This is a genomic window from Methanosarcina flavescens (assembly GCF_001304615.2).
Taxonomy (GTDB): Archaea; Halobacteriota; Methanosarcinia; order Methanosarcinales; family Methanosarcinaceae; genus Methanosarcina; species Methanosarcina flavescens.
The window spans coordinates 57,672-519,044 of sequence record NZ_CP032683.1; the positions used below are offsets into that span (position 1 = coordinate 57,672).

Annotated in this window: 386 protein-coding genes, 10 tRNA genes, 3 rRNA genes and 13 pseudogenes (1 of these 412 cut by a window edge); 210 read left to right on the forward strand and 202 right to left on the reverse strand. The window is 41.3% G+C overall.

What is annotated here, in order from left to right; genetic code table 11:
- Positions 1-139: 139 nt before the first annotated feature.
- Together AOB57_RS14920 and AOB57_RS00260 are read right to left on the reverse strand one after the other, a co-directional pair.
- A pseudogene (locus AOB57_RS14920) lies at positions 140-433 on the reverse strand (HepT-like ribonuclease domain-containing protein).
- A 54-nt stretch (positions 434-487) separates the two neighbouring features.
- Entirely contained in the window at positions 488-790 is a 303-nt protein-coding gene (locus AOB57_RS00260) for a nucleotidyltransferase family protein (protein WP_054298726.1), read from the reverse strand.
- A gap of 856 nt (positions 791-1,646) precedes the next feature.
- Between AOB57_RS00260 and AOB57_RS00265 the strand changes: the two genes are divergently transcribed.
- Together AOB57_RS00265 and AOB57_RS00270 are read left to right on the forward strand one after the other, a co-directional pair.
- Positions 1,647-6,401 (forward strand): DUF3320 domain-containing protein, encoded by a 4,755-nt coding sequence (locus tag AOB57_RS00265; RefSeq protein WP_054298728.1) that lies wholly within the window; start codon positions 1,647-1,649, stop codon positions 6,399-6,401.
- A 217-nt stretch (positions 6,402-6,618) separates the two neighbouring features.
- Complete coding sequence (locus AOB57_RS00270; protein ID WP_054298729.1) at positions 6,619-7,611, forward strand: DUF4238 domain-containing protein; 993 nt, start codon at positions 6,619-6,621, stop codon at positions 7,609-7,611.
- Positions 7,612-7,708: 97 nt separating this feature from the next.
- Here AOB57_RS00270 and AOB57_RS00275 read toward each other — a convergent pair whose 3' ends face one another.
- The 5 genes from AOB57_RS00275 to carA form a co-directional block, all read right to left on the reverse strand.
- Positions 7,709-8,248 (reverse strand): hypothetical protein, encoded by a 540-nt coding sequence (locus tag AOB57_RS00275; protein ID WP_054298730.1) that lies wholly within the window; start codon positions 8,246-8,248, stop codon positions 7,709-7,711.
- Positions 8,249-8,305: 57 nt separating this feature from the next.
- Positions 8,306-8,563, reverse strand: a complete 258-nt coding sequence (locus AOB57_RS00280) for a hypothetical protein (protein WP_054298731.1) — start codon at positions 8,561-8,563, stop codon at positions 8,306-8,308.
- Positions 8,564-8,992: 429 nt separating this feature from the next.
- The gene (locus tag AOB57_RS00285; RefSeq protein WP_054298732.1) at positions 8,993-10,177 is read right to left on the reverse strand and encodes an argininosuccinate synthase; all 1,185 of its coding nucleotides are present in this window, start codon (positions 10,175-10,177) and stop codon (positions 8,993-8,995) included.
- A gap of 283 nt (positions 10,178-10,460) precedes the next feature.
- Positions 10,461-13,733, reverse strand: a complete 3,273-nt coding sequence (gene carB / locus AOB57_RS00290) for a carbamoyl-phosphate synthase large subunit (RefSeq protein WP_054298733.1) — start codon at positions 13,731-13,733, stop codon at positions 10,461-10,463.
- On the reverse strand, positions 13,733-14,839 hold the full coding sequence (gene carA, locus AOB57_RS00295; protein WP_054298734.1) for a glutamine-hydrolyzing carbamoyl-phosphate synthase small subunit: 1,107 nt from the start codon (positions 14,837-14,839) through the stop codon (positions 13,733-13,735). Before carA ends, carB begins: the two co-directional genes overlap by 1 nt.
- A gap of 775 nt (positions 14,840-15,614) precedes the next feature.
- Between carA and AOB57_RS00300 the strand changes: the two genes are divergently transcribed.
- The 5 genes and pseudogenes from AOB57_RS00300 (at position 15,615) to AOB57_RS00320 (ending at position 20,677) form a co-directional block, all read left to right on the forward strand.
- The gene (locus AOB57_RS00300) at positions 15,615-16,991 is read left to right on the forward strand and encodes a quaternary amine ABC transporter ATP-binding protein (RefSeq protein WP_054298735.1); all 1,377 of its coding nucleotides are present in this window, start codon (positions 15,615-15,617) and stop codon (positions 16,989-16,991) included.
- The gene (locus tag AOB57_RS00305; RefSeq protein WP_054298736.1) at positions 16,985-17,818 is read left to right on the forward strand and encodes an ABC transporter permease; all 834 of its coding nucleotides are present in this window, start codon (positions 16,985-16,987) and stop codon (positions 17,816-17,818) included. The genes AOB57_RS00300 and AOB57_RS00305 overlap by 7 nt, the downstream gene beginning before the upstream one ends.
- A gap of 141 nt (positions 17,819-17,959) precedes the next feature.
- Entirely contained in the window at positions 17,960-18,880 is a 921-nt protein-coding gene (locus AOB57_RS00310) for a glycine betaine ABC transporter substrate-binding protein (RefSeq protein ID WP_054298737.1), read from the forward strand.
- Between the two features lie 210 nt (positions 18,881-19,090).
- Positions 19,091-20,020: pseudogene (locus tag AOB57_RS00315) on the forward strand (ankyrin repeat domain-containing protein); the annotation flags it as partial.
- Positions 20,021-20,179: 159 nt separating this feature from the next.
- Positions 20,180-20,677, forward strand: a complete 498-nt coding sequence (locus AOB57_RS00320) for a hypothetical protein (protein WP_054298739.1) — start codon at positions 20,180-20,182, stop codon at positions 20,675-20,677.
- Positions 20,678-21,151: 474 nt separating this feature from the next.
- Here AOB57_RS00320 and AOB57_RS00325 read toward each other — a convergent pair whose 3' ends face one another.
- The 5 genes from AOB57_RS00325 to AOB57_RS00345 all read right to left on the reverse strand — a co-directional run bounded on the left by AOB57_RS00325 (position 21,152) and on the right by AOB57_RS00345 (position 28,037).
- Complete coding sequence (locus AOB57_RS00325; protein ID WP_394339715.1) at positions 21,152-22,561, reverse strand: aspartate aminotransferase family protein; 1,410 nt, start codon at positions 22,559-22,561, stop codon at positions 21,152-21,154.
- Between the two features lie 30 nt (positions 22,562-22,591).
- Entirely contained in the window at positions 22,592-24,073 is a 1,482-nt protein-coding gene (locus tag AOB57_RS00330) for an aldehyde dehydrogenase family protein (protein WP_054298740.1), read from the reverse strand.
- Positions 24,074-24,320: 247 nt separating this feature from the next.
- Entirely contained in the window at positions 24,321-24,704 is a 384-nt protein-coding gene (locus AOB57_RS00335) for a response regulator (RefSeq protein ID WP_054298741.1), read from the reverse strand.
- Between the two features lie 311 nt (positions 24,705-25,015).
- Complete coding sequence (gatE, locus tag AOB57_RS00340; protein ID WP_054298742.1) at positions 25,016-26,917, reverse strand: Glu-tRNA(Gln) amidotransferase subunit GatE; 1,902 nt, start codon at positions 26,915-26,917, stop codon at positions 25,016-25,018.
- A 437-nt stretch (positions 26,918-27,354) separates the two neighbouring features.
- A protein-coding gene (locus tag AOB57_RS00345; protein WP_167829486.1) for an IS1 family transposase occupies positions 27,355-28,037 on the reverse strand; the annotation gives its coding sequence in 2 pieces (ribosomal slippage) (positions 27,355-27,714 and positions 27,717-28,037; 681 coding nt in all).
- Between the two features lie 535 nt (positions 28,038-28,572).
- On the opposite strand from AOB57_RS00345, the gene AOB57_RS00350 reads away from it, so the two are divergent.
- Both AOB57_RS00350 and AOB57_RS00355 read left to right on the forward strand, forming a co-directional pair.
- Positions 28,573-29,973 (forward strand): TolB family protein, encoded by a 1,401-nt coding sequence (locus AOB57_RS00350; RefSeq protein ID WP_054298745.1) that lies wholly within the window; start codon positions 28,573-28,575, stop codon positions 29,971-29,973.
- Positions 29,974-30,705: 732 nt separating this feature from the next.
- Positions 30,706-31,131, forward strand: a complete 426-nt coding sequence (locus tag AOB57_RS00355; protein WP_054298746.1) for a universal stress protein — start codon at positions 30,706-30,708, stop codon at positions 31,129-31,131.
- A gap of 197 nt (positions 31,132-31,328) precedes the next feature.
- Here the strand turns inward: AOB57_RS00355 and AOB57_RS00360 are convergent, their stop codons facing one another.
- Together AOB57_RS00360 and hdrA2 are read right to left on the reverse strand one after the other, a co-directional pair.
- Positions 31,329-32,774 carry a 4Fe-4S binding protein gene (locus AOB57_RS00360; RefSeq protein ID WP_054298747.1) on the reverse strand — a complete coding sequence of 482 codons (1,446 nt, stop codon included), beginning with the start codon at positions 32,772-32,774 and terminating at the stop codon, positions 31,329-31,331.
- Positions 32,771-35,167, reverse strand: a complete 2,397-nt coding sequence (gene hdrA2 / locus AOB57_RS00365) for a CoB-CoM heterodisulfide reductase HdrA2 (RefSeq protein ID WP_054298748.1) — start codon at positions 35,165-35,167, stop codon at positions 32,771-32,773. The genes AOB57_RS00360 and hdrA2 overlap by 4 nt, the downstream gene beginning before the upstream one ends.
- 1,255 nt (positions 35,168-36,422) lie before the next feature.
- Between hdrA2 and AOB57_RS00370 the strand changes: the two genes are divergently transcribed.
- From AOB57_RS00370 to AOB57_RS00390, 5 genes are all read left to right on the forward strand, one after another.
- Positions 36,423-36,704, forward strand: coding sequence for a ferredoxin-thioredoxin reductase catalytic domain-containing protein (locus tag AOB57_RS00370; RefSeq protein WP_054298749.1), 282 nt, complete (start codon positions 36,423-36,425; stop codon positions 36,702-36,704).
- 384 nt (positions 36,705-37,088) lie between these two features.
- Positions 37,089-37,553 carry a (Fe-S)-binding protein gene (locus AOB57_RS00375; protein WP_054298750.1) on the forward strand — a complete coding sequence of 155 codons (465 nt, stop codon included), beginning with the start codon at positions 37,089-37,091 and terminating at the stop codon, positions 37,551-37,553.
- A gap of 11 nt (positions 37,554-37,564) precedes the next feature.
- Positions 37,565-38,809: a formylmethanofuran dehydrogenase subunit B gene (locus AOB57_RS00380; protein ID WP_054298751.1), complete on the forward strand. Its 1,245-nt coding sequence runs from the start codon at positions 37,565-37,567 to the stop codon at positions 38,807-38,809.
- Complete coding sequence (locus AOB57_RS00385) at positions 38,809-39,207, forward strand: molybdopterin dinucleotide binding domain-containing protein (protein ID WP_054298752.1); 399 nt, start codon at positions 38,809-38,811, stop codon at positions 39,205-39,207. The genes AOB57_RS00380 and AOB57_RS00385 overlap by 1 nt, the downstream gene beginning before the upstream one ends.
- A 129-nt stretch (positions 39,208-39,336) precedes the next feature.
- Positions 39,337-39,651, forward strand: coding sequence for a hypothetical protein (locus AOB57_RS00390; protein ID WP_226999561.1), 315 nt, complete (start codon positions 39,337-39,339; stop codon positions 39,649-39,651).
- Positions 39,652-39,681: 30 nt separating this feature from the next.
- On the opposite strand, the gene AOB57_RS00395 is transcribed toward AOB57_RS00390, so the two are convergent.
- From AOB57_RS00395 to AOB57_RS00420, 6 genes are all read right to left on the reverse strand, one after another.
- Positions 39,682-40,326 (reverse strand): class I SAM-dependent methyltransferase, encoded by a 645-nt coding sequence (locus AOB57_RS00395; RefSeq protein ID WP_054298753.1) that lies wholly within the window; start codon positions 40,324-40,326, stop codon positions 39,682-39,684.
- Between the two features lie 272 nt (positions 40,327-40,598).
- A complete protein-coding gene (locus AOB57_RS00400; RefSeq protein ID WP_054298754.1) occupies positions 40,599-42,788 on the reverse strand; it encodes a NosD domain-containing protein in 2,190 nt (729 codons plus the stop codon).
- Positions 42,789-43,588: 800 nt separating this feature from the next.
- Positions 43,589-46,717: a NosD domain-containing protein gene (locus tag AOB57_RS00405; protein WP_054298755.1), complete on the reverse strand. Its 3,129-nt coding sequence runs from the start codon at positions 46,715-46,717 to the stop codon at positions 43,589-43,591.
- Between the two features lie 746 nt (positions 46,718-47,463).
- Entirely contained in the window at positions 47,464-49,041 is a 1,578-nt protein-coding gene (locus AOB57_RS00410) for a histone deacetylase family protein (RefSeq protein WP_054298774.1), read from the reverse strand.
- Positions 49,038-50,750, reverse strand: a complete 1,713-nt coding sequence (locus AOB57_RS00415) for a hydantoinase/oxoprolinase family protein (protein WP_054298756.1) — start codon at positions 50,748-50,750, stop codon at positions 49,038-49,040. Before AOB57_RS00415 ends, AOB57_RS00410 begins: the two co-directional genes overlap by 4 nt.
- Before the next feature lie 472 nt (positions 50,751-51,222).
- Positions 51,223-53,769 (reverse strand): PAS domain S-box protein, encoded by a 2,547-nt coding sequence (locus AOB57_RS00420; protein WP_226999562.1) that lies wholly within the window; start codon positions 53,767-53,769, stop codon positions 51,223-51,225.
- A 488-nt stretch (positions 53,770-54,257) separates the two neighbouring features.
- Here AOB57_RS00420 and AOB57_RS00425 point away from each other — a divergent pair, with 488 nt between their 5' ends.
- Positions 54,258-54,434: a hypothetical protein gene (locus tag AOB57_RS00425; protein ID WP_167829487.1), complete on the forward strand. Its 177-nt coding sequence runs from the start codon at positions 54,258-54,260 to the stop codon at positions 54,432-54,434.
- Positions 54,435-54,457: 23 nt separating this feature from the next.
- Here AOB57_RS00425 and AOB57_RS00430 read toward each other — a convergent pair whose 3' ends face one another.
- The 4 genes from AOB57_RS00430 to AOB57_RS00445 form a co-directional block, all read right to left on the reverse strand.
- Positions 54,458-54,733, reverse strand: a complete 276-nt coding sequence (locus tag AOB57_RS00430; RefSeq protein WP_054298758.1) for a hypothetical protein — start codon at positions 54,731-54,733, stop codon at positions 54,458-54,460.
- Positions 54,734-54,760: 27 nt separating this feature from the next.
- The gene (locus AOB57_RS00435; RefSeq protein WP_226999563.1) at positions 54,761-54,940 is read right to left on the reverse strand and encodes a rubredoxin; all 180 of its coding nucleotides are present in this window, start codon (positions 54,938-54,940) and stop codon (positions 54,761-54,763) included.
- A gap of 95 nt (positions 54,941-55,035) precedes the next feature.
- Complete coding sequence (locus AOB57_RS00440; RefSeq protein ID WP_054298759.1) at positions 55,036-56,286, reverse strand: Glu/Leu/Phe/Val family dehydrogenase; 1,251 nt, start codon at positions 56,284-56,286, stop codon at positions 55,036-55,038.
- A gap of 91 nt (positions 56,287-56,377) precedes the next feature.
- Entirely contained in the window at positions 56,378-57,628 is a 1,251-nt protein-coding gene (locus AOB57_RS00445; RefSeq protein WP_054298760.1) for an NAD(P)/FAD-dependent oxidoreductase, read from the reverse strand.
- Between the two features lie 412 nt (positions 57,629-58,040).
- On the opposite strand from AOB57_RS00445, the gene AOB57_RS00450 reads away from it, so the two are divergent.
- Positions 58,041-60,482 carry a phosphoadenosine phosphosulfate reductase domain-containing protein gene (locus AOB57_RS00450; RefSeq protein WP_082384213.1) on the forward strand — a complete coding sequence of 814 codons (2,442 nt, stop codon included), beginning with the start codon at positions 58,041-58,043 and terminating at the stop codon, positions 60,480-60,482.
- 203 nt (positions 60,483-60,685) lie between these two features.
- On the opposite strand, the gene AOB57_RS00455 is transcribed toward AOB57_RS00450, so the two are convergent.
- A complete protein-coding gene (locus tag AOB57_RS00455) occupies positions 60,686-61,387 on the reverse strand; it encodes a hypothetical protein (RefSeq protein ID WP_167829488.1) in 702 nt (233 codons plus the stop codon).
- A 118-nt stretch (positions 61,388-61,505) separates the two neighbouring features.
- Between AOB57_RS00455 and AOB57_RS00460 the strand changes: the two genes are divergently transcribed.
- The 6 genes from AOB57_RS00460 to AOB57_RS00485 all read left to right on the forward strand — a co-directional run bounded on the left by AOB57_RS00460 (position 61,506) and on the right by AOB57_RS00485 (position 70,644).
- A complete protein-coding gene (locus AOB57_RS00460; RefSeq protein ID WP_167829489.1) occupies positions 61,506-62,414 on the forward strand; it encodes an IS5 family transposase in 909 nt (302 codons plus the stop codon).
- A gap of 491 nt (positions 62,415-62,905) precedes the next feature.
- On the forward strand, positions 62,906-64,012 hold the full coding sequence (locus tag AOB57_RS00465; protein ID WP_054300114.1) for an AI-2E family transporter: 1,107 nt from the start codon (positions 62,906-62,908) through the stop codon (positions 64,010-64,012).
- A 285-nt stretch (positions 64,013-64,297) separates the two neighbouring features.
- Positions 64,298-66,205, forward strand: a complete 1,908-nt coding sequence (locus AOB57_RS00470; protein ID WP_054300115.1) for a threonine--tRNA ligase — start codon at positions 64,298-64,300, stop codon at positions 66,203-66,205.
- A gap of 399 nt (positions 66,206-66,604) precedes the next feature.
- Positions 66,605-68,785 (forward strand): DEAD/DEAH box helicase, encoded by a 2,181-nt coding sequence (locus AOB57_RS00475; RefSeq protein WP_054300116.1) that lies wholly within the window; start codon positions 66,605-66,607, stop codon positions 68,783-68,785.
- A 550-nt stretch (positions 68,786-69,335) separates the two neighbouring features.
- The gene (locus AOB57_RS00480) at positions 69,336-70,154 is read left to right on the forward strand and encodes a nitroreductase family protein (protein ID WP_054300117.1); all 819 of its coding nucleotides are present in this window, start codon (positions 69,336-69,338) and stop codon (positions 70,152-70,154) included.
- 235 nt (positions 70,155-70,389) lie between these two features.
- Entirely contained in the window at positions 70,390-70,644 is a 255-nt protein-coding gene (locus AOB57_RS00485) for a hypothetical protein (RefSeq protein ID WP_054300118.1), read from the forward strand.
- Between the two features lie 216 nt (positions 70,645-70,860).
- On the opposite strand, the gene AOB57_RS00490 is transcribed toward AOB57_RS00485, so the two are convergent.
- Together AOB57_RS00490 and AOB57_RS14325 are read right to left on the reverse strand one after the other, a co-directional pair.
- The gene (locus AOB57_RS00490) at positions 70,861-71,379 is read right to left on the reverse strand and encodes an NUDIX domain-containing protein (RefSeq protein ID WP_054300119.1); all 519 of its coding nucleotides are present in this window, start codon (positions 71,377-71,379) and stop codon (positions 70,861-70,863) included.
- A gap of 112 nt (positions 71,380-71,491) precedes the next feature.
- Positions 71,492-72,040, reverse strand: coding sequence for a hypothetical protein (locus tag AOB57_RS14325; protein ID WP_193726271.1), 549 nt, complete (start codon positions 72,038-72,040; stop codon positions 71,492-71,494).
- Between the two features lie 588 nt (positions 72,041-72,628).
- On the opposite strand from AOB57_RS14325, the gene AOB57_RS00500 reads away from it, so the two are divergent.
- Entirely contained in the window at positions 72,629-73,456 is an 828-nt protein-coding gene (locus AOB57_RS00500) for a DUF2971 domain-containing protein (protein WP_082384338.1), read from the forward strand.
- Between the two features lie 524 nt (positions 73,457-73,980).
- Positions 73,981-75,534, forward strand: a complete 1,554-nt coding sequence (locus AOB57_RS00505; RefSeq protein ID WP_082384339.1) for a dicarboxylate/amino acid:cation symporter — start codon at positions 73,981-73,983, stop codon at positions 75,532-75,534.
- A 102-nt stretch (positions 75,535-75,636) separates the two neighbouring features.
- On the opposite strand, the gene AOB57_RS00510 is transcribed toward AOB57_RS00505, so the two are convergent.
- Together AOB57_RS00510 and AOB57_RS00515 are read right to left on the reverse strand one after the other, a co-directional pair.
- On the reverse strand, positions 75,637-77,400 hold the full coding sequence (locus AOB57_RS00510) for an aldehyde ferredoxin oxidoreductase family protein (RefSeq protein ID WP_054300121.1): 1,764 nt from the start codon (positions 77,398-77,400) through the stop codon (positions 75,637-75,639).
- Complete coding sequence (locus AOB57_RS00515; RefSeq protein WP_054300137.1) at positions 77,397-77,915, reverse strand: 4Fe-4S dicluster domain-containing protein; 519 nt, start codon at positions 77,913-77,915, stop codon at positions 77,397-77,399. Before AOB57_RS00515 ends, AOB57_RS00510 begins: the two co-directional genes overlap by 4 nt.
- An 824-nt stretch (positions 77,916-78,739) precedes the next feature.
- On the opposite strand from AOB57_RS00515, the gene AOB57_RS00520 reads away from it, so the two are divergent.
- The 4 genes from AOB57_RS00520 (at position 78,740) to AOB57_RS00535 (ending at position 81,422) form a co-directional block, all read left to right on the forward strand.
- On the forward strand, positions 78,740-78,877 hold the full coding sequence (locus AOB57_RS00520; protein ID WP_167829490.1) for a hypothetical protein: 138 nt from the start codon (positions 78,740-78,742) through the stop codon (positions 78,875-78,877).
- A 212-nt stretch (positions 78,878-79,089) separates the two neighbouring features.
- Entirely contained in the window at positions 79,090-79,428 is a 339-nt protein-coding gene (locus tag AOB57_RS00525; RefSeq protein WP_054300122.1) for an ArsR/SmtB family transcription factor, read from the forward strand.
- Positions 79,425-80,537, forward strand: a complete 1,113-nt coding sequence (gene arsB / locus AOB57_RS00530) for an ACR3 family arsenite efflux transporter (RefSeq protein WP_273076640.1) — start codon at positions 79,425-79,427, stop codon at positions 80,535-80,537. Before AOB57_RS00525 ends, arsB begins: the two co-directional genes overlap by 4 nt.
- Before the next feature lie 138 nt (positions 80,538-80,675).
- Positions 80,676-81,422 carry an arsenite methyltransferase gene (locus tag AOB57_RS00535; protein WP_054300123.1) on the forward strand — a complete coding sequence of 249 codons (747 nt, stop codon included), beginning with the start codon at positions 80,676-80,678 and terminating at the stop codon, positions 81,420-81,422.
- 224 nt (positions 81,423-81,646) lie between these two features.
- Here AOB57_RS00535 and AOB57_RS00540 read toward each other — a convergent pair.
- Positions 81,647-81,824, reverse strand: a pseudogene (locus tag AOB57_RS00540) (IS1 family transposase); the annotation flags it as partial.
- Positions 81,825-81,936: 112 nt separating this feature from the next.
- Between AOB57_RS00540 and AOB57_RS00545 the strand changes: the two are divergent.
- The 3 genes from AOB57_RS00545 to AOB57_RS14975 all read left to right on the forward strand — a co-directional run bounded on the left by AOB57_RS00545 (position 81,937) and on the right by AOB57_RS14975 (position 84,826).
- A complete protein-coding gene (locus AOB57_RS00545) occupies positions 81,937-82,368 on the forward strand; it encodes a helix-turn-helix domain-containing protein (protein ID WP_054300124.1) in 432 nt (143 codons plus the stop codon).
- Between the two features lie 838 nt (positions 82,369-83,206).
- Complete coding sequence (locus AOB57_RS00550; protein ID WP_054300125.1) at positions 83,207-84,523, forward strand: hypothetical protein; 1,317 nt, start codon at positions 83,207-83,209, stop codon at positions 84,521-84,523.
- A gap of 87 nt (positions 84,524-84,610) precedes the next feature.
- Positions 84,611-84,826, forward strand: coding sequence for a DUF6293 family protein (locus AOB57_RS14975; protein ID WP_394339717.1), 216 nt, complete (start codon positions 84,611-84,613; stop codon positions 84,824-84,826).
- Positions 84,827-84,908: 82 nt separating this feature from the next.
- Here the strand turns inward: AOB57_RS14975 and metX are convergent, their stop codons facing one another.
- From metX to AOB57_RS00570, 4 genes are all read right to left on the reverse strand, one after another.
- Positions 84,909-86,468, reverse strand: coding sequence for a homoserine O-acetyltransferase MetX (gene metX, locus AOB57_RS00555; RefSeq protein WP_054300126.1), 1,560 nt, complete (start codon positions 86,466-86,468; stop codon positions 84,909-84,911).
- 2 nt (positions 86,469-86,470) lie between these two features.
- Positions 86,471-87,814, reverse strand: a complete 1,344-nt coding sequence (locus tag AOB57_RS00560; RefSeq protein WP_082384342.1) for an O-acetylhomoserine aminocarboxypropyltransferase/cysteine synthase family protein — start codon at positions 87,812-87,814, stop codon at positions 86,471-86,473.
- Positions 87,815-88,160: 346 nt separating this feature from the next.
- Positions 88,161-89,075, reverse strand: coding sequence for a quinolinate synthase NadA (gene nadA / locus AOB57_RS00565; RefSeq protein WP_054300127.1), 915 nt, complete (start codon positions 89,073-89,075; stop codon positions 88,161-88,163).
- Between the two features lie 133 nt (positions 89,076-89,208).
- Positions 89,209-89,508, reverse strand: a complete 300-nt coding sequence (locus tag AOB57_RS00570) for an aminotransferase class V-fold PLP-dependent enzyme (RefSeq protein WP_449405489.1) — start codon at positions 89,506-89,508, stop codon at positions 89,209-89,211.
- 352 nt (positions 89,509-89,860) lie between these two features.
- On the opposite strand from AOB57_RS00570, the gene AOB57_RS00575 reads away from it, so the two are divergent.
- Both AOB57_RS00575 and nikR (AOB57_RS00580) read left to right on the forward strand, forming a co-directional pair.
- Positions 89,861-90,274 carry a transcriptional regulator gene (locus AOB57_RS00575; protein WP_054300129.1) on the forward strand — a complete coding sequence of 138 codons (414 nt, stop codon included), beginning with the start codon at positions 89,861-89,863 and terminating at the stop codon, positions 90,272-90,274.
- Positions 90,275-91,209: 935 nt separating this feature from the next.
- Positions 91,210-91,629, forward strand: a complete 420-nt coding sequence (gene nikR, locus AOB57_RS00580; protein WP_054300130.1) for a nickel-responsive transcriptional regulator NikR — start codon at positions 91,210-91,212, stop codon at positions 91,627-91,629.
- Positions 91,630-91,691: 62 nt separating this feature from the next.
- Here the strand turns inward: nikR (AOB57_RS00580) and AOB57_RS14350 are convergent.
- Positions 91,692-91,946 (reverse strand): annotated as a pseudogene (locus AOB57_RS14350) (class I SAM-dependent methyltransferase); the annotation flags it as partial.
- 1,195 nt (positions 91,947-93,141) lie between these two features.
- On the opposite strand from AOB57_RS14350, the gene AOB57_RS00590 reads away from it, so the two are divergent.
- From AOB57_RS00590 to cysE, 6 genes are all read left to right on the forward strand, one after another.
- Entirely contained in the window at positions 93,142-94,140 is a 999-nt protein-coding gene (locus tag AOB57_RS00590) for a hypothetical protein (RefSeq protein WP_054300131.1), read from the forward strand.
- Between the two features lie 134 nt (positions 94,141-94,274).
- Positions 94,275-94,640 (forward strand): response regulator, encoded by a 366-nt coding sequence (locus tag AOB57_RS00595; protein ID WP_054300132.1) that lies wholly within the window; start codon positions 94,275-94,277, stop codon positions 94,638-94,640.
- 877 nt (positions 94,641-95,517) lie between these two features.
- On the forward strand, positions 95,518-96,183 hold the full coding sequence (gene cbiM / locus AOB57_RS00600; protein WP_054300133.1) for a cobalt transporter CbiM: 666 nt from the start codon (positions 95,518-95,520) through the stop codon (positions 96,181-96,183).
- Positions 96,180-96,332, forward strand: coding sequence for a PDGLE domain-containing protein (locus tag AOB57_RS00605; protein ID WP_226999564.1), 153 nt, complete (start codon positions 96,180-96,182; stop codon positions 96,330-96,332). The genes cbiM and AOB57_RS00605 overlap by 4 nt, the downstream gene beginning before the upstream one ends.
- Before the next feature lie 420 nt (positions 96,333-96,752).
- A complete protein-coding gene (gene cysK, locus AOB57_RS00610) occupies positions 96,753-97,679 on the forward strand; it encodes a cysteine synthase A (protein ID WP_054300134.1) in 927 nt (308 codons plus the stop codon).
- Between the two features lie 32 nt (positions 97,680-97,711).
- Complete coding sequence (gene cysE / locus AOB57_RS00615; RefSeq protein ID WP_054300135.1) at positions 97,712-98,656, forward strand: serine O-acetyltransferase; 945 nt, start codon at positions 97,712-97,714, stop codon at positions 98,654-98,656.
- Positions 98,657-99,000: 344 nt separating this feature from the next.
- Here the strand turns inward: cysE and AOB57_RS00620 are convergent, their stop codons facing one another.
- On the reverse strand, positions 99,001-100,038 hold the full coding sequence (locus AOB57_RS00620) for an IS5 family transposase (RefSeq protein ID WP_167829491.1): 1,038 nt from the start codon (positions 100,036-100,038) through the stop codon (positions 99,001-99,003).
- A gap of 456 nt (positions 100,039-100,494) precedes the next feature.
- Between AOB57_RS00620 and AOB57_RS00625 the strand changes: the two genes are divergently transcribed.
- Entirely contained in the window at positions 100,495-100,668 is a 174-nt protein-coding gene (locus AOB57_RS00625) for a hypothetical protein (protein WP_156149690.1), read from the forward strand.
- 159 nt (positions 100,669-100,827) lie between these two features.
- Positions 100,828-101,127 carry a hypothetical protein gene (locus AOB57_RS00630; protein ID WP_054299069.1) on the forward strand — a complete coding sequence of 100 codons (300 nt, stop codon included), beginning with the start codon at positions 100,828-100,830 and terminating at the stop codon, positions 101,125-101,127.
- Positions 101,128-101,264: 137 nt separating this feature from the next.
- Here AOB57_RS00630 and AOB57_RS00635 read toward each other — a convergent pair whose 3' ends face one another.
- The 8 genes from AOB57_RS00635 to AOB57_RS00670 form a co-directional block, all read right to left on the reverse strand.
- Complete coding sequence (locus AOB57_RS00635) at positions 101,265-102,563, reverse strand: MFS transporter (protein ID WP_054299070.1); 1,299 nt, start codon at positions 102,561-102,563, stop codon at positions 101,265-101,267.
- A gap of 35 nt (positions 102,564-102,598) precedes the next feature.
- A complete protein-coding gene (nikC, locus tag AOB57_RS00640) occupies positions 102,599-103,432 on the reverse strand; it encodes a nickel transporter permease (RefSeq protein WP_054299071.1) in 834 nt (277 codons plus the stop codon).
- Complete coding sequence (gene nikB, locus AOB57_RS00645) at positions 103,416-104,360, reverse strand: nickel ABC transporter permease (RefSeq protein ID WP_054299072.1); 945 nt, start codon at positions 104,358-104,360, stop codon at positions 103,416-103,418. The genes nikC and nikB overlap by 17 nt, the downstream gene beginning before the upstream one ends.
- 45 nt (positions 104,361-104,405) lie before the next feature.
- A complete protein-coding gene (locus AOB57_RS00650; protein WP_319592646.1) occupies positions 104,406-105,122 on the reverse strand; it encodes a class I SAM-dependent methyltransferase in 717 nt (238 codons plus the stop codon).
- Positions 105,119-106,714 (reverse strand): ABC transporter substrate-binding protein, encoded by a 1,596-nt coding sequence (locus tag AOB57_RS00655; RefSeq protein ID WP_082384245.1) that lies wholly within the window; start codon positions 106,712-106,714, stop codon positions 105,119-105,121. The genes AOB57_RS00650 and AOB57_RS00655 overlap by 4 nt, the downstream gene beginning before the upstream one ends.
- 67 nt (positions 106,715-106,781) lie before the next feature.
- Positions 106,782-107,765, reverse strand: a complete 984-nt coding sequence (locus AOB57_RS00660) for an oligopeptide/dipeptide ABC transporter ATP-binding protein (RefSeq protein ID WP_054299075.1) — start codon at positions 107,763-107,765, stop codon at positions 106,782-106,784.
- A complete protein-coding gene (locus tag AOB57_RS00665; protein WP_054299076.1) occupies positions 107,758-108,690 on the reverse strand; it encodes an ABC transporter ATP-binding protein in 933 nt (310 codons plus the stop codon). Before AOB57_RS00665 ends, AOB57_RS00660 begins: the two co-directional genes overlap by 8 nt.
- Positions 108,691-108,898: 208 nt before the next feature.
- Positions 108,899-109,111, reverse strand: coding sequence for a hypothetical protein (locus tag AOB57_RS00670; protein ID WP_167829492.1), 213 nt, complete (start codon positions 109,109-109,111; stop codon positions 108,899-108,901).
- A 143-nt stretch (positions 109,112-109,254) separates the two neighbouring features.
- On the opposite strand from AOB57_RS00670, the gene AOB57_RS00675 reads away from it, so the two are divergent.
- Positions 109,255-110,001 carry a class I SAM-dependent methyltransferase gene (locus AOB57_RS00675; RefSeq protein ID WP_054299077.1) on the forward strand — a complete coding sequence of 249 codons (747 nt, stop codon included), beginning with the start codon at positions 109,255-109,257 and terminating at the stop codon, positions 109,999-110,001.
- 64 nt (positions 110,002-110,065) lie between these two features.
- Here AOB57_RS00675 and AOB57_RS00680 read toward each other — a convergent pair whose 3' ends face one another.
- Together AOB57_RS00680 and AOB57_RS00685 are read right to left on the reverse strand one after the other, a co-directional pair.
- On the reverse strand, positions 110,066-110,938 hold the full coding sequence (locus AOB57_RS00680; RefSeq protein WP_226999566.1) for a class I SAM-dependent methyltransferase: 873 nt from the start codon (positions 110,936-110,938) through the stop codon (positions 110,066-110,068).
- Complete coding sequence (locus tag AOB57_RS00685) at positions 110,935-111,741, reverse strand: class I SAM-dependent methyltransferase (protein ID WP_054299079.1); 807 nt, start codon at positions 111,739-111,741, stop codon at positions 110,935-110,937. The genes AOB57_RS00680 and AOB57_RS00685 overlap by 4 nt, the downstream gene beginning before the upstream one ends.
- A gap of 555 nt (positions 111,742-112,296) precedes the next feature.
- Between AOB57_RS00685 and AOB57_RS00690 the strand changes: the two genes are divergently transcribed.
- The 5 genes from AOB57_RS00690 to AOB57_RS00710 all read left to right on the forward strand — a co-directional run bounded on the left by AOB57_RS00690 (position 112,297) and on the right by AOB57_RS00710 (position 117,751).
- Complete coding sequence (locus tag AOB57_RS00690; protein WP_082384246.1) at positions 112,297-113,232, forward strand: ABC transporter ATP-binding protein; 936 nt, start codon at positions 112,297-112,299, stop codon at positions 113,230-113,232.
- Positions 113,225-114,136, forward strand: coding sequence for an ABC transporter ATP-binding protein (locus tag AOB57_RS00695; protein WP_054299080.1), 912 nt, complete (start codon positions 113,225-113,227; stop codon positions 114,134-114,136). Before AOB57_RS00690 ends, AOB57_RS00695 begins: the two co-directional genes overlap by 8 nt.
- A gap of 188 nt (positions 114,137-114,324) precedes the next feature.
- Entirely contained in the window at positions 114,325-115,875 is a 1,551-nt protein-coding gene (locus AOB57_RS00700; protein WP_054299081.1) for an ABC transporter substrate-binding protein, read from the forward strand.
- Between the two features lie 52 nt (positions 115,876-115,927).
- Positions 115,928-116,869 carry an ABC transporter permease gene (locus AOB57_RS00705; protein ID WP_054299082.1) on the forward strand — a complete coding sequence of 314 codons (942 nt, stop codon included), beginning with the start codon at positions 115,928-115,930 and terminating at the stop codon, positions 116,867-116,869.
- A gap of 3 nt (positions 116,870-116,872) precedes the next feature.
- A complete protein-coding gene (locus tag AOB57_RS00710; protein ID WP_054299083.1) occupies positions 116,873-117,751 on the forward strand; it encodes an ABC transporter permease in 879 nt (292 codons plus the stop codon).
- A gap of 327 nt (positions 117,752-118,078) precedes the next feature.
- Here the strand turns inward: AOB57_RS00710 and AOB57_RS00715 are convergent, their stop codons facing one another.
- The 13 genes and pseudogenes from AOB57_RS00715 to AOB57_RS00775 form a co-directional block, all read right to left on the reverse strand.
- Positions 118,079-118,216 (reverse strand): DNA-directed RNA polymerase subunit P, encoded by a 138-nt coding sequence (locus tag AOB57_RS00715; RefSeq protein WP_011021777.1) that lies wholly within the window; start codon positions 118,214-118,216, stop codon positions 118,079-118,081.
- A 20-nt stretch (positions 118,217-118,236) separates the two neighbouring features.
- On the reverse strand, positions 118,237-118,521 hold the full coding sequence (locus AOB57_RS00720) for a 50S ribosomal protein L37ae (protein WP_054299084.1): 285 nt from the start codon (positions 118,519-118,521) through the stop codon (positions 118,237-118,239).
- 189 nt (positions 118,522-118,710) lie between these two features.
- The gene (rrp42, locus tag AOB57_RS00725) at positions 118,711-119,511 is read right to left on the reverse strand and encodes an exosome complex protein Rrp42 (RefSeq protein WP_054299085.1); all 801 of its coding nucleotides are present in this window, start codon (positions 119,509-119,511) and stop codon (positions 118,711-118,713) included.
- Positions 119,495-120,964, reverse strand: a complete 1,470-nt coding sequence (gene rrp41 / locus AOB57_RS00730; RefSeq protein WP_054299086.1) for an exosome complex exonuclease Rrp41 — start codon at positions 120,962-120,964, stop codon at positions 119,495-119,497. Before rrp41 ends, rrp42 begins: the two co-directional genes overlap by 17 nt.
- Positions 120,965-121,039: 75 nt before the next feature.
- Positions 121,040-121,822 (reverse strand): exosome complex RNA-binding protein Rrp4, encoded by a 783-nt coding sequence (gene rrp4 / locus AOB57_RS00735; protein ID WP_054299087.1) that lies wholly within the window; start codon positions 121,820-121,822, stop codon positions 121,040-121,042.
- 11 nt (positions 121,823-121,833) lie between these two features.
- Positions 121,834-122,526, reverse strand: coding sequence for a ribosome assembly factor SBDS (locus AOB57_RS00740; protein WP_054299088.1), 693 nt, complete (start codon positions 122,524-122,526; stop codon positions 121,834-121,836).
- A 78-nt stretch (positions 122,527-122,604) separates the two neighbouring features.
- Positions 122,605-123,354 carry an archaeal proteasome endopeptidase complex subunit alpha gene (gene psmA, locus AOB57_RS00745; protein ID WP_054299089.1) on the reverse strand — a complete coding sequence of 250 codons (750 nt, stop codon included), beginning with the start codon at positions 123,352-123,354 and terminating at the stop codon, positions 122,605-122,607.
- 844 nt (positions 123,355-124,198) lie between these two features.
- Positions 124,199-124,582 (reverse strand): Rpp14/Pop5 family protein, encoded by a 384-nt coding sequence (locus AOB57_RS00750; protein WP_054299090.1) that lies wholly within the window; start codon positions 124,580-124,582, stop codon positions 124,199-124,201.
- The gene (rnp3, locus tag AOB57_RS00755) at positions 124,579-125,298 is read right to left on the reverse strand and encodes a ribonuclease P protein component 3 (protein WP_054299091.1); all 720 of its coding nucleotides are present in this window, start codon (positions 125,296-125,298) and stop codon (positions 124,579-124,581) included. Before rnp3 ends, AOB57_RS00750 begins: the two co-directional genes overlap by 4 nt.
- Entirely contained in the window at positions 125,291-125,734 is a 444-nt protein-coding gene (locus tag AOB57_RS00760; protein WP_054299092.1) for an RNA-binding protein, read from the reverse strand. Before AOB57_RS00760 ends, rnp3 begins: the two co-directional genes overlap by 8 nt.
- Complete coding sequence (locus AOB57_RS00765; protein WP_054299093.1) at positions 125,731-126,321, reverse strand: 50S ribosomal protein L15e; 591 nt, start codon at positions 126,319-126,321, stop codon at positions 125,731-125,733. The genes AOB57_RS00760 and AOB57_RS00765 overlap by 4 nt, the downstream gene beginning before the upstream one ends.
- Before the next feature lie 584 nt (positions 126,322-126,905).
- Positions 126,906-129,182 (reverse strand): PAS domain S-box protein, encoded by a 2,277-nt coding sequence (locus AOB57_RS00770; protein WP_054299094.1) that lies wholly within the window; start codon positions 129,180-129,182, stop codon positions 126,906-126,908.
- 17 nt (positions 129,183-129,199) lie between these two features.
- Positions 129,200-129,604: pseudogene (locus AOB57_RS00775) on the reverse strand (MEDS domain-containing protein); the annotation flags it as partial.
- Positions 129,605-131,085: 1,481 nt separating this feature from the next.
- Here AOB57_RS00775 and AOB57_RS00780 point away from each other — a divergent pair.
- The 7 genes and pseudogenes from AOB57_RS00780 (at position 131,086) to AOB57_RS00800 (ending at position 140,148) form a co-directional block, all read left to right on the forward strand.
- The gene (locus tag AOB57_RS00780) at positions 131,086-132,924 is read left to right on the forward strand and encodes a DUF2207 domain-containing protein (RefSeq protein ID WP_054299096.1); all 1,839 of its coding nucleotides are present in this window, start codon (positions 131,086-131,088) and stop codon (positions 132,922-132,924) included.
- A 292-nt stretch (positions 132,925-133,216) separates the two neighbouring features.
- Positions 133,217-133,701, forward strand: a pseudogene (locus AOB57_RS14980) (DUF2207 domain-containing protein); the annotation flags it as partial.
- Positions 133,702-134,028: 327 nt separating this feature from the next.
- Entirely contained in the window at positions 134,029-134,982 is a 954-nt protein-coding gene (locus tag AOB57_RS14985; RefSeq protein ID WP_394339718.1) for a DUF2207 family protein, read from the forward strand.
- Positions 134,957-135,562 (forward strand): LemA family protein, encoded by a 606-nt coding sequence (locus tag AOB57_RS00790; protein ID WP_226999567.1) that lies wholly within the window; start codon positions 134,957-134,959, stop codon positions 135,560-135,562. The genes AOB57_RS14985 and AOB57_RS00790 overlap by 26 nt, the downstream gene beginning before the upstream one ends.
- A gap of 466 nt (positions 135,563-136,028) precedes the next feature.
- Complete coding sequence (locus tag AOB57_RS14355; RefSeq protein ID WP_226999568.1) at positions 136,029-136,682, forward strand: acyltransferase family protein; 654 nt, start codon at positions 136,029-136,031, stop codon at positions 136,680-136,682.
- 123 nt (positions 136,683-136,805) lie between these two features.
- Positions 136,806-137,186: a hypothetical protein gene (locus AOB57_RS14360; protein ID WP_226999569.1), complete on the forward strand. Its 381-nt coding sequence runs from the start codon at positions 136,806-136,808 to the stop codon at positions 137,184-137,186.
- Positions 137,187-137,394: 208 nt separating this feature from the next.
- Positions 137,395-140,148, forward strand: coding sequence for a DEAD/DEAH box helicase (locus AOB57_RS00800; protein WP_226999570.1), 2,754 nt, complete (start codon positions 137,395-137,397; stop codon positions 140,146-140,148).
- Between the two features lie 90 nt (positions 140,149-140,238).
- On the opposite strand, the gene AOB57_RS00805 is transcribed toward AOB57_RS00800, so the two are convergent.
- Positions 140,239-142,977, reverse strand: a complete 2,739-nt coding sequence (locus AOB57_RS00805) for a NosD domain-containing protein (protein ID WP_054299098.1) — start codon at positions 142,975-142,977, stop codon at positions 140,239-140,241.
- 720 nt (positions 142,978-143,697) lie between these two features.
- Here AOB57_RS00805 and AOB57_RS00810 point away from each other — a divergent pair.
- Positions 143,698-145,155, forward strand: coding sequence for an NAD(P)/FAD-dependent oxidoreductase (locus AOB57_RS00810; protein ID WP_054299108.1), 1,458 nt, complete (start codon positions 143,698-143,700; stop codon positions 145,153-145,155).
- A gap of 977 nt (positions 145,156-146,132) precedes the next feature.
- Here the strand turns inward: AOB57_RS00810 and AOB57_RS00815 are convergent.
- Positions 146,133-146,513 (reverse strand): response regulator, encoded by a 381-nt coding sequence (locus AOB57_RS00815; protein WP_054299099.1) that lies wholly within the window; start codon positions 146,511-146,513, stop codon positions 146,133-146,135.
- 336 nt (positions 146,514-146,849) lie between these two features.
- Between AOB57_RS00815 and AOB57_RS00820 the strand changes: the two genes are divergently transcribed.
- The 4 genes from AOB57_RS00820 (at position 146,850) to thiE (ending at position 150,558) form a co-directional block, all read left to right on the forward strand.
- Positions 146,850-148,031, forward strand: a complete 1,182-nt coding sequence (locus AOB57_RS00820; RefSeq protein WP_054299100.1) for an aminotransferase class V-fold PLP-dependent enzyme — start codon at positions 146,850-146,852, stop codon at positions 148,029-148,031.
- 86 nt (positions 148,032-148,117) lie between these two features.
- Positions 148,118-148,909, forward strand: a complete 792-nt coding sequence (gene fdhD, locus AOB57_RS00825; protein WP_054299101.1) for a formate dehydrogenase accessory sulfurtransferase FdhD — start codon at positions 148,118-148,120, stop codon at positions 148,907-148,909.
- A gap of 93 nt (positions 148,910-149,002) precedes the next feature.
- A complete protein-coding gene (gene thiM / locus AOB57_RS00830) occupies positions 149,003-149,800 on the forward strand; it encodes a hydroxyethylthiazole kinase (RefSeq protein ID WP_054299102.1) in 798 nt (265 codons plus the stop codon).
- Positions 149,801-149,880: 80 nt separating this feature from the next.
- A complete protein-coding gene (thiE, locus tag AOB57_RS00835) occupies positions 149,881-150,558 on the forward strand; it encodes a thiamine phosphate synthase (RefSeq protein WP_054299103.1) in 678 nt (225 codons plus the stop codon).
- 202 nt (positions 150,559-150,760) lie between these two features.
- On the opposite strand, the gene AOB57_RS00840 is transcribed toward thiE, so the two are convergent.
- Complete coding sequence (locus AOB57_RS00840) at positions 150,761-151,630, reverse strand: cation diffusion facilitator family transporter (RefSeq protein WP_054299104.1); 870 nt, start codon at positions 151,628-151,630, stop codon at positions 150,761-150,763.
- A 97-nt stretch (positions 151,631-151,727) separates the two neighbouring features.
- On the opposite strand from AOB57_RS00840, the pseudogene AOB57_RS00845 reads away from it, so the two are divergent.
- The 3 genes and pseudogenes from AOB57_RS00845 to AOB57_RS00855 all read left to right on the forward strand — a co-directional run bounded on the left by AOB57_RS00845 (position 151,728) and on the right by AOB57_RS00855 (position 156,029).
- A pseudogene (locus AOB57_RS00845) lies at positions 151,728-152,766 on the forward strand (IS630 family transposase).
- Positions 152,767-153,240: 474 nt separating this feature from the next.
- Entirely contained in the window at positions 153,241-154,686 is a 1,446-nt protein-coding gene (locus AOB57_RS00850) for a right-handed parallel beta-helix repeat-containing protein (protein ID WP_054298776.1), read from the forward strand.
- A gap of 419 nt (positions 154,687-155,105) precedes the next feature.
- The gene (locus AOB57_RS00855; RefSeq protein WP_167829493.1) at positions 155,106-156,029 is read left to right on the forward strand and encodes an IS5 family transposase; all 924 of its coding nucleotides are present in this window, start codon (positions 155,106-155,108) and stop codon (positions 156,027-156,029) included.
- A 313-nt stretch (positions 156,030-156,342) separates the two neighbouring features.
- Here AOB57_RS00855 and AOB57_RS00860 read toward each other — a convergent pair whose 3' ends face one another.
- On the reverse strand, positions 156,343-159,069 hold the full coding sequence (locus AOB57_RS00860) for a pentapeptide repeat-containing protein (protein ID WP_054298800.1): 2,727 nt from the start codon (positions 159,067-159,069) through the stop codon (positions 156,343-156,345).
- A 244-nt stretch (positions 159,070-159,313) separates the two neighbouring features.
- On the opposite strand from AOB57_RS00860, the gene AOB57_RS00865 reads away from it, so the two are divergent.
- Positions 159,314-159,787: an rRNA maturation protein gene (locus AOB57_RS00865; RefSeq protein ID WP_054298801.1), complete on the forward strand. Its 474-nt coding sequence runs from the start codon at positions 159,314-159,316 to the stop codon at positions 159,785-159,787.
- 110 nt (positions 159,788-159,897) lie between these two features.
- Complete coding sequence (locus AOB57_RS00870) at positions 159,898-160,164, forward strand: KEOPS complex subunit Pcc1 (protein ID WP_054298802.1); 267 nt, start codon at positions 159,898-159,900, stop codon at positions 160,162-160,164.
- Positions 160,165-160,451: 287 nt separating this feature from the next.
- Here the strand turns inward: AOB57_RS00870 and AOB57_RS00875 are convergent, their stop codons facing one another.
- Positions 160,452-160,625, reverse strand: coding sequence for a hypothetical protein (locus tag AOB57_RS00875; protein WP_167829494.1), 174 nt, complete (start codon positions 160,623-160,625; stop codon positions 160,452-160,454).
- A gap of 353 nt (positions 160,626-160,978) precedes the next feature.
- Positions 160,979-161,374 (reverse strand): Mov34/MPN/PAD-1 family protein, encoded by a 396-nt coding sequence (locus tag AOB57_RS00880; protein ID WP_054298803.1) that lies wholly within the window; start codon positions 161,372-161,374, stop codon positions 160,979-160,981.
- 348 nt (positions 161,375-161,722) lie between these two features.
- Here AOB57_RS00880 and AOB57_RS00885 point away from each other — a divergent pair, with 348 nt between their 5' ends.
- The 3 genes from AOB57_RS00885 to nudC all read left to right on the forward strand — a co-directional run bounded on the left by AOB57_RS00885 (position 161,723) and on the right by nudC (position 164,233).
- On the forward strand, positions 161,723-162,964 hold the full coding sequence (locus AOB57_RS00885; protein ID WP_054298894.1) for an NAD(P)-dependent malic enzyme: 1,242 nt from the start codon (positions 161,723-161,725) through the stop codon (positions 162,962-162,964).
- A gap of 172 nt (positions 162,965-163,136) precedes the next feature.
- Positions 163,137-163,301: a hypothetical protein gene (locus AOB57_RS00890; protein WP_167829481.1), complete on the forward strand. Its 165-nt coding sequence runs from the start codon at positions 163,137-163,139 to the stop codon at positions 163,299-163,301.
- 74 nt (positions 163,302-163,375) lie between these two features.
- A complete protein-coding gene (gene nudC / locus AOB57_RS00895) occupies positions 163,376-164,233 on the forward strand; it encodes an NAD(+) diphosphatase (RefSeq protein WP_054298804.1) in 858 nt (285 codons plus the stop codon).
- Positions 164,234-164,508: 275 nt separating this feature from the next.
- On the opposite strand, the gene AOB57_RS00900 is transcribed toward nudC, so the two are convergent.
- The 4 genes from AOB57_RS00900 to AOB57_RS00915 all read right to left on the reverse strand — a co-directional run bounded on the left by AOB57_RS00900 (position 164,509) and on the right by AOB57_RS00915 (position 167,565).
- Positions 164,509-165,393 carry a hypothetical protein gene (locus tag AOB57_RS00900; RefSeq protein ID WP_054298805.1) on the reverse strand — a complete coding sequence of 295 codons (885 nt, stop codon included), beginning with the start codon at positions 165,391-165,393 and terminating at the stop codon, positions 164,509-164,511.
- Positions 165,394-166,411: 1,018 nt separating this feature from the next.
- Positions 166,412-166,762: a VOC family protein gene (locus AOB57_RS00905; protein WP_054298808.1), complete on the reverse strand. Its 351-nt coding sequence runs from the start codon at positions 166,760-166,762 to the stop codon at positions 166,412-166,414.
- A gap of 297 nt (positions 166,763-167,059) precedes the next feature.
- Positions 167,060-167,320 (reverse strand): type II toxin-antitoxin system RelE family toxin, encoded by a 261-nt coding sequence (locus tag AOB57_RS00910; RefSeq protein WP_054298895.1) that lies wholly within the window; start codon positions 167,318-167,320, stop codon positions 167,060-167,062.
- Positions 167,321-167,325: 5 nt separating this feature from the next.
- A complete protein-coding gene (locus AOB57_RS00915; protein WP_054298810.1) occupies positions 167,326-167,565 on the reverse strand; it encodes a DUF2683 family protein in 240 nt (79 codons plus the stop codon).
- A 296-nt stretch (positions 167,566-167,861) separates the two neighbouring features.
- On the opposite strand from AOB57_RS00915, the gene AOB57_RS00920 reads away from it, so the two are divergent.
- The gene (locus tag AOB57_RS00920) at positions 167,862-167,948 is read left to right on the forward strand and encodes a hypothetical protein (protein WP_226999721.1); all 87 of its coding nucleotides are present in this window, start codon (positions 167,862-167,864) and stop codon (positions 167,946-167,948) included.
- 73 nt (positions 167,949-168,021) lie between these two features.
- Here the strand turns inward: AOB57_RS00920 and AOB57_RS00925 are convergent, their stop codons facing one another.
- Together AOB57_RS00925 and AOB57_RS00930 are read right to left on the reverse strand one after the other, a co-directional pair.
- Positions 168,022-168,627, reverse strand: a complete 606-nt coding sequence (locus AOB57_RS00925; protein WP_054298811.1) for a pentapeptide repeat-containing protein — start codon at positions 168,625-168,627, stop codon at positions 168,022-168,024.
- Positions 168,628-168,835: 208 nt separating this feature from the next.
- Complete coding sequence (locus AOB57_RS00930; RefSeq protein WP_167829496.1) at positions 168,836-170,524, reverse strand: HEAT repeat domain-containing protein; 1,689 nt, start codon at positions 170,522-170,524, stop codon at positions 168,836-168,838.
- 174 nt (positions 170,525-170,698) lie between these two features.
- Between AOB57_RS00930 and AOB57_RS00935 the strand changes: the two genes are divergently transcribed.
- Both AOB57_RS00935 and AOB57_RS00940 read left to right on the forward strand, forming a co-directional pair.
- On the forward strand, positions 170,699-170,845 hold the full coding sequence (locus AOB57_RS00935) for a hypothetical protein (RefSeq protein WP_181952209.1): 147 nt from the start codon (positions 170,699-170,701) through the stop codon (positions 170,843-170,845).
- A gap of 240 nt (positions 170,846-171,085) precedes the next feature.
- Positions 171,086-172,783 (forward strand): catalase, encoded by a 1,698-nt coding sequence (locus AOB57_RS00940; RefSeq protein ID WP_054298813.1) that lies wholly within the window; start codon positions 171,086-171,088, stop codon positions 172,781-172,783.
- 674 nt (positions 172,784-173,457) lie between these two features.
- On the opposite strand, the gene AOB57_RS00945 is transcribed toward AOB57_RS00940, so the two are convergent.
- From AOB57_RS00945 to AOB57_RS00955, 3 genes are all read right to left on the reverse strand, one after another.
- Positions 173,458-174,180, reverse strand: a complete 723-nt coding sequence (locus tag AOB57_RS00945; protein WP_054298814.1) for a hypothetical protein — start codon at positions 174,178-174,180, stop codon at positions 173,458-173,460.
- 596 nt (positions 174,181-174,776) lie between these two features.
- Positions 174,777-176,120 carry a hypothetical protein gene (locus AOB57_RS00950; RefSeq protein WP_054298815.1) on the reverse strand — a complete coding sequence of 448 codons (1,344 nt, stop codon included), beginning with the start codon at positions 176,118-176,120 and terminating at the stop codon, positions 174,777-174,779.
- Positions 176,121-176,331: 211 nt separating this feature from the next.
- Complete coding sequence (locus AOB57_RS00955) at positions 176,332-176,928, reverse strand: hypothetical protein (protein ID WP_054298816.1); 597 nt, start codon at positions 176,926-176,928, stop codon at positions 176,332-176,334.
- Positions 176,929-177,541: 613 nt separating this feature from the next.
- Between AOB57_RS00955 and rsgA the strand changes: the two genes are divergently transcribed.
- The 4 genes from rsgA to AOB57_RS00975 all read left to right on the forward strand — a co-directional run bounded on the left by rsgA (position 177,542) and on the right by AOB57_RS00975 (position 181,987).
- Positions 177,542-178,651 carry a ribosome small subunit-dependent GTPase A gene (gene rsgA / locus AOB57_RS00960; protein WP_054298818.1) on the forward strand — a complete coding sequence of 370 codons (1,110 nt, stop codon included), beginning with the start codon at positions 177,542-177,544 and terminating at the stop codon, positions 178,649-178,651.
- Between the two features lie 302 nt (positions 178,652-178,953).
- Positions 178,954-180,006, forward strand: coding sequence for a DUF362 domain-containing protein (locus AOB57_RS00965; RefSeq protein ID WP_054298819.1), 1,053 nt, complete (start codon positions 178,954-178,956; stop codon positions 180,004-180,006).
- Positions 180,007-180,227: 221 nt separating this feature from the next.
- Positions 180,228-180,413, forward strand: coding sequence for a hypothetical protein (locus tag AOB57_RS00970; protein ID WP_048166277.1), 186 nt, complete (start codon positions 180,228-180,230; stop codon positions 180,411-180,413).
- Between the two features lie 281 nt (positions 180,414-180,694).
- The gene (locus tag AOB57_RS00975; protein ID WP_054298820.1) at positions 180,695-181,987 is read left to right on the forward strand and encodes a methyltransferase; all 1,293 of its coding nucleotides are present in this window, start codon (positions 180,695-180,697) and stop codon (positions 181,985-181,987) included.
- Between the two features lie 170 nt (positions 181,988-182,157).
- Here the strand turns inward: AOB57_RS00975 and AOB57_RS00980 are convergent, their stop codons facing one another.
- Positions 182,158-182,373 (reverse strand): iron dependent repressor, metal binding and dimerization domain protein, encoded by a 216-nt coding sequence (locus tag AOB57_RS00980; protein ID WP_226999571.1) that lies wholly within the window; start codon positions 182,371-182,373, stop codon positions 182,158-182,160.
- 128 nt (positions 182,374-182,501) lie between these two features.
- On the opposite strand from AOB57_RS00980, the gene amrS reads away from it, so the two are divergent.
- Positions 182,502-183,566, forward strand: coding sequence for an AmmeMemoRadiSam system radical SAM enzyme (gene amrS / locus AOB57_RS00985; RefSeq protein ID WP_054298821.1), 1,065 nt, complete (start codon positions 182,502-182,504; stop codon positions 183,564-183,566).
- A gap of 513 nt (positions 183,567-184,079) precedes the next feature.
- Here amrS and AOB57_RS00990 read toward each other — a convergent pair.
- The 4 genes from AOB57_RS00990 to tatC (AOB57_RS01005) form a co-directional block, all read right to left on the reverse strand.
- Positions 184,080-184,601 carry a Nudix hydrolase gene (locus AOB57_RS00990; protein WP_167829497.1) on the reverse strand — a complete coding sequence of 174 codons (522 nt, stop codon included), beginning with the start codon at positions 184,599-184,601 and terminating at the stop codon, positions 184,080-184,082.
- Between the two features lie 156 nt (positions 184,602-184,757).
- Complete coding sequence (locus AOB57_RS00995; RefSeq protein WP_054298823.1) at positions 184,758-185,063, reverse strand: twin-arginine translocase TatA/TatE family subunit; 306 nt, start codon at positions 185,061-185,063, stop codon at positions 184,758-184,760.
- Between the two features lie 266 nt (positions 185,064-185,329).
- On the reverse strand, positions 185,330-185,671 hold the full coding sequence (locus AOB57_RS01000) for a Sec-independent protein translocase subunit TatA/TatB (RefSeq protein WP_054298824.1): 342 nt from the start codon (positions 185,669-185,671) through the stop codon (positions 185,330-185,332).
- Positions 185,672-185,800: 129 nt separating this feature from the next.
- Complete coding sequence (gene tatC, locus AOB57_RS01005) at positions 185,801-186,583, reverse strand: twin-arginine translocase subunit TatC (protein ID WP_054298825.1); 783 nt, start codon at positions 186,581-186,583, stop codon at positions 185,801-185,803.
- Positions 186,584-187,393: 810 nt separating this feature from the next.
- On the opposite strand from tatC (AOB57_RS01005), the gene tatC (AOB57_RS01010) reads away from it, so the two are divergent.
- From tatC (AOB57_RS01010) to AOB57_RS01020, 3 genes are all read left to right on the forward strand, one after another.
- Positions 187,394-188,179, forward strand: coding sequence for a Sec-independent protein translocase TatC (tatC, locus tag AOB57_RS01010; RefSeq protein WP_054298826.1), 786 nt, complete (start codon positions 187,394-187,396; stop codon positions 188,177-188,179).
- Between the two features lie 277 nt (positions 188,180-188,456).
- Entirely contained in the window at positions 188,457-188,636 is a 180-nt protein-coding gene (locus AOB57_RS01015; protein ID WP_167829498.1) for a hypothetical protein, read from the forward strand.
- Between the two features lie 426 nt (positions 188,637-189,062).
- Positions 189,063-194,474 (forward strand): DUF3320 domain-containing protein, encoded by a 5,412-nt coding sequence (locus AOB57_RS01020; protein ID WP_054298828.1) that lies wholly within the window; start codon positions 189,063-189,065, stop codon positions 194,472-194,474.
- 277 nt (positions 194,475-194,751) lie between these two features.
- On the opposite strand, the gene AOB57_RS01025 is transcribed toward AOB57_RS01020, so the two are convergent.
- From AOB57_RS01025 to AOB57_RS01035, 5 genes are all read right to left on the reverse strand, one after another.
- Positions 194,752-195,297 (reverse strand): pyruvoyl-dependent arginine decarboxylase, encoded by a 546-nt coding sequence (locus AOB57_RS01025; RefSeq protein WP_054298829.1) that lies wholly within the window; start codon positions 195,295-195,297, stop codon positions 194,752-194,754.
- Positions 195,298-195,486: 189 nt separating this feature from the next.
- Positions 195,487-196,527, reverse strand: a complete 1,041-nt coding sequence (locus AOB57_RS14365; RefSeq protein WP_226999572.1) for a hydantoinase/oxoprolinase family protein — start codon at positions 196,525-196,527, stop codon at positions 195,487-195,489.
- A complete protein-coding gene (locus AOB57_RS14370) occupies positions 196,509-197,069 on the reverse strand; it encodes a hydantoinase/oxoprolinase family protein (protein WP_319592654.1) in 561 nt (186 codons plus the stop codon). Before AOB57_RS14370 ends, AOB57_RS14365 begins: the two co-directional genes overlap by 19 nt.
- 15 nt (positions 197,070-197,084) lie before the next feature.
- Positions 197,085-197,216 (reverse strand): hypothetical protein, encoded by a 132-nt coding sequence (locus AOB57_RS14755; RefSeq protein WP_264371706.1) that lies wholly within the window; start codon positions 197,214-197,216, stop codon positions 197,085-197,087.
- Positions 197,217-197,392: 176 nt separating this feature from the next.
- Complete coding sequence (locus tag AOB57_RS01035; protein WP_054298830.1) at positions 197,393-199,315, reverse strand: hydantoinase/oxoprolinase family protein; 1,923 nt, start codon at positions 199,313-199,315, stop codon at positions 197,393-197,395.
- Between the two features lie 466 nt (positions 199,316-199,781).
- Between AOB57_RS01035 and AOB57_RS14990 the strand changes: the two genes are divergently transcribed.
- From AOB57_RS14990 to AOB57_RS01075, 8 genes are all read left to right on the forward strand, one after another.
- Entirely contained in the window at positions 199,782-199,952 is a 171-nt protein-coding gene (locus tag AOB57_RS14990) for an AN1-type zinc finger domain-containing protein (RefSeq protein WP_082384220.1), read from the forward strand.
- A gap of 635 nt (positions 199,953-200,587) precedes the next feature.
- A complete protein-coding gene (locus AOB57_RS01045; protein ID WP_226999724.1) occupies positions 200,588-200,782 on the forward strand; it encodes a hypothetical protein in 195 nt (64 codons plus the stop codon).
- Positions 200,779-201,060, forward strand: coding sequence for a type II toxin-antitoxin system RelE family toxin (locus AOB57_RS01050; RefSeq protein ID WP_054298831.1), 282 nt, complete (start codon positions 200,779-200,781; stop codon positions 201,058-201,060). The genes AOB57_RS01045 and AOB57_RS01050 overlap by 4 nt, the downstream gene beginning before the upstream one ends.
- Complete coding sequence (locus AOB57_RS01055) at positions 201,053-201,277, forward strand: hypothetical protein (protein WP_054298832.1); 225 nt, start codon at positions 201,053-201,055, stop codon at positions 201,275-201,277. Before AOB57_RS01050 ends, AOB57_RS01055 begins: the two co-directional genes overlap by 8 nt.
- Positions 201,278-201,291: 14 nt before the next feature.
- Entirely contained in the window at positions 201,292-202,029 is a 738-nt protein-coding gene (locus tag AOB57_RS01060) for a M48 family metallopeptidase (protein ID WP_054298833.1), read from the forward strand.
- A gap of 798 nt (positions 202,030-202,827) precedes the next feature.
- Positions 202,828-203,142: a hypothetical protein gene (locus tag AOB57_RS01065; RefSeq protein ID WP_054298834.1), complete on the forward strand. Its 315-nt coding sequence runs from the start codon at positions 202,828-202,830 to the stop codon at positions 203,140-203,142.
- Between the two features lie 258 nt (positions 203,143-203,400).
- A complete protein-coding gene (locus AOB57_RS01070; protein WP_054298835.1) occupies positions 203,401-203,748 on the forward strand; it encodes a HepT-like ribonuclease domain-containing protein in 348 nt (115 codons plus the stop codon).
- Between the two features lie 1,619 nt (positions 203,749-205,367).
- Positions 205,368-205,736 (forward strand): hypothetical protein, encoded by a 369-nt coding sequence (locus AOB57_RS01075; protein WP_054298836.1) that lies wholly within the window; start codon positions 205,368-205,370, stop codon positions 205,734-205,736.
- Between the two features lie 344 nt (positions 205,737-206,080).
- On the opposite strand, the gene AOB57_RS01080 is transcribed toward AOB57_RS01075, so the two are convergent.
- From AOB57_RS01080 to AOB57_RS01090, 3 genes are all read right to left on the reverse strand, one after another.
- Positions 206,081-207,007, reverse strand: a complete 927-nt coding sequence (locus AOB57_RS01080; protein WP_226999573.1) for a helix-turn-helix transcriptional regulator — start codon at positions 207,005-207,007, stop codon at positions 206,081-206,083.
- An 866-nt stretch (positions 207,008-207,873) separates the two neighbouring features.
- Entirely contained in the window at positions 207,874-208,203 is a 330-nt protein-coding gene (locus tag AOB57_RS01085) for a hypothetical protein (protein ID WP_054298838.1), read from the reverse strand.
- A gap of 595 nt (positions 208,204-208,798) precedes the next feature.
- The gene (locus tag AOB57_RS01090) at positions 208,799-209,812 is read right to left on the reverse strand and encodes a DUF5996 family protein (RefSeq protein ID WP_054298839.1); all 1,014 of its coding nucleotides are present in this window, start codon (positions 209,810-209,812) and stop codon (positions 208,799-208,801) included.
- 462 nt (positions 209,813-210,274) lie between these two features.
- Between AOB57_RS01090 and AOB57_RS01095 the strand changes: the two genes are divergently transcribed.
- Positions 210,275-210,628, forward strand: a complete 354-nt coding sequence (locus tag AOB57_RS01095) for a hypothetical protein (protein ID WP_054298840.1) — start codon at positions 210,275-210,277, stop codon at positions 210,626-210,628.
- 148 nt (positions 210,629-210,776) lie between these two features.
- Here the strand turns inward: AOB57_RS01095 and AOB57_RS01100 are convergent, their stop codons facing one another.
- Positions 210,777-211,139 carry a SpoIIAA family protein gene (locus AOB57_RS01100; RefSeq protein WP_054298841.1) on the reverse strand — a complete coding sequence of 121 codons (363 nt, stop codon included), beginning with the start codon at positions 211,137-211,139 and terminating at the stop codon, positions 210,777-210,779.
- 168 nt (positions 211,140-211,307) lie between these two features.
- Here AOB57_RS01100 and AOB57_RS01105 point away from each other — a divergent pair, with 168 nt between their 5' ends.
- The 3 genes and pseudogenes from AOB57_RS01105 (at position 211,308) to AOB57_RS01115 (ending at position 214,059) form a co-directional block, all read left to right on the forward strand.
- Complete coding sequence (locus tag AOB57_RS01105; protein WP_226999726.1) at positions 211,308-212,294, forward strand: ATP-binding cassette domain-containing protein; 987 nt, start codon at positions 211,308-211,310, stop codon at positions 212,292-212,294.
- A 2-nt stretch (positions 212,295-212,296) separates the two neighbouring features.
- Positions 212,297-213,133 (forward strand): ABC transporter permease, encoded by an 837-nt coding sequence (locus tag AOB57_RS01110; RefSeq protein ID WP_054298842.1) that lies wholly within the window; start codon positions 212,297-212,299, stop codon positions 213,131-213,133.
- A 216-nt stretch (positions 213,134-213,349) separates the two neighbouring features.
- Positions 213,350-214,059, forward strand: a pseudogene (locus AOB57_RS01115) (SDR family NAD(P)-dependent oxidoreductase).
- Positions 214,060-214,231: 172 nt separating this feature from the next.
- Here AOB57_RS01115 and AOB57_RS14375 read toward each other — a convergent pair.
- Positions 214,232-214,411: pseudogene (locus tag AOB57_RS14375) on the reverse strand (IS110 family transposase); the annotation flags it as partial.
- Between the two features lie 250 nt (positions 214,412-214,661).
- Here AOB57_RS14375 and AOB57_RS01125 point away from each other — a divergent pair.
- From AOB57_RS01125 to AOB57_RS01155, 7 genes are all read left to right on the forward strand, one after another.
- The gene (locus AOB57_RS01125) at positions 214,662-215,576 is read left to right on the forward strand and encodes a YcdB/YcdC domain-containing protein (RefSeq protein WP_054298843.1); all 915 of its coding nucleotides are present in this window, start codon (positions 214,662-214,664) and stop codon (positions 215,574-215,576) included.
- Between the two features lie 190 nt (positions 215,577-215,766).
- On the forward strand, positions 215,767-216,477 hold the full coding sequence (locus AOB57_RS01130) for an SDR family NAD(P)-dependent oxidoreductase (protein WP_054298898.1): 711 nt from the start codon (positions 215,767-215,769) through the stop codon (positions 216,475-216,477).
- 50 nt (positions 216,478-216,527) lie between these two features.
- Positions 216,528-217,196 (forward strand): phosphoribosyltransferase, encoded by a 669-nt coding sequence (locus AOB57_RS01135; protein ID WP_054298844.1) that lies wholly within the window; start codon positions 216,528-216,530, stop codon positions 217,194-217,196.
- Positions 217,197-217,930: 734 nt separating this feature from the next.
- Positions 217,931-218,965 (forward strand): inorganic phosphate transporter, encoded by a 1,035-nt coding sequence (locus AOB57_RS01140; protein WP_054298845.1) that lies wholly within the window; start codon positions 217,931-217,933, stop codon positions 218,963-218,965.
- Positions 218,962-219,651: a TIGR00153 family protein gene (locus AOB57_RS01145; RefSeq protein ID WP_054298846.1), complete on the forward strand. Its 690-nt coding sequence runs from the start codon at positions 218,962-218,964 to the stop codon at positions 219,649-219,651. The genes AOB57_RS01140 and AOB57_RS01145 overlap by 4 nt, the downstream gene beginning before the upstream one ends.
- A 362-nt stretch (positions 219,652-220,013) precedes the next feature.
- The gene (locus AOB57_RS01150; RefSeq protein WP_193726272.1) at positions 220,014-221,501 is read left to right on the forward strand and encodes an alpha/beta hydrolase family protein; all 1,488 of its coding nucleotides are present in this window, start codon (positions 220,014-220,016) and stop codon (positions 221,499-221,501) included.
- Between the two features lie 649 nt (positions 221,502-222,150).
- Entirely contained in the window at positions 222,151-222,696 is a 546-nt protein-coding gene (locus tag AOB57_RS01155; RefSeq protein ID WP_054298848.1) for a hypothetical protein, read from the forward strand.
- Positions 222,697-222,941: 245 nt separating this feature from the next.
- Here AOB57_RS01155 and AOB57_RS01160 read toward each other — a convergent pair whose 3' ends face one another.
- The 7 genes from AOB57_RS01160 to AOB57_RS01195 form a co-directional block, all read right to left on the reverse strand.
- The gene (locus AOB57_RS01160) at positions 222,942-224,252 is read right to left on the reverse strand and encodes a hemolysin family protein (RefSeq protein WP_054298849.1); all 1,311 of its coding nucleotides are present in this window, start codon (positions 224,250-224,252) and stop codon (positions 222,942-222,944) included.
- A 255-nt stretch (positions 224,253-224,507) separates the two neighbouring features.
- Entirely contained in the window at positions 224,508-225,311 is an 804-nt protein-coding gene (locus AOB57_RS01165) for a M48 family metallopeptidase (RefSeq protein ID WP_054298850.1), read from the reverse strand.
- Positions 225,312-225,747: 436 nt separating this feature from the next.
- Positions 225,748-226,041 (reverse strand): hypothetical protein, encoded by a 294-nt coding sequence (locus AOB57_RS01175; protein ID WP_054298851.1) that lies wholly within the window; start codon positions 226,039-226,041, stop codon positions 225,748-225,750.
- A 77-nt stretch (positions 226,042-226,118) separates the two neighbouring features.
- Positions 226,119-226,988 (reverse strand): nicotianamine synthase family protein, encoded by an 870-nt coding sequence (locus AOB57_RS01180; protein WP_054298899.1) that lies wholly within the window; start codon positions 226,986-226,988, stop codon positions 226,119-226,121.
- 161 nt (positions 226,989-227,149) lie between these two features.
- On the reverse strand, positions 227,150-227,443 hold the full coding sequence (locus AOB57_RS01185; protein WP_054298852.1) for an ArsR/SmtB family transcription factor: 294 nt from the start codon (positions 227,441-227,443) through the stop codon (positions 227,150-227,152).
- Positions 227,444-227,536: 93 nt separating this feature from the next.
- A complete protein-coding gene (locus AOB57_RS01190; protein ID WP_394339719.1) occupies positions 227,537-227,743 on the reverse strand; it encodes a hypothetical protein in 207 nt (68 codons plus the stop codon).
- A 274-nt stretch (positions 227,744-228,017) separates the two neighbouring features.
- Positions 228,018-228,479: a PepSY domain-containing protein gene (locus AOB57_RS01195; protein ID WP_054298853.1), complete on the reverse strand. Its 462-nt coding sequence runs from the start codon at positions 228,477-228,479 to the stop codon at positions 228,018-228,020.
- 292 nt (positions 228,480-228,771) lie between these two features.
- On the opposite strand from AOB57_RS01195, the gene AOB57_RS01200 reads away from it, so the two are divergent.
- Positions 228,772-229,596 (forward strand): alkaline phosphatase family protein, encoded by an 825-nt coding sequence (locus AOB57_RS01200; protein WP_054298854.1) that lies wholly within the window; start codon positions 228,772-228,774, stop codon positions 229,594-229,596.
- 65 nt (positions 229,597-229,661) lie between these two features.
- On the opposite strand, the gene AOB57_RS01205 is transcribed toward AOB57_RS01200, so the two are convergent.
- On the reverse strand, positions 229,662-230,282 hold the full coding sequence (locus tag AOB57_RS01205; protein WP_054298855.1) for an HAD family hydrolase: 621 nt from the start codon (positions 230,280-230,282) through the stop codon (positions 229,662-229,664).
- A 173-nt stretch (positions 230,283-230,455) separates the two neighbouring features.
- Positions 230,456-230,800, reverse strand: coding sequence for a hypothetical protein (locus tag AOB57_RS01210; RefSeq protein ID WP_054298856.1), 345 nt, complete (start codon positions 230,798-230,800; stop codon positions 230,456-230,458).
- Positions 230,801-231,188: 388 nt separating this feature from the next.
- Here AOB57_RS01210 and AOB57_RS01215 point away from each other — a divergent pair, with 388 nt between their 5' ends.
- The 8 genes from AOB57_RS01215 to AOB57_RS01250 all read left to right on the forward strand — a co-directional run bounded on the left by AOB57_RS01215 (position 231,189) and on the right by AOB57_RS01250 (position 238,575).
- Positions 231,189-232,325, forward strand: a complete 1,137-nt coding sequence (locus AOB57_RS01215) for a DUF373 family protein (RefSeq protein ID WP_054298857.1) — start codon at positions 231,189-231,191, stop codon at positions 232,323-232,325.
- Between the two features lie 89 nt (positions 232,326-232,414).
- Positions 232,415-233,191, forward strand: coding sequence for an S-methyl-5'-thioadenosine phosphorylase (gene mtnP, locus AOB57_RS01220; protein ID WP_054298858.1), 777 nt, complete (start codon positions 232,415-232,417; stop codon positions 233,189-233,191).
- Positions 233,192-233,801: 610 nt separating this feature from the next.
- Positions 233,802-236,279, forward strand: coding sequence for a DUF5814 domain-containing protein (locus AOB57_RS01225; RefSeq protein WP_054298860.1), 2,478 nt, complete (start codon positions 233,802-233,804; stop codon positions 236,277-236,279).
- A gap of 187 nt (positions 236,280-236,466) precedes the next feature.
- Positions 236,467-236,865 (forward strand): DUF3467 domain-containing protein, encoded by a 399-nt coding sequence (locus tag AOB57_RS01230; protein ID WP_054298861.1) that lies wholly within the window; start codon positions 236,467-236,469, stop codon positions 236,863-236,865.
- A 348-nt stretch (positions 236,866-237,213) separates the two neighbouring features.
- Positions 237,214-237,438, forward strand: a complete 225-nt coding sequence (locus AOB57_RS01235; protein ID WP_048118002.1) for an LSM domain-containing protein — start codon at positions 237,214-237,216, stop codon at positions 237,436-237,438.
- 51 nt (positions 237,439-237,489) lie between these two features.
- The gene (locus AOB57_RS01240) at positions 237,490-237,864 is read left to right on the forward strand and encodes a helix-turn-helix transcriptional regulator (protein ID WP_054298862.1); all 375 of its coding nucleotides are present in this window, start codon (positions 237,490-237,492) and stop codon (positions 237,862-237,864) included.
- A gap of 129 nt (positions 237,865-237,993) precedes the next feature.
- Positions 237,994-238,071, forward strand: a tRNA-Glu gene (locus AOB57_RS01245).
- 426 nt (positions 238,072-238,497) lie between these two features.
- A tRNA-Glu gene (locus AOB57_RS01250) sits at positions 238,498-238,575 on the forward strand.
- A 187-nt stretch (positions 238,576-238,762) separates the two neighbouring features.
- Here AOB57_RS01250 and AOB57_RS01255 read toward each other — a convergent pair.
- The 9 genes from AOB57_RS01255 to AOB57_RS01295 all read right to left on the reverse strand — a co-directional run bounded on the left by AOB57_RS01255 (position 238,763) and on the right by AOB57_RS01295 (position 248,201).
- A complete protein-coding gene (locus AOB57_RS01255) occupies positions 238,763-239,689 on the reverse strand; it encodes a hypothetical protein (protein ID WP_226999574.1) in 927 nt (308 codons plus the stop codon).
- Positions 239,690-240,361: 672 nt separating this feature from the next.
- Positions 240,362-240,778, reverse strand: a complete 417-nt coding sequence (locus AOB57_RS01260; protein ID WP_054298863.1) for a response regulator — start codon at positions 240,776-240,778, stop codon at positions 240,362-240,364.
- Positions 240,779-240,815: 37 nt separating this feature from the next.
- Positions 240,816-244,022, reverse strand: coding sequence for a PAS domain S-box protein (locus AOB57_RS01265; protein WP_082384223.1), 3,207 nt, complete (start codon positions 244,020-244,022; stop codon positions 240,816-240,818).
- A 550-nt stretch (positions 244,023-244,572) separates the two neighbouring features.
- Positions 244,573-244,644, reverse strand: a tRNA-Ala gene (locus AOB57_RS01270).
- A gap of 61 nt (positions 244,645-244,705) precedes the next feature.
- Entirely contained in the window at positions 244,706-244,975 is a 270-nt protein-coding gene (locus AOB57_RS01275; RefSeq protein WP_054298864.1) for an elongation factor 1-beta, read from the reverse strand.
- 90 nt (positions 244,976-245,065) lie between these two features.
- Positions 245,066-245,236 (reverse strand): zinc finger domain-containing protein, encoded by a 171-nt coding sequence (locus tag AOB57_RS01280; protein WP_082384224.1) that lies wholly within the window; start codon positions 245,234-245,236, stop codon positions 245,066-245,068.
- A 201-nt stretch (positions 245,237-245,437) separates the two neighbouring features.
- Entirely contained in the window at positions 245,438-246,106 is a 669-nt protein-coding gene (locus AOB57_RS01285; RefSeq protein WP_054298865.1) for an amino acid kinase family protein, read from the reverse strand.
- Positions 246,107-246,187: 81 nt separating this feature from the next.
- Entirely contained in the window at positions 246,188-247,162 is a 975-nt protein-coding gene (locus AOB57_RS01290) for a hydantoinase/oxoprolinase family protein (protein ID WP_054298866.1), read from the reverse strand.
- Positions 247,163-247,232: 70 nt separating this feature from the next.
- On the reverse strand, positions 247,233-248,201 hold the full coding sequence (locus AOB57_RS01295) for an ATP-grasp domain-containing protein (RefSeq protein ID WP_054298867.1): 969 nt from the start codon (positions 248,199-248,201) through the stop codon (positions 247,233-247,235).
- 297 nt (positions 248,202-248,498) lie between these two features.
- Here AOB57_RS01295 and AOB57_RS01300 point away from each other — a divergent pair, with 297 nt between their 5' ends.
- From AOB57_RS01300 to AOB57_RS01330, 7 genes are all read left to right on the forward strand, one after another.
- Positions 248,499-248,942, forward strand: coding sequence for a heat-shock protein (locus tag AOB57_RS01300; protein WP_226999575.1), 444 nt, complete (start codon positions 248,499-248,501; stop codon positions 248,940-248,942).
- A 126-nt stretch (positions 248,943-249,068) separates the two neighbouring features.
- A complete protein-coding gene (gene grpE, locus AOB57_RS01305; protein ID WP_054298869.1) occupies positions 249,069-249,698 on the forward strand; it encodes a nucleotide exchange factor GrpE in 630 nt (209 codons plus the stop codon).
- Positions 249,699-249,870: 172 nt separating this feature from the next.
- Complete coding sequence (gene dnaK, locus AOB57_RS01310) at positions 249,871-251,721, forward strand: molecular chaperone DnaK (RefSeq protein WP_054298870.1); 1,851 nt, start codon at positions 249,871-249,873, stop codon at positions 251,719-251,721.
- Between the two features lie 106 nt (positions 251,722-251,827).
- On the forward strand, positions 251,828-252,994 hold the full coding sequence (dnaJ, locus tag AOB57_RS01315) for a molecular chaperone DnaJ (RefSeq protein ID WP_054298871.1): 1,167 nt from the start codon (positions 251,828-251,830) through the stop codon (positions 252,992-252,994).
- 965 nt (positions 252,995-253,959) lie between these two features.
- Positions 253,960-255,306, forward strand: coding sequence for a Trk system potassium transporter TrkA (gene trkA / locus AOB57_RS01320; RefSeq protein ID WP_054298873.1), 1,347 nt, complete (start codon positions 253,960-253,962; stop codon positions 255,304-255,306).
- A gap of 191 nt (positions 255,307-255,497) precedes the next feature.
- Positions 255,498-256,844, forward strand: coding sequence for a Trk system potassium transporter TrkA (gene trkA, locus AOB57_RS01325; RefSeq protein ID WP_054298874.1), 1,347 nt, complete (start codon positions 255,498-255,500; stop codon positions 256,842-256,844).
- 55 nt (positions 256,845-256,899) lie between these two features.
- Positions 256,900-258,330 (forward strand): TrkH family potassium uptake protein, encoded by a 1,431-nt coding sequence (locus AOB57_RS01330; RefSeq protein ID WP_054298875.1) that lies wholly within the window; start codon positions 256,900-256,902, stop codon positions 258,328-258,330.
- A 200-nt stretch (positions 258,331-258,530) separates the two neighbouring features.
- Here the strand turns inward: AOB57_RS01330 and AOB57_RS01335 are convergent, their stop codons facing one another.
- The 8 genes from AOB57_RS01335 to AOB57_RS01370 form a co-directional block, all read right to left on the reverse strand.
- Positions 258,531-259,754: a digeranylgeranylglycerophospholipid reductase gene (locus AOB57_RS01335; protein WP_054298876.1), complete on the reverse strand. Its 1,224-nt coding sequence runs from the start codon at positions 259,752-259,754 to the stop codon at positions 258,531-258,533.
- Positions 259,751-259,927 carry a 4Fe-4S binding protein gene (locus tag AOB57_RS01340; RefSeq protein ID WP_054298877.1) on the reverse strand — a complete coding sequence of 59 codons (177 nt, stop codon included), beginning with the start codon at positions 259,925-259,927 and terminating at the stop codon, positions 259,751-259,753. Before AOB57_RS01340 ends, AOB57_RS01335 begins: the two co-directional genes overlap by 4 nt.
- A 709-nt stretch (positions 259,928-260,636) precedes the next feature.
- Complete coding sequence (cofC, locus tag AOB57_RS01345) at positions 260,637-261,263, reverse strand: 2-phospho-L-lactate guanylyltransferase (protein ID WP_054298878.1); 627 nt, start codon at positions 261,261-261,263, stop codon at positions 260,637-260,639.
- 406 nt (positions 261,264-261,669) lie between these two features.
- Positions 261,670-262,827 carry a 5-amino-6-(D-ribitylamino)uracil--L-tyrosine 4-hydroxyphenyl transferase CofH gene (gene cofH, locus AOB57_RS01350; protein WP_054298879.1) on the reverse strand — a complete coding sequence of 386 codons (1,158 nt, stop codon included), beginning with the start codon at positions 262,825-262,827 and terminating at the stop codon, positions 261,670-261,672.
- Between the two features lie 46 nt (positions 262,828-262,873).
- Positions 262,874-264,001, reverse strand: coding sequence for a 5-amino-6-(D-ribitylamino)uracil--L-tyrosine 4-hydroxyphenyl transferase CofH (gene cofH / locus AOB57_RS01355; RefSeq protein ID WP_054298903.1), 1,128 nt, complete (start codon positions 263,999-264,001; stop codon positions 262,874-262,876).
- Between the two features lie 25 nt (positions 264,002-264,026).
- On the reverse strand, positions 264,027-265,028 hold the full coding sequence (gene cofG / locus AOB57_RS01360; protein ID WP_054298880.1) for a 7,8-didemethyl-8-hydroxy-5-deazariboflavin synthase CofG: 1,002 nt from the start codon (positions 265,026-265,028) through the stop codon (positions 264,027-264,029).
- 23 nt (positions 265,029-265,051) lie between these two features.
- A complete protein-coding gene (locus tag AOB57_RS01365) occupies positions 265,052-266,329 on the reverse strand; it encodes a phytoene desaturase family protein (RefSeq protein ID WP_054298881.1) in 1,278 nt (425 codons plus the stop codon).
- Complete coding sequence (locus AOB57_RS01370) at positions 266,326-266,487, reverse strand: 4Fe-4S binding protein (protein ID WP_054298882.1); 162 nt, start codon at positions 266,485-266,487, stop codon at positions 266,326-266,328. Before AOB57_RS01370 ends, AOB57_RS01365 begins: the two co-directional genes overlap by 4 nt.
- A gap of 969 nt (positions 266,488-267,456) precedes the next feature.
- Here AOB57_RS01370 and fpoA point away from each other — a divergent pair.
- The 13 genes from fpoA to AOB57_RS01435 are packed head-to-tail and all read left to right on the forward strand — an operon-like array spanning position 267,457 to position 277,705.
- The gene (gene fpoA / locus AOB57_RS01375; RefSeq protein ID WP_054298883.1) at positions 267,457-267,831 is read left to right on the forward strand and encodes a F420H2 dehydrogenase subunit FpoA; all 375 of its coding nucleotides are present in this window, start codon (positions 267,457-267,459) and stop codon (positions 267,829-267,831) included.
- Positions 267,819-268,370: a F(420)H(2) dehydrogenase subunit B gene (fpoB, locus tag AOB57_RS01380; RefSeq protein WP_054298884.1), complete on the forward strand. Its 552-nt coding sequence runs from the start codon at positions 267,819-267,821 to the stop codon at positions 268,368-268,370. Before fpoA ends, fpoB begins: the two co-directional genes overlap by 13 nt.
- A 47-nt stretch (positions 268,371-268,417) precedes the next feature.
- Complete coding sequence (gene fpoC / locus AOB57_RS01385) at positions 268,418-268,894, forward strand: F420H2 dehydrogenase subunit FpoC (RefSeq protein WP_054298885.1); 477 nt, start codon at positions 268,418-268,420, stop codon at positions 268,892-268,894.
- An 11-nt stretch (positions 268,895-268,905) separates the two neighbouring features.
- A complete protein-coding gene (gene fpoD / locus AOB57_RS01390) occupies positions 268,906-270,030 on the forward strand; it encodes a F420H2 dehydrogenase subunit FpoD (protein WP_054298886.1) in 1,125 nt (374 codons plus the stop codon).
- A 5-nt stretch (positions 270,031-270,035) separates the two neighbouring features.
- The gene (gene fpoH / locus AOB57_RS01395; protein WP_054298887.1) at positions 270,036-271,076 is read left to right on the forward strand and encodes a F420H2 dehydrogenase subunit FpoH; all 1,041 of its coding nucleotides are present in this window, start codon (positions 270,036-270,038) and stop codon (positions 271,074-271,076) included.
- A gap of 7 nt (positions 271,077-271,083) precedes the next feature.
- Complete coding sequence (gene fpoI, locus AOB57_RS01400) at positions 271,084-271,494, forward strand: F420H2 dehydrogenase subunit FpoI (RefSeq protein ID WP_054298888.1); 411 nt, start codon at positions 271,084-271,086, stop codon at positions 271,492-271,494.
- Positions 271,491-271,808 carry an NADH-quinone oxidoreductase subunit J gene (locus AOB57_RS14760; RefSeq protein WP_264371707.1) on the forward strand — a complete coding sequence of 106 codons (318 nt, stop codon included), beginning with the start codon at positions 271,491-271,493 and terminating at the stop codon, positions 271,806-271,808. Before fpoI ends, AOB57_RS14760 begins: the two co-directional genes overlap by 4 nt.
- Entirely contained in the window at positions 271,798-272,049 is a 252-nt protein-coding gene (fpoJ, locus tag AOB57_RS14765; protein ID WP_054298889.1) for a F420H2 dehydrogenase subunit FpoJ, read from the forward strand. The genes AOB57_RS14760 and fpoJ overlap by 11 nt, the downstream gene beginning before the upstream one ends.
- Complete coding sequence (fpoK, locus tag AOB57_RS01415; RefSeq protein ID WP_054298890.1) at positions 272,046-272,348, forward strand: F420H2 dehydrogenase subunit FpoK; 303 nt, start codon at positions 272,046-272,048, stop codon at positions 272,346-272,348. Before fpoJ ends, fpoK begins: the two co-directional genes overlap by 4 nt.
- Complete coding sequence (fpoL, locus tag AOB57_RS01420; protein ID WP_054298891.1) at positions 272,342-274,360, forward strand: F420H2 dehydrogenase subunit FpoL; 2,019 nt, start codon at positions 272,342-272,344, stop codon at positions 274,358-274,360. The genes fpoK and fpoL overlap by 7 nt, the downstream gene beginning before the upstream one ends.
- A complete protein-coding gene (gene fpoM, locus AOB57_RS01425; RefSeq protein ID WP_054298892.1) occupies positions 274,360-275,847 on the forward strand; it encodes a F(420)H(2) dehydrogenase subunit M in 1,488 nt (495 codons plus the stop codon). The genes fpoL and fpoM overlap by 1 nt, the downstream gene beginning before the upstream one ends.
- Positions 275,848-275,850: 3 nt before the next feature.
- The gene (fpoN, locus tag AOB57_RS01430; RefSeq protein WP_167829654.1) at positions 275,851-277,296 is read left to right on the forward strand and encodes a F(420)H(2) dehydrogenase subunit N; all 1,446 of its coding nucleotides are present in this window, start codon (positions 275,851-275,853) and stop codon (positions 277,294-277,296) included.
- A 13-nt stretch (positions 277,297-277,309) separates the two neighbouring features.
- On the forward strand, positions 277,310-277,705 hold the full coding sequence (locus tag AOB57_RS01435) for a F420H2 dehydrogenase subunit FpoO (protein ID WP_048166209.1): 396 nt from the start codon (positions 277,310-277,312) through the stop codon (positions 277,703-277,705).
- A 63-nt stretch (positions 277,706-277,768) separates the two neighbouring features.
- Here AOB57_RS01435 and AOB57_RS14995 read toward each other — a convergent pair.
- Positions 277,769-277,864, reverse strand: a pseudogene (locus AOB57_RS14995) (DUF2196 domain-containing protein); the annotation flags it as partial.
- Between the two features lie 379 nt (positions 277,865-278,243).
- Between AOB57_RS14995 and AOB57_RS01445 the strand changes: the two are divergent.
- The gene (locus tag AOB57_RS01445; RefSeq protein ID WP_167829501.1) at positions 278,244-279,980 is read left to right on the forward strand and encodes an ATP-dependent nuclease; all 1,737 of its coding nucleotides are present in this window, start codon (positions 278,244-278,246) and stop codon (positions 279,978-279,980) included.
- A 286-nt stretch (positions 279,981-280,266) separates the two neighbouring features.
- Here the strand turns inward: AOB57_RS01445 and AOB57_RS01455 are convergent, their stop codons facing one another.
- From AOB57_RS01455 to tnpB, 3 genes are all read right to left on the reverse strand, one after another.
- Positions 280,267-281,025 carry a hypothetical protein gene (locus tag AOB57_RS01455; protein WP_048166206.1) on the reverse strand — a complete coding sequence of 253 codons (759 nt, stop codon included), beginning with the start codon at positions 281,023-281,025 and terminating at the stop codon, positions 280,267-280,269.
- A gap of 54 nt (positions 281,026-281,079) precedes the next feature.
- Positions 281,080-281,862, reverse strand: coding sequence for a DUF488 domain-containing protein (locus AOB57_RS01460; protein ID WP_226999576.1), 783 nt, complete (start codon positions 281,860-281,862; stop codon positions 281,080-281,082).
- A gap of 831 nt (positions 281,863-282,693) precedes the next feature.
- Positions 282,694-283,806 (reverse strand): IS200/IS605 family element RNA-guided endonuclease TnpB, encoded by a 1,113-nt coding sequence (gene tnpB, locus AOB57_RS01465; protein WP_054297574.1) that lies wholly within the window; start codon positions 283,804-283,806, stop codon positions 282,694-282,696.
- Between the two features lie 45 nt (positions 283,807-283,851).
- On the opposite strand from tnpB, the gene tnpA reads away from it, so the two are divergent.
- The 3 genes from tnpA (at position 283,852) to AOB57_RS01480 (ending at position 285,237) form a co-directional block, all read left to right on the forward strand.
- Complete coding sequence (tnpA, locus tag AOB57_RS01470; RefSeq protein ID WP_054297573.1) at positions 283,852-284,247, forward strand: IS200/IS605 family transposase; 396 nt, start codon at positions 283,852-283,854, stop codon at positions 284,245-284,247.
- A 160-nt stretch (positions 284,248-284,407) separates the two neighbouring features.
- Positions 284,408-284,815, forward strand: coding sequence for a nucleotidyltransferase domain-containing protein (locus AOB57_RS01475; protein ID WP_226999577.1), 408 nt, complete (start codon positions 284,408-284,410; stop codon positions 284,813-284,815).
- Positions 284,812-285,237 (forward strand): HEPN domain-containing protein, encoded by a 426-nt coding sequence (locus tag AOB57_RS01480; protein ID WP_054298109.1) that lies wholly within the window; start codon positions 284,812-284,814, stop codon positions 285,235-285,237. Before AOB57_RS01475 ends, AOB57_RS01480 begins: the two co-directional genes overlap by 4 nt.
- A 349-nt stretch (positions 285,238-285,586) precedes the next feature.
- Here the strand turns inward: AOB57_RS01480 and AOB57_RS14385 are convergent, their stop codons facing one another.
- Both AOB57_RS14385 and AOB57_RS01490 read right to left on the reverse strand, forming a co-directional pair.
- The gene (locus AOB57_RS14385) at positions 285,587-285,823 is read right to left on the reverse strand and encodes a hypothetical protein (RefSeq protein WP_226999578.1); all 237 of its coding nucleotides are present in this window, start codon (positions 285,821-285,823) and stop codon (positions 285,587-285,589) included.
- Positions 285,824-286,210: 387 nt separating this feature from the next.
- The gene (locus AOB57_RS01490) at positions 286,211-287,650 is read right to left on the reverse strand and encodes a hypothetical protein (protein ID WP_054298108.1); all 1,440 of its coding nucleotides are present in this window, start codon (positions 287,648-287,650) and stop codon (positions 286,211-286,213) included.
- A gap of 553 nt (positions 287,651-288,203) precedes the next feature.
- Between AOB57_RS01490 and AOB57_RS01495 the strand changes: the two genes are divergently transcribed.
- From AOB57_RS01495 to AOB57_RS14770, 3 genes are all read left to right on the forward strand, one after another.
- Complete coding sequence (locus tag AOB57_RS01495) at positions 288,204-290,996, forward strand: HEAT repeat domain-containing protein (protein ID WP_054298107.1); 2,793 nt, start codon at positions 288,204-288,206, stop codon at positions 290,994-290,996.
- Between the two features lie 75 nt (positions 290,997-291,071).
- Complete coding sequence (locus tag AOB57_RS01500) at positions 291,072-291,293, forward strand: hypothetical protein (RefSeq protein WP_226999579.1); 222 nt, start codon at positions 291,072-291,074, stop codon at positions 291,291-291,293.
- 333 nt (positions 291,294-291,626) lie between these two features.
- Entirely contained in the window at positions 291,627-291,755 is a 129-nt protein-coding gene (locus tag AOB57_RS14770; RefSeq protein WP_264371708.1) for a hypothetical protein, read from the forward strand.
- 170 nt (positions 291,756-291,925) lie between these two features.
- Here AOB57_RS14770 and AOB57_RS01505 read toward each other — a convergent pair whose 3' ends face one another.
- The 5 genes and pseudogenes from AOB57_RS01505 to AOB57_RS01525 form a co-directional block, all read right to left on the reverse strand.
- The gene (locus AOB57_RS01505) at positions 291,926-292,069 is read right to left on the reverse strand and encodes a hypothetical protein (RefSeq protein WP_167829502.1); all 144 of its coding nucleotides are present in this window, start codon (positions 292,067-292,069) and stop codon (positions 291,926-291,928) included.
- A 1,285-nt stretch (positions 292,070-293,354) separates the two neighbouring features.
- The gene (locus tag AOB57_RS01510) at positions 293,355-294,113 is read right to left on the reverse strand and encodes an ABC transporter ATP-binding protein (RefSeq protein WP_082384088.1); all 759 of its coding nucleotides are present in this window, start codon (positions 294,111-294,113) and stop codon (positions 293,355-293,357) included.
- A 15-nt stretch (positions 294,114-294,128) separates the two neighbouring features.
- Entirely contained in the window at positions 294,129-295,343 is a 1,215-nt protein-coding gene (locus tag AOB57_RS01515; RefSeq protein WP_226999580.1) for an ABC transporter permease, read from the reverse strand.
- A 45-nt stretch (positions 295,344-295,388) separates the two neighbouring features.
- Positions 295,389-296,699, reverse strand: coding sequence for a COG1361 S-layer family protein (locus AOB57_RS01520; RefSeq protein WP_226999581.1), 1,311 nt, complete (start codon positions 296,697-296,699; stop codon positions 295,389-295,391).
- A 465-nt stretch (positions 296,700-297,164) separates the two neighbouring features.
- Positions 297,165-298,565 (reverse strand): annotated as a pseudogene (locus AOB57_RS01525) (alanine/glycine:cation symporter family protein).
- 527 nt (positions 298,566-299,092) lie between these two features.
- Between AOB57_RS01525 and ppsA the strand changes: the two are divergent.
- Positions 299,093-301,504, forward strand: a complete 2,412-nt coding sequence (gene ppsA / locus AOB57_RS01530; protein ID WP_054298104.1) for a phosphoenolpyruvate synthase — start codon at positions 299,093-299,095, stop codon at positions 301,502-301,504.
- A 97-nt stretch (positions 301,505-301,601) separates the two neighbouring features.
- The gene (locus AOB57_RS01535) at positions 301,602-301,742 is read left to right on the forward strand and encodes a hypothetical protein (RefSeq protein WP_167829503.1); all 141 of its coding nucleotides are present in this window, start codon (positions 301,602-301,604) and stop codon (positions 301,740-301,742) included.
- Between the two features lie 207 nt (positions 301,743-301,949).
- On the opposite strand, the gene AOB57_RS01540 is transcribed toward AOB57_RS01535, so the two are convergent.
- The 5 genes and pseudogenes from AOB57_RS01540 to nikR (AOB57_RS01560) all read right to left on the reverse strand — a co-directional run bounded on the left by AOB57_RS01540 (position 301,950) and on the right by nikR (AOB57_RS01560) (position 306,174).
- Complete coding sequence (locus AOB57_RS01540) at positions 301,950-302,105, reverse strand: hypothetical protein (RefSeq protein ID WP_167829504.1); 156 nt, start codon at positions 302,103-302,105, stop codon at positions 301,950-301,952.
- Positions 302,106-302,445: 340 nt separating this feature from the next.
- Positions 302,446-303,594: a calcium/sodium antiporter gene (locus AOB57_RS01545; RefSeq protein ID WP_054298103.1), complete on the reverse strand. Its 1,149-nt coding sequence runs from the start codon at positions 303,592-303,594 to the stop codon at positions 302,446-302,448.
- Positions 303,595-304,010: 416 nt separating this feature from the next.
- Positions 304,011-304,580, reverse strand: a complete 570-nt coding sequence (locus tag AOB57_RS01550; RefSeq protein ID WP_054298102.1) for a GNAT family N-acetyltransferase — start codon at positions 304,578-304,580, stop codon at positions 304,011-304,013.
- Positions 304,581-304,954: 374 nt separating this feature from the next.
- Positions 304,955-305,524 (reverse strand): GNAT family N-acetyltransferase, encoded by a 570-nt coding sequence (locus tag AOB57_RS01555; RefSeq protein WP_193726285.1) that lies wholly within the window; start codon positions 305,522-305,524, stop codon positions 304,955-304,957.
- A 218-nt stretch (positions 305,525-305,742) separates the two neighbouring features.
- A pseudogene (gene nikR / locus AOB57_RS01560) lies at positions 305,743-306,174 on the reverse strand (nickel-responsive transcriptional regulator NikR).
- 607 nt (positions 306,175-306,781) lie between these two features.
- On the opposite strand from nikR (AOB57_RS01560), the gene AOB57_RS01565 reads away from it, so the two are divergent.
- Both AOB57_RS01565 and AOB57_RS01570 read left to right on the forward strand, forming a co-directional pair.
- A complete protein-coding gene (locus AOB57_RS01565; protein ID WP_054298100.1) occupies positions 306,782-307,540 on the forward strand; it encodes a peptidylprolyl isomerase in 759 nt (252 codons plus the stop codon).
- Between the two features lie 149 nt (positions 307,541-307,689).
- Positions 307,690-307,774 (forward strand) — tRNA-Ser (locus tag AOB57_RS01570).
- Positions 307,775-308,122: 348 nt separating this feature from the next.
- On the opposite strand, the gene AOB57_RS01575 is transcribed toward AOB57_RS01570, so the two are convergent.
- The 3 genes from AOB57_RS01575 to mmp11 form a co-directional block, all read right to left on the reverse strand.
- Positions 308,123-309,424: an acyltransferase family protein gene (locus AOB57_RS01575; protein ID WP_082384087.1), complete on the reverse strand. Its 1,302-nt coding sequence runs from the start codon at positions 309,422-309,424 to the stop codon at positions 308,123-308,125.
- Positions 309,425-310,065: 641 nt separating this feature from the next.
- A complete protein-coding gene (locus tag AOB57_RS01580) occupies positions 310,066-311,871 on the reverse strand; it encodes a thiamine pyrophosphate-dependent enzyme (protein WP_054298098.1) in 1,806 nt (601 codons plus the stop codon).
- Positions 311,872-312,170: 299 nt separating this feature from the next.
- Positions 312,171-313,076: a methanogenesis marker protein 11 gene (gene mmp11 / locus AOB57_RS01585; protein WP_226999728.1), complete on the reverse strand. Its 906-nt coding sequence runs from the start codon at positions 313,074-313,076 to the stop codon at positions 312,171-312,173.
- Between mmp11 and AOB57_RS14390 the strand changes: the two genes are divergently transcribed.
- The gene (locus AOB57_RS14390) at positions 312,987-313,241 is read left to right on the forward strand and encodes a hypothetical protein (RefSeq protein WP_226999582.1); all 255 of its coding nucleotides are present in this window, start codon (positions 312,987-312,989) and stop codon (positions 313,239-313,241) included. The genes mmp11 and AOB57_RS14390 overlap by 90 nt on opposite strands.
- 400 nt (positions 313,242-313,641) lie before the next feature.
- On the opposite strand, the gene radC is transcribed toward AOB57_RS14390, so the two are convergent.
- Positions 313,642-314,331, reverse strand: a complete 690-nt coding sequence (gene radC, locus AOB57_RS01590; protein WP_054298096.1) for a RadC family protein — start codon at positions 314,329-314,331, stop codon at positions 313,642-313,644.
- 206 nt (positions 314,332-314,537) lie between these two features.
- On the opposite strand from radC, the gene AOB57_RS01595 reads away from it, so the two are divergent.
- The 4 genes from AOB57_RS01595 to AOB57_RS01610 all read left to right on the forward strand — a co-directional run bounded on the left by AOB57_RS01595 (position 314,538) and on the right by AOB57_RS01610 (position 318,253).
- Positions 314,538-315,383, forward strand: a complete 846-nt coding sequence (locus AOB57_RS01595) for a molybdopterin synthase (protein WP_054298095.1) — start codon at positions 314,538-314,540, stop codon at positions 315,381-315,383.
- A 115-nt stretch (positions 315,384-315,498) separates the two neighbouring features.
- The gene (locus AOB57_RS01600) at positions 315,499-316,164 is read left to right on the forward strand and encodes a molybdenum cofactor guanylyltransferase (RefSeq protein WP_054298094.1); all 666 of its coding nucleotides are present in this window, start codon (positions 315,499-315,501) and stop codon (positions 316,162-316,164) included.
- A gap of 247 nt (positions 316,165-316,411) precedes the next feature.
- Positions 316,412-318,076 (forward strand): leucine-rich repeat domain-containing protein, encoded by a 1,665-nt coding sequence (locus AOB57_RS01605; RefSeq protein ID WP_054298093.1) that lies wholly within the window; start codon positions 316,412-316,414, stop codon positions 318,074-318,076.
- A 33-nt stretch (positions 318,077-318,109) separates the two neighbouring features.
- Complete coding sequence (locus AOB57_RS01610; protein WP_167829505.1) at positions 318,110-318,253, forward strand: hypothetical protein; 144 nt, start codon at positions 318,110-318,112, stop codon at positions 318,251-318,253.
- Positions 318,254-318,285: 32 nt separating this feature from the next.
- Here the strand turns inward: AOB57_RS01610 and AOB57_RS01615 are convergent, their stop codons facing one another.
- Entirely contained in the window at positions 318,286-318,795 is a 510-nt protein-coding gene (locus tag AOB57_RS01615; protein ID WP_054298092.1) for a DUF523 domain-containing protein, read from the reverse strand.
- 465 nt (positions 318,796-319,260) lie between these two features.
- Between AOB57_RS01615 and AOB57_RS01620 the strand changes: the two genes are divergently transcribed.
- Positions 319,261-320,166: a DUF7847 domain-containing protein gene (locus tag AOB57_RS01620; RefSeq protein WP_054298091.1), complete on the forward strand. Its 906-nt coding sequence runs from the start codon at positions 319,261-319,263 to the stop codon at positions 320,164-320,166.
- Between the two features lie 44 nt (positions 320,167-320,210).
- Here AOB57_RS01620 and AOB57_RS01625 read toward each other — a convergent pair whose 3' ends face one another.
- Complete coding sequence (locus AOB57_RS01625) at positions 320,211-321,119, reverse strand: TIGR00269 family protein (RefSeq protein WP_054298090.1); 909 nt, start codon at positions 321,117-321,119, stop codon at positions 320,211-320,213.
- Between the two features lie 191 nt (positions 321,120-321,310).
- Between AOB57_RS01625 and AOB57_RS01630 the strand changes: the two genes are divergently transcribed.
- The 3 genes from AOB57_RS01630 to AOB57_RS01640 all read left to right on the forward strand — a co-directional run bounded on the left by AOB57_RS01630 (position 321,311) and on the right by AOB57_RS01640 (position 325,054).
- The gene (locus tag AOB57_RS01630) at positions 321,311-322,174 is read left to right on the forward strand and encodes a pirin family protein (protein WP_226999583.1); all 864 of its coding nucleotides are present in this window, start codon (positions 321,311-321,313) and stop codon (positions 322,172-322,174) included.
- A gap of 161 nt (positions 322,175-322,335) precedes the next feature.
- Positions 322,336-322,584, forward strand: coding sequence for a hypothetical protein (locus tag AOB57_RS01635; RefSeq protein ID WP_054298089.1), 249 nt, complete (start codon positions 322,336-322,338; stop codon positions 322,582-322,584).
- A gap of 1,075 nt (positions 322,585-323,659) precedes the next feature.
- Positions 323,660-325,054 carry a tripartite tricarboxylate transporter permease gene (locus tag AOB57_RS01640; protein WP_054298088.1) on the forward strand — a complete coding sequence of 465 codons (1,395 nt, stop codon included), beginning with the start codon at positions 323,660-323,662 and terminating at the stop codon, positions 325,052-325,054.
- A 79-nt stretch (positions 325,055-325,133) separates the two neighbouring features.
- Here AOB57_RS01640 and AOB57_RS01645 read toward each other — a convergent pair whose 3' ends face one another.
- Entirely contained in the window at positions 325,134-325,799 is a 666-nt protein-coding gene (locus AOB57_RS01645; protein ID WP_054298087.1) for a DUF169 domain-containing protein, read from the reverse strand.
- A gap of 484 nt (positions 325,800-326,283) precedes the next feature.
- Here AOB57_RS01645 and AOB57_RS01650 point away from each other — a divergent pair, with 484 nt between their 5' ends.
- The 3 genes from AOB57_RS01650 to AOB57_RS01660 all read left to right on the forward strand — a co-directional run bounded on the left by AOB57_RS01650 (position 326,284) and on the right by AOB57_RS01660 (position 328,898).
- On the forward strand, positions 326,284-326,784 hold the full coding sequence (locus AOB57_RS01650) for a PASTA domain-containing protein (protein ID WP_054298086.1): 501 nt from the start codon (positions 326,284-326,286) through the stop codon (positions 326,782-326,784).
- Positions 326,714-328,000 (forward strand): tetratricopeptide repeat protein, encoded by a 1,287-nt coding sequence (locus tag AOB57_RS01655; protein WP_226999584.1) that lies wholly within the window; start codon positions 326,714-326,716, stop codon positions 327,998-328,000. The genes AOB57_RS01650 and AOB57_RS01655 overlap by 71 nt, the downstream gene beginning before the upstream one ends.
- 322 nt (positions 328,001-328,322) lie before the next feature.
- Positions 328,323-328,898, forward strand: a complete 576-nt coding sequence (locus AOB57_RS01660) for a tetratricopeptide repeat protein (protein WP_054298117.1) — start codon at positions 328,323-328,325, stop codon at positions 328,896-328,898.
- 306 nt (positions 328,899-329,204) lie between these two features.
- Here the strand turns inward: AOB57_RS01660 and AOB57_RS01665 are convergent, their stop codons facing one another.
- From AOB57_RS01665 to AOB57_RS01705, 9 genes are all read right to left on the reverse strand, one after another.
- On the reverse strand, positions 329,205-329,990 hold the full coding sequence (locus AOB57_RS01665) for an ATP-binding protein (RefSeq protein ID WP_082384086.1): 786 nt from the start codon (positions 329,988-329,990) through the stop codon (positions 329,205-329,207).
- 241 nt (positions 329,991-330,231) lie between these two features.
- On the reverse strand, positions 330,232-331,701 hold the full coding sequence (locus tag AOB57_RS01670) for an asparagine synthase-related protein (protein WP_054298084.1): 1,470 nt from the start codon (positions 331,699-331,701) through the stop codon (positions 330,232-330,234).
- A gap of 318 nt (positions 331,702-332,019) precedes the next feature.
- On the reverse strand, positions 332,020-332,274 hold the full coding sequence (locus tag AOB57_RS01675; RefSeq protein ID WP_054298083.1) for a hypothetical protein: 255 nt from the start codon (positions 332,272-332,274) through the stop codon (positions 332,020-332,022).
- 680 nt (positions 332,275-332,954) lie between these two features.
- Complete coding sequence (locus tag AOB57_RS01680; RefSeq protein WP_054298082.1) at positions 332,955-333,488, reverse strand: tRNA (cytidine(56)-2'-O)-methyltransferase; 534 nt, start codon at positions 333,486-333,488, stop codon at positions 332,955-332,957.
- Between the two features lie 55 nt (positions 333,489-333,543).
- Positions 333,544-335,064, reverse strand: a complete 1,521-nt coding sequence (locus AOB57_RS01685) for an AMP phosphorylase (RefSeq protein ID WP_054298081.1) — start codon at positions 335,062-335,064, stop codon at positions 333,544-333,546.
- A 731-nt stretch (positions 335,065-335,795) separates the two neighbouring features.
- Positions 335,796-336,011 carry a hypothetical protein gene (locus AOB57_RS01690; RefSeq protein ID WP_054298080.1) on the reverse strand — a complete coding sequence of 72 codons (216 nt, stop codon included), beginning with the start codon at positions 336,009-336,011 and terminating at the stop codon, positions 335,796-335,798.
- 704 nt (positions 336,012-336,715) lie between these two features.
- On the reverse strand, positions 336,716-336,958 hold the full coding sequence (locus AOB57_RS01695) for a hypothetical protein (RefSeq protein ID WP_054298079.1): 243 nt from the start codon (positions 336,956-336,958) through the stop codon (positions 336,716-336,718).
- A 741-nt stretch (positions 336,959-337,699) separates the two neighbouring features.
- Positions 337,700-338,869 carry an ABC transporter permease gene (locus AOB57_RS01700; protein WP_054298116.1) on the reverse strand — a complete coding sequence of 390 codons (1,170 nt, stop codon included), beginning with the start codon at positions 338,867-338,869 and terminating at the stop codon, positions 337,700-337,702.
- Between the two features lie 224 nt (positions 338,870-339,093).
- On the reverse strand, positions 339,094-340,254 hold the full coding sequence (locus AOB57_RS01705; RefSeq protein ID WP_054298078.1) for a hypothetical protein: 1,161 nt from the start codon (positions 340,252-340,254) through the stop codon (positions 339,094-339,096).
- 404 nt (positions 340,255-340,658) lie between these two features.
- Between AOB57_RS01705 and AOB57_RS01710 the strand changes: the two genes are divergently transcribed.
- Positions 340,659-342,116: a cobyric acid synthase gene (locus AOB57_RS01710; protein ID WP_054298077.1), complete on the forward strand. Its 1,458-nt coding sequence runs from the start codon at positions 340,659-340,661 to the stop codon at positions 342,114-342,116.
- Positions 342,117-342,787: 671 nt separating this feature from the next.
- Here the strand turns inward: AOB57_RS01710 and ala are convergent.
- On the reverse strand, positions 342,788-343,768 hold the full coding sequence (ala, locus tag AOB57_RS01715; protein ID WP_054298076.1) for an alanine dehydrogenase: 981 nt from the start codon (positions 343,766-343,768) through the stop codon (positions 342,788-342,790).
- Positions 343,769-343,969: 201 nt separating this feature from the next.
- Here ala and AOB57_RS01720 point away from each other — a divergent pair, with 201 nt between their 5' ends.
- Positions 343,970-344,695, forward strand: a complete 726-nt coding sequence (locus AOB57_RS01720) for a DUF434 domain-containing protein (protein ID WP_054298075.1) — start codon at positions 343,970-343,972, stop codon at positions 344,693-344,695.
- Between the two features lie 4 nt (positions 344,696-344,699).
- Here AOB57_RS01720 and AOB57_RS01725 read toward each other — a convergent pair whose 3' ends face one another.
- Both AOB57_RS01725 and AOB57_RS01730 read right to left on the reverse strand, forming a co-directional pair.
- Positions 344,700-345,752 carry a tetratricopeptide repeat protein gene (locus tag AOB57_RS01725; RefSeq protein ID WP_054298074.1) on the reverse strand — a complete coding sequence of 351 codons (1,053 nt, stop codon included), beginning with the start codon at positions 345,750-345,752 and terminating at the stop codon, positions 344,700-344,702.
- A gap of 296 nt (positions 345,753-346,048) precedes the next feature.
- Positions 346,049-346,438 carry a hypothetical protein gene (locus tag AOB57_RS01730; RefSeq protein ID WP_226999585.1) on the reverse strand — a complete coding sequence of 130 codons (390 nt, stop codon included), beginning with the start codon at positions 346,436-346,438 and terminating at the stop codon, positions 346,049-346,051.
- A 376-nt stretch (positions 346,439-346,814) separates the two neighbouring features.
- Here AOB57_RS01730 and AOB57_RS01735 point away from each other — a divergent pair, with 376 nt between their 5' ends.
- Positions 346,815-347,621, forward strand: a complete 807-nt coding sequence (locus tag AOB57_RS01735; RefSeq protein WP_054298073.1) for a serine/threonine protein phosphatase — start codon at positions 346,815-346,817, stop codon at positions 347,619-347,621.
- Between the two features lie 208 nt (positions 347,622-347,829).
- On the opposite strand, the gene AOB57_RS01740 is transcribed toward AOB57_RS01735, so the two are convergent.
- Positions 347,830-349,017, reverse strand: coding sequence for a tetratricopeptide repeat protein (locus AOB57_RS01740; RefSeq protein WP_054298072.1), 1,188 nt, complete (start codon positions 349,015-349,017; stop codon positions 347,830-347,832).
- Between the two features lie 640 nt (positions 349,018-349,657).
- Here AOB57_RS01740 and AOB57_RS01745 point away from each other — a divergent pair.
- A complete protein-coding gene (locus AOB57_RS01745; RefSeq protein ID WP_226999586.1) occupies positions 349,658-350,071 on the forward strand; it encodes an FxsA family protein in 414 nt (137 codons plus the stop codon).
- A 173-nt stretch (positions 350,072-350,244) separates the two neighbouring features.
- On the opposite strand, the gene AOB57_RS01750 is transcribed toward AOB57_RS01745, so the two are convergent.
- Both AOB57_RS01750 and AOB57_RS01755 read right to left on the reverse strand, forming a co-directional pair.
- A complete protein-coding gene (locus AOB57_RS01750) occupies positions 350,245-350,475 on the reverse strand; it encodes a hypothetical protein (RefSeq protein WP_226999587.1) in 231 nt (76 codons plus the stop codon).
- Between the two features lie 102 nt (positions 350,476-350,577).
- The gene (locus AOB57_RS01755; protein ID WP_226999588.1) at positions 350,578-351,891 is read right to left on the reverse strand and encodes a M14 family metallopeptidase; all 1,314 of its coding nucleotides are present in this window, start codon (positions 351,889-351,891) and stop codon (positions 350,578-350,580) included.
- Between the two features lie 442 nt (positions 351,892-352,333).
- On the opposite strand from AOB57_RS01755, the gene nifS reads away from it, so the two are divergent.
- The 6 genes from nifS to truD all read left to right on the forward strand — a co-directional run bounded on the left by nifS (position 352,334) and on the right by truD (position 358,397).
- A complete protein-coding gene (gene nifS / locus AOB57_RS01760; RefSeq protein WP_054298068.1) occupies positions 352,334-353,524 on the forward strand; it encodes a cysteine desulfurase NifS in 1,191 nt (396 codons plus the stop codon).
- A 35-nt stretch (positions 353,525-353,559) separates the two neighbouring features.
- Positions 353,560-353,949, forward strand: a complete 390-nt coding sequence (nifU, locus tag AOB57_RS01765) for a Fe-S cluster assembly scaffold protein NifU (protein WP_054298067.1) — start codon at positions 353,560-353,562, stop codon at positions 353,947-353,949.
- 192 nt (positions 353,950-354,141) lie between these two features.
- Positions 354,142-355,128: a tetrahydromethanopterin:alpha-L-glutamate ligase gene (gene mptN / locus AOB57_RS01770; RefSeq protein ID WP_054298066.1), complete on the forward strand. Its 987-nt coding sequence runs from the start codon at positions 354,142-354,144 to the stop codon at positions 355,126-355,128.
- A gap of 206 nt (positions 355,129-355,334) precedes the next feature.
- Positions 355,335-355,682: a peptidyl-tRNA hydrolase Pth2 gene (gene pth2, locus AOB57_RS01775; RefSeq protein WP_054298065.1), complete on the forward strand. Its 348-nt coding sequence runs from the start codon at positions 355,335-355,337 to the stop codon at positions 355,680-355,682.
- A gap of 119 nt (positions 355,683-355,801) precedes the next feature.
- Positions 355,802-357,043: a transglutaminase-like domain-containing protein gene (locus tag AOB57_RS01780; protein WP_054298064.1), complete on the forward strand. Its 1,242-nt coding sequence runs from the start codon at positions 355,802-355,804 to the stop codon at positions 357,041-357,043.
- 37 nt (positions 357,044-357,080) lie between these two features.
- Complete coding sequence (gene truD, locus AOB57_RS01785) at positions 357,081-358,397, forward strand: tRNA pseudouridine(13) synthase TruD (protein ID WP_054298063.1); 1,317 nt, start codon at positions 357,081-357,083, stop codon at positions 358,395-358,397.
- A gap of 189 nt (positions 358,398-358,586) precedes the next feature.
- Here truD and AOB57_RS01790 read toward each other — a convergent pair whose 3' ends face one another.
- The 9 genes from AOB57_RS01790 to AOB57_RS01815 form a co-directional block, all read right to left on the reverse strand.
- Positions 358,587-360,083 (reverse strand): PQQ-binding-like beta-propeller repeat protein, encoded by a 1,497-nt coding sequence (locus AOB57_RS01790; protein WP_226999589.1) that lies wholly within the window; start codon positions 360,081-360,083, stop codon positions 358,587-358,589.
- A gap of 381 nt (positions 360,084-360,464) precedes the next feature.
- The gene (locus AOB57_RS14395; RefSeq protein ID WP_226999590.1) at positions 360,465-360,857 is read right to left on the reverse strand and encodes a hypothetical protein; all 393 of its coding nucleotides are present in this window, start codon (positions 360,855-360,857) and stop codon (positions 360,465-360,467) included.
- Between the two features lie 146 nt (positions 360,858-361,003).
- Positions 361,004-361,606, reverse strand: coding sequence for a HEAT repeat domain-containing protein (locus AOB57_RS14400; protein WP_226999591.1), 603 nt, complete (start codon positions 361,604-361,606; stop codon positions 361,004-361,006).
- Positions 361,536-361,784: a hypothetical protein gene (locus AOB57_RS14405; protein ID WP_226999592.1), complete on the reverse strand. Its 249-nt coding sequence runs from the start codon at positions 361,782-361,784 to the stop codon at positions 361,536-361,538. The genes AOB57_RS14400 and AOB57_RS14405 overlap by 71 nt, the downstream gene beginning before the upstream one ends.
- 127 nt (positions 361,785-361,911) lie before the next feature.
- Positions 361,912-362,451: a hypothetical protein gene (locus tag AOB57_RS01800; RefSeq protein WP_054298061.1), complete on the reverse strand. Its 540-nt coding sequence runs from the start codon at positions 362,449-362,451 to the stop codon at positions 361,912-361,914.
- Between the two features lie 275 nt (positions 362,452-362,726).
- The gene (locus tag AOB57_RS14775) at positions 362,727-362,855 is read right to left on the reverse strand and encodes a hypothetical protein (protein WP_264371713.1); all 129 of its coding nucleotides are present in this window, start codon (positions 362,853-362,855) and stop codon (positions 362,727-362,729) included.
- A gap of 54 nt (positions 362,856-362,909) precedes the next feature.
- Positions 362,910-364,514 (reverse strand): glutamine hydrolyzing CTP synthase, encoded by a 1,605-nt coding sequence (gene pyrG, locus AOB57_RS01805; protein ID WP_054298060.1) that lies wholly within the window; start codon positions 364,512-364,514, stop codon positions 362,910-362,912.
- 439 nt (positions 364,515-364,953) lie between these two features.
- Positions 364,954-365,688 (reverse strand): DUF7524 family protein, encoded by a 735-nt coding sequence (locus AOB57_RS01810; RefSeq protein WP_054298114.1) that lies wholly within the window; start codon positions 365,686-365,688, stop codon positions 364,954-364,956.
- Positions 365,689-365,702: 14 nt separating this feature from the next.
- Positions 365,703-365,885: a methytransferase partner Trm112 gene (locus AOB57_RS01815; protein ID WP_054298058.1), complete on the reverse strand. Its 183-nt coding sequence runs from the start codon at positions 365,883-365,885 to the stop codon at positions 365,703-365,705.
- A 505-nt stretch (positions 365,886-366,390) separates the two neighbouring features.
- On the opposite strand from AOB57_RS01815, the gene cooS reads away from it, so the two are divergent.
- From cooS to AOB57_RS01845, 7 genes are all read left to right on the forward strand, one after another.
- Positions 366,391-367,941, forward strand: a complete 1,551-nt coding sequence (gene cooS / locus AOB57_RS01820) for an anaerobic carbon-monoxide dehydrogenase catalytic subunit (RefSeq protein WP_264371714.1) — start codon at positions 366,391-366,393, stop codon at positions 367,939-367,941.
- The gene (locus tag AOB57_RS14780; RefSeq protein ID WP_264371715.1) at positions 367,901-368,305 is read left to right on the forward strand and encodes a hypothetical protein; all 405 of its coding nucleotides are present in this window, start codon (positions 367,901-367,903) and stop codon (positions 368,303-368,305) included. The genes cooS and AOB57_RS14780 overlap by 41 nt, the downstream gene beginning before the upstream one ends.
- Positions 368,306-368,323: 18 nt before the next feature.
- A complete protein-coding gene (locus AOB57_RS01825) occupies positions 368,324-368,821 on the forward strand; it encodes a 4Fe-4S dicluster domain-containing protein (RefSeq protein ID WP_226999593.1) in 498 nt (165 codons plus the stop codon).
- A 168-nt stretch (positions 368,822-368,989) separates the two neighbouring features.
- Positions 368,990-369,448, forward strand: a complete 459-nt coding sequence (locus AOB57_RS01830; RefSeq protein WP_054298056.1) for a universal stress protein — start codon at positions 368,990-368,992, stop codon at positions 369,446-369,448.
- A 95-nt stretch (positions 369,449-369,543) separates the two neighbouring features.
- Positions 369,544-370,479, forward strand: a complete 936-nt coding sequence (locus tag AOB57_RS01835) for a nucleoside recognition domain-containing protein (RefSeq protein WP_054298055.1) — start codon at positions 369,544-369,546, stop codon at positions 370,477-370,479.
- A 762-nt stretch (positions 370,480-371,241) separates the two neighbouring features.
- Complete coding sequence (locus tag AOB57_RS01840) at positions 371,242-371,691, forward strand: universal stress protein (RefSeq protein WP_226999594.1); 450 nt, start codon at positions 371,242-371,244, stop codon at positions 371,689-371,691.
- A 124-nt stretch (positions 371,692-371,815) separates the two neighbouring features.
- On the forward strand, positions 371,816-372,265 hold the full coding sequence (locus tag AOB57_RS01845; protein ID WP_054298054.1) for a universal stress protein: 450 nt from the start codon (positions 371,816-371,818) through the stop codon (positions 372,263-372,265).
- Between the two features lie 137 nt (positions 372,266-372,402).
- Here AOB57_RS01845 and AOB57_RS01850 read toward each other — a convergent pair whose 3' ends face one another.
- The 3 genes from AOB57_RS01850 to lonB are packed head-to-tail and all read right to left on the reverse strand — an operon-like array spanning position 372,403 to position 377,161.
- Complete coding sequence (locus AOB57_RS01850) at positions 372,403-373,713, reverse strand: TldD/PmbA family protein (protein WP_054298053.1); 1,311 nt, start codon at positions 373,711-373,713, stop codon at positions 372,403-372,405.
- 2 nt (positions 373,714-373,715) lie between these two features.
- The gene (locus AOB57_RS01855) at positions 373,716-375,056 is read right to left on the reverse strand and encodes a TldD/PmbA family protein (RefSeq protein ID WP_193726273.1); all 1,341 of its coding nucleotides are present in this window, start codon (positions 375,054-375,056) and stop codon (positions 373,716-373,718) included.
- Between the two features lie 2 nt (positions 375,057-375,058).
- Positions 375,059-377,161 carry an ATP-dependent protease LonB gene (gene lonB / locus AOB57_RS01860; RefSeq protein ID WP_054298051.1) on the reverse strand — a complete coding sequence of 701 codons (2,103 nt, stop codon included), beginning with the start codon at positions 377,159-377,161 and terminating at the stop codon, positions 375,059-375,061.
- Between the two features lie 531 nt (positions 377,162-377,692).
- On the opposite strand from lonB, the gene AOB57_RS01865 reads away from it, so the two are divergent.
- On the forward strand, positions 377,693-378,529 hold the full coding sequence (locus AOB57_RS01865; RefSeq protein ID WP_082384085.1) for a tetratricopeptide repeat protein: 837 nt from the start codon (positions 377,693-377,695) through the stop codon (positions 378,527-378,529).
- A gap of 117 nt (positions 378,530-378,646) precedes the next feature.
- On the opposite strand, the gene AOB57_RS01870 is transcribed toward AOB57_RS01865, so the two are convergent.
- The gene (locus AOB57_RS01870; RefSeq protein ID WP_226999595.1) at positions 378,647-379,153 is read right to left on the reverse strand and encodes a hypothetical protein; all 507 of its coding nucleotides are present in this window, start codon (positions 379,151-379,153) and stop codon (positions 378,647-378,649) included.
- 316 nt (positions 379,154-379,469) lie between these two features.
- Entirely contained in the window at positions 379,470-379,679 is a 210-nt protein-coding gene (locus AOB57_RS01875; RefSeq protein ID WP_082086700.1) for a zinc ribbon domain-containing protein, read from the reverse strand.
- A 137-nt stretch (positions 379,680-379,816) separates the two neighbouring features.
- Here AOB57_RS01875 and AOB57_RS01880 point away from each other — a divergent pair, with 137 nt between their 5' ends.
- The 3 genes from AOB57_RS01880 (at position 379,817) to comE (ending at position 383,212) form a co-directional block, all read left to right on the forward strand.
- Positions 379,817-380,281: a hypothetical protein gene (locus tag AOB57_RS01880; RefSeq protein WP_054298050.1), complete on the forward strand. Its 465-nt coding sequence runs from the start codon at positions 379,817-379,819 to the stop codon at positions 380,279-380,281.
- Positions 380,282-380,650: 369 nt separating this feature from the next.
- On the forward strand, positions 380,651-381,901 hold the full coding sequence (locus AOB57_RS01885; RefSeq protein ID WP_054298111.1) for a cysteate synthase: 1,251 nt from the start codon (positions 380,651-380,653) through the stop codon (positions 381,899-381,901).
- Positions 381,902-382,045: 144 nt separating this feature from the next.
- Positions 382,046-383,212 carry a sulfopyruvate decarboxylase subunit beta gene (comE, locus tag AOB57_RS01890; protein ID WP_054298049.1) on the forward strand — a complete coding sequence of 389 codons (1,167 nt, stop codon included), beginning with the start codon at positions 382,046-382,048 and terminating at the stop codon, positions 383,210-383,212.
- Between the two features lie 320 nt (positions 383,213-383,532).
- On the opposite strand, the gene AOB57_RS01895 is transcribed toward comE, so the two are convergent.
- On the reverse strand, positions 383,533-384,849 hold the full coding sequence (locus tag AOB57_RS01895; RefSeq protein WP_054298048.1) for a methanogenesis marker 16 metalloprotein: 1,317 nt from the start codon (positions 384,847-384,849) through the stop codon (positions 383,533-383,535).
- Positions 384,850-385,155: 306 nt separating this feature from the next.
- Here AOB57_RS01895 and AOB57_RS01900 point away from each other — a divergent pair.
- From AOB57_RS01900 to AOB57_RS01920, 6 genes are all read left to right on the forward strand, one after another.
- Positions 385,156-385,229: transfer RNA gene (locus AOB57_RS01900), tRNA-Val, on the forward strand.
- Between the two features lie 72 nt (positions 385,230-385,301).
- Positions 385,302-385,376, forward strand: a tRNA-Phe gene (locus tag AOB57_RS01905).
- Positions 385,377-385,380: 4 nt separating this feature from the next.
- Positions 385,381-385,452: transfer RNA gene (locus AOB57_RS01910), tRNA-Gly, on the forward strand.
- A gap of 740 nt (positions 385,453-386,192) precedes the next feature.
- The gene (locus AOB57_RS14785) at positions 386,193-386,321 is read left to right on the forward strand and encodes a hypothetical protein (RefSeq protein ID WP_264371717.1); all 129 of its coding nucleotides are present in this window, start codon (positions 386,193-386,195) and stop codon (positions 386,319-386,321) included.
- A complete protein-coding gene (locus AOB57_RS01915; RefSeq protein ID WP_054298047.1) occupies positions 386,318-386,530 on the forward strand; it encodes a MoaD/ThiS family protein in 213 nt (70 codons plus the stop codon). Before AOB57_RS14785 ends, AOB57_RS01915 begins: the two co-directional genes overlap by 4 nt.
- Positions 386,531-386,763: 233 nt before the next feature.
- On the forward strand, positions 386,764-386,922 hold the full coding sequence (locus AOB57_RS01920; RefSeq protein ID WP_167829506.1) for a hypothetical protein: 159 nt from the start codon (positions 386,764-386,766) through the stop codon (positions 386,920-386,922).
- A 59-nt stretch (positions 386,923-386,981) separates the two neighbouring features.
- Here AOB57_RS01920 and AOB57_RS01925 read toward each other — a convergent pair whose 3' ends face one another.
- Complete coding sequence (locus AOB57_RS01925; RefSeq protein WP_054298046.1) at positions 386,982-387,380, reverse strand: hypothetical protein; 399 nt, start codon at positions 387,378-387,380, stop codon at positions 386,982-386,984.
- A gap of 1,367 nt (positions 387,381-388,747) precedes the next feature.
- On the opposite strand from AOB57_RS01925, the gene AOB57_RS01930 reads away from it, so the two are divergent.
- From AOB57_RS01930 to AOB57_RS01950, 5 genes are all read left to right on the forward strand, one after another.
- Positions 388,748-389,296 carry a CDP-2,3-bis-(O-geranylgeranyl)-sn-glycerol synthase gene (locus AOB57_RS01930; protein ID WP_264371756.1) on the forward strand — a complete coding sequence of 183 codons (549 nt, stop codon included), beginning with the start codon at positions 388,748-388,750 and terminating at the stop codon, positions 389,294-389,296.
- A 61-nt stretch (positions 389,297-389,357) separates the two neighbouring features.
- Positions 389,358-389,915, forward strand: coding sequence for an orotate phosphoribosyltransferase (gene pyrE, locus AOB57_RS01935; RefSeq protein ID WP_054298043.1), 558 nt, complete (start codon positions 389,358-389,360; stop codon positions 389,913-389,915).
- Between the two features lie 609 nt (positions 389,916-390,524).
- The gene (gene purD / locus AOB57_RS01940) at positions 390,525-391,826 is read left to right on the forward strand and encodes a phosphoribosylamine--glycine ligase (protein ID WP_054298042.1); all 1,302 of its coding nucleotides are present in this window, start codon (positions 390,525-390,527) and stop codon (positions 391,824-391,826) included.
- 171 nt (positions 391,827-391,997) lie between these two features.
- The gene (gene argF, locus AOB57_RS01945; RefSeq protein WP_054298041.1) at positions 391,998-392,906 is read left to right on the forward strand and encodes an ornithine carbamoyltransferase; all 909 of its coding nucleotides are present in this window, start codon (positions 391,998-392,000) and stop codon (positions 392,904-392,906) included.
- A gap of 234 nt (positions 392,907-393,140) precedes the next feature.
- Positions 393,141-393,225 (forward strand) — tRNA-Leu (locus AOB57_RS01950).
- An 8-nt stretch (positions 393,226-393,233) separates the two neighbouring features.
- On the opposite strand, the gene AOB57_RS01955 is transcribed toward AOB57_RS01950, so the two are convergent.
- Both AOB57_RS01955 and AOB57_RS01960 read right to left on the reverse strand, forming a co-directional pair.
- Positions 393,234-393,755: a PKD domain-containing protein gene (locus AOB57_RS01955; RefSeq protein ID WP_319592655.1), complete on the reverse strand. Its 522-nt coding sequence runs from the start codon at positions 393,753-393,755 to the stop codon at positions 393,234-393,236.
- A gap of 3 nt (positions 393,756-393,758) precedes the next feature.
- Entirely contained in the window at positions 393,759-396,209 is a 2,451-nt protein-coding gene (locus tag AOB57_RS01960; RefSeq protein WP_226999596.1) for a PKD domain-containing protein, read from the reverse strand.
- Positions 396,210-396,727: 518 nt separating this feature from the next.
- Here AOB57_RS01960 and AOB57_RS01965 point away from each other — a divergent pair.
- From AOB57_RS01965 to AOB57_RS01985, 5 genes are all read left to right on the forward strand, one after another.
- A complete protein-coding gene (locus AOB57_RS01965; RefSeq protein ID WP_054298038.1) occupies positions 396,728-397,714 on the forward strand; it encodes an AAA family ATPase in 987 nt (328 codons plus the stop codon).
- Positions 397,715-397,777: 63 nt separating this feature from the next.
- Positions 397,778-398,653 (forward strand): DUF58 domain-containing protein, encoded by an 876-nt coding sequence (locus AOB57_RS01970; RefSeq protein WP_054298037.1) that lies wholly within the window; start codon positions 397,778-397,780, stop codon positions 398,651-398,653.
- Positions 398,654-398,657: 4 nt separating this feature from the next.
- Positions 398,658-399,608, forward strand: a complete 951-nt coding sequence (locus AOB57_RS01975) for a vWA domain-containing protein (RefSeq protein ID WP_054298036.1) — start codon at positions 398,658-398,660, stop codon at positions 399,606-399,608.
- Positions 399,605-401,179: a hypothetical protein gene (locus tag AOB57_RS01980; RefSeq protein WP_054298035.1), complete on the forward strand. Its 1,575-nt coding sequence runs from the start codon at positions 399,605-399,607 to the stop codon at positions 401,177-401,179. Before AOB57_RS01975 ends, AOB57_RS01980 begins: the two co-directional genes overlap by 4 nt.
- 905 nt (positions 401,180-402,084) lie before the next feature.
- Positions 402,085-402,885: a CPBP family intramembrane glutamic endopeptidase gene (locus AOB57_RS01985; protein ID WP_054298033.1), complete on the forward strand. Its 801-nt coding sequence runs from the start codon at positions 402,085-402,087 to the stop codon at positions 402,883-402,885.
- 312 nt (positions 402,886-403,197) lie between these two features.
- On the opposite strand, the gene rrf is transcribed toward AOB57_RS01985, so the two are convergent.
- From rrf to AOB57_RS02000, 3 genes are all read right to left on the reverse strand, one after another.
- Positions 403,198-403,319: ribosomal RNA gene (rrf, locus tag AOB57_RS01990) — 5S ribosomal RNA — on the reverse strand.
- A gap of 100 nt (positions 403,320-403,419) precedes the next feature.
- A 23S ribosomal RNA gene (locus AOB57_RS01995) occupies positions 403,420-406,328 on the reverse strand.
- A gap of 212 nt (positions 406,329-406,540) precedes the next feature.
- A 16S ribosomal RNA gene (locus tag AOB57_RS02000) occupies positions 406,541-408,018 on the reverse strand.
- The 16S, 23S and 5S rRNA genes sit together here, the layout of an rRNA operon.
- A 1,345-nt stretch (positions 408,019-409,363) precedes the next feature.
- Here AOB57_RS02000 and mtaC point away from each other — a divergent pair.
- Together mtaC and mtaB are read left to right on the forward strand one after the other, a co-directional pair.
- Positions 409,364-410,146 carry a methanol--corrinoid protein MtaC gene (gene mtaC / locus AOB57_RS02005; protein ID WP_054299961.1) on the forward strand — a complete coding sequence of 261 codons (783 nt, stop codon included), beginning with the start codon at positions 409,364-409,366 and terminating at the stop codon, positions 410,144-410,146.
- A 13-nt stretch (positions 410,147-410,159) separates the two neighbouring features.
- A complete protein-coding gene (mtaB, locus tag AOB57_RS02010) occupies positions 410,160-411,545 on the forward strand; it encodes a methanol--corrinoid protein co-methyltransferase MtaB (protein ID WP_054299962.1) in 1,386 nt (461 codons plus the stop codon).
- Positions 411,546-411,840: 295 nt separating this feature from the next.
- Here the strand turns inward: mtaB and mtaA are convergent, their stop codons facing one another.
- On the reverse strand, positions 411,841-412,860 hold the full coding sequence (gene mtaA, locus AOB57_RS02015) for a methylcobamide:CoM methyltransferase MtaA (RefSeq protein ID WP_054299963.1): 1,020 nt from the start codon (positions 412,858-412,860) through the stop codon (positions 411,841-411,843).
- A 539-nt stretch (positions 412,861-413,399) separates the two neighbouring features.
- Here mtaA and AOB57_RS02020 point away from each other — a divergent pair.
- Positions 413,400-413,930: an O-acetyl-ADP-ribose deacetylase gene (locus tag AOB57_RS02020; protein WP_082384327.1), complete on the forward strand. Its 531-nt coding sequence runs from the start codon at positions 413,400-413,402 to the stop codon at positions 413,928-413,930.
- A gap of 748 nt (positions 413,931-414,678) precedes the next feature.
- A complete protein-coding gene (locus tag AOB57_RS02025) occupies positions 414,679-419,481 on the forward strand; it encodes a tetratricopeptide repeat protein (protein WP_226999598.1) in 4,803 nt (1,600 codons plus the stop codon).
- A gap of 315 nt (positions 419,482-419,796) precedes the next feature.
- On the opposite strand, the gene AOB57_RS02030 is transcribed toward AOB57_RS02025, so the two are convergent.
- A complete protein-coding gene (locus tag AOB57_RS02030; RefSeq protein WP_226999599.1) occupies positions 419,797-419,994 on the reverse strand; it encodes a GIY-YIG nuclease family protein in 198 nt (65 codons plus the stop codon).
- 241 nt (positions 419,995-420,235) lie between these two features.
- Positions 420,236-420,373: a hypothetical protein gene (locus AOB57_RS02035; RefSeq protein ID WP_167829507.1), complete on the reverse strand. Its 138-nt coding sequence runs from the start codon at positions 420,371-420,373 to the stop codon at positions 420,236-420,238.
- 623 nt (positions 420,374-420,996) lie between these two features.
- On the opposite strand from AOB57_RS02035, the gene AOB57_RS15000 reads away from it, so the two are divergent.
- Together AOB57_RS15000 and AOB57_RS02045 are read left to right on the forward strand one after the other, a co-directional pair.
- On the forward strand, positions 420,997-421,272 hold the full coding sequence (locus AOB57_RS15000) for a YkvA family protein (RefSeq protein WP_054299977.1): 276 nt from the start codon (positions 420,997-420,999) through the stop codon (positions 421,270-421,272).
- Positions 421,273-421,579: 307 nt separating this feature from the next.
- Positions 421,580-422,002 (forward strand): DUF3303 domain-containing protein, encoded by a 423-nt coding sequence (locus AOB57_RS02045; RefSeq protein ID WP_226999600.1) that lies wholly within the window; start codon positions 421,580-421,582, stop codon positions 422,000-422,002.
- Positions 422,003-422,098: 96 nt separating this feature from the next.
- Here the strand turns inward: AOB57_RS02045 and AOB57_RS14790 are convergent, their stop codons facing one another.
- Together AOB57_RS14790 and AOB57_RS02050 are read right to left on the reverse strand one after the other, a co-directional pair.
- Positions 422,099-422,227: a hypothetical protein gene (locus AOB57_RS14790; protein WP_264371720.1), complete on the reverse strand. Its 129-nt coding sequence runs from the start codon at positions 422,225-422,227 to the stop codon at positions 422,099-422,101.
- A gap of 196 nt (positions 422,228-422,423) precedes the next feature.
- Complete coding sequence (locus tag AOB57_RS02050) at positions 422,424-422,627, reverse strand: hypothetical protein (RefSeq protein ID WP_054299967.1); 204 nt, start codon at positions 422,625-422,627, stop codon at positions 422,424-422,426.
- A 130-nt stretch (positions 422,628-422,757) separates the two neighbouring features.
- Between AOB57_RS02050 and AOB57_RS02055 the strand changes: the two genes are divergently transcribed.
- Positions 422,758-423,672, forward strand: a complete 915-nt coding sequence (locus tag AOB57_RS02055; protein ID WP_054299978.1) for a DUF2156 domain-containing protein — start codon at positions 422,758-422,760, stop codon at positions 423,670-423,672.
- Between the two features lie 196 nt (positions 423,673-423,868).
- On the opposite strand, the gene thiC is transcribed toward AOB57_RS02055, so the two are convergent.
- Positions 423,869-425,155, reverse strand: a complete 1,287-nt coding sequence (gene thiC / locus AOB57_RS02060) for a phosphomethylpyrimidine synthase (RefSeq protein ID WP_054299968.1) — start codon at positions 425,153-425,155, stop codon at positions 423,869-423,871.
- A gap of 857 nt (positions 425,156-426,012) precedes the next feature.
- On the opposite strand from thiC, the gene AOB57_RS02065 reads away from it, so the two are divergent.
- Positions 426,013-428,409 carry a DNA topoisomerase I gene (locus AOB57_RS02065; RefSeq protein WP_054299969.1) on the forward strand — a complete coding sequence of 799 codons (2,397 nt, stop codon included), beginning with the start codon at positions 426,013-426,015 and terminating at the stop codon, positions 428,407-428,409.
- A gap of 171 nt (positions 428,410-428,580) precedes the next feature.
- Here the strand turns inward: AOB57_RS02065 and AOB57_RS02070 are convergent, their stop codons facing one another.
- A complete protein-coding gene (locus tag AOB57_RS02070; RefSeq protein WP_054299970.1) occupies positions 428,581-429,192 on the reverse strand; it encodes a 30S ribosomal protein S3ae in 612 nt (203 codons plus the stop codon).
- A 481-nt stretch (positions 429,193-429,673) separates the two neighbouring features.
- Positions 429,674-431,182, reverse strand: coding sequence for a serine--tRNA ligase (locus AOB57_RS02075; RefSeq protein WP_054299972.1), 1,509 nt, complete (start codon positions 431,180-431,182; stop codon positions 429,674-429,676).
- Positions 431,183-431,935: 753 nt separating this feature from the next.
- Here AOB57_RS02075 and AOB57_RS02080 point away from each other — a divergent pair.
- Complete coding sequence (locus AOB57_RS02080) at positions 431,936-432,184, forward strand: nucleotidyltransferase family protein (protein WP_054299973.1); 249 nt, start codon at positions 431,936-431,938, stop codon at positions 432,182-432,184.
- A 174-nt stretch (positions 432,185-432,358) separates the two neighbouring features.
- Here AOB57_RS02080 and AOB57_RS02085 read toward each other — a convergent pair whose 3' ends face one another.
- A complete protein-coding gene (locus tag AOB57_RS02085; RefSeq protein WP_054299974.1) occupies positions 432,359-432,658 on the reverse strand; it encodes a hypothetical protein in 300 nt (99 codons plus the stop codon).
- Positions 432,659-433,548: 890 nt separating this feature from the next.
- On the opposite strand from AOB57_RS02085, the gene AOB57_RS02090 reads away from it, so the two are divergent.
- Positions 433,549-434,127, forward strand: a complete 579-nt coding sequence (locus tag AOB57_RS02090) for a hypothetical protein (RefSeq protein ID WP_054299975.1) — start codon at positions 433,549-433,551, stop codon at positions 434,125-434,127.
- Here AOB57_RS02090 and AOB57_RS02095 read toward each other — a convergent pair.
- Positions 434,059-435,003 carry an IS5 family transposase gene (locus AOB57_RS02095; RefSeq protein ID WP_167829508.1) on the reverse strand — a complete coding sequence of 315 codons (945 nt, stop codon included), beginning with the start codon at positions 435,001-435,003 and terminating at the stop codon, positions 434,059-434,061. The genes AOB57_RS02090 and AOB57_RS02095 overlap by 69 nt on opposite strands.
- Before the next feature lie 173 nt (positions 435,004-435,176).
- Here AOB57_RS02095 and AOB57_RS02100 point away from each other — a divergent pair, with 173 nt between their 5' ends.
- Positions 435,177-435,341 carry a hypothetical protein gene (locus AOB57_RS02100; RefSeq protein WP_167829509.1) on the forward strand — a complete coding sequence of 55 codons (165 nt, stop codon included), beginning with the start codon at positions 435,177-435,179 and terminating at the stop codon, positions 435,339-435,341.
- 68 nt (positions 435,342-435,409) lie between these two features.
- On the opposite strand, the gene AOB57_RS02105 is transcribed toward AOB57_RS02100, so the two are convergent.
- The gene (locus AOB57_RS02105; protein ID WP_167829658.1) at positions 435,410-435,628 is read right to left on the reverse strand and encodes a nucleotidyltransferase family protein; all 219 of its coding nucleotides are present in this window, start codon (positions 435,626-435,628) and stop codon (positions 435,410-435,412) included.
- Here AOB57_RS02105 and AOB57_RS02110 point away from each other — a divergent pair.
- On the forward strand, positions 435,623-435,961 hold the full coding sequence (locus AOB57_RS02110; protein ID WP_054297762.1) for a hypothetical protein: 339 nt from the start codon (positions 435,623-435,625) through the stop codon (positions 435,959-435,961). The genes AOB57_RS02105 and AOB57_RS02110 overlap by 6 nt on opposite strands.
- The gene (locus AOB57_RS02115; protein WP_054297763.1) at positions 435,936-436,307 is read left to right on the forward strand and encodes a DUF2283 domain-containing protein; all 372 of its coding nucleotides are present in this window, start codon (positions 435,936-435,938) and stop codon (positions 436,305-436,307) included. Before AOB57_RS02110 ends, AOB57_RS02115 begins: the two co-directional genes overlap by 26 nt.
- A gap of 17 nt (positions 436,308-436,324) precedes the next feature.
- On the opposite strand, the gene AOB57_RS02120 is transcribed toward AOB57_RS02115, so the two are convergent.
- A complete protein-coding gene (locus tag AOB57_RS02120; protein ID WP_082384045.1) occupies positions 436,325-436,480 on the reverse strand; it encodes a type II toxin-antitoxin system HicB family antitoxin in 156 nt (51 codons plus the stop codon).
- A 165-nt stretch (positions 436,481-436,645) separates the two neighbouring features.
- On the opposite strand from AOB57_RS02120, the gene AOB57_RS02125 reads away from it, so the two are divergent.
- Positions 436,646-436,768, forward strand: coding sequence for a type II toxin-antitoxin system HicB family antitoxin (locus AOB57_RS02125; RefSeq protein WP_167829659.1), 123 nt, complete (start codon positions 436,646-436,648; stop codon positions 436,766-436,768).
- Between the two features lie 9 nt (positions 436,769-436,777).
- On the opposite strand, the gene AOB57_RS02130 is transcribed toward AOB57_RS02125, so the two are convergent.
- The 4 genes from AOB57_RS02130 to AOB57_RS02145 form a co-directional block, all read right to left on the reverse strand.
- Positions 436,778-437,410, reverse strand: coding sequence for a type II toxin-antitoxin system VapC family toxin (locus tag AOB57_RS02130; protein ID WP_054297764.1), 633 nt, complete (start codon positions 437,408-437,410; stop codon positions 436,778-436,780).
- Positions 437,403-437,777 carry an STAS-like domain-containing protein gene (locus AOB57_RS02135; RefSeq protein ID WP_054297765.1) on the reverse strand — a complete coding sequence of 125 codons (375 nt, stop codon included), beginning with the start codon at positions 437,775-437,777 and terminating at the stop codon, positions 437,403-437,405. Before AOB57_RS02135 ends, AOB57_RS02130 begins: the two co-directional genes overlap by 8 nt.
- A 183-nt stretch (positions 437,778-437,960) precedes the next feature.
- Positions 437,961-438,416, reverse strand: a complete 456-nt coding sequence (locus tag AOB57_RS02140) for a DNA polymerase ligase N-terminal domain-containing protein (RefSeq protein WP_054297766.1) — start codon at positions 438,414-438,416, stop codon at positions 437,961-437,963.
- Positions 438,417-438,597: 181 nt separating this feature from the next.
- A complete protein-coding gene (locus AOB57_RS02145; RefSeq protein WP_054297815.1) occupies positions 438,598-438,873 on the reverse strand; it encodes a ferritin family protein in 276 nt (91 codons plus the stop codon).
- Positions 438,874-439,494: 621 nt separating this feature from the next.
- Here AOB57_RS02145 and AOB57_RS02150 point away from each other — a divergent pair.
- Entirely contained in the window at positions 439,495-441,735 is a 2,241-nt protein-coding gene (locus tag AOB57_RS02150; protein WP_226999602.1) for a lectin like domain-containing protein, read from the forward strand.
- 69 nt (positions 441,736-441,804) lie between these two features.
- Here AOB57_RS02150 and AOB57_RS02155 read toward each other — a convergent pair whose 3' ends face one another.
- On the reverse strand, positions 441,805-442,059 hold the full coding sequence (locus AOB57_RS02155) for a KEOPS complex subunit Pcc1 (protein WP_054297817.1): 255 nt from the start codon (positions 442,057-442,059) through the stop codon (positions 441,805-441,807).
- Between the two features lie 66 nt (positions 442,060-442,125).
- Complete coding sequence (locus tag AOB57_RS02160) at positions 442,126-443,463, reverse strand: DHH family phosphoesterase (RefSeq protein ID WP_054297767.1); 1,338 nt, start codon at positions 443,461-443,463, stop codon at positions 442,126-442,128.
- A gap of 515 nt (positions 443,464-443,978) precedes the next feature.
- Here AOB57_RS02160 and AOB57_RS02165 point away from each other — a divergent pair.
- The 3 genes and pseudogenes from AOB57_RS02165 to AOB57_RS02180 all read left to right on the forward strand — a co-directional run bounded on the left by AOB57_RS02165 (position 443,979) and on the right by AOB57_RS02180 (position 446,047).
- Positions 443,979-445,394: pseudogene (locus AOB57_RS02165) on the forward strand (P-loop ATPase, Sll1717 family).
- 291 nt (positions 445,395-445,685) lie between these two features.
- Positions 445,686-445,757: transfer RNA gene (locus AOB57_RS02175), tRNA-Gly, on the forward strand.
- 125 nt (positions 445,758-445,882) lie between these two features.
- Positions 445,883-446,047, forward strand: a complete 165-nt coding sequence (locus AOB57_RS02180) for a hypothetical protein (RefSeq protein ID WP_167829510.1) — start codon at positions 445,883-445,885, stop codon at positions 446,045-446,047.
- Between the two features lie 24 nt (positions 446,048-446,071).
- On the opposite strand, the gene AOB57_RS02185 is transcribed toward AOB57_RS02180, so the two are convergent.
- The 4 genes from AOB57_RS02185 to AOB57_RS02200 form a co-directional block, all read right to left on the reverse strand.
- A complete protein-coding gene (locus AOB57_RS02185; protein WP_054297770.1) occupies positions 446,072-447,175 on the reverse strand; it encodes a PGF-pre-PGF domain-containing protein in 1,104 nt (367 codons plus the stop codon).
- Positions 447,172-448,002 carry a hypothetical protein gene (locus tag AOB57_RS02190; RefSeq protein ID WP_054297771.1) on the reverse strand — a complete coding sequence of 277 codons (831 nt, stop codon included), beginning with the start codon at positions 448,000-448,002 and terminating at the stop codon, positions 447,172-447,174. The genes AOB57_RS02185 and AOB57_RS02190 overlap by 4 nt, the downstream gene beginning before the upstream one ends.
- 53 nt (positions 448,003-448,055) lie before the next feature.
- A complete protein-coding gene (locus tag AOB57_RS02195) occupies positions 448,056-448,832 on the reverse strand; it encodes a hypothetical protein (RefSeq protein WP_167829482.1) in 777 nt (258 codons plus the stop codon).
- An 82-nt stretch (positions 448,833-448,914) separates the two neighbouring features.
- Positions 448,915-451,941 carry an Ig-like domain-containing protein gene (locus AOB57_RS02200; RefSeq protein WP_054297773.1) on the reverse strand — a complete coding sequence of 1,009 codons (3,027 nt, stop codon included), beginning with the start codon at positions 451,939-451,941 and terminating at the stop codon, positions 448,915-448,917.
- A 1,306-nt stretch (positions 451,942-453,247) separates the two neighbouring features.
- Between AOB57_RS02200 and AOB57_RS02205 the strand changes: the two genes are divergently transcribed.
- Positions 453,248-454,096 (forward strand): hypothetical protein, encoded by an 849-nt coding sequence (locus AOB57_RS02205; RefSeq protein ID WP_226999603.1) that lies wholly within the window; start codon positions 453,248-453,250, stop codon positions 454,094-454,096.
- A 230-nt stretch (positions 454,097-454,326) separates the two neighbouring features.
- Here the strand turns inward: AOB57_RS02205 and AOB57_RS02210 are convergent, their stop codons facing one another.
- A complete protein-coding gene (locus tag AOB57_RS02210; protein ID WP_226999604.1) occupies positions 454,327-454,536 on the reverse strand; it encodes a hypothetical protein in 210 nt (69 codons plus the stop codon).
- Positions 454,537-455,009: 473 nt separating this feature from the next.
- On the opposite strand from AOB57_RS02210, the gene AOB57_RS02215 reads away from it, so the two are divergent.
- Positions 455,010-455,546 (forward strand): superoxide dismutase family protein, encoded by a 537-nt coding sequence (locus AOB57_RS02215; RefSeq protein WP_054297776.1) that lies wholly within the window; start codon positions 455,010-455,012, stop codon positions 455,544-455,546.
- Between the two features lie 205 nt (positions 455,547-455,751).
- On the opposite strand, the gene AOB57_RS02220 is transcribed toward AOB57_RS02215, so the two are convergent.
- From AOB57_RS02220 to AOB57_RS02240, 5 genes are all read right to left on the reverse strand, one after another.
- Positions 455,752-457,461, reverse strand: a complete 1,710-nt coding sequence (locus AOB57_RS02220) for a radical SAM protein (RefSeq protein ID WP_054297818.1) — start codon at positions 457,459-457,461, stop codon at positions 455,752-455,754.
- Between the two features lie 201 nt (positions 457,462-457,662).
- Positions 457,663-457,735 (reverse strand) — tRNA-His (locus AOB57_RS02225).
- Positions 457,736-457,898: 163 nt separating this feature from the next.
- A complete protein-coding gene (locus tag AOB57_RS02230; RefSeq protein WP_054297777.1) occupies positions 457,899-458,681 on the reverse strand; it encodes a sulfide-dependent adenosine diphosphate thiazole synthase in 783 nt (260 codons plus the stop codon).
- A gap of 226 nt (positions 458,682-458,907) precedes the next feature.
- A complete protein-coding gene (locus AOB57_RS02235; RefSeq protein WP_054297778.1) occupies positions 458,908-459,168 on the reverse strand; it encodes a hypothetical protein in 261 nt (86 codons plus the stop codon).
- Positions 459,169-459,339: 171 nt separating this feature from the next.
- A complete protein-coding gene (locus AOB57_RS02240; RefSeq protein ID WP_226999605.1) occupies positions 459,340-459,873 on the reverse strand; it encodes an META domain-containing protein in 534 nt (177 codons plus the stop codon).
- A 294-nt stretch (positions 459,874-460,167) separates the two neighbouring features.
- On the opposite strand from AOB57_RS02240, the gene AOB57_RS02245 reads away from it, so the two are divergent.
- The 4 genes from AOB57_RS02245 to AOB57_RS02260 form a co-directional block, all read left to right on the forward strand.
- Positions 460,168-460,377, forward strand: coding sequence for a TOBE domain-containing protein (locus AOB57_RS02245; protein WP_054297780.1), 210 nt, complete (start codon positions 460,168-460,170; stop codon positions 460,375-460,377).
- Between the two features lie 181 nt (positions 460,378-460,558).
- On the forward strand, positions 460,559-460,708 hold the full coding sequence (locus AOB57_RS02250; RefSeq protein WP_167829511.1) for a hypothetical protein: 150 nt from the start codon (positions 460,559-460,561) through the stop codon (positions 460,706-460,708).
- Between the two features lie 12 nt (positions 460,709-460,720).
- On the forward strand, positions 460,721-461,281 hold the full coding sequence (locus tag AOB57_RS02255) for a TIR domain-containing protein (protein ID WP_054297781.1): 561 nt from the start codon (positions 460,721-460,723) through the stop codon (positions 461,279-461,281).
- 44 nt (positions 461,282-461,325) lie between these two features.
- Positions 461,326-461,373, forward strand: partial view of a hypothetical protein gene (locus AOB57_RS02260; protein WP_054297782.1) — the start only. Its footprint extends 306 nt past the window's final position; only the first 48 of its 354 coding nucleotides appear in the window; the start codon lies at positions 461,326-461,328; its stop codon lies off the right edge, out of view.

Consider the following 461,373-nt stretch of genomic DNA (forward strand, 5'->3'; position numbering starts at 1 on the left):
CTTCCTCGAATACGCTTGTTAAGATAAAGTTACGAAAAGAGAAATTGAAAAACCCTGATTTGTATCTTTATAAGGGGCACTTTGCAGGGCTTCTTTAGATTAAGCGATTCTTTTTCCTCTTGAGAGGAATTTTTCTAAATCATATTTCATCCAATATGCGTTTGATATCAGGTTTTGCTTCTGGAATACCCTCTTTAACGGATAACCAGACTACCTTCAGATTTACTCCAAAATAAGCGTGAATCAGTTTGTCTCATATCCCTGCCAGGTCTTTCCACGGAACAAAAGGATATTTTTCACGCACATCATATGGAATATTCTTTGCCGCTTCGCCAATGATTTCCAGAGCTCTGATTACTGCAAACTGTGTTTTGCGGTCTTCGGTAAACTCTTCAAATGTCCAGCCACTAACAAATTCTTCTGCTGCTTCCATTGCGTCATAAATATCCTGAATATAGTCCTTTGCTTCGCGAATATCGATCCCTCTTCAAACAGCTTCAACTTCACTCAGGATGTGTTTGCCTATGTTCGGCTTTAAAGCGTCTTTCATAACCAGATCTACTTTGATTCCCAGAGCTTCCGAAAGATAGTTTTCAAGGTTGACAAATTTAAAAATTGTAGGAGTTTTGGTGAACTCAACAAGTATATCCAGATCACTTCCAGGTTTCTGTTCTCCTCTTATGTAAGACCCAAAAATCCCAAGGTAACTGACATGATATTTTTCTTTAAGCTCAGGGAGCATTTCATGGAGTTTCCGGATATAGATTTCAGCTTCTCGGTTTTCCGGCATTTTTTCAGGCTCTGTTTAATCTCTTTTTGATATGTTATAGTATTCTGTGGTTGTAGTATTTATAATTACTAAGGAAAGGTGAAATCTTTTTCACGTCCAATTCAGTTTAATATATTTCTCCTGCCAGCAGTCTGCTTGAATTTCCCCGGAATATGTTCTTAAATCAAAGTGAGATTAAAAAGCTGTGATTTGCAGTTTTAGAAGGAGCTTTTTGCAGGGCTTTTTTTGCTCGAAGTGATCTTTCCCTTTTGGGGAGGGATTATCGGATTCAAGTTATATTTTTTAAGTGAATTATGGATCAAGAAAAGCTGTCGAAACTGGACCGCCAAGATCGGAAAAAATTTTCCTGTTTCCAGTTCAGTTGAAATATGTTTTTCCTGCCGGCGGTCTGCTTAAATCTAACTCGAATACGCTCGTTAAGATGATGTTGAAAAAAGTGACATTGAAAAACCCCTGATTTTGTATCTTTATAAGGGGCATTTTGAAGGGCTTTTTTAGATCGAGGGGATTTTTTTACTTTGGAAGGGATCTTCTGATTGAAAGTGAGCTTCTCTTCGTTCATTTAAGTTGAAATATATTTCTCATGAGGCGGTCTGCTGGAATCTTCCCCTAATACATTTGTGAAGGTAAAATTAAGAAAAGCGAAACGAAAACCCGTGTTTTTTTATGTTTATAAAGGGGCACTTTGCAGGGCTTCCTTTAGATAAAACGTTTCTTCTTCATCTTGGGAGATTTTCTGATTTTATTGAAATTAAGAAGATTTTTATTATAAGAAATTGTATGAAAAAGGCAGATTTGTTAATAGTTCCTTCTTTCTCATTATAGATTTTCAAATTTAGATACTGGCAGTGTTAATATGGCGAATATAGAAAAAGAATTAGATCTCTTGCGTCAAAATCTTTTAGATCTTTCTCTAAGAAATAACTTAGTCAACTATAGGGTATCAAAAAGTCAAACTTTACCGATAATAGATGAACATCCTCGTGAAATTTACAATATATTTGTCCTTCAAGAAAAGTCGATGAAGTTTTTACCAGCTAAAAATCAGGATTCTAACACATTAAAAACTGATTCTGAGGCAGTTGATAATGCAGATATTAAATGGGCTCCAATAATTAATGAGGATGAAGAGCCAGAGAATTATTTTGACAATTACCTTAATACTCCTTATGAACCTGAAGAGCTTGAAAAACGTCTATTCTACATAGCTAATAAAGCTAATTCAGTATTTGAAGAACAAGGATATCCAGTACTATATCTTGCCCTTGGTTTTCTAAATTGGACAGAGAGCAAAGATTCAAATATCATTCATAAAGCTCCCCTAATTCTTGTTCCAGTCGAACTTAAACGTCCGGGAGTCGGACGTAAATTTACGCTAAAATGGACTGGAGATGATATTTTTACGTCAATTACCTTGCAGGCAAAACTTGCCGAACAAGGTGTTGAGCTCCCAGAGTTTGAAATGCCTGATGAAAAAACTGGTATTGATGTATATTTTCAGTCCGTTGTAAATGCTATATCAGAAAAGGAAAACTGGAAAGTACTCAGTGAGATTTCACTTGATTTTTTCAATTTTAAAAAATTCGTTATGTACAAAGACTTGGATCCTGCGGCGTGGCATGGAGATTTATCTCCTGCAAATCATCCTCTTATGGAACAAATTTTTAACCCAAAATCAGATCCAAGGAATCTACAGAGTTTCTCTGAAAACGATGTCGATATAAAACTTTCTGCAAAAGATACTTATCATATTATGGATGCGGATTCTTCTCAAATCGCAGTTATCGAAGATGTGAAAGCTGGAAAGAATCTCGTTGTTGAAGGACCTCCAGGAACTGGAAAATCTCAGACAATCGCTAATATCATTGCAGAATTACTGGTACAGGGAAAAAGTGTACTGTTTATTAGTGAAAAAATGGCAGCCTTACAGGTTGTGAAAACTCGAATTGATAATACAGGCTTAGGTGATTTATGTCTGGAGATTCATAGTAATAAAGCAAAGAAAAAAGAGGTATTGGTTGAGCTTGAACGCACTTTAAACAAGCCTCCAATAAAACCAGTAAATATTGATCAAGAGATTAACAAACTAGAACAATTAAAATCAGAATTAAATGAGTATGCAAAGGCCCTTCATGAACCTATTGGAAGACGTGGTATTTCTTTATATAATTTATATGGTTTAAGAGAAGAAGTTCGACTTTATTTTATTAAAATGAGTAGATCAATGCCAAGAATTGAGTTTCCCAATCCAAATGAATGGAATAATGATCAATGGGATAAGGCAATTTTAACACTTGAAAAGTTGACCTCATTATTACCTTCTATAAAAACAGTATTATTCAATCCTTGGAGAGGTTGCGAACCCGACGACCTTTTGCATTCTGACATTGAAGAATTTAATAAATTAATTAATGAGACTTTGCGATCGATCACTGATATAGAATCTTCAATTAAAAAAATAGTGAATCTTACTGGAGCCGATACTCCTTTGTCAGAATCTCAACTTATCCATTTAATTGATGCTGCTAAAATTGTTGTCTCGATGCCTCAGATAGATGAAGAGGTTCTAAAAAATCCAGAATGGAACTCTACAAATAAAGATGCAGAGGAACTCATAGCAAAATTAGGGAAATATCAAGAGCTAAACTCAATTGTCCAAGAGAAATTTAAAAGTTCTATATTAGAGTTTGATATTTCTTCTTTTAAATCATTGTCCTCAAAGTTTCTAAAATTTTTAAGTCCAAAATATAAAAGGACTAAACGGGAAATCCAAAGTTATTATAATTCAAAGCCTCCTTCTGATGATATTAAAATCTTAGAAGACTTACATTATGTATCTGAATTGAGGTTGACAACTGAGGAGTTTAAAAGCCTACAATCAAAAGGGAAAAAATTCTTTGGAATTTATTGGAATAATGAAAAAACTGACCCTAGATCATTGGAAGATCTCAGTAAAGATATTATTTCATTTAGAAAATGTGTATTAAAAGGCACACTTTCAGAAAATGCCTGTGAGGTTATAAGCAAAGGATCTAATAGAGAAGATTTAAATTTGGCTATTAATAGAATACAACAGATAAATGCTAAATTGGTAGATCAGCAAAATTCATTGTTTAAATTAATCAACCCAAACTTTGAAACCGTATTTGGAAAAAGTTTTGATGACGTTACATTTGAAGACTTAACAAATAAATTAAACTCGTGGAAGTACGAGAAGTCGTCGCTTATCTTATGGAGTCATTTCATCAATCACAAAAAACAATGTTTACATACCGTTGCAGCACCGTTAATCCACTTAATTGAGAACGATGAAATTGTTGCAGAAGATCTTGTGTATGCATTCAAAGGTAACTATGTAGATAGTTTGATGAGAATTATTTTTCGAGAAAAAAAGTTTCTTCCTGAATTTGTTAAAGAACTTCAGGATAATAAAATTAACAAGTTCAAAGAGATTGATAAAAGAGTTATTTACTTAAATCGTCAACGTATTGCATACGAAGCATACTGTCATAGACCTAATTTATCTTCTGGGGCTTCAAAAGATTCTGAAGCTGGCATCCTCTTAAAAGAGTTTACTCGAAAGCGTGGGCACCTACCAATTAGAAAACTCATGACTAAAGCTGGAGGCTTAATCCAGAAAATAAAGCCCTGTTTTATGATGAGTCCTCTCTCAGTTGCTCAGTACCTTGACCCAAGCACAACAAAATTTGATGTAATTATTTTTGATGAAGCCAGTCAAGTTAAACCTGAAGATGCAATTGGAGCTTTATTACGTGGAAATCAGGCTGTTGTAATGGGAGATTCTCGTCAGCTTCCCCCAACAAGCTTCTTTGATCATGTTGCTGATACGTTAGATCTTGATCCGGATGAGGACTCAAATTATAAAGATACGGAAAGTATTCTTAATATGTGTAAGAGGAGTTTTCCCTCAAAATCACTTCTCTGGCACTATCGAAGTAGGCATGAATCTTTAATTGCAGTTTCTAATCATGAATTTTATGATAATCGCCTATACATTTATCCCTCTCCTATGCATGATAGTGAAAATCTTGGATTAAAATTAATACATCTTCCTGAAACCGTATACGACAGAGGTAAAACCGGTACAAATCTTGGAGAGGCGCGTGCAGTTGCAGAATCGGTTCTTGATCATTACAGGCGTTTTCCATCTAAAAGTATTGGCGTGGGGACTTTCAATACCAAACAACAGCAAGCGATAATAGAGCAAATAGATTTGCTCTTACGTCGGAACCCTGAAATAGAACAATTCTTCACAAATGAAAAAGGGGAGAATTTCTTTGTTAAAAACATTGAGACTATTCAGGGAGACGAAAGGGATATCATTTTCATAAGTATAGGTTTTGGGTTTGATTCATACCACAAGTTGTCCCGCAGTTTCGGCGCTCTTAATCAGGAAGGCGGAGAAAGAAGACTTAATGTTTTAATTAGCAGAGCACGTGAAAAGTGTATTGTTTTCTCGAATTTTACAGCAAAAGATCTAAATATTGATGGAAGTGCTTCAGTTGGTTTGAAAGCCCTAAAAACTTTTCTTGAATATGCAGAAACTAAAAATCTCAATCCAATATCTGGACCTGGCGAAGATAGCGATTCACCATTTGAGGATTCCGTGTACGAATTCCTGAGAGACAATGGATATGAAGTTCATAAACAGGTTGGATGTGCTGCCTATAGAATTGATCTTGCAATTGTAGATCAGCGTAATCATGGACGTTATCTCATTGGAATTGAATGTGATGGTGCACAGTATCATTCTTCACCTGTTGCACGCGATCGTGATAGATTGCGCCAACAAAGATTGGAAGAACTTGGATGGAAAATTTACAGGATATGGTCAACAGACTGGTATCGTCATCCAGTAGAAAGTGGGAAAAAGCTATTGGAAGCTATAGAAAACACAAAACTAAGCAAAATGGCTGAAAAAAGTAGTCAAAAAAATAATTCGGTGACTTATCAGGATAAGATCAGGAATAATGAGAAAACCAATGTGATCAATTGTTTTACATCGCAGAATGAAACATTAGGAAAACCTCAAAATGAAATTCAAGAATATAAAATTTGTCCATTGACCGACATTTCAAAAGATTTTTCTGAATTATATGAGTTTCAATTAGAAGAAATAATTACAAAGATTGTCAAGTTTGAGGGACCAATCCATTCAGATGAGCTAATTCAACGCATAAAAGTGCACTTTAGAATTGCACGTGTTGGAAACGTAATAAAAAACAAGATTCAAAGTGCAATTAAATCTGCGGAGAAATCAAAAAAGATATTAGTTAGAGATGATTTTCTTTGGCCAGATTTTGAACCTGATAGTTTATTGAGAAAACGTTGCGGAGACACATCAGTAAAAATTGAGTGGATTTGTGATGAGGAAATAACTCAAGCTGTATTTTTTGTCCTTCATAACCAATATTCTACTGCTCAGGAGGATCTCATAGTACAGACTGCACGATTCCTTGGGATTAAAGTTATACGAAAAAATGCTAAAGATAAAATCAACAATATAATTGAATCCTTAATACAAGATAACCGCCTTACAAAATTACCAAATAATATGATATACTTTAAGGAACTCGTTATTGCTAAGTAAATTATTCAGCATTAAACGTATCTCTAGAAAAAACGAACAAACCAGGTCTTCGGAATAAAGGGCATTTAGAGAGCTGCGGGCAAGGATTGTGAGGATGCCTTTGTAGAGCTTCAGTTTCACTATATGTTTGTAAGATAAAGTAAAGGAATAACTATTTTATAACTCTAAAGAAAGAAAAAAACGTAAGTTTTAAGCAAATTACATATTATGAAGAAGTATGAGCAAATCAAATGGTCAACAACCTATAAGTCACCATTATGTACCAAAGTTTTATCTTAAACAATTCTCAACAATAAAAAAGAAAGAATATCATATCTATACGCTTGACAAATATACAATGAGACATTTTAAGACCAACATTAATAATGTTGCCTGTGAAGATTATTTTTATGATATCATCAAAGGTAAACCGGATTACTTTTATAAAGAGTTCCTAAATATTCTTAAAGTTGATGAATCTAAGTTGAATAAAGTGTATAAAGAAATTAAAAATTTAAAAGATTTAGCTCAATTGAATGCCGGTGAAGAACCCCTGTTTGTTATTTCTCCTGAGCAGTTTTTTAGTGTTCTTGAGACTGAGTTTAGTAAAGTACATAAAAAAGTAATAAACTCAGAGGATTTAGCTCAATTGAGTGAGTATGAAAAATTATTGTTTGCTTTATCAGTCTTTTTTCAGTATAGAAGAACTAAAGCACAAAGAGATAATATTAAAAACACTGCTCGTCGATTTATAATAGAACGGATAGGAAAAGCAAAATCCGCTAACGAGATCGAAACTTTAGTGCGTTTGCTTTACATGGAAGAGTTGCCACCTTATCTTCATATAACAGCTATGATTAGTACTATGGAAATGAATATAAACGTTTTTTTAAGCATGGGTTGGACGTTACATATAAACAAGACTGGTTTGCCTTATTGGACTTCAGACAACCCAATTGCAGTAGATAATATAACTGATTTTGATCCATACAAAGAGTGTCAAATCCGAAAAGGATGTAAGATCTACTTTCCCCTAAGCCCAAAAGTTTGTTTGCTTATTTACGATTTATCTTCATATGAATATCCATCCAAAATATTAGATGATAATCTTCAAAGTGTTATTGACAAAAATAAGTTTCAAGTGAATAACTCATTGAGGCACATTTTTTCTCGTGACGACATTTCTCTTACTGAGGAACAAATACAGATCCTCACAACAAAGTGCTTATAACATATCAGGAAGTTCGAATTTAGATTAGATTGATTATCATTTTGCCCATGTCTAAATCAGTCGGAAACTTCTTTTATAGTTTCTTTATTATGCAATATCAAGTGAAAAACCTTTCAGGGAAAATTTCGACTATTTGTTTATTCTCATCAGTTCTTTTAATTTCAACTTTTCTTGTTACCATCTTAGTAAAGTCACTTCCTTTTGGAAGTATAAAGAGTATTCCATCCTTTAAATCAGCAGCATCCATATGCAGTAGTAATTGATTTTGACCGACACTTAGTAAATCAGCAACATTTCTTGTTGCTACCTTTATCTCAATTAGCAGCGAACTTTCACCTTTTCGGACTAACATATCTGCATATAATTTTCTCTTCCCAGTTGTAATGGAATACTCTGTGATTACTTCGATTTCCGTATCTGAAGAATCGATATATGCAGCAAGCATGCCTATCATTTCATTATGAAAGTACTGAGGCGTAGAATCGCTTACAGTTTTAGTAAGATTGTTATTGGGAAAATCAATTAAAAGTGAACTTATCTGTTCGATAAAAGTTTTATACCGGACTTGTTTTTGTGTAATAATTCCTGATTCTGACAGCCTAATCTTTTCTTGATTATATGCTTTCCTTTCTATCATTTGATTAAGAAGTATATTGAAAAAAGCAGATACGTTTACTATTGCAAGAAATGCTTCTTACTCAGAGAAACATAGTTTATAATCGTGTGTTGATGTGTTTCGCCAATCTCGCCTATAATTCTCAAAAAAAGTTAATACTCTTTCCTTTAATATCAAGTCTTTTTGAAAACTCTGCTCTATCTCATGCGGAGACATTTTATCAGGTTTATTCCCCGTCAGCATTTGATAAGCTTCTTTTAATGAACCTTCGTATGCTTGATTTAATCTATGAATAGCATCTGTAAAGAGACGATAGTCGTCTTCTTTTTTTTCCATTCTCAAAGTGGCGTTCAGCCATCTCGATGTGTAAACTGACACTTTTCAAACCTTGAATAGCCGATATGTCTGAGAAATAATTGCACTTGTCATTTATTAATCTCAATAAATCCATAAAATCATCTTTTAGGCAAAGTGATCTTAATAATAATTATCTTAAAGATTAGTTTTAAAATGTTTTTTGTGAATATAGTTTTATTCATTTGACCAATCAATTTTTATTATTTATTAAGAAAAAGCCGGTCTCCTTCGTCGACCGTTGAGAACTCGGGGTCTAAAATCCGATTCAAAAAAAGGTTATCTATCTATTAAGCAAATCAAACTGTGCGCTCTCCGAACAGTCAAGATAAGAAACAACGATTGGAGATAATAAAAACTCAATAAAAAAGAGTAGTCCATTCCTCTAAAAGGAACAGACAAAACCTAAATTTACCTATCCATCACTTTCCTGTACATCCTCGCCTGGAACCCGTGATACTTCGCAAACCCTTCTGCATCCTTCTGGTCAATGGTCTTGCTGTCAAACGAAACCAGATCCTCGGAATACAGGGCATTTGGCGAACTGCGGGCAAGGATTGTGAGGGCGCCTTTGTAGAGCTTCACTTTTACTGTGCCTGTGACCCTTTCCTGGGATTTGTCGATAAAGGCGTTGAGGTCGGCAAAAAGGGGGTCGTCCACCAGGCCGGCGTATGCCATTTCGGACCACTGGTCGTCGACGATCTTCTTGAATTTTAGTTCGCTGCGGGTCAGGACGAGTTTTTCGAGGTCGGCGTGGGCTGCGAGGAGGACGGTTGCAGCGGGGTGCTCGTAGTTTTCGCGGGCTTTTAAGCCCAGCACGCGGTCTTCTATCATATCGGTTCTTCCGACGCCGTTTTCGCCTGCGATGGCATTCAGCTTCTTTATAAGGTCGTAGCCGCTGAGTTTTTCGCCGTCAAGGGAGACTGGAACGCCGGCTTCAAAGCCGATCTCAATAATCCTGGGCTGGTCAGGGGCTTTTTCAGGAGAGTTTGTCCACTCGTAGATTTCCTCTGGCGGGACAAAAGAGGGGTCTTCAAGCCTGCCGCCTTCGATGCTGCGGCTCCAGATGTTTTCGTCAACGCTCCAGGGCTTGGATTTTGTGGCTTCCACTGGGATTCCGTGCTCTTTTGCGTACTCAATTTCCCACTCGCGAGTCAGGTTCATATCCCGCATTGGGGCGATTACTTCCATATCGGTCTGGCGGAAAACGGCTTCGAAGCGGAGTTGGTCATTGCCTTTTCCCGTGCAGCCATGCGCAAGGGCAACTGCACCTTCTTTTCTGGCAGTTTCAACTACTTTTTTCGCAATCAGGGGTCGGGCAACCGATGTGCCCATAACATAGCCTTCGTAGCTTCCGTTGGCTTTGATCAGGGGGAAGATGTAGTCTCTTATGAACTCTTCCTTTGCATCTATTGTGTAATGCTTGTCGCTGATCTTCTCGGCTTTTATGTTTGCCTTTTTAATTTCCTCTTCAGGCTGGCCTACATCTACCGAGATTGTAATTACTTCGTCGTACCCGTACTTTTCCTTGAGGATGGGGATGCACACCGAGGTGTCAAGCCCTCCTGAATATGCAAGTGCAACTTTTTTTGCCATGCTTTTATTACCCCTTTACTTATGGATTAGACAAATAAGAGTGGTGAATGACTTTGAGTGATGAGCGACCTGAAACAGATCTAATGGGATGAGTAAGATCTAATAAGATTGAATAAGATTGGACAAAATTCAATAAGCCTGATAGTCAAAACAAAATATATAAAGATGGCTGACATGCCATCTTTTCTGGTTCAGATATTTACGTAGAACTTTGGTTCGGAAATTTCCTAATTATTTTTGTTCTTTGCGGCTTTTACTCTATTCTTTCTGGCTTTCACCGGTTTTACTCGATCTTTGCCGATTCAGCTTCGCTTTTCTGGTCCAGCCCCAGTTCGGCTTTGCTGAACTGTTCCATCTCGCTGTGGTATTCGTTGATGGATTTAATCGTAAGATCCCGTCCTTTCTTCATGGTCTCGATGGCATCGGCTGCAGCAATGGCTGCCTGCATTGTGGTGATGTACGGAACCTTGAAATCCACGGCTGCCCGCCTGATTCTTGAGCCGTCCTTACGGGATTGTCTGCTTGTTGGGGTATTGATGATAAGGTCAACATCGTCCCTGCGCATCATATCTATAACATTCGGGCTTCCGTCGTGAACTTTCTTTACCACGTCCATGAAGATTCCGTGCTTTGCAAGATGCTTAACAGTTCCCTCCGTGCCCATAAGTTCAAGCCCTGCTGCCTGCAGTTTCCTTGCAACGCCTACGAGTTCGGTTTTATCGGCATTCCTTATTGATAGGAAAACTTTTCCAGTAAGGGGCAGCAGGTTGTCAGCTGCAAGTTCAGCCTTATAGTATGCCCTTCCGAAGTCATAGTCAATACCCATGACCTCGCCAGTACTTTTCATTTCTGGCCCGAGAATAGGGTCTGCGCCTGGCAATTTATCGAAAGGTAGAAGGACTTCTTTAATCGAGACATGTTTGGGTTTTGGCTCGTCGGTGTAGCCCAGGCTCTTTAAGCTGTGCCCTACAATAACTTTGGCTGCAATCTTTGCAAGCGGAATTCCCACGGCTTTTGAAACAAAGGGAATTGTCCTGCTTGAGCGGGGATTTGCTTCAAGCACAAAAACCTTCCCGTCTTTTTCTGCCATCTGGATATTGATCAGGCCTTTGACCTTGAGACCAAGAGCTACTTTACGTGTATAATCCCTGACCTGGGCAAGCACCTCAGGTGAGAGGGTCTGCGGAGGAATTACACAGGCAGAATCTCCGGAGTGTACGCCTGCTTCTTCAATGTGCTCCATGATTGCACCAATAAGCACATCTTCCTGGTCGCAGACTGCATCGACGTCGATTTCGCTGGCTGCCTCAAGGAAATCGTCAATAAGGATCGGGTGTTCGGGCGAGACCCTTACTGCCTCTCTCATATAGCGTTCAAGGTCTATCTCGTCATACACGATTTCCATTGCCCGCCCGCCCAGTACGTAAGATGGGCGCACAAGCACAGGGAAACCGATCCGCTTTGCAACCTCGATTGCCTCTTTCTGGGAAGTTGCATAGCCGCCTTCAGGCTGCGGAATGCCGAGCTTCTGCATAAGGAGATAAAACTTTTCCCTGTCTTCGGCAAGGTCCATATCCTCAGGATCAGTGCCCAGGATTATGGTATCAAGGTCTGTCCTGCGCTTTAATTCCTGCTTGAGGGGCAGTGCAAGGTTCACCGAGGTCTGCCCTCCGAACTGCACAAGCACTCCATCAGGCCTTTCACGCTCGATTACGTTCATTACGTGTTCCAGGGTCAGCGGCTCAAAAAAGAGCTTGTCCGATGTATCGAAGTCTGTAGATACAGTCTCGGGATTGTTGTTGATGATAAGAGTCTCTATGCCTTCTTCCCTAAGCGCAGTGACGGCATGGACGGTACAATAGTCGAATTCGATTCCCTGTCCTATCCTGATGGGGCCTGCTCCGAGGATAAGAATTTTCTTCCTGTCTGTCGGGTTTGTCTCGCAGGTGTCCTCGTAAGTAGAGTAGTAATAGGGAGTAGCTGCCTCGAATTCGGCTGCACAGGTATCCACCATCTTGAAAGTAGCCAGAATTCCTGCTTCATGCCTGAAGTCGCTGATTTCCTCTCTTGTTCTGCCGGTCAGTTCGGCAAGCCGGGTATCCGGGAAACCCATTCTTTTTGCTTCGCGCAGGAGTTCAGGTGTAAGTTCTTCCTTCCTGATGCGCTTTTCCATTTCCACGATCCCTTTCATTTTCGAGATGAAGAAAGGATTAATGCTCGAAAGTTCGGCAATTTCCTTTATCGACATGCCTCGCTCAAGCGCATGGTAGATAACAAAAAGACGTTCGCTTGTAGGGGTCTTGAGGAGGGTTTTGATCTCAGGCTCTTCCCATTGTTTTATCCCCAACTGAGAGTCAATATCGAGAGACTTGAAAGCCTTCAGCAGGGACTCCTCAATTGTCCTGCCGATTGCCATGACTTCACCTGTACTTTTCATGGCTGTTGTCAGGGTCTTGTCTGCAGTTTTGAACTTATCAAAAGGCCACCTGGGAATCTTTGTGATTACGTAGTCCAGAGCCGGTTCAAAAGAAGCAGGTGTGCTCTTGGTAACGTTATTTATGATTTCATCAAGTGTCATTCCGATTGCGATTTTTGCGGTTACGCGAGCAATCGGGTAGCCTGTTGCCTTTGATGCGAGGGCTGATGACCTTGATACCCTGGGATTTACCTCAACAACACGGTAATCGCCTTCTTTTAAGGCATACTGGATATTGCACCCACCTTCGATCTTTAGGGCCCGGATAATCTTGATTGAGGCGCTCCTGAGCATCTGGTGCTCGGCATCGCTCAGGGTCTGGGAAGGGGCAACAACTGCCGATTCGCCGGTGTGAACACCCATAGGGTCAATGTTTTCCATGTTACAGATTACGATACAGGTATCGTTCGAATCTCGCATGACCTCGTACTCGACCTCTGCCCAGCCGAGCACGCTTTCTTCAATAAGCACCTGGGAAATCCGGCTGCGTCTGAGCCCGCGTTCCGTAATTTCAAGCAGTTCCTCTTTTGTGCGGGCAATTCCGCCTCCTGCACCGCCAAGGGTATAAGCCGGGCGGACAATGAGCGGAAGACCGAGTTCTTCAACAACTTCTTCGGCTTCTTTTAAGGAGTGGACTGCCCTGCTCAAGGGCACTTTTTCCCCTATCCTGAGCATGGTCTCTTTGAAGAGTTCCCTATCTTCCGTGTTTTTAATAGCTTCGACAGGAGTCCCGAGAATCTGAACTCCATATTTTTCAAAAACGCCCATTTCTGCAAGTTCACTGGTAATATTGAGGCCAGTTTGTCCTCCAATACCTGCAATAATCCCATCAGGGCGTTCTTTTTCTATAATCTTTTCTATTATCCTTGCATCAAGGGGTTCAATATAGACCGAATCCGCCATTTCGGGGTCGGTCATTATGGTTGCAGGGTTTGAGTTTACAAGTACAACCTTTACCCCTTCTTCTTTCAAGGACCTGCATGCCTGGCTGCCTGAGAAGTCGAATTCTGCAGCCTGTCCTATAGTAATTGGCCCTGAACCTATAAGCAGAACCTTCTTAATGTCCTCGCGCTTAGGCATTAAGCTTCACCTCCAAGAACCTTTACAACCTTACCAAAGAACGTTCCCTCAGTATCCAATGGCCCTGCCTGAGCTTCAGGGTGGAACTGCACGCTGAAAATGTCCAGGTTTTTATGGGAAACCCCTTCTACGGTTCTGTCGTTTGCGTTCAGGTACCTTACATTGAGCCCTGTCCCATCAAGGGAATCTGCATCAACTGCATACCCGTGGTTCTGGGAGGTTATGAAAATCCTGTTTTCAACCAGATCCTTTACAGGCTGGTTTCCTCCTCTGTGCCCGAATTTCAATTTATAAGTCCTAGCTCCCATAGCAAGCGAGATAATCTGGTGCCCAAAACAGATTCCGCAGACCGGAATCGTGCCTACAAAAGCCTTTACGGCATTAATCGCGTCCTTTGCTTTTTCAGGATTGCCTGGTCCGTTTGAGATGATAAGGATATCCGGTTCATGGCTTGCAATTTCTGCGGGTTTTGCAGTTGCAGGAACCAATGTAAGGTCAATTCCCCGGTTGTGCAGATTATTTATAATACTGCGTTTTATCCCGAGGTCAACCACAACCGCATGTTTACGTTTGCTTATGCCTTTCCAGGCGCCTTCAGCTCCGGGTATGAAGTGCGGTTCTTTGCAGGTCACAAGGGAAATAAGTTCCTCGTCCGTGATCTGTGGAAGGTCTCTTGCTATATTGACAGCTTCTTCCCCATCATCACTGCCAGTGATAAGGGCTGCTCGCATAGTTCCGCGTTCTCTCGCTCCAATGGTGAGCATCCGGGTGTCCACACCTTCAATTCCTGGCTTTCCTTCATCCTCTAAAAATTTGTGGATAGAACGGGTGGATTTGTAATGATAGGGCTTTTTGCAGGCCTCCCTTACAACAAGCCCTTCTGCATGGATATTATCGGACTGGACGCGCTCCCCGCTGACACCATAGTTTCCGATAAGGGGGTAAGTAAACATTAAAATCTGACCCTTGTAGGAAGGATCTGTTAGAGCCTCCTCATATCCTGTGAATTGAGTGGTAAAAACAAGTTCGCCGCAAGCTGTGCCTTCGGCACCAAAACCGGTGCCCTTAATAATTGTTCCGTCTTCTAAGCCTAGTACTGCTTTCATCATCTGAACCTGCGAGTAAATGTAATAAGACATGTATAAGTGTTGCGATGAATTTTAGAGATCACTAACACCTAATTTTTATAATCTCTTTCTTATAATACAAGCGTTTATTATTGTATTCCATTTATAATTGTACGTTATCCATTTGGTGGAATAGGCTATTTCCGGAGTTAGATTTTTTAAGAATTTTTATTCAACTGGATTATGCATCTGGATATATAATTGATTAAATTGTACTAAAGTATAATATTTATGGGGTTAACCCTAAGAATCATTTATTTCACTATAGTTATTATAACAAGTGACAAAAATTATATTTGTTTAATAAGGAAAAATTGATACTGGCAGTCATATCTAAAACAGTCTATATGACTGAGGTATATAATTTTATTTCAAATGTGAAGTAACAAATTATTGATATATAAATGTTTATATATAAATATTTTGTAGTAAATTATATATGTGACTTTGGCAAAAGTAGTTGCCACAAGATAAAAACATTCTTCTAAGAATTGAAAAAAAATCAAAGAAGATCCGCTCGCTTGTAACAATTTGTGTTATTTACTAGTTTAGTAATGTTTACAGGATCATTTTGGATCTATTTTTTGATAAAACTGACAGATTTACACTGGCTAACAGGCTTAAAACTGTTTGTAATGACATGGAATACACAACATAATTTTGAGTGCCAGAAATAGTCGAATGATAATTCATATAATCTTCACTATTTACGTAAATCTTTACAAAAACCTACGGGCAAACCGAGGTATTATTTGTGAGTGAAAAAATTAAAATAGAGATCAAGAATCTGATCAAGATTTTTGGTAAAAACCCTCAGGAAGTATTATCTCTTCTCCAGGAAGGTCGTACAAAAAACGAAATTTTCGAAAAAACAAAGCAGACCGTCGGCCTTAACAATATTAATATTAACGTATATGAAGGAGAGATTTTCGTACTAATGGGGCTTTCGGGATCCGGAAAGTCCACTCTTTTGCGATGTATAAACCGTCTGATCAAACCAACAAGTGGAAAAATTTTGATTGATGGGCAGGACATCTCAAAGATGAACAACGAACAGCTCCGAAAAATCCGCAGGGCCAAACTCGGGATGGTTTTTCAAAATTTTGCCCTTCTCCCTCACAGGACCGTACTGGACAACGTTGCATACGGACTGGAGATTCAGGGTGTCTCTAAAGAAGAACGATATTCTAAAGCAATTGAGGTAATAAATACTGTTGGGCTGAGTGGTTATGAAAACAGTAAAATAAATCAGCTTAGCGGAGGAATGAAGCAGAGAGTAGGGCTTGCACGAGCGCTTGCAAACGATCCTGATATTCTTCTTATGGACGAGGCTTTCAGCGCCCTTGACCCTCTGATAAGGGGTGAAATGCAGGACGAGCTGCTATCTCTTGAAGCCAAGTTGCAAAAAACAATCGTTTTCGTTTCACATGACCTGGATGAGGCGCTTAAGCTTGGAGACCGTATTGCTTTGATGAAAGACGGGGAAATTGTACAGATCGGGACTCCAGAAGAAATACTGACCAACCCGGCAAACAATTATGTATCTCAGTTTGTAAAGGGCGTGGATCGTTCAAAAGTCCTGACAGCAGAAAGCGTAATGTGGAGGCCGGAACCGCTAGTATCCATAAATTCCGGACCCAGGGTCGCTGTGCAGTTGATGAAAGAACATGGAATTTCCTCAATTTTCGTTGTTGAAGGAAAAAACAGGCTTTTGAAAGGCATAATCATGATAAACGATGCCGTGGAAGCTATGAAATCAAAAAGGGGTTTGGAATCATTTATCACACAAGTTCCTTCCATACCTCTAGATATGCCCCTTTACGAGATCATTCCTTTAATTGCGGAAAGCAATTATCCTCTTCCCGTAGTTGACGAAAACGGAAAACTTAATGGAATAATCATCCGTGGAACCGTGCTAGGGGCTCTGGCAATGTCTGAAGATGTACCTGAAGAGGAAGGTCAGGCAGGAGAAAATGGGAATGAAGGGCTCTTAAAGGAAGTAAAGGAGGGAGGAGTTGAGGAAACTTCCGGAGAAGGCCAGCGGAGAGATCCGGCTGCAGAGAAGGATACTCTTTCTGAGGCCGAAAAATCAGGTCAGTCCACTGAAAAAGTGGAGGTGAAAACATGGTAATTCTTCCGAAAATCCCAATAGGAGAATACGTTGAGTTAGCTGTTTTCTGGATCGAGCTCCATCTGGGATGGCTCTTGGACTTTATAAGCGATTTTCTCGACTTCATGATTACAGGGCTCAAGGACTTGTTACTGTTTTTCCCGCCGATAGTGTTCATGATTATCCTAGCTGCCTTTGCTTATTTCACGGGAAAGAGAAACCTGAAACTTGCCGTGGGTACTTTTTTAGGGCTTCTGATTATCGACAATCTGGAACTCTGGGAGCTTTCAATAGAGACCCTATCCCTTGTGATCTCCTCAACATTCCTGGCACTTATTATAGGAATTCCTCTGGGAATTATCGCTGCTAAAAGTGATCTTTTTTACCATGCTCTGAAGCCAATCCTGGACCTTATGCAGACGATGCCCTCATTTGTTTATCTAATCCCAGCCTTGATTTTCTTCGGGCTTGGGAATGTCCCTGGAATGATTGCGACCCTTGTGTTTGCAATGCCTCCTGCAATAAGGCTTACAAACCTTGGAATCCGCCAGGTTCCTCCGGAACTGAAGGAAGTTGCGGATGCTTTTGGGTCAACGCCCTGGCAAAAGCTTACCAAAGTTGAACTGCCTGCAGGCCTGCCGACAATTATGGCAGGGATCAACCAGTGTATCATGCTTTCCCTTTCAATGGTGGTTATTGCCGCCATGATCGGAGCTCACGGGCTCGGTTACCAGGTGCTCCTCGGGATCCAAAGGGTTGATATCGGTCTTGGTTTTGAAGCAGGGCTTGGGATCGTTATTATTGCAATAATTCTTGACAGAATTACCCAGAACCTCAGTCCTAAATAAGCTGGGGGTCTTTACTTTTATCGATTTATATAACTTATCGATAACGTCTTAACGACAATCAAGAAAATATCTGTGCATATACCAGAAAACTGGTTGTACATGCCAAGAATAGTGGTTGTGTTATATTTGAGTAATACAAAGATGAAACCAAATAAGAAAAAACTGAAATCACTCTTTATAGCGGGACTTGTTCTCAGCCTCTTCATTTTTGGAGCAGGCTGTGCTGACAATGGGGAAGAAGCTCACGAAGAAGGGGAGATTTCAGCTGAATCAGAATTCAATAAGCCTGTGAGTATAGGGTACGTCCTCTGGGAAGGGGAAATTGCCAGCACTAACGTAATCCAGCAAGTCCTCCGGCAGGCAGGTTATACAAATGTGGAGATTCTTGCAGTTGACGCTGGACCCCTTTACCAAGGTCTCGCTTCTGGAGAATTCGATTTCACGACATCCTCATGGCTCCCCCTTACCCATGCTAGTTACTGGAACACCTACGGAGACAAAATTGACTCTGTGGGGGTGAACCTGGAAGATGTCAGGATCGGACTTGTTGTCCCGTCCTACGTAGAAGACGTCAATACCATCGGAGACCTAAATGGTAACAGTGTAATGTTTGATGGCGAAATTGTCGGAATCGATCCTGGAGCCGGAATCATGCAGGCTACAGAAAATGCTATCGATGTATACAACCTTAACGACTATACTCTGGTCTCAAGCAGCAGTGCGGGCATGACCGCAGCTTTGCAAAGAGCCATCGTTAACGAAGAGCCAATTGTTGTGACTCTCTGGTCTCCACACTGGGCTTTCAATAGATGGGATCTCAAATACCTCGAAGACCCTGAAGGCGTTTATGGAGAAGCTGAGCACGTTGAAACCCTGGCAAGGGAAGGTCTTAAAGAAGATATGCCTAACCTTTACGGCATCCTTGAAAGGTTTGCCTGGACCCACGAAGACATTCAGTCCGTAATGCTCGATATTGAAGCAGGGATGACCGCTGAGGAAGCTGCAGCGAAGTGGGTTGAGAATAATCCCGAGAAAGTCAAAGAATGGATCGGAGAAGAGTAAAACTCTTTTCCCCTCTTCTCTTTTATACAGATTTATTTTCTCGGCTCTTCCTTTATTTTTTCTACTTTTTCTTTATCACTTTTTTCTTTATCATATCATTACTCTGGAGGCATGCTCCCAGGAGTTTAACATTATATATTATAGAATGCTAATCTTTTATAGAATAATTTTTCAGATTATGAGCGGACTACAATAGTGTCTTTAATTTAGGAGAATATATTGATGGGCTTTATATCTAATTTATTCGGCAAAGATAAAACTAAAAACTTTTTAGAGGCTTGCAAACATGGGCAGACAGAAAATGTAGAGAAACTTTTGAAAAGCGGAAAAATTGGGGTTAATCTTCAGGATGCATATGGTAAAACTGGTCTTATTTGTGCGGCAAATAGCGGATACAGGGACCTTGTACAATTGTTTATTGAAAACGGTGCCGATCTCAATATTCAGGATGAAAACGGCGAAACTGCTCTAATTTCTGCGGCAAAGATAGAACGAGGTGATATTCTTGACCTGCTCATTAAAGCTGGTGCCAATCTCGATATTCAGGACGAAAACGGTGAAACTGCTCTGAAATTTGCAGTAAAAGTAGGGTTCAGGCAGATTACCGGGCAGCTTATCGAGAGTGGTGCCAATCTCAATATCCAGGACAGGAACGGCGAAACTGCTTTGATTTCTGCTGCAAACGGGGGACATAAAGACCTTGTCGAACAGCTCGTTAAAGCCGGTGCAGACCTCAATATTCAGGACAAAAACCATAATACAGCTTTGAATGCAGCAGCAAAACTCGGGCATAAGGGTATTGTCGAGTTACTTGTCAGTGCCGGCGCAGATCCTGATATTCAGGACAAAAGCGGTAAAGCGCCTCTGATTTATGCAGCAGAGCGGGGATACAGAGATATTGTAGAGATGCTTGTTAAAACTGGTGCCGATCTCAATATCCGGGATGAAAACGGGCTTACTGCTTTGATGTTTTCAGCACAGTCAGGGTATAAGGATGTAGTTGAATTACTTATTAAATCTGGTGCCGACCTTACTATTCAGGATCATAATAACAATACTGCTCTTGATATCGCGGCAGAAATGGGGTTCAACGAGATTGTTGATTTGCTCGCTAAAGCCGGTGAAGGCTCCAGATCCTGATTTCTTCGGAAGGTAATCTCTTGGAATTGTTTAACAGATCGTGATCAAGAGCCCTGTCCTACTACGTTTTTGATTGCAATGAGTAAAACAGGAAAAACCTTCGTATAATTGATATGCCCTCGTATAATTGATATGCCCTCGTATAATTGATATACCATCGTGACAATCCTTACTGCTATGAATAGCAGCAAATCCGAAAACTCAGCTTTACCTTCTCATCTAACTGACCTTGCAGCCCGTGAAAAAAGTCTTGCCCGACAGGTTACTCCTATTTACGAGTCCGCTACTTTTTCAAGCCCGGTGCTTGACCAGTTCAGGGGCATTATGCCTGATTTCAATAAACGGCTCTCCCCTGATAGGAATCTGGGACTCTCTTCTTCCTGCCATCTCCGTCTGAGTCCTGAAACTCTTCCGAGGCTTGCTTCCAGTTCCTGTACAGGAATCAGTTCTGCTGCTCTTCCGGAGTCCATATTCGAAACCTCGAAGATGCCCGCAGGAAAAGGACTTGAGATCCTGCCAGACCTGTCCGGAAAGATGCTGGCAGAAGCAGGAATCCGTACGCTCAGCGCAGACCTTCCTATGGCTCCTCTTGCAAGCAGGTTTGTAACGCTCAGGCAGGCCGAAGGCCTGAAGGAAACCGAGAAGGATAGGGAATAAGAAGAGAATTAAGAGAATAGGGAAACTATTCTCTATTTAACTATTTTACCTCATCTTACTTTCCAGAATAATGCTATTCTTGTTTAATGGAAATGCTATCTTGTTTAATGAAAAAGGCTATTCTTGCTTAATGAAAAAAGCTGTTCTTGCTTAATGAAAAAAGTAATCGTTTTTCATGCTTTTTTGGAAGATAGGTCTCAGAGAATAGATATCATTATCCTCAGAAGACTTACTGCCATAGCAATAATAGTTATAAAAACAATCAAAACCGATCCATCGTCCTCAAACGAAGCATTGTTTTCTTATAATCCGTATTACTATATGTGCAATATTTATTTAAAGACATTTTCAAGTTTTACGCAATCTTATTAGAGAAACCTCCTTCATAAGGCTTAATTTATTCATAGAGACCGCAAAATTTATCTGATGACTGTTTAGATTTTATATTAAATTTCCGGAATTTTCTTCGATAACTTAAGCTGTTGCTTTCTTCATAACTCTTTCAAACCTTTCGAGCCCGAGGTCAAGCTCTTCGGCTGTAATTACCAGAGGCGGAGAGAAGCGGATTACTGAATCACCACAGGGAAGGAGCAGAATCTTTTCTTTAAAAGCTTCGTTGAGAATTTTATCTCGTGTCGAAGGGTCTATGGATTTATCGGGTTTTACAATCTCTAAGCCGATCATAAGACCGAGACCGCGTACATCCCCTATGCAAGGGAAGTTATCCTGAAGCTCCTCCAGGCGTTGCTTTATATAGGAACCAAGTTCCTTTACCCGATTTTCCGTGTTTTCCCTTTCCAGAAATTCGAGAGAAGCGAGGGATGCGGCTGAAGCAATAAGATTTCCTCCGAAGGTATTTGAATGGACGCCTGGGGGCCAGTCCATAAGCTCGCGGTCTGCAAGCATCGCACCCATAGGGAGGCCTGCTCCGAGAGCTTTTGCAAGGCAGGAAATCTCAGCTCTAACCCCAAAGTTTTCCAGGGCAAGAAAAGAGCCTGTCCTGAAACAGCCTGTCTGAACCTCGTCAGATACAAGAAGAACATCATTGTCAGTACAGATCTGCCTTACTTCCTTATGAAATTCAGGAGGAGGAACGATATATCCGCCCTCTCCCTGGACCGGCTCCACAAAAACGGCAGCAGTATCCTCCGGGCTCAAGTCCCGCCTGAAAATAAGATTTTCCAGTTCTTTTCCACATTCGATCCCACACGAGGGATACTCGAGTTTAAGCGGACAGCGATAACAATAGGCATAGTGGGAATGGGCTGTGCGAAACGCAGGAAAATGTTCCTTTTGCCTGACTTTTGAGCATGTCAGGGAGAGAGAACCCAGAGTGCGGCCATGAAAAGCATTATAAAAAGAGATAAGACCCTGACGGTTTGTTTTCCAGAAGGCAAGCTTGATTGCTGCTTCCACGGCTTCAGTTCCGCTATTGCAGAAGAAGACCTTTGAATAGCCTGAAAGTTTTTCTAACTTTTTTGCAAGCCTCAGCGGAGGCTCGGCAAAAAAGTCCCCGTATCCGCAGTGAGTCATTTTCTCAAGCTGGGCTGAGATTGCAGCCTCAACCTCAGGATTGGAATAACCTGCATTCATAACAGCAATCCCGGCAACCAGGTCAATATACTCTTTCCCGTCTATATCCCTTATTATTGAGCCCTTTGCACTGTCCACAACAAGGGGATAGGGGCGAGCTGCACAGGCTGACATTATATTGCAGTCCTGCCCGATAATCTCCCTGGCTTTTGGACCGACAAAATCAAGTAGTTCGATTTTTTCCTCATCAAGATCAGTACCCTGCTTCAAACCCTGCGCCCTACTCATCTCAGGTTTTTCCATGCCCTGTACCTCTCCAAACTCCCCAGTTTTCTCCTGATCCAAAACCACTCCTCCCCATTTTCCCAATACTCTCAAATCTCACTCCGGCGAATCGATCTGGGCTTTTTGCAGCCTGCCGCTATAGTCTATATATACGGCTTTTACCTCGGAAAACTCCCTTATAGCATCTGTTCCAGCTTCCCGGAAGCCGTTCCCCGTCCCTTTCACACCCCCGAAAGGAAGATGGACTTCGGCTCCTATCGTAGGGGCATTAATATATGTGATTCCGGCTTCGATTCTCTCGATCGCTTTAAAAGCGTTTCCTATATTTCCGGTGTAGATTGCCGAAGAAAGCCCGTACTTAGAATTGTTGGCAACCTCAATTGCTTCTTCCAGGTCAGAAACCGTGAGAATCCCGAGTACAGGCCCGAAGATCTCTTCCTGTGCTATCCTCATCTCCGGCCTGACATCCGTAAATACTGTGGGCTCAAAGAAATATCCTGGAAGCCCAGGATCTATTCTGTTTCCCCCTGTAAGCAGGGTTGCGCCTTCTTCTTTCCCTATGCTTACGTACTTTTCCGTTTTCTCAAGCTGGGCTTTACTTATCAAAGGCCCAATATCCGTTTCAGGCAGGAGTCCGTTGCCGAGCCTGAGAGCTTTGACTTTCGCAAGCAGCCTTTTGATGAATTCATCCTTCACTTTCTCATGCAGAATCAGTCTGCTCGTAGCCGTGCAGCGCTGTCCCGTCGTCCCGAAAGCTCCCCACAGCACACCTTCAAGTGCAAGTTCAAGGTCAGCATCATCCATAACAATTACCGGGTTTTTGCCTCCGAGCTCCAGAGAAACCCGTTTCATGGTTTTTGAACATTCTTCCATTATCCATTTTCCTGTATCAAGGCTGCCTGTAAAGGAAATGGCATTTATGCGAGGGTGCTGGACTATGGCTTTCCCGACAGTTCCTCCTGGCCCTGTAACAAGGTTTATTACTCCCGGAGGCAGGCCAGCTTCTATGAGCACTTCTATCACCTTGAGGGCAAGGAGGGGCGTATCACTTGCAGGTTTGAATACGATTGCGTTTCCAGCTATAAGGGCTGGCATAATCTTCCAGGCGGGAATCGCAATAGGGAAGTTCCAGGGCGTAATCACGCCAACAATTCCTATCGGTCTCAGTACGGTCATGCAAAACTTATCCTTTAGTTCGGAGGGCGTTGTCTCCCCGAACATCCGCCTCCCTTCTCCTGCAGCATAATTTGTTATATCAATGGCTTCCTGTACGTCTCCCCTTGTTTCAGGTAGGATCTTTCCCATCTCTTCTGTCATAAGGACAGCAAGTTCTTCCTTTCTTTCCTGCAAAATCCGGGCTGCCCTGAAAAGTACTTCAGCTCTTCTTGGAGCCGGAACTCTGCTCCATATCCTGAAACCTGACTCAGCGGCCTCAACTGCCCTATCCACGTCTTCAGCTCCAGCTACCTGTATCATGGCAACGCTTTCCAGAGTAGCCGGATTTATATCTTCAAAAACCTCTCCTGTTGACGAGTCTTTAAACTCTCCCCCTATAAACAGCTTGTATTCCTGAACCATATAATCCCTTCAAAAATATAAGTATAAAAGAAGATAAATATATTCCAGAAATTTTTTTTGCTCGCGGGCATCTCAACTTTCTATTGCACAGGTCAAGTAAAAATTCGATCAGGCTCCGTAAGAACCTGTTAAGGAAAAAAGGTACGGAAGCAGGATTAGCAAAAGCTATTGATGTATGAAGACTCTAAACCACACACTCCGGATCTGGTTGAAAGCTTCTGCAGGGGTCTCAGGTCTTAAGCTCTTATTAGCAACCTGCGCTGCTGCTGACAGCCTGCCAGATCTTTTCTGACAATTCAGAATACTGAGCCTTTGGATCCCCTATCTTCTGGATAAATGAATCCACGCCATTCTCAATTGCCTTATGTATGACATCTTCCTTGCTCACTCCAGTGAACATGATGAAGGGGATGTTAATACTTCTGTCACGGATAGTTTTCAAAAATGTAATGCCATCCATAATAGGCATGTCATAGTCTGAGACTACCACATCATAAGAGTCATTTTCCAGCCTCTCAAGGGCTTCCTGTGCAGAGTTTACAGTATCCGATGTTATATCATGGAAAAGTTCAAGGAATGTCTTTGATAGCTCTAGAGACAGGGGGTCATCGTCTACAAGCAGTACTTTCATGGGGGCCTTCTCCTGAGGTTATTTTTCTGTAACCTTCCTGTGGATCAGTTACCACTTACCATCTTCTGGTAAGAAGTAGCAAAATCTCAACCTCGTTTATTATTAGTATAAATGTCTTAATTAATATAAAAAGTTAACTTCTGTACTATGTAACGGGAGTTTTTGTATCATAGGAATGAAATTCTTTGTATTCCAAAAATAAGAATGGATGAAAAATATGAATGAATGAAAAAAAATGAGTAAAGATTAGAGTATAATAAAAAGGAAAATGAATAAAATTAGAAAATATAATAAAAAGGAAAAAAGGTAATTTAAACCTGGTTAATAAAATTATCCAGTTCTTTTTTCAGCATCTGGCTGAGGATTTTTCCATCGACCGCACCCCTGTATTCCTTCATGACAATGCCCATAAGGGGACCAAGAGCTGCTGGACCTTTTTCCCTGATAAAGTCTCCTCTCTCCCTGACTGTTTTCTTGATGAAATTCTCGACCTCCTGAGGGTCAAAGGCACTGAGCCCAAGCTTTGAAATCGCTTCAGGAACACTCAGCTCCGGCTCTTTTGCAAGAGCGGTCAGAAGATCCTGGATAGCTTCTTTTGCAATTTCCTGATTTGAGATGGCTGCAAAAAGCCCTTTGAAATGTTCGTCCGTAAGATTTTCGGTATCAACCCCGTTTCTCCTGATTTCCGGAACGATTCCCACAAGCGTTCTGGCGATCAGGGTTGAGTTTACGTTTACATCTTTTCTGTAAGTTCCGATCAGGTTCTCAAAGAGAGGAAGATACTTTGAATACGCTATTTTTTCGGCAAGCTCTTTATTCAGGCCATTTTCGGAGATAAAACGCTTCGCCCGCTCGGTCAGAAGTTCAGGAGTCTCGATTGAGTCAAAGTATTCCTGTGAAATTTCTATCTGAGGTACATCGGTTTCAGGGTACATCCTTGCTGCTCCCGGAAGGGGGCGCATATAAGCAGTATTTCCATCGGGAAGGGCTCTTCGGGTTTCTTCAGGAACTCCTTTAATTGCCTCTTTTGCCCTCGCAATAACCGCTTCGATTGCAAGCCTGGCTTTTTCGGGTTCGTCTGCAACCATTATTACGGCATCCTCAGGATGTGCACCTATTGCGTCCCTGACTGCCTGGACTTCCTTCTCGGTTATCCCGTAGTTGGGAAGTTCATCGGTATGGAAAATTCCTCCTACACCAGCAGTCTTTGCCCTGTCCGAAAATTCAGTCCCGAGCCTTCTTCCTGGCTGCACTTCTTTGCCTACGAGTCCCTCGAATTTCCTTAGAAGGGCAGCAAGAATTGTGCCTTTTTTCACGCCTTTTTGCAGGACCCTGGACTTTGTGTCCATGAAAAGCCCTGTTACGTCATAAATCTCTTCGCAGACGAAGGCTTTTCTTTCCATGAGTTCCTGCCGGATAAAAAGAAGATTCAACTGCCTTTCTACTTCCCTGCGGACGATATCTTCTATGAGGTCAAGCGCCTGTACGCCTTTTATTTCAACTCTTGCGCCATCGGCAATTGAGATATTTACATCCTGCCTGATTGTTCCAAGCCCCCGCTTTACTTTCCCTGTGGATCTGAGGAACATTCCTATCTGCTCAGCAACCTCTCGGGCATGGCGAGGGGACTTTATATCCGGCGCAGTGGCGATTTCTACAAGCGGGATTCCCAGCCTGTCAAGGGAATAAATGATTGAGTCTCCGATTTCCTCTATTTTCTGGGCAGCTTCTTCTTCCACGCAGAGGCTATCAATCCCGCAACGCCCTTCCGAGGTTTCAATATACCCGTTGCTTGCAAGAAAAGCCGTTCTCTGAAACCCGCTTGTATTCGACCCATCTACCACGATTTTTCTCATAACGTGCATCTGGTCCACAGGTTTCATGTTGAAGAGTTTTGCAATCCCGAGGGAAATCTCCAGGGCTTCCTTATTCAGTTCTCTTGGAGGTTCCTCATCATTTTCTACAAGGCAGGTCGTATCATACGCCTTATAGATATACTTCCTCCTGATCTTGGTCTGCTCCACCGCAGCCCTGTCCTTTTCTCCCATCTCACTTTCCGTAGCTCTGAGATACCTGAAAAACTCAAAGTCTGAATCCCTTACATCCCTTATAAGGGTAGGACACCTGCAGAACAGCTTCTCTTTCGAGTCCAGCTGCTGGTGGATCTCAAGCCCGGCTTTCAGCCCAAGTTCACTGTAATCGTATTTTTCCATATTTTCACCCGAATCTAAGCAGGAAGCGCCTTAATTCTCCTTAACTCCCATAAGATCTTATCAATTTCTTTGAATATTAACTGAGTCTCCCTGAATACTAACCAAATTTCCTCGAATATTAGCTGAATTTCATTAGTTTTTCTTTAAATTATCTTTAATATTCCCTTCAGCTCTTTCTAATTTTCTTTTAAATCCTTTCCTTTAAATTGCGTCCTTTTGCTCTCCTTCAGTATTAAATCCTTGGCTCGTTACTTCCTCTCTTATCTTTAAACTTTTTTGCGCTCGATTCCTCTCTTAGTTTTTTAGGTGCTGTACTGTTAATTGTCAATTATTATTGATAGTAGCTGGGAAAGAATTGAATGTAAAAAGTATGATAGAAGGTATAAAAGTATCTCTGTATATAAGAGTGAAACTATCTTATTGACAGGTTGGTATTGTTAATTAAATATTGTTAACTCTTTATTTCTATATTTCATTAAGAGAAGAACAGAGTACTTTAGCATTTCAAGACTCTTAGTATAACACTTTATCTTTCGTCTCAACCTTGCCAGAAAGTGCCTCAATATGCTATTATATCCTTCAATTGTATGCGTTTTTGCTTTGGATTGAGTATGAATCATTTCTAGGAGAAACTCTGCATATGCCTTCCAGTGATCGGTCATTACTTCTCCAATCTCTTTGTTCTCTAATTTTTCCCGGAGTTGTTGTCCAGTTTCCGTTCCTCTGCTACCAAAAGAGCAGTCGATGAACTTTTTCCCAACTCTATCAACAACAATCCAGATCCAGCAATACTTTTTTTGTTACCGACGTAAGTATGCATTTCATCCAGTTCAATAATAGATATCTCATTTTCACTTTTTAGGTTCTCTAAGTCCTGACCAAATTTCTTTATCCATTTTTGGACAGAAACATGACTTACTCCTAAAAATCGCCCTATTGAGCGAAAACCTAATCCTTCAAGATAAAGTTGTAAAGCCTGTCTTTTAACAGAAGGGGAACTAGCAGTTGACTTTAACTCTACTGAATAGTTATATCCGCAATCATGGCATTTGTAGCGTTGACGTCCAGCAACTATACCGTTCTTTTTGCGATTAGAACTCTTACATCTTGGGCAATTCATGCAAAAATATAGGTTATCATACGATATAACTATATTTACTTACCAAAACCGAAGGGTTAAATAATATCTTATTAAAGAGTGAATGAGTAAAGATCTTTGTTTTCCATCTTAACTTTTGTTTGAATTTAATTTAGGAGTATACATTTCGCTATGTTTAACTCTTTTACCTATCGGTCTGTAGACTTTAACAACAGGTCAGCCATAAAGGTAACCTTCAAGAGCTTATGTTCCAGAGCTGTAAAATTCTTATGTTTGCGTCTTAAATAAAACTGTCTGCTAGAAATATATATGTTTCAACAGCTCAAATTTTAGCGCATATGAATGTAATTCGACACTGCCGCGTTTACACGTACTAATCTAACAAAAATAAACAGATAACTTCCGCCATAAATATACGATTTAGAACAAAAATTTACGTTTACTAATACAATTTCTTAAATTCTTATATGAATTTCATATTCCTTGATATATACTAAAGTAAATATTAAAGTCTGGAAGAGTAATTTCCAGACATCTTTATTTTTGGGGGAATGATATGAAAATCAAACATATGTTAATAATTTGCTTTTTTATTTCTTTATTATTAATATCTACAGGAACAGCAACTGCAGCGGTAGCCGAAGGAAATGAGACTAAGATTACTGCCGATGAAGCCGATCAGAGCAACTCTGCGATATTCGGTGACATTATAGTCTGGGAAGATTATCGCAATGCTGACGGCTACGAGTCTACAGATATCTATGCTTACGACCTTTCCACTGGTAAGGAAATGAGAATAACCAACAATACATCCCTGAAGTACTCGCCTGTCATTTACGGAGACAAAATAGCATGGGAAGATAACCGCAATGGGAACTGGGATATTTACGTTTACAACCTTTCAACATCCACGGAGACGCGGATCACTCGAAATGAGTTCGACCAATATGCGCCTTCCCTCTATGAAGACAAACTGGTCTGGCTGGATGGGCGCCACGGAGGAGGAAGTCTGGATGCTGACCACTGGCCTGAAGGAAACTGGGATGTTTTCATGTACAACCTATCCACCTCCACAGGAATCCGGATTACCAAGAACGAATCATGGAAGACTTTCCCAGCAATCTATGAAGATAAAATCATCTGGGTAGACGGGCGGAACGGCGAGCCTCTATACTCGCACCAGATCGTTGATGGGGATCTCTACATGTATGACCTCTCAACAGCGCAGGAAACCAGTCTCGTCTCAGGTGTTTCTTCCGATGCCAGGCCTGACATTTATAAGGACAGAATAGTCTGGGAAGATGACCGCAATCGAAACTCCGATATCTATATGTACGACCTTGTAACCTCCACCGAGGTTCAGATAACCGACAATGAAGCAGAACAGTGGCGCCCTGCTCTCTATGAAGACAGGATAATCTGGACGGATTATCGCAATGGTAACGGATGGGATAATCCTGACATTTATATGTACAACCTCTCCACTTCCGAAGAAATGCAGATAACGACAAGCGAATCTGAGCAGTGGGCGGATGACATCTTCGGCGACAGGGTTGTATGGACCGATAACCGCAACGGAAATAACGATATTTACATGTTCACTCTCCGGGCTTCTGGAGAAACTATAGAAGAAAAAGCTGCTAAGAAAGAAACTGTAGAGGAAAAAACTGATAAAAAAGAACTGTCTAAGATGAATTCCGTAGAAGAGCTGAAAAAACTCAAAGCACATGTGAATTCTCTTGACATGGAGCCCTCTGCAAAGAATTTGCTCAATGCAAAGCTCAGGTATACGATCAAGTCTCTTGAAGCCGGGGACACTGATACAGCCATGGTTAAGCTTGGCTTTTACATTGAATGCGTTTTAATCATGGAAGCAGAAGGCAGGATAGAAAGCGAAGATGCAGATTATATAATCAGCGAAGCCAAAAGAATTTTCGATATGATAGAAAGTTCGTGAAGTTTTAGAGGGTGATGTACGCCTTTGCAGCATTGAATGTATTTACAATAGCATATATTTTATCACATATGTCTCACGCCTATAGCACGCATTATGTGCTTATGACGTGGGTCATGTGCTTATAACATACATCTAAGATAAGCAGGATTTGTATTGTTTAAATAACGATGATATATCCTGATATTCACCTCTTTCATTCTTTTTTTATTTCAGAGTTTTCAGTCATGAAAATTATCTTACAAATCTATGAATTGTGTCAGCCTTCCTGATCGGCTGCCAGTTGACCAGGATGCTGTAAGTCTAAAGCCGGGCTGTATCAGTCGCGGTCTATTAAGTATCAGTCGCGATCTATTAGAGTTAAATGAACTTGATTACTAACAAGGAAAACAGAGTGATAAAACAGATAAAAATAAATAAGTGCATCACTATTCCGAGAGCTACCTCATGAGTCACCTCATGATCCTTTAGATATGGAATGTTCTGCTTTATAGTTGAGAGAAAATTTCCAATAGAATCTGCCATGCTTATACAATAATTTTTTCCCATATATAGAATTATAGTTTTGAACCGGTGCAGCCGCTATAGAAATAATACAGTATAAATCGACTTCTCAGACTAACATGAAAAAGTTAACCTGGCTTTTCACTTTCAGGTCTCCGATGCTGTTATATTTCGTGCAGGTTAATAGGTAAATGGTGATTTTTCATAAGGGACGTTACTTTTAAGAAAATAATGATTGCAACTGACGGTTCGGTCTGCTCAAGGATTGCTGCCAATAGAGGGATAGAACTTGCCAGGTTGAGCGGAGGAACAGTTTATGCGGTTTATGTAGTATCCACAGAGTACTTTTCTTCCATGGCTGTGGATTTTGACCGGGAGAGGATGCATGAAGCTTTGAGGAAGGAGGGATGCAAAGCTGTAAGCTACATAAACGAGATAGGAGAACTGGAAAACGTTAATGTGGAAACCATCCTGCTTGAGGGCCATCCTGCCGATGAACTAATCAGGTATGCAGAGGAAGAAAAAATGGATATCATTGTTATGGGCATGATTGGGAGAACAGGCCTTGACAGGCTGATCCTGGGCAGCGTCGCAGAAAAAGTGATCCGGCACTCAAAAGTTCCTGTAATGGTCATAAAAGAGAAATGTGACTCCTGAGATGGGGACCTGCAGGCTATGGATTGCAGCCTTAAAGCTCTCCCCGTGCCTGCAACTTTCCCTATGTATGGAGCTTCATATCTAATTCTTATACCTTAATTTCATCTCTGAATTTTCACAGTTTACCCTCAGCTTATCCCAGTTTTCTTCTGAGCTGATTTTGAGGATTTAAGGTCCGGTTCCCTCTCTTTAAGCCCTCAGCCTTCGATCTTCTTTTTCACGACTGCAGCTACATTTTTCGGGGAGTCGGTTTCCCAGAGTTTCCTGATTTTAGCGTTCCTGAGGGCTGGCATAAGGGCTTCAAGCTTTGCCTGCACGGCTGCAAGAAGTTCTTCATCAACTCCAGGAGGCTCAATGCCCATGAACTTCTGTGCTTTAAGGGTCTCGGTTTCCCTGGGAACGGCACGGTCGACACCTTTCCTTACTCCTGTCTTCAGGGCTTCGATTGCGTCCCTCCACTGCGCAGCCCAGGGAGTATCAGGAATCTCGGTATGGTGAATCTCTGTCCTTTCCACTTTAATGGCGTCAAGGTGGCAGGCTTTCACACAGGCTCCGCAGTAAGTACAGAAATCCTCTTCAAAAGCAATTTTCCGCGGGTCTTCAGGATCGGTAGGCACATACCACAGTTCCGAAGGACAAACGTTGAAACAGCCGCGGCAGCCCTGCGGATCGCACTCCTTCAGATTCTTTTCTATAAGGCTAAGTTGTCCTTCCATAGGCTTTTGCAGGTCTACGGCTTCATACGGGCAGACCGTTTTACAGCGGGCACACTGCGTACACTTCAGTTCGTCTACCGTGACTTTCCCCTCGACCTTTGGAGCCTCGCATGGGCGCTCTCCTGTAACTTTTATTGCTTCTTCGGGGCAGATATCCTGGCAGAGCACACAGTAATCGCAATTATCCTCATCTACAAGCAACTGCTCGAAAGGCACGGGATTTTCAGGAGTGGGTTCGCGTTCGAGCAGGATGAAAGCGTCACAGAACCGGGCACAGATTCCACAAAAATTGCATTTCTCAGTGTCAATTGCAATTTCACCCTCTGCCCCTTCCTTTAAAGGCGCAATTTCTTCTTTTTTCGGAAAGGTGAACTCCACCTCGATTGCATCCTGAGGGCAGGCTCCCTCACAGAGTGCACAGGGGAGACACTTCTCATTTATCTTAACATAGGTATCATACTTGGGGTACTGATTCTCATCAGGAACCTCTCCCACAGCCTCAAAGGTGATGGCATGCATAGGGCAAAGGTTTGAGCACATTCTGCAGAAAGTACACTTCTCAAGGTCCATAATTACCGCAGGTGCGTCAAGTCCGGTTGCAATTTCATGAATGGGACCCATCTCAAGGGCTTTTGTAGGGCAGATATCAGCACAAATTCCACAGCCATTACAGCGCTTGTAGTCATAATCCAGGGTTTTGATAGACTTCTCGGTTGCCTGGGTATAGATAAAATGGGAACCCTGGAGATCCATGCTGGTTGTAACCGTAATCCTTTCCTGGGATTCCTCCTCAGCAGTCTCGGGTGCTTCAGCTTCGAGATCTTCGGTTTCGAACTCCTCGGTTTCAGCCTCTATAACTTCGTTTTCTCCGGTTTCGCAGCATCCCCTGCATAAAGGAACTTCCCGTTCTGTGTACTCCTCGCTCACTGTGCCACCTCCCCAAGTTCGTTTCCAGTATCTTCAATTCCAGCCTCTTTAATCTTGAGCTCGGTGCCTATTGGGCCAATCTCTTCAAGTTCCTTTACAAACTCGGTAATAGTATTTGAGAAACGCTCTCCTTCAGCAGCAGAGATCCACAGGGTTCTCAGCCGTCGGGGATCGAGTCCAGTATCGCTTATGACTTCCTTTAAAACGTCCATTCTTCGTTTTGCATCAAAATTCCCATGTATATAATGGCACTCATCCATCCTGCAGCCTGCAACAAGCACCCCATCGGCTCCGCTTTTTAAGGCTTCAAGTACGAATTCGGGGCTTACCCTTGCAGAGCACATCGTACGCACAACCCTAATATTTGTCGGGTAATGAAGCCGCGACATTCCGGTAAGGTCTGCACAGGCATAACTGCACCAGTTGCAGAGGAAAGCCACTATAAAAGGACTCTGGGATTTGTACGCAGTTGCAGCCCGAATCTGGGCTAGAATCTGTTCGTTTTCGAAGTTCTTCATCTGGATTGCTCCAGCAGGGCAGGCTGCACTGCAGTCTCCACAGCCGTAACATGAAACCTCGTCTACTATAGCTCTCTTATTTTCTATAGTGATTTTCCCAAATTTGCAGACCTCAAGACAGGTTCTGCATCCTATGCATTTTTCAGGATCAACGTGAGCTCCCATAGGATCGGCTTCAAGCTCGCCTGTTCCGAGAAGCTGCATGACCTTGGATGCACATGCACTGCCCTGGGCAATTGAGACCTGAATTTCTTTGGGCCCTGAGGCGCAGCCTGCAAGGAAAACCCCGCTTACAGGAGCATCTACAGGGCGCATCTTTGGGTGGGCGCTTGCAAAGAACCTGTCCGGCCGCCGGGCAAGATTCAGCATTCTGCCTATACCTTCTGCCGCTTTGCTGGGCTCGTAACCCGTAGAGAGCACTACAAGGTCGCAGGCTTCTTCCTCGATCCGGCACTCCAGGGTGTTTTCATACCTGAGTACGGGCCTGCCGTCCTCGCCTGCATAAATTTCCGCAACCTTTCCCCGGATAAAATCAACACCCATAGCCTGCGTCCTCGTATAGTATTCCTCATACATCTCCCCTGCAGCCCGAATGTCAATGTAATGAATCGTGATCTCGGTATCAGGGTAGCGTTCCTTAATCATCTGGGAATTCTTGAGTGCAGCCATGCAGCAAACCCTTGAGCAGTACTCATTGCCAACGGTTTTGTCCCTTGACCCGACGCACTGGATGAAAGCTACGTTTTTCGGGGGTTCGCCTGTGGAGGGTACAATGACTCTTCCGCCTGTAGGCCCTGCCGAGTTAAGCATACGCTCCAGTTGCATGTTTGTTATAACATCAGGGTATTTCCCGAACCCGTACTCCTTTTTCCGTGACGCATCAAAGAGCTGGTACCCCGTTGAAACGATTACTGCTCCGGCTTCAAACTCAATCTCTTCAGGTTTCTGTTCGTAGTCTACGGCATCGGCAGGGCAGGCCTGTAAACACAGCCCGCAGCCTACACAGTGGTCGGGATCTATAAGCACTACCTGCGGAACGGATTGGGGAATTGGCATATATATGGCTCTGGTCTTTCCGATTCCGTAATTCATGGGGTTCTCGATTTCTACAGGACAGACCTCTGCGCAGAGATCGACACAGCCTTTGCATTTATCTTCAAGTATGAATCTCGGTTTGCGTTTGACTTTTACATGGAATTTGCCGACAGACCCTGAAATATCAGTGACTTCGGAATATGTGTAAAGGGTAATATTAGGATGGTTCTGGACTTCTGTCATTTTAGGGGCAAGTACACAGATGGAGCAGTCATTAGTGGGGAAGACCTCATTCATCAGAGCCATTTTGCCTCCTATAGTGGATTCCCTTTCCACCATCGTGACCGGAAAACCGGCGTCGGCAAGATTCAGGGCTGCCTCGATCCCGGCAACTCCTCCTCCTATGATAAGGACATTTCGGCTGGCTCTGGAATTTGTCGCACTCAGCTCCTTAAGGAACTTTGCCTTTGCAACTCCCATTCTTATAAGGTCAAAGGCTTTCTGGGTCGCCATCTGGGGGTCATCGGCATGCACCCAGGAGCACTGCTCCCTTATATTTACCATCTCCATGAGGTAGGGGTTTAGCCCGGCTTTTTCCATCACATGCCTGAAGGTCTTTTCGTGCAGCCTCGGGGAGCATGCAGCTACTACGACCCTATCGATTTTATTTTCTTTTATATCCTTTATGATGCCTTCCTGTCCGGAATCGGAACACAGAAACTGTACTTCCCGGGCGAGCACCACATCTTCCAGTTCAGCTGCCATTTCCTGCAGAGCCAGTACATCTATTACTCCCGCAATATTCAACCCGCAGTGGCAAATATAGACTCCGATTCGCATAATTGGTGACTCCATATACCTGTGTTTAATGCTGAATCTTAACGATTCGTCAGGCTATAGCTTCTAATATTTATATATTAACCTGAAAGATTTACAATAACCTGAAAGATTTACATATAATCTGAAAGTTATGATTCCTGACCATAATTCAGAACCATGTGTATGAGCATTTTGCCATACAGAAAAGCCAGATCCGGTACAGCTGCTCACTAAAGAATTTTTAGACTTTAAATTTGTTGGGAACAATTAAAATTGCAAATTCATGGATTTGCTGCTTTTATATTGTTCATCTTCATGTGAAATTGTTATTTTTTCACATTTACCACTTTATATTGTGTTATTATTTGATTAACAATTTGCTATTTGTATTGAACTGATAACATGATCATAGATAGTAGCTTTTACATATCCCTATACTTTTTAATTTAAACTGAATAAAAGTATAAGGATTTTGTACAAAATCAAAACCTTTATTTTATATGATGTTTCCAAATTTATTAAATGTTAATTTAGTATTTTAAATCTCAGATTATTTCAGGTATGTTCAAATACTCCAAGTTTTATTATTTTTTGCTATGCTCTTCTATAGTTTATCTGTTGTAACAATCTGATCGTTTATTATATAACAGTATTTAACAGTTTATTTATATAACAGAATTTATTTATATAATAGAATTTATATTTTAGGTATATTAACTTTCTTATTTGCCTTGAGCTAACCAATTAACTGGGTTTAACTTTAAACCTGAATTCCAGACTGTCAATTCACATTGACTGATACGCAGTTTGGCTGGTATCTGAGAGAAGTAACGGACAGAACCTTAGCATCATTAATTTTACCTTATCACCGAAGTTTTACCAATTGATTTATAGTTTGAGAACTTAATTCGTAATCGAGGAACCAGTTTCAAACGGACAACTCAATGCAAATTTAATAGAAAATGGTTATATGGGCATAAGTGAGACAGGATAGGATACATGATGTAAGTGAGATGAAACTGGTAGTATGAGAGGAATTAAATAATTTCTGAAGGATAAGGTATTTCTATAAATAACTTGAATAAAAATAGAGAAATAACGTTACAAGCTGAAGTTGATGTTAAATCCTAAATTGTTGCCGTACGTCTTCGTACAATTAAGAATCATTAGTATACTTTATAATACTACCACTCTATAAATGGCTCAACCTGTACTCACATATTCTTCTCATCAAGGTTCAGGACTGTTTCGGTTTAAAGTGTAAGGAGTTTTTTGTATGACTGAACACAATGAATTAAAGGAAAAAATGTATGAATGGACTCAGAAGTATGCGGATAAAGCGGGTTACAGGCTTAACCCGGATAAAGAAGCTCTTGATTACGTGCTTGACGGGCTTACAGTAAAGCTTGAGAAATTCGGAAGGCGTTACTGCCCCTGCAGAATAGTTACCGGAGATGAAAACGAAGATAGAAAGATCGTATGTCCCTGCATATATCATAAAGAAGAAGTCGAAAGGGATGGAAATTGCCACTGCGAACTTTTCTTTAAAGCGAATTAAATTGAGTTCACTGGATTCATCTGCCTGTAAAGAGGCTTATCAATTGTTTCTGTGACCAGGAAAACTAATTTGAGAAATCTTTGACCTCAAAGATCCCAGAAATAAAAGCCTGCGTACCTAAGGGCATCAAAATTTGAAGACCTCAATTTATTCACAGAAGTTTGCCGGATATTCCCTGCTCAAGCTGAAAGTAACACTGAAAACAAAAAAGCGAGAGTTTAAGGAAGAGAACTTAGATATATTTAATTAAAGGTTCTTTAACATACGTTTTCAGTGGTAAGCTTAATTTTACTTTTTAATCGTAATTTTGACATTCATTCCCTCTAATGAAAACTTATGGAAAAAATTTTATTTCTAAAAAACTTGACTCAAGGGTGACCTGGAATGACAAATGCAATGGAACTCTATCAGATGCTTCCAAAAACCAACTGCAAAAAGTGCGGAAAAACCTCATGTATGGCCTTTGCAGTAGCCCTAATGGCACGCGAGCTCACACCCGAGGACTGCCCGCCCCTTAAAGAAGAACCAAAGTACAAAGAAAGCTATGAAAAGATATGTGAAATTTTCAAACCATCCGAAAGCGCAACTGAAACCGGGCTTATAGTGCACGAAGACTTGTGTTTCGGTTGTGGAAATTGCGTGGTTGCCTGCCCTCCTAATGTAGCAAATGATCCTTATGGAGTAGGTTCAGGAAACGCCCCCAGGAATGCTAATAAGCTGGTTCTGACCGTAGAAGACGGAATTGTAAAAGCCCAGAACTTAGGGGAATGCCGCCGCTTCGGAAAAAATAAAATTCTCTGTAATGGCTGTATAGTAACCTGCCCTGTAGAAGCAATTGAGTTTGTGTGAGGAACGTGGATATGGAGAAAAACTATTATGTATGCACAGGCTGTGGACTCCTTTGCGATGATATCGAGGTTGAGTCCGAGAAAAACATAGTAAATAAAGTTTATACAGCCTGCAGAGTAGGGGTAGCCCACATGAAGGAAACCAGGGATGAAGCAGGTTTCCGTGTTGATAATATACCTGTTGATGAGGCAACTGCAATCAATGAGGCTGTATCAATCCTCAGGGATGCAAAAAACCCCCTGATCTTCGGGCTCGGGAATTCCACAGATGAAACTCAGAAACTGGCAATTGAGCTTGCAAAAAAAATCAACGCAACGCTTGATGATACATCCTCTTTCTGTCTGGGCCCTCTGTCTGATGCTCTCATTCAGGATAAGCTTAAGACCTGCACTCTTGACGACGTGAGGAATAAAGCTGATGTAATTATATACTGGGGAACAGATCCATCGGACTCTCATCCTCGCCTTCTTTCAAAGCATTCCTATTTCCCCAGAGGAAGCGAAAAGCAGCGGGGCTGGGAAGAAGAAAGAACAGCAATTGCAATAGATGTTCGGAAGTCTCATACTGCAAAGATCTGCGGGAACTATTTCTTCCAGATTCCTCCAAAAGGAGATGCAGAGTTTATCGATGCCCTGATTGCAGGGCTTTCTGGAAAGCTTCCCAAAACCTCTTATAATTACCCCCCAAAGAGACTCCTTGAGCTTGCAAATATCCTTAAAGGGGCGAAGTTCGGGGTAATTTTTGTAGGACGCGGGCTAATCTACTCGATTGAAGACCTTGAACCGCTTTTCAAGCTCATGAAAGTCCTTAACGAAAAAGCCAACTTCCACCTGATCCCAATGGTAAGTAGCTGTAATATAGTGGGCTTTAACGAAAAACTCTTTGCAGAAACAGGATATGTAAATAGCGTGAAGTTTGAGGACGGTACTGTAAAACATGGGCCTGAGTATTCAATTGTTGAGTCTCTTAAAGCGAGAACAGTGGATGCAGCCCTTATTATTGGCACTGATCCATTTTCAATCCTTCCCCACTCCATTGTGAAAAACCTGCTTGAGATTCCATTTATCTCAATAGACCATTGTGAGACCCTGACTTCAAAGCATGCAAAAGTTTACATCAATACCACAATAAGCGGCGTAGAGTCTGGAGGAAGTGCTACACGCATGGATGGGGTTAAAGTCAGTTTTGAACCTGTAATTGAGACAGATCACCCATCTGAGGAAGTAATCCTAAAGAAAATAATGGAGGCACTGTAATGGATTTCGGATCTTTTCTTTCGGCTCCTGAAATAAAAATAAAAATCATAACCTATCGAGATATCTTTCAGGATAAGGCTATGCGTGAAGACCGTCTTGGGGAAGAGTACAAAAACCTCTCTGCCGTCATAAAGCTGGATCCTGCAGACTTGAAACAGCTGAACGTAAAAAAAGGCGATACTGTCATCCTGAAAAACTCATTTGGACGGGTTGTTGTCAGAGCTGAAGAATCCGGATATGAAACTCCTCACAGGGGTATTGCATATATGCCTAAAAGCCCCTGGTCAAATATGCTTGTTTCAGATGAAACCGGCGGCACAGGAGTTCCGAAGTTTAAAGACATATCCGTAACCGTTACCAGTGCAAAAGGGGAAAAAGTAACTGAGCTCAGGATTTAATTTCTTTTTCCTACTCACTTAATTTTTTTCCTATTAGGGCTAGCTGATTTCCTTAGAAGATCATTAAGCCTTTAAAATTCCCTTAATAATTTCCTTTAAAAATGGCAGAAACCATTCTGTTTCCTTTTTATGGTAACCGCAACCTGGATGAAAAATATGGCCAGTAAACTCCTGAGATTTACAAAAGTCTTGAAAAATGGGACTGTTTTCTACCGTTTTGAAGGTTTCGAAAATGTAGATTCCAGATGGGAACTGCCCTGTGAGTATCTTTCAGGCCTTCACTTCGCAGCATGGAATGGAATTCTTCTTTATTCGGATGGAAAAACTCTCTTTTCACTCACTCAGGGAAACGAACTCTCAGAATGTGCCTATTCCGAACTCATGTCCATTATTGATGCAGGAAAAAAAAGGCTCAGGGAGATTCGGAATTGTAACTCTTTTTAAGCCTTTAACAGGGTTTTTAAAAAAACTTCCTTAAAGAGGCTTTCTGGCTGAAAGTACTGCAAACCATCCTCTTCCATGCCCTTTTTCCGAAATCTCAATTTCTTTAATTTGCTCAGGCTGTTTAAAGAGTGTCTGGCAGGTCTCAAGACTTTCGAATCCGAGTGCTGTAAGATATCCCGAGATCTCTTCTGCCGAAAAGAAGTGTGCCTCAGAAAGAAACCTGCCTTTTTTGCTACCTGATTCAATATAGCGTCCCTGTGGGCTGTCCCTGTCAAGAATTCCGGCTATAATTTGTCCTCCTGGCTTCAAAATTCTCAGAATTTCCCTGAGCGCTTGATCAGGATTCTCAAGAAAAGCAAGAGAGGTAATAATCAAAACCAGATCAAATTTTTCTTTTTTAAAGGGCAGGAACTCTGCAACTCCAAGCACGACCTCCAGGCTTCGCTGCTTTGCAAGTCTTGCCATAGCCCGTGCCGGTTCAAGCCCGAGTCCGATCCCCAGGACCGGAGAGAACCTGCCTGTACCGGCTCCGATTTCAAGTGCTTTCAGTTTCTTCGGATTTTCTGGGAGGAAAGTTCTCAGGGCAAGCAGTTCCGACATGTATGTGAATTCATTACTCTCATACCAGGCGTCATATTCTTCTGCATACCTGTCAAAAATCTCCCATGACCCCATTGAATCATCACTCCTGTAGACCCTGTCAGCAATGCCGTCCCCGTCTGCATCATTTTCTTTAAGGTTAAATATATAAAAATATAGGTATTGCCTCGATTAGTACCTATTTTCCTGAGATAAATTTCAAAAAATAACGGCTATACTTTCAAAAAATAATGGCTCTAAAATCACCTGAAACATGCTGGATAAGCAAAAATAGAAAAGACAGGGTAAAGGGTCAAGTCCCTTTCCCTGAGTTTTAGCCTGGTGCTTTATCTCCGGACCGTTAGGCTTCAATCAAGTTCCATATCGTCTTCCATCTCATCGATGTCCATTTCTACCTTGCTGCCATCATCCATTTCGGTTTTATTGGTGTACATTTCATTTCCGCTGACAGGTACTTCGGTTTTGTTTGTATTTGTCGTATTTGCTATCGTTTTATTACCTGTATTATTTAATTCGTTTGCACTTTCGATCTTATTTGTTTCCGTTCTGTTGACAGCTGTTTCATTTGTCGTTATTTCCGCTTCACTGGTTATTGCTCCGGGGTCGGAAGGCACCATAGAACGTTCAGGCGCAGAGCCGCCTACCAGAGGCAGGAAGTCCGAATAATTGTTGCCCGGAAGTTTATATGCCGTATCAGCAATCCCGTCTCCATCCCCATCGGTTGCAGTCTGAGAAAATCCGGTACCATCAGGTTTTGCCCAGAAGTTACCTGCTATGAATGATCCGCCAATGATATTGGTGCCGGCAGTTTTTGTGACATTCCAGACATTTCCTTCGCTTCCGTCCTTAACGTCTGAGTTAAAGACATTGTTCAGATAATTATCAAAGAAGATATTGCCATTGCTTGTAGAGCTCATGAAAATGCCTGAGATACTGTTCAGAGCGATAATATTTCTTGAAATGATATTGTTCTGGGAGGTGCTCAGGTGGATTCCACGTCCGCCGTCAGAAACTTCATTTCTTGAGATGGTATTGTCTGTGCAGTATGATAGCAGGATTCCATATTCCCTGTTACCCAGCACCGTATTGTTCATGATATTGTTCCCGCTGGATGATATCAGGTAAATGCCTCTACTGTTATCTGAAGCCGTATTACTATCCAGGATATTGGTGCTCGAATTTGTCAGATAAACTCCATGCCCTCCATTTGAATTCAGGGTATTGCCTGTAAAGTTATTATTGGTGGAATTTACCAGCACAATTCCGTGGTTAACGCTCGTACTTGCCGTGTTGTTAATTAATGTAGTCCACTGCGAGCGAGATATATAATATCCATACCTGTTGCTTAATGCCAGATTATTTGACACCAGGTTGTAACTCGAATCACGCAGGCTAATTCCCCTTCCGCCCTCCAGGAGGCGGTTATTAAGAATTGCGGTATTATTTGATAATCCCAGGTCTATTCCGAGACTGTTATTTGACAGTGGATTCTCACTGATTGTACAGTTAGCAGAGTTCAGTAAAGAAATCCCTGAGGCATTACAATTCGATACTTCGTTTCCTGAGATATTGCAGTTCATTCCTGAGAAAAGACGGATACCGTAATTGTTGTTCAAAGCCAGATTGTTAAGGATTTCGCTCTCACTGGACCTTTGCAGGAAAATACCCCTGGTATTATTGACCGCTGTGTTGTTTACAATCCTGTTGTTAAGGGAACTGTCAAAAAATATGCCATAATCCATGTTTGAGTCCGCAGTGTTTCCGAACAGGTCATTACCGGTTGAATACACTATATGGATACCATATCTACCATTTGCATTTGCGGTGTTGTTTTCGAGACTGTTATTTATACAATTTTCCAGGATAATACCATGGTTGGAGTTCATATTTGCTGCGTTTTCCGAAAGTTTATTCCCCTCGGAAGCAGTGACATAAATCCCAAACCGCTGACCTGAAACCTTGTTGTTCATTATTGTGTTATAATTTGACCTCTCAATGTTAACTGCTCTCTTGCCCTGTTCCACTGTATTGTTAAGGATACTGTTGTTCATTGAATACTGTAAGTATATTCCGAGAGCATTGTTAACGAGTATGTTATTTTCTATAACACAATAATTGGATGCAGATAGTTGGATTCCCGACCTGTCAAATCCGGCTCCTGTGATGGTTAGCCCCATAATAGTTATGTTATCCGCATCTATAGACAATACATTTGAAGCATTATTATTTGCTGTAATTATGGTGTCTTCGGGATTTCCAGAGCTGGATCTTAATACAATATTGTCCTTTGTTATTATGATATTCTCATTATAGTTCCCGGGACTTATGACTATTTCATCTCCGGAACTTGCATTATCAACTACAGACTGAATTGACTCCCCAGGCTGGACCGTGAGTTCGACCGCAGTGCCAACACTCGAACAAGACGTAAAAATGAAAAAAGCTATTGCTAGAGTAACAAATCGGTTTATTAAAATCCCCCGCTCTTTATCTAAATTATTATTTAATTTTCTATTGATAAATCTGATTTTAAACATTAAATAATATAAATTTATTGGATTAGAATAATATCAAAATAAAGAAATAAAAGTCCAGGTAAAAAGCAGCCAATAGCAAGCCCAGCAAAATAACCAGATAGTCTTTTTTTCTTATGTCCCGGATCAACTTTCATTATAACATGACAGGCTGCTTGCGTCCTCATAAAACTTAACCCTCAAGCGTGAAAAAGACTGTTCTGGCTCAATAAACCAGAACCGATTGCATAAGAGCCGCTGCACATATGAGAAGTTCATTCCGATATCGTTCCTGGTAAAATATTCTGGGAAGGATAACACATTGGAAAGAGTGAGAGCCGTTCATAAAAGCGAGAAATCCGATAAAAAAGGCTGGTGAAACAACTAAAGGTTACTATAAAGAAGGAGACTATAAAGAAGGAGAACCATAAAAAGTTACGAAAATAAGGCTCTGTAGAAAACCTATCTAAATAAGCATTATGGGGCTGAAACCAACTATGGAAAATATAGATCATAAAGTTCAGTTCAAATTAATGTAGATTTGTTATTCCACAGGTTTTCTACAGAGCCGAAAATAAGAAAAATCAAAAATAGAAGAAAAGGCAAGATAAAGGAAAGGCTTAATACCTTTATCCTGCCCTTTTTATTGAATTCCTATCTTTTATTCTTTCTATTTATCAAATTCTTATCTTTTATTTTATTTTCTTTTCTTTTTATCGAATTCTTATCTTCTATTTTCTTTTTTAATCGTCCTTTTCTTATTTTCGCTTTTTCTTTCTGGTTTTACTTTTCATCTTTGTTCTATTTTTCTTTTTGGCTGTACTTTATTTTTTCTTATGCAAGAATAATGTAATAAGGCAGGCTACAACACAAAGTCCTTCAAATCCGGGTATGCTTGTGACTTTATCCTTCCCGGTTCCCTGCTGAGAATTCTGTTCCTTTTCTGTTTCATTTACTGTTGTGTTTTTCTCCTCAAGTTCTGATGTTTCAGCCGCAGGCTTTGTATCAGCCGTGGGTTTCTCTATGGTTTTTCCTGTTATTGCAAAATGGGTGAAGCCTGGGGTGTCTGCCGTGAAGTACAGATATTTACTATCTTCTTTCAACAGCTTTATGGGCAGCTCGGACCATTTTTTATCGCTATACCTGTTGAACGTGATTGAATTCTGGTCAATGTTCTTTTCCTCAAGCCAGGATTTTTCGACCTTGAAGCACACTACAGGGTTTTCAATATTCTTTTCCGTTGCAAAACCTGCATTTCCAACCCAGAGGTTAAAGTACTTGTAGACCTCATCTGAGGACAGATTTGAAGTCAGGGTTGATTTTGCTTTGAGCTGCTCGGCAATAGTTGTGGTCTTGCCTGCGGTCTTCTTTGCATCAAAGCTAACATACACAACGCAGGTGGCATTTTTCGGGAAATCAAATTTCACGGGATTTCCGCTTACAACGCGTACCTGTGAAAGTTCCTTGACTTCAACATTTCTTGCAGGTTCAGGGGAACCCCCACCGCCACCACCACCGCTGCGTTTGCTACCACCGCCCTTTTTGCTTCCTCCGCCTGAACTGCTCTGCTGTATGACAGTTATTGTCAAATCCTTTGAGGAAGTGCCATTTTCATTGATCGCAGTTAGGCTAACAGGATAAGTTCCAGGAACTGAGAACACATAAACAAAGCTGGCATTTGTAGACTCAATAGTCCCGTCCTTGCCAATATCCCAGTTCCTTGAGGTTGCGTTCTGCGAAAGGTCAGTGAACTGGACCGAAAGAGGAGCATAACCGCTCATGGGATTGGCACTGAAGTCGGCTTTAGGAGGGATTCCGCTTACAGTTATATTCATATCTCTTGTATCCGTGCCGTTTTCATTAATTGCGGTTAATCTGACAGGATAAGTCCCAGGCACTGAGAACACATAGGTAAAGCTGGCATTTGTAGACTCAATAGTTCCATCAATGCCAATATCCCAGTTCCTTGAAATTGCATTTAATGACAGGTCAGTGAACTGAACGGAGAGAGGAGCATAACCACTCGTGGGATTGGCACTGAAGTCTGCCTCCGGAGCAATCGGGTCAGGAACATCTATAAGGGGTAAATTGTCTGTAACGTTGTTCGTAATAAATGGCTCATCTGCAAATCCGTCATTGTTTGCGTCAGGTGTGATCTGTGAATGTCCTGTACCGTCTGGTTTTGCCCAGAAGTTGCCGCCAAGGTATGAACCACCCATAATGTTTCTGCCACTGGTATTTGCTACATTCCAGACGCATCTAGCATTTTTAACGTTGGCATTTATAGCGTTGCAGAAATTATTGTTATAGATAAAGTTATCAAGGCTTCTGGCACACAGGAAAATACCATGATCATTATTCCAACTGATGGTATTACCTGAGATGTTGTTATTTACTGACGAGCTCAAGGAAATGCCTACGCTGCTGTTAAAAGCAGTATTCCCAGAAAGTTCAATATTGCTGGAATTTACCAGAAGAATTCCAAAATTACGATTATCCGAGAGATTATTGTTAATAAGCTTGTCATTACTTGAGTTCGACAGTTGGATAGCTCTCTCACTGTCAGGTACGGTATTGCTGATAAGGTAACTGTTATTCGAATTCTCCAGGTAAATTCCGTTCTTATTTGATTGGACAATGTTGCTGGTAATATTATTGTAGTCGGAGTTTTCCAGAAGAATCCCATAAGCTCTATTTGAGTTCACAATATTGTCAGAGAGTATATTTCTTACGGATGTACCGAGGGAAATTCCTCCCCTGTCATTTTGCGATATTTTGTTATTTAACACTTTATTATCGAATGAAGTTCCTAGCACGATACCGTAATTGCTATTCGAATTTGCTTCATTGCTGTCGATAATATTATTACTGGCATTGTATGCAAGAACAATACCATTATTATTTGAATTTGCCTTATTGCCTGAGAGCATGTTGTTATTTGACCACAGGGTAATGAAAATGCCTCTGGTATTGTTGTAAGCATAATTGTTGACCACGTTACTATTGTTAGAATATCTCATAGCTATTCCGTAGGGACTACTTGAGACATTATTGTTTTCTACGTTACTATTACTGGAAGTATTCAGAAAGATAGCATGGGCACTGGTAAATGATACGTCATTGCCTGAGATTGTGCTTCCAGGGGACGATACAAGAGAAATCCCATCAGTACCATTGGACACTATATTGCTAATCAGTTTATTATCGGTTGAGTTTACACAATAGATTCCATATCTCCCGCTTGTACTTACGAAGTTGTATTCAAGAGTATTATTTTTTGAATTTCCTTGCAAAAGTATACCGTCGTCAGTACTCTGGCTTACAGTATTACTTGAAAGCTCGTTCCAATCAGAATTACTGATATGAATTCCATACCTCTGGTTTGAGACTGTATTCCCCGAGATTTTGTTATACCCGGATCCTTCAATATTAATTGCTCTGCCAGCAGCATTATCTTTGACAAATATATTGTTGTGAATTTTGTTGTGATTAGAGCTTGACGTCAGCTGTACTCCAAGGGCATCATCCAAAAATATATTATTTTCAATTGTACAGTGGTGACTTCCAACCATGTTGATGCCTGCGGTATCGTTTCCAGCTCCTCTGATCGTAAATCCTTTAATTGCTAAATTATCTCCATAACTAACAGAGATTACATGACCGCCTATATAATTGGCTATTATTGTATCCGCAGCATTACCGGATGCAGACCTCAGCTCCAAATTCTTTAGTCCGGGTTTATTTATATTGATGTTCTCATAATAGGTTCCCGGCTGTACGATAATTATATCACCCGAATTCGCATTGTCCACCGCAGCCTGTATTGTCGCATAGTTTCCCGTACCGTCAGTGGCTACAGTACATGTCGCAGCTGCTCCGATAAAGGAACTTAGTGTGAAAATAAAAGATGCTAGTAGTAAAAGCTTTAATCTATTTATGTTCAATTCCTCCATATAGATAAAAGTAATTGGTTGATCGACTCCCTAAAATTAATTAGAAACTAATAGCGACTAGAATATAAATATAACGGTTCCTATCAACATACATTTGGAAGTATTAAAAAGTACAAAACCGCAAAATAATGTCTCAGCTTGCTGAAATTCTCTTACTACTTCTTTCTCTTTTAGTATCCACTATCTTTTTCGATTATAACAAACTGAAAATTAGTTAACGCTGACTACATCTTAACTTTTTACCACCTAAACACGCTTGTAAGTAGTGTTAATCAGAATATTTCAACTTCCCCGCATTCATCCAATCCCGGTTTTAATTTATCTTCAAACCTGCGAGCAGCACGATTATTTGATTTCGAAGGATAAAATTAATATATTTAGTAAGTTTCCCAAAAAAAGTGGGGCTTTCTTCATAAATTTTCTCTTAAAGAGGATGTATCGCTTTTCATACACTCATTAAAAAGGATACTGATACAAAATGAATTAAAATTTTGAACACAAAAACTTGAAAAAGGTTCACTCGCCGTCCCGCACTCTTTTAAAATAGCAGGAAACTGGAAAAACTCGCTTCAGGTCAGGATAATATGCTGGATGAAAAACAAAGAAAGATTCCGGAGATTACAGAAAAATAAGAGATTACAGAATTAAAGAGCTAGAAAAAACAAAGGGAAATAAGCAGGATGAAAAGAAAAAAAATCTTATAATATTTAATAAATTGATTCCTGCTTAAAAGATTCTTTCCCATCTCAATAAACTGTTTCCTGCTTTGTCCTCGTATTATATGCCCTGTACTCGTCCTCTTTTTTATCCTGCAGGTAGATATGGTCATATTCCGTGTCACCCAGCATCTTCCTGTACTCTTCCCTGGCTTCAGCCTGGCAGTTCTCGCAGGCATAAATCGGGACCGAGACCCCGAAAATCCTGGTATCGTATACGCTCCTGTGGGCGTGGGAATCTATGGTCTTGTAGCCCTGGCAGTCAGGGCACATCCGGATTCTTTCTTCTTGAAGCTCCTGAATCATATCCGTGTCGTAAAAGATCTGCTTTCTCCGGCTGTAGAAATCTCCATACTTTGCTACTTCGGCTTCTACAAGCCTGTCCCGGTTATTCCAGTTTTCGAGCTGAGCTGCAACGGTCTCTTCCAGTGTCTTTCTATCCCGTGCAGCCTGGACAAACATCCCTGGCTTGAAGTCAGGTTCCCTTACGCAGGAATAATCAAGTCCTGCCATTGCAAGGATTATGCCTGTGTTTACATAAGGCAGTGCAGTCTGGATTGCGTAGCCGCCCTCAAGCACAGCCATATCAGGGGCAAGTTTCTCATTCAATTTTGCATAGCCCTGTGAGGAAAAGCGCATATTCGCAAGTGGGTCAGTATAGTGGTTGTCCTGCCCCGCAGAATTCAGAACTAGCTCAGGCTTGAAATCTTTTAGAATCGGAAGTACGAGAGAATCGAGCACATAAAGTATGCCTTCATCAGGGGTTCCAGGCGGCAGGGGAATATTAATTGTCCTGCCAAGCGCTTTTGGGCCCCCAAGCTCGCTTATGAAACCCGATCCGGGGTAAAGAGTCCTTCCGTCCTGATGGAAAGAAATAAAAAGCACATCCGGGTCATTATAGAAGATTTCCTGGGTTCCATCCCCGTGATGCACATCGGTATCCACGATTGCAATCCTGCTGATTCCATATTTCCTTCTCAGGTATTCTACAAGAATAGCCTCGTTATTTATATTGCAGAACCCCCTGTTTCCGTGTGCTACTGTCATTGCATGATGACCGGGCGGGCGGACAAGCGCAAAAGCATTCTTAACTTCCGCTCTCATCAAGGCATCCCCGAGCACAAGGCAGCTCCCTGCTGCGATAAGATGGGGAATTGTAGCTTGGGTTTTTATATCAGGCACACAGAAGTGGACTCTGGCAATGTCCCTGTACTCAGCAAGGCGGGGTTTATATTCGGCTATTTCCGGCAGATCCATCAGGCCTTCTTCAAAGATCTGGTCCCTGGTATAGAGGAGGCGTTCTTCTCTTTCCGGATGGGTAGGCGAAATAGCCCAGTCAAATGCCGGGAAGAAAACCAGACCTGTCTTTTCGGCTCTGGAACGGTCTGCCGGGGATAGAGGTTCTTGTTTTGTCTCCTGTCCGGTCTTTTTCGATTCCATTAAATTTTCCTCATTTGTCTCAAGCTTATTTTCTTCACTCTCTGTTATCCGGGTTTCTTCTTTCTCTGCCTTACTTCTCCCTTTTGCATGCTCTTTTTTCTCTTGCTGCATACCTGCGCCGGAGCCAGTTTTCAGTACATCCCTAATTTTTCCAAGCCCCAATTTCATGCTTTTTCCCTCCCTTTCCATCCCGGGATTAAGCCCGCAGGAATCTGCATGCTTACGTCAAAAAGCCGCCCTGTGGTATACCAGCCGTTGACGACATTGAAAACTTCACTATTAACAATCTCGGCTTCATCCGCATACTCGGAAATTCCGAAATTTTCTGCACGTTTCCTCAGGAGCTTTGCAGCAAAGGCTTCAGCTTCTTCGAGGTGTATTTTATTGAAATTCCCAAGGTTTGCTGCACTCAAACTGACTATCTCCCCTTCCTCGGCTACTGAATATATCTGCTGTTCAGTATCAATGTGCAGGTTCATGGTAAGCGTGGGCCTTGCAATGGCTGCCCCTATAGCATTTCCTACTTCAGCATACTCAGGGGTGACAGGTTTGGCATAGAGTTTTTTCGCAATTTCGGCAATGAGACCTTTTGCTCCTCCCCCTATTCCAACCACATTCTCAGGTCTCGCCTTTTTCTCCTGCAGGACTTCCCATATCCTGTAGGCAGGCTCCTGTTCCCACTCAAGAAACATCTCATTGACTGCATCAGCAATCATCTGTGCAGCTTTATCCACTATCAGTACCGCAGTTTCAGCTTCGGATTTTCCCAGGTCAGAAGCTGTGGCTTTAATAGCTTTGCTTGAAAGTTCAGGGTTTCCTACATTGATAAGCCCAAGAACGTTCAGAGCATCTGTTGGGGTGGTTTCTTCTCCTCCCATGCAGCAAGCAGGACCTGCCCTATCAGGACCGACCGTTAATATTTTTTTACCTGTATCCGACTCCTTTACCCTTACGACGCTGTCTCCTCCTACAGCTATCGACCGGACAGCAAAAGCCCGAACATGTGTGAGGAAACCTCCGAGTTTTGCACCTTTAGAAGCCAGAAGCGGATTGCCTGAAAGAATTAGTGCAAGATCTGTCGTAGTCCCTCCTATGTCCACCACAACCGAAGTCTGATTCTGCGGGGTAAGGGCAAGAGCTCCAATCGTACTCGCAGCAGGGCCCGAAAATATAGTTTCTACAGGGAATTCTATTGATTTTTCAACCGGGAGAGTTCCTCCATCAGCTTTCAGGATAAATACGGGAGCCCGAATCCTTCTCTCCTCAAGAGCTTTCATGATCTTCTCGACAAACTCCTGATAGCGCTCCCTGGTGGCAGAAGTGAGCATGGTAGTTGCTACCCTTCTCGGGAAATTCAGTTTTCCTGAAACCTTATGCCCGAGTTCCAGTTTGCAGCCGGGATAGATCTCCCTGAAGATTTCCTCTATCATCAGTTCATGGGAAGGGTTTCTTTGCCCGAATTTGCTTATAATGGCTGCTCTTGCAAATCCTGATTCCCGGATCAATTCCACGGTTTTCCTGATTTCAGCCTCATCGAGGGGTTGGATTTCCCTTCCCCTGTAATCCATAGCCCCTTTAAGATAAAAGCTGTCAGGGAAGCTGTAACTCTCCGGATTAATACCCGGCCCCGGAATCAGCACCAGAGCCACACGGTCAGTTTTGCCTTCGGCAATGAGGTTTGTTATCACGGTCGTACTAAATACAACCCTTTCCAGTTGCTCTGGAGGAATGCCTCTGCTGACTGCATCAAGGGCTTCAAGCAGGGAATTCAAAAGTCTCTCTGGCTCAGTAGAAACCTTGGCAGTACTGCATACTTCTCCATTCCGGATAAGCACTGCATCCGTGGTAGTGCCTCCAACATCAATTCCTATTAGCATTCACAATTCGCCTATCCTAGCTCTATGTATTATTCTTTTATTTTTTTCTTATTTCATAAATACCAGTCATATACCATTCATGTACCAGTCATATATACCATTCATATCAAATTTAAAAATGTCAAGTTTCAGATGAGTTCTTAATATAGAAGCCTGTGTTATTTGCTTCTACCCGTACCTTGCCGTATCTTTGGGGCACAAGAACAGTATTTTAAGCTTATATGACAAAAAGATTCTGAATTGAAAAGAGCCATTCATGCAAAAAATTTGCTCTCAGGATTAAAGTGGAAAGACAGTCCGGTTACGAAAAACTGCCTAATTTCATATTTTGAAAGCAGGACTAATCGGATGGTAAGATACAGCCGCTTTTACATTTTTGAGGCTGATCCCCGATCTTCGAATCTGATCGTGAATTTTGTCTCGTTTCCTCTTTCGAGCTCTATTGTTCCGTTAATCTGCTCAACCAGGGCGTTTACAAGCTGCAGGCCCAGAGTCTTGGGCTTCTTGAAATCGACGTTTTCCGGAAAACGAGCGCCATTATCAGAATAGGTGAGGGTAAACCTCGAGACTCCTCTGGAGGTTTCTTTCCCTCAGCGTCTCCTGTCTTTTCCCTTTCAGGTTCATCTCGGGAAAGGGAAATCCTGATCTTTCCTTCTGTACCTTTTGGAAATGCATACTTAAGAGAGTTTGAGAAAAGTTCATTAATCACAATTCCCAGGGGAATTGCAGTATCGATTCCAAGAGATGTATTCTCAACCTCGAGAATAAGCCTTATTTTTTCATTTCTTATCCTGTAAGAGTGAAGGATGTCTGCAGTCAATTTTCTGAGGTATGCTACAAAATCAACGCTTGCCGCGTCCTCTGATTTGTAGAGCTCTTCATGGATTATGGACATAGAAACTACACGGTTCTCACTTTCCCTGAAGGCTTCAATAACCTTTTTGTCCTCGAACTTTTCAGCCTGAAGGCTGAGAAGGGATGAAACTATCTGAAGGTTATTCTTGATCCGATGATGAATTTCTCTCATACCTATTTTTTCTGCCTTTTCAAGGGTTTCCTCGGCTTTTTTTCTCTGAGTAATGTCATAGGCATACCCCTGGATAAAGATGGTCTCTCCAGAGGCGTCGCAGACATTGTGAATTAGCTCATGAACCCATCTTACGTTTCCATCTTTCCGCCTGAGCCTGTACTCGTACTCCATAATGGAGTCCGGGGAAGAAATCATTTTTTCCCGACTTCGTTTGAGCAATGGCGCGTCTTCCTTGACAACAAGGTCAAAGAATCCTATTTTGCCTGAAAAAAGATCTTTCTCCGTATACCCCGTTATTTCTTCAACAGCTCCCTCAAGAAAAAGGGGATTGAAGTTCCTGTCAAGCTTAAAAGAGATTCCTTTGAAATTTTGCAGGAACGACCTGTAAAGTTCTTCGCTTTCCTTCAATTTTTCTGAAGACTTCTTAATCTCGGTAACGTCTTCCATTACCCCGAGAGCCCGGCATATACAGCCATCTTCATCTCTCAAATATACCCCTTTATTTTTCACATAAAAATAGCTTCCGTCCTTCCGCTTGAACCTGAATTCCTCATTGATTTTTCCTCCTGTATTCCAGCAGTTCTTCAATGACTGCTGAACCCTTCTGTAATCTTCAGGGTGAATGTGATCAAGCCAGCCGTAAAAATCCAGGTTCTCAATTTCTTTATTACTGTAGCCTGTAAGTTCAGTGACTGCCCCTGCCCATTCAACATGACCGTTTCTCAGGTCAATATCATATATCAGCTGCCCTGTTTGTTCCGCAATAATGCGGTATCGCTCTTCACTTTTTTGCAGCCTTTCTTCCATTTTCTTTCGCCCTGTGATATCAAGCATGACTCCTATAAGCCCTTCTATATTCCCGCAGGAACTTTTGTACGCGGCTTTATTGAAAATAAAGTCCCTTTTGAGCCCATCAGAGCACATTACTTTAGACTCGTAAACCTGGCTTCCTCCTTTCTGGAACAGCGGTCTGTCCATTCGTTTATAAACCTCTCCGAGTTCTGGAGGAATTGATTCGAAAAGCTCATCTATAGTGTGCCCGGTCACTTTTTCTTTTGAACTCCCGAGTATTATATTTGCAAAGAGCTCATTGCAACCCTCATAAACACCCTCACGGTTCTTGTAAAATACAGGAGCCGGAATAGTATCCAGCAGAGTTTCCAGGAAATATACTTTGTCTCTGAGTGCGGCTTCCGTCTCTCTCTGTTGAATTGCAAATGAGAGAATTACTGCAACCGCTTTCATGAAACGAGCATCTTCTTCGATAAATTTCTCTTTCCTCATGCTGTGTGCTGTCAATACCCCATAGGGCTTCTCAATGCTTCCTATGAGCACACTTATCCCGCTAATTATGTCCTGGTTTTCTTCAAGGCCCATTGTCCTGATGGAATTCTTTCTTTCCAGCTCTTTTAGCAGGATAGGCTGGCTCGAAAGTACGGTATAGCCTGCACGTGAGGCTGAGTCTCTATTAATTATCTTGCCTATATTCTTCGAGTTCCAGCCGACTCCTGCCTCAAACAAAAAATTCCCATCAGGCAGGAGTTTCAGGACGCCGCAGTATTCTACGCCAAGTGTATCTGCAACCAGAGGCAGGACTTTATCTAGCAAAGCCTGAAAGTCAGGGATTGAGAGAGAAAGCTCGGAGATTCTGGAAAGCACTGCATGCTCTCTTTTTCTTAAAAGTATTCCCTCTTCAGCTTTTTTAAGGGAAGTAATCTCGGTTGCTGAGATAATCGTGCCTTCATAGGGAAGTGTGGGAGTAAGGGTGATTGAATAAGTTCTTCCGCCTGCTCTTAATTCAATTTGCGCAGGTATCTGTCGAAGTGCTACCTGGCGGGCAGCCTTCAGAATTTCAGCAGGAGCTATTTCTCCAACCTGGCTTTTAAGAGTTTCAAGTAAAATTTTTCCTGCCTTATTTGAATAAAGAATCGTTCCGTCCTTTCCTACTCTCAGAACAGGATCAGGGCTATTTATAAGAAAATATTTCATCCAATTTTCTTCAATTTCCGCACCCATACTGTCTTTCCAATTTATTCCAGAGCCCCCATCCTAACTTAACCTCTTCGTTTTTAATAAGCTGTTTGTCAAGCTTACAGATTATTTATGCCCGAGTTCTGAACTCAGATCAATTTTTTAAGCATTAACTAGCTATTATCTTTAAATTCTTATAACATATTAACATTCTGTTAATTTATCTAAAATAAATTATATAAGTTTTTCAATGTATTTTCTATCCTTCCGAATAATTAGTCATGTACATTTATAAAAACCCTGAAATTCAGGAATCCGCCAACTCCGGCAAATCCTATGATTACTTCTTAAGGATTTTCGACTACCGAATATACAAATAAAATATTCAATATAAACAATTGAATAAAGATGTTCAAATTGAAATATTTGCATACATGTATCCGAATACTATAAAAACTAGTATTGAGATCAGGATTAAAACCTGAAATGCAAGGAAGGTGTTTTTTGTGGAGGATCTTAATCTACTTAAAAGAAAACTTGATGATATGAGCGTAAATGAGCTTTTTGAGTACGTAAAGGAGAATTACCCTGAAAACAAAGATATTTGGATCGGATCTAAAAAATTAGTCATCAGAAGAGTCCTGAACCTCGAAAGAAACAGGATGAACACAGAGGAAGCCTGAAAAAACGTTAACCTATAAACTTTTTAAGAAAAAAGTTTGATCACAAGCCTTTTCAAAAAAGGCTTGAGCGAAAACCTTTTGAGAAAAGGTTTTATCGCAAACTTTTTCAGAAAAAGTTTGATCAAAAACCATGCTTTAACTAAAACAGCGTGGTCGGCGTGGTCAAGCGGCGCAACACTTGGTGATAAACACAAACTCTTCTTAAAAAGCTTGATCAAAACCGGCATAACGGCGTGATAAACCGGCTCAATGGTTTCGGTCGAGCCTTTTCGTAAAGAGTTGTGACGCAATGGTTTCATCTAACAGATCATGTCAGGTTTCCTTTATCAGATTTCTTTAAATTTTTCTTTGGGAGCTCCGCATCTAGGGCATTTCCATGATTTTGGGAGGTTTTGAAAAGGTGTATCGGGAGCTATGGACTGTGAGGAATCCCCACGATGAGGATTGTAGAGATATCCGCAGTTGCTGCATCTGTACATTCGAACCACCCTTTTTTGATGAATCACTGATAAACCTCTGTTAGCTTCAAAATTTTATGCTTCCGCTGTCCGTGTTAAAATCTCACTTAATTTATGACTATCTTTGTTAATATTTTTAGTTTTTATATCCAGCCCCTGAGCTGCATTGCTTCAACCACTCTGCCGACAGCAAGAGAATATGCAGCCTGCCGCATCGTGACATTGTTTTTTGATGCGAAGTTGTACACAGAATCATACGCTTCTTTCATCTTTCTCTCAAGGCGGCTCCTGACATCATCTTCTTCCCATTGCATGCCTGAATAGTTCTGCACCATCTCAAAGTATGAAACAATGACTCCACCTCCGTTACAGAGGATATCTGGGATGATGTGGACCCCTTTAGAATTGAGGATCGCTTCTCCTTCTACTGTAGTTGGGCCGTTAGCCATCTCGGCAAGAATCCTGGCTTTGACCTTTCCTGCGTTCTCTTTGGTTATAACATTCTCAAGCGAAGCCGGAATCAGGATCTCGACATCCAGCTCAAGCAATTCCTTATTGGTAAGGGTTTTTGCTCCCGGGTAGTTCAGTACCGAACCAGTTGAATGCTTATGCCCTGAAACATCTTCAGGATCAAGCCCGTCAGCTGAGAAGATCGCACCTTTGCTGTCGCTTACAGCCACAACTTTACAGCCGAACATCTTCTTTGCCAGGTAAGCGGCATGATACCCCACATTTCCGAACCCATGGACTGCAACCCTTGATGTCTTCAGGTTTATTCCAAATTTTTTTGCGGCTTCCCGGACTGTACATAAGCCGCCTCGTGCCGTGGCATCGTATCTGCCTGCCGAACCTCCCAGGCTTGTTGGCTTGCCTGTAATGGCACCAAATACGTTCTTACCTGTGAGTTTTGAGTACTCGTCCATCATCCAGGCCATGACTTGCGGATTTGTATAAACATCAGGGGCAGGGATATCCCTATCCGGACCTATTATCTGGTAAATTCCGCGGATATATGCCCTGCTCAGACGCTCGATTTCCCTGTGTGAGAGTTCTTTTGGGTTGCAAATAACCCCACCTTTTGCTCCTCCCAGAGGCAACTTATGAAGGGCGCATTTCCATGTCATAAGGGCTGCAAGGGCTCTTGTTGTTTCCATGGTATCCTCCGGATGAAAACGTACGCCTCCTTTCGTGGGACCCAGAGCCTCATTGTACTGTACCCGGAAACCTCTAAAAACCTTTATAGAACCGTCATCCATGTGGACTGGCAGGGAAACATAGAGTTCTCTCATAGGCATTTCCAGGAATGCTTCCATATCAGGCGTGAGCTTAAGGCCCTCTGCACATGTGCACAGATGCTGCTTAACATCTTCAAGGAGCTTGGAACGAGAACCCACAGTTTTCCCCTTTAAATAATGGGTCTCCAGAGGTTAAATATCTGCTGGAAGCCTGCTCATTACACTCACCGAATCCGTTAGAAAGCAGCATTTAAAAAAGAGTTTTTAAAAACGTCCCAAAAGCTTTCATAAGTCTTAAGGAATTTCCTGAAAACATTAGCTTTCTCATAAGGACAGAAGGATGATCCATATCGCCGTATTCGGTAATGGTGTTGAGTATAGAAGGGGTATTTAGCGAACTTATAAGATCGTTTAATTGTCTGTCTTCCAGCTTTCCCATGTAGTCATGAATTTTCATGCCTATCTCAAGCTCTTTTCCAAGGGCTTTTCGCCAGAGTTCATCATATTCTGAGAGCCGCCCTGCCGAAGTATCCCCCTCAAGCGCAGCCTTAGCTGCAACCTTTCCGGCGATTTTTGCTGCAAAAGCTCCGGTATAAATCCCGCCTCCTGAAGTCGGTTTAGTCTGCCCTGCTGCATCACCTGCAAGCAGAACCCCGTCCGTAACCATTTTTTCCGGGGGACCTATAGGGATTCCTCCGACTACAAAATCAAGCATGTCTCCTGAGTATCTTGATTTCACGTGAGGATTGGAACTGAGGAATTTCTCAAGGTAAACGAGAGGAGAATTTTCTTCCTGACCATTTTTCCAGGCAAGTCCGGACTCAAGGGCAAGCCCGATTCTTGAAATTTTTTCGTCAACAGGTACGGTCCAGGCAAAAAAACCGGGAGCAGAAGAGCCAGGGAAAAGTTCCACAAAATCGATGTCGTCCGAAACGTATGAAGCTTCAATCTGGATTCCCGGAAGCACACGGGCAGATTTTTTAAGCCCTGCATAGCTGGCTATCCGGCTTTTTACGCCGTCCGCCCCTATGACGACAGATGTGCATATCGTCTCTGGCTTTCCGTTCCTGAGTACTCTTAGTTTTACCTGAGAGCCTTCATTTCCTTCCTTACCGGTCTCCGGACTGGTTTTCTCAAGTCCCACAGCCCTTGTCCTGAGAGAAAGCTCTACGCCTTCTTCCACAGCCATCACTGTAAGGGCGCGGTCAAAGTTTTTCCGCGACACCACATATGCCCTTGTTTGCTTTCCATCGATCGGCAGGCACTGCCCGTCAGGAGCATGCACCATCGCCCCGCGTACGGAATTGAATACAAACTCGTCTGAAGGCTTGAGATCGCATTCTGCAACCGCTCTGGTGCTCAAAAGCCCGGTACAGCTAACGGGCGACCCTATGGAAGCATGTTCCTCGAGCAGTAGAACCTTTGCCCCGTTCAGGGCTGCATAGCGAGCTGCAGTGGATCCCACAGGCCCGGCTCCGACCACAACGACATCATAATTCATAACGTATTACCTTTGAGAGTAAGCCTTTGCCATAGCAGGAAGCTTAATATACTCATAATTCATAAGTATAATTAAAATTACTAATTTAATATATAGATAAAGTCATACATATACTGAAGAAGTAAATTTTACTGATAAGGATGATCTTTTAATAATCAGACTAGCCCTTTATCGTTTAGATAATGATTTTCGATGAGATTCTCCTTTATTAATCAGGTGATTCTTTATTGAGTTTTTAAGTTCGTCTGTCTTTTGCCCTCTATACCGCAACATGCTCCAGGCGAAATTTTAGATTATAGAGTTTTTCAACTTCACAATTTTAATATATTGATAAACGCATTCCTTGTGAAACTGAACCATAAACTGAAATCAAATATTTAACGATTTCCTCAAACCAATAACCAGGGTATCCATGCAGCAGAAAAAAGAAAAATTCCAGGCTTCGGGTTCACTGAAACAAGAGAGAAATAATCAGGACAGAAAAGGTTTCCAGGTTTCAGATAATAAAACATCTCGAAATCCAGATAATAAAGCCTCTCGAAATCCAGATAATAAAGCCTCTCGAAATCCAGATAATAAAGCCTCTCGAAATCCAGATAATAAAGCCTCTCGAAATCCAGAGAATAAAGCCTCTCGAAATCCAGATAATAAAGCCTCTCGAAATCCAGAGAATAAAGCCTCTCGAAATTCAGAGAATAAAGCCTCTCGAAGTCCTGATAAAAAGAGTTCTCATACCCCGAGGGACAAAACAGAAAACAGATCAACAGGTTTTAGAAGAGGACCTTCGGAGGGAAAGCAGGCTTTCAGCAAGAGCCGTGGCTCTGAGAAAAGTCCGGATATAGTTAACCAGAAAAAAAGCTCCCATCGTTTCGAGTATGAAGACGATCAGATCTTCTGGTGTAAAAAATGTAACCTACCCCTGATAGGTGAGGAATGTGGAAGATGTGGAGGTAGGGGAGAAAACCTTCAGCTCTCGCAGCCTGCAGATGTCCGTTTTTGTTCTCCTTATGAGAGGGAAGTTCTGGATAGGGAGCTTTATTCAGCCTTTGGCTGCAATCCCCTGGGGAAGAGGCTAATTCTCCTTAACAAGATCCCTGGTAAAGATAAAACCGATGAAGTGCTCGTAGATGGCTTTGTGTTCGGAATTCTCAGGTTTGACCTCTCGAAAATGGATTACAGCTTTGAACCTACCCTGCAGGGAGCAAAAATTCTCCTTAAACATGCTGAAGGCAGGAAAGTAGAACTTAAGAAAACAAACAGGCATCTTAATGGAAAAAGCATATCCTCGGAATCTATTGAAGCCTTTGACATCAATATAAAAGCAGGGGACTTCGTCCTTATTACCGCAGGCAGCCTGACAGGATACGGGGTTTCTTTAATCGATGGAGATGACTTTCCGAACTTCATAGTCCTGCCTGAAACCGAGAACAGGAATAAACTGGAATCTTCAACTGAAGCCAGAGCAAAAATTCTCAGGATAAGGAAGATTGACGGCAGTGAAACTATGCTTCATCCTGAAACCCCGGATCTGGGTGCATGCATAGAAGCCAATAAGAAGCACCTCCAGGTGCTTGGAAAAAATGCGATCAACACTATCCGCGGGATTATTTCCAGGAAAGAATACCGAAACCTGCCGATCTATGTATCTTTCAGCGGCGGAAAAGACAGCCTTGTAGCACTTGATCTAGCTCGTGCATCCCTCAAGCAGAGGAAACTTAAAGCTTTCTTCCTGAACACAGGTATTGAATTTCCGGAAACAGTCGAATTTGTGCGAAGTTTTTGCCGGGAAAAAGGGATTCCTCTAAATGAAGCAAACGCGGATTCCGCTTTCTGGGATCAGGTAGGAAAATTCGGGCCACCTGCAAAAGACTTCCGCTGGTGTTGCAAGGTCTGCAAACTGGCATCAGCAGGCGACATTGATACAGGGAAAGAGAAATCCTCTCTAAAAAGCTCTGGTGATGTGACTTATCTGACAATTGACGGTAAGCGGAAACACGAATCTTTCTCAAGGGCAAGGATTACAGCAAGCGAGACCAATCCCTTTGTCCCTGCCCAGCTCAATATTTTCCCTATCAGGGACTGGAAGACAATTGAGGTCTGGCTCTATATCCACTGGAGAGGGCTTTCCTACAATCCTCTCTATGACCTCGGCTTCGAAAGAGTAGGCTGCTGGCTCTGTCCGTCTGCTCTTGCTGCGGAATATGCCAGGGTAAAAGATCTGCACCCTGAAATGTACGCAAGGTGGAACGCTTTCCTGTTGAAATGGGCTAAAGAACGGGGACTTTCGGAAAAGTTCGTAGAACATGGATTCTGGCGCTGGAAAGAACTGCCTCCTAAAATGCTCAGGCTGGCTGAAGAGCTCGGAATCTCAGTCCTTCCCGGAGAAAACACCGAAAACTTTGAAATTGAAGTCGTGGGAGGAATTTCTCCCTGTCGTGCAGGCGGCTTTTCAATAGAAGCAGGAGTAAAAGGCATAAGGGAAAAAGAAGCTGCAGGTTTCGTCAACGTGCTTGGGAATACGGTTTATGCCGAAGACCTGGGGATGCTGCTTATTAAAACCAGAACCGGAACTGTAAAGTTTTTTTCGAATGGAAACCTGCTTGCAAGTTCGGAAACAAAGGAAAAGGCGGTTTCGCTTTTTAAGGAAACTGCAAGACAGTTTGTAAGGCTTTCCCGCTGTACTGGCTGCGGAATCTGTGTAAAAGCATGTTCAGTCGGAGCAGTGTCTCTCGAAGGAAAAATCCCACACATAAGCGAAGCCTGTATCAGGTGCGGAAAATGTACGGAATCCTGTGTGGTTACCCGATACTTTGATAAACTCGTACCTGACCTGGATCAAAGGTTAAAGGTATGATTGATCAAAATTCTGGACATTGGCCATTAAATATTTTAGAAATTTCTGATTAAAAATTTCCTGATTTTCCTTATTATATTTATAGAATTTTGCACTTGATTATAAAATCAAGCAAGTTCAACTCTGATTGGTTTAGTGTTTTTAATTCGCCAACTCATCTTAGAATTTTTCCGTGGAAATTCTAACTGCTCTATCTAGCCACCCTATGATAGTGTATTATATAAGATACTCAGCGCAGGCATCAACAGAAAGACTCCCATTAGTTGTATGTTTGAGACTATCTCAAGCCAGAAAAATTGAATCATAAGCTCATCGATTAATCCTAGCCTCATCTTAACTGTCTGCACAATTACTGGAATATCAACACAAAGAAGTTGTAACAAAGCAATTAGTTTCATCTCTTTTGTGATCTTTGCCCTGTCATAATCTATTGAAGGCAATAAGTAAATAAGCAAACTGATCGGAAAAATGACATTATAGATTACGAGGCCGGGCAACTGGCTATACGGAAAACCCATATAGAATATTTTGTCAGTTATAGGGTAGATTGCAGTTTCCGCTAGCCTCTGAATCGGAAGCAGCAAAGTATAAATCAAAGAGTCCGGATGAAATTCATAGAGCATAACTTCAGTATATCCGACCGCAGCTGACATGGTCTGATACGCGCCAGCAATTAATAAAGGTACACAGCACAAAACTTTTCTGACATCCTTCCTGTTCTGGACAATATTCTGTCCAATAGAGACTATCGGTACGAAAAACAGAACAAACAATACTAGTGTCATCACCAGGGCGACTATGTCTAGACCAAAGATAATTCCTGACCCTATCGATATGCCCAATGTTAAAACAAAAACAGCAAGCCATATATGTTGTAAAACAAAAAGAAGAGCTTCTAAAGGCATTATATTGGCTCTGTAGAAATCCTCTAAATTCTGTTTTTACCCAAAAATTATAAAAATAAAATTGTAAAAATGCTCCTTAATTTTTTTGTCCCCACAAAAAACAAAGGAGCAATTGCTATTGTCATCAAATAAGTATATTAAATTTATTGATCTCAGTCTTAAAACGGTTCAGTCTTCCAGACTGAACCTTTACTCCTGCAAATATTCCAAACGTGTTTATACTCAACATCAGCTTCTTGTTCTTGTTTTATTGAAGGAGTATATAAGTACAGACTACCGTGACTTTGTAGAACTTGTTGACCTCATGAACAATATAAAGGAAAAACTTGACCTTGATAAGGTTCCTCATTACACTACTCTTCAAAAGTTTGTGTCCAGAATTCCCTCTTCATTGTTTAACCTAATTTTGTCAAAAACTCTAAAACTATTTTACTCACATGGAGAAAAAGTTCTCATTACGGCAATTGATGCAACAGGATTTACGAGTTCTTATGCAAGTCATTATTATTCTAAGAGAACAGGGAAGCTCCGAAGGAGCTTCCTTAAAACTTCAATATCAGTAGACACTATTAAAAAAGTAATATTAGGATGGAAAATTAGCCAAAAAACAGATCATGATGTCAAGCATGCAAAGACTCTGATAAGACAATCAAACAAGTCAAGAAAGTCTCAATGTTATGTGATGGATAAAGGATATGATTCCGAAGAAATTCATACTCTAATAAGAGAAGAGATAAAAGCAGATTCAATAGTACCTTTGAGAGAAAGAAAAAGAAAGAGAATAAACGGAAAATATAGAAAACAATTAAACAAAGACTTTGATAAGATCAAATACAATAGAAGGAATATAGTAGAGACAATAATATCTGTTGTAAAAAGAAAATTTGGAGAAACATTAAGAGCAAGAAAGGTTAGAAATCAAGTAAAAGAAGTAAAAGTTAAACTAATAGTCTATAATATAAACAAAAAAGTAATACAATTATTATGGATTAAATTAAGGATTTCTACAGAGCCATTATATTCTTAATTTTTAAGATGACTCGGCTAATAAAATTCATATGCATTACCGTTTTCTTTTGCTTTAAAGTAGTATAGAATAGAGTATACTTATTATAGATATTTTGTGAGTTAATACTGAGGAATGAAGGTTTAAAGTATTAACTATTGAAAAAAATATTATATAGTAAACCATCTATCAATTACCCATGTGGGTAGAAGTGGGCTCTTGCAGGCATCTTTATCTGCAGGATAGTTACCCTGAATCTGTGTGGTGACCCGATGCTTTGACAAACTCGTACCTGACCTGAACCAGAAGTTAAAGGTATGGAAAATCAAAAGTTCGGATTTTCCATTGCTATGATATTTTTAAATAGTTTCTAATTATATTTAGATATTGCATTTTCGAATTAGCCTAAATATTTATATTTTTATTACTTATGATATATATTAGACATAATTCTGCTAGTTAAATTTAAATTTGCTAACCTGTTATTATTTATCTATATAAGGAATTGAAGAATGAAATTCAATCAAACCCCTGACGGAGTAAGCCAGTTAATCGCTAGTAAGTGGAAAATCGGAGCAGCCCTGGCGGTAGCCCTGCTTCTATACTTCGCTTTTCTAATCCTGCTGCCCCTTGCAGACGGAATTGTACTGGGCATAGTCTTTGCTTACATTGCCAGGCCTATCCAGATAAAATTCAGAAAGTATAGAAAAATCGGGGCTCTCATAGCCAGCCTGTGCATATTCATTCCTATAGTATTCATTGTTGGGGCAGGCATTGTTGAGATTCTTAACCAGATCTCCTGGGTTATTGAGCATCAGACAGCAGTTGCGGCAGCAATTCTAAATTTTGTAAATTCCCTGAATATTCCCAGAGATATATTGGTAAGAATTAATACTGCTATCTGGGATCTCTTTACCTCGCTGCTCCCTGCGGTGGGCAGCATAGGGCTTCTTTCATATGCACAGAGTATCGGACTTTTTGTCATCAATTTTATAATTTCGATCATCTTCTGCTATTTTATACTTGCAGACGGAGACCGGCTTTACTGCGCTTTTCTTGGCGTGATACCGCAAGAATACAAGGAAATAGTAAACCGTTACGCAGGTCATCTCGATATGATCCTTAAAGGAATTTTCGTTGGCAATGCTTACTCTGCTCTGATAGTAAGTGTGACCTCGGTTCTTGTTTTCTACGCATTTGGGTTTTCCCATGTACTGGCCCTTGCAACCCTGGTCTTCATAGCTTCGATAATTCCTCTTTTTGCCGGATACATGGTACTTATACCTCTTGCTTTAATGCGGTACCTGGAGCTCGGGTTTGAGAGTGCAGCGTTTTTCTTTTTAGTCTCTTCCATCATAATCTACGGCCCTCCGGAACTGATTCTAAGACCTTACCTGACCAGCCTGAAATCGCGGATTCATCCTATGCTGCTCATGCTTGCTTTCCTTGGCGGAGCTTTTGTCGGAGGAATTGCTGGCTTTTTTGCAGCTCCTATTCTTCTGGGAGCTCTGGTTGCAGCTTACAGGGTTTATCAGGAGCAAATCCATCCCGAACTTGTAGAGGCTAACCTCGACGTTAAAAACGTTGGATACCATTGCAGTGCTGGCTCAGAGAAGTAACTTCCAGAAAATCAGGCTATATAAGTAATCCGAAGAAGGTCTGAGACATAAAAGTCTGTACGATATGAAAATATCAATCGAAAGGGATTGTTTTATATCGTTGAAGGATATTAGGACTGTCATATATTCTTCTTTACTCCATTTAATCGAGCTCTACTGACGGGTACATACTGCAAACCGTCTTGAATAAATTAATTGTTTGATTCAAAACCGAAGCAGTCCGGTACAGAATTCCAGACCGAAGTTAATTCGGGATAAAATCCCATTGTGAAAACAGGTGATAGAATGCAGTTATTGCTCATTCACTCTGATTATATTGAATACGAAACCAAAAAACAAACTCCAGTTGCTGAAAAAATCGAAGAAGCCTTAAAGTCCGGCAGGCTTGAGGAAGCACTTACCGCTTTTATGGCTGTGGAAAGTGTAGACGAGGCAAATCTTGAGGAAACCATAGAAAAAACGGTTTCCGAAATCGAGAAGGTAGCAGCCCAGGTCAAAACCAACCGTATAATGCTTTATCCTTATGCTCACTTAAGTTCGGATCTTTCCTCTCCCAAGGTTGCAGTACAGGTCCTTAAAAGAATCGAGACTGCGCTCTCAGGTAAGTATGAGGTTAAACGTGCTCCCTTCGGATGGTATAAGGCTTTCAGTATAAGCTGTAAAGGGCATCCGCTTTCCGAGCTTTCCAGAAGCATCCGCCCTGAGGCGACGGCAAAGCCGGCAGACAAGGTAGAAGAAACCGGAGAAAAGGAAGAGGTTGTTTCCGAAGCTCTCAAAGCCGAAAGTACGGCAAAATCTTACTGGCGTATCCTCACTCCTGATGGAGAACTTCATGAAGTTGAGAATTTTGACCTTTCTCCTTACCCCAAACTTCAGCAGTTCGTAAACTACGAAATTTCCAAGAGCAGGGCTGTTGAACGTGCTCCTCCCCATGTGGAGCTTATGCGGAGACTTGAGCTTGCAGATTACGAGCCTGGGTCTGACTCCGGAAATATGCGCTATTATCCCAAAGGCAGGCTTGTAAAATCCCTCCTTGAGAACTATGTGCTTGATGTCGCAACCGATTTCGGGGCAATGGAAGTCGAAACTCCTCTCATGTACGATATGAACCACCCAACCCTGAAAAAATATCTTGACAGATTCCCTGCAAGACAGTACTCCATCGAGTCCGACAAACGGCAAATGTTTCTGCGTTTTGCAGCCTGTTTCGGGCAGTTCCTTATGAATCACGACATGACAATTTCCTACAAGAACCTGCCTCTTCGGATGATTGAAATGACCCGCTACAGTTTCAGGAAGGAACAGCGGGGAGAACTTGTGGGCTTGAGAAGGCTTCGAGCTTTCACCATGCCTGATATGCATACTCTCTGCGCAGATATGGACCAGGCTGTGGACCAGTTTAAGCAGCAATATGACCTCTGTATCGATGTGCTTGAAAATATTGGAATCCATATTAATGATTACGAGGTTGCTATCCGCTTTACCAGAGACTTTTATGAGTCGAATAAAGAGCTTGTAGTCAATATGGCAAAAACGGTCAATAAACCCGTGCTTGTTGAGATGTGGGATACCCGCTTCTTCTACTTCGTGCTCAAGTTTGAATTTAACTTCGTAGATGCCCTTGCAAAGGCAAGTGCACTTTCCACGGTTCAGATTGATGTTGAAAACGCAGAGAGGTACGATATTTCCTATGTAAACCCGGATGGCAAACTGGAACGACCCATCGTGCTTCACTGCTCTCCCAGCGGGGCAATCGAGCGCTGTATTTACGCTCTTCTTGAAAAGGCTGCAATGGAAACTGAAAAAGGAAAGGTTCCCATGTTGCCTGTCTGGCTTTCTCCTACCCAGGTAAGGATTGTGCCGATTTCAGAAAAACACACTGCCTTTGCTGAAGAGGTTTCACAAAAACTGGACTGCAGGGTTGATATTGACGACCGCGACCTGTCAGTAGGCAAGAAAGTCAGGGATGCAGGCAGGGAATGGATTCCTTACGTGGTGGTCATTGGAGATAAAGAAATCGAGGAAGGCAGCATTAACGTAACCATCCGAGCCGAGTCTGCACAGGATAAGCCGAAAAAAGTGCAGATTACTCCGGAAGAACTCAACATGAGGGTCAGAGGCGAGATTGTAGGAAAACCGTACCGAAAACTGCCGCTTGCAAAGTGTCTCTCTTTAAGACCGAAGTTCTTCTAAATGCTTTAAAACTCAATAAATTATCTAAAAAGGGTTACCTGGAGACCATCGAGGAAGCAAAATTCCTTATTTGCTTCTTCCTTCTGGCCTTTTCGGCATAACATATATATTGACGTAATTCTTATTAGTGAAAAGGGATTCCTTTTGAATAAAAGCAGTTCTAGGGTTATTCTTCTTCGCTTCTGGACGAAATGATCCTGACTCAAGTTTTCTGGACTGAAATTTTTACCAATTATTTGTAAGTTACGGGGAGTTACTTCTTATAAGGTTTACACTACATGCAACATTTCCTGTTGCATGGCTATACCAGTTTCCCAGAAACCTTTTTGTAAGGCACTTTCTGGTTTTGAATAAACATTAAAAAGTTTATACAGTGAAAAGTATAAGGACAGCGTACTGATGACGAGTTTAAATGAAATTCCAGCACGTACGGAAACCGTCGAGCTTGAACCCCTGAGGGAAGATAAAAAGAAAATCTTCGAGGATATTCTGAAATATTTTGAAACCAATCAGAGCGGCTATATCAAGGTTCCTACAGGCTGGGGTAAGACCTTTCTTTCGAAGCATATAATGAAAAAGTACTATGATGAGGGAAAATTTGTGCTTTTCCTTGTCTCGAAAAATAACCTTCTTCTTAGCCAGACTTATTACAACAGGAAGAAAAATCAGCCTCTTTTTCCCAACAGCGCCCTTCTGTCCTCCGAACGAAGGGTGGACAGAAAAGAACTTGCTGCTACTTTGAGAGCCCTGGGTCAGAAAAAGGGCGAAGGTTTCGTACTTTTTGCCTCTCTGCAAACTGTACTCGGGAAGCAGAGCGCTGAGATTAAAGACCTGATTCTTAAATTTACTGATCTTGTTATTGTAGATGAGATCCATAATTTCATAAATAACCGGGGAAATGATTTTCTCAATGAGTTCGGGGAAAGGACAAAAATTCTGGGAATGACCGCAACCCCGTTCCAGGGTGTTGTCGGGAACGTCAAATTCGTGGATGAAATTGCAGGGGACATGAGGGAGATATACGCAAAAACCCTTCCTGAGTGCATCCTAGACAATGAACTTGCACCCCTTAAATATACGATTGCTGAGAGCTCGGAAGATATATTTGAGATTTTTGACTTTGAAAAAGGACTTGGCGAGCTTGATAAACAGGACCTATTCCTTGATTGCAGCACTCCCGACCGATTGAAAAAGGTAATCAGAAGAACTCAGCTTGCAAAAGATGTGTATGATTCCATGGTAATACAAAGGCATGCAAAAACGCTTGTCTTTTGTGCCCCTGTCAGGAAACGCGTCTATGGCGCAGGGGGAGACGATAAAGAAATTAATGCTTTCCATGCAAAGCTTGCCTCTTCGATTTTCAATGGGGATATTTCGGCCAAGAAATTCGAGAAAGATATAGAACCTGTTCTACCTGTAGATTTTAAGAACTATACTTCTGAAGGGAAGTTCCGGGACGCTGTTTTTATAAGCTCCGAGCTGCCCAAGGATGAACAGAATACTATTCTTGCAGCTTTCAGGGAGATGGGAAAGCCTCCCTATGTACTGTGTACAGTCGGCATGCTGATTGAAGGTTTTGATTTTCCGGGACTGGAAACTCTTATTTTGCTGCGCCCCACCCTGAGCATGCGTCTCTTTGAACAGCAGGTAGGAAGGGTGACAAGACTTTCCCCCATATCAGGAAAGCAGCAGGGCAACATCTTTGAGATTTCGGACAGTATTGATTCTCTCTACCAGCGTTTTGGGGAAGGTGTTTTCTCCGGGGAGAAGGTTGACCAGGTTCAGATGCTCCAGCCTGAGATCCGCCTTGAAGAGCTTTTCTCCGAAGGGGATGCAGCCAGGGCAATCGAGGAAGGGAAGATCGAGATTAAGAAGGTGGAACTCGGGCTCCGTGGAAAGGGAAAAGGTGCTAAGGTTACGGAAGTCCCTGTAAGGCTTCCTCCAACTGCCATTCGGGCAAAATATTTCTCACGCTTGCTTGCACTGACAGAGGAGAAGGATGTCGGGGCTTTTGAACGGGAAAAAAGAGAACTCATGCGGGCTGCTCTGAAATTCCGGGTCAGGGAACTCAGGGATGCAGAAGAGTTAGCAGAGCTTTCAGCCAATATTAATAAGCTCAAGCGGGAGGCCTATGAAGACCGCAGGCTTGGGGATGTCTCAAGGCAGCACAAACCTAAGGTTTTCGGTGAAGTCGAATGGCTGCTTAAACTCCAGGCTCTGAACTCCCTTAAGTACGAAGGAGGACACCTCTCATTGCCAGAGAAGAACCGGATCTTAAAAACCATGGGTTTTGAGCCCGACTTCCGGAAAATAGACAGCCACAGGCTCAAATGCCTGAAACTCGGTTCGGCGCAGAAAACCATCCCTGAGCTTGTAAAAGTGCTAGGCTTTGTAAGCCGCCTCTCATCTTCGGAAACCTACCAGTTCCTTGACAAGAAGAAAAAAGAACAGTGGAAACGGGAGCTTCTGCCTGCGGTTTACTGGGGTTTCTGCTTTATCGAAGATTCTCCGGAACTGAAGGAGCTTTTTGAATCTACGGAATGGGACAGGCGGGTCAAGAATATCATAAGGCAGAAGTAATCGGCGGTCCTTGATTAATACTTGAGAGTATCCAGCAACACATATTGCTGGAATTTTATTTTCTCTTTTGCTTCCTTGCAGAACTGAAATCGGCTCGCCGGTCTGATAAGTAATTTATTTGACCTGTAAATCGCTTTTTAATCTAATGGTAATATATGCTTCCGCCAGCTTGTCTGGCAACCATTCAAAAAAAAGAAGGTGCAGATCGGCGTGATACAGTGAATAATGTTATATTGTTAAAAACACTTGCATCTAGTTCTCTTGAGCGCAATATTCCATTAAATGTAACACCTTCATAGCCAATATCATTTAAATTTGGCATCAAAGAACAGATGGTAAATTTTTTATGTGAGGAGGTCTTTCCAGACTTAAGAACTTGACTGGTGGAATATATGTAAAATGTACTTTCACGGAATAAAAATAAGAAATTAAGTAATCATTGTATCCTTCGTCCATGCAATTATCAAATCAATATATTCCACAGGCAAAGAAAAAGGAAATAATAAGTCCTGGCTGTCTAAATAGTCGTTCTTAACAGGTTCTGATACTAATGGCTCAAATTATCGTCGATGAGAATAGCTGCACGCGTTGCGGTATTTGTGTAAAGATTTGTCCATCGGGCATTATAGGTCCGGTTGATGAGGATCATCTCCCGCAGGTACAGGATGAATATGCTTCTCACTGTATGTACTGCGGGCACTGTGAAGCTTTTTGCCCTTCCCGGGCTCTCACTTTGAATTTCCGTCCTGAGGAGAAGGTTTCCCTGCCAGTCGATGCCGGTATAATTTCCGCGGAAGACATAGGGTTTTATCTTAAAAGACGCAGGTCTGTGCGGCATTATACTTCAGAGCCCGTGCCAAGGGAAAAAATCCTCGAGGTGCTCGATATTGCCCGCTACGCCGCATCGGGAACCAACAGTCAGCCTGTCGAGTGGCTGGTTATCCATGATCCGGAAAAAGTCAGGAAAGTTGCCGAACTAACCATTGAATGGATGAAGAGCCTGGAAAATACCCCGAATCCCATGAGTGGCTACGTGCCAGTACTTATTTCGGCATGGGAGCATGGTAACGATGTCATCTGCCGGGGTGCCCCACACCTGCTTTTTGCCCATATCCCAGAGGAAAGCCCGATTTCACCTGTTGATGCCATTATCGCCCTTACCCATTTTGATATAGCTGCGCCAGCATTCGGAATCGGAACGTGCTGGGCTGGCTTTGTCGCAGCGGCAGCCACCTTTTATGAGCCTCTCCAGAAAGAACTCGGCCTGCCCGCAGGAAGAAAATTTGCCTATGCAATGATGTTCGGCTACCCACAGTACAAAGCACATGGAATCCCTCGCAGGAAACCTCTTAAGGTCACATGGCAGTAAGATCCTTAGATTTGAGAGGATTTAACGGTTTTAAGAAACTATAAAAGCTTTTGAAAAGCTTTTAAGAGTTTTTAGGGGTTTTTAAACGTTTTAGGAACTATTTAGTCTTTCTTATTATCTTTCTTATTATTATCTTTCTTATTATTATCTTTCTTATTATTATCTTTCTTATGTTTTAGGGAATGAGTTAATTAACATGAAATAATATTATAAAGAAATAAAAGAGGTTCATATAATGGACATATTGAAAAAGATCTTTGGTAAAAAAGAAGCCGAAACCAGAATGGAATCTAAAAAAGCTAGAGATGATGCAAGAAGAGAAAGAATAAAAACACCTTCACCGTCAAAAACCTCAATTATTGACAAAATTAAATCACAAAAAGCACAGAATGCAAAGAAGGCACCAAAAGGCAAAGCCGAACGTGCAGCACAGAAAGCCGCTCAGAAATCAGCACAAAAAACGGCACGGAAAGCAGTAAAGCGTAGATAAACTGTTCTTATTCTCTTCAATCTATATTTTAATTCACAACCGACAGTCCATTTTAATTTACATGCGGCAAACTAACATTAGATTTGAAGCTATCATGAAGTTGAAACTATTATGAAACTGAAACTATTATGAAACTGAAACTATTATGAAACTGAAACTAGTAGGAAACTGAAACTAGTAGGAAACATTACTGATGGCGTTTCATTCGCTCAATGTTTAAAATAATGTAGTTCGCCTGTATCTCTTTCCCCTGTCCGGGTGGTCTTCCTTCGGAGAGTAATCTATAGCACTCATAAGTCTGTCAATAAAACCTATCTGTCCTTTTCGGATTTTCTTCCTGGCCAGCTCGATATCAAACCAGCCTGCTTTGTCGACTTCGGGAAACTCCTGTATTTTCCCGGAGTTTTTTGGCCACTCAAGCTTAAATGTATTACTTACAACACTTGTTACATCCAGATCTCTTTCAAGAGCCCATACGTGCACTATCTTCTTGCTTGGCTGGTTTAACTCTCCCAGATCAATGAACTCTCCGTCAACCTCAAAACCTGTTTCTTCTTTAAACTCTCTCTTTGCTGTGTCAAGGGGAGTCTCATGCCCCTCGGGCAGCCCTTTAGGTATTGACCATGCTCCTTCGTCTTTTTTTGTCCAGAATGGCCCACCTGGATGAACCAGCATTACTTCGAGTCTCTCATTCCTGAACCTGAACAAAAGAATGCCATAACTATAAACACTCACTTTTCTACTTCCTCTGCAGACTGCTTTGATCTTCAGATTTTATAGTAAACTAATAGTGCTTCCTTCTAAATGAAGCGGAACAACCACTAGCCGTTTAATAAGATCAAATGATTTATTGATGTCTGTGTCTTACAATCAGAAATGCCCCAAACAAGCCTGTAAGTGCCCAGAAAGAGCTTATAAACGGGACATTTTCTGATTCCAGTGTGGAACTTGAATTTACTTCCTGTTTGGCTGTATTTTCTGTACTATTTGATATTTCTTCACTATTTGATACTTCGGAGTTATTTGATATTTCTTCACTATTTGATACTTCGGAGTTATTTGATATTTCTTCACTATTTGATACTTCGGAGTTATTTGATATTTCTGTACTATTTGATATTTCAGTATCATTTGCCTTATTGTTGGTCTGACTAATCGTACTCAGCAACTCGCTCAGAGTGATGTTCTCATCAGGTGTTATGGCTCTCTCATCATCGGTTAATGTATATTTTCCCTGGTAAAAATTCGTGACAACGAAATGTTCAGGGCCAATATCCTTTGTAGCAGGGCTAGTATCATTACACAGATAAAGCAAAACCTTTTCTGAATTATTGAATTTTGGGTCAGCATCTGTAGTTATACTAACTCTTCCAACAGTCCCGCCCACAACTCTCACAATAACCTCTCTGGATGGTAACGGGTTTTTAAGGTATTCATCAACACTTATAACGATGTCAGTGTAGATGGTGTCGTCAAAATAGTCAAGTTCAGCAGCTGGTTTACCAGGATGTTTCCCATCTTTGGTATTCCATCTGGATGGAAGTATCTCTTTAACGGTACCTATTAAAATTGTGTCGGAGTATTCTATTAATTCTTCGTGATCGTATAGTATAAAGTCTATACATATGTTAATATCAATGGGTTCACGGCTTCTGTTCTCGGTTTTGATTCCAGCCTGAGAGGAATCATTATTTTCGAGTTTGATACTTTCATCTGAAGGACCGGACAGTACTACCGCATTTGATGTCAGTAAAGAAAGAGCAACAATCAGAAAAAGTCCGTATTTTAGAATATTGCTTATGGTCTCACCTGCTAATGCATTGAGTTAAAATAAAATTTATTAGTACTCTAAAAACTATTAATTACTTTTGAATAAATAACTATATGTTTTTCTGCCAATTCTCGCAATTATCTTCTATCCTCCGTTGTTATGAGAGAAATAAATTGATAATTTATAGATACTTTTGATTCTTATAGCAATAGTATGAAAAATAACATAATTTACCACTATTGTAGCATGGATTCATTCTTTGGAATCATTACAAACAAAAACATCAGATTATCCGATGCCTACAAAACAAATGATTACATTGAGTTAGAGTGTATTTTTTCCGTTATGGAAAAATCTATGACCAATCTTCTTAAATCTGAATTTGTACACGCAATTCAGGGAAGTTATCAACGATGGTTGGAAACTTATTTTAGGCCACATATAGCTTGCTTTTCTAAAAAAGGAGATTTACTGAGTCAATGGAGAGCTTATGCAAATGATGGGAAGGGCATCTCAATAGGGTTTGACAGGAGATATTTTGAATCAATAAAAGAACTCGATAACAAGGAATTTGAGATATTTGATGTAATCTATCGATATGAAGAACAAGAAAAATTGTTAAGGAATCTGTTTTCTACAATAAGAGCAGACAATTTAAAAGCTTTGGAAGATTTTTATATCAATAAAGGAAATAAAAATTATTTTCAAGAAATTGTGCTTGCTAGTGTACTTTTAAAATATAGGGTAATATTTAAAAATGAAACTTTTTCTGAAGAGAAAGAAGTTAGATTAGTTCATGGTTTTGATAGAATTGCCGCAGAACCAGATATATTTGAATACCGAGTTACTCAAGACGATTTAATTTCTTTTGTGGAATTACCAATAGATATTAAAACTGATTACCCTCCAATCAAAGAGATTATCCTGGGACCAAATTGTAAAGTAAACCCAGGCAGTTTGAGACTTTTTTTAGAACAAAATTTACCTCATACTTCATCTGAAATAAAAATAGAAAAATCAAAGTCAAGTTACAGGTCATAGTTATTACATGCAGCCCTATTAGTCAGAAAAATTTCATTTTCATTTCTATCATATAACCCTAAAGAGTGGATAAATATCTTCACCGTGTTGTCAATCTGCTTATAGAACTCTCATACTGGCTTTTCTGGCTCAACTTTTCTCATTTAACGGTCAAAATATGAGAAACTTTTAACTTAATTCCAAGAATTAATAGTCGAGGCATCCATTGTCATCGTGGGCTTTCCAGTTTTTAAAAGTAAGCATAGCGGTTTATAAAAACTTGCCTCTATAAAGTCAATGAAATCCAACTATGTGCTTTAATAAGAGCGTTGCACAAGATAAATATTTTAACATATTTTTCCTAAATTTTTATATAATCAGTGAACAAGTAATATACGTTAACTAAATTTCTCGAAAAAGAACTGCATACCTGAATCTTATTACAACCTAAAATTTCCTACGATTCAATGCAGGCTACAATTACAAATTCTCTATAACTTTATACTCCATATAAACTGCTTTATTACAATTTTCCCTGTGATTCCATGAAAGATAAAAATAACCGTTATATTCCTAACCCCAGGGAGTTTGCCAGCGAAATAACAGAAGAAACCAGGCAGCTCCGCCAGGAAATTGTTGAGGGGATCACGCGTATATATTATCCTCTGGACTTGAGGAGAAATGATTCCCTTAAAAGCCTGAGCCGCAACCTGATTGATTTACTTGAAAAGAGACTCTGGCTGAAAATCCTGATAGGTATGGGACTTGGGGTACTTTTCGGACTTTTTCTGGGACCCTTTGGAGGATATATCGATCCTGTGTCTGCGGAAATTATAGGAGAATGGATTGCTCTTCCCGGCTATATCTTCCTCGGGCTCCTGAAGATGATTGTTGTTCCTCTTGTTTTTGCATCGATTATCCTAGGGGTAGCCTCAAGCCAGAGCCTTAGCGAGTTAAAAAAGACAGGGTTCTTTACAGCCGTCTACTTTGCAGTGACCACGGCAATTGCAACGGCAATAGGACTTGGGATGGCACTTTACATCCAGCCCGGAAAATACATAAGCGGAGATCTTATTGAAAGTGCGCTTGGAGGAAAGGTTCAGGCGATGTCTGCCAATATGACTTTTGACGCTTCTATTCTTACTCTCCCTTCTTCGCTTGTTGGAGGGCTCCTTCCTACAAACCCTCTCGGTGCCATGGTTAATGGAGAGATGCTTCAGGTTGTCATTATTGCAACCATTATAGGTATAGCCCTTGTTTCTCTGGAAAAAAGCCAATCCACCCCTATGGTCAGCTTTCTGAATTCAGTGCAGGCTATTTGCATGACTGTGGTCAAATGGAGTATGTCGCTTGCTCCTATTGCCGTTTTCGGGCTCCTTACCAAGTTCACAATCAAGCTCGGGATAGACGCCCTAATGGGGATGGCTATATACATCGGCACAGTGCTTGCAAGCCTGCTGCTCCTTATGTGCTTTAATCTGCTAATCATCACTCTTGTTGCCAGGTACAATCCTTTCAAATTTCTCAAGGCTATCCGTGATGTCCTGCTTCTTGCCTTTTCGACTTCAAGTTCTGCTGCGGTTATGCCCGTGACTCTAAAAACCGCAGAGGAAAAGCTGGGAGTAAGGCCTTCAATTTCCCAGTTCGTAATCCCTCTTGGTGCAACCGTGAATATGAACGGGACTGCGCTTTATCAGGGCGTAGCAACAGTCTTTCTGGCCGATGTCTTCGGCATAAACCTCGGGCCTCTCCAGCTCCTTATCGTGCTTATTATGGCTGTTGCGGCTTCCATAGGGACTCCTTCTATCCCTGGCGTAGGAATTGTCGTCCTTGCTATGATCCTTGAGAGTGTCGGAATCCCTGCAAGCGGGATAGCGCTCATAATTGGAGTGGACAGAATTCTTGACATGAGCAGGACTGCAGTAAATGTAGCTGGAGACCTTGTAACCTGTAAGGTTATGGACCGGTTGCTCGGAGAAAAAACAGAAAAATCACAAGAAGAAATATCTGCCAGGGCACAAAAGGCTTCAGAAGGCAAAAAAGAAGAAAAGGCTTCAGTAAACAGTGAGCATGCAGCACTCGAAAGTTCTAACGTTTGAATTCAGTCCATATGCTCACTTTCCATTCACAATACCATTGTGTTTTCTTTACCGAAGGCATCCCAATAAATAGTTAAATAGTCATTTATAAGATTTCTTAACTCACACCCCTCTCTTTTCCCTGTACATCTTTAATGCCTGCCTGACCCTTTCTTCCTCAATTATCCCTGTAGTCGAGGGTGTTTCAAAAAACCTTTTCGGGAGAGTAAGATTTTTGAATTTGAAACCGAATTTCTTCTTCAGTTCATATTTTTTCCTGAAAATGTCCTTGCTCAGAGCTTTCAATTCTTCTTCGGTTCGATCTATTCCTATGGACTTAAGAGCCAGGATCACGTTTTCGTATGTGTAAACATTCCTCCCAAAAAGGCAGGGAACAAGACAGTTAAGGATACTTCTGCGGTCTTCTTCTTCAATTATGGTATCTATAATTTCCTCATCCGACATTGGATGGTTAAAGGCTTTCTGATCTGCACCATATCCCGCATTGTCAAGATGGGAGTGCCGAAAGCCTACAGCAAGCCCCACAATATTTCCAAGCCCTGTATGGTAGCCAGGAATTTCCAGACCCCCGAGCTGGACTGCAAAATCTTCTCCCCCATACTTTTTTGAAGCATAGACTACTCCCTTCCCGAGAGCTCTGTAAAAGTCATTTGGAGCCTTGACTAAAAGGTCTATTGCCCTGAGATATGCACCTTTATTCCCCCAGGAGAGTTCAAGCCCCATAGTCTCATCGGTTGAAATCTTCCCACGCTGCTGCATCTCCGTAGCCCAGGCGAGTACGACTCCCATGCTAATAATATCAACACCTGCCTTTTCACAGGCTTCAATAAGCTCAAGCACGGCTTCAGGATCGGCTACTCCCAGATTTGAGCCCAGGGCATAAATCAATTCGAAATCATAGGAAATGTTTAAAGCTTCATACTCATGGGCTTTTGAGAAAGCCCGTTTCAGCATGGCTATATGGACGCAACCGATTGGACAACCTGCGCAGGAAACCCGTCTCAAAAGATACTTTTCGGCAAAAAGTTCTCCTGATATAGTTTCAGCTCCTTCGAAGAAAGCTGCCTGCAGGTTTCGTGTAGGCAGGCCTTTAAGCTCGTTCAGTACCAGGATGTTCTCGCTTGTGCCCAGATTGTGGTACTTCTCGGTAAGTTCGGTTTTCACAATTAAGTCATAGAACAGGCTGCAGGTCTTCCGGTAGGCTTTGTGATCAGGGCTTTTCAGTTCCCGGTTTCCTGAGATGAGCAAAGCCTTAAGTTTTTTTGCCCCAAAGACCGCCCCAAGCCCGAGGCGCCCGAAGTGGCGGTAAGTATCAACATTAACATCAGCGTATGTAACCCCTATTTCTCCTGCAGGTCCTATCCGGATGATGCTGCGCCTGCCTGCACCGGGTTCTACCTCGCGCAGGATTTTCCCCACATCAATTGCTGAGGAAAGGTGCCATATGGAAGATGCGTCCCTGAAGGAAACTTTGTCGTCGTGGACTGCCACATACACAGGATATTTTGAAGCTCCCTTGATAACAATTGTTTCGTACCCTGAATAACGCATGGACATGGCAAGATGACCGCCTGCGTAGGATTCTCCCAGTTCTCCATTATGAGGGGAGCGGAACAGTGCAACAGCCTTGGTACATGTCGGGTAAACGCCCGAGAGCGGACCTGTACTGAGGATAATCGGCATTTCTGGGTCAAGCGGCTCCGTACCTTCTTTATACTCTTCAAGCATGAGGTTTGTGGCAACTCCTATGCCTCCCAGATATTTCTCATAAAGGTCCGGTCTTTCCTCAACGTGATAGCTCTGGCTGCTCAGGTCAATGTAGAGTATATTCTTAAGCCCCTCGATAGCGTACTTTTCGGTTGTCATTTTTCCTCCCCAAGCTCTTTTCCCCCATAAAGGTCTTTATGGGATGCAGTCGGGCTGATCGGGCTTGTATCCGGAGCCGGGCTTGTATCAGTAATTATTATTTCCCCACTGTCCTCAACCTCAATCATCTCCAGCACATCATGGGGACAGAATTTCGGGCAGACCCCACAGTGTTTGCAGATTACGGCTTTTTTTTCCGCATCTAGATGGATGGCTCCCATTAAGCAGGCTTCTATACAGTTTCCGCAGCCATCGCAAATATCTTTGTTGAGGTTTACCCCTCCCCCTTTCCGTTTGGACAGCGCACCAATTGGGCAGGCCCTCATGCACGGAGGGTCTATACAGGCATGACAGACGATTTGAACATAAGAAGTTTCGATACCACCGCGCGTCTGTATATCAATCCGGCTGTTTTTCAAAGATATGGTATCATACCATGTCCTTGCGCAGGCCATCATACAGGAGTAGCAGCCTATGCAGCGGGCTGGATTAGCGACCTTTAATCTTTTTGCCATTATTCCCCCCTCAGATTTTCCTTTAGGAAGTACGCATCTCCGGTTTATATAATCTGGTATTGTAATTCCGCAGCGGATCAAGTCCCAGGCTTACGGAACATTATGTTTCCTAAAAACGGCAAGGCTTTCCTGTATGATATCTAGGGCTACATTTAAGGAGACACTTACTTTAATGTGAATCGAAATGTTTTTATTTTCGATTCGCGTAATAGGAAAGTGGGTTCCGGTTTGTAAGACGATTTAATAAAAAGCTATCTAAGATACTCTCGCTTGGAAGGTTAATATGCAACAGATTGAAACTATACAGCAAAACAAGATGATGCAGCAAAATAAAGTGATAATCGGTGCTTTCAGCTTACTGTTTACTTTGTTGACGCTTATAAGCTTGTTCTGGATCTGATTCGGCTTCATTGTGATTCCTCGGGAAGCGGCAATTTGACTTTCCGAATTATGGAAAGTTTTCTCCAGAATATACAGGGCTTCTTGTGAAGCACAGATGCAAAGAAAGTTGTGTCAACCGGAACCGAGGTTTTCTTTGCGGTTCCTTCAATTATTTTAAAATCTTCCTTAATTTAAAAAACTCAGATTTTCCCTGGCTTACAGCTAATTTCAGCCTTATAGTGCAGGTTTAACTATTCTAGCTAATAGTTTGTTTCTGGGTTTTTATCTTTCACCAGCAATTTACGTTTTCCTGCGAGCTTCCTTGCTGGAATGCTACTTTTACTATTTCTTCCAACAGCAAAAATTATTTTTTATAAGAATTAAGTTATACCTTCAAAACATCTATTTGTGTGAACTTATATTGCTACTTGAGGGTGAGATACATGGGAAAATGTGAAAGCTGCAGAAAAGAAGTTGATAATTTATTAACAGTCAAAGGGCAAAGACTCTGCACCGAATGTGCCGTTAAAGCCCAAAAGGATCTTGATCCCGACAGCCTGAATTTCAGCGCATGCATTTGACTATCTGATTGGAAAGAGCTTTTCAGGCTTATTTTTCTTTTTTAAAGCAGAATGTTTTCTTCTTTAATTTTCCATTATGACACAATCGCGTATAATATCTAAAATAAACACTAAAGCGTGCTTTTATGAAATTTTCGCCTTCAATCTTTTGATAGTAATATTTAAATGATATATGAGTATATTCAAATATACTCATATATGATGTGGTATTAGTGGACATCGTTCATATACTTAAGGCACTTGCTGATGAAAATAGAATAAGAATGATAAATCTCCTTAGAAATGGGGAATTATGTGTCTGTGAAATTGAAGCAGTTTTAGGTGCTAAACAATCTAACGTATCCAGGCATTTAAATAAACTGAAAGTTGCAGGGCTCATTACTTCTGAGAAAAAGTCTCAGTGGGTTTATTATCGGCTTAACGAGCCTACCTTCCAAAAATTTCCCTTTCTTTTAAACATTATCAATGAAGAGTTAGAGAAAATCGACATCTGTAAAGAAGATTTAAAGTTATTAGAAAAGTTCAGGAAAAGTTGCAGATGCTGCGATTGAATAAAAAAGACCAGTTTGCTAAAAAAGTGACCGGAGTAATCGTTTTGGAAAACACAGTTTCATCGAGATTATCATTCTTAAATCGTTATTTGACTTTATGGATTTTTCTAGCAATGTTTATTGGTGTAGGGCTTGGTTTTGTCTATCCTGGTTTTGCAGTTTTCTTGAGGAGTTTATCCATAGGAACGACTTCGATTCCCATAGCTATTGGTTTAATAGTAATGATGTATTCTCCTTTAGCACGGGTAAAATATGAAGAATTAGGTAAGGTATTTAGGAATCACAAAGTATTAAGCCTGTCCTTATTGCAAAATTGGATTATTGGTCCTATTTTAATGTTTATACTTGCAATTGTATTTTTGAGAGATTATCCTGAATACATGGTAGGTGTTATTCTAATTGGTCTGGCCAGATGCATAGCTATGGTAATTGTTTGGAATACTCTGGCAGATGGGGATAACGAATATGCTGCTGCTCTTGTTGCTTTCAATTCAATCTTTCAGTTAGTCTTTTTCTCAATTTACGCTTACTTTTTTATAACTGTGCTCCCTGAATGGATAGGATTAAGTGGAATGGAAATAGATGTATCAATAGTAGAGGTTGCTCAGAGTGTTGCTATCTATCTTGGAATTCCATTTGCAGCTGGCTTTTTAACTCGTTATTTCTTACGCCCCTCAAAAGGAGCAGAATGGTACGACAAAAAATTCATTCCAAAAATAGGCCCTATTTCTCTTTACGCTCTTTTATTTACAATTGTTGTTATGTTCTCGTTAAAAGGAGAATACATTGTTACCCTGCCTTTAGACGTAGTAAGAATTGCTATTCCCCTCTTAATGTATTTCATAATTATGTTCACTGTCTCCTTTTTTATCGCTATGAGAATAGGGGTAAATTATGGACAGACAACATCCCTTTCTTTTAGTGCAGCAAGTAATAATTTCGAACTGGCGATTGCAGTGGCGATAGCAGTTTTCGGCATTGACTCCGGGCAGGCATTTGCAGCAGTAGTAGGTCCTTTAATTGAAGTGCCGGTTATGATAGGGCTTGTTAATGTTGCACTTTACTGGAAAAAGAAATATTGTGTTTCCTTCAAAATGTGTGGAGAGTAACCTCACATCATCCACCTATGGAGACAAATCTCCTGATTATGGGAGTTAGAATGAGAGTGATTTTCTGGATAAACAATCTAAAAAGAACTGCAAATCTAATCAATAGGTGCATATTCAATTCTCAGGCGTTGATAAATTATGGATGCAAATGAAAAAAAACAGGTAATTAAAGAAAAATATGGGAAAATTGCAATGGTAGGCGGATCCTGTTGTTCTAGCAGATGCTGCGAGGATTCAAATGTTATAGATCTCTCAAAATCTATTGGTTATTCTGAAGATGACCTTAAAGCTGTCCCGGACGCAAATCTTGGCCTTGGTTGTGGCAACCCCGTAGCTTTTTCAGAACTTAAAGCAGGAGATATTGTTCTTGACCTTGGCTCAGGTGCAGGATTTGATTGCTTCCTTGCTGCACAAAAAATAGGAAGCTCAGGAAAAGTAATCGGAGTTGATATGACTCAGGCCATGATTGAAAAGGCGCAGGCAAATGCCCTGAAATATGGTTATTCAAATGTCGAGTTTCGGCTTGGAGATATTGAAGACCTGCCTGTTGGGAGTGAGTCAGTAGATGTTATTATTAGCAATTGTGTAATTAACCTGGCTCCAGACAAAGAAAAAGTTTTTAGGGAAGCCTTCAGGGTTTTGAAGCCAGGAGGTGCAATGTATATTTCGGATACGGTCCTGCTGGCTGAGCTTCCAGAGGAATTGAGAAAGGATAAAGACTTACTTGCAGGCTGTGTCGCAGGTGCTTTGCTTAAAGAAGAGTATCTAGCCCTTTTGAAAAAGGTTGGATTTTCCGTTGAAATCCTGAATGAAGATCTGGATATAAGTAAAAGAAAATATAATGGGCTACCTGTAGAAAGTTTGCAATTTAAAGCCTGTAAATAAGGTTAAACTTTGTTTTGCTTCAATAATCTTTATTAGATCTTAAGTACTGATCCAGGCTTATATGATAAGTCTGGAGAAAGACTTGAAGCGAGTTTTACAGGAGAATAAAGTTTATGCGCTGAAGGTGTTGTGCAAACACACACAGAAAGCAATTCATCCCTCAAGGAAATCTGTCCTAAATATAATTAAAATAATAGGTTAAATACAAAAATTATTTGGTATTGTTAACTAAATATAGATAACTCTTTATTTCTATATTCCATTAAGAGAAGAACCGAATACTTTAGCATCTCATCTCAAGACTCTTAGTATAACACTTTGTCTTTCGTCCAACCTTGCCAGAAAGTGCCTCAATATGCTATTATATCCTTCAGTTGTATACGTTTTTGCTTTGGATTGAGATATGGGGATACAAACTTATTCATAACAATACGATAATTATAACTATAATTATAAGTATAACTATAGCAAATATATCATAAAGATTATAAACTTTAAAGAATATTTTCATTTTATGTCCAGATTATTAACAGAACTCGAAGAGAATATTTTTGACTTTATTGAACAACGTGGTAATGTCAGAACAAGAGAAATTGCTGAAGAGTTTGGCGAAGGCGAATACGATATATCAGTTCCAACAAACATGTTTATAGCATGTGGATTTTCTTATGAAGTAAAAATAGCTTTGAGAAATCTGATAAATAGAGGTATTGTCTTTTATATTCCAGATACAGAACTTATTGAGTCTTATGATCCTGCTACTTCAATAGCTGAGTTGATATATGAAGTTCCCAGAACTGGATATGTTCAACCTTTTTACCTGCCCTGTCGCCTTTATACTTTTGATAGTGCTTATGACTATGTACGAGAAAATTTTACAGATCCAGATCAAAAGAATCTCATGCTATTGTTTATGCATGAGAAGAAGCAGGCAGGCTGTGATTAATCTCTACTGTAAGATTTAAATGACATGTTAGTATCTGGAATACATGGCTTATAGAGCAAGATCCGAAGGGTATATACGTTGTGAAAGTCTTTCCTCCCTGATCGTATTACAGAGAGAGCTACTCTTGAAGAAGCCCTAGCAAAACCAAATATGCTCCACAGCACAGAACTGTTTAATTATATCACAATTGACTTCCACCACAGACCAATTGTCTCTTACAATCCTATTATAAGGACAATTAATAGGTTCAAAAGTATCATTATAAGGTAGTGTGCATAAGGTAGTTCAATCACATTTAAAAACCTTGATTTTAGACATATTTAGCATATTATAACTCAACTCTATCTTATGAAGCCTCACTATTGAAAATTTATTGATAAAGTATCTACATGTACAGTGGATAGCTATGTTATAATAGCTATAGTTTCTGTGTTAATTATATAAACATTGCTGCCGCTGTTCGCTAGGTATGAAAGGTTTATCATTCTCAGTAGAACAAGAGGAAATTACTAGTTTGCCGAATAGCTTATAGGTCCTGACTTCGTGGCTTCAGTCTCCAACGAGTTTCAAGTTAATTGCAATTTTTTATGTTTTAAAGACAAAAATAGAAAACTTTAAAATCACAAGACTCGACAAAAAACTTGAACTGTTAGTGCCTACACAGAGTTGTCGAATTCTGCATTGAAATTACTGTATATACAAAGTTTCCATAAAAGACAATTATAGAATTCATCCGACTCTTATGAAGTTTGATTAAAGGAAATTAAAAATTTGAAAAGCTGAGAGAAAAAACATTTCAAATTTTTAAAGCTTTAAAATATAAAGGAGAGCTTTTGCATTGGCTGAATACAGTAAATCCCTTTTATCTAGAAGCAATGATTTTGAGTGGTCACAAATTGAATATATAAATTTTGAAAAAGGTGACCAGGGTTTTGTTCGGCCTGTAGCTAGAACCAATGGTCTTTGTTTTTATCTTGATCCATCCAAATTATTAAGGACACAGAAACCTGAGGTTTTTGTCCTTAAACCTAAAGTGCCTATTCCACCAGCACATTCTTTTATTAAAGTGACCGTTGCAGAAACTGAGGAAGTCGATGATGTTGAGCCGATTGGCAACTGGAATTATTTTTATGTAGGAGACGAGCATAACAATCTGGGTTACAAAAATCCTACAAAAACTTATTACAAGTATGTTTCCGGTTGGGAACCTCTGGATATCACTTCTGCTTTACTTAAAGATGGAAGGTTTCAGGACTTGAGAGCCAGATTCTCGGATTATATGACAGGCTGCTTTATTGCTCCTGAAGATGATCTAGCTATGATTGAAGCTTGTATGAGTATGTATTGTGCATCTTCTCCTGCATTTGTTGCTCAAAAAGGTGGAGTAGATACTTCTATTTTCGGCAAAACTCGTCAATGGGCATCGTTTACTAGATCTACTAATTTTATACGTCCAGAGTTCCGAAAATCCAATTTCCCCTATTTTTATAAACCTTTAAAGAAGAATGAAAACCCAGACATTACAAAATGTATTGAAGTAAATAGGGCGTATAATAACAGGCAAGAAGTTCCTATATTACTCCCCATGGTGTTGCCTAGCGAATTTGAAAAGGTAGCTTTTTTTAATGAGAAAAATAAGGCATATAGGCCCTATGTACAGGCGTTCATGATTGATATGATACACATTGATCCTATAGTTTCTCCAAAATTATCAAAATTTATTGAAGAATTTATGTATGAACTAATTAATGATATTATGACAGGAGATTGTGCTTATTATAATCAAGATATAGGTTCTATAGCTTCAAAACTTCCTATTTCTCTTGCAAGAACTAATTTAAAGCCAGAAGCCTCAAAAGAGGATATTATAGAAAGTGCAAATGCTTGGGCTAATATGTATTATCAAGCAAGGCAGCATATCACGAGTCCTTTAAGTAATGATCAAATGTATAAATTATCACAAGATGCAAGAACATTATACCTTGAATTGAAGAATAGATATGATACTGGCATGTCCATGAAGGTAGTAGATGTTAAGAGAGATAGTAAAGTATTTGAATGGAATTTTGAAGATGCTCTTCAAAATTTAATTCGGGCAGGGGTTGTGTTTATGCCTAATGTGTACGAAATTGGGCTTGTAAATTTAAAACAGTAAAAGTGTAACTGTTTCAGGGATTTACCCTTCAGCTTTTATCCGCAATTCACCTTTGTCCCTGTAATAATTTACATAGTCATAAATTAAATAGAAGAACTTGATGACAAATTACACTCTTTAGAGATTCACGCAAAGCAAGGTCGCTCAAAACAGGATGAGAAATCTGCTAAATATAGAGCTTTGGATAGGAAATATATTCAGCCCCTCACCAACTGGAACTTTATCGAAGTTGTGGGGGATGGCAGACGGAAGGAGATCCGGATTACCCCTGAAGGAAAAAACATCCTGGTATTCTTGGGTTAACCTTGAGCCTAAATACGAATGAACGATTATATTTTATAGGGTTCTTTAAAATCATTGTGTGAGTTAAGATCTTTATTCCTGTTTAACTGAACCTTCCGATAAGGGCGCTTATGCTTTCACTTGTAACCATGCCTATGACCCGGTTTTCTGAATCAATGACCGGAAGCGCGGAAATCGAGTAATCTTCCATTATTGAAGAGGCGACCTCGATTTTTTCGCCCGCGTACACACATTTTACATCGCGAGTGATTATTTCATCCAGTTCCGTGATCTTACAGGCGACAGCTTTTGTGATATCCCAGGAGGTTACTATGCCTTCAAGCTTTCCGTCCTCGGATACGACAGGCAGATGGTTTACTTTCTTTTTTACCATGAGCATTGAGGCATTTTCCAGAGTCTCATCTCTGGAAATGGAATAGAAATTCGGGCTCATAATATCACTTACAAGAACCTGTGAGAGAAAGCTCCTTATAAGGTAGTTGAGCTGCCCCTCCTCAAGCAGAAAAGCATCATGCCCGTACTGGGACCTGATCTCCTCGTATCTGGCATCAACCCCGTTTGCAGTAAGAGCAGAAACAATTTCCTGAGACTGGTAAGGGGGATAAAGCCAGTCTGAGGTTATGGCAATTACGAGATATTTCGCTTTGACTCCGGAAAAACCCTCTATAAGGGACCCGTTATTTGAGAGGTCAAAGAAGTCCACGGCTTTTGTAATATAAAGATAGGAATTGGCATCAAAACGCTTAGTAAAGGTATCGCCCTGATAATTCAGGTAGCTCTCGACCTGGAAATTCGAAAAGCTATCAGGGAAAGTTTCAGAAGAAGTTTCGGAAGAAATTTTTGATAAATCCTGACCTGTTTCAGCCAATTGAGCCCTTCCGAACTTCTTTTGCATTGAAGCATCGCTTAAGTATGTGATGTGGCCTATCATACGGGCAAGTGCAAGACCCTGTGCAGGAATTTCCTTTCCGTAGTAATTCCCCCCATTCCATTTTGGGTCATCAGTTATGGCTTTCCGACCTATTGCCCCAAACGCAATCTGCTGTGGAGTCGTGGATGCGGTTGTTGCGATTGCTATTGCCTTCTTTACCATTTCAGGATAGCTGACAGTCCATTGAAGCACCTGCATACCGCCCATTGAGCCGCCTGCAACTGCAAAAAGCTGTTTTACTCCAAGATGCTCGATAAGTTTCTTCTGGGCATTTACCATGTCTGCTATAGTGATTATGGGAAATGAGACGCCGTAGGGTTTCCCAGTCTCAGGGTTAATGGAAGAAGGGCCTGTAGAACCTTTGCATCCCCCGATTACATTTGAACAGATGATACAATATTTTTCAGTATCAAAAGCTTTATTCGGGCCGATTACAATATTCCACCAGCCAGGCTTTTTGTCGCCTGCATGAAATCCGGCAGCATGGGCATCCCCGGTAAGAGCATGACATATCAGGATAACGTTGCTCTTATCCGCATTCATCTTCCCGTACATCTCATACTCTATCCTGATGCGGGAGAGGGTTTTTCCACTCTCAAGCCTGAAAATCCCTGGAGTTTCATAGTTCATTGAGCGGACTATTCCCAGGTTCTGACCTTTTTTTCCCGAAAAATGGCTTTTAAAAGAAGAATTCTGAGCTGAGAACTCCATGATCAAACCTCGGAGAGTGCCTGCTCGATATCAAAAATCAAGTCCTTTTCATCCTCAATACCTATAGAAAGCCTGATAAAGTCCTCTGTTACGCCGCAGGCAAGCTGTTCTTCCTTAGACAGTTGTTCATGGGTGGTTGAAGCCGGATGGATTACAAGGCTCTTTGCATCCCCGATATTTGCAAGGTGGGAGAAGATCTCAAGCCTTTCAATAAACTTTTTGCATGCACTGATTCCACCTTTAACCCCAAACCCTATCAGTGCTCCATAGCCTGATTTAAGGTATTTCTTTGCAAGCTCATGGCTGCTGTGGGATTCAAGCCCGGGATATGAAACCCAGGAAACCTTAGGGTGATTTTCCAGGTATTTTGCAACCTCAAGGGCGTTATCACAGTGTTTTTTCATCCTGAGAGGTAGAGTCTCAAGCCCCAGGCTTAGCAGGAATGAGTTAAAAGGAGAAATGCATGCCCCTATGTCCCTCATTAACTGCACCCTGGCTTTTGCAATAAAGGCTGCCTTTCCAAAGGCTTCCTTATATCTCAAGCCGTGATATCCGGGATCGGGCTCGCAGATTTCAGGGAACTTTTCAGGGCTCCAGTCAAAATTTCCTGAATCAACAATTACTCCTCCTAGCGACGTCCCATGACCGCCTACGAATTTTGTAGCCGAAAGTACTACTATATCGGCTCCGTGCTCAATTGGTCTCAAAATCAGGGGAGAAACCGTATTGTCCACAACAAACGGAATTCCTGCGGCATGAGCGATCTCTGCGAGGTTTTCAAAATCAGGAATATCGAGCCCCGGGTTTCCTATTGATTCCACATAAAGGGCTTTTGTTTTTTCGGAGATTGCGGCTTTGAAGTCTTCTGGCTTATTTGAGTCTACGAATTTCACGGTTCTACCGAGCTTTGGGAAAGTATAGTTGAAAAGCTCGTAGGTGCCCCCGTAAAGCTTACCTCCTGATACAATCTCGTCCCCGGGTTTTGTAAAAGTGAGAAGGGCTGTTGTAATTGCAGCCATCCCTGAAGAGGTCGCAAGTGCCCCTATGCCTCCTTCAAGGGCAGCGATCCTTTTCTCAAAAACGTCGGTTGTAGGATTCATAAGGCGGGTATAAATATTTCCTTCTGCCCTGAGCCCGAAAAGGTCGGCTGCATGCTCGGTGTCCTCGAATACGTATGCTGCAGTCTGGTAAATCGGAACTGATCTTGCTCCTGTAGCAGGGTCAGGTTTTGCACCTGCATGCACAGCAAGTGTAGAAATTCCCAGATTTTCTGATCTGGCTTTTGTCCGACTTTCCTTATTTCCCCTGCTCTCTTTTTCGTTCCAATCTATGATCTCATCCTTCATTTCATCTTACCTCAAGAATATATTTCTTTATCCCGCCAGACTACTCTCAGAGTTTCTGGATTTGATTTTGTTTCAGCCTTTTGAAAAGTCAGAAGTGAGAATCGAACTCACATAATTCCGGGTTGCAGCCGGAAGCATAACCACTCTGCCATCCTGACGCTTATGGTTATTGCATATGTTCACAATTGTGATTGCATCTTCACAATTGTGATGCTAGTATAAAAAACTATCTGTAAAAAAGAAACCACAAATAGAGAATGGAGGAAAATATTTTGTTGAATAACTTTTTCGCGAAAAGAGCGCCGATGGAGTCAGGAAAGAGAGCCAGTAAGCCCTTACCTGTGTTTTAATTCCCGCTGATCTCAAGCATCCTGTTCAGGGCTTTTCTTGCTTTCACCCTTATGTGTTCCGGAACGCTAATTTCATATTCCATGTTTTGCAGACTATTCAGGACAGCTTCGAGGGTGATTTTCTTCATATTGTAGCAACAAGCTTTCTCGGATGCAGGATAGAATTTCTTATCCGGGTATTTCCTTTTCAGGCTTCGAACAATTTCCTTTTCGGTTCCTATTATGAATTCCGTGGAACCTGACCTTTCCACCTCTCTTATAATTCCTGAGGTACTGAGAACCCCGTTTGCATAGCTCAGGACTTCAGGCCTGCACTCGGGGTGTGCCAAAAATTCAGCATCTGGATGCAGTTTTTTCAATTCTTCTATGTCCTTACCCCTGATGTTCTCGTGAACATGGCAAAATCCAGGCCAGAGATGTATTTTCTTGTCGGTATGAAGGGCTACGAAAGCTCCAAGGTTTTTATCAGGGACAAAAAGAACCTCCTGGCCTTCAATTGAATTTACCACTTTTATAGCATTTGCTGAAGTGCAGCAAATATCAGATTCGGCTTTTACTGCCGCAGAACTATTCACATAGCACACGATTTCAGCTTCGGGATGTTTCTCTTTTGCATCCCGCAGAGCCTCCGCAGTTATCATATCCGCCATAGGGCAGCCTGCATCAGGTACGGGTAAAAGCACCGTTTTTTCAGGAGAAATTATCAGTGCCGACTCTGCCATGAAGTAAACGCCTGCAAAAACTATAATGTCGGCTTTTGAATCAACTGCGGCTTTACAAAGGGAAAGAGAATCCCCGACAAAGTCCGCAACTTCCTGAACTTCACGCCTGGTGTAAAAGTGAGAAAGAATGACTGCATTCCTTTCGGCTTTAAGTTTTTTTATTTCTTCTATAAGTAACTCGTTTTCCATAACAATCTTATTCCCTATACTGCAAGCATATTCCTGTACTCAAGGAACAGACCTGCTAAAAAGCTTTTTTTGGTTTTTGACTTTTAAGGATGTGAATAAATGACTAATAATAAATCAAGGAGTATGTAAAGGATTACTGATAAATAAAGGTATGAGGAAGTTTGGATAAATGGCCTTCCAGCCAGGCGCAGGTATGCAGCACTGCATGGTGTTCAATAGAAGAGGTGATAATGTGTTTTCCTTTGTTCCGGTTTGCAAAGGCTATTCCCTTAATTGCCCAGTTATCGGACTCAGTGCCTCCGGATGTGAAATAAATCTCGTTTTCTTCAGCCCCGAGCGCATCAGCAACCTTTTTTCTTGCCCTGTCTATTGCATGCTTTGAGGTTTTTCCGATCTCATAAATGGAAGAAGGATTTCCAAAATTTTCTGTCAAATAGGGAAGCATCTCTTCGACAACTTCTTTTTTACAGGAGTTGTAGCCGAGTTGTCCATGTAAACTGCCTTATTTTCAGTGGTCACACTTTCACCTTCACAATTGTGAATTGTCATAACAATTGTGACTATTTAAGTTTTATCATATATGTAGAAAAGAAGGCATTTTAATAAGTTTTAGAACATTTTCCGAAAACAATCTGGATACTCTTGAAAACAGAACCATCTGCCTGGATTTTTGCTTCTTATGTTGCTATCCGGGCAGTCCTATTATTATTTTTTTATACTGATAATAAATATATGTACTTAAGCTATATCTTCTCAATTGTAAACCCTAAAAAAGGATGATAACTATGGAAACTCCGTGTCAGAAGATTGTGTGGGATCTGGTCCCCGCAATAAGGGCCAGTCTTGCAATCGAACTTGTAAAAAAAGGACAATCACAGGCAGCAACGGCAAAACTGCTTGGGATTGCCCCATCGGCAGTTTCCCAGTACATCTCAGGAAAAAGAGGATACAGGATCGAATTTCAGGGCGAGACGAAGGAATTAATTGAAAAGCTTGCTCAGGATTTGATCGACAATAAGGTTCCTGATTTTGTAGCAAGAATCTGTGAGATCTGCGTAAGTGCCCGGGGGATCGAAAAAAAGTGCAATACCGGCTGCGCCGAAGAGCAGACAGATAATAAAACGGAAGATAAAGCAGACGATAAAGCAGGAAACCAAACAGAAGATAAAGAAGATTCTAAAGAAAATTCCGAGGCATGAAGCCGGTTTTTGTCGGTCTCTTCATTGTTTCCTCCATCCTTGCATGGATTTTTCAGTTTGAATGCGTAAGTCTTAGAATTAATTAAAAACTAAATTTGAATGTTTTACCATCTAATATTTAGGAACAAAAAAGAGATAGGATTCACTTAATCCCGACCTGAAGGATGGGATATTCGTGACCCTCCACACTCTCGATGTAATTAATAAAAAATAAGCTTAAAAATATGCGTATAGTTAAAGAGATAAAGGCATAAATTTTTCCTACCTTTCCGACACCACTATCCATATAGCCACTTTCACAGCCTCGGGGGAATGCTGCCACTGTGGACTTGAGAACTCGGAAATGCAACATAGAAAGTAAAAGCATATTGCGAATGTCTATGCTCAATGAGTTTTCCGAATATTCCGATTTCATTTAACCATTTATAGGGTTTATACAACTGAACTGAAAAATCGGTAGGTGAGTTCTTTAAAAAGTTCACAGTAGTTTGAGAGAATCCAAAAAACTAACCGTTTCCAGATACTTTTTTAGAAAAGATTTTAGAATGAGAGCCAGAATTTTTCCCGGTTAAGTTCTTGCACACGAAACTCCCCACCTGCCTGCACACAGGCGAAGAGCTCCAGAGTTGCAAGTCCGATTAACAGATTTAGGAGGCGTCTTTTTTATGACTTCGGAAGAACATATATATATGCTAAACTCATATTATGCTAAACTCATATTTAACATTTTTCTTTAAATTTATACAATCTCATGTTATTATAATTAATTTTCGTAATACGATTTAAAAAGAAATGCTTCTTTTAAGGAAAAAATTATAGAATCCATATTTAGAGTAATCAGTACCAATAACCTTAATTTACCCCTATTTTATATAGTTTTAAACAACGTATTAATGCGATTGACTGGTAAATCAAGATTATCTGGGTTTGATATGATGGGAAAAGGGCTTTTAAATGTAGGAATTTCTCTTCCTGATGCTCTTCTAGACGAGTTTGACGAGTTTATTGAGAAAAGAGGTTATTCTTCCCGCTCTGAAGGCATAAGGAATGCGATCAGAAGTTATATTTCATACTACGAGTGGATGGGTAACATTAAAGGTCATTTTATTGGAACTATTGCGATTATTTACGAGAATACAAAAAGAGATATTTCAGATGCCCTGGATGTCCAACATCATTACTCTCACCTGATAAGATCTTCAGTGCATATTTACTTCGGTCAAGACGACTGTTTTGAAGTTGTCCTTCTGGATGGGAGCGGTGAAGAAATAAAAAAACTTGCTGAAGCTATGATGACACTGAAAGGGATAAAAATCTCAAAACTCACTACTTTAGCATTGAAAGAAAAGATCTGATTCTTTTTCACGAATTTCTCTATCCACTCAGAAAGTGTTCTTTTAACGCGCCTGCTTGGTCTTGGATTAAACCAATCTCCATCTATAGCAAAAATCTTACCTCCTGGTTTAAGCACCCTTTTCCATTCCCTAACAGCACAGGAGGGCTGCTGAAGAGTCCATAGAAGGAATTTGTTCGTGACCAGATCGAAAGAATTATCCTCAAAAGGCAGGTTTTCCGCATCCCCATGGAAGAAATCAATCTCAAGTTCCTTATTATCTGCATTCTGCTTCGCTTTCTCAAGCATGCCTGTAGAAAGATCTACTCTATACCTCATGCCCCATCTCGGCAAAAAGGAGGGCTAGAAAACCGGTGCCTGTACCCACATCCAGTATTTTCAAACACTCTTGGGAAGGTAGGGAGTTTTCAAATATTTGTTTCCAGACCATGCGTTCTTCTTCATCAAAACCATTTATTCAGTTTGTGTATGTGGAAGACCTAATATTCCAGTATATTGGTAATCACTTTCTTACAATCTATACAAATCCCTCCAAAATGTCCTAAAAAAGTTCTTATCTGCTGTTCTTTTTCATGTTTTCCCTTTGTCTTCTCAAGTTTTCTCTTTATGGGGAAAATTTCAGAGTTATCAGGATAATTTTCACGTGCTGAATAAAATTCAATGGAGAATTTTTTTGATGCAGCTTGGAGTTAGTCAGGATTGCAGATTTGGGGTAAATTTGAAGTCGATTTTCATGCATGTTAGGATTTGATTCTACTAAATTTGACATCTTTTAGTGTCAGTTTCTTTAATACAAGAGGTTTGGATGTCAGACCTTTTATTTTCAGGTTTCTTATGCGTGTATTTTTTAATTTAATAGTTTTTGTTCTCGTAATTTCCTCAGACATATTTACTCCTTTCCTTGCCAGTCAGAGTTTTTTCAATTTCTGACTCTTACTCTTTATAACGTTCTTAGAATAAATTATTTCTTATTAGTTACTAATTTGCATACAAGCTGTTAAATTTGTTTATGTAAATAACACTAAAATATAACATTATAAGGTTGATCAGGCAAAAATTAGCATTAAGAAATTATAAATATCTTATAGATCTGCAGAAAATTGGTTTTGAGAATTTGAAATTCTAAATTCCTGCTATGGGAGCTGAAAAAGTTCTAAAGAACTTAGGTAATTTGAGCAATAAGAGGAACAAATCTCGGCGCATATTCTACAAAAAAATTCAAATTTTTACTCAAAAAATGGGTGAAGAGAATTAAGGGAATTTCCTGAGGTTCGGGTTGAGAAATAGGTCAGGATATAACTGTCACTTAAATCTTTGCGCTTATCTATTTTTTCCTGAGGATCCCAATTTCTGTATATGTAGATTATTAATAATATCTATAGATTATTACTAATATCTAATTTAGTATGATAAAGTATTTATATTTAAAAATATTGTATTATTAATTATTACGAAATTCTATTTTCGTATGATAAAATAATGCAAGGAAAAGGACCATGAGGATAGATTTGTAATGAAGGGAATAGGAACAAAAGAAGTTTCACTAAAGGAAAAGAGCAATTTGCCAGTACATGGGTCAGGGGGGAAGTTATTCTCTGCATCTCCACCAGCCCCTCCTGTTGTCCAGTATTCATTTCCTTTTACTTATCCTGTTTCTTCGCCTGCTCCTGAACGCTTGCTTTATCCTCCAGGGCTTCTCCATCTTGATCTGAACATTTACCGGGAATCTGTGATAAAAACTCTCATCAAAGAAAAAAGCGATGAGCTGTATAGACTGATAAAAAAGGTCCATTTTGACGGAAAATATTATCGGGTAAAATGTATGAGTTCCGGAGAATGGGAGTACTGCTGGGATCTGGCGGTCCGGGTACAGTTTTTCGGGATGATACAGGGATTAGCCTTCGAGCCGGAGAAGATCGTTTCCAAAAAAGATGGGAAAATAATATACAGATCTCTTGTCTTAGTAAATCCATATGAGTTGTGGGAAATGGAACTTGTCGAAAAGTTATGGAACCTCCAGGATAGAATCGAGTTCTTGATAGCAAAAATCCTCTTTCACGAGTGCATCCATATCCTTATCTTCCTCGGAAAAACTCTGCCCTCAAGTTTCACGCAGACGGATATTTTCCTTGAATTCACAGAGATGCTTAAGTTTGCAAAGTCGGAGAAACTGTGCCCCGAAAGTCGTAGCGTCCAGTGTTGTCTCCGGAATTTGGTTGACCTTGTCCAGAACTTTCCTGAAAGTTCTGAAAAAAAGATTGATCAGGTTTTTGAACTTTACGAGTTTCTGATTCATGAAAAATACAGCATTAAAAAAACTGATCTGGCTTTCGGCCTTTCATGGAGCAACAGAAAAGTTTCCCGGGACTATGCTAAAATTACAACTTTGAAAATAGGTCCCTGTCCGGAATCGAATAAAAGACTCTGGAAAAATGAAGTTAATAGGTTAGGCAAGAATTTGAAAGAACTATATGACAGGATAGATAGTAGTCAGGGTCTGGATGTAAGATAAATTGAAAAACGTCCTTGAGAAGCTTGAACATAATGAGCTTGAGGAAATGTCAGAAGGAGAACCAGAGAAAGGTGAGAAATTATGATTGAAAATTATAAAAATAACGTTCTCTCAATAAAAAAGAAGGTAGATAAATGGCAAGAGTTATGATCGTAGACGATGCCGAATTTATGCGAATGGTAATCAAAGACACCCTCTTGAAGCACGGACATGAAGTTGTCGCTGAGGTCGGTGACGGAGAAGAGGCAATTCAGAAGTATCTCGAAGTAAAGCCCGATATTGTGTTAATGGATATAATTATGCCAGATATGGATGGAAAAGAGGCACTGCAAAAGCTTCTTACTGTAGACCCGGAAGCAAAGATAGTAATGTGCTCCTCCCTTGGACAACAGGCGCTCATAACCGAATCAATGAAGATAGGTGCTATGGGTTTTATTGTAAAGCCTTTTGAGCCTGATGGAATGCTGGATGTGATTCGAAAAAATGCTGAGCCAAATTAGCCTATGAACTCAAAATAGGACTTACATTAATGAAATAACAAACCAGAATCTAAAGCACAAAATTACTACGATGTTTATGCCGATCATCTTTCTCTACGTCATATTTTTTCATTATTATGTAGGTTCTTAAATCCCTCAACTAACTTTCAATGCTTTGTCTCTGCAGGACAGCAAATTCTTCTGTAGTTAATGTCCTAAGTTGTGTAAGAACATAATCATGAAATTTAATAATTGATAACAAAAAAGATAACAAAATTATTAAATATTAGTTGATAGTATAAGTAAATGTCCCTGCCAAACGGATTATGTGTCTCTACCACACAGACACGAAGTCTAAGTCTCCTCCTAAATTATTGAAAGCACCTGAACTCCTTTTACCCCTGTCTGTGGTAACAAAGCAGGCAGGGGCCTGGGTGCAAAAACAGGCTGGTTGAAACCCCTTAGATCTAAGCTACAGTCGACTTAGTATCCCTTTTCGATCCTTGAAAAATGATCCACCGATTTTTTACATTAACTTTCATAATAGGTATGGATTATGGCAGCATGAATATGTGAGTATTCGACTAAAAAAATGAAGATATGATAATGAAAAGGTTTACTAAAAATTGTCATAAAAAGTAATACCAAAATATATATATGTAATACTGAATTATCTAATAATTTATCAGAAAGCTTTCAAGAATTCATACCGAAACAAATAGTGAAAACAGCTATAGTAGATTAATAAACAAGCTTTTGTTCTCATGAAAACATTTTGTAAATTTAGATTTCATTTGATTTTATACTTTATAATGAATGTTCTGAAAAACATATTAACTGGAGTTCATAGTTAAAACGGAAGAAATAAAAAATAAGGTGTAAAAAGAGGGAAACGAGAATGCATATACCTGATTCATTTATACCGTTAGCCCAGGCAATCGTCTACTGGATAATTGCCCTCCCATTTATAATAATGTCAATGAAATGGGCAAAAAATGAGCTTGACGAAATGAAAGTACCTGTTCTTGCCGCCCTTGCAGCAGGGATCTTTGCAATCCAGGCCATGAACATTCCTATCGGAATGGGAACAAGCGGGCACATGGTAGGAGCAGCCCTTGTTGCTATCGTCTTCGGGAGTCCCTGGGCTGGAGTTCTTGTGCTGACGGTTGTGTTGCTGGTACAGGGTTTTGTCTTTGCTGATGGAGGGATAACTACAATGGGCGCAAACATCCTGAACATGAGTGTTGTGTCTGGATTTATTGGATATTATACCTATCTTGCCCTTCACAGGAGGGCAGGCACGAGCATTGCAGCCCTCGGAGGCGCCTGGCTAGGTCTTTTTATCTCGGCAATAGTCTGTGCGGTTCAGATGTGGATTGCAGGTACTTTCCCACTGGTTTCAGGTCTTATTGCCATGGGTACCTATCATCTGATAATTGGCTTTATAGGAGAAGGGCTTATTACCTCAGTTGTGATCACAACTATTGCAAAATCCCGCCCTGATCTGCTTGAAAATAATTTCACTGCCAGACCGGATAAACATACAAAGGAGATCCGTGCATGAGCAGGAACTCGAGCATGAAATTTTTTTACGTTGGAATTGCAATTGCTCTTTTGCTCTCAGTTCTAGCGCCTTTCCTTGCATCTCCCGATCCCGATGGGCTAGAAAGTCGCTTCCGGCGTGATCGAGGATTCCAGGTTATCCGAGCTTGAGGAACAGGAACCATTTTTAATCGGGTCCATTTCGGGATCTGTAAAACTTAATCCCTGAAGTGGTAAAGGGATGTCCCGGATCGTGACCTTGCCTCCGGTACACTTTAAAAGGAGGTACTTCTGAACTCAACATCCATGATTCTATGCTTTTTCTCGATAACTATATTTAACATGAAATATATTCACAATTGTGAAGTTATTTCGAATCAACTGCATGCTGCAATAGTGTTGCAGCTAAAAACTTCGGAGTTTCAGGCAGGGTGGAGTATAGTGCATATACTGTAATGAAGCCTGAAAAAGGTTTGAGTGAAAAAACATACATCACTGGCAGTTTATAATATAACCTTAGGGGAATAAAAACTTCATGGAATCTGGAAGAAATAAGATGCAGAAGACGGCAGGTAAGGAGACGGTAGAAGTATGGGGCGAATATTTTCCGATGTAACCTGGACAATTGGCAATACTCCTCTTGTCAGGCTAAACCGCATAACCAAAGGGCTGCATGCGGATGTGCTGGCAAAAGTCGAATCCTTCAATCCCATGGGCAGTGTGAAGGACAGAATAGGGCTGGCAATGGTTGAAGAAGCCGAACGTGAAGGGAAAATCAAAGAAGGCACCACTATTATTGAAGCAACCAGCGGCAATACCGGCATTGCACTTGCATGCGTTTGTGCTGCCCGCGGCTACAATCTCATACTGGTTATGCCTGAAACAATGACCGTAGAACGAAGAAAACTGCTTAAAGCTCTGGGAGCAGAACTTGTCCTGACCCCGGGGGCGGAAGGAATGAGGGGGGCAGTCAATAAAGCCGAGCAGATGGCTGCCGACAATCCTGCGCTTTATTTCATACCCCAGCAATTCCAGAACCCTGCAAATCCTGAGATTCACAGAAGGACAACAGCCGAGGAGATCTGGAGAGATACTGACGGCAAAGCCGATGTTATTGTAGCGGGCGTGGGAACTGGAGGAACTATTACAGGGATTGCCAGTGTTATCAAAAAACGGAAACCTTCTTTTAAGGCGATTGCAGTCGAACCTGCAGAATCTCCCGTACTCAGTGGAGGAAGCCCTGGCCCGCACAGAATTCAGGGAATCGGTGCAGGTTTCGTTCCTGATGTTCTCCAGCTTGAGCTGGTCGATGAAATTATCAAAGTTACAGGAGATGAAGCTGCTGCCACAGCCCGGAGACTGGCAAAGGAAGAAGGCATCCTTGCAGGGATATCTTCAGGTGCTGCTACCTGGGCTGCACTTCAGGTCGCATCCAGGGAGGAAATGCGCGGAAAGACGATTGTTGTAATCCTGCCGGATACAGGAGAGCGCTATCTGAGCACTGACCTGTTTGACTGATTTACTTGAGAATTAATACCGGAAGATTACGAATGGGAATCAGAGAAGATATAAGGACTGTTTTTAAAAAAGACCCCGCAGCAAGGTCTACACTTGAGGTAATCTGCTGCTATCCGGGCCTGCACGCTATCTGGATACATAGAGTATCCCACTCGCTCTGGAATAGACACTTCTATTTTCTGGCTCGTTTGCTTTCTCACATATCCAGAATGTTGACAGGTATTGAAATCCATCCCGGGGCAAAGCTTGGAAGGCGAGTTTTTATAGATCATGGGTCCGGAGTAGTCATCGGAGAAACGGCTGAAGTCGGGGATGATGTTCTTATATACATGGGGGTTGTGCTGGGGGGTACAGCTCTGGAGAGGAAAAAACGCCATCCAACTATTGAAAACGATGTGGTGATCGGCTCAGGAGCATCCGTACTCGGGCCAATCACTGTTGGCAGAGGTGCTAAAATCGGAGCTGGTTCGGTCGTTATCCGACCTGTCCCTGCCGGAGCTACGGTTGTGGGAGTACCTGCAAGGATTGCGGAGCCACGGCCATCCCCTTCTGCAGGACAACTGGACCATGATAAGCTTCCTGACCCTGGACTTATTGTAATAGGCCAGATACTTGATCGGCTGAGCAGGTTAGAAGACCAGTTCAAGGCACATGAAGAGTCAATTTCCAGAGAGGAGAAAACTACACAGGGAGCAGCACTTAAGGACGAGCAAATCTATTCCCTGCTAAAAGACGTGATTGACCCTGGGGTAGGCATGGATATAGTAAAACTGGGACTGGTCAAGGAAGTAATAGTGGACGGTCCAAATGTGGATGTAAACCTTGTATTGACGACAAGTTCCTGCCCCATGATCGAGTACTTTAAGGAACAGGTCCGGCGAAAAGTCCTGAGCGCTGGAGGGATAGAAAAAGTTAACGTAAATATCCTTGACGAGCCCTGGAGCTGGGATAAATTCAAAAAACAGGCAGCGCGTTAAATATGCACCTGATACTCTGACAGGTTAGATAAAAGCTCAGAGTGTTTATTGAGCATATTTTCAGAAAATATTAATTGATGTAAACAACTGTGGAGATACAATGCGCTTTTTACGAGTAAACTGTATCACTGGCGTTGGGATGGCAATAGATGGTGGAATAATAGTCAGTGGTGGGATGGAAACACATGGAGAACCTGAAACAGTAATCTAACTGTCCTCCTACGTTGACTATTTGCATATTGAATATAGAGAAGTAATTTTCACATATCATAATCCCAGAAAGTCTCAAAGAGTTTCAAAATTTAAGATTCTTTACTGATTCTCGAGAAGTTATAAGAAGTGAACTACTTTTGGGAAGCTTTTTTTTGTTTCCTGCACTCATTAATTCTTGAGCTAATTGTAAAAATAAGAGTTCGATTTTTATAATATTGTTTTTTGGGCTCTGTAGAAATCCTTAATTTAATCCATAATAATTGTATTACTTTTTTGTTTATATTATAGACTATTAGTTTAACTTTTACTTCTTTTACTTGATTTCTAACCTTTCTTGCTCTTAATGTTTCTCCAAATTTTCTTTTTACAACAGATATTATTGTCTCTACTATATTCCTTCTATTGTATTTGATCTTATCAAAGTCTTTGTTTAATTGTTTTCTATATTTTCCGTTTATTCTCTTTCTTTTTCTTTCTCTCAAAGGTACTATTGAATCTGCTTTTATCTCTTCTCTTATTAGAGTATGAATTTCTTCGGAATCATATCCTTTATCCATCACATAACATTGAGACTTTCTTGACTTGTTTGATTGTCTTATCAGAGTCTTTGCATGCTTGACATCATGATCTGTTTTTTGGCTAATTTTCCATCCTAATATTACTTTTTTAATAGTGTCTACTGATATTGAAGTTTTAAGGAAGCTCCTTCGGAGCTTCCCTGTTCTCTTAGAATAATAATGACTTGCATAAGAACTCGTAAATCCTGTTGCATCAATTGCCGTAATGAGAACTTTTTCTCCATGTGAGTAAAATAGTTTTAGAGTTTTTGACAAAATTAGGTTAAACAATGAAGAGGGAATTCTGGACACAAACTTTTGAAGAGTAGTGTAATGAGGAACCTTATCAAGGTCAAGTTTTTTCTTTATACTGTTCATGAGGTCAACAAGTTCTACAAAGTCACGGTAGTCTGTACTTATATACTCCTTCAATAAAACAAGAACAAGAAGCTGATGTTGAGTATAAACACGTTTGGAATATTTGCAGGAGTAAAGGTTCAGTCTGGAAGACTGAACCGTTTTAAGACTGAGATCAATAAATTTAATATACTTATTTGATGACAATAGCAATTGCTCCTTTGTTTTTTGTGAGGACAAAAAATTAAGGAGCATTTTTACAATTTTATTTTTATAATTTTTGGGTAAAAACAGAATTTAGAGGATTTCTACAGAGCCCATTTTTCATACTAATATATCTAAACTTATTCACTCAAAATGATTTTGATTACAGTTTACTTTAGAGCAAAATTTTTTGAGAAATATATATAAAGTTTGAAAATAAGCCTTTTGCTAGCACTTTCCTTCTTTTTTCTTCTACTCTCCTAAAAGATACAGGAAATATTAATAGTTTAAATTAATAATTAACATGAAAGGCTTTTATATTTTTGTTATAATATCCTTGTATTGTGGTAGGATAATGTGGGGCTGTTTAGTAATTACCCAATTTTCCTGAGATTCTGTCAGGATTATGGAAGCTAAGGTGTTTTTTTAGCTACACTTGAGCCTTTAAATGACCAGCCCTCGTAAATTTGAAAGTACAGCAAATTGTATGAAAGGGGTGGAATCTTAATGAGTCGCCGATCTCCTCCAAAAAGGAGAGGTCAGAAACCAAAATTCGATCACGAAAAAATCGAAGAACTCCTCAGAGCAGGTGAGAAACCTGTTAAAATTATGCTTCTGGTAGGCTGTTCTTATGGGGTTTTACGATATGTACGAAAGAAAATGGGGAGAAAGAAAGTATAAAAAGTATAACTTTGAGATGAAAGTACATTTCTGAAAAGATATTTATTTGTATTCGGTTAAGGTAAGGTCTGTAAGAAATATGTTGTTTTTAATGTATTTTCCTGTTAACCAATTATTACGTTTATTGAATTAATTATTGAGTTGTTGAGGGTGAAAAATATGACTAAAAGAATACTTGCAATCGCTTTTACCTTCTTATTCATAATAGGACATATGTTCAGGCGGTGGAAACATATGCAAAAATCTCCTGTCTGGAGAGGATTTCTAAGCGAATCTATGTGGATAGAGGACTATAGAAATCTATCGCTTTTCAGGAAACTGATTTTCTGGGTGAATTATCCATTCTCTTATGCTAAGTATTTATGGGTTGTTATATGGGATCGTATTGACAGATTATCCTTTAGAGATTCAAAGGCAAGGTATACTAAAATAGGGATGGAATACCAGAGAGCTTATTAAGTGCAATGAACATGGCAAAGTTAAGTTTTGTTTAATAGCCTGACAACCTGCTAGTATCTCTTTCAACTATTTTAATATCTCTTTAAGCTATTTTAATATCTCTTTAAGCTATTTAAATATCTTTTTTAATATTTCTTTTATAGTGACATATCGATTATTTTTTGTTTTTTCTCCACTTTCTCAAAGAAGATATAATAAAGAACAGTAGCCACTATATATAGGATGCATGTCAGGAGGAAGGGAAGGGTATAGAAACCATGAGCCATCATCAGGCCACCTGCATAGGTACTTAGTCCTACAAAGGTGTAGCAGCTCATCCAGATCAGGCTGTTCACAGTTGCCCTTTGATCTTCACTGACTATCTCCATATTGAAACTGCTCAATACTGGATTTGACATATTCATTATAGCTGACCTCATAACAAATCCGAAAGCAGCTATTGCAAGTATGGATGTGGATATAAAGAGCAGGAGGAAAGGTATTGAGGCAAGCTGAACCAGGGCTACAACTTTTACCTTCCCGAGACCTTCTGTAAGTATGGGAACAAACAGTAAGGTAAACATCATCACCAGTTGAGAAAGAGAAAAGATTATGCCTATTTGCTTCGAACTGGCTCCTAATACAATATCAAAATATACATTAAAATAGGGAAGGGCAAGCCCCCATCCCATGCCTATTAGCCCGTTTACAAGAATCAATTTTTGAATCGTCACTGACCTTAAAGTGGAAAAAAGGGTGGAAAATGCGGCTGATCTTTCCACCAGGTTGTTTCTTTTATTATTTATGAATATTAAAGGTAACAGGGAAATTAATACAGCAGCAAGTGACGCATATAATGAAAGCTGGTAAGCAACCGGTCCTATGGGGTTAATGTCGAGGAAACTGATGAATATTTGCGGCAAATTGCCTCCTGCAAAGTTTCCTATCATGACCCCTACAGTGTATAGCAAGTAGTACATCGAAAACAGGTGCATTCTCTCATAGCCCGTAGAGTTCTCAACCATGAATGTGGGTGCTGTAACTATCTTGAGCGATGAGGATACACCATAGACAACGCTGAAAAAAGCCAGCAGGAATTTAGAGGTGGTAGTGTACAGGATTGAAAAGGAAAACAGGAGAAGCAGGCAGGACAACAACAATGTATTCTTTCTGCCTGCCCTATCGCAGAACATGGCTGCAGGTATTGCGAATAGTCCGGTAGATACGGAAACAAGTGAGAGCATAAATCCCAGAAAATCTTCCCGGTATCCAAGCCTCAAGATGTATAGATTGAAAATCACTTCGTAGATTCCCAGACTCAAAGAGATGAGAAATACATATACTAAAAACAAGCATGCATTTCTACTGAAGCCGTTTAGCTTTGCTCTGTACCCGGCAACCGCACTTATGGTTGTATTTAGAACAAGCCTGCTGTTAAGTGATGGGTATTTTCTCATAGTAATTACTCTGAAGAAATATAGAACATAGGGTCTTAGTCGATGTCCTTCTTTTCTCTTGGGTCAAGCAGATCCCTTAATTCGTCTCCCAGGTAATTAAATGCAAGAACCGTAAGCATGATGGCAATCCCCGGGAAAATCATGATGTATGGGGCAGACCGAATGTATGTTTTTCCTTCACTTAGCATGGAACCCCATTCCGGGGTAGGCGGCTGCACACCAAAACCCAGGAAGCTGAGCCCTGCTGCAGACAGTATCACATATCCCATTCCTATAGTTGCCATTACTATGAGGGGAGATATGACATTTGGAATTACATGGCACAGGATCACATGCATATCTCCTGCCCCAAGCCCTTTAGCAGCCTTGATGTAATCCTGTTCTTTAACTGTCATGACAGAACCCCTGGCAAGGCGGGCATAGCCAGCCCAATCCACTGTTATTAGGGCTATGACCAGATTCATGAATCCTGCACCGAAAAGCCCGGCTATACCAAGTGCCAGCAGCAGGCTAGGAAAAGCTAGGAAAGCGTCAACTACCCGCATAACTATCTCATCCGTCCACCCCCCATAATATCCAGACAGAGTACCAATGGCAAGACCTAAAACAAAGGAGGAACTCACTACCAGAAGTCCTACTAATAGCGATACTCTTGCGCCAAAAATTATGCGGCTCAGTATGCAACGGCCAAGATGATCGGTTCCAAACGGGTACTCTCTACACGGCTCTTTAAGCCGGAGTTCAAGATTTACTTTTTCAGGATCGTGGGGAGCTATATATCCTGCAAAAAGTGCTGCAAGTATGAAAAAAATGAGGGTTCCTGCACTGAGGAACAGTCCCAGATTGTTGTTTTTAAGCCTTGCTTTCATATCTGATCTTTGGGTTTAGGTAAGCATAGGATATATCCACTGCAAAATTAACCAGGACAAATATCACAGCAATGAAAAGCGCGCAGCCCTGTATCATGGGGTAATCCTTGCTGAGTATGGATGAAACGATGAGGTTGCCTATCCCTGGCCAGGAAAAGATTGTCTCAACTATGACAGAGCCATTTAGGAGATACCCGAAATTCAGTCCTGCAACCGTTACAACAGGGATGAGTGAGTTCTTTAAAGCATGCTTAAGAATTATTGTATGTTCAGGAACTCCTTTGGCTCTGGCTGCCCGGATGTAATCTTGCTGCATCACGTCCAGCATACTTGCTCTCATCAATCTCATGGTTACAGCTGCATAACTCGTTCCAAGGGTGATGGCAGGCAAAAAAATGTAAGCCAGGCTTCCATCTCCATATCCTGATGAAGGCAAAATCTCCAGGGTAAGCGCGAAGACTATGATCAGGATATAAGCTTGCCAGAAACTGGGCATTGAGACTCCTGTAAGGGCAAAGAACCTGCAGGCAGCATCTACAACTGTTCCTTTTCTCAGGGCTGAGAGAATGCCTAAGGGGATTGCAATGATAAGGGAGACCAGCATACTGGTTACAGCAAGTCTCAGGGTGACTTTAAAGCATCTGAGAATTGCCTCCGAGACATTTTCACCTGTCATGTACGATTCTCCAAGGTCTCCACGGAGGACTTTATCCATCCAGTGAATGTACTGGATATGTACAGGGTTATCAAGCCCCGTTTTAGCCCTGAATTCTTCTACGGCTCTCTGATCGACACCTCCCATGGGATTCATAAGTGCATTTTCTGCCGTATCTCCAGGTGAGATATAGGTTATAGAAAAACTAATCACAGAGACCAAGAAAAGGACAGGGAGAAGAAGTAAAAACCTTCGAGTTATGAACTCTATCACAGGTCATTTCTCCTTTATCATGTCCAAAATTTGTTTCCAGGCTGCTTATTTTTCTGCTTTGATGAAGTAAATCGGATCGGAGGAATCGTGTTTATCAAACAAACTGTCTTTCTCCTTTTCAAATTTACAAAAGTCCTCCATCCGTGTTATGCTGACAGTTCCAAATCCGGAATCCTTAAAGATTTTAGATAAATGCTCAGGTTTTAAACTGAATAAAGGAAGATTTTTTTTAATGGGCTCATACTGCTTTCTGTAAATCTTCATGTAATTTTCTTCCTTCTTTCTTCCGGACAGGCTTTGTTGGTTCCAATCTCCATCTATTGCAATTATTTTTCCGCCATCTTTCAGGACTCTTCTCCATTCCATCAGTGCTTTTCTGGGATCTGGAAGAGTCCAGAGCAGGTATTTATTAACAACTACGTCGAAATATACGTCAGGTAACTGGAGATTTTCCGCATCTCCCTGGAGGAAGTTTATCTTAAGTGATCTTTTTGATGCATTTCTTTTCGCTTTCTCCAGCATGTTATTTGATAGATCAACGGCTGTTACTTCATTTCCCATTTCAGCGAATAATAGTGCCAGAAAACCAGGGCCGGTTCCTATGTCAAGTACTTTCAAGCCTTTCTTTCCCTCTATAGCTTTTAAAAGCATAGCTTTCCAGGCATTGCGTCCTTCTTCAGAATTTTCGATGGCTCCGTTGTTGTAACTCTCACTGCGGTAATCCCAGTAGCTCTGGATAATTCTTTTAGTGTCCATATTCATTCCTCCAGGTAAATGTCTTTGGTCAGGAATGACACTTCATTTGGAAATTGTTTAAATCCGCCAACTTTTGCATTTGCTCCGACTATAGAATTCTGGTAGAACACGAAAAGCTCAGGACAGTCTTCCATTACCTGCATTTGCACACTGTCATAGTATTCTTTTCTCTGTGCCGGATCCATTGTCTGCCTTCCCACTTCAATCCATTCATCTACCTGAGGGTTTGAGTAACCAGTCTTCTGTGCCTCGCTCCCAGTAGACTCGAAATGCTTCGAAAGGATGTAGTCAGGATCTCCAGTAGGAGCTACTCCCCAGGCATAGAGAGAAAGGTCATAGTTTCCGTTAGCCATGTCGGTTTCAATTGCACCACTTTGCAGGATACTGACACTGGTCTTTAGCCCAATTGATTCGAACTGAGATTCGATTACCTCTGCTGCAGGCTTAAGCTGTGGGCGGGTAGTATAAGTCTTTATATTTAACTCAAAGGGTTCTCCATTGTATTCCAGCCAGCCGTCTGCATCAATATCACTAAAACCTGCTTCTGTCAATAATTTTTTAGCTTTCTGCTCATCGCGGGAAACAGCATCTATCTTATCATTAATCGACCATTCCATTACAGATGGGAATATACTCTTTGCAGGGGTTCCTCCTACACCTTCAAGTGCAGAATCCACAATTTGCTGGCGATCAAGGGCACAATTCAGAGCCTGTCTTACTTTTACATCATCAAATGGTGCTTTTTTCGTGTTGATATACAGGAAATATGTTCTTAGCGTTTCTTTGCCGTATACAGTAAAATCAACATTATTGCTTAGCCTCTCCACTTCGGATTGGGGAATACCGCCAGCGATGTCAACCTCATTATTTTCAAGCTTGAAGATTCTGGACATTTCATCAGGTACGAGATATATGATTGCCCCATGGAGCCTGGGAATACCGTTCCAGTAATCTTCGTTCCTTTCCACAACAAGGCTTACATCCCTGGTGAAGCTTTTAAATTTAAAAGGACCTGTCCCAACTGGAGTGGTACTGAGATCTTTCGCACCAGGGCTGACTATTGATGTAACAGGGTCTGTGAGGCTTGCTATGGTAGAAGCGTATGAATATTTTGTTTTTATTGTGACGACATTCTCAGAATCTCTGGTTATGGACTCAATAAAGTCATATTCCCCTTTTCTTGAATTATTAGAGTCCAGCACCCTGTTAAGAGAATATATTACCGCATCTGCATCCACTGGGGTGCCGTCATGGAACTTTACTCCCTCTCTAATATAGATCTTCCATTCTGTATCTGAGATTTGTTCATATTTTTCAGCAAGTTCGGGTTGAAAGTCCATATTTTCATCATAACTGAAGAGGGTTTCATATATCCCGGCTTCTCGCATAGACCAGCCAGTCCATTTTATCGCCGGGTCAAGAGTATCAGTAGGGATAGAAGCATCGGCATATCTCAATATTCCTCCTTGGCTCGATATATTGGTCTGGTTTGCAGAAGCCGTTTTTTCTTCACTATTCTGGTCGATACACAATGATCCCAGGACTATAGCCATGACTATCAGCATGACAAGAACTGTAATTCTATATTTTTTACTCATGTACATAGAACCCTATCCATTTACATTCATTCCTTAATTGTCATTATTCTAAGATCCAGCAACGGGGTCAGGCAACAAGCTGATCACTGGTAGCATCCGTTTTACCTGCGTACCCGTCCTGATGAGACTGCTGAGTACTTTTTTCAAGTACATGATGACATGCAACAAGTTGATGTTCCAGCTCTTTCAATTCTGGAGTTTTTGTGAGGCAGATTTCCGACCTGAAGAGACATTCCTGATAATACGGACAGGTAGTTCTCAAAGTCTTTTTGATTTCACTGACATTAACCTCCGGATCAGCTTCTTCTGCCAGCAACAATTGTGTGTAGGGGTGTAGAGGGGAGTGAAAGATGTCTTCTATTTTTCCAGTTTCCACAATCTTTCCCCTATACATCACAGCTACTCTGTCGCACATATGTTTGATCAGCTCAAGATCGTGCGAGATGAACAGCATAGTAAGGGCGTACTTTTCTTTCAGGTGTCTTAGCAGGTTCAATATCTGTGCCTGTACCGAGATATCCAGGGAGGCGGTTGGCTCATCGGCAACAATAAAAACAGGTTTAAGAGCAAGCACTCTTGCGATAACTGCTCTCTGGTTCTGGCCTCCACTGAGCTGGTAGGGAAAGCGGTTGATATGTTCGGGACTCAGCCCAACCTGCCTGATAAGTTCAAAGACCCTGATTTTAACCGCCTCCCGATTGTTTCCCTTAAGTTTTAGCGGTTCAGCTATGCTCTGCCCTATTGTCATTTTGGGATCAAGGGAAGAGTCAGGATCCTGAAATATCATCTGCATGCAGGGACGGATGTTATTCAGAGTCTTATTATCAAGCGCGGTCAGTTCTATTCCATTAAAAATAACTTTTCCTGCTGTTGGTTCCATAAGCCTGAGGATACACTGCCCCAAAGTAGATTTTCCACTCCCGCTTTCCCCTACAATGCCCAGAGTCTCTCCTTTTTCTATGTGAAAGGATACGTCATCCACTGCTTTGATTCTGGTTCTGGGAAGGAAGCCGGAAGTAAATGTTTTTTTAAGGCCCTTTACCTCAAGCATAGAGAAAACACCTCATAGCCCTACCGTTTTTTTCGAGCATGAGAGGGTGTTCGGTTTTACACCTATCACTGCAATAACTGCAACGAGGATGGAATCTGCATCCCTTGGGAGGATCGATTAAAGAAGGGCTGCTGCCTTTTATTGGTTTAAGCCCCCTTGCAGGGAGAGAGTTAAAAAAACCTCTTGTATAGGGATGCAGTGGGTTTTTAAATATCGATGCTGCAGGTGCAATCTCCACTAATTCTCCTGCATACATCACAGCAACCCTATTGCATACTTTCTCTGCAACCTCCAGGTCATGGGTGATGATTAACATCGTCTTTTTTTCAGAGATATCTCTTAAAAGTTTAACTATTTTCCTTTTCACAGTTATATCCAGACCCTTTGTTGGTTCATCGGCAATGATAAATCGCGGTTCGCTGGCAATACCCATGGCTATTACTGCCCGCTCTTTCATCCCTCCGCTATACTGATGAGGGTAGTCTTTTGCTCTCTTCCGGGGCTCTTTTATCTTTACGAGCCCCAGAAGTTTCTCTGCCATCTCGATAGCCAGGCTGCCTTTTACTTTTTTATGTAACATTATAGGCTCAGCTATCTGAGAGCCGACTGTCAGTCCTGGATTAAGAGAGCTTCCAGGGTTCTGGAGGATCACGCCAATTTCTTTGCCCCTGAGTTTTCTCATGGCGTCTTTTTCAATCGAATACAGGTTCTTTCCACAGTAGAGAATCTCCCCTTTGAGAATAACATCTTCCTGCAGTAACCTCATGACAGAAAGTCCAAGTACACTTTTGCCACAGCCTGATTCCCCGATAAGTCCTAAAACTTCATTCACTTTTATGGAAAGATCTACCCCATTTACTGCCCTGACCAGACCGTCGTCAGTGGGAAAATCCACGTATAAACTGGAAATTGTGAGTAAATTCAATAAAAATCACTCTCTCTTATTAATTTGGAGATAAAGCAACGATCCCGAATTTGCTGGAGTAGTTTTTTCATAACAAATACTTTCAATATTTTATTTTTAAAACATTATATCATATGAATAATAAATTTAATAAAACTAAATATTAATAATCTCTAAATTTTTATGCTGGAAATAAACATAAAACATGATCGTTATAAAACTTTCGAATTTATCCTGTATGTAAAAGTAATAATATTGGTTCATTTTCATTGTAAAAATGTGAGGATAGGAGCAACAATAATGCTTCTTTTAAGATATACCTTTTAGATACATTTTTTAAATTATGGTTTTTTTTCCCATTGTTTCCTGCAAATTTATTTTTAATCTTGTCTTTCTTTTTTCTATTTTTATCTATTCTTACGGATTTTATTATCCAATTCAAATTAGTGTTAAAAAAAGTTAATATTTTATACTTTTATAGGATATAGTGTTACGTTTAATAGGATATTTATTCGCACACTTGATCATTTTAATTAATTTGCCCTTAAGCAAATAATTTTCTTAACTCATCCTGTGGGTGAACATATGGAAATTAAAGAAATGATTAGAGATTACTGGGATTACCGCAGTGAGATTTATAGCACTGGCATTGTAGAATACTCAGAAGAGGAGCGCACTGCCTGGAAAAACATGCTTTCATCAGCATTAAACCGAAGAGAACAGCTCGAAATTCTCGATGTCGGTACAGGTCCAGGTCAACTTGCTTTGATGTTCGCAGAGATGGGACATCGGGTAACTGCTGTTGACCTTTCAACCAATATGCTTGACAAAGCTAGAAAAAATGCCTTGAAGAGGTCTCTGGACATAAATTTCATTCAGGGAGACGCAGAGGATCTGCAGTTTCCGGACATGCAATTTGACGTAGTATCCAGCAAATTTCTCCTGTGGACGCTTCCTGACCCGCAAAAAGCTCTGTCCGAGTGGGGACGGGTGTTGAAGAAAGACGGTATGGTCATTGCCATCGACGGCGACTGGTTCAACTCAGGGATATTCCTGAGATCGATCCGTACAGTATCGGATTGCATACGCTCCATAAAGGAAAGAAAACACCAAAATCCCTTTAAGCAACACTATAACCTGATTAAAAACGACCTGCCTCTTTATAGCTTGAAACCTGATCGGGTATTCAGGTTCTTAAACGATGCAGGTTTTGAGAAGATTAATATTGAGCGTATGGATTCCCTCTGCCGTTCAGCCAGGAAAAAAGGGAGCCTTCTGGATAAGCTCGACTATGCTCATCCTATTTATTTTATAAAGGCTGTTAAAAGATAATCATTATAACTTTCTTACAAGGGAATTAGTTTTTAAATTGTTAAAAAATAAACTGTCAGAAATCTTAAGAAATACCGTCCAATTCTTTTCTTCGAACAGCCGGGTTCCACCAGACCACAGCTGACCGGTATTTTCTAACACAGGGTCCTTCCCCGGAATCTCTATATAACTCATCTCGAATTATTTCTTCAACCTCAGGTGTTACCTCTGTATAGATTGAGTAAAAAACTCTGTACATTCTAAGCATATTCTCGAGTTTTCTCGCACTTGTATAATTTATAAGCCTGACATGGGGAACTCTTCCATGCATGTAGAGGAGGTTATAGATCAAAGGGTACTCCGGGTACTGGGGATAAGGCACATTGCCCATAATCTTCTTCCAGAGTTCTGTTTCAAAAGTCTGCCCTGTGCTGACCCCACCAACCACACAGCAGTGACCACGTGTTACCTCTTCCATCCGATTGATTTGAGTCATAATATCGCGGAACATCCAGATGACGGTTGATGAGATAGTAAGATCATATCGACCTCGGAGATCTTCAATATTCACATCCTGCCAGATTTTAGGGATAATATCATAGTTTTTCACTCCGGCTTCCGCAGCATTTTGAGAAATCATACGCCTCATACCTTCTGCAGGCTCAACAGCAGTTATATGATCAACCTTGCGTGCAAAAGGTATTACAAATGTTCCCGGACCTGCACCAACCTCGAGTACCCTTGAATCAGGAGAAACGACCTCATGGAGGGCAAGAGTAGAGCATACTAACTCTCCGAACTCGTAATTATTTGTCCGCCTTGATTCTGAGTAATCCTCTGCTCTTTCACTCCAGTCATCTATTTCGTAATCTCTTAGCATTATTCTCGATCGGGCATCGTAGCTGTCTTCCCAGAGCCTTACCCAGTCTACAGGAGCTGTCAGAGAGTCCAAAGTCACGCTACCTTCCACCACAGCACACCCATCCTGCCGCTAACTTTATACATACTTTCTATAGCGTGATCTTGCACATGCTCCCGAATAATCTCATAATCCTTAGAATCCAGTGGTCGGTATTTCTCGACAAGTTTCTCAACCGAAGATACTGCCGAGGCAATCGATCGCGTGAGAGTGTAATCGATAACATCAACATTAGGATACACTCCGGAATTATTGAGAAGGTTGAATATTGTGATGAACTGATCAAACTCACCCTCATAGATCCCAAGACTTTCCATTAATTTGCTGGTCTCTGAAGGAGCTTCGAATCCATGAGCAAGACAGCAGTACCCCCTGGATACTGCTTCCATGCGTCGAACCTGCGAGAGAATATCCGGAAATTGCCAGAGTGCGTGGCAGCATATGACTAAATCGTAGCTTTTTGCATGCGCTGCCTCATCCACTTCCTGCCAGGTCTGTGGTATTATATCAATATTAGTAATTCCTCTTCTCTGTGCATATGACAGCAGCGCTTTTGCCATCTTCTCTGCAGGCTCAACAGCGGTTGCCCTGCATACCTGCTCTGCAAAAGGGATTGTTATTGCTCCAGGTCCAGACGCAATATCTAAAATATGCCACTCCTTCTGCAGTAATCCTTCCCGTTCAAACAGGCTGAGGATATTCCTACCGTGATTGCAATCACTTGCCATTACCATATCGGAATAGTCCTCAGCCCGTCTGTTCCAGTAATTTGTGGTAGAAAGCCTGCTCATCTCATCGATGCCTGCAGCCCATGCTGTCTCCCAATCTATTTCTGTAATCATATTATTTCCTCGAAAATAATAAGTAATCAATGATTAGTATTAACATATAATAATTTATCTACTTAATGTAGTGAAAAATAAGAAAAATAGTTTAACTAATAATAAAAATATTCTATAATTCTCATATAAAACGATAGCAGATGCAGGAAGCTGATCATAAATTTTGATGTTCAGTAGTTTTATATGAATTTTCTAACTCAAGCATAGTTGTTCAGACTACTTATAGAATTAACGATCAGTAAATATATCAATAAATTTAAATTGCTTTAATGGGATAGTAGGAGTAGAGCTTCCAGAAAAAGGGCAAAAACATAGTTAGAAAGAAAGTTCTTGAATTCCTTCAAGTAATTAGAATTACTCCCCTGAGGAAAGAATAGATGCCCTTATTATTCATTAAGTAGGTGAATATTTCGACATTTACTTGTTGCTCTGAAAATGTTAGTGTTAAGTCATAATAATTTATATTTTTATTGTAATAAAATATAAGAAAAAAAATATATGTAATATTAACATACACCCTTAATTGTCATAAAAAAGATAAGTAGATGTCGAAAAATGACCACGATTCTAGACGTCCAGCAGTTGCATGTGCATTTTCCCGTTTCAAGTACAATCATTCGGGCCGTAAATGGAGTTGATATTACCATTAAACAGTCCGAGACACTCGCAGTCATTGGAGAAAGCGGAAGTGGAAAATCGATATTGGGACTGGCAATACTCGGGCTGCTACCTGCAAACTGCACGGCAAATGGAATTATACAATATCGCGGGGATAATCTCCTAACCCTTCCTGAAAGTGAACTTGAAACAATCCGCGGCAGAGAGATTGCATGGGTTCCGCAGAACCCCGCAGGAGCAATGAATCCTTTAATGACTGTGGGGAACCAGATAGGAGAACCAATCTCTCTCCATATAGAAAAAGACAAAAACAAAGTTAGAAAAAAGGTTCTTGAACTCTTACAATTCATTAAAATAACTCCTCCTGAGGAAAGAATAGATTCCTATCCTTATTCATTCAGTGGCGGAATGCTTCAACGCTCACTTGTAGCTATGGGAATTGCAGGACGTCCAGAGATACTCATCGCAGATGAGCCTACCAAAGGTATAGATGTAATGAATAAGCAGGCTATTCTCTCCTTTTTTCAGACTTTACATGAGGAAGGAATTACTCTTGTTATCATCACGCATGATCTCTTATTTGCCCGAAATATCGCGGACAGGATTGCAGTAATGTACTGCGGGAGAATCATAGAAATAAGGAGAAAACAGGAATTTTTTAACGAGCCTCTGCATCCTTACTCCAGAGGGCTTCTCCGCTCTCTTCCTGAGAACGGTCTTTACCCTATACCATCCGGAACAGAAGAAATTGGCGATGATGGAGGTTGTAAATTCCGGTCTCGATGTACATGTGCAACAGAAAGGTGCAGGGAAGAGCCACAGCTAATTACTCTTTTGGAAGGATCGGCTGTCAGGTGCTGGTTGTATGATTGAAGGGAGAGGTCTGACCAAGATATTCACTCCAGTCTCTGGAAAAAACCGGATTGTTGCTGTTGACAATGTGAATATAAGGATAAAAGCCGGAGAAACACTTACTCTTGTAGGGGAAAGCGGATGTGGAAAGTCCACCCTCTCAAGACTGCTCCTTCTGCTTATTCCTCCGACGCGGGGAGAAATATTTTTTGAAGGTCAGAGGCTTACGGGACTGAAAGAAAAAGATCTCCGCCCTATTCGAAAAAAAATTCAGATTGTGCCGCAGCAACCGGAAAGCTCCCTGAACCCCAGGTGGAAAATAGCTGATTCCATCTGCGAACCCTTTCGCATCCATCCGGAAACGTTAAGTGGCAGACAGATAGAAGAAGAGCTGAAGAGGCTTCTTAAACTTGTCGGGCTTGAACCTGAGCAGGCAACCCGATATCCTCACCAGCTCAGCGGCGGAGAACTACAGCGCGCTGTTATTGCTCGGGCTATCGCACTGAAACCTGCACTTCTGATTTGTGACGAACCGACTTCAATGCTCGATGTGTCCACGCAAGCATCTATTGTACATCTCCTAAAAACACTCCAGCAAAACCTTGGATGTGCCCTTCTCTTTATTACTCACGACCAGGGGCTTGCACGTGTTATTGGAGATCGGACAGCTGTAATGTTTGCAGGGCAGATAGTAGAAGAGGGGTACGGTGTCTTTGACAGACCGTACCACCCATTTACCCGCAAAATCACATCACCCTACTATTCAGGCTCCTTATCAGCACTTGAACCTCAAGGAACAAAGGTTCCAGGTTCATGTGTATATTATCAATTCTGCCCGGAAAGGACAGAAAAATGCCTGCATCGCCCTGAAATACGGGAATACAAAGACAGAAGGGTGTGCTGCCATAACGTTTCACCATCTTAATGATCGTTCATTTCCAAAATATTATCTGTGAGTTTTGGCAGGCGATCGCCTGTTTAGAAGCTTACTCCAACAAATTACCCATCTCAACAAATTACCCAAAATTTTAGTGATTACTTAATACTTCCTTTATGCGTAAACTTTGCTGAATTGATGTTTATACATAATAGTATCAGACGTGATTGATAAGTATGAAAAGAAAGGAAGGAATTCTCTTTATTTTGCTAGCTCTCGTTGTACTGGGGGCAGGCTGTACAGATAAAGAACAAAATGAAGAAACTCAAATACTATCTATCTCGGGTCAGTGGAGTCTTAATAACATTGATCCTCACCAGTCAGGCTATATACCCCAGAGGCTTGGATACGTAGAAACCCTCGTAGGAGTTGACTATGAGGGAAAAATAATCCCGTGCCTTGCAAGCTCATGGGAAGTTTCAAATGATGGAAAAAAATGGACATTCACACTGAGAGATGGTGTTCGATTCCATGACGGAACGCCTCTAACAGCTGAGATAATGAAAAATTCTCTAGAAAGATCCTTTGTTAAGTCAGCAGCAATATTCGGAAAAATTCCAGTAACATCAATTGAGACTCCGGATAACCAGACATTAGTAATAAACCTTAATTCAACCTTCCCCGCACTTCCTGCTTACCTCTCTAGAGGGGAGAGTGCTGCTCTTGCTCCCGGATCTTATGATGGTAATAACAATTTGATAAAACCCATAGGGACCGGACCTTTTATCTTTGAATCCTGGAAACCGGAAGAAGAGGTTATTCTGATCAAAAATCCTGATTACTGGGGGCAGGTTGCTTCAGTTGATAAAGTAATATACCGGATAACTCCTGAGGAACTTACAAGAAAGATGCTTCTTGACAGCAAAGATATTCAGATAGCAATGATTCTTTCACCTGAGATTGCTGAAAAATATACGGAAGATTCCAATTACAATGTTCTGCAGCAATCAGTTGCTCGTGTGAGAATGATAGCGTTTAACGCAGAAAAAGAACCTTTTAATGATAAAAGAGTGCGGCAGGCTGTTAACTATGCTATTGACAGGGAAGCAATAGTGAATTATGTCCTGCATGGATACGGAAGCAATGCAGCAGGGCTTTTCCCACCGGAGTTTTACTGGGCAAATAAGGACATTGCTCCGTATACTTATGACATAGAGAAAGCAAAGACCCTGCTTAATGAAGCAGGATGGACTGACTCAAATGGAGATGGTATACTTGATAAAAATGGCAAGCCTCTGACGCTCACATTTATCACCTATCCTGAGAGAGCAGAATTGCCGCCGATAGCTGAGGTAATTCAACAACAGCTTGAGAAAGTAGGTATAAAAACAGAACTTATGGTTCTCAATTACGATGCTGCAAACTCTCTTAGAAACAAGGGTGAGTTTGACATGTTCCTTATAGGAAGAGGACTGCTTTTCGTACCTGACCCTGACGAGATAATGATGACAGACTACCACTCAAGTGGCACATTAATTGACGGCTCCGGAGCATATCGATGGCACAACGACACTGTAGATAAGCTGATAGAACAGGCAAGAGCTACGTCTGACGAAGCTGTCAGAAAAGAATTTTATGATGAGATCCAGGCAATTATCGTCGAAGAAGCGCCGGTTGCATATCTTAATTATTATGTTAATATCGACGTCACAACCTCGAACATAAAGGGATATCGTCTCCATCCTACAGAGTATTCTCTTGATCTTCAGAATGTTTCTATTGCCTGATATGAGTATTTAACCCAATATACTTTCATTTAAAAGAGTTTGGGTAAGAATGATGCGCGCGATTATACTAAACCGTCTGTTTCAAATGATACAGGTTATGATTGGAATTTCTCTTATTACTTTTACAGTAATTTCCCTTTCGCCAGGAGATCCGGCTGAAATCACACTCAGAGCTACTCTTGGTACCGAGAGTCCACCTAAAGAGGCAGTAGCCAAACTTCATGAAGAGATGGGGCTTGACGATCCCTGGCATATCCGCTATCTAAAATGGGCTTCAAGGATTGTACATGGAGACCTGGGATATTCCTATCAGACGAAAAGAAGCACTCTCGATGAAATTGCACATGCTCTGCCTGTAACCTTCTGTCTTGCCTCATTTTCAATGCTGTTCTCGGCTGTCATAGCTATTCCGCTTGGAATTGCAGCGGCATTGAAGCAAAACGGGCTTGTGGACCACCTGTGCAGGCTTGGATCTGTAGTCTGTCTCTCTAGCCCTGAGTATTTTGTTGCTATGATCTTTATGCTCATTGGTGGTGTATATCTGGGGATTCTTCCGGTTGCAGGAGCAGGAGGAATAGAGCATTTCATCCTCCCCTCACTGGCTCTCTCAGTCAGCCTTATTTCAGTAACAATGCGTATCATGCGGACAAGCATGGTTGAAACGCTTGAGCAGGATTATATAAGAACAGCCCGTGCAAAAGGACTTAGCCGTAAAATAGTCATTCAGCGGCATGCTTTAAAGAATGCACTCCTCCCTGTCCTTATATATATGGGCACCCAGTTCGGATGGATCTTCGGAGGGGCGGTTATGATTGAAAGCATTTTTGCACTCCCAGGACTTGGGAGGCTCCTTGTGAACTCGGTTTCCTCAATGGACATTATGGTAGTTCAGGGTTGTATGCTTACCTTTGCGGTGATCATAGTGCTTATTAATCTTTTCGTCGACCTTGTTCATCTTTATCTTGATCCATCAATCAGGTCTCAGGAAGAATGATATATGGAACACTCATATTTTGATGAAAAGCTGGTATTTTCCGGAATGTACAGAGTATGGGGAGTTTTGCGGAGCAACATAATGCTTACAATTGGAATTTTATTATTTGTTCTCATTTCCATGATGGCCGTAATGGCTCCAGTGATCTCTCCACATGAGCCTGCAGAGATACACTTTGAAGAACGGTTATCTCCTCCGTCAGCGTCTTTTCCTCTCGGAACCGATCAGTTTGGAAGGTGTATTTTCAGCCGTATAGTGTACGGTGCACAGACTTCGCTCTTCATTGCAATCATTTCGACTCTGATCACAGTGTCTGCAGGAATTCTCATAGGGATGTATGCAGGTTATTTCAGCAGATGCGATGCCTTCCTGATGCGATTGACGGACATCATGCTTGCTTTCCCAAGTATAGTTCTTGCGATTGCGATTGTGGGAGTTATAGGCCCAACTCCTGCAGGAATTATTCTTTCTCTTTCCATTTCGGGTTGGGCAAAGTACGCACGAATGATCCGAGGATCTACTCTTTCGCTAAAAAATGGTGGATTCGTTGAAGCAGCCAGGGCACTTGGCGCTTCTGAGAAATACATTCTTTTCCACCATATTCTTCCCAACAGCTATGGACCTATCATAGAGGTCGCAACACTTGGACTGGGATCCAAGATTATTGCAATCTCCGGGCTTGGATTTCTAGGGCTTGGAATCCAGCCTCCCACCCCGGAACTGGGGACAATATTGAAGGATGGACTCGTATATCTACAGACTGCTCCGATGATGTCTTTATCTGCAGGTGGCATGATCATGCTGTTTGTCCTTGCTGTAAATCTTATCGGTTCCGAACTGAGATCCATTACTGATCCCAGATCTAACACAATAGAACTTTAATTCGCAGATATAATTGAGCTTTAATTAGCAGGCAAAAGAAGTTAAAAAGAAATTTTCGGCTCAAAGATGTCGATCTTTACTTCCATTGGGAAACATGATCATATAAATTTGGTATTAAGCCATTTCTGGAACTGAACCCAGATAATAAAAATAGAGTTCTATGTATTACCTTGATAGAGAATGTATATTTTAGAAATTATTTGTTTTTCTGTCTGTCCTACACATCGAATAATTAGATAGTAGGGCTCATGTTCACAGAAGCCCGGTCTTTATCTAATACTTCATCTAATACTTCATTTGCTGGCCGAAGAATTATAAACAAACTCTTTATTCGGCCTTAATGCGCTTGATGGTTGTAGGACGCTCTTTTACCAGGATTCTGTGCCCGCAGTAGGGACATCTTATGCCTGTGTACTCGTAGTCGATTTCCACTTTCTGCTTACATCGAGTGCATTTGTAACCCATACAACCACAACCTTACAGATTTACTTTGCCTCAGCAACATTCTTCATGGTGCGCAGAAGAGTCTGACCTACACTGGTATACGGAATATAGGTTCCGCCAGCGAAGGTGTGCCCGCACTTGCTGCACTTCCAGATACCGGTTCCGATCCTTTTAACAGTCGGGCGAGCGCATTTTGCACATACATGCGGGGCTCGCATGCGTTCTTCCAGGTCTGCAACAAGCTTCCTGTCCTTTCTTCCATATCTGGAGCCAAATCTGCCTGCTGATCTGGAAATTCTTCCTTTCTTAGTAAACTTTTTTGCCATCGTTAATAACTCCTTAAAATGTAAACGTTTAATCCGAAACGACTCAATCTGAACCTGCTGGCCCACGGGTCAGGTCCCTGAGACCCAGCTTCTTAGATTCCATTACCACTTATTGCCGTGTACTTAGACCGTAATACTGGCATTTCATATTTATATTTAATTAATCTTACCTGAACCATTCCGGCTAAATCATTCCTGTCTTATCAGGCCCTCCAGGTAAAGTTCCCTGAGTTCGGCTGCCTTTTCGCGCGCTACCTCGATTGCTTCCAGCACCTCAGCCTCGGTTAAAGGAGCAGAGCCCATTTTCTGCATGCCTGCAATGGCTCCATCCGAACCTGAGACAACAGTCAGTTTTGTCTCACAAACGGCTTCCTCATCCAGAGAAGGGTCCACCATGAGCTTTGAGCCTATCTTGGCAAGAGTCACGCCCACTGGAAGTTCTTTCATCGCAAGGGGCACATTCGGCCCGATTCCCTGCTGCTCGTTTGGGACAGTAGTGGTCATAAGAGCCGCAATAGCAGCGAGACAGGATGCATCAATGAGATTTCCATCGTCATTGAGGACGTGGACATCTATAAAGACGATCCAGACGGATTCTCCAACGGTTATGCAAAGCTTCTTTATATCAATTGCGCCTGATTCCCGGATTCCCCTGTCTACAACCCTTGCCATTTCGATTGCTTCTTCTCTAGGTGGACCCGGCTCAAACTCGGGGGAAGCAATAGGATTGAGTTCCAGGTTGGTAATAATCACGCCTTCGTCCTGAGAATCCGGAAAAGGAGTTCCTGTCTGAAGCTTGACCCCTACAAGCACCTGGGTATTTCCCAATGTCACTTTTGCCGAACCCTCAGCTTTTGAGATAACATTCGTCTCGAGCTTGATATCCCTGAAATCTTTAAACCTGCGCCCGTCCTGGCGTTTTCCCTTAATCATAAGGTTGTAAATGTAGTCCTTCTTAAGTGTGGCAATAATTTCACTCATAGTTTTCACCTCTGCTTCCAGATTCAGAGGGGTCCTTCACTACCTTCCAGGGCCCTTTGCACTCCTCTTCTACGGGCACTTCTTCGGCTTCTACTGCTTTTTCCCTGGATTCGGTTTCAGGCTCGATCTCTGGTTCGGATTCAAAAGTTTCTTCTGAAACAGCCTTTTCAATCCCGGCTTCTTCCTCAATCTCAGGTTTTTCTTCAATCTCAGGTTTTTCCTCAATCTCAGCTTCTTCTTCAATCTCAACTTCTTTCTCAATCTCAGCTTCTTCCTCATTCTCAGGTTTTTCCTCAATCTCAGCTTCTTCTTCAGCAAATTCCTCGGTCTCAGGCTCGAATTCTGTTTTTTCAGAAACAGTTTCTTCGGGACAAAGTTTTCCGGTCTCCAGAGATTCGGAAACTTCCTCATAAGAAGCCTCAAGAGCAGCTTTAAACTTAGCTTCATCTTCAAAAGCTTTATCTTCAGCTTCTTCTTCGATTTCTGTTTCAATTACTTCTTCTATAGCTTCCGCTTCTATTACTTCGGCCTCAGCCTCTTTAATGATCTCTTCGAGTTTTTCGCACTCGGGAGCTTCTTCCTCAACAGCACAGGCTTCAACCGTTTCCTCGGAAAGCTCTTCCTCAAACTCCTCGGCTTCCTCAATAATTTCTTCTACAGCCGCTGCTTCCGGAGCGTATTCAAGAGAAGGTTCAGCTTCCACGGCTTCAATTTCAGCCTCTTCTGTTTCTTCTTCAGGCTCTACGATAGGAGTTTCAAACTTCTTTCTCAGGACTGTCCGCTGGATTTCAAGAATTTCTTTGCAGCCCTTCTTTACAAGTTCAAGACCTTTCCTGATTTCTTCGGGAGTGAGATGTCCGTCCATCTGGAGCAGGGTAATATCTCCATCCTGGGTCATTGCAACAGGAAAATCCGCCTCACCATAATTATCCTCTTCCTTGTTAAGGTCAAGTACTATCTGCCCGTCAACTTTTCCAAAAGCACAGGAAGTTATCAGGCCCTTCATGGGAATGCCTGCATCGGCAAGAGCTATGCTTGAGGCATTGATTGCTGCTGTCCTTGTTCCCGCATCAGCCTGAAGCACCTCCACAAAAATATCAATTGCAGTCTTCGGGAAGAGCTCTGTCATAATTACCGGTTCAAAAGCTTCCCTGGAAACTTTTGAGATTTCAATGCTCCGTCTGCTTGGTCCGGGTCTTGCACGGTCTTCCACGGAAAAAGAAGCCATATTATATCTGTAACGGATAACTGCAGTATCTGAACGCTGTGAACGGCGGGGGTGAGCTTCTCTCGGGCCGAATACACCTACGAGAATTTTATTTTTCCCCCATTCAAGATAACATGAACCGTCGGCTCTAGAGAGTACGCCGATCTCAATTTTCATGGGCCTGATCTCATCCGCACGCCTCCCATCAAGGCGCAGCCCATCGTCAGTGATTAATTTTTCAGGTTTATCACTCATACTTTAATCTCCAAAAAACTCCTAAAACAACTACTTTACAGAAGCTTTCCTAAAATCCCTCATAATATCCGGAACTCAGTTCTTTGGATCCAGCAACACATCGATCTTCCTGTAAATTTCTTCGGAATGATCTTCTTTAGGCAGCTTTACCTCTTCCTTTCCGCTTTTAAAAAACTTAGCGGGTTTAGATTCTTTCTGTTTGCTCCTTTCATTTTTCAAGAAGTTATAGACCCGATCTGTCAATCCGGAACGCTGGGCTTCGGCTTCAATCTTCCTGAGAGCCCTGCTTAAAAGCTCCACATCGTCGTCCTTTCCATCGATCCATATTCTACCGTTCTGTCCAACAAAAATGCTGCAGTTTGTCTCTTTCTTCAGCATTGAGATCATGGAACCGCCATGTCCGATCACACGTGGGACTTTTACAGGCTCAATTTCGACAATATGGCCTGTTTTAAGTTTATGGAAGTTTGAATCCCGGAGGGCAAGCTCGACTTTCATAGAACTGTCTACATCTTTTACTCTGAGAATTATAGAGTCGCCTACGTCCAGAACTTCGGACATTTCTTGGGATTGTATTCTTCTAGGATACTCGGATACATGGAACAGGCCGTCATAAGGAGAAGCAATATCCATTATCCAGTTGGATGGCGTAACCGCAATAACGACCCCGATCACCACATCATTCACGGAAGGGATATAGGCTCCCGCAAGAGGGATCACTCCAACTTTATCCTCTTTGAGATTTTCAATACCGCAAAACAAAGAATAGATCTTGTCGTTCTTGACATAAGTCCCGTATCCGGCTTTTTTAGAATTTTCGGATAGCAGGTCACCAGGGATCACTATTTTTTTATCCATCCAACATCCTCTTATAAAAGTTTAGTTTGAGCCTCTCCCTTTGTAAGATGATTTATAAGAGCGTAAAAATCAGTCTGGACTCCTGCAGGAATTCTTACAACGGCAATCCAGGAGCCATCATGCTGCCATTCTTCTTTTGTAATGCTTCCGACTCTGGAAATCTCTCCGTATGCTTTAGGAGCATACTCGGGAGGGATTTTCACAGCAATATTGATCTCCTCAAAGCGTATAGGTATAAGCGGGCGAATGGCTTTCATTGTAATATTGACCAGCTGATCCACGCTTTTTAAGGGGTCTATATGCACCTTTGCTTCTTCCATCGCCCTTTCGATCCGAGCGGGGGGATGCGGTGCTTTTGTCTGGGGGTTTATAGCATTTCTGGAAATGGTATAGATAACTTTTCTCTTTTTTTCTTCAAGCATGCGTTTTCTCTGATCAGCAGTGAGCTGAAGCTCCCCGCTTTTCAGAATCATGGCAGCAATTTTTAAAGGATCGGTCGTCTCAAAAGCATTGACAATATCGGACTCTGCTGCTCGATCTCCTCGGTTTGCATCTTCGAAGATAGTTTCAACCGCCAGGATATCTTCAAGGTTTATGTCTTCACCTCGTTTGTAGGCCAGAGCCCCTTCGGGCTCGACCAGGACCTCGAAGTGTTTGTTGCCTCTCTTGAGCCGTGCAGTCACTGCCTCGTCCAGGGACACCATTTTCGAATACCTTCTCCAAAACATTATTTGAGAATCCGAAGATTCTCTGATTACTCACTCTCAAATATTATATAGATTTTATTCTTTGCGCTCAGTTTCGCGGTATTTCGCAAGGATTTGCTGAACATAATTCTCAACTTCTTCAGGAACTAATTTCCTGAATTTCTTATCCTGAAGCGACACAACACCGACCTCAAGGGTAGATGCATCAAACTTGCCTTCAGCAGCCCTATAGAGCGCATCCATGCCAAGAAGGATAGCTGCATCCATGTTCATATTTTCCCTGTACTCAGCTTCAAAGACCTCAACGACCGCATTTCTGCCTGCTCCGATAGCTGTTGCCTTGTATTCAAGGAGCGCTCCGCTCGGGTCAGTTTCAAAGAGTCTGGGCAGATTGTCATCCACGCCTGCAATCAGAAGTGCAGTCCCATACGGGCGAACTCCGCCGTACTGAGTGTAAGTTTGCTTGTGGTCGCAGATTTTCTTGGAGATAACCTCCACACCTATGGGCTCGTCATAAGAAACCCTGTTGATCTGCGCTTCTACACGGGCTCTGTCAACAAGGGAGCGGGCATCCGCTACAAGCCCTGAGGTTGCGGCCCCTATGTGGTCGTCAATCTGGAAAATTTTCTCAATTGACTCAGCTTCCACAAGCCTGCTTGTTATTCGCTTGTCAACCAGCAGCACTACCCCATCGGCTGCCTTGATCCCCACGGCTGTTGTTCCCCTTTTGACCGCTTCGCGGGCATACTCTACCTGAAAAAGTCTTCCATCAGGGCTGAAAACAGTAATTGCCCTGTCATAGCCCATCTGTGGTGCCATCTGCATATTCCGTATCTCCCTTAATTTCTATTTTGTATCGTTTTCATCTTCCCGGTAAGAAACCGGTCTTTCTTCCTTTAAGTATCTCCTATCCGCAGGCTCGTCAGCTAAATCACCGCCTTCCCCAAAAAGGCTTTGGTCAGTGATTTGAACTGCTGTGCGAATATCCCGAAAATTCAGGACTGAAAGACTGAAAGTCCCCGACCCATTGTTCAGGTAAGGAAACCGACTTTTGATTTCCTATAACGTATTTCTACCTTATTAGAGTTTTTAACCTTCCATTCGGAACTTTCAGTTCTGAAAGAAATTTTCGGACGAAACCTGCGGAAAATACCCCAGTTGCAGGAATTCAAAGGCATTTCTACCCTGCAAAGTATGTTTCCTGATCTGGATACGCACACTTTAATAGCCTTTTTTAAGTTTTTAAGTCCAATTCCAATGTTAACTAAGTTCGCTAATAAAGTGTATTTACTCGGTTATAATGCTTGTGAAACTCCGAGTTTTTCAGCGTTTAAAGCCGGATTTTGAAATCTTTATAGAAAGACTCTAACTTCCACAACATCATTCTATTCGGGTTTCTATCTACTTTCCAATCAGACCTGCAGGCGTCCGGATTTGGCTTTCTTGCCAACTGCTTTCCTATCAATCAGTCCTGCCAATCAATATTATACCTGTTACAACTAATATACTCATTAATATAGTCATTCATTATAGTATATATTAAACAGCATCCCGATAGTTCATTAAATAGTTTTCTACTGTCTCAAGACCGAAATTTTCCAAGCCTGACATAAAAATCAGTGACTCCGAAGTTTACTTAATCTGGCTTTCCTGAATTCTGCCTGGCCTATTATTCTTCAACCCTTCTGGATTTCATTCTGATTTCAGGCTTAAAAACCGTATGATTTTGAAGAAATTTTTCGGTTGCTTTTTTAACCGTGCCCGATGTCCCAAGTACGTGCAAAGTCGCCCTCTTTCCGCCAACCCTGGTAAGAGTTGCCAGGGAAGCCCTTGTTTCTTTCACTTTAGTGTGAGAGCACTGGATAATGCCTTTCCAGTCTTCGAACCCTAGTACCCTGATATCACATTCACTTGCAGTGACATCCCCAAGCAGGGAAGAAGCTGAGGACATAACCTCTTTGACCAGATCACTCCTGCTGACCTGCCCCTCAGAAACCAGCTCAAAAGCCAGATAGCGTTTTTTTGCACGAAGCGAAGGAAGCAGGCGTTTCAAAAGTAATTTCCCTCCTCAAGCACCTCTACACCTTCCCTGATATACCCGGGACCTAGGCGGTTTCTCGAGATTATTCTTTCAGGCACAGTCGTCATGGCTTCAAGGGCTTCGTCTTCTTCAAGCCCGCAGACTTCAGCGAGGGCAAGGGCATCCATAGGAGAACGAAGATCAAAACAGGACATCGCATCGCTTGAAAGGACAAGGGAAACATCATATTTTCTGGCAAGGTCAAGGTTTGCCCTGAGATCTGACAACAGGCGAACGCGCCTTGGACCTCTTGAATGAAGAAGGGACCTTAATGTCAGGCCGATTGCAACGTTATTTTCAGCTGCGGCTTTTGCAAGCACCTGATTTAACCCGCTGCTCTTATCAAAAGCCGGATGGTTAAGGATATCCACTTTCGGATTTTCCAGTGCAGCCCTATTGACGTTTTCGGAACCTCCGTGCACTATAAGGACATCCACAGATTTCCGAAATTTTCCAATAAGCCCATGAAGTTTTGAGGGATTTTCCTCTACAAGCTCGATTCCCCTGAAAACCTCAAACTCATTAGTAGAAGATAGTACAGGTTGCGATTGAGGAAGTTTATCCGAGTGGTTTGCAAGCGCAATCCCACTGTACCCAAAATGTCTGGCGAGGGCAGCAAGTTGCTCAGCAGTATTTTCCCCATCTGGCACCGCATGAACGCAAAAATCGTAGAATTTCGGTTTACCCAAACAACTCCTCCACTATAGCTCCGGCTTTTTCCCGGTTCTTCGGATATGTTTCGATCTTGACTTTTGCAGTGATCGCATCCGAGGAATTGGTCAGCCTCACCTGCTGCAGGTATGCAGCCTGCTTGTCAAAGCGGAGATGGAAGACCTGGTCGTCGTCCAGCCTCTCAGGCATTTCTTCCCTGAGCTTTGCTACGTCTTCTTCGGAAAACCTTTCCCTGACAAAACGGGCAAAATTCAGACAGTCTGCCTTTCTTTTGAGCTGTACGCTCAGGATAGTAATAGGATTTCCATGGTGCCCTTCAGCCTGAAGTTCTTCAATCAATTCGCTTCCTTCCTGGACGCCGGCACCAGATAAAAAAAAGTCCAGAGCCTCGCGGACTCTGGAGACATCTTCGGTTGCGTGGGCGATCACACGCAGTATTATGTGATGAATCACTTGCCTCGACTCTTGTGTGCACGGATACTCGGTCTGGTCTTTTCAGTACCTTTTCCGCGTGTAGACATGCCTCTGCCCTTGCGGCCGGCACTGGTCTTGCCCCTTGCGGCTCTGTCCCTGGTAGACGGGTCGCAGACCCAGTTCAGGTTTTTGTCGCTCTTTATTACAGGGTGGTGGGGATCTACAAGAATAACTTCAAACCACTTGTGCTTTCCATCTTCTCCTACCCAGTAAGAGTTCAGGACTTCAAGGTTGGGGTATTTGCGGTCTGCACGGGATTCGGCAATCCTCTGAATGCTCATGCCACCTGTGATCTTGTTTACTCCCATTCTCTGGGTTCTTCTTCCACGGTTGAACCTTGTTTTACCAAGCCCCCCGCGGCGTACCTTTACCCTGGCAACTACAATGCCCTGCTTGGCTTTGTATCCAAGGGAGCGTGCCCTGTCAATTCTGGTCGGTCTCTCAATTCTGGTCACGGACCCCTGCTTTCTCCAGACCTGCAAGCGCTCCCAGCGGAGGTCTTTCACGTAAGTTTCATCAGGGTTTTTCCATGCATCGCGTACGTATGTATAAAAAGATTTTACCAATTTAAACACCAAGTTTCACTTTTGTTTCATGGTTCAGCCCTGCCCTACAGGACCACATTCCAACGGGACCTAATCCCGAAAAATGAAACATGCGATAAACTGAATCATTTGATTTAAAGCTTTGCCCATACAAAAGCTATTAAAGGTAAAATCCGCAAAAAGAGAAAAAGCACTGGATCATTCAGGTAGAAAAGAGAAGAATACGGGTTAGATTTAAGGCAATTGCCCGAAAAAATTGAAAAAAATAATTTTGTAATGGGGCTTTTCTAATTCATCTCTGCTAAAACTAAAAATAAACTGGACTCCAATTAACGAAATATTATCATAAGGTAAATCATGTTTCCATCTCGGGTTAATGAGGCTTCACTGGATTGATGCTTTAAAAGGAATGTGGATCATTATTTTAAGTGATTTAAGCAATTATGTGAAGTTGATTTATTTTTTGCTTATATCTCTAGATTATTAAACCATATAGTGTATTGTGTTCCCTGACCACTTTTAACCTCAACACAGCTATCTATCTGTTCAACAAGAAGACTTACAAGCTGGAGCCCGAGAGAACCGGTATTTTCGAGGTCAATTCCCTAAGGGATGCCTCTCCCGTTGTCTACCACTGTAAGCATGTAATCGAAGCCACCTTTCTCCATGCAGGATTTATCTTGACCGGAACCATCCCTTTGATCAGCGGTTTCAGTTCTGCGAAGGTTTATTCGGATTTCACCTTCTCCTCCAGCAGGAAAAGCATGCTTAAAAGCGTTTGAAACAAGCTCGTTTACAATAATTCCAAGGGGGATTGCGGTGTCAAGGCCAAGATCCACCTGCTCAAGGTCAAGCTTTAAATCAATACTCTTATTTCGAATACTGTATGAGCTGAAAAGTTCTGCTGTCAGCTTCCGTAAGTAAGCTGAGAAGTCAAGGGTATCAATTCTATCCCCTTTATACAGCTCTTCATGAATAAGAGCCATTGAAATTACCCGGTTCTGGCTTTCCATAAAGGCTTCTACAACTTCAGGAGTCTTGCAGGTCTCAAGCTGAGAGAAGGTTTCTGCCTGAAGGTCAAGCAGAGAGGAGATAACCTGCAGGTTATTCTTAATCCTGTGATGGATCTCCTTTATGCGGATTTTTTCCATTTTTGCAAGGGCTTCTTCAGCCTCTTTTCTTTCAGTAATGTCATATATCGCACCCTGATAACTATCCGGTTTTCCATTCCTTCCGGGAATCTTCTGGTAAATCTCATGCACCCATTTTATTTTCCCGTTCCTGCGAATTATCCGGTAATCGATTTCCCCAGAAGCTTTATATCGAGCATTCCTGACTCTTTCCTCTTCTTCATAAATTCGGGGCAGGTCTTCGGGGTGAATAATATCTTTCCAGCTTCGTTTTGACATAAACTCTTCTTCACTGTACCCTGTAATATCCTCAACAGTCCCGTGCATAAAAACAGGGATGAAATTCTCGTCTGCCTGAAAAGCAATTCCTTTAAAGTTCTCTATAAACGAACGATATCTTTCTTCACTCTGCTGTATTTTTTGCTGAGCAAGTTTGCTCTCTGTAACATCCTGAACTGTTCCTCTCATTCGAACAGGAATATTTTTCCTATCAAAAACAGCTTCACCCTGTGCATGGATTATGCGTTCTTGTCTCTCAGCTAAAACTATTCTGAAATCTATATTATAGGGCTCTCCATTTAATGCTCTTTTAATAGCCTTATTCACATACTCTCGATCATCTGGGTGCACACAATTAAAAAATTTACTAAGAGTCATTTCAAATTCCTGCGGCTTAAGTCCAAAGATACGATAAGCCTCATCAGACCAGTACACCTTATCAGTTGCAATGTCCCACTCCCAGTTTCCAAGATGAGCCATCCTCTGGGCTTCAGCAAGACGTTTTTCACTCTCTTCCAGCGATTTATAAGCACTTTCAAGCTGTATTGTTCGTTCTTTAACTTTTTCTTCCAGATTGTCCAGAGTCTCCCTCAGTTTAGCTTCTGCTTCTTTCCGCTTGGTAATATCGGTTATCATGCTCATAGAGCCTGCGAATTTGCCAGCTTTATCAAAGAGGGATCTGGAGCTTACAATTGTCCATAGTGGTGAGCCATCTTTACGTGAAAATTTAAACTCATACCTCTCATCTATACTCTGCCATCTCCTCTCAATATACTTTTTTATAAGTGGCTTGCCCGCCTCATCGGCAAAGTCCCAGGCAAATTTGCCAGTCATTTCATCCTGAGAGTATCCCAGTATCTCGGTCAATCTTTTATTGGCATAAATCGTCCTCGCTTCAGGATCACCAATCCATATACCTTCACTGGCTGTCTCTACGATATTGCGGTATTTTTCCTCGCTTTCCTGCAGCTCTTTCTCTATTCTTTTACGTTCGGTTATATCTCTAAGAATCAACGCTAACTTTCCTTTTTCAGGCCTGAAGGCATAAACATCCAGATGTCTCTGCGTTATCTGGCTCAAGATCTCAAAGTGGACTGGCTTGCCTGAAAGTGCCACCTCGGTAAATTTTTCTATCACTATGGGGCCTACATTTGGAAATATCTCCAGGATAGTCCTGCCTAACATCTGTTCCCTATTTACGCCCAAACTGAACTCAAAAGCAGGATTCACATCAAGGTAACGATAGTCGTAAGGTCTACCGTCCATGTCATAGATGACATCTATAAGACCGAAACCATCGGTCATGTTTGTAAAAAGCATACGGTAGCGTTTCTCACTTTTTCGGAGGGCTTCCTCAGCCTGCTTTTGGTCGGTAATATTCAGGAAGATAGCAGCGAACCGACCTAGTCGGATCTGGTATGCTGATACTTCGTAATGGCGTCTCTGAACTTCGGCATAATAGGTAAAATGCACAGGCTTGCCTGTGAGAGCTACTCGACTGTTGCCTGAGACCTGCGCACAGTAGCTTCCACTTCTCTCTCATAATCCGTGAGGTCATTCCAGATTCCTTTTTGCGGTCGGCAAATATCCTCAATCAATATCAAGCCATTATAACCACTCGCAAGAGCTTTGTCAATTCTCTCGGTCAGATCTCTCAAGGCTCTCTTTGAGTCAAAGGCACCCTCTCTCATGAACCAGTTAGCACAGGAAATAATCTCGATTTGTCCTTTCCGCAGGAAAATATCAATACCGGGAAAATCGGATATCAAGGCTTCTTTTGCATCTTCGGCATCAAGAGACTGTGGGGTAATCCAGATACAAGCCTCATTGTTTTCCAGGGCTGCTCTCAGGTAAGGAATAACTATATCCATGAGGTCTTCTTTTGCCTGGTAGAACTGGCAAAAATGTGCTCCCTAGAGCACATTTACAGTATTGTCGATACCAGAATTTTCGGTATTATTTTTCATCGATTTCTCTCCGATTTAGTAAAGCTAAAAATTCATAATCCGGATGCCCAGTCTATATTATATTACGCTGCCTGTGACTTAAATTCGATCGGTTCACTCTTTCCAGACCCCTTAAAATTTTTAATATACTCAATCGTTTTAAGGAAAAATGTAGCCGAACCTTTCTTCCACCAGACCAGTATCTGCCGGCAAAGATATGTTCACCTCAGTAAATTACTTCGTTGAATTTATAGGCAGAGTCTATAAGTGCAATCTCTTTATGATATCATTGAAAACATCAAGAAGCCTGACTTTTTACTATATGTGTATACTTATCTATAATTTGTTTTGATAAAAACTGTAAACTGGATTTATCGCATACTTGAGAATTTTCTTTAACAAATCCGGACCGATAAATTGGATTATTAAGTTTACCCATAGTCGCAAAAAATAGATGAAATATTGAAAGTTAATGCCTCTTAATTCGATGCTTTCTTCCAAAAATGAGGAACTTTTAATCATAGGAAATGGATAACATTAAAAACCGGATAATGATAGGAACTGAATAATAAGCAAGCCTGCAGCAAATCAGAAATGGACTTAAATGAGATTGGAAAAGTAATAAAAGTAATAAGAAAGCACTAAAAAGCAGATTCAGAGTATAAAGAATTTCTTACCAGTTATGAGAAATCAGCTTATGAAATATTAAGAAATCGGTTAGTAAGAGTAAGAAGAACCTCAAGGCGCCGAATTCGTTTACTGCATCCCCCAATGTAGCCTCTTCGAAGATATCGTGCTCCCCCAAACACATTTATTCGAAGAGATGGATCAGCGCCCTCAGGAGGTTCTTCTAAGCGGTAGATCTCAGTTCGCCCCTTTACTCCGGTTTCCCACTCCAGAATATACTAATGGCATAAATTATTTTAAATTAATTATATCAAAAATTGGATTCAATGAAAAAAGATTTTAACACGAAAATTTTCAACGCGAACATAAAATTCAACTATATACACGTGATTTTATTGTGTATACTCGTACTATTAAGTACATCTGCTGTTGATTTTTGTTATGATTTAAAGTAAGAAGTTTCTAATCAGGAAAAGCGGGAAAGAATAGAACACAGGAAACACAGGTGTAGCTTTTTCTAGTTTCCGGATTGCAAGCAATAACGGTTTTTTAAGCAATTTCCTGCTATCAGAATCTTATCAAAGGTTGTCCATCTTTATTTCCGCATGGTTATCCGATAAAGCTTCCTGGGAAACTCGCCTTCTTCAAACTCTTCTACTTCGAGACTTTTGTATTCTTCTGCCAGGTGCCTGAGTTTAAACTTTACAAAAAACAGCCACCAGCGGCTCTGCTCATACCCAAGTATTAAGAAGATTCCGGATAATTATATTATCCGTAATATAATATGGGTTGGGGGAAATTTATTGGGGCTTTCAGATGCTTCCTGTGGGGGTGCCAGAGAGGTAGTACTTAGGTCCTTGCTATTGAAAACAGTCAATTTTTTGCTGCTTACTATCTGCCTGGTATCTCCAGTCAGTGCAAAATACTCATTGGAAGAAGCTGAGACACATATAACAGTTAATCCCCGCGGGGTTGTCCATGTTGAAGAGTCGGTTTCATATGTATTTGATGGGAAGTATATCGATGTTCACAGAGAACTAAAAACCCTGCCTGGAGGATCTATCGAGAATGTTGAGGCGCATTTTTCCGATAAAGAATGTGAACTCCTGATTGAACCGATTCAGGATGGGTACAGATTAATAGGTGTGCTTCCAGACCCTACTCCTGAAAGATTAACATTCCATATTTCTTATGATTGCTACGGTGCAGTCAAAGTTTACAGGGATGTCTCTGAACTTAACTATAAGCTGTGGGGTGGTGAATGGGAGAAACCTTTAAAGAAATTTAAAGGAAGTGTTATGCTTCCGGTGAAAAACGAGAGTGAAATCAGGTACTGGATTCATCCGGTTGACTATACCCGGGAAGTAAATGTAAAAAATGATGTCATTCTGGTAAGAACAGACGAGATCCCTTCCACCCAGTGGTATGAAATCCGGGCTGTTTTCCCGAGAATTGCATCCCCCAATCCTGATCTTGTCCAAGTGGATAATGCCGCAGGGCTCGAAAAGATACTGGCTATTGAAAGTGAATATCAAAAGAAAGGGCTGATCCTGGAAGATCTGTATAGTGCGACAATTTTATTTGCACTCCTTGTCCTGGCGTTTCCTCTTTTTATATACTATCTCTATGGAAGAGAACCGGAAATCGATTATAAAGCAATATCTAAAAAAGAGATATCTGCCGATTCCAAACCTGCCGTTGTAAATGCCGTTATGAAAGGGAACATGGGTATCCCCACAATAGATGGATTTACTGCAACCATTATGGACCTTACTAACCGGGGCTATATTTCATTCCGGAACTTAAAACCCGAAGAGAAAGACTCGTCAGATATTCAGGAGCCCGGATCCAGAGACTTTATGGTAGAACTTCCCGATAATGAGAAAGACCCTCAAACCGGTAGAGTCTCCACTGAACTGGAAGATTTTGAAGAAGACGTGCTCAGTCTGTTAAAGGCGCATGCTTCTGAAGGGAAAATCTCCTGGAAAAAACTTGAAAAAGAGCTTCAAAACGGACAGGATTCCTATAAGTTCTCAATTGCCTGGAGCAAAAAAGTACAGGCATACACGGTGTTTGATAAGTTCTTCCAATCCACCGGGAATGTGTACATGTACTGGTTTGCCCGATTAGTTTTAATCGCAGCAATTGTTTATTATATTTTAATCACCGGGTTTTTCCCGTCAAAAGCCTTTCCTCTGACATCAAAGATTTATGTGTTGACAGCTTCGATTGGGATCTATGGATTCATTATGACAAAATACTCAAACGCGTTCGTAACGGTATTTGGACGGTGGACTCCCGAAGGAAGCCTTTACTACAAACGCTGGGACAATTTTAAAAAATATGTTACAGACCTCTCTGCTCTAAAAAAACATCCTCCTGAATCAGTTGAGGTCTGGGACTCTTATCTTATATATGCTGTCTCCCTCGGAGTCGCAAAGGAAATGCTTCAAAATATATCTCAGATTGTTCCGCCGGAGCAGATAAAAAGGAGCCGCTTTCATCCTATAAGCTGCAATTATTATAGCAAGTCTGGTTACGAACACGGAAATACCTTCTCATCGTCCTATCAAGGAGGAGATGGAGACGGAGGGGCTGGCAATATAAGAGGTGGTTTTGAGGAGAACAGCGGAATCGAATAATAACTGATACCTTGAGAGCTATTAAAAAACCATGAGAATCAATAGCCTATAACTAATTAGTTTTTAAGGGTTTTGTATTCTTAATTGCAGTGCAGACCTCCCTAATTTCATGTTTTGTTACTTTTTAAGAGAACTCCGGTAAAATTTAATATACTGAACGTAATATGGAGTTGGAGGAATCTGGCTGGGATTTTTGAAAGGATCTCTTAAACCTGTAAGAGAATCAGGTACTAATCCTGCATTCCTGAAAATAGCTATTATAACTGTTACTCTACTGGTTCTTTTCTGTCTGATGCCCTCAGCTAGTGCAAGAGACTATACTCTGGAAGAAGCGACAACGAATATAACTATAGATCCCACAGGCATTGTTCATGTTGAGGAATCGATTTCATACACTTTTGATGGAGACTATAGTGAAGTTTTTAGAGTTCTTGAAGTGTCTCCAGGGGAATCTATTCGGAATATCCAGGGATATTGTTCGGATAATGCATGTACTTTCAGAGTTGAAGAGACATCCGAAGGATACGAGTTGATAGGTGAACTTCCAACCCCGACTCCTGAAAAAGTGACTTTTTTTGTTTCCTACGATCATTACGGTGTAGTTAAAGTCCATAACGATGTTTCCGAATTTACTATAAGCTCTGGGGCGAAGAATGGGAAAAATCTCTTGGAAACTTGAAAGGAAGCATTACACTCCCTGTTGAAAACGAGAGTGAGATTCGGTACTGGATACACCCGGCTGACTACACTCAGAATGTTAGTGTGGAAAAGAACACTCTCTATTTAAGGACGGGAGAAATTCCTTCATATCGATGGTATGAAATCAGAGTTGTTTTTCCAAGGATAGAATCTCCCAACTCCAGTATTGTTCAGATAGACAACTCAGAAGGCTTCGAAGAAATAATGGCTATTGAGAATGAATACCAGCGAAAAGTATCAATTTTAAATAGCCTTTACGGTCTGACAGTTCTTTTCGCTCTCATTTATCTGGCAGTTCCCTTCCTCATCTACTTCAAATATGGAAGAGAACCGAAAATAGACTACGAAGCAGTATATGAAAGAGAACCTCCCACCGATTCAAAACCTGCGATAGTCAATGCTATAATGCAGGGGGAAATAGGCATCCCTACAATGGACGGATTTACTGCTACGGTTATGAACCTTGCCAACCTTGGTTATATTTCTCTTCGTACTATAACATCTGAAGAAAGCAAGGCATATGGTTTGTTTAAATCCAAATCTGAAGACATTTTAATTGAACTTGAAAGTCCAGAATCTTACGCGAAAGCTGAGGGGAAGTTCCCAGAACTAGCAGATTTCGAGAAAGACGTGCTCAATTTATTGAAAAAACATGCTTCTGGAAACAAAATTTCATGGAACAAACTGAAAAAAGAACTTGGAGAAGGGACAGATTTCTATGATTTTATTCTCGCCTGGGATGAGAAGGTTAAAAGACATATTGCAGTTGAAAAACTCTTCAAATCCACTGGGAACAAATACATGAGCATTTTCGGCGCAATTACTACAATTGCAGCAATCATTTATTTTATCGCAGTTTCTAATTTTTTCCCATCAGATGCATTCCCTCGGGCATCCAATGTAAAAATACTTGTAATTTTGATTGCAGCTTTCGGGATAGTCATGATAATTTTCTCAGCGGTATTCGAAAAGGCGCTTGGGCGCTGGACTCCTGAAGGGAGGCTCTTTTATGAACGCTGGAACAACTTCAAAAAATACCTCACGGATTTTTCCGCGCTAAAAGAGCATCCTCCGGAATCCATTGAACTCTGGGACTCTTATCTGGTATATGCAACCGCTCTTGGAGTTGCAGAAGAAGTCCTTAAAAACATGTCATTAGTGGTTCCTGCTGAACAAATGGAAACAAGCCATTTTTACTACGTGTACCACAGCTTCGGCCAGTTCGGTTCAGGCTTTGAGAGTGCTTACTCATCTTCAGCTCCATCTTCAGCTCCATCTTCAGCTCCATCTTCATACGGAAGCGGGGGAGTAAGCGGAGTGGGCGGAGGTTCAGGTGGCGGAGGCGGTGGAGCCCGTTAAGGTATATTTCAATTTAACGGATGGTGATTTCTTGTTACTGGAGATCTCGATAATAATATTAATAATTCTGGGGTTACTTTTTGTCATAATTTATAATGATCTTATAAAACAAAGAAACAGGGTAGAAAATGCCTGGGCTCAAATAGATGTCCAGCTTAAAAGGCGCTATGACCTTATTCCAAATCTTGTAGAAACCGTGAAAGGCTATGCAAAACACGAAAAAACTCTTTTAGAAGATATCACAAAAGCCAGAGCTGCGGTGATGTCTGCAAATAGCATCAGTGAAACGGCAGAAGCATCAAATTATCTGTCCTCAACCCTCAAGTCCCTATTCGCAGTTGCAGAAAATTACCCTGAACTGAAAGCCAATCAGAACTTTATGCAGCTTCAGAAAGACCTCATGGAGACCGAGAATAAAATTGCATATTCAAGGCAGTTTTATAATGATACTGTCATGAAGTACAATATCAGCATTCAGACAATCCCTAAAAATATTGTCGCATCCCTCATGGGATTCAAGAAAAAAGATTTATTTGAAACCCAGCAGGCAGAAAGGGAGACTCCAAAGGTTAAATTCTAAATATCTCCACTGGAAATAACTGGTATGGTGAACAGGTTGTATGGGTTGGAAAAAATCCTTCTACTCGGGAACATTTTTTAGTTAATAAATAACTACGAAAGTCTCTACCAGCTTGCTTGACACCCTTCACAAAAGGCAAATGGAAGTCGAAGAAAAAAATTGAGAGAAAGCAAAAAGAAGAAGCATTAGCCCTCTTGAACGCAAACGTCACGCTGCAACCTTTTTACGAAAAGGCTTGACCGAAACCGTTGCGCCGGTTTATCATCAAGCGCTGCGCCGCTTGACCACGCCGTCATGCCGGTTTTTGATCAAACTTTTTTCTAAAAAGTTTGCGGTCAAGCAGTTTTTTGAAAAGGCTTGCGCTCAAGCAGTTTTTCAAAAAGGCTTGTGAAAAGGGCACCCTTCCTCCCGAAGCGTAACTCCAGTGCAAAAGATTATTATATAAAGGTATTTATTTTTTAATAAGATGAGACTTCGCTGGATAGATGCTTTAAAAGGAATCGGGATTATACTTGTTGTGTTTGCACATCATAAACTGCCGGTGGCGCTCGATACTTACATTTTTTCCTTTCATATGCCGCTTTTCTTTTTCATATCCGGGCTGCTGTTTGATTTCTGGAAATATGCATCATCGGCTGCAAATTTTGTAAAGAAAAGATTCAGGTCACTTATCGTTCCTTACTTCGGTTTTGCCCTGCTTACCTGCCTGTTTTATTTATTACTGGATACATGGTACCAACCAGGGATCACGAACATTGACTTTTTCAAAGCCAGTCCTGCCGAAAACATTCACTCCATAGTGTATGCGCTGGGACCCCTGATCTCTTACAATCCTCCCCTCTGGTTCCTGACCTGCCTTTTTATAACCGAGCTTCTCTTTTACGGGTTTGCAAAGAGATATTACACTGAACCGGGAAAGCTTATATTCTGGCTCACGGCTGTCGGAGTGATGGGGTATCTTTATTCGGTCTATGTGCCTTTCAGGCTGCCCTGGAATGCGGACGTGGCTCTCACAGCCGTGGTTTTTTATGGGGCCGGAAATTTATTCAGAAAATTCCTGGAACCCGAAGAGCGGAAACTGCTGGAAAAGCCTAAAGCTAGCCTGAGTTCCCAGCCCTAGCCAAATGCGAAACTCAGAAAAGGGTTTAATAAGGTCTGGAAGTTTCTTCCCGGTATTCTTACCTTTGTAAATCTGCTATATTTTGGATACCTTTTACACTTTCCTACGGCAGAAGAGATGAATATGAACGTGCTGAAATACGGAAACTTCTTTTCTTACTACCTGCTGGGCTTCTCAGGAATTTTTACCTTTGTTTACCTCTTCAAAAACATCGGGAGTTCAAAGGTACTGGAATATTACGGGAGAAATAGCCTGATTGTTCTTGCGCTTCACTTCCCCGTAAAAGATATTCTTATAAAACTTATAGTTCTGGTCTTTGTGATTGATGTTGAGGCTTATTATTACAATGCCGGTTTTGCTCTTGGCTTAACGGTGCTGAACCTGCTCTGCCTGATACCTGTAATTTTCCTTATCAATAATTACTTCCCTTTCTTACTGGGAAAAAAGAGGTCTTCTGAGAGCTCTGGAGGATTGAGGGTTCGTTTGAGAAAATTCGTAAATTGATGTTGCAGAGTTTTCAGGGTATCTCCAGTTTATACTCCGGCTACATCAGCCGATTACATTTTTGGATTATTCTCCAACAGCTTTATGATTACGCTTTACTGTTACACCCTGTAGGCTGATGCCAGAAGGACTGCGGAAAAATAGGAAAGAAAAAAGCAAAATACTATAAGAATAACATCCGGATAGATCTCCAGCATAAAATAAAACGGTGCCGAAAAAAATGGACATTTCCCTCTTCTTAGATCAGATTCAAGCTTCCAGCCGCTATGAAAACCAAATCGTTCATAATGAAAAAATCCCTGCAAGAGAAGCCCTGTATGCGCCTCTGGAGCTGAAACCGCAGGTAAAAGCAGCCCTTTCAGGCATCGGGATCGAAAATCTGTATACGCATCAGGTAGAAGCCATAGAAAAAATCCGGGAAGGAAAAAACGTTGTATTGTGTACGACTACAGCAAGCGGAAAATCCCTTACTTATATAATTCCTGTTTTTGAGACCATTCTTAATGAGCCCGAAGCAACCGCCCTTTACATCTCTCCTTTAAATGCCCTTGTAAACGACCAGTTAAAGTCTTTTCTGGAATTCGAAGAGGCTCTGAAATCAGGGGCAGGCATAGCCAGATATACAGGCGCTCTCTCAGAAGTCGAGAAAAGGAAGGTAAGAGAAGGGCAAACCAATGTGGTTTTAACAAACCCTGAAATGATCCATATGAGTTTTCTTGCCTGGCATCATCTCTGGAGGCGGTTTTACTCGAACCTCAGGTTCATAGTCGTTGACGAGAGTCATTACTATCGGGGGGTTATAGGCAGCAATATGGCAAACCTGCTAAGGCGGCTTTTACGCGTGGCTGAGTATTACGGGGCATCCCCGCAGTTTATTTGCTGTTCTGCAACTATAGGAAACCCAGATGACCATACGGAAACCCTTGTCGGGCGGAAAGTTGCAGTGGTTGAGAACAATGGTTCTCTTCAGGGCAGTCAGCAGTTCGTTTTCTGGAACCCACCACTTTACATAAACAATAAAGGGTGCACATTGAGGAGAAGCAGCTTTTCTGAGGCTTCCTCGATTTTTGCAAAGGCTGTACAGGCAGGATTCCAGACCCTGGCTTTTACCCGGTCCAGGCAGGGAGTTGAGAGGATGTATAAACGTTGCCGGGAGCTTTTAAGGAGCAAAAATCTTTCCTCTGCAATCTGTTCCTACAGGAGCGGCTATTTTGACAGGGAAAGGGAAGAAATCGAAAAGAAAATGAATTCTGGGGAACTTCGGGGGGTTATATCCACAAATGCACTCGAGCTGGGGATAGATATTGGAGGACTTGATGCCTGTATTCTGGACGGTTATCCGGGGACAGTTATGAGTGCAAGACAGCAGGCAGGCAGGGCGGGCAGAAGTGGGAATGAAAGCCTTGTTGTCCTTGTAGCAGGCACAAATGCTCTTGACCAGTATTATATGAGAAATCCTGCCGATTTTTTTGCAAGAAGCAGTGAAAATGCCGTACTCAACCCCAGAAATCCATATATCCTTGCAGGACACCTGCTCTGTGCCGCAAAAGAAATTCCTCTAAAAGCATCTGATGAGAAATATTTCGGGCAAGGCTATTCAAGAGTTGTGGAACTTCTGGAAATCGAAGGTCTGCTTGCAGGTGACAACCTGAAGTATTCGACTGACCCGTTCCCGTACAAACACGTTTCTCTCCGGGGAATCGATAATAATACTTACTCTCTGCTTGCTTTTGAAGGGGAAAAATGCTTCCCTATAGAAAAAGACATCGAAGAAACTCTAGCCTTCAGGGAATGCCATCCCGGGGCTGTTTACATGCACAGGGGAGAACCTTATTACATAAACAGGATCGACCATGAAAAGAAGGAGATCCATGCCGTAAAAACGCATGATGCTTATTATACGAAACCCATGATCGATTCGTCTGTGATTGTACAGGAAACATATGCGGTAAAGCCTCTGCTGCACGCGCCGGAAGTTGAGGTCGGGCTTGGGGAAGTCGAGGTAACGGACAGGGTTATTGGTTACAGGAAAATTCAGACCCAGAGTAATGACATAATGAGCGCACACAACCTTGAGATGCCTCCAGTCAGCCTCCAGACAATGGCTGTTTGGCTCAAGCTTCCAGACAGGCTGCAGGAACTTGCAGAAGAGCATAAACTGGATTTTGCAGGCGGAATCCATGCTGTAGAGCATGCAATGATCTCAATGTACCCTCTTCACCTGCTTGTGGACAGGAGCGATGTAGGCGGGGTTTCCACGCCGTCCCATCCTGACCTTGGAAACAAAAGCGGGATCTTCATTTATGACGGGCACAGGGGTGGAGTGGGGTACGCAGAAAAAGGTTACGACCTTATAGAAGAGGTGCTTGACGGCACCCTAAAAGCAATAGAGAGCTGTCCCTGTGAAAGTGGCTGCCCGAGCTGTATCCAGTCCCCGAAGTGCGGAAATAATAACGAGCCACTGGACAAACATGCTGCAATCATGCTTCTGCATGAGATTCTCGGAAAAGCCCCCTACATTCCGCCCAAAAGGAAAGAAAAACACCTTTCCGAAGTCCGGAGAGCTTCAAGGCAGGCTCCCGAAAAAAGAAGTACAGACGATGCTCTAAGCAGGGTAAGGCGCCAGCTCAGACGGGAAACCATAAAACAGAAACCGCCTGCAGGGCAGGATAAAAAAGAGAAAACCTTCATTGTCACGGATGAAAAGGGAAGAATGATCGGAGTAATCTCTGCCCCTGCTCCTGAAAAAGCTGCCGCAAAAACCTTCCACCAGAAACTCAGAGGAGAAAAAGAACCCACAAGGGAGAAACCCCTTGAAATACGTGTCAGAGACCTTGGAGCAGGTAATGATTACAACTTCCAGCTCTGGGTTGAGATCTCCGAAAATAAAGGAAATGAAGCCGTTAATGGAGAAAATGGAAAAAAAGTTGTAAAGAAACTGATTATCAGGAAAGTTGTCTGAGAAATAATGTGCCTGATAATGTTTCTCAGATTTGTCAGGAAGGTTAAAGGACTTGCTTTACTAGAGAAGTCTGCTTTTGAGACCTGATAGCTAATTTCCGTTTGCTCCGCAGTTCTGGCTCTTCGCTGCTTTTCTGTTGTCAGTAAATAATGCTTTTAAGGGTGCATTTCCCGAGGTCACATTCGCAAAGAAATCGGCAACAGGCGGTTTTAATGAAGGGTCCATTACCGATACCGTACACATGTAAATGTCTTGGTTTCCCTGGAAAAGTTCATTGACTCTATATCCATTACGTGAATCCACCCAGATTATCCTGTCGCCATAAATTGCGGGATGTATCTGATCGGACTTATTCGTGGTGATCTGGGTTTCCGTGTTAGTGGAGATATTGTACATGTAAATATCCCAGTTTCTATTGCACCAATCCGCCCATACTATTCTATCCCCATAGATAGAAGGATTTGATTTAGATTCATTGGTGGTGGTGATTCTGGTCTCCTTAGAGGTAGAGAGATTGTACATATAAATATGGCTGCCATTCAAGTAAACCAGCCTGTTACCGTGGATTTTTGGATTCGATGCGGATCCGCTGGTGGTAATTTGAGTTTCTGTAGATGTTGAGAGATTATACATGTAGATATCATCTTTATACCACGTACTATATCCTCTGTGCCGATCATACCACACTATTTTTTTACGATCACGCCACACAATTTTATCATCATAGATAGCTGGATCATCTTGATCGGATTCGTTTGTAGTTATCCTTGTTTCTCTGCCTGTGGAGAGATTGTACATATAAATATCTCCCCTTCCATTGCGATAATCCAACCAGACTACCCTATCTCCGTAAATATCAGGATCATATACGCTTGTACTGTTTATGATAGGGGTTTTTTTAGAGGTAGAAAGATTATATACGTGTATACTGGAACTTTCCACTCTTCCGTTGTTATTACGATATTCCCTCCAGACAATTCTATCACTATAGATTGCAGGCCATACATCAGAATTGTAGTAGTATGGAAGGTATGAAATATTGGTAGGGATTTGAGTTTCCGTGGAAGTGGAGAGATCATAAACGTAAATATTATAATACCCTGATACATTGCGATCATCAAGAAATACTATTTTATCTCCGTAAATAACAGGATTAGTCTGATTTGATTTGTTTTTGGTAATCTGAGCCTCCGTGAGAGTGTACTGAGGCCTATCGGATGCTACTACTGGATATAGCTTCGAGAAGGTACCGGATACAGGGTACACGTGAACCGGTGTTTTATTGGTAGAGTCAATGATTCCATCATTCTCGAAGTCCCATACCCTGGACGTTGCATTCAGGGAAAGATCTGTAAACATGACAGAAAGAGGTACATAACCATTGCTTACATTAGTACTGAATTCTGCAACAGGAAATACCGGCTGCTGGTCTCCAGGCATAGAGACGAGAGGAAGGTAATCAATATCATATGCACTGACCGTATAGATAGAGTCCCCAATTCCATCCTTATTCCAGTCGTTGCAGGTTTGCGAGAATCCAGTTCCGTCGGGATTTGCCCAGAAGTTTCCGCCGAGGTAAGACCCTCCTGCAATGTTAGTGCCTGAGGTTTTGGAGGTGTTTAAAGAAACATTATTTTTTCCACCGCTAATGTTTGTTGCCTTTGAAATAAAATAGTTGCCTGTATAGTTGCCTGTATCATTAAAGATGTTGACTGTATTATTGAATATATTATTATAGAACCGATTAGTTCCATCATATGGAGCCTCATTGTTAACTTGTTTGATATATACTCCGTACTGCTTGTTTAGCTCCACCCTGTTATTAGCTACCAGATTTCCGGAGGAATCGCCTTCGAGTAATGTTCCTATGTCGTTGTTTGAAATCATATTATTTAAGATTGAATTATTTCCCGCCCCGTCTATTGTATAGCCTCTCACCAGTATCCCAATATTGTTTTTTGAAATAGTATTGTTTAAAATTGAGTTGCCTCCTGAATTTCCAACTATAATTCCTTGATCATTAGAGATCAGGGTATTATTGTAAATCTGATTTCCTCCCGAGTACCAGGTTGGATAGATTCCTTGATCATTAGAGATCAGGGTATTATTGTAAATCTTATTCCCCCCCGAGTACCAGGTTGGATAGATGCCCACACTACAATTTACAATTGTATTGTTTTCTATATCAGAAGAAGCTTTAATGAGTGAAATTCCATAATTTGAATCATTCGAGATATAGTTGCCGAGAATTTTGCAATCACTGGTGCTGATTAATAATATGCCACCATCCAGGAGGGTATTATTAAGCAAAACACAATAATATGGTCCGTGATCAACACGAATAACTCCGCTAACAATTAGATTATCAGAGACTGTAAAAGTATAATCACCCTCTGGTCCCCATATGAAGATACCTGAATCCAAGATTACGTTTTTCTCAATAGTGGAATTGTAGCAGTTATCAGTCCCAATACCCGATTCCAGAATATTATTCTTAACAGTGCAGTTCTCAATTTTATCATACCAGTTGCAATTTACAGGACCCTGTAATTTTAAATGTTCTTGTACTCTAAAACCACTTAGGGTAATATTATTCGCACTTAGTATAAAAGCCCTAACAGTAGTATCCTCAGGATTTTCAGATACAGAAAGAATGCTTACATTATTCCATATATCCACACATTCATTATAGAAGCCCGGATAAACAAGAATGAGATCACCTGATGAGGAATTGTTTACTGCCTCCTGAATAGATTTGAAATCTGCGCCTGGACCACTGTTGTCTACAGTAATTTCCTTGGCGGATGCAGGATTATAAACTGCAGCCATAAAAAAATAGTAACCAATAAAAATACAATCAATCTACTTACCCACACCTGTTCTTCCCCCTTTAAACCAAATCAGATTTTATCGAACAAATAAGATTTTAGAAGATCTTAAACCCTTAAAAAAATGCCAGGTTAAGGACTAATTGAATTTCTTTTCGGTATTATATAATTGTTTTTAATTTCTTAGCAAAAATAAGGTAAGTGAGAAGACTATATGCAATTTAAAAGATTATAAATCCATAAATTCTTTTTTTAACGCGTTTCAAGTCTTAAATTTTTAAACCGGATATTTAATTTAGATAACAGGTGCCTCAGCTATTCTTCAAGCGAAATAGAATTTTTTTATACGGATAATTTCATACTTGATTATGATATAAAGGAAAATTATGCCTGATTATGGTATAGGGGAAAAGTATACCTGACAGGGGAAAATTATACTTAATTAGGGTGCAGAAGAAAATTGCTAGATAGGAAAAATGCCTGCGAAGATTGCTTATATAACAGGCTTCTATTGATCTTTTACAGCTTGCATTTTCTGTCACAATAAATTATAAAGAGCATTTCAGGAGCACGTTAGCGTTTTGCTTTGAATTTGGGGATTTACAGAGGGGACTTTGAAAAGCTTTCGGTTTAAAATTATTACTGTTTTCAGGAGTTCTCTATGCTGAGACTGGAAATTTCAGGATGTTTGAATGCTTACAAAACTGAAAAGGTGCTACGCATGGATAATGAAGACAAATATTCAGGGAAACGGGAGAGAAATTCGGACTATAATGTGATAATCGTAGGGGCAGGACCTGCCGGAATGTTTGCAGCTTATGAGCTTGCAGAGTTCAAGTCTTTAAAAACTCTTATCGTGGACATGGGCAGGGACATAGATGAACGCATGTGCCCAATGAAAACTCAGACATACTGCATGCACTGCACACCCTGCGATATCATGTGCGGAGTAGGGGGCTGCGGAACTTTTTCGGATGGGACCTTAAACCTGCGGCCTGATGTCGGAGGGGACCTGGCAGCCCTGACAGGCGACCAGACCGAAGCCTGGCAGCTCGTGGAAAAGGTGGATAAGGTTTTTTTGAAGTTTGGGGCGCCACAGGAAGCTCTGTTGACCGAAAGCCCGGAAATAGAGGGGCTTAAACGCAGGGCTGCCTCGGTAGGAGCACGTTTTATCGAAATAAAGCAGCGGCATATAGGTTCGGATAATGCCCCTACAGTGATAGCACGCTTTAAACAGAACCTTGTTAACAGAGGAGTGGACTTCCTGCTTGAGACCGAGGTAAAGGACCTGCTTATCGAGGATAGGACCTGCAAAGGAATTATACTGTCTGATGGACAGGAGATGCGAGCCAGCTATGTGCTCCTGTCACCTGGAAGACGGGGATGCAACTGGGTCTCGGACATGATTGAGAAACATGGGATCGAGGCCAGTTATGGCGGAATTGACATAGGGGTAAGGGTAGAAGTCCCTGCAATCGTAATGGACCCTGTAACGAAAATTAATCGCGACCCCAAATTCCATATCCAGAGCCGCCGTTATGATGATTTTGTCCGGACTTTCTGCACAAACATGCGCGGATTTGTTGTAATGGAGGAGTATGAAGGCTTTATCGCAACTAACGGCCATTCCCTGGCAAATACCGAATCCGAAAATACTAATTTCGCTTTCCTTGTCCGAATTGAACTCACCGAACCCATTGAGAATACAACAAAGTATGCCCGTTCAATCGCAAAACTCGCAACCACTATAGGGGGAGGAAAACCGGTCCTGCAACGCATGGGCGACCTTAGAAGAGGCCGACGAACAACAAAAGAACGCCTTGCAAAAAACCTTGTTGTAAATACGCTTAAAGACGTAACTCCTGGAGATATCTCAATGGCTCTTCCTCACAGGATAGTTATGGACATAATCGAAGGCCTTGAGACCTTAAACGAGATAATTCCCGGCGTCACCTCGGACTCGACCCTGCTCTACGCCCCTGAGGTCAAATTTTACGCAATGCACCTGAATGTCGACAGGCAGATGGAAACCAGCATCAAGAATCTCTTCGCAGCCGGAGACGGAGCCGGGCTCTCAAGGGACATTGTCAATGCAGCTGCTACAGGCATTATGGCAGCCGAAGGAATAATGAAAATGGTCAAAGGGGAGAGAGGAACAAAAACAGGAACAAGAGAATAAATAAAAATTATAAAAATTATAAAAATTAAGGAAAAGCTGCACAGAGAAAAGAGAAAATTTTATTTAGAGAAGGTTGCGTTCTCACCTTAAGCTTGGATCGTTGAAAAAACATTCAAAATGCCCAGTTTCATAGTCTGAGAAGAGGTTTGGAATAGAATTCAGGACTGAGTTTAAGTTTTCAATCTCTTTGCCTGTATGCCGCAGATCTTTGTGGAGTGTGTTGCTTGTGGAGTTTTGTTTCAATAGATGAGAACGCAAGTTATACAAAGCATTCATGGCATATATTATTTTTAAGATGTAATGTTACTTTATTGGTATAAGTCTTAGTAAGAAATGACAAATCTCAGTTCATTAGTTTAAAGGTTATATTAGTGATGTAATGGGAAATTAGTGGGCTGGTCGAGTAGTAGAGATCGCTGAAAATCTTGAATCTGCGCTGGAGCAGTTCAGCAGCATATATCAGGAACTGGAAAGAGAGATGTAAAATCCTCTCCAGTTCATGGGTTTGTGTGATGAACTCGGAGTAAACTCAGAAAACAGCGAGAAGATGGCGAGAAACTTATGGAAGCAGTTGTTAAGGGTTGTTAGAAGGTGAAAAACCGAAAAATGAGAATTTGAGAAGCCTATTTATTAAAGGCGGTGGTTGCCAAACTGAAATAAATTAAATATTGAGATTATCCCGAAACTAATATTATTGAGTTCATCTCAAAACATGATTCCCCTTCAAAATAGCTGCTAAGATTACAACTCAAAATAAGATATTTCTTTGATTCCATATCTTGGAAACACTTTCTTACATGATTCTATCCAGCTTATCCAGCTAAAGAATCTTTATATTGTACTTTTGTTTTTAAACTCTTCCCAATCTGCCTTTATTGGTCTTCCTCTCTTCTTTTATTATACTGTTTAAAGAACTTGTTGAAACCCTGTAGAGAATTTTTAATTTTGTGATATGTGATTTTGACTCAAAGAATTTCCTAGTTTGGTTCGGCAATTTTTCTAATTACATCCATCATTCCATCCGATTCAAAAGGTTTTACTACAAACCCCATAGCGCCTATCTTCATGGACTCTGTTATCAGAACCTGCTGACCAAGAGAGGAAAACATCGCCATTTTTGCTTTGTGGTCTATAACAAGGAACTTATCCAGTAACTTTTTCCAGTTCTTACTATCTGGCACATTATCCGGCACCATTATATCCATCAGTACGAGATCAGGCTTTACCTCCAGATACTTTTGAATGGCTTCGTCCCCATCAGCCACCTCAGCAACCACCTCGTGCCCGTGCTTAAAGAGAGTGTCCCGGATTGCCATTCGCATAAATTCGGCGTCGTCTACAATCATAACCCTTGCCATTAAGTTTCCCTCTTTTTTATTTTTAATAAGTAAACTATATTATTCTACGATTTTTGTGTTATTTTTTTAGTCTAATGCTTTTCAGTCTGCCTGCAGGTAACAAACTTCCTATAAATCTACAGAACTCAACTGTTTTATTCTTTTTGGTCAGTATTGTAAAGGGAACTCATAACAGTGAAGGAGAACTCCATAACAGGAGCGATGTACGCTTTATACGCTTGCTGTCTTGCGAAGGACATTATTTATGCAGTAGAAAATAAATGTAAACTCGTTCTATGTTACAGCATAATACCTTCTTTAATCAGAATATAAAAGCGGGAGTATGGATGAAGTTTTATGGGAATTGAAGATTGCCTGGTTGATTTCCAGATTCCAGAATACCTCCATTATATGGATAGTGCGGCAACCAGCCTTATTCCTGAGCCTGTAATAGCTGCAATGAACGAATATGACCGACAATACCGCTCCGGCGTTGGCAGGGGAATGCACAGGCTTGCAAGGGTTGCAACCCAGAGGTATCAGGACACACACGATAAGGTCAGCAGTTTCATTGGCGGGAAAGGAGGCACGACTGTCTTTACCAGGAACGCCACCGAAGCTATCAATATGGTTGCTGCTGGCCTTGATTGGAAACCCGGAGACCGTATAGTCACAACAATTACAGAGCATCACTCCAATTTGCTTCCCTGGCTTCGACTGCGCCAGAAAGGCGTTGAGGTAGTTGTTATTCAGCCTGACGGGACCGAGGTTATCGATCTCGAAGCATTTAAGGAGGCAATTACTGCTGGAACAAAACTGGTTGCTGTCAGCCATGCCTCAAACGTACTCGGTACAGTTCAGCCAGTAAAAGAAATTGCTGACATTTGCAAAGCGCAGGGAGCCTACTTTCTTGTTGACGGGGCACAGTCCGTTCCCCATTTTCCTGTAGATGTCCGGCACATTGGATGTGATTTTCTCTGCTTTTCCGGGCATAAGATGTTGGGGCCTACCGGCATCGGCATTCTGTGGATGCGGGATGAAATTATTTCTCCTCTCATACTGGGCGGAGGCACAGTCGAGGACGTCACAACCGAAGGGTACACCTTAACAAGCGGTTACCGGCGGTTTGAGGGAGGCACCCCAAATATTTCAGGCGCGATAGGGCTTGCACAGGCTGTAAAATATCTCGAAAGCCTGGGAATGGATTCGATGTTAAGGCACGAGCAGAGACTTACTGACCGCCTGCTTTCAGGGCTTGCCGGGATCAAAAACGTCACTGTCTATGGGCCCGAGAATGTGAAAAACAGGATAGGGGTTGTCTCGTTTACCATAGACAAAATCCATCCGCATGAAATCGCTTATCTGCTTGATGAAAGAGCCGCAATTCTCGTCCGTTCGGGAGACCACTGCTGTATTCCGCTAATGAAGCATCTTGGGCTTGAAAGCGGTACAGTCAGGGCAAGCCTCTACCTGTATAATACCCTGGAAGAAATAGACCTGCTTATTGAGACCGTGGAAGAGATTGCAAATACCATATAAAAGATAGCTGGAATGTGAAGGAATAATTCGGTAATATTCAGGAACATAACCTGAAGAAATGACAATTCATCAGGATATGGTGTAAGATGTACAGCACGATTCCTTATATAAAGATTGATGGAGGATCAACTGTTCCCTCCTCACATGAGGTGGTAATAGAAATGCCTCTTGCAGTCTTCGTCAACGGGCGCCATGCTCTAACTGCCATGATAAGCCCGACAGAACTTGAGGAATTTGTGACAGGGTTTTTATACACGGAAAAAATAATCAGCAAGCTTGAAGATCTTGAGTCCCTGCACATAGAAGCGCAAGCAGGAAAAGAGAAAATTGTCACTGGCATGAGTGCAAATGTCCTTACTAAAAATCCTTTTACGCTCATACTCTCTGGCAAAACCGTTCTTTCGGGATGCGGCGGCGATACTTCATATCTTGATGCTGACAGGCTTCCGAAAATCCAGTCCGACCTTGTCATTGACCATTCCACAATAACGAATATAATGAAAGACACGCTTGTCTCCGAGCTCCACACCAGGACAGGAGGAATCCATATCGTAGGGCTTTTTGGGCCAGAGGGCAGGATTTGCGTAATGGAGGATATAGGCAGGCATAATGCTCTTGATAAGGCAATAGGTTACGGGTTGAAGCACGATGTGGATTTTTCCAGGACAATTATAGCCTCTTCAGGGAGGATCTCATCGGAAATGATAAGAAAATGTCTTATAGCCAATATTCCTATTATTGCTTCAAGAGGCGCAACAACCACACTTGCCATCAGGCTTGGGGAACAATCAGGTCTTACTATTCTCGGTTTTGTTCGGGGCCAGAAGATGAATATCTATACGGGCATAGAAAGAATCAGGAATAAGGATTCTGTCTAACCATAGCTTCTGATTACAATACTCGTGTTTATGATCCTACAATGCAACTGGTCGTAACGGATAAGCTGCTAAAACGTCTATTGAGGAACCCTAATGAATAACCCGTTAAAAACGATAAGAGAAAGAAAACCCCTTATACATCATATAACGAACTGGGTAACGATTTACGACAGCGCAAACATGACAAGGGCTTTTGGCGCGCTGCCTGTTATGGCACACGCTCCCGAAGAGTGTACTGAGATGACAGGGATTTCATCGGCTCTTGTGCTTAATATCGGAACCCTCACCTCCGAAATAATTGATTCCATGCTGCTCTCGGCTGCTGCTGCAAACGAAAAGAAAATCCCTGTTGTGCTTGATGCCGTAGGGGTTGGGGCTACGAAATTCAGGGACGAGATGGCTGCAAAAATTCTCAACTCAGTTCATGTAGATATTATCAAAGGCAATTACTCAGAAATTGCAAAACTGGCAGGCGAAAGTGCTGAAACAAAAGGAGTTGAAGCAACTACAATCAGTGCAGACCCCGAAAGAATTGCAAAAGAATTTGCAAAGTCAAGCTCCGCAATTGTAGTGATGACAGGAAAAGAAGACATTATAAGTGATGGAGAGAGGGTATTTGTTGTAAGGAACGGGCACGAACAGATGGGTTCTATCGTAGGAACCGGGTGTATGGTCGCATCGGTGATTGGCTCTTTTGCTGCCGTTAATTCGGATTACTGCGAAGCCTCAAGAGACGCTCTGTGTTATTTTGGAATTGCAGGGGAACTTGCAGCCGTGAAATCAAGCGGGCCTGGAAGCTTCAAAGTTAACCTGTATGACGAGGTGTTCAACCTGTCGGATGAAAAAGCGAGAAGCATGATGAATTTTGAGGAAAAGCGAGCTCAAAAATAAAAAGCGGTAATTTCAAAATAAAATAAATTTTGAAGAATATATTTTCGAAAAATATACATGAATGAGCGGGTTTAAGCATTATGGGCCAAAAAAATTTCAGCCGAAAAAGTTTCCTTTTAAAAGAAATTGACTTCTACCTTGTAACAGACTCCAGGCTCTCGAGGAAAGGGACTTTATCCGATGTCAAAGAAGCAGTGGAGTCAGGATGCAAGATTGTTCAATACAGGGAAAAAGATAAAAGTACTAAAGTGATGATCGAAGAAGCCTCTGAAATCAAGAGGATATGCAGCGATAAGGCTATTTTTCTGGTAAATGACAGGATAGATGTTGCTTTAGCGGTTGATGCAGATGGTGTTCATATCGGTCAGGACGACATGCCTCTGGAGACGGCAAGGAGACTTCTTGGAGATGATAAAATCATCGGGCTCAGTGTCCATGACAGAGAAGAAGCAATCCTGGCAGAAAATGCCGGAGCTGACTACGTGGGTCTTGGCCCTATCTTTGATACAGCCACAAAAAAAGATGCTGGAAAAGGGATCGGTCTGCTTAAAGTAAGGGAAGTTAAAGCTGCAATAGGAATTCCTGTAGTCGCTATTGGCGGAATAAAAAAAGAAAATTGCGAGAGCGTCATTCAAAACGGAGCTGACAGCCTGGTCGCAATTTCTACAGTCTTGTGCAGTGATGATGTAAAAAAGGAAATTGAATATTTCATTGATACAATCCAGAGAATAAAAAGGCAAATACCGGATAACCTATAGAGAAAGTACTAATCAAATTGATCTCTTTTTATTTACAACTAGCATAATCTCCTTTTATTTACAACTAGCATAATCTCTTTTTATTTACAACTAGCATATTTAGTATCAGAACTGGTCATGATTGCTTTCTTGATCCAGAACTCGATTGGTTACTTTAAGTCCGAGGTTCAAAGGAGTAAGTTTGGCGTATATAATCGGCTCATTATCTGTTTAAAACACATACTGTTTCAGAACAAACTCCTTCGCCTTCCAGTTCAAGTGTTGAGTGTTCGATGTGAAGCTCCTTTAATTTGCTTTTAATAGACTGCTTTATAGTATCTGGTTCTTGCAGGTATTTGTTCTCAACAACAACATGAGCTGTTAGGATATCCGTTTCTCCTTCCAGAGACCATATATGGACATCATGAACCCTTTTCACTCCTTCTATCGATAAGATGGAGTCTTTGACCTTATCAATATCAATATATGCCGGAACACCCTCTAGAAGAAGGTTAAATGTTTCCTTTGCATTTCTGGAAACTCCCCATAATACAAAAATCGTGAATCCTATCGTCATTATGGGATCAATAATAGGTTCGTTCCAGAAATTTATAATTACTGCCCCAATGAGCAGGGCTACCCATCCCAGAATGTCTTCCAGAAGATGCCATGACAGAATTTTCTCACTCTGGCTCATCCCTTTCTTCAACCGAACAAACCCCAGCCCGTTTATTATGATCCCGATGATTGCAATTAAAAGCATTCCTTCGGCATTTACGGGTTCAGGATTGATCAGACGCGGTATTGCCTGGGACAGTATTAATAATGACCCGGCTATAAGCACAATAGTAGCAAATACCGCAGATAAAAGGGATAACCTTCGATATCCAAAAGTCATTTTACTCGTTGCGGGCTTTTTTGCTTTCTTCTCTGCAAACCAGGCTATTATCAATGCAAAACTGTCAGCAAAATCGTGCAGCGCGTCAGCCATCAATGCCAGGCTGTTTGTTAAGAGCCCTCCAATAAATTCTATAACTGTGAAGAGTATGTTCAAAGCTGCAGCAAATCCCACGTTTTTTTCCCTATCACCCATGGACAATACATCCACTCATATCGTTATTAAATTTTCTGTACTCTATTTATAGTCCTTGACGTAAGGTATTACACACATTAACTCATATTATCCTTTTATGGTGGGGAAGGAACAAATTGCTATTGATCAGAAGTTAAGTCTTGATGAGGTTAACTCCTTAATCAAACATGAAAATAACTCTCGCGTTCTAAAAAGGCTTTATTTTATCAAATTTAGGTATTTAGGAGGTTCTGTTGAAGAAGCTGCCATCAAAGTTGGGGTAACTAAGAAATGTGGCTATTATTGGCAAGATTATTGGAATAAAGGCGGCTATGCCGCCTTGATGCCACAATTTGGTGGAGGAAGAAAGCCTAAGCTTACTGACGAACAAATGATAGAATTAAAGAGTTTGTTGAAAAAGAAAGATTTCTGGACTACCAGAGAAGTATTAGAGCTAATAAAGGAAAAATATGGCGTTGAGTACTCATTAAAAAGGATAGGAGTTATACTGAAAAACTTTGGAATGCATCATTCAAAACCTTATATTCTCGACTACAGGAGACCTAAAGATGCAGAAGAAATTTTAAAAAAAGTTAAGTGAAACAGTTCCAAAGTATCCTCTTTCACATTAGAAATATGTAATAGGTTTCCTTGATGAATCCTCACCACAAACAAAAGCAAATACGCAGCGTTTGTGGTCATTTACAAAATCTTCAATGATAAAAAATACAGATTACATAAAGGCAAATGCATTTGCCTTTTACTCAATTAATGGGAATAATCTGATTGATTTTAAAGAGAGTTCAAAGGCAGAAAGCGTATGTGAGTTTCTTGAAAAAATAATGGAAGAGAACAGAGGAAAAATCATAGTACTTATACTTGATAATTTTAAAGCACATAAAGCAGATAAAACAAAGATGAAAGCAAAAGAATTGGGAATTAAACTTGTGTTTCTTCCACCTTATTCACCAGATTTGAATCCTGTAGAGTTAATATGGAAAACAATTAAAAGAGAAGTATCGGTCAGATTTATTCAATCAAAAGAACATTTGAGAAATATAATCAAAAATGAATTTAACAGGATAGAGGGTTCGCTATCATTTGCAAAAAGCTGGATAGAAAAATTTTATCCACAAATTAAAAGTGTAACTAGTTGAGAGAAGAACTATAAATTGAAATGAAAAACGACTATTCAGTTCGCTCTAAATACAAAGTTATCTATATATCAAAAACTCATCACATATGTGAACTATGAATACTAAAGGTCTTATGACTACAGCAATAGAAACTAATAAAATTATTAACATTATACTCTCATTATTGATAAAAAGCCCTTCAGATATGTGAATGGAGGACCTATTTATCTTTAAAAGTGTTCAGATACTTGAGATAGAAGTATTCGGATGCTTGAAATGAATATACATTCTCATTGTAAGCCTGGGTTTTGCTATGCATAGTTTGCTAAGTTAGCTATTATCTGGTTGCCGGGATAAGTTATTAAGAACCGTGAGCACAATGACTCCTTTACATTTTCTCAAAACACAGAAAAAAGCTCGATTTCTCGTGTTTATTAAGAACTTGCATCCTGATTTTCTCAATATTAGAAATTTATAATTAAACAAGGGATAAAAATGAATGAAAAACATCTGAGATACATACAGCAAAACAGGAAAAAAATAGGAATTTCCGTTGTAATCCTCTTTTTCTCGATTGCATTGGGAATACTTATTTTTCATACTATAGAGTCCAGCTTTTTTCCAAAACCGGCAAATAAAACTGTGTATGTAGCTGCTGATGGAAGTGGAAACTTCACATGTGATGGGAGTGATGATCAGGTAGAGATAAATCGAGCTCTTGCATATGTTGCAAAAAATCCCGAATATTCAACTGTCCACTTGAAAGGTAATACTACTTACGTTATCTCTGACAGTATTTTAATTGGGAGCAATACAATCCTTGAGGGAGACCGTACAGCTGTAATTAAACTCGAAGACAATGCAGACTGGACAGTGGGCAAGCCCATGATAACACAGATGGACCGTTCCGGAGTCAATAGAGTCACTATAAGAGGATTCGAGATTGACGGAAACCATGACAAAAATCTAGACAAAAAGAGAGGGCAAGGATATTACAATATGATCCATTTCTCTGATTCTAAGAACATAGATGTGCATGACATGCATATGCATGATGGGCATGGAGATGGGCTAAAAGTAGAGAGAAGTTCCAATATTAAATTTTATAATAACAGGGTGTATAAATTAGGACACGATGGTCTCTTTGCCATCGACAGTCAGAATATAAAAGCTTGGAATAACAGAATAACCTGCAGAACTAATGGCGGGCTTAGAGTAATGAACTCAAATCATGTAAAATTCCATGATAATGTAATTAATTCTTTTTACCACTGGAGTGCAGGTGGATCTGCAATTCTGATTGAAAAAACAACAGGTATTGTTAATGATGTAGAGGTTTATAATAATACTATCCATAATACGTATGGTCCCGGGTTGTGGCTGATAGGCTATGGGAACTCCTATTCTAAGAAAGAGGCACAGAACGTCCACATACACCACAATACCTTCTACAATACTGGTACGAATCCCAACATTAATTGGGTAGGAGGGATAGTGACAAGTGGGTTTTTTAATACGCTTATTGAAAATAACGTATTTGACGGGGTATATCATGGAGCCATTATTAACATGTATCCTACCACCGCAGATGTAGACCACTCAGTTGATCTTTCACCTCAGGGAACAGGATATAAAACCATTGTCCGCAATAACATAATCATTGCCACCCAGAAGCGCAAGAAGGATCCTGATGGAACAGGATATGCGATAATTAATTATCTCCCTGAGACACATACAATTGTGCTGGAGAATAACTGTTTATACAGCAATTCGGGAGGAACTTATAAAAACGCAAGTTCAACTACAGACATCTATGTAGCCCCTCTCTTTGTAAACCGGAGTAAACATGATTACCGCCTGAGGCCAAACTCTCCCTGCATTGGTGCAGGATATTCCTCAGCAGGTTCTTCTGAAAATGGTATTAATATAGGAAGATACTAATAATATAGGAAGATATGGCTAATGCTGCAAAATTGACATAAATCGTCTTATTCAGTCAACCAGGAACCTTCAGGATCCTTCAAAATTTTTAAGATTCTTCAGAATTCTTCAGAAGAATTTCGACATAAAAACAAAATGTTTCAAAAGCACTTCGGGAATACTTCAAGATTCCTCAAGGTTCTTCAGGAGTACTTCAGGAGTACTTCAGGAGTACTTCAGGAGTACTTCAGGAGTACTTCAGGAGTACTTCAGGAGCATTTTAGTAGTCAGAGGTTCGATTATCACTCTAAAAATAGATCCAAAAAACGGCTCTGTAGAAATCCTCTAAATTCTGTTTTTACCCAAAAATTATAAAAATAAAATTGTAAAAATGCTCCTTAATTTTTTTGTCCACACAAAAAACAAAGGAGCAATTGCTATTGTCATCAAATAAGTATATTAAATTTATTGATCTCAGTCTTAAAACGGTTCAGTCTTCCAGACTGAACCTTTACTCCTGCAAATATTCCAAACGTGTTTATACTCAACATCAGCTTCTTGTTCTTGTTTTATTGAAGGAGTATATAAGTACAGACTACCGTGACTTTGTAGAACTTGTTGACCTCATGAACAGTATAAAGGAAAAACTTGACCTTGATAAGGTTCCTCATTACACTACTCTTCAAAAGTTTGTGTCCAGAATTCCCTCTTCATTGTTTAACCTAATTTTGTCAAAAACTCTAAAACTATTTTACTCACATGGAGAAAAAGTTCTCATTACGGCAATTGATGCAACAGGATTTACGAGTTCTTATGCAAGTCATTATTATTCTAAGAGAACAGGGAAGCTCCGAAGGAGCTTCCTTAAAACTTCAATATCAGTAGACACTATTAAAAAAGTAATATTAGGATGGAAAATTAGCCAAAAAACAGATCATGATGTCAAGCATGCAAAGACTCTGATAAGACAATCAAACAAGTCAAGAAAGTCTCAATGTTATGTGATGGATAAAGGATATGATTCCGAAGAAATTCATACTCTAATAAGAGAAGAGATAAAAGCAGATTCAATAGTACCTTTGAGAGAAAGAAAAAGAAAGAGAATAAACGGAAAATATAGAAAACAATTAAACAAAGACTTTGATAAGATCAAATACAATAGAAGGAATATAGTAGAGACAATAATATCTGTTGTAAAAAGAAAATTTGGAGAAACATTAAGAGCAAGAAAGGTTAGAAATCAAGTAAAAGAAGTAAAAGTTAAACTAATAGTCTATAATATAAACAAAAAAGTAATACAATTATTATGGATTAAATTAAGGATTTCTACAGAGCCGAAAAATGTTAGAATAATAAAAGATTAGGGACGTGGAAAGCAAAAAAGAAAAACATAAACATTAATGTTAATTTATTCTACTCTCAAGTCTCTCAAGTATTTTACTCTTGTCCGATTATTTTATCAGTTATTTTTATAAGTACTTAATATGTTTCTGGATATTTATTTTTGAAGGCTACAAGAAATCTTTCATCTATTTTTGTCCTTTTAATTGATTTTACTTTAGAAAGCTGGTCAATGAATAAATTGCAAGCTTCTCTGAAATTAACTCCTTCAAGATTAGCTCCTATAAGAAGGCCGCGAAGTTTATCTTTACAAGGTCAGCCTTCAAATTCAGGCCCTTAGAATTTAGCCCCTTCAAGGTTAGCTCCTTCAAAGTTAGCTCCCTCAAGGTTAGCCCAGTAGAAGATAGCCCTAGAAAGGTTAGCCTCAGAGAAGTTAGTCCAGTAGAGAATAGCCTTGAAGAGGCTAGTTCTTTCAAGGTTAGCTTTTTCAAGGTTAGCCCTTTCAAGGTCAGCCCATTCAAGGTTAGCTTCTTTGATATTAGCCTCTTTAAGGTTAGATTTTTTGAGGTTAGCTGCTTCAAGTGTAGCTCCTATAAGACTGGCACCTATAAGGTTAGCTTTGTTAAGATAAGCCTCTTTAAGGTTAGACTTTTCAAGATTAGCTCCTTCAAGGTTAGCTTCTTCAAGATTAGCCTCTATAAGATTAGCTGAGTGAAGGTTAGCCCAAGAGAGATCAGACCAGAAGAGGTTAGCTCTTTCAAGATTTACTCCGGAGATGTTAGCTCCTTCAAGAACAGCCCCTTCAAGGTTAGCCCCTTCAAGAATAGCTCCCTCAAGGTTAGCCTCTATAAGGTAAGCCCTTTCAAGGTTAGCCCCTATAAGATTAGCTGAGTGAAGGTTAACCCAAGAGAGATCAGACCAGAAGAGGTTAGCTCTTTCAAGATTTACTCCGGAGAGATTAGTCTTTTTAAGGCAAGCTTCTCTAAGCTTGGCCCCTTCAAGATTAGCTTTTTCGAAATTAGCCCCTTTAATATTAGCTTTTTCAATATCAGCCCTTTTTAGACAGGATTCTGAAAAATCAGTAAATCTTAGTATGCTATTCGATAGTTTAACGTTTCTCATAATTGTTTTTCTAAAACATGTATTGCTGAGGTCGCAATTTGATAAGTCTGCACCGGATAATACCGTTAAAGAAAAGTCACTCTCTCTAAAATCATAACTTAAGTATTTTAGTAAAGTAACTGCATTACCGCCAAGGAACCCGGTTTCATTTTCCGTTTTCCCCCTGGTGTACTCGATCATACTTAAAAAGAGACTACTTTTGTTATTGATCATCTCCTTAATGAAACTTATAATCTCGGGAGTGAGCATTTTTTTACGCAGAATATTACTATCAATAATATCCTCATTGATTTCTTGGGAAAGCTTTTTAGCAATAAAAAATTCCATGAACGATCGATGCATGAACACGAAATTATCTTCAGAATCTCGGTAAATGAAAGAAGCTGTCCTTATCTTTTTATTAATGTCATCGATATCGACCCTTCCTTTCATAATGTCCGCTCTAAATTTTCTGTCAACTGTCTCATATATCTCATCTATTGTAATTACATTTTTATTCTCTGTAAACATTTTAAAAGCTAGCTCTTCCATCACGACTGAAACATATTTTGGGTTTACTTTCCGTTTCTCTCTATTCATCCACTTATTAACATATGTATCGTATAGCTTTGACTGGGTAATCTCACCTGTTGTTAGCGAAAAATCCGATAGTGTTTGAACTATTAAATTAAGTAGTATAGGACGCTTAGAAAGGTCGCTAAGATTATATATTTTATTTATTGTTTCATATCGAGCAAACCAGTTAACACCAAAATATCTTTTAAGGTATCTCTTTATATCGTTTTCACTGAATAGACTAATATACACTATCTTTACCTTAGATTTGTCCTTTAACGATATTCCAGTGAAATCCATCGATTCTGGGTCTAGGGACAGCTCCTCGTCCTCTTTGTTCTCAAAATAGTGAGTACGGGATGTAATTATAACCTTATTCCGAGCAGATACTAGTGAATTTACCTCATTAAACTTCTCGACAGTACCTTTTGGCAACTCATCATAACCATCGAAGACGAATAGTATTTTCCCTTGCCTAAATTTATTCTCAAAATCATTAATACTCAAACCATATAAAATATTGTAATTTTTAATCAGATCTTCTAAGTTCCAGAACTTTGTAAAATTCTTTAGCTGTACTGATATGGGCAGATAAAAATCGTTGTCCTTAACATATCGATCCGCAAATTGTTTAATTAGATTTGTTACATAGGTTGTTTTGCCCGTACCGAAATCGCCTAATATAACTAAGATAGGATAATTTTTTTCTCCCAGCCACTTTTCCACGTACTTATCTATCAATACTATATCGTGATGCTCATCTTCATAGCATTTCAGGTCTATATAATAAGCTAAATTTTCAAACGTACTGAAATGATTGAATATATTCTTTGCATATTCTACAGAAGTATCTTTTTGAAGGTTACATAGTGTACCATATATTCTGTCGAATTGATCAATATAGACCTCTAACAATTTTTCTTTTTCTTCATTACAATCTTTGGAGTTTCTATATTCTCTCAATGTTTCCTGAAGTATCTCATGTAGATATCGAATTTCAGCCTCTATTCCATTAACCTTATCTACCATATATGGTTTAAAGATCTCTATGTCTTTGGAAGCATATTCGAATAACTTTTTTTTGTATCTCTTCTTGAAATCATCATAAAACCAATCTAATACCTCTGTTTCAAGAAGCCCATTTAATTTTCTATTGAATTCGTCTTTTTCTACAATATCTATATTAATAAACAAGTCTTTTTTTGATTCTTCGATCTCATCTAACATTGTGACCCAATCGGAATACTTATCATCATCTTTAATTTCCTTGAATACCTGATCTATGACACTGTCTATAGGATGTTTTCGTAGGATGTTATCTTTAAAATTTTTTACTAGCTTCGTTACTTCTAATAGCGCCAAAGCATCATCTATTGCTATTACCATAATCAGTCAGACCCGTTTACTATTGCTAAATATTTGAAGACTATAATATTAAAATTTTAGTAATTTTTAAGGAATAGTAATGTCACTAATTGAAGGTTCGAGCCTAATGCAAGTTATACCTGTGAAAGGAAAAACACGTTGGAATTCATTCAGCAACTAAAAACTCATTAACAACCTCTAAACAGAATAAATCTTAACCCTGCGAGGAGAAATTAATATATACTTCCAATCTGTCAGGGGAAGTATGCTAATTACTACCTCTCGAAAACCTTCTGCAAGAACCAGGTCGCTTTGCAAGTTGCTTTCGCGGTTTATAGCCGGCAGGTGTATAACACGCGGAAAAATGGGCATGAAGGAACTCTTGGAGTTTGCGGATGGCGGACCTCTCATAGTTATAGGGGAGTACCACGGAAACCCAGGAGAACTCAGCTTTTATGATGAAAACGGGAAGCTCCTTTTCTCTATCAGATTTACGGACTGGTATTCCGAGGAATCTGATTCCTACTGGTTCCCTGATGTCGAGCCCGCGCTCTCAGGTCAGGGAGAGATTGCAGATGCCTTTGAGTCCTTTTTCCAGTTCAAGAGGGTTGAAAGCGACAAAATCGATCAGCTTCCTTCGGATTCCACTCTGATAGTTGTCGGGGAGAAGTATATCGATTTTATTGGCAGCAAAAAGTCACTTTTTAAACTTAACCTCCGAGGTTTTAAAAAGTACTGACCTCCAGACCCTTATTTTTATAACTGGCTTTTATAAATCGATTTTTCCATCTAATTCAAAAACCGTTAAAACGATTAAAACAAAAAACAGGATTCTTCAGGAGGAATTCCTTGAAACTTTTCGCAGAATTCACCTTTGAAACCGAAACCGCAGGAACAATCTACAGGGCCCTCCTGCCCGAGCTCAGTGAGAGCTTTTCCGAAAGATCTGTAATAGACCTGTCCCTTGAGGACAAAAGCAGGCTGGTATTGAGCGTAAAAGCCGAAGATGCCGTTTCCCTTCGTTCAGCCCTCAATACCTGGCTCAGGCTTATCCAGATTGCCCAGGAAATCCTTGAAGTCACAAATGAGGCACGTTCTCCATATCAGGTCAGTTGATAGATATGGTTTGAAATTAGCATTTTAAAAAATTTCATTATATTCGAATGAGACGTGGATGGCTATGAAACATAAGAGTATGCAGGAATATAAAGAAAAAATTAATAGGATTTCTTTTAGCTCGTTTAATTCCGGCAGCAAAAAATAAGTAATATAAATGCTCCGGAATTTCTATCAGGACTGGAGGTTGTCTCAATTCATTTTATACTTTAACCTTTTTTTGAGTTCTTCTTATCATCTCGAGCTTCTTATGCCTTGCTTTATCTGAATTTGTTTTTCACATTCTCTTAATAACCATGGGCTCTGGATTTTTTTGATCTGGGGCCTTTATTTGGTCTGAAAGCCCTCTCCGGGCATTTCTTGGAATCGGTTTTCCCATGCACTTCGAAGCCCAGGCTGAAACATTCGCCTTTCATCTCGTCAATAGCCGTATAAAATCTACAATCTTGGCATGTAGGCATTTGGATTACTACCTCCAAATATGTGAAGGCCACCCGGTTTTTATCCCAGAGTGTTTACCCGGATACAGCCTCTGAAGCAAGAAAATCATTTCTCTTCAGATTTCTTGATTACAGGGATGTATCCTCTAAATAATATGTATCTGTAAATAAAACATTTTTGGTGGTTATCAGAAGGAAGGTAGGTTTACATAAGGGCAACCGCCGGAAAATTACAACAACTAATTAAAGTTATTTATATATCAGAAAGCTTTTGCCTGCAGTTTGCCTGTAGTTTGCCGTTTGCCTATGATTTGCAGTTTGCCTATGATTTGCAGTTTGCCTGTGATTTGCAGTTTTACAGACTGGATCTTAAATCAGATTTCCTCATAATCCTCAAATTCCACATCGAGTACAGGCAGCTCAATAATCTCTCCTTCTCTGTTATAGCATGTCCAGCTTTTTTTATGGTAGGGGCGTCCCACTATGATATGGTAGTTCCCTGTTCTCGAGAAGAGACGAAGATCAGCCTGAGAGGGGCTGCGGTTCGGGCCCGGATGGCTGTGGACCGAACCAACGGCTTTAATGTTTGGCATCATATAAAGCCTGAGAATTGCGCTCTTATTACTTGATTCTGTGCCAGGCAATATAAGAACTTCAGTAATGATGCCTCCTTTTTCCTGCAAAAGACCGGCAAATTCTTGAGGAGCCATGGATTTGCTGGCCTCAAGAATAAAGTGGAGGGTATCGCGGGCTATTCCTTTAATTTGCATAAGGGATTATTCTCCTGAAAAGGTATATCTTTTCTGAGGTAATGACTGCCGAGTGAACCGATTAGATTAGAGCGGTTTTTACCCTGGTTGCTTAAAAACTGAAGATTTCGCGGGTTTAAAAAGCTGTTAGCTTTGTGAGAACATTTTGCTCGACAGGTCAGGCTCTGGAATTATCTGGCAGCGGGTTTATTTATGGTTTGCATAGACTATTATATAGGAGATTTTATTTCTCAGAGCCTTGTCGGATTGAAGCTTAGCTCTCAGTGCTGAATATTGTCAGGGGGTACTAGAATAAAAGATATACACTCGGTTTCAGACTCGGAAACGAGCCTGGAAAAAAATTCTGGAATGGATGTTGGAAAATACCTGGAAAAAGACAGTGATACACACATATCCCTGTATAAAGAGTCGCTTGCAATTCACCGACAACTTGGGGGTGTACTGGAGGTTGCAAGTAAAATCCGCCTTCGAACTATACATGACCTCAGCGTTGCTTATACGCCAGGGGTTGCCGAGCCGTGCAGGAAAATAAGTGAAGACCCGGAGCTCGCTTACCTTTATACCCTGAAGAGAAATACCATTGCTGTTGTCACTGATGGTTCTGCAGTGCTCGGGTTTGGGAATATAGGGCCCCATGCTGCCCTGCCTGTCATGGAAGGAAAAGCGATAATTTTCAAGGAATTTGCAGGCATTGATGCCTTTCCTATCTGTCTGGATACGCAGGAAACCGAAGAGGTGATAAAAGCGGTAAAGCATCTTGCTCCTGCTTTCGGAGGCATTAACCTTGAGGATATCAGTGCTCCCCGCTGCTTTGAAATCGAATCCAGGCTGCGTGAAGCCCTCGAACTACCAGTTATGCACGATGATCAACACGGCACAGCGATTGTAGTTTTTGCCGGGCTTCTTAATGCTCTTAAAATTGTGAATAAAGAATTAAACGAGCTTAAAATCGTGATTTCAGGCCTTGGTGCTGCAGGCGTTGCAATTTTTCGGTTTTTGGTCCGTGCAGGAGCAAATCCCGCTAAAATTCTTACCTGTGATAGTAAAGGGCTCATTTACCAGGGTCGAAAGAACGGCATGAACTCTGTAAAGGAAGAAATTGCCAGGCTTACAAACCCCGGAAAATTGAAAGGAGGGCTCGAAAAAGCTTTTCCGGGAACTGATCTTTTTATCGGGGTCTCGGTAGGAGGCATAGTTACCGAGGATATGGTTAGCTCTATGGCAAAAGATGCAATTATTATGGCCATGGCAAATCCTATCCCTGAGATTATGCCAGATGCTGCAAAACGGGCAGGAGCAAGAATTATTGCAACAGGCAGGTCGGATTTTCCAAACCAGCTTAATAATTGCCTGAGCTTCCCCGGGGTTTTCAAAGGGGCTCTGAGCACCTGTGCAAGGAAAATAACGCCTGAAATGGAAATGGCTGCAGCCCATGCGCTTGCTGACGTCGTAAAAGTCAGCGAGCTTTCAGAAGATCACATAATTCCTCATCCTCTTGACAGGCATGTAGTACCCGCGGTTGCAAAAGCCGTTGCAGATGCATCACTTGAGAGTTGTGTTGCCAGGAAGAGTCACGAAGATAAAGCCTGAAAAACCGGTTTAAAGTTCTGTTTGCGGACAGCTTTTCCACCTCTTCAGGTTCATCACTCCTTTTTACCTTCTTTTTTTATCTTAACTCCAGGTTCACGGACCAAACTTCAGAATTGATGTTTCGCAAGCAATTTGAATCTAAATTACATACTTTTTCGTCAGGTATATAGGGGTGATTGGAATAAATTGTAATGATCTGAAAACTGGTCAAACTCTTGTTTGTGAAAGATGCGGGATTGAACTTAAAGTGATAAGTGAATGCACAGATCACAGCTGCGCTACAGGCTGTGCGGGTGATATGGACTGTTGTGGAGAGCCAATGAAACTGAAAGAATAAACAACAGAATAAGCAATAGAATAAAAACGCTACTGTAATCATATATAGAACGAAAAACAATAAGTACGAACATTATGACTTCAAAAAAAAGAGAAAATCCTGCTTTCCCGGAATTTGTCATAGGTGTAGAGCCGCCAGCCGATAGGGCCGAAAAAGCGCTCTGGTTTATTTTCCGGGACCGTGAGATTCTCCTCAAGCTTAATAATAATCCCGGAGCAATTCCAAGGCTGATTGACCTGGGAGAGCTTGGGCTTTCAGGTATCAGGGAACAGTATCTCGGAGCCCTTGATGGAACACACTGCTATTCCGTGGAGCTTCCAAATAACGCGCAGCCTCCTGAAGGAATGGAATTTATGGATCTCAGGCAGGCATATACACAAATGGGTGAAAAGTGTTTTGCGCTTGTTAATAAAGCCGTTCAGGTCATGGAATGGGACAGGACGAGCCAGTTTTGCAGCAGATGCGGGACAAAAACCCTGCAAAAGCCCGGAGAGAGGGGAAAAGAATGCCCTGATTGCGGAGAGCTTTTCTATCCCAGAATATCGCCTGCCGTTATCGTGCTTATCCGGAAAGGGCATGAAATTTTACTTGCCAGGTCTCCAAACTTCCCAGATGACATGTATGGTTTGATAGCCGGCTTTGTTGAGCCCGGAGAGTCTGCTGAAGCTGCGGTTGCCAGAGAAATCAGGGAAGAAGTGGGAATTGAGGTTAAAAATATTACTTACTTCGGAACACAGGCATGGCCGTTTCCTAATTCTCTTATGATCGGGTTTACTGCGGAATACAGTTCAGGGGAAATCCAGCCCGATGGGTTTGAAATCGAGGACGCCCGGTGGTTCCCGGCTGGGGATTTGCCAGTATTGCCTGGAAAAATAAGCATTGCAAGAAAGTTGATTGACCATTTTCTTAAAGAAGAAGGGATGGAAGTTTAAGACGGATTCATAATTTTTCAGATTTCTATTTCCAGTTCTACCTTTTTCGATACACTTTATTCACCTGGACGAAAGATCTTTTACCTCTATAAAGCCAGGAAAGAGTGAATATACCATGTTCTTATTTCAGATGATCCAGCAGCAGAGATAAGAAAAACTCAACCTCAAATTCTAAAAAATTTAAGGTTTTTCTCTCTTTTTCTTCTCAGGTTCCACAGGCTCGGTTAAAAAGAATCCAAACGGTGCGAAATCTTTGAAATAGATGATAAACGAAATTATATTATACCTTTTTCAATTGCTTTATTTAAACAATCTTCTGCTTTTTGTGATATATTAGATAAAGTATATTCTGACGCTAGAAATAAAAGTAGAATCTGAAACGTTTTAATTTCTTCTGGGGCCTCAATTCCACCGTACTCTTTAGATAGCCGGTAAACCCAGCTTATAAAAATTGCAATATAACAAGAAATTGCAATTGAGTAATGGATCGAGAGATATTTGACATATTTAGTCAAAGTATTCTTTTTTATAATAGAGGTAAGAGGAATTTTATGACTTTTCCGAGCTACTTCTAAGATGTCCATAAAAACAATTAAAAAAAAGAAGTAAATTCCTATTATGTATTGACCTCTCAATAGAAAAGAACGATACGAGCTATGCCCAAATATTGAGTCATAAACTAAAAAATATAAATCAAATAATGAAGTAATAAAAGGAATAACAATAATATAAACAAAAAGAAAATCAATAAATCTCTTTACTGTAGTTCTTTTTCTCAATTGTTTTGAAAAAAGTTTTTCAATTATCTTAAATTGAATTCCCTCTAAGTTCTTGTGACTTGTTGATTCTTCAAGGAAGTTAGTTATTTTTTGCTTAAGTTTTGACTTTAATTCCAAAAAACAGGGTGTAGGATTTAAATGGAAAAATATGATATAGGTTATAATTGCAAAACCTACAGAAATTAGAAGATAATATATGAGACCCATGTTCATTAAATTTGTAGGATGATTGTATGGTATTCCTCCGGCTAGCACCATCATTTCTGATATAATACTCATCTCAGGGTTATTAGTATCAATTGGATCATAAACTAAAGCTATTTTAAGATACTTTGCAAAATAAATTGCATTAAGAAAAATAATATTATTGCCAATAAACATACAAAAAATATTTTCTATTTTCTTATAATCAACGCAATAATTTACGTTGAAAAACTTAAATATAACCTTATTTAAGGAAATTGTAATATAACTAAAAAAAGTGATGCAATGAGAATACTCGATAAAAATAGCATACAGTTGAATGACGAATCTGAAAAATAATTATTAACTTGATCTGATGCAGACGTTGCAAAAATGATAGAAAGGATTAAAAGCCCAAACAAAATAAATTTTGAGCTTGTAACTTCTAATGTCCATGAATTTTGATATATAAACTCAGAGACATTATGTGATCCTTTTCGATTAATCTTCGATCTATTTAATTTATTTAATATTAAATAAACACCTTCATCAAACAAGAATGTAATAAAAAACAATGCCTCAAATAAAACTACAAGATTAAAAATTAAAAATATCACTACGATAATCACTAATGTAGGGTTAGCCCAAAATTGAGCATCAAAGGTACTCATCGTTTGTAGTATGTTCCAATGAAGTCTATTTACGCCGAGAATACACGAATGAGTACAAGAAAATAAAATGGGAAAACATCTTAATAGGGTTTGTTTCCAAGACAAGGCTTCGGAACGTTTAAAAAACAATCCGCTCCAATTCATTCTTACAGATATAATTTTTGCTAATAACATTAAGTTCAAAACATATATAAGAATTAATGAAATAGTAATCGAACTGTCACTTACAATTGTTGCTATATACCAGTTGGCTGTAAACTTAAAACATATAATTAAAGTGAAGTATATTAATATATTAAATATATTCTTAATAATTGACTTAGAATTAATTGAGAAAAATAACCTATTAAATTCCAAAAATATATTATTCTGCTTAATAGCCTGTCTTTTTAAACTCATTCTAGTAGCAATTATTTAGATAGTATTAATTCTTTTCTAATTTATTTCCAAAATTTCCGTTTATGTTTATTTTTTCAGTGATCTTCGTCAACAGATTCATTTTTAGTTTACTATTCTCCAGACAAGATTCTGAAATGTAAAAAAGATCAGTGATGTTGAATTAGTGCTATTTTGACTCCGTTTGGGTCTTCTAAGAAGGCAAGGGTTCCAACTGTTATTGGTGTGGGTTCCATTGTGATTTTGGCACCTTTGGATTTGAGTTCTTCCACTGTAGTGTTTATGTCTTCAACATCCATTCCTACCGAAAACAGGCCAGTTTCATGTTCTGTATTCATTATAAGCTCTATCATAGCATCCCCTTCCCCTTTCAATAATGTGATTGTTACTCCAGGTTGAGGGTTGTGCTGGCTATCTATTTTAAGTCCCATAACTTCCGTGTAAAATTTAATCGATTCATCCATATCCTCAACTATGATGGTAGCGTATTTAACTTTCATATTTATCACCATATGAATACTGTTTATCATTATTTATTAATGTTGAATCTGGTAATTTTTTATCTACGAGCTGTCACAAAAACCGCTTTTAATCCTTTTTTGCCTCTTTTACGGAATGATACATATCAATTCCCTGTCCTGCCGTGGATAAATTACGCATATTTCGCACATGGATTTCGAAAACAGGGAAAAACTTTAACATCTGTGCATCAATGAAATAGAAAAAACAGATTATTCCTCCGGGCACACGAAGGAAGTTTTCAAGGGGCTGCCAGAAAAATAAACAAAACTTCAAAGTCAAAATATTTTATCGTGATGGTCGTAATCTTCCAGGGTTATAGTCTTTGATTCCTCATCAATAGAAAAAACCAAAACAAAATGCTTATCGATATGCACTCTTTTTAAATGGTTCATCGGAGCTTTTAAATTCTTGTATCGATGTGGATATTCCAGGATCTCATTTGCTTTATCTAAAATAATTTCAAGTTGTTTTTTATTCTTTTTTGCTAATTTTTCAAATTTACTATCAAGTTCCGATCTGATTTTCAAAAAATACATAAAAATCAAAGACCATATCGTTTCCTTAAGTTTTCAACCGTGCCTACTTCTATAGCTTCCTGTTTTACTATTTTCTTCAGTTTCTCAACGTACTCAGGCTTTAACTCTGGCTCTAAAATTTCTTCTTCATACTCTTCAGCCATTTTGTTAATAGCAGCACTTTTGTCCTTTAAACCGTATTTGGCCTTGATAATATTCAAAATTCGATTAGTGCGCTCATCAATGTTTATTATCGCTTGAACCATGTATATCCCATATTAATAGTAGGTTAATACCATATTAATATATGCCATTCTACCTTGCCAAGATTTAATTTCCACTGGCTTTTTGAGTCCGACCACTATAATATCTAGAAAAAAGCTTAAAGAAACAGCAATGTATGATTTATAGCAAAAAATAGGTCATGAAACTGAAACGAAAATATATTATAATGTAGACTGTATCGAACTAAGGCGTAAATATAGGAAGTAGATACCAGATAACAGATTTAAAACATTGAAAAGGATTGGGGAAAATTCAGAAATGAGAAGGCAAACTTATGATGCCGTTTGCAGTCCAGGTTCATCATGCACTTGTTAATAGTATTCATATTGGCAAATTTGCGGATAGGCTGCAGAGACCTGGATAAAGTGTAGATTGCAGGCATAATGGGAGATTAGAATGCTTAAAGGGAAAAAATTAGGACGCGGTAACGATTATTTTCAGATAATTTTGATTCCCAGGAACCTCGCAGCAAGTTCTGTTGCTTGCCAAGCATTAACTATAGCCCCTCTGAGTTCGTTGCGTGTATCGGATACTATCATCCCGTCAATGATACAATCCGATAAGTCGATGTCTTTGAGTGAAGTTTTAAAGAAGTCTGCTCCTGTGAAATTAACCTCTTTCAGCTTGGGCTTCTTTAACCGAATCTCGGATAATAAGGCTTCCATGAAGTTGCAGCCATGAAGGGCACAGTTCTCCAGTACAGAACTTGAAAAATTTGCATATCGAAACGAACTATCCACTAGAGAGGTTTCTTTCATATGGCTCTTGCTGAAGTTGCTGCCATCGCCCTTGCACGTTAAAATTTTGGAGCCTTTCCAGTAGCTCCCCGTAAAAATGCAATTTGCAAAATTGCAGTTATCAAACACCGAATCGTAAAAGCTGGCTTTTGAAAAATCACATTTGTTGAACTGGCATTGTATAAACTGTATCGATTCAAATTTCATCCTTGCGCTATCGATATCCGAAATAATCTCGTTTTCAAAGCGCATCCTTTCTATAAAATTGTCATCAGATTGTGCGGTTATAATTCTGCTTTCCAACATGCTTCCATCTCCAGATATTGAGGTTCCAAAGAATGATAATATGAATGGTTTGGACGAAGTTAAGAGCGAGAACAGCAGTGAAGTGCCTGAGAAAAAAATAGAGGCAGAGTAGAAGTGGAGGAGAGAATTTAGAAATACTGAACTTGACTTCATCTCCGTTTGTCTCCCTCATCCACCAGATGCTACCGCTGGATAGCAAAAGATAAGTTTACTGCCTTTTATAGTCAGAAAGTCTCGAAGCTGCCGATCTATAAAGCACCCATTTTTCATACCCTATCCTCTGGATTCTTTTACCTGAGGCTCTTGAATACATCTTGGCTCCGGGTATCAGGCTTAATAATCTACTGACATGCCTGTAACGCTCAAGAAGGCACTGTTCCTGGCTGATATCATCAAGCTTCTGAAAAATAGACATATTTTCAGGAATAAAGGGAATTTGAACTCTAAGAGTGCTGAGCAAAGACTCAAGCTGCCTGTCCAGTTCTTTCCTATCTTTCTCAAGATCCTGGAAACTCCATGTCTTGACCCTCTCATTTACAGCACATGTAATTTTTTCCGTAGGCTTGCCTTTTGCCTTAAAGCATGCTGTTCTTGCTTTATACCTGATTCCGGAAAGAATCTCTTTTAGCTTCTGTTCCGTAATTACTTTTCCCGTTATTGAACACTCTTTTCTCAAGTTTTTTTGCTCAAGAATAGCATCTTCTTCCATAATATCCAGAATTCCTGAAGCTCTGTCAAAAGCCTCTATGCTGGCCTCAAGAAGTTTCTTCCGGGCAGGTAAATCTCCGGCAGTCAGATTTCCTGCTGATAGAAGGAGGTCTGAGAATTCTTCCATAATTTTAAGAAGTCTCTTGTCTTCTTCCAGATACTTGATCTCATGGGTTACCTCTGAAATATATTGTTCACTCTCAAGTCTTGAAGATCTCCTCCCGAAAAGAATCTGTAAGAGAGCGTTGTAAAAGGGATAGTATAATCCGGGAATAGCAGTGCTGGTAGAGGCCTCAGTCGAATCTTTAAAATATTTGACTGCTTCTTTAAGCCCAAAAAGATAAGTAGCTTCGTTTTCAGCCTTGAGAGCCTTCCAGAGAGAAGCTTTTCCAAGAGATCGAAGTGCATACATACGGACGTAGATATAAGGGTTACCAATAAGAACCTGTAAGTCTTTCAATGCCTGTGTTTTATCAGGTACATAAAAAAAGGCAGATCCAAGGGTTCTTGTTGCTACCCTTTGAACAAAGTTATCACCGTGAGTCGAAAGTCTGATAAGGTCGCTCCAGACTTTCGCTTTATCCGGAACTTCTGAATAACCTGACGAAAGAGCAAGTACAGCCTCTTTTCTTACCTCTCTGTCTTCAGCGGATGTAAGCCTCATAAGATCGTTCCATGTTTTTTGCTTATCATCTGAGTATGCAAATGCAACAGTAAAAAGCTCTGCAGCTTTCTTCCTGAGCAGGGAGTCCGGACTCTCAGCAAGCTTTACAAGGTCAGAAAAAACGGTAGATTTTTCCTCAACTACCGGAAAGACACGCGAAAGCATGCTTGCAGCACCCTTTCTAACACCTGTGTCCGTATCACCAGATATCTTTAGAAGTTCATTCCATATATCCTGTTCTTTGCCTGATTTTAGCGAATAAATAGTAAGAAAAGAATCGATCGCACCTCTTCTTATCTGCGGGTCCGGATCCGAACTGAGTCGAAGGAGTTCTTCTATAATTTTCTCTTTTTCTGGAAGACCTGCATATGATTTTGCAAGAGACTCTTCTGAATCTTTTCTTAAATATTTGTATCTGTCATCTGCAGGTTCCAGGAAACTAAAGGTGGATATTCGGCATCTTTTTTCTTTGACCTGCTTACATTCGATCCTATCCTCGCTTCTCATTTCTCTTTCCCTTATCATTCCTTTTTTCTCCTCTTTCCATCTCTCCTTCTCCCTCAATTTCTTCAAACTTACATATTCTTCAAATGAGTTTGAGTTATGTATAGAAAGTCGGAATGATTAATAACAGTACTCTTTTGAAATAGGGTATGGGGATACTGAGTATGCTATAGAGGGGAAGGGAAAACGGTCTTATTGCTACACGGCTCAGGAGGAGGTTATGATCAGGGACTTTGGGCTGGCAAAGTATTTTTCGGGGACGGGCATAAGTTCACTCAGTTTTACGATATGGCTATCCTCATTCATCCATTCCGGATGATGCTCGTACTGCACAAAGGTTGAACAAACATATAGTAATAAATGTTAACCAAAACTAATATAAGGTTATAATTGTATTCATAGTAAAACCAAGCAGCAAAGACATTTGCTTTTATAGGTGAAGAGATTTTGAGGCTCGTCAGGTCTATGGGGAAGAAATAGTTTACATGCTTAAATTCTGCTGGAAATGGTTTTTTTCTAATAGACTTGATAACTTCTAATTTGAACATGAAAAAGTTGAGAACATATAGTTGAGGGTATTTTATGAAGGGTGACAATTATAAAAATCCAATGGATAAAAATGAATTAGGGGAGCCACTTCCAAGCAGAAATCAAACAGTAGGGGAAACTCCTGAATTAACTACAGTAGCAGGAGCTCCAGTGGAAAACAATCAGGACAGCATGACAAGCGGTAGACGCGGACCTCTTATGCTACAGGATATCTGGTTTCTGGAAAAATTAGCACATTTTGACAGAGAAGTAATTCCAGAACGCAGAATGCATGCAAAAGGCTCAGGAGCATTTGGAACATTTACTGTAACTCATGATATTACCAATTACACTAAAGCAGCCATATTCTCTAAAGTAGGAAAGCAAACCAAAATGTTTGCACGTTTTTCTACTGTAGCGGGTGAGCGTGGAGCAGCTGATGCAGAGCGTGATATTCGTGGTTTTGCTTTGAAGTTTTACACTGAAGAGGGCAACTGGGACATGGTAGGGAATAACACGCCTGTATTCTTTTTCAGAGACCCTCTAAAGTTTCCTGATTTGAACCACGCTATTAAACGTGATCCGCGTACCAATATGCGTAGCCCGAATACTAACTGGGACTTCTGGACATCATTACCGGAAGCTCTGCTACAGATAACTATTATTATGGGTGATCGTGGAATACCTTCTTCTTACAGGCACATGCATGGATTTAGCAGTCATGCTTACAGTTTAATAAATAAAGATAATGAACGGGTATGGGTAAAGTTCCATTTCAGGTCACAACAGGGTATAAGAAACCTCACTGACCAGGAAGCTGAAAGAGTTATTGGAATGGATCGCGAAAGCCATCAAAGAGACCTTTACGAAGCCATTGAAAAAGGCAATTTCCCAAAATGGAAAATGTATATACAGGTTATGACAGAGGAACAGGCTAACTCTATGAAGAATAACCCCTTTGATCTGACTAAAATGTGGTATAAAAAGGATTTCCCACTGATACCTGTGGGTGAATTTGAGTTAAACAAAAATCCTGAAAACTACTTTGCAGACGTGGAACAGGCTGCTTTTTCACCGGCTAACGTAGTCCCAGGAATTAGTTTTTCTCCGGACCGCATGTTGCAGGGACGTTTGTTCTCTTACGGAGACGCACAGAGGTATAGATTAGGTGTGAATCACCATCAGATACCTGTGAATTCTCCTCAGGGTGTTAAAAACTATCACAGTTTCCATAGAGACGGAAAGATGAGAGTTGATGGCAATAGAGGAAGCCAACTGAATTATGAACCCAATAGCTATGGAAACTGGAAAGATCAACCTCAATATGCACTTCCAGTTGAAAAAACAGGTTCAATAGATATCTTGAGGTATGATTTCAGAGAAGATGACAATGATTATTACACCCAGCCAGGAGAGTTGTTCAGAGCTATGACTCCTGATCAGCAGCAGGTTTTGTTTGAAAATACCGCCAGAAATATGGGCGATTCTACTCTCCAAATCAAACACAGGCACATTTACAATTGCTATCAGGCAGATCCTAAATATGGTGAGGGCGTTGCAAAAGCACTGGGGATAGACATCTCAACTGTTGATTTAAATTTGCCAGAGCGTACTTCAAGACAAGCCAATTATGAAGCAAACAATAAGCATCCTGAATTAAATCAACCTACAGAGAAAAAAGATTCAGGCAGGGAAATTGACACTAACGGCGATCCTTACATTGAACCCGAAAATGATCCGTGGCTTTTGTAACTATTAAAATTGCCATTAGCGGTACTATCAGGTCTAAGAGGAATAAACAATTTACAGGCTTGAATGTAGCTGAAATAGTTCTTAGTCCTCATAGACTTGATAATTCCTTTTTTTAATTCTTTTGGAGTATAGGGTAATGATTTGGCTTTTAATCCGTTGTTTATAACAGACACTTATATTTTTAAATTTTAGTATTGTTAATTAAACATAGCTAACTATTTATTTATATATTTCATTAAGAGGAGAATTTTATTACTTTTCATGCTATAATCAACAGCGTTAGATATCGAAAAAAGGCCTATGATCTTTCAGAATTTTTTATATTTAATGCTCCGTTTCTCATTACACAGATGATATCAATTCTCTGCCTGCCTTGGATAACATTCACGCATATCTCGCATACGGATTTCGGAAACTGGGAAAAAGCGCAGCCAATTTATATATCTAGAATTTATTTTCTAATTTTGGCTTTGTAGAAACCTATCTAAATCCAACCATACGGGACTGAAGGTAAGTAATTAAACATCGATCAGTATATTCATTTCAGATCGATAGAGATACTTTACTTCTGATGATTTCTACAAAGCCCTAATTTTAGAGTCTGCCTAATAATTTCAATGTTCTTGAAGTATTTTTGATTTAGTTCTTCTTTATTAAAAGCTTTCTATCAAAAATTAATTGCTTTGTCTAGAGATTTGTTCTCTCTTCTTTTTTAATAGGTCAAATATTATATTACCTAGTATGAACACAATGCCGGGAAGTATATATATGAAAAACTTTTCGAATCCAAGAGGTCGGTTCTCTGAGACTTTAAATTCATATATATTGTATGATACCAATGAGTTTGAATTTCTATCGAAAAGATATATAAATATTCTCCAATCACCTATTAATTTTTGATCTTCACTTGGTAGCTTAAATACAAAATTTAATTTATTATCACCATCTTCTGAAGAAATATCATCTTTTTTTGTCAATAAATCTTCAGGAGCGTTAATGGGAGTATTTATTTTAGGATAGACTCCTCTTATCCTTTCTAATGGATCGCAGATAAGAATTCTATATTCTGGATTTTCAATATTTTTCTTTCCTTTGTTGTTAATTGTAATAGAAAATTTTAAATCTTCTCCATATTCTATTATTTCCTTATTATTTACTTCCATCTCCACGTAATATATTGGATCAGTATTTAATAAATATAGATTTGTAGGATAAATTTCTGGCTCGGTATTGTAAATTAGATACTCCTTTTCATCAAAAGAAGGTACAGGAATATGGACGTTAAAAAGTTGGGCAATTACTGTTAGGAGCATGGCAAAATTAATGATGACGCCCCATTTGAGCCATTTTAGATTTATTTTGTCAAAGTTTTTAGCAATATCATCCTCATTTATCATAAAAACCTCTTATTATTAAACAAGAATATGACTATTTCGTTTTTATTACACTCGTTTATTTACACATTATTTAATTGATATTTTTTTGGCGCCTCATATATAAGCCAGTTAACTTTAAAGATATGCTATTAAGATCAAAAATAATAGAAAGTAATAAGAATAAGTTATAAAGCATAATGTCAATAAATGTTAAATTTTATATTAATGATATCAAAATAAATTACCTTCTCTTTGTATTGTGATAAGGCTCCACAGCCCGACTATATTGAGATAGAAAAGTGCCGCAAGATCCTAATGCGGTATCTAAGAGTATAGTTAAAATTTTTGTAACTATAAGATTTACGAATTTAAGCCAGAGTAAAATTGAGAGGAAGGGGAAGAAATAAGTAGAAGTATATATTACCCATATTGGGATATTACCCCAAGCCATACGTGTTCTCAAACTCTAGAGTTCTGATTTTGTACCTTAGATCATGTATAACAGCCTTATCGTTACCAGTCATTGAAAACAAGTACATGCCCTAAGGCGACAGGGCATAGTATTTATCAAAAAACGTACTCAAAGAAAGTGATATTGAGTTCAGAAATAAAGGGGTTTACGTCCAAAGTTCATTCAATGATTCAAGTAAATCCAAAAACTCATTTACACATCTCTTTTGAGTACTTGGTTTAAGAGTCTTCTTTGGGTATCTATTAGAATATGCGTTTGCAAACACAGCGTATAAAGATTTTTTAATCTCTTCTTTCAAGTCCTTACTTTGCAAAAATACTCTTTCCTCCCGAGTAAGATCTTTTCGTAGACCTGTTGACAAGTACTCATATATTTTTAGTTGGTCAATGACGTCTAAAATATTTATTGTGCTATCAAGAGTAGAAACGGCTAACTTTTGTTCGTCTTCAAGGTAGCCAGAACCGGAAGCTAAAGATGTAATACAAGATGCAATATCTAGATTTATTAGTTGAAGCTTACCCTTTTTTTCAATTTCTTTATCTAAAATTCCAAAACTGTATTTTGAAGGGCTAATTCTCAAAACTATAAGACCTATATCTTTCCATTTAGCTTCATCAGTTAGATCCTTAGTTTCTTTCTCTAATAATTTTTCAACATCAGTAGTAATATCATTAGCGAAAGTTGAAAACTCAATATCCTTATGCAGAATACCAATTCTAGTAGATTTAGAATATTTAGTAAAATTATACTTTGGAATACGTGAACCGTCTTTTAAATCATAATATAGTGAAATATTGTTTTCTTTTTCAAAATTTTTAATATCCTCCTCATTTTTGAAATTGCTAATTAACAGACGATCCACTACTTTATCTGTGAATTCTCCTATAGAAGAATTTGTAAGAATAAAATATACCGTAAAAAGACCAGCATCTACAGCTCTATCTAGGGTATTTATGCTTACTTTCTCAAAAATATTAATGAATGCTTTTTTAAACGCTTCAAATTTTTCTTTATTTCTTATTCTCTTAGACAAATCTTCTATCATTTTTTGTATAATTATTTGACTTGATTCATGCCATTCGCCTCGAGACAATGAGAGTACCATATATCTAAAAATCTCTTTTTCTGCGTTATCATTTTCAATTTTCTCTTTAATTTCAGATGGTTTCTCTGCTTTAAATATATCCGACAGAGTGAAAGATTCATTTGCAGCTGCTTTCTGTTCACGTAGCTTATGATATGCCATCAAAATGTATATGGAATTATGGTTTTCAGCCGCTTTCTTGCATACTTTGTCCCTAAATTTAATATCTGGATTTAGAATAATTGCCATCAGTGCGATTACATAAGCCTCTTTGATATTTCCATCTGCATCTATACTTAACGATTTATGAAGTTCTTTTGAAAAAACATCAATAAAATTAGATTCAAAATCTTTTTCGAAATCGATATTTTCTACAATATTCTCACAATGTAGTTGATTTCTCAAAGGAATTTTTTCGTCAATTAGTTTTTTAAAGTAGCCCTGAAGGAAACTGCATAGACGCAGATATAAAGACACATTGTCTGTTATCGAAAGCAGGTCAAAATTTTGAGTTCTTAACAGAATATTTTTCAGGATCTCTTCACTAAATTTGGATTCGTTTAAATCTTCGGATTTATTTGAATTAGATTTTTTGGCAAAATCTAGTTTATCTAATTCAAATAATTTTTTTTGCTAGATAATTTACTTTATTGGGATCCTGCTTGATAGATTTCCATAATCGTCCAGCTTTCTTATCTTCATTATAACAGTATATGAATAGATTCATTAATTGGATATCTAAGCAAGTTTTTTCACATATATACTCGATAATTGAGTATCTCAAGTTTTCATCATTTGAACGCTTTTTTTCAATCATTGGCTTTTTTGCTAATAGGGTAAGTTCATTGCTTTGAGCTTTCAGCCCAAAATAAGTAGTTACTATTTTTAATTTGTGGCATTCTAAGTACCACTTCTCCTGAAATTTGTGTAGCTCATCTATTTCTTTACAAGTTGGAATAAGATTGCGAACTACTTCGCATGTGTCTTTAAGTGAGCTTTTGAACTTGGTATAAATTTCGTTTATTTCCTCAATATCAGAATCAATGGAACATTTTGTCTTATCTAGTGCTTTTATATCATTATCATTTTTTTCTTGACTATCTTCATGGAATTTTTCAAAATCTATACTGAATTTACTTTTAGAATTCTGCACTGCAAAATGGATAAAAACAACTTGAAGAAAAAAATAACGAATATGCTGCCGATTTTGCAATATAAGGGAGATTGTTGGTCCACAAGTCCCCAGTCGTATCCTAAAATGGGTACAGTTGCGAAGAAGCAAAAAGTTGTTATCCCAATAATTGAAGTAAGCAACGTTCTACTAAAAGAGTTTATACGGTTGCTAACCCAATTTTTATATATATCAATCTTTCTTTTACTCAAATTTAGATATCCATTTAGATATCCATTTATTTTTGATGGAGTGGATTGATTTAGTTCAACAAGCTTATTCTGATTTTCATTCCAATTAGTCTCAAATATTTTATCGTTATCCTCGAGTACGAGGATAACTTTTTGTTTGAACTCTTCACTTAAATTTTGTTTTCCATTGGGCATCATATTGTAATTTTAATAAAGAAATTCTTAAGTTAATTAACATTTTGATTTGTATGAGTATCAAAAGCACTAAATAATACCAAGCTTTTTTATTCATTAAAGTATTTTTAAAGTTTCTTACTTTGATTCTTACCGTTTTCTCTAAGATTAGTGCTAGGAATGACTAGGGAATTTTTCAGCCGGAATAAAAAGGAGTCTCCAAGCGCAATTGAGCTTTTACAGGACAAAATATCAAAATATTTATCCATTTAATCAGATACTTCCATTTCATGAACAATCATAGCGAAGCAGAAACTTCAGGTCATAATCCAGTTCATAGTGACACTAATACTATTCCAGGGTGGAATGAAGAACTTGAGCTTGCTTTTTCTGCCTACAAAGGCTCTTACACTCCCGGAAGAGTCACATCAAGGCACAAAACAGTCTGCGAAGTCCTTGTCCCTGGAGCTGTCGTGCAGGCTGGAATTTCCGGTGCACTTCAGAAAATTGGGAAGCAGCCGGTTGTAGGGGATTTTGTCGTTTTACTTGACCAGCCAGAACTGGGCTCACGCATGATTGTTAATATCCTTCCCAGAAGAACCTATCTCTCAAGAGGGGCAGCAGGAAACGGGGGCGGAGAGCAGGTAATTGCTGCAAACCTTGATACCATTTTTATCGTGACGTCGGTTGGTAAGGATCTCAACCTTAGAAGGCTTGAGAGGTATCTCACCATTGTATATTCTTCTGGGGCAAGACCTGTAATTTTACTTAACAAAATTGACCTTGAAGATAATCCAGCCCGGCTGGTAGAAAAAATCCAGTTTATTGCAGGGAATGTGCCGGTTATTCCATTAAGTGCCCTTTCAAAAACCGGGCTTGATACACTTAGCCCTTACCTCAATCCAGGGGAAACGGTTGCATTAATCGGTTCTTCAGGGGTTGGGAAATCCACACTTATTAACGCTTTTCTTGGTGAAACCGTCCAGAGAACCAGCGGTATCAGGGAAGACGATGAAAAAGGGAGACATACAACAACAGTCCGCCAGATGTTCCCGCTTCCGAACGGAGCAGTCCTTATAGACAATCCCGGAATCAGGGAAATCCAGCTCGGAGACTCTGCAGACGGGCTTGAAAAAGCATTTTCAGAAATAGTTGATGCAGCCCGCAACTGCAAATTTAAAGACTGCACTCACCGTGACGAGCCGGGTTGTACTGTACTGAAGGCGGTTGAAGACGGGCTTATTCCGGAAGAACGGCTTGCCAGTTATCACAGGTTAACTGATGAACTTATATTCCAGACAAAAAAAGCCGAGATAGGGCTTAAGCGGCTTGAAAAGGAAAGATTCAAGAAAATAGCGGTGGATATTAAAAAATATAAGAAATTTACTGGAAAGCCGTAAGATAAGATTTATAAGATATTTCGATTTCAGGCAGGAATTACCAAGAATTATGAATTACCAAGAATTTATCGCCATTCAACCACATTTAAATTTTTTACAGGGTCTTTGTGACATGTGAACTTTATTGACCAGTAACTTTTCTTTCTCTCCAGCGCAATACCTAAAAATAAAAAACACTTTCTTAACTTCACACATTTAATTTCACACTCAGGATAAAGCACAAATCTAGATTAGGAGGGACTTAAACGGTAAGTAAAGTTTATTTTGCAGATCTCAGGGCTAGAAACCCACAGGAAAATACCATCAGTAAGATTCAGAGGCTTTTTGATGAAGCAGGATTCGTTGAGCTCCTGGGGTCAGACGACCTGACTGCAATAAAGGTTCATTTTGGAGAGTACGGGAACGATGGATACATAAATCCGGTCTTTGTACGGCAGGTTGTGGAAAAGATTCGAGCAGCCGGGGCAAAACCGTTTATTACGGACACAAATACACTTTACTCGGGCAGCCGGCATAATGCCGTCGATCATCTGACAACAGCAATAGAACATGGTTTTGATTATTCCGTAGTCCGGGCTCCACTTATTATATCGGACGGCTTGAAGAGCCAGAATGCGGCAGAGGTCGAGATCGGGCTGAAGCACTTCAATTCCGTAAAAATAGGGTCGGATATTGCTGCTGCGGACTCCATGATTGTGATGTCCCATTTTAAGGGGCATATCGTAGCCGGATTTGGAGGGGCTATCAAAAATCTTGCTATGGGCTGTGCTCCCGCAGTCGGCAAGAAAGAACAGCACTTCAGGACAAGCCCGCATGTGGTTGGAGAAAAGTGCGTAGCCTGCGGAAAATGCGTTGAGGTCTGTCCGGTTGGGGCTTCTGCTCTTGTAGGCGAGGTTTCAATGATCGAGCCAAATATCTGCATAAGCTGCGGGCAATGTATGGAAGCCTGTCCGTCAGGGGCAATTGATATCGACTGGGAACACGACATCCCGGAGTTTCTGGAATGCGTTACAGAATATGCATATGGCGCGGTGAAAGGAAAGAAAAACAGAGTCGGCTATATTAATTTCCTGCTTAAAATTACACCTGACTGCGACTGTGTGCCCTGGAGCGATGCGCCTATTGTGCCGGATATAGGAATCCTAGCTTCAACTGATCCTGTTGCCCTTGACCAAGCAAGTTACGACCTTGTAAATAAGCAGAAAGGGCTTATCGGCTCCTCCCTGCACTTTAACCACGAGGCCGGAGCCGATAAATTCAGGGGCGCCTGGCCAATGGTTGACGGAACTCACCAGCTCAGATATGGAGAAGAAATCGGGCTTGGAAGCCGGGAGTATAAACTGGTTGAGATTTGAGTTGATTTAAAGAAATCAACTCTCAACAGTTTTTCCTTTTTACTCATTCCTTTAAAGAAACCCGGGTGTCAACCCAATTTCAAGATCAATTCCCAGATCAAACCATAACTCAACTTTACTTGTTTTGATCACAAATCTATTTTTTAAAAAGATAAATATAGCAGATACAACCACTTAGTATATTAGTTAATCTTATCCAACTTTACTGGAGATGAATTAGAATGACCATATGGGAATATGATGTCAAAGAGATAAGGTTCAGTGAGTGGTCAAAGACAAAAGAAGATCTTAACCGCCTTGGAGTTGAAGGCTGGGAACTCATCAAGTTTGCGGACGAAATTGACGAAAACGGTATGATAACAGCTGTTTTTAAAAGACCGGTCGATTACGTAGACGCATCTTTCTAAATTCCTTTTTTAAATTGTTTTCTTGCTTTGCATTTTCTATTTAAAGTGTCAGTTTAAACAAGAGTATATAAAAATTAAATTTTCTTAATTCTTTATTTTAAGTCTACATTTAAAATTTACTGTTATCTCCTTTGAGTAGCACTTTAATTTAACAATTTTTACTCATTTTGTTATAAGTTAAAACTTTAATCGCACTAAATGTTACTGTGTTTTACGAAATCCATATGTAGACAGAAAAAGGTCAGAACATATATGGACAAATGATGGGTAGGAGAGAAGGCATGGAACATGAATCTGATGACAAAAAAGGGTATGATATCAAGGTTAACACACAAGCTACAGAGAAAAATCGATTGGAAAATGATTTAAATGCCAGGAAGAAACTTAAAAATTTAAAAGAGCTTGAAAAAGCTGTGGATTTGATGCAAAAACCCGAGATAGATTCAGATCAATTTTTCAAGCTTATTGATTCTTCTATACAGGGTTTAAAAGAATACAGGCTCATTGTCTCAGCTATTGACCTCGGGGTGCTTGAAGCTCTTAAAACTCCTTTATCAGCAGGAGCCCTGGCTGAAAAGCTTGGTTGCGACTCAGTGCTCATGCCTCACTTCTGTGAAGCCCTTTACAGCCTTGGCCTGCTCGATAGGTTTGAAGAAGGAGCACTTGAAGAAAAAGGAAATACACACAGGCATGGAAAAGAAAAAAACGATGAAAAAGACGAACATACTCCCGAAAACGGATATGAAAACAGGCCTGAGGGCAGGGTTCAGAATAACGGCTCAACAGATCTTAGTGCCGTGTATCTGGTCTCCGAGTTAAGTGCTACTTATCTTCTGGAGAGTTCTCCATTTTCACAGCGGCATTACCTTGCCGAAAGGTTAAGGACTGTCGATCTCTGGAACCGCCTTCCCGAAATCATGAAGACCGGACCTATAATTTTTGAGAAAGGAACTTTTTTTGGAGAAGTTATCCAGTCTATGGCTGAGAACGCACGCTGTGGAATGCTTCAGGAAACTGTCAAAGTCGTCGCGGAAAACATTAATCTGGAAAATGTCAAAAAACTGCTTGACCTCGGAGGAGGTCATGGGCTCTACGCCATTGCATTTGCCAGACTGAATAAGAACCTGCAGGCTTTTGTTTATGACCTGCCTCCAGTTACGGAAAAAGCAAAAGAATTTATTGAGAGATATGAAGCGTTAAATGTGGATGTAATTCTGGGAGACTTTTTTAAGGACGAAATCGGGGATGGGTATGATCTAATCTTTTCTTCCTTTAACCCTGGAGGAAAAGTGCCATCCCTTATCCCGAAGATTTCCAAAGCCTTAAACACTGGAGGCATTTTCGTAACCCGGCAGATGCCTGACGAAAAGATGAAATCCAATCCCCTTCTCAACCTTGAATGGAATCTGTGGACTTTTGAAGGTGTGAAAAAAGGAGGATCTAGTTACAGCTTTGAGAACAGCGTACCTTTCATCGAGTATATAGATATGCTTGGCAATTACGGGTTTGAAGTATTCTGTGAGCTTGATATGAAGGATGGATCAAGAATTGTATTTGCACGAAAAATAGGATGAACTTGCAGGGAGAGGGAAGTTCCTTTAAATTATACAGGCAGAAATCATCATACTCTGGAAAAATGTATGTGAGAGTTTCCTCAAATAGGAAATGATAAAAGATTTTCCAACATAGTTGAGCGAAAAAAGAAAAACAGAGATTACTTAATCTTTTTGCCAGAACATTTATCTCAGTTTTCAGGGGAACAATGTATATATTCCCCGGTTTCAACAAAATACCTGAAATGATCTATCCAGATTTTAGATTCTTCTTCCTTATCCGTAAATTCTATGAATTTCTCCAATGTACGTGCTGTTTTTGGATTAAGGGTATGCTCAATTTTGCAGGCATCTTCTTCTGCAGTGTGTTCATCAAGCCCAAAATGCATGAGAAAATCCTTGAACATGCTTTATTTTTCCCTCGTTTTTCTGGCAATTTCAATTTTCTAGTAACAGAAAAGAGTATTTCACTTGCTTCCAGAACAGAGGGAGATATGTAACAACAATCGTTATTATACAAAAAAACAATCTCTAGATGGGGATTGATGTGATAAAAGAAGCCATGCTTTATGAGAAAATCGGAGACAACAAAGTACATTGCAATCTCTGCGCCCAGAGTTGTAAAATTCCTCCGGGGAAAAGGGGCTTTTGTGGGGTCAGGGAAAACAGGGAAGGGCAATTATATACTCTTATTTACGGGACAGTCTCAAGCGAAGCCGTTGACCCTATAGAAAAAAAACCTCTTTATCACTTTTATCCGGGATCTTATGTTTACTCAGTAGGGTCGATAGGATGCAATTTCCGCTGCAAGCACTGCCAGAACTGGGCAATATCCCAGGCTTGCCTGGAAGATGCTTATACAATGAATATCCCCCCTGACGAGCTGATTGAAAGGGCGATCCTCTCACGTTCAGGCTCAATTGCCTGGACCTATAACGAGCCCACGATCTGGCACGAGTACACTTACGAGTGTGCAAAACTGGCAAAGGATGCAGGGCTTGCAACAATTTATGTAACAAACGGGTACATGACGCCTGATGCCCTAAGACATATTGCGCCTTATCTGGATGCCGCAAATATCGATATCAAAGCTTTTAATGAAAAATTTTACCACGATGTTGCCAGCGCAAAACTGGCTCCTGTGCTTGAGGCTTCAGCCCTTGCAAAACAACTCGGTATCCATGTAGAGATTACAACCCTGATCATACCAGGCGCAAACGATTCCCTTGATGAGCTCAGGGAGCTCTCAAAATGGGTCTACAAAAGCCTGGGGCCTGAAACCCCCCTGCATTTTACACGTTTCCATCCGCAGTACAAAATGCAGAACATCTCCCCTACACCTGTAAAAACTATGCAAGAAGCCTGTAAAATCGCAACTGAGGAAGGGCTGAGATATGTTTACATGGGCAATGTCCCTGGCAGTGAGAAAAACAATACCTTCTGCCCGAATTGCGGAAAACTGTTAATTGCCCGGGGCTTCTTCGAGATCGAAAAGTATGATATTACACCTGAGAAGACCTGTCCAAAGTGCGGGGAACATATCCCTATTATAGGTGAATACGCTGGCTTAAAAGAGGCATCAGATGAATATGGATACTGAGTCGGATAAATACAAGTGTTAGGAAGCCCGAAGTAGTGAGAGCCAGTAAAGAGAAGAGCAGGAGATGAGAAGAGCAGGAGATGAGAAGAGCAGGAGATTGCCCGGGATTCAGGAAAAAGCTTACCTGATATTTCTTTCAGAAATATCGTAATCTACTATCCTGCAAGATAGCTGAATTTCCACAGCTTCTTTTTACTCCGGTAATCTATTCTCTGGCTTGCTTTCTACTACATGCTAAACTATTTAATTACTTGTTGACAATAACTATTATGTTTTTATCATTACTTTGCTGGATAATTCTTTTAATATCTCTCAGTATATTGGCGTGTTGCGACTGGAGTAGAGCTCTAAAGGTGCTTTTCATAAAAGAGAAATAAACCATACCAGAATTGTATCATGGCTTTTTTTCTCAGCCTGAAAGATTTTTATTTCTTTTTGATTTAATCACAATGTCTTCATTTGTCGCATATAGACTAAGAAGGTTTTCATTACTTAGAAAAAATTATTACTTTGTCAGAAGAAATATTTTCCGTACCCTTCCTGGAAGATTTTTATGATTCCTGCCCGCAGGGAAGGCGTATATTTTTCAGGTTCGGCTCTAACAGCCCTGTGCAATTCTTCCAGTTCTATCCATTCAACAAAAACGGCTTCTTCCGGATCTGGCCGAATTGAGTTTGCAATTTTTGCAGAACATCGACCTGAAAATACCGTGTGGAAGGCTCCTTTGTTTTCGAAAATACAGGAGATCTTAAATAGCTTCCTGAAAGGAATTGAGATTCCGATCTCTTCAAGCATTTCCCGCATCATACAGGCCTCATAAGATTCGTCCGCTACAGTACCGCTTACCGAGTATGTGTAACGGTTTGGATACCAGCGTTTTTTAGACGACCTCTTTTGTATGAGCATTTTATTCTCAGGGTTGAGCAGGATAAGCTGAGCAGCCCTGTGGATGTGCTCTCCTGAATAAAACTCCTCTCGATCGCGTAGCCTGAGAAAGTTATCGTTTTTGTCAACTTCGCTGATTAACTCAACCACAAAAGGTCTCCTGATGAATTGTAACACTATCCGGATCCGATTAAAAATAAAACTAAAAATATCGACTAAAATAAAATTAAAATGACAGGCTTCAATAAAAGGTTAAACCTGAATTAAATGCCATGAAAAGCAGAGAGACTCACTTTTCAGGTATTCTCAGGGTTCGGAGACTTCTTTTGGCTTTTCTGTGGATTTCTGGATCTCATCCAGGAGCTGGTCGTCGGTTTTACCTCTTATATCAATCCCGAGTTTCTGGGCGGTTTCCTGTATCTTGCTCTTCGGAGCTGCGGGCTCCTTAAGGGACTTTTCAAATTCCTTCAGGCTTAGTTCCGATTCTCTCTGGGCTTTCTTAAATTCTCCCATTGAACTTCCCATGGACCGGGCAAGTTCCGGAAGTTTAGATGCCCCGAAAAGGAGTACAATTACTCCGAAAATCATTAAGAGTTCATTTGTGCCTATCATTGGCTTGGCCTCAACTATCGTTTTCTTAAATAAATATAATTGATTCAACAGTAATGGGATAAAAATTCTAAATATCGCTAAGTTAAGCTAAGTTTTTTTATAATATATAAAGCTTCTACTTTATTTATTGTAAGATATTTTATGTAAGATATTTTATATATTTAACTCTTTTTATTTCATTTTTTCCATTCAGTCTATCTCCCTGGCTCTCTCCTTAAATCTATCCTCCAGACCTTTCCCTTTTCATCATGGCTAAGTCCTAAATTTCAGCTTTTTCTGGGCTCTTCCGGTCCAGCGGCAGATTTTTCGGCTTCGAGCGAATTTTCCATGTCTGTATTGTTGACTTTTAAACCTGTATCGGTTTTTGCTTCTTTACTGCTGCCTGGTGTGTCCTCTTGTTCCTCCTCTTTCTCTTCCGGAGTTGCCGTATTACTGGCTTTTCGGGTATAGGCATCGAATTGAGTGAGACCAAGCTCAGCAGCACGCTGTGCTTTTTTAAATTCTCCCATTGCACTTCCCAAAGACCGTGCAAGCTCAGGAAGCTTCTGAGGCCCAAAGAGGAAGAGAGCAGCAACGATGATTGCTATCAATTCTGCTGTACCTATCATTGCTGGTTATTATCAACAATCAAATATAAAAGTTCTTGTAAAAAGATCGGGGGACTGATTTATTTTGAGGTTTTTTAGAGTATCTCATATTTTAAAAGAAAGAAATTAGATAAAATAGACAAATTAATCTCAAAATAACCTGATAAGCAGCAGGCTGAATTCAAACAGGAACCCCAGGAGAAGTGCTACAACCATTTGGGCGATGAAAGTTGGATCAGGGGAGAGAAATAACGAAACTGCCAGAATTATACTGTAGACCAGTACTCTCTGCTTTTTGAGGGTCTGGTACTCCACAAGCCCCATCTTTACTGCAAAAACTACAAGCAGGGGAAGCTGAAACACAATTCCAAAGCCTGCCAGGATCGTAGTTACGGCTGAGAGGGTGCTCTGGACTGAGAGCTGGGCTGTAGCCATATCGCCCGAGTAAAGGAGGATGTATTTGAACATCACAGGCAGGACAACAAAGTAACCCAGAGCCGTTCCAAAGAGAAAAAGCAGGAAAGATGCCGGAATAACCTTGAGGAAAAACCGTTTCTCATGCGGATAAAGTCCCTTGCCTGCAAACCTGTAAAGCTGGTAGAAGAACTGTGGAACTGAGATTGCAAGGGCGAAGACCAGGCAGAGCTTGAGGCGGGCAAAAGTCCATTCAAGAGGGGAGTATGCTGTCATGTAAAGGTCAGTACTTATAAACTCCTTCCAGAGAAGTAGCATCCCTTTTGCCGAAAATGGGAAAGCAATAATTATCCCCAGAAAGAGCCAGACTAAAACTATTGCTAGCCGGTTCCTTAGCTCGAACAGGTGGGCAGTAATAGGTTCTTCAATATCTCCCGGAACACCTGAGGTATAAGTATTCGTTCCCGATACCTGTCCGGTAGAAATTGTTTTTCCGTTGTCTGTGTGCTGCGAGTCCATTTTTTCCGCTCATATGTATCTGATAAATATATTAATATCGGAACATAATATTAAATGTAAATATTATTAAATGTGAATCTGCAAACCTTCTGCCAGGGTTCCGATTTTCCTGTACAGGGAAGCTTGAAATGCATTTCACGGTTCCTTTTCACAATATCTTTCTACTACACTTTGCATATCTGATTGTAGCATACCTTAAGAAGGGCGTACCTGAAAACTTATGGCAGCTGAGTTACTAAATATAATGGAAAACATTTAAAATGATTAATATAACCAAATTAAGATAATTATTTTATTGCATCATGGTAATTAGTATAACTTAATTAAGATAATTTACATAATATAGTTATCGCAATTGATATAATTTATTTGAGAAATTTGTTTAATATAGTTATGGTAATTACTATAACTCGATTAAGATAGTTGATATAATCCTTCAGATTATATAACTCGATTAAGATAATTAATATAATATACTTATTATAATTAATATAACCTATTAAGGTAACTTATTAAGGTAACTGCTATTTCCCTGTCACCTGTACTTTAACAACATTATCTCATACTCGAACTTTGGCTCTCTTTAACCGAATTCTTCTTGGATGGCTGGCAATTCCGTGAAACATTCAAAGGATTCCGTGAAAAGAACCAAACAAACCAAGAACGAAAAAACAAAATAGGTAAAAAGAAAGTTGATGATAAAAACCACTGCAGTGAATAGTTCCCCTTGCCCTGGGCTCCTGCAATGAACCAGAATTCCCTTAAACGGGAGAAGGAACTTTCTTTTGCTTTTCCGGATAGGTACTCCATATGTCTGAAGCCATTGAAAATCTCAGTGTAATCCTGCTGACCCTGCGAAATAAGCTACTTGTGATTGCAGGGGTCCTTATTACAGGTATAATTCTCTCATTTCAGTTTACCGGACCCCTGATAGAGAGGATGAAAGAAGATCTCCTACCAGAGGGTGCAAAACTTATTTACATTTCCCCTCTGGAAGTAATGATGCTGCAGCTCAAATTATCGGTTTTAATAGGGTTGCTCATTACCCTGCCTCTTATCGCATTTTATACTTACAGGGCCATTTCGAGGCGATACTCAATTCGGGTTCCAATCTCGATAGGAAAAGGTCAGATTGCTGTACTGGGCATCAGTGCCATCATTATGTTCATCCTCGGGGCTTCATATGCCTACTTCCTCATGCTGCCCCTCCTCCTCAAATACCTCTATATGGATGCAGCCAGTTCAGGGGTGACTGCAACTTATTCTATCTTCAAGTTCATCTCGTTCGTAGCCTCAGGAACGGCAATGTTCGGTCTGGTATTCGAACTTCCGATAATACTCACCTTCCTTACCCGAAATGGACTTGTAAAATACAGGACACTTGTAACCTATAGAAAGCATCTTTATGTCCTGATAATGATTATTGCAGCCGCCATAACCCCAGGAGCGGACGTGCTCAGTCAGATAATGCTTGCCGTGCCCATGGTAGTTTTCTTTGAGATAAGCCTGATTATTGTCAGGATACTTGGGGTCAAGAACAACCTTCCCAAGCCTGACACGTCGGGATCTGCATTCGGGGCTACGAGGAAAAACTAAATCGCGAGAAGAAATTAAAGAAAGGATATAGTAAAAGAGTGTAAGGGAAGATCTGTAATCCCCAAAGCTGAAAAAAGAAAAGCTACAAAAAAGAGCCGGTAGCTTCAGGGAGATATGCGAATAAGAGGCAAGGCGTGTTTGGGGGTGATGTGATGATAGTTGAGAAAGTAACCCAAACACGCCTCTTATCAATCTTTTTCCGCACTCGCCTATCCGCTATATATTTTGTATTGGCAGGATTTAAGATTATCGAAATTACTTTTATAAAATGATTTTTTTGACAGTGTTGTTAAGTCATGATTTTATAAAACTCAGGCTGCCAGCAACCTGGGTATCTCTTTTCGGGTTGTTTGTGCTTTCAGGTATCTGGCAGTCCCCTGAAACAGTGCTTATCAAGAACCTTCCCGAGCTCCTCTTCCCCGAGGTGACAATCACATTCACAGGCTCGATTCTTTAGTTAACAGGGCTTATGACGGTGTGATAAACACAAACTTTTTAAGAAAAAGTTTGACCACAAGCCTTTTAAAAAGGCTTGAGCGAAAACGGCTGGTAGGCGTGGTCGGCGTGATTAACCGGCGCAACGGTTTCAGCGCAACGGTTTCGGCGCAATAGCTGCGTTCAAAGCTCTAGGAGGAGTAATCGTAACATAAAGAAAAACTCTAATAGTAGGGAAATGTTTTCAGATATAAGAAAAAAAATTATTCTTAAATGTATTATTCTTAAATATGTTACTTTTAAAGGAGTTCTCATCGAGCCGGGTTATATTTCTCCTCCATTCCAAGCTTTATGGCCAACGGAACAGAGTAAAATTTATTAATAAATGTTCTGCATCTTATTAATCGTATATATTTCATTGATTATTTGAAAAGAACCTGGTATTCTTATGGTAGACGTAGTTAAGGAATTGGAAGCACTGAGGCAGAATTTGCTTGATCTGTCCCTTCGAAATAATCTTCTCAATTACCGCCCTTCCCAGAGAAGGACAATCTCAATCTCAGGTAGAAAACCAAAGGAGATTTACGAACTTTTTGTCCTTCATGAAAAGTCATTGAGGTTCAGAGCAAAAACCAGGTCCAAGAAAGGAAGAAAAACCAAAACTGAGGAAGAAGATGAGGCTTCGGAAAAAGAAAGCAGACTTTTAAGAACAATAGGAAAAATCCTTGTTTCCGAAGAAGACAGATCCCAGAAAGAAGACAATATCCGGAGTTCCCGTTCTGAATCCTTCCTGGAAACTCCAGATGACAACGAAACCCTTGATAAGAAGCTTTTTTATGTTTTTAATCAAGCAAATTCTATTTTTGAAGAACAGGGATATCCTGTGCTCTACCTTGCTCTGGGTTTTCTGCAGTGGAACGACAGCAAGATAGCCGTAAAAAATCCTAAAGCTCCCCTTCTCCTGGTTCCTGTCGAACTCAAACGCATAGGAAAAGGCCGTGTTTTCAGCATCCAGTGGACAGGAGACGAAATCTTTACTTCAATTACTCTCCAGGCAAAAATGAAGGAATTCGGAATCTTTCTTCCCGAATTCGAGATGCCTGAGGAAGCTGCAGGCATTGAAGAATACTTCAGGGCTGTATCCCGGGAAATCCGCGAAAAAGAGGACTGGAAAACCTTGCCTGAGGTCTGCCTTGACCTTTTTAACTTTAGAAAATTTGTAATGTATAAGGACCTCGACCCTGCAACCTGGCCTGAGGACATGACTCCTGCTGACCATCCCCTGATCCAGAAAGTTTTTAATCCTGAGGATCCCGAGTGTGAGGACTCCGGCTTCCTTGAAGATGAAGTTGACCTGAGACCCCCAGCAAAAGACACTTACCAGATAATGGATGCCGATTCTTCCCAGATCGCGGTTATTGAAGACATAAAAGCCGGAAAGAATCTTGTCGTTGAGGGACCGCCCGGAACCGGCAAGTCCCAGACAATTGCTAATGCCATTGCAGAACTTATAGCACAGGGAAAAAGCGTACTTTTCGTGAGTGAAAAAATGGCTGCCCTTCAGGTGGTAAAGAGCAGGCTGGACTCGGCTGGCCTGGGAGAACTCTGTCTTGAGATTCACAGTAACCAGACCCGGAAAAAAGCCGTGCTTGAAGAACTGGAAAAAACCCTGAATCGTACAACCCCTTCCCCAATACGCCCTGACAGGGATCTCAATGAGCTCGAAAAGCTAAAACATGAGCTCAACCAGTATGCCCTGTCCCTTGGAGAGCCTGCTGGAAATCTCTATCCCAGCCTCTATACCCTTTATGGCATAAGGGAGAAAACAAAGGCTTACTTCGAATCAAAAAACCTGAAAATGCCTGCTTATAAATTTCAAGAGCCCGAAACCTGGAAGCCTGAAGCCTGGACCGATGCAGAAACTGTTCTGGAGAAACTGGGTCAGGTACTTCCTTTTCTCGGTCCAGTTCGGAAAAATCCCTGGTATGGCTGCGAACCAGGGCTTGTACTGCCTTCAGATCTCGGGGAAATCGAAGTCCTTATAGGCGAATGTGCTACAGCTTTTGAAGCCCTGGAAACAGCCATAAAAACATTTAATGACCTCTCTGCAACCTCAAAACCTAGAACTCTAGAAGGAATTGAAACTGCAATCGAAGCCGCAAAGCTTCTAGGGAAAACAAAGCCCCTGCCTGAAAGAATGCTTCAGAATCCGGAGTGGGAATCCGAAACCTCAAGAGCCGGGGCTGACGCTCTGCTTTCGAGCCTCAGGCAGTACATAGAGCTCAAGACTTTTGCAGAGAAAACCTTTAACCCTGCAATTTTTGACCTTGATACCTCTAAATTCGAGGAGCTTTCCAGCAATCTCTTCAAGCTTTTAAACCCAAAATACAGGAAGCTCAGGAAAGAGATTTCAGCCTGCTATCGTTCAGGAGCACCTTTGCGGGACAGCAAAATCCTTCTTGATCTTGCTTCGCTTTCTGAGTATGAGGCCTGCAGGCTGGAGCTTGAAAATTCGAATGCAAAAGGTAAAAAGTATTTCGCAGATTACTGGAAAGGTTTAGAAAGCGATCCTGCTCTTCTTGAGGAGTACAGCCAGTGGGTAATTCCCTTCCGGAAATACCAGAAAGAAGGTATTCTGACGGACAGAAGTTTCAAGCTTATAGCAGCCGGAATTGACAATACAGCTCTTGAATCGGCAGCCAACCGGGTGCTTGCCGCAAAGCAAGAGTTTCTGGAGTCACTTAATAAGGTTGGAATTCGAATAGGCGCGGATTTCAGCAAAATGTTTGGGCATGGCCTGGAAACTGTAAAACTGAGCCTGTTAAAATCCCGTATAATGAAATGGAAAAACGAAACTTCTTCCCTGATACTCTGGAGCCAGTATCTCGGATACCGACATACCTGTCTGGAAACAAAAGCAGCACCTATGATAGAGGATCTTGAGTCCGGAAAACTTGATGTCTCTGATGCGATTCCTGCTTTTGAAGGCAACTACGCCGAGATCCTCCTGAACCGAGCCTTCAGGGAGAGGCCTGCGCTCTCTACTTTCATCCGTGAACTGCACGAAAGTAAACTTGGAAAGTTCAGGGAACTTGACAAAAAAGTGCTTCTGGAAAACCAAAGAAGGGTAATATGTTTGGCTTATGAAGAAGCCCCAAAATTGAATTCAGGCGCTTCAAGGGCTTCGGAAGCAGGCATTTTACTCAATGAGTTCAACCGGAAAAGAGGGCATATGCCTATCCGTACCCTTATGAAGAAAGCAGGTGGCATTATTCAGAAGATCAAGCCCTGTTTCCTGATGAGCCCGCTTTCCATTGCACAGTATCTTGACCCCAGAAGCACCCGTTTTGATGTGATCATCTTTGACGAAGCAAGTCAGGTCAGACCCGAAGATGCAGTTGGAGCTCTCCTGCGCGGAAAGCAGGTCGTGGTAATGGGAGACTCAAAGCAGCTTCCTCCAACAGAGTTTTTCGATACTGTGCTCGCTCCTGAGAGTGAGCCAGATGACTATACTGCAGCCGGGGATATGGAAAGCATCCTGAATGTCTGCAAACGCAGCTTCCCGGTAAAGACCCTGCGCTGGCACTACAGGAGCAGGCATGAATCCCTAATCGCGATTTCAAATCAGGAATTCTACGATAACCAGCTCTATGTTTACCCTTCGCCAATGCAAAAAGACGAAAAGCTCGGGCTGAAGTTCGTGCACCTTCCGGATGCGGTTTATGACAGGGGTAAAAGCGGAGTTAATCGGTTAGAAGCAAGAGCCGTTGCAAGGGCAGTTCTCGAACACTTCTGCAGGTATCCCGACAAAAGCCTCGGTGTAGGGACTTTTAATGTGAAACAGCAGGAAGCCATCCAGGAAGAAATCGAGGCCTTGCTAAAAGTAAATCCGGGATTTGACCTGAATTCAGTAAATGAGAAAGGAGAGCATTTCTTCGTTAAGAATCTCGAAACTATACAGGGCGATGAAAGGGATGTTATATTTCTGAGTGTGGGTTTCGGCTTTGATGGCAACCGAAAGCTTTCTCTTAATTTCGGTCCCCTTAACCGTGAAGGAGGGGAAAGACGCCTCAATGTTCTTATTACACGCGCCAGGGAGAAATGCGTTGTTTTCTCAAACTTTACATCAAGGGATTTGAATCTGGAAGAAAATTCGTCTTTCGGGCTCCGAGCCCTAAAAGTCTTCCTTGAGTTTGCAGAGAGCGGCAGGCTTCTCTCATCTGCATGCAGTAGGGAGACCCTCGATTTGCCTTTCGAAGAAGCAGTTTTTGCTTTCCTGGCAGAAAATGGCTTCGAAGTCCACAGGCAGATCGGCTGCGCAGGTTACAGGCTCGACCTTGCAGTCCCTGACCCTGTTCAATCAGGACACTATGTGCTTGGGATAGAGTGTGACGGAGCAGATTATTATTCCCTGCATGTTGCACGGGATCGCGATCGTCTGCGCCAGCAGGTACTTGAAGGGCTTGGCTGGAAGATCTACAGAGTCTGGTCAACGGACTGGTACCTGCATCCGAAAGAAAGCAGGGAAAAGCTGCTTGAAGCTGTAGGAGGAGCTGTAGAACAGGCAAAGCAACAGGCAAAATCCGAAACCATACCCGAAACTCCTGCTATAAACGAGCCATCTTCCTGGGCTGAACCCTTAAATCACACTCCTGCAGGAAAGTTTTCGGATTCCCCTGAAAATCCGGTTTTATTCTCTGTTTCGGCTTTGCCTGCAGAAAGTAATGAAAATACAGGCAGTGAGGAACTTGAAACTGGGTTTTTTGACCGAAGCTCCCTTTCAGAATCTTTCGAAGCCGAACTTCTTCCCGAGACTTCCTTTGGAACCGAAGTTGAAGAGCCTTATTCAGGCGCATATTTCAAACTGGAAGAAGGGCTTACTGCCCCTTCAGGTAAGGACTTTCTGCCAGAGATGACTTCAAGGGCAGAGTCACTGGCTAAGGTTGCCGACGCAAACTCACGCAAGAAGCCTGTGAGAAGGTCAGGAAAATCAAAACTTCTTAGATTTAATGCAGATCCTCGCTCGGACGAAGACGGAACTGAACTCATACCCGAGCCTGAGCCTGAGAAAGTAAGTTTCTTCCAGGCTTATCCTGAGATTGATTTCAGTTCAGTTCCCGAGAAAAAAAAGAAGCGCAGGCGACTTAATGAGTTTGCTTATATCTACGGTTCGGGAGGTTATTTTGAATCCGAGCCTGAATTAGAAGATGACTATCCGGAAAACGGCAGTTTTTCAGATGAAGACGGGAGTTACCCTGACAAAAATAAAAACGAGCCTGAAAAACAATCTGGGAAAGACAATTCACTAGAAGCGATGGTACCCCTTTACCGGGCCTGCCTTTCCTCAGGACTTCCGCAATCCAGCAATCTTTCTGAGGTTTCCGATAGGCAGCTTGAGGAAGCAATTATAAGGATTGTAGCATGTGAGGGTCCTATTCATGCAGAACTCCTACCGCAGCGGATAAAGTCGCATACAGGAATTCCCCGCATGCTCGGGAAGATAAAGCAGCGGATATATGATGCTGCGGATACTGCCGAAAATTCCGGGAAAATTCGAGTAAAAGGCGAGTTTTACTGGCCGGTTTCGGAACCTGCCTGTCTCCTGCGCAGACGTGCTGGAGACGCACCTGCAAAAATCGAATGGATCTGCGACGAGGAAATAAAAGAAGCTATTCATTTTGTCCTGAACAGCCAGTATTCAACCCCACTTGAAGATCTTATTGTCCAGACCTCAAGGGTTCTCGGGATAAAAACTACCCGCAAAAATACCTCGGAAAGAATTGAAAAACTTATCCTTTCAGGAATCGAGGATAGCGAACTGACAGTTCTGCCCAATAAAATGATCTATTTTGCAGAATGAAAGATGTTTTCAAAGATTTCAGGAAATCCTGCATTTCTTAGGTTATCTTATTCTTGTTATCTTTCATTGTTTACCATGTTCCGGATGAAACAGTTTAGCCTTTCATGCACACAGGTGATAGATGAAATCGTCAGGATGATGGAAAAAAATTAAAAATTTTTCGGGATTGGGGCGATCTCTTCCAGCCTCGGATCTTTTATTAGATGGAGGAAGCTGGAATCTCTTCCCCTTAGCCCAATTAAAAAATAACCCTTAATTTATTTTCTTTAACTGATTTTTACTCTGTAATAAAGACCAGTGCAGCTACAACAGTAGTCCATTTTCCGTCCTTATCGCCGTTTGCGGTCTGGCAGATGTGGGACGTATCGAAAATGTGCCCGCTTGCTTTGTAGACCTGCTCTCTCTCGTGCCAGGCCATTTCTGCATTAAATTCTATACCAAGGGTGGTTGCAAGCATAGTTGCTGCCAGGTCTTCAGCATATTCTCCTGCAATAATTTCTTCTTCTCCAAAGGAGTGGTGTTCGGAGATGTACCCGTAGTTTTCTTCGTTTACAGGTACCGCAGTTCCTATAGCTGCAGCCATTAGACGATGAGGCTCGTTAGTATCGTTCCTTGCAAGTACACAATGGACAATGGTACCAGTTTTCAACTCTAAGAGTCCTTCTTCTCTGGGTACTATTTTGCAGTTGGGAGGTAGAATGCTTGAAACAGTTACAAGGTTGTATTTCTCGATTCTTGCATCCCTCAGCGCAAGTTCAAAGGATGCTAGTCTGTCTTTGTGTACCCCAGTACCCTTTGTCATAAATGCTTTTCTTGGGATCATGTTAACTCCTTAAAGGGATTTTATGTGCCTGCTATGCGGGTTCCATTGTATAAGCAACCAATACACATAGACAGTTTAAGTTTTTCTAAAGTAGTAAACTGAACTATTGAGTTGATAGTTCTATCTTTCATCACTCAAACGTACACCAGAGTTATGAACTTTATCCTATTGACTTCAGCTTTTAAAGACCTAACACTTCAAATTAGAGGTGCAGTCCAGAGGGAAATTTGATTCAGTTAGTTCTCTGAAGCCCTTATCGGATTTATCCTGTCCAGATAGAGCTTTTTCGTAGACATTGTAATTCGCAATTCCTTCAAAAATAAATTTCGTTTCCACTGGAATTTCACTTGCATGGATTTTTATATCTCTCTTTTCTACACTAACTGTAACCTGGTCAGGTAAAAATCCAGACTCAGCCATGTAATCAAAAATCAGCTTTTTTCCAAATTCTTCAGCGAAATCCATGGCTTCATTCCTCATCACGAAATGCCTCCTTCCTGCAGGGGTATACACAAAAATACCTTTTGTCTTAAGGTCGTACTTAGACTCACTGTAAAGCGTGCGCACGGTTATCTCGACACGTTTTGTCCTTTTTCCTGCAAGAGCTCCGACCGCATTTCCAACATCTGAATGCTCAGGAACAAGAATTTCGGCATCTATTAGCTTTCTCAGTTCGTTCACATAAGCTCTAGACGGGCCCCCCAGAAGGACAACAGGAATATCCACTTTAAAACGACAGAAGAAATTACCTTCAAGCATTTTCCTAATCTCAGTCCTATCCACGCCTTTCATCAGAAAAGCAATTAGGTCTCCTGCCATGTTCCTGGCAAAGAGCTGCTTCACTTTCAAACAAAACTCGTGCCTGTCGATCCCTATGAAGTTTGCAAGTAATGTAGCTCCAATTTCAGAGGCTTCAATATTATATTCTGTATACTCTCCAAGTACATGCAGGGCATCCGTGGGTGTAAAACCGATTACCTGAACAAGGCGCTTCTGGATGAGAGAACCCATTACTCTCTTTGAAGGAAGGATGTTTCGGTCCCAATAAATATCTTTGAGGGAAAGCGGTTCCTTTCCTATAAGAGCGAGAAGTTCTCCTTCCTCCCGGCTTAAATTAACAGGCCTCTGCTCTGTTCGGACAAAGAATTTTGCTGCCTGGATATGTTCATCCAGTTTGAGTCTGTCCGGAATCCAGCGTTTTTTCAGAGTGCTCAGGAAATCGGGATACATAACTGCTGCCCTGCAGAGAGGAATAACCCGTCTGGGCCTATATTTATATTGCCGCCCTGCACCCAGATGTGGCTGTCCCCGCCCGTAGCCGAAGTCTCCATGCGAAACGCCCGGACTTTTGTCTGCCAACCGCCGACAACCTCTCCGGTTTCGCTAAGGTGAGGAAGCCCTTTCTGTATCAGTGATACATCGGTACTTGTCCCGCCGACGTCAATTACAGTGCAGGTCTCCTGCCCTGACAGATAGGAAGCTCCAAGAAGACTTGCTGCCGGGCCCGAGAAAACCGATTCTATGGGCTTTTTCAGAGCTTCATGCATACTTACCACCGAGCCGTCACAGCGGAGCATGGCTATTCTCGGGTTGAGCCCTCTGCTTTCGATCTCACTTACTACCGTCTTTAAGAAACCCTCTGCTACAGGCAGGAGTTGAGCATTCAGGTAGGCAGTTACTCCTCTTTCGTAAGCTCCAAGAGATTGGGCTAGCTCATGCCCACAGACAACAGGCAGCCCTGTAAGTTCCTGGATCAGGGTTTTTACGCGCAGTTCACGCTCAGGATTTCATACGCTGAAATAAGAAGAAACTGCAAAAGCTGAGACTCTGTCTTTTATTCCAAGCACGAATTTTTCTGCTGCCAGCAGGTCAAGAGGTATCACTTCCTCCCCATTACTGTCATGCCCTCCCTGTACCATGATGAAGTTTTCAATTCCCGAATCTGAAGGGATTTCATAATTTCCTATAAGGATCAGTCCTACGGGATATCCTGTGTTTTCAAGTGTAGTCTGTGTTCAAGAATAAAAGCTGGATGTAACAATCATATTGTTGCACTGTTTAAGGTAATAGAAGTGTTCCGGAAAATTTCCGGAAATCAGACATTTGGCATCCCGACACCTACAAAAACAAGCTTTGTCTCTACAGGTATTGCTCCGGTTTCACTCAAAGAGATATCTTTTTTGCTGACTTCTATCTGAACCTGCCCTTTATCGAGACCTGATTCGGTCATATATTCCATGACAAGTCTTCTTCCAAGAGTGTCAGCATATTCCAGAGCCTCGGGATAACTTCCGAAGGTCTCCCTTCCCAGTGGGGAGAATAAAAGAACCATTCTCTTCTTGTCTTTTGAATATATGCTTTTGATCAAGATTTCAAGCCTTTTTATACCCTTGCCCACAACAGCTCCGACTGCATTTCCTACCTTGGCATGTTCAGGGACTATAATCTCAGCATCAAGAATCTGCTTCAATTCTTTTATGTATGCGACTACTGGGCCTCCAATGAGCACTACAGGAATTTTCATCTTGAACTGCGTAAATTTGTCGGAAAGGAGGATTTTCTCGATTTCCTTCGGAGGCACATCCTTGAGAATAAAAGATACTAGGTTTAGAGCCATGTTCCGCGCAACATCTTTTTTTATCTGTTTGCAGAGATCGATATGGTCGGTCTGAGTATAGCGTTCCAGAAGTTTTGCTCCCACCTTTGAGGCTTCTCTATCCCAGGCTGTGTACTCCCCGAGTACGTGAAGTGCGTCAGTTGGGGTAAAACCTATTGCCTGGATAAGTCGCTTCCTTAAGAGCGAATCAAGCAGGCCCGGTGAAAGCGTTTTCTGGGTCTCCCAGAAGATATCGTTAAGAGATGCCGGGAAATCCCCTATCCTGTCAAAGAGTTCCTTTTCAAGCTTTCCAAGGTCGGAAGGTTCGACCCCTGTCCTTACAAAAAACTTGGTGGGCTGCACATTTTCCTCAAGGCGCATAGTTCCAGGGATTCTTCCTTTTTTCAGGGTTTCGAGAAAACCCGGATATTTGACAGCTGCAACGCAGAGTGGAATAACTCGTCTTGGACCGATGTTTATTTTCATATTTCGGACCCAGATATGGCTGTCTCCTCCCATTGCCGAAGTTTCCATCCTGATAGCTTTAACCTTTGTCTGCCAGCCTCCGACTACAGCCCCGTCGGCACAGAGTTCAGGAAGCCCGTTTTCGAGCATGGAAACATCCGTACTTGTCCCGCCTACATCAATAACCGCACAGGTGCCAAGCCCTGAAAGGTGAGAGGCTCCTACAAGGCTTGCTGCAGGACCCGAAAAGATGGACTCGATTGGTTTTTCCAGAGCTTCGTTAATGCCCACGACCGAACCATCGCATTTGAGCATGAGCAGCCTCGAATCCATTCCCCGCCTGGAAATTTCTTCCCTGATTGAACGGATGAACTGATTTGCAACAGGAATAAGCTGAGCATTCAGGTAGGCTGTAATCCCTCTCTCATAGGCTCCAAGGTCAAGAGAGAGTTCGTGCCCGCAGACCACAGGCATTCCGGTAAGCTCCTTAATGAGGGCTTTGACTGCCAGTTCATGGGCAGGGTTTCGAACACTGAAGTATGAAGAGACTGCAAAAGCCGAGACTTTGTCCTTAACCTTACGGACAAAGGCTTCCACAGCTTCCAGGTCAAGAGAAGTAAGTTCGGCTCCGTGGTGGTCGTGACCTCCTTTTACAATAGTATGGAACTCGATATTCATTTTTTCCGGAACTTCGTAGTCTCCTACAAGAATCAAGCCTACAGGATAGCCATTTTTCTCAAGGATTGTGTTCGTTGCAAGCGTGGTTGAGACTGAAACCATTTTTACATCTTTTAGATATCTTTCATCCAGCCCATCTATGGAGTTCCTTATTCCTGCAAGCAGGTCTGGATAGGTGGTAGGCGCCTTGCTCGAATCCATCACTTTGCCATCGGAATCCCGAATAATGATCGAATCTGTGTAGGTGCCTCCTGCGTCAATGCCCATGCTGTATTGCATTTAAATGCCTCCTGTTCATTTTTTAGAATTGGGATTCTTTGTAATTTGGGGCGCATGAGATTAAATTGCGGAGATATATTTTATTTAAAAATATATAATAGTTGGTAGATGACTGGTAAGAGCAAGAAAAGAGTATGTGCAAGTTTGTCCAGATAGTTTATGAGCTTACTTTTTATTCGAGTTTCATATTTGAGCGACTATTAGAAAGATACTGCTATTTAAATATTAATATATTTATTAAATCATATTTGTTCGACTTAGAAATAAAAAGTCTATTTTATATCAAACTCAATGGTAAAAATAGAAAATTGAGATTAAAATAAAATTTTTGTCAATTTATATATATAAAATTAAAATTTATTTCGTGTTTAGTCTCATTGACGAAAAAACTATATAACTTAAAGTTGTAGTTTTATCATTTATAGAAACTAAGGTCAATTATTAGAGAAGATGGGTGAGAAAAAGAATGTGCGAGAATTGTGGATGTCAAACTGACTTTAGAACTTCATATACTTGTAGCCGGTGTGGAGAAAGCTTTTGTATCGATTGCCGTTTACCCGAATATCATAACTGTACAGAGTCGATTCCTAGAAAATGGAGCAATTATGTACAAAATGTTAAAAAGTTAAGTATTTAACAAAAGTTTACAAAGTCAAGAATGGAAAGCAAATCATATGGAATATCTTTACAAGCACTGTGATATAATAAGGAATAGTAAACAGTTTCTAAATGTCGATAAAAATTTATTCGGTAACTACAGCCGGATCTGGTCTAAGCTTAGCAACTTTGGTTTTTTTTGGTTGAAAACCAAGTATGATGGAAGTATGTAATATAACGCTTTAAAAAGTTTCATACTTCAATCTTTTTCATATAATTCAAAGCCATAGCTTATATTTTTTGATTTTTATCTTTTTCTTTTTACGACCTCAATGTGCCAGTACAATGCTCTTTTCTTATGAAAGATTATGTACCAATAATAAAATTTGTAAATTAGAGTTGAATTTTTATCTCAAAGAAGATTTGGCATTTAATTAAGTTTAAGACTTGATGCCTGCAAGCAATAATCAATAAATGGCATTAAACGACCTTCAATTAGTTCTAGATTTAGAATAAACGTAAAACTAAAATATAATATACAATATAATTTCATATTTATATAAAAACATAATATTAAAATCTCCCCTTTAACATAAATTACTATGGCACATAAAGATTTGACATTTGAAGTTTGAGATATGATTTCTAGAATAGCCTTTACAAACCGATAAGTTGATGAGTATGATGCTTGAGGAAATTTTCAGCCAGCTAAAAGATCTCGAGAAAAAATTCAATGAAATCAAGTATCCGCCAGAAACTGCATTTCAGCCGTCCTTCGCTTCTAAAATCCGGAAAGCGGAAAAGGATAGCTTACTCCATAACCTGCCTGCTTTTGAGTTTAATGAACTTTTCGAAAAGGTAGAGGAATGACATACAGAGTAGCCCTTCACCCCTCGGTCCGCAGAAACCTTAAAAACCTGTATCGACTTGACAGGCAAAGTTACGATTACGTAAAACACCGCCTCAGCCTTCTGGCTTACAGACCGGAGATGGGCATCCCTCTTGAAGCCGAATTTCAGGGAAAATGGAGAATTCATATCGGTCCCTTTGTGCTTGTCTATACTTTCGATAAAGCCACGAACATCCTTACCTTGCTTGTTCTCGAACATTATACACGGGCATACAATATGTATACCGCTTATGCGTGAGGTCTCACTCCCAAACTCCGCAAACTTCCCACAAGCCTTTTCAAAAAACTGCTTGACTGCAAGCCTTTTGAAAGAAGGCTTGAGCGCAAACTTTTTAGAAAAAAGTTTGATCAAAAACCGGCGTGACGGCGTGGTCAAGCGGCGCAACGGTTTGTTGAGAAAAAAGAGAAAAGTTAAAACGGAGCCTGATGTAAGATCTGCAAGAGTCAGGATTTAATCGAGGAAATCAATATGAGAAAAAACGACAGAATCAATGCCTGTGGCCGGACTATAAGTTATGAGATTGTTTATAGTAAAAAGAGAAAGAGAGCAGCTATTTTAGTCCGTCCCGACCTGGGAATTGAATTCCGGGCGCCTCAGGGTTTGAGTGCGGATATTATCAGGGGAATGGTCGAAAGAAAAGCGCAGTGGATTGTTAAAAAACTTGAATTTTTCGAGGCAAACAGGCTGCCTGATCAGAGTAAGCAGTATTCCGAAGGTGAAAGCTATCTTTATCTCGGCAAGGAATACCCTCTAAAAATCGTATTCACGGATAGTATTAAAAAACCCCTGGCTATTCTTAAGGATTCTGAGCTTAGGGTTGAGATTCCGGGGAATACTTCTGAAGATCAAATCTCGTTCCTGGTGAAAGAAACGATCTGGAGTTTTTATAGTGAACGTGCCAGAGAGGAAATTGAGAAGCTTCTGAGGATTTATTCGAAAAAACTCGGGGTAGTTACTCCGGTTTTTAAGGTGAAGCATCAGAAACGGCGCTGGGGAAGTTGTTCCGCAGACAATGTCCTGAGGATAAATTTCCAGCTTATCATGGCTCCGCCCGATCAGCTTGAGTATGTGGTAGTACATGAACTCTGCCACGTAAAAGAGAAAAATCATTCTGAGCGGTTCTGGAAGCTGGTCAGGGAACTGATGCCTGATTATCAGGAACACAGGAACAACCTGAAAAAAGACGGCTGGAAATACGTGCTTTGAAGTCGGTAAAACTGGTATTGACTCTTAAGTCCTGTTACATTACATTCGAGAAAATTTTTGCGTTGATAAATAAAATATTTTGTTTTACAACTCGCAGTGTTATATTAAGTAGTTTATAGCTATATGAAAGTATGGTATACTTTAAGATACCTTCCTATTATATACTCAAAAGGTGATGGTTAGTATGAATTTCAGAGAAGACGCGTCTCAAAACAAATTAGGAGTTTTATAAATACTCTGACCTCGCCCTTTTACAGATTCTTATTCTTGATACACACCACTTTTTATTTTTTTCTATTATCTTGATATCTTTACATTTAATGGATACAAAGTTTCCATTAAATGTACGCCTGGTTTTGCTGAATTTTTAGCTCTATTTACCGAATCCTATGTTTATTCCCTTCAATATCCGCTTCTTCCTCTAATAATAAAGAGCAGCGGGCAGGAGGACAATAACTCCAATTCCCCCTCTAATTCCTCCTATCAGATGATTTTAATAAGGATAGAATATTGTCCAGACCCCATATGTCTGCAATTGAAAAATCCGTGCGTATAAAGCCAAATTCAGAAGGTGTTTATTTAGCTGTATTTAGAATACGTAGTAGAATTAGATTACTTCCTGACAGAATTAAAACTTTCTCATTTATGAAATCCCAGGTATCCAGTCAAATTGGAGCAGTATGAGAGCAGTATGAGAATGCATCCCTACAGTAAGCTTAAATTAAGGAAGACCGTAATATTAATTACAACGAAAAAGTAGCTAAATTTAAATACAGCATTGTATGAGGGGTATTTTTAATGGAAAGTGGATCAGTTTCTTCAAATAGTATAAATTCTGGAGATATTGTTTCGGGGAATTGCATTGATTCAGGCAATTACACGAGCGGCGCAAGGAGACACCTTTCCGGTGAAATCTTTTATCACCTTTTTAGTTCGAAGGATGAAGAATCATCGATCTTCCTTCTGAGCGTACTGCTTATGACTTCGGGTCTCATTTTATTTATCTACGGCCTTATTAGCGAGCAGTTATACCAGTTTATAATGGCTTTCTTCTTCCTGGTTCCTGGACTTGTTCTGGACGATGCAAAACAGCAGCAGTTGTGCGCAAGGTAAAATTCCCGACTTCAATTATTCTCATTATTTTTCTCAATTTCACCTGTGTTTCTGTTTTTTTCTAAGCTGCTATTTTCCCATACTGTTATTACTTTCCCGACCTCATCGACGATTTTACTCAAAGTTGCAGGGTGATCATTTCCAGGGAAGCGCATTGTATCCCGGCTCTCTTGTACAGGAAAAGCAGGAGAAAGTAACAAGTATATACGAAACATATTTTGTTATTGAGACGAGAGCTCTGAACGAGGTAGTGGCTTTATGCGAGCCGAAGAAAGAGACCGGGAAGATTCTTTGATTGACATTCTTGATTCAATTGAAAAAATCGAGAGTTTCATTGAGGGATTTGAATTTGAGGATTTTTCTGCAGATGATAAAACCATATACGCTGTGATTCTGGCTCTCGAAATTATTGGAGAGGCTATGAAAGATTTGCCGGATTCCTTGAAACTGAAACATCCTGAGGTTCCGTGGAGAGAAATATCCGGGCTGCGCGACAAAATGGTCTACGGCGATTTTGGTCTTGATCTTGAGGCTATCTGGAACATAGCAGTGGAATACGTTTCATCCTTAAAGCCATTGATTGTAAGAATTTTGAACGAAAGGTAATCTATCTCCCGAGTTTTAACTTTGTCCTCTGTCATTAATCCCCTTAAGTAACGATCTTCTTAAGTAAGAGGCCATATACGGGCGTCAGCCCTGAAATAATACATCGTATGCAAGATCGTAAATTTAAGATCATTTTATAAAAGCAGTCATAATTTAGCTGCCATAAGTTTGAAACTTTTGTTTAAATGTCACCATTCCAGCATAAGGTCGTGTATACCCGTTTATCTATTAGATGGATTGACTATACTTCGCCAGTTTGCGATTAAATCTTTAAGTTTATATATAATGAAGTACTCTACGATATTGGGCATCTGGGAAGGTCATAAGAGACCTTTTAACTCTTTTTAATAACCCCCCCATACCCCCCCAACTCCCCAATGACCGGATGCCCAATCCCAATTAATGCTATATTTTTTGTATCCTTTTTCTCCAGCAATATCGTTTGCTATTGCATATGCTGATAATACCTTTCATTTTTCGGCATATAGTTTCATACTAAAAGCCTTCCACACCCTTGCACACGTTCCACACCTCTAAACTTAAAATCCCAATAAAAACAATCCACATTATGTTCGAAAAATTTGTCCCTGAAAGATATTTTAATCTTCTGCCCTAAATTTTCAAATCCGGTCAGGATAGCACATTATACGGAGCCCGGACAGGGCAAGTGGACATAATGCTATTTGCCGCACACTCTGTGAGTCAATGACAGAGAGCGGCGACACAATGTGCAGGCAACCGAGAGATCCGTCCGGAACTCATGCTTTCAACAGCTAAGGCGGGTTTAATGCTTGTGTTTGGAATCTATCAGTAGGTAGATATATTGCATAGTTTCCAAATTTTAGAATTCTAAAAGGACATTTAGGAGATCTGCAACATTTTTAAGGTTATTCTGACAATAAAAAGTTTAAAAAAATTTATTCCTGGAATATTGCCTTTAAACTTTTTCCGATTTAGAATTGCTTGCATTTCAGATAAGAAAAACTTTTAATCAATAATTGATAGGGGCATTTACAGGGCTAAGAGAATGCTCTGAATAAAGAGGATGCTCAGAATATGCAATAATGAGCTAAGAAATGGTGTAATACTTATCCAGTTTGGAAAACAAACATATTTTGATATTCCATAAAATGTGAAGAGATTTTATTCCTGAATTTCAACGATCTACCTTCAAAAGCTAAAGTTTAAAGCCGTTTATTAGCCTAAAACTCATTATAAACCGATATAATTAGCATATAAACTTTAAAAAGGCTTATTTATCCTATATAATAATTTTAAACTATTATTTTATTAAATAATCCTCTGTAAGCTGTTTTTGGGTATAAGTATATTTATATTTAATCTAACTAATTTTAGCATTGTCAAGCCGCAATCAGGCGGCAGGACAACTGGATTTAACTCCAATAACCGGCAGATAGCCAGAAAAACAATTCCAGAAAAACAATTTAAAACGAAGTACAAAACCGATAGCCTCAGAAGCAGATATGAAACAAATCTGTAAGATCTGTCGGTGTTTATCATCAAATTGGGTCAGATACTAAAGTGGGTATAAATAAACTTTGAAAAGTTTAAATAAACTTTAAAGAGTTTAAAAGAATTGGATTTCGGAGTGGATAAACGTGAAAATGAGAAAAGTAATTGGAATTCTCATGGCAGTCTGTTTTGTACTGTCAGTGACCGTTGCATCAGTTGGTGCAGCACCCTTTGACAAAGACAAGAAGTTTGACAAAGATAAGAAGTTCGACAACAAGAAGAGGTTCGACAACAGAAAGAAGTGGAACAACGAGAAAAAGAAGTGGGACAACGAGAAAAAGAAGTGGGACAGAGAGAAAAAGAAATGGGACAATGACAGGAAGAAATGGAACTTTAAGAAGCACGGCAAAGATTTCAAGAGATGGAACACACTTTACATGAAATGGTACCAGATGTACATCAAATGGCTCTTCGGTTACAACAAGTTCTTCAGCCAATATCACAAGTATTACTGAAGCAGAGTGAGAAATGGCTGAAAACTAAAGGATGAAAAGTAAACCGATGAGTATTCTTTGAATACCCCTTTGGATTAATGAAACAGTAATTTGGATTAAGAACCAATAAACTTGGATTAAGAACCAATAAGATCCAGAGCAGTAAGAACCATACTGCTCAAAGAGTGGGGAGGTTCATGAAACCACCATTGAGGGGATAGTGACCTCCTCTCCAGCTTTTTTTTCGTTCCATCATTGTCAGTAAGAGAAATCCTCTGTAAGTCATATGAATTTGTCGTTCTTTACCGTGCAAGCTTTACCATTCCTTTCTGTGCGAGCTTTACCGACTCTTTTTACCGTGTGCCCTATCTGCGTCCCTCATCCGTCAAAACCACAATATTCTCACGACCATGCTTGAGCTTCTTAATCAGTCCTCTCTTTTCCAGTTCTGAAAGCAGGAGGCTGACTTTTACTTCGGAGTACTCCAGCCTGCGACGAAGGTCTTTCTGGGAAATCTTGCCTCTGCGACTACGAATTACATCCAGGATCTCAAGCTGATCTTCTGAGAGAGGAAGTTTTCTCAAAGCAGCAGTCTCAATTTCGGAGTTACCTGCAGTTTCTATTAATGGCACTACCCTTGAGTCGCCTACCGGCTCTATTACAGACCCTTTTATGGAAGCTACCTCTCCTGTACTTCCGGACTCCAGCTTTACCCCAAAACCAGGACTTTTATCAAAAATTTTTGCCAGAAATCCTTTTGTACTGGATTTTCCTGCCTGAGACCTGCGTCCTTTAATCTCATTTAGCTTTCTAGAAAGTTTATAGCCCCCGCCGAGCAGAAAAAGAAACATAAGGGTTACTGGCAGGTAACTTAAAGTAAAAGAATCAGTAGAAGAGTCCGTCTTGGCTTCTTCGATGGGGCTCACATCATTGTCATAACCACTTTTATCTTCAACTGTTCCTGTTACCGGATTTTCGGACACTGGATAAAGCAGGAGATCAAAGACATAGTTGCCTTCATCTTCAATTTTTAAAGTTGCTTGTTTTGAGTAGATCACAGTCCCGTTCCGGTAATACCTGGCTGTAATAATATAGTCCCCAGACCCCAGTTCAAAGGAATATGTGCCATTTTTTGCTACTATGGATTGAGGAGGATTGGAATTTATATTAATAACAGTATCGTTCAGGGGCTCAAGGGTATCCCATGCATACGTTGCTCCGTGAATGGTTGCAGTGACGTTGCTATCTGCTAGGAAGGGTACCCCTGAAACAGGTAAAGCAGATACCCCCAAAGCGAGTAAAGCAGAAGTGCAAAGAATAATGTATGACCTCAGTTTCATCTCAACCAGTAAATCCAGTATTGTAAGTTGAGACCATGGGAACCAGCTGCCAAAATTGTAAGCATAAATCTCTGTAGTTTTGCAGATACAGGAAATCCGCTCGTTTTAGGATCTTATCGGTAACCCGCCCCCATGACCCGATATATATCTGATATAGTGAGCACATCCCGAAATTGCTTCTGGTAAGATCAAATATGTAATTTTGAAGCAAGCTCACTGCGAACTTTCTTTACGTTTATAGACTACTACGGTTACTGATAAGTAAGTATAAATTATAAATAAATATTTCGTCTCTTATTTATTTCTATATAAATTAAGCAACGAAAACAGTCTATCAAGCATATAAATAGGTTTTAAATTATTATTAGCATTATAATCTCATGAAAATATTTTAATTATTATATAATGCTATAATATAGCCTGTATACGGAATTCTTCTCTTTTAATAAAGTTAACAGACAATAGGACGATTTATAACTCAGTACCACATCCAATCCTTTTATATGGACACAGTGAATAAACCTGAAAGAATATTTTATATTATAGTCGAGCTAAAAATCTATAGATAAGATTATTAAACAAGCCTACCATGTGAATCATTAAGCGAAATCGTTAAACAGGGCTACAAAACAGTAATTCTCACATGAATTCTTAATGCCGGCACGTCTAGCAACCACCACATAATAATATTATCCTGCTCGGGCTTTGAGAGTTTTTTAACTCTTGCTTCAGCTCTTTATATCTAAGTACATTTTACTTTAACATTTTACTTTAACATTTTACTTTAACATTTTACTTTAACATTTTACTTTAACATTTTACTTTAAGCACAGATATCTATTTTCGTTGTAACCATCGAGGTATCCTTTCTGGAAGCCTCTGTTATAGTTATCTCTGTAGAATTTGGTCCATCTGTTATCATTGGAAGGGGAAGGAATCTTCGAGAGAACTTCTTTGATACCGTATTTACTGCAGTCTTTCTGGCCCTGTGTTTTGCCGCCTTTGTAACCTTTCCTGTAGCCATCATTGTAACCATTCTTGCTGCTATCAACTGCACTTGCTGATGCTGCTGTTACTGACAATACAAAACAAACTACCAGCAAAACAGCAAGAACCTTTTTTATTCTACCAGATTCTTTATTTACCATACATTATACTCCTGATTTATTTAACCGATCGAAAATCGAATTTATGCAAGCGTGAATAGCATCTGTTCTAAATTGGTGACTCTTGCTTATAGTAAAAAATTCAATTTTTAAATTCACCAGGTTGAGAGTCTAAGGTACCTGCAATTTCTGCTTCGCCTTTTGCATTTACGGAAATTATTAACTGTTTGCAGGCTGCCCGTCAACTGGTAGTTTTATTATTGGCTGGATTAAATATAAGTATACTTATATTTACCTGCCTGCTAAAATGGCTCAAAAACAGTTTAATTAATATAATAAGTGTTTCTAAAACTTTAATTTGAGTTTATTAGTCTATTAGATTTTTAAATGCATAAATATTCTTTAAAATTCCCATATATAGATTTATTTGCAAAAATAGCTTTTATATATTTATTCCGACCAGGAATAATTTCCAGGTTGAAAGGCTACAACGAAGCATACTAATAAAAGATAAATTCTGTTTGAGCTCGATACCGAAGAGCAAAAGAAAAATAAAAAGACAGAAAGGGGAATACAGGGAGTGAAGCCCGAAACTCTTCTTTAAGATCCCTGTGGTTTTGAATTAAGAGCCTTTGATTTAGGCCTCAGGCCTTTCCAGCTTTTCCAGTATATCCGCATGCCCTTTACGCTGTTTTTGAGCCTGCTCCTTGAGTTGTTTTTCGGATGAAGGAAGCCTGAAAGTTTCAATGTCCCAGTTTGCTCTTTTTGCTCCCGCCTGATACACGCTCTCAAGAAAGTCTAGAATCACTTTTTCCGGGGAGTCTGCTGCGTTTCGGGCATCTTCATACCTTAGAAGTGCAAGCCCTGACTGATGGCTCCAGAAAGCTTCTTTCGGGCTTAACGGCTCATTCATAAACCCGGCTGGCTGCGGGTACATGTATGCATAAAAAGCCGGCTCCCTTATGTTCTTATCTCCTGCCCAGAAACCGAAGCTTATCATCTCATTTGAGAAAATCTCACGCTCGACAGGGTTTGCCCCTTCCCTCATAGGTACAGACCTGCCTGAATACAGAGTAAGGGCAAGGTCGGCATGGTGCCAGAAAAAGTGCACAGGCGAACATTTTCCTGTAAACCAGCCTCTGAAAATCTGAAAAACAGAAGAGACCTGCACAAGGATTCTCCAGAACCGGTTCACATATTCTTCGTCATAGGATGCATGCTGGAAATCGGACAGAAAAGGCTCGGTACTCACTTCAGGTATATCATACGGCATTGGTCTGATGCCCGCCACGATCCCAAGATCTCCCAGGCTTGAAAAAACCCTGTCATAAAATCCGGCAACCGACAGTCCCTTTAATGGCACTACCCTTGAGTCGCCTTCACTGGTCTCAATCCTTAAAATGTGCTCTTCGTCCCGGAAATTAAATTGAATTTCGAAAATCATGTCCTCGTAAGGAATCGGCCCTGTCGTGAGCCCGCGTACAGAAACATAAAACGGGACATGCCACCAGTGGTTCATCTTCGGAAACAACCCAAGCTTGACCTTCCCCACGATCTGCAAAAACAGATGCAGCGTATTCTTCGTATCTTCCCATTCTTCAAGCGGCAAAGGCGGAAACTGAATATCCCGCGTAAAGCTAGTACTTACCATAATTACCCCCTCCGGAAAACTTCCGAATTATTCGATGAAGATTTTAGATTTACCTGTAATGCTGTTAGAATTATAGAATTATGAATATAAGTTTTAGTTTTCCTTAATTTCTAAGTTTAAAATCTTTCCCGCCCAAATAAAAAAATTGAGGTTTTGATTTGGAGAAAGTTTTTGAGATATAACACTCATTTTTTTATTTTCCAAGCTATCCTGGCGCTCAAAGAGGAATCTACAACTGTAAAAGATATTCGATAGAAGCTGCGGGAAGTATTACAAAGAAATCGCAGCAGATTAAAGAAAATTATATGAACACGGAATATATAATTCTCTGAGGCAGATTCTCATACCCAACATCATTAAACGGAAGGTGAGACAATCGGAAAAATAAAACTCTTTAGCTTTCTGTTCATTACACTGGTACTTATTTCACTAATACTATTATCTTCCGGCAGTTCTCTAAATATGCCTGGAAACGAAACTGGAAACTTAGAGGTCATAAAAGGAAACTTAACTGAGAAAAAAGACAACCTGACAAATCAGGTTCAAGAAATAAAAGAGGCCTTAGAAAGTGAAAAAAGAAATTTAACAGGCATAGAAGAGAACTTAACAGATTCAAAAGAAGACCTGATAAGTAAAAAAGAAAATTTGACAACTGCACTTGAAGGTATGAGAGAAAACGTAACACGTGAAAAAGAGAATTTAACGGCTCTAGACGAGAACTTTACTGATATAAAAGAGAATTTAACAGATATAAAAGAGGACCTGACAAGCATAAAAAGTAACTTAGCGAATATAAAGGAGATTTTGGAGAGATAAAGCAAAAGTTCACAGATTAAATTGAAAAAGTGGAATAGTACCAGTTATATAAGCTCGACCTATAAGCTCAGTCATATAAAAGTTCAGTCATACAAGACGCTTATACCTGCAGCAAATAAGAACGAGTGAGAGGACGGATACTAGAAACTCATTCACTGATCCAGGCTTTTGCTTCAGAGAGTTTTTCGTTTTTATATGTTCTCACCGGAAAGGGAATGATAAACTTAAAGAGCCCAACTGCACTGTTCATCCAGTCCACATCAGAAACAACTGCGATTTTTTCAAACGCTGTAAGGTTCCTTATGCCAACCTTAGCATCCTCCAACATGGCACTGATGGTGAACCACTCGAGTTCTTTATCCATCTGGTAAAGCATTCGGATCTTTCCATACTTTTGTATCTTATCTTCAATAGCAGGAATTAGCACCTTGCTGTAATCGTCCCCGGTTACCTCTCCACTTACTCTAACTGCTACTACATTATCCGGCAAACCCTCTATAATCTCTATCATTTAACTCCCCCTTTCAATATACCCTTTAATTCTGATTTTGTTTATTATTTTGAACGAATATAAGTTTTGACCCGATCCAGTTCAGGCTTCACGGGGCAAAGAATCTATTTATCACTAAAGGTTCAATCTTTCCTGAGGAAAAGATAAACTGGGTATGGGGTACTGGCTCTGGAAGACAATATAATAGAGGTAAATGGTCTTGAATATTTTTTCGGCGAGATAAAAGCTGTCGATAATATCAGTTTTACGGTGAAAAAAGGGGAAATTTTCTCCTTCCTGGGACCGAATGGAGCAGGGAAAAGTACTGTGATTAATATTCTTACCACGCTGCTGCCCGTTCAGAAAGGAAACGTGAAAATTGCGGGCTACGATTTGAAAAAAGAGCCCGAGAAGGTCAGGGAGGCTATAGGGATTGTTTTTCAGGAACTGACTCTTGACAGGGATATGACCGTGAAGGAAATCCTGGAATATCACGGGAGGCTTTATTCCATGCCAAAAGCTGCAAGGCAGGAGAGAATTGATGAGCTTCTCGAACTGGTAGAACTTGAAGGAAAGAGGGATACTCTGACAAGGCATCTAAGCGGCGGGATGAAGCGCAGGCTTGAGATTGCACGGGGGCTTATGACCCGACCGAAAGTGCTTTTCATGGATGAGCCTACATTAGGGCTTGACCCTCAGACACGAATAAGGATCTGGGATTATGTAAGAGATATAAACCAGAAGGGGACGACCATTTTCCTGACAACCCATTATATGGATGAAGCCGACCAGCTAAGTTACAGGATAAGCATTATTGATCACGGGAAGATTGTTGTCACAGGCCGGCCCTGGGAGTTAAAAAACGCGCTTGGCCAGGATCTCATATATCTTGAAACCAGCGACAACTGGACTGCTTCAGACCTGTTGAAGAAGCTAGAGAGTGTAAAAGGAGTACGGGAAAAATCAAAAGGAATAATTGCTATGGTCAATGTGGATGGCACCTACCTGCTGCCCGAGATAATAGATAAGCTTAAAAGCGGAGGAATAAGGATCAGAGCCGTAAACCTGAAAAAACCGTCAATGGATGATGTTTTTGTCCATTATACAGGCAGGGAACTGCGGGATACCGGCATGGAAAAAGGCTCGACTGTGTCCCAGAGGGCGAGGGGGCGCTAAAGATGCATACAGGCTTCCTTACCATCTACTGGCGGGATATGCTAAGGTTTGTCCGGTTCAGGACTCTTCTGTTTGCTTCACTTGTCCAGCCTGCTCTCTGGCTTGCCTTCTTCGGAATCGCAATGTCAAACAACTTTGAAAGATTGACTGCAACCATGCCAGCCACTCCTGGGGTCAGGACTGTGGGTTACCTGACATTTATAGGCGCAGGCGTTATTGCCATGACCACGCTTTTTACAAGCCTTTTCGGGGGGACAGTTCTGCTTTTTGATAAAAACTGGGGGCTTATGCGGGAGACACTCTCAAGTCCTCTGCCTAGAATCCATATAATCATAGGGATAGGGCTTTCAGCTATGACGAAATCTCTTATCCAGGCCAGTGTTATAATGGGGTTCGGGCTTCTGCTTGGAGTCCAGTTCTTTGAAGGATATACTCCTGCGCAAACTATCTTCTCGCTACTAGGGATTGGGCTTTTCATAGGAGTATTTTCGCTCGGGTTTCTATTCCTTTCAGCTGCAATAGCCATAACAATGGAAAGTCCGGAAGGAATGCAGGCTGTAATAACCCTGCTTACCATGCCTTTCTTTTTCACGAGCAATGCGCTTTATCCTGTGAACTCTTTTCCTCCTGTGCTCCGGGCTCTATCCACAATCAATCCTCTAACGCATATTGTCAGCGGGATAAGATACTTTGCAATAGGGAGCGATTTTTCATCAATCGGACTCCGTTATACTTATACTCAACAGGGAACCCTTATTTCCTTCATGGCTCTGCTGGCTTTTGCGGGAATAATGTTCCTTATTGCAAGGTGGAGGTTTACCAAGGTTACAGTCACATGAGCTGTAAACCTTATTCAAAGAACCTTTTTTCAGAAACTTAATTTCAAAAAATATATCCCTTTTTTACCCGTTTTACCTTTGATTAAATAAAAAACGATTAGATAAAAATAAACTGCTCAAGAGTGAAATGATTAAAGAAGCAAAACAATAGAAGAAATAAAACAAACAAAGAAAAACAAGCGATAAAAATAAGATAAACGCATAAAAGGGATAGCAATGAGTTTAGCAGGTCAAACAGCTCTTGTAACCGGGGGGAGCAAAGGGATAGGAAGAGCTATCTGTCTTGCTCTGGCAAAAGAAGGAGCAAACGTCATCATTGCAGCAAGGAATGAGAATGAGATAGAAGAGACAGTAGATAAGTTAAAATCAATGGGTAGTAAAGCCATGGCTATTCAGGCTGATGTCCGCAGTGAAGAGGACGTAAGGCGTCTTATCTCAACGACAATCGATAAATGCGGCAGGCTTGATATCCTTATCAACAATGCAGGAGTGGCTACAAGAAAAGGCTGGAGGAAACCACTCTGCAAGAATACGACAAGATTATGGATACCAATTTAAAAGGAGTTTTTCTCTGCACAAAATATGCGATTCCATATATAAGAGAAAGTAAGAACGGAAAAATCATCAATATATCTTCAGTAGGGGGATTACACGGGCTTCCGGAATTTTCTGTGTACTGCGCCTCGAAGTTCGGGGTAAACGGCTTAACTGAATCCATTGCCGCCGAACTGGAAGGAGAAATAAAAGTCTACGCAGTCTGTCCGGGTGCCGTGGATACGGACATGTACAGGTCAATTTATGCAGAGAGACCTCCACTCAAACCCGAGCATATTGCAGAAAAGGTTCTGGAACTTGCCTCGCCTGATTCAAGAGTTACATCAGGCAAGATAATCGAGATTCAGGTCCCTCCAATCCCTCAGCTTTGATTGTGAGAGAGCAGGGCATAGTCCGGCAATTCTGGCGAACTTACAATATTTTTGTCAGGTATTACTGCACTCTTTTGCCAGAATTGATTTTCCTTCTTTGAGCTTGCTAATTAATTTTAATAATTGATAATTTGCTTGCACGAAAGTATGTATTTATTACTTTTTCACATATTTTATCCTTCCTTTTTTCTATAATTGCAACCATTCCACCAATTATCTCTATCCTTTCATCAACTGAGAATATCTCGGTCTCAAAAATCATCTTCTATTGAATTTTTCCCTTCTGATATCCTGTCTCATCTTCATGCATCTCATCGTTTATGATAAGACACCATATTATTGCTGGAATTTTTCCTTACCAGTGCGATAGCGCGTTTGTGAAGTCTTGCAGCCTGAATTGAAGGATAAGCCCAGGTAGGTGAGAAAGATTTTACAGATTTTAGAACAGGATGTGAACTTATATATAATTCTTATACAGAATAATAAAAGCCAGATATATAGCAACAAAGTAAAAGAGGGGCTTGGGTATGCAACAGATATTTCCAGTAACTGGGTTATATGAAATTCAAACTTGTGTTTAAAAGCTTAAAGGAGAGAAAATTATGAGATTTAAGCTAATTTTTATATTAGGTTTGATACTATTGTGTGCAATATTTGTAGCTTTTGCTTCTGAAGAGGGGGGAATAATCTTTACGAAAGAAGATGCAAAGCAAATAAAATACCCTGATCCCTCAACTGCAGACGTAAATATTAGTTTTGAGGATGCAAAAAACAAGCTAATCTCAGAAAATCCGGAAGTAACCAATGAATCTATTCATGGAGAGTTGATTGATGATGAAAATTTCGGGATAATCCGGAGAGTGAGCTCAAAAACAACTAATGGAAAAAGCATCTTTGCAGGAATAAATGCCTCTAATGGAGAGCTACTTTTTGTATATGATGGATCAAAGAATGTACAGGGCAGAGACAGTATAAGCAAAGATGATGCTCTGAAAATAGCAGAGGAATATATCAAATCCAGGATTTCAGCGGAAAAAATTAATGAGATTGAGCTTGAAGATGTAAATTACATAGGACCTGCTGCTGACGATCTGCCAGGAAATTATCATGTAAGTTATGCAAGAATTATCAGGGGAATACCTTCTTTATCCGATGGAATACTGCTTGATGTTAATGCAGAAACAGGCGAAGTTTTAAGCTATGACAAAAGCTGGTCTATGGATGAGGAAGAGATAGCACTCATTGATACTGAACCAAGCATTACGGATGAAAAAGCAGTTGAGATTCTCAAAGAATTCATGAGTAGCCAACCACCCATAGGAGAAGAAAAAGCAAGTACTGTAAAAGTTCTTTCGTCGAGCCTTGCCTGGAAAGAGGACAATGAAGATAAAACTCGTCTGGCATGGTGGATCCGGTTCATTGATTCAAGTTTTGAAAGAGATGACAGCCTTCCTGCTTCAGTATTAATTGACGCACATTCAGGAGAAATGTTGCTTTTTGATTATTCAAGAAATTAAATTCGAGATGATTATTCAAAAATTAAATTCGAAAGAGTTCTAATCTTTTTATTCCTCTTTTTTCTCTTTCTTTTTAATACTGAGATCGGACTTGACTACAGTTCAGAAATATTGCTTCCAAAGATATATCCTTATCCTGCCCAATAATTAATTAAGTGACTGTTAATGAAGTGACTGTAAAGTGACAGCTATGAAACTGAAGGGTCAGACAGCCATTGTAACCGGTGGGGGAAGAGGAATTGGCAGGGCTATCTGCCAGTCGCTGGCAGGAGAAGGAGCCAATATTGTAATTGTCGCAAGAACCGAGAGAGAAATTCGAGAAACTGCCAGGCTGGTGGAAAAGCAGGGTGTAAGGGCTCTTGCGGTAAAGACGGACATTAGAAAAGAAGAGGAGGTCATTAACATGGTTTCAAAGGCGGTGAATGCCTTTGGAAGAATTGACATCCTCGTAAATAATGCAGGAGTGGCATATGGAAAGTATCTTGTGGAGACTTCAACTGAAGAATATAATGAAATTATGGATACAAATGTAAAGGGAATGTTTTTCTGCACGAAGTACGCCCTTCCCCACCTGCTTAAAAGGGGAGAAGGCAGGATCGTAAATATATCATCAGGGGCAGGAAAGCGTGGCATACCAAAATTATCAATATACTGTGCCTCAAAATTTGCGGTAATCGGTTTTACGGAGTCTGTTGCCTACGAAACCGGAGGTGGGGTTCATGTATATGCGGTCTGCCCTGCTAGCGTGGATACCGGCATGTACCGGTCGCTGCATACCGATGAGCCAGTCCTCAAACCCGAAGATGTTGCAAAAAAGGTTCTGGAACTCTGTTTGCCTGAAACAACGCTTCCTTCAGGCTCCTCAGTCGAGATTTACAGGCGGCCTGTAAGGATAGTTTGATTTTGATATCTGTACAGAAAAGGAGCAGCTTATGAACTTAAGGTGGAATCATGTTTAAAAACCGTAAAGATGCAGGGGAGAAGCTTGCAAAAGCTCTTGAGAAATACAGGGAAGAAAATCCCGTTATTCTTGCAATCCCTCGCGGAGGAGTGGAAGTAGGACTGCAGGTTGCAGCAAAGCTTAATGCTGATTTTTCCCTCGTTATCGCAAGGAAACTGCCTTTTCCGGATAACCCCGAAGCCGGATTTGGGGCAATAGCCGAGGATGGGAGTACGTTTATTTTAGAAAGTGCATACTACTGGCTTGAAGGGGAAACTATTGAAAGGATAAAACAACAGCAGATTGCCGAGATAGAAAGGCGCATAAAAACCCTAAGAGGAGACAAGCCCCTGCCAGAGATCAGGGGAAGAACAGTTATCCTTATTGATGATGGCATTGCAATGGGGTCTACAATGCGGGCAGCCATTGAACTTTGCAGAAACAGAAAAGCCGGAAAAGTCGTGGTTGCAGTACCTGTAGCCGGAAGAGAGGTTGCAGAGGAACTTCAGAAGAAAGTGGATGATCTCATAGTGCTTGAAACTCCTGCATATTTCAGGGCTGTTGCTCAGGTTTATGAGAGATGGTACGATGTCTCGGATGAAGAGGTGCTTGACCTGCTCAGAGAGAGGATAAGGGAAAAAGAACAGAAAGATCAAGAATTTCATGGGCTGGAAGCCTGAAAAATATTATTCTCTATCAAACCTTCCTTTGCTGCCCCTATTGTAAGGATAAGGAAACCGCACACAGGAGAGAATAATACAAAAACCTGGCTTTTTTGGAGTTAACATTCTTATACTAATCTTTCTGTTTTTTTTGAGAAGATTCTGCAGCGAAATTCAATCATTTTATAGGGTTTACGTTATGAAAAAGGTCTTTTGAAAGAATCTTTTTGGAAATCTCCTTCTGAAAGCCAGGTTACTGATGCATATAAGTGTCACAGAGTAAAAATCATTGGTCAATAAGCTTTTCAAAAATCTTTTCTAAACATGCCTCAGAATTATACTGCCTTTAAGCTCCTTTTAGATATTCAATAAATTCCCTGAAAGGCACATCTGGATAAAAACTTTATGCTATTTTGAATAACGGAAAAGTTTTGTTCTTCCAGAATATCTCCTCATTGTCTTTACACTGGAGAATTGAAGTTATTAGCTTGAGATAACGAGTATAAATATACCAAATAGGCGTATATAGATCTATAGTTTATATAGAGATTCTTAAAGTATATGGAAACTATAAAATATAATGAAATTATCTGGAATACTATACGGATTCCAAATTTAAATAGGCACTTTGAAATTATAAAGATTTTACATAACGATTGATCAATAAAACTTAAAAATGTTGATTTTACGGTGATTATAAAGTTTATAACAATTATAAAAGTTGAAGTTTGAAATTTGTGGAGTAAGAAAAAATGGATATACTTATCATAGCACTTACTTTAGCAGGTCTTTACATGGCCTGGAATATAGGGGCAAATGACCTCGCAAATGCTATGGGAACCTCGGTTGGAACGGGATCCTTATCGATCAAACAAGTGGTCATTATTGCTGCTGTCTTTGAACTTTTAGGCGCCGTACTCTTCGGTGATCGTGTTACTGAGACAATTGCAAACGGCATTGTTCCCATTGATGCGGTCGGAAGCATCCATCCCAATATAGTTGCAGTTGGAATGCTGGCTGCAATTCTCGCAGCAAGCTTCTGGGTAACCCTTACAACCTTCTACAATCTCCCCGTTTCAACCAGCCATTCTATTGTTGGTTCTGTACTCGGCTTTGGGCTGGTTGCAGCCTACAACGGAACTATCTCTTTTTCTGACATCCACTGGGGAGAGATTTCAAAAATTGTTGCCAGCTGGTTTGTGTCTCCAGTTCTTGGGGCTATTTTTGCTTACGTGACCTTTTCTATAATAAGAAAGATTTACCTTCACAGAGCTATAGACCTGCCTTTCGTTGAGAAAAAATTCATATCCTTACAACTCATAACTGGTTGCTATATCGCATTTGCGCACGGATCAAATGATGTAGCAAACGCTGTAGGTCCTCTCGGTGCAGCGCTTAAGGTTATGGGAGTGGCAGGAACAGAAGCCGGAATCCCCATCTGGGTGCTTGTAATGGGAGGTCTTGGAATGGTAATAGGAATGGCCACCTGGGGTTATAAAGTGGTTCTAACCATCGGCTCCAAGATTACGGAACTAACTCCAACACGTGGTTTTTCTGCTCAGTTTGCAACAGCTTCTGTGGTTCTGCTTCACAGTTACAGTTCCCTCCCAATTTCGACTACACACACACTTGTAGGTTCGGTTATAGGGGTTGGGCTTGCAGGCGGAATTGCAGCGGTTGACCTGCGCGTGATATGGAGGATTATTTCTTCCTGGATAGCAACAGTTCCTATAGCTGCCCTTACATCAGCATTGATCTTTGTAGGGCTTGAGGTGATCTTCTTATGAAAGACTACATCCGCTCCGTCCTTGACGTGGTCGCTGAATCTCCCTTTGTGCCTCTGGAAGCACACGCTAAAAAGGGAGTGCTGGCAGTTGAAAAGCTGGCTGAAGCAATGGAAGCCTATTGTGAAGGAAATTATGCCATACTTGAAGAGAGGACAGAAGAGATTGACAAGCTGGAACATGAGGCTGACAAACTCAAACAGAAGATAAGGACAGGCATTCCCTCTTCAGTGAGGCTGCCAGTGAACAAAAAGGATCTTCTTTCTTTCCTTAAGCAGCAGGACTCCATTGCTGACTACGCCCAGGCTGCCGCCTACTGGATGACCCTTCGGCCCTGCAAAAACATTCCTGATAAGATTAAGGAAGGCTTTCTGGAGTTAATGGGCACCTCCCTGAAAACTGCAAGGCTATATGATGAACTCGTAGGCAAGCTTTACAAGCTTCTTGCAACTTCCTTCAGCAAGGAAGAAATAAAGGAGACAATGACCATAATTCCTGAAGTCGAAAAACTTGAGCATGATGTGGATGTGCTTGAAACAGCCCTTTTAAAAGAGATCTTCGAACATGAGGACACTATCGGAGGCGCGGGAGTTTGCCACCTTATGGGGCTTGTCGAAAGGATAGGAGGCATTGCCGATAAGTCCGCAAGCGCTGCTGATAGGCTGAGAACAATGATTTACAGGAGATGAGTTCTTACTTATTCTCTTTTTTCTTATTTTTTTTCTAATATAGCTTTCAACTATCGCTATTTAACTTGCCTTTTCTTGAACTTGCTTTCCTCTTTTCCTGCCATCTCATTTATCATTCTCAAATATGCTTTCCTCTTTTCCTGCCATCTCATTTATCATTTCTCAAACATGCTTTCCTAGCTTTACCGTCTGAGAGTTAGAATTTCAGCCGATAAGCTTTAACTTATCCACTTTTCTAATATGCTTTACTTTCAGACTCTACAAGCGCAGAAACAATCTCATTAAAAGATCAAATATTTAAAGAGAAGCAAATAAAGAGGGAAAGAAAAACGCCAGATTAAAAATATGAAAGAGAGGAAATTATGAGAAATAAAGTAACAATTTGCTTAGTCTTGCTGATTATTATTATAGTGAGTATGGGATGCACTTTTCAACCAGGTGGGCAACAGCAAAACAATTCACAAATTAATAATACGACTGATGAGGGTACTGAAGATCTTAGCGACATAGAAGGCATCTGGATGGGAAATTTAACAGTCCCAGGTGGGTTGCAGTTAAGGATAATATTCAATATTTTCACTAATCCTGATGGGTCTATCAATGCCAGCATGGATAGCCCTGATCAGGGAGTAAGCGGTATACCGGTTGATACTGTTAGTTATAAAGAAGGCAATTTGAGCCTTGAGGTGAAATCCATCGAGGGAAGTTTCGAAGGGGTATATAAGGAGAGTAGCGAGACTATTGAAGGAGAATGGAAACAGGCTGGATCAGCTTTCCCACTTATACTTAACAGGATTGAGAAGGTCCCTGAGGTGCAAAGACCTCAGGACCCTGTAAAACCATATCCATATACTGAAGAAGAGGTTATTTATGAAAATAAAGAAGCAGAAATAAAGCTGGCAGGAACATTAACGCTTCCACAGTCGGAGGGACCTTTCCCGGCAGTCATACTCATAACAGGTTCAGGACAGCAAAATCGTGATGAAGAGATCTTCGGCCACCGTCCGTTCCTTGTACTCTCAGATAATCTGACACGCCAGGGTATTGCCGTGCTTCGGGTAGATGATCGAGGTATTGGAGGATCGACTGGGAATTTTTCACAGGCTACAACTGAGGACTTTGCAGGAGATGTGCTTGCAGGCGTTGAATTTCTAAAAAACCGCACTGAAATAAATCCAGACCAAATAGGGTTGATAGGGCACAGCGAAGGAGGTCTGATTGCACCTATAGTGGCAGTAAAATCCCCAGACATTGCATTCATTGTACTGATGGCAGCCCCTGGGCTGACTGGAGAGGAAATTCTGTATATGCAAAGTGACCTGATTGCAAGAGCCGAGGGAGTAAGTAATGAGACTATTGCGCAAAATAGAGCTTTAATGAATAGAATGTTTTCTGTAGTAAAAGAAGAAGAAAATAACACAATTGCTGAGGAGAAGCTTCGTGAAATTCTAAGGGCTGAGCTGGCAAATTTGAGCGAAGAGGAAAAAGCAAATTTAGGCTATTCCGAGGCTGCTATTGACTCACAGGTAAAAGAACTCTCCTCACCGTGGATGCGCTTCTTCCTGATATATGACCCCAGGCCGACATTGATGAGAGTTAAATGCCCCGTACTGGCAATCAGTGGGGAAAAAGACCTTCAGGTTCCGCCTAAAGAAAACCTCCTCGCTATTGATGAGGCTCTCAGGGCAGGAGGCAATAAAGATTATTCAGTTAAAGAACTGCCAGGTCTCAACCATTTATTCCAGACCGCTAAAACAGGATCTCCCTCAGAGTACGCGAGAATAGAAGAAACTATCTCTCCGGTTGCTCTGGAGACTATCGGAAACTGGATTTCGGAGCATACACAGTAAAAATAAAAGTAAGCAAGTGAGAAGGAAATATGTACTGCAAATATAATAGTTAATATTTTCATATCATTTCCTTCTCCTTTTTGTATCTGGTCACAGTCTTTTTTGCTAATACTCTTTTATAAAAAGTTTTTATATTATAAGGGTATATCCGGAAATACCTGCAATAGGGGCTTTACAATCCCACGATGTTTCCAGAAAATGCTGATCAGGTTATACACCTTAATATTTTGAGAGGAACTGACAGGCTTTATAAAAAAATAGCGTAAAGAGCATTTTTAATGCTATTTTTTCCTTAAATGTATGAAATATGAGCTTCCTTTGTAGTTTTGGCATTTAAAAATTCAGTATGAAGAAAAATTCTCCATATGACTGGTTTGTTCGATTGCAAAAGACTGTATCAAGATTTTAGGACATATAACCTCCTTAAAAGTCTTAGATTTAGTCTTAAATTGATTTTTAACGGGGTTAAAAACAATCTATAATTTTATAATCTTTAATGTTTGAAAATAAAGCGTTATGAAGCTTTAAACTTCTTTTCAGGTTTCTATAATATACTATAGAAATAAGTATGTTTATATTTTAATTTATCCAGTTGGTTTTTGATTGCGAGTATTCTCGGATCAAATGTAAGCAAATTAGGAGGTAAAAAATGGATTTTAACAGAAAGTCAATCTGGAAAATTACAGCATCGGTTTCTGTTGTATTAATGTTATTAACTTTAGGAGTGTTTACAGCCTCGGCATGCCAAGCTGAGGAATCTCCTGCCTATTGTGATCAAAACAGCCCGTCCCCTGGCGACTATGACAAGAACTGTCTTGGAGACGATACATTTCCCTTACCCGCTAATGAATCTGTCAGCTGTAACGGCGGCTGCGACAAATCAAACTGCACTGGAGACTTCTGTGATGGCTGTACCGAAGCAGACTGTGAAGGCGACTGCTGTGATAAATGTACAGACGTCTGCGGTAAGGATAACTGCACCGGAGACTGCTGTGACGACTGTACCGAAAACTGTGATGACGGGGACTGTGCAGATTATTCCGAAGTGACAGAATGTAACGGCGACTGCTGTGAAAACTGTGTAGATGAATGTGGTCAGGCATGCGACCAGGAAAGCTGCACTGGCAACTTTGAAGAGACCTGTGATCAGACCGACTGCACGACTGGCTCTGAACAGGCGATATGCAGCAAATAAAATCTTTGAAAGGCCCCAATCGCCTGTTCAAGCCTGGTAAAACCGGATTGAGAATTTCGAACGTGACAACCTTGAAAAACCCCTTCATTTCCAGAAATATAAATACAGTTTTTCGAAATTCTCTTTAATTTCTTTTTTTAATTTGCAGAGCATTTAGTCTCTTCAATACCACTCTGAAACTTTGTCTTTCGGATGCGAGAAAGTTATCAGTGGATTACAGACACTCAAATCTTAGGAGCAGGTATTTAATCTTCAGGAGCCTGGGGAATTCGCGTTACAAGCACCTTATCTATTCGATTGCCGTCCATATCCACAACCTCATATCGCAGTCCTCCGTGGACAATAAAGTCTCCGGTCACTGGGATTCGCTGCAGGATAAAAATAATCAGCCCGGCAATTGTCCGGTAGTAACCCTCTTTCTCTCCTGGAAAGGAATCTACAGGCAGAAAATCTTTAATTTTTTCAATGGGCGTATCCCCGTCAATCAACCAGGAGCCATCCTCTCTAACTCTAATCTGCGCCTCCGCAGGCTCGCCCAGAGAACGGACTTCGCCCACAATGGCTTCAAGGATGTCGTGCAGGGTTATCACGCCCTGAATGCTCCCGTATTCGTCAGTGATAAGGGCAATATGCACGCCGGTCTCCTTGAACGATTCCAGAAGCTTCAGAACCGAAGCGCTTTCAGGTACGAAGACCGGTCTTGTAACCAGTTCTCTGAGATCAACAGTGCCGCTTTCCACAAATTTCTCAAGAACCTTTTTTACGGATATCATACCAACAATGTTATCCAGTTCACCTTCATATACCGGAAAATGTGACCTGCCACTTTCGATCATTCTCCGCAGATTTTCATCGGTCGAATCTTCAAGATCAAGCCCGATAATATCAGCGCGATGCGTCATCAGGGAATCGACATGACGGTCGCCAATCTCAAGCACACCTTCTATCATGCTCAATTCGGCTTCCTCAAACACTCCGGCTTCGGTTCCCTCCTCAAGCATGATCTTGATTTCCTCTTCTGTAACAGGCGGCCCGGTAATCTTCCTGACCTTTAAGACCCTGAGCACAGCCTCGGTTGAGTAACTGAGAATTATCACAAACGGTTTTGCAATAATAGAAAGAGAAAACATGGGTTTTGCGACAGCGGAGGCTATGGACTCCGCATTGTTGAGTGCAAGCCTTTTAGGGACAAGTTCCCCAAAAATCAGGGTAAGGTAGGTAATCACAACTACAACGAGAGTGATGCTGAGACCACCACTGTATGAAGCCATAGCAGGGAATTCTCCAAGGTAAGCTGCAAGTTCCTTTGCTATCGTGGCTCCACCGAATGCGCCTGCAAAGATCCCTACAAGAGTAATTCCTATCTGGATTGTTGAGAGAAAGGGCGTGGGCTCATTCGCGAGCTTAAGCGCAACATCTGCCCTTGTGTCCCCTTCTTCCGCCCGCTGTTTAAGGCGAGTTTTCTTGGCAGAAACAAGGGCAAATTCTGACATGGAAAACAGGCCATTGAGTGCAATCAGAACAAGGATGATTGCGATTTCAGTCAAATATGACATTTTGAAGGTATTAGATGGATAATAATTTAAATCTATTTATAGCATTATAAAAATTTATTTTTTTGTAAGCTTATAGCCGTATTTACTTCCCATTTAGCGGTCGATTTTCCCTGCGACTTCTGCCTGCTGTTCTGGAACCTTGCTCCAGAAACTGTGATTTTAAGCCTTTTATTTCTCTCGTTCCAGGCTGAAAAAAACTTCCCATTTCTATTCCCAGATAAATTTTTCAAGATTTATACTTTCAAAATATATTATTTAAAAAATTTTTCCAGGCTGGTTTTCGTTAAGGGCTTTTACCCTTCTCACCAGGGATGGATGTGTTGAAGAGAGATTCGTTGACCAGGCCCAGAAACCCTCAGGGCTTCTTGCAGTCTCAAGATATTCCTCGTAGTTAACCGTTTTGTATAGATGTTCGCCTGCTGAGAGGACTATAAGCCCTTTTTTGCCTGAAGGAACAAGCCGGATTGCAATCCTGTCTGAAGTATATTCCCTTGCCCGGCTAAGGGCAGTCCATAAAAGATTCTTTAGCACAGGCACAAAGGCAACCGGGAAGATTGAGAGGTTGTAGAGCAGGCTAACATGACCTGCTTTTATGTGTGCCAACTCATGGGCAACTATGAACTCCAGAGAATCAAAGTCTCCTTCCCTGTATGCGACCTCAACCACATCCGCGTAAAAAACTACATAATTTCTCCTGAAGTACAGCCTGGTAGCAAACGCGTTTATTAGCCCACCCTGCTGGATTAAGAATGCATCTGGAACTTCTTTGAGATTCAGCTCAAAAGAAAGGCGTTTTATAATTTCATAGAGCTCAGGAAACTGCTTTTCTGAAAGCCTGACTGCATTCGCCATCATTGCCCCGTAGGTCTGCCCGGAGACGAATGAGAGAAAAACAATCGTTCCCGGGACTATCAGCATATATTCATGCCCGAAGAGATCAGGATATAGAATCGGAACTAGCATTAAAGTAACATAAATAAAAACACTGACCAGCAAACACATAATGAAAAGAGGTATTTCGGCAGGATGCCTTAGATATTTTATCTCACTGTCCAGCAAATAATTTGTCCCCCCAAGTTTCAGGAAATATCTTTCAATTGCTCGCTAGAACTCACCAAAAAAGCTAATTTTTTATCATAAGTACACGATATACTTTGGATTTGAATCGATATACCTTTTACTATGTAATACCTTTTACTATGTAATACCTTTTACTATGTAATACCTTTTACTATGTAATACCTTTTACTGCGTAAAATAAAATGTACTATATGGTGAGCGCTTTACTTTTGACTTCTTTTACTGCCGTTAACGCGGAACTCTCCCCCAGAGAAAAGTAAGGCAGTTTATCTAATTTCAGAACAATTACTGGATTGAGCAAGATGTCAGTAGGTCAGATTCCAATCGGGGGTTTTCTTTCATACCCACCTCTCGCAAAAAGCTCTGAAGCTCTACGACCGGAAGGGGTTGCTTGTTCCGAAAGCAAAGGATCCTTTTACCGGGTACAGATACTACACCGTCTCCCAGCTGGAACAGGGAGCTGTATCTCAATGATCCTGCAGAGGTTTCCGAAGAAGACCTTATGACTGAGGTTCTTAACCTTAAAGCTTAGAGTTATTGGGGAGATTCCTATGATTACAGCAACTTCTTTAATAATGTTTTTAATAACTGGATCTACCTTTTCAGGTGTTGTAATTGTAGGCTTTACGTCTGTTCTTGGAACCACTGGCACGTTAAGATCATTTCTCACCCTTTCCTGTATTATTGTGTGAGGCTTTATACTTGGCACTTTAGTATCATGTGTTCTGGTTATCTCCTTTATTTAGTTAATTATTTAGTTGGTTATTGCTCCAGTTTTCGGAGCATTTACTCATTTTTCTTCAGTAATCCTGTTTTCTCCAAAAATACGACGGTATTATATGCAGGAGGGACAGGCCGGACTCTCTTATATTCCCTGTAACCTTCAGGCAAATCAAGCAAAGAGTCCAGATTTAACAGTTTCATTAAGCCTTTCTCATAGATCCTGTAAGAAAGCCTGCAGCCTTCAGGTATTACCTTTAGCAGGTGATCCAGAATTTCTTTTTTGGGCTCAGCCTGGGCAGCTATAATAAGAGCCTTTGAATCGGCGCCATAATCTATGAAATCAGCACGGGTGATGGAAAGATGATTCCCATTAATTACGGTGATGCCTTCTGAAAGCCCGAGCTTATCAAGTACTTTTATTGAGAGTTGTGCCCTTGCAGGGTCCTGCTCTATCCCTGTGCCCTTTATCCCGTGACGCTTGAGGAAAACGATAAGGGTCAGAGGAAGAGGCCCGCTCCCGAGAAAAGAGATTCTGTCCTCGGGTTTTAATTTGAGATCTTCATATTCTATCTGAACCAGCCTGAGATAATTCCTGTAAAAAGTATATTTTTCAAGCACCTCCCAGGGTGACCGGCTTGCAAGGATCTCGTTTGAGTATCTGGTTTCCAGCCTCACAGTGCATAAATTCCGGAATCGGTTCATGTGAGCAAAAACCGGCTCCATTTCTGGTTTATTAAAAAGGTCAAAATCTTTATCGCTGTACAAATCACGGGTAATCAAAGCATCAAGTTTCAGGAATGTTTTCTCAACCCTATCCAAAGGGCAGGAAAGAATCTCTTCATCAGACAGCTCCCTTATGTCCTGATATAAGCCGAATATCTCTTCTAGAGTGGTTTCTGAGAGTTCCAGATCCTCAATAATCGTGCTGACCATACAATCCCCGAAGATTATTATGGCGCTCCTGAATATATTCCTGTTGAGAATTATCCATATTCCGGAAATCAGGAGGAAAAGAATTACATACTTACCCGGGCAGTAGAAAAGAAAAATCAAATAACTCGGAAAATATATTGAACCCTGTAAAAGCACCAGCCTTATTCAAAAATTTGCTTTATATCTTCAATAGACAGGTAAACTTCAAACTCTTTTAATCTAAAAAACTTCTTTGCCCGCATGTCGTCATCATCAAGTCTGAGGTCGCTTTCAACAAATCCGGCTTTTTCCAGGCGTTTCAAATGCAGGTTTATTACCTGCCTTGAGAGGTTCAGGTCTTTGGCGAGTTCGTATACATACCTCTCCCTCTCAGCCAGCAGGTAGAGCAATTTCAACCTTATGGGATGAGAGAGAGCTTCACCAATCTCTACTATATGTTGAAGCGATTTTGCCATTGAGAATGTCCTCACGTATTTCTGGTGTCACCTGACATGGAAGGCTTCTGAACCTGCCGCAGTTGTATAAAATTCTAGCACTCCGGCTAAACTTTAGATTTCTTCCAGTTTGGATTTTATTTCTTCCACTGTTTTTTTGATTTCTTCGATATCTCTTTCCATTTTAACTATTCGCTCATTATCCCTTGGAGCTGCATACCCGGAACTGTTCAGCAGCACTACCACTGCACCTACTATAAGCAAGATAAGTAGAAGGTTCAGGAGAAATCCCCAGAACGAGCCCATCACGCCGTATCCCATACCATTCAAGCTTTCCACCTCGAAAAAACAGATTTTCTTGATATTATTCACTTTTCTTATTTCATCGACTTTTTCCTCAGATATTGCTAACCATGAATATAAAGAATATCCGGTAGAAAGGTAACCTCGAAGACGAGACCTCGATAGAAATAACAGATAAAAGGTTGTTAAAATGAATGTTTAAGCTGTAACTTTAAAATCTAATCTGAGGGAATAAATAAAGAAGATAATATTATTAAGAGTTAGCTTCGACACTCGACCATAAGCAATATTCTCAATAACTATATCCTCTACTGTGACCCTGTCCCCTGCAGTGCCTTTCGCCTGCCTGTGCTCCTGCGCAAACAGGGTAATCAGTAAATACTTCGCCGCTGACAGCATCAATCCTTGCCTGCTTGTAAACCCCATCCTCGTCTTGATAGGAAACAATCCACCAGCGGCGCATCTGAGAAATGTCATCTTTAGAAACCTTACTATCGATTTCTTTCCTTGCAATCTCGAGTGCTTCATCTGAAGTCTCAACCTCAACTTCTGCGGGATTATCTGAGTTGAAATAAGGGCAACCGGAGAAATTTCCTGCACACGGACCCAAGCCCGTGCATCTTGCAGCCCACCTGTGTGATCCAAATCCGTAATTTGTCCCTGCGTTATCCGAAGTAACTGCACTGACGACTGCTGCTCCGGAGGCTCCTACAAGCAGTATTCCCAGCAGAATTGCTATTATCGCCTTTCTCATTTTATGCACCTTTACGCCTATTTTTGCCTTCGTTTACCACACAATATGTATCATTTACACTACATATGTAGTCTACGTGATAATATATAAATTATCGCAGGTACTGCTGGCTTTCATGAAAATTCAACTATACTTTTCATTTGTCCATCCTGCAAGCGGCGGAACCCAACACAGGCCCGCAGCAATAGCCTTAGGGCTTTAAAAGGTCTGCGTTATATAGAACTGAATTTAAAACCGACTGTACAGGAAAATAAATATAAACCGGCTTCCCAGATAATGTATTGGAGAGCATATGAAAATTTTAGAATGCAGCATAATTGATATTGCCCCCACGATCGCGACACTGCTGAAAATCCCTATGGTTCCGCCTGCTGGCAGACCAATTCGAGTAGTAGAAACCTACGCACAGGAAAGAGGCTGCAAGCGAGCAGTAATTATTGTGGTTGATAGTCTTGGGTATTCCCTTTACAAGCACCTTTCTACATTAATGGTAAACCTGAGTGGGACTGCCGAGAAAGGAATCCTGTTCAGGTGCAAATCGGTTGCACCAATAACATCCCCTGCTATTGCATCAATCTTTACAGGATATCCACCAGAAATGCATAATATCTACTCGACTCAAGATATCTATACCGAAAGAGCAAAAAACTCGGAAAATCCGAGACTGAAGAGTATCATGGAATGGGCTTACAGGGCAGGCATGAAAGCGTCAGCGGTCATTGAGTATGAAGGTGCGGAAAGTTTCAGGGGGAGAATAAAAGATTTTTATGGAGTTCCAGATTCCGAAGATATCCTGGATTATGACCTTCAGATCACGAATTATGCTGTGCGTGCTCTCAAAGAAAAGCCCGATGTCCTGGCGGTTCACCTAAGGGCTCTTGATCGTTTTTCCCATAGGGCAGAAAGCTGGGAAGAACTGAGAAAGGCTGCAAAAGCCATAGATGAAAACCTGGGCGAGATTTTCCGGAGTGCAGAAAAAGGGACGATTTTCTTTATCTGCGGAGACCACGCAATCCATGGCGGAGAAAAGTGGTTGAAGAATGCGGAAGGAGAAGATATCAAAAATCACAGGGAAAACATTGTAGCCCTTATTGTAGCCTGTAAGCAGGAAGCATAAATCGACCGAACGCCTCCAAAAAGCTAGCATTAGCAGGTTTATACAGATTTATTTTAAAATTAGTATCAGAACTTTTGCCCAACCTTAAGAATCTTACTGAAACACCTGATTGTTCGGCTGGTATTCTTATGCAGAATTCCAATACCTCCTGCCTCTTCCCACTCGCGGATGTTTTCAGAATTATCATCAATAAGGACCCTTGCAGCCCCTGACTGCAGGGCTTTTTCCGGTCGGTAGCAGAGGATTGCATTTTCTGCATAAGAGGCTCCAAGTTCTTTCCTGATCCATTTGATTTTTCCTTCTCTCGCATTGATTAAGGCTTTTTTTCTCTCAGGCCCAGGGAGCGCAGAAAGGATTGTAGGAAAGTAGCCTGAACTTCTAAGAAACCCATGTAGCTCCCTTCCTCCTGGCATCCAGGACATCTCTGACCAGAATTCAATTCCTGCCGATGTAATTTTTTTCCAGAATAACTCTCTATCATTGCTGTACCAGAACATCATATCGTCACCCAGTTTTTCACAGGCACCTGTGAAGTCCGTAAGGACTCCATCCATATCAAGAAAAAGTTTTATTTCTTCTATGGGCTCGGGAGAAAAAGAGAGATCAGACGAATGGCTTGAGAGAGATCTCTGAGAGCTTGCAGGATTGCTCTGGATAAAATTGTACGGATTGAAAGAAGCAGGCATAATAAACCTCCCTTAATTCCTCTAGCAGCAAATGACTTCCCATTAATAGTTTATTTAGATACCATAATAAAAAGTACTCATAGTAAAAAAATTAGTATGGAAAAGGTTAAAAAGAAGATTTCTATCTTCCCCCGTGGAAGATTTCTACCTTCTCATCCGTCACTTTGTCGTTCTTATTTTTTCTTTGAGATAGAGCTTTCGAACCTGTCCACCAGTTTCTTTACATCGGTCTTGATATCCGAGGCAAGCTTTTTTGCACTCTCACCGGTTGTATCAACGAGTTTCTCAACTCTGCCAGTGATGCTTTTTACCTCATCCTTTACATCAATGGACTTCATTTCCTCGGAAAGAGATTTTATTTCTGAATTTATATTCTTTGCAAGTTTCGAGGCTTCGTCCCCTGTCTTCTTTGCTAGAAGGTCAATATCGTTTCCAAGCTTTCCAAACCGCTCCTGAATTCCGGGACTTCTTTTTCCAGTTTCTGTTCCTTTGCTTTCACTTTCCATTGTATGTGCCATATAGACCCCTTCATATATTTAATAAACATAATGGATTTCTATCAAAAGAAAGCCTGTTTTTCAAATATTTATTATGAACTTTCGGTGTCATAAAATTACCCATAAAGTTTTACCTGAAGTTTTTAGAAATTGTTTATGATATTATCCAATAAAATTCTGTGAACTCTCCATAACCAAAAACTAATTTAAAAATAAATTAATGTTACGCTACAAGCTTATAAAGTATAAATTAAAATAGTATGCTTGTAAAAGTAAGGCTAGTTAACTGATTCAAAGAGTTTATGGAAAAACTCTGGCCAGAAAGATATAAGAACCGGATTAAGATGCCGTACTCAGGAAAAATCAGCTCTCTGTGATAGAGTAAGCCATTAAAGGCTATAGAGGAGATATGCAGACCTTAGTTATATGCATAGACAGAGATAACGATCTGGGCGAAAAAGCAAAGCTCGAAACCCCGATAGTAGGACGGGAGGCAAATATTCAAGCTGCCGTTGCACTTGGAATCGCAGATCCGGAGGACTCTGATACCAATACAATTTTCGGCGGGATCAGGATTCTTGATGAGTTGCGGGCAAAAGGAACCGATGCAGAGATAGTCTCTTTTGCAGGAGACAAAAACGTTGGAGTAATCGCAGACCAGAGAATTGCAGAACAGCTCGAAACCTTTCTCAATACGAATAATGTGCAGAGAGCAATTTTTGTCTCAGACGGCGCAGAGGACGAGACACTTGTGCCTATTGTCCAATCCCGTATAAAAATTGACTCCGTGAAAAGAATCGTAGTAATGCAAAGTGAAAATCTGGAGAGTACCTATTATATTCTGAAACATGTATTCAGCGACCCAAAGATTTCCCAGACTTTCTTTGTACCTTTAGGGCTTGCTTTTCTCATTTATGCAATATTTCTGCTTGCCCAGTATCCTGAAGGTGCAGTTGTGGGAATTCTTGCAGCTGTAGGGCTTTACATGCTGTACAGAGGCTTTGGGCTGGATGACCTTGTCGCCCTTGAGAAAGAAAGGCTCTGGGACGCTTTTCTGGAACAGAGGATGGTTTTCATAAGCTATACGGCTGCCCTGCTTACAATTCTTGTAGCGACTGCATACGGGGCAATGGAGGTATGGAAACTTTATTCGGCAGAAGGGGTGTGGTACCACGGAACCCTTACGCTTGTCTCAGTATTCATAAATGCCTCAGTCTGGTGGTATGCAGGAGCCCTGCTGCTTGCGGATCTTGGGAAAATTTTCGATCTAAGGATGGAGGAAAAGCCAATTTATAAAAATGTCGCTATCTCTCTCTTTATAATCGCAACTGGATTGCTCTTCTGGGGTGCAAGCACATATATTTTAGCGGCAGCCTCCCTTTCGGAAGGCATTACTAATAATGCAACTCTTGCCCTCCAGTATTTTGTATATTCAGTCATAGTTGCAATTCTTATTGCTCTTGCCGGTATAAAGTACAGCGTATCAAACCAGGCTTCCGAAAATGGAAACCCAGAAAGGGGTAGAAGAAAGAGAAAGCTCGCCTGACTGAAGTTGTTTTGCCAGGTAACCAAAATTCGATAGGTCAGGTGAAATGGAAAACAGGAACAACGGTAAAAACTACCAGGTAGATAAAAATGGAGAAGGCAGCTGAAAATGTAGAGATTGCAGTGCTCGGTGGTGTTGGTTTCAATTCATACAGGGAATTTGAAAGCCAGCCAGTACACACTCCATATGGAGGAATTACCACTTATTTTACTACCATAAGAAGAAAAAGAGTTGCAGTAATTCCGAGGCATGCAGGAGAAAATCATATTCCTCCACATAGAATTAACTACAGGGCAAATATCTGGGCAGTACATGCCATAGGGGCAAAACGTATAATCTCTACAAATTCCGTAGGGTCAATGCGAGGACATCCTGTGGGCAGTTTTGTAGTGCTTGGTGATTTCATAGATTTCACCCGGAACAGACCCTCTACTTTTTATGATGATAAGACTGTACATGTCGACCTCTCTGAGCCCTACTGTCCGGAAATCAGGACTGCCCTCAGATGTGCCCTGGAAAAAAAAGGGCTTTCCTATACCGAAGGAATTTATGCCTGCACGGAAGGTCCGCGCTTTGAGACCCGAGCCGAAATTCGAATGATGAGCCAGTTTGCCGATGTTGTGGGCATGACGGGTGTGCCTGAGGTAATCCTTGCAAAAGAACTCAGCCTCTGTTATGCTTCTCTCGCTATTGTCACAAATCAGGCATGTGGGTTGACTACACAGAAACTAACAGCGGATGAAGTCACTGAAGTCGTGGGAAAAGCCCAGGATTCGATCTTTGAAATAATTTCGGACACAGTAGAAAATCTCAAAGAAGCCCGAAGCTGCAGGTGCAGATTTGCAAAAGAAGGAGCATGCTTGTAAACCATAACCTTTTTGTTAAAAGGTTGAAAAAGAAAGAGAGAAGAGCATGCTTATAAGGTCTTATTTAAAGAAATTACAGAAGAAGGAATATCCTATTATAAGGTTTTATTTTAAAAAGGCAGCAGGGAAGCAGACTCCATATAAATACAATCTCTACAAATAGGTTCGGTTCTTGATAAGATATAATCTCTACAAATAGGTTCTTGATAAGATATTTTTCCAGAATTTTCTTTACAATAAGTACTCTTACTAACATTTTCTTTAAGCATGCCTTTAGAAATTCTCCAGATGATTCTCTTAAGTAACTTCTTCAATATTACTTTAAATGAGTCCTAGTGTTATCTCACAAAGTTGCGTATTAGATACGCTTCAAGTAGCTTATTCTCAATACTGCGACCTTCAGGAAAGAGCAGAGAGTTTTATTTATATAATTATTAAGTGATAAAATATTTATATAATAGTTCCCTATAAGATAGGTTGCAAATGGGATAAAAGAAAGATAAAAGGTGTGCTAAGGAAAAGTAAAGTAAAATAGTGCGCCGAATGAAGTTTAAAGTGTAAATAGTAGATTTTGAGAGAATTTAATAAATTTCAATAGATCAGGATAAAAATGATACTCTGGGTCTTAGGCTACGCTGAAAAATCGAAGATAAGAGTTATGGCTATAAAGGACCGGATGAAACAGCCGATTTATACGGCGGAACTCTATTTAAAGGATAGTTACAAAGGACCACGCCCTCATAAAATAAGGCTTCTTACCGGCAAAAAAGAAGAATTCATTCCTCCCCAGCAGTTTATAGAGCTCTTACGTGGTGCAAATCGGATAATGCTTGCAGGAGGAGGGGACCCTGCAAATGAGACTGCGTTTATGGAGATGCTCAAAGGTTTTCAACTCAGTGCAGATAGAGTTAAAATCTGCAAACACTGCCTGATAAACAAACGTTTCAACTTTGTAAATAGTAAATCCATCAAATACCACAATGAACTCATCTGCCTGGGCTGTGCAAAGGAAGAACTTTTGCGTGCAGTCCGTTCGGCTGGTGTGCAGTATGGGGAGAAATCTATAGATTTCCTTGAGCAGGTTCTCGTGAAGACCAGGGACCTTGATAGGACTATCCGGATGCTTACCCCAGAAAGGCTGGACCCTGAGTTCACGCGTTACGATACTATAAGGACAAACCCTACGAGTGCTACTGTCAGGGTAAAGAACCTGCCCCTTCAAAAGGAATTCAAAGACATGCTGCTCGAAAAGTCTGAGACCTTACTGCCTGTTCAGGCCCTGTCGGTTGAAGCCGGACTTCTGGAAGGGAAAAATCAGTTTGTAATTTCGGCGACAGCAACCGGAAAGACCCTTATAGGGGAGATGGCAGGAATCCAGAATCTTCTTGACAAAAAAGGAAAAATGCTTTATCTGGTTCCCCTGGTGGCACTTGCAAACCAGAAATACGACCAGTTCAAAGAGCGCTATTCGAAACTCGGGCTCACCACTTCAATAAAGATTGGAGCAATTCTCATAAAAACCTCCCAGCGCGTGAAAATGCAGACCAGCCCGGGTGCGGATATAATCGTAGGGACTTACGAGGGTATAGACCATATGCTCAGGTCTGGAAATGCCGATTACCTGGGTAAGATCGGAACTGTGGTTGTGGATGAAGTCCATACCCTCGAAGACCAGGAAAGGGGGCACAGGCTGGACGGGCTTATAGGAAGGCTGAGGTATGTGGCACCCGAGGCGCAGTTTATCTATCTCTCAGCAACCGTAGCAAATCCTGAAGGCTATGCAAAGAAGCTCGGAGCCAGGCTTATCCGTTACGAGCACAGACCGGTCCCTATTGACAGGCATCTCTTATTCTGCCAGGAGAACGAGAAGGCAAAGCTAATTTCCCAGCTAGCGAAAGAGGAGTATTCGATGTTCTCTTCTAAAAAGCATAGGGGGCAGACAATTGTCTTTACAAACTCCCGCCGAAACTGCCACAGGCTCGCCGCCGCCCTTTCAATTCAGGCGGCTCCCTATCATGCCGGGCTTTCCCAGTACGAGAGAAAGAAAGTTGAAACTCGCTTTGTAAAAGGAGAGCTTCCGGTAGTCGTGACTACAGCCGCCCTTGCGGCAGGTGTAGATTTTCCGGCTTCCCAGGTAATCTTTGAATCCCTTGCAATGGGAGTAGACTGGATTTCAGTCCAGGACTTCCTGCAGATGAGCGGAAGGGCAGGCAGGCCTGACTATCATGACCGCGGAATTGTCGTGCTTATGCCCGTACCTGGAAAGTCCTACTCAGGCTCCCAGTCAGATACCGAAGAAGAGATTGCAATCAAACTGCTTCAGGGAGAAATGCTCTCAGCAGGCGTACAGTACGGAGAAGCCGAGCAGCTTGAGGAAGTGCTTGCATCAGTTGCAGTCACTTCCTCGGTGCAGGATCTCAGGAAGATCCATAACCTGATGTTTGGGAACTACGACCTGGAAAGATTAATCCTGCGCCTCCAGAGTTATCGCTTTCTGGAAAGAAAAGGAAACCGGATAACGCTTACGCGTTTTGGAAAGATTATTGCGACTCATTTCCTTCCGGTATCGAAAGCCTTCCTGATTCGAGATGCTGTGCTTGAAGAGAACAAACCCCTTCAGATTGTGACAAACTTGGAGTTTTTCGATGCAGCGTACTTCAAGTATGCAAACCAGATAGGAAGCTCTCTGCATGTTAATATGCCTTCAAGGGTCTTTCAGGGGGCTACCCTTGATATAATCTTTGACGGGGAATCCCTTTCCCAGCTTGATGTAAAAATCCGGGAGTTAATGTTGAACTTTGCTTCGGACTTTTTAACCTGTGCCTGCAAAGATTCGCCTTACTGCGGCTGTGCAGAACAGAAGTTCTCGGAAAAAATTATCAAGTTGCGTACAGAAACGCTTGAACCTGTACAGATTGTAAAGAGACTTGAAGATAAATACGGAATTTCCGCATACCAGGGTGACGTTTTCGGGTACCTGGACAATGCAGTCCGTAATCTTGATGCCGTGGAACTTATAGCAAAGGTGCACTCCAAAAAGAGAGTGGCAGAGGAAGCAAAAAAGCTTAAAAAGAAAGTCCAGGGTTAAGAGATCAAAAACGTTTTTGCAGATAGCATTGTATAGTGAGTTAAGATGCTCCTGTCTATATGGAAAATGAATTGTTTATACGTAGGGCTGACAGGTTTTCTCAAAATCCAGCCAGTATATTATATCAGAATTCGATGACAGGATATATTATAACAGAATTTTCAGAGGGTAAGATAGAGGTAATTTCATGACTGAGGACGTTGAACCCAAGAAAAATATTGGAAATGAAGCCTCAAAGAAGGTAAAAAAAAACATTACTATAGAATTCTTGAAACCTGATAACTTCAGGCAGATATATGCTATCGGAGCTGCAGGAGGGCATAGCCCCTACGATTTTAGGATCGGTTTTTACAACGACACTCCTAAAATGTTTGGGGATGTCTCAGAATCAAGGGTTATCCAGAGGCGTGTCGAGGCCGAGATTATACTCTCTCCTGTTGCTGCACTTGAGCTTTCAAGGTGGCTGACCCAGCATATAAACGAATATGAGTCCGTTTTCGGACCTATTGCGAGAGCAATCCCGAGACCAAAAAAAGATTCTGCAAAGCCTATTGACGAAAGTACGGATATTCAGGGTTATATCTGATCCTGGCTCGAGTCAGGATAAAATAGATAAGGATCCTGGTTAACTGGAAAATCAAACTTGACTTCCATAAGGAGCTATTTGATCCAGGAAGTATTTTGAGAACCCGGAAGATCGATGGTTATATATCTCTGTAAAGGGTATGTAATTTTCAGTTTTCTTAAAAGCCGGTGGAGTGACGATATTAGAAGAATTTCTCGATTACTGACAGGAAGCGGCTGATACTGGCAGCAAGCAGACCGCAGGTGTGGATGTGGCTCTGATGCGGTTCGCCCTTACCGGCTTGGGACATAAGAAACAGGAACCCGGGAGTACGGGGAAAACGCAGAACAAATAAGCGAGGGTTTAAATTTGTTCCCAAATAAAAAAGTTCAGAAAATCGTTGGATCAAAGATCCAGGTAGAAATGAAAGGCGACCTTAATCTGCTTGAAGGCACTCTTAAGAGTGTGGATGACTACATGAACCTTCATCTCGTGGACACCATGGAGATCGTAAAAGGAGAAAAAGTCCGTTCCCTTGGTTCTGTAGTACTTCGTGGTAATAACATCATACTGATCACTCCTGTTGAAGAATAAACTTCAAAAGGAACATCATAGTGTGCATAAGGAACATCATAGTGTGGAATCATGGATCTTGAAGAAGAAGCTTATAGCATAATAAAGAGAAATAAAGAAGGCGTTTTCCAGAACGTTATCTGGAAAGAGCTGAAAATCGATAGCAGAAAATGTTCCAGAATCATAAAAAAGCTTCTGGACAAAGACCTTATTGTACGAGAGGTTGGAGTTTCAAACGGGGCAAGAACATACCTACTGAAAGCAAAAGAAGAGGTTAAAGAAAAATATGACCTCCTGCTTGCAGGAACGTTATTTTCGGCCTGTACAGGTTGCACCGGCGACTGTCAACCCGAATACTGCGGGAGACTCAGCGAATGGATTGGAAACCTCATTCAGGAAGCTGAGAGATCGGAAGAAACCGGCGAGATCAGTGCAAATGAGGCATAAGAAAAAATCAGAAAGGATCTCGAGTTCAGCAGTTAATAAGTTTCTTGAGAGTACAGGCAACCGACAATTATATATAGAAGAGCCCCTTATTGAAGAACCTCCTTCAATAAGGGAAACAACATACAAAACGCTCCGGTAGTGTAGTCCGGCCAATCATTCCGGCCTTTCGAGCCGAAGACTCGGGTTCGAATCCCGGCCGGAGCACCATACTTTTTTTACACATTTTTCACAAATGACTTCCATAATTAAGAGAATCCACTCTTATGACTTTTCTTTAGAACATATGATTTATAACGTATTATCTTGCACAGATAGTGCTGTCAGTACCAGTAACTCATGTAAGTTTCAGGTGAGCTAGGTGAGCTCGAAGTCCATGACTTATTGCCGCCTGTCCGCCCTAATTCACTGATTTTTGAACCAGGCTTTTTTAAAAAGTTTTAAGGGCTTAGAGAAAGTTTTTTTTAATGAGTCGCGGCATATCTATAAAAAGGGATAAAATTCCTTTAAATAGTTCTCACATAAAACTTTATCTGACCAATAGACTCCCCCAAATGGGTTTGGGAAGGGACAGTTTTATATATTACTAGCATCTATTGAAGGTCTCGCTGTGAGATGCGCAATGAAATGCAATGTGCTCCGGTAGTGTAGTCCGGCCAATCATTCCGGCCTTTCGAGCCGAAGACTCGGGTTCGAATCCCGGCCGGAGCACCATATTCTTTTCTACAAAACTCCTTTCCTATAATGATTTCTTTTCTATAACGTTTTTAACAAATATTATGACGAGCTTTTGTTCTTACTGGTCTTCTACACTATTCTTTTACAACATTTTTTTCTAGGAATCATATCTTCAAACCCCACTGCCATCTGTTGAGTTCTTGAATGCTCAACTATTCCTTTCTTAACGCTTTCTCAAGATAACAGAATGGAGCTCTTTTATTTCCCTGATCTTTTCCAGATTCTGTACCTCATCAAACAGACCTGCTGTATTGATAGATTCGAGTGCAGCCTTTGCGGCAAAGCATGCTCCTTTCATACCACGTTCAAGAGTAAGCACACGTATTGTTTCCAGAGACCACGCAATCTGGATGATTACGTTTCTCATGCCGTGCTGAGAGACTACCTTGCCCAGGTTTTCAAGTGCCTCAATTATGGCCTTTGCATGGGACTCGCTGTTTCCCTTTCTTATGACGGCATTACCCAGGTCTTCAAGAATAACTGCAGCCTCCAGAGCACTGGATTCAATTGCCTGTTCGGCTGAAGCTACACCTATCTCCCCAAGAAAACCTGTGGCAGCAATTCCGGAATAAGGAAGACTTTTTTCTATTGATTTCAGGACTACCTGCATAAGGTAAATTTCAGAAAGGCTTACCAGGGTTTCCATTTTCATTCTTGAAGAGCTCTTCCCACAGTTCCCAAGCGATTCAGCTGCACTTTTCGCTGCCGTATCCAGGCCCTTTTCCGCAAACTCCTGGGCAAGGCTTCCTACAATTGATAAAGCCTTTATAGCAATAGTTTCCCTCTTCTGACCGGCAGCCTCAAACACTATATCCCCAAGTGCATAGCATGAAACTGCACATGCCTGCTGCATTTCCTTTTCAGTAGCAACCCTGGCTATATCCCCTATCGAGATGATGAGTGCTTTCAAATCCAGCTCGTTTTCAGCATTGGCGTCAAGATGAATAAGCTGAAACACGAAGTCCCTTAACCTACTGATGGCTTCTACAGTGCCTCTCTGGTCTCCACTATACGCTTTTTGGAACCCTTCTTCAATAGTTCTGACCTCATCAAGCTCATTTTCATTTACAAACGAAATACCATGCCCCACACCAATCCTTGTTAATCTTATGTCTTTACAGCAGATTAGTCTTCCTATCAGAATCGCTTTCCTATTTCTTCTTCAGCCTTCCGCACAGAAATCAGGCAAGACAATGCTTGTTAAACATTTTAATAACCTTTTATGCCCTTACTCAGGGAATATAAGTATAACAGATTGGAGGCACTTATGCATGAAAAATATATAGAGTCACGACCCTCCCCTTTAAAGTTTTCACCCTGCATTCCGAACTTGCCGCTTTCATACAACATATTTCATTTATACGGAATTTTCAGTTTTTCAATAAGTAAACCGTGCAAGTAAATCACTCCCGATTCTCTGCAGCGTGGAGTCTATTAGGCTGAGTTTATCCTGAAAAATAAAAGGAAAGAACCTTCCCTGACATATCTCAGGCCGGTTTATTTCTCTTCGGTCCGATCTACACTGGAAGAGCATATGCCAGAACGCTAATTTTAAACCTAAGGCGGGAAATCCCCTTCCCCGTTTTCATCAGAAAGCAGAGGGGTAGTTCACTAAAAGAGATTTTAGAGGATTCTTTCTTATAATTGAAATTACTCTCTTTATTCTCAATTCCACTTTTAGAATTTCAGTTTCCTGTACCAGTGAGAATTTCCTCTAAAGTTTCTCGTTGAGATTTGATTTGGTCGGGTTTATGACGAAAAACTACTCAGTGGTATTCTCACTTTCTTTTTCCGCCTCTTTCTCAGCTCTGTGTTTGTGGAGAGCCATTTCTATATTGCTGTGCAGATCCTCTTCTTTAAAAGGTTTTGAAATATATCCTGCAGGTTCTGTTGTTTTTGCCCTCTCCAAAGTCTCGTCATCAGTATAGGCGGTAAGATAGAGCACTGGAATTTTAAGCTTGTTCTTAATTTCACGGGCAGCCTCAATTCCATCCATTTCTCCTCTTAACATGATATCCATAAGGACAAGGTCTGCATTCGACAGATCGGCTTTTCTTATGGCTTCCTCTCCTGTGGACGCAGTACCCGTCACAGTATAACCAAGATTTTTCAATTTGTTTCTGATATTAAGAGCCACGATATTCTGGTCTTCGACAACCAGAATTTTTGCTTTTTTCATTGTATCTCCCCTTTAAATCGAATAAGCCTCCGGATAGTCAGTCGTTTTCCTTAAACAATATTTTGAAGGTAGTCCCTGCACCATTTTGAAGTTCGATTGTACCCTCCAATTGTTCTACAAGGATGTTTACAAGCTGCAGACCCAGAGAACCAGTATTCCTGAAATCGAGCTTTTCCGGAAAACCCAATCCATTGTCCGAAACTACCAGCGAATATTGGTTACTTTTGTCAACTGAGCTCTTAGCACCAATATTATTGGTGCTATTACTTATACTTTTATTCTCTCCGTTCTCTTCAACCCTGCAGAGTTTTATCCGGATTTCTCCTTTTCTACCCTGAGGAAAAGCATGTTTTAGAGAATTAGATACGAGCTCGTTAATAATTATCCCAAGAGGAACTGCCGTGTCCATTCCGAGGAAGATCTCCTCAATATCTAACTCCATCCTGATATCACCTTTCCTGACAATGTAGGAGTGAAAAAGATCCGAGGTCAATTTCTGAAGATATTCCGAGAAATCAAGGGTCTCACTATTTTTTGACCTGTAGAGTTCCTCGTGGATTATAGCCATGGTGGCAACCCTGTTCTGGCTCTCACGGAAAGCTTCAAGGACTTCTTTTTCGTCAAATCTTTCAGCCTGGAGTTCCAGCAGGCTGGAAATAACCTGGAGGTTATTTTTTATGCGGTGATGGATCTCTTTTTTACGGATTTCTTCTACTTTTTTCAGAGACTCTTCGGCTTCTTTTTGTCCGGTTATATCATAGACTGCACCCTGCAGGATTCTTCTCTTGCCTGTAAAATCTGAAACATTCTGGATAATTTCACGAACCCATTTTATATTTCCATCCCTGTGTCTTATACGGTATTCATGTTCTATAACAAGCAGCGGATATTTTATTAACCTCTCATTATTATTAATAAGGTTTTGCCGGTCTTCAGGGAGAACAATCTGGAGCCAGTTTACTTTTCCGGACATAAAATCTTCTCCCCGGTACTCTGTAATTTCTTCCACACTCCCGTCAATCATTATAGGTGTAAAATCCAGATTTCCCTGGAAAGCTATACCTCTGAAATTTTTCATAAAGGATCGGTAGCGCTCTTCACTCTCTTTCATTTTTTTCGATGCAAGCTTTATCTCCGTAATATCTTTCATTACCCCAAGAACTCTATATGGGTTTCCTTCAGCATCCCTGAGAAGGACTCTCCTGTCTTCTACATAAATATAATTACCGTCCTTTCTCCTGAACCTGAACTCTTCTCTTAATCTCTCTCCTTTCTCAAAGAAGACCCTGACTTTTTCTATTATTTCTCCGAGGTCATCAGGATGAATGTGCTCCAGCCACATTTCAGGATTGATTTTCTGGAACTCTTCAAAACTGTAACCGGTAAGCTCTGGAATAGCTCCTGCCCAATCTACCTCCTGTGTTTTTGTATTATAGTCATACACAATCTGCCCTGTCTGTTCGGTAGCGATCCGATATCTTTCCTCACTTCTCCTGAAGGTCTCCTCAGCCTCTTTACGCTCGGTTATATCAAGCATTACACCGACAACTCCAGCCACATCTCCCGAACTGTCCTGGTAGGTGGCTTTATGGAAAAGAAAATCTCTCTCTATGCCGTCGGCACAGAGCACCTTGGTTTCGTAATAGTTACTTCCCCCTTTTTCAAGAAGGCTCCTATCATGCTTGTGATATATCTCTGCAAGCTCCTTTGGTACTCTCTTCTGGAACTCTCTAAAAGAGCCCCCTATAACTTCAGCTTTGGGAAGCCCCATAATTTGCCTGGCAAAACTCTCGTTACAGTTTATGTATATTTCATTCAAGTCTCTCTGAAACACCGGGCTTGGAATGCTGTCAAGCAGGGTCTCCAGAAACCTCACATTATTCTGGAGCTTATTCTCAGTTTTCCTGAGTTCAGTTATATCAAGCAGTACAGCGACCATATTCCTTGCGTTTTTTTCTTCGTCCAGAAAAGTTACCCCGCTCGCCAGGAAGTCTCTTTTTATGCCGTCAGCACACATGATTTCTTTTTCAGATACGTCGCTTCCCCCTTTCTGCAACAGCTCCAAATCGTCTTCATGGATTTCAAGTGAAATCCCTGCTGGCGACTTATTGTGCGCTTCAGCAAAATTTTTTCCTATAATTTCTTCTTTTTCCAGTCCCAGGACCTGCCTGGCTAGAATATTATTACAACCGAGATACCTGCCATCATTATCTTTATAATACACAGGTGCAGGTATGGTATCAAGGAGAGTTTCAAGAAATTTCAGGTTATTCGTGAGGCTTTTTTCAATTTTTCTCCTTTCAATTATTTCATGTAGAAGATTCTCATTTGCTTCCGTGTACTCAAGGGTTCTTTTTTCAACGAGCTTTTCCAACTCCTTCTGATGAATCTGGAGTTTTTCCTCGGCATGCAGGCGCCCTATGATCTCGGACAATAAAAAAGCAGCAGAATACAGGAAATATATCTCATCCTCAGCAAACTTTCTCTTTTCCCGACTGTAAACCTCCATTACCCCAAAAGGCTTATTCATATCTCCTATCAGAACCGTTGCTCCGCTGGCTATGTCGTGCCGCCTGATAAACTCACTGCACTCAAAACGGGTTTCGGTTTCAATATCTCCCAGGATAATAGGTCTTTTCAAAAAAAGAGGATATTCGGCCTGAGACTTCTCTTTTACAATAACGCTGTCTATGTACTTCTCTTTCCAGCCGTATCCCGCCCTCATAATAAAAGTTCCATCGGGCATGAGCTCCAGGATTCTGGAAAAGTCCGCACCAAGCCCTTTAGCAATAAGCAGGGCACTTCTTTCCAGAATTTCCTGTAAATTTTTGCAGGTTAAGGAGATTCTGCTGAGGTTGCTCAGAGAAAAGTATTGTTTTTCTCTTTTGCGGAGCTTTTCTTCGTTAAGAACCCTGAAGCTTATATCAAAAGCTTGAAGGTTTACATAGTTCTCTTCCGGAAAAGGATAAAGTACTGCAGCATATGTTGTCTTCCCTGCCTGAATCTCAAAATTTTTCGGCTCCTTCTGTGCAAGGATTCTTTTTATATTGTGCCTCAGTACATCAGGTACTTTTTGCCCTTCTTTTACACCCCAGTACTCAAGAAGAGCCTTAGCTGCCTTATTAGCGCAAAGAATTGTTCCCTCTTTTCCCAATTTCAGGAAAACATTTGGGTCTTTTGGGGGAAACTCCGTTTTCAGCCCTTCTTTACCTGATTCGCTTATCTCTTCTGCTTTTCCGAGCAAACTATTGTCTTTAATAATTTACAATCCCCCGTTTTTCTTAATTCGAATATTTGTCAGTCGTACAGAAATAGATATCATTATCTTTATCAAAATCCAGGCCAAGAGCATCTTTTGAGGATCTTTCCTCACTTTTCCACTCTTTTTTGAGTCCGATGCTTCCTGGCTTATCTTATAATTATCTTATTAAAAATATATGATGATCCGTTATGCATCCACTATTTAAAAGGTATCTGATATATTTCAGGATTTTGAAAGTTCGGCATAATTTATTTAAAATCAGGCAGCTTAAAATGACATTTGCGGAGAGTGCCTTACTGCTCAAGAGCTTGAATGTCGGTCGTGTTTTATCTGCTAAATATATGATACTATTATAATTGTAATAATCCAAAACTCTCAGAGAAAATGTATTTAGGAGCAAATATACTTAGGAATTATAGTCCCTGTTTTCGCAAGTAAACGTGTAGAACTGGAGACCATCCGAGGCTTCAAATTGTCTCTTTGAATCTATTCTTTTATCATCAAATGAATCCCTAATCACGAAAAAAAGAAATGGACTCGGCGGGATTTGAACCCGCGGCCTTTACGTTGCGAACGTAACGATCTTCCCCTGATCTACGAGCCCTTTTAAGGAAAGGAGAATTGAAAGGATGGTTTTCCGGACTTGTGTCCGGTCTTTTCTCCTCTTAAATACGGTAGGCTTCCAGAACCTGAACGTTCTCGACACCTGGAACTTTTGCAAAGGCTTCTTCTGCAGGTTCAGTTCCGCCTTCTTCGTCATTGACAATTAATGTTACAATTAGAGCCTTCAGGCCAAAAGCAATAGGCTCTTCAACAATATCTCCGTGAAGGTCTGCCCCGGCAGGAATTGCGGATTTTACTTTCTCTTTTAATTCTGCAAGGTCGGTTTCAATGCTTTCTGGCATAATCTTAATTTTTGCTGCAACATCACCCATTCTGATTCCTCTTATACCTTTATTTTGTCTTTTGATCGAGTTCAAGGATTTTTATACACTGGCATTGATCTGATTAAGCTTTTACCTGAATCAGGGTGCCTTAAATCCGCACTTGGGGCATGTGTATACGTTACCCTGATGCCTGCAGCTTGAACATCTTCCTATTTCTGATCCGCACTGCGGGCAGGGAAACTTTACATAACCCTTTTCCACAAGTCGAATTCCACATGAGGTACAGTACTCAACTTTTTGTGCTGACATTTTTTTCTCCTTAAATGTTAATTCGAATAGCAAACGGTAACGAATTGCCGCGAATTAGGCGCCTTCCTTAAGCATTGAGCTTCTGTTTTCCCTGGCGCCTTTATAAACATTAGCAGATTTAATTAACTGAATTTAATTAACGCTTTTGGATACGCTTTGCGATACGCTTTGCTTCTCCCCTAGTCATATACGATATACGATTTAAATATTCCCCTTTACCATAGTACCAAGTACAGGCTTTCGGTATACAGCCCTAATGACCCTCTCAGGAGATTTTCCGTTAACAATCAAGCATTCCATTCGGTTTTTCAGAAGAAACTTCGGCAGGGCAGGGTCGATGCAGCTTGCATTGTTCCCTACGCAATTGGAGGCAGAAATTTCCCTGACTAGCTTTCCATTCCTGAATATACCATCTACATCCGTAACTTTTATTAATCTTGCTCCGTTCTGCTTTGCAATCCAGGCTGCGATAGTATCGGATGTTACGTCCCAGCTATGAGGCAGAGGATCTTCTTCTCTCAGTAGCCTGTATGGAAAGAGAATTGAAACTCCTTCAGGCACATCTGCTATTGAGTCTACAGCCCTTGCACCGGTTTTATCCTGAAGATAATAGGCATACTGTTCCATACCAAGAATGGCCATCCAGTGGGCTGTGTCGGCACCCAGGCAAAACTTCTCATCGGTTTCTCTGACGATATCGGCAAAGATGCCTCCTCCAGGCACTATGAGAACGGAAAATGAGAATCTTTCGGCTGTGTGCCCTCCCTCTACAATCTTCTGGCTTCCTGAGCCAAATTCCTTTACCAGCCTATTTACAAGCTCGGTAGCCTCTTTGATGAGGCTTCCCCCAATCTTAACCACCAATCTCATAGTTTTCCTTTCAGGTTTCAATTATCAGGTGTTTGTTCTCAACCTGCCTGCCCTGAGGCTGGAATTCCTCAGGTGAAGATTTCACATCTCAATCAATCTGGCAGCCGCATATGCCGGGAAAACTTTTGAGATTTCTTCTCCCCAGTGGCTGGATATTGATACGAATTCCATGTCAAGCTTCTCTGCAGCTTCTTTTATCAGAAATTCCCCAAGGCCTGCGGCTGCGATTCTTTTAAGTCCGTTTCTCTCCGCAACCTCGGAAATCGCTTCAGCCAGGGTAAAAACTTGTTTTTCCTTTACCTGAGTTGCGATTTCATAGATTTCCTCTTCCCGAATTTCGGAAAGATCCGCACAGACAAGCCTTGCAAGCCTGCGCATAGCATCGGTTTTGCTCCTGCCTGCTCCATCAGCGGTCTCGCATGTATACATACTCTCATCGATTTTTCCAAGCAGGAGATAAGCGTCCGAAGTTGTAGCAAAGAGTTCTGAAGCCGTCCTGCACCAGCCCCTCTCAAGCTTTACCTTTTCGAGAAGTGCGGCAAGGTTTGTCCTGAGCGTGCCTGTATACACGAGTTCACTCCTGCAAAGCCTCTCAAAGTCAGTAAGTCCTGCTTTATGTTCACCCGAAACGATAGGGATAATATCGCTTGTGGTGCTTCCAACATCCACAAAAATACAATCTCCTAGCTCTTTTCCTATCAGCCTGGCAGAAGCCGCCCAGTTGGCAGCAGCAAGATCCCTTATATCGTCAGTCTCATGCTGGAGCCTGCCCATATTGTTTACATATAAAACTTTCGAGGGCCCAAAGGCAGAATCAACACATGCCTTTATAAAGATAATGCCCTGTTCCTTATCTTCAAAACAGTCTGCAAGTTCTCCGGTCATAACAACAGCAACTTTTTCGGGTTGCAGCCGCTGTGCGATTTCCTCCAGGACCTCAGGAAGCCGCGTGTTCTTCCAGAGAGGCAAATAGTGAAGTTCTACGATCTTTCCGTCCGAGGAGGCAAGTTTGGTATTCGCTCCTCCAATATCAAGCCCGATAATTTTTGAATTCATTTTTGAGCCCTTTATTAGGTTCTTTTTAAGCTTTCCAGCGTTTTTATTTTTCTGGTCTTTAATCTGCTATCTATTTTTCAAGTCCTTCCAAAAAGTTCGCCCCCAGGGCATCCTTTGAAAAACAGTATTCTCCTTCAATATTCACATGGTCAGGAAGTTCCCCAAACCTGTTTTTCAGAATCAGGTCTCCTATTTCCTCCCGCATAACGCGGCTGATCCCGAAAAGCGAAGCAGTGGGCCTTGGATTCACATCCACTACATATGGAAGATCGGTGAGTATAATATCCACACCTACATATCCGAAACAGTTCAGGCATTTCACTGTGGAAATTGCGGTTTCATAGATTTCTTCTCTTCTCCCAGTCTGGTAAGGAGTAAGGCTTCCGTTATACTTTATTTCGGAAACTCCTGCTTTCCCCTTTTCTCCGGATTCAGCTTCTTTCTTGCCAAATTCTATGAACTGACGATTTACAGTAAGAGGAAGCGATTTTTTTCCTGCAATAAGGCTTACGCTCAGATGCTCTCCCTCAATATACTCACTCGTAAAAAGTCCCTCTTTGTTCTCGAACTCTGTGACCAGGTATGTTGCCTCTGCTCCGCAGCCGAATCTTGGTTTTATGATATATCTTTTACCTTTTTCCGGCTTTTTTGCAATTTCAGGAGTTTTAATCCCGGCTTTCTTCAGGATTTCCGTACAGATCAACTTATCCGCACAGCAGGCTGCCGACCGGGGTGAACATCCCAAATTCACAGTATTTTCCTCAAGAACCTCATTAAGCTCGGGAAGCATTGAATCAGGGGCAATAACCAGCCCCGCGTCGCAATTTTTTGCTTCTCTCCCAATTATCTGCCTGAAATTTTCGGCTGTAGATTCTACCCGCGTGCCTGCACAGATTTTCGTGCCTGCCGATGGGTAATAAACCTCATACCCAAGCCGGACAAAGCTCTCTACAAGGGTCTTCAGCATAGCCGCTCCCTCAGGGATAAGAGATTTTTCAATGTCTGTGCCGACAGCAAATTCCGCAATCAGGATTTTCATTGGAAAGGAAAAACCCGGTCATTTATATATTACTTTTGCAACGCAAACTTTTTCAGAAAAAGTTTGATCAAAAACCTTTTGAGAAAAGGTTTTATCGAAAACGGCATGCCTTTTGGATTTGATAACCTTATCCCCAAACACTATCCGGTGTGATAAACCGGCGCAACGGTTTCAGTCAAGCCTTTTCGTAAAAGGGTTGCGATGCAGCGGTTGGAATTGAGGATTAAGTTTGCCATGTAAAAGTTTATATAAATTATACGGGTATACCTTAAAAGTTAAACATTGTAAAACATAAAGGTGCCTGGTACTATTAACAGCAGAAACCCTAACTCCCAGTCGGTCTTTGAAAATTCGTTTGTGAAAACCCTTTCTATTGCGGTTCTCATGGGCATATTCCTAGTTGACATGGGGCTTGGGCTTTTTGAGATTTTTTCCACAAAAGAAAGTCCACTGCCTACTGCAGTCGTACTTTTGATCTTTGCTGTGATATTTATTGCAGGTATGGTTTTTTACGAAAAACAGGGGCTGGACACTCTCAGCTCTCTTGTTGGAGGAGCGCTTGCAGGTTTCGGTTTTTCCTTTGTCTTTGTGTCGCTTGTAGGCGGCGTGCAATTTGCACTGGGAGGAGGGATCTCGACAATTGGGTGGGATCAGGTGATTTCAGCAGTCGCAGCTTCCATGATTGCAAGCGTTGTAATACTCAAAGCACTCTCATATAAACTTCAAAATCACCTTTACTGATTTTTCTTTTTCTCACCCATTTTGATTAGAAGATATTTTCATTATCCGAAAAATATTTATAGAATTACAAACAATCACAGATCAGGACGAGCGAAACCGTTATAATTACTTGATGGGGATCGATTAATGAAAATATTCGATAAAGAAGGAAATACCGATTCTAGAGAAGATACCCAGGCTGAGGCTGGAGATCCTGATGCTAAGAATTTTGGTTCTTCGGAGGAAGAGGCTAAAGAAGCACAGGGTAGTCCCGAAGAGGCTCCTGCCAGTTCCGAAACTGAAAAAAGCCCTGAGGCTTTGTGCCGGGAGGAGAACGAAATTCTCAAAGACCAGCTTCTTCGGCTTGCAGCAGATTTTGACAATTTCAGAAAACGGACCGCCCGCCAGATAGAGGAAAACCGAAAAGCTGTGCTTGAGCAGGTACTTCTCGATTTCCTTGAGGTAACGGACAATTTCGATCGTGCTCTCAAATCTGCAAAGACTGCAGAGGATATGAGCTCGATCGCCAGCGGAATAGAACAGCTTTCAAAACAGTTTTTCTCAATCCTCGAAAAATATGGGCTTGAGAGGATCGAGAGTGAAAAATCCAGCGAATTCGACCCTCACAAGCACGAAGCAGTTCAGCATGTCGAGACCTCTGAACTTCCGGACAATACAATAGTAGAGGTTTACAAAGCCGGATACGCTCTTAACTCGAAAGTTATCAGGCCTGCTATGGTCTCAGTGGCCAGAAACCCAAATGAGACAGAGGAATAAAGGAGATTCAGGCATAATTTTACTCCTGAATTCTGTTATGACCTGATTCTTGAATTTAATCGAATAACTTACCAGATAACTTAATAAATAAATTAATTCAATGACTTGTCTAAGAACTTTTATCTAAATCATTAAGTGAAGAATTTAACCAGGAATCTAGTGAGGATAAAACATGGCAAAAATACTGGGTATTGACCTTGGTACTACTAACTCATGCATGGCAGTAATGGAAGGCGGGGAAGCTGTCGTGATCCCTAATGCCGAAGGCGCCAGGACAACCCCGTCAGTGGTTGGATTTTCCAAAAAAGGAGAGAAACTTGTAGGTCAGGTCGCAAAGAGACAGGCTATTTCAAACCCTGAAAACACTGTTTATTCCATTAAGAGACATATGGGAGACGCCAACTACAAGGTGACCCTTCAGGGAAAGCAATACACACCGCAGGAAATTTCTGCAATGGTTCTCCAGAAACTTAAAACCGATGCAGAAGCTTATCTTGGAGAGGCAATCAAACAGGCTGTTATTACAGTTCCTGCTTATTTCAATGACGCCCAGAGGCAGGCTACAAAGGATGCAGGGACAATTGCAGGTCTTGAAGTCCTCAGAATTATCAATGAACCGACTGCCGCATCCCTTGCTTACGGGCTTGATAAAGGCGAAATTGAGCAAACTATTCTTGTCTACGACCTAGGAGGCGGAACCTTTGATGTATCCATTCTTGAGCTTGGAGGCGGAGTCTTTGAGGTAAAATCCACAAGCGGCGATACCCATCTCGGAGGAGACGACTTCGACCAGCGCATTGTTAACTACTTACTTGCCGAGTTCAGAAAAATCGAGGGAATAGACCTTTCCAAAGACAAGGCAGTGCTCCAGCGTTTAACCGATGCAGCAGAGAAAGCAAAGATCGAACTGTCCAGTGTCGCAAGCACCAACATCAACCTTCCCTTCCTTACAGTTGGTCCAGATGGGGAACCAAAGCACCTTGATATTGACCTTACCAGAGCCCAGTTCCAGAAGATGACCGAGGATCTTCTTGAGAAAACTCTCGTATCCATGCGCCAGGCTCTCAGCGATGCAAAGCTTACGCCAAACGATATCGACAAAGTAATTCTGATCGGAGGCGCTACAAGGATGCCTGCGGTAGTCGAGCTTGTAGAGAACTTCACGGGCAAGAAACCCTACAAGAACATTAACCCTGACGAAGCCGTTGCAATCGGGGCAGCCATCCAGGCCGGTGTGCTCGGGGGCGAGGTAAAAGATATCCTGCTGCTTGATGTCACTCCTCTCACCCTTGGAATTGAGACACTTGGAGGCATATCAACCCCATTGATCCAGAGAAATACGACAATTCCGACCAAGAAGAGCCAGATATTCTCAACGGCAGCTGATAATCAGCCCTCGGTAGAGATTCATGTCCTTCAGGGAGAAAGGGGGATTGCTTCCGAAAACAAAACCCTTGGGCGTTTTACTCTTGACGGCATCCCACCAGCTCCTAGAGGCGTCCCACAGATCGAAGTTACCTTTGACATTGACGCAAATGGTATCCTGCACGTGAGTGCAAAAGACCTTGGAACCGGCAAGGAACAGTCTATATCCATCCAGAAACCAGGTGGACTCACAGATGCCGAGATAGAGCGCATGATCAAAGACGCGGAATTGCATGCCGAAGAAGACAGAAAGCGCAAAGAAGAAGTCGAGACCAGGAACAATGCCGAAGCCCTGATCAATGCTGCCGAAAAGACTCTGAAGGAAGCCGGAGATGCGGCTACAGAGGACCAGAAGTCAAAGGTAAACGCCGCAATTGACGACCTTAAAAAAGCTCTTGAAGGTAAGGACAGCGAAGAGATTAAGGCAAAAACCGAAGCTCTTCAGGAAGCTGTATATCCGATCTCCACTGCAATGTATCAGAAAGCCCAGCAGGCTCAACAGGCAGCAGGCGGAGCAGGAAGCGCAGATGCAAAAAGTCCTGATGAGACGGTCGTTGACGCCGATTATGAGGTAGTTGACGACGAAAAGCGTAAATAAAGAAAGAGCAAGTAATAAGACAGGCCTGGAGATTCTCAGGCCTTACCGGAAACCTGCATTCGCAGGCTCCGGAGCTTTATCTTTTTTAAAATAACAGGGAATCCTGATGGCCACAACGCGTGATTATTACGAAATTCTTGGGTTATCTAAAGATGCCTCACCCGAGGATATAAAGAAATCCTATCGAAAACTTGCATTAAAGTATCATCCTGACAGGAATAAGGAAACTGGGGCTGAGGAAAAGTTCAAAGAGATCTCTGAGGCTTATGCTGTGCTTTCAGATCCTGAGAAACGATCTCAGTACGACCGTTTCGGACATGCCGGAATAAATGGGCAGTACAGCGCAGAAGATATCTTCCGAGGTGCAGATTTCGGCGGCTTCGGGGATATCTTCGAAATGTTTTTCGGCGGAAGCAGCAGAAGAGGTCGCAGGGGGCCGAGGAGAGGATCAGATCTCCAGTATGACCTTTATATAACCTTTGAGGAAGCAGCATTTGGAGTCCGTAAAGATATTGATGTCCCGAGGACTGAAAGATGCTCTAACTGCTCCGGAACCGGGGCTAAACCCGGCACAAGCCCAAAACGCTGCCCAACATGCGGCGGCACAGGTCAAATTCACACCACACGCTCAGGATTGGGCATGCAGTTTGTAAGCACTACCACCTGTTCTACCTGTCACGGCAAGGGTCAGGTTATTGAATCTCCGTGCCCGGTCTGCAGTGGTACAGGTAGGGTTAGAAATACGAGAAAAATAACAGTAAACGTACCTGCAGGAGCTGATTCAGGCATGAGCCTGAGGCTTAGCGGAGAAGGTGATTCGGGAGAACCCGGAGCTCCGCCTGGAGATCTCTATGTAGTGCTTCATGTTATGGAGCATAAACTCTTTAAGAGAGTAGACTACGATGTAATCTCCGAGCTTCCGATCTCGTTTACTCAGGCTGCGCTCGGGACTGATATTATGGTAGATACCCTCTACGGCAAGGTCAAGATGAATATTCCTGCAGGGACTCAGACCCATTCCGTGTTCAGGCTTAAAGGCAAGGGTATCCAGCACCTGCATGGAAGCAGAAAAGGTGACCAGCTCGTCAGAGTTGTAATAAAGACCCCAACAAAACTCAGCCACGAACAAAAAGAACTTCTTCGCCAGTTTGAAGCACTGAGCAGTGGTAAAAACCCGAATGGAGGCGAAAAAGGCAGGCACGATAAATTTACAGATAAATCTAAAAAAAGTAAAGGATTTTTTGAGAAAGTAAAGGATGCCTTTGAGAGCTAAAAGCGTTTTTAGCTGCATTTCAATCTTTTTAAAGGTATTTTTCTCTTTAAAGCTGAAATTCTGTAATATTGGGATTCTTAGTACTGAGATTCTTAATATTAAGATTCTTAGTATTAAGATTCTTAGTATTAAGATTCTTAGTATTAAGATTCTTAGTATTAAGATTCTTAGTATTAAGATTCTTAGTATTAAGATTCTTTACTCGGATTCTTAACACTCAAATTCTTAATATTTAGGTTCTTAACATTCAGGTTTTTAATACTCAGATTTTTAATACTGAGACTTTTCCCTTTAATCCCAAATATACTTCCTTTTTATATTTTTCCCTGATCCTTTTCCTTTTATTTCCACGCTGACTTCTTATCCTTAGTAAAATGTTTTTTGTTTATCATTGCCTGGATTTCTGTCTTTTTAGCTTTTTCAGGTAGTTTTCTTTCCTGTTTATCATTTCTTTCTGCCTTTTCCTTTCATCTTTTATTTTTACAGTTTCGCTTACTTTCATATTTATTTTTTCAAATATCTAAAAAAAATTATATATAGCCGCTCAATTTTAAAACTTTACTAAAGCTTCAACCTGAAATTGCTTTGCAAGAAGTATAGTCTTTTATATTCATTCGCAAAATATCTAATTTCGAGAGATGGTCAACATGCGGGTTATTTTATCAAAAATGATTTATTTGGCTCTGTAGAAATCCTCTGAAATAACCAATCTTAACAAATTAAAACTGAATTGCCTGATTCAATTTTGCTGAGAACTTTAAGTCTATTAATGACGATTAAGTAGGTTTTCTACAGAGCCATTTATTTAACTATATTCTACAACTTTGTCCTGTCCATGTTCTCTTAACTTCACACATTTTTTCATTATATTTGTCCTATCCTGATTTATTCCGTACTTTTTGCTTCTGGACCGCAAGGTTTTATAATATCAGGTTAGTTAAAAACAGATCTTCTGAAGGTGTGCTATGAAGATTATAATTATTGGCGCTGGGGAAGTAGGTTATCACATTGCAAAAGCCCTTTCCCCCAAAAACGATGTAATAATTATTGAAAAAGCTGAAGAAGCATTAAAAAGGGCAGACGAACTCGATGTCCTTGCTATAGAAGGAAATGGTGCAAACGCTGAACTTCTCTCAAGATTTCTTCAGGATACTGATCTGCTTGTGGCTGTGACCGGTCTCGATGAAGTTAATATTGTTGCCTGCATGACAGCGAAGCTAGTCACCCGAAGCAAGCCCGGATGGAAGGATATTAAAACCATTGCCAGGGTCAGCAACCCAGACTACATAGATTCACCTGTAACTTCCAGGGCTCAGGTTGGAGTCGATCTTATGATCTGTCCAGAGCTTGCGCTTGCTTCCGAAGTCGCTGAAATTCTATCAAGCCCGTCCGCAATAAATGCCGAGATGTTTGCTGAGGGAAAAGTTCGAATGACCGAGTTTGCAATAAGCCCCGAAAGCAAGCTTGTAGGAAAGCAGATGCAGGATCTCAGGCTTGCTGACTGCTGCATTGTAAGTGCGGTTTTTCGGGATCATGAAATAATTATTCCTCACGGAAGTGATGTTATAAAAGCAAATGACCATATGGTGGTTGTTGGTAAGCCTGAAGCTATGGAAAGCTTGAGCAGTGTTTTCGGGAGCGAAATACATCATAAAAATAGAGTTCTTATCATAGGCTGCGGAATTGTAGGTTTCTATCTGGCTAAGTTAATAGGCAAAGAAGAAAATGCTGACCTTAAGATTATTGAGCAAAAGAAGAGCCGCTGTATTGAGGTAGCGGAAACACTCGAAGGTGCTCTTATACTTAATGGGGATGGCACTGATCTCAACTTGCTCAGAGAAGAAAATATAGAGAATATGGATGTTGTTATTGCAGTCACAGACAGTGATGAGAAAAACCTTCTGTGCGCTCTGCTTGCAAAACAGCTAGGGGCAAAGAAAGTAATTGCCAGGGCTGACCGCTCGGATTATCTTCCTCTCTTTGAAATGGTCGGCATAGATATGGCAGTCAGTCCCAGGGAAGCGACTGTAAATGAAGTATTGAAGCTTACAATGGGCAGGGGAATACAAACCCTGACAACTATTGAAGGCGAAAGAGCAGAAATCATAGAATATACGGCTTCTGAAAGCTCTAAAATTGTCGGGAGACCGTTGAACAAAGTAAAGTTCCCAAGAGGAGCTCTCATCAATATGGTAGTTCGGGGAAAAGAGACTGTAGTCCCGAGAGGGGATTTTGTTATTGAAAATCAGGATAGAGTGGTTATCTTTTCTATGTCTTCTGCAATACCAGAAATTGAGAAATTTTTCAGATAAAATCATGTTTTTCATAGAGCTGCCTTTTCCTCTCACTATGGGTAAAATCTCACTTCTTCCCATTGAAGGTTTATTATGGTATTACTGCATAACACTCATCATAAACATGACCATTTACTTTTTTCTTTTTCCATGATTATTTAAGCAAGCAGGTTAATTTACCTGAAACCAAGCTTTTTTGAGGAACTCTTATGAAAGCTGTAGTTATAGGGGCAGGCGAAGTTGGATACCATATCGCAAAATTTCTCTCTCTTACACATGATGTGATTGTTGTTGAGAAAGATGAGGAGGTTGCACAGAGGGCGGATGAACTTGATGTTCAGGTTCTGGAGGGAAATGGCGCAAACGCTGATATTCTCTCCAGTATCCTTCATGATGCGGATATTCTGGTCGCTGTCACAGGGGTCGATGAGGTCAATATCGTTGCCTGCATGACTGCAAAGCTTATAATAAGGTCCCATCCAGGTTGGAAAGAAACAAAGACAATCGCGAGAGTAAGTAACCCGGATTATATTGATGTGCCTGTAACTTCAAGGGCTCAGGTTGGAGTTGATATCATGATCTGTCCTGAGCTTGCGCTTGCTTCTGAGGTTGCTGAGGTGCTCTCAAGCCCATCAGCTATAGATGCGCAGGTTTTTGCCGAGGGAAAAGTTCAGATGATGGAATTCGCTATCCATCCAGACAACAGGCTTGTAGGGCAGCAGATAAAAGACCTCGAGCTTGATGACTGCTGCATTGTAAGTGCGATCTTTCGGAAAAACGAAGTAGTTATTCCTCATGGGGATGATGCTATTAATGCAAATGACCATATGGTAGTCGTAGGCAAACCCAGAGCCCTGGAAGAACTTGGTCGTATCTTCGGGAATGGAGAGCCCCACAGGAATAAAATTCTCCTTATAGGCTGCGGAATTGTAGGATTTTATCTTGCTAAACTGATTGATAAAGATGAGAATGCAGACCTCAAGATTATCGAGTACAGGAAAAGCCGCTGTATAGAAGTGGCTGAAATGCTGGAAAATGCCCTCGTTTTAAACGGGGATGGTACAGATGTCAATCTTTTGAGGGAAGAAAATATCGAAGATATGGACGTTGTGCTTGCAGTTACGAATAGCGATGAAAAAAATCTACTGTGTGCTCTGCTTGCAAAACAGCTTGGGACAAAGAAAGTAATTGCCAGGGCTGATCGTCCGGATTACGTGCCTTTGTTCGAAATGATTGGGATAGATATGGCAGTCAGTCCCAGGCAAGCAACAGTAAATGAGGTTTTGAAGCTTACAATGGGGAGAGGGATTGAAAAACTTGCCACTCTTGAAGGCGAAAAAGCCGAAATCATCGAGTATACAGCATCAAGAAGCTCAAAAATAGTCGGGAAGTCCCTTGATAGGGTCAAGTTTCCCAAAGGAGCGCTTGTTACAATGGTAGTCCATAATGATGATACTATTATACCTAGAGGAGATACCGTAATTCGGGAAGGAGACAGAGTAATAATCTTTGCTTTATCTTCCGCTGTTCCGGCTGTGGAGAAGTTTTTTAAGTAAAAAGTAAATACAAACGATCCAAAAGGGTCTAACAGCTTTAAAACAGTGGATCTGCATGAATTTTAGAATTGTTTTATATGTGCTTGGCGGTCTGCTCAGGCTCCTGGGGCTTTTCATGATAATCCCTCTCGGAGTCGCATATTATTACGGGGAGAGTTTAACTCCTTTTCTGATTTCAATTCTTGTAACCACTATAACAGGCTTTCTCCTGCTCTCCTATAAGACCGAAGAGGAATGGATGCGCAAGGAAGGCTTTGCAATCGTTGCCCTGGGCTGGCTTGCAGCTGCCATTTTCGGAGCAATTCCTTTTATTATGGACGGAATCTCTCCTTTGAATGCGTTTTTCGAATCCATGTCAGGATTTACCGCTACAGGCTCAACAATTCTTACTGATATTGAAAGCCACCCTAAAAGCATTCTCTTCTGGAGAGGCATGATTATGTGGCTTGGGGGCATGGGTATTATCGTGCTTTTCATTGCTATCTTGCCCAAACTAGGGGTTGCAGGACGCCAGCTTTTCCGCGCTGAGATGCCCGGACCTACCGAGGAGAAGTTGAAGCCCAGGGTAAGGGAAACTGCAAAAATTCTCTGGATAATTTACTTTGTAATTTCTTTCCTGCAGGTTATCGCTCTTATGCTTGCAGGAGTCTCCCTATATGATTCACTTAATCTTATGTTTTCTACAGTGTCCTGTGGAGGTTTCTCCAATTACGCTCTGAGTGTTGGAGCATTTAACAGCCCTCATATAGAGTATATAACAGCATTATTCACTTTCATTGCCGGTGTAAACTTTGCCCTTTACTACCGAGCAATGTTTGTAGACAAAAATACCCTTCTTAAAGATGAAGAATTCCGGTTTTATACTGCCCTGATCCTTGCTGCAAGCGGGCTTCTCACCTTCCTGCTCTGGCGAGATTTTGGTACAAACCTTTCAGATTCATTCCGACTTGCAATCTTTCATGTAATCTCAGTTATGACAACTACCGGGCTCGTGACAACGGATTTCAATCTCTGGTCTGATTCTGCGAAAATGATACTTATTATAGTTGGGTTTATTGGAGGCTGTGCCGGCTCTACAGGCGGAGGCATCAAGGTTGTACGCGTTCTTATCCTTCTCAAGCACAGTAGAATGGAACTCTTTAAGGCCCTTCATCCGAGAGCCATAAAAGGCGTTAAATTAAACAGTAAAAACGTGCCCGAGGAGATTGTCAATTCCATAGTTTCATTTGTTGTCATTTATCTACTTATCTTTGTCTCAAGTGCCCTTGTTCTCTCTGTTCTGGGCATGGACATAATAACCTCGTTTACTGCGTCCATAGCTACGCTTGGTAATGTAGGACCAGGCATGAATGTCGTAGGCCCTATGGGCAGTTTTGATTCTATCCCCCTTCTCGGGAAATTAGTTCTGATTGCGAATATGTGGATTGGAAGGCTTGAAGTTTATACTGTAATTTTACTCTTCACTCCTGAGTTCTGGAAAAAGTGATATACCTGAAATGTGTCTCCCGAGCCCTGTCTTGCCCGAATTGCATTCCAGAACCAGAGAACTTTGATTTTTCTTTTAGTTGCTGCGCAATCGCAATAGTACGCGCCTGTGAGGTTATAAAATAAATTTGAATACGGGAAATCCTTTGAGGAAAGTTAAAGAAAAAATATAAAAACAGAAAATGCCCGGGTTTCCGGGCGTTATATTTTATTTTTTGCTACTTCTTTTGCGGCGTCCTTGAAAAGGACTCGAAGGTCCCAGAGCAGTTTTTTATTGGCTTTAAAGAGAGCCTGTAATAAATCGAGAAGGTTCATTCTGTCAAATTTTACATCTTTCAGGGAATGGGCAAGGGAGTTCAGGTCATCGTCACTCAGGTTGATAAAGCAATTCTTTACTATGAGGCTCATGTCAATATCATGCCCTATGGTCGCTCTCCAGCGCTTCTCATAAACCTCTTCAAGTTTCTGGAAGGAAACGTCCCCTGCGGAAATAGCCGCATATGCAGCTTCACCTGCAAGCTTCCCTGCTTCCATAGCGTTCAGGATTCCGCCGCCTGTGATCGGGTCGGATTGACGGGCAGCGTCCCCGATTAGCATTAGACCGTTAGCCGACGTTTTCTCAATGCTGCCAGATACCGGGACTCCCCCATAAACCATCTCAATAATTCTAGCATCGGGAAATTTCTTTTCCATAAAGCTGTTAAGGTAGTCTACAGGCCTTGGCTTGAATTTTCCTGCCCTGCTTCCGAGGATACCAACCCCTACATTGGCTTTGCCTTCGCCCTTAGGAAAGATCCATATATAACCACCCGGTGCAATCTCGTTTCCTACATAAAACTCGCAATGGTCCTGGGCTATATCCACTCCAGCTATCAGGTACTGGGTACAGGTTTCTATGTCTATGGGCTTCAGGGAAGTATCGATGCCTGCCCATCGACCCACCTTTGATTCGATTCCGTCAGCACCTATAACTATCTTGGCACGCACGTCATATGTTTTTCCCAGATGCATTAGTTTGGCTCCCCTGACGAAACCATCCTCGAGTATGAGGTCAGTTGCTCGGGTTTTTACTCTTACTTCAGCCCCCGCACGGGCAGCCTGTTCTGCAAGTGCCCTGTCAAACACTTTTCTCTCAAGGACATAGCCTACTTCTCCACCAGAGATTTCTTCTGCCATCTCTATCCTTGTACCGTCTGGGGCGTAGATGTGAGAAGCTTTAAGGTCCGCGCAAATCCACATTTTGTCAATTTCCACATGTTTCTTGAGGCATTCTTTGCTCACGCCTTCGGCACAGCGTACAGGATCGCCTATCTCCTGGCGTTTTTCAATTAGAAGTACATCAAGCCCTTTTTCAGCTGCGTTTCTCGCAGCAATGGAACCTGCAGGACCTGCTCCTATTACTAGAACATCGTATCTGTCCTTCATTTCATTACCTCAATTGCTCCCACAGGGCAGATGCGATCGCATATCCCGCATGCCATGCACGTGCTTTCATCTACTTCGACCCATGTCTCTACAAGTTCGAGTGCTCCCTTAGGGCAGACTCCCACACAGGCACCACAATATCCACATTTATATCGGTTTATCTCGATGCTCACCAGCTCACCTGTAACTTTTAAAGGCAAATAAGGCAATTATGGCATGTTAGGCAGTTTGGCAAATCATGGTAATTTTAAGGCAGTAATAACAGCCCTCTACCATATATTTTTTGTTGATTAAAACTACCAGATCTAAACATTTTTCATTTCCAACCTTTAACTTCCGAGTATCAAAGCTTTTTCTTACTTATAAATACGTATTTCTGGAAGACAAGCTCGATTTGTTTACAGGTCAGTTACCTGAATACTTAAAGCTCAGACTATTAGTTTGTTTCCATATTATTCAATTTCAAACCAACTAGTAAATTGTATTTATAATTTTTGATCTGAAGCCGGGTTGAAAAATTCAACACATGGTTTTTCTAGTCCTAGCATAACTTCTCTAATATAAGCTTTGAATACAAGGTTTAAGTGCAAGGTTTGAATAAAGGTTCTAATATAAAGGTTCTAATATAAAGTTTTTTAAAGTTCCAATGTAAGTTTTTTAAGGTCCCAATGTAAGTTTTTAATATAAGGTTTCAATAAAAGGTTTCCAAATTAAAATTCTGAAACGAACATCTATCCACGCAAAACTGATTTTGCGCCCCAGAGCCATATCCAACCAGCCCAATTCCACTAGTCAGGTAGTTATTTACCCCATAATAGTTTATTTCAAATTTCATATAATCTTTCTGTTTTTCCAGTTATTTGAGAACTGCCCCTGCTAATCTCATACCGGAGCCAGCCTTACTCTTCCTCTGCTAATCTCAAGCCTGAATTTTTTGCTAATATACTCTTTCGAAGCTCCGCTTCCATGTATAAGCAGTTCTACCAGGTCTTCGGGTTCATCTATATCTATACCTGCAAGGAAAGAGTCGTAAATCTCAACATTCTGCCCTGCTTCTTCCGCAATCGAACAATGAGTCAGGAAACTTGAACCGTAGTACCTGACCCTGTAGCCTGAAGGATTTTTGATAAACAATACATTTGTGCCCCCACCTTTTCCCGGGACGATGCAAACGTCTCCTTCAGTTGAAGTTATCCCTTTAACATGATCTGGAGACAGAAGGGGAAGATCAGCCATAACAATCATAACCGGCTCCTCAGCCTGCTCCAGATACCAGTTAAGAGCCTCATTGAGGTCGTTTCTATCCAGAAGCACAGTGGCTTTCGTCATGTTCTCAAGTCCATACATCGAAGGACTGAGAATATCAATAGTCTCTATTCCGGCTTCCTTAAGGGTATCTATTACCTGATTCAACATCAGTTCCACAAGTTCTTCTCTCTCTTCCTGACTCAGGACAGGTGATAATCTGGATTTTGCACCGGCTTTTTTATAGGGGATTACGGCTTTCATCTGAACTCCTGAAAATATAATTAGGACATAAGTAAACATGAATATTAAACATAATTTATTGAAATTTATATAATTAAACTCCTGCAGCCCGAAAAAGTTAATTAATTTTTCTATTAGTTCAGCTTGCAGGTAGTTCTCAACGGCCCTGGTTTATCTGATCTAGTCAAATCACATGGAAGAGACACCTGGTAATCAATAATTAATAAGACTCACCCTACCAAGTAAAATTCTGAACCTTCTCATATCAACTAAGTGAGATCTGGTTTATCTTTCCGATAAATTTATAGATTAATCTATTGAGCTAACGAAGCAAGCGAAACGGACAATGCTCCCGAGTCGGAACTTGGGGGCTACAATTCTGTCTAAACTGAATTCAGGCCGTTCTCACGACGCGGGACTCGAGCGGTTACTCTTTACTGCTTATCTTTGCCTTTCCGAAAGCAGGCAATGAGCCTACTTTATTCGAGAAGCCTGGTTCCACTTTCCGGTAAAGGGTATCTCTCTGTACAGGGATTCTTCCTGCCCCTTTTATCATCCATTCGAACTCGGCAGGAGACATGTATTCTCCGTGATTCCCTCCAGACGCGGTTGAAATCTGGTCTTCCATAAGCGTGCCTCCTAGATCATTAGCTCCGCACTCGAGGGCAAACTGAGCAAGCTTTTTCCCGAGTTTAACCCAGGTAGCCTGAATATTATTTATGTGGGTGTGCAGGATTATGCGGGAAATGGCAATGAGCTGCAAGTCTTCAAGCCCTGTGCTTGCGAATTTTCCAGATGCTAACATTTTCTCCCCTATCCTGTTATTATGGGGCAAAAAGGACATCGGGATAAACTCTGAAAATCCACCGGTCTCTTTCTGTATTTCGCGGATAGTAAAAACATGATCAAGACGCTCTTCGACCGTTTCAACATGTCCGTACATAATAGTTGCATTTGTGGAAATTCCGGTTTTATGTGCGGTCTTTATAATATCGATCCATTGCTGTGTATTGATTTTTTCGGGACAGATTATATTTCTCACCCTGTCGGAAAGAATTTCAGCTGAAGTTCCGGTAAGGGAATCAAGCCCGCTTTCTTTAAGCTTACGAAGAGCCTCTTTTATGGACATGCCTGAGATTTTTGCCGCATAGTGTATTTCCATAGGAGAAAAGGCATGAATACAGAGTTCTGGATATTCAGCTTTTATTGACTCTACAATCTCCAGGTAGAATTCCATGTCAATTTCCGGAATATAACCTCCCTGGATGCAAACCTCAATAACTCCGGCTTTCCAGGCGTCACCCACCTTTTTCAGGATTTCTTCCACGCTCAGTATATACCCTTTTTCTGTCCTGTAAGCGCAAAATCCGCAATTTCCTGCGCATTTATTTGTAATATAAATATTTCTGTTCGTGATATAACTAACAATATCACCTGTGGTACTGGCCCGAAGGTTATCGGCAAGTTCGAATAACTCGAATGGGCTTCCTTCAAGCAGGATAAGTGCATCCTCTTTTGTGCAGTTTCCCCGATGTGCCCTTTCAAGGACATCATCAGGAATTGCTGCCGGCCTCTTCATGTACATCCCGATCATTCCTGTTTATCTGATATATCTATCCCGATAGATAGGCTCACTCTGAGACTCTGAACCCTGATCGCCTCGGATTTCCCGAAACCAGCTCATTCACTCTTCCGTACAGAGTGGTTCTTTCTTTTGGAACTCTCCCGGCTCCATAGATCATCCACTCGAGTTCTTCTACAGATAGCGCTTCTCCATTAGAGGCTCCTGCAGACCTTGAAATACTTTCCTCCATAAGGGTACCCCCAAGATCGTTAACCCCACAGTGAAGAGCAAACTGCGCAAGTTTTTTCCCTAACTTCACCCAGCTTGCCTGAATATTGTCTACGTACCCGTGGAGAAGAATACGAGAAACAGCATAATTCTTAAGATCCTCAAGACCAGGCGTAGCGTATCTACCTTCTCTCATTAATTTCTCCCCTACAGGGTTGTTATAAGGCATAAAAGGCAGGGGCACAAATTCCGTAATTCCACCCGTTTCCTTCTGAATTTCCCTGATGATCAATATATGTTCTATCCTTTCTTCAAGAGTTTCGACATGCCCGTACATCATCGTTGCAGTCGTAGGAATGCCTGCGGCATGTGCCTGGGTAACCACCTCTATCCATTCCGAGGTTTTGATTTTTGAAGGGCAGATAATCTCCCTTACCCTGTCCGAAAGAATTTCGGCTGCCGTGCCGGGCATGGTGTCAAGCCCGCTTTTTTTAAGTCTTAGCAGGGCTTCTTTTACAGGGATTCCACTGATACGGGAAGCATGGTAAACCTCCATCGGTGAAAAGGAATGGATATGCATCTCAGGGAATTCGGCTTTTATGGCTTCTACAATCCCGAGATAAAAGTCAATGCCAGCGTCAGGCAGAAGTCCTCCCTGGATGCAGACTTCAGTAGCATTTGCCTGTGCCGCCTCCCTTACTTTTCCCATTATTTCTTCAAGGGTCAGAACTTTGCCGTTATTCGTTCTAAATGCGCAGAACCCGCAGGTCCCTACACACTGGCTGGTAAAGTTAATATTCCTGTTTACGACGTAAGTAACCATATCCCCTGCTGTAAGGGAGCGGAGTTCATCCGCAAACCTGAAGAGTTCGAAAGGAGGTACCTCAAGGAGTAGAAGCCCGTCTTCTTTTGTGCTCTTCCCCTGGTATGCGCGTTCTATAAGGTCTTCGGGAATTTTGCTGTTCATTTTTCTAATTCTCCGCATGCCCATTTCAGGGCTGTTTCCTATAACCCTCCGAGTCCGAGAGCTGTGCTATCAGCCCGGATAACCTGTCTGAATACCACCCTCTTTTCACATACTGGGGGTAAATCGGCAGGCGTTCCCTGAGCAGAATCGATCCGAGTTTCTTTTGCAAATCCCTTACATCCGGCCATTCTGCTTCAGGATTAATCCAGTCAATTGTCAGCGGGGATATACCTCCAAGGTCACTAACCCCTTTCGCGATAAGGGCCTTAGGGTCTATAAGGTTTGGGGCAACCTGCACTGCCACATCAGGAGGAAGGATCTGCCTGGCAAGGCATATAGTATCAACTATTTCCTCTACCGCAGGTTCTGGAGAGTTTTCCATATATGTTCCGGATTTTGGGATAAAATTCTGGATAATAACTTCTTGGATATGCCCATATTCCCTGTGAAGACCTGCAATAGCCTCAAGCGACTCAATTCTGTCCTCTCTTTTCTCCCCTATCCCTACAAGAATGCCGGTAGTATAGGGAATTCTGAGCTTTCCGGCTTCCCGGATAGTATCAAGCCTGAGTTCGGGAAGTTTGCCAGGGCAGTCTTTATGTGCATCAAGAGCTGCCATGCTCTCAAGCATCAACCCCATGCTTGCATTCAAAGGCTTTAAAGCCTTAAGCTCCGAGTGCGTCATGATACCCGCATTCGTATGAGGAAGAATTCCAATATCGATCGCAGCTTCACAGAGAAAGAGAAGGTATTCAAGAGTAGAAGAATAGCCAAGTTCTTTTAGCCAATTCCTGTACTCCGGCACCTCATCTGGAAACTCGCCAAAGGTGAAAAGGGCTTCAGTGCACCCCGCCTTTGCCCCATTCTCAAGCACAGGAAGAATTTCTTCAGGCTTCATGAGCCTGGCGTCCGGTTGCCCGGGTTCCCTCCGAAAGCCGCAGTACCCGCAGCGGTTCCTGCATATATTGGTCACAGGGATGAAAACGTTCTTCGAGTAAGTTACAAAATCGGGATTTTTTGGTGGAATGATAGAACACCTGCTGAATTTGTTTAACCAAGAATTTTTTTCATGGTTGCAGCCACGCCGAGAGCCACGCCTTCAACTTCTATGCCCCCTTTTCCTTTGGCTCCATCCCCCACGACGTAGAGCTCTGGAATCGGGGTTTCATTACCAGGGTCAGTACCAGATGTTGCCCTGTTTACTGGCCAGCTGTCATAGTATGACTGGATAAGCAGGACTTCATATCTCTTATCGGGGAAGATTTCCTTAAGATCCTGAAGCCCTAATTCGATTTCAGCCTCGAGATTTTTTATATTCTCAGGGGCTACGTACTGATGGGACATTGTAAGGTGTTTGCCCGGTGGAGCAAGTCTCGGGTCAACCTGGGTAACCTCATTTATCCCATTTACCCTTTTCGCATATGGGGTGAGAAGGATGCCTGAATGCCCTACAAGTGGCTCATCTGCAGCAAGGCAGATCTTTATGCCAGCAGACGGTCTCAGGGTCTCAAGCTGTCTCAAGTATCCTGAGTTTTTCTCTCCTGAAAGGGCCTCTCGGCAAAGGCGGGCTGTTGCAACATGCCCGAGATTACTGATGATCAGGTCGGCTTTATGAACTTCCTCGCCAATAAGCACACCTGCAGCTTTACCATTCTGCAGAAGGATTTTTGAAACCTCAGCTCTGGTATGGATCTTTCCGCCGTGTGCGGCAATCACACTCTCCAGGGCGTCGATTATTCCTTTGCATCCGCCTACAGGAACACCAGGCCCGCCGAACCTGTACATGTTTTCGATTATCTCGAAAATTTCTTCTACAGGCACTTCGTCACTTCTGAGACTCAGCGCCCAGCCGCAGAAAGAGTCGGCAAATCTCACAAGCCATTCGTCCTTAATCTGGCTCCTGATCCAGGCCTGGAGAGTGCTCCCTGTCGGTCGGTTCTTTCGCGTACTCACTGTAAGAAGGGCAATCTTCAGGCGGTCTTTATGCGAGAGAAGTGTGGGAAAATCGGAAAAAGGAATATCTTTGAAACCTTTACTGTAATCTGGGCTGTTCTTCTTCAGGGGAACTCGCACTGTTGTTATGTCTGACCGCACGATCTCAATGTCAGCTCCGACTTCACTGAGAAACTGTGCTAGAGGGCCTGAAGGTCCGTGGGGCAGGATGTGGAGAGCTCCACTCGAGAGTTGGAATCCTTTATAATTCAGGTTTGTAAACCTTCCTCCTGTGATAGGAAGTCTCTCATAAACCTCAACCTGATATCCTGCCTTTGAGAGCCTGGCTGCGCTTAAGAGCCCTCCAAGCCCTGCACCAATTACAATTGCTTTCACGCCGGCACCTCTATGGCTTTAACAGGGCAGTAGATAGCACAGATCCCGCAATCTATACAGGCATCGGTAGTTCGTGCCTTCCCTTTTACCTCTATTGCTCCTTTCTTACAAAAAGAAGCACACTGGCCGCATCCTACACAGTTATCATTGATCTTCATGCGATTCCACCAGCTTTCCTATCATGAAAGACTTATTATAATGTGTTGGTACAGTGTGTTCTCAGGCTTATATCCCGGCGTGAATTTTCCCTTTGCCGTGAATGCGGCAACTATATGTTGTAATCAGCGATATGTGATTTATTTATTCCCTGTTGAATATTTTATAATGTAATGTTCGGAATATATCATAATTTCAGCATTACAAGCGAAGCAGAAATGAAATCTCTCGCCCCAGCCTTCAAAGGTAGCTTAAAAATATTTTAAGCTCATTATTTTATACTTCAATGCTTACTATTAAATTTTTAACCTTTAGATTTATTACGATTATTCATAATATTTATGTGATTCTTTTATTCAATTTGAAATAATTAATTTGTATATATAATTATTCATACCGTATAGGATTAATTATATATGTAATAAATTATATTATTAGAGTTGTGGCATTCTATGGAGAATAACATAATTAAGGGTAATATAATGTCATAGACGAGCAAGTGTTTTTATTCTATTTTTTAAACATGCTCATATTCTAAAAGAACATCTTTAATTACTTAAACTCAGATTTATATAAATAAAAATTATCTAGTAAATAATTATAAATATCTCCTAATACAATTGCAGGATTAACTATAGTGTACTGTAATGATAATTATTAATTATACTAATTTCACGCAACTGAATTAATACTGTCTAAAACAAGAAATATCCGCACTTCCAACAATTTATTATACAACTCCGGGCAATGAATCAAATTTTTCAGAGCCCGAAAGCAAATGTCTGAAAACAGGAATCCTTTTACTGCAATTAAGGATTAGTGGATTCAGGTGTTTCCAGAAAGGCCTGTGTCTTGACTGAACACGATTTGCTTAAAACCCGGGTGTTCGGACGCAGTTTATGTCCAAAACCCCGCAGTCGATGTCATGTAACGCTGCAATCCAGGTTGCTGCATTTCAATAGGTGATATTAATGTCTGGAATAATTGATAGTTACATACCAGTCGCCATATTTCTTTTTGTGGCACTTGTTATGCCACCAATGACAATGTTTATGGTAAAGCATCTGAGTCCGAGGAGCAAGGCAGCAGGCAAGTACACGACATATGAATCGGGTTCGGTTCCCACAGGAACTGCAAGGATCCAGTTCAATGTTGAGTATTATCTCTATGCGATCGCTTTTGTGATCTTTGATGTGGAAGTGCTTTTCCTTTATCCGTGGGCCACAGTCTATAAGGGACACGGGATTACCTCTATCGCAGTAGCTGAGATGTTTCTTTTTGTTTTTGTACTGCTTTTTGGATACATTTATCTTTGGAAGAAGGGGGCTCTCACATGGGTGAAGTGAAGGAGAAAAAAACGAATAAAAACAATGAAAAGTCTGAAGAAATTCCTGGGGTCATCACGACAACAACCAGTGCTATTCACAATCTTCTCAAGAAATCCAAGGTTCAGGACATTATCAACTGGGGAAGAAAAAACTCGCTCTGGTTTATGACTCAACCTATGGGCTGTTGCGGTGTTGAGATGATCGCTACAGGCTGTGCACACTATGACACTGACCGTTTCGGGATAATTCCGAGGAACTCCCCGAGGCATGCTGATGTCATGATAATCAGTGGGTATGTGACAAAGAAATACCTGCCTGCTTTAAAGAGGCTCTGGGAACAGATGCCTGCTCCGAAATGGGTAATCTGTATGGGAGATTGTTCCATTAGTGGCGGGCCTTTCTACGAATCCTACAGCACTGTGCAGAATATTGATGAAATCTTCCCGATTGATGTTTACATTCCTGGATGCCCTCCGAGGCCCGAAGCCCTGATTCAAGGATTTGTGGAGCTTCAAGAGAAAATTAAAGCCAAAAAAGACCGAGGCACGGGATACTAAGACTGTTGAGGCTCTTTTTGACCTTCAGATTCATTCGAGGGAAAATTATGGATGTTACAGAAATTCTTAAGTCACTAACAGGTGCGTTTCCTGAGGCAATTTTCGAAGCAACAGCCGAATCCAAAATCCGCGCCAGGGCTTACGTCGATAAAGAGAAAGCAAAAGAAGTCTGCCAGTACCTGAAGGATTCCCTTCAATTCGACCACCTCTGTTCAGTCTGCGGGGTGGATTACATAAAAAGGAATGAGTTTGAGGTAGTCTATCATATTGCATCATATAACCATCCTGTAGTTCTTACGCTCAAAGCCAGACTTCCGAGAGATTACCCGGAAATCGAATCAATTGTATCGGTATACTGGAATGCAAACTGGTATGAAAGGGAAACATACGAACTTTTTGGGATCCTGTTCAAAAACCACCCTAATCTGAAGCCACTTGTACTTCCCGAAGATATGCTCGGAGAATGGCCTCTCAGGAAAGATTACGAGGGCTTCCCTAATAAAACAGCAAGAAATCTGGTATGAGGGGGTGGAAAATGGAAGAAAAGCTTGAACCAAATGAGATGATTATACACCTGGGCCCTCAGCATCCCATGCAGCCCGGACCCTTCAGGTTGAACCTGAGATTAAAAGGAGAAACAGTCGTGGATGCCGAGGTAGAACTGGGATTCATTCACAAAGGTATTGAAAAAATTCTGGAGAATAAGACCTACCTCCAGGGAATTACAATCGTGGATAGGATATGCTACCTTGCAGCCCTTGTAAACGAAGAATGTTTTGTAGGCTGTACTGAGAAACTGCTGGACATCGAGCCGCCTGAGCGGGCTCAGTATATTAGGGTCATTCTTGAGGAACTCACAAGGATTCAGAGCCACTTGCTGGGTATGGGTGAATTTGGAGAATTCATTGGCTTCGTGTCCATGTTCATGTACACAATCAGGGAAAGAGAAGAGGTTCTTAGCCTTATCGATATGGTCACAGGAGCCAGGATTACTCACAGCTACCTGAGATTTGGAGGGGTGCGTGACGACCTTCCGGATGGCTTTAAAGAAAAAGCGATTCCTGTCCTCAACAATCTGAAAAAATCCATCGATGACTTTGAAGAAATGTTCCACACTGACAGGATCTATAGGGAAAGGACCGTTGGAATCGGTGTCCTGACTGCAGACATTGCAAAGGAACTTGGGGTTTCAGGGCCTCCCCTGCGTGCAACCGGTGTACCTTTTGACATTCGGAAAAATGAGCCTTATCTGGTTTATAAAGATCTGGACTTCAAAGTCTGCACGGAAACCGCAGGAGATTCTTTTGCAAGAGTGCAGGTCAGGCTCAATGAGATGAGGGAAAGCATCTACATAGTAGAACAGTGTCTTGACCAACTTCCAGGCGGCTCAATTTTTCCGGAAGATACCCTGTACGGCAGGAGAACCCCGGTGATGAGAGTTCCGCCAGGTGAGGTATTCCACAGAGTGGAAGACCCGAGAGGGGAAATGGGAATGTATATGATCTCCGATGGCTCGGACAAACCGTACAGGGTAAAGATCAGAGGTCCTCACTACCCAACCCTGCAAGCTCTGCCTCCGCTTATCAAAGGCACGACTGTTGCAGACGTAGCGGCAATTTCGGGCAGTATGGACGGCTGTACCAGTGAAGCGGACAGGTGATTACAATGCCAATAGAAATTCCTGAATTTATACTTCCTTTACTCCCCTGGATTCGCGGAACTGTCGGCCTTTCTCTGGTTGGATTTATCTTCATAGCAGCTATGGGAGCTGTGTGGCTCGAAAGAAAGCTTTCTGCCGATATCCAATCCAGGATGGGACCCTGCCGTGTAGGAAAATACGGGCTTTTGCAGCTCGTAGCCGACGCAATCAAGCTCTTTACAAAAGAAGACTTAAGACCACTGAATGCTGACAGCTTGCTTTTCAATAATGCTAACATCTTTATGATCAGTTCGGTCTTTCTTATGCTGGTAGCCATCCCCGTGGGCGCGGTCTTTATTAATGGGGTCGAATACCCGCTTGCGGTCACTCAGATGGACATAAGTGTGCTTTATATTGAAGCGATGTCCGCAATCTCAATCTTCGGGATTTTCATGGTGGCTTACGGCTCGAACAATAAATATTCCCTGCTCGGAGCTTTCCGAAACTTCGCCCGGATGGTCGGGTATGAAGTGCCTCTCGGATTAAGCGTGGTAAGTATAGCTATCATGACAGGCTCCCTGAGTATTGTGGAAATATCAAGATCACAGGGACTTCTATGGAATATCTTCCTTCAACCTATTGGATTCTTCGTGTTCTTTGTATCCCTTATGGCTGATATGGGAAGGCTTCCCTTTGACCAGAATGAGTCCGAAGAAGAACTCGTAGCAGGCTGGATTACGGAGTACTGTGGAATGCGGTTCGGGCTCGGTTTCTTTGCCGAATATATCCACATGATCCTCGGTTCTTTCCTTGTAGCCCTTCTCTTCCTAGGCGGCTGGAACGTACCTTCCTTTGTTGCAAACAACCCTGTGCTTGGTCTTATAGCCCCAACAGGATTCCTGCTTGTGAAAACTGTCTTTGTACTTATGGTAATTATAGGTCTCAGATGGGCTATTCCGAGATTCAGGATCGACCAGGTTGTTGACCTGAGCTGGAAGAAACTGCTTCCTCTTGCCCTTTTAAACCTTGTCTGGGCTGTGGTGCTCGGACTCTACCTGGGAGCGTGATGAAATCATGGTTCTTAAAAACATTAAATACGCGGTTAGAAACATAACAAGGCCTCCCGTTACCAGGATGTATCCGGAAAAAACTACAGAACTTTCCGACCGGTTCAGGGGGCTTCAGATACTTAATAAAAGTAAATGCATAGGCTGTGGTATCTGCGCCAATACCTGCCCTAACGCCGCAATCAAGATTGTAAAAGCTCCTATTGCGCCAGGCAGTGAGAAACAACGCTGGTTCCCTCAGATTGACATAGGACACTGCCTTTTCTGCGGGCTTTGTATAGACCAGTGCCCGAAAGGCGCGCTTTCAAGTGGTAAGGAATACGCTAAAGGTCTCGTTAAATGGAAGCATAAAGACTTGCTTATGACCCCTGATAAACTCGCCAGAGAAGTCGATCTTCAGAAAGGTGACGAGAGATGATCTGGCTCGAAGCGATGGGACTCGAGACTATAGGACTCGAAATTGGAGCAGCTGTGCAAATGGCTGTTTTCGGGCTTCTTGCAGTTATCACAATATTTTTTGCAATCTTTGTGGTAATTGCAAAAGATGTTGTCCGGGCTGGACTTGCTCTTATTATGTGCATGTTCGGAATAGCTGCTCTCTATATCCTCTTAAACGCCCAGTTCCTGGGAATTATCCAGGTGCTGATTTATATAGGAGCTATCGGAGTACTGATCCTCTTTGCAGTTATGCTTACAAAACGTGAGATAGGGGGTGAACCAGGTGCGGACTAATCAGCTTCTAGCCTTTTTTGTAGCCCTGCTCTTTACAGCTGTAGTGATAATCGGAGCCTTCGGAACCTCCTGGAATACAGTTTCCGAACTTCCTGCAAATCCTGCCGACCAGAGTAATATAGAGGGTATAGGTGTGCTGACCTTTACTCAGTATGTAGCGCCTTTTGAGGTCCTTTCAATTGTCCTACTAGCATCCCTTATAGGAGCGATCTACATGGCAAAAGGGGAGGGAAAACGATGATTCCTTTAGGTTTTTACCTCGGGCTTGCAGCCCTGCTTTTCTCAATCGGACTCTATGGTGTAATGACGCATAAAAACGGCATCAGGATGATAATGTGCATTGAACTCATGCTCAACTCCGCAAACCTGAACCTTGTAGCTTTCTCAAGTTATACAAATACGCTTGACGGTCAGGTCTTCGCTATGTTCTCAATTGCCCTTGCAGCTGCCGAGGCAGCAGTTGGGTTTGCAATCTTCATGGCAATCTACAGAATGCACGACAATATCAACCTTGATGAGCTCAACATCCTGAGGTGGTAAAAACGGCTCTGGAAGAGTTCGCATTTTTAATCCCCCTGCTTCCTGCACTGGCTTTTGTAATCACTTTCTTCTTCGGCAAAAAAATGTCATCAGGCGGTGCAATCGTTCCTATCCTGGCAATTGCTGCCTCCTTCATAATCTCTTTAGTGATTACGCTCAGGCTGCTGGCAAACCCGGAAGAGGTTGTAAGCCAGTCCTATTCCTGGTTTGCAGTGCTCAATATCGGAATATTGATTGACCCTCTGGCTGCAGTAATGCTGTCAATGGTCTCCTTCGTGAGCCTGCTTATCCATATCTATGCAGTCAGCTATATGTCCCATGACCCGGGAAAACCCAGATACTTTGCAGAAACTGCGCTCTTTACTGCGGCAATGCTTTCCCTTGTGCTTTCGGACAATATTCTTCAATTCTTTGTCTCCTGGGAACTTGTAGGGTTATGTTCCTATCTCCTTATTGGCTTCTGGTACGAAAAGCCCTCGGCTGCAGCCGCTGCCAAGAAAGCTTTCCTGACAACCAGGGTCGGAGATGTGATGTTCCTTACCGGGATAGTCACACTGACATCTGATCTCCTGAGACTTGCAGGAGGTTTCCAGGACGGAACATACCTGCTCCGTTTTGACGAGATCTTCAGCTACATCCCGCAGCTTTCAGCTCTTCAGGCAAATATTTTTGGCTTTGAAGTAAGCCACCTTACTATTATCACTCTGCTCTTCTTCGGAGGAGCCGTAGGAAAATCCGGGCAGTTTCCCCTGCATGTATGGCTGCCTGATGCAATGGAAGGCCCAACAACCGTCTCAGCCCTTATTCATGCTGCAACAATGGTTACTGCCGGGGTCTACCTGGTCGCAAGAACCTTCCCGATGTTTATTGCAGCCCCTGAATCCCTTATGGTGGTTGCCTATCTCGGAGGCTTTACCGCGCTTTTTGCAGGCACTATGGGCATTGTAATGAACGACCTCAAACGTGTGCTTGCTTACTCAACCATAAGCCAGCTAGGGTACATGATGCTCGGTCTTGGAATGGGTTCAGCAATAGGGCTTGAAGCCGTCGGCATTTCCATATTCCATCTGATCAACCATGCTTTCTTCAAAGCGCTTCTTTTCCTCTGTGCTGGCAGCGTAATCCATGCCGTCGGCACTCAGGATATGAGGGAGCTCGGAGGCGTAGGAAAGGTAATGCCGATTACGGCAGTTACTATGGCAATTGCAGCCCTGGCTCTTGCAGGGTTTGGAATTCCAGGGACTTCAATAGGAGCAAGCGGCTTCTTCTCAAAGGATGCAATTATTGAAGCTGCCTATATCTTTGGAGAGCACAGCAACAACTGGATTCCCTATCTGTTCGCAATTGCAGCCGCACTCCTCACGTCGATTTACATCTTCAGGCTGATCTTCATGACCTTTACTGGAAAGCCCAGAAGTGACTATCACGGACACGAATCTCCTGCCATTATGACCATCCCCCTTTCCATTCTGGCAGTCTTTGCCCTAGTGTTTGGAGGGCTGACACAGACAGGGTTTATGGCTTTCCTTGAGGAGACCTTTGTCAACACTTTCGTGAATCTTGACATAGGAAGCCTTGCAGGCATCGGCGGATATGAGCTTGTAGAGGCAGCAGGGCATGAGCCTCTTCTTGTCCTGTGGATGCCTTTGATTGTAGCCGTTGCAGGTCTTGCAGTCGCTTTTATAATCTATTATCTGAGGATAATCAAGCTCGGACCTCTCGCTTCAATGAAGAATCCGGTTTACAGGCTGCTCTACAAACGCTATTATCAGCACGAGATATATACTGAGTTCTTCTCACTCGGAATAGTATACGGTGTAGTTGCTCTTCTTACTCAGGTGCTTGATGTAATAGTTGACAGCATCGTGGAAGGAATCGGAATTCTTACAGTCGGTGTAAGTGAGGAACTCCGGAGAATTCAGACCGGAGTTGTCCAGACTTATGCAACTGCCTTAATTGCAGGTGTGAGTTTGCTAATTATACTTGTTAAGTTAATAATGGAGGTGCTCTGATGCTGCCGGTTGCATCACTGTTGATTTTGGTGCCGCTGATTTTCGCAGCCGTGACCTTTTTCACAAAAACGAAAAAACAAGCTGCAGGCCTGGGCTTTTTAGGGTCCATTGCAACTCTTGGTCTTACCCTGTATGCCTACCTGAACTTTGACAGCAGTACTGCTACCATTCAGTTCTTTGAGTCTATAGAATGGATTCCCTCTCTCGGGGTTAACTATTCAGTAGGGATCGACGGCATTTCCATGCCTCTCATCCTCCTGAATTCGATTGTTATCCCGTTCCTGATCCTTTACAGCTGGAAGGAAGACAGGGAAGCCCCTAACAGGTTCTATGGTCTGATCCTTACCATGCAGGCTGCAGTTATAGGAGTCTTCGTAGCCCTTGATTTCCTGGTCTTCTATATCTTCTGGGAGCTTACCCTTATTCCCCTCTTCTTCATGGTGAATATCTGGGGAGGAGAAAAGCGGGTACATGCGTCGTACAAGTTCTTTATATACACGCATGTAGCCTCCCTGATAATGCTGCTTGGGATCTTCGGTCTCTTCTACGCCTCCTGGCAGCAGACAGGGGCTCCCAGCTTCGATATAAGAGAACTGGTTGCGCAGTTCAAGTTCTTTGAATCCAGCCTGTTGAGGGATGCGATTTTCCTCTCGATTATCTTCGGGTTCCTGGCAAAGCTGCCGGTTTTCCCCTTCCACTCCTGGCTTCCGGATGCTTATACCGAAGCCCCTACGGCAGGCAGTGTACTTTTTATCCTGCTTAAAATCGGAGGGTACGGGCTTTTCAGAATCTCGCTGCCCATGCTCCCGAATACAGGCAGCCCTGAACTTATAATTAACATGCTGGGATTGCTCGGAACTTTCAGCATAGTGTACGGGGCGCTTGTGGCTCTGAGGCAGAAAGACCTCAAACGCATGATCGCTTACTCCAGTCTGAGCCACATGGGATTTGTCGTACTGGGTTCGGCTGGCTTCATTGCACTGTCAGTTTCAGGTGCTATGTTCCAGCAGTTTTCCCACGGGCTTATAATGAGCATACTGTTCATGTCTGCGGGTGCAATCCAGACCACAACAGGCACACGGATCATCAACAATCTTGGCGGGCTTGCAAAGAGAATGCCGAAACTGACTGTGCTTATGATGGTCGGATTTATGGCATCCCTCGGCCTGCCCGGGCTTAGCGGCTTTATAGCCGAGTTCCTAGTGTTTACCTTTAGTTATGTCAACCTGCCTGGTTTTGTCCTGTTTGCCCTGCTGGCAATAGTGATTACTGCAGGTTACCATCTCTGGGCAATGCAGAGGGCGATGTTCGGAGTGTACAATGCGAAACTCGGGGATATCAGCGATATTAACTCCCTTCAGGTCTTTTCAATGGGGGTAATTGCCCTCCTTGTGATTTATTTCGGCTGGAACCCGAATCCGGTGCTTAATATGATGATTACGAACTCGGAAGCAATAGTTAGCCTTGGGGCTGCCCTGGGGGTGTAAAAAATAGTGAATTTTATGTTACTTGCACCTGAAATCGCAGTCGCTGCAACCAGCCTGATTATACTGCTAATAGGGGTCTTCATGTCCCCCAGGACCAAGAATGTGCTCGGTTACTTGGCAACCCTGGGAGTGCTTGCAGCTCTGGTACTGACTGTACAGAGTTTAGGGACCGAAGCTGTGATATTCTATGATACTGTCAGTATCGATGCCCTTTCCCAGTTCTTCAAGCTGGTATTCCTGGCAGTTGCACTGATCGTCTCGGTTGCTTCAATAAAGTACAACGAAAACAGCGACCATACCGAAGAGTTCTACTGCCTTGTGCTCTTCGCAACTTTCGGGATGATGGGTGTGGCATCCGCAAATGATTTGATCCTGCTCTTCTGTGCCTTTGAGCTGGCAAGTCTTGCTACTTTTGCGCTTGCAGGTTTTGAGAAGCAGAATGCAAGGTCGCTCGAAGGCGCCATGAAATATTTTGTAATAGGTGCAATCTCTTCAGCGCTCATGCTTTTTGGCATCTCTTTTGTCTACGGGGCAACAGGCACTACCAGAATTCCTGCAATTGCTGAAAATGCCGCTTTTCTGGCTCAGAATCCTATCGGGCTTGTCGCCATCGTGCTGCTTATTGCAGGTTTTGGCTTCAAGATGGCGCTTGTGCCTTTCCACATGTGGGCTCCTGATGCCTATCAGGGCTCGCCTTCAGTAGTTTCCTCCCTGCTTGCAGCCGGGTCGAAAAAGATGGGTTTTGTGGCAGCTTTCAGGGTTTTTATTCTGGCTCTTCCAGCCCTTCAGGTTGACTGGCAGCTTGCATTTACAATTCTTGCAGTCGTTACCATGACCTTCGGAAACGTGGTTGCAGTATCGCAAACAAGCGTAAAACGCATGCTTGCCTATTCTTCCCTTGCCCAGGCAGGGTATATCGCAATGGCTTTTGTGGTAATGACCCCAATGGCGCTTACAGGTGGGATCTTCTATACCCTTGCCCATGCCTTTATGAAAGGAGGAGCATTTATTGCAGCCGCAGCCGTTGTCTGGATGGTAACCTCACAGAAGACAGGGGATCTAATCACTCCGGATCATCTGGACAATTTCAGAGGTCTTGGAAAAACAATGCCGCTGGCAGCTCTTTCAATGACGGTTTTCGTCTTTGCCCTTGCAGGTATCCCCCCAACTGCAGGTTTCATGGCAAAGCTGTTGCTCTTCTCTTCGACTATTGAAGCAGGAATGGCATGGCTTGCAGTAATCGCAGTCCTGAATAGTGCCCTTTCGCTGTTCTATTATGCAAGGCTTGTAAGATACATGTATTTCCTGCCCCCCGACGGCAAAAAGATAGGAATGCCTTTCCAATATGCGGCAGCTCTCCTGATTGCAGTAGCCGGCGTGCTGGTAATGGGAATCTGGTCCGAACCCTTCCTGCAGTGGGCAATGGATGCAGCACAGGTATTAGCCTAAGGAGGTATGAGAAATGACAGATTGTGATCTTTGCGGACGTGCACTCCCGACCGTTATCCCGGTCAAAACCTTCCCTCCCCTCCTCAAATTCGCCTATCCAGAGGGTGTGTGGAAAGGACTCTGTGCAATCTGCCTCGATTCCGCCCAGAAAACCTACATAAGCATTGATAAAGAAGAACTTTCCTGCAGGAGAAGCAAATGTGCTCTGTGCGGAAGAAAAGGCAGGGTTTACCCTGTAGAACTTCAGGTCCCCGATTTCTCAAAAGGAATCGTGAAAAAAGAAGCAAATGTCTGTACAATTTGCCTTAAAGGAATCAATGAGGCTTATATCAAGTTTAAAAGAGAACAGATCGAGCAGGCTCACGAAGAGGGCAGAATACACGGGCACGAGCATGTGCATGAGCATTAAGTGAAGCTGCGTTTTGCGGCTTTATTTCTTTTCTTTTTTTGAATTAATTGTTATTTTTAAGATTCAATGTGCAAATCTGTTAATCAAAATTTGTAATTGGTGCACAGTTAACTGGACTTTTATTCCTTGCGGATGAGTTGAAGAATTGGTTAATATTCTTCTTACAACGCCCTCTGAATTTTTCCGGTTTTCTGGTCTTGTTTTTAAACAATCCCTACGTTCATCCCTTCTTTAATATTTGCTCTGATAGTACCGTTGCTCATGCTGGGAGGTAAGTTCAGGATTATATAAAGGTGTGAGTTTGAAAAAAGTAAATTTCGAATTAGTTGGAACAGTACCGTAATACTGTATCCAGAATGTTCCTTTGGTTGGAGGATAAAGAAAGAGATAGGGAGGGGTGAGAAGGAAAGATGAGTTTTTTACCATTATTGTACTCCGACTCTGTCAACTGCAGCTCTTAATATAATAATTAGAAAATTAAATATCTATAAATACATTAGGAAGTAACTGGCATTAATTACTAGTGGAAGTAATTAAAGTGAAGATTAAACAGCTAGAAATTGATGGTTTTAGGTGTTTATGTAACTTAACAATTGCATTTGAGAATGATATTACTCTAATAGTTGGAGAAAATGACAGCGGTAAAAGCTCTATCATCAGCTGTTTAAATCTTTTTACGGAAGATTATTCATTAGAACTTGATGACTTTAATTATGGACGTGAAGAAATAGAAGTAAAACTAGTTACGGAAGACTTTGAATTTATAAAAAAATACAGCAAAGAAAAATTTCCTGACTCTAGTTTTATAATAAAACCAAGTCAAAAGTTCATTCAAGAAACTAAAGAATTTCTAAATTCTTTACCAGGTAGCTTAACTGAAGCTCAAGAATCTAAGATCAAAGATTTAGCTAAAATGTTTGGATTGACTGTACGCGTAAATAGTAGCATCCAAACTTTAAAAAATCAGTTAGTTTCGAAATTATCTGAAGATGAAATAACCATTAGTAATGGGCGTTTTTTTGGATTAAATAAAATTCAACTCGATGGAAAACAATTTGAAAATGTGGAATTTTTTTTTAAGGAAGTTTTTCTCAAAGACAAACAAGCTAATATTTGGGACACAAAAATTCAAGATGAGAAAACAATTAAAGAAATAATTCAAGAAGAATTGGATCGTTATGCCAAATCAATTTCTGAAAACCTTGAATCAAAAGGAATAAAAGAAAAATTGAAACAGTATTTAAATCGACTTACTGATATTAAAATAGAACCCCTGTTTGAACCTAAGAATTTAAATATCTATTCAAAAGTTAAATTTTTAGAAAATGGAAATGAAATTTCCGTTGAAAAAAAGGGGGATGGAACCAAAAGAAGAATTTCTTTAGCATTACTTGAATACAAAATGGAAAGTGAAGAGCCATGCAAAGACTCAAAATTGTATATACTAGATGAGCCAGACACACACTTACATGTAAAAGCACAGTTAGAACTATTAAACATTTTAAAAGAATTAGGTAAAAAAGGCTGTCAAATTATCATAACTACTCACTCACCCTTTTTAATAAATGCTATAAAGCCAAAACAAATACGTCTATTAGTCCAAGAGAACGCAAATGAAACAAAGATCAAATTTCTAAAAAATGAACCGGAAACTTCAGATGAGATCTTAAGAAAACTTGGAATTGAAAATATCTACTTGTATTTTGCCAAGAAAATTATTATTGTAGAAGGTGAAACAGAAGAATCATTTTTGCCAAGGATTTATGAAAAAATATATGATGTTTCATTAAATAGTGATTTAATTAAGGTAATAAATACAAGAGGAATAAAGAATATTCCTGGTTTTGCAAAAGCTTTGTTAGAGTTAGTGGACGAAAATAGTATTTACGTCGTTAAGGACAATGACGCAAGCGAAGAAACTTTAAAATTAATCGATGAGCTAAAAATCCACCCAGATAGGCAGATCACTGTAGGAACAAAAGAATTTGAAGATTCATTTAGTGATGATGTTATATATGAATCTTGGAAAAATTACTTAGTCGAGTGTGGAAAAGATATTAGCAAATCCAGATGGACTTTGGAAAACATAAATAAATTAAGAGAGGAATGTAGCTCTAATCCTGGCAAAAAGTTCAGTTCAGAACTTCAATCTTTAAATAGTGGCAGTGGAAAAAAATTCAGGAAAATAATTTTTGGAGAAGTATTAGGTAATTATTGTGATAAAACAAAAATCCCTAGTGAAATAAACGAATTATTGCTTAAGTTATCTAATTAATTTTTGCTGTTGGGTACTTATCTTTTATACACACATTGAAATACTTTCCATGTGAACCTGCACGAAGAAGATTTTGAAGAATATTGTAGGAACGCCTTTATATTGATATATACTTTCTTATTTAAATTCAACTTCTAATACTTTTTACTCTCATCACAACCTATCGATTCAATATTTGATGATAAAACTGTTCTTTCTATCAATCCATCTTTTTAATAAAATAGACCTTCAACTATATAATTTTTTTACAATTTGGATTTTCATAATATACATGATATAAAAACTTTCAAAAATCAAAAAGTTCCTTCTGCTTTTCGTCTTTTTTCTTTAAATAGAAAATCCCAATAATCATCCAAGTCTTGAAGCGGAAATGGGTTCCCATTACAAAATAAAGATCTCTTTCCTTCATGAAGTCATAAAACCTGTTTCGAATCTTTTTTTCAATGGATGCAGGATTTGCGTCAGTCCGCATAATATTTCTTGCAAGTTCGTTAAATTCCCAGTCAAGCAGGATAATCTGGTGTCCTCTGCAGGCAGGATTGTTTTTGCACCTGAAATTATATCTTAATTCGACAGGCATTTTGACTTTTTCTCTTTTCTCGACCAGATAATCGCCCATCAAATTAAAGTACTGCTGCTTGTCATATATTTCAGTACTATTTATTTCTACCTTTACATCAATAAGTTCAGGCTTTACTACTCCAAGACTTGCATTCTCTTCTGTTAATTTTTCTATTGAACTTACTTTCGACCGGAGTAAATTTCTTAGCTCTTCGTCCTCAACAGGAGAATGCAGGTTCTTGTAGCGGATTTGCTTTCTGCTTTCTTTTCTTTGGTCGTTATCCGGTTCTGTAAGGACAACTTCAATCCTGTCTTTCTTCTTAAAATCGATTGACTTTTCCCCATAACTGAATTCGAAAGGATAAACTCTCCTGAACTCTCCCTTCTCATTTATTCCGGCAACACATACAAGATAACCATGTTTTTTACTTTCTTCTGGTGTAGCCCTCACCAGAACTAAGATTCTCTCGGTTTCCTGTTTCAATCAGGAAAAGCCTCCAAAAAATATGACAATAGTATTATATGGCATTTATGTGTTTCAGATATTTAAAACTTCCACATTTTCTTTTTGGACTATATTTCGTGCAATAACTCCACGATGACACCTATTTACGTCCGCCTCAAAACACATTAGTGCAGCACGATGGTTTCGGCTTAACTCCACAATTTTATCTAAAAGTTCAGGGTTTTTTTTTATTGTGGTTTTCTCGTAATTTTCAAAGAGCTTTTCGTAATCTTTGTATGTGGCAAGGGCTTTTCTTTTTTCTCCTTCTATTCCAAGCTCAGGAATGTGAATATATTGAATCTCTGAGTTCTCAAGATAATTTTTAAGTCTATTTTTTGTAAAACTAAACTTCATACTGAAGGGATTCTTCCTAACGTCAATAAGAATATCTATGGAATTCTGAATTAAGATATTAAGGAAAAGGTCAATGTCTCTTCCTTCATATCCTATGGTGAAAAGACATGGTTCCTGTTTTCTCTCCTCTTGAGGGGGTAGAAGCTTACTTCTTATCGTATAAGCAGGGAATTTTCGATAGACATATGCCTTAATTTCTTTGTCAGAATTAAACTTCCCGACAACTCTGTTTATTTTTAGAGCTACCTTCTTGTCAATTCCCTTTAGAAATGCCTTACCATTTTCGGTTAGTTCAAGTTGCTTATCCTTCTCTATGATATAGCTTTCTTTTTGCAGCTTGGAAATATCGTTATAACAAACGATAGAGAAAGGTCCATAGTTATAAGGGAAAAAATTGTAGAATTTAATTAACTTATCAATTCGTTCTACGTGCACTAACAAAAAAAGACTCTTCACTACCATAAACTTAGAAGATAAGTCCCGTTCATGTAGTTTATATATAGTGTAAAGAAGAGCTCTTTGTTTGTGGTTTAAATTTTTCATTAAATTACCATCTATTGATTGCTTGTTTATGTTCAGAATATTTTCATTTGATTATTTTACATTCTTTTTGAATTAGCAAGTTTGTGTAAATTTTTACCAAATGACTTTTAATGTTTTATTTATTATGATTCTAGCAAAATTATAGATTACGATTACATTAAGCTTTAGGTCCAATAAGAATTCATTTAGTTAAAATGTCAATCAAAAATCGAACGAACTCGAAAAACCTGCGTTTTCCGGTCAACTTGTTGAGACAGAGGCTGAGATTGCAAGAAGAGAAGGCAGGGAATATGAGACGGCGGAGGTTTTGCTTGAGAGAATAAAAGCGGAAAAGAGGAAAATAGAAAATGTGAAAAGCAAGAAAAAATGACAATGTTATATCTTTTCGAATTTAATCTCTTTTCTTCTTTATTTTTCAGGAAAGGCCGCCTGCTGCGCAGCCGTTGAGTATCTCGGAGTCCAAGAATTCTATAATTTTCCGGTTCGCAAGCTCAAAATTAATTAGTTTGACATTTTTCTTCTGCTAAGATTTTAAGATAACGAAGATCCAGCCAGGATTTATGGTCATGCCATAATCGTTTAATATATTGAATGATCATTCAACATATTGAATGATAGACGAATTTAACAAATGTGTTGGTAGTGAACTACCACTGAGCTAAAGACTCAGTGGCTTCCTGTTTCATTCCCCTTTCTACTGAAAGCAAGTCAACAGGCTCTTCCCCGCGTTCCGCAGGTGTTGAATAGGTTTCAAACCCCTATTAGGTTTTGATCTATGAGAGCGAATTTCTTAATGTTGATAGCGGCGTTAATGTCCCTATCATGCTTTGTTTTACAATCTGGGCAAGTCCATTCTCTATCTTTCAATTGAAGCTCTTTATTGTGGTATCCACACACACTACAGAGCTTAGAAGAGGGTTCAAATTGTCCTATTCTCAGAACAGTTTTCCCAAACCATTGAGCCTTATATTCCAACTTTGTTACAAAACTACTCCATGCAGAATCACTTATAGCCTGTGCTAAATGATGATTCTTAACCATGCCTTTAACATTTAGAGTTTCCAGAGCTACAGCTTGGTTTTCGCTAACAAGTCTAAAAGAGAGTTTGTTCTGGAAGTCATTTCTCTGATTTGTTATTTTGTCATAGAGTACAGCAAGTCTTCGTTTAGCTTTTGCTCTGTTCTTAGAGCCTTTCTGTTTCCTTGATACTCTTTTCTGTAATACTTTGAGCCTTTTAAGAGAGTTTTTCAAGTACTTTGGATTCTCAACCGTTTCTCCTGTTGAAAGGACAGCAAAGTCTTTGATACCTACATCAATTCCTACTGTTGTTGATTCTGTGAAAGTTTCCTTTACTGGAAGTTCTTTTCCATCTTCAACAAGGATACTAATGTAGTAATCTCCTTTACAAGTCTTTGAAACGGTTGCTGTTTTCAACTCACCTTCAAAGTGTCTGTGCAGAACTGCTTTAATCTCTCCAATTTTAGGAAGCTTAACAGTGTTGTTTTCAAAATCAACACTATAGTGCTGAGGTACTGGGAAAGACTGTATAGGATTCTTTTTAGACTTAAATTTAGGGAATCCGTTCTTTTCTCTAAAGAATCTAGTGAAAGCGGACTCTACTTGTTTAGTCATTCCCTGTAATGATTGAGAGTTTACCTCACCTAACCATTCATTAGAGGTTTTTAAAGCTGGAATTAATTTGTTTAAGTCAAACCTAGAAATAGACTTTCCAGTTTGTTCATATGTTTTAATTTTCTGACTGAGTGCCCAGTTATAGACAAAGCGGCAGCTACCTATGTGCTGATTAAGTTTACCAGCTTGGGCTTCTGTCGGATATAGTCTAAACTTGAACGCTTTCATCATACATGGTATTATATGCTTTACCAACATATATAGTTTTTGGTAAATATGGAGTATGAGCACAAGAATCACAGTAAGTTTTTGCTTATGTACCATGTTATTTTTGTTTGCAAGTACAGGAAAAAGATATTAGAACCACTTAACGCAGAACTTAAACAGACTATTCACGATATTGAAAAAGAGTCTGACTTTGAAATACTGGAAATGGAAACTGACAAAGATCATATCCACATGTTAATTAAGAGTGAGCCTAAAGTTTCAGTTGTATCTATAGTTAGAAAACTGAAACAAGAGACTACAAATAGGTTATGGAAAAGTCAAGGCAACTATCTTAAAAGATATTATTGGGGAGAAAAGACTTTGTGGAGTGATGGGTATTTTGCCTCAACTATAGGAAATGTTAGTAAGGAAATAGCTGAGGCATACATCAGGAACCAAGGTTAAGTTGACGCTTACATCCACTAGGCTAAAGACCTAGTGGTTTTACGCTTCTTCCTATAAAATCCTGGGATGGTTTCTTTCCCACCCTACCAGTTCCATAAACATTAATGAGCTTTCCCGTGAGCTTGAGGTTTCACCCGGCAGCGTCAAGAGGTTCACAGATTTGTTTTACAGAGAACAACTTGTGGACATGGAAAAAATCGGTACGGCGCATATGTTTACCCTTAACAATTCCAGCTATATAGCAAGGGAATTGAAAAAAACTTTTATGGTGCTGAAGCTGTGGGAAGGAAAGCTGGAAGAACTGGCTCCAAATGCGATTTCTCTTGCAGTGTACGGGAGCATAGCATCTGGAAGTTTTGATGAAAAAAGTGATATTGATGTTCTGGTAATTGGAACAGAGCAGGACGTTAATTATGCACTCGTTCCAGAAATTGAAACAAATGTCGGGCATGAGCTTCAAGTGACTGTTATCCCTTACTATGAATGGGAGAGTCGAAAGAAAAAAGATGATCCCTTTGTCCTTAGCGTACTCACCAAACACATTCTTTTCACGGGTGCGGAACTATGAACTGGAAGGAGTGCCAAGCCGAAAAACTGATTAAGCATGATTCCCGAGCTTGGGAAAGAATACCTGTATCGATATCAGCGGCAGAACGTTTTCTGCGCTCCGCACAAAAGAATTTGGAAATCGACGAGTATGAAATGGTGCAGCTAGCTGCATATAATAGTGCATTTCATAGTGCTAGAGCTTTACTTTTCTCAAAAGGCTATACAGAACGCAGCCACTCCTGTCTCAGTATCGCACTTAAACATCTGTATAAAGATGATCCTCTCCTACTAAAACTCGTAAACGTCTTCGATAAGATGCGCATCTCTCGTCACAACGTCCAGTACGGCGGAACTTTTGTTACTTTCGAAGAAGCCGTATTTTCTATAAATTTTGCGAAAGAAATGTATGATACCGTCTCTAAGATTCTGCGATCATATTGATGACTTTTTTGGCACTTGCATGCACTTTGCTTTCTCTGTCAATCCAAAAACTAAACAACAAGAGAAAAAACAGAAAAACTGAGGCAGTCCATTCTTGCAATGGTTTTTTCCGGTCAACTTGTTGAGACAGAGGCTAAAATTGCAAGAAGGGAAGAATAGAAACTAAATATACGTTAAAAAGCTAAAGAGATAATCTCGAAGCATATAAACCTAGGTGCGTACAGCCCATTTACAAGCTTTATTAGCTCCTCGTACTGTCGCACTCTTTTACAAACCGTATTAATGCATGGTCTATGTTATTACAGTTGACAAAGAGAGGTTTGTCCGTAACCGTAATTGTAAGGTTCGACTATCCATCCCACTCGAATTCTGCAGTAAAACCCTGTCCCGAAAGCTCTCCCTCATTCCCAGGCGGGACTGTTATTCCGGCGTCCTGAAGTCTCTCCTTCATGCACTCAAATCTGTCAGGTGTGACATTAACGAGTTTAATAGGCATGCACCCGCTCCCTCCTAACTGCACCTGAGCAAATCCCGCAGAGAAAACCAGAAACAGGACTAGCAGAAAAAATACCAGTTTGATTTTCACTTTTTACCCCCTTTCCGAATTCAGCTATTTTATTCGACTATTTATTCGGTTATTTACTTGGCTACTTATTCGACTACTTATTCGGCTATTTGATTCAGCTAATGCATCGATATAATAAAGTAAAATAATCAATGCAAATAAACGATATCAAAATTAATTTTTGTAGGATTAATAATAGATTAATTATATATTTAAGCGCTCTTAATTATCGAATTTCTATTGTATATGAATATTCTGGTTTTCAGGAGCGACAGGAATTTTATACATCTAAAGTTTTTGAATCATCTTTCCTACGCTTCTGGTTTGCTGAAGTTAATTATATAATTCTATCAGAGCATCATGAGTTAAAAAAGAGTAAGAAAGAGTAAGAAAGTAAAGAATAGGGAGTCAGGAGCCCATAACTTCGTCATTTTCCAGCTCATCAAGGTATGGAGCAAGCGAGGATAAGGCTTCAGCTTTTTGATATTCAGATTTAATTCCTGACGCCATATCAAAGGCTTTTTTAAGAATTTCTTTTCTCTGTGGTTCATCCAGATATGGAAGAATGTATGAGAGGGCCTCAGGCCTCATGTCTTTATCCTTAAGAGTGAAAGCCAGCTCAAGCGCCTGCTCTATAACTTCCTGTTTTCTCTGTTCACTCAGGTATATAATAAGAGATGAGAGAGCCTGTACCCTTTGATATCTGGAGTGAATCACTGTTACCAGTTCAAGAGCTTTCTCAATAAGTTTTTCATTCCTTGATACGTAGAGATGAGGAAGAAGCGAGGAAAGAATCTGGAATTTTATATCCCCATACTTAAGGAAGTAGGCAAAGCCAAAGATTTTTTCAATAAGCTCTTCTTTGCCCTGACCTCTCAGGTGGGGGAGAAGTGAAGAAAGAACAAGGGCTCTTTCATCCTCGTCATGAATATGGGAGGCGGATTCAAGGGCTTTCCTGATAAGTTCGGCTTTCTCTGGTCCGATAAGATATGGAATAACCAGGGAGAGAGCCTGTGATCTCAGGTCCCCGTACTGGATCCTAGAAGCAAAATCAAGGGCCTTTTCCAATACCTCTTGTTTTTCCGGCTTCTCCAGATAAGAAATCTGCAACAAAAGGGTCTTTGTCTTCTCGTACTCATTTTGGAGTTCAGCCTCGGCTTTCACAACGCCTGTGTTTCCAAAATAAATTTTTGCAAGATTATTCTTTGCGGCGTAAGCTCTTGCAAAGTCCGTTTTTTCGATTTGTTTAATTTCTGCGATTTGCTCAATTCTCAGGGCACTTGCACTTTTTTTACCTGTAATGCCCGAACCAGCAAGCTTTTCGATATCAGGCATTTCAGACCGCTCCGGACCCTCAGAAATGCCCTTTCTTGCTGCAAATCCTTCAAGCAGTCTGTTAAACTCCTCAAACACTCTAAGTCTATCAATGAGGGTTTGTCTCGAGATCTGTTTTGATTCCTGTTTTGAATTCTGATCTGTAGCCCTGGCCAGATTATATTCGGTCACCAGCCTCTGTATGGATTTATCTTCCATAAAAGACGAAATTTCTTCAGTTAAATCAGGGTTTTCTTCAAGCAATTTTAAAATCTCCTGAGTCAGAACTTGCCTTACCTCCATATCAGAAGGTGCAACAATCATATCTTTTGCGGCTTCTTTCAACCCAACGCACCCTGTCGAACATAGTTTTCCCCATAATTTTCTCTTAATCTCCCAGACTTCAGGTCCCACCTGTTTGCTGGCTTCCTCAATCGCTTTTTTGGACCCTACGACCAGATAGGGGATAACAGGTTCAATAAAATCTGTTACTCTTTGCGCCAGTTGTTTGGCTATTATATCCTGTTGCCGCATTATTTCAGCCTTCCATTTAACATAATATGTTAGTCTTATTTTCCCCTTCGGTCTCAATAAACTGGTAGAGGCAGGTGCAACACACCAAGTGTAACACCCTCAATGACTACATAATTCACAATTATATAAGTCCATATTCAAATAGTCCTATAAGTCTATATTCAAATAGTCCTATATTAGAAGAACATTTTTAAAAATTCCTCAGAAGAGAAAATAAGGTCAAGGTAGGATATTTCCATTCAGGACTCCGCTTTTGAGATGATAATATTCTTTTAACTATACTTCTGATTTTTTTAGTATACTAAGGAGCGCTTCTCGTTTCCTGGGCATTGTGTTTGCAGGTATCCCGAAAAAGAGATTATCCTGCCTCCTGCCTGAGAAATTTCTGATTCAAATATGATTTGCCCAGTTTTCTACTTAGTCTGACATTTCATCATTCTTTATTGCCAGTTGAAATCTGGAATCAATAATTATAAGAGGAAATCTGCCAGATTGAATTGTAAATAGGAGCTTGTAAACAGGACAGCGTTAGAGCAGAGGTCGGTGGCAATTCTTGAGTGAGCAGCCAGGGATACATAATAAAACTTACAGTCAGGTTTCGGATGAGAGAATAGAGGCCGCAAAGCAGTTGGGAATCTTTTTTGAGGCTTTTCCTGACAGGAGATTGGCTTTTGAAGATTTACTAAGGCTTTGTTCTGACAGGGACAGTGCAGTCAGGGAAGAAGCCATCAACTCCCTTGTAACCGTTTTTCCGAATGCCCCGGATAAGGAACTTGTGTGGAACAAGTTCGTTAATCTGACAGCTTATCCGGCAGAAAATGTAATGAGAGCTGCAGCCAATGCTCTGGTTAGCGTTTTTTCTCTCATGCCGGATAAAGCCATGGCATGGAGGGATCTTATCGGGCTGATAAGCTCCAGATCAAGCATGGAGGACGTAAATAACGAAATTGTCAATTCGCTTTACTATTTGATAAAAGAAATTCCTGATAAAAAGCAGGTATTGAGAGACCTGCTTGCAATGGGAACTTCAGAGTATTCTTATGTGCGGGAAAAGTCGGCTTCATTTTTGAGTCTTGTTTTCGCGGAACTGACAGATGAGGGAAAAAAAGAAGCCTGGAACGAGGTACTGGAACTGGCTACGGAGTCTGAGGATGAAAAAATCAGGAAACAGGCTGCGCGTGTTCTTGGAACTGTTTACACCCGGATGCCGGATGAGATGAAGGATGAAACCCTTGAGACTCTGCTGGAACTTGCAGTATCGGGAAATCCTGAGGTTCAGAGGGAAATCCTTCTGGCTCTACCTTCGGTTTTTTTTCACATCCTGGATAAGAAAAAAGCCTGGGACGATATCCTCAGGCTTACGAGAGACGAGGATGGGCATATCCGGAAGCAGGCGATAGATGCCCTGATTTTTATATTTCCTGATATGCCTGACAAGAGAAAGGTCTGGGAAGATTTCCTGAACCTGATAAGGGTCAGTGACAACCAGGTCAAGAGTGCGGCAGCTGATGCGCTTATATCCTTATTCCCGGGTATGGATAACAAAGGCTCACTCTGGATGGAACTCCTGGAATTCTCAGGGGATGAGGAGGAAGATATACGGAGCATAGCGGCCTGCATTCTCACAAAGGTTTTCCCATATCTCTCCTTAAGGAGCGAGGCATATTCCGAACTTGTACGCCTGGCTGAAACGAAGGAGAGTTCTGTGCTCCGAAAGGTTGTAGATACGCTTATTTCTGCTTATCCCGAACTATGTAATGAACGTGAGGCAAGGGAGTGGGAAGAGATAGGAAAATATGATTGGAGAGAGCTGGATAAACACCGGAGGAAGTGCAAGTCCGGAGAAGATTACAAATCCAAAGAAGACCGGGAGCTGGGAGAAGACGATTTCTTCGGAGATAAAGAAAAATCCGAAAAACAGGTTAAGCCCGAAAAAAGAGGTAAGACTGGAGAAGCCTATCAAACTGCATCAGAAAAGGGTACTTTTCTTCGAAAGGAAGCAACTAATTCCCTGAGTTCTGTCCTCTCCGGGGAAAATGAGGAAAACGGCAGACGACAGGTTAAAGAAAAGGGTCGTAACAAGCTTGCCTCCAAAATTGCCAGGACTGAGCCTGACAGCAGGGCATACATACTAAAGAAAGATATGGCTGACCTGTTTGCAGGGTCAGGCTCCATTCCGGACAGGGAAGAAATTATAAGTAAGCTCATATGCCTGAGTTCTGATCCGGATCCTCAGAGACAAAAAGTTGAAATAGAAGCTCTGCTTGCGGCTTATTCACGATATAACGGCAGAGCGCAGGATATCTGGGGCGAACTCCTTGAGTTGACCGGGGATGAGGACACAGGCACCAGAAGGGATGCTGCAGACCTGCTTACGAATATCTTTCCGGCAGTAGAGGATAAATCTGTAATTTTTTATGACCTTGTCAGGCTTACTGAAAGCCAGGATGCCCAGATCCGTAAAAGAGCAGCAGAACTTCTTGCTGCCGCTTTTGCTTACTCTGAAAATAAGCAGGCAGCCTGGAACGAACTTATCAAGCTCGTGTCCGTTGAAGACCGAGAAGTCAGGAAAGGGGCTGTTCTCGCTCTATCTTCAGGCTTTGCAGAGGTTCCAGATAAAGGAAAAGCCTGGATGGATCTGGTAAGGCTTTCTGATCATAGCGATAGTTTTGTGCAGAGGACGGCGGCACATGTGCTTGGATCTGCCTTTTTCCATGTACCGGACAAAACCCAGGCCTGGAGGGACTTGAAGACGCTTACTGACAAGCCGTACATTTATGTTCGAAGGTATGCTCTTCGTTCCCTTGGAAAAGCTTCCCTCTGGAGGTCATTGAGGGCGGAAAACGAGGCAACTTACATTTTTGGGTTAAAAGAAGCGGTCAATTACTTTAAAGAGGCATCCGAAGCTTCTATAGGCTTCCATATTCCTGAATTCTATTATCATTTCTATCAGGCTCTGTTATTCATCCTTTTCAGCGACAGACCTAGCATAGCAAGAATTGAGAGCGAGAAATACCTCTCAAAAATGGCTGAAGAAATCAGCAGTGAAGATAAAAAATTACTTGGAATTTTTGAACAGTTTGCAGAACTTCTCACACGTGCTGGAAAACTCAGCCCTGGCGACCTGTCCGGGCAAAAAAAGCTTCTTCAAAACTCTATTCAAACTTTTGATACATATTCAGCGCTTTTAGAGAATAAAGAAGAGGAAGTTATTTTTACTCAGAAAACTGCGAAAAAAGAAAAGCCTGTAAAAAAAGAATACTCAAACCTTGGAAAAGCCCTTCTGGAACGGGTTGAGCAAAAGAAGTCATCCTTAACAAAAGACCGCAAGAAAAAAAGGTTCTGATCTGGGAGGAGAGAATTGAAACGCTTGCAGACTCCTTACATGGCAATTTATATCCTATCCTGACATCCTTTTTTTATGTACGAGGCAGGAATCGAAGTAAGCGACACGGACTTTGAGTTTGCAAAACCTCCCCTCTCAAAAAAGTTCCTTCGCCTGGTATTCGAAAAATATCAACTCAATTCTATTACCTATTTCGGCGAGAATATGTTCTATATTGCAAGGCAAAACTCGGAGCCTTTCACACCTATGTATCCGGGTGCAAGATACCCTCAAGAAATCGAGCTCATATTAGATTAATGGCAAAGGAGAGAATCCGCAGATTAAGGTATGAAAATGGTATACTCTTTCGGTCCGAAATTCCGGAATTATACGATTCTAAGATAGAGTAAATCTCACTTAAAAAATAGAACGCAGAAAAGGGGAAATGGAATAAATGAATCTAGATAAAAAAGATATAGCTTAATTCAGGGGGAATACCTGATTGTTTTTTTCCTTTTGTTCGGGTTATTTATAGTTTTATTTCAATATAAACATTAAAAATTTTATCTTTATCATTATCTGGAGGGGTATTAAACGATACATCTATGGGAGTATGATTCTCGCAAACTTGATGGCTTAAGTCTGCCACAGATGATGGGAGAACTTGAAAGAATCGGAAATGAGGGCTGGGAACTGGTTTGGATAAAGGACAACATCGATGAGGAAGGGAAAGTAATCGGGATTTTCAAACGGCAAAAAAGTGAGGTAATCTCAGTATAAAGACTCTTTTTTATTTGCTATCTTTTTTATTTACTACCTTTTTACTCTCTTTTTTATTGCTTTTACAGTTTTCTGCTGATTTTTACTGCTCTTTACCGTTTTGATCTTCTAGTACTTAATATATATTCTGATATTTAATTATCTTTCAATATTCTTACTATCTTGAAAAACTACAGTGATACTTTGTCTAGAGAAAAGATTGCGTTCTCATCTGGAAATTTCTGGAAGTTCCGAACGGCACTTATCAGGTCTTGTTCAGGAAGAGGTGTGGCACTGGACTCACGGGTTGCGAGCTTTTTATCTTGTCTCTTCACTTTTCTAGTAATTTTTCGGAGTAGGCGTTGAAGTATTTCTTGTGGAATAGGTCTTGCTATGTGGTCTTGCGATGAGAACGCAAATTATACTATGTTCGCACCATATATAATATTTTTAACACATAATGTTATTTAAACTACTTTTTCTTAGTATAAGATTCTAATCTTTTTTCACCAACCTAACCTTATAGCATTGAACTACCTGAGAACCGCTGCCCGAGTCACCACCCGAGTCGCTGTTTTTTCTGAAAGTTTACGATAAAACCTTTTCTCAGAAGGTTTTCGCTCAAGCCTTTTTTGAGAAGGCTCGTGATCAAACTTTTTAGAAAAAGGTTCATACCAAGTTTTTTAAGGAGGCCTGTTAAAAGGCTTGCAGGATCCGGGCAAAAATAAGTAAAATTTCTGTCCAAAAATAAGCCCTCTTGAGCGAACAAAGTGAGCGAAAAGGGCAGCGTGCTCCCGAGGCGCAATTCGGGCGAGACGGATCTCGGGCAGCGCCTCGGGCGATGATTCGGGATTTGATCAAAAATCAGCATGACGGCGTGATCGACCGGCACAATGGTCGTGGTTAAACAGTTTATCCTGAGGATTCTAAAATCTCTTTTAAAATGAGGTAGCGTTCTCACCGAAATCCTGGGAGTTCCGAACGGTGTTCAAGAGACTCACTTCTCTCTAGCTGGGGAAGAGGTATTGAGGCATTTTAATTCATGGAATGTGAGTTTCTCTTTTTATCCCTTTACAGTGGAGTAATGTCCTGAAGTAGGTGTTATTTGCTAGTGGGGTATTAAAAAGATGAGAACGCAGATTATACTATGCACTTATTGTATATAATATTTTTAACAGTTAATATTATTTCATTTATTTTTTTTTGTATACCTTTCTAACCTCAGTTCATTGATCTAATGCTTATCTCATTGATCTAATGCTTATCTCATTGATCTAATAGTTATATTATTACACGAACTGTGCATCAAACCGAAGAAAAAAATCTCAACTATTAGACACTTAAAACTGGTTTCAGGGCAGCTCCAGAATATAACGTTACGGGGAATAGAATATTTGCATTTCGATATGTTAGAACGTGTAACATGTCAGGTGCAATATTTTCTGCAGTCGTTTGAGAGACCAAAGATCTCTTCTCTGTAGGTTGCTGGCATGGTACCAGCAAATCAATATGTATCTTTGACTTCCTTGATAGATCCTGGCACATATATTGATCTTATTCAAAGTCCAGTGTTGTATAGGACATCCAGTTTACGTAGATACCTAGGCTTGTGAAGAATATTCACTCTTGAATTATTCCATCTTTTAACCTTATTATCCTGTCTGCATAATCAGCATGCCATTCTTCATGGGTAACCATTACAATGGTCTGCCCCTGTTCCTTGTTGAATTTTTTAAAGAGGTCAAGGACTTCCTTTGAAGTCTGGGAGTCCAGGTTGGCACAGGGCTCGTCTGCAAAAAGGACTCTTGGGGAGTGGGCAAGAGCCCGAGCTATTGAAACTCTTTGTTGCTGGCCTCCACTCATTTTGGAGGGAAGCTGCTGCAGGCGGTCTCCAAGTCCAACTGCGGTAAGAATTTCTGCGGCTGTGGTTTCGCATTCGGCTTTGCTCTTTCCCTGCATCATGAGGGAGATATAGACATTTTCCGAAGCATTGAGTTCGGGAAGAAGGGCATAGTCCTGAAAGACATAACCCAGGTTACGAAGCCGGAATTTGCCTTTCTCACTGTCGGACATGCGTGAGGTATCCGTGCCTTCTATAATGACTTTTCCCGAGTTTGGAGTATCAAGCAAACCAAGCTGGTTTAAAAGGGTTGTCTTCCCTGAGCCGCTAGGGCCCATGATTGCAATAAAATCTCCATGTGCAATTCTTACATTTACGCCGCGAAGGGCACGAACCTGTACCTCTCCCATCCTGAAGGTGCGCACTATATCGATGCCCTCAATGATCGGAACCTGTGCAGGTAGGTTAAGGTTCTGGGTTATGGTCTTACCCTCGTTTTCTTTTTCAGGCACAATTCCGGCTTTTGTCAGAGATTCCATTTTTTCACCTCAGTTTCACTTTTCCCAGATAAGTTCCAGGAGATTTTTATTTGCCAGTCTATATGCAGGGATTACAGAACCCACCACTGAAGCCAAGAAAAGTAGTATAGCGCGATTTAAGGCTTCAAGGCTATCCAGCTCCAAACTGATCGCTCCTGCCGGAACCTGTAGAGGATGGGAAACCGTGTACGGGACGATTCCGTAATTCATCAGTATGTAACCGAAAATCACACCCGCACCTGCATAAAGCATTGCCTGAAGGACAAAGGAACCTATTATTACGTTTTGCTCGATCCCTATCGCTTTCTGAACACCTATTTGTCTTTTTTTATTTACAATATTGACGTAGATAACTACAAAAATTATAACAAAAGCTATCAGTAGACCTATCAAGTTCATAATGTTCCTAACCATCCCCAGAGTGTCTTCTATCATGCCCAGTATACCGGCAAATTCCCTCCAGGTGCGGACATTTTCTCCTATCCCGAGAGAAAAGAGTTTCTCTCGGGTTACGGTCTCGTCCGTACCTGGGATAGTCCTGACAGCAATTTCCTGAGCCAGATCTTGGTTCTGTATGCCGAGCATTTCCTCCATGTCAGCTCTGGTTATATAGGCACCAGCATCGATCATAAAAAAGAGAGTGCTATAGATTCCCTTAACCCTGAACTCTTTAGTCCTACCCTGGATTGTGACCTCAACTCTGTCTCCGACTTCTACACCACCAAGGGAACGAGATTCCATCAGGCCTCCAAAGCCTCCTGAAACTTCCCTGCCCAGTATGATTTCGCCCCTATCCGGTTTGCTTAAGAACTCTCCACTTATCATAGCTCCTTCAAGACCCGTGACAAAGCTCTCTTCCGTCGGGTTTACGCCGTATACAGTAGCTCCCATTTCTTTTTCCTTGTAGCGGAAGGAGCCCGATGACTTCAGGCGAGCAGAAGTCCCTGTGACCTCAGGTAAACTTTCGATTTTTTTCTGTAGAGCGGAAGCGTCTTCAATATATCTTTGCTCTTCTCTGGGTTCGATTACAACGTCTCCGGTCTGGAAGTCTACAAGGAGCTTGTTGAATTGTGCCGTAACTCCTGCAAGTATGGTTGAAAAGAGCACAAGTTGCACAAAGATCAGGGTCAGGACAAAGACCGTAAAGATCGTAATCCCTTTATTGCCCCTGATTATGGAGCGGCTGGCAAGGAAGAAGGAAACTCTCGCTTTCTCGAGCATAACAGGCATCCTTTAGGGTTAATAATATTTTTCGGTTTTTTTAATCTCCGCATCTCAGATTTTGCCTTTCTTTTTCATATAAAAAACTATAGCTGCAAGAATGAGGACTGCTCCGAGCACAAGCGGAATAATGCTTCCCTTCTGTCTTTCCACACTGAATGTAAGGTCCTCGCTAAGTTGATGTTTACCGAAGTCATCCTCATACTCAACCAGCAGCGTCACTTCCTGCTCACCTGCTTTTTCAGGGGTAAAGGTAAAAACTGCAGGAGCATCGTCATCCTTATCCAGGCGTCCAAGGAAGGCGGTAGTACTTCCCGAACCCTCAAGCCCCTCAAGCCTGGCTTTAACCGAACGGGCTTCCCCTTTTCCAACATTCTCAAGCCTGATAGTCATGGATACCTGTTGTCCTCTCACAGGCATTCCAGGATCGAATTTCAGGCTTGAAACATCGATTTTCGCCCGGTTAAGCACATTAATCCCGATCTCCTGGACCTTGTCTATCTGGAAGGTGTCGGTGTTATTCGAGGCTGTTATCCGCAGTGGAATCCTGTAGGGCTGCACATCGGCATTACTGCCGAGCAAAAGTTTGAACGACAGGTTTCCGGAGCTGCCTGCACTAAGGTTCTCAAAAAAACGGACATTATCTTCCAGCGGGATCAAAGGCGAGGAGCTGTTAAGGTTAAGTATTACCCTGACATTTTTCGCGTCCCCATTTCCTGCATTCTTAACGGCTGTCCTGAGGTAAAACTCCTGTCCCGGAACTATGGCTCCCGAAGAGTAATTATTTCCGTTTGCAGGAAAGATTTCAGTGCCTGTAAGCACAAGGTCAGGATTTCCTTCCACTCGAATCGGGATTCTTCTCGAAAAACTTGTCCCGCCCTTGTCCTTGACAGTAAATTCTAGCTGATAGATCCCGGATTCAGTCTCAGGATCCGCTCTGAAATAGAAGTTAAGTTCGACTTTGGAACGCTGCCGTATCTGTTGAATCTGGAAGGTTCGCTCCATGTTAGTCCCGGAGCCGTACACTTCTGATGTACTGTACTTAAAAACGAAAGGAGAAATTTCCTCAATCCCTATAATTACGTCCTCTGCAGGCTCATCTCCGATATTATGTATATTGACCCTTATAAGCAGGTCTTCGCCTGGCCTGGCAGGATTGGGAGTGATTTCCGAGATCTCAATTACAAGCTGCGTGCTTCCGGACACTACAATTGCAAATACCGGGCCTGTCAGAAAGACAGATACCATTAACACGGCAACTGCAAAACGAAGAGCTGACGCCTGTGCTCTATTTACAGGCATTTTATACACCGATTTTCTATCTTTCAGCTTTTCACTATCTGAAGATCCTCTTTTTGCCGACACTCGATCTATCAGTTTATGCTTCTTTTTCTCGGGGCAGGAACTTTTTTCTGAATAGGAGAGCTTCATAGGTAACAGTCCTAATACCTGGTTTATAATGTTTGCACTTTATTTGCAACCTCTGACATGTTGTATTTTTCTATCACAAGCCTTTTCAAAAAAGGCTTGAGCGAAAACGGCATAAGCATCGAATTTGAGAACCTTATCTCCCAAACCCTATCCAGCGTGATATACGCAAATTTTTTAAGAAAAAGTTTAATCACAAGCCTTTTGAAAAAAGGCTTGAGCGAAAACCCCGAGCAACAGCGTGGTCAAGCGGTACAACGCTTGGTGATAAACACAAACTTTTTAAGAAAAAGTTTGATCACAAGCCTTTTGAAAAAAGGCTTGAGCGAAAACAGCTGGTAGGCGCGGTCGGCGTGATAAACCGGCGCAACGGTTTCGGCTCAACGATCGCGGTGCAACAATTTATTTCGATACCTTAGGCGTTTTTGAGGTTTCAACCTCCAGCTTCTTAAAATACTGCCTGGTTTCAGAGGCAATTACTCTCCGCAGAGCCAGGAGGGCAATGAGGTTTGGAATTGCCATGAGACCGTTTACGATGTCTGCAAGCACCCAGATGACATCGAGAGCCAGGAAAGCGCCTGAGGCAACAATAAGGATATAAACTAGCTTGTAAGGGAGAATTCCTTTTACCCCGAAGAGAAATTCCGTACAGAGCTCACCATAGTAATTCCATCCCAGAATAGTTGTAAAGGCAAAGCAAATTAACCCGATTGTTACGATATAGCTTCCGGTTTCTGAGAGTACAGTAGAAAAAGCGTAGCTTGTCATATAGGCACCTGCAAGTTCGCCTGTCCAGGAATCCGTTATAATCAGTACTGTTCCGGTCATGAGGCAGATGATAAAGGTATCAAAGAAGGTTCCTGTCATGGAAATAAGGCCCTGTCTGGCTGGCTCTTTTACCTTCGCAGCCGCGGCAGCTATGGGGGCACTTCCAAGCCCTGACTCGTTTGAAAAAATCCCACGAGCAATTCCCATTCTTACTGCAAGCATCACCCCTACCCTAAGGAAGCCGCCCTACGCAGCCGTTCCTGTAAATGCGGAGCTTATTATCAGGGTAAGAGTTTCAGGAAGTTTTTCAAGGTTTAACCCTATAATTAACATGCAGCCCAGTACATAGCCTGCTGCCATGAAAGGCACTAAAAACTGGGCTACGGCTGCAATTCTCCTGATCCCGCCAAGCGTGACAAATGCTGCAAGCAGGCTTATTACAGCCGCACTAAGGACTTCAGGAATATCAAAGGCAATCCTTGCTGAATCGACTATGGCATTTACCTGCGGAAAAGTACCTATCCCGAAAAGAGCTACACTTACTCCAAAGAAAGCAAAGGCGGTTGCAAGAACACGGCTATACTTTTTTTCTTCCAGCCCGTCTCTGATATAATATATGGGTCCTCCTGACATCTGTCCGTTTGCATCCACAGTCCTGTATTTGACTGCAAGCAGGGATTCGGAATACATGGTTGCCATTCCGAAAAAAGCTGCAAGAAGCATCCAGAAAAGAGCTCCTGGACCCCCGGTTTTTATTGCAGTTGCAACCCCGACTATATTCCCAGTTCCTATTGTTGCGGACAGTGCAGTGCTGAGCGCCGCAAAGCTGGAAACATCCCCCTGTACTTCAATTTCAGATTTTCTTGAATTTAACACATATTTGAGTGCAAGGGGAAGCCTGAACACCTGGATCATTCCGAGTTTCCATGTCAGGAAAATCCCGGTCCCCACAAGCAAAATCAGAAGTGGTGGTCCCCAGATAAACTGGTCTATCGCTGTAAGAATATCAAGTATGTCAATACCTGCCAGTTCCATAAAGCTAGCCCCATAAGCAAGGAAATGGTTTTAGAAAAAAATAGCTTTGGTTCAGTATTGTCCAGGGATGATCTTAAACATTGATGTCCGTAATTCAGAATTTGAAAAGCAGGCTTACGGAGTTAAATAATTCGAAACATGTCCATTTAATAAGCTTCCCATATGAAGTCTACTGGTCTTACTTTCTCTTAATTTATTATCTCGCCTTCCAAGAAAAAGATTATTGGAAAAAACAACTGTTTACGGCATTCGTTCCTCACAATGTCCTGAGAATGTTGTCTAATTGCCAGAGGATGAACATTTCTTTAACTTTCACATGGCAGGAAACTCATTTCTTTGATTAGCGCATAAATATATTTGGAACATTAGTGTACCATTGATGGTATCAAACATGCGATTAGGAAATTGAATTTTATAAGGAACATCCTGACCTTAGCCAGGGGTTTATAAATTTAACATGAAAGTTTAAATGTGTTGCCGCACTTTTACATTACAGTAAATAATTTTAAAAGGGGATTTTCTGGGAGATGTTTGAGAAAGAAAGCAAATACATCCGCTGGTTTGAAGAGACCACGATTGATGACATCCCACTTGTGGGCGGGAAGAATGCTTCGCTTGGAGAGATGTACAGGGAGCTTACCAAGAAGGGGGTGAGGATTCCAAACGGGTTTTCAGTTACTGCTGATGCTTACTGGCATACACTTGAAGCCGGAGGTATTCTGGATAAACTTAAAAGGACAATGGAAGGGCTCGATACCTCGAACATTGCAGACCTTGCAAGAAGGGGAAAAGCTGCAAGAGACCTAATTCTTGGAGCTAGAATCCCGGATGACCTCTGGGAGGAAATTAAAGCCGCTTACGACCGCCTCTGTGAGCAATACGGGGAAAATACGGATGTAGCAGTGAGGAGTTCGGCGACGGCTGAAGATCTTCCCACAGCTTCTTTTGCAGGTCAGCAGGAGACTTATCTGAATATCCGGGGCTATCCCGGGCTTCGTGACGCCTGTATCCGCTGTTTTGCTTCACTCTTTACGGATAGGGCTATTTCCTACCGTGTAACCAACAAGTTTGACCATTTTAAAGTAGCTCTCTCCATAGGAATTATGAAGATGGTCAGGTCGGACCTGGCTTCCAGCGGGGTTATCTTTACCCTTGACACGGAGACCGGTTTCAGGGACGTGGTTTTCATCACAGGTGCATATGGGCTCGGGGAAAATATCGTTCAGGGGCAGGTTAACCCTGATGAGTTCTATGTCTTCAAACCGACATTCAGGAAAGGATACAGACCGATTATCCAGAAAAAAGTAGGGAGCAAGGAAATCAAGATGATCTATGGCCAGGGTGGCTCCAAAATACTTACCCGCAACGTTGAGGTTCCCGATGCTGACAGGCTGCGATTCTGTATTAATGACGACGAAGTGCTCAAACTTGCCGAGTATGCGATAGCCATAGAAGATTATTACTCTGAGAAGTTTGGGGAACCCAGGCCCATGGATATTGAATGGGCAAAAGATGGTATAACAGGGGAACTCTTTGTAGTACAGGCAAGGCCGGAAACGGTCCAGTCCCAGCGGAGCAAAGATGTCCTTGAGACCTATGTACTTGAAAAAAGATCAGAAGTCCTTGTGATTGGCAGGAGCGTAGGCGACAAGATTGCATCTGGAAAAGCGCATGTAATTCCGGATATCTCAGACCTGCCTTCTTTTAAACCCGGGGAAATCCTGGTTGCGGATACCACAACTCCGGATTGGGAGCCTGTAATGAAAACCGCGGCTGCTATTGTTACAAACAAAGGAGGAAGAACCTGCCACGCAGCTATTGTCAGTCGAGAACTCGGAATTCCTGCTGTTGTGGGAGCAGGCAATGCAACCGAAGTGCTTGAGACAGGTAGGGAGATCACGGTGAGCTGTGCCGAAGGTGAAGATGGGCTTGTATATGACGGTATTCTTCCTTTCCATAAAGACACCCTGAGCCTGAAAGACATAAAACGCCCGAAAACCAAGATTATGATGAATCTGGGAAATCCGGAAGAGGCTTTTGGTTTTTCCATGATCCCAAACGACGGAATAGGGCTTGCGAGGCTGGAATTCATCATTACAAGCTATATAAAAATCCATCCTATGGCGCTTGTGCACCCTGAGAAGATCAAAGACCCTAAAGTCCTTCAGGAAATTGAACAGCTTACTCAGGGCTACAGGAAAGAAGATTACTTTGTCGAACAGCTTGCTCAGGGAGTCGGGACTATTGCTGCGGCTTTCTATCCGAAGCCTGTTGTAGTCCGTATGAGCGATTTCAAGACCAATGAATATGCAAGCCTTATAGGGGGTAGTTATTTCGAAATGGAGGAAAGCAATCCCATGATAGGGTTCAGGGGAGCTTCCCGCTACTTCGATGAACGCTACAGGGAGGGATATGCCCTTGAGTGCAGAGCTATGAAAAAAGTCAGGGATGAAATGGGGCTTACAAATCTTATTCTTATGATTCCCTTCTGCAGGACGGTCGAAGAGGCACGGAAGGTTATTGCCGAAATGGAGAAAAATGGGCTCAGAAGAGGAGAAAACGGACTTCAGGTCTATGTTATGTGCGAGATTCCGAACAATGTTCTCCTTATCGATGAATTTAGTGAGTTCTTCGATGGCATTTCCATAGGCTCAAATGACCTGACCCAGCTGACCCTCGGAGTTGACAGAGATTCCGAACTCCTTGCCGCAGAATTTGATGAGCGAGACCCAGGGGTTATGAAAATAATGGCAATGGCTGTGCAGGGAGCAAAACGGAACGGAAGGCACAGCGGAATTTGCGGTCAGGCTCCGAGTGACTTTCCAGAAGTTGCAGAGTTTCTGGTGAAACAGGGAATAGATTCAATTTCACTCAATCCTGATTCGGTTATGAAGATCACCCTTAAAGTTCTGGAAACAGAAAAAGAACTGGGAAGGTAATGAAATGAAGGAAAAACAAGGCTAGTACAGTTGAAAAATGTCCAAATAATAATTTGAGGGAATTTTAATTAATAACTTTTACTGGGAGCGATTTTGAATGTCTATCTTAATACATTGTCCGGAGTGCCACTCCAAGCTTGAGAATAATCTTTTCAAGGAATTTCAGTACTGTCAGGTTTGTGGGTACTGGACAAAAAAGGAAACTGTGAGGCTTGAGCCACTTATTATTATGGAGTGAGACTGAGATGTTTGAATCTTCTGTAGAATGTACCCGGTGCAGCACACCTCTTAAAAAGCAGGTAATTGGTTCAAATATATTTTATTATTGCAGGAAATGCGGGTGTACTTCTTCGGCTGCATTTGCAAGTGTGTCTTCTCAATGTACAGCCTAGCCTATCAAATAATTAATTTTGAAAATCTGCATCCTGAAATAACTGTTTTAGAATCAGAGACTTTCAGCAAAACCAGTCCTCATAAACTCTAGTCGATTAACCAGTTTATGACCTGCTGGTTTTGCTTTAAATCTTTTGCGTTCGGCTCTGGCTTCCATGCATATTATCTTGCTGTACTTCTTGATTTTTGTCCCCATAATATTTTTCAATCCTTCTTACTTTTCTCTGTCTTCTGAAAATGGTTCTGGCACTATCCGGAAGAAAAAGGTATGTTATTCAAGATTTTACCTGTTTTTCCAGATCCTGAAAACAAATTATATTTAATAAGATATAATGAATCAAAATGCAGAATTATTCGAATTTGGATAAAAACAGTGCTGCTTTATTAACCGTCATTATAATTATCGAGCTGTTAGCCCGCATGTATCATTAAATTGAAAACAGCTTTTATTGATAGCAGCTTTTGCCCGCAATTTCTGAGCCTGCTGGATTTCTATCTTTTAAACCTTAATCTCTATATCTCCCTGGGCTTGTTTAGAAGGGCACTTCTTACTCCATACTGATGATCATTATCATGAAGCCGAAATAGAGAAGGAGCATGACAACCCCCTCTAACCGTTTTACTTTCCAGCCCGTTCGGATAAATAAAAGGAACAGGGTGCTTATTATCAGCATAAAAGGTGCTATGTAAAAAGTGCCGATGTCTGTTGTCATTATAGGATGGACAAGCCCTGAGCAGCCTAGAATCAAAAGTATATTCGCAATATTTGATCCTATTACATTTCCAAGGGCAATTCCACCGTAATCGCTCCGCGCTGCCGAGACAGTTACCATAAGTTCTGGAATTGAAGTCCCAACCGCAACAAGGCTGATCCCTATAATCGTCTCCGGAACATCGAACAGCATAGCAAAGAAGATTGCCTCTTCGACAAAGTAATTTGCCCCAATTATGATTGCAGCTAAGCTTGCAATCAGCTTGAAGAATTCTGCTAAAAGGCTAGTTTCTTGAAGATGTTCTTCTGTAACATCGATGTCAACATCTTCATATTCCTCGGTTACGGATTCGGTCTCTGATTCGGTTATAGCTCTCTTTTCGGTTCCGTTTTTCCTTTCAGTTTTTTTTCCTGCTCCCTGCTTTTCTTCTCGGTATCTCCGGGCCTGAAGGTTAATTCTTGATATTAGATCAAAAATATATTCGAATTTGATTATATAAATCATAAAATCTTTAAAATATATATCTCCTTCGTGCTTTTTCACTTTTTCAAACAGGAACAAAAGATAGATGAGGTATAATAAAATAAAAATTAAGGCTTCTAACCTCGAAATTTTAAAGTCAAGCATAAAAAGGAAAAGAAGAAAAGAGGAAAATAGCATTATATAGCCGTCCCTTCTCAGCATGACTTCCTCAGTTCTGATATTTGTCAGGAGAGCAGCCATACCTGCAATCAGCCCTATATTTGCGATGTTTGACCCAAGTATATTGCCCATGACTATTCCGCTTGCCTGCTGAAAAGATGCCGCAAGGGAAGATGCAAGTTCGGGCACTGATGTGCCCACAGACACAAGAGTCAATCCTATTACGAATTCGGATACTCCGAACCTTCTTGCAATTAGGGACGAAGTTAATACGAAAAGGTCTGCTCCTCTTACGAGCAATACTAGCCCGCCAAGAAATACAAGGATATTAATTACAGGCACATTGAAGTGTGAGCCCGAGATTTATTTAAATATATCTTAAAGCATAAAGTTAGTATGAGCAGTATTTAATAATCTGAAAATGTATTCAAGAAAGATACAAAGAATATCAACATTGTCTCACTTAGCACTGTACGTAGATCGATTTATTAGCAAAATCAGTCAATTAATAAATCTAGTTATTAATAATTAATAATCCAGTTATTTAATAAATTCAGTTAATTAATAATTAATTAATAACCCAGTTATTTAACAAACCCAGTTACTTAATATTCATTTTCAAATAATCAGTTCATTAACAAATCTGTTTCATCACTGAAACTTGCGATATCGTGGAGAACCAGAAAGTTGAGAATTAACCTTTAAGAAAGTGCGGAAAATTTGCCAGAGCAGAAAAACAGGTCACACAGGGAAAAGCTTCAAGCGAGTCTCAATCCCATCTCATAACATTTTTCATTCTGGCCGCATATGTTTTCTACCTGTTTAATTATGCGAAAGCCAGTTTTTTCGTATAACTTTATAGCAGGAAGGTTATTTACGTTGACATATAAGTGAATGAAGGTTATTCCGTTCACCTTCATTTCTTCAATGCTGCCCTTTAATAATCTCTCAGCAAAACCTTTGCCTCTAAAATTTTTATCCGTTGCAATTGAGGATATTACTGATTGTTTCTCAAAGCCTTTGAGAGAGAGTACAGGTTTCAGGTAGTAAACACAGTAACCCACAATTTTATCCTTATCCTTGATGACGTAAAAAATATTTCTTGATTTTTTAGAATATTTTATCAGTTTTTCCTCGTTCCCGTTTTCAAATCCGTCAACCTGGATTCTAAGAACTTCAGGAAGCATGGAGTCCTCAATTGGCACAATGTCTTCTTTTTCTATCAGTTTCCATTGTTTTACCAGAAGACTGCCAGCGGTATCTTGCAGTAGCCTCTTAAAACTCATTAAGTATATAGCTGATCGAGTGTGAATTTTTGTAAGACCCATAGGATCACCTTAGAATAAAAAGCTGGTGAAATTAGCTTTAAAAAATTTTTAATTAGGAGCTATTAAAATTATTACCTTTGAGGCAACAGAAGTTTCCAATAGCCAGGCAATTAAACATATATAGATAATTCAATCTTTATTAAATATATCTTTTAACAAAATTTTCCCAAATATCGTAATGAAAGAGAGAAAATCCAGGTAAAAAGTGTTATATCAGGTAAAAAAACATTTGAATAAAATCAGTTTTCCATAACTACTTATTTATCTAAAAGTTGGTATCAAGAAGTTTTAGGAATATTGCGGAAGCGATGAAGATCAGGGAATGATGAAGATGAGAGAGTTATGAAGATCAGGGAATGACAGAGAGCCTGAGATTAAAGAATTTTCAATTCCATCTCATAACATGTCTCTTTCAGGCCGCATATATCTTTTATTTCATTAGTCGTCTTGAAGCCTATTTTTTCGTATAACTTTATTGCAGGAAGATTTTTTGTGTTTACATATAAAAGAATTGAGGTTATTCCATTTACCCCCATTTCTCTGGCACTTTCTCTTAAGAGTTTTTCACCATAACCTTTTCTTCTAAAATCCTTATCAATTGAAATTGAGTAAATTACCGACTTTTTCTTAAAGCCCTTTAGAGACAGGACAGGCTTTATATAATATATGCAGTAACCTACAACTCTGTCCTGGTTTATTGCCACGTAAAAGATTTTTCTCAGTCGTTTCGAGTATCGCCTGATGCCGTTACGGCTTTTAGTTTCAAAACCTTCTGCTTGAATTCGGATAATCTCAGGAAGCATGGAATCCTCTATAGATACAACATTTTCTTTTTCTACCTGTCTCCATTTCCTTATGCATAAAGTGGCAATAATATCCCGTACCAATCTCTCAAAACTAATCAAATACACATTTAACGTGAAATGAACTTTTGTCAGGCCCATGCAGATCACTTTTAGTCAAATTGACAATTAGCGAATCTATTTCTTGTTAATTCTTAAATTTCACATCACGTGAATTGAGTTACCCGCATACTGAACCGCAGTATATAAATTGTTTTCGATTCGGTGTTTTTCCGGACGTTCAAAGCTTTTAAAGTGGAATTTACAATTTTAAATTGAAAATAAAATATGCTTCGAACTATTTCAGGACTGGAAGGCTTTTAAGGCGTCTTTTCAATTTTTTCTTTAGGGACAGTCATTAGTCTGGAGTGCTTAACTCCTTTCAAACTCAAGATTTTTTCAGCCAGCGCTACAATTTTCTCCCCTTCGCCCTGCAAAATTATCACTTCAAAGCAGGAGTTTGGCTCAATATGGAAACGTACTGAGGAGTTTATCAGGTCTATGTTTTCATGCTGAATTTTTGCCAGATCGTTCGATACTCCTGTTTTTGAGCAATCGTATACAATCGAAATCGTTGCAACTCTTCTGCCCCTTATCTGCTACATCCACTCGTAGTGCTGGTTGTATGTCCTTATGGAATCCCTTATTCCTTCAGACCGAGATGAATAACCTCTCTTCAGAAGAGTTTTATCAAATTTGTCCAGAAGTTTCCCTGGCAGGGAAATTCCTATTCTCATGAGCTTCTTTTCCATATACCCTCTCCTGAAAACGAAAACTTTCTGTTAAGTATCCTCACAGTCCGGCTGATGAAATATAAAAGTATACTTAACGGGAAAAACAAATATTACATTCCCGAATAATTACATTCCCGAATTCCCCAAATTATACCCTGAATCATATTCTAATATTTTATTGTAATTTAGTGGCATAAATAGTAATCGAAAGACATATGGAATATAAGAAAGTGATTTAGACTTAGAAGTATATCAGACTTAAAACACAGTAATACGAATTTTTGTGCCCGAACTTTTGCTTTTGCCCGGGCAATTTGCAGGAGAGAGCATTCTGCAAAAGCTGGCGATCCCTATAAATATAATAAAAAGGTTTTATCTGTTCACTTCCAGAACCGTTGTTTATACAAAGTGAATTTTGTGGTCAATCGGCGCTGATTCAGATAAAGCTGTTCAAGAGCCTAATGTTTTCAGAACTGTTCTTATAATAGGCAGTAACCCCATGGATTCCCAAAAAGCTTATTAAAGGCAGAGTTCTATAGCGTGAAACACTTTATGCTGAATTTGGCTGACAGTGAATAGCTATCTTGCTTATCAATTTAGTTAATTTATGAAAGAGTTGAGAATTATGGCAATCCAGAAAGGCGACTTTATAAAGTTGAACTACACAGGTAAGTTCGAAGATGGCAGGGTTTTCGACACAACAGACGAAGATCTTGCAAAAAAGGAAGATATTTTTAACCCGCGTGGGCTTTACGGCGGAGACGTTGTTATTGTCGGAGCAGGTCATACTATTGAAGGTCTTGACGAGGATCTTGAAGGAAAGGAAGTCGGTTATAGTGGAACCATTGTAATCCCTCCGGAAAAAGCCTTTGGCCCGAGCAACCCCAAACTTGTAGAGACCATTTCCATTACAAAACTAAAAGACCGTAACGCCCACCCCGGCCTTGCAGTTGAGGTAGATGGCAGAAGAGGTATTGTCACCAGGGTTATAGGCCGCAGGGTAACTGTAGACTTTAACAGCCCTCTCGCAGGCAAAACCGTTACTTATGAATATACTATCGAAAAAGTTCTTGAGACCGACATTGAGAAAATCCAAGGCCTGCTCGCCCTCTACACCGGCTTGAGGGATCTGGAAATCGAAACAGCTGATGGCGTCGCAAAAATCTACATCCCCACTGGCCTTACCTTCAACCAGCGCTGGCTCATGGCAAAGAACAGGGTCGCATCCGAACTCTTTAAGTACGCCGGCTTTAAGGAAGTCCAGTTCATTGAAAAGGTGACTGCTGAATCCGAAGCTGAAGTACCAGCCGAGCCCGGAGCTGAAACCGAAGCTGAACCTGAGCCCGAAGCTGAAACTGGCGGATCCTCAGAATCTGAAGCCTGATTTCACCTTAAATCTTCAAAAAAGCGAAGAGTTCTTCCTCTTCGCAAATTTTATATATCTTAATAGGGTTGTCTGTATACGCTTGCGGGAATCTCAAGATGATTTGATCATAACCCTACCAGGAGCTATAAAGATAATTCTATCAACCTGCTGAGGTAGCCAAGTGGACTACGGCGCCGGTCTTGAAAACCGGTAGCGCTTCGCGCTGCGGGAGTTCGAATCTCCCCCTCAGCGTCTCTTCTCATGCATTTCTCCAAAAGTTGCGTTCGTTCTTACTTTTACACTTGCGTTTTACGGGTTGCCGCATCAGTTACCCAGTTAATATTTTTCTCTTTCTTCCTCTCGCTGCAATTAAACTCCATGGTTCCACCACTCCATGCTCTAAACATTGTCAGGCACGGCAAACTCCCTCAGATTAAAATACCCGGAGTACCTCGGAAAATACTGTAAAACAAAAAATGAAGTCTCTAAGTACTCTCTTTTACTCAGCTGCTTGCACGCAAGCCTTCCCAAAAAAAGCCTGACTGCAAACCTTTTCGTAAAAAGGCTTGAGCGAAAACTGCTGTATGGGCTTGGAGGGTTTTAAAGCTTCGATCTTCTTCCAGGCACTTTCGACCGGCTGCTTGCTAACTTGCCGGTGTCGGTTGTGGAGTCTGTAAGGGAGAAATCCCTGTGAGGGGCTTTTTTGTGTGAGAAGGACTTCTTCAGATTTAATTCCAGAATCTGGAAGTGATACGAGATCAACAGCAGGAGTGGTAAAGCTACAAATATTACGATGGCATCATGCAAGAATGGATTGCTTATAAAGTTTGTAGCCGAATTCCAGAGTGCCAGGAAAGGTCTGTGGAAGAGGTAAATGCAATATGAAGCTGTAGCGATATACGTAAGGGCAGAGCTCCAGGAATTTGATAATTTATCATCAATGAATTTCATTGCAAACCCGTACTCCAGAATACAGAAAGTAATTATAAAAACATTAAGAAGTACAGAGTCGATGATAAATTTCAAGGTAACGTACCCCAGGCCCAGAGAGTTCGCAACGCTTTCCAACATCGATACAACTGTAGAAGAACCAATAGTGCCGCTGCCTGCTGACGTAATGGTTAACGAAACCTTGGGGTCAAGAAGTAGGGCTGTTCTTGAGCCCAGAACAATAATCAGTACGAATATAATAGGAAGGGCTGCCAGGAATATCTTGACAAAGGGAATCCTCAAGATAAATGTCATTGACTTTTCAAACAGACTCTCTTTACAGGTAAGGATTCCAAATATAAATACAGGGAAAAACATAAAAAAACGGTGTTCAATAATGTTAAAACTCCTTGAGATTAATAAAAACCCTAGGAATACTAGAGAAGAATAAAGTAACAGCTGCTTTGAATCTTTTGAAAGCATTATTATCAATGGATAAACCGCATAAAAGACAATAATCAGACCTATAAAGTACAGTGTCAGCATAGGAGATGCATAAGCAGGAGCAAGGAAAATCTGCAGTCCCAGTATATGCACTATTACGTTATGAAAAGTAAACACATGCTCAGCATTAGGGTATACAAAGCCTGAGTTTAACTTCGGGGCAAATATAAAGAATACAAGTGTAAAAGCGGCAATAGCAGCCCAGTAAAGAGGGAAAATCCTCAGAAGTCTTTTCCTGTAGAAAGACAATATATTCTGGAATGAATGTATTGAGTGATTATTAAAGTATAGCAAGTATCCACTCATGAATATAAAAAGTCCCAGACCCATGTTTGCGACATAAGGGTCAACCGCGTAAAGGGCTAACTTGCTGTAAGTAGAAGACAAAAAGTTACTTAAGTGAGCCGGAATGATCATTGCTATTGCTAAAGCCCTAAGAAAATCAAATGCTATTATTTTGTTTTTCATAATCTCAACTCTGTAAATTAAAGCTCAATAGTTGTGAGGTTCATACAGCGCCTGTTTACTGAAGAGTGAACTTATGATATAATTTTTATTTATAACCATAAATACTTTAAACAGATATTAATCGTTTTATATATAAACTCTATGATTTTTTATTTTGATTTCCATATAATAATCATCCAGGTGCCAGTATTGCATATTTATATTATTAAGCCTGCAAGTTCTTGTTCCCTTTGGAGAATTTATGTTTTATCCTGCCCCCTGTATACAGACCTCTTAGAAAGCACAGGATAAAAAGGATAATAAGCTCTTATTCCGAATATTCAGGGTTTTAAAGTTATACCTGACCTTGCAGAAGGTTGTCATATTATAAATGAGAGTACAAAGGCGAGATAAAAAAATAGTGAAAGTTTATTGAAATAACAGAAGATTATGTGAAATACTGGAGAACTTGCTGCAGAAACATTAATAAGAGTGAATTATTGCAGGTAACCAGGGTTATTGATTAACTCTGATAGGAAGCTTTTTCCATATTTAGAAGCTATTCTCATACTTACAATTTCAGTAGCCCCCTTCATGACCTTTTAGAAGAACCTTACTGCCTCCAGATCAAGCTCAAGGGACAAATAATAAAAAGTTCCAGATCAATATTTTCTGCACTTTCCTTTTATGAATATTACAGAAAGCCCAGGAAGTGCAAGTTTCGCTTGGATCAGTTCAGAGAGCCTGGTACTCGGAATATGGTATTCTATTCCATTCCTCGCTTCTTTATCATTCCCGGTCCTATCTGTCGTTTTTTCTGTCTCATATGTCATTTTCCCAGTTCTATCTATTACTTCCCCTGTCTTGTCCTGCACTCTTTCTTCATCTGTGTCGATATCAAAAAATGAAACATCAGGAGTTATTGCCTCAACCACTTTACTGAGATCAGGGACAGTTTGCCCACCGGTCATGGCTGCAACTTCGTTCTGGAGTACGAGCACAAGCAAATCGCAGCCTGTAGTCGCGGCATTTAGCAGCCCGAGAATGCCCGAATGTGCAAGGGCAAAATCCCCAATTATGGCTATGCCTTTTTTCCCAAAACCGCAGGCAACCGAGACTGCCGAGCCAAGGGCAAAGCTAACATCGATTGCAGCAAGGGGCTCGGGTGCACTTAGGACGGAACAGCCCATATCGCCTGCAACCCTCACGTCAAGCCTGCTAAGCAGGTGATAAAGGGGAAGATAGGGGCAGTCGTTGCAAATTAAAGTCCTGTCTCCGGCTTTAAGTACTGCAGAAATTGCAGGTTTTAAGATCTCTTCTCCTATATGCTCAAGGGCAAATTCGAGATCTTCAGACTTTACCTGCCCGTATGGAAGATGCCCTGTCTTTTTCCCGTAAACCTTGCCTGCGATCCGAATCTGTTCTTCTATAAAAGGTTCAGACTCTTCGACAACGAGTACCTTATCGTTGTTTTTCAAGAAAGCCTTAATTTTCTCAAGGGGGAGCGGGTTCACAAGGGTAAGGGATAGATGCGAGATCTCAGGACAGGAATCCTCAGCATGGGGCTTAATCTGTTTTTTGAGAATTTCTTCGACAGTCGAGGATGTAAAACCTGAGGAAATAATCCCTATCTTTTCATGCTCCCGACCTGATGCATGTCCTGTGTTTTCAGTTGCTTTTTCCTTTACCTTACTAAGGTCCGTATTTTCGGCTACTCTTCCCCTTACCTCATTTAGGTACGTGCCCTCAGCTTCCTTTTCTAGCAGTGGATAGGTTATGGAGTGAAAGAGCTGGTGTTTTTCTACCATCCGTTTTTTCCAGATTGTGCGGTCGAACTCAGGATGGAGAGTTGGAGCTTCTGGAAGGCGTTCTAATTTCCCTTTACTTTTTTCCAGGCCTGCAGTAACTCTGAGGATAACAGGTGTCCTGGTCTCTTCTGAAAGCTCGTAAGCCCGCCTTAGAGCCCTGTATGCCATATTAGGGTTAGCCGGGTCAAACACAGCTACCTCTGCTATCCGGCCGTACCAGCGGGAGTCCTGTTCATTCTGAGAACCTTTTGCGCCAGGGTCATCACCTGCAATTATAACAAGACCGGCTCCTATGGTGTGTGTAATCGAGGTTATAAGTGGATCTGAGAGGAGGTTCATCCCTACATGCTTTACAAGCACAAGTGCTCTTCTGCCCGAAACCGATGCTCCGAGAGCGATTTCCAGGGCAACTTTCTCATTTGTCAGCCACCTGGCGCTATAGTCCCTCGGTATCTCAGAAGCAGGTGACCTGGAAAACCGGGGCTTATCTTTAGAAACTTCGACAGGCTCCTTTTCCCCGGGCTTTCTCAAAAAAAGTTCCATAAGGGAGGTAATCGGGTACCCGGGAACACCTGTTATAAGGCTGACATCACTATCAAGGGCTGCAAGGTAAAGGGCTTCAAATCCGGTGCACTCTGATACTCCTTCTTCTTTTTTCAAACTGACCCCACACTGACGGAATTCAAAGAATATTGAATTCAACCTTTATAACGTAAGTTCTATAATTCAAAGTTTCATGTAGCTCAAAGCTTCATGTAATTCAAAGCTTCATGTAACTCTATTTTTATACTTTAAAATTTCGAATAATTAAGCTTTCATAATAAAACTCTTTATAAACTGAAATTCCTATAGCTTGCAATTCGATAGTTAATAATTCGATAATTTATAATTTCGATAAATTAAATTTAATATTTTAAGTCTCGGCTGAGGTTTCTATTTCAAGTTTCTTGTTTTGCTATTTACTGCTTCTTAAATGTCGTTTTAATCTTTTTCATGGTAAGGGGCTTGATCTGAGTACCGGAAATTATAGACTCTTCAGGTCTTGCGAACCAGGGGAGAGAAGCAAGCGCACCTATTACTCCGTTGCCATCAAGCAGGACTCCCACGCCGTTTTCTCTGGCACACTGCAAAGCCTCAGCTTTCGAAATCCTTTCAGTCCGACTGCGGTTGCTGTATTCATATAATCCTTTTGCATAGAAATCCGAAAGGACAACCATTCCGGTCTGGGATGAAGCACTGTACTTTTCAAGGGTTTTTTTGAAAGTGTTTACCAGCCTTGATTTAGCTTTCTCGTCCACGCAGCCGAATTCGAGCACTGTAGACATGCAATTCTGGGTTTTTTCCGGAACCGGAAAAAGCTGGACAAGCGCATGGGAAAGATAAACAGCTTCCAGACAGTCGAGTTCCTTTGCAATATTGTGAGTCAGGGTCCAGGTCGCTCCTACTTCTTTTGAGTCGGTGTCATCTATGCCTATAAGGACGCGGTCCCTGCGTGGAACAGTAATCGTTCCTCTTGCGCATCTCTCGCCTCCCGACTCAGAGATGTTATAACGAAGCACTCCGTCTGCAAATGCCCTGCAGCGGGTTGCGCCCACGCCTCCACCTCCTAGCCCAGCATAAGTGATTTCTACCTCATCTCCCTGCACAATCACGGATTCAATGCCCGCAGCTGCAACCGATGGTTTGAGTTCAAGCTTTGAGGATCCGGTTTTCATGAGATAACGGATCATATTTCCAGTCGAACGGACTTTCAGGACAAGAGGTGCTTTTGCATAATGATAAAGGGACCAGGCGGCCCCGCTGTAACAGTTAGAGTGCTCAATGATCTCCGCATATTCATTTGCTGCATCACAGATAGCGTAAATGCCCTTATAAGGTACAGTATAAGGATCATCCAGGGTTATTCCCTCAATCTCTCTGCTATCCAGTGTACAGGCGTTTATATGTTTTGTAATTCAGAAAACCTCCTTTTTAAAGGGGATAGGGACTGGGAGGAAAATTTGTTTAATCGAAAAGCCCATTTCTTATAAATATATATAGATATCGTAATTTTAGTAAGTCCGATAAAACGAAATTCAATAATACAGATTTGACAGGATGATAAACTGAAGGTAAAGCAATTGATTCTGGCATTTGTTACTATAGCCCCTGAGAACAGAAGTCTGCAGATCTCGATTTAATAAATTCGCTCACATTAAATGAGTTTTTCCCTGACAGTTAAATGGGTCAGGTTTAAATCTCCACTTTTGTCAATTTCTCAAATAAGGTTTGAGCAGGATTGCATTGCTGTCTGTTTTTCACAGGATTTCATTATACCAGCATTTTCAGAGTTTTCAACTGCCTTGACAGTCTCTATATTGATAGTCTCTATATTGATAGTCTCTATATTGATAGTCTCTATATTGAGAGTTCTTGTCTTTAAGCCATATTTTACCTTACAAAACCCTCATCTTTAAGGCTCACATATCTGCCGTCCCCAATAATAATATGGTCAAGCACGTCAATCCCAAGGAGTTTTCCTCCTTCTACTATTTTCTCGGTTACCATTATGTCTTCCCGGCTCGGGCTAGGGTCTCCTGAAGGATGATTATGAACCATAATTACCGATGCCGAGGATTCCATAAGGGCGGACTTGAAAACCTCACGCGGATGAACAATACTTGCATTCAGGCTGCCGATGGATACGACTTCTTCCTTCAGAACCTGGTTTTTTGTATCAAGGCAAAGCGTTATAAACTTTTCTTTTTTCTGCTCCCGCATTTTAGGGTACATCAGGGCATATACATCTTTTGGGGAACAAATTTTCCTTTTCGGCTCTTCCACAAAAGTCTCAAGCCGGAGGGCAAGCTCGAAAACTGCAGCTATCTGGGCAGCTTTTGCCTTCCCGACTCCATGAACCTGCGTAAGCCTTGAAACATTTGTAAGACTGAGCTGTTTAATATTATATTTCGAGAGTATTTGGTTGGCCAAGCTGACAGCATTTTCTTCCCTTGATCCTGTTCTCAGGATAACTCCAAGCAGTTCAGCGTTTGAAAGCGATTCCGGCCCGTTTCGAATAAGCCTCTCTCTAGGGCGCTCCTCTTCAGGGATATCGCGAATCCTGATCTTACTTATTTCCATAAGTTACCCCCTCTTTTTCCCATCTTGATTTCAATTCTTTATATAGATTAAACTGATTAGACTGGTTAAACCCTTTACAGATAATATCAAAGTTTCAATATTTGAATCTTCACAAATGCCCGGTAAAATCAAGAAGAGAAAAGAAGAGAGAAGATGAGAAAAAGTGCCGGCCCTTACTTATACCGGGAAGTATATAACGCTCTTTAATGAAAGTCATCTCAGTTGTCGGGTATAAGAAATCGGGCAAAACTGCCCTTGTCTCCGCTCTTGTCCGAAACCTTTCCGGGCTCGGGACCGTAGGCACTGTAAAACATATGGGGGAACAGCGTCTCAATCCCGCAGATACCGATACGGGAAGGCACTTTGATGCAGGCGCTGACGTGGTAATAGGAATAACAGGCACGGAAGCAGCAGGAACCGAACTTGTCAGCTTTTCCAGGAATTTTAATCTTGAGCATGCACTTGACCAGCTTTGCGACCAGGGCATAGATTTTGCCGTGGTAGAAGGTTTTAAGGAGAGCAAGCTCCCGAAAATCGTGATTGGCGATCTGCAGGAAATTTCAAATGTAGTTTTTAGAGTGCCTACCGATATTGATATGCATGAAGAGCTTACATCCTCCCTTGTAGGAGTCGCCCTTGCCCAGCCAGACCGCTATACCCTGGAAGCCCTTATAAAGAAAGCCCGGAAAAATCCTGCCATCCGAAAAGCAGGCGCAATCGGCACTTTTACCGGAATAGTCCGCGAGCTGGCAGGAAATGAAAGAACCTCAAAGCTCGAGTTCGAGAAATACGAACCCGAAGCCTCAAAAGCCCTTGACTGCATCCGGGAAGACCTGAAAAAGAAAGAAGGCATCCTTGAAGTCCTGATCCATCACAAAACAGGCGTTATCAAAGCCGGAGAAGACATAGTCTACATCGTCATCGCAGCCGCCCACAGAACCGAACTTTTCCCTGCACTCAACGAAGCCATAGAACGCATAAAAGCCGAAGCCCCTATCTGGAAGAAAGAATTTACGGAAAAAGAAGAATTCTGGGTGCACGACAGAGAATAAGATGAAAAACAGATAAGAAACAAACCTGAGAGAGAAGATAAGAATTAAAAACCATAGGCAAGCAGAAGAAAAACAGAAAATTACACTAGAGCAATAAAACCCCGGAAATGAGCAAATGAGCGGAAAAACAGAACCAGACAGGGAACAGACAGAATTCAGAAGCGCAGTCGTGCTGGCGGGTGGCAGGGGCAGGCGAATTGGCATGGTTGAAAAATCCCTTCTAAAATTCGAAGAAAAAACTATTCTTGAACGCCTGCTAGAAAGCCTTTTCCGGGCTGTGGACGAAGTTATTCTCTCAGTCCGGGACAAAACCCAGGAAGAAAAGTTCAGACCTGCGCTTGAAAAATTCCCTGCGTGCGAGATCCGTTTCTGTTTTGATACCCTGAAAGACGCCGGCCCCCTTGAAGGCATCCGGGCGGGACTGCTAGAATCCAGAGCAGAATACTCTTTTGTCTGCGCGGGGGATATGCCTTTTGTAAATTCCAGAGTTGTAGACCTGCTGTTTGAGAAAGCAAGTGGGCACGATGCTGCCCTTCCTAAATGGGAGAATAAGAAGTTTGAATCTCTGCATGCGGTTTATTCAAAGAAACTGATTCCTGAAATCGAAAAAGCCTTTGAGAGAGAAAAAAGATCTGTACTTGCGCCGGTTTTTGAAATGAAGGATGTAGTGTTTGTTGAGGTTTCGGAAATTAGGGAGATTGATCCTGAATTAAGGACTTTTGTGAATATTAACACGGTTGAGGATATGAGAATTATTATAGGGTCTATGAGTAAAAAATAAGAAACTGAATTAAAAAGTGACTGCATATTCTCAATAATTTCCGAAATATCCAGATGACAGAACTTTATGTCCTATTCTTTTTGCCTTATATTTCCCAATTATCGCCTAATGTTAATTAGAGTAGGAAAGTATTTAAGTAAAAACTTATATTTTAAAATTTGGCATCATTCTTATATATTATAATTTCAAGAATTGAGATTTATTACAAAAGTTGGTCTTTAATTATTTTTAGGGATGTGGGCTTTCAATGGAATTGAGAGAGATCAAAGATCTGATTATAAAAGCTAAAGAAAGTAACGCGACTATGCTGGACCTTTCGTGTCAAAAACCAACTTCTCTGCCCCCTGAAATCTCCAAGCTGGAAAATCTTAAGACACTTTGCATATCTTGCAATCAATTGACTTCGCTGCCTCCTGAAATCTCAAAGTTGGAGAATCTTACTGAACTTGAGATGTCTGAAAATCAATTGACTTCGATGCCTCCTGAAATCTTCAAGCTGAAAAACCTTACTTCACTTGACATATCTAACAATCAGTTGACTTCGCTACCTCCTGAGATCTCCAAGCTGGAAAATCTTACTTCACTTGATATATCTAACAATCTATTGACTTCTCTGCCTCCTGAAATCTCAAGATTGGTAAATCTTAAAACACTTTACATATATGGCAATCAATTGACTCCACTGCCCCCAGAACTCTCAAGGTTGGAAAATCTTAAGACACTTCACATATCTTGCAATCAATTGATTTCGCTGCCTCCTGAGATCTCCAAGTTGGTAAAACTCAGGACACTTTACATATCTTATAAACAATTAACTCCAAAACAGCTGATTCCACTGCCTCCAGAACTCTCAAGGTTGGAAAACCTTACTGAACTTGACATATCTGACAATCGATTGAATTCACTGCCCCCAGGACTCTCCAGGCTGGAAAATCTTAAAAAACTTAACATATCTGGCAATCTATTGACTTCGCTGCCTTCTGAACTCTCAAGGTTGGTAAATCTTAGAACACTTTATATATCTAACAATCAGTTGACTTCACTGCCTCCTGAAATCTCAAAGTTGGAGAATCTTACTGAACTTGAGATATATGGCAACGAATTGACTTCTCTGCCTTCTGAACTCTCAAGATTGGTAAATCTTAAAACACTTAACATATCTTGCAATCAATTGACTTCACTGCCTCCTGAAATCTCAAGATTGGTAAATCTTAAGACACTTTACATATATGGCAATCTATTGACTTCGCTGCCTTCTGAAATCTCAAGGTTGGAAAATCTTAAAACACTTGACATATCTAACAATCAGTTGACTTCATTGCCTCCTGAAATCTCAAAGTTGAGAAATCTTAAGAGATTTTACATATATGGCAATCAATTGACTTCTCTGCCTCCTGAGATCTCCAAGTTGGTAAAACTTAAGGCACTTGACATATCTGTCAATGAATTGACTTTACTGCCTCCAGAACTCTCAAGGTTGGAAAATCTTATAATACTTAACATATCTGTAAATAAATTGACTTCTCTGCCTCCTGAAATCTTCAAGCTGAAAAATCTTATTGAACTTGACATATCTAGCAATCAACTGACTTCTCTGCCTCCTGAAATCTCCAAGTTGGAGAATCTTACTTCACTTGACATATCTGACAATCAATTGACCTCTCTACCTCCTGAAATATCCAAGCTGAAAAATCTTACTTCACTTAACATATCTTGCAATCAATTGACTTCTCTGCCTCCTGAAATATTAGAGTTAGGTCTGGATATTAAATGGAAGTACCATTTCCTACAGGAAGGAATATTCCTCGAAGGAAACCCTCTTGAAAATCCTCCAATAGAAATTGTAAAAAAAGGTAGAGAGGCCGTTATAAATTATTTTAAGTCTCTTGAATATGAGAAATCTGACCATTAAACGAAGTTAAAGTTTTACTGGTAGGAGACGGCGGTGCAGGCGAAACTTACTGGTAAAGAGGATCTCTGGAAGAGATTGATGGAAATTAAGCATATGCGTAAATGGGGATCAAAGAAGAGACTATTTTTCCATTATCCTCCAGATGTTCTAGGAGATGAAATAAAAAATTTACCTTGACCCTCGCTGATATTTTACTAATCCCTTTATTCTTACTTTCCCGCATCCTCTATCTCAAACTTTACATTCCTTTTCTTAAGCTCCTTCATAATCTCTTCCATAAACACCCCGGGTCCCGGTTCATGCCTGTGATGAAACTCTTTAATTTTGCCTGGCTCTCCGCCAACGCTTGTTATTTCCACGCCGCAGGAGGGGCTTTTCGGAACGCCGACAATTTTTATATTTACGCCCCTGGCTGAGAGGTCTTCGAGCAGGTCTGCGATATGGGTAAAGATTTCCCGGCAAAAGCGCCGGTAGGCAGGATGGTCGAGCTGGTCTTTAGTAATTTCCCGGCGTCGCATGCCGAAAAACATGGCTTCGGGACAGGGAAGCTGGATAACGTTTGCACCCCGCGTGTCGACCGGCTGGGCGGGTTTCACGCCTTTCACCCTTACAATGGGGTTGAGCAGGCAGTGGCCTATAACCAGAACCTCTTCTTTATCACCGCCGGCAGTCGGGTTTTCGGAAATTTGAGAATATCTGCAATTGTCCAGCTTTTTCACTTCATCACCTTTATTTCGCCTTACCTGAGTTCTTTCTACCCATATCTGCCTTACCTGTATTCTTCCTACCTGTATTCGCCTTTATATGTATTCGCCTTCTACCTATATCTGCCTTTTATATGTCTGTTGTCCGCCTTCTACATATTTACTACTCAGCATCGATATGTTTACCATTTGCTTTCTGTCGGCTTACCATTTGCTTTCTGTCGGTTTACCGTTGCCTTCTGTATGTTTACTGATTGCCTTAGTTCAACTTGGTATTCATTCAGCACTTTCTAGTATTCTTTTGGTATTCAGTGCATGCTTCTTCGTACGAAGACAAGAGATTTTATATTTATCTTCCTGCATATGTACTCAAAAATGGTATCTGTGAGCCTGTATACAAGTTATACTTTTGCAAGCTGTCAGGATATGATTGCAAAAAGAATGTAGGCTCACTGCCTTTATACTGGAAGGTCACAGCATATGCATGAAGAATTTGGGACAGTACTCAACAGAGGATTCAAAACCTGGGTTAGAAATTTAAACATCTGTATTCCGTATATGCTTAGTTCTTTTATTAGCCTGATTCTTTACCTCCTTTTCTTTGTGATAATGGGCTTGCTGTTCTTTACCTCAAGTACCGGAACTATTATAGATCCTGCTACTCTTTCTAACGAAGAAATTTTTGCCATGTTGTGGGGAGGGTTTTCTAAAAATCTAGGACTATCAGTATTTCTGCTTCTCGGAGTTTTCCTGTTTGCGGCGTTCGCTCAGTCCTATTTCACAGCAGGGGCAATAGGGATGGCAAAGAAAGCCTCCGAGACAGGGGATACAGGAATCTCAGACATGCTGGTTTCGGGTTCGAAAAACACATTCAGACTCTTCCTGGCAGTCCTGCTAACTGCCCTGATCCTGCTTGTAGGAATCATATTTCTGGTGCCCGGTGCCCTTGCAGTAGGGAACTTAAGCGCGCTGGTTGAAAATCCGGAAGCGTCTATACATGGTATGACCGCGCTGGTTATAGGAGTCATTCTCTGGACAGTGTACATAGTAATTGTAAATCTCATGCTTTCCCTGAGCTCATATGCTCTTGTGATCGATGAACTCGGGCCCCTGGAAGCTCTAAGTACTAGCTTTATTTTCTTTATGAACAATAAGCTTGATGTTTTCTTTATGTGGTTATTCACTGTAGGGCTGGTTTTAATCAACAATTACGTCGGCGAATTAGCAGGCCCGGGAAACAATCTGGTTGCAGCAGTTACATTATTCATTCCTCCTGCGGTTCTGCAACCTTTCACTGCTGTCCTGTGGACACGCCTCTACATGACCCGAAAAGGAAGGAAGCTATATAACCCATCAGAACTGCTTTCAGACCCGGATAGCTTCTGAAAAGTAGGTCTCTAGAGGGTCAGCTTTTGTTTTGATTTTTATTTTTAAGACCTGCCAAGCAATTTACAGGCCTGGCAAAGATCCTCAGTGCAGGTTTCGCCGCAAATCCTGCATCTTTCGATTTTTGCGGAGGGCATTTCCTTTGAAAGAGCTCCTACAAGCTTATCAAAGCCCCTTAGCAGGGAATATTTGGTACCAGGATGCTTTGCCTCGAAGTTATTCAAAAGCTCCCTTATCTCCCCTCGCAGGGCTTCTCCGGCATACGGGCATTCGCTAAAGTCCACAGGAAGGGAGTTTACCAGGGCATAGAGTGCTACTTCTTTTTCAGGAATATTCCTCAGGGGCTTTGCCCGCAGGACCAGGCCTTCAACCGCTGCAGGCGGTGCAAGCCTGACCATACGCTCCATATCTCCCCTGAAATAGTTGAGAAGGATTGTCTGTGCTTCGTCGTCCAGGTTATGCCCTGTGACGAGTTTTGTTGCACCGATCTCAAGCGCCGTCTTATTAAGGATATTTTTCCTGAGTACACCACAGTAGCTGCATGTGCCTTTTTCTCGATCCATTGCTGCCAGCTCGTCCATGGTCACCCCATGCACATCTTTAAAAGATTTTATAATATGCCGTACCCCGAGTATCTCAGTGAGGTTTTTTGCAAGTTCAAGGGAATGTGGACGGTATCCGTGTATTCCTTCATCGATAGAAATTGCAACAATTTCAATGTCAGGCCTGATCCCCAGAATTTTGTGCACCACGTATAGGGCGACCGAGCTATCCTTACCTCCGCTCAGAGCGACGGCTATAACTTCATTTTTGCGTATACTGTATTCTTTTCTGATAGTCAGTTTGATTTTCCTTTCGACATCCTCCACAAAATGCTTCTTGCAGAGGTGCATCCCGGAATACTTCTGAAAAATAATAGCTTCATTATTGCATTTTTTGCATTTGATTGTCATTTAAATCCTTTTTTCTGCCAATTAACGAGGAATAACTGAAAAATTAAAATTTGATACGGAAATATAATTATATTTTTAGCTGAAGTATAATAAATTACTTCTAACTGTGCAGTGCACAATTCTTTTAGGAAAGGGACCGATAATATATATGGCTTTTTATGTTTTTATAGAAAAATCGTTTTTAAGCTCCTTTGTTTACTTTCTGTTATTCCTATCTACCCCTTTCAGGCCCTATAAATGTAGTTCAGAATCTCTGTTTCCAGGGGTATTATCCTTTTCAGCTAATAAAAATCTACATATTACTTAAGCAATTATGTAATACTTGGGCAGCAGGGGGTTTTAAGATCAGAATTATTCCGGCAGAAGCAAGGTACTACAGGGATAAAGGCTGGGTTAAAAGCTATTTTCTTTTATCCTATTCTGACTACTACGATCCTAAAAATCTCAATTTCGGAAGCCTGCGGGCTTTTAATGAATTTATTCTTGAACAAGGAAAGGGTTTCTCATCTCATCCACATGCCGAAGTGGAAATAACAACAATAGTGCTTGAAGGAGAAATCACTCACGAAGACAACATGGGAAACAGGGGGGTTCTGGGAAAAGAAGAAGTGCAGTGTATTACCACAGGCAGGGGCATCGAACATTCGGAGTTTAACAGAGGAAAGGAGCCCCTGCGTTTTTACCAGATCTGGATTTCTCCTTATAAAAATAATCTGGAACCGACATACTCTAAAATGAAATTCGAGCCTTCAGGCTGGAAGAACAGGCTGCTTCCTCTGGCTTCAGGGCAGGGTTTTGAAGATGCCCTGAAAATTAATGCAGATGCGACAGTTTATCGTGCCAGCCTCGAAAAAGAAAATAAGCTTCATTTTAATTCAAAGGAAGGCAGGTTTGTTTTCATATATATCTCAACTGGAGAACTCTCTGTCAATGGCCAGAGTCTCGGGCGGGGAGACCAGGCACGTTTTGATGAGGAAGAAACTATTCACCTGGAAACGGCTACTTTTGCAGAGTTAGTGCTGATTGATGTACCTGTAAACCATGGAAATATATAAAAACCATGGGAATATATAAAAAAACCATAGAAATATATAAAAAACCATGGAAATATATAAAAAACCATGGAAAATATATAAAAAGGCATGAAAACAATAAATTATGGATAAAGAAAATAACAAAAATGAGCTAAAATTAAAAGCAGAAAAAGAGGCACTGCATGAGTCCGAAACAAGCTGAGAGGGAAAGTGAAAGAAAGCACGAAAAACCTCGAAGAGGAAGTAATGGAAAGCGAGTGCAATCGGGAGAGGTTGAAAAGGAGCTGCCTCGAAGAGGAAGTTATAGGAAGCAGGAGCATTCGGTAGAAGTCGAAGAGGAACAACCTGACAGGGGGAGTGACAAAAGAGAGGAGCTGCCTGGAAGAGGAAGCGATAAAAGGCAGGAACAGCCAGGAAGAGGAAGTGGCTGAAAAACAAACCGTCATAAGAGAGGACTGGCTGGAAATTAAAGGCAGGATCATGAGAACTCGCATTGAAGGCAGGACTGCACCTAAAAAGAATTATGGAGAGGTTTAGAAAAGGGTTGAGAATAAGTTTAGAGGAGAGTTAAAAGAAGTTCTGAAAAGAGTTAAAAGAAGTTTAGAAAAGAGTTGAAGTGAGAGGTAAAAATAGCTTAGAGAGGGATCTGCCTCTCACTTCTTTTTTGCTTCTAATATTCCGGAATCCGGAGTGAGGAATGGCGAACCTCACTCCGTTTCCTTTTTGAAACCTCTCCTGAATTCAAACCTGAGGAATGGCAAAACCTCAAGATCTTTCCTATTCAGGCGGGGTTTCGGATTTATGGAGGGCAGGGTTGAGGAATGGCGAACCTCATATCCCTTGCTCTGCATTTTGCTAAATGCTACTCATGAACCCCATTCAATATTAGCATTTAGAGCAGCAAGATATAGAATATCAGTCTTATATAAAACATAAGTGGAATTGATTTTTCTTTTACTTTGATGTGATAAAGGAAACTCAAAATTTTTAAACGTTTTATCGTCTGGAAGGGCTATAATTATTCTTATTAGCTAATTTCCTTGATAATTATCCGAATTTAGACGTAAAATATTTATGCTATAAATACCCTAAATTATTAGGGTAGATTTTTTATTCTATTACATTTTAAATTAATACATTAATTATGCAAATATTTTAAATTAATATACTACTTTTGCAAGTTGAAACATACATTTAGTATCTGGAATTTACATTTATATCATAGTGGTCTTTTTCCTCTTTATATAGTGTTTTCCTCTCACATATTCTGTCTTCTTTCAGCAATTCATCTCTATATTCTTTCACACAGTTTTTCTCTCTATTTTATCAATGCAAATTACTCAATCAATGCTATCATTCACTCAGCACCAATCTTTTTTTGTACTCACTCTGAAATGAAAAATAATTTTCTTCTCATACCGACTCATAAAATATCTATAAATAGAAATAATTGTAATTATTGTGTATAATCTAAAATCTAAAATCAAGTCATCGGTGGTTGGCTGAGTGGAAGATATCTCCCTATTTTTACTTTTTTTATCAGTCTTGGGCGGTTACCTGCTTGGTATAATTTCCGGGCTTTTGCCAGGGATACATAACAATAATTTTGCACTTGCCCTTGTAGCCCTCGCGCCTTTCCTGGCTGAAAAAGGGCTTTCACCTTTTTATGTAGCCGTGATTATTCTTTCAAATGCACTCTCACAGACTTTTCATGATATTATCCCTTCAATATTTTTAGGGGCGCCTGATGGGGATACTGCGCTTACAGTCCTGCCAGGACACAGGCTTCTGATTGAAGGGGCAGGAGCTGAAGCAGTCCGGCTTTCAGCACTCGGAAGCGCAGGCTCAGTAGTTGCTTCCCTGATTTTCGTACTGCCATTCTCTCTTTTCTTCAAGGCTGTCTATCCCTATATTGAAGCGCATATGGCAGCGATTCTTATTCTAATAGTGTTTCTTATGCTTGCAACTGAGAAAGGTGAGGATCCAAATGAGAAAAAAGGTCCACTTGCAAAGTATAAGTACAAAGCTTTTGCCCTAGTGTTGTTTCTGATTACAGGAGTGCTTGGGCTCTTTGCTTTTGCCAGGGAATCGCTTATGGTTCCTATTGTTAATTTCGGGGAGCCTTCCATACTCCTGCCCCTGTTGAGCGGGCTCTTCGGCGCATCCCAGCTAATAATAAGCCTTCTCACAAGCTCTAAAATTCCCGAGGAATCCGTGTCTGCACTCAGACTTTCCCGAAAAAGAATTCTAAGGGGAATTCTGACAGGCAGCGCAGCAGGCTCACTTGTGGCATGGCTGCCAGGTCTCTCCTCTGCTATTGCCGCACTTCTTACCGGGCTTGTTGCAAAAGTCGATTTTGACAGGATACCCCTCAAGAAAAAAGTTCCTGAACCCGAACTCGGAAGGCTCAAGTCCTCTCTTTATTCTGATCCCTATGCCGGTAACCCTGAGACGCTTGATAGTTCCAAAGAATTCATAATTTCGAATTCCGGAGTAAATACATCTAACGCGATTTTCGGGCTGGTAGCGTTTGTAGTAATAGGAAGAACCCGAAGCGGGGCAATGGTTGCTATAGAAGACATCCTGGGAACGAATATACTTGATTTTCCTTCTTTGCTGCTTTTCTTTGCCGCTATGGTATTAACAGCCCTGCTTTCCTACTTTTCCACGATCTGGATCGGAGATAATGCACATCTCATTCTAAAAAAAGTCGATTACAGCAAACTCTGCGCAGGGGTTCTTGTAGGGCTTGCAATAATGGTTTATCTCTTCACAGGACTCTTCGGGTTTTTCATCTTTGTAATTTCAACTCCCATAGGCATGCTGGCTTCCTTTATGAATGTCAGGAAATCTCATGCAATGGGAGTCATCTTACTGCCTGTGATTCTGTACTTTTTATAAAATGGCTTTTTATTTCCCTGAATTGCTTTTATCTTCCTGATTTTTTAATTCCCTAAGATTTTTTAATTCCTTCAGGTTGTTACTTTGCAGGGGCTTTTCCGGCAATTGCCCTCAAACCTTCTATCAGGTCATTTAGCAGGTTTACAGGAATCCCGACCGTTAACTCTGATTCCTCAATGCCGGTATAACTTCTGCTTCCCGAACAGCCCACTGTTATTCCCATTTTGCCTGTAAGGTAGGGCAGGGCAACGGCATCTGAACAAAGGCTTTGTTTGCCTGCAAACTCAGCTTCGAGCCTGCCGCCCTCATTATAAAGAATCGCCTGGGTCAGGAGCATTACCTGTTTTGCGTTACAGATAATCACAACAACATCAGGCATGAAAGTGGCACTCTCAAGTGGTGCATATATGCTTGCGATCTTTGACCCGGCCTCGATCCTGGGAATTTTCTCCAGGGTTTTTCGTGAGGCTTCGAGGGTTTTGAAATGCTTCAGGGTCTCGTAGTAGAACTCTCCACTTTCAACTTTAGGAGGCATCTTTCCTAGACCAAGGGCTGCTGCTCCTCCTTTGCAGGTCTCATCCTCAAGCGTTGCATAAAACTCTTCCCCGGTTTTACGCACACGGTCAACCATCTGACAGTGCCTGATACTTTCGTCAATCTTCTTTATTTTCTCAGGTACTTCGGTACCTTCCGGCACCAGGGCAACTGCTACAGGGGAAGTCTCCAGCTTAAGTAACTCGATCATCTCTTTACCGTACTCGTTAATTTCCTTAATTTGCTCGGAACTGGCTGTTTCTATAAAATCACCCTCATATAACCTTATTATACATAGTGTAACACTGATGGCTTAAATAGAACTCCGAAGTAATATTTCTTTTTCTTTCTGCATCCAGAAAGTTTTTTCCCGCATCTCAGAGATTATATCTTTTTAAGCCGGTTACGTATAAAAATATAAAACTTAAAATGTATTGGGCTGGAATTTACAGAAAGGAAAAAGCACATTATATTAAAAAACAGCAAATGAAACTATAGATAAAATCAAAAGATAAAATCATACTTAAATCAGGAGAGCCTGGCAAGAAAATAAAGGCAAAAGCGAGGTAAAATCTCAGGTAAAGTCGATTCTGAATCCAGAATGAAAGGCAAATCTAAATAGAATGGAGATTCAGAACGAAATGAAGAAGTCTGAATAAAATGGAAGCAATTGATCAGAAGGGGTTTGTAGAAGTATGAAAGCACAACTTGAACAGCGTTTAGCCGAGCTAAAGGCAGAATATGAGTCTGGGCAGAAAATCCTCAAAGACATCGAGTTAAAGCTTGCAGAGCTCGAAAAGCGGAAAAAGGGTCTTAATGAAACCCTCCTCCGCATTAGCGGTGCAATCGACCTGCTCGAAGAAGTGCTGGAAGGAAAAGAGGGCACATCGGAGCCAGAAATCAGAACAGGAGAAGGAACCGTAACAGGAAATTTGGAGGTTCCGAATGTTGTAAGACAGCCCCTTGAGAAAGCCGTGAAAATCCTGAAAGAATCCGGGTTCACCGCAGGAGAGATAGTCGAGCAAAAAGGAGTTTTTCCCATAGGGATTATGATCGGAGAAGTTCTAAGGCAGGACCCAAAGCCAGGCATGATGCTCCCTGCCGGATCGGCTGTAAAGCTTGTAGTTGCGGCAAAGGGAAAATTTCTTCCACCTGAAGGTCGCTCAATGTGCGGCTCTTTTTCCGACCATAGCTGAAAAAGGCAAAGGAGGGCTTAAAACGGAGGCTTATCCTTCCAGAATAAACAATTCCCTGAACGAGCTTAGAGATCACTGCAGGGCAGCAATCTCAGCTTTTACTGCACTTGAGCAGTCCGGGAGCCAGGCGTCCCTGAGGCTGTGCCTGGGAAAGTTCCTCAATGAATGCCAGAGTGTTTCAGCGATCTTATGGCGAAATAACGATAAAATACTCGGGAAAACATTCAGATCCGTACTCTCGATCTCAGGCAATTCCCCCCTTTCTCCAGCGGGTTTCTCCGGGCTGAAAGCTGTGATTAAAGGAATAGAGAAAGAGAAAAACGAAGGAAAAGAAAAAACTGAGGGAATATCTGGTACTGAAGGAAAACCGGCAGCTTTCTCGTATAATATGGTAACAAAATCACTTACATTTCACGGGGAAAACTATGAAATCCTGCCTATTTTCCTGGCTGTAAGAGACCTTTATGCCTCCCTCCCGTTCTTCGAGGAGCTGCAGTACTGCACTGAAAGGCTTGAAAAAGATCCTCAGGACGCCACAGCCCTCTTTCAGAAGGCGGTGCTCATGTATAAAACCAGGCGGTTTGAGACTGCCCTGCAGCTTACTGCACAGGTTCTGAAAATCGCTCCTGAAGATCACAGGGTGTGGTATAACAGAGGCGTTATCCTCTCAGAGCTGGGCCGGCTTGAAGAAGCGCTTGCTGCTTATGACAGGACTATTGAGCTTGAACCGACTTTTGAAGTTGCCTGGGACAATAAAGGGGTTGTTCTTGCCAGGCTTGGCAGGTTTGAGGAAGCCCTGGAGACCTATGAAAAAATCATTTTGAAATATCCCGGATACGCTGAAGCCTGGGCAGGCAAAGGTTCCATACTTTCGGCTCTCGGCAGAGAAGAAGAAGCCTTTGAAGCTTACAGTTCCGCTCTTCGAATAAGGCCCGATTACCTTGAAGCCCTTACCTCGGCTGGAAGTCTGCTCTCCAGACTCAGCAGGTTAGAGGAAGCCCTGAAAATTTATGATAAGGCACTTGAGCTTGCCCCGACCGAACCCCGCCTCTGGGCAGCCAGAGGTTTTGTCCTTTCCGAAATTGGTAAACACGATGAAGCCCTGCAAAATTGCAACCAGGCTCTCGAACTGAAACCGGGCTTTGTTCCTGCACTTGAAACCAAGGTAAAGATACTCTCGGAAATCCAGAGGCAGAAGGCCAGATCTTCTCAATAACCCTTTTTTAATTTTTCCAGTCATCACTTTGCCATTTCACTTCTTTTTATCTGTTGTTTTATTTCCTGTCCGTAATATTATTCTGCCAGCCTTATTATCCTGTGCACAAGGCTTTGAGCTTAAAATAACTGTGTTTTAATTAAAGGACAGTTTTTATATTCGGTAAAATTCCAATCAGAAAAGGTATATTGCATTGAAAACAAAAGTGCAGAATACCAGTTTTAGCTCTGGTTCCATGTATGAGATGTAAAAACGGCTAGGTGTGGCAAAAACCCGGAAGGGGTCCGGAATGGGCTTTCACTTAAAAAGCGAGGATTCCGATATGACAGAAGAAAATGCGAGTACGAAGATGAATAAGGCAAAGCAAGAGGAGTCGGAAGCGACAGGAACAACAGAAGAACCAGAGGATCCCAGAAAACTCCTTACAAAAGCCAGTGAGACTGATAATTACGAGGACAAACTCAGGCTATATGATAAAGCCTTAACACTGGATCCCTTATACTTCGATGCGTGGATTCAGAAAGGTTTTGCCCTGGACAGGACTGGAAAATCAAAAGAGGCTCTTGCCTGCTATGATAAAGCTCTTGAAATCGATCCTGAAAACCTGGGAATTAAGTGTCTCAAGGGATTTGCCTTCAATAACTTAAAGGAATTTGAAAAATCGATCGAGTCTTACGACGAGGTACTGAAAATAAAGCCCGATGATGTATTCTCACTATATCAGAAGGGCTTGGCTCTGGAAAACCTTGATAGATATGGGGAAGCTATGAAGTGTTACGACAGAGCGCTTGAGATCGATCCGACTGATGTTCTTATCAGAGAGAAGCAAATGAGACTTCTTGAGCTGATTTACAAAAAAGGAACAATGGTGAACTCTCCGGACAGCGGCTATAACTAAATTTAATTAAATTAAATAAATTAAATTAACTGAACCTAAAAATCTTAAAGGCCTGAAATGGATTTTTAAATCAGAGATAAGTCGTAAGCAGATCAAAAAAGAATTGAAGGGATCACAAGAAGAAAATGAGTGCTGTCAAAAGAATCACACGGATTATAAAAAGGAAAGCATAGATAAAAAAATGTAAGAATCATAAAGAGTAAAGCAATATTGGAGAAAAAAAGCAATATTGGAGAAAAAAAGCAATATTGCCAAAAAGGACTGGAAAATTCCTGGAAGGGAGTGGAGAGGGCCGGATTACGGCCTTTATTTTTTGCTCGCTTCTTCCTTTCTGATCTCTTCAACAATTTCCATAAGTTTTTCCTTAATTTTTACTATGGCGTCCACAGCCTCGCCGCCTACCTCAATAGGAGCCCGTTTTTCGAGGTCGGCTTTCATTAACATAGGGTCAAAGGGAATCTCACCAAGCACCGGGATACCAAGCTCTTCAAGTTTATCATTAACTTTACCAGAGCTTCCTTTATTAATTACGGCAGCAAGGTGTTTTACCCCTATTTCAGAAGAGAGCTTTCTTATTCTCTCGGCCGTCTCAAGTGATCTTGCTCCGGGCTCAACTACCACGATCATGAGGTCCATTCCTCTTGTAGTGCCCCTCCCGAGATGTTCGATCCCGGCTTCCATATCAAGGATAACTGCACTTTTTTCCCTGTACATAAGGTGCCTGAGAAGAGCTCTAAGGAAAGCTGAAGCAGGACACATGCACCCGCTTCCTCCGCGGTCCACGGTGCCCATGACAAGCATTCTTACTCCATCGGGGCCTATAACTCCGTATTTGCTCGCAATATCATCGACTTTAGGGTTATAGATGAAGGCCCCACCTTCGGCACCTGCCCTTTCCCTAATAAGGTCTTTGAAATCTGTCAGGGGCTTTGGTGGGTTTTCTATCCCAAGCGAAGATGCCAGATTCATATCCGGGTCTGCATCTATTGCCAGTACCTCGTATCCATCCCTTGCAAGCAGTCTTGCCAGAGTACCTGAGAGAGTTGTTTTTCCAACGCCGCCTTTTCCGGTAATTGCTATTTTTATGAGGATTCCCCCTGAACATTGATTCAGATTAACTACAATGATTTTTAAGCAGGGATAAGAACCTCAAACTGTTTATACCTGTTCATTTATCCCCGACTTCGTTTCGTAATACCTTATAGAATATTGTTTAAAGTACTTCCATTTAATGAAGATTTAGGAATTAATATACCTGATTACACATTAAAAATACTTTTTCTTTATTTATCGAAGAAAGAATTCATATCTTTTTATGAAACTTGAAATTAACTCACCTTGTTATAAAATTGAACCCTTTGTCTGCAGCAACCTGTTTAAGGTACTTCTCAATATGGTTTCCTTCCTTTTTTGAGAATCCCGCATCCCGGGCAAGCCTGTCGAGTACCTTTTGAACTCCTGTCCCATACTGGATTGCTTTCTTTTCCTTCCAGAGAAGCTCCGGCGGGAGCAGGCCGTCTGCGGCTTTTCTCAGGATGTACTTTCTTATATAGCGGTCACTTCTTTTAAGGACTTTAAGTTCGGGGCGGATTGCAAGCCCCGTTATTATTACTTCCTTATCCAGGAAAGGTGCCCTGAGTTTCACGGAATTGGCCGTGGTGACCATATCGTCTCTCTCAAGGTTTATAGTTGAAATCTGTTTGAGGTCTGAGTAGATCTCTCTGTCAAGGACCTCAAGCCCCTGCTCAAAAAAACCTTCATGCCTGCTGTAACCGCCAAAGAGCTCGTCTGCGCCCTGCCCCGTAAGAAGAACTCGCTTCCCATCTTCTTTTACAGTTTTCGCAACAAAATAAAGGGGAAGTCCTATTGCAATTTTCATTGGGTCTATCGATTCTGTCGAATATATTATATCAGGGATTGCGGCTTCGATTTCTTCGGGGGAAAGAAGGCGGATTTTGAGGGAGTCCAGCATGCCAGCCGCTTCAGCCGCAAACTCAGCCTGAGCCAGATCATGAGAATTCGGAAGCCCTACGGTATAAAGTGGAACCGAGGGATCAATTCTTTTTGCAAGGGCCGCTAAAAAGGTACTGTCAATGCCTCCTGAGAATGCGATTCCTGTTGTTTTTGTGAGCCTTATCTCCACAGCTTTTTCGAGGGTCGCCTTCAGCCGGAAAGCCGCTTCATGCTCTTCCATGATCCTCTCTTGTGGAAGTTCAATTCCAAGAAATTTCTCCTTAACATCTCCGCTCGATTGAGCATTGAAACTCATTATGCTGCCAGGAGGGAAAGGCTGTATATTACTTCTTCCATCGCAGAAAGCTTTCCTTTCAGAGGCAAAGAAGATTTTCGGTTTTTCTGCCTCCTTCTCCAGGGAATAAAACAGAGGTTTGATTCCAACAGGATCTCTGGCGAGTACAAGCTCATTATCCAGGACATAAGCTAGGGCATAACCTCCGTTTGCGCCAGAAAGTGCGGAAGAGACTGCGTTTATCGGGGAATATCCTTCCTTAATTTTCTTTTCTACCAGAGTAAAGAGCATTTCAATATCGGAATCGATTTTTACCCCCTGCTCGGCCCCGAGTTCCCTGAAATTGAAAATCTCTCCATCGAATACGAGAGCCCCTTTTCCAACCAGTGGTTGGGGCATATCGCCTGTAATTTTAAGCAGAGTATTTCCTGTACTCAGTCCTTCGACTTGATATGTTCCACAAGCATTGGTCCTTCTGTGTCCTAGGGCTACAAGCCTTCTTTTTACTTTTTCATTGATATCAGGAGCCCCGGCTGCTCCTGCTATTCCACACATATTTACTCCTTTTTTCCGTTCTAGTCGGTGTATACACGTGTCATATCCCTATTTATTGTTTTTTATCGTTTTTTAATTCAATAGAGTACACCAATTAGGATAAGAAAAGTTATGAGTTTACGAATTATAAAGTTACGAACTAAGAAGAATAAAGAATTATAAAGCTATGAATTAAAAAGGATAAAAGTTATAAAATCATAAATTAAAAATAATAAAATTATAAGGTTATGAATTAAGAAAAGCAAGAAACAGCAAGTTAAGAATATAAAAGTTGCGATTTAAAAAAGGGAATTCCGTTTTTATTTCCGCTTTTTAGCTTCAGATTCTTGCCTTTATCCCAGTCTCATCCGGAGATTCTTCCCTTACGACTTCGATTGCATAGACTGGGTCCCCTTTCAGGGCAGCAAAAGGGTTCATCGCGCTCTTCTCATCCCCTATCCAGATTGAGTTTGCACAGTAAAGACAGCAACAGCGGGTCGGATACAGGATGTTCTCAGGTCTGTAGACGCTGCAGCAGTTACTTCCTCGCAGAACTCCGTATTTACAGAGGACAAGTTGCCTTGTAAGGTGCAACTCCTATTCAAGGCTATCCTGGTTATACTTCTGGCTATTCGGTTCATTAAAATCCAGAATTTCACCCCATTTATAATATGTAATATATACTTTAAAAACTTCTGGATTTGCACCTTATCATAAATAATTTTGAATGTTATAATCTAAAATAAATTTTTTAGTTCCTTATTTTATCTCAATAAAAATAGCCGGATAGGATGCTCATCAAGCGAGAAATCTGATCAAAAGACACTTCTGCCCCTGCATCCCTCTACCGAGCCCTAACGCAATTTCCGGAGAATCGTTAATGGGTTCATGCATATCATCCCCTTATGGCGGGACAGAAACGGAAAAATCCGGATACTGCTTTAACAGGAGGAACTGTCTGTCTGTAGACATTTAAATTTACGTAGAACTTATATTTAACACTTTTCTTATAAATCGTAATAATAAATTGAACTGTACTGGGTTATATTATTAAATAAGTTTTCACTAAAAGATACGGGTAAAAAAATAACAACTTGAGCGAAAAGAGGTTGGATAAAATTAAAATATCCATGCTAGTCAAGGTGAGTGTTCCGAAAAATTAAAAATGGATTTCCTGAGAGCTGAAACAGAAGTTAGGAGGAATTAAAAAGCTGAGTATTAAAGATAGCGAAAATTAATAAAGTAAAAAGATTAGATTGAATCTTCCGTGCCAGTCAATCTCTGGTATTTTCTATAACGTGCTTTCCCCTTTCTGCAGGCACAATTGTCAGTTCAGCATCTGGAAATTCCCTCTCAAGCGGCTCTCCATCTGCGATCCTGTCCATGGTAATAGCAATTGCTGCAACTTCGGAATGGGGCTGGCTTCCAACTGCGACGTTCCAGTCCGCGAGCTGGTAAATTTCAGGAGGGACTTTTTCTGCTCCTACGACAATCATAAGCCTGTCACAGCTTTTAAGCTCATCAGTGACGCCGGGAAGATTGACTCCGTACATAGAAAGATGGCAGACTTTTCCGCCAGCATCTTTCCATTCCCGGATCTCCTGCTTAAAATTGACGTTATTCTTAACGTAGAAGTTCCCGCCCCAGCGCCTGACAACATCCTCAAGCGTCTGTACTATTCCTGGGTCGTCTGAGGCGAGGAGCATACCTTCTGCACCGAGCAGACGGGCAGTTAAGCCCACATGGGTGGTAATTCTCTTATCCCTTTCCGGGCGGTGCCCAAGGCGCAGTAGAACAATCCTTTTCATGCTCGTGCTAACACCCTGCAAGGTATTAAAAGATTTCACTGAAAAAAAGAGAAGATTACTGGAACCCGTAGGTTCCGGGGACCCTTCTTAGAAGCATGCCCTCAACAACTATCGGATTTGTTCTCTGTGCAGTTGCCAATGCGTTTTCTAACTTGAATTCTTTCTCAGCATAGATTGTGAGGATTGAGTCTCCTTTTCGAACAGACTCACCCATTTTCTTATGGATAGAGACTCCGGCCCCCTTGTCATTAGGAGCACCTGCAAGCCTGGCTATCTCGATTATCCATCTATTGTCAAATTCGATGACATACCCGTCTGCAGAAGCAAAGATATCGGCTGTATATTGCCCTACCTGTATATCATCCGATTTTATGTTCGGATCTCCGCCCTGGGCTTCAATGATCTGTCTCATCTTCTCAAGGGCTTTCCCGCTCCGCAGGGTTTCAAGTGCAATTTCTTTTCCGCGCTCTCTTGGAGCCGCACCTCCCATTTCTAGCATAATACCCGCAATTGCAGCACTCTTCTCAATAAGGCTGTTTGGACCTTCCATGCTTTCCAGCACTTTCATAGCCTCCCGTACTTCCAGCGAAGGTCCAACTTTTCTTCCTATGGGCGAGGAGCCGTAGGTAATTGCACACTCGACGTTCATTCCAAGCCTGTGCCCAAGATTAATCAGGTCTCCTGCAAGTTTTTGTCCGTCCTGAACAGTGGGAACCTTTGTACTTGGACCGACAGGGATATCCATCACCACATTGTCGGCTCCTATAGCTCCTTTTTTTGCCATAATCGAGGCAAGCATCTGATAGTAAGGGTCAATGGAGAGTGGGTATTCAACCCTAATGAGCTTGTCATCAGCAGGCGCGATATTGGTGGCTCCACCCCAGACAAGTGCACCCCCTACTTTTTCGGTTATTTCTTTGACTTCCTGGGAACTGAATTCTACAGGACAGAGCACTTCCATGAGGTCGGCAGTCCCGCCTGCCCCTGTAATCGCCCTGGAACTTGTTTTCGGAATAAGAAGCCCATTTGCAGCTACAATAGGGACAACCAGCAAAGAGATCTTATTACCGGGAACTCCTCCTATTGAATGTTTGTCCATTATTGGGTGAGTATCAAATTCAATCGTGTCCCCACTCTCGATCATAGCCTTTGTTAGCCATTCGACCTCGTCATCTGTCATTCCGTGGATATAGGAAGATGTTATAAAAGCGGAGAGTTCGATATCACTGAGATTCTCTTCCACGATATCGTTTACGAGTATTTTGATATCATCCTGCACTACAGGTTTTTTATCCATGAGTTTCTTGATTACAGTTACAGATTTTGAGCGGTATGCCGGGACAACCTCAACAGGTTTATCCCAATCCCGAAAGTGCTCATATACTTCGTAAAAAATTCCCAGCGTGCCCGGAGGAACCATATCATCCGTTGTATCCACAATGGCAGAAAGGCTTTCATGCCCATGGATACGGACTCTATCTCCCTCATTAACCCCCAGTTCCTTCGCGTCGGCAATATTTAGCAACACTTTGTGCTGCCCAATTTTTATATTGAAATGTTCAAGCTTCAACTGCATGAGTAAACTCCTTCCGTTTCGTTCTCATTATAATTGTGAATTTGTCACTATAATTCATTTCCCCTGAGCTCCGACTTTATACCTGTTTTTTATCAGGAAACTGACAGCCGGCCTGAGAAATCCTGTAGATAATTAATATACCTGTGATATGTGTAAATAATAAATATTAAACTGAGGTAACATATTAACCTTCATATTATTTTAAGTAAATCCGCAAAAACTTTAAGACAGGTAAAAAAAGCTTAAAAATTATATAAAAGGAAGATCAATAGGTATGCCAATATTTGGCTCCCCAAATGCCTGTATCGCATAGAGATATTAAAGATCTCAAAAACTTTCAAGAGCTTAAACCGACCCTAATAAGGATTTAAGAAATAAATTAAGTTGGAAATTGTACTTCTTTTTTCAATATATCAAGTGATACTGTTTTAATAGTTATTTAACCATAATTCAGGCATTGTTTAGCTATTAGTCAGTCATTATCATGGATTGCCAATCTACTACTGTTTAGTTATATCTATGATCGGTCCAAGAATACCGGTTCATTATTTTATCCTATTAAATTATTTCACGTTTCCAGATTAAATTTCCGGATTATATTATACATATTATCTTCTAGCTTAATTTGCTACTTCTTTAGCTTAATTTGGCTACAGTTCAGTATCCAATACAAATCGTCACCATGCAGCTGCATTATAATCAATAATTACTCAGATCACTTACTCATCTTGTTATTTACCGTAGTCACGCCTGGATATGGAAACAAGCCCTTTTGCAACCACCAGTGAAATAATTCCTATAAGCGCTGCAGTTAAGAGCACCATAAGCAGGTTTTCCTCGTCAGCAAATCTAAACATTAAAATGAACAAAATAATGTTAAATACAGCTCCAACGGCCAGCAAGACTATTGCCGGGCCTCTTAAAGCTTTTCCAGTATCCCTAACCATTTGTCCAATCCATCCTGAAACAAGTCGTTAAATTAAGGTTTAAAGGCCTATAATACCAAATTCCCGAATAAACTAATTAAATTTTAATGAAATAGACTGTTTCCATAACCGAAACCAGATGCTAAAACTCATGAATAACGTGAATCTGTAGCCAAGCGTAATGGTTACTGTGATTTATCAAAGAATTGAGGTAATTGCATATAAATCTTAGGTAATTGAAATTCCTCAAATTCAGGCAAACCGGGAAACTCAAATTTTAAAAACAGATTGTTTAAGAACAGCAAAGAAAGCGTACGCGTTAATATTACTAAACTCCATCTTTAATATAGCATGCCCAATAATTATTGAAAACTATACTAAAAATTATACTAGAATTATACCAAAAATTATACTAAAAATTATACCAAAAATTATACTAAAAATTATACTAAAAATTATACCAATATTTTAAGCAAGTAGGTTAATATCTAAATAAACACCTGCTCTAAAGTACTTTGCAGAATCAATATCAAGAGAATGCTGGCAAGTTGACAGCTTTCATCTCCACCTGCAATCTTCCGGTTCCCATCGGAAGCTTCCGAGGGAGGGAACTTCCCACCTTAGAATTAAATATCCTTTTACTCTCTGGTTAAATGGATTATTATTTAGTAGAAATTTTCTTTGTCAGAAGGCATCTACAAAATCGGACTCATTAAAGATCCATATCAGAGAAATTCAAGACATAACGATACGTAGTACTCTCTTGCGATCTTCTTGAGCCATTCAGGCACCAGACAGTATTTGTCAACTATAAGCTCATTCAAGTAATACAGAGCCTCCTCAGTTTTACAGTCACAGAGCCGCCTTACTGCCGTCCTCCTTCCCCATGCTGATCTCTCATCATCCAGAGCTTCAAGGTAAAGCTGGTATTCTCTATTATTTTCCATTACATTATAAATATCTACCAATCAATATAAATATTTGTATTGTACTATGAACTAAAACATGTTAAGTACATCCTGCCGTAAATTTTCCTGAGCTTTTCCGGAGGTTAAAAACAGCTAATAAGTCTAACAAAAAACTGATGAATCTACAAGTTACAGGAGAAACTACAAAATTCCCATGTACGAAATGATTATTAGGAAACTATTATATAAAAAATTGACCAAGTGCTTCTGAAGAATGTGTAAAAACGCTGCAAAATATCATACAAAACGAGAAAATAAGAAAATAGAATTCTCATACAGTGATCAGTTGATGAGAATTCTTGCACAAGGTCTTGTTCGCTATGCTCTAGTATGTAAAACAATAGCTAAAAACGATATATAATTAACGGGAATTAAATTTTAAACCCGGAGAGATATTGGTCGGTATTGAAATGTTTAATTGGAGCGATTATTTTAACCATGTTGCTAATTTTTTGCTGGAGTAAATTATTTAGGAGGAAAGCACAAAAAAAGAGATGAAACAGAGAAAAAGAAAGGATATTGGAGTTCGCAAAATCTTTAAAGAATTTTAACTTAATACACCTTGGTTTAGATAAAACTATTGCCATAATTGTGTAGATTCATCAGTGAGATTTGAGTTATTTGTTAATAGTTGATGGATTCGCAGACAAGAATTAGCCAGACTCACTTTGTACTTATAATAAACTCGCTATAATAAACCCGCAGGTAACAGCATAATGACCTATATCATTTTTAATGGCTTCATCTTGAGCTTATGGCTTTTACTGGGTCGAGTTTTGCTGCCTGCTGAGCAGGATATATACCCGCAATTAAATTCAGAAGGAAAACCGCAATTATAGTAAATAGAATATCTTGTGCCCGAATTACGATGGGAATTGTGGTAGGACCTCCATAGATTTCGGGAGAAGTACCTGGGATTTCATACTGGCCTATTGCCATAGCTATTGCAACCCCTGTCAGGGTACCGACAAGAGCTCCTAGCAAGCCGAGAATGCCGCTTTGAAGAAGGAAAATTGTCCGGATACCCGAAACTGTGGCACCCATAGCGCGAAGCATACCTATCTGGCGTGTCGCGCCTATAACTGCCAGATTCAAAGTGCTGACCACGCCGAAAGAAGCAATTACGACAATCAAGCCGAGCACGACGGTATTAGAGGTACTCTCAATGGCAATAGTCCTAAGAATTTCGGGATTGGTTTCAGTCCAGCCTCTTGCATTATAGCCTGTTTTTTCGATCTCGGCAGCTACTTCCATGTCCCTGTTAAAATCCTCAAGCCTTACAGAAAGTCCGTTAATTACATCCGCAACATCATAAAATTCCTGGGCGGTATCCAGGGAAGTATAAGTGAGGGATTCATCCAGAGGAGAGCCAGTATGAAAGATCCCGACAACCCTTAGGGAGAGAGGATTAGCATTGGGAAAAGACACATCAACGGAATCGCCCAGATTAACCTCAAGTTTATCTGCCAGCATCGAGCCGATTACTACCGTGTTTCTGGAATATTCAAGTTCCCTGAAGTTTCCTTCTACCATATCGGCTTCAATATCACTGATATTGTTTTCCTGTTGAGGAAGTACGCCTCTTAGCTCGGCGTTGAGTGAATTTGTCTTGAACCTGAAGGAAGCTTCTCCAGTAAGAAAGGGAGAAACCGTAGAAACACCTTCGATCTTAGATATATCGCCTGCCAGGGTCCTGTAAAGATAGATATAGTCTTCACCTTCCCTCGGTGAGACTAAGACGTGAGAAAGTTTATTCACTGTAGTGTCGTAGAGTTCGCCCGTGAAACCAACCATAAGCGCCTGGGAAACGGTAAGTATCATAACGGCGAGAGCTATCGCTCCAACTGAAAGAATTGTCTGAAATCTTCTTGCCCGTATCTGCCTTAATGAAATAAAGAATTCGTAGCGCATTGGTTCACAGCTCTGCTTCTTAAGTTTCCCTGTCATTCCTATTTTGGAGTTCTCTCAGTTAATGTCGCTTTGAATTTTATATTTCTTTGAATCTGTTTCTTTGAATCTGTTTCTTTGAATCTGTTTCTTTGAATCTGTTTCTTTGAATCTGTTTCTTTGAATCTGTTTCTTTGAATCTGTTTCTTTGAACCTATTTCTTTGAACCTTATACTTAAATGACAGATTCATCTCCGAGTTTTCCTCAAAAAGACCGACACCAGAATAAGTCCTATAATTCCCGCAACTGAAGGAAACCCGGGAATTCCATCTTTATCATTCTCACCCGGGGTTACTGTCCTGTTGTCGGTATTATTTATCTGACTTACATTTGAAACCGTTGAAAGGTCGGATTCGATTATAGTTTCCCTGCGCTCAATAATGTCACCATCGTTTCCCAGAAGCTCGATCTCAAGCCTGTAGACTCCTTCCGGAAGCCTCTTATTCCAGGCAACCTCAACAGTTTCATCGTCATTGTTCAGGAGCACAGGAACCCTTGTTCGGACAGATTCTATCAGCCCTGAGGTTCTATCTCCTGAATTTTCAGCCAGTCCATATACAGAAAATATTAGATCTCCCTCAAAGGGCACCTGGGAGCGCCCAAAAACCGTTGCACTGGCTCCGGTTTCATCTTCGTAGATATCGGTAATCTCAGCATCGTCCCTAGCAGTAAACCTTTCGCTTGAACTTATAAATTCCCTTTGAGGAGAATATGTCTGAATTTTGACCCGGCCTACATATTCCTTATTGTTCTCAAGAAGTGTACCCCAGGGAGTGGAAAAGACATCTGGGGCGCTGGTAAGGGATAATTTTTCGGACTTTGTGGAGTAAACAACGTCCGAGCCGCTTATAAGCATGTATTCGATGTCAAAAAGTGAGGCTTCTTTTGGGGAAAGTGCAACACTTATTCCCTGGGAATTAGGGACCAGATCATTGACCTGTAGCTTTGGAGCAGAACTGCTGCCGTAAGCAAAGTTATATTCCATCTCTGAAACAACCTGCCTCCCGTCAAGAAGCCGGGCCTTTGCTATATAAGCTCCGCGTTCAGGATTGCTGACGCTCCAGAAACCAACCTTTGTAACTTCAACACCCGCAGGAAAACTGCCAAGTAAAAGCACCTGTCTGTCAAGCGTTCTCTCACGCATCCTTTCGGAACTTACAAGGAGTACCTCAAGACTAAGGTTTTCTTCGGGCTGGGTCGAATAAAGAGTAACATCAAAGGATTCAATATCACTATAAAGTTCGGTTATGTGAACCGTATTATTTTCTCCGGAAGGAGAAACGTCTGCTGCAAATGCTGGAGTGGTGGAAAGGATAGATAAAACAAATAAAAAAAACACGGCTTTCATTGTCTTTTTTCCCCGATTCAATTGTCAGAAAGATTGTTTTGATGTTATTTAAAAGAAATGTAACTTGAGGAAAGATAGTTTTTTGGTTTAGAGAAAAACATAAGCCGATCAGGGATGGAAAATGGGAAAGGACGCACTAGGTTAAAGGCAAAAAATAAGAAAACAAACCTCAGAAGATAAATACCTGAAATCAGTCAGTTTTTAAAGTAAATAAACAAAACCTGTAGTGAATCCGAAAGTATTTATTCTTTAGTTGAGGTATATGAGGAGGAATATTAAAAATAAACAAGTTTACTTGATTTGCATCCTCAGGAGAAAACAATCGCCAACTTATTAGAATTACAAACGTAAGTATAAAAATAAGTTTTAAAAATAGGGTTTTCGAGCAAAAGGTGTGGTAAAAAATGGAAAAGAAAAGTGTCTTGATCCTGGGAACCGCCTCCCACGTTGGGAAAAGTTCAGTCGTGACTGCCATATGCAGGATCCTGTCGAGAGAGTACAGGGTTGCCCCTTTCAAGGCTCAGAACATGAGCCTGAATTCCTGGATCACAAAGGATGGAAAGGAAATCGGAATTGCCCAGGCAATCCAGGCAAAAGCCGCAGGTACCGAACCCACTGCCGATATGAACCCTGTTCTTCTCAAACCCAAAGGAGACTGCGTTTCCCAGATAATCCTTCTGGGAGAGCCTTATGCTGACAGGAGTGCAGGTCAGTATTACGATTCCATTGCAGAGATGAATGAAGTTCTCGCAGGAGCTCTCGAAAGACTTTACAAGGAACATGATATTATTGTTATGGAAGGGGCTGGGGGAGCTGCAGAGATTAACCTTTATGAGAGGGATATCGTGAATATTGGCACTGCAAGGCTTACGCAGGCTCCTATAATCCTTGTTGGGGATATAGAAAGAGGAGGCGTTTTTGCAAGCCTTTACGGCACAGTTGAACTTCTTCCTGAGGATGTACGGAAAAATGTCAGGGGTTTTATTATCAATAAATTCAGAGGCGACCTGGAAATCCTGAAACCAGGTCTCAAGCAGCTTGAAGAAAAGACAGGCATCCCTGTACTTGGAGTCCTTCCTTTTTTCAAGTTCAATATTCCCTCGGAAGATTCGGTCTCGATTGAGGATAAAGAAGAAACAAAAAACGAAAAACCGATAGAAATCGCAGTTATCCGCCTTCCCAGGATTTCGAATTTTACGGACTTCGAACCCTTGGAAAGGTTTGCTAAAGTTCGCTACGTGGAGATTGATGAAGATCTCGGAAACCCGGACGCAATCATGATCCCGGGCACAAAGAATACAGTTAATGACCTGCTCGACCTTAAAGCAAGTGGTATGGCTGAAAAAATTCAAGCCTTCAAGGGAAGAATCCCGATTTTCGGAATCTGTGGCGGCTACCAGATGCTTGGCAAGATAATTTACGATTCCGGAGTCGAAAACGGAGTTGAAGCGCAATTTGAAGGTCTTGGACTTCTGGATATAAGGACAAGATTCGGAGAATACAAAAAGCGAACGGTCCAGGTTACAAAGAAAGTGAATGCTTATGGCCCCATACTGGCTCCTATAGACGGCGAGGAGATCAAAGGATATGAGATCCATATGGGAATAACCGACTCCTACCGCAATGTCTTCGGGGATGATGGTGCAATTGACGAAGCCGGTCTGGTAATTGGCACCTATCTGCACGGGCTCTTTGACAACAAAAATATAAGAGATGCACTTATGAGATACCTCTATGAGAAAAAAGGGCTTGAGTACAGGCCTGATAATGCCATGACCGAAAACGACGCCTACGAAGAACTCGCAAATGTAGTCGAGCAGAATCTTGAAATGGAAAAAATCTACGAGATAATCGGAATCTAAAAAAGGTTTTTACAGTGTGTACGCATTGTATAAATATAAAATATAACAATAATCAGGATCTACCAGATAGAAAAACCTGATAAAGCTTATTTTAGAAAAGGATTGAGCGGTTTCAGGAGAGTATTGGGAATAGTTGGAACAAAAAAATTATATAATCGGGGAATAGGTACAGTGTTCGCGGAGGGTATGACCGGCCTCTGGAAACCGCTCAATAATAAGTGATCTATTGCTAGTTATTTATATATTGTGAATTTGTTCGATTATAATTTCAAATTTTAACATTTATGTTAAAATCCCCCGAAATCTCCTGACCAGAAAGATACATAATCCGTTGACCTGAAACCGCTGACCTGAAACCGCTGACCTGAAACCGTTGCGCCGGTTTATCGCGCCGGAGAGGATTTGGGGATAAGGTTCTCAAATCCAAAAACCATATCATTTTTGATCAAATTTTTCTTAAAAACTTATAGGATTTGGGAGAAAATAAGTAAAGTTTCTATCACATAAATAAGCCCTAAGCCCTCTTGAGCGAACGAAGTGAGCGAAAAGGGCAGCGTGCTCCCGAAGCGCAATTCGGGGCGTGCTCCCGAGGCGCAATTCGGGGCGTGCTCCCGAGGCGCAATTCGGGGCGTGCTCCCGAGGCGCAATTCGGGCGAGACGGAACTCGGGTTTTAGAACATCTTGACCTTCATGCCGAGTCCATTACTGACAGCCCTCTCATAAACAAGGTGCGCGCTTGCAACATCCTGAATGGCAAGACCTGTTGAGTCAAAAATAGTAATTTCCTCTTCACTTGTCCTGCCTGGCTTCAGGCCGACAATCACCTCGCCAAGCTGGGCATGAATATCATTTTCCGAAATGTAGTGTTTTGAGAGAGGGACATTTACTTCTCCTGAATGGAGGGCTTGGACCATATCGTCCACAATAATCTTGGACCGAATTAAAAGTTCGGGGTCAAGTTCTTCTTTTCCTATAGCATCGGCGCCTATTGCGTTTATGTGAGTGCCTTCTTTGATCCACTGAGCCTTTACTATAGGTTTCCGAGTAGGAGTAGCCGTGACGAGAATATCACAATCACAGACCTTCTCAATGCTATCTTCATAATGGATTTCACAGGGGGTGATGCCTGCCATTTCCCGGATAAGCTGCTCAGAACTTTCTTTTGTCCTGGAGGTAACTCTCACAAGTCCGGGCTCAAAAATCTCACAGAGAGCTTCGAGCTGGGTTTTTGCCTGGTTTCCGGCTCCTACCAGGCCTATGACCTTTGAGTCTTTTCTTGCAAGGTATTTTGCGGCTATCCCGCCTGCAGCTCCGGTCCGGACATCGGTCAGGTAGGTTCCGTCCATAACTGCTATAGGAGCACCTGTTTCCGGGGAAATGAGGACAATAAGCGCCATTACTGTGGGGAGTCCACGAGCAGGGTTTCCAGGGTGGACGTTTACAATTTTCACGCCAGTAATATTCTCTTCCTCAAGATACGCGGGCATTGTACGCAGGTCTCCGTTATAGGCCGTATAATAGAGATACGATTTGGGAGGCATCTGGACTCTTCCAAACCCATGCTGCCTGAAAGCCTGTTCCACGACCTGCATAACAGAACTCATATCCATAACACTTTTTACTTCTTCTTGAGCCAGCCATAAGACATCCATAGTATAACCCTCCAGCCTGAACCGTGAGCTGGCTCACAGCTGAAAACCAAGATAAAATTGAACAGAACCGAAACAAAAACCTAAGATACAAACCTACGGCCTGAGACCACACATTATCATTTTTATTTGCGCAAATATGTATATATAACATATATCTTCACTCATTTAAAGAACTCCCTTCCTAAAAGGAGACAACCGTTAATGAGAGATATGCATGAAAGTTCAGCTGATTTTTCAGGTTCCTGTATGAAAGAGGAAGTGCTCAAAGGAAAATTGCTCAGGCCTGCGCGGGATATCAGGAGCATACTCAGGTGGGGTTATCCCAAGTTTTCGACTATCCGATTTGTGGCTGACCATTTTCAGCTCAGCTTGGAAGAAAGGCATATTCTCACAAGGGTAATTATGCCCCCTGACAGGATCGTCTCCAGGATCAGCAAGAGAATCGACTGCTCAGGCATAAAAGATAGAAAACTTCTCCTTGACGGGTACAATGTTCTCCTTAGTGTGGACAGCCTGCTAAAAAAAGAACCCATGTGGTTCTGCGATGACGGGTATATAAGAGACACCAGATACTATTTCAGCAAGGCAAAACAGGCTGAAGATATCGAAGAAGCCCTTGATGTAGTCCTGGGATTTCTTTCCGAAACCAGCCCAGAATCAGTTTTTTTTCTTTTTGACGCCCAGATAAGTCGCAGCGGGGAACTTGCAGGTTTCACCCGCCATAAATTGAAAGAATATAAAATTTCAGGCGAGGCAAAGACCTCAAAAATCGCGGATTTTGAGCTTAAAACCGAAGGAGGAAATCCAGAAAGAAATGTGATTGTGGCAACTTCCGATGGAATTATCATAGATTCGGTCAAAGAGGTGCTGGATATTCCTGCCTGCCTGATGGAAAAAATGAGAATTGAACCGGTCAGGCTGTATTGATCGGTTACCAGGCACTTCGTTTAAACAACTCAGCCTGCCTGTAAATTTCTTCGGCATCTGCGTACTGCCCTTTCTCTTTTAGCAAATCCGCGTACCCACGAAGGGTTCCGAGATGTCCGGGGTCAAGCTCAAGGGCTTTTTTATACTGGACTTCGGCTTCGTGCCTGTGCCCAAACCTCGCAAGTAGCCTGGCGTACTCGCAATGAGCCTCAACATCTTCAGGGTTCAGTTTAAGAGCATACCTGAAGTGTGCTCTTGCCCCATGAATGAACCCATGTTCTGCAAGCAGACGGGCATAGAAAAGATGAGGGCGCGGATCATCAGGATCGGCTTTGAGGGCTACTATGTAATGTTTTTCAGCATCAAGGGGTTCCCCATTTTCTTCAAGGAGGCGAGCATAACGGAAATTGGATTCCACATGACCAGGTTCAAGCTTAAGAGCTTGAGTATAGTGATATCTTGCCTCGGCGCTTTCCCCTCGTTTTGAAAGCAGAATCCCGTACCCACAATGGGCGTTCACATTCTCATTATCAAGAAGCAGAGCTCTGCTGTACATCTCTTCGGCTTCGTCTGTTTTTTTGAGCCTGTAAAGGAGGCAGCCGTAGTTGCAAAGAGTTTCCACGTGGAAAGGGTTAAGTTTGAGGGCTTTTTCATACTGAGCCTGTGCAGCTTCAGTTTCCCCCATTCTCGCCAGGACTATCCCGTATCCGCAAAGCGCTTCGACATTTTCAGAATTCTCAGAGAGCACTTCTTTGAATTCGCGTACTGCAAGTTCGTCAAATCCCAGCAGAAAAGCCGTTTTTCCCGCCTCCATAAGCGCATCTTCCCGGGTTTTTCCTGAGAATAGCGAAGCACAGGCTCTGGAAATTACATATTTTTCCCTGTGCATAGATTCTTTGCCAAAAATAGATGAGAGTTTCAGCAGGGTTTCCTGAGAAAGCGCATGCTCATTTGAGAAGGAAACGACAAACTCAATGACCTCATCCAGGTCACAGTTATCGGCTGCAACGTCTTCAATTACATGAAAAACAAGCTTGTTTACAGCATCAATCTCCATGCCTAAAGACCTCCTGAAATTTACCTCTAAAGAGAGTTTATCCGGCAGGATATAAATAGTTGGCTGTATAAGTATATTAATAAACAGTGAATGTTTGCTCCTCACAATGTCATAAGGAAATCAAAAACTACAGTTTGAAAAACGAGATACTGGAAAGAAAAGATTAAATGGACTGATCCTGCCTGAATCTCGATCTAAATATTTTTTAATTTCCTCATGTCCTGCTTACACAAACTGGCTGTATCCTGATGCTCTGCCCTTCTTCCGGATCCACTCAGGCAGTTCTTTCCATCTATTTAGACTCTGCTTACATGTAAACTGTAGCGCGTTTCTACGTCATATGTACCTTTAAGTTCTTCTTCGGTCAGAATTCCTTTATCAATCAATCTGCTGAGAGTTCTTCTATCGACTGATTCGACTATATCCCAGAGGTCTTTCTTCATGAGGTAGGGTTTTAACCTGTTGATGCGCCAGAGTTTCCATTCAACCTTCTGCCGCTTGATTTCTACGTTCCCTATTCTCAACACATCAATATCTTTTTCTGTAAGGGTGTTGAGGATACGAGTTCTCAATTCCTCTCTGCGCTTCTCCAGAATCGAGATTGCAGAGACAATATCATCGTACTCAAGTACAACATCCGCAAGATCCATGTCTTCAGGATCCTGCTCATTAATATCAAGTTCCACTATTCTGCCCCCCGGTGTGTATTTAGGATAAAAACTTTTATGATTTTGTTTAATTGATTGATTCTTTAATTAACTGAATTCTTAACTGAGTGGATTTTTAATTGAATGAATTTTTGATTAAGTAGGTTTTTGATATCTGGACTTCTAATTGACTGACTTCAAATTGCTTGGATTTTTAAGCTTATTAATACTTGATTTTAGACTTTGACATTTATAAGCCTGCCTTTACAAAAGGAAATTGAAAACCTTAGCGTATTGGGCGCTCGAAGAGTTTCTCTTGAGGTTTGGAAACGTTTATTGTATAAAAATTCCTTTGGTATATGGAAGAAAAACTCGGATTTGCATCCCTGAGAGGTTCTTGAGTAGAGGTGACCCCGTGGTATCAAAAAAGGTTTTCAGGAAAATTGCCGCAAAAGAAGAGCTGCTTCTCCTTTTACCGGAGATAGACCGCATTTTTGATTCGGAACATGCTGTGTTTAGAATTGATACTGAACCGGTGATGATCGTAGGGGATATTCACGGGGATTTACAGGCACTGGAATACGTAATAGAAAAAAGGGAAGAAATGAATTGTAAGAACTTTCTTTTTCTCGGGGATTACGTGGATAGAGGACCTCAGGGTACCGAGGTTCTTATAAGGCTTTTCCGGATGAAGCTTGAAGACCCGGATCATATCTTCCTGTTAAGGGGAAATCACGAAACTGTGGATATGAACATCTACTATGGTTTTTTAGCGGAGATCGGATTTGATGAGGAATTTCTCCTTAGAGTAAGCCAGACATATGATAAAATGCCGATAGCGGCTGTACTATCAGGGCACACATTCTGCGTACATGGAGGGATCAATGGGATAGGCAGCATTAATGATATCAGGAAGGAAAAAGCTTTTCCCTATCTCTGGAATGATCCTTCGAACCGTCCCGGACTCACCACTTCGAGGAGAGGTTCAACTGTAAAGGAATTCGGGCCTGACATTGTAGATGGATTTTTAAAGACAAATCATCTGAAAAGAATAGTGAGAGGTCATACAGCCCTTGACAAAGGGTACAGGTGGTGGTTTGACGGAAAACTGCTCTCACTTTTTTCCTGCCCGGACTATGTCGGACTTGGGAATACAGCAGCTTTTGCCCTGTTTGAAAAAGAGAATATAAAGCTGTTCGTCTTCGGGAATCAGCAGGAATAAAAGAAAGTTTACTCTTATTGAACCACTAATTTCCAGAAAAATTCTATCTGTAATGTGTCTTCTGAGAACTCTACTCGGAAATGCCCGAGAATCTCGTTTCATATCCTGGGATTAATCAAAGTAAAAAAGAAAATGCCGGGTTGGATGCTATTATAGGCAGGATAACAGATTCGAAAAGCCTGATGACATAAAGATCCAGACTTTTATCTTAGTCCAGAATTATCCAGGTTTCTGTCATCTTGCTTCCTATATCCGGATCGAGCTGCATGGCCTTCATATATTCCTTTTTGGCTTCATCAAAGCGACCCATCTTTCTCATAAGAAGGCCGTAGCTGTAGTGAAGGGGAGGGTAATACGGATTTAGGGCAAGTGCCTTCTTATATTCTTCCTCGGCTTCGGATAAGCGTCCAATTTCTGAAAGAAGGTTTCCGTAGCTGTAATGTCCTTCTGCACTCTCAGGGTCCAGACTGAGCGCTTTCTTGTATTCCATCTCAGCTTCATACCGCCTTCCAAAACGAGCAAGGAGATTTGCATAATTAGTATGAACTTTTGCATCGTTTTGATCAAGGGCAAGAGCTTCCATGTACTGAGCCTCTGCTTCTGAGACCCTGCCTTCTCTTGCGAGGAGATTCCCATAATTAAAAAGAGTACGCCTATGCCTGGGGTTGAGAGAGAGAGCCTTTCTGTACTCGACTTCGGCTTCTGAAGAACGCCCCAGGAAAGAGAGCAGGACCCCATAGTTGTGGTGGAGGCTTGGATCTTCAGGGTCCAATTCTATTGCACGCCTGTACTCCTTTTCCGCATCTCTCAGTCTTCCCAGCTCAAAAAGCAGGTTTGCGTACCCGCCTCGTGCAGGGACATAGTCAGGATCAACCGTAAGCGCCCTTAAATAGTACTCTTCAGCTTCCCTTACATACCCGTAATCGGTCAGGAGATGAGCGTATCCTGCATTCGCCTTTACATGCTGTGGTGAAGCTTTAAGTACGGTTTTATATTCCTTCTCAGCATCCTCAGTCTTTCCAAGTTCCAAAAGAAGTTCAGCGTAGGCACACCTTACATCTCCGTTCTCTGGATTTTCTTTCAGAGCCTCCAGATAACTTGCCTTCGCCTCAGGGAAAAAGCCCAGAACATGAGCCGCAGTGCCAAGTGCAAAGCAGGCGTCCTCACGGAGTTTTCCGGAGGCTCGAGTAAAGCATGCTTTTGCGAAAACATATTCTTCCATGACCATTTTCTGCTGCTTGCAAGCACTGGAAAGATCAAGCAAGATTGTGAGGGAAATGGATTTCCTTTCCGCAAGTTCCAGGGCAAAGTCAACTGCAGAGCACAGATTTTTCTGGTCGGATCCGATTATTCCAACAACATTATATACAAAGTCATCAATTGCATCGAAGTCCATACATCCGGCACCTCAGAAAAGCCATTTTTTTAGGGGGATAAGTGAAACTATCTCTGTAACATCCGGACTATATTTTACATTTGATAGAATATATTAGTGCGTGAGTATTGCAAAGTATCTGGGGTATATTATTATTTTATAAATAGTGCGTTAGATCACGAACATAATATTATACCTATCATATAACAGGCTATCCCTTTTTCTCGCTAAATCAAACAGTTGCCTGCTTAGAGCAACAACACTTTCCTGGTAAAACAGGCTTTTCAGAATAAGGGTAGCCCTGTTAAAGTAGAATGACTTAAAAAATAAATAGAAATTTATAAAATGAAGTAATTATTTCCTGTAAAAAGAAAGAAAATACAATTAACTAAAATAGGTTGAGAATAATTAATCTACTTTGAACAACAGTATTTAAATTTAAGGATATAAAATCAAGAATGAGGAGTTTATGAGATATTCATACATTTATAAAACTCTCCGGCAATAGTGTTCTCTTGGAAATAACCCAAAGGAAAATATATAAGAAGGGTAGTAGCTCCTCACGGTAAGATTTAAAATTAACATTTAAATTACTGATAATACGTATTGGGAATTATTAATAAGTACATCTCAATACTAATAAATATCCAAAATCCTGAAAATGATCAGTATGTTTTTTAAACTTTTGTCTATTTTCCTGATTATCCCAATTATTGAGCTTTACTTACTCATCAAAATAGGGAAAGTCATCGGGGCATTAAATACCGTGCTCATTATTTTAATAACTGCAAGCCTGGGCGCTTACCTGACAAAATCCCAGGGTTTCCGCGTGCTCCGCGAGATCCAGGAGGCAACGAGCAGAGGTTACATGCCAGGAAATGAGCTTCTTCACGGGTTCTTCGTACTGGTTGGCGGCTTTGCCCTTCTAACTCCGGGTTTCCTGTCCGATATAATAGGGCTCTCCATGCTCATACCCCAGATGAGGGAAATTTATGTGGGATTCGCAAAAGGGATTATAAGAAAAAAGATACAGAGCGGTCAGTGGCAGATGAGAATGTATACTAATTTTCGATAACTTTAAGTATTCACTTTTGCCCTGACAAAAGAATCAAAAACTCATTAATCATTTTAAGCTTGTTCTGATAACTTGGATGAAATATCTGGCAACTCCTGCTTTGAAAAGGTAGAAAACGTATAATATGAAAAGGAGCAGTGTAAATCCTTCTATCAAAGTTATTTGCCTCATTACTACTTGTCTGATTGATTTCCGACCGATGAGCCGGAATCGGCCACATCCTTCACCCGTTCTTTTGCTACCTTCTCAGCGTCGTCAAGGATTTCTATCCGGTATCCTTTCTCAGAGAGAACCCTGATTCGTTCTCCCGAGAGTGTTCCCTGGATCTCAAATGAACCATCCGCAAGCTGCTTTGCCGTTTGGCCAAAGACATCAAGATCATACAGGCTTTGAAGATCGCGCAACCGGTCCCATGTATCGGTGCGTATCCTTACAATATAAAGACCCACGAAAATCAGTCCTTCCTTCAGGGATCTTTACCCTGGAAAAGCCGTTAAGATCGAGGATTACTGCCCTGCTGCAGCCAGGCAAAGTTCATTCATGGCGGCGCAGACATCCTGAATAATATTGCTCATATCACTGAAAGGTGGAACGAATTCCTGCCCGAACTCGATAGTATAAGCGTAAACTTTCCTGTTAAGTCTGTTTACTATATGACGGCTAAAAGCATAGTCGTCTGATGTCGCGGATGTCGGATAGAGTCCTACAGACTGTTGAACGGTGTAATTCTCCCCACGTACTGCCGCCAGTGCGTTATTCATACGTTCGGCTAGACTTATAATCCTGTCTTTATCCTGAGTGGATATGAACTCTCCGTAAATTGTGTCATTTAGATTTCCGCGTTTTCCATCATATGTGGGATTCAAAAAGTTCTGTTCAGAATCAGTAGTCTGGTTATTGTCATCTCCCCAATTATACAGTATAAGTCCGCCATAGCTGTGCACATCCACAAAGTAACCGATATTCGGGTAAGTATCAAAGAGATAGCGTACATTGCGGGTTTCCGGCTCGGAAAATGCACTTTGTCCTTTGTACGTGAAACTCGATGGGCTTGAGGAGGTTCCAATTCCACTGCTCCACAGGAAATCGAAATTCCGGTTTAGATCCACACCCTGAGAGGAAGCCCCAGCGTTGGTATTCGGTTTTCGGTTTTTACGCCACCAGAAATGCTGGGGATCACCTGAGTTTGGATTATAGGTCTGGCTGTAGTGTTTGCCATCCGGGTTCACATCAGGAAAAACAAACACATCAAGGTTTTCAAGAATTGCACGGACCTGATCTGCAGGGAAACTCTTTCCTCCATAGGTTAGCTCGCTGCCGGCACGGTAAGCATTGATGAGATTGACCAGAAAGTTTACGCAGATATCCGAACCGCCCCATTCCCGCGCATGTATACTGCCGGTGAACAGTACACCAGTTCGGTCTGTGTTCGTTCCAGTGCGTATACGGACAGCATGAGATATCCTATTCTCCCAGGTGCGATGAGGGAGTTCAATGAGAGTTACGAGATCGGGGTGCATAGCCTGGAGATTGACAAGTGCGGACTCAACCTCATCTGCGGTCATGTAGCCCATTATTGCACGTTCTTTAAATCCCGAAAGCCCGGCAACTTCGGCAAAGCGGTTTACAGGCGAGACTTCCTGCACTCGTTCCTCAGCTACCTGTGAAAGGTCGGAGACTTTCTCCACGATGTAACCTGCCGCTTTGACCTGCCGAACCTGTTCCTCCGTTAAAATACCCGGAACCATAAAACGATCAGCAGCCAGTTGCCGCGCAGAGCTATACTTTAAATCAAGCTCGAATCTATCAAGGGCCCTCAATTCTTCAAGAGTTTTAGCAGTGATTTGAACCGAATAAATTGCCGTTTAGATTACCCCCTCTAATGATTCTCCTTATCCTACCTATGCAGGTACGAATTCCTGCTGGTATTGAGCATGAGCGCCACAGAATCTTCAGCAGGCAGTTATTCAGATAAGCTCTTCCAGGCAGTTATCCAATAAGCTCTCAGTTCTCACATAATCTTGAAAGAATCAATAGCTAGAAAGAATAGACTGCTGTACACCGGTCATTTCAGCAGAGCAGTCTCAGACCTGTACCCTATGCCCCTTCATAACTGTATGCCATATTGCTCAGCGCTTTGACTCTGACCTGTGTTTGTATATATTGATTATTATATAAAAATGGACTCGTGCACAGTTCAGGGAAGCAAAATATACAATAAATTCATATTGCGCAAACCCCTATTTTCATAGGGGAGTTCTGATGGCAGAAAAGCGCTTTGTTTACATGGATCATGCAGCCACTACCTTTACAAAACCTGAAGTGGTTGAAGCTATGCTGCCTTTTTTAAAGGAACATTTCGGAAATCCTTCTTCTCTGTATTCAATAGGGAGAGAAGGTAAAGAGGCAGTAGAAGCCGCTCGTGAGCAGCTTGCAAAAGCTCTGGGGGCTAATTCTGAAGAGATATATTTTACATCAGGGGGAACAGAGTCCGATAACTGGGCTATTAAAGGAACGGCTTTTGCCAGGAGAAAGAGAGGGAAACACATCATCACGACACCAATCGAACATCATGCCGTGCTTTACCCCTGTGAGTACCTGGAAACACAGGGCTTTGATGTTACCTATCTGCCTGTAGATGGGTACGGGCTTGTAGACCCTGCAGAGGTTGAGGCTGCAATCAGGGAGGATACTATTCTTATCTCGGTAATGTATGCAAACAATGAGATTGGGACAATAGAGCCGATTTCTGAGATAGGTGAGATCGCACAAGAGCATGAGATTCCTTTTCATACCGATGCCGTGCAGGTGATAGGTAAAATACCCCTAGATATGAAAAAGAAAGAGAGGAACGTTGACATGCTTTCCCTTTCCGCTCACAAGTTCTATGGGCCCAAGGGAATTGGAGCGCTCTATCTGCGGGAAGGGATAGAAATCGACAACTGCATGCATGGAGGTGGCCAGGAGCGCAAAAAACGAGCAGGAACCGAGAATGTTGCAGGTATAGTTGGATTGGGAAAGGCAATAGAGCTTGCATCAGCAAAGCTTGAGGAGCACGACAGGAAGATGAGAAAAATGAGAGACAGGCTTCTTGCTGGACTTCTGAGAATTCCTCATTGCAGGTTAAACGGACACCCGGAAAAACGTCTTCCAGACAACCTCAACTTAAGTTTTGAATATATTGAAGGGGAATCCCTGCTTCTTATGCTTGACGAGATGGGAGTCTGCTGTTCTACAGGCAGTGCCTGTTCTTCAGGTTCCCTTGAACCCTCGCATGTGCTCAGGGCAATAGGACTGCCTCCGGAAATAACTCAGGGTACGCTTCGCCTGACTCTTGGGGATGAAAATACTGAAGAAGATATTGATTATGTACTTGAAGTCCTGCCTGAAATTGTCGGAAAACTGAGAGCTATATCTCCTTTCTATAAACCCGAAAATATATGTGAGAAATAAAAAGACGTATAAAATAACAAGGTATGGGGGATTATATGTATAATAAAAAAGTTATGGATCACTTCATGAATCCCAGGAACGTAGGGGAAATTGAGGATGCTGACGGCGTTGGAGAAGCAGGAAACCCACATGGGGATCACATGAAGATTTTCCTGAAAATCAGGGATAACCGCATTGAGGACGTAAAGTTCAAGACATTTGGTTGTGCGGCAGCAATTGCATCCAGCAGCATGGCGACTGAAATGATAAAAGGCAAAACCCTGGAAGAGGCCTGGAACCTGACAAACGAGGCAGTTGCTGAAGCTCTTGAAGGTTTGCCTTCAGGCAAACTGGAGTGTTCAGTTGTTTCCAGGGAAGCTATCCACAGGGCAATTAATGATTACAGGAAAAAGCAGGGGCTGGAAACACTTCCGGAGCAGACCTGAAAGAAAAGAACAAAAAAACAATCTTACTCGATTTAACTTTTAAGCTTACTGAAAAGCCGCCTCCCTTACCATAATCACACGAGAGATGCACAAAATCTTTTAGATGTACTGCATTCCGCATCTGCTTACATATCCGTATCTGCTTTACTTACTTATCGTAAAGTTGATCTGGTATTCTCCTGATGATACTCCATGAAAAAAGTAGGAATTATAGTTACTGACCCTGAAGACTGGACAGCCAGAGCACTTACTGATGCAGCAAGAAAGAAAGGTTTTTCTCCTTTTATTCTGGACCTCAGAGCTGCAGAGGTCGGCATTAATACGATAACTGACGAGCCAATAGCCAGGAAATTAACGACAGTCTTTAAAGTAGGAAATATAGATCTCAGCGATCTTGATGCTATAATTGTAAGGGACGTAGGCGCAGGAGCCTTTGAAGGCGTATCTTTAAGGTTTGATATTCTGCGGGAACTGGAAGCCGAAGGAATCCCTGTTGTCAATTCCCCTGAAGCCATCCGGAATGCCGCAAACAAGTACCATGCTTCCTATCTTCTGGCAAGAGACGGACTGCCAGTACCCGAAACTGTGGCAGTACAGGATGTAGAGTCGGCTCTGAGAGTAATATCAAGATTCGGAGATGCTGTTATAAAGCCTGTATTTGGGTATAAGGGAAAGGACATTGCAAGAGTAAAGCATGGGAAAATCAGGTTTTCGGACAGAAAGATAGAATCTTCATCCCTGGAAACAATCTTCAATAAGTTGCTTGAAGAGAGAGGTATGCTCTATATTCAGGAGTTTATAGAGAATCCTGGAAGGGATATTAGAGCCTTTGTCGTTGGCGGGAAGGCTATAGGGGCTATTTACCGTAAAGCGGTATCCGGCTCCTGGATTAACAACCTTAGCCAGGGAGGAAGCGCAGACCGGTGTTCGCTTACGGAAGAGCAAAAAGAAATTGCTGAGAAAGCTGCACTGGCAGTAGGCACAGCTTTTGCAGGTGTAGATATTGTAGAAGGTATGACTGACAATCTAGGAAAAGAAGTTAAGGTTCATTCCAGCCAGACAGGAGGAAGTCCTAAAATTCTTGAGGTCAACGGAACACCGTCAGGAAGAGGTATTTTTGATGCCTGGGGAATAAACCCTGCAGAATATATCATAGAATACATTGTAAGTATATTGTGAAAGAATTATAAATGAAATTCTCCATATAATAACTGAAATCAACTCTTCAAGTAAAGGCCTTAAGTTTATTATTTTTTATGTAGCCAAACCGACAGCAATTGAAATGATCTGAAAATAAGTGTAGAAACCGAGATGTAGATGGATTTGGCAATCGTATCAAAAACCTTTAAGAAATAGATGCGCTTTGAATAAACCCGAGGCAAAGGATGAGTGAATATAAACAGTGTATAGTCACGAGAGACGATTTGAAACTTTCTAAAGGCAAGTTTGCAGTACAGGTAGCTCATGCTGCCATTTCTGCTGCTGAATGGGCAAGCAAAAGTGATCTTGAAAAGTGGAAGGAAGGCGGGCAGAAGAAAATTGTCCTGAGAGTCCCTACAATTAAAGATCTTTATGAGCTTAAGGAAAAGGCAAAGCGGGAAGGACTTCCTACCGCCCTTATACAGGATGCAGGGCTTACGGAAATTCCACCGGGAACGGTTACAGCTCTAGGAATAGGGCCGGCAAAGGGAGAGCTTATAGATAAAATTACGCGGGATCTTAAACTTGTTTAAGTGCTAGAAACCTGAAAACCAGGTTTAGAGAAGCTACATTGAAATTAAGTAGTAGGAGTTATCAATACGATATCTCCTCCGATGACAGATGTTCTGTTGGTATCCGGTCAGGAGGGGTCATGAGAGAACCAGAGGATTCGGGAAAGGAGACAGCCTCAATAATTGCTGTTTTATGCGTATGCCTTATACTTGCCGCACTTACCGGGGTACTGTCTTCGGATTCTATTGAGAATCTTAAAGATGAAGTAACAGGTTATATTATATCAGGACTGGAACCCGGAAGCCAGGAGGTTGTTTTTACACCTGAACCGGCTTTATTTACTTCACCTGCAATACCCAAATATTCTCCCAGGAAAAGTGAACCCACGCCAATCCTGCGAACACCGTTGCAGCCTGGTTTCTCTCTGAGCAGCAACTACCAGACCTCAGAGTTTTTCCAGGGAGGGGTGGGGTATATAAGGGCCAGCATTAAAAATGAAGGGCGAAATCCGATTTTTATTGATAGGTACGGTGTTTCGGTTAGCTCTTCCGAAAGCCGGATTTATTCTGAGGACTGTGGAGTTTTGATTCCTCCCGGTGAGGAGAAGAACCTCGGAGTAATCGCTGTTCAGATTCCTGAAGAAGAAAGCGCCAGTTTCAAGATTGTCCTCTGGCTACTCGCCTCCACTTCTGAGGGTAAATGGCATGAGTACGAATCCTATTCCCTTAAAGATTTCACTGTAAACCTGAAACCAATGCCAGAGAAATCGGCTCCAGTTTACCTATACAATCCTGCTTCTTGCTTTAAAACCATAAACCGACTTGTTGAGCCAGCCGAACCTAGTGTAAGGGGAAAGGCAGCCGAAGTGGCTCGCTTATATCCGGGATCATATAATATCTATCAGATCTGCGCCCTCTTTGACATGGTAAAAGAGGAAATCGAATACGTCAGCGACCCAAGGGGTAATGATATCTGGGAGCCTGCCAACGTTACTCTGAAAATAGGAGCCGGAGACTGTGAAGACCAGGCAATCCTTCTTTCGTCCATGCTTGAGGCTATAGGAGGCACAACCCGGGTTTACCTGACCAACACCCATGCCTTTGCAGCTGTTTATATAGGTAATGGAACCAATGCAACAGAGACCTCAGTAGAAGGAATCAGAGCTTATTACGGAGACGTCGATGTAAATTACCTTACCGACGAATACGGCTCCTGGCTGATGCTCGACCCAACGTCAAGCCTTTATGCAGGCGGACTTCCCGGAAAAACAGCCCAGGTGAGAATTAAGGCAACTGAAGGAGATGAAGCATACAGGAGCTGGACTTTCGTAAACACGAGTGAAGTAAGGGTTATTGATATCAACCCAAGGTGGCCTTTATAACTTCACCAGATACATAATAAAGGAGAGCTTTTTAATCATGCAAGTGCCGGAAATTGAAAAACAGATAGGAATAAACCTTTACTCCACAGATACCGACGGTCTTGGAGGACAGCTCCGCCAGGAAGTGGAAGATTTTATTGTTAAAGAGATTACGAATCGGGAAGAAGGACAGGAAGGAAAATATCTTATCCTTGAACTCGTAAAACGAGATTGGGATACACACCATTTTACCCGGACCCTTGCGAAAATTCTTAAGATAAGCCAGAAAAGGATCAGTGTTGCAGGCACAAAGGATAAACGTGCACTTACCACTCAAAAAATCAGCATTTTTGATATTGATGCCTCCGAAATTGAAAAAATTCATTTAAAAGACATTGAGCTGAAAGTCCTGGGCCGCTCCCGTAAACCCGTAGAATTAGGAGACCTTTGGGGAAATGATTTCATAATTACTATACGGAACATAGCCCGTTCGACTGAGGAAACAGGCAAACTGTTAGAAAAGACTACAAACGAGATCGTAGCTCAGGGCGGCGTCCCAAACTTCTTCGGAATCCAGCGTTTTGGTTCTGTACGCCCTGTTACACATCTGGTAGGGAAAGCCATTGTAGAGGGAGATTTCGAAAAAGCCGCCATGCTCTATATTGCCGAACCCTTCCCTTATGAGCCAGAAGAAACAAAACAGGCTCGCCAGTTCGTTAAGGAAACCCGTAATTTTAAGGAGGGGCTAAAAATCTATCCTTTACGCCTTGGGCATGAAAGGGCAATGATGAACCATCTGATAGCTAACCCTGATGACTTCGCAGGCGCTTTTCTGGTGCTCCCGAAAAACCTGTATAGAATATTCGTGCATGGTTACCAGTCGTATATTTATAATACCATCCTGTGCAGAAGAATTGAAAAAGGTCTTCCCTTAAATCAGGCTGTGGAAGGCGATATTGTCTGTTTTAAGAATGAGCTCGGTCTGCCTGATTCATCAAAAACTGAAAAAGTTACCGCTGAGACTGTAAATGCCATGAACAACCTGATTAAAAGAAAAAGGGCATTCATAACCGCTCCCCTTCCGGGCTATGATACTGAGTTTGCTTCAGGCGTTCCGGGAGAGATCGAACAGGCGGTTCTTGAAGAATTAAAAGTTCCTCTGCAGGGTTTCAATATTGAAGAAATTCCGGAAATGAGTTCGAAAGGCGCCAGGAGGGAAATCCTCCTTCAGGTTGAACCGAAATTTGAGGTTAACGAAGATGAACTTAATCCCGGAAAATCAAAGGCTGTGCTTGAATTTATGCTGCCAAAGGGAAGTTATGCAACAACCGTACTCAGGGAATATATGAAGGTAGATCCTCTGCAGATGAGCTGAGAGGCTGATAACTCAAAAGAAGGTTAAATTAAAGCAGAAACTGATTAATCCAGCTATCTACCTGCTCTTTTTAACCCGGGAAGCTTCTTACTTCCCAGTACCCGGATTCTTATACGCGAAAGGCAAGCAGTTTTCCTGGGAATTTAATTAGTTTATTTTCAGAAATGGGGGATTTTTTTCTACTCTCCTTTATTTCCCCCTTTTCCGGAGCCCAAAGACAAGAAATATAATGCCAAACAGCAATATCACACCCAGGGCACATAAGACCAGAAAAGTCAGCAATCCGAATATATCCCATGCAATGAAATATGGCTGTATAGCTATAAATGAAAGCAAAAGAACTCCCACAAGAGCTATCAACCAGTAACCAAGAACAAGGGTTTTGTTTTCATTTTTTCTGAGAAGGAAGGACAGCAGAAAAAGCATTCCAGCAGTAGCAACTGGGGGCAAGTAAAGGATAGCAGAATCCTCGAGGCCTCTGGTAAAGAATAATCCTCCTTCCCCGTGCTCAAAGGCATATAATACTCCGTCACTTGAGACCAGATACAATTTATCTTTGTAAAGTGTTGGTTCTGATAGTGCAGCACCTTTTATCCTGCTGCTCCATACAGGTTCCCCTGTGACGGGATCGAAAACCCTTATCTTGCACCCGGATGTGGAATATACATATTCATCAGTAACCGCGGACGATGAGAAATACCGTTCTGAACAGGGGAGCTCTTCCAAAATTTCTCCTGTGTTCACATCTAAAAATACAGACCTGCGGGAATAGTTAGATAATTCCTCCTTAACAACTAATTTACCATTCTTTATTTCAGTACTTATTACCCATCCGTTAGTATCTGTTTTCCAAACTTCCTCACCCGATTTAGCGGATAGCGCAACAATTTCTTCGCCTCCAATATAGATCAAATCTTTATAGAAGAGAGGATCAGGGGAGTGTTCTCTTAAATCCGTATATCTCCAGACCTCTTTTCCTGTATCTATATCGAGTGCGATTAAACCATGTTCGTAAGGAATATCATATAAATTAGATCGGAGTGCGAGAATATTTCCGTTTGTCTGGAGACCTGATATATAATAACTATTAGTATTTCTATTTCCAGAGCCTGTTAAATTAATTTCATAGTCCCATTTCAGAGCGCTGCTCTCAATATCAATGGCAGTCACATACCTGCTACCATACTCGCTCACAAACAAAGTATCCCCAAAAATAAGGGGAATATCCGGCCAACCACCCTGATAGCCTCTACTCCATAAAAGTTCACCGTTCTTTGCATTCAGTGCATCAACAGTTGGATAGCTTAAAACAATTAGAACCCCATCCTTATACCCGAGGTGACCCTGCCCTGTAAGCTTCTTATCCCAGAGTAACTCACCTGTTTCTGCATCAATCGCTGTAACACTGGTTTCAGAATAACCCTGACAAATAAAGAGAACCCCATCCGCAGCAAGAATTTCGAATTCCGGTGCCCCGTGTATTAATCTCCAAGGAAATTTATAGGTCCAGGCGACTTCTAAAGGCGGAGCCAGAGTTACAGGTTCGACTTCACTTAAATGAAGTGAAAGATTATAGAACTCAAAGTCATCATAATTACTGCGGTTAGCGTTACTCCCGGAGCTAATTTTTATGGTGTTGGTCCCCGGATCAAAAAAAGAATGATGAATCGGAATTTTAATGCTCACCGAGGCAGAATCCGGGGTTTCTGCCGGAACATAGTCGTTAAGGGTTCCGATTTCTATTTCATTGAGATATACCTTATCCAGAAACTCTTTTGTCGGCCCCGGAACAATACTTTTTCCTGTCATTGTAAGTTCTGCACTTTCTATATCCGCTGAAGGGTCCAGGGTAAAAGTAGCTGTATAAACCAGCCCTTCCGGGTCACCAGGGTTCAATTCTTCTTTAAAATTATCCCCAAGGTGGTGATGTTCGGTGTCAAGAACTATATCGGTCGCAGAAGCAACTGAAACAGAAGCAAATAAAGAAAAAAATAAGAGTAATGCGAGAATTAATGAATTTTTTATCACAGGATGCATATGCCTCAATCCTTAATCAGAAAAATCAGGTCAACGCCTCTTTAGAATGAAGGCTGAAATTAAAATCACTAACAAAGTAAATATTGCTCCGAGACCAGAAACATTCACGGGTTTCCGTGTATCTTCAGTCGATCCTTCAGTTTTGTTAGTTTCTTCAGCTCCTGATGGTTCTTCGGCTTTCTCGATGTCGTCTACTGCCTTCTCTACGATTCCCTCATCTACTTGAACAAATCCTTCATGTTTGAACGCAACAGGCACATCGGCAACTCCAATCTCTTTTCCTGCCTGGTCAAATACTTCATGGATATTATCAAGGGTAGAATTGTTAACTTCCGAACCTTCCAGAATTCCTACTCCTACACGGTTTTCAATACCCCAACCATAGCTTATAACTGGTCCTTGGGGATAAGTGTAAGGCTCCATATAATTTCTCGCAATTTTGCAGATTGTATCGAGTTTCTTGTACCATTCTCGTCTCTGGTCTTCAATATAGAACTCCCGCTCCTTTCCGTAAGTTGCAATTAATGTATCTTTCTTTTGATAAATAGCTCATTCGATGGTTCAGAATTTCATCCGTAAGTTGCAATTAATGTATCTTTCTTTTGAGCTTCAATGCTTTTAAGCCCCAGTTTTGCAAATACGCGAACAGTCTCATCTTCATCGTTCAGAGCGGTTGTAAGCGGCCCAATTGCACGTTCGCCTCCAATCCTACCGAGTGCTTCAGCCGCACGCACCCGGACATTGGGGTCTCCGTCACCAAGGGCTGTGATTAAAGGCTCTACGGCTGGTTCACCCATCAGACCAAGATTATAACCCAGATCTGCTTGAAGCTCCGGTTTTTCTTTGAGTGCCTTAATCATGGGCTGAACTGCTCTTTCATCTTTTATCCCAGCAAGGACTGCAGTGACCTTCATCTGGAGAAACACATTTTCGTTTTCATCCTGTAGGATCTTAATGAGAGGTTCTACAGCAGGTTCTCCTATCTCAACAAGAGCGTTAGTTGCAGCACTTTCAACTTCCCACTCCTGATCCGTCAGCAGTTTAATGAGTGGTTGCACAGCTCTTTCATCCTTTATTTTGCCGAGAGTAATAGCTGCATTTTCACGGACTTCCGGGTCTCTGGAATCCAGTGACAGGATTAAAGGTTCTACTGCAGGCTCCTCCAGCTTCAACCAGGGCTTTTACTGAATCCGCTTTAAGGTTTACATCCTGAGAATTAAAATTCTGGATTAATGCCTCGATCTCCTGTTCATCTGAGGCTGCGCTGGCTACTTGAACACTGGAAAATGTAAACAACTGGATAACTATCAGCGCAAAAAATGTAAAAATGGTTATTAAAGGAGTTCTCAACTTTCTAACCTTCACTTGATCACCTAATCAATATTACTCTAGCGTTAAAGCCTTGAAACAGGAATACGGGTCTGGACAATCTAAATTAAGACTAAATTAAAAACTGAATTAAAAAGTTTAATTATTTTTATTCTATTACTGTAACTATATTGAGAGATACCAATCTCCTTACTTCTTCTTTCGGGAGAAGATATCCATTGTAACTATCAAGTTTTGGATCTGACGGATCTACCCCATATTTCTCAATATAGGCTGCCTCTGCCTCCCTTATAATTCTTAACATTTCCTGTTCGCTCACCACCACATCATAGTCCACACCTTCTTTCAAGCCTTCTGGAGGCTCGCCTGTCTCAGTGACCAGCGCTCTTGTGGTACTTTGCAAAACTGTGCCTTCCAGATAATTTGGAAGTTCACCCCTGGCAAATTTGAGGTCATTTTCTGTAATATTATATCTTTGATACAAAGCCTGTAGTTCTTCGTCAGTATAACTTATATTAGTGGATATATTATCTACAACCTCATTTTTAGCCTGAACTTCTCTATCTGTGTAACTTTTACCATCAGGAAAAATCACTTTAAATGCTACCTGGTTATGATATTCATAAATACTCAGGATTATAGCAATACATGCAAGACCTATAACCATGATTACTTTTGTTCTATTCATTTTTTATCTCGAAGATTCATAAATTTTACAATAAGTTTTAAAAGGTTAACAGGCTTCAGACATATATATTTTTTTAATCTATTGAAAGAGTTTAACAGATTCATGACAAAAAGCAGTTCTGAGAATTTTGAATAAAGAACGGAATATTTCAAGTTGACAAGAAATAAATCAGTAGAATACTTATTTAAAATTCTCAAAATAAAATTGGTGGGAACGGCGGGAATTATCCCGGAACCTTCTCACACACTACATAGAAAAGGAACACTTATTAAGGATTATTTTTTCTTCTTTGCCTTTGCAAGCTTCTTCTTAGCATCCTTGCTGCCTGAGGAAGCAAGTTTTTCAAGCTCTGCAATCTTTTCTCTCTTAGCGTTCTTCTTTTTCTCCATATCTTTTTTAGACATTGCCATAGTGCGTACCTTCATAATTTTAGTGAAGTTGTGATGTATGTACAGGCATTATTGTCCTTCTCTCTCCTTCCTGTATTTGCACATTGCTGCAACAAGCCCGTTGAATGGGGGAGACGGTCTGCCCGGTCTTGACTTGAATTCGGGGTGGAATTGTGAGCCAAAGAAGAAACGCTTGCCAGGGATCTCAGCAATCTCCATTCTGTTTTTGTTTTTACCGGAGAAGACAATACCAAAGGACTCAAGCTTGTCCACGAACTCAGGGTTAACTTCGTACCTGTGGCGGTGCCGCTCCACAATGTAATTGGTCCCATAGATTTTTGAGGCAATCGAACCTTCTTTAAGGATAGCCTCATAGTCCCCGAGGCGCATTGTACCGCCCATGTCCGCAACACAGGTCTGCTCAGGCAGGATATCAATCACAGGATAAGGAGTATCTTCGTCAAACTCTGTGCTGTTTGCATTCTCAAGTTTAACCACATTCCTCGCAAACTCGATGACTGCAAGCTGCATGCCCAGGCAAATTCCCAGGAACGGAATATCGTTTTCCCTGGCGAACTTGATTGCCAGTATTTTCCCTTCAGTGCCGCGCTCTCCAAAGCCGCCCGGAATAAGAATCCCATCGTACTGTCTCAGCTTCTCAATTTCGGCAGGGTTCTCTTCCAGGGTCTCGGCTTCAACCATGTTAACTTCAACCCTGCACTTATTATCAATCCCTCCATGTTTAAGAGCCTCAAGGATGCTGAGATAAGAGTCCTCAAGATTTGTATATTTACCTATAATTGCCAGTCTAACCGTATCGGTTGTGGACTTCATCTTTGCGACCATCTCTTTCCACCCGCCGTTTTCGACGCTGGACTCCAGTTGCAGGTGTTTCATAAGCTGGGTGGTCAGGCCCTGCTCTTCTATCGAAAGAGGCACCTCATAAATGTCGCCGGCATCATAGGCGCTGATAACCAGTTCCTGAGGCACGTCACAGAAGAGCGCAATTTTTTCTTTGGTATTTTCCTGAAGAGGAGTTTTAGATCTTGCAACAATCACTTCTGGGCTGAGACCAAGGGCTCGGAGTTCCTTTACAGAGTGCTGGGTAGGCTTGGTTTTCTGCTCACCCTGAAGGTCTTCCATAACCAGGGTCACATGAATGAACACAATATTTTCGGAAGGCTCTTCCCTGTGCATCTGGCGTACAGCCTCAAGGAAAGGCATGCTCTCAATATCCCCAACTGTGCCTCCTATTTCAATAAGACAGATATCGGCCCCGCTCCGGGCTGCAACCTTCCTGATCCTGCTTTTGATCTCATTTGTGACATGGGGAATAATCTGGACAGTTTTTCCAAGATAGTCTCCTCTTCTTTCTTTGGAAATTACTTCCTGGTAAATCTTGCCTGTAGTAAGGTTATGGTCCCTTGTAAGTTCCGTATCAAGGAAACGCTCGTAATTCCCAAGATCCAGGTCGACTTCACCTCCGTCCTTGAGCACGAAGACTTCCCCGTGCTGGTAGGGGCTCATGGTGCCTGCATCTATATTGATGTAAGGGTCGATTTTGATAGCTGTAACTTTATAACCTTTGTTTTTAAGATTTCTGCCAATGGATGCGATGGTAATGCCTTTTCCAAGCCCGCTCATCACTCCACCGGTAACTACTATATACTTCATGGGTAGCTTCCTCAATGATTTTCCTAATAACTGTTTCAGACTAAAAGATAATTATGTTGAATTAGACAGGAAAATGATCAAATTAATAACTTTTAAGATATCTGTCATTAATCCTCTGGTACGAACACAATACCAATATCCTCATTGTATAAAAACACTCTCTACTTCTAAAAAAGTAAAGGCTCAAATAAGAAGTGGAAGTAAGAGAATAGATCTGCATAAAGACGAATAACCTTTCTGATTATTTTAGAATATTTATGTGAAGTTTAGCAGCAGAAAAAACCCAGAGAAGGAGAGGAAAGTACAAAAAAGTACAATTTTTCCAGGTAATTTGGTGATCCCTTGATTATGAATATTTTGAATAGTTACCATGCTTTTCTCGACTGTAAACCCGAGTTAACAGGTGTAAAATGGGATAGAAATGAGTTTTTATAAGGGTTTAACCTTCCTCTGCAATCTTTAGCAGGATATATGTCATACAGGTCACAAACAGGATTGAAAATAAAAGCGACTGCACAAAACTAACTTTGAATTGCAGACCTGATGGCAGAATAAAGTAGAGGAAGAACAGACCTATAAGTAACAAAATGCCTCCGAAAGCCATATTCAAAGAAAGTCTTTCGTTCCCACCTACATTCCTGTAAGTTCTTCTTCCTGCTGAAGCCGGAAATCCTCCTGTAAAGCCTCTACGGATAAAAGACGAAAACCCTCTAGACCCGTTTGCAGATCTGGAACCAGAGATCCTCTTTGCAGGCTTTTGAGAATTCAGTTCCTCTTCCTCATCCACTACATAGGCTTCGTCCCTCGGATGCTCCTGCGGTTCTGAGTCCGTCTTTCCAAGCTGAACTGAGAAACCTTTCTTTCTTGATCCGTAACCTGCTGTGATATAGATTTGCCCTTTGGTTAGTATCCTTCCTTCTTGCGGGATTCTTGCAACTGCGGAAATGTACTCTTTTTGAAGCACATACGGGTTATCCCTCAGAAAAGTAATCTGGCCTTTTAATTCATCACTTACCGAGAGATGAATATGAGTAGGGGACCCGTAGTTTGTTATCAGGATCTCAAAGGTCTCTTCTCCTCCGGGAGAAAGAGGAATCTCGATGCTTTCCTTTTCAAACTCAATTGAGTTTAATTCCTGTCGGTTAATAATAACATTCTGGAATATCTGCTGCAAGTTTAACCCCCACATCAGTTCCTGAGGTCAGGAGGAAGCAGGTTTGGGATTCCCTCATCTATTGGATAGTGCTCCTTGCATACGGGGCAATACAGGGTTCCTAAGACGACCTCTTCTTTATTTTCTTCAACAACGTTCAAAATCAGGTCGCCCTTGCATACAGGGCAAGCCAGAACATCCATAAGATCTTTTTTCACTAAAATTCACCGCTAAAGCCGCTTTTCCTATAGGGAAGAGAGAATTTTATTATAGTCGAATATTTTATTGTTTTCCTCACATTCTTTTAATCCTGTGAGTTTATCCTGCTATTTACGGTATACAACGCATCCTCTTATTTAATGTAATCTATATTTACCGGCACATATGATTTCAGTTCTTATAAGTTTTATCGGGTATTACTACTTTATATATGAGGCGAAATGCGGCATTTTCAAAAAGTTTATAAAACAGTATCATTTGATAATTCTGAAGGGTTTCTGGATTAGCCGGTTTTAGATCATATAGAACGCATTACCAGGTATGGAGCACGGGATCAGGAACCGGAATGTTATCTCAGAAAAATGAGAAGCGCTCGGGCTATTTAATTCAGGAACATATACTTAAGATTAATATTATTTAAGGAAGTTAGTTGCCTAAATCCGAGTACTGGAACCTAAAATCACGGATAGATCAAAAAGTATAAAGAAAATTTTGGGATATGAGATGGAACAGGAAGTATACGAGAGAAGCATTGACCCTGCAACCCTAACCATGCTTCAGAAAGCCAAAGAAGAAGGCGCTGAAACCGCCTGGGAAAGGTATGAGAAGCAATTACCTCAGTGCAGCTTCGGACAGCTAGGAATCTGCTGCCGGAATTGCAATATGGGTCCATGCCGGATAGATCCTTTCGGGGAAGAAGCCGACAGGGGAATATGCGGTGCTACCGCAGATATCATAGTTGCAAGAAATCTCCTAAGATCAATTGCTGCAGGTGCAGCGGCTCATTCCGATCATGCAAGAGACACGGTGCTGACCTTCAAGAAAATGAGTGAGGGAAAGGCTGAAAGTTATAGAATAAAAGACACAGCAAAATTGTTATCCCTTGCGTCGGAATATGGAATTTCCTCCGAAGGGGGAAGCCTTGAGGAAGTAGCAGCAAGACTCGCCGACATACTGCTTCTGGAATTTGGAAAACAGGAAGGACCCATCCTGTGTACCAGAAGAGCTCCCGAGATAAGGCTCAAACTCTGGGCAGAACTTGGAATAGAGCCAAGGGGAATTGACCGGGAAATCGTGGAGTGCATGCACAGAACCCACATGGGTGTGGATAATAATGCAGTCCATATCCTGCTGCAAGGGCTGCGCACAGGGCTTTCGGACGGTTGGGGAGGCTCGATGATCGCCACCGATATCCAGGATATACTCTTCGGAACTCCGCAGCCGAGAAGAAGTACTGTTAATCTGGGAGTGCTGTCCAGGGATAAAGTAAATGTAATCGTCCACGGGCATGAGCCAATTCTTTCAGAAATGATCGTGGAAGCTGCGGAAGATCCCGAGCTTCTTGAGCTCGCAGAAGAAAAAGGTGCAGCAGGCATCAACGTTGCTGGGATTTGCTGCACTGGCAATGAGACCCTGATGCGCCACGGGACTCCCATGGCAGGAACTTTCCTCCAGCAGGAGCTTGCAGTAATTACAGGCGCTGTAGAGGCTATGGTAGTAGATGTCCAGTGTGTCATGCCGTCACTTGGAGAGCTTGCAGGCTGCTATCATACGAAATTTATATCTACATCCCCAAAAGCTGACTTTCCAAATACTGTAAGAATGGAATTTCACGAAGATAGGGCTTATGAAACTGCAAAAGAGATCGTAAGAGCAGCCGTCGAGAACTTCCCTAACAGAGTTCCGGAAAAGGTTACCATACCTGATGAAAAGCAGGAGTGCATGGTCGGTTTCAGTGTCGAAGCCATCCTGAATGCGCTTGGAGGAACCCCTGATCCTCTCATTGAAGCGATAAAAAGTGGAGCAGTTCGAGGAGTCGGGGCTGTTGTCGGCTGCAACAATGTAAAAGTGAAGCATAATTACGGGCATGTTAATCTTGTTAAGGAACTGATCAAAAACAACGTGCTCGTGGTGACAACTGGCTGCAATGCAATTGCCTGTGCTGAGGCAGGTCTGCTTTTGCCGGAAGCTTCCGAACTTGCGGGCGACGGGTTGAATTCTGTCTGTAAAGCCCTTGGCATACCTCCGGTCCTGCACATTGGGCTCCTGTGTTGATATCAGCCGTATCCTTGTGCTTTCATCTGCGCTTGCAAACTGCCTGGGCGTAGACATAAGTGACCTCCCGGCAGCGGGAGCGGCTCCAGAATGGATGAGCGAAAAAGCAGTCAGTATCGGGGCTTATGTGGTTTCGTCGGGTGTATTCACTGTGCTAGGTACTGCTCCGGCGGTGCTCGGAAGTCAGGCTGTTACGTCCCTTCTGACAGGAGGCTTAAACGATGTGATCGGAGCAACTTTCGCTGTTGAGCCCGATCCTTTCAAAGCGGCGGGCCTGATGCTTGAGCACATTGACGGAAAAAGAGAGGCATTGGGTTTGATTACAGAGAAAGGAAAGGCACTGGGACTGACCTCAGAGAGATGATTTACAATGAGAGATATAATGATTTGGCCCGAACGTTGCCTGGGCTGTCGCTCCTGTGAGATTGCCTGTGCAGTTGCACATTCCGAGAGCAAGAATCTTTTTTCGGCTATAGGAGAAAAGCCAGCCCCCAAAAAACGCATTAATCTGGAGTACGTACCTGACATTGAAACCTCTCTCCCCATTACCTGCCGCCACTGTAAGGATGCTCCCTGCGTTTCGGTTTGCCCTACAGAAGCTCTCTGCCAGGATGAGATTACCAGTACGGTAACTCATAACTCTGAATGCTGTGTAAACTGCTGGGCCTGTTCTACGGTATGCCCCCGCTTTATTTCTCTATACAAGATGATTCTCGTTATGGGCTGCTGGACCAGTTCCATGAACTCCAATCACGGAGTGATTAACAGGCAGGTTGAAGCAGGAATAAAATGTGATCTCTGTGAAGGCAGGGTTTTGCCTGCCTGTGTAGAAGCCTGCCCAACACATGCCCTTACTTTGTTCGAGACGGAAGAGAGTTAAAAGCTGAAATAACCTGGAAATGTTCAGGAACTCTTAAAATAAACTAAATCGACTGGCGCATTCTGCTCCGGACAACAGAGTCTGCTTGCGCCATCGTTCCTTTCCCGAATAAGAGTATTAAAGTAGCATTTCCTATTAAATGGGGAACTTAAAAATAGGGAGTCAGGCATGATAAGCAGTATTTACAGGAAGATAATGGTTGCAACCGACGGTTCGGAAAATGTCAGAAAAGCAGTCGAAACAGCAATTGAAATCGCAAAAATAAGCGGAGCAAAATTGTATGCTGTGTATGTAATCAACTATGGAGGACCTTCGATAACTTATCCCGGGAATGTAGGATGGGAGAGAGTCGCTCTCGATTATTTCAAGACCGAAGGCAGGGAAGCGACCACTTATGTCGAAAACCTGGCGAAAGTTGAAAATGTTAATGTCGAATCCGTACTTCTGGAAGGAAATCCTGCGAATGAGATTGTCGATTTTGCTGAAGAAAACGATATTGACCTTATTGTTACGGGTACACTTGGAAGAACTGGAATTCAAAGATTCCTGCTGGGAAGCGTGGCTGAAAATGTGGTGAGGCACTCGAAAAAGGCAGTACTTGTCGTAAGAGGAGAAACTGCCGGATAAGGCAAATAAACATATAAAAACTAAAATTTTTCAAAGAAAGAGTCCAAGAGCCTTTCCGGATATATTAATTTACATCCCTATACAAATAACTAACAATGATAGACCTTTTAATCCAGGTACTTGATTTTGTGCTTCCCGTACTTGCAATGATTTTTGTGGGGCTTGTAGGCACAGGTATACTTGTAGAACTGGGTCTAATGCAGAAGTTCTCAAAACTTGTAAGCCCTATTTTCGCCTACACCAACCTGCCCGATACCTGTGCTTCAGCCTTCCTGGTATCAATAGGGTCTACTGTAGCTGCAAACAGCATGCTTTTCCAGGCAAAGAAAGAAAATTGCCTGGAGGACAGGGAAGTCCTGCTCTGCTCGATGATGAATGCTACACCTGCTTACTTTCGGGAACTTTTCACCTACCAGATTCCAGTAGTCCTGCCTGCTCTCGGCTTTGTGGTAGGGGGATTCTATTCCCTTGTGTTTATAGTCACTGCAGTGGTTAAAATCCTGGTAATTGTGATTGCAAGCAAATTGTTTCTTAAAGACAACTCCTGCAGGGTTCTTGAGCCGGAAGCCAGGAAGAAGGTATCCATAAAAACTGCAGTTAGCCGGGCTTTCAGGAAAGAGTTCAGGGCTTTTTTAAAGATTGCAGGGGTTTACCTTATTGCAACTACAATTGTCTTCGTACTTCAGGAACAAGGAGTCTTCGAAATTTTCAGCGTGCTGCCGCTTGCTGAGATTTTTAAAATCCCTGCTGTGTCAATTGTCCCGCTGACAAGCTACGTAGCCAGCCCTATCCTTGGAATCTCACTTCTGGGTCCCATGATTCACTCAGGGGAGATAACAAACATACAGGCTATGATTGTGCTCATGCTTGGCAGTATGTTTATGCTCCCAATTTTTGCGCTTCGCAGCCAGATCCCAAGTAAAGTAGCGATCTTCGGTACGCGCCTTGGTGTTCAGATTGTCGTGTACTCGACTGCAATAAGCGTGTTCGTAAGGCTTGCAATCCTGTTATTACTACTAAGTATTGCATAATATAGGAAAGGCAAAAGTAAGCTATATAGAAATTACCAATGTAAGGGTCATCAGCACCGGAATTTCGGGTAAAGTAATTAATAGTATAGAATTTGCTGGAAAACTCTCTTTAAAGAGCCTATAAAAAATAGAAAAGATCATTTAAAAGGAAGAAAAATAGAGAGAATAACTAAAAATTACTTGTATAAACTTAGTAAAGATATAAAAACACAGCAGTGAACGGGGGTTTTTGAAGGAGGTTAAAATATGTTGGATATAATTATTGTCAATAATATTTGATTTTGAGTTCACCCGTTCACTACTCCCCTCTGTAGGTTAAGCTATATATATGTATTTTGGTGTCTCAAAAAGGTATTATCTTTTTGTGCTAAAACAATCATGAAGCGATCGGATTATAAGGATTTTTTTGTCCTCTTGATTATATAAAACATTATTAAAATGTTATTAAAATATTATTAAAACATTGCTAAAATAATGCTATAAAATGTTAGAAAAGATTAAAGAAGCATTAAGAAAGTATTAATGATATAAAACGGCTTATTTAATTCATCTCATATGATTCTCCAAGTATAGCATGATATAATAATTTAAAGGATATAAAGTAGAATCTGTCGAATAAAAGTTGTAATATAAAAATTAAAGAAAGAATTAAAGAAAAAAGTCATTACTTAAAAGCTGCAGTAAACTCTAATGCAAGAGTATAATGCAAAAACTCGAATTTAAAAATAATATAAAGATGTATAATGACCAGGGGATCTTAATGTGGAAGGCAAGAGTTATACAAAAGTGATGATTACAACCGACGGTTCAAGGAATGCAAGGAAAGCAATTGACGCAGGAATCCAGCTTGCTAAACTCGCAGGAGCAAAGCTTTACGCTGTATACGTCATCGTTTCTGCAGGCTATACTCCTAGAGATTTCGGCTGGGAAGCATCATTGAGAGAATCTCTGGAGTTGGAAGCGAAAAAAGCTATTAATTTTGTTGAGGATGCCGGAAGAGCCGCAGGCATTGAGGTTGAACCCGTAATTCTTGAAGGGCATCCTGCAGACAAAATTCTGGAGTTTTCAGAACAGGAAAGCGTGGACTTGATAGTTATGGGAACACTTGGAAGAACTGGGCTTGACAGATTCCTACTCGGGAGTGTAGCTGAGAAGGTGATAAGGCATTCAAAGATCCCGGTCATGGTCGTAAAAGGCGAAGCCGAGAAATAAGGGAAAAATTCTTTCTCAAATTGAGTTTTATTAAAACATATTTATCAAAACACACCCTATGGAAACATTTTAAAAAACAGAAGCTTAAAACAGAGCCTAAAATAAACTAATTGAGGGGATTGGTATGAGAGGGGGGGCTTATCAAAGAATAATGATTGCAACCGACGGTTCAGAATTAGGTAAAAAAGCAGTTGTAACTGGAATTGACATTGCTAAACTAAGCGGAGCAAAAGTATACGCCGTATATGTAGTAACCCCTGTGGCCTATACTGCAAGGGATCTTGGATGGGTGAGAGCCAGCATGGAAAACTTCAGAGCTGAAGGGAAAAGAGCTACAGCTTTCGTGGAAGATATCGCTAAAGCTGCAAACGTAGAGGTTGAATCAGTAATACTTGAAGGACATCCGGCAGAAGAAATCGTAGAGTTTGCAGAGCACAATGGCATGGATTTGATAGTTATGGGAACACTTGGAAAAACAGGGTTTGATAGGTTCCTGCTTGGAAGTGTGGCCGAAAACGTTATCAGGCATTCAAAGACCCCTGTGCTTGTTGTAAAAGGCGAAAAATCCAGGTAAAGTCGAAAAACGATAAGAATAAAAGACTTTCGTTTGTATTCGATTAAGAGGCGAAATAATCAAGAAAGCTATCTTTAAACCCTGGATCATTAGTAATAAACGTAACAAATATTGGAAAAAAGGCTCTTGAGGAGCCTTTAACCTACCACGCTCATATTCGAAACCCGGATAGAAGGCGTAATTATTCCTCCGACTTTCCTGACATCAAAGCCTGCCCCTGTAATTTGCTTTAAGAGTTCGAAGGCATTGCCCGAAATCATTAGCGATTTTACAGGTTTATCAAGAGCCCCGTCTTTAATCGTGAAGGCATTTCTGGCTTCTACGGAGAAATCTCCTGAAATTGAATTTGCAGTATGTGCGCCGATTACCGTATTTACGAAGACCCCGGACTGGGTATCAGCAATAACATCAGTCTGAGGGTAATCGATAATAAAGTTCCTGAGCCCTACGGAAGGTGGACTTGTATAAGAAAACCTCGAGCCGTTTCCTGTGCTCTTTACGCCTGCTTTTCCTGCGGTATAACTGTCATAGAGATAAGTCTCAAGCACGCCTTTTTCAATTACAGTGGTGCGCTGCGAAGGTACACCCTCGTCATCCGAAGCTGAAGTTTCAATTCCGGCCTCAACCAGCCCGTCATCATAGATATTCAGTTCCGGTACTGCCAGCTCTTCCCCGAGTTTATCTATTAAACCTGATCTTCCCTTCTGGATATTGTCCGCATCAAGGGAAGGGGCAAGCGCTTCCTCAATAATGTCGGATAAAGCAAACGGATGGAAAATCACGTCAGTCTTTTGAGGTTCGATTTTTATACCACCGTTAGACTTCAATGCAAGTTCGGCTGCATTCTTTCCGAGGGCGAAGAAATCAATATCAAGAGAACGCGATACCGCAAAGTCATAAGCTGTCGAAGTCTGCCCGTTAACCGTAATGACATCTACAAAACCGGAAACAGCTGTTGATTCCTCTTCTATCTCTATGCCGTTTGTGTTCAGAATAAGCCGCTTACCTTTTGCACGGTTAAAGCCTCCTGAAGTCGGATGTGTGCCCGGAACCTCCTTTGTGCCTTCAATAAGGGCAAGGGCATATTCAATACAGGCTTCAAGTTCCAGAGCCTCAACTTTTTTATCAAAAATACCAGAAACCGTGGGATATTTCCCGTTAGAAGGAAGGCTCACCCAATCAGGGTCGCTTTCCCTTACTTTTGCTTCGGCAACAGCGACCTCTACGGCATTTTCTATCTGTGCTGCTGAATTCGTACTGGCAAAGCCAACGGCTCCGTTCACTATAGCCCGGATTCCTATACCTTCCGAAAAACGGTCTTTAGCATGTTCTATGGCATCCTTTTTGAAGTTCACGCCTGTTGAGCGATTTGCAGCGTAATAGATCTCTGCTTCTTCGGCCCCTGCACTTTCCGCAAGCCTGAGAGCTTTCCTTGCAAGCTCGTACATATTCAGGCACCTCCAACAAGGGCTTTTGAGATAGCCAGATGGGGAGAACCATCTGATACTGGTGCAAGCTGCCCGGCTTTTCCACATCTCCCTGCGGTCATTTTCAGGTCGTTGCCTACAAGAACTACGTGGTTGAGTATCTCAAGGGTTTTACCTGAGAGAGAAACATCCTTTATAAGTTCAGCGAGTTCTCCATTTTTTATAAGGTATCCTTTCTCAGCATTGAACTGAAAAATTCCTTCCCCGGTATTCACCTGTCCTCCTCTGGACCCTATAAGATACATCCCGTCCTTTATCTCTTCAAGTATTTCTTCAAATCTGGCATCCCCGTTATCTATGAAGGTATTGCTCATCCTGACAATGGGCATGGAATAACCCTGGGCCCTGCAATTCCCTGGAGTTCCTCCGAGTTTTGCTGCGGTTTCACGGGAATGAAGATAGGAATTAAAGACTCCGTTCTTGATTATTTCTGTCCTTCTTGATTGTGCCCCTTCGGCATCAAAAGGATAGTATCCGAATTCGTGAAGGGTAGGATCATCGATAATCGTAATAAGGGGAGATGCAATCTGTTCTCCGATTCTGTTTTCAAGAATAGAATCTCCTTCAAGGACAAGATCAGCCTCGGATGCATGTCCAACGGCTTCGTGGGCAAAGACGCCAGCCAGTTCTTGATCAAGAATTACAGGCATTTCTCCGCCTTTAGGAGTTTTCGCATTGAGAAGTTCAACTGCGGTATTTCCTGCCTTGCCAGCAAGTTCCAGAACGTTTTCGTTTTCAAAAAGCTCATATCCGTACCCAAAACGGCTCTCCCTGCCTGCTTGATACACGCCGTTCTCGGAGGCAACCGCAGAAACTACAAAACCGACGTTCATAAGCTCATAACCCGACTCAATACCATCTGAACTCCTGTATTCGACTTTAAACTCGGATTCCAGGTACATCACTTTGGTACTGTTAACGCCCTTTACTTTTGCACTGTTTTCTATGCTCTTTAAAAGATCGACTTTTTCCTCAATAGAGACATCCCTCGGGTCAATCCTGATTTCAGGAAGGTCCTTCACCTCAGGAGGATTTATGACCGCAAGTTCTACATCTTCCTTTGGGGTACTGGCATTCATAGAAAAAGCAAGTTTTGAGGCAGCATCGACTCCTTTTTTAAGGTCGATATCCCCTTCTACCGAGGTATAACCCCAAGAACCTCCACAGAGGGCCCTTACGCCGGCTCCTCTTGTGAAGTTTCTGGAGATCTCCTCAATTTTTCCGTTATCCAGAATAATTGAGGTAGAACTACCCTCAATTACCCTGCAGTCATAAAATTTAATATCCTGCATAATATCTGTCATAATCAGTTCCTGCACCCAAAAAGATTCTTAGCCTGTACGGTAGCAGGTGAAACTTCAGGAATATCAAAGCTGAGCCTTGTAATACATCGAAGTTTTTCAATAATTGAATTCTTTTTCGGACCTACAAGGCTGTGTTCCATTACCTCAGCAATAGAGGAAACAGGGATAATCTGAATCTTTTCCCTATATGATTTCTCGATAAGAACATCTGCCTCATTTGCTTTAGGAATAATGACTTTCTTCAAGCCGGCCTGGGCCGCAGCCTCAATCTTATAGGTAACTCCGCCTACAGGCAAGACATCACCCCTGACTGAAAGGGAACCTGTCATTGCTACAGTCTGGTCCACAGGAATCTTTTCTATTGCAGATATAACAGCAGTTGCAATGGAAACCGATGCACTGTCTCCCTCTACACCTTCGTAGGTTCCTACAAACTGGATATGGACATCATGCCTGGAGATGTCCGTGCCGGTCATATTTTTAATCACAGCAGAGACGTTTTGCACCGCTTCTTTTGCAATCGTCTTGAGTTTGCCTGTTGCTATAATTCTTCCTTCGGCTCCGGAGATTGCAGGAGTGACTTCGGATACAATAGGGAGTACAATCCCTGAGTCTCCGCCCATGACTGCTAGCCCGTTAACCCTGCCCACAGCAGAACCTTTTCTGAGGAAGGACTCGTAATCCTTGCGCTGTTCCAGGTAGCTGTCTGCAAGCTGCTGTTCAATAGATCTTGCAATTCTCTTTGCCGCAAGTACGTGCTCTGCAGTTGTCAATGGAGCGCCTTCGGAATGGGCAATATCTCCTGCCACACGCACAAGACCGCCAAGGTCACGCAGCTTGAGAGTAAGGTGTCCTTTCCTGCCTGCCCGCCTTCTGGCTTCACGAATCACTTCTTTTACTGCGCCTTCATCGAAGTGAGGGATATGACCGTCTCTGACAACTTCCTGAGCCACGAAGCGGACCAATTTCCTCCGGTTCTCGGGAGTGTCTTCCATCGAGTCCCGCATGTATACTTCGTAACCGTAGCCTTTTATTCTCGACCTGAGCGCAGGGTGCATTTTCTGCACGGCATCCAGATTTCCTGCAGAGACCATGATAAAGTCACAGGGTACAGGTTCGGTTTTGACAAGTGCTCCCGAACTTCTCTCGGACTGCCCGGTAATTGGATATTCCTTCTCCTGCAGCGCAGTCAGAAGACTTTGCTGGGATTCCAGCCTGAGAGTATTGATTTCGTCAATAAAGAGTACACCCTTGTGGGCCTTGTGGATATCTCCTGCCTCTACCCTATCGTGAGCAGGGGTTTCGAGCCCGCCTGACTGGAATGGGTCGTGCCTTACATCGCCGAGCAGGGCTCCTGCGTGAGCTCCGGTTGCATCGATGTAGGGTGCGTGCTCTTTATCGTAATTGGAAACCGCCATTTTCGGAATCATCATTTCTTCTTTAGGCAAGAACTGGCGGGTTAACATGAGAATCATAATGCCTGCAATAATACCCCATAGTAACTGGGCAACAAAATAAGAGTAGATAATAATGCCCACAACAAAAAGCATCATAAGCATATTTCTGGCCTGGGCTTTCTTCCTAGCTTCCATCTTGTGAGCCATGACGATTTCTCTGCCCTTTCCGGCAGGAACCTCCCTTATTTTGGGATTGTTCAGGTCCTCCATGTTAGGGTATACAAGAATATCCTTGAGCTCCTCTTTAGGAAGAAGTTCTGCCATTGCTTTTGCAAGAAGGGATTTCCCTGTTCCTGGGGTCCCTATCATCATGATGTGCCGTCTCTGGCTGGCTGCCTTTTTCACGACTTCTACGGCATGCTCCTGCCCCAGCACCTGGTCGATAAGAAGTTTGGGTACATCTATATTAGAAGTATCTTCAAAATGGAAGCCAATGTCAATATCTTCATCTTCGTCCATGTCCTGATCGGACTCAGACGCGGCCTTAATCTGGTTGGGTTCAGGCTCAGTCATACCCCTACCGGACTCATCCCTCTTCTGGTTGGCCGCAGACTTGTCTACGTCCTGAATGGACTCGCCCATATTTTGAGCGGGATCGTCCATCTTCCCCGAAGACTCGTCTATGTTCTGATTATTATTATACACCATGGTTAGCTCACATATTCGAACGTTGTTGAATAGACGTTACTGATAAATATAAATACTTGAAGTTTTCGAAAAATAATGGGATTAGTGATAAAATGATGGGTAAAAAGCGGATGTTACAATAACTAATTTTTAATGTTATTGTACCCTCTCCATACTTTCGGCTAATTATATAAACTTACTGTATATAAAATTAACCTACCATTGTATATACAATATATAGAAACCTCTTATTATATACTATTTGCTAGTTGGACATCCATCTGATTCGAAAGCGCAATCGAAAATCAATTCTCAAATCAATGTTTAAGGAGTCTCAAATCTTTTATGATATCTCCCCTATAATATCTCCCCTATATATACATTGAGCATGTGCGTCAACTCGGGATTAACTCAAAGCTGGACTGAGTTGATTCAAAGCTGACCCAAGGTCGATTCAAAGCTGATTCAAGGTTAATTCAATGCCATGTCTTTCTGGTTGCCCATAAACCGGTATCGACAGCTATTTAAAAAAACAAGGTACATTTTTCTTTTATGTCCAGAAGCAAGGTAAGAAATCTTCTCCTTCTTAAGCAGATTCATAGTGCTGTAGCCCATATCAAGAAAGGTAAGCTGGATAAAGCCCTTGAAACCCTAGATAAAGCCGAAAACTCGGCAAGAAAGTCAAAATCCACTAACGCCCTCTATTATATTCTTTTTACGCGCGGAAGCATTCTTTATACTGCGGCAAAATATGATGATGCCCTTGAGACCTATGAGAGGGCGCTTGGCGCAGGTTCAGAACTGCTTAAAGCCGATCCTGAGAATATCGATTACCTGCACTATATGGGCACAACCCTGAGCAATACCGGAAACCTGCTTAAAAAGAAAGGTGAAATTTCACGATCTGCCGAATATTACACTCGAGCCCGTGAAACCTATGCAAACCTCCTGGCAAAAGAGCCTGAGAATGCGGTTTTCCGATCCTATGCCGGCGAGAACCTGAATAATTATGCAGCTCTCCTCGCGGATATGGGCTCTTTTGAAGAAGCACATGAGGTTCTCAGGCAGGCAATTGAGCTTTACGAGAAGCTTCTTGAAGAAAAGCCAGACAACCTCGGCTACCAGGCGGAACTTTCAGTCGCACTCAGCCAGCTTGGAAATTGTCTTATCCAGCAAGGCCCGGAAAAACACGATTCTGCAAAATCAAACCTTAAAAAAGCCCTTACCATGCAGGAAAATCTCCTCACCCAGCAGCCCGAAAATAAAAACGTAATAGAAGCGATTGCTTTAACCCGCGAAAGGCTGAAAAAACTGGAAAATGCGGAAAAACAGGAAATTATAGAGAGCCCGGATAATTTGGAGAATATGGAAAGTACGGAAGAGGTTTGAGGTTCTTAAATCGAATTCAGATTAAGTGCGCAGCAGTACAGAACATGTAAATCTTAAAATCTTAAAGCCTGCAGCTCCCCTAGACCTGAAGCTTCTCAAAACCTGATATTACCAGATTTAAAGATTCTTTTCCGAAAACAGCAGCATGTGCATATAAAGTAAAGCCAAAAGGCCTGCAGCGACCCCCCAGATAAACTGGAAAGTAAAGTACGAATAAATGACTAGCCCAAGCGCGAAAAGGGTAATGGCGATGTTTGCAAGCCTGACTTTCCTTCTCATTCTGGGGTCATGCAGGGTCCCGGTTTCTTCTTCATCCAGGTAGCATTCCGTGAAGTAACTCCTTTCCCACTTCAGCAGGAAGTAAAGCCTCAGGATCAGAACATCAATAATTATGCCCCAGAGAAGTTGCCCAACATAGAGGGTATAAATAAGGATAGCTGCAAGAAAGATGCCCACAAGTAGAAGGTATATTTTTTCTCGTTTTTTAATCTCAGAAATCTCGATTCTACCCTTCCCCCAACACTCCGTATCTTTTTCTTGCTTTATTTCTCCATTAACATTATTTACCTTTTTTGTCCACGCGCCTCGGCGCGGCTTTTCCTGCGTGCAAAGAAAAAGAAGCAAACAATCTCTTATTCACACTTTTTGTTACAACTACAGCGTAAAAAAACACAATATTTAAGCTATCCTGAATTAATTCTTTTACTATGTCAGGGCGTTTGAGAGACCCAGCGGAAAAGCAATTTCAAAAGACTTTATCCTTAATGCAGAAAGGAAAATCGGAAGGAAACTTCTACGAACTGTCCTTATTAATTTCTCAAAACCTCCTCAAGCTCCGTTTTAGACATTACTCTCCAGTCACAGATAAAAAGCATACAAAATAGCAAAAAAGGTAAGAAGGCTGGCAATCTCGCCAGAAAATTCATCTTGCTGCTTGACTTTACGTAAACAAATCGAAAATATTCCCAAGCATGCTGCTGTCAGCCTGGTAGAATTCGGTGTATTTACAGCGCTTGCAGGTGACGTGGGTGAATTTCTTGTTCTGGAGGTCGAGGAGTTTACTGAGAAAACCGCCTGTAGTGCGGATCTCGCCGGTTTCGTATGAATTATTACCGCATTTGGGGCACACGAAGTTAATATTTCTGCTCATTTTCAGGTCTCGTTGTTTTTGATCTCACTGGAGTTTGTCAGTTAGTCAGGAGTAGCTTTACACTGGCAATATTTAATATTATTGCAAAAATAGAGGAAAGAAATATTAGATTAAAAAATAATTATTGCGTAAGAGCCATGAAAATAAAAGCTATAATTGCGATTGCGCTTATAATTTCGGCTGCCCTGATGGCTGCAAAGTTATCTCCGGGGATTGTTAATACTGACAAGTTCAGGGAAGGGAAGTACATCCACCTTGATAGCATAGAAATCGCGTTCAGTAAAACAGATGCGAGAATCAGTATTGAGTACCATCTAAGCCCTTTTGCCCAGGCGTATATATTTCTTTTTGGGAGTAAGCATCTGGAGCCCAAAATAGAGAAGATTTTTTATGACTTTGAAAATGTGGAAGTCAAGGAGATAGGGAAAAGCAGTGCAATAATTGAGGTGAAGGGCGTCTCCAGGCGGAGTGATGAGAACTACCTGCATGAGTCCCGAAAATTCGAAATGCCGCCTGATACCCTTACTGTGATTTATCCCGATGGTGCCAGGAGAAACAGCGAACACGCAGAATCCACTCCGAATATATTTTACGATGTTTAAAAAAGCCCGGTATAGATTTTAAGAAGCCATTAAGTAACTTTCAATTGGCTTTTAATTAATTTTTAATTAACTTCTAATTAATTTTTAATTAGCTTTTAATTAACTTTTAATTGATACTTAGTGATCCGGCACTTAATGTTCCAATTTCACTCCCATTCAATAACTTTTCCATTCCTTTTTACCCCACTCATCTCTTTACGGTCGAATTTATTTTACTAGTTTTATACATTTGAAGGAGATTTTTCTTCCTTTCTGAAGAAAAGAATATCCAAATGAGGACATTAATTTCACCATATGGTACAAAAAGACGATTTTGTACGCGTTTCAGGAATATATATTTAATAAGAAACCCAATTTTCTTTGATTGCGATGGGAAGATTCAAACTTAAATGTCTCAAGTGCGGAAGAGAATACGGCCAGGAATACAGGCTCACCTGTGAGAACGATGATTCCTTTTTACGGGCAGAATACTTCGAAAAAAAGCTGGAACTAAGAAACCAGCCAGGTATTGGACGGTTCCATTCCTGGCTTCCGGTTCAGGAAGAGCTTACCACGGACGCAGGGCCTATAACCTACAAAAGCGAAGCCTTTGCCAGGGAACTCGGGCTTTCAAACCTTTATATAGGGTTCAGTGGGTACTGGCCCGAAAGAGGTGCGTTCATTAAAACCTGCAGTTTCAAAGAACTTGAAGCCTACCCGACCATGCAACTTCTGAAAGAAACCGGAGGAAAAGCAATAGTTCTTGCCTCTGCCGGAAACACGGGCCGGGCTTTTGCACACATCTCGGCTTTGACAGGAATTGATGTTTATATAGTGGTGCCGGATTCTGGAGTCTCAAAGCTCTGGCTGCCCGAAGAGCCGACCGAATCCATTCATCTTATACGCATGAGCCCGGGAAACGATTACACTGATGCTATTAATCTTGCAGGCCGAATTGCAAAGCTGCCTGGCATGGTTCCCGAAGGTGGAGCTAGAAATATCGCCAGAAGAGATGGGATGGGCACTGTAATGCTGGATGCAGCAGTAACCATAGGGAGAATTCCTGACCATTATTTCCAGGCTGTCGGAAGCGGGACTGGAGGAATTTCAGCCTGGGAAGCCTCAATCCGCCTCAGGGATGACGGGCGGTTCGGGCAAAAACTTGCGAAACTTCAGCTTGCCCAGAACCTTCCTTTTGTGCCAATGTACAATGCCTGGAAGGAAAGAAGAAGACAGATTATTCCCGAACTTGATATGAAGGATGCAAAGAAACAGATCGAGGAAACTTATGCCACAGTACTTACTAATCGGGCTCCCCCGTACGGAGTAACAGGCGGGCTTTATAATGCTCTAGTAGACACTGACGGAATAATGTATGCAATTACGAAAGAAGAGGCCCTTGAAGCCGAGTCCCTTTTTGAATCCCTGGAAGGAATCGATATCCTGCCCCCTTCGGCAGTTGCGGTAGCGTCCCTATTAAAAGCTGTAGATGCCGGAAAGGTCTCGAGGGATGATACCATTCTCCTGAATGTTGCAGGTGGGGGATATAAACGCCTTAAAGAGGACTTCAACCTTTCCCAGATCTCGCCAGTAGCTACTGCCAGAGATCCGGAAATGCCTCTCGAAGAACTGAATATATGATCCTATGATCCGAAAGGCTTTGATTAGGAAAAAGACACGGTCTGGAAAAGATCTGATTGGGAAAAAACCTGATTAAAGAAAGATCTGAGCTGTGTTCAGAAAGTTACAGAAAAGTGAGAGAAAGAAAGCTAAAGAGGCGCTTCCATGGCAAATCCGGAAGAAGAAATTATAGCAATTATGAAAAAAACAGGTATAGACCTTGCTGCGACTCTGCCCTGTGACAGAATCAAAAACCTGCTTCCCCTGGTTTCGGAGAATTTTCCAGAAATCCGGTTAACAAGAGAAGAGAACGGTGTGGGTATCTGTGCGGGAGCTTACCTTGCAGGGGGGAGGCCCATGATGCTTATTCAGAGCACAGGGCTAGGAAATATGATAAATGCCCTGGAGTCACTGAATGTAATATGTAAGATCCCCCTGCCTGTGCTGACAAGCTGGCGCGGAGTATATGGAGAAGCCATAGAAGCACAGGTTCCGCTTGGTGTCCATCTTCCAGCAATCCTTGAGGGGGCAGGGCTGGAATATACAGTAATCCATGAAGCTGAAAAACTCCCTCTCCTTGAAAACGTGATAAGAGATGCGTTTGAGAACTTAAGGCCGCATATAGCCCTGATCTCACCCAAAGTCTGGGAAGGCTCGGGGTGCTCTGCCTGGGAAATTACAGGAATGCCGGAAAAGCCAGAGGTTATGGAAAGGACATGCAGGTTTAATTTTACAAAGGAAATTCTCAGGCCACTCATGTTAAGGAACGATGCGATTTGCGCAATTGCTTCCGAACTCGATGGCGAAATTACGGTAACAAATCTGGGAGTGCCCTGCAAGGAGCTTTATGCTTGCAGGGACAGGGATCTTAATTTCTATATGTTTGGTTCAATGGGGCTTGTCTCGTCTATAGGGCTTGGCATAGCTCTTCGAACTAAAAAGACAGTTGTGACCTTTGATGGAGACGGCAGCCTGCTTATGAACCCCAATGCCCTGCTCGAGATTGCCAGAGAAGCCCCGAAAAACCTGATAATTATATGCCTTGATAACGGTGCATACGGCTCCACAGGTTCACAGGAAACCTGCGCTCTACGATATATTGACCTGGAGATTCTCGCTAATGCCTGTGGAATCCAGAACACGGCTAAAGTAAACAGCAGAGAGGGGTTAATTGAAGCCTTCAGGAAGTTTCGAAGCATGCAGGAACTTTCCTTTATACATGTAATCCTGAAACCCGGAAATACAAGAGCCCCGAATATCTCCCTGAGCCCTGAAGAGATTACAAAACGCTTTAAAGAAGCTCTAAAAGCCGAAGATATAAGGGAAATTTAAAAACCGGAAAACTGGCTGAAGAAATTTAGCTAAATTTCTTTAGCTAAAGGAGTTATAAGAAGAAAAAGATAAAGAGCCTTGAAAACGAAACGCTATGAGAGAAGGTAACCAGAAGTACCTGATTCAGAAATTCCAGGAGTATTAAGCAGAGAGAGGCAGAAGAAAACGCACAAGGTGATGATTGCTTTCTCTAGCCGTACTTTCTCCATACCAGGTTTTTTCTTACCAGGTTTTTTTCATCTTATCGGCTTGAGGTTATTACACTTCCTCAACTTGAGTTTTTACTTGTAGTTTCTAAATTCACATCAGCTTTTTTAGTATTACTCTCTCCAGCTTATTTTTTCTACAGGTTCGGTAAGCCTGAATCTTCCTGTAAGTATTTTTTCTTTAAGTTCCTCGGCGGCTATAATTGCCCTCGCACGGTCAGACTGGCGCAGGGTCACTTTAATATCCCTGAAGCAGCCTCCGATTGCACATCTGACAGAACCCAGGTTTGCGCTGAAAGCTTCTCCCCTGCACCTTAAAATGCAAAGCCCGCAGTTAAAGCAAAGTTCAGGCTGGTGTACAGCTCCGGTTTCCCCACGTCTTACAGCACCCATAGGACAGGCTTCAATTACAAGGCAATCCATGCAATTAATGCATTTTCCGGGATCGTATTTAATATTCAGGTCCGCATTATCCCAGACATCACCGTAGGTAATCTCACAGAGCGGGATTCGGCCTGCAAGGTCTACCAGCTTAAGTGGGATTTCCTTATCGAGCTTCAGAATATTTTCCAGCATCCCTTCGTGAAGAATAGGGATCGGGACAGCCCAGGTATTGATGATTTCAGGACCTGCAGATGTTACAAAGCCTCCCATGTATTCAGGAGTCATATCGTGCATGTCCGCAAAACCTGTAAGGTTGGGGTTATCTGGAGCGCTCCTAGTGCCGGCACCGGTGACAAATCCATCCGCTCCGTTGATAAGCACTCTTGTTCCGATTCCTATAGTCTCGAGCCTGGGGTCATTTTCAATGGGGTTTAACTCGCCGCAGCCGCAAAAAGTCATTTCTTTAAACTCACCTTCAAACGGCAGGGCATGGAAGATAGTTTTGATAGATTCTTTCCCGGGATTTACAAAAGCCCGGTAATTCTTAAAAGTGTGCCTTGTAGCATGGAGTTTTGCATAGGGAATTTCAGATAGCCATGTCTCCACCGAGAAGTGTTTTCCTTCACTGGTAGTTACATCAACTTTAATAGTCTTTCCTTCTACCATCTCCCTGAATAGATGTCCGCCTCCGTAATTGGGATCGAATTCACTGTGAGCGGTTCCGAGTACGATCAGATCAAGGACTCCGAGCCTTTCGTTAGGGCAGGGACCCACAACTGCAGGCACACCGTTAAGCAGGACTTCAGAAGCTTTGACGAATGAGTCAGACTCTGAAACTTTGAACGAAAGTACGGCGTATGTTCCGCTCATAATGCCTCGCGTTGCAGTAGTTACAACATCCACATCTTCGAGCCCTATCATCTCTCCTGCCCGAATTCTCGCGCAAATTTCTGTTGCCGTTAGAACCACGGCGTCTCCGGCATCAATCTTATCCTGAATTTCCAAGATTGTGCGGGATGTCCCTATGTCATCAAGTGCTCCGTTCATGTTACCTCAACCGGGATATTGAGTTCATCCTATTTTAGAAGCATGTTTGCTATAATTATAGATAGCACAATTCTGAGAACAAAACCTGAAAACAAATTAAAGCAGCGTATTAAAGGAAATAGATAAAGAAAAAGCTGGAAAAAATATTGAGACAGAAATTAAAAATTAGTTACCACAGAGCAAAATTATTTATGTTTTCGAGATTGATTCGAATAGAAGAAGTCCAGACCACCCAAAACTTATATAAATGATGATGCGTACTATGGAGTTGCACTTTGGTGCGAAAAACGGAAACAATAAACGACTGGGCTCGTGGTCTAGATGGTTATGACGTCGCCTTGACATGGCGGAGGTCCTGAGTTCGAATCTCAGCGGGCCCACTCAAAAGTTACGGAGATTTTCCGGAAAGTATAAAACAGGCTACCATTCATAACTAAATGGTAATTTTGCTTGCCCAGGTAGCTCAGTGGGAGAGCGCTGCCCTGAAGAGGCAGTTGTCCCCGGTTCGAATCCGGGTCTGGGCACCACAGCACATCAGTAGTGTAGCGGTTATCACCGGGCGTTGCCAACGCTCGAACCCGGGTTCGAATCCCGGCTGATGTATAACAAGCCTTCTCAAAAAACTGCTTGAGCGAAAACCTTTTGAGAAAAGGTTTTATCGAAAACGTCCTCAGAAAAAGTTTGATCAAAAATTAGCATGACTGCATGGTCAAGTGGCGCAATGGCTGATGATCAACCGGCGCAACGGTTTAAGCTCAATGGTTGCACTCAGGCGGATTGAATTATAATTCAACTAAGCCAAAAAATAGTCAAATTAGTATAATTTTTTCCATTCTTGTTTTTATCGATTTTCTACCCCTTTTATTAATTCCTTTTCTTTCTTGCTAATTTCTTTTTTATTCTTGCTAATTTTTTTAACAATTTCCTCGTCTTTTACTGCTTTCTGGAAGTTCTGATCTTCCAACTTAACATGTATTAAAGTTTTTCGTTTTGAGTTTGAAGTAAATATTTTATTGTTCGACTTTCCAAAAAAACATGAATTGTTGGAGAGATATATTGTTTCTTAAGTTTAATAATTCGAGATTAGATATTTTTTGTCAGGTTTTCGAATGATATCAGGTTCAACGTTAACCAATGATCAGAATCAGAATTTAGAATAGTAACAGGCATAGATCTGGAAAATTAAATACGTTAACCAATTCATCGTTAACCAAAAAATTAATTAAAACATAAAATCATTATAGTTATTGGATATACATCTCTAGAAGACAGAGAGACAAGTCTGCTTGAAGAGATCTATACCAACTATGTTGCAAACCTGAAAAATCGTAGGAGATTTGAAAATGGCAGGAAAGTTCCAGAAAAGAAATGCAGAAAGGAAAGGCATCAGAAAAGAATATGAACTGGAGCAGAAGTTAATAAAGAAAATCGTAAACGAAATTCAGGTAAGCGGCGGTGGATCTATAGAGTGAGTAAAAAAGTACACGTAACAATCCAGGCTGGAGAGATTTCTGAGCAGACCGTAGAAATAGCTGAGAGCGCTACCTACGAAGACCTGCTAAACACTTTGGACATAAATCAGGAAACGGTACTTGTATTAAACGGAGGGAATGCTGTCCCCCTAGATGGAGCAGTCAGTTCCGACAGACTCACAATCCTTAGAGTTGTCACAGGTGGCTGACCTGCCAGCAAAAGGCACAGCCCTCCTTTATTACAATTCCTTTTTTCCACCTTTTTTGAGCTTATTATAAAGTTTTTATCACCAGGACATATTCTTATCAAGCCTTTTTCTTATCAACCTATTCTTATCAAGCCTTTTTCTTATAATCCTTTTCACAAACGCAAATTTTTCATAAGAATGTTTGATCAAAAACCATGTTTTAACTAAAACAGCATGGCCAAGCGGCACAAAGATTGATGATAAATGGGCTAAAAAGAACAGAAACTGTAGTAAGAATTGCAAAATTCGAAATACAATTAATTTTTAATACGAGATTATTGAGTGTCCTGAGGGGAATTAAGGAGAGTAAAGAAATAGAAAGAAAAAATGATGAGAAGGTATTTACTCCATAATGGTCGAATTCCAGAGAGGGATTGTCAGCCATTATGGAGCAAATTCTGTTTGAGGGTCTTTATTTTGAGGGAGTAAGAGGCACCTTTTTACTCATGACCTTCAGCTTCTTAATTGCTGAGATGGTTGCCTGAGATTCTTTATAAATTTTATCTTCGTAATAACTTATGATCTCGTCAACGGGAGCTGCAAGAGAATAAATCTTTATAGGGCGCCCTTTACCAGGTTTCTTTTCCGAACGAACGCTGACCCAAGACTGGTTGCGCATCAGCCTCATTGCAAGGCTTACTTCAGGTTGTCTTAGTCCGGTACTGATTTCGATTTCACGGGATGACGCCTCGTCAACATTCATAAGATATGCCATGGTCGTAGCGACATTTCTGGACATCCCGAGGTTCCTTAACGTTTCAATAAAAATGTGGTCGTTTTCGTCCAGCACTTTTACTTCATAGTCTTTCATGATAACCCCTTCATACTTGTATTTTAACGGATAAGTTGGTCAGTAAAATAATCTCAAGATAATTATGTTTAGACCTTTAAAGATTTCTTTTATAATCACCTTTCAAAACTGACAACAACTCCTAAATATATACACTGTGGACATATTTATACGGTAACGTATTCCGTTTTGAAATTTTAAAGATAATAAAAATCGTTTTTACGTGATGTAGCAGATTGTTCTCGTTTTAAGTCCAACAACCGGTTATTGGAAACAAATATAATATGTTCATAACCGACTACTAGAGCCTCGTTTTATGAGATTGATGGGAAGGCAGTACAGGTTCAAGAATTAAACCTGTATATAATTAGAAGGTTATTCATCTCCAACAATTAATAATGTACTCATACTATTTAAAGTTGTATATATTAAAAAGGAATTGAAAAAACTTTCAATCACTCCTGACATATGATACTTTATGAAAAAATTCAAATGTGAAACATATTTTAATAACCTGATCCAGATAAAAAATTTCAATCATAATCATAAAAATATTATAATTCAACTGTTTAATAATTTGGACTTCAGTTTCAGGAAAAAAAGGATCAGATAACAGATTAGAACCTGACATTTCAAGCCCAGCCGAAGGAAAGGAATGACAGAATTGGGTGAATTAAATGTTACTATAATTTTTTAATACCAATTATTTCTCTAAAAAGACAGGAAAATTTAAAAATTCAAGAGATAAAAATTATAAAAAATGATAATGCCTCGATTTTAATAATCTAAGCAATAAAAATTGAAGCTGATCTTGAAAAAGTGAAGATTGGAAATATTTATTTTTATAGGGTTTTATATTAGCCAATTTCTTCTTATAAAGACATATTCTGACTTTACCTGTCAGAAATAACTATTCGAGGAACAATTATAAGAAGTCATTGACAGGCATCAACTGAGATTAAGACTCAATAAATAAATACAATTAAATAGGGTCAACAGTCACATAACCCCATTATCAGGATACTGAGAGTTGTTTAAGCTCACTATTACTCAAGTACTTTAACCCTGATTAGTTCAGGTACTTAAGTTCTGTTTAATTGATACTTAAGTCTACTTTATTCAGGTACTCAAGTTCTGTTTAATCGGGTACTTAAGCCTACTTTATTCAGGTACTCAAGTTAGTTATTTAATTAGGCAATTAAGTTTATTCAAGTTAATAATTTAACCATAACCAACTGTTGAAAGTAAAGGGAGACAGCAAGCACGAGTTAATTGCATGTTTTGTGGGCAAAATCACAGGAGAATAAGGAGTACAGCAATGTTAGGAAGCTGAATTCACTTCAAAGAAGATAAAACTAATACAAAGAGTTGATACCACGATTGAGCTAATAATTAAAGCGTTCTGGCTGATGATTCCTGCATATCTTCCCAACCCTTTTGCAGCTGTTTTCGGCGGCGGAAAGCCAATTGACGGAGGCAGGACTCTAAAGGATGGGAGAAGGATTATAGGAGATGGAAAAACTTACAGAGGGCTTTTTTCAGGCATTTTTTTCGGAGTGCTTGCAGGTAACATCCAGATCTGGCTGAGTTCTAGAGGGTTCGAGATTCTTGGAATTGAGATGCCATCCTTCGGCCCGAACTATACAGAAGCTCTCAAAGTTGTCCTAGCACTTGCCTGCGGCTCGCTTTTCGGAGATATGGTCAAAAGCTTCTTCAAGCGCAGGATGGGCCTGAAAAGAGGAGCTCCGCTTCCGCTCGTAGACCAACTGGACTTTGTAATCGGAGCCTGGGTCTTTGCATACCTTACAGCGCCAGAATGGTTTGTAAGCAGTTTTACGCCCGCGATAATGATAATAATTCTTATAACTACACCTCTGCTGCACCTTACAACGAATGTAATAGGATACTTTACAGGCATAAAGAAAGAACCGTGGTAATACTGGTTAGATAAGATTTAATAAAAGACAGGTAGCTATAAGACTGCAAACCGGTGAGGCCATGAAAAAATCGGAAACAGAAAATGAATTAGAGACGCAGAAGCAGGAACTGATCGCAGCCCTCAAAGCCTGTGGAGCTGTCCGCTACGGAGACTTCACGCTTGCCTCGGGAAAGAAAAGCAAGTACTATATAGACATTAAAAAGGCCAGTACTGACCCCAAAACCCTGAAACTTATAGCGCAGCAGGCGGCATTCAGGATAAAACAAATGGATGTAAACATAGTAGCAGGGGTGGAGCTTGGAGGTGTGCCGCTTGCAACCGCGGTTTCCCTGGAAACCGAACTTCCTCTGCTCATAGTCCGGAAAGCTGTAAAGGGCTACGGTACAAAGAGCAGATTTGTGGGTGACATTAAACCTGAAAACAGGCTTGTAATGCTTGAAGACGTGACCACAAGCGGAGGCTCGGCCAGGGATGCAATTGATGTTATCAGGGAAACTGGAGCGAGCGTAAAATACGTTATTAGCGTCGTGGACAGGGAAGAAGGAGCGAAAGAAAACTTGAACAAAGCAGGTACGGAACTTATTCCTCTTGTGAGTGCAAGCGATCTTTTAAAATAAGGAAAGTGCGAGAACACCTTCCTTTAATGAGTTATTCGGATTTTATTCTCAAAACCCTTTATCGCTGCAGGAAGATACTCGAGAACTTTAACAGGTATGGATTCAGGTTCATATCTATCGTCTCCTGAAGAGAATCTACTAATTTTTACTTAATAACTAGTTTTTACTTAATAACTAGTTTTTATATAACTTCTTGAAGATGATTTCTGATAGGTTTTCTACAAAGCCAATTAAGTTTAATATAGGGCAGAGTATAAGTTTAGACCCTATAAGGAAGTTCAGACGTTTCTGGTTTAGGGGAAGAACCTGATCAAATTAAGTGCAACCACTGAAATGTTAGCAAATCTCCGAACGGAATAATATAAGAAAGATTTTCAGTTAAACTCGAAGCTGACAATGAGAAGATATTTATCAGAAGAATAAAAAACTAGGAAGTCCTCCAGTATATTCCTGATTAAAAGTATTGCCAATAAAAACAGACAGGCTCTTAAAGTAATGTTGAAAGGTTTTGAGGACTGAAAATTCATTACCTTTTCTTATCTCATCATTAGTACACATTGAAATTAAACCTGAATAGAACAAAGTAATTTTTAAACCAGGAGAATAAAGATGAAAATTTTGCTTATCGGTGGAGGCGGAAGGGAACATGCAATCGCCGAAGGAATCAAGAAAAGCAAGCATAAACCCTCCCTTTATGCGTTAATGGCGAAAAAAAATCCCGGAATTGCCGCTCTTTGTGAGGATTTTCTCCTTGAGAAGGAAACTGAAATTGAGAAAGTCGTTGAGTATGCAAAAGCCAGAAATATCGAAATGGCTTTCATAGGCCCTGAAGCCCCCCTTGCAGCAGGAGCTGCAGATGCCCTCTGGGAAGCCGGAATTCCGGTTGTAGGGCCTAAAAAAGCCTGTGCAATTATAGAATTTGACAAGGCTTGGGCAAGAAATTTCATGAAAAAATACGGAATTGAAGGCTGCCCTGCCTATGAGGTTTTCACAGAAGAAAAACCTGCGCATGCTTTCATAGAAAAACTTGGCGATGTGGCAGTTAAACCCTCAGGCCTGACAGGGGGCAAAGGTGTAAAAGTCATGGGAGATCAGCTTCCTGATCTTAAAGCTGCTAAAGCCTATACAAGCGAGCTTCTTGAGAAGGGGCCTGTAGTCATCGAGGAGCGTTTTATAGGAGAGGAATTCACACTTCAAGCCTTTGTGGACGGAAAGAGCCTTGTTTTCTTCCCTGCCGTGCAGGACCATAAAAGAGCCTATGAAGGAGATGTCGGGCCCAATACAGGCGGCATGGGTTCATATAACGACGCCGGGGAGATCCTGCCTTTTATGCTTCCTGACGACCTTGAAAAAGCAAAGAAGATCATGAAGGACACCGTGAAGGCACTTTATGAGGAGACAGGAACCGGGTATCAGGGCGTGCTCTATGGACAGTTCATCCTTACAGCCAGCGGCCCCAAGGTCGTGGAATTCAATGCACGATTCGGTGACCCCGAAGCCATGAATGTAATTCCCCTGATTGAGACCGATTTCGTGGAGATTATGTCTGCAGTGGTTAAAGGTACCCTTGGAGATTTGCCTGTAAGCTTCAGTAAAAAAGCAACTGTGTGTAAATATGCAGTTCCTGCCGGTTATCCTGATAAGCCTGAGAAGGACAGCGAGGTAACTGTAGGAGATATAGGGGAAGCTTCCATCTATTATGCCAGCGTCTATGAAAAAGAAGGAAAAGTTTATACAACCACTTCCCGCGCAATTGCAGTAGTCGGGATTGCAGAGACTATAGCTGCAGCCGAAAAGATCGCCCAGAATGCCCTTGAAAACCTCCATGGAAGGCTATTTTTCCGGAGAGACATTGGAACTGCTGCCCTTATCCAGAAGAGAATTGACCATATGAAAGAACTCAGGGGCTGACCGCTAGAAACAAGGCAAATTGCCTGAAAATACATTAGTTGCATGAAAAATCCTGCAAACGTACAATGTGCAAATGTACTGTTCAATTGTATAAAGTTTAAGTTCAGCCAGAATGAAGTAAATTTAGCTAGAATGGAGTAGCTTTGCTAGAATAATGTCGGGGTTGAAGCGATGAAGAAGGATGTACTTTCAATAACTGACCTGACCAGAGAGGAGATCTATGAGCTCCTCGAATCGGCCGCAGACCTGAAAGCAAAACGCAAGGCAGGAGAACCTACAGAGTTCCTGAAGAACAAAAGCCTCGGGATGATTTTTGAGAAATCTTCCACAAGAACCAGGGTGTCTTTTGAGGTTGCAATGACTGATTTTGGGGGACATGCCCTATACCTTAACTCCAGGGATATCCAGATAGGAAGAGGAGAGACTATTGAGGATACTGCCAGGATCCTATCAGGCTACCTTCATGGAATTATGGCTAGAGTTATGAAGCACAAAACTGTAGAGAAGTTAGCCGAATACTCAACAATACCCGTCATCAACGCGCTTTCGGACCGGGAACACCCCTGCCAGATTCTGGGCGATTTCATGACAATAATGGAATACAAAAAGAAATTCGAAGGCCTGAAGTTCGCCTGGGTGGGAGACGGAAACAATGTCTGCAACTCTGCCCTGCTCGGTTCGGCTATTATGGGAATGGAATTTGCTGTAGCCTGCCCGAAGGGATATGAGCCAAAAGCCGAGTTCCTTGAGAAAGCAAAAACCCTCGGAGGAAAGTTCACAATTACAGATGACCCGAAAATTGCTGCAAAAGACGCAGATATTATCTATACGGATGTCTGGGTCTCAATGGGTGACGAAGCCGAACAGGAGAAGCGCCTGAAGGACTTTGCCAGATTCCAGGTCAACACCGAACTCCTTGGAGTCGCAAAACCGGATGTAATAGTTATGCACTGCCTCCCAGCCAGGCGCGGGCTTGAGATTACGGATGATGTTATGGACGGCCCAAACTCCGTAATTTTTGATGAAGCCGAAAACCGCCTGCATGCACAGAAAGCCCTTATTCTAAAATTGATGAGATGAAAATTTCATCAATTCCAACCTTTTTATATAATTTATAGATATGAAAAGGTTTTCCGGCTCCTGCTTTTTGAGTATAAGCTTAAAAAGTCAAGTTTAAAACTGACTAAACTCGGCACACGGAAAAAAGAATTATTAAAAAAGTTCTGACAAATTTCGCCCTCCGAACAGGCTTTCAAGGAAAAAGTATAAGAACAAAGAGCACTACTATTGCTGCTGCAACATAAGCTATATCGTGCGAGGGTTGCCCAGCCAGGTCAAAGGCGCTAGATTCAGGGTCTAGTCTCGTAGGAGTTCGTGCGTTCGAATCGCACCCCTCGCATTAATTTTTTACACTAACTTTGGATTTTGCATTTTTACCTTTTTTATAAAGAAGTACTGAAAGCTAACCATACGCAACACAGGTGCATTCTTTGAGAAATCAAACTTTACAGGCTTTCCGCCTGTAATAAATGCCTGCGAAAGTTCCCTGACCTGGACATTCCTTGCAGGTTCAGAAGAAACCCCGCCGATGCCACCACTTTTGTGACTGCTTCCACTGCTTCCACTGCTTCCACTGCTTCCACCAAAGTTTCTACCGCTGCTTCCACCGCTGGAGTTGCTTTTTGTCAGTACATTTATTGTAGCAAGTTTTGAATTTGTACCGTTCTCATTGTTTATTGTCAGATTAACAGTATAATTTCCTTGATTTGCGAACTCATAAACTGGATTCATTTTTGCAGAGTCAGTAATTCCATCATTACTGAAATCCCAGCTCCTTGACACTATATTTTCCGATAGGTCTATAAACTGGACAGCTAGAGGAGCATAACCGCTGATAACGCTGGCGATAAAATATGCAACAGGGAATATTGGTTATGCTTGGAGAGAACCTATGAACTGCCCAAAGGAATTAGGACTACGTCCTACATTCATAGTTGCTGTAACCTTGTTTGTTGATGTGTCAATTACAGATATAGTGTTGCTAAGACCATTAGTCACATATACACTCTTTCCATCCGGTGTAACAGCAACTCCACTCGGACTATTTCCTACAGGAATTGTGGCTGTAACTTTGTTTTTTGTTGCGTCAATTACAGATATAGTACCGCCCAAAAAATTAGTCACATATACACTCTTTCCATCCGGTGTGACAGCGACTTCAGAAGGGAATTCCCCTGCAGGTACTGTGGCTGTAACCTTGTTTTTTACTGCATCAATTACATAGATATATCCGTTATTGCTTCCTTCATCGCACGCCACATATACCCTTTTCCCGTCAGGACTTATTGCAACTCCACGAGGATTGTTTCCTACAGGAATTGTAGCTATAACAGTGTTTGTTGCTGTGTCAATTACCAAGACAGTTTTGTCATCGTTAGTCACATACACCTTTTTCCCGTCCAGTGTAACAGCAACTCCAAAAGGAACTACGCCTACAAGTACTGTGGCTTCAACCTCGTTGGTAGCCGTGTCTATAATTAAAATCGTATTGTTGCTGGGATTTCCCACATCGGAATGTGGAACACATACTTTTTTCCCATCCGGACTTATTGAAACTCCATGAGGAGCATCTCCTACAGGAATTGTGGCTGTAACTTTATTTTTTGTTGCGTCAATTACAGATATAGTATCATCAAAAAAGTTAGTCACATATACCTTTTTTCCATCCGGTGTGACCGCAACTCCCCTGGGAGAGTTTCCTACCGGAATTATGGCTGTAACGTTGTTAGTAGCCGTGTCAATTACTGATACAGTATTGTCGCCGGAGTTCGCAATATAAGCATATGGACCTACCCCGACTGGCTGCATTACTGTTATTGTAGTTAACCTTGAATCTGTACCGTTTTCATTGCTTGCTGTCAGGTTAACTGAATAGATTCCTGGATCTGTGTATTCATGAACTGGATTCCTTTGTGTAGAATTATTTCCATCTCCAAAATCCCAACACCATCCAGTTGCATTTTGTGAAAGGTCAGTAAACTGAATTGAAAGAGGAGGATAACCATGGGTAACGTTGATACTGAAGTTTGCAACTGGAAATGGATTAGTAACTACAATGTAATTTGGCTTCATTACTTTACTATTACCTGCGTCATTTCCTACAGTCAGACTGATTGTATAATTCCCTGGTTTTGTAAATGTGTGGGTTGCACTCATAGCATGTTTTGAGTAAATCTCGTCCCCAAAATCCCAAATCCAGGAAGTCGGTACTCCGCCAGTGCTGGTATCGGTGAATAACACTACTAGAGGTGCAGCTCCATAGGTTGTGTTTGCAGTAAATTCAGCTACAGGTGGTAAGGTGTTTGTGACAGAAAGATCACAGATATAGATGCCAGTATCATTAACTGTACCATATTTACTGTCTATTCCCCATACAATCGTATTATTGTAAATATCAGGTGTTGTGTAAGTTCCCTCTGGATAGATATAAACTGGAGTGCTTTTTGCAGAAGGAATGTCATAAACATATACACCCGCATAACCAAACTGGTCATCGCCAGTTTTTGAGTATACAATTTTGTCCCCATTTATATCAAAATGAGCACCGGTATCACAGCCAGTCTCAAGACCCTCGAACCCATTCAAGGTATTAACTGTATGGTCACTTGTAACCTTTGTTGCTTTTTTAGTAACAACGTCGTACATTTCAATATATCCACTTCCTATGTAATTGTCTATCCAAATTACTTTATTGCCATACATATGTGGAATTTGAATAGAACCTGAATACGGGCTTACTGTTATGGTTTTCTTGGTAGTTATATCATACAAAAAGATGTCTCTCATACTTCTACCTTCGGCTGAGTAAACTATTTTTGTGCCGTATATATCCAATGAATATCCTTCTCCTTCTGCTATCCATGTTTGTGTTGAATTAGAGATATCCCTCATATATATGCTGTGATTATGAGTTGATTCATTGTAATCCGCACTCCAGACTATTCTTCTGCCGTAAATAGCAGGTTTACTATATTGGTCTACATTCTGTATGATGTAAGTTTTTGCAGCTGTAGATATATCGTATACAGCAAGCCTTGGTGTCCCGCTGCTATTATCGTGCCACACTATTTTGTTTCCATAGATAGCTGGATGAGATGCTGCAGAAGAGTCAACTGCAGTGTCTGTTCTGGCGGTCAGGTCATAAACGTGAATAACACCATTATCTGTCCATACTACTTTGTTCCCATGAATAGCAGGATCAGTCCCATTGCCAATTTTTGTCACCTGCGCCGCTGATGCTACGGTTGAAAATAAAATTGAAAACAGAAAAAATAAGATTATTGAAGCTAAAGCTCCCGAGTATGATCTTTTGTTAATATTCACTAGTCCACTCCCCATTTATTTAAAAAACGTTAATTCCCAAGTCATAAATTCATCAATATTTAATTATTTAATTTTATATTCAGTATATATGAATACAAAAGAATCTAAGATCATTTATTAAGAGGAAGCATTCTGGAAAATCAAGGCTGAATTAATATCAAAATGCTCAGGAACAAAAACTTACAGGATGTCTTAAGAATTAATATCTACATGGGAGTTACATGTAGAAAGTTCCGAAATCGCTAAAACTCCTTTTGCGTGAAAGAGTAAAGATTACAAGGCTATAAATGAGCTTACCTCTTTCATTGATGTGTAATTTTTATTGAAGCTATTTTAGGACTTAACATTTTGTTTGGATTCTGTACCTGCGTATTGAAAAAATCGAATAAACTTTATTAAGTTGAAATACATATTTTGCGTCCGCAGTGTCCAACTCCTCACGAAAGACCTAGGCAAAAGAATTGAAGACACTGGAATATTAATGCAGGTGTGAATAAAATTAATGCAGGTGTGAGTAAATGGACGAAAATATTCAGAAGCTCAATGAAAGAGCGAGCTACTATTCTGAGCAGCTCTCAAAACTAAGAGCCGAAATTAAAAATAGAATAATCGGACAAAACGATATTATAGACAACATGCTTATAGCATTAATTTCCCAGGGTCATATTCTGCTTGAAGGGGTCCCTGGACTTGCAAAGACCCTCATGTCCAAGACAATGGCAGAATGCCTTGATTGTGATTTTATTAGACTTCAATTCACGCCGGATCTTTTACCGGCAGATATAACCGGTACCAAAGTATACAACCACAACGAAACTTCCTTTTCCACACTTAAAGGTCCGATCTTTGCTAACTTTATCCTTGCTGACGAAATAAATCGTGCCCCTCCAAAAGTCCAGTCAGCGCTTTTAGAAGCAATGCAGGAAAGACAGGTAAGTATACAGGGAGAAACCTTCAAACTCGAGCGCCCTTTCTTTGTAATGGCAACACAGAATCCTATAGAGTCAGAAGGTACCTATAAGCTTCCTGAAGCACAGGTAGACAGGTTCATGTTCAAGCTCATTATCGATTATCCCACGAAGGACGATGAAATTGAGATCATTGAGAGGTTTACCCAGGATATAAGACCACATATATCGAAAGTACTCACATCCAGACAAATTATTGAAATCCAGGACTTCAATCCCCTGATATATGCTGACAGAAAGATCAAAGACTATGTAGCGCGGATTGTGGATGCAACGAGACACCCGCAGGCTTATGATGTTGATGTAGAGGGATACATTGAGTACGGAGCCTCTCCACGTGCATCCTTATGGCTTATACTTGCTGCAAAAGCGCATGCAATGCTTGATGGAAGAGGATATGTGGTTCCTGAGGACATAAAAGCTGTTGCATACAACGTGCTTCGACATCGTATACTTCTTAACTACGAAGCTGAAGTTGAAGAGGTCACCAGCGACCAGATAATTACACAGATACTGAACAAAGTAAAAGTTCCCTAATAGACCAGGTTAAGATTTTCACTGGTAAAGAAGTATGCAAATCATAGTAGGGTTGTGTGCTATATGCAGCGTGCAAAAGAAGTAATTAAGCAGGTAAAGCGCATAGAGATTAGCACAAAAAAACAGGTCGAGGGACTGATCACTGGAAATTATCACTCTGTGTTCAAGGGCCAGGGTATTGACTTTTCTGAAATAAGAGAATACAGGGCTGGTGATGATGTCCGTGCAATTGACTGGAAGGTTACTGCGAGATTCAATCATCCATTCATTAAAGAATTTATTGAAGAAAGAAACCTGAATGTCTATTTTGCTATAGATATGTCGGCTTCTGGAAGTTTCGGAAGTAACATCACAAAGAAACAAAAAGCAATAGATATCGCAGCAAGCTTGATGTTTGCAGCCATTGAAAACAATGATAATGTCGGACTATTCATTTTTACAGAAAAAATTGAGAAGTATATTCCAGCCAGAAAAGGCAAGAGACATATTCTTAAATTACTCAGCACATTGATTTCCTATGAGCCTGTAACAAAAAAGACAGACATCATGAACAGTATGGAGGCTATTGCCACGCTGCTCAAAAGAAGAAGTCTCATCTTTGTAATCTCAGATTTTTATTCTGATGACTTCTCACAGCCTCTTAAAGTAATGAGAAAGAGACACGATGTCGTAGCGTTAAGAGTAACTGACAAACGTGAACAAGAACTTCCTGATATTGGGCTTATCGAACTTGAAGACGAGGAAACAGGCGAGCAGCTTCTTGTCGATACTTCCAACGAAGATTTCAGGATACGCTATAAAGAGCTTGTCAAGGAACATGATGAATCATTAAAAAGACTGTTCAGAAAAATGAAGATCGATATGGTTGACTTTGTTACAGATGAGCCATATGAAATCGTACTGAAGAAATTCTTCAGAGATAGAAAAGTAAGGAGATAAGATAATGGCAGGTTTTGGCTCCCCTCATATTCTTATATTCTTACTGATAATTCCACTTATTTATTATTTGCATAAAAAGGTCAGAATCCAGAAGAAGAACGAAGCAATAATATTCAGCAATCTTGCCTTTATTAAATCCGCGTTGGGTGACACTAAAAAGTCAAAACGGGATATACATCTTTTTTATTTATCATTACTAGCCATCGGTCTCATGATAATAGGTTTTGCAAACCCTCACATTCCCCTGGAACAGACCAAAGAAGGAGTAAATGTTGTATTGGTAATGGATGTTTCAGGAAGTATGCAGGCAGAAGATTACACCCCATCAAGACTGGAAGCCGCAAAATCATCTGCAGAGATACTGATTGATTCCCTTAAAAGTAAAGATTATGTGGGAATTGTCACTTTTGAATCTGGGGCTACTACTGCAGCTTACCTAAGTCCTGATAAAGAAAAAGTAATCGAAAAACTTCATAATGTCGCACAGAAAGAAGGCAGCACTGCTATAGGGGATGGACTTAGTCTTGGGATTGATATGGCTTCGTCCATTCCAAACATGAAAAAAATAATTATTTTAATAAGTGATGGTGTGAACAATGCTGGTTATATTAGCCCTGATGAAGCGATCCAGTATGCGAAAGCTAACGGCATTCAGGTTTATACTATCGGCATGGGTTCAAACAGTCAGGTATTACTTGGATATGACTGGTTTGGTAACCCTCAGTATGCAGAACTTGATGAAACTACATTGCAAACCATTGCAAAGAGTACTGGAGGAAAATACTTCAAATCCGTCGATGATAAAACGTTAGATGAAATTTACAGGAACATCGGCGAGAATATAAAAAGAGAAAAAGAAGAAACGAACATCAAAGATTGGTTCTTCTTTGCAGCGTTTCTGACATTACTTATCCAGATGTATTATAGATACGGAAAAGGAAGAATACTACAATGATAAGAAAAGCCATTGCCATTTTTTCACTTTTCTTGTTACTGGTACCTATAGCTTATGGCGAGGAGAACGTAATATTTTCAGTTCCTCAGAAGGATTATTATTTCCTTGTAGGAGAACAAGCTTATATTCCTCTCAATATCACTAATTTATACAATAAAGATATAAACGGCATCCTTGGATACACGATCACACAGGAAATTAAGAGTGGACCAGTTCACTTTTCAAGTTCAAATACCAAATCTACGAGCTTTCAGATAAGTAAAGGTAATTCCACAATTAACCTTGGGTTTGGGAGTAGCGATAAGCCTGAGAACTTAAGTGTATCGCTAATTTTCAATTACGATGATAAAGGAAGCAAAATTGTCAGCATAGAGGACATTAACATACATTTTGTTGAAAATGAATCTGATAAACAAAATAAAGCCAATCCGATTCAAAGTTCTTCACAGGAAGCATCCGCTACACAGCAAGTAACGGATCCATTTACACAACAAGAACAGCGTATAGCACAGCAAGAACAGCAAATACAGCAAATAATGCAACAGATGATAAATCAGCAGTATGTAGTGCAAACTCCCCAGCAGGTTTCGCAAAATAATCCGCCGAATCAGGATACTTCATCACTGAAAGAGGAGATGCAAAAACAGGTACAACAACAGCAACAAATGCAGCAGCAGTTCCAGCAGCAAATTGCAACTAATCAGGACTTCCAGAAGGCAAATCAGGAATTATCTGGTCTTGGATACAATTTGACTTCTCTCAGTGTTAATCCATCATCAAATAACACAGGAACTTTCACGGTTAGCTATGAGAAACAAAATGGTGATAAGGCAAGCATTCAGGGAGAAATGAGTAATGGTAAAATGAAGAGCCTTCAGATTGATACGGCAGAAGACAGACAAAAACTGAGGGACTTGCTTTCTCAGAGCAACGACTTTAATAAGTATCTTAGACAATTGCAAGATGATGGCTTTAAAGAAGTCAATTCAACTTTCTCACGCGAGAATAACACTACAGCTCTTCAGATACAATACGAGAATTCCAGAAATGAAACAGCTCAGATAAATGCCAGATTTGTAAACGGCAATGTTGAACATGTTGAGCTTGTAAGAGAGCAGGAAAGGAATCTTTACCCTGTATATTTTATGGGAGTTCTTATACCTCTTCTTCTTGGTTATATTATATACAACAAGTTTTCAGGTAAAAAGGAGCAGAGAAAATTAGTTAGAGAGAATATACCACTTCAGGAAAAAAACTTTGACTACAGGGAAGAAGCAGGAAAACTTGTGGAAAAAGCAATATCACTCTATGAAGAAAAACAGTTCAAGGATGCTTATGGAACTGCTGCACAGGCTCTGCGGTTGTATCTGAGCTATAAATATGGCTTAAAGAGAGAAGTTACAAACTCCGAACTGATAAATTACCTGAAAAATGAAGGTGTAGAATATGTGAAATTTGATAGATGCTTACAATTGACCAGTCTCGTTGAGTTTGCAAAACATATGCCTGATGATGATGATTTTGAAGAAATAATTAAAACTATTAAGAATGCTATGAAGGACGGAAAATAATTATAGCGGTCTCAATTACATAAACTGCACCGCCATTCTCTCAGTTTGTTGCATATACCTTTTTCCGTCCGGGCTTACTGCAACTCCCCGGACACTATCTTTTCTAACTGTTTTTGTTAATATTGTGTCTGCAGTTTCTACTTTTGTTAATACTGTGTCTGCAACTGTGTCAATTATCGGTGATGGATGTTGTTTCTGTTAATATTAAAAAGACAATTACTCTACTAGCAATCGGTCTCGAAATACATATGTTCTTTTTACAGTCAGAATTCAAGAGAGAGTCAAAAAAATACTTTTTAAGTCGCCCTTATAACGCCCTTATTACATAGAGTCTCAAGGTTCCTGTGCCTATTGTAATAGCTTTTTTTCTCAATATTTCTTTAAAACTGAATTAATCGAAAAAAGTTAAACTTTCACTCAATTGTGTGGTTCACGAAAAATTGAATGTCGTAGACCATGTATAATGCTCACAACAAAAAGAACACCTGCAATGATTAGGAAGCCACGAAAGCCAAAAAAGGCATATAGCGCTCCAAAAACAATATAAAATATACCAGAAAGAATGATCAGAGCTAACCAGTATGAATAATACTTATTATCCATAACTAGTAATTGAGCAAACATTAATAAATAGTTTATTATGTATGCGTTGGAACAATCTTCTTTGATGAGATTTGCTCCTTTGAACTCTTGCATTTCTATGAATTCTCTAATTCAATTATACAAAACACAAATTAAACGTTTTTTATCAAATAATAAGAATTATAAAAACATATGCTAAAGACCATAATGACCCCGAAAGGGATGAAACAAAATCGACATCTTGATTCTCGTTCATGCAGTACAGCGCAAAAAGCTTCTTATCCAGTCAAAACCAGGTCAAACCGCCCAGGAGACTGAGAATCATGAGTACCGACAAATTAGCTAAAAGATCACCTTTAAAGTTCTTTCTATTAACCTTTGCTCTTGCCACTCCCTTCTGGTTAATTGGCTCTATGGTTAAGAGGGGACTTCCAGTTCCGATGAATCTTCCTGTAAGTGCGCTTTCATTCGTTAGTCCTTTGATTGCGGCTTTGATCCTTACCTATAGAAAAAGTAAACTCTTTGGAATAGAACAATTATTTAAGAGAATATTTGATTATAAAAAAATCAAGCCAAAACTCTGGTACCTGCCCATTATTTTCCTGTTGCCTGCCATATATTCGCTATCGTATGGGATCATGCGCCTCCAGGACAGGCCACTTCCGGAACCACAAATTCCATTTCTGACAATACCGATCCTTTTTATCGGGTTCCTTATTACCGCTGTATGTGAAGAACTGGGCTGGATGGGATATGCTGCTGATTCTATGCGATGTCGATGGAGTGCATTGACGACCGGGATTGTTCTTGGGCTGGTGTGGGGATTATTACATGTTGTACCCGATATCCAGGCTCATCATGATCTGGCATGGATAGTATGGCAACGCGGTGTCTATTCGGTTGCGTTTCGTATCCTGATTGTATGGATTTATAATAATACCAGAAATAGCATATTTGCAGCGGTCCTCTTTCATGACATGGACAATGTCAGCTGGTCTTTATTCCCGAATAATGGTTCACATTATGACCCAGCTATTACCGGACTGCTCACTGCAATCACAGCTGTAATCGTAATATTCCTATGGGGTTCAAAAACACTGGCAAGGTACAGGTACGCTTCTTAAGTTTTCAAGCTCAAAATTGAAGCGTCAATTCCTGAGATCATTATCTCACAAATTGGACCGACTCTAATATATGCGTTTTATACATTTCTTGAAAAACGGAGCCCCTATATGCAATACATTGTAAAAGATAACACCCTGGCTAGAGAGCAAGTTCAAAGTATTATACAAAACAGGCAACATACAATCAGTAACAAAGAGTAACAAAATCGGCATCAGGAAAATCAACATCAAAAAAGAAAGAAATCAGTATCAGAGAGCACTAAAAAGGCAATTAAAAAACCATTTTTAGAAAAGATTAGAATGATAGGGTGAGCATGGCAGCGATCCAGAGTTCCCGAAGGCTCGCGCACTTCAGTACAGTCAGGAACGCGGGCAGGCTTATCTGCTGTGTTCGGGATGGGTACAGGAGTGACCCTGCCGCTATGGCCGCCACACTCTCCTATAAATGGGATTGAGGAAATTTGTCTATAGCCAAAGACAAACTAATGATTAAGTCATGTATGGTGCTGCAGACTGGATTTCGCCTGAACCGGATTAGGAAAGGAACGGATGGTTAGTAAACGCGGACTGAACACCTCGTTGCCTTGGTGCTTACATCCCGTTTCTATCAAACCGGTCTTTTACCGGAATCCTTAATGAGGTCTCGTTTTAGGTCAGATTTCGAGCTTAGATGCATTCAGCTCTTATTCCTTAGCGCGTAGCTGCCCGGCAATGCCCTGTCGAACAACCGGTACACCAGTGGCGCCGCTGCTTGGTTCCTCTCGTACTAAAAGCAGCTTACCCGCAGACCTCAGACACCTCTAGTAGATAGTAACCGACCTGTCTCACGACGGTCTAAACCCAGCTCACGATCTCCTTTAATAGGCGAACAACCTCACCCTTGGCCGATGCTGCACGGCCAGGATGGAAAGAACCGACATCGAGGTAGCAAGCTGCCGGGTCGATATGTACTCTTGCCGGCAACGACTCAATTATCCCCGGGGTAACTTTTCTGTCATTTTTGGCCCCCACCAAGGAGGCACAAAAGTTCGCTAGAACCGACTTTCGTCTCGTCATCCACTACTGTGCTGAATAACGTCAGGCTGACTTATGCTCTTGCACTCTTCAGTGAGTTTCCGACCCACTTGAGTCAACCATTGCGCGCCCTTGATATCTTTTCAAGGGCGTCCCGCCCCAGGCAAACTGCCCACCTATCGGGGTCCTCTTCTCAGAGTTAGGGTCGCGGTCCCAGAAGGGTAGTGTCCCATTGATGGCTCCACGGATGCTGGCGCAACCGCTTCGACGCCTCCTACCTACTCTGTACATCCAGAACCACAACCCAGCGACAGGCTGCAGTAAAGCTCCACGGGGTCTTCACTTCCCCCTAGAGGTCTCTAGACTGTGCACTAGAATGTAAGCTTCACCGGATTCCAGTTAGGGACAGTAGGGCTCTCATTGATCCATTCATGCAAGTCGCCAATTAAGCGACAAGGTACTACGCTACCTTAAGAGGGTCATAGTTACCCCCGCTGTTTACAGGCCCTTCTTCCCGTTGAACCGGGGTTTCAGGTACCTGCACTGAGCAGGATTCAGAGATTGTACTAGCCTTTACAGGTTTGCAATCTCCTATGTTGGTATTAGACAGTTGGAGCCCCCTGGTCACTGCGACCTGCTGTCTTCACAGCAGGCACTCCTTCTCCCGAAGTTACGGAGCTAATTTGCCGAATTCCCTTAACTGAATTACTCCGACACGCCTTGGCCTTTTCAGCCAGGGGCACCTGTGTCAGTTCTCGGTACGGACATTTAGCGGCCTTTTCACGGGTCCCTGGGTGTAACCGACTTTAGCCATAACAGATTCACCCGCTTCTCGCCATTACGGCTCTCCACGGGTTTCGCTGCTTAGACGGAGCGACGACTCCGCTCGGCCTGCCCTGAGACGTCAGACATGAGTGCTAAATGGTACAGGAATATTAACCTGTTTCCCTTTTGGCGTACTCGAGTTACGGTACGTCTTAGGACCGACTAACCCTCGGCTGACGAACATTGCCGAGGAAACCTGGCCCCTTCGGCGGAAGGGATTCTCACCCTTCTATGCTGCTACTATTACCAGGATTTTCGTTTGCGAACGGTCCACAGGACTTCACAGCCCTGCTTCTGTCCGAACGCAACGCCTTCCTACAAGATTACCTTGCGGTACTCCGTGGTATCGGTGGTCGACTTGAGCCCCGTCAATTTTCGGGGCCCCAAACCTCGACTGGTGAGCTGTTACGCACTCTTTGAAGGATAGCTGCTTCTAAGCTAACCTTCCAGCTGTCTTGGGCTTGGGACGCCCTTTAGTGTTAACACTTAGTCGACACTTGGGGACCTTAACCACGGGCTGGGTTGTCTCCCTTACGGACTACAAGCTTACCCCAGCAGTCCGGACTCCGACTTTCTCAGACGACGGTGGGTTTGGAGTTTGACAAGCGGGCGAGGGGTTTCCCCCCCGGAACCGCCAATCAGTGCTCTACTCCACAGACGATCTCCAGTCAGGTCATGCTGCGACATGTTTCGGAAGGAACCAGCTGATGCCGGGTTAGATTAGCATTTCACTACGAGACGCAGGTCACGCGAATGATTTGCAGATCAACACCGCTTGCGGTCCTCCACGTAGCTTTCGCCACGCTTCAACCTGCCCACGCCTAGATCACCCGGCTTCGGGTCGTGTCCCGGTGACTCCACGCACTTGTATACGTCGTGCCTCGCTCAGAAGAGTTGCGCACATGTTGCTTTCGCTTCGGCTGCCCAAATATAAGGTTAGCCATTGCCACCAAGACACACTCCCTGGCCCGTTCTTCAAAACGTAAGATACGACACTGGCAGTGATACTCGTACAGCACCCTCGCGAGTGTTTCCTTCGTACCAAAGATCCTTTCATGCCGTATCGTTCCATCACTATCAGGTTTCAGGCACTTTGCACCTCCCTTCTCGGGGTACTTTTCAGCGTTCGGTCACCCTACTATTTCGCTATCGGTCTCAAGTAGTATTTAGTTTTGGAGGTTGGTGCCCCCCAGATTCCCGCGCGATATCCAACGCACGGTACTCAGGGACATGTTCCGGTCTTTTGGTTTACACATACGTGACTGTCACACTCTATGGTCTGCCGTTTCAGGCAAGTTCTGTTTAGCCGCCAGACGTTTGAACAGCCCTTCAACACCACATTTCCCCTAAGGGGATTCGGTTTGAACTGTGCCGGTTTCACTCGCCGTTACTTACGGCATCTCGTTTGATTTCTTTTCCTGCTCCTACTGAGATGTTTCAATTCGGAGCGTTCCCGATCATTACTGATCACTATGGAGAGGTCCCATTCGGAGATCCCGGGTTCATTGGCTCCTTGCGCCTACCCCGGGCTTATCGCAGCTTGGCACGTCCTTCATCAGCTCTTGAGCCGAGCCATCCACCTGATAGCATATTTCCTGTATATCCTAACCAGGTCCAGTAAGCGTCCAGTATACAGCACCTATACATGACTTCATGTACCTGCGTGTCAACACAGGCAATCCGTCCTTCCCCGGAAATTTACTTCCCGAGTGCATTTGATGAGTTTGATGATGATTAGCTATTGAATAGCTAACCTTAATGGTTTGAGGATTTTGTTTCGGTTTATCGGCATCTGGGTGGTGGGTTTTTTATGCTTAGGAGGTGATCCAGCCGCAGATTCCCCTACGGCTACCTTGTTACGACTTAACCCCCCTTGCAAAGCACAGGTTCGAACACGACACAGAGTTCGTGCCCTCACCCATACCTCACTCGGGTGGTTTGACGGGCGGTGTGTGCAAGGAGCAGGGACGTATTCACCGCGCTATATTGAAACGCGATTACTACGGATTCCAGCTTCACGAGGGCGAGTTACAGCCCTCGATCCGAACTACGGATGGGTTTGGGAGATTACCAGCCCTTTTCAGGGTAGGGACCCATTGTCCCATTCATTGTAGCCCGCGTGTAGCCCGGGAAATTCGGGGCATACTGACCTACCGTGGCCCGCACCTTCCTCCGATTTAACATCGGCGGTCCCCACAGAGTACCCATCGTCCCGGAGGACATGCTGGTAACAGTGGGCACGGGTCTCGCTCGTTGCCTGACTTAACAGGATGCTTCACAGTACGAACTGGCGACGGCCATGCACCTCCTCTCAGCGATTCAGGCAAGGTCTTCAGCCTGGCCTACATATTGCTGTCGTCCCCGGTGAGTTGTCCGGCGTTGAGTCCAATTAAACCGCAGGCTCCACCCGTTGTTGTGCTCCCCCGCCAATTCCTTTAAGTTTCAGCCTTGCGGCCGTACTTCCCAGGTGGCTCGCTTCACGGCTTCCCTGCGGCACCAGACACGGTCGCGCCATGCCTGACACCTAGCGAGCATCGTTTACGGCTGGGACTACCCGGGTATCTAATCCGGTTCGTGCCCCCAGCTTTCGTCCCTCACCGTCGAACCCGTTCTGGTAAGACGCCTTCGCCACAGGTGGTCTCACAGGGATTACAAGATTTCACTCCTACCCCTGTAGTACCTCTTACCTCTCCCGGTTCCAAGCCTGGCAGTATCCCCCGAAAGCCTAATGGTTGAGCCATCAGATTTCCCGGAGGACTGACCAAACCGGCTACGGACCCTTTAGACCCAATAATCACGATCACCACTCGGGCCGCCGGTGTTACCGCGGCGGCTGGCACCGGTCTTGCCCGGCCCTTGCTAACAGATGTATTTTACACATCTGGACAGCCAGCATATGATGCTGGCACTCGGTGTCCCCTTATCACGGTTTCCCGCATTGTAAAGTTTTCGCGCCTGCTGCGCCCCGTAGGGCCTGGATTCATGTCTCAGAATCCATCTCCGGGCTCTTGCTCTCACAACCCGTACCCGTTGTAGGCTAGTAGGTACATTACACCCACTACTACCTGATAGGCCGCAGACCCATCCTTGGGCAGACGAATCCATTTTACGCATAAAGCATTCCAGCATATATGCGTTATCCGGTATTATCCCCAGTTTCCCGGGGTTATCCCAGACCCAAGGGCAGGTTATCCACGTGTTACTGAGCAGTACGCCATGTTCACGAAGAACATATGACTCGCATGGCTTAGGCGAACACCGATAGCAGTAACCTCTGGCAGGATCAACCAGAATTGTTAATGTATCGCACACTTAAAATTAAAGGTCTTGGTCGCAGAAACTTGCACTAACAACTATCAATTCAGTTATTTCAGTTTCGCGATGATTCGTTTTATGAAAAACTCTCACCGCCCAGAATTAACCGAACCGACAAAATCCTCGTCAGACAGGAAATAACTCCTGACTCCATTAAAAGATGAAAGAGATATGTGATTTAACCCACGTAATCATCTTGCGCAGGATCATATACAAGACATTTCTTGTATATAAAGATTTGGATTATTCCTCTCAACACAATCGTGCTGTAAGAGGATATATACAAGACATTTCCTGTATATAAATATTTGTATTATTCCTCATTGCGTTTTGAGTTATGAGGAATTCATACAAGATGTTTCTTGTATATAAAGCTTCGTTTTGCTCTACTCAACACATTTGATTTGTGTGAGGATCAGATACAAGGTCAATCTAATATATAAAGCTTTTTCATCCGTTATTTCTACAGATTCTGGACAAAAGGAAAATTTGTTTGAATTTATAGAGATATTATCGTTACGATTTTTTAGGATCGTAAGAAAGTCGAATATTCGTAAATTTGTCTTCTGTGAGGAAACCTACAAGGCAAATCTTATATAAATCTCTTTGTAGAGAGAACATTTAGCTATAGACCATACAGCAAATGTATGCATTTACAAAAACTATAGATTTTAATACCCTCTGATTAATCCAAATCAGGGGATTTCCTAGACGCACCACTTGCATATATATATATTTCGGGAGACCATTTCCAGTATCCATTAAGCCAAAAGAAAATGAGCAATCTAAAATCTGTCACTATTGAATTAGAATTTGTTATATTGAACTACAATTAATAAAACAACTAACTTTACGCCTGTTAAATATTTTTTTCTACCTTTAGATTCTCCGGCTGTTCCTTATTTTGCTGAAAACTTGAAAAATATATTTTTTTAGAGGTAGTCGAAACGTTAAGAACTCTGTATATTATTTAATTGGATATACGTTAGAAAAAGTTCAGTAAAGGCGATGACATTGAGGATAATAAAGCCTCCTAATGACAAAAATAGTAATTGTAACTCAGTATTAGAACGTTAAACTTGCTCAGTGAGTTTTATATATATAGGATTCCAATTAAATTAAGGGGAGTTAAGAGTCCCTTTAATAAATTGGGAAGAATTTGGGGTTTTATACCTGTTTAGATCACATTTAGTTATCTCTATGAAAAAGCCAGATATTTACATGTCTAAATAACAGTAAGATCTATTTCAGGGAGAGCTTTAGCCTTTAACCCGACTCTGATTCCTATAGATAATCAGGGATTGTTTGCTCCTCAAATGCCAAAATGGAGGTTAAATATTTGATAGAAATAGATCCCAGTAGTATTCTGGTTCGTTACAATGTAAAAATGGAAAAGGAAATGACACCGGAAGAAGCTGCAGAAGAACTTTACCCAAAGGATTCAATGATTTACCCGATTGCAAAAGCTATCTTTGAAGGCGAAGAAGATGATGTCGTTGAGGGACTGCAAAAAGCCATCGACTCTGGGAAAGATCCAATCTCTCTTATTAATGATGCATTGATGGTTGGGATGGGAGTAGTCTCCAGGCTTTACGATGAGGGAGTCATTTTCCTGCCAAATGTTATGATGTCTGCTGATGCCATGTTGGAAGGTATCGAATACGTCAAGGAGAAAGCAGGAAAAGCACCTGAAACCAAAGGAAAAGTTGTCTGCCACGTTGCAGAAGGTGATGTCCACGATATTGGAAAGAATATTGTGGCCGCACTATTGAGAGCAGCTGGCTATGATGTAGTAGATCTTGGGAGAGATGTCCCTGTAGATGAAGTAGTAGCAGCTGTTGAAAAAGAGAAGCCAATAATGCTCACAGGTACTGCTCTCATGACCACGACCATGTATGCATTCAAGGAAGTTAATGACAAACTTCTGGAGAAAGGCTACAGGATTCCTTTTGCATGCGGCGGCGGGGCTGTGAACCAGGACTTCGTGTCTCAGTATGAACTTGGAGTATATGGTGAAGAAGCAGCCGATGCTCCCAAGATAGCCAATTTCATCAAGGAGCATGGGGACAACATTGTAAAACTGAGGGAGGAATTCCATAAGCACTGAGGAGGTGTGGTAGATGGCAGTAACAAGATGTACTAAAATGGCTTATTCAAGCGCAGATGAGATGGTTTTCGGAAGATCTGTCACGCCCGTCAAAACCGGATTGGGACTTGAGATCGGCGCCGGTTATACAATTCCCGAAGTGAACTATGCCCCAAGACCTGAAGCCGGAGTATCCAAAGAAAAACTAATAAAAGAATATGAAAGGATCACCACCGACATTATGGCAAGGATGGTACAAATCGGAGCTCCCGCTGTGGTACTTGAAACCGAACACGTTCAGCAGATGTCAAACAACCCTGACTGGGGAGCAGAAATTGCACATGCCCAGAAAACTATCATGGAAGATTACCATGACGAGTACGGCATAAAGTGCGCACTCCGCCATACCATTGGTGATATTCGTGAGAGCAGGGATTTCCTCGATCTCAGAGGAGACAAGTACAGCGTCTTTATGGAGGCATTTGAACAGTGTGCCCAGAATGGAGCTGACATGCTCGCGGTTGAGTCAATGGGTGGGAAAGAAGTCTTTGACCATGCAATTCTCAGGAATGATATGGCCGGAGTACTTTATGGTATAGGCGTGCTCGGTAGCATGGATATGGAAATGATATGGCAGGACATTGCATCTGTTGCAAAGAAAAACAATGTAATAGCATCCGGTGATACTGACTGTGCCCAGGCAAACACGGCAATGTACATTGCAGGCGGGTTATTGGATAAGAACCTCGCTCACACACTTGCAATTATTGCAAGGGCAATTTCTGCCGCCAGATCCCTCGTTGCTTATGAAGCAGGTGCAGTAGGACCCGGAAAGGACTGCGGTTATGAAAATACCATTTGTAAAGCTATTGCAGGTGTCCCGATTTCTCAGGAAGGTAAAACTTCAACCTGTGCCCACTCTGACCTCATGGGTAACCTCACTATGCAGTGCTGTGACCTCTGGTCCAATGAATCCGTTGAATATCACGGCGAATTCGGCGGTACAACTGTCCAGTGCTGGTCCGAGACCCTTGCTTATGACTGCGCACTCATGAATGTAGCCCTGGAGTCGGGCAACGAAAAAATCCTGAGAGACATGTTTGTGGCTTCCGACCTGAACAGAGATGCACAGGGCTATGTACTCGCATACCCGAACGCCTACAGAATCGGAGAGGCAATTGCAAGAAACGGAGATGATATTTATCTCCGCGCCAAGAACGCAGCTATCGAATGTATCAATATCATTGAGGAAGGAGCGAAGAAAAAACTTGAGCTCTCCAGATTCGAAGCCAAAGCCCTTTCAGATGCAAAAGATGCATTTGAGAGTCTTACTGATGATAAGGACCAGTTCATGAGTGATTGCCTTACAAAGTATAAACAGGAAGTTAAAGTATTTAAGCCGGAGAATTACGGCCTCTAATCAAGGCAACTTCTCCCTTTCCCTTTTTTAAAAACACGGAGGTGCATTTTCCTTTTTTGAGAATACAGAGTACGGAGTGCAGACTTTAATTTTCCTGATAAATTCATTTGATTCATATAAAACTTTTTTTATGATTTATATAAAGCTTTTTTATATTTGTATATTTTTATATTTGTATACAAAAAATATATAAAAATTGTATAGAAAATTAAAACAGTAATAAAAAATAATTAATAAAGTTGGCAAAAAAGTAATTGGTAAAAAAGTAATTAGATCAGTTTTACTTTGCGGGTCTTCAGGCATAATACTCGTTTCTTGCCTCGACCATAGCCTTAATGTGAGAAAGCGGGGTCATAGGTGCGATTCCACATCCTGGAGCCAGTACATCTACACCCTCGGCAATAGCCTTTTTCGACTCCTCTTTTATTTTTTCAATCGGACCCGGAAGAAGAACAAAAGGACTGGAGATATTTCCTACTAGCCTTGCCCTGTTCCCGAGCACTTCCTTAGCCTTCTTTATACTGCCGACTTTTTCTTCAACGCTCAAGCCTTCGAAACCACAGTCAGCCATATAATCAAGGATAGGGGTAACATTTCCACAGACATGCAGGACTGTAACCGAGTTTACTTCTGAGGAAAATCTCTGTAGCCTTGATTGAAGTTCATTTTTAAAGGAATCCGGACTCATAAGGTCAGGAGATGCTACAGGATCAGCAACAGAGATAATATCTGCTCCTGCAAGAACCATAGAATTCGCATAAGCTATCGTTGCATCGGTTGCAAAATCGAGTACCTGTCGTAGCAGATCGGGTTTTTTAATAGACCATTTCATAAAGGATTTTACACTCGCCAGATCGGAAGCAAGGGTAATAGGACCTTCCAGACCACCTATAATGGGTACATCCGGTCCAACTCTTTCTCTTATTATTTTTATTGAATCCAGTACAGCCCGGATTCTGCCCATATCAAGCAGATTCTCAGGCATCTTCATGTCTTCCAGATCTTTAGTATAGGGATGCGCAGTAACGGAAGGCTGCCTGCTAACTGTGCCCATGTTCACCTCGCAGCCCATGGCTTCGGCAAGTACGGTCAGACAGTAAGGAACTCTTACAGCTTCAAGCCCGCTAAGCTCGTAGTTTGCGATTGCCAGCTTTGCCATTTTATCAGGGTCAGAATGAGCTTCCGGCCAGGGAGCTCCTACTTCATCCATTAGTTCAACAATCCCGGTCTGGGTTACAGAACAGACCGGCACTTTGTCAACTTCTTTCCCTTCCAGTGCATTTAAAAGTCTCTCCCTAAGTGTCATGTCAGCCATAATTGTCTCCCCATATTAAATTTCAATTTGAAAATTTCTGGCGTCTTTATTTCCAGCGTTGCTTACTTTTGGCACTGCCAAGCTTTAAGATCGGCAGTAATGTAGATTTGGAGCCTCTTTGAAGCATATCAAAATTTTCGGAGTTACCGTCACAGGCAAATAACCGCCTTCGGAAAACCGAAATCCCATACCCAGTTTGATTAATATAATCTGTGTTTTATGCTATATGATTGTTTGGGAATGCACAATCTAAAATATTGAAGTGAAAGAGAAAATGCACAATCTAAGATATTGAAGTGAAAGAGAAAATGCACAATCTAAAATATTGAGATGAAAGAGAAGATTGAACGAATAGAACCAAAATGACAAAGCAAGAACAGATAATGTAGATATAAGGCAAGAGGGTAAGTAAGAAACAGCGTGAAAATAGCAGAAACAGAATATACAGACAACATAGGTATACAATACATTAGGAAAAATTTTAATGAAGAATATAAAAAGCGAATAGATATAAAGAAACCAAAGCAAAAGGATGGAGTATATTGCATATTTCGGACAGGATAAGAATAATCGAGGGAGACATTGTAAAAATGGAAGTTGATGCAATTGTAAATGCTGCAAACCCGACTCTCCTTGGAGGTGGAGGGGTCGATGGCGCTATCCATAGAGCTGCAGGGCCCGGATTGCTGGAAGAATGTAAAGGTTTAAGAGGTTGTGCTGCAGGAGAGGCAAAAATTACAAAGGGTTATCTCTTGCCTGCAAAATGGGTGATACATACTGTGGGTCCTGTATGGCAGGGGGGTCAGAAAGGAGAGGACAATCTGCTGGCTTCCTGTTATAGAAAAAGTCTTGAGCTTGCCAGAGAATATGACGTAAGAACCATTGCCTTTCCAGCTATAAGTACAGGAGCATACAATTTCCCTTCAGAAAGGGCTGCAAGAATTGCAGTCTCCGAAATAAGAAAGTTTATTCAAGAAAACCAATTACCTGAAAAGGTCTTCCTTATTTGCTTCAATAAAGAAACATGTAGGCATCTTAAGGCAGCATTGTCAGAAAGTTTTGTGGCTTAATCAAGTTTAAAAATCCTGCATTTAGCCTTTCATATATTATTTTTATATATTTTTTGTGATAATACTGCGAAGTCGTAGTATGGACACTTTAAAAGCATTTTAAAAATATTACCGAAAATTATTCATCATGTTCGATATCAAGGATCGTTTATATACAATGTTAGGAGATTAAATTCTGGATAAATAATAATAGTAATAAGTTTCGGAAAAAATGTTAATGAGCATAAATCCTGCTCTGGAATACATCATTAACTTTAACGGTTAATACAAAGGAATTGTCTCCAAGATACCTTTGAGAAAAACGTTTTGAGTTGGATATAAAGAGGAAAAATACAGAAGTAATTTAGCACGCTGCAGATTTATATTATCCACTACAGGTCACATATCTAAAAAAGGGAACAATAAGAAGTAAGATCAGTACAAAGTAACAATAACCACAGTTATTACGAGGTCACTTTTATGGCGAGATAAGGAAAAAGCTCACAAAAAATCTTAAACCGGATAAAGGGGAAATATTATTAAAGCCCCGTGAAAAAACCTGTAATTACATTCAGACTGGTTTGAACTTGAAAGAAAATGAAAGAAAATTTTATGAAAACGTTTAGGAATAAACGGCAGTATAAGCAAACAGGAATGAGTATAGAAAACTTAAGAATATAATTGAGAAAAATTGCAGGAAGAAAATTAGAAAAAAGGATCGGAGGAGTTGGTTATCAATCACGATGAAGCCTTTCAAAGAGGCCTTAGCTTGATCAGGCAAAAAAGGTACGAAAAAGCAATTAACGTTTTCAATAAGATTTTGGACAAAACTCCAGGTCACACAGGAGCTCTTCTTAACAGAGGACTAGCCCTGCTAAAAATTGAGAAGATAGAAGAAGCCCTCGATTCTTTTGATCAGGTCCTGCACCTCGAGCCAGAGAATTTCGATGCCCTGTACAAAAAAGGAATTGCTCTGTCCACTATTGGAAAGTTTGAAGCTTCTCTGGAAGCTTATGACAATGCACTTGAAATAAATCCAGAAAGCCCAGAAACCTGGTACCAGAAAGGGCTTGCGTTTGCCGAGTTAGGAAGGAATGAGGCTTCAATTCTTTGCTTTGAGAAGGCACTTGAAATTGAGCCCAAATGCGGAAACGCCTGGTATGCACGCGGAACCGTAGCTGGAAAAGCCGGCAACTACCAGGAGGCCCTGGAATGTTTCGAGCATGCACTTGAAATTGACCCTAAAAACACAGATGCTTGCTATGCAAAAGGGCTGGTTTTTGCAAAGCTTGAAGAGCATGAAAAAGCGCTTGAATGCTTCAATTCTCTGATCCGTGAAAACCCAAAGCATGCCGATGCCTGGGAACGAAGATGCCTTTTATTGACAAAGCTTGGGAAGTATGAAGAAGCTCTGGAATGTACTGACGCATTTTTAAGAAAATTTCCTGCCAGCGAGACTGCGCTCTATCACAGGGGCATCCTCTTAAATAAACTTGGTCGTTATGAGGATGCGGAAAAAGCTTTCTCCAGAGTCCTGAAAATCAGTCCAGAGAATAAAGAGATCTGGCTCAGGAAAGGCCTGGCTCTTATCCGGCTGCTCAGGCTCAATGATGCCATAGAGGCTTTCGATGAGGCCATCCGGCTGGATCCCGCTTATTTTGAAGCCTGGAATTATAAGTGCCTTGCTCTGATGAAACTTGAGGTCTATGAAGAAGCCCTTGAAGCCTTTGATACCATGCTTGAGATCTATCCAAAAGCAAAAGAGATTCAGTACAACCGAGCTCTTGCTCTCGTGAAACTGCAGCGCTTTGAGGAGGCTGCACAGGCTTTTTCTGAAGTTGTCAAACTGGATCCTGCGTATGGGGATGCCCTGTATCAGCAGGGGCGTTTGCTTGTAAGGATAGGAAAGTACGAAGAAGCCCTCAAAGCCTTCGATTCTATGCTTGAGCACAATCCGGAATTTACAGAAGCCCAGAAATCAAGAGGCAATGTGCTTATTGAACTTGGTCGCTTTGAAGAAGCTCTTGAGTCCCTTGCACAAAGTCTCGAAAAAGAGCCTGAAAATTACAGGCTGTGGCTCCGGCAAGGATTAATTTTGTTTGACTGCGGAGAATTTGAAACCGCCCTTAAAGCTCTTGAGAAAGCTACAGAATTTAAACCCGACTGCGATACCTGCTGGATTAACAGGGGTTTTGCTCTCTATTCCCTGGAACGTTATGAGGAAGCCCTGAGCGCTTTTGAAGAAGGACTGCGGCTTAACCCCTATCTTGAGCAGGGATGGAATAAAAAGGGTATTGTTCTCAGAGAGCTTGGAAGAAAGGAAGAAGCTATTGAGGCGTTCAAAGAAGCTGTAAAGCTCAAACCTGACTTTGAGGACGCCTGGAGGAACCTGGGACTGATTTTATTGGCTGCTGAAGAATACGAAAAAGCAAGCGAAGCTTTTGCCGAAGTGCTTAAAACGAGCCCCGAAGACCAAGATTCTATTTACAACAGGGGAACAGCCCTGTTCAAGCTCGGAAGAATAGAAGCTGCCCTGGACTGCTTTGAAAAAGTGTTCTCTATTAGTCCTGATTACCCTGATCTCTTACACAACCTTGTGACTGCCCTGCTGGAACTTGGAAAGTCGAAGGAAGCCCTGGAAATCTTTCATAAACTTTCTTCGGAAAATGCCGAAAATCCGGAAATATACTGCAGAAAAGGAAAACTTGCAATGGAACTCGGGGAATATGAGATTGCCCTTGAGGCTTTTGACAAAGTGCTCAACAAAAAACCGGAGTCCAGAGAAGCCTGGTATCTTAAAGGCACATCCCATTCAAAATTGAAACAGCATGAAGAGGCTATAAAAGCTTTTGAAAAGGTTCTTGAGCTTGACCCTGCTTACAAGGATGCCCGTTACCAGTTCGGGTTTCCCTGTTTTGAACTTGGGAATTTTGAGGAGGCTGTAAAGGCTTTTGAAGCCGCGCTTGAAATAGATTCTGAAAACCTTGATGCCCTCTACATGAAAAGCCTTGCTTTATTGCGGTCAGGAAGATATAAAGAATCAGCTTCAGGCTTCAGGGAAGTTCTTGAGAGAGAGCCATCAAATATTGAGGCTCTTGCACACCTGAGCACAACCTACTTCAAACAAGAGCTTTACGATGAAGCCCTTGAGCTTTTCGATATGGTTCTTAAGAGAAATCCGGAGAGGAAAACTGTCCTTTTCAGGAAAGGGATTGTTTTGAAAGCCCGCGGGAAGCTAAAGGAGGCTTCGGCCATCTTTGATTCCGTGCTTAAACTTAAGCCTGACTGTACCTTCGCCCTTGAGCAAAAAGGGTATACTCATTTTGATCTTAAGGAATATGACAGGGCCATAGAAGCTTTTAATACAGCACTGAAACACTGCTCGAGAAAGGAAGATCTGCATTACTACAGAGGCATTGCCTTCTTCAGGCTCGGGAACTTTGAAGAAGCCGTAAAATCTTTTGAAAATGCCTTTGAGCTTGGCTGCCAGAAGCCCGAACTACCCTATTATACAGGGCTTTCCTGCTTCGAGCTCGGAGAATATGAGAAAGCCGTAAAAGCTTTTGATGCTGTCCTTGATGTCAAAGATACCGATCTGGAGCTTCTGCGCAAAAAAGCCCTTGCCCTTTTCGAACTTGGAAAGGTAGAAGAAGCAGTCTCTGCAGTTGACACTCTTCTTGAACTTGCAGCTGAGGACCTTGATATTGAAGGCATTGAAGAGCTCGGGGAAGAAGGTAAGGGAGAAACTGTAAAAGAAACTCTGGCTTTCAAGAACTGCAGGGCTTTTGAAGAGCTCCTTGAAAAACTTGCATTCTCCCTGATAGAGCTTGGCAGATATGAAGAAGCTCTCCTGCTGCTTGAAAAGCTTGCAGTGAGCGGAATGGCTTCTAAAGAAGTTCTTTATGGTAAAGGAATTGTGTTTCTGGAACTCGGAAGGCTTGAAGAGGCTATGGAGGTATTTTCCGAACTCCTTTTACGTTATCCTGACTTTGAGAAAGCCTGGTACAGAAAAGGTCTTATCCTGTTTTCTGTGGGGTACTATGCTGAAGCCCTGGAGGCTTTCGAGCAAGCTGTCACGGAAAATCAGACCAAAATCCCTGAAGAAAATAATCAGGAAGGTTCTGAAAATGATAAAGCCGAATTAGATAGAAAAATCAAGGAAGAAAGTCAGGGACAAATACAGGGAGCAGCCAGAGCAGAAAATCATGAGGAAAGCCGGGAAAAAAGTCGCGGATTAGAAGATAAACTAAATGACGCTGAGACCGAGGATGCCTGGATGAAAATAGGGCTTTCCCAGCTCAAAATGGGATATTATGAAGCTGCTTTTGAGATATTTGGAAAGCTCCTTGAGATAAAACCTGAGGCTGCTGACCTATGGTATGTAGCAGGGCTTGCTTTAAGGGGGCTTGATCAGGATGAGCAGGCCATTGAGTTTTTTGAGAGGGCTGTGGAGCTCGATTCAGCCCTGGAAGCTGCCTGGGAGCAAATGGGGCTTACCCTTCTCGGAGTGGGCAGGTACGAGGAAGCCTGCCAGGCTTTCAGTTCAGTCCTGACCCTGAACCCTGAGAACGTAAACGCTCTCTACAGCCAGTCAGTCGCGAATTTCAAACTCCAGCGCTTCGAGGAAGCTGTGCAGGACCTTGAAAGGTTGCCCCTGTTCACCCCTGACTACCCTAATTCCATTGAGGCTTGCTGCATGCTTGGAATTGCCAGAATGGAGCTTCAGGAGTATGAAAAAGCCCTTGAGGTTTTTGACCTGATTCTGAAACACGACCCTACTCACAGCGAAGCCCTCTACCACACCGCACTTTCGCTTTTCAACCTCGGGGAATACGAGGCTGCTGCCGAAACCTTTGGAGTTTTGCTTGAAGCCTCGCCTGAGGATCCTGAATGCCTGAACTACCTCGGGCTCTGCCTGCTTGAACTCGAGAGCCCTGAAGAAGCCCTGAAAGCCTTTGAAAAAGCAGCCCTTTTCAACCCGAAAAACGAAGAAGCCCTTTACAACGCAGCCACGACACTTATCAAAATCAGCCGGGCTCAGGAATCTATTGGCTACCTCGACCGCATCCTTGACATTTCCCCTGAAAACCTTGATGCCCTGAACTACAAGGGTATCGCTTTCTGCACGCTTGAAATGTATAGGGAAGCCTTAAAAGCCTTTGGTCTTGTGCTGGAAAAAGATCCGGAAAACGTCATGGCAATCTACAATGTAGGGGTTGTCTGCTTCAAACAGAAACTCTACGAAACTGCCTGCCGGGCTTTCGGGGAAGCCCTTGCCCTTAACCCCTGGCATGAGAAGTCCCTGAAATATCTGGGAATTTCCCTTGCAAAACTCGGAAAGTACGAAGACGCCCTGCGAACCTTTGACAGGTTGCTCAGGATAAACCCGCGCGATGTTCAGTCCATGAACTACAGAGGAGTTATCCTCGGAAAAATGGAAAGATATGAAGAAGCTATAAAAACCTTCAAAGAGATCCTGCGCCTCTACCCTGACATGGCAGACGCGAAAAGGAAACTTGAAGTGTTAAAGTGTATTCAAAATGAGGAAGACTCTGAAGAAGAACTGTACTGAGGTTTTTGCTGGGGAGAGATTATTGAGAGGCAGAAAGAGTCTATTTTAGATCTCTTTTTTTCAAAAGAGTCATAATTAGTCACTAATAAATATCTCTTTTTTCAAAATTCACTTCTATTTTAAAAAGATAGCAACTTTTTGTATAGATGCGGGAAGTGGGATTAATAGATTATTTTTCGCCATAGATAAGAAAGTAATTAAGTGTGGATAAAAACTTAGTTGAGAATATATTACTTTTTGAATTTTGGTCTTCTATTATAACCTATGTCGGGATCATTTGATTGAAACTTTTCTATGAACATTATCTCCATTCGATTAATTTCTTCGATAGAAGAAGTTTCGGATTCCCATTAAAATTTCTTTCCTTATTGTAAAATCTCTTTTTTGATCCTTGGAGAAATCTTTTTCAATGAGATCATTGTTAGCACTTCCAAAATAGTTGATGCTATCTGTCCTGTCCTGCCCAATGTATATTTTACCATTAGGATATGTTATTTTATAAATAACTGGCATAAACGTGCACCATAGTAAAGATATAAAATCGAATCTAAAGAAAAGAAAAATAATATTTCTAAAAAGATTTTATTTCTAAAAAGATTTTATTTCTAAAAAGATTTTTCCTACTGATTATATTTTCATTCTCGTATTCCTGGGAGCTGTTTTTCAAATAGAGCTCTCTTAAGAGAAGCTTCAAAGAATTTAGAGATGATAGCAAGTCTCAATCCTTGTTTTACTTGAATCAGTTTTGTGATATTTAACTAAAGAAAAGCCATTTAATTTCTAGATATATATTAGCAAGCATAAGAATGATCAGAGCTATCAAATGCCAGCCGCGATAGTACTTCATATCTGGCTTAAGTTCCTTATCCCAGTCATATTCATTTCCCGTCATATGTTTTTCTCCATGTTTTTATTGTCTCGATCACTGTTTTGCAGAGGGCTGTTTTGTAATAGGGTTTCAAAAAGCCTTATTCTGCTTCTGTTTTCGAATAGAGCAATTTGTTTGCACATATTTTTTGGCGTTTTCCGCTGATATTCCTGTTACAAGCGTGCAGAAAGCAAGTTAGGACATATAAAGATCAGCAGAATATAAATTTTTCGAAGATGAACAAAGGAACGTTGGTACTATTTTTAGAAGGTATGCAGTTATATGTTTAGATTAGCTTTTTTCAGAATTTAGGACAGATTAGCAGAAAAAACTGATTGTTTTTATTTGCGTTCAAGCCGACTGATCTGGGGAGTGGAATTTAGGCGAAATGCCACCTAAATCTCACAAACTAGGCCTTATCCCAGATCAGTCTATGTAAGTTATTCCAGCCTGCTGTTTATTTTGAGTAATGAAAAATTAGTTTTGAATAGATTAACGCGTGTATACGCTCTGATTAAAATTCATGATCTCAGCTAAATCAGGCTATCATAAATGAACAAATATTGTTTTTACATATTAATGATTATATACTATTAATAATACAGATAATTATTTATAAACAATGAATTTTGTATCTATTGTTAGTTATGCTAAAACTAAAAGAAATAAAAACTAATGCAAAAAAGTACATAGAATTGTGCAAGCTTATATATGCAGATCCTCGAACTCCCAGGCGCGCAAAAATACTGTTATGGATAGCCATAGGCTATGCAGTATTCCCGATTGATTTAATACCGGATTTCATACCCGTAATTGGACATCTTGACGACATGGTAATCGTTCCCATTCTTATCTACATTGCAATAAGAACAGTACCCAAAAATGTATACATAGATAATTATGTTCAGGTCTTAAAGAAGTGAACTTTCGGATAGAAGACAAAAGTGATCCAGATTCTCGTTTTTTAACTCAAAAAGCTCGTATATTTTTACTCCAACAGGAAAAACCTGAGAGTAAACTTAATCGGAAAAACAAAATAAAGAATATAAATAGAGATTTTAAATACAGATTTAAAAATAAGATTTTTCCTGAACCTTTTTTCCTGAATATTTGTTCCTAAAAGTATATGCTATTTGGAAAGAAACGATACTTAACTTTGCCAGATGTACTTTTTAATCTGTTTCCGAATCAATGAAGAAAAAATAAGAGAGGATCTGGATCATTTTTTACGTGGGGTATAACGAAATGCTGCTAATGGATATTATTACCTGGGAGCCGAAAGATTCTTTAAAAATTGCGGAATTCTATATGAATTACGAATACCCGAAGGGCATAAAAGTAATTGATGAATGGACCGATCTTACGGGCTATCGCACATTTGTAATTTATGAATCTAAGGACGAAAAAACGTATGCAGAATCAGTGATGCCTTTTATTGGGCTGTGCAGGTTCGAGACCTTCCCTGTCATGAAACTGGACAAATTTATGCAGCTAGCTCAGGAATTTGCAGAAAAAACCAGAGGAAAAGAGCCAGGTGCTGAACAGGGTAAAGGAGCGGCGAGAAAAGATATTTTGCAAGAAATAGAAAAACTTGAAAAAAGGATTGAACATCTCGAACGGCATTCTTTTGTCCAGCAGGGAGACGTTACCTGAGCTGGAAAATGTCACCTTGATTTCAGACCTACTGAAACCAACTATAAAAAGGCAGGGCTTAAAGTAGTACGGTCAGGGCTAGAAAAGATCGATTTTTTATTTTTCAAGGACATCCTCGAACTTATCAGCATCCGGTCTGTAGATATGCCAGCCTTCAATAGAGCTTCCTCCAGGATGTTCATAAAATTTTCTGGCAGGATTCCAGTAAGGGACTGCCCATTTCACTCTTTTGCAGTTTCTTTTTTGCAAGCTTCACACAGTGAAGAAATATCGCTTTCCTGTTTCTTTTCCCCATAATTCGGGTTCTACGAAAATATCCTCGATACAGATTACGAAAATATCCTCGATATAGATCGCCGGCTTTCCTACGAAGATAAAGAAGTTATGAAAAAAAGACCGTAAAACCGGTAATTTCGGATTTTCAAACGGAATTTTGCTCCATTATTTTCTTTTTTATCTCATTCCCGGATATTTTTGATTCCTTTATTAAATTAATGGTTAAGATAGCTTCACTAGGTTTGCTGAGATTGAATTTGCCTGATCTTAACTTAAGGACGCAACCTTTGTTAGCTTGAAGATAGTACTCCAATTCAATTTTAAAGTAAACCTCATCGTAAACCTTCATAAAAAGAAATATTTAGTAAAAATTTTATTACCTCAAGGGTAAGAGTAATCAACTGTATACGGTTTTTATCAACAAAAAATAAATTTGAAATTAAAAAATTTATTTAATAGCAAAAAAAGTCTTGTTTAAAATGCTTTGTCAGGAAGATTTCAAACCGGTTACACTTGCAGATCGGGCCTTTTTCGAGCGGCATTATACGCTCTACCCGCAAACTCATATCGATTATACTTTCACGAGCATGGTCTGCTGGAACAGTTTTATGCATCACAGGTATGCGTATGTGAAAGGAAACGTGATTCTTGCGTGTACTGCCGCAGGAGTGACCCGGCTGCATCCGCCTATCGGTCCCCGCAATCCTGAACTCATGCGGGAGGTAATACGGCTCGCACTTGATATAGGCGACGATAAGAAGCCCCTTATACGGATTGACCCTGAGACTGCAAAGTGGATTAAGAGACTTGAGCCTGAGCTTTTGCTGGCTCCAGATCTCAATCACTTCGAGTACGTATACCGGGCTTCCGACCTTGTGAAGCTTCCGGGAAAAAAATATCTCAAGATCCGCAGCCAGATTAACAAATTCCGGAAGAAATACCGGCATACGGTCGAGCCGATAAAACCCGGAAACCGGGAAGAGATAATGGAGTTCCTGGTAAAGTGGTGTGAGAGCAAAAAGTGCGAGGATAATCTCTTCCTTGCCCACGAGATAGAAGCAATCTCTTACGCGATAAAACATTTCACCGAACTGCTCCTAAGAGGTCTTATGATAAGGGTAGATTCAGAGGTAGCAGCTATCTCTCTTTTTGAACGTCTCAACACTAATACGGCACTAATCCACTTTGAGAAAGGCCTGCCTGAATATGAAGGAATCTACAAGGTAATCAATACCGAGACCGCAGCAGTTCTTGCCAGTGAGGTGGAGTATATCAATCGCGAAAGCGATCTCGGCATCGACGGGCTTCGAAAGGCAAAGCTGAGATACCACCCTCATCATATGGTTGAGGTTTATTCGCTCAGACAACGAACATGTTTTCCATCTATCAAATGAGCTTTATTTTTCAGACAGCAAATTTGAAAAAGGATTAAAAAAGATTCAAATGAGAATTAAAAATTAAAGATAGAGTTAAAGAGATCTAAAGAATAGTTAAAAAGATCTAAAAAAGAATTAGAAAGATCTAAAAAAGAGATAATATGAGATAAAATGAAGTAAAGAAGAACTAAAATAGAAAAGAATTGAGAAAAACTCATTCTCCTTTTTTCTTTCCATCAAAAGCTTCCTTTACAATTTTTAAGGCACAGAGATCCCCACACATCGAGCAGGTATCGCTCTCGGTTTTTCTGGCATTCCGGATTTTTCGGGCTCTGTTGCCGTCGATTGCCAGCTCGAACTGCTTTTCCCAGTCAAGATCCCTGCGAGCATAGGCCATTGCCAGGTCTTTTTCCCAGGCGCGTTCTCTCGGGCCCTCTTTTATAAGGTCAATGGTGTGGGCTGCAACCTTTGTTACGAGCAGGCCCTCTTTTATATCATCGAGAGTTGGAAGGGCAAGATGTTCGGACGGAGTTACCATGCAGAGGAAATCCGTGCCATGCATACCTGCAACTGCGCCCCCTATTGCGCCTGTAATATGGTCGAATCCTGGAGCAATATCGGTTACGAGGGGACCTAGCAGGTAGAGGGGGGCGTCGTTACAGAGTTCCTTCATGCCCCTGACACTCAGCTCAATCTCGTTCAGAGGCACATGACCAGGACCTTCCACAAAGGTCTGGACATTAGCTGCCCTTGCCCGCTTTACAAGTTCGCCGAGTGTAATAAATTCCATAAACTTCGGGCGGTCGGAAGCATCGGCAATGCAGCCGGGACGCATGCCGTCTCCGAGGCTCAGGGTCATATCATACTCTTTTGCGATTTCAAGGAGGTAATCGTATTCGGCATAGAAGGGATTGTCTTCCCCATTGTGCAACATCCAAGCAAGGGTAAAAGAGCCTCCCCGGCTTACAACGTTCATTATCCTCTCACTCTGGCGCAGGCGCTCAAGGGAATTTAAATTGACTCCGGCATGCACGGTTACGAAGTCCACACCCTGTTCGGCGTGTTTCCGGACGGCATTGAACATATCATCCGAGGTCATCTCCACAACAACTTTTCTGGAAGCTGCAGCCTGATAAATCGGAACCGTCCCGACAGGAATATTAACGGATTTCAGGATGCGGGTACGGATCTCATCCAGGTTCCCGCCTGTGGAAAGATCCATTACTGCATGAGCGCCAAAAGCTTCTGCAGTTTTTGCTTTTTCAATTTCGGCGTCAATGTCTATGCAATCCCTTGAAGTTCCCACATTGGCATTGATTTTTGTGCTCATGTACTTGCCGATGCCGACAGGACGGATCTCTCGCCTGTTATTTATTGGGATGGCTATCAACCCTTTTGCTACGCAGGAGCGGACAATTTCAGGGTCTATTCCTTCAGCTTTTGCCACGGCATCTATTGCGGGGGTGATGATTCCTCTCTTCGCATCTTCCATCAGTGTCATTGTTACTCCAGATTGTGAGGTGAATAAGGCAATTATAATCTAATATTAATTAAAGTGTATTGATAAAAACACATTTGACAAAAACACATCGCGATAGCATGAATAATCTTGACTGCAATTAATTCTCATATCTTACAATCCGACCAGAGGCTTGAGCGTAAAGATTAACTCGATGCTCCTTAATCTCAGAGTAGAACAGACAGTGAACTGATATATATCTTTTCACGTCTGGGAAGTCGTTTATTATGTATAAACAGACAAATATATAAATAATGTAGACATATTTTTTAGCATATTGTATAGCAAGAAAACAGAGAGAAAAATGCAGATATTATTCATAAAGTAAAGAGTCTTACAGATAGTCTGTATAATTAAAATGAATCAGTAGAATTAAATTAGATCAATAAAATTAAATTGAATCAATAAAATTAAATCGAGTCAGTATAATTGGACCGATCCAATATAATTAAGCAGTTTGATATAATTAATCTGGTTTAATAATTAAACCTACAGGTGCAATTAAACAGGGTCAGTATAGTTAAACCAAGACAATCTGGTTTAGCCGGCGATGATATACAAAAAGAAAAAGAGAGAAAGTGTGGAAAGCTTTCCTGAGTTTTTCCTTATGAAAATTATTACAAACTCATTTACGGCCATCACTATGCATTCTCTTATGCATATCGTTAACCATTAGTTCATTATTCACCTGTGCATTTGATTATTACTCAATTATATATTTGTTTATGTGTTAACTTACGCATTTAATCATATATTCGATTATTACTTTTTACAGATTTCTTAATTTACACTATCTTAGGTCTGAAGGCTATCTCAAGAACAGAATCAGGGTATTTTATATGACAGTTGTAGCATTTGCGGAAAAAAATAAGGCAGCAGCCCAGATTGCCAGCATCCTGGGTGAAGGGGAAGTCGAGAGAATTACAGTGGAAGGGCTGCCAGTATACGAATTTAAGTGGAAAGGGGAAGAATGGCTGGTAATGGGACTGTCCGGGCATATTATGAATTATGATTTTCCGGAGCAGTATAATAAATGGAATGATGTCAACCCGGGTGTACTCCTTGAGGTTGACCCTGAGAAGCTTGTAACGCGAGCTGACTACGCTACTGCCGTAAAAACCCTTGCAAAACGAGCGAACAAGATCGTGCTTGCCTGCGACTATGACAGGGAAGGAGAAAACATAGGATTCGAGGCCAAAACGCTTGCCGAGGAAGTGACAGGTGTACCGATCGCAAGGGCACGCTTCTCAGCCCTATCCCCAAAAGAGGTAAAAAAAGCCTTTGAGAATCTGGTAGACCCAGATTATAACATGGCAATGGCTGCCGAAGCAAGGCAGATCCTTGACCTGAAAATGGGAGCTGCTTTTACTCGTTTTGTCACGCTTTCTGTCAGGGAAAAAGCCAGGACAAAAGATATTCTTTCAATTGGCCCCTGCCAGACGCCTACCTGCGGGTTTGTATACGAAAGGGAAAAGGCAATCCGGGCTTTCCAGGCAAAGGACTTCTGGAAGATAACCGCTATTTTCTCGGCAGAAGGCGGAAAAGAAGGGGGAGATTTCGAAGGTACTCACAGAGCAGGAAATATTCATGACAAGGAAAAAGCTGCTGAGATTTTCAAGCGGCTGAAAGGAGCAAAAGAAGGGGTGGTCGCGAAAAAAACGGTGAAGGAAGCAAAGACCAGCCCTCCCAATCCATTAAATACTACCGAATTCCTGAAACGGTCATCCAAGTACCTCGGGATAAGCCCTGAGCTTGCCCTTGAGGTTGCAGAACAGCTTTACCTTGCAGGGTTTACCAGTTATCCCAGGACCGAGACTAACAAGTACGCCGATGACTTCGATTTCAAATCTCTTGTCTTTGATTTTGCACGCCAGAAGGAGTACAAACCTTTTGCAGAGAGTATACTTATAGCCCCGATTGCTCCGAAGAATGGAGAAAAAGATGCACATGACCATCCTCCTATCCACCCAATAAGGGCAGCCTCAAGAGGAGAGGTAAGCTCGGCAGTAAACATCCCTCAGGCTCCTGAAGTCTATGACCTTATAGCAAGGCATTTCCTGGCAAATCTTATGCCGGCAGCAATTTTCGAAAAAACTCATCTTCACCTGCTTGTGCAGGAAGAACCCTTTGACTCATCGGGAACCGTGCTCAAGGACAAGGGCTGGCTTGAAGCGTATCCTTTTGAAAATAAGAAGGATAAGCTTCTCCCGTTTGTGGAAGAAAGCCAGAAAGTGGGCATAAAAAAACTAAGCAACACAAAATCCAAAACCAGCCCTCCTAAAAAGCTGACCGAAGCCGAACTTCTGACCCTTATGGACAAAAATGGAATTGGGACAAAGGCAACAGCTCCTACACATATAGAGACAAACAAGAAGCGAGGGTATTTCGAGACAAAGGGAAAAACAATTTCTATCCTGGATACGGGTTTTACCCTTATGGAAGGGCTCTCTCTTACCGTCCCAATTCTTGTCAGGCCGGATATAAGAGCAAAGATCGAGGCTTTAATCCAGGAAGTCGAAGACGGGAAAAAAGAATTCGAAGCCGCCCTTGAGGAAGGCACAGCCCTTATCCGGGAGATGTACGCCCAGCTTGAAGCAAACAAAAAGGAACTGACCTCAAGCATAGCAGGTACGATAAAAGACGAAGCTGCCCTTGAGGACAAAAAAAACTACATAGGAACATGTAAAGCTTGCGGGCACGTGCTCAGGATAGTACAGACGGAATCGGGACGTTTCGTGGGCTGTACAGGCTATCCTGATTGCCGGAATTCCTATCCCCTGCCCAAGGCCGGGGCTCTGACCGTGTTAAGGAGTAAAGAATGCAAGAAGGAAGGAGCCGCTATCCTGAAAGTCGGAAACAAGTATAACTGGGCTGTGGGCATAGGTCCCTGCTTTACCTGCGACCTTGAAAAAGAATGCTATCCTCCTGAAACAGTCGGCCCCTGCCCTGAATGTGACGGAAGCATGTTCCTGATCACCTATAAAGATACCCGATTCCTGGGCTGTACGAAACGCTGCGGGTATACCCACTCAGTCCCCAAAACCGGAAAATTGACCCTTGTTGACCGAACCTGTGAGAGCTGCGGCTGGAAGCTCTTCAGATTAAAAGAAGAAGGTGATCAAAGCACTGAAGAGGTTTTTTGTGTAAACCGGCGCTGCAAAGAAGGTAGAAAATACTGGAAGATAGGTGGGAAAACTTCAAAATTATCGGCTGCAGGTATGAGAAAAAATAAGTAAAAAACCTGAAAAGCCGGCGTGTAGAAGAGACCAGAAAAATAGACATTAGATAAAAGGTAATAAAAATCACACTAAAAGAATTAGTAAGAAATTGAGAAAGAGATTGAGAAAAGAGATTGAGAAAATCCGAAAGGATTTTCTCCTGCTTCTTTGTATTAAACCGGAACGAAATTATGCTGCTGCAGGTGCGGGTGCAGGTGCAGGCACGGTTTTGACCTGGGTTTTTCTGATTTCGACCCTGCGGAGCGGATAAATGAATTTGGCTTGCCTGTAAATGGCTGCTGAGAGCCTGCCAAGGATTGCTTCCTGCATAAAGGTTTCGAAATCGGTTTCGGATGCGCGCTTCTGGACGATATCGACCATCATTTCCCTGATAGCTTTAATCTGGCTTGAGCGTGCTCTTTTGATGGTGAAGCAGGTGGGCTTTACACGGATGACATAGCCATCTTTTGTTGTGACATCGATGTTTGCATCTATCCTTGAGGTCTGTCTCTTCACGATTGAGCGGACATAGTCGGTTGTGAGTTCATGACCCATAAGATCTGTGGTTGCGACATCTCCGACGACATTGTTGATCCTGAGGATGACCTTTGTATTGTTCTTGGTTATATCGTTGGTGAGTTCCCCAACAGTGGTTTCAATATTGCGCCCTACGAGCAGGGAAGGGTCTCCTGCCATAGTGTTGCCGACAATAGCCCTGTTTAAATAAACGGGGGCTTCAATATTATACCATTCCTTGGACTTCCATCCGTCAATCTTCCTCTGTACTTTCTTTCTTGCCAAGTGATTCCTCCGAAGTGATATTCATTTTTATTTTTATATTTTTTATTTTATAGGTGTTGTTGTGCAGTTTTGTATGCTGCTTTTGTCCTGCGGCCCTCAAGCCTTTCAGTTTCTTCTTCCGGATGCTCAGGTGAGCTTTCTCCTTAATCAATGATAATGAATGACCTTCAGCGCGTTTGCACAGATCTTACGCTGCTCGGCGCAGTTTATGGTGCTTTCAGCACTATCGTCTCCCTTTCGAGATAAATTTCCGAGCTTCCACAGGCTTCCGAACTGGACCCGTCCCCTATCTTCCGGCAGCTAAAGGTTCCTGATAATCAAAAATATGATCCGGGAAATGCCAGAAGTCCTCAGAAATTAGCGGTATCTAACTAGTTAATGGCTCACTATACACATCATTTCAGTATATAAACAAATCGGTCAGAAACGCTTCCTGCCTATTATCTAAAAAAGGGATATGAGAAAGTTTAAAAGAAGAAGTTTAGAGGAAGCGGATACCTTTCGGCATTTCACCTACCCTCTTTCTGAATTCCTCAGGCCAGTTTGCAGGGTCAAGTCCTTTCTGTGCGAGGAAAACCGCAGCCCATCTTTCAAGCCCGACTCCAGAACAGCCAGACCAGAGTTCTTCTCCTGACTGGAGTTTGACATTGAAGCCTTTGGGATACTTGTCTCCGTTGATGCTCACGTTCTGGAACTCAAGCCACTCTCCATCAGGGCCACGGTAAGGCAAACAGGCTTCGTAATCTGTAGTTCCCACAGTGTTTTCTTCAGCAAGCCCGAGAAGCCCTTCCTGTGCCATGAACCAGGGGGTAACTCTTGCTTTTCTCCACTCAATATCCAGGATATCATTGAAGATATGTGCAAAACGTTCATGGAGTTCTTCCGCGCACTTAATTACCTCTTCCTTTGTCCCGATCCATACGATTTCTATCCTGTGGAACTCATCCACCCTTTCGATCCCGTGGATTCCACCGCTCTCATACCTGTGTGAGGTGCCTGATCTGTCAAAGACCTTTACAGGGATTTCATCATTTGGAAGGGTTTCCCCTGCCAGATACATCCAGAAAGGAGGGCACTGGGCATAAGCCATGCCACCGATGGGTTCTCCGATTTTTTCCTTTATGAGTTTCGTGGGCACTTCATGGGTGACCTTGTAATAATCGGCAACTTCTTCCCAGTAATCGGGGTCCCTTGTCTGTGGTGGGCATATATAATATATCTCAGGGTATACGCCCTTGGCATGCCCGGACTTCATCCAGACTTCCCAGGTAACAAGTTTCGGGAAAATCATTTCCCTGTATCCGAGAGGCTCAAGAAGCTCTTCAAAGACAATCTTTTCGAAAGTCCGGAAGATCCTTGTGGACTGAGGCCCGTGGATCCACTGCCCACGGCTTGCACCTCGCTTGAGCCAGCCTTCTTTCATCATTGCCTGGGTCGGGTCTTCCTTGAAAGGGTGTTCCATAGGCTCTCTCTGCCAGAGCAAATTCCAGTGCTCTGCTTTTGCCCCGTACTGCAATGCCTCGATTTTCTCTTCAAGGAGCGTGAGAATCCTGTCCGGCACCCGGTTCTTCATCTCAGCTTCCCCGACCTCAAGCTCAAGCTGAATCCCACCTTCTATATTTTCCATGCCTTTTATGTAGGGTACCTTCAGCATCCTGAGCTCGCGTTCAGCCGGCACCTGAATGATAAAGGACTCAACCTCGATTCCGCGAATCCCGATCTTGTATTTCTTCCCGAGAGCCTCAGCTAACTGTTTCCTCAGCCTGAAGATCGCATCGTGCACCCTGACATACCTGCCGGATACAATTGCAAGCTCGATCCTATCCTCCCCGAGCTTCCATTCCGTAACCTTTGCTCCCTGCCCTTCAGGCGCCCCTTTTGTGAGAAGGGTCTTATTTGCCTCTTCGAAAAGCGCAGCTATGGCGTCCTTTGCAGGAGTGGGGTCTGCACTTGTTTTAAAATAAGCCTTGAGATTGAACTTTAATTCCAAAGTTTAAGCCTCTTTTGCGTGGTGTGGAAATAATGTAATTGTGAATTGAGATAAGGATATAAACAGAGTCTAAATCCTGTTTCTAATATAAATGCCTATTCTATAGCGAATGCCCATAATTTAGACGCAGAATATCGAGTTCTGAAACATTATAATTATAGTTTAAGAGTTTACACCTATAATTCAGACATAGAATTAGATATAGGTATCTGTAACCCGCTTATATTCATGCCATCTACATAAAAACCTGACCAGCTATTTAAATATTTAGCGTCTGGAAAAAATAGATAGCTGCATAGCAATTAATTTAATTATTTTAAATTATATTATGGTAGTAGAGATTTATAATGATACACAATTTGCTGTATTGGTTATTGATCAGGTAGTCTCCTAAAAGAACCCGTGTTTCAGAATTCTGAGAGTTCTGCCTATATCTGTGAGAACTGTGGAGAAGCATACTACACTCCCAAGGTTTCAAGAAAAATTGACATAGTTATGAAAAAGTTCCATGAATCTAAACTGCTCTTGCATCCTTTAGCGGCTTGAGAGTTAAGCTTTGACGAAATCGTTGCATAATTTTCATTCGAATTCCCTTCCGATACTTTCATGCAGCTATTACTCTTTTTAGTTAGAATGCATATTTTGTATAAAAGGCTGGACAGCAGAAAAGCCAGATAACATGAAGTCAATTAATCATAATAAAGTAGCCATTTTTATCTAGTAAATAAAGAATGAAACATAAGAAGAATAGAAATGCCTTCCCAACAACTTAAAGATGTTGACCATTTCATAAGAATACTCAGGCAACATCTGCCGGAGATTAGAGAAAAGTACAGCGTGAGCTATCTCGGAGTTTTCGGGTCATATGTAAGAGGGGAACAAACAGGTGAAAGCGATCTTGATGTAATCTTAGATTTTCTTTGCTTAAGAGAAGTATACACCTACTATATAATTTATCTAGTCCAAGCTAAAGGCAGCCACTGGGAAGTTCTTGAAAAGTGAAATTCTGGAGAAATATATTTTTTAAGCAATGGGCGTATACCTTCAACTTCCCCCGGGTTAAAGTTTTTACGTCACACTTAAGCTTATCCGAGTGTTAGCTGTTAGACAAAATGAAACTTTCTATAAGTTTGATCCACTCATCCCGTGTAAGCAAAAAGGATCAAATAATAAACGTCAATACTTCTTTAAATCTATTTTAAAAATGTGCTGCGGAGTGAACTGCTTTTCATCATTAAGAATGACCCCTCCGTTATAGAACTGAATATCAGGGAATACGGCAAAATAAATCACTGTCCCCAGTTTCAAGAAATATCCGGGAATCAATCTTTTGTTTGAATATTTTCTGAACCTGCTTGCCGGAAAAATAACTTTTTGCCAGCCGAGATCCAGGCCGCCTCTCCCGTCTGGAAAATTCTTCCCTTCAAAGAAATAAATACAATTTTCCGTAAATATCGAGTAGTCCAGGTCTTCCATCCCTTCATACCTGAAAATCTTAATGATTTCCTGTGTCCTTTTATCCTTGAAATAGACGTCAAAAGCAGATCTTTTACCTCCTCTCGGACCGATATAATACTCGTTTTCCGAACTTATCTGCCTATTATTTGCTTAAAGACCCCTAAAAACCATAAATGCTCTATAGAAGAATTCTCAATCAGATTTTCCTTAAAGGCATCTTCCAGATGTCCGAAATTCTCCGGGATTTCATAATCCAGTTCTTCTGCCCTGGATAAGTCCAGATCTAAATAGGGTTTTTCAAACCGGTTTTCATCAAAAATGACAAAATTACCTTTTCCAGTCCTTATTACAAAATAGTTTTTGTCCCTTAGCTCTTAGACTGTAAGGAGTAAAAAATCAATTGAAAGGTAATTTGGAGTGCGACCTTGCAGTTTTAGTTTGTGCCTGGTTTTATATTTGGGAAAGTTTCTTTCTTTAGAGTGACCCTGTGTTGAGAGTTCTTTGAGAAATTTGGGGTCGTTGAGGAGTGGGAACCACACAGTATTCATTATAGGAGATAGTTAGCGAGAGAGTTAATAAATTTTTTGATTTAGTTATGAGTGGAAGTTTTAAGAATTATTTTATTGGTTAATGGTATCTATTCTAGACTTTTTACAGGAATAATGGTTCACGAAATTTAATATTCTATTGGAAATTGAACTAACTTGCGGAAATAAAAGTTTATAAACTGAATATAGTTGATGAATTTATTATAAAATAACCTTTCTATTAATCAACTCTCTTTGTTGATCCTTTAATCTCTAACTATAATATCATTATTATAATTCTCTCTAAAAAAACCAAAAGACTTATTAATTTAGTAAGTTTCCTCGTATTATATGCTACTTTTCAAAAACTCAGCTAAAACTATGGAAGGAGTTCTCAGTAACGCAAAGCATGCTACAGATGGGAAGCCACATTATGTCAAACCAGGCGATATAATATTAATAGCTCAAACCAAAAGCACGTTGTTGCCTGGACAAAAGCCAATAAGATGGATAATGAATTATATTTCTTGTGAAGAAGATGTAAATAATCTAAGCGACAAAATCTGGGGTAAGCACTGGAGATATATAATAAACGGGAAAAACGTGAGATCTGTGGAGCCTTTCGATATAAACGATATAAAAGTTACTTCAAAAAATTACGATGCAGTCCAAACTTTTGCTGTAATTGAGCCTGAAGATGAAGAAAAAGTGCTTAATTGGATAAACGAACCTACAACCACTTATGCATATGATCCTGGTATCTTCTCTGAAGAATTTAAAGAAGGACAAACCCTGGATTACGATGAAGTAATACAAAAGTTAGACTTGAAATATAGAAATACTCCTGAGTTCAAAGAGACTGTCATTAAGCTAATACAAAGACCTTCTCTACTATCTAATGCTATTAAAGAAAAATATGGATATAAGTGTATGATTTGTGGGCTCTGTAGAAATCCTTAATTTAATCCATAATAATTGTATTACTTTTTTGTTTATATTATAGACTATTAGTTTAACTTTTACTTCTTTTACTTGATTTCTAACCTTTCTTGCTCTTAATGTTTCTCCAAATTTCCTTTTTACAACAGATATTATTGTCTCTACTATATTCCTTCTATTGTATTTGATCTTATCAAAGTCTTTGTTTAATTGTTTTCTATATTTTCCGTTTATTCTCTTTCTTTTTCTTTCTCTCAAAGGTACTATTGAATCTGCTTTTATCTCTTCTCTTATTAGAGTATGAATTTCTTCGGAATCATATCCTTTATCCATCACATAACATTGAGACTTTCTTGACTTGTTTGATTGTCTTATCAGAGTCTTTGCATGCTTGACATCATGATCTGTTTTTTGGCTAATTTTCCATCCTAATATTACTTTTTTAATAGTGTCTACTGATATTGAAGTTTTAAGGAAGCTCCTTCGGAGCTTCCCTGTTCTCTTAGAATAATAATGACTTGCATAAGAACTCGTAAATCCTGTTGCATCAATTGCCGTAATGAGAACTTTTTCTCCATGTGAGTAAAATAGTTTTAGAGTTTTTGACAAAATTAGGTTAAACAATGAAGAGGGAATTCTGGACACAAACTTTTGAAGAGTAGTGTAATGAGGAACCTTATCAAGGTCAAGTTTTTCCTTTATATTGTTCATGAGGTCAACAAGTTCTACAAAGTCACGGTAGTCTGTACTTATATACTCCTTCAATAAAACAAGAACAAGAAGCTGATGTTGAGTATAAACACGTTTGGAATATTTGCAGGAGTAAAGGTTCAGTCTGGAAGACTGAACCGTTTTAAGACTGAGATCAATAAATTTAATATACTTATTTGATGACAATAGCAATTGCTCCTTTGTTTTTTGTGTGGACAAAAAAATTAAGGAGCATTTTTACAATTTTATTTTTATAATTTTTGGGTAAAAACAGAATTTAGAGGATTTCTACAGAGCCGATTTGTGGATATCCCGGATTTGTGAAAAAAGATGGAGAAAAGTAAGCAGAAGTTCACCATATGATAGAGTTAAATAAAAAAGCTCCAGAAACACTTCAGAGCTGGAATTTGCTAGTTGTTTGCCCACTTTGCCATAAGAAACTTCATTATGCAGAAGTGAAATCAGATTATTTGAATCCAGGATGGGAAATAGTGATTGATGGTGAAGAGCACATTATTAAGTAACATTTCTTAAAGTGTCAAAAATCAAATTTTAGTGAAAATTCAGTGAAATCTCTGATCTTTCTTGTAAGTCATAAAGATATCACTTCATTGAGAACACGTTTTCCAACGTTGGGCTTGAGCCCTGTCCTGGTAACAAGGTCTACTTTCACTCCCAGCAGGTCACTCAGATAATACTCAAGTTCAATGTACTTAAGGAGGCCAGGAGTTTCATCAAATTCTACCAGAATAAATAGAGTTACAAATAACGTTTCAAAGTTTAGATATAATAACGGGGCCCCTGGATGGATGTAGGCATTTTATTAAATTGTTTATCGAAAATTAATAAAGATAATATACGTGCCACTTATCATTTTCAAGAAAGAATTAATCAACGTAAAAGTGAAGTACATCCAGATTTGAATGAGATATACAACATAATACTTAAGGAACAGCCTGTTGGAATACTTAAACAAGAAGAGGGTAAGTTTAAGCTCTACTACGAGAGAACAGAGAAATACGACCTGATCGTTATAATAAGTATTAAAAGCACCAGTCTGCTAATACTCAACCTGGTGACCTGTTTTCTTGAAGAGGCAAAAAAGAGGAGGAGACTGGATGAGGCAGGAATCTCTGGTAACTAAATACGATTACGACTTTGAGAATGACAGCATTTTCTTTTACGGAAGCGATAAAAAGTACAAAACTTCCGCCGACCTGGATGGCATAATCCTTGATATTAGCGAAGACGATCATATCATGGCTATTGAGATTCTTGATGTATCAAAAAGGTTTAATCTTGCAAAAGAAGATCTGCGCAATATTCGATATTTTGAGGCCGCCATAGATATTAGTCAGGAGAATATCTGGATAACCATGAAAATGAGCGTTAGCAAAAGAAATAAACTGGTTGACAAAGGTCTTAATGCTCTGGGATTAAACAGCATTAACCTTCCGGTAAGCAATCAGGAAATTGCGCTTAACTGTTAATTTGTTCTTATTGGATTTCAACCCGTGACTTCAAGAACAAGCTGAATTGCTTCCTTGATGTTTTCAAGTGCCTCTTCTTTAGTATCTCCTTCGCTGATAGCAGCAGGAATTTCAAGACACTGGGCGGTATAGCCTCCCTCATCGAACTCTTCAAGTTTAATTGTAAACCGCATAGATATTAATTAGTAATTTTGATATTAATATACTTCTGAATCCCAAGTTCACACCTCTTACTACAATTGTAATCTCCCTAGAATCAAAACGAAAAAAATTACTACATAATGCGAGAATAAACTCGACGAGAGAATTCACCATCATACTGAGAAGGATGAGATGGAATCTACGCAGCTTATGTTCCCGAACTTCCGGGATGTCACACGCAGGCAAAGACACTTGACGAATTAAACAGGGGAATAAAGGAAGCAATTGAGCTCTATCTTGAGGTTAAGCCCCAAAAGTAAAAAAATCGGTTACTTTCTCCCACTCTCCACCAGCTTCTCGTTTGCGGTCAGGATCTCGACTCCGAGTTCGCTGAAATCCTTGTCATGGGTTACGAAAACCATATTTTTTGCGCGGCAGATCTGGGCAAAGAGGAGGTCGTTGAAATCATATTTTCCCTGCTCGAAAAGGTCCATGACTTTTGGAAGGTCTATTGCCTGAAGTTCGGGGTCGCAGGCAAGGGTATTTCTAAGGATTTTTCTCACATTGTAGGCGATATCCTGGGCGATTGCCCGGAAGGCAAGAGAGTTTCGAAATTCTTTGAACCGCGTAAAATTGGTCTGCTGCTTGAACTCTATTCTGGCGAAGGCATTTATGAATTCTGAGATTATCATGCAGTTTATATAGATCGTGCCATCGGAGTTCCGGATTTCCTTCAGGGCTCTGGAGTAGGCGTCCGACCTCTGGTCAGGCCAGCCGATAGGACCGTAGATGTACAGCCAGATATTGGTGTCAAAGAAATAGCCTTTTCCTTCGGGAAAATCATATTCGTCTATGGAATGGACTTTTAAAGGGAGAAATTCTGCCGGCCTGGATGCTCCGGCGCGAAGCCTCGGGCGGCGCTTCACAGGATAAACGGTTGCGCGGTGAATGCTCTTACGCATCCTCTTCTCCTCCAAGCACGTCTTTTAGCGCCTTTCTACAGGTATACGCGTGCTCAAAATAGGTTTTCGCCCGTTCAGTGACCCTCTTAAGAATAATCTCGTCTTCCTCAGAGATATCCGTGAATAAGAGACTGTTCTCTATTTGTTCTGCGGGAAAGCAGCCATAAAGCTGCCCTATTGCCGAGTTCAGGAAGGCAGGTGTCAGCTCAGTTATCTCTGCAAAAGAAAGTTCAATCTTCTTATTTTCGCAGAGCGCGGCTGTAATTTTATTATAAACCTTCTGTCCATCACACGCGGCAACGCAACAATTTTCCCCGGCAGTTTCAGAAACATTGATTTTTACCCTTTCTTCCGTAAGTATCCCCATATGCTTATTACTCATAATGGTTTAAAAAGGTCAGGGTTCGAGCCCTAATCCAGGGTATCTCAAACCTATTTTTCATTAATGTGCTTAGTTGATAGCTTCGTTTTATGTCTTATTCTCGCCACACGGTTTGAGTACCCTGCATACTAGGTTTCAGCCGATCTTCAGCCGATCTTCAGCCAATCTTCAGTCAGCTTTTTTAAAGAAAAGCCAGCCTTTTTCCCCTTTCCCATACTTTGTCCTGATCAAAACATAATTCCCTTTCAGTTTTTCTCCTTCAAGTATTACCACAATTTCCTTTTCCTCACGCTTCAAAAGTTCAAAGGTTCCCTTATCCCATATCTCGACCTTGCCGGCTCCATACTCCCCTGCAGGGATTTCGCCTTCAAAATCGGCATATTCCAGAGGATGATCTTCAGTCTCGACAGCGAGCCTTCGTATGCCTGCTTCTTTAGGGGGTTCCTTTGGCACAGCCCAGCTTTTCAGAACCCCATCCATCTCCAGGCGGAAATCGTAGTGAAGATTGCGTGCATCATGGCGTTGAACCACAAAAATTAGTTTGTCTGAGCTTTTTTTAAGGTCGCTGACTGGCGGCTCAGGAGTCTTCTTAAAGTGTCTCTTTTTCTCGTATTCTTCAAGCATGGAGGATCAATAGAAAATGTGGTTCTGACGAGATAAAGGTTAATGTGGAAGGTTAGCCTGGATAAGGCAGGTTAATTGGTTAAAACAGGTTGATCTGGTTCAGATTGGCTAACATTGTAAGGACAGGACAGAAGTAAGGAAAAAATAAGAAAAAACTGAAAAAAAATGGAGAAAATAAAGTTTATTCTCTACTCCTGGCCAGAGCATAGTCTGAGTAGATTTTCAAAAACTCTTTGTCGGTTTGCAGCAGTACGGTTTCAAACATTGCTACGTGGATTTTTTCTTTTCTGGCAACATCAAGCAGGATTTTGCATATCTCTTCGCTTTTTGCCAGGTTTGCCATCTGCTCATAAATATTGATAGCATCCAGTTCAGCAATCATGGCAGCTCTAAGGATTTCCTTATCAAGGTCCTCAGGCCTGATTTTCTCAAGGTCTGCAAGTGCTTCCGAAAGCAGATTTTCACCCCCGTTATAAATGTGCCCCATAAAGTATGGAAAGGCAAGAGTAATGTTTCTTTCTATTGGAAATGCCAACCTTAATCCGACAACGTATTAAAATTAATTAAAGTTAATTAAATAAATTAAGATTAATTGAATTTATTAAAAATTAATTAAATTTGTTATAATTAATTTGGTGTGGTTAAAATTAATTAAGATATTAAGGTTAATTAAAGCGGATTAAAATTAATTATTCAAAATTGGATATTCATTAAAATTAATCAATTGGAATAAATTTATACAGGTAAATTGAAGATTTGAGTACTCGTAAAGAGTGGTTATATAATCTAAATTTTTATCTAATGAGGATTTCTTTTTTAGAAAGAATACGGTTTTTCGCTGGCAAATAATCCCCGGTTAGCTTGTAGAGACCATGTAGATGAATAAGCTGTCCGGATATAATAAAGAATTATGCCCAGTTAATAAAAAATTATGCCCAGTTGGAAAAAGATTTATAGACAAATCTCATAAATAGTTCTACAAGTTTTTGTAAAAATAATGATAGAAATTTATATCCTGGTAAGCTTCAAGAAATTATCCAAAAGCTGTCCGGAGACAATCTAGCTGAGGCAAAAAATCTTGAAAATAATAGAACTCTCCCTGCTTAGAAGACTAAAATTTTTTCTGCCTGTTTTTATGGTCTTGTTTTTGTGCCTGCCGGGTAGCCCGGGTTTCGCTGCAGGAAATGCAGAAAACCCTGAAATGCTGCAGAACTGCACAGCTTCCACTGGGCCCATCGTTGAACCTGCGATTGAAACGGTACCTATAAATCCCGATTTCCTGGAAAGCTTGCAGCCCTGTTCAATTGAATCTTTGTCTCTAGTGGATAGGAACGGACAGATTTCAGGTACAGGGTATAAGCCTTCACCTGTCAACCTTCCAGAGCCTGCAACCCCTGAAGGAAGCCATCTAGTGAGAGCTTCAGGTTCAAATCTTCCGCCGGTTTATGATTTGCGTAATGAAGGGAAAGTAACAACCGCAAAAAACCAGGGAAGAGACGGAAGTTGCTGGGCTTTTTCAACTATTGCTTCTCTTGAATCATATATCCTGGGAAAAGAAGGAAAAACCTATGATTTTTCCGAAAATAACATGAAAAACCTTGTCACAAGCAGCTATCCGCAGGGTTTTGACCTTACTCCGAGTGAAGGTGGCAACGCATTAATATCAACAGCATACCTTTCCCGCTGGAGTGGGCCTGTAGATGAATCTCAAGATCCTTATAATGACTCCTCTGTCTATTCGCCCACAGGACTTCCCGTACAGAGACATGTACAGGAGGTGTTTCTCCTTCCAGGAAAGACCGAGCCACTAAATAATGAGGTCTTCAAAAGGGCGCTTCTGGAATATGGAGCCGTGTATACAACAATGTACTGGAATCTTGCTTATTATCAGGAGAAAAATCATACATATCGGTATACAGGGTATCAGCCTGTTAATCACGCTGTAACTATCGTGGGCTGGGATGATTATTTTGACAGAAATTCGTTTGCGCGGGTTCCGCCCGGAGACGGTGCTTTTATAGTCAAGAATAGCTGGGGTGAAACCTGGGGTGAGGATGGGTATTTCTATGTCTCATACTACGACACAAAACTCGGATATGAAGAAAATGCCGTATTCACAGCCGAAAGTGAGGACAATTATGACCATGTCTACCAGTATGATCCTCTGGGATGGATAATATCGAAAGAGTATCCAGGGAGCCTGGTTGCCTGGGGAGGCAATGTTTTCTTGTCGGAAAGAAATGAGACACTCAAAGCCGTAGGATTCTATACTACAGACCTTAATACTGCTTATGAGATATATGTTTACAAAAATCCTATTTCCGGTCCCGTTAATCTGGAACAGGGATTCGTTGCGCAGGAAAACGGAAGATATACCTACCCTGGGTATCATACCCATGTGCTGAGTTCTGGTGTACCAATAAGTGCCGGGGAGAGATTCTCAATAGTTATAAGGTTCATTAACCCTTCGACTCCTGGTCCTCTTGCAATCGAACAGCCTATAGTTTTTTACAGCAGCAAGGCACAGGCCAATCCCGGAGAAAGTTATGTTAGCCCTGATGGGATAAAATGGGAGGACATATCCGCCGGCAACTCGGAGGCAAATCTCTGCATTAAAGCTTTCACAACCGTTGACAAACTTCCTGAAGCTGATTTTTCTTCAAACGTTACAACAGGGATTTCCCCTCTAATAGTCCAGTTCACAGACCGTTCCTGCAAAGCCTCTTCCTGGAAATGGGATATGAATGGTGATGGAAAAATTGACTCAACTGTCAGGAACCCAGTTTATACCTACTGCTCTTACGGACGTTATACAGTTTCTCTTACTAGCAGTAACAGTGAAGGATCGGATACTATGATAAAACCGGGTTACATTGAAGTGATTCCCTTTTCAATTAACTCAGCCAGCCCTGAGAGGGATATCATAACCTACAGAGGAGAGGAACAGACTTTCAATATCAGTACAAACTCTGCCTGTAATGTAAACTGGTACCTTAACGGAGAGAACAGGAAATCCGAATCCTGCGTTAAGAATAGTTCACATAGGGAGACCATCCATTCTACTGGGCTTTATAACGTCACAGTAGTTGCCGAAATCGGAAGTGAGAAAGTTATACAGAGCTGGAGCTGGACAGTTCGCTCCTGGAATCCCTGGGATAGCCCGGTTTCTCAAGAAGGAGAAAAGATAAGTACCCAAGAATTGCAGGAAGCTATCTATATCTACCTCAATGGGCTGCAAATCCCCGAAACCGGAGCAGAACTCACAAAAGAGAGACTTAAAGAGCTTATTTTACTCTGGCAGGAAGGCTCAGGCAGGTAATAACTTCCGCTAGTAAATTTAAAGGCAATAAAGGAGTGAAATAAGGAAGAGATAAGCTGAGAAATAAACTTAAATCTCGCTGGCTATCTCTTCTTTTTCCAAAACCTGCTCAATTCCTTCCCCGATTTTAACATTCATGAGAAAATCATCGACAGTTGCAAGCAAAGAGCCTATTTTCTCGGCGTGAAACCAGACAGCAACTTTATCACCACTGATCTCACTTTCCATACTTCTAAGATTGTCAGGAGAGAGAGCTTGAAGAATTTTCGCAGCAGCCCTTCTTGATTCAGGATCGGGAAATTCAATTGTACCTGTTATTTTCATAAGCATTCCTCGCCGCTTTGTCTGCTTTTATCTTTACAGCTTTTGATTTTGTTTTTCTTTTATTTTTTATCTTTCTTTTCCTTTTCCAGGCTTTCGGAGCTGCTCACCTATTATTCGATCTGCAATGATCAGGAATTCCTCTTCACTCCCGATAGGGAGTATAGCTCCAGAAGCTACATTATGCCCACCTCCGCTTCCGCCAACTGCGCCTGCTGCCTCTCTCAGGGCAAAAGCAAGGTCAAGGCCCTTTGAGACGAGTTCACGGGTGCCTCTTGCGGAGACTTTCAGGATACCTTCAGATTCGTTTACGCAGATGAAGGGAAGTTCGGGATGAAGGTAACGGACAACTGTGCTTGCAAGGCTGCCTGTAGAAATGGCATTGGCGGTAATAACATACCAGATATTTTCTCCTTTGCGAATTTTTTCTACATTTTCCCTGATATTCAGTGCAAGTTTCATCTCGTGTTCTTTTTTAAGAGAGAGAGCATCATTGACAATTTCCCGGTCTTTCAAGCAGAGTGAAATAGCCAGCCCATAGACTTTTTGCTTTCCGCATGTGTTAAGAATAGAGTTAAAATCGTAAACATTTCTTACAAGCTCCCGGTTCAGGAGTAAAACTTCTCCTATGACAGCTTCGATAGCTTCCGGGCTTGCCTGCCTTACAAGTTTGAGGGCGACAGCATTGGCAAGCCTTGAGACTTCCTCCTCAGAAAGATCTTCAATCCTTCCTGAAAGCTCCAGCTGGTTCAGGAATTCTTTAGTTTTCTCCGGGTAACCGGTTATATCCAGGAAAGGCTCGATAGTGTATGCAAGCACGTCTACAAGGTCTCCGTCTCCTACTTTGAGTCCCTTCCTGATGGACGTGACCTCTGCTTTTAGAGCCTCTTCCAGAATGAAGGCATTAGCTGTGCGGAAAAGCTGCTTGTCACCGACTGCGCCTGCAAGCGCAAGCCCTGCAAGATCAACATTATCGGCTGCCAGTTCTCTGGCTACTAGATAACAGGTCCCGGAAGCCGAGATGTCAGTGGCTCCATCAATTCCTGCAAGATGGGCGTTTACGATTGCCTTTGCTGGCGACTGCCCTACAGGCTGGTGATGGTCAAGTACTATGACGTCAGCCGCCACCTTGCCTATAAGTTCAGGCTGCCCGCTGCCCATATCACAGAAAATAACAACTTCTTCCCCGGAGATGCTTCGGTTCACCTCCTCAATCACAGCATCATCCAGCCTTCCAACTATAGAAATCTGGAAACAAATGCCTGCCCGCAGCAGTGCCTGTGCCATTATCCCGGCTGAGGTCAGCCCATCAGCATCATTGTGTGAGACTACACGTGCAAATCTGTATTTCCGGATTTTTTCGGCTGCATTCTTTGCAAGATTTATCAGTTTCTCAAGCTCGCTCAAAATCCATCACTCAAAAGATTCAGTAACAAAGTCAAAAGCCCAATTTAAGATGTTGAATTAGTAAATGCTGCCAGAGCATAAAGGATGTCAGACTATACCTGCTTGATAATATAAATTTTAACCCCAAAAATAGGGTATTTTTCCCATCTTACAATCTAGGAAGAAAATAATTACATTATTATTGGTTTTATAAACTATTTTGAGTTATAAAACCTTCTCAACATTCAGGCTTCTCAGGTAATCATGTAAAAACTCTATATGTATTAAATAACAGTATGCAAAAACTTGTGTATGTAAATATCGAGGGGTTTCGTTATATTCAAATTGGGGAATTGTTCTATTTAACATTCAAAATTGTGTATGAATTCGTTGACCAATTATAAAAATATAAATTACTTAAAATGTTCGAAAGTTTTATCATTACTTAATACTTATAATAGTATTTAAAAACGGAAATTTTTTTGAAAAGTGTGTATCATGAAAATTTTAATTGATCAACTAGAAGGATTTCATTAATGAGCTTCAAAGAAATTAAATTTGGATTTGCTGCAGCCGAAAAAGAAAAATCAGATTCTCCTCAGCTCCTTATGCAGGGATTTTTCGATGCTTACGGTTATATAAGCGAAATAATTGGAATGAATAAATTCTTAATACTTGGTCCTAAAGGTTCGGGTAAATCTGCTATTGGAGCAAGGCTAGAATTATTGTCCGATTCTAATAAAATGTTTTTCACAAAGCAATATTATTTGACTAGTTTTCCTTATAAACCATTTTCGTCGATCGCATTAAGTTCTGAAGCTCCAGAAACTAAACTTCCTATTAATTGGGAATTTATTCTCTTAATTGCTTCATTAAATAGTTTCATAGAAGATCCCACTTGCAAATATCATAGAAATCATAAAATTGATGCGGTTATAAATGCGTTAAAAAATGAAGGAATCTTACCAAGCGAGGATTTAGCTCAAATTGTCAAAATTAGCTCGAATAAACAATTTATGGTGAATTTAAAGAGTATTATTAGCGGTCAAAAGTCTTCTCAAAGTGAGAAAGTCCCGTTTAATATTGAAAAATTATTTGCGACTTTACAAAGTCTATGTTATTCACTTCAAATGAAATTTATGCACTACATAATTATTGATGGGCTAGATGATGCATTAACTCAAAGAAGTATTCAATATCAATCATTGTCTGCACTTATTTTAGCCGCAGATAGAATGAACGACAAGTTCAAAACCAATAAAGTTAATGCCAGAATTATAGTTTTATGTCGCACTGACATTTTTGATAAATTAGGAGGGCCTAATAAAAATAAAGTGAGAAGAGATTCTGGAATCTTATTAGATTGGTTTCAAGATGTAAACGATTTAAAATCTACGAATATTATTAAGCTTGTTAATCTACGTGCAGAACTTTCATTAGGAAGAAAAATAGACATATTTTAGGAATTTTTCCCTAAAGAGGTGAAAGATAGAGAAATTAGAAAATACCTATTAGAGCACACTCGTCATACTCCAAGGGATATTATTCAATTATTAAATGAAATACAAAAACACTCCAAAGATAACCCTTCTAAAGCTAATATTGCTAATGCTGTTAGAACATACTCTACTGATTATTTTGTGGGTGAAGTTAGAGACGAATTGGACGGTTTTTTAAAGTCAGAAGAAATAGACTTGATGATTGAAATTATAAGTTTAATTGGGAGATCTAGATTCAATATGGATCATATTGATAGGATTAAAAACACCGACTTGAGATTCAAATCAGTTGATGTTAATAAATGCCTAAAAGCGTTTTTTAACTGTAACGCAATCGGAAACGTTGATGGTTCATATATCACATTTAAATATCGCAATCGACATACAACTTTTAATCCAAATTCAGATATTTTAGTTCATGTAGGTCTTAGAAAAGGATGGAATTTGACATGAGTCTTTTTTGGGAGATCTACATCACACTTCATAACTCAGGATAGAAAACTCTGGAGAATTTTTTATCTTTATAAAATATCAAGTTCAAAAAAACTATTTCTTTTATACTCTACCAGGAAAATTTTTTAAACTGATTAAAAAATAACTTTAATAGAATAAACGAAAAATATATGGCTCCCTTAAGAATATATGTGATATAAAACACATGCCCCGAAGATCTATCAGGGGTCAAATTAATTAATGAGAAAATATATACAATAAAAAAGCGGCAGGGCATCCTGTAAGCTTCGAACATCAGTAGTGTAGCGGTTATCACCGGGCGTTGCCAACGCTCGAACCCGGGTTCGAATCCCGGCTGATGTATTACCCGAGTCCCGTTTCGCCCGAGTCCCGTCTCGGGAGGACGGTGCCCTTTTCGCTTCGCTCAAGAGGGCTATTTGTAGTCAAAATAAGCTGTTTTCTATCCTTAAGAAGTTAATTTTGAGATTTTGGACGAATATATTTATTTTAAGTTTTTCAGTATTCAAGATCGTTACCTCAGTTATGAAAATTTCAGAAGAGATGCATTTGAAAAACAGGAGACTGCTGGTGGGCAGGAAAAAAAGCAGGATAAAAAAGAAAGAAAAGCAGCTTTGGAGGCTGCTTTAAATTGAAATTTGTTTTTAATTCGATACTTTTTACTTCCTTCTCAGAACCAGATATACAGCTCCGAGGACTCCGACAGCTATTACAGACTCAAAACCTGGAATTCTCGACTTAGAGGGTTTCGGTACCTCAGACTTCGGGGGTTCTGTACCATTAAAACCATCGGAATCGCTGGTGTCTTCATCGATAGGCTCTATTACCTTCTCAGGTACTACAATTGTGAAGCAGCCGAAGCCTGAGGTCTTGGCATCGAAGAAGACGTAGGTGTTATCCTCACCAACCTTTTCGGTTTCGAGCTTACTCCAGCCTTTGTTGTAGTGCCAGAGAGCCACAGACGACTCATCAACTTCGCGTTCCTCAAGCCATGCCTTCTCGACTCTGAAGCCGACAACAGCGTTTTCGATATTGTTGGAGTTTGCGATTCCTCCTGAACCTACCCAGATGTTAATGTTCTTATAGACCGAACCCTCAGGCAGGCTGGAAACCAGCTTGGACTGGCCTTTCAGCATCTCGACAATGGTAGTAACCTTTCCAAGACTCTTCTTGGCATCAAACTCCACATATCTTACGCAGGTTGCACCCTTCGGGAACTCGAATTTAACGTGTTTCCCTGCGGTAACTGTTTTCTGGGACAGTTCCTTAGCCTCTACATTGCTCTGAGGCTCCTGGGAAGCTCCTGCTCCGCCTCCGCCGCCTCCACTGCGTTTACCGCCTCCGCCGCCTCCACTGGGAGGTTGAATGACAGTGATGGAAGAGTCGGCAGGAGTGATAGCGAACTCAGCTTTGTTGATATCCCTTAAAATTCCCGTAAATTTGTACGTGCCGGTTGATGCCGGAGCTTTCAGAGTGTAAGTGAAGCTTTTTTCACCCATGAGCAGGAAAGAAACTTTATCACCGTTTACAGTTACAGCTCTCTCCGGCAGGGAAGATTTAACAAAGGTGAAGCCAGCTGGAAGCTTTTCAAGAACCTGCCCGGCAGCACCGTACTCATCTACAGTGACTGTTACCTGGAACTCCTGGCTGGGATTGACCGTAGCAGGGACAGCCCTATTTGCACTTCCTGCAGAAGCCGGGGCAGTACACAAAGTCAGGGCTAGGAGCAGTATAATAATGAACTTAAATTCAGGCCGTCTCATATTCTATCCCACCCATCAGCAAAGTATATACCCAGAGCTGCATATTTGATTCCGCTGGATACATCGTTGTTACTTACAAGATTCATAATTTCTTCAGGGGAGAAAGCGCCGTCAGCGTTTCCGAACTCAGTTTCGAGTTCACCTTCACTCAGTATACTGATAGAGATACTCTCTTTATCTGTAACACTGCTTCCTGAAGGGTTCGCAGCCGTAAAGGAGAATTTGAATTTACCTGTTTTAGTACTTTTTATATCATAGAAATAGAGGTCTCCACTCTCTGGCTTCAATGAGACAACACCCTGTTCTATGCCATTAAGGTCAATAGTCACTGAAGGTTCTCCAGAAGGCCGACCCACAACTTTTGCCCTTACAGTTGAGAAGTCCTTTCCATCATTCAGGATGTATAGAGGGAACGCAGATAAACTTTCTATAGTTGGGGGTTCAAAGTCTCCATTGAACGTCAGGTCAATTTCTACTGGCTCAGCTCCGTGCTTATAGGTCACTGAAACTGGTTCGGATGGGACACCTGCCAGCTTGAAAGTTATCGCTTTTCCATTATCTTGCTTCGTGCCGTCAACTGTCACCAGATACCTTCCATTTCCGTCAATAGTGTTCGAGCCAACAAGCTTTGAATCTATGTACGCAGAGATTACAAGTCCGGAACCCGCATTTGCAGCATCTCCTTTCAGATTTCCTCCAAACACATTGGGGAGAGAAGGAATAGTAGAGGAATCACTATTGGCAGATGCAGCCGGAACAAGGGACATGCCCAGTAGTAGAATAACCAGGCATGATAAAATTTTTAAGTATTTGTCCTTGATCGTCATCTTGTCACCTTGAAATTTTACCATTACTCATGCAGACTCTTTTTAAAAGTCCTTCAGGGATTCTTTCTGGATCCCCTCCCGAAATTGAATCCGAAAGCGAGCAGAAGTATGCCTGCAACCGCAAAAACAATAAGGAAACCTGGAGCACTCTCTGGTCTAGAGGAACTTTCGGAAGATTCAGCTGCCTCATAATCTTCGGAGTTTGCGCTCGTATTTTTCAATGCCGTCATGTTCGGCTCATGGACTGAACTTTCAACGGTATCGGCTTTGGAGCCTTCTGCGGAATCTTCCTGTTCTTCATCATCTACCAGGGGTTTTGAACCTATTTTTGAATTTGAATTGCTGTTTGAATTTGTATTCGAATTGCTATTTGAATTTGTATTTGAATTGCTGTTTGAATTGCTGTTTGAATTGCTGTTTAAACCACTACTTGAATCACTTTCAGCAATCGTGGAATAAATTGCCTCACCATCAGGCAGCTCGAGGGTAACCATACCGCCGGATTCCCAGGCAACGCTGCTTGAAGCAGCCTTTCCATCCACCTTAAAAGTAACCAGTTTTCCTACATCTTCGGCAGTACCAGGAATAAAGAGAGAGTAATTTCCTGAGGAAGTATTTGCAAGATACTCCTTTTCATTAAGATAAGCTGCAACGACAGTCCCGTCGGGAGCAGAAGTGCCGTTAATGAGAGCTACCCCTGTTACTGTCATCGGAAGTATTGGGGGAGAGGGAGGAACATCCGCTGCCGCCATACATCCCTGGGGTAATGCTAGGAAAAACAACAATAATACGGATGTTGTTACCAGGCAGCTTTTTAATTTTTTATCCATTGTAGACCTCCAAATATACGTGAACAACAAAAAGAAAAAAACCGTTCAGCCTGAAGAGGCTGAACAGTCAGTTGTTCTGAAATTACACCCACTTAGAAGATTCCCAGGTGGATGGGTCCGTCAAATCAAAGCCATCTGGCCAAGTAGATGGATCATTCAGGTCAAAGTCTTCTGGCCATGTAGACGGATCAAACGGATTAAAACCTCCCTCATCCTGACCTAAATTCGGTTTGTACGAGTTTTCTATGGATGCGTAGGTACCTTCACTCTTCATGAAGATCCAGTAGCCCTGTCCGGGAACCATACAGTTATCAGTCTCAAGTGCTCCGACTGGCCTGGGATCAGATTCACCGACGTACTTAGCAATTCCGCTTACAGCGCTCGCACCAGGGATTATGCCGCCCCAACCTTCATTATTTTGGAAAGTTATGAGGTTGGAGAACTTGTAGTTTTGAGCATTATCGGTGTTGAACTCATTGAGCGAAGCCAGAGTTGTTGACCAGAGTGCAGGGTATGAAGAGGTGTGACCTATCATGTGCCATCCACGGCTCAGAGTCAGAGAAGCTGGAACATCTGGGTTAGCGCCTTCAGAAGCCATTCCCTTGAACTTAACATTGGTCATGCAAGGCTGTTTAGCGTAGACCCAGTAGCCCTTGCAAGGTTCAATTGTTTTTGGAATTTCCCAGCATGAGCCGTTCCAGTAGATAACATAGTTACCAGCGCCAAAGACATCTTCAGGACATGCCTTTGAATCAATAAGTCTCTTCGGCACGGATTTAAGGTTCCAGCCCTGTTCGAGCGTGATGGTCATATCTTCATATGTCTGTACAGGACCGCACATGGAAAACTTAGGATCGTAGTTGCCGGCTTTATCACGAGCAATAACAGCTACCCAGTAGTCCTTGCCGAAGACAAGGTCCTTACCTTCGACTGCTTCAATACACAGATAGTACACACTCTTATCTTCTGAACTCTTTAATTTCTGATTTGGAGTGTCTGTGCCATCTGTGTGAGTCTCTTTCCCGTCTATCCTTACCTTTTTCATGTCTTCAATGCAAGTCGGCTTAGATGTGCTGATGTAAACTTCATATGGCTCGTCAGAGTCAAGATCTTCATCGGTGCTTGCATTCCAGCTAACCATCAACCCAGGATAATCTCTCACAGAGACCCAGTCAGTAAGGCCGAATGCATCTTCAACATTCAGGTTTGCTACTGGAGCCGGGCACTTGCTGTCAACTGAGAAATACTTTACATCAGGCTGGTAAGTTCTGCCGCTTGTACAGTCAGTAATAAGTACCGTCCAGGATACCTGCTGCCCGTCTTTCACCGACGCTTTTACTGAATAGTTGTCTTCACCAACAAGGAAATCGCATTCGTCGCAAGCGCCTCCTTCACAGGAGACTCCACTGCAGACATTCTTATCTTTTTCATCGCAGCTTGAGTCTACCTGTGTGTTGTTAATAAGAAGCTTGTAGTGGAAAGGCAGTCCTGCTCCTTCTCCATTCTTTCCTTCAACTCTGAATGTGAATGTCGGGGTTGAGGTGACGTATCCTCCGTCAGGTTTCTCGAGAGTGACTACAAGTCCGTCGAGGCTGACATAGAATTTCCGGACTTCGCTTTTAGCTTTGTTTCCGGCTGCGTCCTCAACTTCAACCGACCAGTTGTGAGCGCCATCTGCAAGGTGGATTTTCTCGGTGACTGAATCTCCAGATACAACTGCCTCGGAGATTACATCATCTGGGAACAGGTCATCCCAATATTCTTCAGGAATACCACTCTCAGGAATACCATTCTCAGGGATTTCACCTTCAGGAATACCAGGGAATAGTTCATCCCAGGACATACCAGGGAATAGTTCATCCCAGGGAATACCCTCGGGGAATAGTTCATCCCAGGGAATCTGCCCATATTCATCCTCATAATTATATCCAGGAATATGGCCAGGAATTTGATCATATACTCCAGCAGGTTTTCCATCTATGAACAGTGTGTATCTGAGCTTAAGATCCTCTTTATATTGAGCAGCTAATTCATCTTCACAAATGAAGTTGAATTTAGTTTCAGGGCCTATTACCTCTTTGTAGCAGTCTGCAGGAGAAACAAGTTTCACAGTGGGGCATTTTGTGTCAACATACAGAGTTCTGAGACCACTGCCACCTATGTTTCCTTGTTCGTCCCTCAGTTTGACTTCCCAGGTGTATTTGCCGTCAGCCAGATCAAGCTCAAACTGCTTATATGACCCGGGTTTCAAAACCCCGTTAAACTTCTGGATACCATTGAGCTCGAAAGTGTAGGTAATATCATTAGACCTGTAGTCATAGTAAAAAGCACTGAAATTGAACTTTACACATTTCTTATTGGCAAACTCTGACTCAGGTGTAACCAGTTTAAATTGTGGGCTCCAGTAATCAAAGCTCGGATCAAAATTAATCCCGCCAGGGAAAGATTTATCGCCCAGTAAATTATCGAACTCGTCAAAGCCAGAAACATCTATGTCTAGAGGACCACTTATGTCCTGTGGAATTGTATAGTCATAGGCAAATGTATCATCATCCACCTTTGTCATCGGTTCATTTTCGATTGGGCTAGCGCCCACCAGGTTTGCATTACTGGCATTGGGTGAACTACTACTGTCTTTAATCGATATTTTGGCGTTATCGACAGGCCTGCTGAAATCAGCAGTGATGTTTACAGTTTTCCCCGGTATGAAAGGACCAGTTTCGTTGAGTCCGATCTCAATGGTTAAATAGCTCTCAGGATCAAATCTAAATGCTTCGGGGTCTTTTGCAGGCTCACCATCCAGCAGCTGATTGCCATCTGCATCAAACGCATCGATGTCTACAGCCAGAGGACCACTTACTATGTCCATCGGGATGGTATAGTTATAACCAAAGAAGTTATCATCAGCATTTAATACATCCATCTCCGCAGAACTGCCCAAAAGTGAATCGGAGCTGTTAAAGATCGATATAGTGGCGTGATCGACAGATGCATTGAAATCAACGGTGATATTTACAATATCTCCCGGTATAACATTGGTTTTGTCATATGTGACAATAACCTCTGTGTCTTCTTCAGCTGCACTTGCTGCCCCTATTAAAAGAGACATAATTAGCAGCGCACTAAATAGTATCAATTTTTGTTTCATACTTTCACCTAGATTCCGCAAATATCCATTTTGTTCCAGATTAAACATTGAATATTATATCTTTTTAAATAACATTTTTATGTTTAAAGATATAGCAGATCTTAGCTATTAAAATGTTTCCACCAAACAATATATAAATTATGAGTTAGTAGGACACTCATTTAATAAATAAGTTAAGACTATTTGGCAATTGTAGTTTATATTTTACCCCCAATTTTTCAACCAAACCCCCTCAATATAAATGAGTTGATATAGTTTAATATGTACAATTGACAAGGAACTCAACACTTCTCCATAGTTCGTTTTTGGATGAAGTGCGGTAACATTTAGATCCCGATGCGGCAAGCAGTAACCTCAAAGGGTTTTGCTGCATACAGGGAAGCTATTCAAACCTGTTTTTGTGCCAGTTCTGACCAGTCAGCCTGTGCGTGAGATACGTGCCAATACCGCAAGGCATAAATCTGTCACAGATTGAAATTCCGCCAACGGTAAACATAACGTCCTAGCGCAGTGCACTTATCTCTGTATATTATCTTGCGACGATAATATAGCTAAGATTACACGATAACTGATATAAATCTTTCTAACAGAATAGAGTAATTAAATTTAGTTAGTTGTAAAAAGAAACTTTAGGTCATTCAATAGAAATTATTTATACTGTAAAAGTAGAAATGACGATAATTATGCCAGTTTATAGAAAAGCTTAGAATGTCTTGTAACTGGATAAATTACCTTATAATTGTAAAATTTTACAAATATAGGGGTTCTTAGAGAGCATGAAGTTAGTGAGTAAAGATTTATTGAGAGTAAAAATTTGCTAAATCTGTCCTTCAGTAGTGAAAAAAGCTTCTATGGCACCTAAATTCTTAGATAAAGAAGTTGCACTATACCTTTTTCAAAATTTAAACTCACAAGCTTAAAGTCCGGAAAAAACATAATTTAATAAAAACACTTTCTATGCGGAAGGAATGGGGGGCTTAAAATTCGATATACTTTTCAGGATTCTACGGATTTTCCTATCCAGAGAGATTTTATTCGTGACTTACAGGATTTTATAAGGATTTCAAAGGAAGTCATACCTCTGGAAAAGTCAGCTATCACAATAAAAAATGAGAGCCGAGAAAAGCTTGGAGTTTTCGAGAGGAGAATTCAAGAAATCGATAGATTAGAGAAGGATATCAGGGATTATATTGAAAGCCGTACAACCGGAGTAGATGCAGCTGAGATTCTTGAGATAAGGGAAAGGATTTTAGAAACCTCCTCAAGCGTGGCGCTGGAAAAGAAAAATGAAAAACTTGCGGAGCTTGACAGGCAGAATAAACTGGATCTTATGGAGACCCAGCAGCTTTATACAAGGATGCTCTCAGTTCTCGGTCCGTTTTTCGAAGACAGCATATATGGAGCTCAAAACACATATTATGCGTATATCGAGGATAAGGTACTGAGGGGAAAGCATATTGGTTCCATTGAAAACATGAAGTATGAATTTGACCTTCTTTTTACACAAGACACCCTGAAGGTAAAAGACCTGCAAAACCTGTCTTTGCCGGTCTGGTCAAAGAGTGGAATTCTGTCCAGAGAGAAAAAAGTGAAGAGCTTCGATGTATCCGAGTTCTATATCACGAATATCGAGTATGAGGGAAATAACCTGAGAGCTGTTATTGAGGACAAAGACCCGGAAAACAGGTTCATTATCTCATCGGATGAGAAAGCCTTTCTGATTATGCGCAGAGATTACGAGATTACACGGGACGCAGATCTGGCAGCTGCATTAAACAAGGACTCGGTCGACGCATTCATATTAAAGCTAAAAAATTTTTTCAGGGAATCTGTGGGATCGGAAAGGCTCAGACGTATAACAATTGATGGGAGAAATGCCGTTGAGGAGAATAAAATTTTTGACTGCCTGAAACTAATTGCCTCAATATACGGAAAACTGGTAACAGAGTGCCTTGAGAGAGGATATACCGAAGGGGAAATTACCATAAAAATTGAAGAACCAGGCGGGATCAGGACAGAGAAATACCTTAAGAAGTCGGAGATTTACAGGGAACTTTCAACCATCGGAAGTGAAGGAAAAGAACTTGCTGCACTTTTAAGGGTATCGGATGCTTGACTAAAAAACAGTCAGGTGATAAGAGACAGTAACAGATAATAAGGACAGAACAAACTGAAAATGTGAAGAAAATTTAGAGGTTCTGCTTTTCCTTCTGCCAGGAAGTACAGAGCAGTTCAGTTACGGTTGAGATAATAAAGAGAATTTTCTATAAAAAGATAAAATTTTGAGAGCTGCCTTCACTAACAGCTGTATTGACAGAAAAAAATCAGGTTTATCCTGCCCTGCAACTACTCTGGTTTTCCTTCCTCATAACCTGCCCCATCTGGCAGGAAAGGAGCGAAAATGACTACTATAAATAGTAACAGAAAAGTGCCATACACTCGGGTCGTTGCCTCAAAAGTAGCATAAAACATGAGAATTACAAGCATTACCCAGACAATGAAACTGAGCTGAAGAGCAATCCTTACCCTGTATAAATTCTCCTCGCTTTCGCTCAACAAAATCCCCCCTCAAAGAACCCCTCCAAAGATCCCGAATAAAAATGATTCTCGATTGAATAAATAAGTGTTTATCGGAATGACAGATCTGGAGATCTGGGGCACAATCAGGGCAAAAAATTATGAGTAAAACGCTTACTGGAATTAGAGTATAAACTTATTGGAATTAGAGTATAAATTTAGTTTTTATAATAATAGATTTATAGTATACGTACATTTATTTTTCTTAGGCGTATGCTTAACAGACATTCTTCGAATGGCCTACATCCGGTATGCAGATGGTATATTATCATTGCAGGTATTATTATACCGATTCTTGAACGGAGATGGGGCATATGCGATGGATTGGAATCGAGACGGGGCGTCCTGCATAAACCGCTACAGAAAAGGAAGCCATTATCTGTCTCATCCGAGATTTTAACAGGCAAACTTCTTTTACATCAAGATAATCATTTTCCTGGGGGGAACAAACTATGAGAGCTGGATTGATAATAATACTGATCATCTCGGCAGCACTGATATCTGCGACTACGGTCTATGCCCGTGAAAATACCACAAATAGTGCCATAGCTGTCATGAAGGATGCAAAGGGCAATACTGTAGGACTGGCAACTTTTACCGAGGAGTGCAATGGGCTTGTCCGCATCAATGCCAACGTAAAATGCCTGGAACCGGGCATGCATGGAATCCATATTCACGAGAAAGGAGACTGTACCGGACCAGACTTCACCTCTGCTGGCGGACACTATAATCCTCTGGGCAAAGAACATGGCCTCAATAACCCTCAAGGCCCTCATGCCGGTGACCTGCCCAATCTCGAAGTTGGCAAGGATGGCAGGGGACAGATGAACGTCACCACAGACCTTGTGACGCTGTCACCTGGACCGACCACGCTATTCCCAGCTAATGGCACTGCGCTAATCATCCATTCCGATCCTGACGACCAGATGACGAATCCATCTGGTAACAGTGGGGCGCGGATTGCCTGCGGGGTCATAGAGAAGAAATGAGTTTTCGTAAGACAGTACGTATAATCAAGGCAGTATATTTGATTGGGTTTATTTTATTGATTGGATTTACTTTATTTAATCCAAATATTTTTTAATTGTAGATCTCCTTTATTTGAAGCAGCTGCTTGAATTATCTGCATTTTAATATAATTCATATGTGCGTCAACTGCGATAGCCTGTTAACAATTCAAATTTTAATAAATTATTAAATTTCAATAAACCGGCTCAATTTGTCTCCTTCACTCACTCGCTTAAGAAAATCAGCTCTGTCAGTATAGGGAACGCCAGCAATTATGCAATCCGCAGCTTTCCTGCCAAGCCCGGGGAGTTCCCTAATGAGATTGGGAGAAGCTGTGTTGATAGGCAGAGGATAAGGTATGCCGGTAATCGAGCGCATCCCATGTCCTGTGACCGTTACGTCGGTAAATTTCCGCAAAGGCAAGGGAGCAGGAATCCCTATCAATAGAGGATAAGACCCAATCTGTCTTCCGAAAGTAACTCCATTTTCATATACCTCACACATTACGTCCCTGAGTACGGTCCCTTCGGGCACGATACGCCGAAGCATAGGAAAGTCAATATTTTTCCGTACCCGCTCCTTGTAATCCAGAAAGAGTTTTTTATGCTTCCTTGCAGCCCCGTCTTTTCCATATATTGGAGTTCCTGGAAAAGCCATGACCTGGCGGATGTTGATCCTGCGCAGGAGCAGTCCAGAATCGAGCACCTGCTTCAGGAAGTCATAGTTAAGCTGGAAGGTTTTCCTGGATTCACCCATCAGCCCATGCACAAAATTAATGCCAGGAAGAATTTCCGGAAGCCCGTTTGCTCCCCGTACTGCCCCAAACCTGTTAACAAGTTTGATTGCCTCAAAGACTTCCTCAGAAGATGCCTTAAGGAAATTTGCCTCAATTACTGCCTGGTCAGCACTCTCCATTCCAAAAGCCGCCACATCTCCTGATGTATGATATTTAATTATCGTTTTCAGGATCTGCTCGGACTCTTCAGGGTAAGCTGCAAGGGTTATCGGGTTTGCATTGTCCATATGGAGCACCGACAGTTTCGGGGCTGAGTTCCGGATTCCTCTGTAGAGCCTCTCAATGGCAGCCGGATTGGGCTTTGGCACAGGTTCCCCGGTATCCGTGCCGTGATAGGAAAAGAGGTCAGGCTGTCTACCTATCCTGAAATAGCGGGCTCCGTGGGAGTAAAGGGAGGAAACCTCGGAGATTACATCCTCAATGGGACGGTAGTCAGAAGCCCCGTAAAAAGGTTCCGTGCAGAAGGAGCAATGGACTTTTCTTCCACAGCCCCTATAAGTCTCAAGCTCGCACATGCAGTAAGGAAAATCAGGGTGCTGCCTGACAAGAAAAGCTCCACCGGGTCCCCAGCGCCCGATTTCGGCTGTTGTCCTGAAGCGGTACTCTACATTCTCGGGATCTCTGAGTTTTACAGAAGAAACCCGGTTAGCACCGTCTTTAAAAAGATCATAAATAAAAGCTTCAAGATCCATTCTCGCAAGCACTGCACCCGAGAGGTTTATTCTGCCTTCAGTACCTTTTGCAGCCCTTCCGCCTTCACTGCTGAAACCGAGCCTGATAGGACCGCCTATAACCTTTACTCCATGTGCAGTCCGGAAAATTGTCTCAATTTCCCCCAGTGTGATTGGAGAAGCCCTCAGATATTTACCTGGAACGGTCATGCCTGCTATAACGATAACAAGATCCGCTTTTCCTGCAAGCTCCCCTGCTCCGGGCGGGTTTTCCCGCAGGGTGTCAATGGTCAGGTAGTGAATATCTTTTTCAGGAAGTCCGCGTTCCCTGAGAGCGCCTGCTATGTAACGTGGGTAGGGAGAAAGGTAAGGAGGAACCCCAAGGCAGGCAGGTTCGTCCACATAGCCATCTATAATAAGTGCTTTCATGTCAATTCTTGCTTCCATTTGCTTGGTAATCGAAAATATAGAGTGCAGCCAGATATAATACAGGTAAACGAACAGGTTTTAGAAATAGTATTAAAGAGATATGCAAGGAATATAAAGGGAGGTAAAGACAGTAATGACCGAAATCACCACAAAAATAAAGGGACTGGTTAAAAGTTAGGAAGGATTTAGAAAAATAATTAGGGCCGGGACCGAGAATCGAACTCGGGTCGTAGCCTCCACAGGGCCACAGGATGGACCTCTACCCTACCCCGGCCACAGGGGTCTGGTGCTTAAGATTGAAGCAACCTATAGATGGAGTTTTTTTATATAAAGTTTTTGCCAGAAAAGGCAGGAGACCATTCCCTGGGAAAGGAAGATCTCTGCTTTTTTGCCTCAGGGATGTACGGATCCAGCTAAATGTTCTCCCTGAATAATCATCAGAGTTTTTCAAGCTTCTCAAGGGCAAGTTTTGCAGCCTTTTCTCCCGAGAGGAGCATACCTCCGAAGATTGGTCCCATCCTTGGGGCACATGTTGCGGCATTTGCAGCCATGCCCGCAACGATCAGACCCGGATAAATCTCCTGGGTTGCATCGACAGCCAGACGCTCGCCAACCTCTGACCACATGGGCTTTTCTCCAAGAGACCCAAATTCTCCAATCTTTGCATTGGGAATCTTCCTGAGAATTGTATTGCATACAGCCGCATCATGCCCTGTGCCATCAATTACGAATTTTGTCCGGATCATGAGAGGGTCCACATGCAGGCGCTGTGCCATGACAGGTCCCCAGTTTATGACGATTCCGGTAACCCTGTCGTTTTTCCGGATAATAACATCCTCAAAACTCACAAGGTTGAAGACCTCAGCCCCGGCTGAAGTTGCGCCTGCAATCAGCTTTCCGACAGACTCTACGGAGTTTGCCACATAATATCCGGGCTGGTACTCCCTGTACCTGATCTCGAAGTCATCAAGAATGCGGCAAGCTTCCTCCTGCACAACTATGCGCGGAAACATCATGCCACCAGCCCACATGCCGCCCCCTAGCGACAATTTCTGTTCGTAAATAGCAACCTTTGCCCCAGCATCTGCAAGATACTTCGCAGCTACCAGATTTGCAGGCCCTCCTCCTACGAGTGCCACATCGATATCCGTGTAATCAAGGAAGGTTCTGGAATACTCATCAAAGATTGCCCTTGTGATTATAACTTCATCAAGTTCCATTTTAATCTCTCATAAAGTTTCTAAGGTTAAAGTCTGAAAAAATCAACCCGGTTTTTAGTATAAACCAGGGGAATGTAAACCCTGACCTGCAGACATTAAAATTAAAGTTTTGATTATAGGCATTGTTTTTAAAGTTGTTGGAATTGGTGGAAGCTATGAATACAGGGAATCCTCGTCTCAGGAAATCCTTGTCTGCGAAAAGAGTAAGTCCATTACAATAATCAATTTACACCGTACCATTAGAAAAAGAATCAATCATTTTAAGAATCAGGATCCCAGCGGTTGCATAAATCATTAAAAAGTACCAGGGTAAAGGACTATTTTTCTCTTCATCTCTTAAGAATAGATAGAATATAAAAACCAATAAAGGCGCATATTTTGATGCAAAATCAAGCTGGACATGAATTAGATTCTCTGGTATTGTAACAAGTAATAGTGTGCAGGCTATGGATACCACACATAGTTTCACATCTTCTTCCAGAGACATTAATTTAAATAGCCTGCCATATCGTATAACGATTTGTTTTTATATAAATAATTTTATTAATTTGTCGTTAAAAACTAATTCTGAAAAATTAAACGGGAAACGTTTTTTAGTAGCACAAAATAAGCTCATAATTCCTCATTTACAAGAAAGGTAGGGTCAGTCAGTTTTAGATTAAATAGTCTGTTCAGTCCGCCCTCCGCTGATAAAGAACATCCTCTGATCTGTATTTCCTGAATGTAGTACAAGCTGTTCATTCTCAAGAGTTGCCGAACTTACATTGCTTAAAAGTGACAGGTATTGACTGTCCAGAGATTCAGGCCCGCATGCAATGAGCGTCATCACAGGCGGATCAAGGGTTAGGTTGTCCCCCTCCAGAATATAGTTCCCGCCGCCGCTATTACAATCGGCTTTGACATAGTATGTGTTGTCAGAGAAGAAAGCAAGCGTATAATTCTCAGGATCCGGCACTACAGTTCTATTTTCAGGGCTGCTGGACTGCTGAAAACCTATCCACTGCCATTCAATATTTGTCAAATTTTCAATCGAAATTCCATCAGAATTTACTACCTGCTCGTCAGACTCGGGAGAACTGTCTCCCTGCTCGGCACAGCCTGATGAAAATAAAACTACGGTTATGATTACAGCAATAAAGGATAAAGAAACCAGGCTTCTGCTCTTATTTCTTATTTCTATTTTTATTTTCATTATACCCTCCCAAATTGATTCCGTAATTGATATTTTTGAGGTACCTTTTACTTTTAATTCAGTATATTTTTGTACACCCATTATTTAAACTTCAATTTAAGCTGCAGACATAGAAAACGGATCAATTAAGAACTAATTAAAGATGTAATTGAAACTTATATTACGTGATTTGAGTTCAGAAAGCCAGATTCCTATGTTTCTATAGCCGACAAAGCTGACCTTATTGATAACAAAATAATATTGATAACAAAATAATATTGATAACAAGATAAGTATCTGGACTCGAAGGATAGAATGAAAATAAGTGCACGCAATGTGCTGAAGGGTAAAGTTAAAAGAATAATACACGGATCTGTTAACTCTGAAGTAGTAGTTGAACTTCCGGGTGGTATAGAAATTATTTCCATTATTACAAAAAACTCAGTAGAAAACCTGGATTTGAAAGAAGGAAGTGAGGTATACGCAGTAATTAAGGCTACAAGCGTGATGCTAGCTTCGGACTGACCTATTGACTTTCAGTATTGTGAAATTACAACCCTTTACATGTAAATCCATAACAAAATAACTTGAAAAAACTAGCTTTAAGAAGACAGGTAATCTTTGAGAAACCAGATAATCCAGATAAACTTTTTGAGAAATCACGAAAAGGCACGAAAAGGCACAATTGAACAAAGGGGGAATCATTTTGCCAGAAAAAGACAGAGAACCATCTTTCCAGCCTGAACCGATACCTGAACCTGAACCTGAGCCTGTTATTCCGCCTGAGCCGATACCTCATCCCGAGCCGGAAATAGATCACGATAAAAAACCAAAGAAAATAAAGGATTTTCGATAAAATGCGACAGTTATGATCTCAAAAGTTTATATAGCTCACAGCGAGCAGGATGAACCACTTGCTCAGGAACTTGCCAGAGCTCTCTGGGCTGTGGAACTGGAGAGCTTTTCATCCCTGTACAGGAAGGCTCGAATTCTTTCCCCTGGTGAAAGGATACGTTTTGGGATTCGTCAGTCAGATTGTTTTATCCCTATTCTCACAAAGGAAGGGGCAGGGTCGCAAGAAGTAAATCAGGAAATCGGCTTTGCAGTCGGGGTAGATCAACTTATAATCCCACTGGTAGAGGCAGGGGTCGAATTGCCTGTCCTGATACATCACCTACAGCCCATTGTCTTTTCTCCAGAAGCTTATGAAGATGCTCTGGGGAAATTGATACAGAACCTGAGAGAACTGACAAGGCTTGACTGGCTGAAGATAAAGTGTCCCTATTGTGGAGAGGAGATGACGCAGTACATCTCACCTCAGGAAGAGGTAGAAAGAGCGCTTCTTGCAGGGACCCACCTTGAGACAAAATGCAGTTACTGCCAGAAAAATATTCATCTGGACCCCAGAACCTTCAGACCTGTGCTCTGATCATGTATTCAAAGTCGGATTGAAATAGTGAAGAGGTCGAACTGATGGAAAGAAAAGTAACAAATGAAATAAAAGATGAGCCAGGAGAGCCA

What these genes read in the sequence shown, in the direction of transcription:
- truD (WP_054298063.1), top strand. Translation starts at nt 357,081, where the DNA reads ATGCAAGTGCCGGAAATTGAAAAACAGATAGGAATAAACCTTTACTCC.
- AOB57_RS00920 (WP_226999721.1), top strand. Translation starts at nt 167,862, where the DNA reads ATGCCGTTTGCAGTCCAGGTTCATCATGCACTTGTTAATAGTATTCAT.
- AOB57_RS00630 (WP_054299069.1), top strand. Translation starts at nt 100,828, where the DNA reads ATGACTAAAAGAATACTTGCAATCGCTTTTACCTTCTTATTCATAATA.
- AOB57_RS00940 (WP_054298813.1), top strand. Translation starts at nt 171,086, where the DNA reads ATGAAGGGTGACAATTATAAAAATCCAATGGATAAAAATGAATTAGGG.
- AOB57_RS00405 (WP_054298755.1), bottom strand. Translation starts at nt 46,717, where the DNA reads ATGGAGGAATTGAACATAAATAGATTAAAGCTTTTACTACTAGCATCT.
- AOB57_RS01155 (WP_054298848.1), top strand. Translation starts at nt 222,151, where the DNA reads ATGGATTTTAACAGAAAGTCAATCTGGAAAATTACAGCATCGGTTTCT.
- tnpA (WP_054297573.1), top strand. Translation starts at nt 283,852, where the DNA reads ATGGAGTATGAGCACAAGAATCACAGTAAGTTTTTGCTTATGTACCAT.
- AOB57_RS00260 (WP_054298726.1), bottom strand. Translation starts at nt 790, where the DNA reads ATGCCGGAAAACCGAGAAGCTGAAATCTATATCCGGAAACTCCATGAA.
- AOB57_RS00480 (WP_054300117.1), top strand. Translation starts at nt 69,336, where the DNA reads ATGGCTCAAATTATCGTCGATGAGAATAGCTGCACGCGTTGCGGTATT.
- AOB57_RS01095 (WP_054298840.1), top strand. Translation starts at nt 210,275, where the DNA reads ATGCCTGGAAACGAAACTGGAAACTTAGAGGTCATAAAAGGAAACTTA.
- nadA (WP_054300127.1), bottom strand. Translation starts at nt 89,075, where the DNA reads ATGGAAAACGAGTTACTTATAGAAGAAATAAAAAAACTTAAAGCCGAA.
- AOB57_RS14360 (WP_226999569.1), top strand. Translation starts at nt 136,806, where the DNA reads ATGAACGTGCTGAAATACGGAAACTTCTTTTCTTACTACCTGCTGGGC.
- psmA (WP_054299089.1), bottom strand. Translation starts at nt 123,354, where the DNA reads ATGCAGATGGCACCACAGATGGGCTATGACAGGGCAATTACTGTTTTC.
- AOB57_RS01285 (WP_054298865.1), bottom strand. Translation starts at nt 246,106, where the DNA reads ATGAGATTGGTGGTTAAGATTGGGGGAAGCCTCATCAAAGAGGCTACC.
- AOB57_RS01965 (WP_054298038.1), top strand. Translation starts at nt 396,728, where the DNA reads ATGGACGAAAATATTCAGAAGCTCAATGAAAGAGCGAGCTACTATTCT.
- metX (WP_054300126.1), bottom strand. Translation starts at nt 86,468, where the DNA reads ATGGAGTTCTCAGCTCAGAATTCTTCTTTTAAAAGCCATTTTTCGGGA.
- AOB57_RS01190 (WP_394339719.1), bottom strand. Translation starts at nt 227,743, where the DNA reads ATGGGATACGGCGTGATGGGCTCGTTCTGGGGATTTCTCCTGAACCTT.
- fpoD (WP_054298886.1), top strand. Translation starts at nt 268,906, where the DNA reads ATGGAAGAAAAGCTTGAACCAAATGAGATGATTATACACCTGGGCCCT.
- nifU (WP_054298067.1), top strand. Translation starts at nt 353,560, where the DNA reads ATGTATAATAAAAAAGTTATGGATCACTTCATGAATCCCAGGAACGTA.
- AOB57_RS01925 (WP_054298046.1), bottom strand. Translation starts at nt 387,380, where the DNA reads ATGAAAGACTATGAAGTAAAAGTGCTGGACGAAAACGACCACATTTTT.
- AOB57_RS01710 (WP_054298077.1), top strand. Translation starts at nt 340,659, where the DNA reads ATGGAAAAGAAAAGTGTCTTGATCCTGGGAACCGCCTCCCACGTTGGG.
- AOB57_RS00370 (WP_054298749.1), top strand. Translation starts at nt 36,423, where the DNA reads ATGACTGAACACAATGAATTAAAGGAAAAAATGTATGAATGGACTCAG.
- AOB57_RS00820 (WP_054299100.1), top strand. Translation starts at nt 146,850, where the DNA reads ATGGGAATTGAAGATTGCCTGGTTGATTTCCAGATTCCAGAATACCTC.
- AOB57_RS01050 (WP_054298831.1), top strand. Translation starts at nt 200,779, where the DNA reads ATGACATACAGAGTAGCCCTTCACCCCTCGGTCCGCAGAAACCTTAAA.
- AOB57_RS01290 (WP_054298866.1), bottom strand. Translation starts at nt 247,162, where the DNA reads ATGAATTCAAAAATTATCGGGCTTGATATTGGAGGAGCGAATACCAAA.
- AOB57_RS01670 (WP_054298084.1), bottom strand. Translation starts at nt 331,701, where the DNA reads ATGTGTGGAATAGCAGGAGCAGCCGGGGCTCCTGATATCAATGAAAAA.
- AOB57_RS01885 (WP_054298111.1), top strand. Translation starts at nt 380,651, where the DNA reads ATGGGAAGATTCAAACTTAAATGTCTCAAGTGCGGAAGAGAATACGGC.
- AOB57_RS01275 (WP_054298864.1), bottom strand. Translation starts at nt 244,975, where the DNA reads ATGGGTGATGTTGCAGCAAAAATTAAGATTATGCCAGAAAGCATTGAA.
- AOB57_RS00625 (WP_156149690.1), top strand. Translation starts at nt 100,495, where the DNA reads ATGAGTCGCCGATCTCCTCCAAAAAGGAGAGGTCAGAAACCAAAATTC.
- AOB57_RS01500 (WP_226999579.1), top strand. Translation starts at nt 291,072, where the DNA reads ATGTACGAGGCAGGAATCGAAGTAAGCGACACGGACTTTGAGTTTGCA.
- AOB57_RS00685 (WP_054299079.1), bottom strand. Translation starts at nt 111,741, where the DNA reads ATGATTACAGAAATAGATTGGGAGACAGCATGGGCTGCAGGCATCGAT.
- AOB57_RS00455 (WP_167829488.1), bottom strand. Translation starts at nt 61,387, where the DNA reads ATGCCTTTAGAAGCTCTTCTTTTTGTTTTACAACATATATGGCTTGCT.
- AOB57_RS00410 (WP_054298774.1), bottom strand. Translation starts at nt 49,041, where the DNA reads ATGAAATTGGGGCTTGGAAAAATTAGGGATGTACTGAAAACTGGCTCC.
- dnaJ (WP_054298871.1), top strand. Translation starts at nt 251,828, where the DNA reads ATGGCCACAACGCGTGATTATTACGAAATTCTTGGGTTATCTAAAGAT.
- AOB57_RS02185 (WP_054297770.1), bottom strand. Translation starts at nt 447,175, where the DNA reads ATGAGACGGCCTGAATTTAAGTTCATTATTATACTGCTCCTAGCCCTG.
- AOB57_RS00485 (WP_054300118.1), top strand. Translation starts at nt 70,390, where the DNA reads ATGGACATATTGAAAAAGATCTTTGGTAAAAAAGAAGCCGAAACCAGA.
- AOB57_RS01295 (WP_054298867.1), bottom strand. Translation starts at nt 248,201, where the DNA reads ATGAAAATCCTGATTGCGGAATTTGCTGTCGGCACAGACATTGAAAAA.
- AOB57_RS00395 (WP_054298753.1), bottom strand. Translation starts at nt 40,326, where the DNA reads ATGGGGTCATGGGAGATTTTTGACAGGTATGCAGAAGAATATGACGCC.
- AOB57_RS02240 (WP_226999605.1), bottom strand. Translation starts at nt 459,873, where the DNA reads ATGAAAATAAAAATAGAAATAAGAAATAAGAGCAGAAGCCTGGTTTCT.
- AOB57_RS00635 (WP_054299070.1), bottom strand. Translation starts at nt 102,563, where the DNA reads ATGAGAAAATACCCATCACTTAACAGCAGGCTTGTTCTAAATACAACC.
- AOB57_RS02065 (WP_054299969.1), top strand. Translation starts at nt 426,013, where the DNA reads ATGACAGTTGTAGCATTTGCGGAAAAAAATAAGGCAGCAGCCCAGATT.
- AOB57_RS00275 (WP_054298730.1), bottom strand. Translation starts at nt 8,248, where the DNA reads ATGATAGAAAGGAAAGCATATAATCAAGAAAAGATTAGGCTGTCAGAA.
- mtnP (WP_054298858.1), top strand. Translation starts at nt 232,415, where the DNA reads ATGGAGAAGGCAGCTGAAAATGTAGAGATTGCAGTGCTCGGTGGTGTT.
- AOB57_RS01060 (WP_054298833.1), top strand. Translation starts at nt 201,292, where the DNA reads ATGAGAAAAAACGACAGAATCAATGCCTGTGGCCGGACTATAAGTTAT.
- AOB57_RS00720 (WP_054299084.1), bottom strand. Translation starts at nt 118,521, where the DNA reads ATGGCAAAAAAGTTTACTAAGAAAGGAAGAATTTCCAGATCAGCAGGC.
- AOB57_RS01025 (WP_054298829.1), bottom strand. Translation starts at nt 195,297, where the DNA reads ATGATCCCAAGAAAAGCATTTATGACAAAGGGTACTGGGGTACACAAA.
- AOB57_RS00400 (WP_054298754.1), bottom strand. Translation starts at nt 42,788, where the DNA reads ATGTTTAAAATCAGATTTATCAATAGAAAATTAAATAATAATTTAGAT.
- AOB57_RS00980 (WP_226999571.1), bottom strand. Translation starts at nt 182,373, where the DNA reads ATGTTCAAGGATTTTCTCATGCATTTTGGGCTTGATGAACACACTGCA.
- AOB57_RS01045 (WP_226999724.1), top strand. Translation starts at nt 200,588, where the DNA reads ATGAGTATGATGCTTGAGGAAATTTTCAGCCAGCTAAAAGATCTCGAG.
- AOB57_RS00905 (WP_054298808.1), bottom strand. Translation starts at nt 166,762, where the DNA reads ATGAAAGTTAAATACGCTACCATCATAGTTGAGGATATGGATGAATCG.
- AOB57_RS01685 (WP_054298081.1), bottom strand. Translation starts at nt 335,064, where the DNA reads ATGCAGTTGAAGCTTGAACATTTCAATATAAAAATTGGGCAGCACAAA.
- AOB57_RS01460 (WP_226999576.1), bottom strand. Translation starts at nt 281,862, where the DNA reads ATGGTAGTGAAGAGTCTTTTTTTGTTAGTGCACGTAGAACGAATTGAT.
- AOB57_RS01180 (WP_054298899.1), bottom strand. Translation starts at nt 226,988, where the DNA reads ATGGTCAGCACGATTATTGAGGATCTGGAACTCTCAGAAACCACTCTA.
- AOB57_RS00595 (WP_054300132.1), top strand. Translation starts at nt 94,275, where the DNA reads ATGGCAAGAGTTATGATCGTAGACGATGCCGAATTTATGCGAATGGTA.
- carA (WP_054298734.1), bottom strand. Translation starts at nt 14,839, where the DNA reads ATGAAAGCAGTACTAGGCTTAGAAGACGGAACAATTATTAAGGGCACC.
- AOB57_RS00270 (WP_054298729.1), top strand. Translation starts at nt 6,619, where the DNA reads ATGAGCAAATCAAATGGTCAACAACCTATAAGTCACCATTATGTACCA.
- fpoH (WP_054298887.1), top strand. Translation starts at nt 270,036, where the DNA reads ATGCCAATAGAAATTCCTGAATTTATACTTCCTTTACTCCCCTGGATT.
- AOB57_RS14755 (WP_264371706.1), bottom strand. Translation starts at nt 197,216, where the DNA reads ATGGTACAGGGAGGGCATGACAGTAATGGGGAGGAAGTGATACCTCTT.
- AOB57_RS00350 (WP_054298745.1), top strand. Translation starts at nt 28,573, where the DNA reads ATGAAAATCAAACATATGTTAATAATTTGCTTTTTTATTTCTTTATTA.
- AOB57_RS02115 (WP_054297763.1), top strand. Translation starts at nt 435,936, where the DNA reads ATGAGGCAGGAATCTCTGGTAACTAAATACGATTACGACTTTGAGAAT.
- cofH (WP_054298903.1), bottom strand. Translation starts at nt 264,001, where the DNA reads ATGAACAGCAAAATTCCCGAAGACCTTATAGAACGCGCATACCAGGGG.
- AOB57_RS00675 (WP_054299077.1), top strand. Translation starts at nt 109,255, where the DNA reads ATGGAAATTAAAGAAATGATTAGAGATTACTGGGATTACCGCAGTGAG.
- AOB57_RS14775 (WP_264371713.1), bottom strand. Translation starts at nt 362,855, where the DNA reads ATGTCTAAAAAAGATATGGAGAAAAAGAAGAACGCTAAGAGAGAAAAG.
- fpoI (WP_054298888.1), top strand. Translation starts at nt 271,084, where the DNA reads ATGGTTCTTAAAAACATTAAATACGCGGTTAGAAACATAACAAGGCCT.
- AOB57_RS00560 (WP_082384342.1), bottom strand. Translation starts at nt 87,814, where the DNA reads ATGAAGGATGAGATCATAGATTGGAACGAAAAAGAGAGCAGGGGAAAT.
- AOB57_RS00710 (WP_054299083.1), top strand. Translation starts at nt 116,873, where the DNA reads ATGGAACACTCATATTTTGATGAAAAGCTGGTATTTTCCGGAATGTAC.
- AOB57_RS00330 (WP_054298740.1), bottom strand. Translation starts at nt 24,073, where the DNA reads ATGGTTCAGGAATACAAGCTGTTTATAGGGGGAGAGTTTAAAGACTCG.
- AOB57_RS01835 (WP_054298055.1), top strand. Translation starts at nt 369,544, where the DNA reads ATGATAGACCTTTTAATCCAGGTACTTGATTTTGTGCTTCCCGTACTT.
- AOB57_RS02235 (WP_054297778.1), bottom strand. Translation starts at nt 459,168, where the DNA reads ATGTCTCTGGAAGAAGATGTGAAACTATGTGTGGTATCCATAGCCTGC.
- AOB57_RS15000 (WP_054299977.1), top strand. Translation starts at nt 420,997, where the DNA reads ATGCTAAAACTAAAAGAAATAAAAACTAATGCAAAAAAGTACATAGAA.
- thiC (WP_054299968.1), bottom strand. Translation starts at nt 425,155, where the DNA reads ATGACACTGATGGAAGATGCGAAGAGAGGAATCATCACCCCCGCAATA.
- AOB57_RS00850 (WP_054298776.1), top strand. Translation starts at nt 153,241, where the DNA reads ATGAATGAAAAACATCTGAGATACATACAGCAAAACAGGAAAAAAATA.
- AOB57_RS00740 (WP_054299088.1), bottom strand. Translation starts at nt 122,526, where the DNA reads ATGGTGTCCCTGGACGAGGCAGTGACTGCACGGCTCAAGAGAGGCAAC.
- AOB57_RS01620 (WP_054298091.1), top strand. Translation starts at nt 319,261, where the DNA reads ATGCATGAAGAATTTGGGACAGTACTCAACAGAGGATTCAAAACCTGG.
- AOB57_RS14365 (WP_226999572.1), bottom strand. Translation starts at nt 196,527, where the DNA reads ATGTATCCCGATTTCCTGAGCACTCTGAAAAAACGCTGGATTCCGGAC.
- AOB57_RS00590 (WP_054300131.1), top strand. Translation starts at nt 93,142, where the DNA reads ATGAAGGGAATAGGAACAAAAGAAGTTTCACTAAAGGAAAAGAGCAAT.
- AOB57_RS02085 (WP_054299974.1), bottom strand. Translation starts at nt 432,658, where the DNA reads ATGGAAGACCTGGACTACTCGATATTTACGGAAAATTGTATTTATTTC.
- AOB57_RS14395 (WP_226999590.1), bottom strand. Translation starts at nt 360,857, where the DNA reads ATGGAGCCTTACACTTATCCCCAAGGACCAGTTATAAGCTATGGTTGG.
- AOB57_RS01565 (WP_054298100.1), top strand. Translation starts at nt 306,782, where the DNA reads ATGGCAATCCAGAAAGGCGACTTTATAAAGTTGAACTACACAGGTAAG.
- mptN (WP_054298066.1), top strand. Translation starts at nt 354,142, where the DNA reads ATGAAAAAAGTAGGAATTATAGTTACTGACCCTGAAGACTGGACAGCC.
- AOB57_RS00280 (WP_054298731.1), bottom strand. Translation starts at nt 8,563, where the DNA reads ATGGAAAAAAAAGAAGACGACTATCGTCTCTTTACAGATGCTATTCAT.
- AOB57_RS01085 (WP_054298838.1), bottom strand. Translation starts at nt 208,203, where the DNA reads ATGGTAAATAAAGAATCTGGTAGAATAAAAAAGGTTCTTGCTGTTTTG.
- AOB57_RS01705 (WP_054298078.1), bottom strand. Translation starts at nt 340,254, where the DNA reads ATGAAAGCCGTGTTTTTTTTATTTGTTTTATCTATCCTTTCCACCACT.
- trkA (WP_054298873.1), top strand. Translation starts at nt 253,960, where the DNA reads ATGAAGATTATAATTATTGGCGCTGGGGAAGTAGGTTATCACATTGCA.
- AOB57_RS02050 (WP_054299967.1), bottom strand. Translation starts at nt 422,627, where the DNA reads ATGAAGGTTTACGATGAGGTTTACTTTAAAATTGAATTGGAGTACTAT.
- AOB57_RS02110 (WP_054297762.1), top strand. Translation starts at nt 435,623, where the DNA reads ATGGATGTAGGCATTTTATTAAATTGTTTATCGAAAATTAATAAAGAT.
- mtaB (WP_054299962.1), top strand. Translation starts at nt 410,160, where the DNA reads ATGGCAGTAACAAGATGTACTAAAATGGCTTATTCAAGCGCAGATGAG.
- AOB57_RS00510 (WP_054300121.1), bottom strand. Translation starts at nt 77,400, where the DNA reads ATGACAACCGAAAAGTACGCTATCGAGGGGCTTAAGAATATACTCTAC.
- fpoC (WP_054298885.1), top strand. Translation starts at nt 268,418, where the DNA reads ATGGATGTTACAGAAATTCTTAAGTCACTAACAGGTGCGTTTCCTGAG.
- hdrA2 (WP_054298748.1), bottom strand. Translation starts at nt 35,167, where the DNA reads ATGCGAATCGGAGTCTATATTTGCCACTGCGGGTTGAATATTGCGGGA.
- AOB57_RS00445 (WP_054298760.1), bottom strand. Translation starts at nt 57,628, where the DNA reads ATGAATTATGATGTCGTTGTGGTCGGAGCCGGGCCTGTGGGATCCACT.
- AOB57_RS00690 (WP_082384246.1), top strand. Translation starts at nt 112,297, where the DNA reads ATGACCACGATTCTAGACGTCCAGCAGTTGCATGTGCATTTTCCCGTT.
- pyrE (WP_054298043.1), top strand. Translation starts at nt 389,358, where the DNA reads ATGAAAAAATCGGAAACAGAAAATGAATTAGAGACGCAGAAGCAGGAA.
- AOB57_RS01330 (WP_054298875.1), top strand. Translation starts at nt 256,900, where the DNA reads ATGAATTTTAGAATTGTTTTATATGTGCTTGGCGGTCTGCTCAGGCTC.
- cofH (WP_054298879.1), bottom strand. Translation starts at nt 262,827, where the DNA reads ATGTACATGAAGAGGCCGGCAGCAATTCCTGATGATGTCCTTGAAAGG.
- AOB57_RS01150 (WP_193726272.1), top strand. Translation starts at nt 220,014, where the DNA reads ATGAGAAATAAAGTAACAATTTGCTTAGTCTTGCTGATTATTATTATA.
- AOB57_RS01855 (WP_193726273.1), bottom strand. Translation starts at nt 375,056, where the DNA reads ATGACAGATATTATGCAGGATATTAAATTTTATGACTGCAGGGTAATT.
- AOB57_RS02245 (WP_054297780.1), top strand. Translation starts at nt 460,168, where the DNA reads ATGAAAATAAGTGCACGCAATGTGCTGAAGGGTAAAGTTAAAAGAATA.
- gatE (WP_054298742.1), bottom strand. Translation starts at nt 26,917, where the DNA reads ATGGAAAAATACGATTACAGTGAACTTGGGCTGAAAGCCGGGCTTGAG.
- AOB57_RS01800 (WP_054298061.1), bottom strand. Translation starts at nt 362,451, where the DNA reads ATGAATAGAACAAAAGTAATCATGGTTATAGGTCTTGCATGTATTGCT.
- ala (WP_054298076.1), bottom strand. Translation starts at nt 343,768, where the DNA reads ATGGATGTCTTATGGCTGGCTCAAGAAGAAGTAAAAAGTGTTATGGAT.
- AOB57_RS02090 (WP_054299975.1), top strand. Translation starts at nt 433,549, where the DNA reads ATGGAAGGAGTTCTCAGTAACGCAAAGCATGCTACAGATGGGAAGCCA.
- fpoA (WP_054298883.1), top strand. Translation starts at nt 267,457, where the DNA reads ATGTCTGGAATAATTGATAGTTACATACCAGTCGCCATATTTCTTTTT.
- AOB57_RS01720 (WP_054298075.1), top strand. Translation starts at nt 343,970, where the DNA reads ATGAGAGATATGCATGAAAGTTCAGCTGATTTTTCAGGTTCCTGTATG.
- AOB57_RS02130 (WP_054297764.1), bottom strand. Translation starts at nt 437,410, where the DNA reads ATGCGTAAGAGCATTCACCGCGCAACCGTTTATCCTGTGAAGCGCCGC.
- AOB57_RS01260 (WP_054298863.1), bottom strand. Translation starts at nt 240,778, where the DNA reads ATGAAAAAAGCAAAAATTCTGGTTGTCGAAGACCAGAATATCGTGGCT.
- fdhD (WP_054299101.1), top strand. Translation starts at nt 148,118, where the DNA reads ATGTACAGCACGATTCCTTATATAAAGATTGATGGAGGATCAACTGTT.
- AOB57_RS02220 (WP_054297818.1), bottom strand. Translation starts at nt 457,461, where the DNA reads ATGAAAGCACTTATTATAGATGGCTATGTGGACGAACCTGCCTGCCTT.
- AOB57_RS01140 (WP_054298845.1), top strand. Translation starts at nt 217,931, where the DNA reads ATGGATATACTTATCATAGCACTTACTTTAGCAGGTCTTTACATGGCC.
- AOB57_RS14990 (WP_082384220.1), top strand. Translation starts at nt 199,782, where the DNA reads ATGTGCGAGAATTGTGGATGTCAAACTGACTTTAGAACTTCATATACT.
- AOB57_RS01100 (WP_054298841.1), bottom strand. Translation starts at nt 211,139, where the DNA reads ATGATAGAGATTATAGAGGGTTTGCCGGATAATGTAGTAGCAGTTAGA.
- cysK (WP_054300134.1), top strand. Translation starts at nt 96,753, where the DNA reads ATGGGGCGAATATTTTCCGATGTAACCTGGACAATTGGCAATACTCCT.
- AOB57_RS01635 (WP_054298089.1), top strand. Translation starts at nt 322,336, where the DNA reads ATGAGTCCGAAACAAGCTGAGAGGGAAAGTGAAAGAAAGCACGAAAAA.
- purD (WP_054298042.1), top strand. Translation starts at nt 390,525, where the DNA reads ATGAAAATTTTGCTTATCGGTGGAGGCGGAAGGGAACATGCAATCGCC.
- AOB57_RS01205 (WP_054298855.1), bottom strand. Translation starts at nt 230,282, where the DNA reads ATGCCTGCTTCTTTCAATCCGTACAATTTTATCCAGAGCAATCCTGCA.
- trkA (WP_054298874.1), top strand. Translation starts at nt 255,498, where the DNA reads ATGAAAGCTGTAGTTATAGGGGCAGGCGAAGTTGGATACCATATCGCA.
- cooS (WP_264371714.1), top strand. Translation starts at nt 366,391, where the DNA reads ATGGAACAGGAAGTATACGAGAGAAGCATTGACCCTGCAACCCTAACC.
- AOB57_RS00465 (WP_054300114.1), top strand. Translation starts at nt 62,906, where the DNA reads ATGAAATTCAATCAAACCCCTGACGGAGTAAGCCAGTTAATCGCTAGT.
- AOB57_RS00375 (WP_054298750.1), top strand. Translation starts at nt 37,089, where the DNA reads ATGACAAATGCAATGGAACTCTATCAGATGCTTCCAAAAACCAACTGC.
- AOB57_RS01160 (WP_054298849.1), bottom strand. Translation starts at nt 224,252, where the DNA reads ATGTCATATTTGACTGAAATCGCAATCATCCTTGTTCTGATTGCACTC.
- AOB57_RS02155 (WP_054297817.1), bottom strand. Translation starts at nt 442,059, where the DNA reads ATGAAAATAACAGGTACAATTGAATTTCCCGATCCTGAATCAAGAAGG.
- AOB57_RS00700 (WP_054299081.1), top strand. Translation starts at nt 114,325, where the DNA reads ATGAAAAGAAAGGAAGGAATTCTCTTTATTTTGCTAGCTCTCGTTGTA.
- AOB57_RS14355 (WP_226999568.1), top strand. Translation starts at nt 136,029, where the DNA reads ATGAGACTTCGCTGGATAGATGCTTTAAAAGGAATCGGGATTATACTT.
- AOB57_RS01725 (WP_054298074.1), bottom strand. Translation starts at nt 345,752, where the DNA reads ATGGAGATTGATGCTGTAAACAAGCTTGTTTTTCATGTAATTGAAGAC.
- tnpB (WP_054297574.1), bottom strand. Translation starts at nt 283,806, where the DNA reads ATGATGAAAGCGTTCAAGTTTAGACTATATCCGACAGAAGCCCAAGCT.
- rrp4 (WP_054299087.1), bottom strand. Translation starts at nt 121,822, where the DNA reads ATGGATAAAAAAATAGTGATCCCTGGTGACCTGCTATCCGAAAATTCT.
- AOB57_RS00575 (WP_054300129.1), top strand. Translation starts at nt 89,861, where the DNA reads ATGGAAACTCCGTGTCAGAAGATTGTGTGGGATCTGGTCCCCGCAATA.
- AOB57_RS01650 (WP_054298086.1), top strand. Translation starts at nt 326,284, where the DNA reads ATGAAAGCACAACTTGAACAGCGTTTAGCCGAGCTAAAGGCAGAATAT.
- AOB57_RS01680 (WP_054298082.1), bottom strand. Translation starts at nt 333,488, where the DNA reads ATGAAAAGGATTGTTCTACTGCGCCTTGGGCACCGCCCGGAAAGGGAT.
- AOB57_RS01240 (WP_054298862.1), top strand. Translation starts at nt 237,490, where the DNA reads ATGGATCTTGAAGAAGAAGCTTATAGCATAATAAAGAGAAATAAAGAA.
- tatC (WP_054298825.1), bottom strand. Translation starts at nt 186,583, where the DNA reads ATGGACTCGCAGCACACAGACAACGGAAAAACAATTTCTACCGGACAG.
- amrS (WP_054298821.1), top strand. Translation starts at nt 182,502, where the DNA reads ATGGGGATTGATGTGATAAAAGAAGCCATGCTTTATGAGAAAATCGGA.
- AOB57_RS01690 (WP_054298080.1), bottom strand. Translation starts at nt 336,011, where the DNA reads ATGGTTAGGGATACTGGAAAAGCTTTAAGAGGCCCGGCAATAGTCTTG.
- AOB57_RS00380 (WP_054298751.1), top strand. Translation starts at nt 37,565, where the DNA reads ATGGAGAAAAACTATTATGTATGCACAGGCTGTGGACTCCTTTGCGAT.
- AOB57_RS00915 (WP_054298810.1), bottom strand. Translation starts at nt 167,565, where the DNA reads ATGGTTCAAGCGATAATAAACATTGATGAGCGCACTAATCGAATTTTG.
- AOB57_RS00875 (WP_167829494.1), bottom strand. Translation starts at nt 160,625, where the DNA reads ATGCCTACATGCCAAGATTGTAGATTTTATACGGCTATTGACGAGATG.
- tatC (WP_054298826.1), top strand. Translation starts at nt 187,394, where the DNA reads ATGTCTGAAGCCATTGAAAATCTCAGTGTAATCCTGCTGACCCTGCGA.
- AOB57_RS01535 (WP_167829503.1), top strand. Translation starts at nt 301,602, where the DNA reads ATGTCTATCTTAATACATTGTCCGGAGTGCCACTCCAAGCTTGAGAAT.
- AOB57_RS01555 (WP_193726285.1), bottom strand. Translation starts at nt 305,524, where the DNA reads ATGGGCCTGACAAAAGTTCATTTCACGTTAAATGTGTATTTGATTAGT.
- AOB57_RS00500 (WP_082384338.1), top strand. Translation starts at nt 72,629, where the DNA reads ATGAAAAATAACATAATTTACCACTATTGTAGCATGGATTCATTCTTT.
- AOB57_RS02055 (WP_054299978.1), top strand. Translation starts at nt 422,758, where the DNA reads ATGCTTTGTCAGGAAGATTTCAAACCGGTTACACTTGCAGATCGGGCC.
- AOB57_RS01070 (WP_054298835.1), top strand. Translation starts at nt 203,401, where the DNA reads ATGCGAGCCGAAGAAAGAGACCGGGAAGATTCTTTGATTGACATTCTT.
- AOB57_RS00695 (WP_054299080.1), top strand. Translation starts at nt 113,225, where the DNA reads ATGATTGAAGGGAGAGGTCTGACCAAGATATTCACTCCAGTCTCTGGA.
- AOB57_RS00605 (WP_226999564.1), top strand. Translation starts at nt 96,180, where the DNA reads ATGAGCAGGAACTCGAGCATGAAATTTTTTTACGTTGGAATTGCAATT.
- AOB57_RS02035 (WP_167829507.1), bottom strand. Translation starts at nt 420,373, where the DNA reads ATGACGGGAAATGAATATGACTGGGATAAGGAACTTAAGCCAGATATG.
- AOB57_RS01970 (WP_054298037.1), top strand. Translation starts at nt 397,778, where the DNA reads ATGCAGCGTGCAAAAGAAGTAATTAAGCAGGTAAAGCGCATAGAGATT.
- AOB57_RS01510 (WP_082384088.1), bottom strand. Translation starts at nt 294,113, where the DNA reads ATGGAATCTCTGACAAAAGCCGGAATTGTGCCTGAAAAAGAAAACGAG.
- AOB57_RS01600 (WP_054298094.1), top strand. Translation starts at nt 315,499, where the DNA reads ATGAGCGGAAAAACAGAACCAGACAGGGAACAGACAGAATTCAGAAGC.
- AOB57_RS01370 (WP_054298882.1), bottom strand. Translation starts at nt 266,487, where the DNA reads ATGAAGATCAATGATAACTGTGTAGGATGCGGCCAGTGTGCTTCTTTT.
- AOB57_RS14390 (WP_226999582.1), top strand. Translation starts at nt 312,987, where the DNA reads ATGATAAAGGGACCAGGCGGCCCCGCTGTAACAGTTAGAGTGCTCAAT.
- AOB57_RS01225 (WP_054298860.1), top strand. Translation starts at nt 233,802, where the DNA reads ATGATACTCTGGGTCTTAGGCTACGCTGAAAAATCGAAGATAAGAGTT.
- AOB57_RS00860 (WP_054298800.1), bottom strand. Translation starts at nt 159,069, where the DNA reads ATGGTAATAGCAATAGATGATGCTTTGGCGCTATTAGAAGTAACGAAG.
- AOB57_RS01110 (WP_054298842.1), top strand. Translation starts at nt 212,297, where the DNA reads ATGCATACAGGCTTCCTTACCATCTACTGGCGGGATATGCTAAGGTTT.
- AOB57_RS14760 (WP_264371707.1), top strand. Translation starts at nt 271,491, where the DNA reads ATGATCTGGCTCGAAGCGATGGGACTCGAGACTATAGGACTCGAAATT.
- AOB57_RS01515 (WP_226999580.1), bottom strand. Translation starts at nt 295,343, where the DNA reads ATGCCTGTTATGCTCGAGAAAGCGAGAGTTTCCTTCTTCCTTGCCAGC.
- fpoB (WP_054298884.1), top strand. Translation starts at nt 267,819, where the DNA reads ATGGGTGAAGTGAAGGAGAAAAAAACGAATAAAAACAATGAAAAGTCT.
- AOB57_RS02200 (WP_054297773.1), bottom strand. Translation starts at nt 451,941, where the DNA reads ATGTCTCTTTTAATAGGGGCAGCAAGTGCAGCTGAAGAAGACACAGAG.
- AOB57_RS00815 (WP_054299099.1), bottom strand. Translation starts at nt 146,513, where the DNA reads ATGGCAAGGGTTATGATTGTAGACGACGCCGAATTTATGCGAATGGCA.
- AOB57_RS00970 (WP_048166277.1), top strand. Translation starts at nt 180,228, where the DNA reads ATGACCATATGGGAATATGATGTCAAAGAGATAAGGTTCAGTGAGTGG.
- AOB57_RS01880 (WP_054298050.1), top strand. Translation starts at nt 379,817, where the DNA reads ATGAAAATAAAAGCTATAATTGCGATTGCGCTTATAATTTCGGCTGCC.
- mtaA (WP_054299963.1), bottom strand. Translation starts at nt 412,860, where the DNA reads ATGGCTGACATGACACTTAGGGAGAGACTTTTAAATGCACTGGAAGGG.
- AOB57_RS01575 (WP_082384087.1), bottom strand. Translation starts at nt 309,424, where the DNA reads ATGAAAAACAAAATAATAGCATTTGATTTTCTTAGGGCTTTAGCAATA.
- AOB57_RS01210 (WP_054298856.1), bottom strand. Translation starts at nt 230,800, where the DNA reads ATGGCACATACAATGGAAAGTGAAAGCAAAGGAACAGAAACTGGAAAA.
- AOB57_RS01035 (WP_054298830.1), bottom strand. Translation starts at nt 199,315, where the DNA reads ATGCAATACAGCATGGGCATTGACGCAGGAGGCACCTACACAGATTCG.
- AOB57_RS00545 (WP_054300124.1), top strand. Translation starts at nt 81,937, where the DNA reads ATGTCCAGATTATTAACAGAACTCGAAGAGAATATTTTTGACTTTATT.
- rrp41 (WP_054299086.1), bottom strand. Translation starts at nt 120,964, where the DNA reads ATGAGTGATAAACCTGAAAAATTAATCACTGACGATGGGCTGCGCCTT.
- AOB57_RS00880 (WP_054298803.1), bottom strand. Translation starts at nt 161,374, where the DNA reads ATGCAAATTAAAGGAATAGCCCGCGATACCCTCCACTTTATTCTTGAG.
- AOB57_RS01435 (WP_048166209.1), top strand. Translation starts at nt 277,310, where the DNA reads ATGACAGATTGTGATCTTTGCGGACGTGCACTCCCGACCGTTATCCCG.
- AOB57_RS01700 (WP_054298116.1), bottom strand. Translation starts at nt 338,869, where the DNA reads ATGCGCTACGAATTCTTTATTTCATTAAGGCAGATACGGGCAAGAAGA.
- AOB57_RS00515 (WP_054300137.1), bottom strand. Translation starts at nt 77,915, where the DNA reads ATGGCAAAAAGATTAAAGGTCGCTAATCCAGCCCGCTGCATAGGCTGC.
- AOB57_RS00620 (WP_167829491.1), bottom strand. Translation starts at nt 100,038, where the DNA reads ATGCTCCTTAATTTTTTGTCCTCACAAAAAACAAAGGAGCAATTGCTA.
- AOB57_RS00805 (WP_054299098.1), bottom strand. Translation starts at nt 142,977, where the DNA reads ATGGCTGCAGTTTATAATCCTGCATCCGCCAAGGAAATTACTGTAGAC.
- AOB57_RS01055 (WP_054298832.1), top strand. Translation starts at nt 201,053, where the DNA reads ATGCGTGAGGTCTCACTCCCAAACTCCGCAAACTTCCCACAAGCCTTT.
- AOB57_RS00975 (WP_054298820.1), top strand. Translation starts at nt 180,695, where the DNA reads ATGGAACATGAATCTGATGACAAAAAAGGGTATGATATCAAGGTTAAC.
- AOB57_RS02135 (WP_054297765.1), bottom strand. Translation starts at nt 437,777, where the DNA reads ATGGGGATACTTACGGAAGAAAGGGTAAAAATCAATGTTTCTGAAACT.
- AOB57_RS00705 (WP_054299082.1), top strand. Translation starts at nt 115,928, where the DNA reads ATGCGCGCGATTATACTAAACCGTCTGTTTCAAATGATACAGGTTATG.
- thiM (WP_054299102.1), top strand. Translation starts at nt 149,003, where the DNA reads ATGAATAACCCGTTAAAAACGATAAGAGAAAGAAAACCCCTTATACAT.
- AOB57_RS00995 (WP_054298823.1), bottom strand. Translation starts at nt 185,063, where the DNA reads ATGATAGGCACAAATGAACTCTTAATGATTTTCGGAGTAATTGTACTC.
- dnaK (WP_054298870.1), top strand. Translation starts at nt 249,871, where the DNA reads ATGGCAAAAATACTGGGTATTGACCTTGGTACTACTAACTCATGCATG.
- AOB57_RS00390 (WP_226999561.1), top strand. Translation starts at nt 39,337, where the DNA reads ATGGTAACCGCAACCTGGATGAAAAATATGGCCAGTAAACTCCTGAGA.
- AOB57_RS01490 (WP_054298108.1), bottom strand. Translation starts at nt 287,650, where the DNA reads ATGCGGCAACAGGATATAATAGCCAAACAACTGGCGCAAAGAGTAACA.
- AOB57_RS01185 (WP_054298852.1), bottom strand. Translation starts at nt 227,443, where the DNA reads ATGGCAAAATCGCTTCAACATATAGTAGAGATTGGTGAAGCTCTCTCT.
- AOB57_RS01645 (WP_054298087.1), bottom strand. Translation starts at nt 325,799, where the DNA reads ATGATCGAGTTACTTAAGCTGGAGACTTCCCCTGTAGCAGTTGCCCTG.
- AOB57_RS00885 (WP_054298894.1), top strand. Translation starts at nt 161,723, where the DNA reads ATGGATGTTGGAAAATACCTGGAAAAAGACAGTGATACACACATATCC.
- AOB57_RS01335 (WP_054298876.1), bottom strand. Translation starts at nt 259,754, where the DNA reads ATGAAGGACAGATACGATGTTCTAGTAATAGGAGCAGGTCCTGCAGGT.
- AOB57_RS02080 (WP_054299973.1), top strand. Translation starts at nt 431,936, where the DNA reads ATGCCTTCCCAACAACTTAAAGATGTTGACCATTTCATAAGAATACTC.
- fpoK (WP_054298890.1), top strand. Translation starts at nt 272,046, where the DNA reads ATGATTCCTTTAGGTTTTTACCTCGGGCTTGCAGCCCTGCTTTTCTCA.
- AOB57_RS01845 (WP_054298054.1), top strand. Translation starts at nt 371,816, where the DNA reads ATGAGAGGGGGGGCTTATCAAAGAATAATGATTGCAACCGACGGTTCA.
- argF (WP_054298041.1), top strand. Translation starts at nt 391,998, where the DNA reads ATGAAGAAGGATGTACTTTCAATAACTGACCTGACCAGAGAGGAGATC.
- AOB57_RS01125 (WP_054298843.1), top strand. Translation starts at nt 214,662, where the DNA reads ATGAGATTTAAGCTAATTTTTATATTAGGTTTGATACTATTGTGTGCA.
- mtaC (WP_054299961.1), top strand. Translation starts at nt 409,364, where the DNA reads ATGGAGGTTAAATATTTGATAGAAATAGATCCCAGTAGTATTCTGGTT.
- AOB57_RS00355 (WP_054298746.1), top strand. Translation starts at nt 30,706, where the DNA reads ATGATTGCAACTGACGGTTCGGTCTGCTCAAGGATTGCTGCCAATAGA.
- AOB57_RS00910 (WP_054298895.1), bottom strand. Translation starts at nt 167,320, where the DNA reads ATGTATTTTTTGAAAATCAGATCGGAACTTGATAGTAAATTTGAAAAA.
- AOB57_RS14985 (WP_394339718.1), top strand. Translation starts at nt 134,029, where the DNA reads ATGCAGGGGGAAATAGGCATCCCTACAATGGACGGATTTACTGCTACG.
- AOB57_RS01595 (WP_054298095.1), top strand. Translation starts at nt 314,538, where the DNA reads ATGAAAGTCATCTCAGTTGTCGGGTATAAGAAATCGGGCAAAACTGCC.
- AOB57_RS00265 (WP_054298728.1), top strand. Translation starts at nt 1,647, where the DNA reads ATGGCGAATATAGAAAAAGAATTAGATCTCTTGCGTCAAAATCTTTTA.
- AOB57_RS00925 (WP_054298811.1), bottom strand. Translation starts at nt 168,627, where the DNA reads ATGTTGGAAAGCAGAATTATAACCGCACAATCTGATGACAATTTTATA.
- cysE (WP_054300135.1), top strand. Translation starts at nt 97,712, where the DNA reads ATGGGAATCAGAGAAGATATAAGGACTGTTTTTAAAAAAGACCCCGCA.
- AOB57_RS01145 (WP_054298846.1), top strand. Translation starts at nt 218,962, where the DNA reads ATGAAAGACTACATCCGCTCCGTCCTTGACGTGGTCGCTGAATCTCCC.
- AOB57_RS02230 (WP_054297777.1), bottom strand. Translation starts at nt 458,681, where the DNA reads ATGGAACTTGATGAAGTTATAATCACAAGGGCAATCTTTGATGAGTAT.
- AOB57_RS02215 (WP_054297776.1), top strand. Translation starts at nt 455,010, where the DNA reads ATGAGAGCTGGATTGATAATAATACTGATCATCTCGGCAGCACTGATA.
- AOB57_RS00430 (WP_054298758.1), bottom strand. Translation starts at nt 54,733, where the DNA reads ATGAAACCATTGCGTCACAACTCTTTACGAAAAGGCTCGACCGAAACC.
- AOB57_RS02190 (WP_054297771.1), bottom strand. Translation starts at nt 448,002, where the DNA reads ATGACGATCAAGGACAAATACTTAAAAATTTTATCATGCCTGGTTATT.
- AOB57_RS01830 (WP_054298056.1), top strand. Translation starts at nt 368,990, where the DNA reads ATGATAAGCAGTATTTACAGGAAGATAATGGTTGCAACCGACGGTTCG.
- carB (WP_054298733.1), bottom strand. Translation starts at nt 13,733, where the DNA reads ATGCCTAAGCGCGAGGACATTAAGAAGGTTCTGCTTATAGGTTCAGGG.
- AOB57_RS01875 (WP_082086700.1), bottom strand. Translation starts at nt 379,679, where the DNA reads ATGAGCAGAAATATTAACTTCGTGTGCCCCAAATGCGGTAATAATTCA.
- AOB57_RS02255 (WP_054297781.1), top strand. Translation starts at nt 460,721, where the DNA reads ATGATCTCAAAAGTTTATATAGCTCACAGCGAGCAGGATGAACCACTT.
- AOB57_RS01985 (WP_054298033.1), top strand. Translation starts at nt 402,085, where the DNA reads ATGAGTACCGACAAATTAGCTAAAAGATCACCTTTAAAGTTCTTTCTA.
- nikC (WP_054299071.1), bottom strand. Translation starts at nt 103,432, where the DNA reads ATGAAAGCAAGGCTTAAAAACAACAATCTGGGACTGTTCCTCAGTGCA.
- AOB57_RS00385 (WP_054298752.1), top strand. Translation starts at nt 38,809, where the DNA reads ATGGATTTCGGATCTTTTCTTTCGGCTCCTGAAATAAAAATAAAAATC.
- AOB57_RS00535 (WP_054300123.1), top strand. Translation starts at nt 80,676, where the DNA reads ATGGATGCAAATGAAAAAAAACAGGTAATTAAAGAAAAATATGGGAAA.
- nifS (WP_054298068.1), top strand. Translation starts at nt 352,334, where the DNA reads ATGGCAGAAAAGCGCTTTGTTTACATGGATCATGCAGCCACTACCTTT.
- AOB57_RS01135 (WP_054298844.1), top strand. Translation starts at nt 216,528, where the DNA reads ATGTTTAAAAACCGTAAAGATGCAGGGGAGAAGCTTGCAAAAGCTCTT.
- AOB57_RS01740 (WP_054298072.1), bottom strand. Translation starts at nt 349,017, where the DNA reads ATGGACTTCGATGCAATTGATGACTTTGTATATAATGTTGTTGGAATA.
- AOB57_RS01660 (WP_054298117.1), top strand. Translation starts at nt 328,323, where the DNA reads ATGACAGAAGAAAATGCGAGTACGAAGATGAATAAGGCAAAGCAAGAG.
- AOB57_RS14785 (WP_264371717.1), top strand. Translation starts at nt 386,193, where the DNA reads ATGGCAGGAAAGTTCCAGAAAAGAAATGCAGAAAGGAAAGGCATCAGA.
- fpoM (WP_054298892.1), top strand. Translation starts at nt 274,360, where the DNA reads ATGCTGCCGGTTGCATCACTGTTGATTTTGGTGCCGCTGATTTTCGCA.
- AOB57_RS00470 (WP_054300115.1), top strand. Translation starts at nt 64,298, where the DNA reads ATGCAGTTATTGCTCATTCACTCTGATTATATTGAATACGAAACCAAA.
- AOB57_RS00715 (WP_011021777.1), bottom strand. Translation starts at nt 118,216, where the DNA reads ATGGGTTACAAATGCACTCGATGTAAGCAGAAAGTGGAAATCGACTAC.
- cofC (WP_054298878.1), bottom strand. Translation starts at nt 261,263, where the DNA reads ATGAAAGCCGTAATCCCCTATAAAAAAGCCGGTGCAAAATCCAGATTA.
- ppsA (WP_054298104.1), top strand. Translation starts at nt 299,093, where the DNA reads ATGTTTGAGAAAGAAAGCAAATACATCCGCTGGTTTGAAGAGACCACG.
- AOB57_RS00660 (WP_054299075.1), bottom strand. Translation starts at nt 107,765, where the DNA reads ATGCTTGAGGTAAAGGGCCTTAAAAAAACATTTACTTCCGGCTTCCTT.
- AOB57_RS01550 (WP_054298102.1), bottom strand. Translation starts at nt 304,580, where the DNA reads ATGGGTCTTACAAAAATTCACACTCGATCAGCTATATACTTAATGAGT.
- AOB57_RS01975 (WP_054298036.1), top strand. Translation starts at nt 398,658, where the DNA reads ATGGCAGGTTTTGGCTCCCCTCATATTCTTATATTCTTACTGATAATT.
- AOB57_RS02120 (WP_082384045.1), bottom strand. Translation starts at nt 436,480, where the DNA reads ATGCGGTTTACAATTAAACTTGAAGAGTTCGATGAGGGAGGCTATACC.
- lonB (WP_054298051.1), bottom strand. Translation starts at nt 377,161, where the DNA reads ATGGTGTATAATAATAATCAGAACATAGACGAGTCTTCGGGGAAGATG.
- AOB57_RS00655 (WP_082384245.1), bottom strand. Translation starts at nt 106,714, where the DNA reads ATGAGTAAAAAATATAGAATTACAGTTCTTGTCATGCTGATAGTCATG.
- AOB57_RS00420 (WP_226999562.1), bottom strand. Translation starts at nt 53,769, where the DNA reads ATGAAATATTTTCTTATAAATAGCCCTGATCCTGTTCTGAGAGTAGGA.
- AOB57_RS01200 (WP_054298854.1), top strand. Translation starts at nt 228,772, where the DNA reads ATGAAAATTTTAGAATGCAGCATAATTGATATTGCCCCCACGATCGCG.
- AOB57_RS00900 (WP_054298805.1), bottom strand. Translation starts at nt 165,393, where the DNA reads ATGTTTATTGGCAATAATATTATTTTTCTTAATGCAATTTATTTTGCA.
- comE (WP_054298049.1), top strand. Translation starts at nt 382,046, where the DNA reads ATGGCAAATCCGGAAGAAGAAATTATAGCAATTATGAAAAAAACAGGT.
- AOB57_RS01230 (WP_054298861.1), top strand. Translation starts at nt 236,467, where the DNA reads ATGACTGAGGACGTTGAACCCAAGAAAAATATTGGAAATGAAGCCTCA.
- AOB57_RS01195 (WP_054298853.1), bottom strand. Translation starts at nt 228,479, where the DNA reads ATGAGAAAGGCGATAATAGCAATTCTGCTGGGAATACTGCTTGTAGGA.
- AOB57_RS01745 (WP_226999586.1), top strand. Translation starts at nt 349,658, where the DNA reads ATGATCAGTATGTTTTTTAAACTTTTGTCTATTTTCCTGATTATCCCA.
- AOB57_RS01825 (WP_226999593.1), top strand. Translation starts at nt 368,324, where the DNA reads ATGATTTGGCCCGAACGTTGCCTGGGCTGTCGCTCCTGTGAGATTGCC.
- AOB57_RS01280 (WP_082384224.1), bottom strand. Translation starts at nt 245,236, where the DNA reads ATGTCAGCACAAAAAGTTGAGTACTGTACCTCATGTGGAATTCGACTT.
- AOB57_RS01895 (WP_054298048.1), bottom strand. Translation starts at nt 384,849, where the DNA reads ATGAACGGAGCACTTGATGACATAGGGACATCCCGCACAATCTTGGAA.
- pth2 (WP_054298065.1), top strand. Translation starts at nt 355,335, where the DNA reads ATGAGTGAATATAAACAGTGTATAGTCACGAGAGACGATTTGAAACTT.
- AOB57_RS00475 (WP_054300116.1), top strand. Translation starts at nt 66,605, where the DNA reads ATGACGAGTTTAAATGAAATTCCAGCACGTACGGAAACCGTCGAGCTT.
- AOB57_RS00930 (WP_167829496.1), bottom strand. Translation starts at nt 170,524, where the DNA reads ATGATAAGGGAAAGAGAAATGAGAAGCGAGGATAGGATCGAATGTAAG.
- AOB57_RS02100 (WP_167829509.1), top strand. Translation starts at nt 435,177, where the DNA reads ATGATAGAGTTAAATAAAAAAGCTCCAGAAACACTTCAGAGCTGGAAT.
- AOB57_RS00810 (WP_054299108.1), top strand. Translation starts at nt 143,698, where the DNA reads ATGGATAATGAAGACAAATATTCAGGGAAACGGGAGAGAAATTCGGAC.
- AOB57_RS00335 (WP_054298741.1), bottom strand. Translation starts at nt 24,704, where the DNA reads ATGAAAGTACTGCTTGTAGACGATGACCCCCTGTCTCTAGAGCTATCA.
- thiE (WP_054299103.1), top strand. Translation starts at nt 149,881, where the DNA reads ATGGGCCAAAAAAATTTCAGCCGAAAAAGTTTCCTTTTAAAAGAAATT.
- pyrG (WP_054298060.1), bottom strand. Translation starts at nt 364,514, where the DNA reads ATGAAGTATATAGTAGTTACCGGTGGAGTGATGAGCGGGCTTGGAAAA.
- AOB57_RS02030 (WP_226999599.1), bottom strand. Translation starts at nt 419,994, where the DNA reads ATGCCAGTTATTTATAAAATAACATATCCTAATGGTAAAATATACATT.
- cbiM (WP_054300133.1), top strand. Translation starts at nt 95,518, where the DNA reads ATGCATATACCTGATTCATTTATACCGTTAGCCCAGGCAATCGTCTAC.
- AOB57_RS00450 (WP_082384213.1), top strand. Translation starts at nt 58,041, where the DNA reads ATGCAGCAGAAAAAAGAAAAATTCCAGGCTTCGGGTTCACTGAAACAA.
- rsgA (WP_054298818.1), top strand. Translation starts at nt 177,542, where the DNA reads ATGAACAATCATAGCGAAGCAGAAACTTCAGGTCATAATCCAGTTCAT.
- AOB57_RS00415 (WP_054298756.1), bottom strand. Translation starts at nt 50,750, where the DNA reads ATGCTAATAGGAATTGATGTTGGAGGCACTACCACGGATGCAGTGCTT.
- AOB57_RS00310 (WP_054298737.1), top strand. Translation starts at nt 17,960, where the DNA reads ATGAAACCAAATAAGAAAAAACTGAAATCACTCTTTATAGCGGGACTT.
- AOB57_RS02195 (WP_167829482.1), bottom strand. Translation starts at nt 448,832, where the DNA reads ATGGATAAAAAATTAAAAAGCTGCCTGGTAACAACATCCGTATTATTG.
- AOB57_RS00305 (WP_054298736.1), top strand. Translation starts at nt 16,985, where the DNA reads ATGGTAATTCTTCCGAAAATCCCAATAGGAGAATACGTTGAGTTAGCT.
- AOB57_RS01215 (WP_054298857.1), top strand. Translation starts at nt 231,189, where the DNA reads ATGCAGACCTTAGTTATATGCATAGACAGAGATAACGATCTGGGCGAA.
- grpE (WP_054298869.1), top strand. Translation starts at nt 249,069, where the DNA reads ATGAAAATATTCGATAAAGAAGGAAATACCGATTCTAGAGAAGATACC.
- AOB57_RS01625 (WP_054298090.1), bottom strand. Translation starts at nt 321,119, where the DNA reads ATGACAATCAAATGCAAAAAATGCAATAATGAAGCTATTATTTTTCAG.
- AOB57_RS00840 (WP_054299104.1), bottom strand. Translation starts at nt 151,630, where the DNA reads ATGGGTGATAGGGAAAAAAACGTGGGATTTGCTGCAGCTTTGAACATA.
- AOB57_RS14770 (WP_264371708.1), top strand. Translation starts at nt 291,627, where the DNA reads ATGATGGGAGAACTTGAAAGAATCGGAAATGAGGGCTGGGAACTGGTT.
- AOB57_RS02140 (WP_054297766.1), bottom strand. Translation starts at nt 438,416, where the DNA reads ATGCTTGAAGAATACGAGAAAAAGAGACACTTTAAGAAGACTCCTGAG.
- nudC (WP_054298804.1), top strand. Translation starts at nt 163,376, where the DNA reads ATGACTTCAAAAAAAAGAGAAAATCCTGCTTTCCCGGAATTTGTCATA.
- AOB57_RS01065 (WP_054298834.1), top strand. Translation starts at nt 202,828, where the DNA reads ATGGAAAGTGGATCAGTTTCTTCAAATAGTATAAATTCTGGAGATATT.
- AOB57_RS00650 (WP_319592646.1), bottom strand. Translation starts at nt 105,122, where the DNA reads ATGAATATGGACACTAAAAGAATTATCCAGAGCTACTGGGATTACCGC.
- AOB57_RS00285 (WP_054298732.1), bottom strand. Translation starts at nt 10,177, where the DNA reads ATGGCAAAAAAAGTTGCACTTGCATATTCAGGAGGGCTTGACACCTCG.
- AOB57_RS01780 (WP_054298064.1), top strand. Translation starts at nt 355,802, where the DNA reads ATGAGAGAACCAGAGGATTCGGGAAAGGAGACAGCCTCAATAATTGCT.
- AOB57_RS01980 (WP_054298035.1), top strand. Translation starts at nt 399,605, where the DNA reads ATGATAAGAAAAGCCATTGCCATTTTTTCACTTTTCTTGTTACTGGTA.
- AOB57_RS00945 (WP_054298814.1), bottom strand. Translation starts at nt 174,180, where the DNA reads ATGATAAATGAGGATGATATTGCTAAAAACTTTGACAAAATAAATCTA.
- AOB57_RS01020 (WP_054298828.1), top strand. Translation starts at nt 189,063, where the DNA reads ATGGTAGACGTAGTTAAGGAATTGGAAGCACTGAGGCAGAATTTGCTT.
- radC (WP_054298096.1), bottom strand. Translation starts at nt 314,331, where the DNA reads ATGGAAATAAGTAAGATCAGGATTCGCGATATCCCTGAAGAGGAGCGC.
- nikR (WP_054300130.1), top strand. Translation starts at nt 91,210, where the DNA reads ATGGGAAAAGGGCTTTTAAATGTAGGAATTTCTCTTCCTGATGCTCTT.
- AOB57_RS01865 (WP_082384085.1), top strand. Translation starts at nt 377,693, where the DNA reads ATGTCCAGAAGCAAGGTAAGAAATCTTCTCCTTCTTAAGCAGATTCAT.
- AOB57_RS01605 (WP_054298093.1), top strand. Translation starts at nt 316,412, where the DNA reads ATGGAATTGAGAGAGATCAAAGATCTGATTATAAAAGCTAAAGAAAGT.
- AOB57_RS01000 (WP_054298824.1), bottom strand. Translation starts at nt 185,671, where the DNA reads ATGATAGGTACAGCAGAATTGATAGCAATCATCGTTGCTGCTCTCTTC.
- AOB57_RS00865 (WP_054298801.1), top strand. Translation starts at nt 159,314, where the DNA reads ATGCTAATTACTACCTCTCGAAAACCTTCTGCAAGAACCAGGTCGCTT.
- AOB57_RS01480 (WP_054298109.1), top strand. Translation starts at nt 284,812, where the DNA reads ATGAACTGGAAGGAGTGCCAAGCCGAAAAACTGATTAAGCATGATTCC.
- AOB57_RS01850 (WP_054298053.1), bottom strand. Translation starts at nt 373,713, where the DNA reads ATGTACGAGCTTGCAAGGAAAGCTCTCAGGCTTGCGGAAAGTGCAGGG.
- AOB57_RS01090 (WP_054298839.1), bottom strand. Translation starts at nt 209,812, where the DNA reads ATGGTAAGTACTAGCTTTACGCGGGATATTCAGTTTCCGCCTTTGCCG.
- AOB57_RS00520 (WP_167829490.1), top strand. Translation starts at nt 78,740, where the DNA reads ATGGGAAAATGTGAAAGCTGCAGAAAAGAAGTTGATAATTTATTAACA.
- AOB57_RS01130 (WP_054298898.1), top strand. Translation starts at nt 215,767, where the DNA reads ATGAAACTGAAGGGTCAGACAGCCATTGTAACCGGTGGGGGAAGAGGA.
- AOB57_RS00505 (WP_082384339.1), top strand. Translation starts at nt 73,981, where the DNA reads ATGAAAGATAAAAATAACCGTTATATTCCTAACCCCAGGGAGTTTGCC.